The sequence below is a fragment of the Mesorhizobium opportunistum WSM2075 genome (assembly GCF_000176035.2).
Taxonomy (GTDB): domain Bacteria; phylum Pseudomonadota; class Alphaproteobacteria; order Rhizobiales; family Rhizobiaceae; genus Mesorhizobium; species Mesorhizobium opportunistum.
The window spans coordinates 3939327-4392972 of record NC_015675.1 but is presented as its reverse complement, the minus strand read 5'-3'; the positions used below and the strand labels follow the sequence as shown (position 1 = coordinate 4392972).

At 63.0% G+C, this 453646-nt stretch carries 436 protein-coding genes, 8 tRNA genes, 1 pseudogene and 1 riboswitch (2 of these 446 only partly in view); of the genes and pseudogenes, 181 read left to right on the top strand and 264 right to left on the bottom strand.

What is annotated here, in order from left to right; translation table 11 throughout:
* Positions 1–95 carry the 5' portion of a ComEC/Rec2 family competence protein gene (locus tag MESOP_RS21150; protein WP_013895378.1) on the bottom strand. The gene continues 2359 nt to the left of window position 1, outside the view, so only the first 95 of its 2454 coding nucleotides appear in the window; its start codon is at positions 93–95; the stop codon falls past the left edge of the window.
* A 101-nt stretch (positions 96–196) separates the two neighbouring features.
* On the opposite strand from MESOP_RS21150, the gene gltX (MESOP_RS21145) reads away from it, so the two are divergent.
* A complete protein-coding gene (gene gltX / locus MESOP_RS21145) occupies positions 197–1621 on the top strand; it encodes a glutamate--tRNA ligase (protein WP_013895377.1) in 1425 nt (474 codons plus the stop codon).
* Between the two features lie 185 nt (positions 1622–1806).
* Positions 1807–3135 (top strand): citrate synthase, encoded by a 1329-nt coding sequence (gltA, locus tag MESOP_RS21140; RefSeq protein WP_013895376.1) that lies wholly within the window; start codon positions 1807–1809, stop codon positions 3133–3135.
* Positions 3136–3275: 140 nt separating this feature from the next.
* Here the strand turns inward: gltA and lpxB are convergent, their stop codons facing one another.
* The 13 genes from lpxB to MESOP_RS21075 all read right to left on the bottom strand — a co-directional run bounded on the left by lpxB (position 3276) and on the right by MESOP_RS21075 (position 16394).
* Complete coding sequence (lpxB, locus tag MESOP_RS21135; protein ID WP_013895375.1) at positions 3276–4460, bottom strand: lipid-A-disaccharide synthase; 1185 nt, start codon at positions 4458–4460, stop codon at positions 3276–3278.
* Complete coding sequence (locus tag MESOP_RS21130) at positions 4450–5352, bottom strand: LpxI family protein (protein WP_167313567.1); 903 nt, start codon at positions 5350–5352, stop codon at positions 4450–4452. Before MESOP_RS21130 ends, lpxB begins: the two co-directional genes overlap by 11 nt.
* Positions 5339–6172, bottom strand: coding sequence for an acyl-ACP--UDP-N-acetylglucosamine O-acyltransferase (lpxA, locus tag MESOP_RS21125; RefSeq protein WP_013895373.1), 834 nt, complete (start codon positions 6170–6172; stop codon positions 5339–5341). The genes MESOP_RS21130 and lpxA overlap by 14 nt, the downstream gene beginning before the upstream one ends.
* A gap of 13 nt (positions 6173–6185) precedes the next feature.
* Positions 6186–6653 (bottom strand): 3-hydroxyacyl-ACP dehydratase FabZ, encoded by a 468-nt coding sequence (gene fabZ, locus MESOP_RS21120; protein WP_013895372.1) that lies wholly within the window; start codon positions 6651–6653, stop codon positions 6186–6188.
* Positions 6646–7701, bottom strand: coding sequence for a UDP-3-O-(3-hydroxymyristoyl)glucosamine N-acyltransferase (lpxD, locus tag MESOP_RS21115; protein WP_013895371.1), 1056 nt, complete (start codon positions 7699–7701; stop codon positions 6646–6648). Before lpxD ends, fabZ begins: the two co-directional genes overlap by 8 nt.
* Positions 7702–7776: 75 nt before the next feature.
* Entirely contained in the window at positions 7777–10149 is a 2373-nt protein-coding gene (gene bamA, locus MESOP_RS21110) for an outer membrane protein assembly factor BamA (protein WP_013895370.1), read from the bottom strand.
* 217 nt (positions 10150–10366) lie between these two features.
* Entirely contained in the window at positions 10367–11509 is a 1143-nt protein-coding gene (rseP, locus tag MESOP_RS21105) for an RIP metalloprotease RseP (RefSeq protein ID WP_013895369.1), read from the bottom strand.
* Between the two features lie 96 nt (positions 11510–11605).
* Entirely contained in the window at positions 11606–12421 is an 816-nt protein-coding gene (locus MESOP_RS21100) for a phosphatidate cytidylyltransferase (RefSeq protein ID WP_013895368.1), read from the bottom strand.
* Positions 12418–13152, bottom strand: coding sequence for an isoprenyl transferase (locus MESOP_RS21095; protein WP_013895367.1), 735 nt, complete (start codon positions 13150–13152; stop codon positions 12418–12420). Before MESOP_RS21095 ends, MESOP_RS21100 begins: the two co-directional genes overlap by 4 nt.
* Positions 13153–13183: 31 nt before the next feature.
* Positions 13184–13738, bottom strand: a complete 555-nt coding sequence (gene frr, locus MESOP_RS21090; RefSeq protein ID WP_013895366.1) for a ribosome recycling factor — start codon at positions 13736–13738, stop codon at positions 13184–13186.
* A gap of 96 nt (positions 13739–13834) precedes the next feature.
* Complete coding sequence (gene pyrH, locus MESOP_RS21085; RefSeq protein ID WP_013895365.1) at positions 13835–14557, bottom strand: UMP kinase; 723 nt, start codon at positions 14555–14557, stop codon at positions 13835–13837.
* Between the two features lie 153 nt (positions 14558–14710).
* Positions 14711–15820, bottom strand: coding sequence for an aldo/keto reductase (locus MESOP_RS21080; protein WP_013895364.1), 1110 nt, complete (start codon positions 15818–15820; stop codon positions 14711–14713).
* A 46-nt stretch (positions 15821–15866) separates the two neighbouring features.
* Positions 15867–16394, bottom strand: a complete 528-nt coding sequence (locus tag MESOP_RS21075) for a nuclear transport factor 2 family protein (RefSeq protein ID WP_013895363.1) — start codon at positions 16392–16394, stop codon at positions 15867–15869.
* Positions 16395–16510: 116 nt separating this feature from the next.
* On the opposite strand from MESOP_RS21075, the gene MESOP_RS21070 reads away from it, so the two are divergent.
* A complete protein-coding gene (locus tag MESOP_RS21070) occupies positions 16511–17437 on the top strand; it encodes a LysR family transcriptional regulator (RefSeq protein ID WP_013895362.1) in 927 nt (308 codons plus the stop codon).
* Between the two features lie 107 nt (positions 17438–17544).
* Here MESOP_RS21070 and tsf read toward each other — a convergent pair whose 3' ends face one another.
* The 5 genes from tsf to MESOP_RS21045 all read right to left on the bottom strand — a co-directional run bounded on the left by tsf (position 17545) and on the right by MESOP_RS21045 (position 21347).
* Positions 17545–18465, bottom strand: a complete 921-nt coding sequence (gene tsf, locus MESOP_RS21065) for a translation elongation factor Ts (protein ID WP_013895361.1) — start codon at positions 18463–18465, stop codon at positions 17545–17547.
* A 109-nt stretch (positions 18466–18574) separates the two neighbouring features.
* A complete protein-coding gene (gene rpsB / locus MESOP_RS21060; protein ID WP_013895360.1) occupies positions 18575–19357 on the bottom strand; it encodes a 30S ribosomal protein S2 in 783 nt (260 codons plus the stop codon).
* A 176-nt stretch (positions 19358–19533) separates the two neighbouring features.
* Entirely contained in the window at positions 19534–20145 is a 612-nt protein-coding gene (locus tag MESOP_RS21055; RefSeq protein ID WP_013895359.1) for a LysE family translocator, read from the bottom strand.
* Complete coding sequence (locus tag MESOP_RS21050; protein ID WP_013895358.1) at positions 20142–20420, bottom strand: DUF4031 domain-containing protein; 279 nt, start codon at positions 20418–20420, stop codon at positions 20142–20144. Before MESOP_RS21050 ends, MESOP_RS21055 begins: the two co-directional genes overlap by 4 nt.
* 96 nt (positions 20421–20516) lie before the next feature.
* On the bottom strand, positions 20517–21347 hold the full coding sequence (locus MESOP_RS21045) for a cell envelope integrity EipB family protein (protein ID WP_013895357.1): 831 nt from the start codon (positions 21345–21347) through the stop codon (positions 20517–20519).
* Between the two features lie 139 nt (positions 21348–21486).
* Here MESOP_RS21045 and MESOP_RS21040 point away from each other — a divergent pair, with 139 nt between their 5' ends.
* The 5 genes from MESOP_RS21040 to MESOP_RS21020 all read left to right on the top strand — a co-directional run bounded on the left by MESOP_RS21040 (position 21487) and on the right by MESOP_RS21020 (position 25696).
* Positions 21487–21951 carry a RidA family protein gene (locus tag MESOP_RS21040; RefSeq protein ID WP_013895356.1) on the top strand — a complete coding sequence of 155 codons (465 nt, stop codon included), beginning with the start codon at positions 21487–21489 and terminating at the stop codon, positions 21949–21951.
* A gap of 13 nt (positions 21952–21964) precedes the next feature.
* Positions 21965–22693, top strand: coding sequence for a glycerophosphodiester phosphodiesterase (locus MESOP_RS21035; RefSeq protein WP_013895355.1), 729 nt, complete (start codon positions 21965–21967; stop codon positions 22691–22693).
* Between the two features lie 55 nt (positions 22694–22748).
* Positions 22749–23960, top strand: a complete 1212-nt coding sequence (locus MESOP_RS21030; protein ID WP_013895354.1) for a GNAT family N-acetyltransferase — start codon at positions 22749–22751, stop codon at positions 23958–23960.
* A 107-nt stretch (positions 23961–24067) separates the two neighbouring features.
* Entirely contained in the window at positions 24068–24505 is a 438-nt protein-coding gene (locus tag MESOP_RS21025; protein WP_013895353.1) for an HIT family protein, read from the top strand.
* Positions 24506–24613: 108 nt separating this feature from the next.
* Positions 24614–25696 (top strand): phosphatase PAP2 family protein, encoded by a 1083-nt coding sequence (locus MESOP_RS21020; RefSeq protein ID WP_013895352.1) that lies wholly within the window; start codon positions 24614–24616, stop codon positions 25694–25696.
* Here MESOP_RS21020 and MESOP_RS21015 read toward each other — a convergent pair.
* From MESOP_RS21015 to MESOP_RS35765, 5 genes are all read right to left on the bottom strand, one after another.
* A complete protein-coding gene (locus MESOP_RS21015; protein ID WP_013895351.1) occupies positions 25693–26283 on the bottom strand; it encodes a chloramphenicol phosphotransferase CPT family protein in 591 nt (196 codons plus the stop codon). The two genes, MESOP_RS21020 and MESOP_RS21015, sit on opposite strands and share 4 nt — an antisense overlap.
* 73 nt (positions 26284–26356) lie before the next feature.
* Complete coding sequence (gene clpA, locus MESOP_RS21010) at positions 26357–28825, bottom strand: ATP-dependent Clp protease ATP-binding subunit ClpA (RefSeq protein ID WP_013895350.1); 2469 nt, start codon at positions 28823–28825, stop codon at positions 26357–26359.
* Between the two features lie 6 nt (positions 28826–28831).
* The gene (clpS, locus tag MESOP_RS21005; protein WP_010909565.1) at positions 28832–29161 is read right to left on the bottom strand and encodes an ATP-dependent Clp protease adapter ClpS; all 330 of its coding nucleotides are present in this window, start codon (positions 29159–29161) and stop codon (positions 28832–28834) included.
* Between the two features lie 299 nt (positions 29162–29460).
* Positions 29461–29790, bottom strand: a complete 330-nt coding sequence (locus MESOP_RS21000; RefSeq protein WP_013895348.1) for a phasin family protein — start codon at positions 29788–29790, stop codon at positions 29461–29463.
* A 152-nt stretch (positions 29791–29942) separates the two neighbouring features.
* Complete coding sequence (locus MESOP_RS35765; RefSeq protein ID WP_167313528.1) at positions 29943–30134, bottom strand: hypothetical protein; 192 nt, start codon at positions 30132–30134, stop codon at positions 29943–29945.
* On the opposite strand from MESOP_RS35765, the gene MESOP_RS20995 reads away from it, so the two are divergent.
* Positions 30076–31524 carry a D-alanyl-D-alanine carboxypeptidase family protein gene (locus tag MESOP_RS20995; RefSeq protein WP_013895347.1) on the top strand — a complete coding sequence of 483 codons (1449 nt, stop codon included), beginning with the start codon at positions 30076–30078 and terminating at the stop codon, positions 31522–31524. The two genes, MESOP_RS35765 and MESOP_RS20995, sit on opposite strands and share 59 nt — an antisense overlap.
* 47 nt (positions 31525–31571) lie before the next feature.
* On the opposite strand, the gene MESOP_RS20990 is transcribed toward MESOP_RS20995, so the two are convergent.
* From MESOP_RS20990 to MESOP_RS20980, 3 genes are all read right to left on the bottom strand, one after another.
* On the bottom strand, positions 31572–32267 hold the full coding sequence (locus MESOP_RS20990) for a DnaJ domain-containing protein (RefSeq protein WP_013895346.1): 696 nt from the start codon (positions 32265–32267) through the stop codon (positions 31572–31574).
* Positions 32268–32571: 304 nt separating this feature from the next.
* Positions 32572–33009 (bottom strand): DUF1489 family protein, encoded by a 438-nt coding sequence (locus tag MESOP_RS20985; protein WP_013895345.1) that lies wholly within the window; start codon positions 33007–33009, stop codon positions 32572–32574.
* A gap of 77 nt (positions 33010–33086) precedes the next feature.
* Positions 33087–34490 carry an L-serine ammonia-lyase gene (locus MESOP_RS20980; RefSeq protein ID WP_013895344.1) on the bottom strand — a complete coding sequence of 468 codons (1404 nt, stop codon included), beginning with the start codon at positions 34488–34490 and terminating at the stop codon, positions 33087–33089.
* Between the two features lie 175 nt (positions 34491–34665).
* Here MESOP_RS20980 and MESOP_RS20975 point away from each other — a divergent pair, with 175 nt between their 5' ends.
* Positions 34666–35409, top strand: a complete 744-nt coding sequence (locus tag MESOP_RS20975) for a DUF599 domain-containing protein (protein ID WP_013895343.1) — start codon at positions 34666–34668, stop codon at positions 35407–35409.
* Here MESOP_RS20975 and MESOP_RS20970 read toward each other — a convergent pair.
* The 8 genes from MESOP_RS20970 to MESOP_RS20935 form a co-directional block, all read right to left on the bottom strand.
* A complete protein-coding gene (locus tag MESOP_RS20970) occupies positions 35358–36155 on the bottom strand; it encodes a YdcF family protein (RefSeq protein WP_013895342.1) in 798 nt (265 codons plus the stop codon). The two genes, MESOP_RS20975 and MESOP_RS20970, sit on opposite strands and share 52 nt — an antisense overlap.
* Before the next feature lie 22 nt (positions 36156–36177).
* Positions 36178–36711 carry a hypothetical protein gene (locus tag MESOP_RS20965; protein ID WP_013895341.1) on the bottom strand — a complete coding sequence of 178 codons (534 nt, stop codon included), beginning with the start codon at positions 36709–36711 and terminating at the stop codon, positions 36178–36180.
* Position 36712: 1 nt separating this feature from the next.
* The gene (locus MESOP_RS20960; RefSeq protein WP_013895340.1) at positions 36713–38278 is read right to left on the bottom strand and encodes an amidase; all 1566 of its coding nucleotides are present in this window, start codon (positions 38276–38278) and stop codon (positions 36713–36715) included.
* Positions 38278–38733, bottom strand: a complete 456-nt coding sequence (locus MESOP_RS20955) for a GNAT family N-acetyltransferase (RefSeq protein ID WP_013895339.1) — start codon at positions 38731–38733, stop codon at positions 38278–38280. Before MESOP_RS20955 ends, MESOP_RS20960 begins: the two co-directional genes overlap by 1 nt.
* A gap of 6 nt (positions 38734–38739) precedes the next feature.
* Positions 38740–39027, bottom strand: coding sequence for an Asp-tRNA(Asn)/Glu-tRNA(Gln) amidotransferase subunit GatC (gatC, locus tag MESOP_RS20950; protein WP_013895338.1), 288 nt, complete (start codon positions 39025–39027; stop codon positions 38740–38742).
* Between the two features lie 81 nt (positions 39028–39108).
* On the bottom strand, positions 39109–39480 hold the full coding sequence (locus MESOP_RS20945; protein WP_174324780.1) for a hypothetical protein: 372 nt from the start codon (positions 39478–39480) through the stop codon (positions 39109–39111).
* A gap of 91 nt (positions 39481–39571) precedes the next feature.
* Complete coding sequence (locus MESOP_RS20940) at positions 39572–39988, bottom strand: hypothetical protein (protein ID WP_013895337.1); 417 nt, start codon at positions 39986–39988, stop codon at positions 39572–39574.
* Between the two features lie 24 nt (positions 39989–40012).
* Complete coding sequence (locus MESOP_RS20935; RefSeq protein WP_013895336.1) at positions 40013–40720, bottom strand: metal-dependent hydrolase; 708 nt, start codon at positions 40718–40720, stop codon at positions 40013–40015.
* Positions 40721–40855: 135 nt separating this feature from the next.
* Between MESOP_RS20935 and ruvX the strand changes: the two genes are divergently transcribed.
* Positions 40856–41362 carry a Holliday junction resolvase RuvX gene (gene ruvX, locus MESOP_RS20930; RefSeq protein WP_013895335.1) on the top strand — a complete coding sequence of 169 codons (507 nt, stop codon included), beginning with the start codon at positions 40856–40858 and terminating at the stop codon, positions 41360–41362.
* Here the strand turns inward: ruvX and MESOP_RS20925 are convergent.
* The 3 genes from MESOP_RS20925 to MESOP_RS20915 all read right to left on the bottom strand — a co-directional run bounded on the left by MESOP_RS20925 (position 41280) and on the right by MESOP_RS20915 (position 43940).
* Complete coding sequence (locus MESOP_RS20925) at positions 41280–41621, bottom strand: DUF6105 family protein (protein ID WP_013895334.1); 342 nt, start codon at positions 41619–41621, stop codon at positions 41280–41282. The two genes, ruvX and MESOP_RS20925, sit on opposite strands and share 83 nt — an antisense overlap.
* A complete protein-coding gene (locus tag MESOP_RS20920) occupies positions 41621–42175 on the bottom strand; it encodes a hypothetical protein (RefSeq protein ID WP_013895333.1) in 555 nt (184 codons plus the stop codon). Before MESOP_RS20920 ends, MESOP_RS20925 begins: the two co-directional genes overlap by 1 nt.
* A 136-nt stretch (positions 42176–42311) precedes the next feature.
* On the bottom strand, positions 42312–43940 hold the full coding sequence (locus tag MESOP_RS20915; RefSeq protein WP_013895332.1) for a DNA alkylation response protein: 1629 nt from the start codon (positions 43938–43940) through the stop codon (positions 42312–42314).
* Positions 43941–44136: 196 nt separating this feature from the next.
* Here MESOP_RS20915 and MESOP_RS20910 point away from each other — a divergent pair, with 196 nt between their 5' ends.
* From MESOP_RS20910 to dprA, 4 genes are read left to right on the top strand one after another with little or no spacing between them, the layout of a single operon-like run.
* Entirely contained in the window at positions 44137–45117 is a 981-nt protein-coding gene (locus tag MESOP_RS20910; RefSeq protein WP_013895331.1) for an aspartate carbamoyltransferase catalytic subunit, read from the top strand.
* A complete protein-coding gene (locus MESOP_RS20905; protein WP_013895330.1) occupies positions 45114–46400 on the top strand; it encodes a dihydroorotase in 1287 nt (428 codons plus the stop codon). Before MESOP_RS20910 ends, MESOP_RS20905 begins: the two co-directional genes overlap by 4 nt.
* A gap of 57 nt (positions 46401–46457) precedes the next feature.
* Entirely contained in the window at positions 46458–47045 is a 588-nt protein-coding gene (plsY, locus tag MESOP_RS20900) for a glycerol-3-phosphate 1-O-acyltransferase PlsY (protein WP_013895329.1), read from the top strand.
* A gap of 17 nt (positions 47046–47062) precedes the next feature.
* Entirely contained in the window at positions 47063–48193 is a 1131-nt protein-coding gene (gene dprA, locus MESOP_RS20895; RefSeq protein WP_041164879.1) for a DNA-processing protein DprA, read from the top strand.
* 7 nt (positions 48194–48200) lie between these two features.
* Here dprA and MESOP_RS20890 read toward each other — a convergent pair whose 3' ends face one another.
* From MESOP_RS20890 to MESOP_RS20870, 5 genes are all read right to left on the bottom strand, one after another.
* Positions 48201–48413 (bottom strand): hypothetical protein, encoded by a 213-nt coding sequence (locus MESOP_RS20890; RefSeq protein ID WP_013895327.1) that lies wholly within the window; start codon positions 48411–48413, stop codon positions 48201–48203.
* 18 nt (positions 48414–48431) lie between these two features.
* Complete coding sequence (otsB, locus tag MESOP_RS20885) at positions 48432–49214, bottom strand: trehalose-phosphatase (RefSeq protein ID WP_013895326.1); 783 nt, start codon at positions 49212–49214, stop codon at positions 48432–48434.
* On the bottom strand, positions 49214–50980 hold the full coding sequence (locus MESOP_RS20880) for an alpha,alpha-trehalose-phosphate synthase (UDP-forming) (RefSeq protein ID WP_013895325.1): 1767 nt from the start codon (positions 50978–50980) through the stop codon (positions 49214–49216). Before MESOP_RS20880 ends, otsB begins: the two co-directional genes overlap by 1 nt.
* A gap of 101 nt (positions 50981–51081) precedes the next feature.
* Entirely contained in the window at positions 51082–53244 is a 2163-nt protein-coding gene (locus MESOP_RS20875; RefSeq protein WP_041164877.1) for an amylo-alpha-1,6-glucosidase, read from the bottom strand.
* A 47-nt stretch (positions 53245–53291) separates the two neighbouring features.
* Positions 53292–54365, bottom strand: a complete 1074-nt coding sequence (locus MESOP_RS20870; RefSeq protein ID WP_013895323.1) for a glycosyltransferase family 4 protein — start codon at positions 54363–54365, stop codon at positions 53292–53294.
* 197 nt (positions 54366–54562) lie between these two features.
* Here MESOP_RS20870 and MESOP_RS35970 point away from each other — a divergent pair, with 197 nt between their 5' ends.
* The gene (locus MESOP_RS35970; RefSeq protein WP_013895322.1) at positions 54563–55039 is read left to right on the top strand and encodes a hypothetical protein; all 477 of its coding nucleotides are present in this window, start codon (positions 54563–54565) and stop codon (positions 55037–55039) included.
* A gap of 95 nt (positions 55040–55134) precedes the next feature.
* Here MESOP_RS35970 and MESOP_RS20855 read toward each other — a convergent pair.
* Positions 55135–55210 (bottom strand) — tRNA-Lys (locus tag MESOP_RS20855).
* Between the two features lie 232 nt (positions 55211–55442).
* Between MESOP_RS20855 and MESOP_RS20850 the strand changes: the two genes are divergently transcribed.
* Positions 55443–55913, top strand: a complete 471-nt coding sequence (locus MESOP_RS20850; protein WP_013895321.1) for a BA14K family protein — start codon at positions 55443–55445, stop codon at positions 55911–55913.
* Positions 55914–55986: 73 nt separating this feature from the next.
* Here MESOP_RS20850 and MESOP_RS20845 read toward each other — a convergent pair whose 3' ends face one another.
* The 16 genes from MESOP_RS20845 to MESOP_RS20770 form a co-directional block, all read right to left on the bottom strand.
* Positions 55987–56463 carry a DUF6882 domain-containing protein gene (locus MESOP_RS20845; protein WP_013895320.1) on the bottom strand — a complete coding sequence of 159 codons (477 nt, stop codon included), beginning with the start codon at positions 56461–56463 and terminating at the stop codon, positions 55987–55989.
* 27 nt (positions 56464–56490) lie between these two features.
* Positions 56491–57984, bottom strand: a complete 1494-nt coding sequence (glpK, locus tag MESOP_RS20840) for a glycerol kinase GlpK (RefSeq protein ID WP_013895319.1) — start codon at positions 57982–57984, stop codon at positions 56491–56493.
* Positions 57985–58076: 92 nt separating this feature from the next.
* The gene (locus MESOP_RS20835) at positions 58077–59801 is read right to left on the bottom strand and encodes an ABC transporter substrate-binding protein (RefSeq protein WP_013895318.1); all 1725 of its coding nucleotides are present in this window, start codon (positions 59799–59801) and stop codon (positions 58077–58079) included.
* A gap of 83 nt (positions 59802–59884) precedes the next feature.
* Positions 59885–60172, bottom strand: a complete 288-nt coding sequence (locus tag MESOP_RS20830; protein ID WP_013895317.1) for a DUF2160 domain-containing protein — start codon at positions 60170–60172, stop codon at positions 59885–59887.
* Between the two features lie 2 nt (positions 60173–60174).
* The gene (locus MESOP_RS20825; RefSeq protein WP_013895316.1) at positions 60175–61092 is read right to left on the bottom strand and encodes a carbohydrate ABC transporter permease; all 918 of its coding nucleotides are present in this window, start codon (positions 61090–61092) and stop codon (positions 60175–60177) included.
* A gap of 1 nt (position 61093) precedes the next feature.
* Positions 61094–61960, bottom strand: a complete 867-nt coding sequence (locus MESOP_RS20820; RefSeq protein WP_013895315.1) for a carbohydrate ABC transporter permease — start codon at positions 61958–61960, stop codon at positions 61094–61096.
* On the bottom strand, positions 61961–63028 hold the full coding sequence (locus MESOP_RS20815; protein ID WP_013895314.1) for an ABC transporter ATP-binding protein: 1068 nt from the start codon (positions 63026–63028) through the stop codon (positions 61961–61963). It abuts the gene before it with no gap.
* Positions 63029–63038: 10 nt separating this feature from the next.
* Positions 63039–64118, bottom strand: a complete 1080-nt coding sequence (locus MESOP_RS20810; protein ID WP_013895313.1) for an ABC transporter ATP-binding protein — start codon at positions 64116–64118, stop codon at positions 63039–63041.
* A 42-nt stretch (positions 64119–64160) separates the two neighbouring features.
* Positions 64161–65687, bottom strand: coding sequence for a glycerol-3-phosphate dehydrogenase (glpD, locus tag MESOP_RS20805; RefSeq protein WP_013895312.1), 1527 nt, complete (start codon positions 65685–65687; stop codon positions 64161–64163).
* Positions 65688–65813: 126 nt separating this feature from the next.
* Positions 65814–66581, bottom strand: coding sequence for a DeoR/GlpR family DNA-binding transcription regulator (locus MESOP_RS20800; protein WP_013895311.1), 768 nt, complete (start codon positions 66579–66581; stop codon positions 65814–65816).
* A gap of 129 nt (positions 66582–66710) precedes the next feature.
* Positions 66711–68123: a pyridoxal phosphate-dependent decarboxylase family protein gene (locus tag MESOP_RS20795; protein ID WP_013895310.1), complete on the bottom strand. Its 1413-nt coding sequence runs from the start codon at positions 68121–68123 to the stop codon at positions 66711–66713.
* A gap of 110 nt (positions 68124–68233) precedes the next feature.
* The gene (locus MESOP_RS20790) at positions 68234–68965 is read right to left on the bottom strand and encodes a proteasome-type protease (protein ID WP_013895309.1); all 732 of its coding nucleotides are present in this window, start codon (positions 68963–68965) and stop codon (positions 68234–68236) included.
* 31 nt (positions 68966–68996) lie between these two features.
* On the bottom strand, positions 68997–69791 hold the full coding sequence (locus MESOP_RS20785) for a transglutaminase family protein (protein WP_013895308.1): 795 nt from the start codon (positions 69789–69791) through the stop codon (positions 68997–68999).
* 66 nt (positions 69792–69857) lie between these two features.
* Complete coding sequence (locus MESOP_RS20780) at positions 69858–70799, bottom strand: alpha-E domain-containing protein (RefSeq protein ID WP_013895307.1); 942 nt, start codon at positions 70797–70799, stop codon at positions 69858–69860.
* Positions 70800–70982: 183 nt separating this feature from the next.
* On the bottom strand, positions 70983–72395 hold the full coding sequence (locus MESOP_RS20775) for a circularly permuted type 2 ATP-grasp protein (protein ID WP_041164205.1): 1413 nt from the start codon (positions 72393–72395) through the stop codon (positions 70983–70985).
* A 171-nt stretch (positions 72396–72566) separates the two neighbouring features.
* Positions 72567–72803, bottom strand: a complete 237-nt coding sequence (locus MESOP_RS20770) for an Lrp/AsnC family transcriptional regulator (RefSeq protein WP_010909609.1) — start codon at positions 72801–72803, stop codon at positions 72567–72569.
* Positions 72804–73048: 245 nt separating this feature from the next.
* On the opposite strand from MESOP_RS20770, the gene MESOP_RS20765 reads away from it, so the two are divergent.
* Positions 73049–73498, top strand: a complete 450-nt coding sequence (locus tag MESOP_RS20765) for a DUF4864 domain-containing protein (RefSeq protein WP_013895305.1) — start codon at positions 73049–73051, stop codon at positions 73496–73498.
* A 4-nt stretch (positions 73499–73502) separates the two neighbouring features.
* Here MESOP_RS20765 and tgt read toward each other — a convergent pair whose 3' ends face one another.
* The 7 genes from tgt to coaD all read right to left on the bottom strand — a co-directional run bounded on the left by tgt (position 73503) and on the right by coaD (position 78093).
* Entirely contained in the window at positions 73503–74633 is a 1131-nt protein-coding gene (tgt, locus tag MESOP_RS20760) for a tRNA guanosine(34) transglycosylase Tgt (protein WP_013895304.1), read from the bottom strand.
* Positions 74626–74895 (bottom strand): hypothetical protein, encoded by a 270-nt coding sequence (locus MESOP_RS20755; RefSeq protein ID WP_013895303.1) that lies wholly within the window; start codon positions 74893–74895, stop codon positions 74626–74628. Before MESOP_RS20755 ends, tgt begins: the two co-directional genes overlap by 8 nt.
* The gene (gene queA, locus MESOP_RS20750; RefSeq protein ID WP_013895302.1) at positions 74885–75973 is read right to left on the bottom strand and encodes a tRNA preQ1(34) S-adenosylmethionine ribosyltransferase-isomerase QueA; all 1089 of its coding nucleotides are present in this window, start codon (positions 75971–75973) and stop codon (positions 74885–74887) included. The genes MESOP_RS20755 and queA overlap by 11 nt, the downstream gene beginning before the upstream one ends.
* Positions 75973–76422, bottom strand: coding sequence for a DMT family transporter (locus tag MESOP_RS20745; RefSeq protein ID WP_013895301.1), 450 nt, complete (start codon positions 76420–76422; stop codon positions 75973–75975). The genes queA and MESOP_RS20745 overlap by 1 nt, the downstream gene beginning before the upstream one ends.
* 12 nt (positions 76423–76434) lie before the next feature.
* Positions 76435–76947: a peptidylprolyl isomerase gene (locus MESOP_RS20740; protein WP_013895300.1), complete on the bottom strand. Its 513-nt coding sequence runs from the start codon at positions 76945–76947 to the stop codon at positions 76435–76437.
* Between the two features lie 40 nt (positions 76948–76987).
* Entirely contained in the window at positions 76988–77482 is a 495-nt protein-coding gene (locus tag MESOP_RS20735) for a peptidylprolyl isomerase (protein WP_224729927.1), read from the bottom strand.
* 110 nt (positions 77483–77592) lie between these two features.
* Entirely contained in the window at positions 77593–78093 is a 501-nt protein-coding gene (gene coaD, locus MESOP_RS20730) for a pantetheine-phosphate adenylyltransferase (RefSeq protein ID WP_013895298.1), read from the bottom strand.
* Positions 78094–78287: 194 nt separating this feature from the next.
* Between coaD and MESOP_RS33875 the strand changes: the two genes are divergently transcribed.
* Complete coding sequence (locus MESOP_RS33875) at positions 78288–78440, top strand: hypothetical protein (RefSeq protein ID WP_013895297.1); 153 nt, start codon at positions 78288–78290, stop codon at positions 78438–78440.
* A 69-nt stretch (positions 78441–78509) separates the two neighbouring features.
* On the opposite strand, the gene gyrA is transcribed toward MESOP_RS33875, so the two are convergent.
* Positions 78510–81311 carry a DNA gyrase subunit A gene (gene gyrA, locus MESOP_RS20725; protein ID WP_013895296.1) on the bottom strand — a complete coding sequence of 934 codons (2802 nt, stop codon included), beginning with the start codon at positions 81309–81311 and terminating at the stop codon, positions 78510–78512.
* A gap of 324 nt (positions 81312–81635) precedes the next feature.
* Positions 81636–82484 carry a helix-turn-helix transcriptional regulator gene (locus MESOP_RS20720; protein WP_013895295.1) on the bottom strand — a complete coding sequence of 283 codons (849 nt, stop codon included), beginning with the start codon at positions 82482–82484 and terminating at the stop codon, positions 81636–81638.
* Positions 82485–82570: 86 nt separating this feature from the next.
* Here MESOP_RS20720 and MESOP_RS20715 point away from each other — a divergent pair, with 86 nt between their 5' ends.
* Positions 82571–83092 (top strand): hypothetical protein, encoded by a 522-nt coding sequence (locus MESOP_RS20715; protein WP_013895294.1) that lies wholly within the window; start codon positions 82571–82573, stop codon positions 83090–83092.
* A 137-nt stretch (positions 83093–83229) separates the two neighbouring features.
* The gene (locus tag MESOP_RS20710; protein WP_013895293.1) at positions 83230–83859 is read left to right on the top strand and encodes a MarC family protein; all 630 of its coding nucleotides are present in this window, start codon (positions 83230–83232) and stop codon (positions 83857–83859) included.
* A gap of 22 nt (positions 83860–83881) precedes the next feature.
* Here the strand turns inward: MESOP_RS20710 and MESOP_RS20705 are convergent, their stop codons facing one another.
* Together MESOP_RS20705 and MESOP_RS20700 are read right to left on the bottom strand one after the other, a co-directional pair.
* Positions 83882–84304, bottom strand: coding sequence for an OsmC family protein (locus MESOP_RS20705; RefSeq protein WP_013895292.1), 423 nt, complete (start codon positions 84302–84304; stop codon positions 83882–83884).
* Positions 84305–84476: 172 nt separating this feature from the next.
* On the bottom strand, positions 84477–84998 hold the full coding sequence (locus MESOP_RS20700; protein WP_013895291.1) for a single-stranded DNA-binding protein: 522 nt from the start codon (positions 84996–84998) through the stop codon (positions 84477–84479).
* 226 nt (positions 84999–85224) lie between these two features.
* Between MESOP_RS20700 and MESOP_RS20695 the strand changes: the two genes are divergently transcribed.
* The 8 genes and pseudogenes from MESOP_RS20695 (at position 85225) to MESOP_RS20660 (ending at position 93306) form a co-directional block, all read left to right on the top strand.
* A complete protein-coding gene (locus tag MESOP_RS20695) occupies positions 85225–85539 on the top strand; it encodes an ArsR/SmtB family transcription factor (RefSeq protein ID WP_013895290.1) in 315 nt (104 codons plus the stop codon).
* Positions 85540–85570: 31 nt separating this feature from the next.
* Positions 85571–86047, top strand: coding sequence for an SRPBCC family protein (locus MESOP_RS20690; RefSeq protein ID WP_013895289.1), 477 nt, complete (start codon positions 85571–85573; stop codon positions 86045–86047).
* Between the two features lie 23 nt (positions 86048–86070).
* On the top strand, positions 86071–86676 hold the full coding sequence (locus MESOP_RS20685; RefSeq protein ID WP_013895288.1) for an ATP-dependent Clp protease proteolytic subunit: 606 nt from the start codon (positions 86071–86073) through the stop codon (positions 86674–86676).
* An 89-nt stretch (positions 86677–86765) separates the two neighbouring features.
* Positions 86766–87059 (top strand): hypothetical protein, encoded by a 294-nt coding sequence (locus MESOP_RS20680; RefSeq protein ID WP_083833276.1) that lies wholly within the window; start codon positions 86766–86768, stop codon positions 87057–87059.
* 689 nt (positions 87060–87748) lie between these two features.
* Complete coding sequence (gene uvrA / locus MESOP_RS20675) at positions 87749–90670, top strand: excinuclease ABC subunit UvrA (protein WP_013895286.1); 2922 nt, start codon at positions 87749–87751, stop codon at positions 90668–90670.
* Positions 90671–90672: 2 nt separating this feature from the next.
* Positions 90673–91141 (top strand): annotated as a pseudogene (locus MESOP_RS20670) (GNAT family N-acetyltransferase).
* Positions 91142–91166: 25 nt separating this feature from the next.
* Positions 91167–91973 carry a DUF72 domain-containing protein gene (locus MESOP_RS20665; protein ID WP_013895285.1) on the top strand — a complete coding sequence of 269 codons (807 nt, stop codon included), beginning with the start codon at positions 91167–91169 and terminating at the stop codon, positions 91971–91973.
* A 181-nt stretch (positions 91974–92154) separates the two neighbouring features.
* On the top strand, positions 92155–93306 hold the full coding sequence (locus MESOP_RS20660; RefSeq protein WP_013895284.1) for a GGDEF domain-containing protein: 1152 nt from the start codon (positions 92155–92157) through the stop codon (positions 93304–93306).
* 48 nt (positions 93307–93354) lie between these two features.
* Here the strand turns inward: MESOP_RS20660 and MESOP_RS33870 are convergent, their stop codons facing one another.
* From MESOP_RS33870 to urtA, 6 genes are all read right to left on the bottom strand, one after another.
* The gene (locus MESOP_RS33870) at positions 93355–93531 is read right to left on the bottom strand and encodes a hypothetical protein (protein ID WP_013531844.1); all 177 of its coding nucleotides are present in this window, start codon (positions 93529–93531) and stop codon (positions 93355–93357) included.
* A 474-nt stretch (positions 93532–94005) separates the two neighbouring features.
* Positions 94006–94701, bottom strand: coding sequence for an urea ABC transporter ATP-binding subunit UrtE (gene urtE / locus MESOP_RS20655; RefSeq protein WP_013895283.1), 696 nt, complete (start codon positions 94699–94701; stop codon positions 94006–94008).
* A 69-nt stretch (positions 94702–94770) separates the two neighbouring features.
* Positions 94771–95517: an urea ABC transporter ATP-binding protein UrtD gene (gene urtD, locus MESOP_RS20650; protein WP_013895282.1), complete on the bottom strand. Its 747-nt coding sequence runs from the start codon at positions 95515–95517 to the stop codon at positions 94771–94773.
* A gap of 6 nt (positions 95518–95523) precedes the next feature.
* The gene (gene urtC / locus MESOP_RS20645) at positions 95524–96759 is read right to left on the bottom strand and encodes an urea ABC transporter permease subunit UrtC (RefSeq protein ID WP_013895281.1); all 1236 of its coding nucleotides are present in this window, start codon (positions 96757–96759) and stop codon (positions 95524–95526) included.
* On the bottom strand, positions 96756–98372 hold the full coding sequence (gene urtB / locus MESOP_RS20640) for an urea ABC transporter permease subunit UrtB (RefSeq protein ID WP_013895280.1): 1617 nt from the start codon (positions 98370–98372) through the stop codon (positions 96756–96758). Before urtB ends, urtC begins: the two co-directional genes overlap by 4 nt.
* Before the next feature lie 106 nt (positions 98373–98478).
* Positions 98479–99759, bottom strand: coding sequence for an urea ABC transporter substrate-binding protein (gene urtA / locus MESOP_RS20635; RefSeq protein WP_412033903.1), 1281 nt, complete (start codon positions 99757–99759; stop codon positions 98479–98481).
* 343 nt (positions 99760–100102) lie between these two features.
* Between urtA and MESOP_RS20630 the strand changes: the two genes are divergently transcribed.
* Positions 100103–100501: a hypothetical protein gene (locus MESOP_RS20630; protein WP_013895278.1), complete on the top strand. Its 399-nt coding sequence runs from the start codon at positions 100103–100105 to the stop codon at positions 100499–100501.
* Positions 100502–100556: 55 nt separating this feature from the next.
* Here MESOP_RS20630 and MESOP_RS20625 read toward each other — a convergent pair whose 3' ends face one another.
* The 3 genes from MESOP_RS20625 to MESOP_RS20615 form a co-directional block, all read right to left on the bottom strand.
* Positions 100557–102128 (bottom strand): GMC family oxidoreductase, encoded by a 1572-nt coding sequence (locus MESOP_RS20625; RefSeq protein WP_013895277.1) that lies wholly within the window; start codon positions 102126–102128, stop codon positions 100557–100559.
* 45 nt (positions 102129–102173) lie between these two features.
* The gene (locus tag MESOP_RS20620; protein ID WP_013895276.1) at positions 102174–102722 is read right to left on the bottom strand and encodes a hypothetical protein; all 549 of its coding nucleotides are present in this window, start codon (positions 102720–102722) and stop codon (positions 102174–102176) included.
* 77 nt (positions 102723–102799) lie between these two features.
* A complete protein-coding gene (locus MESOP_RS20615) occupies positions 102800–103195 on the bottom strand; it encodes a VOC family protein (RefSeq protein ID WP_013895275.1) in 396 nt (131 codons plus the stop codon).
* Between the two features lie 233 nt (positions 103196–103428).
* Here MESOP_RS20615 and MESOP_RS20610 point away from each other — a divergent pair, with 233 nt between their 5' ends.
* Positions 103429–103734, top strand: coding sequence for a ribbon-helix-helix domain-containing protein (locus tag MESOP_RS20610; protein ID WP_013895274.1), 306 nt, complete (start codon positions 103429–103431; stop codon positions 103732–103734).
* Positions 103735–103849: 115 nt separating this feature from the next.
* On the opposite strand, the gene MESOP_RS20605 is transcribed toward MESOP_RS20610, so the two are convergent.
* Together MESOP_RS20605 and cckA are read right to left on the bottom strand one after the other, a co-directional pair.
* Positions 103850–104563, bottom strand: a complete 714-nt coding sequence (locus MESOP_RS20605; protein ID WP_013895273.1) for a purine-nucleoside phosphorylase — start codon at positions 104561–104563, stop codon at positions 103850–103852.
* A gap of 83 nt (positions 104564–104646) precedes the next feature.
* Positions 104647–107223: a cell cycle histidine kinase CckA gene (cckA, locus tag MESOP_RS20600; RefSeq protein ID WP_013895272.1), complete on the bottom strand. Its 2577-nt coding sequence runs from the start codon at positions 107221–107223 to the stop codon at positions 104647–104649.
* Between the two features lie 329 nt (positions 107224–107552).
* Here cckA and MESOP_RS20595 point away from each other — a divergent pair, with 329 nt between their 5' ends.
* Positions 107553–108296, top strand: coding sequence for a flagellar biosynthetic protein FliO (locus MESOP_RS20595; protein ID WP_013895271.1), 744 nt, complete (start codon positions 107553–107555; stop codon positions 108294–108296).
* A 121-nt stretch (positions 108297–108417) separates the two neighbouring features.
* Here MESOP_RS20595 and dksA read toward each other — a convergent pair whose 3' ends face one another.
* On the bottom strand, positions 108418–108834 hold the full coding sequence (gene dksA / locus MESOP_RS20590; RefSeq protein ID WP_006202025.1) for an RNA polymerase-binding protein DksA: 417 nt from the start codon (positions 108832–108834) through the stop codon (positions 108418–108420).
* Positions 108835–109107: 273 nt separating this feature from the next.
* On the opposite strand from dksA, the gene MESOP_RS20585 reads away from it, so the two are divergent.
* The 4 genes from MESOP_RS20585 (at position 109108) to MESOP_RS20570 (ending at position 112923) form a co-directional block, all read left to right on the top strand.
* Positions 109108–109611, top strand: coding sequence for a SixA phosphatase family protein (locus MESOP_RS20585; RefSeq protein WP_013895270.1), 504 nt, complete (start codon positions 109108–109110; stop codon positions 109609–109611).
* A 76-nt stretch (positions 109612–109687) separates the two neighbouring features.
* Positions 109688–111166, top strand: coding sequence for a YcjX family GTP-binding protein (locus tag MESOP_RS20580; RefSeq protein WP_013895269.1), 1479 nt, complete (start codon positions 109688–109690; stop codon positions 111164–111166).
* Positions 111163–112272 (top strand): YcjF family protein, encoded by a 1110-nt coding sequence (locus MESOP_RS20575; RefSeq protein WP_013895268.1) that lies wholly within the window; start codon positions 111163–111165, stop codon positions 112270–112272. Before MESOP_RS20580 ends, MESOP_RS20575 begins: the two co-directional genes overlap by 4 nt.
* A 99-nt stretch (positions 112273–112371) precedes the next feature.
* Positions 112372–112923: a hypothetical protein gene (locus MESOP_RS20570; RefSeq protein ID WP_013895267.1), complete on the top strand. Its 552-nt coding sequence runs from the start codon at positions 112372–112374 to the stop codon at positions 112921–112923.
* 78 nt (positions 112924–113001) lie between these two features.
* Here the strand turns inward: MESOP_RS20570 and MESOP_RS20565 are convergent, their stop codons facing one another.
* Entirely contained in the window at positions 113002–113268 is a 267-nt protein-coding gene (locus MESOP_RS20565) for a hypothetical protein (RefSeq protein WP_013895266.1), read from the bottom strand.
* 246 nt (positions 113269–113514) lie between these two features.
* Between MESOP_RS20565 and MESOP_RS20560 the strand changes: the two genes are divergently transcribed.
* Positions 113515–115350, top strand: a complete 1836-nt coding sequence (locus tag MESOP_RS20560; protein WP_013895265.1) for a monovalent cation:proton antiporter-2 (CPA2) family protein — start codon at positions 113515–113517, stop codon at positions 115348–115350.
* A gap of 27 nt (positions 115351–115377) precedes the next feature.
* Positions 115378–115923, top strand: coding sequence for a DUF924 family protein (locus MESOP_RS20555; protein ID WP_013895264.1), 546 nt, complete (start codon positions 115378–115380; stop codon positions 115921–115923).
* 12 nt (positions 115924–115935) lie between these two features.
* On the opposite strand, the gene folK is transcribed toward MESOP_RS20555, so the two are convergent.
* The 3 genes from folK to folP all read right to left on the bottom strand — a co-directional run bounded on the left by folK (position 115936) and on the right by folP (position 117749).
* Positions 115936–116448 carry a 2-amino-4-hydroxy-6-hydroxymethyldihydropteridine diphosphokinase gene (gene folK / locus MESOP_RS20550; protein WP_013895263.1) on the bottom strand — a complete coding sequence of 171 codons (513 nt, stop codon included), beginning with the start codon at positions 116446–116448 and terminating at the stop codon, positions 115936–115938.
* On the bottom strand, positions 116432–116791 hold the full coding sequence (gene folB / locus MESOP_RS20545; RefSeq protein WP_013895262.1) for a dihydroneopterin aldolase: 360 nt from the start codon (positions 116789–116791) through the stop codon (positions 116432–116434). The genes folK and folB overlap by 17 nt, the downstream gene beginning before the upstream one ends.
* A 73-nt stretch (positions 116792–116864) precedes the next feature.
* Positions 116865–117749: a dihydropteroate synthase gene (gene folP, locus MESOP_RS20540; protein WP_013895261.1), complete on the bottom strand. Its 885-nt coding sequence runs from the start codon at positions 117747–117749 to the stop codon at positions 116865–116867.
* 213 nt (positions 117750–117962) lie between these two features.
* On the opposite strand from folP, the gene MESOP_RS20535 reads away from it, so the two are divergent.
* Complete coding sequence (locus MESOP_RS20535) at positions 117963–118586, top strand: DUF922 domain-containing Zn-dependent protease (protein WP_041164865.1); 624 nt, start codon at positions 117963–117965, stop codon at positions 118584–118586.
* 221 nt (positions 118587–118807) lie between these two features.
* Positions 118808–120286, top strand: coding sequence for an MDR family MFS transporter (locus MESOP_RS20530; protein ID WP_013895259.1), 1479 nt, complete (start codon positions 118808–118810; stop codon positions 120284–120286).
* A gap of 15 nt (positions 120287–120301) precedes the next feature.
* Here the strand turns inward: MESOP_RS20530 and MESOP_RS20525 are convergent, their stop codons facing one another.
* From MESOP_RS20525 to MESOP_RS20515, 3 genes are all read right to left on the bottom strand, one after another.
* Positions 120302–121333: an NAD(P)/FAD-dependent oxidoreductase gene (locus tag MESOP_RS20525; RefSeq protein ID WP_013895258.1), complete on the bottom strand. Its 1032-nt coding sequence runs from the start codon at positions 121331–121333 to the stop codon at positions 120302–120304.
* A gap of 82 nt (positions 121334–121415) precedes the next feature.
* Positions 121416–121736, bottom strand: coding sequence for a 2Fe-2S iron-sulfur cluster-binding protein (locus MESOP_RS20520; RefSeq protein WP_013895257.1), 321 nt, complete (start codon positions 121734–121736; stop codon positions 121416–121418).
* 97 nt (positions 121737–121833) lie between these two features.
* On the bottom strand, positions 121834–122202 hold the full coding sequence (locus MESOP_RS20515) for an Hpt domain-containing protein (protein WP_013895256.1): 369 nt from the start codon (positions 122200–122202) through the stop codon (positions 121834–121836).
* 273 nt (positions 122203–122475) lie between these two features.
* Between MESOP_RS20515 and MESOP_RS20510 the strand changes: the two genes are divergently transcribed.
* The gene (locus MESOP_RS20510; protein WP_013895255.1) at positions 122476–128769 is read left to right on the top strand and encodes a kinesin; all 6294 of its coding nucleotides are present in this window, start codon (positions 122476–122478) and stop codon (positions 128767–128769) included.
* Between the two features lie 189 nt (positions 128770–128958).
* Complete coding sequence (locus MESOP_RS20505; RefSeq protein WP_013895254.1) at positions 128959–129573, top strand: 3'-5' exonuclease; 615 nt, start codon at positions 128959–128961, stop codon at positions 129571–129573.
* A 40-nt stretch (positions 129574–129613) separates the two neighbouring features.
* Here MESOP_RS20505 and MESOP_RS20500 read toward each other — a convergent pair whose 3' ends face one another.
* From MESOP_RS20500 to MESOP_RS20485, 4 genes are all read right to left on the bottom strand, one after another.
* Positions 129614–130222: an ABC-type transport auxiliary lipoprotein family protein gene (locus MESOP_RS20500; protein ID WP_425339694.1), complete on the bottom strand. Its 609-nt coding sequence runs from the start codon at positions 130220–130222 to the stop codon at positions 129614–129616.
* A 79-nt stretch (positions 130223–130301) separates the two neighbouring features.
* The gene (locus MESOP_RS20495; protein ID WP_013895252.1) at positions 130302–131675 is read right to left on the bottom strand and encodes an MlaD family protein; all 1374 of its coding nucleotides are present in this window, start codon (positions 131673–131675) and stop codon (positions 130302–130304) included.
* A gap of 14 nt (positions 131676–131689) precedes the next feature.
* Positions 131690–132499 (bottom strand): ABC transporter ATP-binding protein, encoded by an 810-nt coding sequence (locus MESOP_RS20490; RefSeq protein ID WP_013895251.1) that lies wholly within the window; start codon positions 132497–132499, stop codon positions 131690–131692.
* 1 nt (position 132500) lies between these two features.
* The gene (locus MESOP_RS20485) at positions 132501–133688 is read right to left on the bottom strand and encodes an ABC transporter permease (protein WP_013895250.1); all 1188 of its coding nucleotides are present in this window, start codon (positions 133686–133688) and stop codon (positions 132501–132503) included.
* 77 nt (positions 133689–133765) lie between these two features.
* Between MESOP_RS20485 and dgcA the strand changes: the two genes are divergently transcribed.
* Positions 133766–134749 (top strand): N-acetyl-D-Glu racemase DgcA, encoded by a 984-nt coding sequence (gene dgcA, locus MESOP_RS20480; protein ID WP_013895249.1) that lies wholly within the window; start codon positions 133766–133768, stop codon positions 134747–134749.
* Here the strand turns inward: dgcA and MESOP_RS20475 are convergent.
* Together MESOP_RS20475 and MESOP_RS20470 are read right to left on the bottom strand one after the other, a co-directional pair.
* Positions 134720–135934 carry an MFS transporter gene (locus tag MESOP_RS20475; RefSeq protein ID WP_013895248.1) on the bottom strand — a complete coding sequence of 405 codons (1215 nt, stop codon included), beginning with the start codon at positions 135932–135934 and terminating at the stop codon, positions 134720–134722. The genes dgcA and MESOP_RS20475 overlap by 30 nt on opposite strands.
* A gap of 125 nt (positions 135935–136059) precedes the next feature.
* A complete protein-coding gene (locus MESOP_RS20470; RefSeq protein WP_013895247.1) occupies positions 136060–136875 on the bottom strand; it encodes a UDP-2,3-diacylglucosamine diphosphatase in 816 nt (271 codons plus the stop codon).
* 119 nt (positions 136876–136994) lie between these two features.
* Between MESOP_RS20470 and MESOP_RS20465 the strand changes: the two genes are divergently transcribed.
* The 3 genes from MESOP_RS20465 to MESOP_RS20455 all read left to right on the top strand — a co-directional run bounded on the left by MESOP_RS20465 (position 136995) and on the right by MESOP_RS20455 (position 141558).
* The gene (locus MESOP_RS20465) at positions 136995–137774 is read left to right on the top strand and encodes an SDR family oxidoreductase (RefSeq protein ID WP_013895246.1); all 780 of its coding nucleotides are present in this window, start codon (positions 136995–136997) and stop codon (positions 137772–137774) included.
* Between the two features lie 161 nt (positions 137775–137935).
* Positions 137936–140278 (top strand): NADP-dependent malic enzyme, encoded by a 2343-nt coding sequence (locus MESOP_RS20460; RefSeq protein ID WP_013895245.1) that lies wholly within the window; start codon positions 137936–137938, stop codon positions 140276–140278.
* A 56-nt stretch (positions 140279–140334) separates the two neighbouring features.
* The gene (locus tag MESOP_RS20455; RefSeq protein WP_013895244.1) at positions 140335–141558 is read left to right on the top strand and encodes a DUF2865 domain-containing protein; all 1224 of its coding nucleotides are present in this window, start codon (positions 140335–140337) and stop codon (positions 141556–141558) included.
* Here the strand turns inward: MESOP_RS20455 and gltX (MESOP_RS20450) are convergent.
* The 3 genes from gltX (MESOP_RS20450) to MESOP_RS20440 form a co-directional block, all read right to left on the bottom strand.
* A complete protein-coding gene (gene gltX, locus MESOP_RS20450) occupies positions 141476–142849 on the bottom strand; it encodes a glutamate--tRNA ligase (RefSeq protein WP_013895243.1) in 1374 nt (457 codons plus the stop codon). The genes MESOP_RS20455 and gltX (MESOP_RS20450) overlap by 83 nt on opposite strands.
* A gap of 190 nt (positions 142850–143039) precedes the next feature.
* A complete protein-coding gene (locus MESOP_RS35750; RefSeq protein WP_167313527.1) occupies positions 143040–143198 on the bottom strand; it encodes a hypothetical protein in 159 nt (52 codons plus the stop codon).
* 217 nt (positions 143199–143415) lie between these two features.
* Positions 143416–145221 carry an ABC transporter ATP-binding protein gene (locus MESOP_RS20440; protein WP_083833384.1) on the bottom strand — a complete coding sequence of 602 codons (1806 nt, stop codon included), beginning with the start codon at positions 145219–145221 and terminating at the stop codon, positions 143416–143418.
* A 475-nt stretch (positions 145222–145696) separates the two neighbouring features.
* Here MESOP_RS20440 and MESOP_RS20435 point away from each other — a divergent pair, with 475 nt between their 5' ends.
* Positions 145697–146227: a dihydrofolate reductase family protein gene (locus tag MESOP_RS20435; RefSeq protein ID WP_013895240.1), complete on the top strand. Its 531-nt coding sequence runs from the start codon at positions 145697–145699 to the stop codon at positions 146225–146227.
* A gap of 29 nt (positions 146228–146256) precedes the next feature.
* On the opposite strand, the gene MESOP_RS20430 is transcribed toward MESOP_RS20435, so the two are convergent.
* Positions 146257–147933, bottom strand: coding sequence for an NAD+ synthase (locus MESOP_RS20430; RefSeq protein WP_013895239.1), 1677 nt, complete (start codon positions 147931–147933; stop codon positions 146257–146259).
* A 75-nt stretch (positions 147934–148008) separates the two neighbouring features.
* Positions 148009–148725 carry a DNA-3-methyladenine glycosylase I gene (locus MESOP_RS20425; RefSeq protein WP_013895238.1) on the bottom strand — a complete coding sequence of 239 codons (717 nt, stop codon included), beginning with the start codon at positions 148723–148725 and terminating at the stop codon, positions 148009–148011.
* Between the two features lie 86 nt (positions 148726–148811).
* Between MESOP_RS20425 and MESOP_RS20420 the strand changes: the two genes are divergently transcribed.
* Together MESOP_RS20420 and MESOP_RS20415 are read left to right on the top strand one after the other, a co-directional pair.
* Positions 148812–149372 carry a DUF1003 domain-containing protein gene (locus MESOP_RS20420; RefSeq protein WP_013895237.1) on the top strand — a complete coding sequence of 187 codons (561 nt, stop codon included), beginning with the start codon at positions 148812–148814 and terminating at the stop codon, positions 149370–149372.
* A complete protein-coding gene (locus MESOP_RS20415) occupies positions 149369–149956 on the top strand; it encodes a DedA family protein (protein WP_013895236.1) in 588 nt (195 codons plus the stop codon). The genes MESOP_RS20420 and MESOP_RS20415 overlap by 4 nt, the downstream gene beginning before the upstream one ends.
* A gap of 20 nt (positions 149957–149976) precedes the next feature.
* On the opposite strand, the gene MESOP_RS20410 is transcribed toward MESOP_RS20415, so the two are convergent.
* Complete coding sequence (locus tag MESOP_RS20410; RefSeq protein WP_013895235.1) at positions 149977–150336, bottom strand: diacylglycerol kinase; 360 nt, start codon at positions 150334–150336, stop codon at positions 149977–149979.
* A gap of 78 nt (positions 150337–150414) precedes the next feature.
* Complete coding sequence (locus tag MESOP_RS20405) at positions 150415–150831, bottom strand: GFA family protein (protein ID WP_013895234.1); 417 nt, start codon at positions 150829–150831, stop codon at positions 150415–150417.
* Positions 150832–151226: 395 nt separating this feature from the next.
* Here MESOP_RS20405 and MESOP_RS20400 point away from each other — a divergent pair, with 395 nt between their 5' ends.
* A complete protein-coding gene (locus MESOP_RS20400; protein ID WP_013895233.1) occupies positions 151227–152297 on the top strand; it encodes a GGDEF domain-containing protein in 1071 nt (356 codons plus the stop codon).
* A 128-nt stretch (positions 152298–152425) separates the two neighbouring features.
* Here the strand turns inward: MESOP_RS20400 and MESOP_RS20395 are convergent, their stop codons facing one another.
* The 3 genes from MESOP_RS20395 to MESOP_RS20385 form a co-directional block, all read right to left on the bottom strand.
* Positions 152426–153799, bottom strand: a complete 1374-nt coding sequence (locus MESOP_RS20395; RefSeq protein WP_013895232.1) for a class II 3-deoxy-7-phosphoheptulonate synthase — start codon at positions 153797–153799, stop codon at positions 152426–152428.
* Between the two features lie 135 nt (positions 153800–153934).
* The gene (mfd, locus tag MESOP_RS20390; RefSeq protein ID WP_013895231.1) at positions 153935–157432 is read right to left on the bottom strand and encodes a transcription-repair coupling factor; all 3498 of its coding nucleotides are present in this window, start codon (positions 157430–157432) and stop codon (positions 153935–153937) included.
* A gap of 69 nt (positions 157433–157501) precedes the next feature.
* A complete protein-coding gene (locus tag MESOP_RS20385) occupies positions 157502–157789 on the bottom strand; it encodes a succinate dehydrogenase assembly factor 2 (protein WP_013895230.1) in 288 nt (95 codons plus the stop codon).
* 92 nt (positions 157790–157881) lie between these two features.
* Between MESOP_RS20385 and recG the strand changes: the two genes are divergently transcribed.
* The gene (gene recG / locus MESOP_RS20380) at positions 157882–159990 is read left to right on the top strand and encodes an ATP-dependent DNA helicase RecG (RefSeq protein ID WP_013895229.1); all 2109 of its coding nucleotides are present in this window, start codon (positions 157882–157884) and stop codon (positions 159988–159990) included.
* Here recG and MESOP_RS20375 read toward each other — a convergent pair.
* From MESOP_RS20375 to MESOP_RS20355, 5 genes are all read right to left on the bottom strand, one after another.
* The gene (locus MESOP_RS20375) at positions 159942–160697 is read right to left on the bottom strand and encodes a DUF502 domain-containing protein (protein WP_013895228.1); all 756 of its coding nucleotides are present in this window, start codon (positions 160695–160697) and stop codon (positions 159942–159944) included. The two genes, recG and MESOP_RS20375, sit on opposite strands and share 49 nt — an antisense overlap.
* A 90-nt stretch (positions 160698–160787) precedes the next feature.
* Positions 160788–162611 (bottom strand): glutamine--fructose-6-phosphate transaminase (isomerizing), encoded by a 1824-nt coding sequence (gene glmS / locus MESOP_RS20370; RefSeq protein ID WP_013895227.1) that lies wholly within the window; start codon positions 162609–162611, stop codon positions 160788–160790.
* 173 nt (positions 162612–162784) lie between these two features.
* Positions 162785–164143, bottom strand: a complete 1359-nt coding sequence (gene glmU, locus MESOP_RS20365; protein ID WP_013895226.1) for a bifunctional UDP-N-acetylglucosamine diphosphorylase/glucosamine-1-phosphate N-acetyltransferase GlmU — start codon at positions 164141–164143, stop codon at positions 162785–162787.
* A 147-nt stretch (positions 164144–164290) separates the two neighbouring features.
* Positions 164291–164728 (bottom strand): DUF6841 family protein, encoded by a 438-nt coding sequence (locus MESOP_RS20360; protein WP_013895225.1) that lies wholly within the window; start codon positions 164726–164728, stop codon positions 164291–164293.
* A gap of 83 nt (positions 164729–164811) precedes the next feature.
* Positions 164812–165558, bottom strand: coding sequence for a cytochrome c biogenesis CcdA family protein (locus tag MESOP_RS20355; protein WP_013895224.1), 747 nt, complete (start codon positions 165556–165558; stop codon positions 164812–164814).
* Between the two features lie 281 nt (positions 165559–165839).
* Here MESOP_RS20355 and MESOP_RS20350 point away from each other — a divergent pair, with 281 nt between their 5' ends.
* The 8 genes from MESOP_RS20350 to rpmG all read left to right on the top strand — a co-directional run bounded on the left by MESOP_RS20350 (position 165840) and on the right by rpmG (position 175036).
* Complete coding sequence (locus MESOP_RS20350; RefSeq protein WP_013895223.1) at positions 165840–166217, top strand: COG4315 family predicted lipoprotein; 378 nt, start codon at positions 165840–165842, stop codon at positions 166215–166217.
* Between the two features lie 338 nt (positions 166218–166555).
* Positions 166556–169168, top strand: a complete 2613-nt coding sequence (gene topA, locus MESOP_RS20345) for a type I DNA topoisomerase (protein ID WP_013895222.1) — start codon at positions 166556–166558, stop codon at positions 169166–169168.
* Positions 169169–169174: 6 nt separating this feature from the next.
* Positions 169175–171493 (top strand): ribonuclease R, encoded by a 2319-nt coding sequence (rnr, locus tag MESOP_RS20340; protein WP_013895221.1) that lies wholly within the window; start codon positions 169175–169177, stop codon positions 171491–171493.
* Positions 171493–171945 carry a DUF983 domain-containing protein gene (locus tag MESOP_RS20335; RefSeq protein WP_013895220.1) on the top strand — a complete coding sequence of 151 codons (453 nt, stop codon included), beginning with the start codon at positions 171493–171495 and terminating at the stop codon, positions 171943–171945. The genes rnr and MESOP_RS20335 overlap by 1 nt, the downstream gene beginning before the upstream one ends.
* A gap of 73 nt (positions 171946–172018) precedes the next feature.
* The gene (locus MESOP_RS20330; RefSeq protein ID WP_013895219.1) at positions 172019–172759 is read left to right on the top strand and encodes an NUDIX hydrolase; all 741 of its coding nucleotides are present in this window, start codon (positions 172019–172021) and stop codon (positions 172757–172759) included.
* 77 nt (positions 172760–172836) lie between these two features.
* Positions 172837–174015 (top strand): MFS transporter, encoded by a 1179-nt coding sequence (locus tag MESOP_RS20325; protein WP_013895218.1) that lies wholly within the window; start codon positions 172837–172839, stop codon positions 174013–174015.
* Positions 174016–174130: 115 nt separating this feature from the next.
* The gene (locus MESOP_RS20320; RefSeq protein ID WP_013895217.1) at positions 174131–174586 is read left to right on the top strand and encodes a YqfO family protein; all 456 of its coding nucleotides are present in this window, start codon (positions 174131–174133) and stop codon (positions 174584–174586) included.
* Positions 174587–174868: 282 nt separating this feature from the next.
* Complete coding sequence (gene rpmG, locus MESOP_RS20315; RefSeq protein WP_006201775.1) at positions 174869–175036, top strand: 50S ribosomal protein L33; 168 nt, start codon at positions 174869–174871, stop codon at positions 175034–175036.
* A 103-nt stretch (positions 175037–175139) separates the two neighbouring features.
* Here rpmG and MESOP_RS20310 read toward each other — a convergent pair whose 3' ends face one another.
* The 9 genes from MESOP_RS20310 to MESOP_RS20270 all read right to left on the bottom strand — a co-directional run bounded on the left by MESOP_RS20310 (position 175140) and on the right by MESOP_RS20270 (position 185456).
* Entirely contained in the window at positions 175140–176207 is a 1068-nt protein-coding gene (locus tag MESOP_RS20310; RefSeq protein ID WP_013895216.1) for an ABC transporter ATP-binding protein, read from the bottom strand.
* A 4-nt stretch (positions 176208–176211) separates the two neighbouring features.
* The gene (locus tag MESOP_RS20305; RefSeq protein WP_013895215.1) at positions 176212–177060 is read right to left on the bottom strand and encodes a carbohydrate ABC transporter permease; all 849 of its coding nucleotides are present in this window, start codon (positions 177058–177060) and stop codon (positions 176212–176214) included.
* On the bottom strand, positions 177060–177983 hold the full coding sequence (locus MESOP_RS20300) for a carbohydrate ABC transporter permease (RefSeq protein WP_013895214.1): 924 nt from the start codon (positions 177981–177983) through the stop codon (positions 177060–177062). The genes MESOP_RS20305 and MESOP_RS20300 overlap by 1 nt, the downstream gene beginning before the upstream one ends.
* Positions 177984–178186: 203 nt before the next feature.
* Entirely contained in the window at positions 178187–179464 is a 1278-nt protein-coding gene (locus MESOP_RS20295; RefSeq protein WP_013895213.1) for an ABC transporter substrate-binding protein, read from the bottom strand.
* Between the two features lie 29 nt (positions 179465–179493).
* Complete coding sequence (locus tag MESOP_RS20290) at positions 179494–180681, bottom strand: PLP-dependent transferase (protein WP_013895212.1); 1188 nt, start codon at positions 180679–180681, stop codon at positions 179494–179496.
* The gene (locus tag MESOP_RS20285) at positions 180678–181412 is read right to left on the bottom strand and encodes a FadR/GntR family transcriptional regulator (RefSeq protein WP_013895211.1); all 735 of its coding nucleotides are present in this window, start codon (positions 181410–181412) and stop codon (positions 180678–180680) included. Before MESOP_RS20285 ends, MESOP_RS20290 begins: the two co-directional genes overlap by 4 nt.
* Before the next feature lie 170 nt (positions 181413–181582).
* A complete protein-coding gene (locus MESOP_RS20280; protein ID WP_013895210.1) occupies positions 181583–183082 on the bottom strand; it encodes an FAD-dependent monooxygenase in 1500 nt (499 codons plus the stop codon).
* 550 nt (positions 183083–183632) lie between these two features.
* Positions 183633–185006: a PleD family two-component system response regulator gene (locus MESOP_RS20275; protein ID WP_013895209.1), complete on the bottom strand. Its 1374-nt coding sequence runs from the start codon at positions 185004–185006 to the stop codon at positions 183633–183635.
* Positions 185007–185039: 33 nt separating this feature from the next.
* The gene (locus tag MESOP_RS20270; protein ID WP_280739557.1) at positions 185040–185456 is read right to left on the bottom strand and encodes a response regulator; all 417 of its coding nucleotides are present in this window, start codon (positions 185454–185456) and stop codon (positions 185040–185042) included.
* Positions 185457–185658: 202 nt separating this feature from the next.
* Here MESOP_RS20270 and MESOP_RS20265 point away from each other — a divergent pair, with 202 nt between their 5' ends.
* Entirely contained in the window at positions 185659–185958 is a 300-nt protein-coding gene (locus tag MESOP_RS20265; protein WP_013895207.1) for a DUF3572 domain-containing protein, read from the top strand.
* Positions 185955–186608, top strand: coding sequence for a hypothetical protein (locus MESOP_RS20260; protein ID WP_013895206.1), 654 nt, complete (start codon positions 185955–185957; stop codon positions 186606–186608). Before MESOP_RS20265 ends, MESOP_RS20260 begins: the two co-directional genes overlap by 4 nt.
* Before the next feature lie 50 nt (positions 186609–186658).
* Here the strand turns inward: MESOP_RS20260 and MESOP_RS20255 are convergent, their stop codons facing one another.
* Together MESOP_RS20255 and MESOP_RS20250 are read right to left on the bottom strand one after the other, a co-directional pair.
* On the bottom strand, positions 186659–188257 hold the full coding sequence (locus MESOP_RS20255; protein ID WP_013895205.1) for a hypothetical protein: 1599 nt from the start codon (positions 188255–188257) through the stop codon (positions 186659–186661).
* A 22-nt stretch (positions 188258–188279) separates the two neighbouring features.
* Complete coding sequence (locus MESOP_RS20250) at positions 188280–188867, bottom strand: GNAT family N-acetyltransferase (protein WP_013895204.1); 588 nt, start codon at positions 188865–188867, stop codon at positions 188280–188282.
* 66 nt (positions 188868–188933) lie between these two features.
* Here MESOP_RS20250 and MESOP_RS20245 point away from each other — a divergent pair, with 66 nt between their 5' ends.
* A complete protein-coding gene (locus tag MESOP_RS20245) occupies positions 188934–190262 on the top strand; it encodes a DNA polymerase IV (protein ID WP_013895203.1) in 1329 nt (442 codons plus the stop codon).
* Between the two features lie 43 nt (positions 190263–190305).
* On the opposite strand, the gene MESOP_RS20240 is transcribed toward MESOP_RS20245, so the two are convergent.
* Positions 190306–190812 (bottom strand): hypothetical protein, encoded by a 507-nt coding sequence (locus tag MESOP_RS20240; protein WP_013895202.1) that lies wholly within the window; start codon positions 190810–190812, stop codon positions 190306–190308.
* A gap of 194 nt (positions 190813–191006) precedes the next feature.
* On the opposite strand from MESOP_RS20240, the gene MESOP_RS20235 reads away from it, so the two are divergent.
* The gene (locus tag MESOP_RS20235) at positions 191007–191888 is read left to right on the top strand and encodes a DMT family transporter (RefSeq protein WP_013895201.1); all 882 of its coding nucleotides are present in this window, start codon (positions 191007–191009) and stop codon (positions 191886–191888) included.
* Between the two features lie 15 nt (positions 191889–191903).
* On the opposite strand, the gene MESOP_RS20230 is transcribed toward MESOP_RS20235, so the two are convergent.
* From MESOP_RS20230 to MESOP_RS20220, 3 genes are all read right to left on the bottom strand, one after another.
* Positions 191904–192707: an ion channel gene (locus tag MESOP_RS20230; protein WP_041164861.1), complete on the bottom strand. Its 804-nt coding sequence runs from the start codon at positions 192705–192707 to the stop codon at positions 191904–191906.
* A 64-nt stretch (positions 192708–192771) separates the two neighbouring features.
* Positions 192772–196299, bottom strand: coding sequence for a DNA polymerase III subunit alpha (gene dnaE, locus MESOP_RS20225; RefSeq protein WP_013895199.1), 3528 nt, complete (start codon positions 196297–196299; stop codon positions 192772–192774).
* A gap of 106 nt (positions 196300–196405) precedes the next feature.
* Entirely contained in the window at positions 196406–198418 is a 2013-nt protein-coding gene (locus tag MESOP_RS20220; RefSeq protein WP_013895198.1) for an acetyl-CoA carboxylase biotin carboxylase subunit, read from the bottom strand.
* A gap of 238 nt (positions 198419–198656) precedes the next feature.
* Between MESOP_RS20220 and MESOP_RS20215 the strand changes: the two genes are divergently transcribed.
* The 7 genes from MESOP_RS20215 to MESOP_RS20185 all read left to right on the top strand — a co-directional run bounded on the left by MESOP_RS20215 (position 198657) and on the right by MESOP_RS20185 (position 203868).
* Positions 198657–199784 (top strand): S-(hydroxymethyl)glutathione dehydrogenase/class III alcohol dehydrogenase, encoded by a 1128-nt coding sequence (locus tag MESOP_RS20215; protein WP_013895197.1) that lies wholly within the window; start codon positions 198657–198659, stop codon positions 199782–199784.
* 66 nt (positions 199785–199850) lie between these two features.
* The gene (gene gfa, locus MESOP_RS20210; protein ID WP_013895196.1) at positions 199851–200420 is read left to right on the top strand and encodes an S-(hydroxymethyl)glutathione synthase; all 570 of its coding nucleotides are present in this window, start codon (positions 199851–199853) and stop codon (positions 200418–200420) included.
* 63 nt (positions 200421–200483) lie between these two features.
* The gene (locus tag MESOP_RS20205) at positions 200484–200951 is read left to right on the top strand and encodes a YaiI/YqxD family protein (protein WP_013895195.1); all 468 of its coding nucleotides are present in this window, start codon (positions 200484–200486) and stop codon (positions 200949–200951) included.
* A gap of 30 nt (positions 200952–200981) precedes the next feature.
* A complete protein-coding gene (locus tag MESOP_RS20200) occupies positions 200982–201659 on the top strand; it encodes a DUF1345 domain-containing protein (protein ID WP_013895194.1) in 678 nt (225 codons plus the stop codon).
* A gap of 97 nt (positions 201660–201756) precedes the next feature.
* Complete coding sequence (locus tag MESOP_RS20195) at positions 201757–202638, top strand: cytochrome b/b6 domain-containing protein (RefSeq protein WP_013895193.1); 882 nt, start codon at positions 201757–201759, stop codon at positions 202636–202638.
* A 1-nt stretch (position 202639) separates the two neighbouring features.
* Positions 202640–203431 carry a molybdopterin-binding protein gene (locus tag MESOP_RS20190; protein WP_013895192.1) on the top strand — a complete coding sequence of 264 codons (792 nt, stop codon included), beginning with the start codon at positions 202640–202642 and terminating at the stop codon, positions 203429–203431.
* The gene (locus tag MESOP_RS20185) at positions 203431–203868 is read left to right on the top strand and encodes a GNAT family N-acetyltransferase (RefSeq protein ID WP_013895191.1); all 438 of its coding nucleotides are present in this window, start codon (positions 203431–203433) and stop codon (positions 203866–203868) included. Before MESOP_RS20190 ends, MESOP_RS20185 begins: the two co-directional genes overlap by 1 nt.
* On the opposite strand, the gene MESOP_RS20180 is transcribed toward MESOP_RS20185, so the two are convergent.
* Positions 203865–204866, bottom strand: a complete 1002-nt coding sequence (locus MESOP_RS20180; protein WP_013895190.1) for a hypothetical protein — start codon at positions 204864–204866, stop codon at positions 203865–203867. The two genes, MESOP_RS20185 and MESOP_RS20180, sit on opposite strands and share 4 nt — an antisense overlap.
* A 233-nt stretch (positions 204867–205099) precedes the next feature.
* Positions 205100–205186, top strand: a riboswitch (glycine riboswitch).
* Positions 205187–205335: 149 nt separating this feature from the next.
* Here MESOP_RS20180 and gcvT point away from each other — a divergent pair.
* Genes gcvT through gcvP form a run of 3 tightly spaced genes read left to right on the top strand, consistent with a single transcriptional unit; the run spans position 205336 to position 209638 of the window.
* The gene (gcvT, locus tag MESOP_RS20175; RefSeq protein ID WP_013895189.1) at positions 205336–206436 is read left to right on the top strand and encodes a glycine cleavage system aminomethyltransferase GcvT; all 1101 of its coding nucleotides are present in this window, start codon (positions 205336–205338) and stop codon (positions 206434–206436) included.
* A 5-nt stretch (positions 206437–206441) separates the two neighbouring features.
* On the top strand, positions 206442–206810 hold the full coding sequence (gcvH, locus tag MESOP_RS20170) for a glycine cleavage system protein GcvH (protein WP_013895188.1): 369 nt from the start codon (positions 206442–206444) through the stop codon (positions 206808–206810).
* 17 nt (positions 206811–206827) lie between these two features.
* Positions 206828–209638, top strand: coding sequence for an aminomethyl-transferring glycine dehydrogenase (gene gcvP / locus MESOP_RS20165; RefSeq protein ID WP_013895187.1), 2811 nt, complete (start codon positions 206828–206830; stop codon positions 209636–209638).
* On the opposite strand, the gene MESOP_RS20160 is transcribed toward gcvP, so the two are convergent.
* From MESOP_RS20160 to cpaB, 10 genes are all read right to left on the bottom strand, one after another.
* Positions 209639–210814, bottom strand: a complete 1176-nt coding sequence (locus MESOP_RS20160; protein WP_013895186.1) for a GGDEF domain-containing protein — start codon at positions 210812–210814, stop codon at positions 209639–209641.
* A gap of 170 nt (positions 210815–210984) precedes the next feature.
* Positions 210985–211458, bottom strand: coding sequence for a hypothetical protein (locus MESOP_RS20155; protein ID WP_041164856.1), 474 nt, complete (start codon positions 211456–211458; stop codon positions 210985–210987).
* A gap of 162 nt (positions 211459–211620) precedes the next feature.
* Positions 211621–212454, bottom strand: a complete 834-nt coding sequence (locus tag MESOP_RS20150; RefSeq protein ID WP_013895184.1) for a PA3715 family protein — start codon at positions 212452–212454, stop codon at positions 211621–211623.
* A 143-nt stretch (positions 212455–212597) separates the two neighbouring features.
* Positions 212598–213563, bottom strand: coding sequence for a type II secretion system F family protein (locus MESOP_RS20145; RefSeq protein WP_013895183.1), 966 nt, complete (start codon positions 213561–213563; stop codon positions 212598–212600).
* A gap of 1 nt (position 213564) precedes the next feature.
* The gene (locus MESOP_RS20140; RefSeq protein ID WP_013895182.1) at positions 213565–214530 is read right to left on the bottom strand and encodes a type II secretion system F family protein; all 966 of its coding nucleotides are present in this window, start codon (positions 214528–214530) and stop codon (positions 213565–213567) included.
* Positions 214531–214535: 5 nt separating this feature from the next.
* Entirely contained in the window at positions 214536–215957 is a 1422-nt protein-coding gene (locus tag MESOP_RS20135; RefSeq protein WP_013895181.1) for a TadA family conjugal transfer-associated ATPase, read from the bottom strand.
* Positions 215954–217168 carry a CpaE/TadZ family protein gene (locus MESOP_RS20130; RefSeq protein ID WP_013895180.1) on the bottom strand — a complete coding sequence of 405 codons (1215 nt, stop codon included), beginning with the start codon at positions 217166–217168 and terminating at the stop codon, positions 215954–215956. The genes MESOP_RS20135 and MESOP_RS20130 overlap by 4 nt, the downstream gene beginning before the upstream one ends.
* 46 nt (positions 217169–217214) lie before the next feature.
* Positions 217215–217484 carry a hypothetical protein gene (locus MESOP_RS20125; protein ID WP_013895179.1) on the bottom strand — a complete coding sequence of 90 codons (270 nt, stop codon included), beginning with the start codon at positions 217482–217484 and terminating at the stop codon, positions 217215–217217.
* Positions 217485–217488: 4 nt separating this feature from the next.
* Positions 217489–218934 carry a type II and III secretion system protein family protein gene (locus MESOP_RS20120; RefSeq protein WP_013895178.1) on the bottom strand — a complete coding sequence of 482 codons (1446 nt, stop codon included), beginning with the start codon at positions 218932–218934 and terminating at the stop codon, positions 217489–217491.
* A gap of 31 nt (positions 218935–218965) precedes the next feature.
* On the bottom strand, positions 218966–219865 hold the full coding sequence (cpaB, locus tag MESOP_RS20115; RefSeq protein WP_013895177.1) for a Flp pilus assembly protein CpaB: 900 nt from the start codon (positions 219863–219865) through the stop codon (positions 218966–218968).
* A gap of 257 nt (positions 219866–220122) precedes the next feature.
* Here cpaB and parE point away from each other — a divergent pair, with 257 nt between their 5' ends.
* A complete protein-coding gene (gene parE, locus MESOP_RS20110; RefSeq protein WP_013895176.1) occupies positions 220123–222180 on the top strand; it encodes a DNA topoisomerase IV subunit B in 2058 nt (685 codons plus the stop codon).
* Positions 222181–222225: 45 nt separating this feature from the next.
* Positions 222226–224295, top strand: a complete 2070-nt coding sequence (locus MESOP_RS20105; RefSeq protein WP_013895175.1) for an FUSC family protein — start codon at positions 222226–222228, stop codon at positions 224293–224295.
* A gap of 19 nt (positions 224296–224314) precedes the next feature.
* Here the strand turns inward: MESOP_RS20105 and MESOP_RS20100 are convergent, their stop codons facing one another.
* Positions 224315–225439 carry a DUF2336 domain-containing protein gene (locus MESOP_RS20100; protein ID WP_013895174.1) on the bottom strand — a complete coding sequence of 375 codons (1125 nt, stop codon included), beginning with the start codon at positions 225437–225439 and terminating at the stop codon, positions 224315–224317.
* A 110-nt stretch (positions 225440–225549) separates the two neighbouring features.
* Here MESOP_RS20100 and MESOP_RS20095 point away from each other — a divergent pair, with 110 nt between their 5' ends.
* Both MESOP_RS20095 and MESOP_RS20090 read left to right on the top strand, forming a co-directional pair.
* Positions 225550–226044, top strand: a complete 495-nt coding sequence (locus MESOP_RS20095) for a MaoC family dehydratase (RefSeq protein WP_483414070.1) — start codon at positions 225550–225552, stop codon at positions 226042–226044.
* A complete protein-coding gene (locus MESOP_RS20090) occupies positions 226044–226925 on the top strand; it encodes an HpcH/HpaI aldolase/citrate lyase family protein (RefSeq protein WP_013895172.1) in 882 nt (293 codons plus the stop codon). Before MESOP_RS20095 ends, MESOP_RS20090 begins: the two co-directional genes overlap by 1 nt.
* A gap of 30 nt (positions 226926–226955) precedes the next feature.
* On the opposite strand, the gene MESOP_RS20085 is transcribed toward MESOP_RS20090, so the two are convergent.
* Together MESOP_RS20085 and MESOP_RS20080 are read right to left on the bottom strand one after the other, a co-directional pair.
* Positions 226956–228857, bottom strand: a complete 1902-nt coding sequence (locus MESOP_RS20085) for a CASTOR/POLLUX-related putative ion channel (RefSeq protein ID WP_041164203.1) — start codon at positions 228855–228857, stop codon at positions 226956–226958.
* Positions 228858–229030: 173 nt separating this feature from the next.
* The gene (locus MESOP_RS20080) at positions 229031–229705 is read right to left on the bottom strand and encodes a methyltransferase family protein (RefSeq protein WP_041164853.1); all 675 of its coding nucleotides are present in this window, start codon (positions 229703–229705) and stop codon (positions 229031–229033) included.
* Between the two features lie 144 nt (positions 229706–229849).
* Between MESOP_RS20080 and MESOP_RS20075 the strand changes: the two genes are divergently transcribed.
* Complete coding sequence (locus MESOP_RS20075; RefSeq protein ID WP_013895169.1) at positions 229850–230563, top strand: TetR/AcrR family transcriptional regulator; 714 nt, start codon at positions 229850–229852, stop codon at positions 230561–230563.
* A gap of 19 nt (positions 230564–230582) precedes the next feature.
* On the opposite strand, the gene MESOP_RS20070 is transcribed toward MESOP_RS20075, so the two are convergent.
* Positions 230583–231191, bottom strand: coding sequence for a flavin reductase family protein (locus MESOP_RS20070; RefSeq protein ID WP_013895168.1), 609 nt, complete (start codon positions 231189–231191; stop codon positions 230583–230585).
* The gene (locus MESOP_RS20065; RefSeq protein WP_013895167.1) at positions 231192–231776 is read right to left on the bottom strand and encodes a nitroreductase family protein; all 585 of its coding nucleotides are present in this window, start codon (positions 231774–231776) and stop codon (positions 231192–231194) included.
* A gap of 154 nt (positions 231777–231930) precedes the next feature.
* Between MESOP_RS20065 and MESOP_RS20060 the strand changes: the two genes are divergently transcribed.
* Positions 231931–232893 carry a hypothetical protein gene (locus tag MESOP_RS20060; RefSeq protein ID WP_013895166.1) on the top strand — a complete coding sequence of 321 codons (963 nt, stop codon included), beginning with the start codon at positions 231931–231933 and terminating at the stop codon, positions 232891–232893.
* 2 nt (positions 232894–232895) lie between these two features.
* On the opposite strand, the gene MESOP_RS20055 is transcribed toward MESOP_RS20060, so the two are convergent.
* Positions 232896–233834, bottom strand: a complete 939-nt coding sequence (locus MESOP_RS20055; protein WP_013895165.1) for a lysophospholipid acyltransferase family protein — start codon at positions 233832–233834, stop codon at positions 232896–232898.
* An 84-nt stretch (positions 233835–233918) separates the two neighbouring features.
* A complete protein-coding gene (gene thrS, locus MESOP_RS20050; RefSeq protein ID WP_013895164.1) occupies positions 233919–235895 on the bottom strand; it encodes a threonine--tRNA ligase in 1977 nt (658 codons plus the stop codon).
* 173 nt (positions 235896–236068) lie between these two features.
* Here thrS and MESOP_RS20045 point away from each other — a divergent pair, with 173 nt between their 5' ends.
* The gene (locus tag MESOP_RS20045) at positions 236069–236941 is read left to right on the top strand and encodes an SAM-dependent methyltransferase (protein ID WP_245264913.1); all 873 of its coding nucleotides are present in this window, start codon (positions 236069–236071) and stop codon (positions 236939–236941) included.
* A 5-nt stretch (positions 236942–236946) separates the two neighbouring features.
* On the opposite strand, the gene blaOXA is transcribed toward MESOP_RS20045, so the two are convergent.
* The 3 genes from blaOXA to MESOP_RS35745 all read right to left on the bottom strand — a co-directional run bounded on the left by blaOXA (position 236947) and on the right by MESOP_RS35745 (position 238518).
* Positions 236947–237768 (bottom strand): class D beta-lactamase, encoded by an 822-nt coding sequence (gene blaOXA / locus MESOP_RS20040; protein WP_013895162.1) that lies wholly within the window; start codon positions 237766–237768, stop codon positions 236947–236949.
* Between the two features lie 142 nt (positions 237769–237910).
* Positions 237911–238285, bottom strand: coding sequence for a membrane protein insertion efficiency factor YidD (gene yidD, locus MESOP_RS20035; protein ID WP_013895161.1), 375 nt, complete (start codon positions 238283–238285; stop codon positions 237911–237913).
* Positions 238286–238359: 74 nt separating this feature from the next.
* Entirely contained in the window at positions 238360–238518 is a 159-nt protein-coding gene (locus MESOP_RS35745) for a hypothetical protein (protein WP_013895160.1), read from the bottom strand.
* A gap of 93 nt (positions 238519–238611) precedes the next feature.
* Here MESOP_RS35745 and MESOP_RS20030 point away from each other — a divergent pair, with 93 nt between their 5' ends.
* Positions 238612–239526 (top strand): LysR substrate-binding domain-containing protein, encoded by a 915-nt coding sequence (locus MESOP_RS20030; RefSeq protein ID WP_013895159.1) that lies wholly within the window; start codon positions 238612–238614, stop codon positions 239524–239526.
* On the opposite strand, the gene MESOP_RS20025 is transcribed toward MESOP_RS20030, so the two are convergent.
* Positions 239523–239969, bottom strand: a complete 447-nt coding sequence (locus MESOP_RS20025; RefSeq protein WP_013895158.1) for an iron-sulfur cluster assembly scaffold protein — start codon at positions 239967–239969, stop codon at positions 239523–239525. The genes MESOP_RS20030 and MESOP_RS20025 overlap by 4 nt on opposite strands.
* Before the next feature lie 241 nt (positions 239970–240210).
* Between MESOP_RS20025 and folE the strand changes: the two genes are divergently transcribed.
* From folE to MESOP_RS20005, 4 genes are all read left to right on the top strand, one after another.
* A complete protein-coding gene (gene folE, locus MESOP_RS20020) occupies positions 240211–240846 on the top strand; it encodes a GTP cyclohydrolase I FolE (protein ID WP_013895157.1) in 636 nt (211 codons plus the stop codon).
* 91 nt (positions 240847–240937) lie between these two features.
* Complete coding sequence (gene hisI / locus MESOP_RS20015; protein WP_041164852.1) at positions 240938–241396, top strand: phosphoribosyl-AMP cyclohydrolase; 459 nt, start codon at positions 240938–240940, stop codon at positions 241394–241396.
* Positions 241397–241477: 81 nt separating this feature from the next.
* Positions 241478–242452: a patatin family protein gene (locus MESOP_RS20010; RefSeq protein ID WP_174324779.1), complete on the top strand. Its 975-nt coding sequence runs from the start codon at positions 241478–241480 to the stop codon at positions 242450–242452.
* Between the two features lie 158 nt (positions 242453–242610).
* Positions 242611–243168: a dihydrofolate reductase family protein gene (locus MESOP_RS20005; RefSeq protein ID WP_013895154.1), complete on the top strand. Its 558-nt coding sequence runs from the start codon at positions 242611–242613 to the stop codon at positions 243166–243168.
* 21 nt (positions 243169–243189) lie between these two features.
* Here the strand turns inward: MESOP_RS20005 and recJ are convergent, their stop codons facing one another.
* From recJ to MESOP_RS19970, 8 genes are all read right to left on the bottom strand, one after another.
* Positions 243190–244971 (bottom strand): single-stranded-DNA-specific exonuclease RecJ, encoded by a 1782-nt coding sequence (recJ, locus tag MESOP_RS20000; protein ID WP_013895153.1) that lies wholly within the window; start codon positions 244969–244971, stop codon positions 243190–243192.
* Positions 244972–245066: 95 nt separating this feature from the next.
* Positions 245067–245213 carry a DUF6434 domain-containing protein gene (locus MESOP_RS36235; protein ID WP_245264911.1) on the bottom strand — a complete coding sequence of 49 codons (147 nt, stop codon included), beginning with the start codon at positions 245211–245213 and terminating at the stop codon, positions 245067–245069.
* Positions 245214–245363: 150 nt separating this feature from the next.
* Complete coding sequence (glpX, locus tag MESOP_RS19990) at positions 245364–246347, bottom strand: class II fructose-bisphosphatase (RefSeq protein ID WP_013895152.1); 984 nt, start codon at positions 246345–246347, stop codon at positions 245364–245366.
* 205 nt (positions 246348–246552) lie between these two features.
* A complete protein-coding gene (locus MESOP_RS33855) occupies positions 246553–246720 on the bottom strand; it encodes a Thivi_2564 family membrane protein (protein ID WP_013895151.1) in 168 nt (55 codons plus the stop codon).
* A 70-nt stretch (positions 246721–246790) separates the two neighbouring features.
* A complete protein-coding gene (locus MESOP_RS19985; RefSeq protein WP_013895150.1) occupies positions 246791–247147 on the bottom strand; it encodes a hypothetical protein in 357 nt (118 codons plus the stop codon).
* A gap of 111 nt (positions 247148–247258) precedes the next feature.
* Positions 247259–248572, bottom strand: a complete 1314-nt coding sequence (locus MESOP_RS19980) for a homoserine dehydrogenase (protein WP_013895149.1) — start codon at positions 248570–248572, stop codon at positions 247259–247261.
* A 37-nt stretch (positions 248573–248609) separates the two neighbouring features.
* Entirely contained in the window at positions 248610–249827 is a 1218-nt protein-coding gene (locus MESOP_RS19975; RefSeq protein WP_013895148.1) for an LL-diaminopimelate aminotransferase, read from the bottom strand.
* 59 nt (positions 249828–249886) lie between these two features.
* Positions 249887–250279, bottom strand: a complete 393-nt coding sequence (locus MESOP_RS19970) for a hypothetical protein (protein WP_013895147.1) — start codon at positions 250277–250279, stop codon at positions 249887–249889.
* Positions 250280–250377: 98 nt separating this feature from the next.
* On the opposite strand from MESOP_RS19970, the gene phaC reads away from it, so the two are divergent.
* From phaC to MESOP_RS19950, 5 genes are all read left to right on the top strand, one after another.
* Positions 250378–252213 (top strand): class I poly(R)-hydroxyalkanoic acid synthase, encoded by a 1836-nt coding sequence (gene phaC / locus MESOP_RS19965; protein WP_013895146.1) that lies wholly within the window; start codon positions 250378–250380, stop codon positions 252211–252213.
* A gap of 215 nt (positions 252214–252428) precedes the next feature.
* The gene (locus tag MESOP_RS19960) at positions 252429–253670 is read left to right on the top strand and encodes a YcbK family protein (protein ID WP_013895145.1); all 1242 of its coding nucleotides are present in this window, start codon (positions 252429–252431) and stop codon (positions 253668–253670) included.
* Between the two features lie 46 nt (positions 253671–253716).
* Entirely contained in the window at positions 253717–253875 is a 159-nt protein-coding gene (locus MESOP_RS35740) for a hypothetical protein (protein WP_167313566.1), read from the top strand.
* Positions 253861–253935, top strand: a tRNA-Glu gene (locus MESOP_RS19955). The genes MESOP_RS35740 and MESOP_RS19955 overlap by 15 nt, the downstream gene beginning before the upstream one ends.
* Positions 253936–254084: 149 nt before the next feature.
* Entirely contained in the window at positions 254085–254291 is a 207-nt protein-coding gene (locus MESOP_RS19950; RefSeq protein ID WP_150111219.1) for a hypothetical protein, read from the top strand.
* 132 nt (positions 254292–254423) lie between these two features.
* Here MESOP_RS19950 and MESOP_RS19945 read toward each other — a convergent pair.
* The 4 genes from MESOP_RS19945 to MESOP_RS35735 form a co-directional block, all read right to left on the bottom strand.
* Positions 254424–254499: transfer RNA gene (locus tag MESOP_RS19945), tRNA-Cys, on the bottom strand.
* 168 nt (positions 254500–254667) lie between these two features.
* On the bottom strand, positions 254668–254931 hold the full coding sequence (locus MESOP_RS19940) for a DUF6074 family protein (RefSeq protein ID WP_013895144.1): 264 nt from the start codon (positions 254929–254931) through the stop codon (positions 254668–254670).
* Between the two features lie 198 nt (positions 254932–255129).
* Positions 255130–255426 carry a DUF982 domain-containing protein gene (locus MESOP_RS19935; protein WP_013895143.1) on the bottom strand — a complete coding sequence of 99 codons (297 nt, stop codon included), beginning with the start codon at positions 255424–255426 and terminating at the stop codon, positions 255130–255132.
* Between the two features lie 159 nt (positions 255427–255585).
* Positions 255586–255735, bottom strand: coding sequence for a hypothetical protein (locus MESOP_RS35735; protein WP_167313565.1), 150 nt, complete (start codon positions 255733–255735; stop codon positions 255586–255588).
* Positions 255736–255774: 39 nt separating this feature from the next.
* Between MESOP_RS35735 and map the strand changes: the two genes are divergently transcribed.
* From map to MESOP_RS19885, 10 genes are all read left to right on the top strand, one after another.
* The gene (gene map / locus MESOP_RS19930) at positions 255775–256602 is read left to right on the top strand and encodes a type I methionyl aminopeptidase (RefSeq protein ID WP_013895142.1); all 828 of its coding nucleotides are present in this window, start codon (positions 255775–255777) and stop codon (positions 256600–256602) included.
* Between the two features lie 57 nt (positions 256603–256659).
* A complete protein-coding gene (gene radC / locus MESOP_RS19925) occupies positions 256660–257421 on the top strand; it encodes a RadC family protein (RefSeq protein WP_013895141.1) in 762 nt (253 codons plus the stop codon).
* Between the two features lie 298 nt (positions 257422–257719).
* Positions 257720–258499: a hypothetical protein gene (locus MESOP_RS19920; RefSeq protein WP_013895140.1), complete on the top strand. Its 780-nt coding sequence runs from the start codon at positions 257720–257722 to the stop codon at positions 258497–258499.
* Between the two features lie 345 nt (positions 258500–258844).
* Positions 258845–260032, top strand: a complete 1188-nt coding sequence (locus tag MESOP_RS19915; RefSeq protein ID WP_013895139.1) for a carbohydrate kinase family protein — start codon at positions 258845–258847, stop codon at positions 260030–260032.
* A 58-nt stretch (positions 260033–260090) separates the two neighbouring features.
* Entirely contained in the window at positions 260091–260867 is a 777-nt protein-coding gene (locus tag MESOP_RS19910; protein WP_013895138.1) for a glutamine amidotransferase, read from the top strand.
* A 28-nt stretch (positions 260868–260895) separates the two neighbouring features.
* The gene (locus tag MESOP_RS19905; RefSeq protein WP_013895137.1) at positions 260896–261666 is read left to right on the top strand and encodes an ATP-binding cassette domain-containing protein; all 771 of its coding nucleotides are present in this window, start codon (positions 260896–260898) and stop codon (positions 261664–261666) included.
* Between the two features lie 34 nt (positions 261667–261700).
* Positions 261701–262687, top strand: a complete 987-nt coding sequence (locus MESOP_RS19900; RefSeq protein ID WP_013895136.1) for an autoinducer 2 ABC transporter substrate-binding protein — start codon at positions 261701–261703, stop codon at positions 262685–262687.
* Between the two features lie 7 nt (positions 262688–262694).
* Positions 262695–263681 carry an ABC transporter permease gene (locus tag MESOP_RS19895; RefSeq protein ID WP_013895135.1) on the top strand — a complete coding sequence of 329 codons (987 nt, stop codon included), beginning with the start codon at positions 262695–262697 and terminating at the stop codon, positions 263679–263681.
* Complete coding sequence (locus MESOP_RS19890) at positions 263678–264637, top strand: ABC transporter permease (RefSeq protein WP_013895134.1); 960 nt, start codon at positions 263678–263680, stop codon at positions 264635–264637. The genes MESOP_RS19895 and MESOP_RS19890 overlap by 4 nt, the downstream gene beginning before the upstream one ends.
* Positions 264637–265953 carry a M20 family metallopeptidase gene (locus MESOP_RS19885; RefSeq protein ID WP_013895133.1) on the top strand — a complete coding sequence of 439 codons (1317 nt, stop codon included), beginning with the start codon at positions 264637–264639 and terminating at the stop codon, positions 265951–265953. The genes MESOP_RS19890 and MESOP_RS19885 overlap by 1 nt, the downstream gene beginning before the upstream one ends.
* 24 nt (positions 265954–265977) lie before the next feature.
* Here the strand turns inward: MESOP_RS19885 and MESOP_RS19880 are convergent, their stop codons facing one another.
* The 7 genes from MESOP_RS19880 to MESOP_RS19850 form a co-directional block, all read right to left on the bottom strand.
* Positions 265978–266856, bottom strand: a complete 879-nt coding sequence (locus tag MESOP_RS19880; RefSeq protein ID WP_013895132.1) for an SMP-30/gluconolactonase/LRE family protein — start codon at positions 266854–266856, stop codon at positions 265978–265980.
* A gap of 33 nt (positions 266857–266889) precedes the next feature.
* Complete coding sequence (gene kce / locus MESOP_RS19875; RefSeq protein WP_013895131.1) at positions 266890–267852, bottom strand: 3,5-dioxohexanoate:acetyl-CoA acetone transferase; 963 nt, start codon at positions 267850–267852, stop codon at positions 266890–266892.
* Positions 267849–268796 (bottom strand): 3-hydroxyacyl-CoA dehydrogenase, encoded by a 948-nt coding sequence (locus tag MESOP_RS19870; protein ID WP_013895130.1) that lies wholly within the window; start codon positions 268794–268796, stop codon positions 267849–267851. The genes kce and MESOP_RS19870 overlap by 4 nt, the downstream gene beginning before the upstream one ends.
* 13 nt (positions 268797–268809) lie before the next feature.
* A complete protein-coding gene (locus tag MESOP_RS19865) occupies positions 268810–269616 on the bottom strand; it encodes an SDR family oxidoreductase (RefSeq protein ID WP_013895129.1) in 807 nt (268 codons plus the stop codon).
* Positions 269617–269629: 13 nt separating this feature from the next.
* Positions 269630–271705 carry an ABC transporter permease gene (locus tag MESOP_RS19860; RefSeq protein ID WP_013895128.1) on the bottom strand — a complete coding sequence of 692 codons (2076 nt, stop codon included), beginning with the start codon at positions 271703–271705 and terminating at the stop codon, positions 269630–269632.
* Positions 271702–273234: a sugar ABC transporter ATP-binding protein gene (locus MESOP_RS19855; protein WP_041164845.1), complete on the bottom strand. Its 1533-nt coding sequence runs from the start codon at positions 273232–273234 to the stop codon at positions 271702–271704. Before MESOP_RS19855 ends, MESOP_RS19860 begins: the two co-directional genes overlap by 4 nt.
* Positions 273235–273336: 102 nt before the next feature.
* The gene (locus tag MESOP_RS19850) at positions 273337–274464 is read right to left on the bottom strand and encodes a sugar ABC transporter substrate-binding protein (RefSeq protein WP_013895126.1); all 1128 of its coding nucleotides are present in this window, start codon (positions 274462–274464) and stop codon (positions 273337–273339) included.
* Between the two features lie 220 nt (positions 274465–274684).
* Between MESOP_RS19850 and MESOP_RS19845 the strand changes: the two genes are divergently transcribed.
* The gene (locus MESOP_RS19845) at positions 274685–275365 is read left to right on the top strand and encodes a GntR family transcriptional regulator (RefSeq protein ID WP_013895125.1); all 681 of its coding nucleotides are present in this window, start codon (positions 274685–274687) and stop codon (positions 275363–275365) included.
* Positions 275366–275412: 47 nt separating this feature from the next.
* Here the strand turns inward: MESOP_RS19845 and MESOP_RS19840 are convergent, their stop codons facing one another.
* Positions 275413–275934, bottom strand: a complete 522-nt coding sequence (locus tag MESOP_RS19840) for a hypothetical protein (RefSeq protein WP_013895124.1) — start codon at positions 275932–275934, stop codon at positions 275413–275415.
* Positions 275935–276090: 156 nt separating this feature from the next.
* Complete coding sequence (tig, locus tag MESOP_RS19835) at positions 276091–277584, bottom strand: trigger factor (RefSeq protein WP_013895123.1); 1494 nt, start codon at positions 277582–277584, stop codon at positions 276091–276093.
* Between the two features lie 362 nt (positions 277585–277946).
* On the opposite strand from tig, the gene MESOP_RS19830 reads away from it, so the two are divergent.
* A tRNA-Leu gene (locus MESOP_RS19830) sits at positions 277947–278031 on the top strand.
* A 50-nt stretch (positions 278032–278081) separates the two neighbouring features.
* Here MESOP_RS19830 and MESOP_RS19825 read toward each other — a convergent pair.
* Positions 278082–278666, bottom strand: a complete 585-nt coding sequence (locus MESOP_RS19825; RefSeq protein WP_041164200.1) for a GDYXXLXY domain-containing protein — start codon at positions 278664–278666, stop codon at positions 278082–278084.
* On the bottom strand, positions 278663–279781 hold the full coding sequence (locus MESOP_RS19820; RefSeq protein WP_013895121.1) for a DUF2157 domain-containing protein: 1119 nt from the start codon (positions 279779–279781) through the stop codon (positions 278663–278665). The genes MESOP_RS19825 and MESOP_RS19820 overlap by 4 nt, the downstream gene beginning before the upstream one ends.
* A 237-nt stretch (positions 279782–280018) precedes the next feature.
* Between MESOP_RS19820 and MESOP_RS33850 the strand changes: the two genes are divergently transcribed.
* From MESOP_RS33850 to MESOP_RS19805, 5 genes are all read left to right on the top strand, one after another.
* Positions 280019–280159, top strand: a complete 141-nt coding sequence (locus tag MESOP_RS33850; protein ID WP_013531315.1) for a DUF1127 domain-containing protein — start codon at positions 280019–280021, stop codon at positions 280157–280159.
* Positions 280160–280208: 49 nt separating this feature from the next.
* The gene (locus MESOP_RS33845) at positions 280209–280349 is read left to right on the top strand and encodes a DUF1127 domain-containing protein (protein ID WP_013895120.1); all 141 of its coding nucleotides are present in this window, start codon (positions 280209–280211) and stop codon (positions 280347–280349) included.
* A 575-nt stretch (positions 280350–280924) separates the two neighbouring features.
* Positions 280925–282334, top strand: coding sequence for a methylenetetrahydrofolate--tRNA-(uracil(54)-C(5))-methyltransferase (FADH(2)-oxidizing) TrmFO (gene trmFO, locus MESOP_RS19815; RefSeq protein WP_013895119.1), 1410 nt, complete (start codon positions 280925–280927; stop codon positions 282332–282334).
* Positions 282335–282405: 71 nt separating this feature from the next.
* Positions 282406–282708: a type II toxin-antitoxin system ParD family antitoxin gene (locus MESOP_RS19810; RefSeq protein WP_013895118.1), complete on the top strand. Its 303-nt coding sequence runs from the start codon at positions 282406–282408 to the stop codon at positions 282706–282708.
* The gene (locus MESOP_RS19805; RefSeq protein WP_013895117.1) at positions 282683–283012 is read left to right on the top strand and encodes a type II toxin-antitoxin system RelE/ParE family toxin; all 330 of its coding nucleotides are present in this window, start codon (positions 282683–282685) and stop codon (positions 283010–283012) included. The genes MESOP_RS19810 and MESOP_RS19805 overlap by 26 nt, the downstream gene beginning before the upstream one ends.
* A gap of 2 nt (positions 283013–283014) precedes the next feature.
* Here MESOP_RS19805 and MESOP_RS19800 read toward each other — a convergent pair whose 3' ends face one another.
* From MESOP_RS19800 to yajC, 6 genes are all read right to left on the bottom strand, one after another.
* Positions 283015–283965 carry a sterol desaturase family protein gene (locus MESOP_RS19800; RefSeq protein WP_013895116.1) on the bottom strand — a complete coding sequence of 317 codons (951 nt, stop codon included), beginning with the start codon at positions 283963–283965 and terminating at the stop codon, positions 283015–283017.
* A complete protein-coding gene (locus MESOP_RS19795) occupies positions 283965–284399 on the bottom strand; it encodes a hypothetical protein (protein ID WP_013895115.1) in 435 nt (144 codons plus the stop codon). The genes MESOP_RS19800 and MESOP_RS19795 overlap by 1 nt, the downstream gene beginning before the upstream one ends.
* An 83-nt stretch (positions 284400–284482) precedes the next feature.
* Positions 284483–285331, bottom strand: a complete 849-nt coding sequence (locus MESOP_RS19790) for a phytoene/squalene synthase family protein (protein ID WP_013895114.1) — start codon at positions 285329–285331, stop codon at positions 284483–284485.
* 1 nt (position 285332) lies between these two features.
* Positions 285333–285728 carry an Mth938-like domain-containing protein gene (locus MESOP_RS19785; RefSeq protein WP_013895113.1) on the bottom strand — a complete coding sequence of 132 codons (396 nt, stop codon included), beginning with the start codon at positions 285726–285728 and terminating at the stop codon, positions 285333–285335.
* A 25-nt stretch (positions 285729–285753) separates the two neighbouring features.
* Positions 285754–288303, bottom strand: a complete 2550-nt coding sequence (gene secDF / locus MESOP_RS19780; RefSeq protein WP_013895112.1) for a protein translocase subunit SecDF — start codon at positions 288301–288303, stop codon at positions 285754–285756.
* Between the two features lie 51 nt (positions 288304–288354).
* Positions 288355–288696: a preprotein translocase subunit YajC gene (gene yajC / locus MESOP_RS19775; RefSeq protein ID WP_010909882.1), complete on the bottom strand. Its 342-nt coding sequence runs from the start codon at positions 288694–288696 to the stop codon at positions 288355–288357.
* 271 nt (positions 288697–288967) lie between these two features.
* Between yajC and MESOP_RS19770 the strand changes: the two genes are divergently transcribed.
* The gene (locus MESOP_RS19770) at positions 288968–289888 is read left to right on the top strand and encodes an ATP-binding protein (RefSeq protein WP_041164843.1); all 921 of its coding nucleotides are present in this window, start codon (positions 288968–288970) and stop codon (positions 289886–289888) included.
* A 37-nt stretch (positions 289889–289925) separates the two neighbouring features.
* Here the strand turns inward: MESOP_RS19770 and MESOP_RS19765 are convergent, their stop codons facing one another.
* Positions 289926–290741, bottom strand: a complete 816-nt coding sequence (locus tag MESOP_RS19765) for an AraC family transcriptional regulator (RefSeq protein ID WP_013895110.1) — start codon at positions 290739–290741, stop codon at positions 289926–289928.
* Between the two features lie 113 nt (positions 290742–290854).
* On the opposite strand from MESOP_RS19765, the gene MESOP_RS19760 reads away from it, so the two are divergent.
* Positions 290855–291745: an NAD-dependent epimerase/dehydratase family protein gene (locus MESOP_RS19760; protein ID WP_013895109.1), complete on the top strand. Its 891-nt coding sequence runs from the start codon at positions 290855–290857 to the stop codon at positions 291743–291745.
* Positions 291746–291855: 110 nt separating this feature from the next.
* Here the strand turns inward: MESOP_RS19760 and MESOP_RS19755 are convergent, their stop codons facing one another.
* The 13 genes from MESOP_RS19755 to MESOP_RS19695 all read right to left on the bottom strand — a co-directional run bounded on the left by MESOP_RS19755 (position 291856) and on the right by MESOP_RS19695 (position 307891).
* The gene (locus MESOP_RS19755) at positions 291856–293388 is read right to left on the bottom strand and encodes a peptidoglycan DD-metalloendopeptidase family protein (protein WP_041164198.1); all 1533 of its coding nucleotides are present in this window, start codon (positions 293386–293388) and stop codon (positions 291856–291858) included.
* A gap of 257 nt (positions 293389–293645) precedes the next feature.
* Positions 293646–294305: a protein-L-isoaspartate(D-aspartate) O-methyltransferase gene (locus MESOP_RS19750; protein ID WP_013895107.1), complete on the bottom strand. Its 660-nt coding sequence runs from the start codon at positions 294303–294305 to the stop codon at positions 293646–293648.
* Positions 294302–295060, bottom strand: coding sequence for a 5'/3'-nucleotidase SurE (gene surE / locus MESOP_RS19745; protein ID WP_013895106.1), 759 nt, complete (start codon positions 295058–295060; stop codon positions 294302–294304). The genes MESOP_RS19750 and surE overlap by 4 nt, the downstream gene beginning before the upstream one ends.
* Complete coding sequence (gene serS / locus MESOP_RS19740) at positions 295060–296364, bottom strand: serine--tRNA ligase (protein ID WP_013895105.1); 1305 nt, start codon at positions 296362–296364, stop codon at positions 295060–295062. Before serS ends, surE begins: the two co-directional genes overlap by 1 nt.
* Positions 296365–296466: 102 nt before the next feature.
* Positions 296467–297342 (bottom strand): twin-arginine translocase subunit TatC, encoded by an 876-nt coding sequence (tatC, locus tag MESOP_RS19735; protein ID WP_013895104.1) that lies wholly within the window; start codon positions 297340–297342, stop codon positions 296467–296469.
* On the bottom strand, positions 297339–298067 hold the full coding sequence (gene tatB, locus MESOP_RS19730) for a Sec-independent protein translocase protein TatB (protein ID WP_013895103.1): 729 nt from the start codon (positions 298065–298067) through the stop codon (positions 297339–297341). The genes tatC and tatB overlap by 4 nt, the downstream gene beginning before the upstream one ends.
* A 30-nt stretch (positions 298068–298097) precedes the next feature.
* Entirely contained in the window at positions 298098–298319 is a 222-nt protein-coding gene (locus tag MESOP_RS19725) for a twin-arginine translocase TatA/TatE family subunit (RefSeq protein WP_013895102.1), read from the bottom strand.
* Between the two features lie 180 nt (positions 298320–298499).
* Complete coding sequence (gene scpB / locus MESOP_RS19720) at positions 298500–299264, bottom strand: SMC-Scp complex subunit ScpB (RefSeq protein WP_013895101.1); 765 nt, start codon at positions 299262–299264, stop codon at positions 298500–298502.
* Positions 299261–300061, bottom strand: a complete 801-nt coding sequence (locus MESOP_RS19715; protein ID WP_013895100.1) for a segregation and condensation protein A — start codon at positions 300059–300061, stop codon at positions 299261–299263. The genes scpB and MESOP_RS19715 overlap by 4 nt, the downstream gene beginning before the upstream one ends.
* 64 nt (positions 300062–300125) lie before the next feature.
* Positions 300126–301145 (bottom strand): beta-N-acetylhexosaminidase, encoded by a 1020-nt coding sequence (gene nagZ, locus MESOP_RS19710; RefSeq protein ID WP_013895099.1) that lies wholly within the window; start codon positions 301143–301145, stop codon positions 300126–300128.
* Between the two features lie 239 nt (positions 301146–301384).
* Positions 301385–304753: an SPOR domain-containing protein gene (locus tag MESOP_RS19705; protein WP_013895098.1), complete on the bottom strand. Its 3369-nt coding sequence runs from the start codon at positions 304751–304753 to the stop codon at positions 301385–301387.
* Positions 304754–304856: 103 nt separating this feature from the next.
* On the bottom strand, positions 304857–306614 hold the full coding sequence (gene argS, locus MESOP_RS19700; RefSeq protein ID WP_013895097.1) for an arginine--tRNA ligase: 1758 nt from the start codon (positions 306612–306614) through the stop codon (positions 304857–304859).
* A 62-nt stretch (positions 306615–306676) separates the two neighbouring features.
* Positions 306677–307891, bottom strand: coding sequence for a deoxyguanosinetriphosphate triphosphohydrolase (locus MESOP_RS19695; protein WP_013895096.1), 1215 nt, complete (start codon positions 307889–307891; stop codon positions 306677–306679).
* Positions 307892–307981: 90 nt separating this feature from the next.
* On the opposite strand from MESOP_RS19695, the gene erpA reads away from it, so the two are divergent.
* The 4 genes from erpA (at position 307982) to MESOP_RS19675 (ending at position 309932) form a co-directional block, all read left to right on the top strand.
* Complete coding sequence (gene erpA / locus MESOP_RS19690) at positions 307982–308329, top strand: iron-sulfur cluster insertion protein ErpA (RefSeq protein WP_013895095.1); 348 nt, start codon at positions 307982–307984, stop codon at positions 308327–308329.
* A 10-nt stretch (positions 308330–308339) separates the two neighbouring features.
* Positions 308340–308732, top strand: coding sequence for a VOC family protein (locus tag MESOP_RS19685; RefSeq protein WP_013895094.1), 393 nt, complete (start codon positions 308340–308342; stop codon positions 308730–308732).
* Positions 308733–308738: 6 nt separating this feature from the next.
* Positions 308739–309533 (top strand): exodeoxyribonuclease III, encoded by a 795-nt coding sequence (gene xth, locus MESOP_RS19680; RefSeq protein WP_013895093.1) that lies wholly within the window; start codon positions 308739–308741, stop codon positions 309531–309533.
* An 81-nt stretch (positions 309534–309614) separates the two neighbouring features.
* Positions 309615–309932 carry a hypothetical protein gene (locus tag MESOP_RS19675; RefSeq protein WP_013895092.1) on the top strand — a complete coding sequence of 106 codons (318 nt, stop codon included), beginning with the start codon at positions 309615–309617 and terminating at the stop codon, positions 309930–309932.
* Positions 309933–309970: 38 nt separating this feature from the next.
* On the opposite strand, the gene MESOP_RS19670 is transcribed toward MESOP_RS19675, so the two are convergent.
* From MESOP_RS19670 to MESOP_RS19645, 6 genes are all read right to left on the bottom strand, one after another.
* Positions 309971–310822 carry a tetratricopeptide repeat protein gene (locus MESOP_RS19670; protein WP_013895091.1) on the bottom strand — a complete coding sequence of 284 codons (852 nt, stop codon included), beginning with the start codon at positions 310820–310822 and terminating at the stop codon, positions 309971–309973.
* The gene (gene ilvD / locus MESOP_RS19665; RefSeq protein ID WP_013895090.1) at positions 310809–312533 is read right to left on the bottom strand and encodes a dihydroxy-acid dehydratase; all 1725 of its coding nucleotides are present in this window, start codon (positions 312531–312533) and stop codon (positions 310809–310811) included. The genes MESOP_RS19670 and ilvD overlap by 14 nt, the downstream gene beginning before the upstream one ends.
* 306 nt (positions 312534–312839) lie before the next feature.
* Positions 312840–314132 carry an OmpP1/FadL family transporter gene (locus MESOP_RS19660; RefSeq protein WP_013895089.1) on the bottom strand — a complete coding sequence of 431 codons (1293 nt, stop codon included), beginning with the start codon at positions 314130–314132 and terminating at the stop codon, positions 312840–312842.
* Positions 314133–314519: 387 nt separating this feature from the next.
* Positions 314520–315740: an OmpP1/FadL family transporter gene (locus MESOP_RS19655; RefSeq protein WP_013895088.1), complete on the bottom strand. Its 1221-nt coding sequence runs from the start codon at positions 315738–315740 to the stop codon at positions 314520–314522.
* A 359-nt stretch (positions 315741–316099) separates the two neighbouring features.
* Complete coding sequence (locus MESOP_RS19650) at positions 316100–318883, bottom strand: valine--tRNA ligase (protein WP_013895087.1); 2784 nt, start codon at positions 318881–318883, stop codon at positions 316100–316102.
* A gap of 264 nt (positions 318884–319147) precedes the next feature.
* A complete protein-coding gene (locus MESOP_RS19645; protein ID WP_013895086.1) occupies positions 319148–320017 on the bottom strand; it encodes a PopZ family protein in 870 nt (289 codons plus the stop codon).
* Between MESOP_RS19645 and MESOP_RS35730 the strand changes: the two genes are divergently transcribed.
* A complete protein-coding gene (locus MESOP_RS35730; RefSeq protein WP_167313526.1) occupies positions 319959–320291 on the top strand; it encodes a hypothetical protein in 333 nt (110 codons plus the stop codon). The two genes, MESOP_RS19645 and MESOP_RS35730, sit on opposite strands and share 59 nt — an antisense overlap.
* 11 nt (positions 320292–320302) lie before the next feature.
* On the opposite strand, the gene MESOP_RS19640 is transcribed toward MESOP_RS35730, so the two are convergent.
* The 3 genes from MESOP_RS19640 to MESOP_RS19630 all read right to left on the bottom strand — a co-directional run bounded on the left by MESOP_RS19640 (position 320303) and on the right by MESOP_RS19630 (position 322701).
* On the bottom strand, positions 320303–321688 hold the full coding sequence (locus MESOP_RS19640) for a TolC family outer membrane protein (RefSeq protein ID WP_013895085.1): 1386 nt from the start codon (positions 321686–321688) through the stop codon (positions 320303–320305).
* A 180-nt stretch (positions 321689–321868) separates the two neighbouring features.
* Positions 321869–322537, bottom strand: coding sequence for a protein-L-isoaspartate O-methyltransferase family protein (locus MESOP_RS19635; RefSeq protein ID WP_013895084.1), 669 nt, complete (start codon positions 322535–322537; stop codon positions 321869–321871).
* Positions 322538–322627: 90 nt separating this feature from the next.
* Positions 322628–322701 (bottom strand) — tRNA-Cys (locus MESOP_RS19630).
* A 224-nt stretch (positions 322702–322925) separates the two neighbouring features.
* On the opposite strand from MESOP_RS19630, the gene MESOP_RS35725 reads away from it, so the two are divergent.
* On the top strand, positions 322926–323198 hold the full coding sequence (locus MESOP_RS35725; protein WP_167313563.1) for a hypothetical protein: 273 nt from the start codon (positions 322926–322928) through the stop codon (positions 323196–323198).
* 11 nt (positions 323199–323209) lie between these two features.
* On the opposite strand, the gene MESOP_RS19625 is transcribed toward MESOP_RS35725, so the two are convergent.
* The gene (locus MESOP_RS19625) at positions 323210–323470 is read right to left on the bottom strand and encodes a hypothetical protein (RefSeq protein ID WP_041164196.1); all 261 of its coding nucleotides are present in this window, start codon (positions 323468–323470) and stop codon (positions 323210–323212) included.
* Positions 323471–323691: 221 nt separating this feature from the next.
* On the opposite strand from MESOP_RS19625, the gene MESOP_RS19620 reads away from it, so the two are divergent.
* Positions 323692–323766, top strand: a tRNA-Asn gene (locus MESOP_RS19620).
* A 121-nt stretch (positions 323767–323887) separates the two neighbouring features.
* Positions 323888–324346: a phospholipase D-like domain-containing protein gene (locus MESOP_RS19615; protein ID WP_049802383.1), complete on the top strand. Its 459-nt coding sequence runs from the start codon at positions 323888–323890 to the stop codon at positions 324344–324346.
* Here MESOP_RS19615 and MESOP_RS35175 read toward each other — a convergent pair.
* The gene (locus tag MESOP_RS35175) at positions 324333–324644 is read right to left on the bottom strand and encodes a hypothetical protein (RefSeq protein WP_140780136.1); all 312 of its coding nucleotides are present in this window, start codon (positions 324642–324644) and stop codon (positions 324333–324335) included. The two genes, MESOP_RS19615 and MESOP_RS35175, sit on opposite strands and share 14 nt — an antisense overlap.
* A gap of 1376 nt (positions 324645–326020) precedes the next feature.
* Here MESOP_RS35175 and MESOP_RS19605 point away from each other — a divergent pair.
* The gene (locus MESOP_RS19605) at positions 326021–326722 is read left to right on the top strand and encodes a hypothetical protein (RefSeq protein WP_013895081.1); all 702 of its coding nucleotides are present in this window, start codon (positions 326021–326023) and stop codon (positions 326720–326722) included.
* 187 nt (positions 326723–326909) lie between these two features.
* On the opposite strand, the gene MESOP_RS19600 is transcribed toward MESOP_RS19605, so the two are convergent.
* From MESOP_RS19600 to MESOP_RS19580, 5 genes are all read right to left on the bottom strand, one after another.
* A complete protein-coding gene (locus MESOP_RS19600; protein ID WP_013895079.1) occupies positions 326910–327869 on the bottom strand; it encodes an IS1595 family transposase in 960 nt (319 codons plus the stop codon).
* Positions 327870–328193: 324 nt separating this feature from the next.
* Positions 328194–328640: an ATP-dependent DNA ligase gene (locus tag MESOP_RS19595; protein ID WP_013895078.1), complete on the bottom strand. Its 447-nt coding sequence runs from the start codon at positions 328638–328640 to the stop codon at positions 328194–328196.
* Positions 328641–329066: 426 nt separating this feature from the next.
* Positions 329067–329366, bottom strand: coding sequence for a DUF982 domain-containing protein (locus tag MESOP_RS19590; RefSeq protein WP_013895077.1), 300 nt, complete (start codon positions 329364–329366; stop codon positions 329067–329069).
* Between the two features lie 46 nt (positions 329367–329412).
* Positions 329413–329859 (bottom strand): hypothetical protein, encoded by a 447-nt coding sequence (locus MESOP_RS19585; protein WP_013895076.1) that lies wholly within the window; start codon positions 329857–329859, stop codon positions 329413–329415.
* 66 nt (positions 329860–329925) lie between these two features.
* A complete protein-coding gene (locus tag MESOP_RS19580) occupies positions 329926–330414 on the bottom strand; it encodes an Hsp20 family protein (RefSeq protein ID WP_013895075.1) in 489 nt (162 codons plus the stop codon).
* Positions 330415–330749: 335 nt separating this feature from the next.
* Here MESOP_RS19580 and MESOP_RS19575 point away from each other — a divergent pair, with 335 nt between their 5' ends.
* Complete coding sequence (locus MESOP_RS19575) at positions 330750–331181, top strand: cupin domain-containing protein (RefSeq protein ID WP_013895074.1); 432 nt, start codon at positions 330750–330752, stop codon at positions 331179–331181.
* An 87-nt stretch (positions 331182–331268) separates the two neighbouring features.
* Here MESOP_RS19575 and MESOP_RS19570 read toward each other — a convergent pair whose 3' ends face one another.
* Positions 331269–331724, bottom strand: coding sequence for a carboxymuconolactone decarboxylase family protein (locus tag MESOP_RS19570; protein ID WP_013895073.1), 456 nt, complete (start codon positions 331722–331724; stop codon positions 331269–331271).
* Positions 331725–331850: 126 nt separating this feature from the next.
* Positions 331851–332279: an SRPBCC family protein gene (locus MESOP_RS19565; RefSeq protein ID WP_013895072.1), complete on the bottom strand. Its 429-nt coding sequence runs from the start codon at positions 332277–332279 to the stop codon at positions 331851–331853.
* A 202-nt stretch (positions 332280–332481) separates the two neighbouring features.
* Between MESOP_RS19565 and MESOP_RS19560 the strand changes: the two genes are divergently transcribed.
* The gene (locus tag MESOP_RS19560) at positions 332482–333240 is read left to right on the top strand and encodes a copper homeostasis protein CutC (RefSeq protein ID WP_013895071.1); all 759 of its coding nucleotides are present in this window, start codon (positions 332482–332484) and stop codon (positions 333238–333240) included.
* Positions 333237–333731, top strand: coding sequence for a GNAT family N-acetyltransferase (locus MESOP_RS19555; protein WP_013895070.1), 495 nt, complete (start codon positions 333237–333239; stop codon positions 333729–333731). Before MESOP_RS19560 ends, MESOP_RS19555 begins: the two co-directional genes overlap by 4 nt.
* Positions 333732–333750: 19 nt before the next feature.
* Here MESOP_RS19555 and MESOP_RS19550 read toward each other — a convergent pair whose 3' ends face one another.
* The 8 genes from MESOP_RS19550 to MESOP_RS19520 form a co-directional block, all read right to left on the bottom strand.
* Positions 333751–335064, bottom strand: a complete 1314-nt coding sequence (locus tag MESOP_RS19550; protein ID WP_013895069.1) for a glycoside hydrolase family 3 protein — start codon at positions 335062–335064, stop codon at positions 333751–333753.
* A gap of 97 nt (positions 335065–335161) precedes the next feature.
* Positions 335162–336724, bottom strand: a complete 1563-nt coding sequence (locus MESOP_RS33040; protein WP_167313562.1) for a caspase family protein — start codon at positions 336722–336724, stop codon at positions 335162–335164.
* A 261-nt stretch (positions 336725–336985) separates the two neighbouring features.
* On the bottom strand, positions 336986–337087 hold the full coding sequence (locus tag MESOP_RS36785) for an MFS transporter small subunit (protein WP_425339693.1): 102 nt from the start codon (positions 337085–337087) through the stop codon (positions 336986–336988).
* 14 nt (positions 337088–337101) lie between these two features.
* Complete coding sequence (locus MESOP_RS19540; RefSeq protein ID WP_041164831.1) at positions 337102–338484, bottom strand: L-lactate MFS transporter; 1383 nt, start codon at positions 338482–338484, stop codon at positions 337102–337104.
* 241 nt (positions 338485–338725) lie between these two features.
* Positions 338726–339748, bottom strand: a complete 1023-nt coding sequence (locus tag MESOP_RS19535; protein WP_013895067.1) for an acyltransferase family protein — start codon at positions 339746–339748, stop codon at positions 338726–338728.
* A gap of 275 nt (positions 339749–340023) precedes the next feature.
* Positions 340024–340821 (bottom strand): FAD binding domain-containing protein, encoded by a 798-nt coding sequence (locus MESOP_RS19530; RefSeq protein WP_013895066.1) that lies wholly within the window; start codon positions 340819–340821, stop codon positions 340024–340026.
* Between the two features lie 115 nt (positions 340822–340936).
* Positions 340937–343288 carry a xanthine dehydrogenase family protein molybdopterin-binding subunit gene (locus MESOP_RS19525; protein ID WP_013895065.1) on the bottom strand — a complete coding sequence of 784 codons (2352 nt, stop codon included), beginning with the start codon at positions 343286–343288 and terminating at the stop codon, positions 340937–340939.
* A gap of 105 nt (positions 343289–343393) precedes the next feature.
* The gene (locus MESOP_RS19520; RefSeq protein WP_013895064.1) at positions 343394–343894 is read right to left on the bottom strand and encodes a (2Fe-2S)-binding protein; all 501 of its coding nucleotides are present in this window, start codon (positions 343892–343894) and stop codon (positions 343394–343396) included.
* A gap of 343 nt (positions 343895–344237) precedes the next feature.
* Here MESOP_RS19520 and MESOP_RS19515 point away from each other — a divergent pair, with 343 nt between their 5' ends.
* On the top strand, positions 344238–345344 hold the full coding sequence (locus MESOP_RS19515; RefSeq protein ID WP_013895063.1) for an FIST signal transduction protein: 1107 nt from the start codon (positions 344238–344240) through the stop codon (positions 345342–345344).
* 14 nt (positions 345345–345358) lie between these two features.
* Positions 345359–346699 carry a hybrid sensor histidine kinase/response regulator gene (locus MESOP_RS19510; protein WP_013895062.1) on the top strand — a complete coding sequence of 447 codons (1341 nt, stop codon included), beginning with the start codon at positions 345359–345361 and terminating at the stop codon, positions 346697–346699.
* Between the two features lie 101 nt (positions 346700–346800).
* On the opposite strand, the gene MESOP_RS36780 is transcribed toward MESOP_RS19510, so the two are convergent.
* Positions 346801–347136, bottom strand: a complete 336-nt coding sequence (locus tag MESOP_RS36780) for a DnaT-like ssDNA-binding protein (protein ID WP_425339707.1) — start codon at positions 347134–347136, stop codon at positions 346801–346803.
* An 86-nt stretch (positions 347137–347222) separates the two neighbouring features.
* Between MESOP_RS36780 and MESOP_RS19500 the strand changes: the two genes are divergently transcribed.
* Positions 347223–347582: a lysozyme inhibitor LprI family protein gene (locus tag MESOP_RS19500; protein WP_013895061.1), complete on the top strand. Its 360-nt coding sequence runs from the start codon at positions 347223–347225 to the stop codon at positions 347580–347582.
* 14 nt (positions 347583–347596) lie between these two features.
* Positions 347597–347992: a hypothetical protein gene (locus MESOP_RS33835; protein WP_013895060.1), complete on the top strand. Its 396-nt coding sequence runs from the start codon at positions 347597–347599 to the stop codon at positions 347990–347992.
* Between the two features lie 177 nt (positions 347993–348169).
* Here MESOP_RS33835 and MESOP_RS19490 read toward each other — a convergent pair whose 3' ends face one another.
* On the bottom strand, positions 348170–348853 hold the full coding sequence (locus MESOP_RS19490) for a response regulator (RefSeq protein WP_013895059.1): 684 nt from the start codon (positions 348851–348853) through the stop codon (positions 348170–348172).
* 206 nt (positions 348854–349059) lie between these two features.
* Here MESOP_RS19490 and MESOP_RS19485 point away from each other — a divergent pair, with 206 nt between their 5' ends.
* The 4 genes from MESOP_RS19485 to MESOP_RS19470 all read left to right on the top strand — a co-directional run bounded on the left by MESOP_RS19485 (position 349060) and on the right by MESOP_RS19470 (position 352025).
* Positions 349060–349758, top strand: coding sequence for a fumarylacetoacetate hydrolase family protein (locus tag MESOP_RS19485; RefSeq protein WP_013895058.1), 699 nt, complete (start codon positions 349060–349062; stop codon positions 349756–349758).
* A gap of 11 nt (positions 349759–349769) precedes the next feature.
* Positions 349770–350420 carry a maleylacetoacetate isomerase gene (gene maiA / locus MESOP_RS19480; protein WP_013895057.1) on the top strand — a complete coding sequence of 217 codons (651 nt, stop codon included), beginning with the start codon at positions 349770–349772 and terminating at the stop codon, positions 350418–350420.
* Positions 350410–350895: a DUF4262 domain-containing protein gene (locus MESOP_RS19475; protein WP_013895056.1), complete on the top strand. Its 486-nt coding sequence runs from the start codon at positions 350410–350412 to the stop codon at positions 350893–350895. The genes maiA and MESOP_RS19475 overlap by 11 nt, the downstream gene beginning before the upstream one ends.
* Positions 350896–350984: 89 nt before the next feature.
* Positions 350985–352025 (top strand): zinc-dependent alcohol dehydrogenase family protein, encoded by a 1041-nt coding sequence (locus MESOP_RS19470; protein WP_013895055.1) that lies wholly within the window; start codon positions 350985–350987, stop codon positions 352023–352025.
* 14 nt (positions 352026–352039) lie between these two features.
* Here the strand turns inward: MESOP_RS19470 and MESOP_RS19465 are convergent, their stop codons facing one another.
* Positions 352040–352903, bottom strand: coding sequence for a DMT family transporter (locus MESOP_RS19465; RefSeq protein ID WP_013895054.1), 864 nt, complete (start codon positions 352901–352903; stop codon positions 352040–352042).
* Positions 352904–353009: 106 nt separating this feature from the next.
* Here MESOP_RS19465 and MESOP_RS19460 point away from each other — a divergent pair, with 106 nt between their 5' ends.
* Positions 353010–354443 (top strand): aminotransferase-like domain-containing protein, encoded by a 1434-nt coding sequence (locus MESOP_RS19460; RefSeq protein ID WP_013895053.1) that lies wholly within the window; start codon positions 353010–353012, stop codon positions 354441–354443.
* A gap of 2 nt (positions 354444–354445) precedes the next feature.
* Here the strand turns inward: MESOP_RS19460 and MESOP_RS19455 are convergent, their stop codons facing one another.
* Positions 354446–355336, bottom strand: a complete 891-nt coding sequence (locus MESOP_RS19455) for a LysR family transcriptional regulator (RefSeq protein WP_013895052.1) — start codon at positions 355334–355336, stop codon at positions 354446–354448.
* A 128-nt stretch (positions 355337–355464) separates the two neighbouring features.
* Between MESOP_RS19455 and MESOP_RS19450 the strand changes: the two genes are divergently transcribed.
* Positions 355465–356919 carry an MFS transporter gene (locus tag MESOP_RS19450; RefSeq protein ID WP_013895051.1) on the top strand — a complete coding sequence of 485 codons (1455 nt, stop codon included), beginning with the start codon at positions 355465–355467 and terminating at the stop codon, positions 356917–356919.
* Between the two features lie 125 nt (positions 356920–357044).
* Here MESOP_RS19450 and MESOP_RS19445 read toward each other — a convergent pair whose 3' ends face one another.
* The 3 genes from MESOP_RS19445 to MESOP_RS19435 form a co-directional block, all read right to left on the bottom strand.
* Entirely contained in the window at positions 357045–357542 is a 498-nt protein-coding gene (locus MESOP_RS19445; RefSeq protein WP_013895050.1) for a MaoC family dehydratase, read from the bottom strand.
* 259 nt (positions 357543–357801) lie between these two features.
* On the bottom strand, positions 357802–358230 hold the full coding sequence (locus MESOP_RS19440) for a phasin family protein (RefSeq protein ID WP_013895049.1): 429 nt from the start codon (positions 358228–358230) through the stop codon (positions 357802–357804).
* Between the two features lie 101 nt (positions 358231–358331).
* Positions 358332–359627, bottom strand: coding sequence for a DUF445 domain-containing protein (locus MESOP_RS19435; RefSeq protein WP_013895048.1), 1296 nt, complete (start codon positions 359625–359627; stop codon positions 358332–358334).
* A gap of 294 nt (positions 359628–359921) precedes the next feature.
* Between MESOP_RS19435 and rirA the strand changes: the two genes are divergently transcribed.
* Positions 359922–360383, top strand: a complete 462-nt coding sequence (gene rirA, locus MESOP_RS19430) for an iron-responsive transcriptional regulator RirA (protein ID WP_013895047.1) — start codon at positions 359922–359924, stop codon at positions 360381–360383.
* 130 nt (positions 360384–360513) lie between these two features.
* Here rirA and MESOP_RS19425 read toward each other — a convergent pair whose 3' ends face one another.
* From MESOP_RS19425 to hemP, 5 genes are read right to left on the bottom strand one after another with little or no spacing between them, the layout of a single operon-like run.
* Complete coding sequence (locus tag MESOP_RS19425) at positions 360514–361305, bottom strand: heme ABC transporter ATP-binding protein (protein WP_013895046.1); 792 nt, start codon at positions 361303–361305, stop codon at positions 360514–360516.
* A 22-nt stretch (positions 361306–361327) separates the two neighbouring features.
* Entirely contained in the window at positions 361328–362431 is a 1104-nt protein-coding gene (locus tag MESOP_RS19420; protein ID WP_013895045.1) for a FecCD family ABC transporter permease, read from the bottom strand.
* 5 nt (positions 362432–362436) lie between these two features.
* On the bottom strand, positions 362437–363375 hold the full coding sequence (locus tag MESOP_RS19415; RefSeq protein ID WP_013895044.1) for a heme/hemin ABC transporter substrate-binding protein: 939 nt from the start codon (positions 363373–363375) through the stop codon (positions 362437–362439).
* A 10-nt stretch (positions 363376–363385) separates the two neighbouring features.
* Positions 363386–364444 carry a hemin-degrading factor gene (locus MESOP_RS19410; RefSeq protein WP_013895043.1) on the bottom strand — a complete coding sequence of 353 codons (1059 nt, stop codon included), beginning with the start codon at positions 364442–364444 and terminating at the stop codon, positions 363386–363388.
* Positions 364445–364466: 22 nt separating this feature from the next.
* On the bottom strand, positions 364467–364673 hold the full coding sequence (hemP, locus tag MESOP_RS19405; RefSeq protein WP_023780370.1) for a hemin uptake protein HemP: 207 nt from the start codon (positions 364671–364673) through the stop codon (positions 364467–364469).
* A gap of 199 nt (positions 364674–364872) precedes the next feature.
* On the opposite strand from hemP, the gene MESOP_RS19400 reads away from it, so the two are divergent.
* From MESOP_RS19400 to hmuQ, 4 genes are all read left to right on the top strand, one after another.
* Positions 364873–367050 carry a TonB-dependent hemoglobin/transferrin/lactoferrin family receptor gene (locus MESOP_RS19400; RefSeq protein WP_013895041.1) on the top strand — a complete coding sequence of 726 codons (2178 nt, stop codon included), beginning with the start codon at positions 364873–364875 and terminating at the stop codon, positions 367048–367050.
* A 5-nt stretch (positions 367051–367055) separates the two neighbouring features.
* Positions 367056–367499, top strand: a complete 444-nt coding sequence (locus MESOP_RS19395; RefSeq protein WP_013895040.1) for a hypothetical protein — start codon at positions 367056–367058, stop codon at positions 367497–367499.
* Positions 367500–367638: 139 nt separating this feature from the next.
* The gene (locus MESOP_RS19390; protein ID WP_013895039.1) at positions 367639–368661 is read left to right on the top strand and encodes an energy transducer TonB family protein; all 1023 of its coding nucleotides are present in this window, start codon (positions 367639–367641) and stop codon (positions 368659–368661) included.
* Between the two features lie 59 nt (positions 368662–368720).
* Positions 368721–369035, top strand: a complete 315-nt coding sequence (hmuQ, locus tag MESOP_RS19385; RefSeq protein ID WP_013895038.1) for a heme-degrading protein HmuQ — start codon at positions 368721–368723, stop codon at positions 369033–369035.
* Between the two features lie 125 nt (positions 369036–369160).
* Here the strand turns inward: hmuQ and MESOP_RS19380 are convergent, their stop codons facing one another.
* Together MESOP_RS19380 and putA are read right to left on the bottom strand one after the other, a co-directional pair.
* On the bottom strand, positions 369161–370213 hold the full coding sequence (locus MESOP_RS19380; protein ID WP_041164191.1) for a glycosyltransferase: 1053 nt from the start codon (positions 370211–370213) through the stop codon (positions 369161–369163).
* A gap of 109 nt (positions 370214–370322) precedes the next feature.
* Entirely contained in the window at positions 370323–373931 is a 3609-nt protein-coding gene (gene putA / locus MESOP_RS19375; RefSeq protein WP_013895036.1) for a bifunctional proline dehydrogenase/L-glutamate gamma-semialdehyde dehydrogenase PutA, read from the bottom strand.
* A 163-nt stretch (positions 373932–374094) separates the two neighbouring features.
* Between putA and MESOP_RS19370 the strand changes: the two genes are divergently transcribed.
* Entirely contained in the window at positions 374095–374547 is a 453-nt protein-coding gene (locus MESOP_RS19370; RefSeq protein ID WP_013895035.1) for a winged helix-turn-helix transcriptional regulator, read from the top strand.
* Between the two features lie 68 nt (positions 374548–374615).
* Here MESOP_RS19370 and MESOP_RS19365 read toward each other — a convergent pair whose 3' ends face one another.
* Positions 374616–375815: a cytochrome-c peroxidase gene (locus MESOP_RS19365; RefSeq protein ID WP_013895034.1), complete on the bottom strand. Its 1200-nt coding sequence runs from the start codon at positions 375813–375815 to the stop codon at positions 374616–374618.
* 7 nt (positions 375816–375822) lie between these two features.
* The gene (locus MESOP_RS19360) at positions 375823–376272 is read right to left on the bottom strand and encodes a FixH family protein (RefSeq protein WP_013895033.1); all 450 of its coding nucleotides are present in this window, start codon (positions 376270–376272) and stop codon (positions 375823–375825) included.
* 149 nt (positions 376273–376421) lie between these two features.
* Here MESOP_RS19360 and MESOP_RS19355 point away from each other — a divergent pair, with 149 nt between their 5' ends.
* Together MESOP_RS19355 and MESOP_RS19350 are read left to right on the top strand one after the other, a co-directional pair.
* On the top strand, positions 376422–377348 hold the full coding sequence (locus MESOP_RS19355) for a sugar kinase (RefSeq protein WP_013895032.1): 927 nt from the start codon (positions 376422–376424) through the stop codon (positions 377346–377348).
* Positions 377349–377484: 136 nt separating this feature from the next.
* Positions 377485–378009 carry a hypothetical protein gene (locus MESOP_RS19350; protein WP_013895031.1) on the top strand — a complete coding sequence of 175 codons (525 nt, stop codon included), beginning with the start codon at positions 377485–377487 and terminating at the stop codon, positions 378007–378009.
* Positions 378010–378083: 74 nt separating this feature from the next.
* Here MESOP_RS19350 and MESOP_RS19345 read toward each other — a convergent pair whose 3' ends face one another.
* The 3 genes from MESOP_RS19345 to MESOP_RS19335 form a co-directional block, all read right to left on the bottom strand.
* Positions 378084–379106 carry an aldose epimerase family protein gene (locus MESOP_RS19345; protein ID WP_013895030.1) on the bottom strand — a complete coding sequence of 341 codons (1023 nt, stop codon included), beginning with the start codon at positions 379104–379106 and terminating at the stop codon, positions 378084–378086.
* 93 nt (positions 379107–379199) lie between these two features.
* Complete coding sequence (locus tag MESOP_RS19340; protein ID WP_013895029.1) at positions 379200–380657, bottom strand: NAD-dependent succinate-semialdehyde dehydrogenase; 1458 nt, start codon at positions 380655–380657, stop codon at positions 379200–379202.
* A 169-nt stretch (positions 380658–380826) separates the two neighbouring features.
* Positions 380827–381777 (bottom strand): AEC family transporter, encoded by a 951-nt coding sequence (locus MESOP_RS19335; protein ID WP_013895028.1) that lies wholly within the window; start codon positions 381775–381777, stop codon positions 380827–380829.
* Between the two features lie 111 nt (positions 381778–381888).
* On the opposite strand from MESOP_RS19335, the gene MESOP_RS19330 reads away from it, so the two are divergent.
* The 10 genes from MESOP_RS19330 (at position 381889) to MESOP_RS19285 (ending at position 392555) form a co-directional block, all read left to right on the top strand.
* Positions 381889–384909 carry a caspase family protein gene (locus MESOP_RS19330; protein ID WP_013895027.1) on the top strand — a complete coding sequence of 1007 codons (3021 nt, stop codon included), beginning with the start codon at positions 381889–381891 and terminating at the stop codon, positions 384907–384909.
* Between the two features lie 114 nt (positions 384910–385023).
* Entirely contained in the window at positions 385024–385572 is a 549-nt protein-coding gene (locus tag MESOP_RS19325; protein ID WP_013895026.1) for a histidine phosphatase family protein, read from the top strand.
* 206 nt (positions 385573–385778) lie between these two features.
* Positions 385779–385850 (top strand) — tRNA-OTHER (locus MESOP_RS19320).
* 5 nt (positions 385851–385855) lie between these two features.
* Positions 385856–385925, top strand: a tRNA-Met gene (locus MESOP_RS19315).
* A gap of 344 nt (positions 385926–386269) precedes the next feature.
* Positions 386270–387412, top strand: coding sequence for a slipin family protein (locus MESOP_RS19310; protein ID WP_013895025.1), 1143 nt, complete (start codon positions 386270–386272; stop codon positions 387410–387412).
* Positions 387413–387643: 231 nt separating this feature from the next.
* Positions 387644–387925, top strand: coding sequence for an acyl carrier protein (locus MESOP_RS19305; protein ID WP_010909964.1), 282 nt, complete (start codon positions 387644–387646; stop codon positions 387923–387925).
* Positions 387926–387981: 56 nt separating this feature from the next.
* Positions 387982–389172, top strand: coding sequence for a beta-ketoacyl-ACP synthase (locus tag MESOP_RS19300; RefSeq protein WP_013895024.1), 1191 nt, complete (start codon positions 387982–387984; stop codon positions 389170–389172).
* 43 nt (positions 389173–389215) lie between these two features.
* Entirely contained in the window at positions 389216–390493 is a 1278-nt protein-coding gene (locus MESOP_RS19295) for a beta-ketoacyl-ACP synthase (protein WP_013895023.1), read from the top strand.
* Positions 390494–390529: 36 nt separating this feature from the next.
* Positions 390530–391558: a zinc-binding dehydrogenase gene (locus tag MESOP_RS19290; protein WP_013895022.1), complete on the top strand. Its 1029-nt coding sequence runs from the start codon at positions 390530–390532 to the stop codon at positions 391556–391558.
* A gap of 13 nt (positions 391559–391571) precedes the next feature.
* Positions 391572–392555 carry a lipid A biosynthesis lauroyl acyltransferase gene (locus MESOP_RS19285; protein WP_013895021.1) on the top strand — a complete coding sequence of 328 codons (984 nt, stop codon included), beginning with the start codon at positions 391572–391574 and terminating at the stop codon, positions 392553–392555.
* 164 nt (positions 392556–392719) lie between these two features.
* Here MESOP_RS19285 and MESOP_RS19280 read toward each other — a convergent pair whose 3' ends face one another.
* Positions 392720–393148, bottom strand: coding sequence for a L,D-transpeptidase (locus MESOP_RS19280; protein WP_013895020.1), 429 nt, complete (start codon positions 393146–393148; stop codon positions 392720–392722).
* Between the two features lie 226 nt (positions 393149–393374).
* Here MESOP_RS19280 and MESOP_RS19275 point away from each other — a divergent pair, with 226 nt between their 5' ends.
* From MESOP_RS19275 to MESOP_RS19255, 5 genes are all read left to right on the top strand, one after another.
* Complete coding sequence (locus MESOP_RS19275; RefSeq protein ID WP_013895019.1) at positions 393375–394655, top strand: acetylornithine deacetylase/succinyl-diaminopimelate desuccinylase family protein; 1281 nt, start codon at positions 393375–393377, stop codon at positions 394653–394655.
* Between the two features lie 159 nt (positions 394656–394814).
* Complete coding sequence (locus MESOP_RS19270) at positions 394815–396293, top strand: ABC transporter substrate-binding protein (RefSeq protein WP_013895018.1); 1479 nt, start codon at positions 394815–394817, stop codon at positions 396291–396293.
* Between the two features lie 244 nt (positions 396294–396537).
* Positions 396538–397485 (top strand): ABC transporter permease, encoded by a 948-nt coding sequence (locus tag MESOP_RS19265; RefSeq protein WP_013895017.1) that lies wholly within the window; start codon positions 396538–396540, stop codon positions 397483–397485.
* Positions 397482–398351: an ABC transporter permease gene (locus tag MESOP_RS19260; RefSeq protein ID WP_013895016.1), complete on the top strand. Its 870-nt coding sequence runs from the start codon at positions 397482–397484 to the stop codon at positions 398349–398351. Before MESOP_RS19265 ends, MESOP_RS19260 begins: the two co-directional genes overlap by 4 nt.
* Complete coding sequence (locus tag MESOP_RS19255; protein WP_013895015.1) at positions 398348–399970, top strand: ABC transporter ATP-binding protein; 1623 nt, start codon at positions 398348–398350, stop codon at positions 399968–399970. The genes MESOP_RS19260 and MESOP_RS19255 overlap by 4 nt, the downstream gene beginning before the upstream one ends.
* A gap of 15 nt (positions 399971–399985) precedes the next feature.
* On the opposite strand, the gene MESOP_RS19250 is transcribed toward MESOP_RS19255, so the two are convergent.
* Complete coding sequence (locus MESOP_RS19250; RefSeq protein WP_013895014.1) at positions 399986–400417, bottom strand: TerB family tellurite resistance protein; 432 nt, start codon at positions 400415–400417, stop codon at positions 399986–399988.
* A gap of 115 nt (positions 400418–400532) precedes the next feature.
* Between MESOP_RS19250 and MESOP_RS19245 the strand changes: the two genes are divergently transcribed.
* The 4 genes from MESOP_RS19245 (at position 400533) to MESOP_RS19235 (ending at position 403023) form a co-directional block, all read left to right on the top strand.
* Positions 400533–401318 (top strand): TSUP family transporter, encoded by a 786-nt coding sequence (locus MESOP_RS19245; protein WP_013895013.1) that lies wholly within the window; start codon positions 400533–400535, stop codon positions 401316–401318.
* 52 nt (positions 401319–401370) lie between these two features.
* Positions 401371–401541 carry a hypothetical protein gene (locus MESOP_RS33820; RefSeq protein WP_013895012.1) on the top strand — a complete coding sequence of 57 codons (171 nt, stop codon included), beginning with the start codon at positions 401371–401373 and terminating at the stop codon, positions 401539–401541.
* Positions 401542–401644: 103 nt separating this feature from the next.
* Positions 401645–402475, top strand: coding sequence for a helix-turn-helix domain-containing protein (locus MESOP_RS19240; RefSeq protein ID WP_013895011.1), 831 nt, complete (start codon positions 401645–401647; stop codon positions 402473–402475).
* A 128-nt stretch (positions 402476–402603) separates the two neighbouring features.
* Positions 402604–403023, top strand: coding sequence for a VOC family protein (locus MESOP_RS19235; RefSeq protein WP_013895010.1), 420 nt, complete (start codon positions 402604–402606; stop codon positions 403021–403023).
* 7 nt (positions 403024–403030) lie between these two features.
* On the opposite strand, the gene MESOP_RS19230 is transcribed toward MESOP_RS19235, so the two are convergent.
* Together MESOP_RS19230 and MESOP_RS19225 are read right to left on the bottom strand one after the other, a co-directional pair.
* Complete coding sequence (locus MESOP_RS19230) at positions 403031–404506, bottom strand: cobyric acid synthase (protein WP_013895009.1); 1476 nt, start codon at positions 404504–404506, stop codon at positions 403031–403033.
* Positions 404507–404509: 3 nt separating this feature from the next.
* Positions 404510–405124, bottom strand: a complete 615-nt coding sequence (locus tag MESOP_RS19225; RefSeq protein WP_013895008.1) for a dimethylsulfonioproprionate lyase family protein — start codon at positions 405122–405124, stop codon at positions 404510–404512.
* 143 nt (positions 405125–405267) lie between these two features.
* On the opposite strand from MESOP_RS19225, the gene MESOP_RS19220 reads away from it, so the two are divergent.
* From MESOP_RS19220 to mmsB, 3 genes are all read left to right on the top strand, one after another.
* Positions 405268–406434 (top strand): isobutyryl-CoA dehydrogenase, encoded by a 1167-nt coding sequence (locus MESOP_RS19220; RefSeq protein ID WP_013895007.1) that lies wholly within the window; start codon positions 405268–405270, stop codon positions 406432–406434.
* Between the two features lie 21 nt (positions 406435–406455).
* Positions 406456–406824: a four helix bundle protein gene (locus tag MESOP_RS19215; protein ID WP_013895006.1), complete on the top strand. Its 369-nt coding sequence runs from the start codon at positions 406456–406458 to the stop codon at positions 406822–406824.
* A 90-nt stretch (positions 406825–406914) separates the two neighbouring features.
* Positions 406915–407799, top strand: a complete 885-nt coding sequence (gene mmsB, locus MESOP_RS19210) for a 3-hydroxyisobutyrate dehydrogenase (RefSeq protein WP_013895005.1) — start codon at positions 406915–406917, stop codon at positions 407797–407799.
* A 290-nt stretch (positions 407800–408089) separates the two neighbouring features.
* On the opposite strand, the gene MESOP_RS19205 is transcribed toward mmsB, so the two are convergent.
* The 6 genes from MESOP_RS19205 to MESOP_RS19180 form a co-directional block, all read right to left on the bottom strand.
* A complete protein-coding gene (locus tag MESOP_RS19205) occupies positions 408090–408734 on the bottom strand; it encodes a cytochrome c oxidase assembly factor Coa1 family protein (RefSeq protein WP_013895004.1) in 645 nt (214 codons plus the stop codon).
* A 145-nt stretch (positions 408735–408879) separates the two neighbouring features.
* Positions 408880–410259 (bottom strand): aspartate aminotransferase family protein, encoded by a 1380-nt coding sequence (locus MESOP_RS19200; protein WP_013895003.1) that lies wholly within the window; start codon positions 410257–410259, stop codon positions 408880–408882.
* A gap of 49 nt (positions 410260–410308) precedes the next feature.
* On the bottom strand, positions 410309–410434 hold the full coding sequence (locus MESOP_RS19195) for a hypothetical protein (protein ID WP_041164190.1): 126 nt from the start codon (positions 410432–410434) through the stop codon (positions 410309–410311).
* A gap of 125 nt (positions 410435–410559) precedes the next feature.
* The gene (locus MESOP_RS19190) at positions 410560–412623 is read right to left on the bottom strand and encodes a prolyl oligopeptidase family serine peptidase (RefSeq protein WP_013895002.1); all 2064 of its coding nucleotides are present in this window, start codon (positions 412621–412623) and stop codon (positions 410560–410562) included.
* 84 nt (positions 412624–412707) lie between these two features.
* On the bottom strand, positions 412708–413871 hold the full coding sequence (locus tag MESOP_RS19185) for an MFS transporter (RefSeq protein WP_013895001.1): 1164 nt from the start codon (positions 413869–413871) through the stop codon (positions 412708–412710).
* Positions 413868–415049, bottom strand: a complete 1182-nt coding sequence (locus tag MESOP_RS19180; RefSeq protein ID WP_013895000.1) for an MFS transporter — start codon at positions 415047–415049, stop codon at positions 413868–413870. The genes MESOP_RS19185 and MESOP_RS19180 overlap by 4 nt, the downstream gene beginning before the upstream one ends.
* A gap of 255 nt (positions 415050–415304) precedes the next feature.
* On the opposite strand from MESOP_RS19180, the gene MESOP_RS19175 reads away from it, so the two are divergent.
* The 4 genes from MESOP_RS19175 (at position 415305) to MESOP_RS19160 (ending at position 421690) form a co-directional block, all read left to right on the top strand.
* Positions 415305–416882, top strand: a complete 1578-nt coding sequence (locus tag MESOP_RS19175) for a trimethylamine methyltransferase family protein (RefSeq protein WP_013894999.1) — start codon at positions 415305–415307, stop codon at positions 416880–416882.
* Between the two features lie 378 nt (positions 416883–417260).
* A complete protein-coding gene (locus tag MESOP_RS19170; RefSeq protein WP_013894998.1) occupies positions 417261–417746 on the top strand; it encodes an endonuclease domain-containing protein in 486 nt (161 codons plus the stop codon).
* Positions 417743–420325, top strand: coding sequence for a GcvT family protein (locus MESOP_RS19165; protein WP_013894997.1), 2583 nt, complete (start codon positions 417743–417745; stop codon positions 420323–420325). The genes MESOP_RS19170 and MESOP_RS19165 overlap by 4 nt, the downstream gene beginning before the upstream one ends.
* Positions 420326–420334: 9 nt before the next feature.
* The gene (locus tag MESOP_RS19160; RefSeq protein ID WP_013894996.1) at positions 420335–421690 is read left to right on the top strand and encodes a M24 family metallopeptidase; all 1356 of its coding nucleotides are present in this window, start codon (positions 420335–420337) and stop codon (positions 421688–421690) included.
* Here MESOP_RS19160 and MESOP_RS19155 read toward each other — a convergent pair.
* Both MESOP_RS19155 and MESOP_RS19150 read right to left on the bottom strand, forming a co-directional pair.
* On the bottom strand, positions 421655–422482 hold the full coding sequence (locus tag MESOP_RS19155) for a phosphate/phosphite/phosphonate ABC transporter substrate-binding protein (RefSeq protein ID WP_013894995.1): 828 nt from the start codon (positions 422480–422482) through the stop codon (positions 421655–421657). The two genes, MESOP_RS19160 and MESOP_RS19155, sit on opposite strands and share 36 nt — an antisense overlap.
* 92 nt (positions 422483–422574) lie before the next feature.
* Positions 422575–423585: a fatty acid desaturase gene (locus MESOP_RS19150; RefSeq protein WP_013894994.1), complete on the bottom strand. Its 1011-nt coding sequence runs from the start codon at positions 423583–423585 to the stop codon at positions 422575–422577.
* 229 nt (positions 423586–423814) lie between these two features.
* Here MESOP_RS19150 and MESOP_RS19145 point away from each other — a divergent pair, with 229 nt between their 5' ends.
* Together MESOP_RS19145 and bmt are read left to right on the top strand one after the other, a co-directional pair.
* Positions 423815–424672: a helix-turn-helix domain-containing protein gene (locus MESOP_RS19145; RefSeq protein WP_013894993.1), complete on the top strand. Its 858-nt coding sequence runs from the start codon at positions 423815–423817 to the stop codon at positions 424670–424672.
* Positions 424673–424800: 128 nt separating this feature from the next.
* Positions 424801–425823 carry a betaine--homocysteine S-methyltransferase gene (gene bmt / locus MESOP_RS19140; RefSeq protein ID WP_013894992.1) on the top strand — a complete coding sequence of 341 codons (1023 nt, stop codon included), beginning with the start codon at positions 424801–424803 and terminating at the stop codon, positions 425821–425823.
* A gap of 15 nt (positions 425824–425838) precedes the next feature.
* Here the strand turns inward: bmt and MESOP_RS35720 are convergent, their stop codons facing one another.
* The 7 genes from MESOP_RS35720 to MESOP_RS19105 all read right to left on the bottom strand — a co-directional run bounded on the left by MESOP_RS35720 (position 425839) and on the right by MESOP_RS19105 (position 433082).
* A complete protein-coding gene (locus MESOP_RS35720) occupies positions 425839–426108 on the bottom strand; it encodes a hypothetical protein (RefSeq protein WP_013894991.1) in 270 nt (89 codons plus the stop codon).
* A 135-nt stretch (positions 426109–426243) separates the two neighbouring features.
* On the bottom strand, positions 426244–426939 hold the full coding sequence (locus tag MESOP_RS19130; RefSeq protein WP_013894990.1) for a glutamine amidotransferase-related protein: 696 nt from the start codon (positions 426937–426939) through the stop codon (positions 426244–426246).
* A 158-nt stretch (positions 426940–427097) separates the two neighbouring features.
* A complete protein-coding gene (locus MESOP_RS19125) occupies positions 427098–429254 on the bottom strand; it encodes a VWA domain-containing protein (protein ID WP_013894989.1) in 2157 nt (718 codons plus the stop codon).
* Positions 429255–429256: 2 nt separating this feature from the next.
* A complete protein-coding gene (locus MESOP_RS19120; RefSeq protein WP_013894988.1) occupies positions 429257–429817 on the bottom strand; it encodes an RNA polymerase sigma factor in 561 nt (186 codons plus the stop codon).
* A 69-nt stretch (positions 429818–429886) separates the two neighbouring features.
* Positions 429887–430624 (bottom strand): dienelactone hydrolase family protein, encoded by a 738-nt coding sequence (locus MESOP_RS19115; RefSeq protein WP_013894987.1) that lies wholly within the window; start codon positions 430622–430624, stop codon positions 429887–429889.
* Positions 430625–430729: 105 nt separating this feature from the next.
* Positions 430730–431410, bottom strand: a complete 681-nt coding sequence (locus MESOP_RS19110; RefSeq protein ID WP_013894986.1) for a hypothetical protein — start codon at positions 431408–431410, stop codon at positions 430730–430732.
* Between the two features lie 97 nt (positions 431411–431507).
* Positions 431508–433082, bottom strand: a complete 1575-nt coding sequence (locus MESOP_RS19105) for a trimethylamine methyltransferase family protein (RefSeq protein WP_013894985.1) — start codon at positions 433080–433082, stop codon at positions 431508–431510.
* Positions 433083–433372: 290 nt separating this feature from the next.
* On the opposite strand from MESOP_RS19105, the gene MESOP_RS19100 reads away from it, so the two are divergent.
* The gene (locus MESOP_RS19100) at positions 433373–434071 is read left to right on the top strand and encodes a corrinoid protein (protein WP_013894984.1); all 699 of its coding nucleotides are present in this window, start codon (positions 433373–433375) and stop codon (positions 434069–434071) included.
* Between the two features lie 100 nt (positions 434072–434171).
* Here the strand turns inward: MESOP_RS19100 and MESOP_RS19095 are convergent, their stop codons facing one another.
* Positions 434172–434306, bottom strand: coding sequence for an entericidin A/B family lipoprotein (locus tag MESOP_RS19095; RefSeq protein WP_013894983.1), 135 nt, complete (start codon positions 434304–434306; stop codon positions 434172–434174).
* Between the two features lie 64 nt (positions 434307–434370).
* Between MESOP_RS19095 and MESOP_RS19090 the strand changes: the two genes are divergently transcribed.
* The gene (locus tag MESOP_RS19090) at positions 434371–435015 is read left to right on the top strand and encodes a DUF1638 domain-containing protein (protein ID WP_013894982.1); all 645 of its coding nucleotides are present in this window, start codon (positions 434371–434373) and stop codon (positions 435013–435015) included.
* On the opposite strand, the gene MESOP_RS19085 is transcribed toward MESOP_RS19090, so the two are convergent.
* On the bottom strand, positions 435012–435935 hold the full coding sequence (locus MESOP_RS19085; protein ID WP_013894981.1) for an NAD-dependent epimerase/dehydratase family protein: 924 nt from the start codon (positions 435933–435935) through the stop codon (positions 435012–435014). The two genes, MESOP_RS19090 and MESOP_RS19085, sit on opposite strands and share 4 nt — an antisense overlap.
* Positions 435936–436086: 151 nt before the next feature.
* On the opposite strand from MESOP_RS19085, the gene MESOP_RS19080 reads away from it, so the two are divergent.
* The 9 genes from MESOP_RS19080 (at position 436087) to MESOP_RS19035 (ending at position 444867) form a co-directional block, all read left to right on the top strand.
* Positions 436087–436662, top strand: a complete 576-nt coding sequence (locus tag MESOP_RS19080; RefSeq protein WP_013894980.1) for a DUF4893 domain-containing protein — start codon at positions 436087–436089, stop codon at positions 436660–436662.
* Positions 436663–436776: 114 nt separating this feature from the next.
* A complete protein-coding gene (locus MESOP_RS19075) occupies positions 436777–437559 on the top strand; it encodes a formyl transferase (RefSeq protein ID WP_013894979.1) in 783 nt (260 codons plus the stop codon).
* Between the two features lie 203 nt (positions 437560–437762).
* Complete coding sequence (locus tag MESOP_RS19070; protein ID WP_013894978.1) at positions 437763–438065, top strand: virulence factor; 303 nt, start codon at positions 437763–437765, stop codon at positions 438063–438065.
* Positions 438058–438687: a methylenetetrahydrofolate reductase C-terminal domain-containing protein gene (locus tag MESOP_RS19065; protein WP_013894977.1), complete on the top strand. Its 630-nt coding sequence runs from the start codon at positions 438058–438060 to the stop codon at positions 438685–438687. The genes MESOP_RS19070 and MESOP_RS19065 overlap by 8 nt, the downstream gene beginning before the upstream one ends.
* Positions 438684–439775, top strand: coding sequence for a methylenetetrahydrofolate reductase (locus tag MESOP_RS19060; protein ID WP_013894976.1), 1092 nt, complete (start codon positions 438684–438686; stop codon positions 439773–439775). Before MESOP_RS19065 ends, MESOP_RS19060 begins: the two co-directional genes overlap by 4 nt.
* An 81-nt stretch (positions 439776–439856) precedes the next feature.
* Entirely contained in the window at positions 439857–440831 is a 975-nt protein-coding gene (locus MESOP_RS19055) for a methyltetrahydrofolate cobalamin methyltransferase (RefSeq protein WP_013894975.1), read from the top strand.
* Between the two features lie 373 nt (positions 440832–441204).
* The gene (locus MESOP_RS19045; protein ID WP_013894973.1) at positions 441205–443292 is read left to right on the top strand and encodes an ASKHA domain-containing protein; all 2088 of its coding nucleotides are present in this window, start codon (positions 441205–441207) and stop codon (positions 443290–443292) included.
* Between the two features lie 177 nt (positions 443293–443469).
* Positions 443470–443655 (top strand): hypothetical protein, encoded by a 186-nt coding sequence (locus MESOP_RS35715; protein WP_013894972.1) that lies wholly within the window; start codon positions 443470–443472, stop codon positions 443653–443655.
* 258 nt (positions 443656–443913) lie between these two features.
* Positions 443914–444867: an alpha/beta hydrolase gene (locus tag MESOP_RS19035; protein ID WP_013894971.1), complete on the top strand. Its 954-nt coding sequence runs from the start codon at positions 443914–443916 to the stop codon at positions 444865–444867.
* A gap of 26 nt (positions 444868–444893) precedes the next feature.
* Here the strand turns inward: MESOP_RS19035 and MESOP_RS19030 are convergent, their stop codons facing one another.
* On the bottom strand, positions 444894–445793 hold the full coding sequence (locus MESOP_RS19030) for a LysR substrate-binding domain-containing protein (RefSeq protein ID WP_013894970.1): 900 nt from the start codon (positions 445791–445793) through the stop codon (positions 444894–444896).
* Between the two features lie 223 nt (positions 445794–446016).
* On the opposite strand from MESOP_RS19030, the gene MESOP_RS19025 reads away from it, so the two are divergent.
* The 3 genes from MESOP_RS19025 to MESOP_RS19020 all read left to right on the top strand — a co-directional run bounded on the left by MESOP_RS19025 (position 446017) and on the right by MESOP_RS19020 (position 447930).
* Complete coding sequence (locus MESOP_RS19025; RefSeq protein WP_013894969.1) at positions 446017–446202, top strand: hypothetical protein; 186 nt, start codon at positions 446017–446019, stop codon at positions 446200–446202.
* Between the two features lie 339 nt (positions 446203–446541).
* Complete coding sequence (locus tag MESOP_RS36595; RefSeq protein WP_013894968.1) at positions 446542–446676, top strand: hypothetical protein; 135 nt, start codon at positions 446542–446544, stop codon at positions 446674–446676.
* A gap of 315 nt (positions 446677–446991) precedes the next feature.
* On the top strand, positions 446992–447930 hold the full coding sequence (locus MESOP_RS19020; protein ID WP_412033919.1) for a GlxA family transcriptional regulator: 939 nt from the start codon (positions 446992–446994) through the stop codon (positions 447928–447930).
* A gap of 31 nt (positions 447931–447961) precedes the next feature.
* Here the strand turns inward: MESOP_RS19020 and MESOP_RS19015 are convergent, their stop codons facing one another.
* The 6 genes from MESOP_RS19015 to MESOP_RS18990 all read right to left on the bottom strand — a co-directional run.
* Positions 447962–448744 carry an ABC transporter ATP-binding protein gene (locus MESOP_RS19015; RefSeq protein WP_013894966.1) on the bottom strand — a complete coding sequence of 261 codons (783 nt, stop codon included), beginning with the start codon at positions 448742–448744 and terminating at the stop codon, positions 447962–447964.
* Entirely contained in the window at positions 448741–449514 is a 774-nt protein-coding gene (locus tag MESOP_RS19010; protein WP_013894965.1) for an ABC transporter permease, read from the bottom strand. The genes MESOP_RS19015 and MESOP_RS19010 overlap by 4 nt, the downstream gene beginning before the upstream one ends.
* 100 nt (positions 449515–449614) lie before the next feature.
* Positions 449615–450565: an ABC transporter substrate-binding protein gene (locus tag MESOP_RS19005; protein ID WP_013894964.1), complete on the bottom strand. Its 951-nt coding sequence runs from the start codon at positions 450563–450565 to the stop codon at positions 449615–449617.
* A gap of 162 nt (positions 450566–450727) precedes the next feature.
* Positions 450728–451066, bottom strand: a complete 339-nt coding sequence (locus MESOP_RS19000) for a peptidase inhibitor family I36 protein (protein ID WP_013894963.1) — start codon at positions 451064–451066, stop codon at positions 450728–450730.
* Between the two features lie 93 nt (positions 451067–451159).
* The gene (locus MESOP_RS18995; protein WP_013894962.1) at positions 451160–452008 is read right to left on the bottom strand and encodes a DUF1194 domain-containing protein; all 849 of its coding nucleotides are present in this window, start codon (positions 452006–452008) and stop codon (positions 451160–451162) included.
* A 91-nt stretch (positions 452009–452099) separates the two neighbouring features.
* Positions 452100–453646: the 3' portion of a GcvT family protein gene (locus MESOP_RS18990; protein WP_013894961.1), read on the bottom strand. It continues 1015 nt past the right edge of the window; only the last 1547 of its 2562 coding nucleotides appear in the window; the start codon falls outside the window, past its right edge — the gene reads right to left on this strand; it ends in the stop codon at positions 452100–452102.

The following is a 453646-nucleotide window of genomic DNA, read 5'->3' as shown; positions in this document are numbered from 1 at the left end:
AGCGAGGCCGGCAGCGGCATCGCAAACAGGGACCGCTCGCTGACGCCGACAACTGCGTCCTCGCCCTGATCCGAGCCCCGGCTTCGTCCAGCCATCGGGTCTGCCCCTTGCACCCCTGACGCCCTATGCTACATGAACGCGCGACGCGCGAAAGTCCGCGCAGCCACACCCGCCTCAGACGCTTCCCGAGAGTTCCATGTCCGACAAGGTCGTCACCCGTTTTGCCCCCTCGCCCACCGGCTACCTGCACATCGGCGGCGCGCGCACGGCGCTGTTCAACTGGCTGTATGCAAAGCATACTGCCGGCACGATGCTGCTGCGCATCGAGGACACCGATCGCGAGCGTTCGACCGAGGCGGCGACGGCCGCGATCCTGGACGGCCTCACGTGGCTCGGTCTGGGCTGGGATGGCGAGGCGGTTTCGCAGTTCGAGCGCGCGCCGCGACACCGCGAGGTGGCCGAGGAGCTGGTGCGCCTGGGCAAGGCTTATTACAGCTACGAGACCCCCGCCGAACTCGAGGCGATGCGCGAGGCAGCGCGCGCCAAGGGCCTGCCGCCGCGCTACAATGGCCAGTGGCGCGATCGTGATCCGTCCGAAGCCCCGCCCGGCGTCAAGGGCGCCATCCGTGTCAAGGCGCCGACCGAGGGCGAGACCGTGGTGCACGACCGCGTGCAGGGCGAGGTGCGCTTCCCCAACAAGGATCTCGACGACTTCATCATCCTGCGCTCCGATGGCAACCCGACCTACATGCATGCCGTCGTCGTCGACGATCACGACATGGGCATCACCCACATCATCCGTGGCGACGATCACCTGACCAATGCCGCCCGCCAGACCGTGATCTACAACGCCATGGGTTGGGATGTGCCGTCGATGTCGCACATCCCGCTGATCCATGGCGCCGACGGTGCCAAGCTGTCGAAGCGGCATGGCGCGCTTGGCGTCGAGGCCTACCGCGCCATGGGCTACCTGCCGGAGGCGCTGCTCAACTACCTGGCGCGCCTGGGCTGGAGCCACGGCGACGACGAGATCATGTCGATCAAGGACATGGTGTCCTGGTTCGACATAGGCGACGTCAACAAGGGCGCGGCCCGTTTCGATTTCGCCAAGCTGGAGGCGATCAACGGCGCCCATATGCGGCGCATGGCCGATGCCGAACTCTTGGACATCTTTATCGCCACTTTGCCCTATCTTGAGGGCGGCCCGGCGATGGCCGCGCGCCTCGACGACCGCAACAAGGCGCAGCTGCTGGCAGCGCTGCCCGGCCTGAAGGAGCGCGCCAAGACGCTGGTCGAGCTCGTCGACGGCGCCGCCTTTCTGTTTGCCACGCGGCCGCTGCCGATCGACGACAAGGCGGCACTCCTGCTCAATGACGATGCCCGCAAGATCCTGCGCGGCGCTCACGAAGCTTTGAACGCGCTGTCGGGCGACTGGACGGCCGCGGCCGCGGAGGCCGCGATCCGCGACTACGCACTGGCCGGTGGTCACAAGCTTGGCGCCGTGGCGCAGCCTCTGCGGGCCGCCCTGACGGGCAAAAGTACCTCGCCAGGCGTGTTCGACGTGCTTGCCGTCCTGGGGCGCGAGGAGAGCCTGGCGCGCATAGCCGATCAAATCGATTAGGAGCAAACTGGCCCAAGAAGATTGGCATTGAAAGGCGGGTTTCGCAGTGCAACATTAGGCCCTGGCCCAATCTGGCACGCACCCTCCTGAAATGCGGTGGCGAATACGCGCATTGCGGTGATTTCGACGTGTCGCTTTGCAGAAATTTGCCTTTGCCGGCATGAGGAAACGAGAAGGAGTTTGCAATGACCGAAGCTGCGACAAAACTGGAATTTGGCGGCAAGACCCAAGAGGCCACGGCAAAGCTGGAATTCGGCGGCAAGACTCATGAGTTCAAGGTGCGAAGCGGCTCCGTCGGGCCCGACGTCATCGACATCGCTTCGCTCTACAGCACCACCGGTGCCTTCACTTACGATCCCGGCTTCACCTCGACGGCGAGCTGCGAGTCGGAGATCACCTTCATCGATGGCGATGCCGGCATTCTCCTGCACCGCGGCTATCCGATCGACCAGTTGGCCGAACACGGCGATTTCCTCGAAGTCTGCTATCTCCTGCTCTACGGCGAACTGCCGACCAAGGCGCAGAAGGACGATTTCGATTACCGTGTAACGCGCCACACCATGGTGCACGAGCAGATGTCTCGCTTCTTCACTGGCTTCCGCCGCGACGCGCACCCGATGGCGGTGATGTGCGGCGTGGTCGGCGCGCTGTCGGCCTTCTATCACGACTCCACCGACATCTCCGACCCGTACCAGCGCATGGTTGCCTCCATGCGGCTGATCGCCAAGATGCCGACGATCGCGGCCATGGCCTACAAGTACCACATCGGCCAGCCCTTCATTTACCCGAAGAACGATCTCGGTTTCGCGGCCAACTTCCTGCACATGTGCTTCGCCGTGCCGTGCGAGGAATACAAGATCAACCCGGTGCTGGCACGCGCCATGGAGCGCATCTTCATCCTGCATGCCGATCACGAGCAGAACGCCTCGACCTCGACGGTCCGTCTCGCCGGCTCGTCGGGCGCCAACCCGTTCGCCTGCATCGCCGCCGGCATCGCTTGCCTGTGGGGCCCGGCCCATGGCGGCGCCAACGAAGCGGCGCTCAACATGCTGGGCGAGATCGGCCATGTCGATCACATCCCGGAATTCATCGCCCGCGCCAAGGACAAGGACGACCCGTTCCGGTTGATGGGCTTTGGCCACCGCGTCTACAAGAACTACGATCCGCGCGCCAAGATCATGCAGAAGACGGCGCATGAGGTTCTGGGTGAACTCGGCATCAAGGACGATCCGCTGCTCGACATCGCCATGGAGCTGGAAAAGATCGCGCTGACCGATTCCTACTTCATCGAGAAGAAGCTCTACCCGAACGTCGACTTCTACTCCGGCATCACGCTGAAGGCGCTGGGCTTCCCCACCACCATGTTCACCGTGCTGTTCGCGGTTGCCCGCACCGTCGGCTGGATCGCGCAGTGGAAGGAAATGATCGAAGATCCGCGCCAGAAGATCGGCCGCCCGCGCCAGCTCTATACCGGTGCGCCGGAGCGTGACTACGTGCCGATCGCGAAAAGGTAGGGAATAGAGGGAATAGGCAGTAGGGAATAAGAGGCCTACTGCCTACTGCCTACTGCCTACTGCCTACTGCCTACTGCCTACTGCCTACTGCCTACTGCCTACTGCCTACTGCCTACTGCCTACTGCCTACTGCCTACTGCCTACTGCCTACTGCCTACTGCCTTCTTTATGCACCCCATCACCACCTCAGCGGCGATCTCGCCTGAAGGCCTGTCCGTGGCCATGCGCCTGACAACTTCAGCAAAGCCGTCCTTTTGCCAGCTACGGTAGGCGGTGTCCGAAAACAGGGCCTCCAGCTGCCGCGCCAGATAGCGTGGCCGCACATACTGGTTGTAGTGCTCCGGCACGATCGCCTGGTCGGTGATGAGATTGGGCAAGGCGGCACTCCACACCCTGACCAGGCCCTGGACCATGCGCATCACCGGATCGAGCCGGTAACACGAGATCGTCGGCACGCCCGACAACGCCAGTTCCAGCGACACCGTTCCAGACGCGATCAGCGCGGCATCGGCCTTGCCGAAGGCCTGCCATTTGCGCTCGGGATCGAGAATGATTTCCGGCTCCTGGTCCCAGCGCGCCACCGAGGCCCTGACCAGGTCGGCGACATGCGGCACTGTCGGCAACAGCAGACGCAGTTGATGTCCGCGCTGCCGCAGGATCGAGACCGTCTCGCCGAACGGTTCGATCAGCCGGCTCACCTCACCGCGCCGCGAACCGGGCAAGACGAGCAGCGTCTTGATGCGATCTCCCGAGAGGTCGCGCGGCTGGATCTGCGCTCTCGCAGCGCTGAGTACGCCCGGATCGTGCGCAAGGCGATGTCCGACATAGGTGCCCTGCGGGCCGCCGAGGCGGCTGAGCTCCTTCACCTCGAACGGCAGGATGCACAATATGTGGTCGACATAGGGCTTCATCGCCGGCGCCCTGCCCGGCCGCCACGCCCAGACACTTGGGCAGACATAATGGACGATCGGGATCGACGGATCGGCGGCGCGGACCTTTTTGGCGACGCGCAGCGAGAAATCAGGGCTGTCGATGGTGATCAGGCAATCGGGGGTTTCAGCAGCGACCGCGCCCGCCGTCTGGCTGATCCGCCGCATCAGGCGCGGCAGGTCACGCAGAATGGCGCTGAGCCCCATCAGCGCGATCTCCGCCCCGTCGAACAACGGCACCAGCCCAAGCGCCTGCAGATGCCGTCCGCCAATGCCGACCAGCCGTACCTCGCGTCCGGTCATGCGTTTCAACGCCTGCACGATGTCGGCGCCCAACAAGTCGCCGGACTCTTCGCCGGCGACGATGGCGATCTTCAGCGGCTTCTCAGTTGCCATGGCCAGGCTCCGCGGCCGGCAGGCCGAACACGAACAGGCCAAGCGCATTGGCGCGCGCGAGAACGTGGGGACCTTCGAGGATCAGCGAATGGCCCGCTTCCACGGCAATGCCGGCAAGCCCGGCGGCGTGTGCCGCCTCGACCGTACGGGGGCCAATAGATGGCAGGTCGGCACGCAACTCCTGGCCGGGCTTGGCGCATTTGACCAGGACACCGCGGGTCTTGCCCGCAAGCCTGCCATGGCCGCGCAGCTGCTGCGTCCGCTCGAGCAGTCCGTGGGTGCCCTCGACGCCTTCCAAGGCAATAGCGCGGCCACCGATGGCAATAGCCGCCTGACCAATGTCGAGCGCGCCTATGGCCTTTGCCGCCGCGCGTGCCGCCTCGATATCGCGCCAGTCGGACTTTCTCGGCACTGCCTTGGTCAGCGGCCCTTCGGTCGCGACAAGCCGGGGCACGACCTCATGCGCGCCGACGACTTTAACGCCGCGCGCCTCCAGGCCGCGGGTCAATATCTTCAACAGCCCGTCATCGCCGCGCGCAAGCGCCATGGCGACCGAGGGTATCAGCCCCAGCAAGCCAAGGCTCGGGCGCAGGTCGACCAGCCGCGGCCTGCGCCTGATCTCGCCGGCAAGGACCAGATGGGTGATCCGCTGGCGCCTCAGCAACGCAGCCAGCGAGCCGATGTCTTCCAGCGCGAGGCTTTCATGCTCGTAGATTATGAGGTCGGACTGACGGTCGGCCTGACCGTCGACCAGGATGATGATGGGCGGATGTCCGGCCTCTGCCAGGCCGGCCGCCACTTCGACCGGAAGGCTGCCGCCGCCGGCGATGATGCCGACCCTGGCATCAGGCGGGAGATCAAAAGCAGTTCCCGCCGTCTCAGTCTTCATCATCGGTGTCGTCGCCATCGCCGCCCTTGAGCGACGGCACAGCATAGTGCCGCTTGCCGCGACTGGTGATGAAATCGATGATCTTCATGGCTGTCGGTGAAGCGGCGAACTCGGCCTTGGCCAATTCGATGTTCTCGCCGACGGTGCGGGAGCGATCGAAGATCGTCCTGTAAGCCCTGCGCAGCAGATAGATTTCGGAACGCGGCAGGCCGGCACGCTTGAGGCCGATGATGTTCAAGCCGCGCAAGCTGGCGCGGTTGCCGACGGCAATGGCATAGGGAATGACGTCACCGACGAAAGCCGAGCACCCGCCAAGAAAGGCGTTGTCGCCGACACGCACGAATTGATGCACGGCGCTGAGGCCGCCAATATAGACGTTGTCGCCGATCTCGCAGTGTCCGCCCAGCGTAGCGCCATTGGCGAAGGTGGCGTTCTTGCCGACAACGCAATCATGGGCGATGTGGGCGTAAGCGAGGAAATTGCCGTTGTCGCCGACCGTCGTTTCGCCCCGGCTGGTGTCGGTTCCGACATGCATGGTCACGCCTTCGCGGATGGTGCAGTTGGCGCCGATGACCAGGGTGGTGCGGCCGCCCTTGTGCTTGGTGTTCTGCGGCGGCGCGCCCAGTGTCGCCATCGGATAGACCTTGGTAGACGCTCCGATAGTGGTCGCGCCCATCACCGAGACATGGCTGACCAGTTCGACACCGTCGCCGATCACGGCATCGGCGCTGACATGGCAGAACGGCCCTATGCGCACACCTTGGCCGATTTGAGCGCCTTCTTCCACGACGGAAGAAGGATGGATTGAAGTCTTGATTTTCATAGGCACTCGATCGTCAGTCGCCGGTGACCATCATGGCTGAAATCTCGGCCTCGGCCGCCTTGGTACCGTCGACCAGGGCTTCGCAGGCGAATTTGAGCAGGTTGCCGCGCTTCTTGATTTTCTTGACATGGATCTTCAACTGGTCGCCGGGGACGACCGGTTTGCGGAATTTGGCATTGTCGATGGTGAGGAAATAGACCAGCGACGGCTTCGATGCCCCAAGGCTGCGGATACAGATGGCGCCGGCCGTCTGCGCCATGGCCTCGACGATCAGCACGCCCGGCATCACCGGCTGGTCGGGGAAATGCCCCTGAAAATGTGGCTCGTTTATGGTCACGTTCTTGATGCCGATGGCGGAGTTGTCGCCATCGATCTCGACGATGCGATCGATCATCAGGAAGGGATAGCGGTGCGGCAGGAGCTTCATCAGCCCCATTATGTCGACCGCTTCCAGCGTCGTCGCCGCCACCATGTCAGCCATTGTCCTTGCCCTGCTTGCGTGCCCTGGCCATCGTGCGCAACATGGCTATCTCTCGCATGGCTTCCGCCATCGGCTGTGCCGGATAACCGCCCCAGATCTCGCCGGCAGGAACATTGCTCATAAATCCACTTCTGGCGGCAAGCTTGGCTCCCGTGCCGATGGTCAGGTGATCCGCCAGCCCGACGCCGCCGCCCATCGTGACATTGTCACCCACGACCACGGAACCGGAAATACCGGAAAGCCCGGCCACTATGCAATTGCGGCCGATGCGGACGTTATGAGCGATCTGTACGAGATTGTCGATCTTGGTACCCTGGCCGATGATCGTATCGGACATGGCGCCGCGATCGACGGTGGAATTGGAGCCGATCTCGACATCGTCCTGGATAACGACCCGCCCGATCTGGGGAACGCGTTCCGGCCCCTTGGCGCCGCCAACGAATCCAAAGCCGTCCTGGCCGATCCTGGCGCCGCCATGGATGATGACCCGATTGCCGATCAGCGCATACTGGATACTGGCGCCTGGCCCGACATAACCGTCACGGCCGATCCGGCAGGACTGTCCAATGACGGCGTTGGGCGCGATGACGGTGCCGCTGCCGATCGAGACGCCCGGCCCGATGACCACGCCGGCCTCGATGATCGCGCCAGCTTCGACATGGGCGGTCGGGTCGATATGAGCGTGTGGGGAGATACCGGTTTCACTGGTCATTGGCCCCGGCGTCGCGGCTGTCGGGAACAGCAATCGTCCAACCAGCGCGAATGCCTGTTGCGGCCGCGGATGGATCAGGACAGCGACGCCGTCCGGCGCCTTGTTGGCGAATTCGGCCGGGCACAGGACCGCCGCGGCCCGCAGCGACGGCATCAGCGCTGAATTACGCTTGCCGTCGACGAAGACAAGCGCATTGGCGCCGCCCTCGCTGGCCGGAGCCAGCGCAGAGATAGAAACGTCGGATTGGCCGGAATCGACAAGCACCGAGCCGGTCAGATTCGCGACTTCGGCCGCCGTATACCGGCGTGATGGCGCGAAGAACACCGGATCGGTCATTCCAGAAGCTATATCCAGCTAGGTCGGAACATTTCTCCCGGATCCAGAAAATCCGGGAGCATCGTTGGCCGCCGATCAGAAGCGGGTCGATATGCCGAAGTTGAATTCCTGCACGTCGTCGGTCGCTTCCTTCCTGACCGGGATCGCATAGTCGATACGGATCGGACCGAAGGGCGAGGCCCACATCAGGCCGATACCGACCGAAGCACGCAATTTCATGTCAAGCGAACTCTGGTTCACGCTAGTATCGATCTTGCTGCCGTACAACGTTGCAGCATCCGCAAATACAGCGCCGCGCAGACCGAAGCTCTCCGGAACAACAGGCAACGGGAACTGCGCTTCGGCCGAGGCGTTGAAATAGGTCACACCACCGAGATGGTCACCCGTGGTCGGATCGACCGGGCCGATACCGCCATAGGCAAAGCCACGGATCATGCGGTCAGTGCTTTGGAATTGATCGAATATCCGCAGAGATCCATCGCCGCCGTAAGCCTCCACGTGACCCGCACCGCCTGAAATCAATCCGACCAGGTCAAGCTGCTCGGAGAGGGTCTGGTAGACGCTGCCGCGTCCAGTGACCTTCACGAACTTGGCATCGCCACCGAGACCGGCCACTTCGACCGTCGTGTTGGCGTAGATACCCTCGTGCGGGTTCTTCATGTCGTCGATGGTGTTGTAGACCAGCCCCAAGCTGACCGACGACTTGATCCAAGGACTCTGAGCGATGCCATCCAGGATGGCCGGAGAAATCGTGCAGGTGCCGTCCAAATTACCAGGACCGGTGGGACCGCAACTATCGTCGACCTTATATTTCTCTTGCGAGATATTGTAGGCCAACTGGGTCGTGATGCTGTTGGTGATCGGCAGTCCGAAGCGGATCGTCGCGCCCGTCGTGTCGCTGTCGTAATTGTTGTTGTATTCCCGCGTCGACTTGTAGATGTCGAAGCCGGCGGCGATGCGACGGCCGAGGAAATACGGCTCGGTGAAGGACAGGCTGTAGTCGCGCGAATTCTTGCCGCCGCCCGCCGACACCTTGATGAACTGGCCGCGGCCGAGGAAGTTACGCTCGGTGATCGATCCTTCGACCGACGGACCCGCCGTGTCGCCACCGGTCGAATAGCCGGCGCCGACCGAGAATTCACCCGTCGACTTCTCGACCACGTCGACCACCAGGACGACCTGGTCGGGCTGCGAGCCGGGCACCGTCGAGATATCAACTTTGTCAAAATAATTCAGGTCTTCCAGCCGCTTCTTCGCGCGCTGGACAAGCACCTGGTTGAACGCGTCGCCTTCGCTGACGTCGAATTCGCGGCGAATGACGTAGTCGCGTGTGCGATCGTTGCCACGGATCTCGATGCGCTCGATATAGGCCTTGGTGCCCTGATCGATGGTGTAGACCACCGAGATCGTATGGTTCTCGAAATTGCGGTCGCCACGTGGCGTCACCTGCGCGAAGGCGTAGCCGGAACCGGCCACCTTCTCGGTCAAGGCAATGATCGAATCCTCGACGTTCTTTGCGTTGTAGACGTCGCCCTTTTGGGTCTCGACCACCGATTGCAGCGACTTGGCGTCGACTTCCGGGATCGTGCTTTCGACGCTGATATCGCCGAAATTGTACCGCTCGCCTTCCTGGACGGTGATAGTGACGGTGTATTTGTTCGTCGCATTGTCGAGCTCGCCGACAGCCGACACGACCTGGAAATCGGCGTAGCCGTGATTGTAATAGAAGCGGCGCAGCAGCTCCTGGTCGGCGCGCAGCTTGTCTTCGTCATAGACGTCATCGCGCAGGATGAACGAAACCCAGGACGAGCGCTTGGTGTTGATCACGTCCGACAGGCGGCGGCTGGAATAGGCGCTGTTGCCGACAAAATTGATCGCGGCGATCTGCGTGCGGTCGCCTTCAGTGATCTTGAAGACCACGTTCACGCGGTTGTCACCGAGATCCATGATCTGGGTGGTCACGCCGGCGTCGTCACGGCCGATACGGCGGTACGCGGCCTTGACCGCCTCGACGTCCGAATCGAGCGTGGCTTGCGAGAACGTGCTGCGCGGCTTCAACTGAACCGCGGCCTGAAGCGCGTTGTCCTTGAGCTTCTTGTTGCCCTGGAACAGCACCTGGTTGACGACCTTGTATTCGGAAACCTTGACCACCAGGGTCGAGCCGACCTGGTTGATCTGGACATCCGAGAACAGGCCGGTGCCGAACAGCGCCTTGACCGCGCTGTCGATGTCCGAACTGGAGAAGGCCTTGCCCGGCTTGATGGTGATGTAGTTGCGGATGGTTTCGGCGTCGACACGCTGGTTGCCGCTCACTTCCACCCGGCTGACGACAGCGGCTTCAGCCGCCGATGTGGCAACGAATTGCACTGCGAGCGCACCTGGTACGACCAGAGCGGCGGACAGTGCCGCCGCGGACGCGGCGTTCAGAAACTTGGATGCTGCCTTCATCGGGCTTAATAACCTTTTCTCGTAGTCCCCACGGCGAGAAAACCGGACGTGCGGTAATTTCCCCTACCGTATTAACCGGATTTTCCCTACACGCAAGGCTTCTGGTTAATTTGTATTTACTTAACCGAGTTGCGTGGCTTTCGCGTCACTCATATCCCCGTGCATGGTAAACGGCGTCTCAACATCGACCGTGCCCAGGCCAAATTCCTTCATGATTTCAGCACCCAAACAGATCGTTCCAGAAAACGAAGCCCATGAAGCACAGCACCAGAAGCAGACCGGCCCGATAGGCCATTTCCATCATCCATTCCGACACCGGACGGCGGATGACGGCCTCCACCCCGTAGAACAAGAGATGGCCCCCGTCGAGGGGGGGAATCGGCAAAAGGTTTAGAATGCCTATCCCGACGGACAGCAATGCAACGAGCTGAACCAGCCACTCGAAACCCAGCTTGGCTGCCTTGCCGGCCATGTCGGCGATCTTGACGGGGCCACCCAGCTGGCACTTGTCCTCGCGCCCGACGGCGAAGCGCTGCATGAACTGACCGGTGCGCTCGATCACATGGCCGGTTTCCTCGACCGCCGCGGCAACGGCGCCGACCGGGGTGTAGGTGACGAGACGGGGCTGGCCGAGCTCCTTGTTGTTGACGACGCCGATCACCGCGACCCTGACCTTGTTGCCGAGTGCGTCCTCCTGCTCCATCAACTGCGGCGTCGCCGTCACGGTGACTTCCTTGCCACCGCGCAGCATGACGAAGGTGATCGTGTCACCGGCACGGCCCGAAACCAGGCGCTGCACGTCACCGAAGGTCTCGACCTTGCTGCCGTCGACACTGACGAATCGGTCTCCGGGCAGGATGCCGGCCCTGGCTGCCGGACTGTCAGCGGTAACCTGCGCCACCATGGGCTCGGCGACATAACGCCCATAGGTGGTGAACAGCACGGAGAAGACGACGATCGTCAGCAGGAAATTGAACAGCGGCCCGGCCGCCACCGTCGCCGCGCGCTTCCAGATCGCCTGGGTGTGGAAGGCGATCTTGCGTTCCTCGTCGGTCAGCGTTTCGAGCTCTCCAGCCGTAGGTTTGCTGGAGGTGGCACTCATGTCGCCGACAAATTTGACGTAGCCGCCCAGCGGTATGGCGCAGAGCTTCCAGCGCGTGCCATGCCTGTCGTTGAAGCCGATGAGTTCCGGACCGAAGCCGATCGAGAACGCCCTGACCCCGATGCCGCACCAGCGGCCGACGAGGTAGTGGCCCATTTCGTGGACGAACACCACCACGGTGAGCACGAAGAGAAACGGCACCAGCGTGCCGAGAAAGAGGCCGTCCGTGCTGAAAATCGCGTGAAGAATCTCGTTCAACTCAGGCCCTCAATTCTTCCGCGGTTGCGCCGTGACTGTGACATCAATCCAGGCAAATCCAAGGCATGCCCGCATCGGATCGCGGAACGACACCATTCAAATGGGAAACAGCCCCCGTGCCGGATGATCGGCCCCCGCCGAAATCCAGCCGATGACGTACAGGGCGAGAGCCGCCGCGACAAGCCCGTCGACGCGATCCATGACGCCGCCATGGCCTGGAATGAGCACGCCCGAATCCTTGCAGCCATGCCGCCGCTTGACCCATGATTCGAAAAGGTCGCCAGCCTGGGCGACAATCGAAAGCGCGAGCGCCACAAGACCGAGCAACGCCAGGTTGCCGGCGCCGGCGATGGCGGCAAGGATGAGACCGGCGACAACGCCGCCAACCGCGCCGCCGAGCGCGCCGCTGCGCGTCTTGCCGGGCGAAATCGACGGCGCCAGTTTGGGGCCGCCGACCGCGCGTCCGACGAAATAGGCAAAAATGTCGGTCGCCCAGACCACCGCGAACAGAAACAGGATGGCGACGAGCCCCGAATGGTCGCCATCACGCAGCAGGGCAAGCGACAAGCCAGACACGCAGGCATAGGCAAGACCGCTCGCGTCCCACTGCCCGCTCTTGCCGACCCGGGCGGCAATCGCCGCCACGGCAACCAGCGCCACGACGAGCGGCAGCAGCCAGAATGCGGGAAGGCCGGCAATCAGGGCGACGATGAAAACGGTGGCCAGCGCTTCGGGCAGGAAGCCGAGCCCGCTGGCCGGCACAGGCCGCGACATGCGTGTCCACTCGTAAAAGATCATCGCCGACATCGCCGCGCACAGCAGCCGGAAAGGCAGGCCGCCAAGCCAGGTCAGGCCAAGGGCGACAATGGCCAGCACGACCGCCGAAATGACGCGGAGCTGAAGGTTGCTCATCCCGCGGCCGGTCGCGAAGCGACGTCTGGCGGGCCCAGGCCGCCGAAACGGCGCTCGCGGCCGGCGAATTCGCGCAAGGCCTCGGCGAGGTGCTCGCGGTTGAAGTCCGGCCAATAGCACGGCAGGAAGACGAGTTCGCTGTAGGCGGCCTGCCACAAGAGGAAGTTGGACAGGCGGAGCTCGCCGCTGGTGCGTATGACCAGTTCCGGGTCGGGGATGCCTTGCGTGTCGAGCAAGCCGGCAAAGTTTTCGGCGGTGATTGCCTCGCTGTCGATCTCGCCGCGCGCCACGGCCGAGGCAAGCTTGCGTGCCGTGCGGACGATCTCGTCGCGCCCGCCATAGTTGAAGGCGATGACCAGCGTCAGCGCCTCGTTGTTGGCGGTAAGCGATTCAGCTTCGTCGAGCAGCCCCCTGATGTCGGCCTGCAGCCCTGTCCTGTCGCCGATGATCCTGACCCGCACGCCGCTCTGGTGCAGATCGGCAAGGTCGCGGCGGATGAACAGCTTCAACAGTCCCATCAGGTCGCTGACCTCGGACTTCGGCCGCGACCAGTTCTCCGACGAGAAGGCATAGACGGTCAGGAAGGAGATGCCGAGATCGGGAGCCGCCCGCACCGTCTTGCGCAGCGCCTCCACCCCGGCGCGATGACCCGCAAGCCTCGGCATGCCACGCGCCTTGGCCCAGCGTCCATTTCCATCCATGATGATCGCGACGTGCGCGGGCGTTGTCATGATCTCGCTTTCGGATCAGCCCAAGGCCAACCTAAACCTGCATGATTTCAGCTTCCTTGTCGGAAAGCAGATGATCGATGGTGCTGATCGTTTCGTCGGTGAGCTTCTGCACCTGGTCCGAGCGCTTGCGATGATCGTCCTCGCTGATGTCGCCGTCCTTCTCCGCTTTTTTCAGGAAATCCATGCCGTCGCGGCGCACGTGGCGCGCGGCGACGCGGGCGTTCTCGGCGTAGCCATGCGAGATCTTGACCAGTTCCTTGCGGCGCTGCTCGTTGAGCTCCGGCAGCGGAATCCTCAGATTGGTGCCGTCGACGATCGGATTGAAGCCCAGATTGGATTCGCGGATGGCGCGGTCGACGGCACTGACCATCGACTTGTCCCAGACCGACACCGAGATCATGCGCGGCTCCGGCACCGTGACGTTGGCGACCTGGTTGATCGGCATGGTGGTGCCATAGGCCTGCACCTGGATCGCATCGAGCAGATTGCTGGAAGCACGACCGGTCCGCAGCGAAGCCAGGTCATGCTTGAACGCCGCGATTGCCCCATCCATGCGCCGCTTGAGATCGTCGTACTCACCACTCATCTTAGTCTCCTCGACCCGTCTGCCGCGGGTTCACTGCTTCGGGGCGTTCGAGCCGATTGTCGAAACCGGCTTCCCTCTTCGGGATCAGGCCCCGGATCAATCGTCCGCGACGACCGTGCAGCGGCCGCCGCCCCTCAGAATATCGCCGAAACCACCTTTTTCGTGGATCGAATAAACGATTATCGGAATGTTGTTTTCACGCGCAAGTGCAATCGCAGCCGTATCCATGATGGAAAGGCCGCGTTTTATGACTTCACCATGGCTGATGCGCTCGAAACGCGTCGCATCCGGATCCTTTTTCGGATCAGCCGAGTAGACGCCGTCGACCTGCGTGCCCTTGAACAGCGCGTCGGCGCCGATTTCAGCCGCGCGAAGTGCGGCGGCCGAATCGGTCGTGAAGAACGGATTGCCGGTGCCGCCGGCAAAGATCACCACCTTGCCCTGGTTCATGTAGGCGGTCGCCTGGCGTTGCGAAAAGCTTTCGCAGAGCTCGGGCATGGCAATCGCGGACAGCACGACGGCGTCGACGCCGATCTTGTTCAGCGATGTACGCAGCGCCAGCGAGTTGATGACCGTGGCCAGCATGCCCATATGGTCGCCGGTGACGCGGTCTCCGCCCTTGGAGGCGACGGCCACGCCGCGAAAGATGTTGCCGCCGCCGATGACGACGCCAACCTCGATGCCCAGCGCGCGGGCTTCGGCGATGTCGGCGGCAATGCGGTCCACGACCGAGACATCGATGCCGAAATGCTGTTCGCCCATCAACGCTTCGCCCGACGCTTTCAACAAAACACGTCGGTAGAGGGGCTTCACCGTCATATGGTCCTCGTCATTTGCATGTGGGGCGCCTGGGCTGGCCGCCCTCGCGCAGGCACCCGAACATTGGCACGATGCCGAGTTCCGATACACGAAGGGCGCCGCGATGTCACGCGGCGCCCAAACGGCAATTTCATGGCCACCCTGCCCGATCGATCAACTGGTGGAGACGCTGGTCGGCAGACCTTCGACGAGCACCGGCGACGCGTATCCGGAAGGCTTGTCGCCGGTCGCGGCACCGCCGGTAACGCGCGCCTGTATTTGCGGACCGAAAAAGGAATAGGGAAACGGCGCCGGAGTCCTGCTGACCTCGTCCAGCCGTTCGCGAAGCCTTGCGGGAATGTCGAAATCCAGCGCGCCAAGATTGTCCTGCATCTGGGCAAGCTTCGTCGCGCCGAGGATGACGGCGGCAATCCCCGGCTGCGTCGCCGCCCAGTTGAGCGCGACCTGGGACATGGAGCGGCCAAGCTCGGATGCGACCTTCTCGAGTTCGGCGACGATGGCCCAGTTGCGCTCGGTGAACTTCTGAAAGCCCGGATGCGTCGAGTTGCGGAATCCGTCGAGCCGACCGGCGTTTCCGGCCTGAGCCGGCCGATACTTGCCGCTCAGCAGTCCGCTCGCCAGCGGGCTCCAGACCATGATGCCGGCGCCATGGCGCATGCCGAACGGCACGAATTCGTTCTCGATCGCTCGTTCGGCCAGGGAGTATTCCAGCTGTAGCGCCGAGACCGGCTCATATCCGCGCAGTTCGGCGATCGCCTGGGCCCGGCCCGCGTACCAGGCCGGCACATCGGACAGGCCGACATGGCGAATTTTGCCCGCGCGCACGAGATCGTCGAGCGTGCGCATGACCTCTTCGGCCGGCGTCAGCCTGTCCCAGACATGCATGAGATAGAGATCGATATAGTCGGTGCCCAACCGCTTCAGCGAAGCATCGACGGCCCGCATGATGTTCTTGCGGCCATTGCCGCCGGCATTCGGATTGCCAGGCTGCATGTTCATGGTGAACTTGCTGGCGATCACCGCCATGTCGCGCAAGCCGCGCTCGGCGATGAATTCGCCAAGCCAGGCTTCGGCGGTGCCGCCGGTGTAGAGGTCCGCGGTGTCGAAGAAATTGCCGCCCGCCTCGACATAGGCATCGAACATCGCCCGCGCGGTGTCCCTGTCGGCTCCCCAACCCCATTCCGTGCCGAAGGTCATCGTGCCCAGCGCCAGCCGGCTGACCCTGAGGCCGCTGTTGCCGAGCGTGTAATAGGTCATGCTCATGATCGTTCTCCAATGCTTGGTAGCTGCTGCGTCACTGGCCCGCAGTTCACTGTCCCGGCGTCGTCTTGACCCAGGGATTGCCGCGCTCATGCGTCATGCGGAACGTGAAGCCGTCGACCTTCCAGCCGGCGGCGGAGCGCGTCAGGTGGTGCTCATAGGTGCCCCATACTTCCCAAAGCGGGTCGCCATTGCCTTCCATCCGGTTCCAGGCATAGCCGTTGGAACGAACGGTCGCCGCATCGGCCTCGAGGACGACCTGGTGATTGGTGCGCAGGTGCAGGCTTGTCTTGCTGCCCTTGAGGTTGCCCGCCCAGGCGCCGATCAGGTCGTCGGAAGCGATGTTGGCCGCCGGCTGGCCGGAAAGGCTGCTGAAATCGGCAGTGACCCGATCCGCGAAATAGCTGCGTGCAAGCGTCCAGTCCTGGGCGTCGACGGCGCGGTCGATGGCATCGGCGATGCGGATCACCGCGCGCTCGTCAGCTAACGCCTGCCAGTCGGATGGTTCCGCCCCGCCGGCATCGACCGGCGCCAAAGCCAAGCCTGCAGCGAACGTCACATGCTTCAACGCATTCATGTCTCTTCTCCTCGATGCCATCAGCCCATCGCCGACGTGTTGGCGACAATGTGGACCGGCATGCTGACATCGATAAGATTGCATTGTTCGCATAGACTATGCGATATCATGCATTAATGGATCGGGACCTGCTCACCCACCTGCCTGTGATCGTCGCCGTTGCCCGGCGCGGCGGCTTCGCGCTTGCCGCCGCCGAACTCGGCATGAGCCCTTCGGCGGTCAGTCATGCGGTGCGCCTCGTCGAAGAGCGGATCGGCCAGCCTCTGTTCGCACGCACGACGCGCAGCGTTTCGCTCACCGAGGCCGGCAAGGCGCTGGTGGAAACGGCGGCCCCTGCCCTGCAGGACATCGCCGAGCGGATGGACCGTATCCGCAGCGTCAAAGGCAGGCCATCTGGCCTGCTCAGGATCAACGCTTCCAACATCGCGATCCCCTTGGCGGTGACGCCAGTCGTCGCAGCGATGGCCGAGCGCTATCCGGAGGTTACGGTCGAGATTTTCGCCGACCAGGGTCTGGTGGATATCGTCGGCGAAGGCTTCGATGCCGGCATCCGGCTTGGCGAGATGATCGCGCAGGACATGGTGGCGGTCCGGCTGACGCCGCCATTCTCCGTCGTCATCGTCGCCTCGCCCGCCTATATCGGGCGGCACGGCCGTCCCGGCAGCGTTGCCGATCTGGCGAATCACAATTGCATTGGCTACCGGCTCGTCCGCTCCGGGGCACTCTATCGCTGGGATCTGGTCGAGGACGGCAAGGACATCGCCATGGAGACGCGGGGCAGCGTTGTCGTGACGGATTCGCTTGCGGCAATCGATCTTGCGCTTGCAGGCGTCGGGCTCGCCTATATGTTCGAGCCACTGGCGCGCGCCGATCTTGCCGCCGGCCGCCTCGTCCAGGTGCTGCCGCAATCGGCGATCGAGGAGCCTGGGCTTTTTCTCTACTTCCCACGCCGGGCCGCGATGGCGCCGAAGCTGAGGGCCTTCATCGATACCGCAAACGAAATCGGCCGGGCGCCCTTGCGGACACCCGGCCGAGTTGCCTGAGTTCGTTGGAGCAATTCCAGGAAAAGTGTGAAGCGGTTTTCCCGGAAAAGCGCGTAGCGCTTTCCCTTGGGAATTGCGTTAAAATAAAGAGTTAGCCCTGGAAGGGCTTATTTCTTGACCGCCGCCGCGACTTCCGCCGCGAAATCGGACTCTTCCCTCTCGATGCCTTCGCCGAGCGCGAAGCGCAGATAGGCCGTGATCTTGGCCGGCGCGCCGATGTCTTTCTCGGCATCCTTGAGCGCCTTCTCGACGGTGATGTCGGGATTCAGCACGAAGGCCTGCTTCAGGAGCACGACTTCCTCATAGAACTTGCGCATGCGGCCCTCGACCATCTTCTCGATGATCGCTTCCGGCTTGCCGGACTGGCGCGCCTGGTCGGAGAAGATCGCCTTCTCGCGCTCGACCGCTGCCGGATCGATCTGCTCCGCGGTCAGCGCCATCGGGTTGGTGGCGGCGACATGCATGGCGACCTGGCGGCCAAAGGCGTTGGCGGCATGCTCGTTGCCCGTGGTCTCGATCGCGACAAGCACGCCGAGCTTGCCCAGGCCGTCGGCAACCGCGTTGTGGACGTAGGTAGCGACGGCGCCGTGCGGAACGGTGAGCTTGGCCGAGCGGCGGAAGCCCAAATTCTCGCCAATGGTGCCGACAGCGTCCTTGATGGTGTCGGTGACCGACTTGTCCGAGCCCGGATACTTCGCGGCAGCCACGGCTTCCGTCATGCCGTAGGCGAGCGCGACCTTGGCGACATTGGCGACGATTTCCTGGAACGCGGCGTTGCGGGCGACGAAGTCGGTCTCGGAGTTGACCTCGACAATGGCAGCCTCGCGTACGCCACTGTCAACGCCGATCAGGCCTTCGGCCGCGGTACGGCCAGCCTTCTTGTCAGCCTTCGAGATGCCCTTCTTGCGCAGCCAGTCTACGGCCTCTTCCATGTTGCCGTTGGTCTCGGTCAACGCCGCCTTGCAGTCCATCATACCCGCGCCGGTCAAGTCGCGGAGTTCTTTGACCTGTGCAGCCGAAATGCTCATTGTCGCCTCTTTGTCTAGAATGCACCGACGCACCATCGATATTCGATGGTGCGTCTGTTTAGCGTGCCAAAATATGAGAAAGATGGAGGCCGCGGGCGGCCTTCGATTGTCAAGCCTCGGGGGTTTCCGATGCCGGTGCCGGGTCGAGCGCCGGCTCGACGGGAGCTTCGACCGAAGCGCCGATGTCGACACCGAGTGCGCCCTGCTGACGGGCGATGCCGTCGATCGCAGCCTTGGCGATCAGGTCGCAGTAGAGCTGGATGGCGCGGGCGGCGTCGTCATTGCCGGGGATCGGGAAGTCGATCTTGTCCGGATCGCAGTTCGAATCGATGATGGCGACGACCGGGATCCCGAGACGCTTGGCCTCGAGGATGGCGATCGCTTCCTTGTTGGTGTCGATCACGAACATCAGGTCGGGCGTCGAGCCCATGTCCTTGATGCCGCCGAGTGCCTTGTCGAGCTTCTCGCGCTCGCGGTCGAGGTTGAGGCGCTCCTTCTTGGTGAGGCCCTGGGCCTCGCCGGCCAGCATCTCGTCGAGCTTGCGCAGGCGCTGGATCGAGTTCGAGATCGTCTTCCAGTTGGTCAGCATGCCGCCGAGCCAACGCGAATTGACGTAATACTGTGCCGAGCGCTGTGCCGCGTCGGCGACGATGTCCGACGCCTGGCGCTTGGTGCCGACGAACAGCACGCGGCCGCCCTTGGCAACGGTGTCGGAAACCTGCTTCAGAGCCTGGTGCAGCAAAGGCACCGTCTGCGAGAGGTCGATGATGTGGATGTTGTTGCGGGCGCCATAGATGTAGGGCGCCATCTTCGGGTTCCAGCGATGGGTCTGGTGGCCGAAGTGAATGCCAGCTTCCAAAAGCTGGCGCATGCTGAAATCAGGCAGTGCCATTCTCATTTCCTTTCCGGTTAGCCTCCACGGACACAGGCATTTTTGGACGAAGTCCTCGAACGCCACCGGAGGTTTCAGCCGGATTTCTCCCGGGCAGACACCAAAGTCCGTGTGTGGAATGAGCGCGCATATAGAGGGGATGCGCGACAAACGCAAGCGATGAGGCGCTTCACCGCTCAGCGTGCGGCAATCAGCGCTCCGGTGCCAATCATGGCGCTGCCGGCAAACCTGTTCATCAGCCGCATGCGCTTCGGCGTCCTGAACCAGCCTGAGGCCCTGCCCGCCAGCGCGGCATAGAGCCCCATGGTCAGGACGTTCACGCTGATCACGACCGCAACCACCAGCAAACCATCGGTGAAGGTCATGGTGTCGAGATTGAGGATGAGCGGCATGATCGAGGCATGGAACAGGATAGCCTTCGGATTCCCCAGCGCTATGGACGCGCCAAGGAGGAAGGACCGGGACAATCTCGCCTCGGCCATCTGCGCCTTGTTTGATTGCGTCGCCGAGGCCCGCCACATCCTGACGCCGAGAAAGATCAGATAGGCGGCGCCTGCATATTTCAGCAGGAGAAAGATCCATTCGAAGGTCTGGGCGAGCGCCACCAGCCCGAGCAGCGCCAGAGTGACCAGCACGGCATCACCGGCCGCGACTCCGACGCCAGCTATGAAGGCGCGAAGAAACCCACGCGACACACCATTGGTAATGACCGCGAACATCGCTGGTCCGGGTGTTGCGGCGGCGAGGGTGACGGCGGCGCAGTACGCGAAAAAAGCCGTTGGTGTCATCGCCTGGCCTTTCCGTTGGGCACCCGCACGCGCCGGAAGATGGCGACGATCTGCTCGCGGCTGCATTCGATGGCGCCAAGCCGCACCGCGCGGTCGCGCTCGAAGCCGGTTATGTCATAATGCGGCGCCGATGTCTTGGGCGGTCCCTGGTAGGACGAGCGCTTGACGCCGAGTTCGGCGGCAAAGCGATGCAACTCGTCGGTATCGTCGGCCAGGAGATGGCACCAGAGATGGCCCGCCCACTTCCAGATCGCCGCGTCGACGTAGACCGCCATCAAGCCCGCCGTGGCTCGCTCAATTGCACATTCCCGCTATTTCGATACCGCGCCAGCTATTTCGATACCGCGCCAGTTATTTCGATACTGGGCCAATTATTTCGATACCGGGCAAGGCTTTGTCTGGTCGAACAGCGAAAGATTGACCAGCTTGCCGGTCATCGAGAAGTCGCCATAGTCCATGGTGAGATCGCGGGTGATGCCGTTCTCATGCAGCTTGAAGCTGATCCGATATTCCGGCACTTCTTCGCCGTTCTGGGCGCTGTCGTCGAAATAGGCGATGTCGACCGGCCAGTATTTGTCGGTGGCAAGCTTCGCCAGCGCCGGCGCTTCCGGATCGGCCTTCTCGCCATCGGTCTTCTTGCCGACGACGACTGTGGTCGCCATCACCTTGTTGGCGTCTTCCGAACCGTCGAACAGGTTTGTCTGGTAGAAGTTCTCGCCCTTCTCGGCCTTGCCGATCAGTTCGACCAGATGTTGGGTCGGGAACTGGGTGGCGGCGAGTTCGAGGCTGTTCTTCTCGGGCTTGTCGATATCGACCTTGAGCCCCTTCGCGTCTTTCGTGGCAATGCCCTTGACCTCCTTGTCGAGGTTCTGGTCGACGAAGGATTTGGTCACGAACGAAAACGTCTTGCCTTCGGCATCCTCGAACGTGGTCGTCTGCTGGTCGGTGACTCTTGTATTGTCATTGGTGACGATCTGGGTGACGAAACGGAACTTCACGGTATAGCCCTCGCAGGCGGAGCCGTTGAACTCGTAGACCATACGGCCCGATATGCCGGTTATGCCGGAGCGGTCGGACGCCTTGTTGAGGGTGAGGTCGTACACGGCGCGATGCGCCTGCAGCGCCGGCACGGCGAAAGCGGGCCCTATCGAGAAGACCGCAGACAACAGGACGGCATGGAATGCGAGGCGCGTTGCGCGCATGTGGTGCTCCGATCGTCGCGGCTGATGGCAGGGCCGCAGGGAAAGATGGTCCAGCTTAAAAAAAGTCGTGGCGGAAGCGAGGCAAAAATAGCAATTTCGGCCCGGCCAGCGCGGCGCCTTCCAGCAATAGGGAAAAGCAATGAGTGAAACAATCGAAAAGCGGCTAAGCGATCTGGGCGTGACGCTTCCTGTCGCTGCCGCGCCTGCCGCCAACTACGTGCCTTACTGCAGGACCGGCAACCTGCTGTTCACCGCCGGGCAATTGCCGCTCAAGGACGGCAAGCTGCAGGCCGTCGGCCTGCTCGGCCGCGACGTCGACACGGCAAGCGGCAAGGACGGCGCGAAATACTGCGCCATCAACATTCTGGCACAGGCCAAGGCAGCGCTAGGCGATCTCGAGAAAATCCGCCGCCTGGTGAAGATCACCGTCTTCGTCGCCTCCGCCACCGACTTCGTCGAGCAGCACCTGGTTGCCAATGGCGCTTCCGATTTCCTGGTCGCCGCTCTTGGGGAGCGCGGCAAGCATGCCCGCTCCGCCGTCGGCACCGCCTCCCTGCCGCTTAATGCCGCAGTGGAAATCGAAGCGATCTTCGAAGTCGAATGAGCGAAGGCCTGACATGACCGACCTATCCTGGCTGATTGCCCGGCCCGTTGCCCATCGCGGCTTTCACGACATGAACAAGACGCGCTGGGAAAACACGCTTTCCGCCTTCACTGCCGCGGCCGAACGTGGCTACGCCATCGAATGCGACGTGCATCTGTCGTCGGATGGCGTCCCCGTCATCATCCACGATGGCGACCTGAAGAGGCTGACCGGGCAGGACGGTTTCGTCTGGCAGCGCACCGCGGCTGAACTTGCGACGCTCAAGGTTGGCGGGACATCGGATCACGTGCCGACGCTGCAGGAAGCGCTCGACCTCGTCGATGGCCGCGTACCCATGGTCGTCGAGCTGAAAGGGACTCCCGGCCGCGACGAAGGGCTGGTGGCGCGCGTCGGCAAGATGCTCAAGCGCTACAAGGGCAAGGCGGCGATCATGTCGTTCGATCACTGGCTGATCCGCGATTTCGCCAAACACGCGCCGGGCATTCCGGGTGGACTGACCGCCTACGGCAAGGACCTCAACCTGATCGAGGCGCATTTCGCCATGCTGGCGCACGAGCTTTCCTTCACCTCCTACGCCGCCGGCGATCTGCCGAATCCGTTTGTCAGCTTTGTGCGTGAAAAGCTCAAAATGCCCGTCATCACCTGGACGGTGCATGATCAGCCCGCGGTCGACTTGACCTTCAGATATGCCGACCAGATGACCTTCGAAGGGTTCGAACCCGACCTCGTCCAAGTCGCCTGAGCGGAGTGTCTGAAACGTGACTTGTAGCAGCCCGGATGGAGCTTAAATAAGCCTCATGGATCAGGGCGACGATGGCGACAGGCAAACGGCAAATGCGGACTATTCGATCCGCATCGCCGCTGGCATCGGAGCCTTCACCTGCGATGAATGGAACGGATTTGCCGGCACCACGCGTAACGCGGAAAACGACTATAACCCGCTGGTTTCATACGCTTTTTTAAGTGCACTGGAGGATTCCGGCTGCGCCGTACGGCGCACCGGCTGGCAAGGACATCACCTGCGGCTGGAGACAGCGCAAGGCAGGCTGCTCGGTGCCGTCCCCTGCTATCTCAAGTCGCACAGCCAGGGCGAATATGTGTTCGATCACGGTTGGTCGGATGCCTTCGAGCGCGCCGGCGGCCGCTATTATCCAAAACTGCAAAGTGCTGTGCCGTTCACGCCGGTCACCGGCCCTCGCCTGCTGGTCGGCAAAGGCGAGGACCAGGATGCGGTGAAGGCCGGGCTGGCCGCCGGCCTCAAAATGGTGACCGACAAGCTCGGCGTGTCCTCCGCGCATGTCACCTTCGCGCAGGAGAGCGATGTCGCGACGCTGGAGGCGGCAGGCTTCCTGCATCGCACCGATCAGCAATTCCACTTCTTCAACGAAGGCTTTTCCACCTATGACGACTTCCTGGCCACGCTAGCCTCGCGCAAGCGCAAGGCGATGAAGAAGGAAAGGCGCGAGGCGCTTGCCGATGGCATCTCGATCGACTGGCTGACCGGCAAGGACCTGACGGAAAAGGCCTGGGACGACTTTTTCGCCTTCTACATGGACACTGGCAGCCGCAAATGGGGCCGTCCCTATCTGAACCGCCAGTTCTTCTCGCTGATCGGCGAACGCATGGCGGACGACATCCTTCTGGTGATGGCCAGGCGAAATGGGCGCTACATAGCCGGCGCCATCAACTTCATCGGCTCCGACGCGCTCTATGGCCGCAACTGGGGCTGCATCGAGGATCATCCCTTCCTGCATTTCGAGGTCTGCTACCACCAGGCGATCGACTTCGCCATCGAACGCAAGCTCAAGGTGGTCGAGGCAGGCGCCCAGGGAGAGCACAAGCTGGCACGCGGCTACCGGCCGGTGACCATGCATTCCGCGCATTACATTTCTCATCCCGGCCTGCGCAATGCGGTGGCCGATTATCTCCGGCGCGAGCGTCGCGAAGTGGAGCGGATGGGCGAATATCTGGAAGACCACACGCCTTTCCGCAAGGATCTCGAGGAATAGCGGGCGCCTTTTGCGCGGCAGCCACCTGATCGTCCCACGACATCGTCTTGCCGCTCCGGGGCAGCTTCGCTACACGAGATGGCGAGGCACAATCCGGAGCGCTCACCATGGCCGAAACCGCCTACGACACCGAAAACATCTTCGCCAAGATTCTGCGCGGAGAAATTCCCTCGCACCGCGTCTACGAAGACGAAGCGGTCGTGGCCTTCATGGACGTGATGCCGCAGGGGCCCGGCCATACGCTGGTCGTGCCGAAGGCGCCGTCGCGCAACCTGCTCGACGCCGACCCCTCGACCTTCGGTCCGCTTTTCACGGTCGTCCAGAAAATGGCGGCGGCGGTCAAACAAGCCTTCGACGCCGACGGCGTCACCGTCATGCAGTTCAACGAGCCCGCTTCAGGGCAGACTGTCTACCATCTGCATGTCCATGTCATTCCGCGCTTCGACGGCATCCCCCTGAAGCCCCACACGGGTGGGATGGAGAAGCCCGAAGTGCTGGCACAGAACGCCGAAATGATCCGAACCGTCCTGCGTGCGCGATTTTAAGTCTTTCTAAACCGAGCGATCATCTCGGCACCCACGCCACCGTCGGCGATTGCTTTTTTAATAGTCTTTCAAACCCTCTTGAGGCATTTGTCTTGCGAGGGGCATTCGATGCAAGATACTTCCGAAGCTATAGGCAGGCGGTTTGATGCTGGGGTCGATGACGCCTTCTCAAACCTTTTGGTCGATGCATTTTTCCGGCACCGTACTGTTCATGCGGTAGCACTATTTACGCTCGGATTGAGTTTTGTGGTCGGCAGCAGAGTTGGCAACCTGCCGGATTTTGGATTACTTTACGAATACGCTTTCTATCTGGTAGTTTACTTCTGGATTGCCGGATGCGCATACGCGACCCTCCGGCTGTTCTGGCTGGCGTTTGTCGATCGTGCCAGGTCGCCGCTCCGCATGTTGTTGCGCCCGCTCCAGCAGATGCTGACCGATCGAAATCGCATTGCCAACGGCATCAACGGCCTTGCCGCGATGCTGGTTTTTATGTCGGGCTTTGTGGTGCTGAAAGGAGCGATCGCGGTGCTGGTGCCTTTCTCCTGGGACCAGACCCTCGCGCATTTCGGCGCCGACCTGCATTTCGGCCGCACTCCCTATCAATGGCTCTGGTGGATCGTCGAAAGTCCGCTGGCCGTTCACCTTCTCAATTTCTGCTACAATTTCTGGTTCGTCGTGCTGGTCGCAATGGTTTTTTCAAGCGTCGCCGCTGCCCGCGACTCGCTGCTGCGCCATCAGTTTCTGCTCAGCTTCATGCTGGTCTGGCTGGTTGGCGGCTTCTTCATCGCAATGGCATTCTCATCCGCGGGCCCGTGCTTTTATGCAAGGCTCGACCTTGGCGATCAGTATCAGCCGTTGATGGATGCGCTCGCGTCGGCGAACCGCCAGTATCCGATCTGGGCATTGTCCACGCAGGACAGGTTGTGGAGCGGCTATACGGGTTCGCCTTCGGGAACCATGGGCATATCCGCATTCCCCTCGATTCACGTCGCGACGTCGGTGCTCTTCGCTCTCTACCTGACGCGGTTATCGACCAGGCTCGGCATCGTGATGTGGATATTCGCAGCCATCATCATGCTCGGTTCGGTGGTGCTTGGCTGGCACTATGCCGTCGACGGCTACGCGGGCGCGCTTATTGCCGTCGCGATCTGGAAAATCACGGGTGGAGCATTGTCCCGGGCGCACGCCTAGTTTGCCACTTGGACGCTCTTGAGATGCTGCCGAATTGCATCCGCGCACTGCACCGAGCTCAGCAGCGAGGTGTCGACTTCCAGATCGTAAACGCCTGGCCGGTGCACCGCCTCCTGCCACAGACGCACCGGCAAAGGCACGGGATCGTCTGAAGAGCCGGTGACATAGCCCCTGCCCGTCTCGCTGGCGGCTCGCCTTTCCATAATGATCTCAATCGGACAGCGAACGCCGACAAACAGCACCGGCAGGCCGGCGAGCCGGCGCGCGCAATCGGCCAGGATGTCGAGCGGTTTCGAATAGCCATCGTGATGACCGACATCCGCCACGACGTTCAGATCCAGCCGGCTATGGGCCGCGATCGATTCGTAGAGGGCCGCATAAAATCGCGGCACGAAAACTTCGAGGTCAGGCCGCTCGCCGCCGGGTCGCAGGCCTATTCCCGGACGATATCGCGGCGGCGTGATCTGCGCATAGCTGTCGACGCCCAGGTTCATCCACGGACCTTCAAAACGTTCCTGGATGGCCTGAGCGATGCTCGACTTGCCCGATCGCGGCGCGCCGTTGAGGATGATGATCTGGCCAGCCATATGCCACCTCCGCCACCTCACGATGCCAATGAAAAAAGCCCCGTTTCGGGGCTTTTTTCGACTTTCATCAGGATCAGCCCTTGCGGGGCAGTTGCGGTACCAGGCTGCGCTTGCCGCCATCCTTGCCCTTGGGCTCCGGCTTCTGCGCCACCACCTTCTTCGCGGCGGGCTTCTTGGCCACTGCCTTGCGCGGCTTCGGCGCGTCTTCCGGCTCTTCCTTCTTCGGCTTCACCGGCGCCTCGTCGGCCAGCGATTCGAGTTTCAGGCCGGTCTCGCCGGTTTCCTTCTTCTCGACGGTGACACGCACCGTGCCGCCCTTCTTGAGCTTGCCGAACAGAACCTCGTCGGCCAACGGCTTCTTGATGTGCTCCTGGATGACACGGCCGAGAGGCCGTGCGCCCATGCGCTCGTCATAGCCCTTGTCGGCGAGCCATGCGATGGCGTCCGACGACAGGTCGAAGGTAACGCCACGCTCGGAGAGCTGGGCCTCGAGCTGCATGACGAACTTCTGCACCACCTGATGGATGACCGGCACCGGCAGCGAGCCGAACGGGATGATCGCATCGAGACGGTTGCGGAATTCCGGCGTGAACAGCCGGTTGATCGCCTCGACATCGTCGCCTTCACGCTTGGTCGACCCGAAACCGATCGCCGCGCGCTGCGCATCGGACGCGCCCGCATTGGTGGTCATGATCAGGATGACATTGCGGAAGTCGATCTGCTTGCCGTTATGGTCGGTCAGCTTGCCGTGGTCCATGACCTGCAACAAGATGTTGAACAGGTCCGGATGCGCCTTCTCGACCTCGTCGAGCAGCAGCACGCAGTGCGGATGCTGGTCGACGCCATCGGTCAAAAGACCGCCCTGGTCGAAGCCGACATAGCCGGGAGGCGCGCCGATCAGCCGCGAAACGGTGTGGCGTTCCATATATTCCGACATGTCGAAGCGGATCAGCTCGACGCCGAGCGAGGCGGCCAACTGCTTGGCCACTTCGGTCTTGCCGACGCCGGTAGGCCCCGAGAACAGATAGGAGCCGATCGGCTTCTCCGGTTCGCGCAGGCCGGCACGGGCCAGCTTGATCGCCGAGGTCAGCGCGGTGATCGCGGTGTCCTGGCCGTAGACAACGCGCTTCAGCTCGATGTCGAGGCCCTGCAGCACCTTCTCGTCATCGGCCGAAACCGTCTTCGGCGGGATGCGGGCCATGGTGGCGATCGTTGCCTCGATCTCCTTGATGCCGATCGTCTTCTTACGCTTGGCTTCCGGCACCAGCATCTGCGAGGCGCCGGTTTCGTCGATCACGTCGATCGCTTTGTCCGGCAGCTTGCGGTCGTTGATGTAGCGCGCCGACAGCTCGACCGAGGCCTTGATGGCTTCGCTCGTGTAGCGGACCTTGTGGAACTCCTCGAAATAGGGCTTCAAGCCCTTCATGATCTCGATGGCATCCTCGATGGTCGGCTCGTTGACGTCGATCTTCTGGAAGCGCCGCACCAGGGCACGGTCCTTTTCGAAGAACTGGCGGAACTCCTTGTAGGTGGTCGAGCCGATGCAACGGATCGCACCCGACGACAACGCCGGCTTCAACAGGTTCGACGCGTCCATGGCGCCGCCCGAAGTGGCGCCGGCACCGATCACGGTGTGGATCTCGTCGATGAACAGCACGGCACCCGGATAATCCTCGAGTTCTTTGACGACCTGCTTTAGCCGTTCCTCGAAATCACCGCGGTAGCGCGTGCCGGCCAGAAGCGTGCCCATGTCGAGCGCGAAAATGGTGGCATTGTGCAGCACTTCGGGAACATCGCCTTCGACGATGCGCTTGGCGAGGCCTTCGGCGATCGCCGTCTTGCCGACGCCGGGGTCGCCGACATAGAGCGGATTGTTCTTGGAGCGGCGGCACAGCACCTGGATGGTGCGGTTGATCTCCGACTCGCGGCCGATCAGCGGATCGATCTTGCCGGCCTTGGCCTTGTTGTTGAGGTTGACGCAATAAGCGGTCAGCGCATCCTGCTGCTGCTTCTTCTTGCCGCCTTCCTCTTGCGGCTCGGCGCCGTTCTGGCCGCCCTGCTCGTCATCGGCGCCGCGCGGCGAACGCGTCTCGGAAGCGCCAGGGCGCTTGGCGATGCCGTGCGAGATATAGTTGACCGCGTCGTAGCGGGTCATCTGCTGTTCCTGCAGGAAATAAGCGGCATGGCTCTCGCGCTCGGCGAAGATGGCAACGAGCACGTTGGCGCCCGACACTTCCTCGCGGCCCGACGACTGCACGTGGATGACCGCGCGCTGGATGACGCGCTGGAAACCGGCGGTCGGCTTGGAATCCTCGTCGTAACCGGTGACCAGGTTGTCGAGCTCGGTGTCGATATAGGTGAGAACGGTGTGCTTGAGCTCGTCGAGATCGACGTTGCAGGCGCGCATGACGGCGGCCGCCTCGGTGTCGTCGATCAGCGCGAGCAGCAGGTGTTCAAGGGTTGCATATTCATGGTGCCGCTCATTGGCGAGCGTCAGCGCTTGGTGAAGCGCCTTTTCCAGGCCTTGGGAGAAAGCCGGCATGTTACCTCACTTCTTCTCCATCACGCATTGCAGCGGATGCTGATTCTGTCGGGCGAAATCCATGACCTGGGACACTTTGGTCTCGGCCACCTCGAATGTATAGACCCCGCACTCGCCCACCCCATGATTGTGAACATGAAGCATGATGCGTGTGGCAGCTTCGCGGTCCTTCTGGAAAAAACGCTCCAGCACGTGAACCACGAACTCCATCGGAGTGTAGTCGTCGTTGAGAATGAGAACCCGGTAAAGGCTAGGCTTCTTGGTCTTGGTTTTTGTGCGCGTGATGACGGCCGTCCCGCGGCCGGCCTCATTGCCGTCGCCGCCGCCGTTTTGCATCCGCGCCACCTGTGTCGTGGCAGTCAAACCGATCGTCACGTAATCCTGCCTCTTTCGAATCCTCATGCGAGCTCAACATGTAGGTGTTCGATGGACGATTTTAAGCCCTTCTGGTTAGCTGACAATATGGCTAGGTGACCAAACTTCGCGGATTTTCGCAATCGTGAAGGGGCGCGAGGCGCTGGATAGCAAATCGACATGAAAAAACCCGGCCGCGCTCGCGCGACCGGGTCTTGTGCCGGACCCAAAGGGCCGGATCTCGCTGTCGTCGTAAGGCGAATTACCTCGCCCGGGCGAAATTACTTCGCCTTGGCAACGATCGATTCGAACGGCTTGTAGGCTTCCTTGGCGAGTTCGGCATAGAGGTCGCCGATCTTGGTGGCCTCGGCGACGAACGCCTCGTAGGACTGCTTGGCATAGTCTGTGTGGATCTCGATCGCCTTGTCGAGCGACTTGGCAGAGAGCAGCTTCTCGGCAGCGGCGCTGCCGGCTTCGAAACTCTTCTTGGTGTATTCGCCGGCCTCGGTGGCGATCGCCTGAGCACCCTTGGAGAGCGAAGCGAAGCTCTTCAATCCGGTGTCGGCAAACTCTTTGCCGTATTTGCTGAAGTCCTCATAGGTCTGGGTCATTTCGCGATTCCCTTGACGGTTGAGGCGTCCTTCTTCGGGGCGCCCTTGTGCAATGCACTAGAATATATTGTGCGCCGCACAAAAGTCAATATTTCGCCTGCGTTCAGAGCCCGCCTGCACAGGCAATGCCTAAAAGTCAAATAAAGTGAGTTTCAAGCCCGAAGAAAATGGTGAACGCGCCGGTTACCATAAACGGATTGGTAACGCTGCCCCGCTAGCTTGGCTGAAAGTGCGGCAGGACCCTTTGCCGCCTCCAGCGCAACGAAGAATTCAAGGTAAATATCAGTGCGTAAGGCGTTGTTGGGCATCGTTTCCAGATCCACCTCCCCCCTCAAAGCGATCATGGTCTTCGCCTTGGCGCTGACATTCGTTTGCGCTGACGTTGCCTCGTCGCTGGCGGCGCGGCAGGCGGCCATTGTCGTGGACGCCAAGACCGGCAAGGTGCTGTACTCCGCGGATGCCAACGGCAGGCGCTATCCGGCATCGCTGACCAAGATGATGACGCTTTACCTGACCTTCGAAGCTCTGGCGAAGGGCAAGATCAGCAGGAACACGCCTGTCGTGTTTTCGGCCAAGGCATCCGCCGAGGCGCCAACGAAACTCGGCGTGAAGCCGGGCGGTTCGGTCACGGTCGACACCGCCATTCTGTCGATAGTCACCAAGTCGGCCAACGACTCGGCAACCGCGCTTGGCGAAATGATTGGCGGCAACGAAACCAATTTTGCCCGCATGATGACGGCGAAGGCGCGTCAGCTCGGCATGAACGGCACCGTGTTCCGCAATGCCAACGGCCTGCCCGACCCCGGCCAGTTCACCACCGCGCGCGACATGGCGACGCTCGGCATCGCACTGCGTGAGCATTTCCCCCAATATTACGGCTATTTCTCGCAGCGGTCCTTCCTCTATGGCCGCCAGCGCATCAACGGTCACAACCGCCTGCTCGGGCGCATCAAAGGCGTCGACGGCATCAAGACCGGTTACACACGCGCCTCCGGCTTCAATCTCGTCTCGTCCGTGTCAGACGGCAATCGCCGCCTCGTTGCCGTCGTCATGGGCGGCACATCTGGCGGCAGCCGCGACAACCAGATGGCGGCTCTGATCAACACCTATTTGCCGAGGGCTTCTACCCGCGGCGGCGGCGATCTGGTCGCCAAGGCTGATAGCAATCCGATCAGGGCGCTGGCCAAGGTCCTGCTGCCCAAGCACGACGCGCCGACACCGGACGAAAAGCCGGTGGCTGTTGCAAGTGACGATACGGCCGTCTCCGAAGACGCGACCGTCGCGCAGGGCGACAGCAATGCCGAGGACAGCAGCGCGGAGGACGACGCCACGGTCGAAGAACCCAAGCTGGTCGTTCCGGCCAAGAAGGTGAAGACGGTCATCGTCTCCGCCCCCAAGGTCGCCACCGCACAGGTCGTGGCCGCCTATGCCGAGCCGACGCCCGCGCCTGCACCCGCGGTCGATCCGGTCAACACCGCATCGGTGCCCTCGGGCTGGGCCATCCAGGTCGCTTCCTCGCCCAAGCAGTCCGAAGCCCAGGCCTTCCTCGACAAGACCAGCAAGCAGGCGCCCAAGGTGCTGGCCGATGCCGCCGGCTTCACCGTCGCCTTCGACAAGGATGGCGTCACCTACTATCGCGCGCGGTTCGGCGGCTTCGGTTCGAAGACCGCTGCCTGGAAGGCCTGCACCGCTTTGAAGAAGAAGAGCATCGAGTGCTACGCCGTCCAGCAATAGGACGGGGTAGCACACAATCTCCCGGAAAATTTTTGCGTCGAAGGAGACTAATTGTGATTGGAGAGCAAGACGTCCTTGGCTTCGTTGATTCGCGCCGCCAGGAAAGACGTGCCGCCGATGTCGGGGTGCAGGCGCTGCATCAGGCGGCGGTGCGCCTTGCGGACATCCGCCGCGGCGGCCCCCGCTTCAAGACCAAGGACCTTGTAGGCCTCCTCCTTAGTCATGGCGCCAGGACCTGGCGCAACACCCAGCCCTTCGCCACCGTTCGTCTCAATGTTTTTGCGCCAGACGGGAAATCTGCCGTCAAGATACGTCTCTAGCAACTGCCTGCTCTCCGGATCGCCGGAGAGTTCGCGGTAGAGATGCTGTAATTCCGAAAGACCCATGGCGCCAAGCATCTTGCCGTCATGGCGGCCGGCCAGGACCAGTCCTTCGAGACCGCCCGAATTGTGATCGAGTTCCATCTCGAGTGCCGCTGTCCGCACTGTCGAGCGTTTTCCAGGCTTGGCATTTGGCCGGCCTGCGCGCGTGGCGCCATACCAGCCGATCGCCGCGAACAGGATGATGCCGCCGATCCCGCTGCGCCCGACCAGCAGCACGGCGCCGCCCACCAAGGCCAGCAGGATCGGCCCCAATGTTCTCGTCGAGCTGGCGAGCCTGGCCGGATCGGCGCGAAGAAACGCCGTGGCTACCATCAGCAGCACCAGAAGCAATGCGACCAGGACGATAATAGCGCCTAACATTTCCCACCGCCCCGCGGATTCCCTGCCCGCCTGGACAGCCGCGTCACTTCCTTCAACACTTTTTCTGCGCCGGAATCATGGCCTCCCTCCGATAGCAAGAGGGCGTTGGCCCAGCCAACGCGGCGGCCCTTGTCGACTTCGACAGCTTTTCATCGCGCATGAATTTCAAGATGTGGCGTTGTATCGCCGCTTGCAAGTCCAGCACGAAGCAAGATGGAGGGCCAGCGGACGGCTAGAGCATGCCGCTCAAAAGTGAACTCAGACCCAGAGCGCGCCGCATGAATCCGTTTCAGCGCGACGCGCTTTAGAGCAAACCGAGATCGGCAAGCTCACGCCTTAGCTTCGGCGGCATCTCCACCAGCCCGGCCTTGCCTTTGCCGAGATCAGCCGGCGCATCCGACGGCTTCAGATAGCGCCAGCCCTGAAACGCCCGGCGCGGCTGCCAGTCGGTGCGAATGACCCGCGGGTCGAGCATCAAATGGCAGCGGCCGATACCTTCGTCGTCGGTGAACGGCCGGATCTCGGTGATCAGCTGGCGGCACTGCACATTGCCCTTGATCACCCAGTAGAGCGAGCCGCCATCGGTGACCTCTTGCCCACGCGTCGGCACCATGCGGGTCGTGTGCCAGTGTTCGACCGGATCACCGGCCCGGCGCCGTTCGTCGAGACGGAACTCGATCCATTCCTCGAGATCCTCGACGCTGTCGCAGCCGACGCACAATTTTAGGAGGTTGAGAGCCATCCGCTAAGGTTAGTCCGGAGCGCCGGGACGTCAACGGCCTGACGGACTTCTCCACAGTGCCGGTTTAGGCCAGAACCTCAGCACTCCACGACATTGACGGCGAGACCGCCAAGGCTGGTTTCCTTGTACTTCTCGTTCATGTCGAGGCCGGTCTGGCGCATGGTCTCGATCGCCGCGTCGAGCGGCACGAAATGCACGCCGTCGCCCTTGATCGCCAGCGACGCGGCGGTCACCGCCTTGACCGCGCCCAGCGCATTGCGCTCGATGCACGGCACCTGCACAAGCCCGCCGACCGGATCGCAGGTCATGCCGAGATGATGTTCGAGCGCGATCTCGGCGGCATTCTCGACCTGCTCGGGCGTGCCGCCCATGACGGCACACAGCCCAGCCGCGGCCATTGCCGAAGCAGAGCCAACCTCGCCCTGGCAGCCGACTTCGGCGCCCGAGATCGAGGCGTTGGTCTTGATGATGCCGCCGACCGCTGCCGCCGTCAGCAGGAAGTCGCGGATGCTAGGCTGGTCGGCCTCGGGGTGGAAATGTAGCCAGTAGCGCAGCACCGCCGGCAGCGTGCCCGCGGCCCCATTGGTCGGCGCGGTGACGACGCGGCCGCCCGCCGCATTCTCCTCGTTGACCGCCATGGCGTAGATCGACAGCCAATCGTTGGCGAGCAAGGGGTTCGGCCGGTTCTGCTGCCATTGTTCCTGCAGCTTGTCGTGCAGCATGCGCGCGCGGCGCCGCACCTTCAGCCCGCCTGGCATGATGCCGTCCTGCGAGAGGCCACGATCGATGCAACCCTTCATGGCGCTCCAGATGGCGTCGAGGCCGGCATCGAGTTCCTCGCGCGTCATTTGCGTTTCCTCGTTGACGCGCTTCAGTTCGGCGATGGAGAGCCCGCTCTTGGCCGCCATCTTCAGCATCTCGACGGCATTCTTGAAGGGATAGGGCACCTTCTTGCCCTCTGTCGTCACCGACCCCTTTGCTTTCATCCGCTGCAACTCTTCTTCCGAAACGACGAAACCTCCTCCGATCGAATAGTAGATGCGCTTGAGCAGCAGGCGGCCGCCGGCGTCATAGGCGTAGAACGCCATGCCGTTGGCATGCCCCGTGAGCGGCGTCTTGCGGTCGAGCACAAGATCGGTGGCCGGATCGAAACGGTAGGAGGGGTGACCGGGCGGTGAAATCAATCTGTCGGCGGTGATGCGGCTGACGATCTCGTCGGCCCGGTCCGGATCGACCGTTTGCGGCGTCTGGCCGGCAAGTCCCAAGATAACGGCGCGGTCGCTGCCATGGCCGATGCCGGTATAGGCGAGCGAACCATGCAGGCTGGCGCCGATGCGGTCGACCTTGGCGCCGGCGGGGCGTGGCCAGTCGTCCCCCGCGACCTCGTCGAGAAACCGCCGCGCGGCCGTCATCGGACCCATCGTGTGCGAGCTCGAGGGGCCGATGCCGATCTTGAACAGGTCGAAAACCGAAAGGAACACGCTGTCTCCTGGGTCACGTCGAGGATTACATATAGGAATTCCCAGGATGTTTCCGCTCTTTTGACAATCGCGGCGCGGCACCTGCCGACCTTGTTTGCTCCGGCAGCGACATCGGTTGCCTATCGCTCTATACCAGCGATCGAAGCGGTCACGCCGAATGTGATAAATTCAGCTCATGCGCGATTCCCTCGATCTTTCGACGGCCGACCTCGCGGCGTTGGGTCTCTTCCTCGCCGCGTGGCTGCTGCACACGCTCGCCTCCGACGGCCGGCTGGTCAGCCGCGTCTCGCTGACCACGGCGATGAACGCGCAACGCGAGGCCTGGATGCGCACCATGGCCGAGCGCGAGATCCGCATCGTCGACACCGCCATCATGAGCGGCCTGCAGCAGGGAACCGCCTTCTTCGCTTCCAGTTCGCTGATCGCGCTCGGCGGCTGCTTTGCTCTGCTCGGCGCATCCGACCGGGTGCTCGAAGTGCTGAGCGACCTGCCTTTGGGCGGCGCGCCGTCACGTTCGGCCTTTCAGATAAAGGTGCTGGGACTGGTGCTGATCCTGGCCTTTTCCTTCTTCAAATTCGGCTGGGCCTACCGGCTGTTCAATTATTGCACGATCCTGATCGGCGCGGTGCCGATCCCGCATGGCGAAGCCTCGCGCAACCCGGTCACCGAAACGGCGGTGTGGCGCGCCGCGCAGATGAACATGCTGGCCGGCAAGCATTTCAACTCCGGCCTGCGCGGCGTCTTCTTCTCGATCGGCTATCTCGGCTGGTTCGTCGATCCGGTGGTGTTCGTGCTGTCGACGCTTCTGCTGCTGGCCGTGCTGGTGCGGCGCCAGTTCTTCTCGGCGGCGCGGCGCGCCGTCATCGGTCAGCCGCCCGGCGCCGGAAAAGGCCGGTCGATGCGGCCGGACAGCCAATAGGCGAACAACCCGATCCATTCGCGGATCGCCATGGTCGTATTCTCCAGTGAATCGGCCGCATTGTCGCGAAACAGGCCGACCCCTTCCTTGCCCGAGGTGCGATAGTCGACCGGCCACGGAACGGTTGGAAAACCAGCCTTGTCGAACAGCGCCTTGGCCCGAGGCATGTGGAAGGCGGAGGTCACCAGCAGCCAGGTCTCGCCCGGCTTCGGTTCGACGAGCTTGCGGCTGAAGACCGCGTTTTCATAGGTGTTGCGGGACTTGTCCTCAAGGACGAGACGATCGGCCGATACACCCAGGGGGCCGAGCAGGCGGGGCGCGGTGTCGGCGTCGCCCTCGCCATCAAGGAAAAGCGAACCGTTTCCGCCGGATACGACCACCTTGGCCTGCGGGAAGCGCCGGGCGAGGATTGCGGTCTCGACCATGCGATCGCCGCTGCTGCTCAATTCATAGCCGCCGCGCGTGAGGTTGATGGCCCCCTCGAACCCGCCGCCGAGCACGACGATGCCGTCCACCTTTTGCGGCAGCGGCGGCCGTGCAAAGCGTTCCTCCAGCGGATTGAGCATCATGGCGCCAAGCGACGTCCAGGCCGACAGCGCAAGGATCAGGAAGGCGAGCACGCTGCCGGTGACGGCCAGCCGACGCCGACCGACCATCCCGGCGATCAGCCCCGCCAGAAGCAGGAAGATCGTCAGGTTGAGCGGCTGGATGAAGAACCACAGGATCTTGGAAAGATAGTAGAACACGCTTTCCCCCTACGATCTGCCCCTACGATCTGCCTAGAGTGCGGCGGGCGGCAAAGCGCCTGACGGCTTCCGCAACAGCCTCAGCCTCCGAACGATCGAGTTCCCGTCCGAACGAGATTGGCCCGCTTGCCGTGGCCAAGCGAACCACTTCCTTCAGTCCGGTGTCATCGGTCGGATAGGTGTGTTCCAGGACCTCGGCAGTGAGCTGCCCGTTATATGTGAGGAAGGCGCGATCACGGAACGGACTGCCCCTGATTTCGCGGACGATCGTGTCTTTCGCGATCCGCAGCGTTTCGCCTCCCGATGCCAGCCAGATGAACTCCTTGCCGAGAAAATATGCGAGAAACCCGGCAATCGCCAGAAATGACATCAGGCCGAACAGGCCGCTCGCGACCGTTGCCGGCGATTTGTCGAACAGCCCCCATTTGGTGGTGACGGCGACGATTGCGATCGAGAGAAGAAGAAAGCCGACCCTGATGGCTGAACGCCTGGGCGGATTTGTGATCAGCAGTTCATATCCCGTCTCGATGATGGAAATGCGAGACGGGGGCGACATGTTACCACCACTTCTCCGGCTGGAACGTGCCTGCCGCCTGTTCGATGACGGCGGCAGTCTGGAACAGCGTCTCTTCCTCGAACGGCCTGCCGATCAGCTGCAGGCCAAGCGGCAGCCCCTTGGGATCGAGTCCGGCGGGCACGGCAATGCCCGGCAGGCCGGCCATGTTCACGGTGACTGTGAAAATGTCATTGAGGTACATCTTGACCGGATCGGCGGCCATGTCTTCGTCGGCGATGCCGAAGGCGGCGGACGGCGTCGCCGGGGTCAGGATGACGTCGATGCCGGCGGCAAAGACGTTCTCGAAGTCGCGCTTGATCAGGTTACGCACCTTCTGCGCCTGCAGATAATAGGCATCGTAATAGCCGGCCGACAGCACATAGGTGCCGATCATGATGCGGCGCTTGACCTCGCGGCCGAAGCCGGCGGCACGGGTCTTCTCATACATCTCGACGATGTCCTTGCCCGGCACGCGCAGGCCGTAGCGGACGCCGTCATAGCGCGCTAGATTGGACGACGCCTCGGCCGGCGCCACGATGTAATAGGCCGGGAGCGCGTATTTGGTGTGCGGCAGGGAAATGTCGACGATCTCGGCGCCGGCGTCCCTGAGCCAGGCAATGCCCTTCTGCCACAGTGCCTCGATCTCCTCGGGCATGCCGTCGACGCGGTATTCCTTGGGAATGCCGACCTTCATGCCCTTGATCGGCTTGCCGATCGCCGCTTCATAATCGGGCACCGGCCGGTCGACCGAAGTGGTGTCCTTCGGATCGACGGAGGCCATGGATTTAAGCAGGATCGCGGCATCGCGCACGTCGCGCGCGATCGGCCCGGCCTGGTCGAGCGACGAAGCGAAGGCGACGATGCCCCAGCGCGAGCATCGGCCATAGGTCGGCTTGATGCCGACCGTACCGGTAAAGGCGGCCGGCTGGCGGATCGAGCCGCCGGTGTCCGTGGCCGTGGCGCCGGCGCACAGGAATGCCGAGACGGCGGTCGCCGAGCCGCCGGAAGAGCCGCCCGGCACCAGCTGCGCATTGTCCAGGGTGCGCTGCGTTTTCGTGCCGCCGGCCGATACGAAGCCGCCGTCGCCCTGATGCGTCGTCGGCATCACCACCGTGTCGAGGCGCGAACGCCGCCACGGATTGATGACCGGGCCGTAATATGAAGTCTCGTTGGACGAGCCCATGGCGAATTCGTCCATGTTGAGCTTGCCCAGCATGACCGCGCCGTCGGCCCACAGATTGGCGGTGACGGTCGATTCATAGCGCGGCTTGAAGCCGTCGAGCACATGGCTGCAGGCTTGGGTGTGGACACCGTCGGTGCCGAACAGATCCTTGATCCCCAGCGGAATGCCTTCCAGCGCGCCGCCCTCGCCCTTGACCAGCCTGGCGTCGGACGCCTTGGCCATGTCGCGCGCCTTGTCGCCGGTCACCGCCACATAGGCATTGAGCGCCGGATTGGCGCGATCGATCGCCGAGAGATAGGCGTCGGTGATCTCGGTCGCGGTGATTTCCTTGCCGCGCAGCTTGGCGCGGGCCTGCGAAATCGTCAGTCGGGTGAGGTCGCTCATCAAAGGCTCTTTTCGTAAAACACCGACCATTGGGAATCGGGATAATCCAGCACCGGGCCGCAGCGCGAGAACCCGGCACGTTCGTAGACGGTCCATGCCGCGGGATGACGATCGCCCGTCTCCAGCACCAGCCGCTTCAGTCCTTCCTGCCGCGCCAACGCCTCGACCCGCTCGACGATACCGGCGCCGATCTTGCGGCCGCGATGCGAAGGCCGCGTGTACATGCGCTTGACCTCGCCGATGGCATCGCCATGGCGCTTCAGCGCGCCACAGCCAATGGCGACACCGTTGTCGCGGGCGATGAAAACGGTCGTGTCCTGGCCGGCCATCTGCTCGACCGTCATGTGGTAGCAGTGCTCCGGCGGCGTCAGTTCGAGCAAGGTCTCGTTGAGTTCCTTGACCAGGCCGCGCACATCGTCCTGCAGCGGCGTCTCGACGGCGATCTCGATTGCCATCGGCCCCTACTCCACGACCTTCGGTACGAGAAAGAAATTCTCTTCGGTGGCCGGCGCGTTGGCGACGATGTCGGCCGCCTTGTTGCCGTCGGTGACGACATCGCCGCGCTTCTTCATCTCCATCGGCGTCACCGAGGTCATCGGCTCGACGCCGGAAACATCGACCTCGTTGAGCTGTTCGACAAAGCCAAGGATGGCGTTCAGCTCGCCGGTCATGCGTTCTGCATCCTCTTCGCTCACCGCGATGCGGGCGAGACGCGCGACGCGCTTCACTGTCTGAAGATCAACGGACATGTATTTGCCTCGGGGAAAAACCAGTCCGGGCTATAGCGGCGCCGCGCGCGGCACGCAACATGCATCGTATCGGAAGCAATGCTAGGCTGCGGAAGCGCTGGCCCGATCCTTGGGGCGGCGCAACGGATTGGGCAATTCGAAAAAGCGCTGCTTTGCCGGGCACATGCCGCAAGCAGCCTCATCCTCCAGTGCGGCGAACGCCTGCAGTTCGGCATTGGAGCAACCGGGATCGAGCGGCTGGTAGGCGAGATACGGGTCCCACTTCTCGGACAGCCGGTACTTTCCCTTCTGCATCGGCAGATAGGCCAGTGGCGCGCATTTCCAGATCTGCCCGTCATGCAACTGCTTGCAGTGGCGAGCAGGGCAGATTTCCCAGCTGGAACGAGGATCGCCATCATCGAAAGGCGTCATGGCATTGCCGAAACCTTCGTAGCGCCGGGTCCACTTTCGCACGACAGGTTGCAGCCATGCGCGACATGCAGTTCCAGTCTTCGGAACACAGGCCGCTTACCGCCAAGAAGCGATCTTACACGGCCCTGTATCGTCATGGCAGCGCAACGCCCTCGCATAGATAGTAGCTGCCGCTGTTGCCGCTCGCCTCGCTTTCGTCGTCGATGGGCCGAACCGACACGAGGTCGATCTGCGTCGGGCTGGTCTGCGTCACCGACAGGACATCAGGAAAGACATAGCCCGGTTCCTGGCAGATCGCCGTCACCGCCCAGCTTGGAGAGCGCGTCGCCTTGCTGACCTGCAGGAACTCGCAATTGTATTCAACACCTTGCAGGCCGTGCGCCGAAAGCACGATGTTGCCGGTGTCGATCAGTGTCTGCAGCGTGTCTTTCTTTGCCTGGGCGCAAAGTTCTTCCGACCGGAGATAAACCCCTTCAATGAAATCATCTGCGGCAAGCGCGGGCGATGCCGCGACAAACATCGACACGCAAAGAGATCGCCCCAACGCCATGGATTTGTTCCGCTTTGGCCGTTTCTAGATCGCAATCGTCTCGCCGATTTTCGGCAACGCAACCTTCACGCCGGACCCTTCCAGGCCGGCCTCGAATTTTTCGGGCGTCGGATCGATCATCGGAAAGGTCCCGAAGTGGCAAGGAACAACCGTGTCGAACTTGAAGAAGCGGCGGCAGGCAAGTGCCGCGACCGCACCGCCCATGGTGAAGCGGTCGCCGATCGGCACGATGCCGATCTTCGGCTCATGCAGCTCGTTGATCAGCGCCATGTCGGAAAAGATGTCGGTGTCGCCCATGTGGTAGAGCGTGCTGTCTTCCGGGAAATGCAGAACCAGCCCGCCCGGATTGCCGAGATAGACGTTCCTGCCACCGTCTTCGCCAAACGAGGAGGAGTGCAGCGCCTGGACGAATGTCGTGGTGAAGCCGCCGCAATCGACCGTGCCGCCGATATTGCCGGGATTGATCTTCTTGTCGCTGATGCCTTTGCCGACCAGATACATGCAGATCTCGAAATTCGCGACCAGCTGGGCGCCGCTTTTGCCGAGCACTTCCAGCGCACCGCTGATGTGGTCGCTGTGCCCGTGCGTCAGCAGCACATGCGTGATCCCCTCCGCCGGCCCTTCCCAGCCCCCCGTCCATGACGGATTTCCAATCAGATAGGGGTCGATGAGGATCTTGGCGTCGCCGGTTTCGATGCGGAAAGCCGAATGGCCGTACCAGGTCAGTTTCATGAATGCATTCCTCGATTTTTACCGTGCCAGAGGATAGAAGGCCGATGGCCCTGAGATCAACTCGATATCAAAGGGTATAGTGTCCGCCGGGCATCCGGAAGAACACGCGGTGCTGAAAAAGACAAAGGAAAACCGTTGGCTGTCATCACGATTGAGCAATTGCCGGCACGGCTCGCCGATGGCAGGACGCTGGCGGGGCTCGATCTCGGCGACAAGACGATCGGCGTCGCGGTTTCGGACCGGGGGTTCTCCTTCGCGCATCCGCGCCCGGTCATCATCCGGAGGAAATTCTCACTCGATGCCGCAGTCCTTCTGGCCTTGCTGAAGAAGGAGAACGCCGGTGCGGTGGTGATCGGGCTGCCGATCAACATGGACGGGTCGGAAGGTCCCCGCGCCCAGAAATCGCGCGCCTTCGTGCGCAACATGGCACAGCTCAGCGACCTGCCCTTCGTGTTCTGGGATGAGAGGCTGTCGACGGTCGCGGCCGAAAGGACATTGATCGAGATGGATTTCTCGCGCGCCAAACGCGCCGGCAAGATCGATTCGGCGGCGGCCGCCTTTATTCTGCAGGGAGTTTTGGACCGGCTTCAGTCGCTCGCTGCATCCGATCGAACGGAACCGGACCCGCCCAGCGCCGCTTGACCCAATCCAGGATTTCGCGACGGCGGCGAAACGCCCATATCGCCATCAGCAGAAACCCGTCGAAGATGCAGGCCTTTGCCACCATGCCGGGGATGATTGCCGGATCGATGCCGAGCATCTGGCCATAGAGCTGGAACACGAAATCGTGCAGCTGCCGGGTCAGCATGACATAGCCGAAATTCATGTCGTTGAGCGACAGGTAGAACCAGCCCCAGAACAGCGCCATCGGACCCGCCCACAATGCGAAGATGTAGCGCATCAGCGGCCACCCTTCCCTTTGGGCCCGGTCTGGTTGCGGCCCGATATCAGGGAGAGCAGCGAGTTGTGGGCCGCTGCCTTGGCCATGCTGTGCGCCGTGGCGCGGAAGTCGGCGTCGTCCGACACGGCCGCCGAGCGCCGCTCGGCGAGCATTGCGACATAGGAGGCCAGAAGTGCCGCCAGTTGCACGGCGACCACCATGAACAGACCGTTGATGCCTTGCGCCGCACCGCCGACAAGGATGATCGACAGGACACCGGACGCGGAGATGAAGGCGATGCGCACCACACTGTCTGCACCCGGGCTGATCCCGTCGTTGATGAGCGTATCGACGAAGGCCCAGAAAAACAGCACCGACACGACCAGCAATGCGGTTGCCAGCGGCGCGACCACGACGATGTTCTTCAGGTCGACGAAGCGCGCACTTTCGATCGTCACGCCGAGCACGCCAAGAGCCGCCGCCACGCCGCGGTCCCCATCCATGCAGATCAGCGCGAGCAGGGCGAAAACGATCGCCCAATGCACGGACAAAAACGAGGTCAATACGTGTCGCATCATGATTCCTGCTTCGACAGGAACGACAGTGGGCTTTGGCGTCCGTCGCCGCAACGGAAACCATTTGTTAAGGTTAACGGCGGTCCACAGGCGCGCGATCAGCACTCCCGGACCCGGCGATGCGCCGCCTACGGGTTCAATTCACCGGCGGATAGAGCGTGTCGATGATCATGCGCGCGTCGTGGCGCGCATCGAGCATGCCATAGGTGTTGCGCCACTGGCCGGCCAGGCGCGTCTCGACGAAGGCATCGGCAATCCGCCCTGCCCCCAGCCGGCGTAGTTCCGCCGCCGCGGCCGACAGCGCCAGTTGTTCCGTGAGCAGCCGGGCCGATCCCTCGTCGGTCGATGCGACCTGCATCGCCGCCTTCAGCACGCCGATCGTGCCGCGCCCGCCTGCGCCGAGGTCGCGGTCGATGCCGGCCAACACTTCCTCGAACAGGCCAGGCGCGCGGCCGAGCACGCGCAGAACGTCGAGCGCCATGACATTGCCCGACCCTTCCCAGATCGCGTTGACCGGCGCCTCGCGGTAATAGCGGGCGAGCGGCGCCTCCTCGACATAACCATTGCCGCCAAGGCACTCCATTGCCTCGTAAAGCAGCGGCGGCGCGATCTTGCAGACCCAGTATTTGACGACCGGCGTCATGGCGCGGGCAAACGCCGCCTCGCCGCGATCGCTCGCCGCCTCGTCGAAGGAGCGCGCCAGCCGAAACGACAGCGCGGTAGCGGCGGCGACATCGAGCGCCATGTCGGCCAGCACACGCTGCATCAGCGGCTGCTCGATCAACGGTGAGCCGAACACCTGGCGATGACGGGCATGATGGACTGCTTCGGCCAGCCCTGCCCGCATGATCGCCGACGATGCCACCGCGCAGTCGAGCCGCGTCAAGGTGACCATGTCCATGATCGTCTTCACGCCGGCGCCGGGCTCGCCGACCATCTCGCCGATGGCGTTGACGAATTCCACCTCGGAGGACGCGTTGGAGCGGTTGCCGAGCTTGTCCTTCAGCCGCTGGAAGCGGAAGCCATTGCCAGATCCGTCGCCGAGGACGCGCGGCACCAGGAAGCAGGACAGGCCTTCCGGCGCCTGCGCGAGCACCAGGAAGGCGTCCGACATCGGCGCCGACATGAACCATTTGTGGCCGGTCAGGCGATAAAAACCGCTGCCGGCCCGCTCGGCCCTGGTCACATTGGCGCGCACATCGGTGCCGCCCTGTTTCTCGGTCATGCCCATGCCGAGCGTCAGTCCGGTCTTGTCGACCGGCGGCTTCTGGCTCTGGTCGTATTTGCGCGTCGTCACGCGCGGCGCCCATTCGCGGAACAGCTTTGGACTGGCCATCAGGGCGGCAAGCGAGGCGCTGGTCATGGTGATGGGGCAAAGATGCCCGGTCTCGAGCTCGGCGGTCAGGTAGAAACGGGCGGCACGCACCTGATGGCGGCGGCCGATCTCGGCATCGCCATTTTCCCAGACCGAGGAGTGCAGCCCGTTTGCCACCGAGCGGCGCATGAGGGCATGGTAGGCCGGATGGAACTCGACAAGATCGATGCGCCGTCCCTGGCGGTCATGCGTCCTGAGCTTCGGCGTCTCGACATTGGCGAGGCGTGCCAGTTCCTGCGCCTCCTGCGTCAGGACGAAACGGCCGAGCCCGTCCAAATCCTTGCGGACCGGATCGGAAAAGCGCTCGGCGAGCTGGATCAGCAACGGATCGCCTCGCCAGGCGTTGCCGCCCGCAAGCGGCGGCGGCTGGTTCGTTACGTCGTCGGTCACGCCCAATCCTTTTTTCGGTAGCCAATCCTTCTTTCGGCAGAAAGGCCCTTATCGTCGAAAAGCCACGAATCCGAGGCCATCGGCTAGATATAGCCAAGCCGTGCAACCCGCGCGACGAAAATACCGGGGAGAAAGGCTTCAATCGAAAGCTGACGCTTGCCGGCGCAAAATCCGCACCCTATAGCAGCCCCTTGAGATGACCGACGCTTCGTCCCTGCCACTCTACCCTCACCGCCATCTTCTGGGCATCAGCGACCTTTCGCCCGCCGACATCGAGCTTTTGCTCGACCGGGCGGATCGCGCGGTCGCGATCTCCAGGCAATCCGAGAAAAAGACCTCGACGCTGCGCGGCCGCACCCAGATCAACCTCTTCTACGAGGCCTCGACCCGGACGCAGTCGTCGTTCGAGCTGGCCGGAAAACGGTTGGGTGCCGATGTCATGAACATGTCGGTGGCAAGCTCCTCGGTGAAGAAGGGCGAGACGCTCATCGACACGGCCATGACGCTGAACGCCATGCGGCCCGACATATTGATCATCCGCCACCAGTCGGCGGGTGCGGCCGCCCTACTGGCGCAGAAGGTCGGCTGCTCGGTGGTCAACGCCGGCGACGGTGCGCATGAGCATCCGACACAGGCGCTGCTCGACGCGCTGACCATCCGCCGCGCCAAGGGTCCGCTGTCGAAGCTGATCGTGGCGATCTGCGGCGACATCCTGCATTCGCGCGTGGCGCGCTCCAACATCATGCTGCTCAACGCGCTCGGCGCGCAGGTGCGGGTCGTCGCGCCTTCGACGCTGCTGCCTTCCGGCATCGATAGGATGGGCGTCATCGTCACCCGCTCCATGGCCGAAGGCTTGAAGGACGCCGATGTGGTGATGATGCTGCGCCTGCAGCGCGAACGGATGGAAGGCGCCTTCGTGCCCTCGGTGCGCGAATATTTCCGCTATTTCGGGCTCGACGCCGAAAAGCTGAAGGCGGCCAAGGACGATGCGTTGGTCATGCATCCCGGGCCGATGAATCGTGGCGTCGAGATCGCCTCGGAAATCGCCGATGGTCCGCAAAGCGTCATCCAGGAACAGGTGGAGATGGGCGTCGCCGTACGCATGGCGGTGATGGAAGCGCTGCTCGACCCCCGCCGCAATCAAGAAGGGCGTAGTCAAGAGGGCCGAGGCGCATGAGCACGACCGTCTTTGAACGCGCCCGCATCGTCGACCCCTCGCGCGGCATCGACGAGATCGGCTCCGTGATCGTCGATGGCCGCAAGATCGCGACCGCAGGCAAGGCGGCGCTGAACCAGGGCGCGCCCGAGGGTGCCATAATAATCGACTGCGCCGGCAAGACGATCATTCCAGGCCTTATCGACGGCCGCGTCTTCATCGGAGAGCCGGGCGGCGAGCATCGTGAAACCATCGCTTCGGCAAGCCTCGCCGCGGCGGCCGGCGGCGTCACCTCCGTCGTCATGATGCCCGACACCGACCCGGTGATCGACAATGTGGCGCTGGTCGAGTTCGTGCTGCGCACCGCCAAGGACACGGCCGTCGTCAACATCTTCCCCGCGGCGGCGATCACCAAAGGCCTCGATGGCCGCGAGATGACCGAATTCGGCCTGTTGCGGGAGGCCGGCGCGGTCGCTTTCACCGACGGCCGCCACACCATATCGAGCGCGCTGGTGATGCGCCGCGCGCTGACTTATGCGCGCGATTTCGGGGCCACCATCGTGCATGAGACGCAGGATGCCGACCTCGCTTCGGCCGGCGTGATGAACGAGGGCCTCTACGCGAGCTGGCTTGGCCTTTCCGGCATACCGCGGGAAGCCGAGTCCATTCCGCTCGAGCGCGATCTTGCCCTGGCGCGCCTGACGCGCGGTTCCTACCACGCGGCGAAGATCTCGACAGCGATGGCAGCGGCAGCCGTGACCCGGGCGAAGGCCGATGGCGCCGATGTGACGTCGGGCGTGTCGATCCACAATCTGTCGCTCAATGAAAACGACGTCGGCGAATACCGCACCTTTTTCCGCCTGACGCCGCCGTTGCGCGCCGAGGAAGACCGGCTGGCGATGATCGAGGCGGTCAGGGACGGCACGGTCGACATCATCGTCTCCTCGCACGATCCGCAGGATGTCGACACCAAGCGCCTGCCCTTCGCCGACGCAGCCGCCGGCGCCATCGGGCTGGAGACATTGCTCGGCGCGGCCTTGCGGCTCTACCACAATGGCGACGTGCCATTGCTGCGGCTGATCGAGACGCTCTCCACCGCGCCGGCAAGGCTGTTCGGGTTATCCGGCGGCACGCTGAAGCCGGGCGCAATGGCCGATCTCGTGCTGGTCGACCTCGACGAGCCGTGGATCGTCAGCGAGGGCGGCATTCGTTCGCGCTCGAAAAACACCTGTTTCGAAGGCGCGCGCCTGCAGGGCAAGGTCTTGCAAACGCTGGTCGCGGGCCGCACAGTGTTCTCGATCTGAGCCAGCCGCGGCGCATCGCGCCGGCCTGGCCGACCCAGAGAACTTGCGGGGGAAACAATGACTTACGGTCCAATCCTGGCGTTGGTGTTCGGCTATCTCTTGGGCTCCATCCCCTTCGGCCTGTTGCTGACACGCGCCGCCGGCCTCGGCGACGTACGCAAGATCGGGTCGGGCAATATCGGCGCCACCAATGTCCTGCGCACAGGCAACAAGGGACTTGCCGCCGCGACATTGCTGCTCGATGCGCTGAAAGGCACGGCCGCCGTGCTGATAGCAGCCCACTTTGCGCCTGAAACCGCGGTCTGGGCTGGTTTCGGCGCCTTTCTCGGCCATCTCTTCCCAGCCTGGCTGGGTTTCAAGGGCGGCAAGGGTGTCGCCACCTATCTCGGCGTGCTGATCGGGCTTGCCTGGCAAGTGGCGCTGATCTTCGCCGTCGTCTGGCTGGTAATGGCTTTCCTGCTCCGCTTCTCCTCGCTTGCCGCATTGACGGCGGCCGTCGTCGTGCCGATCGCGCTTTATGTCCTGAGCACGCCGCAGGTTGCCCTGCTGTTCGTGGTGATGAGCATCATCGTCTTCATCAAGCACCGGGAGAACATTTCGCGCCTGCTTGCCGGGACCGAGGGCAAGATCGGAGCCAAGGGGTGAGCGAGCACGCCACCGCGGTGAGCGAGCCGGCCGCCGGGCCGCGCCTCAGCGACCGGCAGCGGCTGAGCTGGCTGCGGCTGATTCGCACCCAGAACGTTGGCCCTGCCTCCTTCCGCGACCTGATCAACCGCTTCGGTTCGGCCGAGGTCGCGCTGGAAGTGCTGCCGGAACTGATGATTTCGGGCGGCGCCAATCGGATCGCCCGCATTCCTTCGATTGCCGAAGGAGAAGCCGAGATGGAGGCAGCCCGGCGGGCCGGTGCCCGCTTCGTCGGCATTGGCGAAGCAGACTATCCGCCGCTGCTGCGCGGCATGGACCACCCGCCGCCGCTGCTGGCGGTCAAGGGCAATGCCAGCGTGTTCCGGCTGCCGGGGATCGCCATCGTCGGCGCCCGCAACGCATCGCTCGCCGGCATCAAGATGGCACGCATGCTGGCTGCCGATCTTGGCCGCGACGGCTATGCGATCGTCTCCGGCCTGGCGCGCGGCATCGACACCGCGGCGCACCAAGGCAGTCTTGCGACCGGCACGATCGGTGTCCTGGCGGGAGGCCTCGACCTGCCCTACCCGCCTGAAAATGCCGGCCTGTGCGACGAAATCGCCGAGCGTGGAGCCGTCATCTCGGAAATGCCGTTCGGCTGGCAGCCGCGCGCCCAGGATTTCCCGCGCCGCAACCGCCTTGTCGCGGGTGCTGCTCTCGGGCTGGCGGTGATCGAGGCGGCGCAGCGCTCGGGTTCCTTGATCAGCGCCAGGCTTGCCGGCGAGATGGGGCGGCTGGTTTTCGCGGTGCCCGGGTCGCCACTTGACCCTCGCGCGGCCGGCACCAACGGCCTGCTCAAGGACGGCGCCACGCTGGTCACCGAGGCGTCGGACATTTCCAGGGCGATCGCGCCGCTGACCGGCATGCGGGCGCCCGAGATGCCGCCGTTCGAAGACCCGCCCGACTTTTCGGCCACACCGCCACCCGGCGAGAGCGACCGTGCCAAGGTGATCCAGGCACTGGGACCGACTCCGGTGCCGGTCGACGAGATCATCCGCCATACCGGCCTGCATCCGGCCCAGGTTTTCATGGTGCTGCTGGAACTCGATCTCGCCGGCCGGCTCGAACGCCATGCCGGCGGCAACGTTTCACTGCTCTTCGAGAACTAACCAACCGTCAGTGGCGATTGGTTTCTTTCTCCAGGGTTTCCGCATAGTCCGGCGTGTTGGCTCCAAAGAGATCCTTTTCGACGATGCCGCGCCAGACCATGTCGGCATCCTCCGGGCGCGACGGATCGAAGCCTGGCTCTCTCTCTTGCACGTTCCGGCGCGAGCGCCGGCGTAGCCAGCTGGGCATGATCTCGCGGATGAGGCTGGTGAATTGGGTCATTGCCGGCTCCTCCGATTTTCATGTCGCGACCAGACCGGCCGATTTCTCCGCATTGCTGTGGTTCGCGGCATCGAGCCAGACCAGCGCCTCCTCGACACCGGCTAGCGCATGGCGCGCGGCGGTCGGTCCGCGTGGTTTGATGCGCACCGAGACGCCGTCCATTTCATTGACGACTTCGAAGCCGTTTTCATCTGAAGTGTCGTCGCCAAGGAATACGGGGCGCCGTCCGCTGAAAGCCGGCTCTTCCATGAAGCGCCTTATAGCCGCTCCCTTCGCCGCCTCCAGCGGCATCAGTTCGACCCCGGCATTGCCGGCAAGCACCCTATATCCCGCTGGCAGCCTGCCCAGCGCCTGTTCGACCAGCTGTGTCGCGCGCTGCAGCAAATGCGGCGCCGCGCGCGTGTGAATGGCCAGGATCGGCCCCTTGCGCTCGATATAGACATTGGCGTTGGCCAGTTCGGCCTCGATTTCCTGGGCAAGTGCGGCAATGTCGGCCGGCTCGCCGGCGGCCTCGACCGGGCCGTCACGCGCCAGCCTGTGTTCGAGGCCATAGAGACCGGCGGCGCGCAGTCTGAGCGGCTGGAAGAGATTGTCGACGGCGGCGATCGATCGACCCGTGATAAACGCCAACGCTCCATCCAATCGGGCTTCGAGGCTTGCCAGCAGCGCGCGTAGCTCATCGCCGACGACCACCGCGTCGGGATGCGCGGCATGTTCGAGAAGCGTGCCGTCGATATCCAGGAACAGGGCCCATGGCCCTTGCGGAAGAGCCGGTGCCGGCAGGTTTGGCGATACCGGCATCACAGCGCCGCCACCCGTTTGCGGTCGAGCAACGATATCACGTTGCCAGGCGCCGCGGGAGCCGCGCCGACGGCACGATCGACCGCAACGCGCTTGCGCAGGCGCGCTGCATCGAGCAGCATACTGCCCGCCCATCGATAGACATTGTTGTCGCGAACGATCTCGCGCATGCGCTGCATGCGTTGGCGCTGCTCCTCCTGCGACATGGTCAGGGCCTGCAGCAAGGCGTCGCCCATCGTCGCCGCGTCATAGGGGTTGACGATCAGCGCCTCGAGCAGCTCCTTGGAAGCGCCGGCGAACATGCTGAGCAGCAGGACGCCCTGTTCGTCGTCGCGCGCCGCGACAAACTCCTTGGCGACCAGGTTCATGCCGTCATGCAGGCTTGTGACCATGCAGACATCGGCGGCGCGGTAGATCTCGTAGACCTGCTCCTGCGAGTGATGTTCCGTCACCATAAGGATAGGTTTGTAGCCTTCGCGGCCATAACGCTGGTTGAGATCCTCGGCATGGCGCAGGCACTCATCGTACAATTGCTGATAGGCGGGCAAGGTGCCGCGGCTGGGCGCAGCGATCTGCAGCAACGCCACCTTTCCAATCCATTCCGGACGAAGCTTCAGGAGCTCATCGAGTGCGTCGAAGCGATCGAGGATGCCCTTGGTGTAGTCGAGCCGTTCAACGCCCACGCACAGCCTGACATTGTCGGCCAGGCCGAATTTCTCGCGGATGCGCCGGCGGCATTGCACCACGTCAGGCAGTTTGCCCAGTTGCGCCGGCGGCCATTCGATTGAAATCGGATACGCATGAACGAGGCTGATCTCGCCGCCATAGGAGATGGCCGAATCCTCGCGCTCGATCCTGCTTTCCAGGAAACGGTCGACGCTCTCGATGAAGTTGTTGCAATGAAACTGGGTATGAAAGCCGACAATCGAGCTGCCGAGCAGGCCCTCGAGAATCTTCTCGCGCCACGGGCAGATGCTGAACACCTCCGAATTCGGCCATGGGATGTGCCAGAAGGTGATGATGGTGGCTTCCGGAAGGCGCTCCCGGATCATCCGCGGCAGCAACGCGAAATGGTAGTCCTGGACCAGCACGATCGGTTGCTCGTTGCGGGCTTCCGCCACAACGGTGTCGGCGAATTTACGGTTGACCGCCTCGTAGGTCTCCCAATCGGAGGTGCGGAATATCGGCCGGGTGAAGGCAATATGGCACAACGGCCAGAGGCCTTCATTGGCAAAGCCGAGATAATAACCCTGCTGTTCTTCTTCGCTCAGCCAGACACGCCGCAACGTGTAGGAAGGATTTTCGGGCGGCACCTCCACCCGGTCATTTTCGTCGACCACCAGCGCATCGGCCGAACCGCCTCCATAGGCGATCCACGTGCCCGCGCAGGCGCGGGTGATCGGTTCCAGGGCGGAGACGAGGCCGCTGGCGGGCACGACCAACTGGACGTCGTCGCCCTTGCGGTTGTGGATATACGGCTCACGATTTGAAACCACGATCACCTGGGCGTCCGGAAGTTCCTTTGCCAAAATGTGGCGTAGCGTTTCCGGCGACCATTGGACGAGCGAAGCGGTCGCGGACTGCCCGTTCTTCTCGAATTCCGGTAACAGGCTGCCAGCGGGCTCGGTTTCCCCGGTGTGGATGCCACTCCGGCGTGCCCGCAGAACCATCGTCGCGATGATGAGGATCGAGATACTGACAACTGCAAACCCAAGGAGCCACAATACGGACGAAGGAATGACCAGGTACGAACTGCTGTCAGGCATTGAAATCGACTTACCTTTCAATGAGATAGTGCAGCGGGCCCGTTGTCCCGGCAACCCCGCGTGATGGTCAAACGCTCACCGAGCGCGATGGTTCCGATTTTTCAGCTCCTGACCACGAGCGGCACCAGCCCCTCATGGCGATCGGCCAGAAAGGCGCCGACCCGGTCGCCGACCCGTTGAAATGTGAGGTCGACAGAGGCGCCCGCCACCGCCAGATGGCGGACCACCAGATTGTCGATGCCGATCGGCAGGCGCGGTCTCGTCACCTGAATTTCGCCGGTCCAGCCGTCGATCTGAAGACCCAGGCACGCCTGCATGAGCATGAAGGCGGAGCCGGCCGACCAGGCCTGCGGCAAGCAGGCAACCGGATAGGCGATGGGCGCCTCGCCCGGTGCGCGGGTGAAGCCGCAGAACAGTTCGGGCAGGCGCATGTTGAAATGAACAGCGGATTCGAACGTTCCGCTCATCAGCCGCACCACATTGTCCCTGATGCCGTACCGCGCCAGTCCGGCAGCGCAGATCGCGGTGTCGTGCGGCCAGATGGAACCGTTGTGGTAGGACATCGGATTGAAGAAGATGGCGTCGTCCGCCAGCGTCCGCAGCCCCCAGCCGGAGGAGAATGAGGCCGACAGCAACTGGTCGGCGACGATGCGCGCGCGATCCGGGTCGGGAAGGCCGACATAAAGCAGATGGCCGGCATTGGAGGTGCGCACCTTGCAGGGTTCACCGTCGCCGTCCAGGGCGAGCGCGTAGTAACCGAGTTCTTCGATCCAGAACTGGTTTTCGACCCGTTGGCGGATTTCCTCGGCGCGCTTCTCCCAGGCTTCCGCCTTTTCGGTTTCGTCGCGCAGCCGAGCCAGTTTCGCCAATCCCTGGAACGCTGCAAAGACATAGCCTTGCACCTCGACCAGTGCGATCGGGCCTTTCGGAATGCGGCCGTCGGCATGAAAAACCGAATCAAAACTGTCCTTCCATCCCTGGTTGGCTAGGCCCGATTCCGCGGCGCGCTGGTAGGTCAGGAATCCCGTCGGCTGGCTCGCCGCCTCGATCCATTCGGCGGCGGCACACAGCGATGGCCACAGGCCGTCGATGAACTTCGTGTCGCCGGTGCGGTCGGCATAGGCGCAGGCGAGATGGACATAGAGCGGGGTCGTGTCGACACCCCCATAGTAACGGCCGAACGGCAGTTCGCTGAGCGCCGTCATCTCGCCCTTGCGTGTCTCATGCATGATCTTACCGGGCTGGGAGTCGCTGAAGGGCGAGGTTTCGGTCGCCTGATGCTGCGCCAGAAAAGCGAGCACGCCCCGCGCCAGGCCGGGATTGAGCCAGAGCATTTGCAGGGCCGAGATCACCCCGTCCCTGCCGAAGGCCGTCGAGAACCACGGGATGCCGGCGTAGGGATAGGGACCTGTCGCCAGTTCCGTGGTCAGCAGCGCCACGTCGGCGCGTGCCCGCTCGATCCAGTCGTTGAACACCCGGCCCGAGCTGTGCAGCGTTGCACCGTGGCGGCGCTTGGCCCGCATGCCGAATCGCGCGCGAGCGGCGGCCGCACGAAATCGTTCGCGTTCCGGAGCATCCGCGATCTCGGTGCCGACCTCGACATAGAGCGTCTTGCGGCTGCGCTTGGTGACGGCGATGAAGAAATCCGCCTGCTCCGAGGTCAATTCGTCCGGAACTTGCGAAAACGAGATCGCCGACGTGCGCTCCACCTTGTCCAGGCCCTCGTAGCGAAGCATCACCGTGTTCTTGCCGATTTCGGCTGTGCGCGCGGTGCCGCGTTTGGGCCGCGTCGAGCCGCGCACTTCGAACATGTCCCGGAAATCCGCGGCAAAGCGCAGCGAAAGCCGGAGGCTCGAATGTTCCTGGCTGTAGTTGGAAAGCGTCAGGCGTTCGTAAAGCCGGTCCTGCCAAATCAGCCTGACGCGCTCGATGTGGATCGCGCCTTGCGGAATGGGGCGGCCGCCGATGCTCTCGATCGGCAGGTTGGTCAGATTGGTGGTGAACAGCACGTTGTCCTGGCTGAGCGATGCGCCGAGCAAGGACGTCGACCGCCCGCCGACGGTCAGCCGGAATTCAGAAAGCACACGCGTGTCGTCGCGGAAAAAGCCGTCGCCGACACCGCGTATGTCGCCATAGGCATCGGCGACGGCGAAGGAGTCGCCATGCTTGAGGGCGAAAAGCCGGTGCGGTTCCCTTGGCGCGGTCTCGTCCAGGGATGCCAGCGCTATTGCCGGATCAAGCTTGCGCTCGTCGAGTTGGGTGATGGTCAAGAAGATTGTCCCGTGCTGGTTTTTCGAGCGGGTGAAGCGCTCTATGAGGCCCTGATTTCCTCATGGCTGCCCTCGTGGCTGCCAGTCAGCCGGGAGTACGCCGCGACATAGTCGCCTGCCATCCTGTCGGCTGAAAACCGCTTTTCGAAGACCCCCCTTATTCGTCGCCTGTCGAGTTGCAGGAGAGCCGGCATCGTGGCGACGGCATCTTCGATGGTCTCGACGACGAAACCGGTCACGCCGTGATCGACGATCTCGGGCATGGCGCCGCAGCTCCACGCCATGACCGGTGTTCCGCAAGCCATGGCCTCGACCACGGCAAGGCCGAACGGCTCCGGCCAGTCAATGGGGAACAGCAAGGCGGCGGCGTTGCCGAGAAACCGGCTCTTCTGGTCCTCGCTGATCTCGCCGACATATTCGACCCGGTCGCCATCGATCATCGGCTGGACGACTTCCTCGAAATAGGCGCGATCGCCATCACCGATCTTGGCCGCGAGCTTGAGTTTCAGGCCGGTGCGGCGGGCAATCTCGATCGCCCGGTCCGGCCGTTTGTCGCGCGACATCCTGCCGAGGAAGGCAAGATAGACGCCATCCGAACCCGCCTCGAAGTCAGGTTCATAGAGCTTGAGCGGCAGTCCATGGTGGATCGTCGCCAGCCAGTTCGCCGATGCGAACCGCGCCCGCTGGCTGCGGGATATCGAAATCATTGGAAACCGGGGGAACCGGTCATAGGCTTGTGCGAGGTCCGCGTAATCCAGCCTGCCATGCGGCGTCGTCACCGTGCGTTGCGGCATATCGCGAAAAAACGGGAAATGCAGGAAGTGGCTGAGATGGAAATGGATGACGTCAAAATCGTCGGCCCGTTTCCTCACCTCGTCGAGCATCGACAGATGCGCCGCGATCTCCGATTTCAACGGGCGGGGGTCGAGACGAAGCGCCCTTTCGCGGCATGGCACCAGCCCGGCGGAGGTCTTCGCATCGCCGCTGGCGAACAATGTCACGTCGTGGCCAAGCTCGACGAGCGCTTCGGTAAGGTAGGAGATGATGCGCTCGGTCCCGCCATAGAGTCTCGGCGGCACGGATTCAAAAAGCGGCGCGACGTGGGCAATCTTCATGACCCTTAGTTCCCTCAAATCGGATCGACATAGCGAAAATGCTTGAGCCGCGGGATCGTTCCCCAATCGCGGGATCGTTCCCCAATCAAAGAAGGGGCGCCAAAGGCGACGATTGATCTTCGCCCTGCCCGCGCTAATTCACATTCGGTACCCTTGTTTCCTGCATGTCGCGGTCACGACAGCACAAGGAGGTTGCGTTGCAGCGATCCGACGATATTGCCGCCCGGCGCGTGGCAATGATCATTGAGCAATATGTCGAGGCGAGGAAGCGGCACTTCGGCTACGTCTCGACGGACCAGGCCTCCAGGGCGGTCCATCGTGTGCTGAAACCCGGGATTTCGGCGCACGAACTCGACGACATGGTCGCGGCCCTTGCTGTCAAGAACGGATTGGCGGTGGTTTTCGACCGCGGCGCCAGGGAATCTGTCGGCGGCACCGAAGCCGACCTGGACCGAAAGGATCAGACCATGCGCGCACCAGCAGAGACCACGGATGTCGCCGGCGCGGCGGATGCCATTCTGGGCAGTCACCGAGAGGATGCCTCGCTGTCGATGAAGGCAGCGATCGCGCTATTGCGCGAGCGCACCGGCACCAAGCGATCGGACGCCGACCTGGAGGGCCTGCTGGCAAAGAAAGCCACGGTTCTCGGCGTGCATTTCTCGCGGGATAACTGAGCGGCAACTGATAGGGTACTTGGGCCGCTTCGGCAGGAAGCATTCATTTACGCTGAGGTAGCGTGTCCGATGATTCCGGATGTACCTTGAGGCAATGGTGAGCGCGATGGGATTCGAACCCATGACCTACTGATTAAAAGTCAGTTGCTCTACCGGCTGAGCTACGCGCTCCCGCGGGCTCGAAAAGGCCGCCCTCGAAATTGCGCGGAACATAGGGAGAGTGCTTCGGCCGGTCAACCGGAAAAAGCGGGCCCGTGAACCTGTCCAGCGCTGGCAATTGCGGCACCCTAAGGTCGCTCCTGGCCTCTGCCCGTCGGCGACAGCCGATGCGGGGGAACAAATCCCCTGCGCCGACCGTTTTCGGCCTACAGGGACGTCCGCCAATCCTTCGAGGAGAAGACCGATGAACAGAATCCTATCCGGCGTGATTGCAGCTACCCTTTCGGCCACATTTGTTGCGGCGGAAGTGGTGCCGGTCAACGCTGCAACTGCCTATGTACCCCTATCCCAGACCGTAACGCCTGATGTGCAGACAGTGCAGTACCGCGAGTGGAGGAGAAACCGCTCCTTTGACCGCAATTTCTCGCGCAACCGCAGTTTCGCCCGCAATGGCGGCATGTATTGGAATGGCCATCGCGGCTATCGCGAATACCGTCGCGGCTATCGCCGTCACGGCGACTACTGGTTCCCGCTCGCGGCCTTCGCCACCGGCGCGCTGATCACCGGCGCGATCGTCAACAGCGAGAACAACCGCGTCTATGAAGGCAATGCCCATGTGCAGTGGTGCTACGACCGCTATCGCAGCTACCGCGCTTCGGACAACACGTTCCAGCCGAACTACGGTCCGCGTCGGCAGTGCCGTTCGCCCTATTGATTTGCGGGTGATTAAGTAGCTGACGAGCAGGCCCGTGCCAGAACTGGCGCGGGTCTTCTCTATCGGAGCGTTGTCAGCCTGCCCATTTGACGCTCTTCAGAATAAGAAAAAGCGCACCGCCTTCACCACGCGGCGAGCGGTACGCTCCAAGGGCATCGCAAATTCGAACCGCCGCCGCCGTCAATTCCCAGCCGAGCACTTCCAGGTCATTATCCGCATCTCTCACGTAAGACTGAGTCAGCTCGTCAATGCTGTTTTTCTCGCCGAAGGATCGAACCAGCTTTGCGTCGCTGAGAACATCGTCGGGCAAATTCGAATTTGCCCAGGCCCACAGCCAGTTATCTGCCTTGGCGCTCGTGGAGCCGGCAATCTGGATCTCGGCGATCACCTTGACCGCCCCCTCCTTGGAGAACAGAAGCCTTCCTGTCGTCATGTCATAATCGTAGCGAGACCAGTGGCCGAGCTGGAAGTCTTTCTCCAAACGGGCATTCTTGGCATTCAGTTGTTCGATAGCCTCGTCGCGCCAATCAGGATACCAATCTGGCTTCATTTCCCCTCGCCCCCATTAGACAATCGGTTATGGCACGCTCAGGGTCCTGCGCACAGCATCGCGCCAGCCTGCGAGTTTGGCCGAGCGTATGGAGCTATCCATATCCGGCTGGAAGCGCCGCTCGAGCGCCCAGCTTTTCGCAAACTTCTTGGCATCCGGCCACACGCCCGCCTTCGACCCGGCGAGCCAGGCCGCCCCCAGCGCCGTGGTCTCCAGAATGGTCGGGCGGTCGACGGGTGCGTCGAGGATGTCGGCCAGGCGCTGCATGGTCCAGTCCGATGCAACCATGCCGCCATCGACCCTGAGCACCGTCTTGGCCGCGCCGCCCTTCCAGTCCTTGCGCATGGCGTCGAGCAGGTCGCGCGTCTGATAGGCGACCGATTCAAGTGCGGCGCGCGCAAACTCCGCCGGACCGGAATTGCGGGTCAGCCCGAAGATGGCGCCGCGCGCTTCGGCGTCCCAGTGCGGCGCGCCGAGCCCGACGAAGGCCGGCACCAGATAGACGTTTTGCGAGGGATCAGCCTCATCAGCCAATTTGCCGCTCTGCTCGGCCTTGCCGATCACCTTGATGCCGTCACGCAGCCATTGCACGGCCGCACCGGCAATGAAGATTGAGCCTTCCAGCGCATAGGTCGTCCTGCCGTTCAGCCGGTAGGCTATGGTGGTCAACAGCCGGTTCTTCGAACGGACCAGGTCGCTGCCGGTGTTGAGCAGCGCGAAGCAGCCGGTGCCATAGGTCGACTTCATCATGCCCGGCTCGAAGCAGGCCTGGCCGATGGTCGCGGCATGCTGGTCGCCGGCAACGCCGAAGATCTTTATCTCGGCGCCGAACAGACCCTTCTCGGTGGCGCCGTAATCGTCGGCGCAATCCTTCACCTCAGGCAGCATCGCGGCGGGGATGCGCAGGATCGAAAGCAGTTCCTCGTCCCAGACATTCTCGGCGATGTTGTAGACCAGCGTGCGCGAGGCATTGGTGGCATCGGTGGCGTGGACCTTGCCGCCGGTCAGCCGCCAGATCAGGAAACTATCGATGGTGCCGGCCAGCAACTCGCCCTTCTCCGCGCGTCGCCTCGCCCCTTTCACCTTGTCGAGCATCCAGGCGATCTTGGTGCCCGAAAAATAAGGATCGAGCAGCAGGCCGGTCTTGCGGGTGAATTTCTTCTCCTGCCCTTGCTTCTTGAGCTTGTGGCAGAGCGGTGCGGTGCGGCGATCCTGCCAGACGATCGCATTGTGGATCGGCTTGCCCGTCGCCCTGTCCCAGATGACGACGGTCTCGCGCTGGTTGGTGATGCCGATGGCCGCGACATCCGAAGCGACGCGACCGGCCTTCTTCAGCGCGGCTTTCACCGTCGCCACGACACTGCTCCAGATTTCCTCCGGATCGTGTTCGACCCAGCCGGAGGCCGGATAGTGCTGGGTGAATTCCTTCTGCCCGGAGCCGACGACTTTCATGTCGCCATCGAACATGATCGCCCGGGTCGACGTCGTACCCTGGTCGATCGCCAGCACAAAACCACTCATCCCAACGTCCTCCGCCTCGATACAAAGAAGGGAGACGGCAACGCGCCGCCTCCCCTAATTTCACACGGGCGCGAGCGCCCGCATAGACAGTCCTATTTCTGCCAGCTCTTCACCAGTTCGTCGTAGTTGATGGTGATCGGCTTGTCTTTCTCCTGCTCGAGCTTCAGCTGAGGGGCGAGATTGCCGGCCTTGACCGCGTCGGCATTCCAGTAGGCCAGATCGTGCTCTTCGGCCATCTTCGGCCCGATGTCGCCCTGGACACCGGATTTCTCGATACGGCTCATGACCTTTTCCTGATCGGCGCAGAGCGAATCCATGGCTTCCTGCGGCGTCTTGGCACCCGAGGATGCGTCGCCGATGTTCTGCCACCAGAGCTGCGCCAGCTTCGGATAATCCGGCACGTTGGTGCCGGTCGGCGTCCACTGCACACGGGCCGGCGAGCGGTAGAACTCGATCAGACCACCGAGCTTCGGCGCACGTTCGGTGAAGCTCTTGTCGTGGATGGTGGAGTCGCGAATGAAGGTCAGGCCAACCTGGCTCTTCTTCACGTCGACGGTCTTGGAGGTCACGAACTGCGCATAAAGCCAGGCGGCCTTGGCGCGGTCGGTCGGCGTGGACTTCATCAGCGTCCAGGAGCCGACGTCCTGATAGCCGAGCTTCATGCCGTCCTTCCAGTAGGAGCCGTGCGGCGATGGCGCCATACGCCACTTCGGCGTACCGTCCTCGTTCATGACCGGCAGGCCCGGCTTGACCATGTCGGCTGTGAAGGCGGTGTACCAGAAGATCTGCTGGGCAACATTGCCTTGCGACGGCACCGGACCGGATTCGGAGAAGGTCATGCCCTGAGCTTCCGGCGGCGCATAGGCTTTCAGCCAGTCAAGATACTTCTGGATGGCGTAGACCGATGCTGGTCCATTGGTGTCGCCGCCGCGTGCCGTGCACGAGCCGACAGGCCGTGAATTCGCATCGACCTTGATGCCCCATTCGTCGACCGGCACGCCATTCGGCAGGCCCTTGTCGCCGTTGCCGGCCATCGACAGCCAGGCGTCGGTGAACCGCCAGCCGAGCGACGGATCCTTCTTGCCGTAGTCCATGTGGCCATAGACCTTCTTGCCGTCGACGTCGCGGCCGGTGAAGAACGCAGCGATGTCCTCATAGGCCGACCAGTTGACCGGGACGCCGAGATCGTAGCCGTATTTGGCCTTGAAGTCGGCCTTGTTCTTCTCATCGTTGAACCAGTCGTAGCGGAACCAATAGAGGTTCGCGAACTGCTGGTCGGGGAGCTGGTAAAGCTTCTTGTCCGGCGCGGTGGTGAACTTGGTGCCGATGAAGTCGTCGACGTCCAGCATGGGATCGGTGACGTCCTTGCCTTCGCCCGCCATCCAGTCGGTCAGGTTGCGCACCTGCTGGTAGCGCCAGTGCGTGCCGATCAGATCCGAATCGTTGACCCAGCCGTCGTAGATGTTCTGGCCGGTTTGCATCTGGGTCTGAATCTTTTCGACGACGTCGCCTTCCTGGATGACGTCATGCGTGACCTTGATGCCGGTAATGGCGGTAAAGGCCGGCGCCAGCACCTGAGACTCGTACTGGTGCGTGGTCAAGGTTTCCGACACGACCTTGATGTCCATGCCGGCGAAGGGCTTGGCCGCGTCGATAAACCACTGCATTTGCTTTTCCTGGTCGGCACGGGAAAGCGTCGAGACGTCGCCTATTTCCTTGTCCAGGAAGGCCTTGGCCTCGTCCATTCCGGCATACGCATTGCCTGCCCCGAGCAATAGGACAAGCGCGGTCGTCGATGTTAGAAATTGCCGTCGCATTGTGTTTCCTCCACATTTTGAAAAGATTTCAAGTGCGATCTGAAGCGGCCGCCGGTACGCGGCCGCTTCAACAGTTTCCCCCTCTATACGTAGCGGAACACGCCGATGGCGTAGGCTACGGAGAGAGCGAGAGCCCACCACAGGTTGGGTCCGACAAGACCCAGCCAAGCGAGATGGATAAAGGCGCTGCCAAGCAGCGACAGGAAAAGACGGTCGCCGCGCGTCGTCTCGAAGCGCAGCACGCCGACGCGCGGATTGCCGCCCGGAGAGGCGTATTCCCAAGCGCCCATCCCGACCAGAAGCAGCACGATGACGGCGAAAAAGGCGGCCGTCGGCCAGGTCCACGCCATCCAGGAGAAGTCGAGGTTCATGGTCAAACCCTCCCCAGGGCGAAGCCCTTGGCGATATAATTTCGCACGAACCAGATCACGAGCGCGCCGGGGATCAGCGTCAGCACGCCGGCTGCGGCCAGCAGCCCCCAGTCCATGCCCGATGCCGAGACGGTACGGGTCATTGTGGCGGCGATCGGCTTGGCGTCTGTCGTGGTCAGCGTGCGGGCGATCAGCAGCTCGACCCACGAGAACATGAAGCAGAAAAAGCAGGCGACGCCGATGCCGCTGGCGATCAGCGGCATGAAGATTTTTACGAAGAAGCGCGGGAACGAATAACCGTCGATATAGGCGGTCTCGTCGATTTCCTTCGGCACGCCCGACATGAAGCCCTCGAGGATCCACACCGCCAGCGGCACGTTGAACAGGCAGTGCGCCAGCGCCACTGCGATATGCGTGTCAATGAGGCCGAAGGCGGAATAGAGCTGGAAGAACGGCAGTGCAAACACCGCCGGCGGCGCCATGCGGTTGGTCAAAAGCCAGAAGAACAGATGCTTGTCGCCAAGAAAACGATAGCGCGAGAAGGCGTAGGCAGCCGGCAACGCCACGGACACCGAAATCACCATGTTCATGACGACATAGGTGATCGAGTTGATGTAGCCGGAATACCACGCCTTCTGGGTGAAGATGGTGACGTAATTGGCGATCGTAGGCTGATGCGGATAGAGCGTCAGCGAATTGACGATCTCGGCATTGGTCTTGAAGCTCATGTTGATGAGCCAGTAGATCGGCAGCAGCAACACGATGATGTAAAGCGTCGGCACGATCCACCACCAGCGCGATTCCTCGCCGCGCCGGCGCATGCGCCGATCGATTTCGCTCTGCGACAGCGCGCTTGAGAGCCCTTCTGAAACCTGGCTCACCCGGTCACGCTCCGTCGTCGTCTCGTTGGCGCGGCCCATCTCAGCGCTCCGCGTCGTAGTTGGTCATCACGGTGTAGAACACCCATGACAACAACAGGATGATGAGGAAGTAGACCAGCGACATGGCCGCCGCCGGCCCAAGGTCGAATTGGCCGAGTGCGGTCTTGACGAGGTCGATCGACAGGAATGTCGTCGAATTGCCCGGCCCGCCGCCGGTGACGACGAAGGGTTCGGTGTAGATCATGAAACTGTCCATGAAGCGCAGCAGCACGGCGATCAGAAGCACGCGCTGCATCTTCGGCAACTGGATGTAGCGGAACACCGCCCAGCGCGAGGCGCCGTCGATCTTGGCCGCCTGATAGAAGGCATCCGGGATCGAGACCAGGCCGGCATAGCAGAGCAGCACGACGAGGCTGGTCCAGTGCCAAACGTCCATGACGATGATCGTCACCCAGGCGTCGAACGGATCCTGCACGTAATTGTAGTCGATGCCGATCGCGTTGAGATAATAGCCCAGCAGGCCGATGTCGTTGCGTCCGAACACCTGCCAGATGGTGCCGACGACGTTCCACGGGATCAGCAGCGGCAGCGACATCAAAACCAGGCAGACAGGAACGCCCCAGCCCTTTTTCGGCATGTTGAGCGCGATGAAAATGCCGAGCGGCACCTCGATTGCCAGGATGATGAAGGAGAAGATCAGGTTGCGCACCATCGCTTCCCAGAAGCGGCTGGACGAAAGCAATTCCTCGAACCATTCGGTGCCGGCCCAGGTGAAGACATTGTTGCCGAACGTGTCCTGCACCGAATAGTTGACGACGGTCATCAGCGGGACGACAGCGGTGAAGGCCACCAGCACCAGCACCGGCAGCACCAGAAACCAGGCCTTGTTGTTCCAGGTCTTGTCCATCTATGCCCCCATCTCGACACGCCAGGAATCGGCATAGATGTTGATGCCGGCCGGATCGAACCGCACCTTCGGTTCAGCCGGAACCGTTTCGTCCTCGCCGATCACGGCCGCGATGTCCCGGCCTTCCAGTTTGGCGCGCACCACCTTGTGGCGACCGACGTCTTCGACCTTGCTGATCGAGACAGCCATGCCGTCGCGACCGAGCCGCACATATTCAGGACGGATGCCGAGTTCGACTGCGCCGCTGCCGGCTTTGGGCGCGCCCGGCAATTCGATCCGTTGCGAACCGAGCATTGCCGTCCTGCCTTCGATCGCCACCGGCATGACGTTCATGCCCGGCGACCCAATGAAATAGCCGACGAAGGTATGGCGCGGCCGCTCGAAAAGTTCCGCCGGCGTGCCGATCTGGACGATGCCGCCATCATACATGACCACCACCTGGTCGGCGAAGGTCAGCGCCTCGGTCTGGTCGTGCGTGACATAGACCATGGTGTAGCCGAAGCGGCGGTGAAGCTGCTTGAGCTGTGAACGCAGCACCCACTTCATGTGCGGATCGATGACGGTCAGCGGCTCGTCGAACAGGATGGCGTTGACATCGGAGCGCACCAGCCCGCGGCCGAGCGATATCTTCTGCTTCTGGTCGGCGGTCAGACCCCTCGCCTTCTTCTTCGCCCAGGACGACAGGTCGATCATCTCCAGCGTCTCGCGCACCTTGCGGTCGACGTCGGCTTCCGGCACGCCGCGATTGCGCAGCGGGAACGCCAGATTGTCGTAGACGGTCATGGTGTCGTAGATGACCGGGAACTGGAACACCTGCGCGATGTTGCGTTCCTGGGTCGACAGGGTGGTGACATCCCTGCCGTTGAACAGCAGCTGGCCGTGCGAGGGATGCAGCAGGCCCGAAATGATATTGAGCAGCGTGGTCTTGCCGCAGCCGGAAGGCCCGAGCAGCGCATAGGCGCCGCCGTCCTCGAAGGTGTGATGCACTTCGCGTAGCGCGAAATCGGCATCCGTTCGCGGGTTCGGCAGGTAGGAATGCCTGACATGGTTGACGTTGATGCGCGCCATATCGCCCTCCTCAAGCCGCCAGCTTCGGTGCCGTCACGGCGCGGCCGTGCTCGTCGAAAACCATGATGTGACGCGGGTCGATAAACACATCGATCGCATCATCGGGCTCGAAATCGAGGATGCCGTGAGACAGCATGACCCAGCGTGCATCGGCGAAGTCGAGATGGATGAAACTCTCCGACCCAGTGATTTCTGTGATGGTGACCTTGGCTCGCACCGGCACTGCCAGGGCATTGGGCCGTTCGAGCGAAAGATGGTGCGGTTGAAAACCAACCGTGTAGTTCGCATCGGCAATGCCGACGAGTTCGGGCGGCACCGGCAGCTTGACCCCGCCCTCGAGCAGGAAGTCGGCGCCTTTCTTGGCCAGCACGATGGTGTTGAGCGGCGGATCGGCGAACGTCTTGGCCGTCACCAGGTCGACCGGCTTGCGGAACACATCGATGGTCGGCCCGAACTGGGTGATCTGGCCTTCCGATAGCGTCGCGGTGTTGCCGCCGAGCAGCAACGCCTCGTGCGGCTCGGTCGTGGCGTAAACGAAGATGGTGCCGGCGGCGGCAAAAATCCTCGGCAGTTCGGCGCGCAATTCCTCGCGCAGCTTGTAGTCGAGATTGGCGAGCGGCTCATCGAGCAGCACCAGGCTGGCATTCTTGACGATGGCGCGCGCCAATGCGGTGCGCTGCTGCTGGCCGCCAGACAGGTTGAGCGGCGTGCGGTCGAGATAGGGCGTCAGTTTCAGCAATGCGGCGGCTTCCCGCACCTGGCTGTCGATCCTGGCCTGCTCGATGCCGGCCACCCGCAGCGGCGAGGCGATGTTCTCATAGACCGTCATCGCGGGATAGTTGATGAACTGCTGGTAGACCATGGCGATCTTGCGCTTCTGGACCGGCATGCCGGTGACATTCTGGCCATCGAACCAGACCGAGCCGGAAGTCGGCACATCGAGGCCGGCCATCAGCCGCATCAGGCTGGTCTTGCCTGAAAGTGTTGGTCCGAGCAGGACGTTGAGCGAGCCGTGCTGAAGCGTCAGCGACACGTCGCGGATGTGCTCGATCGCACCGACCGTCTTGGTGACGTTCCTCAGTTCCAGCATGACGCCTCCTCCCAGGCTTTCCGCATCAGCTCAAAAACCTCTTCATTCAGCGGCCGCGACGTGCCGCCGGCTTATGCCACGCATGAATTCATCGAGTGCGGAAACCTGCTCGCGGCCAAGATGCAGGCCGCGCTTGGTTCGCCGCCACAGCACGTCTTCCGCCGTGATAGCCCATTCGTTTTCAACGAGATAACGCACTTCGGCCTCGTAGAGATCGCCGCCGAAATTGCGGCCGAGATCGGCATTCGACTTGGCAAGGCCGAGCAGGACCTGTGCACGCGTCCCGTAAAGCCGGGTCAGCCGGCGGGCAAGGCGCGCGTCGAGGAACGCATAGGCCGCCTTCAGCTTTGCCACCTGCGCGTCGAAACCGGTGGCGGGGAAGTCACCCCCAGGCAGTGGCGCGTTGGCGGTCCATGGCTTGCCGCGCTTGCCGAGAAAACCTTCGATCTTTTCCAGCATCGATTCCGACAGCCGGCGGTAGGTGGTGATCTTGCCGCCGAAAGCGTTGACGATCGGGGCCGCGCCGTCGCCGCCATCGGCCTTCAGCACATAGTCGCGAGTTGCTTCCTGCGCCTTGGAGGCGCCGTCATCATAGAGCGGGCGAACCGCCGAATAGGTCCAGACAATGTCCGAGCGCTTCACCGGTTGCGCGAAATACTCGCTGGCCGCGGCGCAGAGATAGTCGATCTCGGTGTCGCTGATCTTCACGTCGTGCGGATCGCCGGGATAGTCCCGGTCGGTGGTGCCGATCAGCGTGAACTCTTCCTCATAGGGAATGGCGAAGATGATGCGCCCATCCCTGTTCTGGAAGAAATAGGCGCGCGGATCGTCGAATTTCTTGGCGATGACGATGTGACTGCCCTGCACGAGGCGGACATTGTGGACATCGTTCTGGCCGACGACGCCGGACAGGACATGATCGACCCATGGACCGGCAGCATTGACCAGCAGCCTTGCCTTGATCTCCTCGGTCGCGCCTGTCTGCAGGTTCTCGATCTTGATCGCCCAGATGCCACCTTCGCGGCGTGCCTCGACCACCTTGGTGCGGGTTCGGATCGTCGCGCCGCGGTCGGCGGCATCGCGTGCATTGAGCGCCACCAGGCGTGCATCATTGACCCAGCCATCCGAATATTCGAAAGCCTTCTTGAACAATGGCTTCAAGGGCTTGCCCGCCGGGTCGCTCGCCATGTCGAGCGTCCTGGTCGCCGGCAGCAATTTGCGCCCGCCAATATGGTCGTAGAGGAACAGGCCGAGCCGGATCAGCCAGGCCGGGCGCAGGCCCTTGGCATAGGGCAGCACGAAGCGCATCGGCCAGATGATGTGCGGGGCGTTCTTCCACAGAACCTCGCGTTCCATGAGCGCCTCGCGCACCAGGCGAAATTCGTAGAATTCGAGATAGCGCAGCCCGCCATGGATCAACTTGGTCGAACCGGAGGATGTTCCGCTGGCGAGATCGTTCATCTCGGCGAGAAAAACCGAAAAGCCACGACCGACGGCATCGCGGGCGATGCCGCAGCCGTTGATGCCGCCACCTATGACGAAAATGTCACGGATTGAAGATGCGTCCACTTAGCTCCTCCACGATTTCGCATTGCACCATTTTGGGTCTTTTGCGAAACCGTGGTGGAATTATTTCGAACTGATAACGAATGTCAAACGAAATATCGCGAGCCTGTGAGACGGCCGTGAAACCTCTTAGCCGAGCGATGTCTCGATCAGTTGAACCTCTGCCTCCTGGCAGATCTTGCGCACCGAAGGAATGTCGCAGCGATCGGTGATGAAGGTGTTGACCTGCGACAGATGGCCGATGCGCACAGGCGCGGTGCGTTCGAATTTGGTCTGGTCGGAAACCAGGATGACATGTCTTGCGTTGGCGATAATCGCTTGCGCCACCTTCACCTCGCGAAAATCGAAATCGAGCAAGGCGCCGTCATGGTCGATCGCCGAGGCGCCGATCACGGCATAGTCGACCTTGAATTGCCTGATGAAATCGACCGCCGCTTCACCCACGACACCGCCATCGGAGCCGCGCACCACCCCGCCGGCAATCACCACCTCGATCGAAGGATATATGCGCATCCTATTGGCAACATTGATGTTATTGGTGATCACCATCAGGCCGTTGTGGTCGAGCAAAGCCTTGCTGACCGACTCCGTCGTGGTGCCTATGTTGATGAACAGCGAAGCGTTGTCGGGGATCAGCTTGGCCGCCGCGCGTCCGATCGCCTCCTTCTCTTCGGCGGCAATCTTGCGCCGCGCCTCATACTCCATGTTCTCTATGCCCGAGGGAAACAACGCGCCGCCATGGATGCGCGAAAGCAGCCGCTGGTCGCAGAGGTCGTTGAGGTCCTTGCGGATGGTTTGCGGCGTCACATTGAAATGCGTTGCCAGGTCGTCGACCAGCACGCGCCCATTATCCTTGGCCATCTGGACGATTTCGGCATGGCGCGGCGATAGATACATTTGGGCAAGCTCCCGTTTTCGTTTTTCTTGAGCATAGTTGAAAACGAAACCGATGAAAAGGCACAAGCCGGCTAACGAAAATCACATGATTGCAAAGACAAACTCCTGCGCAATCCGGAACAGCCTTGATTAGGACATGGCGCGCGCGACTTCGGTGATGACCGCGAAAGCGGCATCGACGTCGCCAGCCGTCGCCTCGAACTGACCAACCTGGAAGCGGATCGCCACCCGTCCATCGACCCTCGTCTGTGTCAGGTAGATGCGGCCGTCGTCGTTGATCGCATTGACCAGCCGCAGATTGTGTTCGTCGGAATTGGCGTCCGGGGCCGCCTCGTGCCGGAACGAGAACAGCGAGAGCATCGGCTGGCTGACGATCTCGAAATCTGCCTCTTTGGCCAGCCGCGCGGCGAGGCCTTCGCTCCAGGCGACATGGTTGCGGATCATCGTGCGCAGGTTTTCCAGCCCGTGAGCGCGCAGCAGGAACCACAATTTCAGCGCGCGGAAGCGCCGCCCGAGCGGCACCGACCATTCGGAGTAGTTGATGATGCCGTCGTGACCATGGGTCTTCAGATAGTCCGGCTTAATGGCCAGCGTCCTGACATGGCTTTCGGGATCGCGCAGGAACTGGATGGAGCAGTCGAATTGCGCGCCCAGCCATTTGTGCGGATTGAAGACGATCGAATCGGCGCCTTCGACGCCGGTCCAGAAATGCCGGTACTCAGGACAGATCATCGCCGACCCCGCCCATGCCGCGTCGACATGAAGATAAAGCCCATGCCGCCGCGCCACCTCGGCGACCGCGGCAATGTCATCGGTACCGCCGGTGCTGGTGCCGCCAACGCAAGCGATGATCCCCGCCGGCAGCATGCCGGCTTGCCGGTCGGCGATGATCGCCGCTTCGAGAGCCGAAGTATCCATGGCACGAAAACGGCCGGCGACCGGAATGCGCACCAGATTGTCCTCGCCGATACCCGACACCCAGATCGCCCGGTCGATGGAGGTGTGCACCTGGTCGGAGGAATAGATGCGCAACCGCTCCTGCCCGGCCAGCCCCTTTTTGTTGCCTTGCCAGTCCAGCGCCCGCTCGCGCATGGTCAGCACCGCGTTCAGTGTCGCCGACGAGGCCGAATCCTGGATCGCGCCGGAAAAGCCCTGCGGCAGGCCGAGCGCCTGGCGCATCCAGTCGACGGTGCGCGTCTCGAGTTCGGTCGCAGCCGGCGAGGTCTGCCAGAGCATGCATTGCGCGGCCATCGCCGACACCAGGTACTCCGCCACCACCGAGACCGGCGCGGCGTTGGCCGGGAAATAGGCGAAGAAACGCGGATGCTGCCAATGCGTCATCCCCGGCACGATCTTCTCCTCGAAATCGGCGAAGATCCTGTCCATCGGTTCGGCGTCTTCGGGCGGCGAGGCTTCTATGCTCCTGAAGATGTCGCCCGGCTCGACCAGCGGCCGCACCGGCCGCTCGCGCAATGTGTCGCGATAGTCGGCGCCCCAGTCGGCGGCGCGTTGCGACCATCGCCGGAAATCATTGTTGTTCATCTTGTCCTCCCGACACGATCGTAATGCCGGCACTCTTCGCCCGGCCTTCAAAATCCATTACTAATTAACACGTGAAGCATATGCAACGGCTGACGCCTGCCGCACTCACCCTAGCCAGGAAAATCCGGCAGGCTGGCAAAGGCCGTCTTCAACGCATTCGACCAGCCATCGGAGATCGTGCGATAATACTGGTCGTCCTGGCCGATCCGCTTCCTCAGGCCAACCTTGAAGGCATCATTCTCCAGGAAAAGCAGATCGAGCGGCAGGCCGACCGACAGGTTCGACTTCAGCGTCGAATCGAAGGAAACCAGCAGCAGCTTCACCGTCTCGGCGAGGCTCATCGTCCGCTCATAGGCACGGATGATGATCGGCTTGCCGTATTTGGTCTCGCCGATCTGGAAGAACGGCGTGTCGTCGGTGGACTCGATGAAATTGCCTTCTGGATAGATCATGAACAGGCGCGGCGGGCTGCCCTTGATCTGGCCACCCAGGATGAAGGAGGCGTTGAAATAGGAATCGGCCTTCTCGCCCGCGGGCGAAGAGTGCGCGATCACTTCCTTGACGGTGTCCCCGACCAGCCGCACCGTCTGATACATGGACGGCGTTTCGAGCAGCGTTGCATGGCGGTCAGCCACGGCCTTGGTGCGCTCGTCGAGCAGGCTGACCACGGCCTGTGTCGTCGCCAGATTGCCGGCCGACATCAAGACGATGACGCGCTCGCCGGGCTCTTCCCAGACATGCATCTTCTTGAAGGTCGAGATCGAATCCATACCCGCATTGGTGCGCGTGTCCGACATGAACACGAGCCCGCGATCGATCTTCAGGCCGACGCAATATGTCATGGAATCTCTTCTGGCACCAATCCTTGCGGGATTACTGCTCTACCGTGACGGTGACCGCAAGCAGTTCTTCCGCCTGCCCCAGCCGAATTCCCGACACCGGTGAGGCGTCGCGGTAGTCGCGACCGGTGGCCACCTTCACATAGCGTTCGTCGGGAGAGATACCGTTGGCGGGGTCGAAGGCAACCCAGCCGAGGCCCGGGACATGGGCTTCGGCCCAGGCGTGGCTTGCCGCCTGCTCGACAGCGGCGTCCATCATCAGATAGCCGCTGACATAGCGGGCCGGAAATCCCATCGCACGCGCGGCGGCGGCGAAGATGTGGCCATGGTCCTGGCAGACCCCGGTCTTAAGCGCCAGGGCTTCTTCCGCCGACGTCGTCGCGTTGGTAGTGCCCGGCGTATAGGCGACGCGTTCGCAGATGATGGCCATCAGCCGATGCAGCCTTTCGATGTCGGTCCCCTTGCCGACCGTCTCGGCAAGCTCGCGGATACCGTCGCCGATCGTAGTCAAGGTCGTCTCCTGCGCGAACAGCCAAAGCGGCGCAAAGCCCTGGTGTGGTCCGCAGACGCCCGCTGTGTCGCGTGTCACCGCCTCGCCCGATGCCTCGACCGTGATGAAGTCGCGGTCACCCTCGACGCTCAGCAGCCGGTTGTCATTGCCATAGTGGTCGGTAAATCGCACTTCCTCGCGCGCACCTTCGACCTTCAGCGCCCAGGACAGCACCGTCTGTGTCGGCCCGCTCACCGGAAGCAGCCGCAGCCTCTGGAGCAGATATTGCACCGGCGCATCGTAGCGGTATTCCGTCCGGTGGGTGATCTTGAGCCGCATGGCGTCATTTTCCGTTTGTAAGCATGATCTTGTCCGCAAACCGGTTTCCACTTTGCGGGATCATGCTCAATAAAACCGGTAATCCTGCGCGATCTCGTCGCCGAGCCTGGTGTTGTCGCGAATGAACCCCGCCAGGAACTCGTGCAGGCCGGTGTCGAATATATCCTTGATCGATCCGGCCCTCAGCATCGCCTGTGTTTTGTCCGCCGTGGCGTGGCAGGCATGCCGCTCGCCATAGTCGTCGCCAAGAAATTTCAGATGCTCCGACAGGAAGCGATAGCAGAAGGTCAGCGAACGCGGCATGCGCACATTGAGGATCAGGTAATCGGCGATGTTGGTCGGCTTGTAGTCGGCGTCGTAGACCCAGCGGTAGGAGCGATGCGCCGACACCGAGCGCAGGATCGATTCCCACTGGTAGTTGTCGAGTGTCGAGCCGACCCAGGAAATCGACGGCAACAGCACGTAATATTTCACGTCGAGGATGCGCGCCGTGTTGTCGGCGCGCTCGACATAGGTGCCGAGCTGCGAAAAATCGAAAATCTCGTTGCGCAGCATGGTGCCGTAGAACGAGCCGCGGATCAGCGCCGTTTCGCGCTTGATCGCGTCGAGGACGGTCGGCAGGTCGCGCTCGTCGATCGGCCTTGCCAGCATCCGCTTCAGCGCCATCCAGGCTTCGTTGATGCTTTCCCACGTCTCGCGCGTCAGCGCGGTGCGCACCATGCGCGCATTGTTGCGGGCCGTCTCGATCGACGACATCGTGCTCGAAGGGTTCGACGTATCGCGAAGCAGGAAATCGGAGACGTTGGCGGCCGTATAGTCTTGGTATTTCTGCGTGAAGGTGACATCCGAGCCGGCGCTGAGCAGCACCGAATTCCACTCTTCCGACGCGCTTTGCGTGCGGGTCAGCGCCATGCGCAACCCGGCATCGACCAGCCGCGCCATGTTTTCAGCCCGCTCGATATAGCGGTTCATCCAGTAGAGCCCGTTGGCGGTGCGGCCGAGAAGCATGGGAGGCCCTTCGGGCTAGTGAGTAGGGAATAGTGAGTAGAGAATAGTAAGCGCTTGAATCTCAATGGAATATGGCATTTCCCGGTCCCCTCTTATACTCACTACTGACTATTCCCTACTGCCTACTGCCTACTGCCTACTGCCTACTGCCTACTGCCTACTGCCTACTGCCTATTCGCTCTCTCAATCATCCAGCACCCAGGTGTCCTTCGTGCCGCCGCCTTGCGAGGAATTGACCACCAGCGAGCCTTCCTTCAACGCGACACGGGTCAGCCCGCCGGGCACGATCTGGATGCGGTCGGACACCAGCACGTAAGGCCGGAGATCGACATGGCGCGGCGCCAGGCCCTTGTCGGTCAGGATCGGACAGGTCGACAGCGCCAGAGTGGGCTGCGCGATGTAGTTGGAAGGTTTTGCCGCCAGCTTCTTGGCGAAATCCTGGCATTCCTTCTTGGTCGCCGCCGGCCCGACCAGCATGCCGTAGCCGCCCGAGCCATGCACTTCCTTGATCACCAGTTCGTGGATGTGCTCGAGCACGTATTTCAGGCTGTCCGCTTCCGAACAGCGCCAGGTCGGGATGTTGCCGAGGATCGCCTTGCGGCCAGTGTAGAATTCGACGATCTCGGGCATGTAGGAATAGATCGCCTTGTCGTCGGCGATGCCGGTGCCCGGCGCATTGGCGATGGTGATGTTGCCGGCACGATAGACATCCATGATGCCTGGCACGCCAAGTGCCGAATCCGGCCGGAAGGTCAGCGGGTCGAGGAAGGAATCGTCGACACGGCGGTAGAGCACGTCGATCTGCTTGTAGCCCTCGGTCGTGCGCATCGCGACATGGCCGTCGACCACGCGCAGATCCTGCCCCTCGACCAGTTGCACGCCCATCTGGTCGGCGAGAAAAGCGTGTTCGAAATAGGCGGAATTGAAACTGCCGGGCGTCAGCACCGCGATGGTCGGCGCACCCTTGGTGCCTTGCGGGCGAACCGCCGCCAGGGACTGGCGCAGAAGCTGCGGATAGTTCTCCACCGGCCGCACCTTGATCTTCTGGAACAGCTCGGGAAACAGCTGCATCATCGTTTCGCGGTTCTCCAGCATGTAGGAGACGCCGGATGGCGTGCGCGCATTGTCCTCCAGCACGTAGAATTCGTCCTCGCTGATGCGGACGATGTCGACGCCGATAATGTGGGTGTAGACGCCGGCCGGTGGCCGCACGCCGATCATTTCCGGCAAAAACGCCTCGTTCTTGGCGATCAATTCCCTGGGAACGCGGCCGGCGCGCAGGATTTCCTGGCGATGGTAGATATCGTCGAGGAAGGCGTTCAGCGCCTGCACGCGCTGCTCGATGCCTTGCGTCAGGCGCCGCCACTCATTGCCTGAAATGATGCGTGGAACGATATCGAAAGGGATCAGCCGTTCGGAGGCTTCCTGCTCGCCATAGACGGCGAAGGTTATGCCGGTCTTGCGGAAGACGCGTTCGGCGTCCTGCATCTTCTCGGTAAGTCTGGCTGGATCCTGCTCCTTCAGCCAGCGATCATAAGCCGAATACGGTCTTCTCAATCCGGAGACTTCCGGAAGCATTTCATCGAACGCTGCCAATCGCATACTCCCCTGTGACACCATTTCACTGGCCTCGCCGGAGAAAATCAAGCGCAATCGGTGATTTGGAGGAAGCGGGCGATCAGTATCTTGCGCCTGCCTAAAATTGAGGCAGCCTCAATATGACCTTGATCAGCCTTTGCCTCCTGCCCGGGCAACAGCGTTTGGCGGCTAGAATGCGCGGAAGGTGACGACGGTGAATGTGTCCTTGATGCCGGGGAGAATCTGCACCTTCTCGTTGACGAAATGGCCGACGTCTTCCTCATCGTCGACATAGAACTTGGCGAGCAGATCGTAGTTGCCGGCGGTGGAGTAGATCTCCGAGGCAATCTCGGCATCGGCAAGCGCGCTCGCAACCTCATAGGATTTGCCCAGCTCGCATTTGATCTGCACGAAAAACGCCTTCATGGCTTCGTCCCGCTAAACGTCCAAGTCCAAGCGGCCCTTCTGGCAGACTGGAGGCGGGCTTTCAAGCGTTGGAATCCATCCTTAGCCGGCCCGAGCCTTGGCCGCGGCTTCCGGTGGCTCGGTTATCACCTTTGCGATTATTCGCAATCGCTGAAACCGCGATATCCCGCAAAGCGTATATTATGATGCGTCTTCGGACAGCGATTTTGAGGGAAGACCTTTTCGAGGGACAACGGAGACAGGCCATGCGCCGTGCTTTTTTCGCATTCGCAGTCATTCCATTCATCTTCGTGTCGCCCATCTTCATGTCACCCATCTTCATATCAGGGGCCTTCGCCGGCGATGCCGAGATCAAGGCTGGCCAGGCTGTTATCGACGGTCAGTTGAAAGCCCTCATAGCCAATGACGGCGCCAGGGCCTACAGCTTCGCCGCGCCAAACGTGAAGCAGGTCTTCCCGACCATCGACGCCTTCATGAACATGGTGACCAACGGCTACCCGCCGGTGCGCAGGCCACAATCCTATGCCTTCGGCAAGGTCGAGCAGACTGGCCCGGGTTCGATTATCCAGCAGGTGCTGATCGTCGGACCCGACGGCAAGAACTACGAGGCGGTCTATACGCTTCAGCAACAGCCCGACGGCACGTTCCAGATCACCGGCTGCAGCTTGCGGGCGTCGAATTCGCTGAGCACCTGAAGTTTTACAGGACGGGGATGTCGCCCCTCGCCCAGCCCTCGGTGATCTCAACTCCACGCGCATCGAAGGCGCCGGTCTCGATCGCGGCGCGGATATCCTGCATAAGCTTTTGATAATACGAAAGATTATTCCAGGTCAGCAGCATGGCGCCGAGCGCCTCCTGCGAGCGCACCAGATGGTGCAGATAGGCGCGTGAATAATCCCGCGCCGCCGGGCAGTCGCTTTCCTCGTCGAGCGGGCGCGGATCGTCGGCGTGGCGAGCATTGCGCAGATTGACCTTGCCGCGCCTGGTGTAGGCAAGGCCGTGGCGGCCGGCCCGCGTCGGCATCACGCAATCGAACATGTCGACGCCGCGCGCCACCGATTTCAGGATATCGTCGGGCGTACCGACGCCCATGAGATAGCGCGGCTTGTCGTCAGGCAGTTCCGGGCAGGTGATGTCGAGCATCTCGAGCATCACTGCTTGAGGTTCGCCGACAGCAAGGCCGCCGACCGCGTAGCCTTTCAAATTCATCGCGCTCAGCGCCTGCGCGGAGCGCACCCTCAGTGCCGCGTTATCGCCGCCTTGCACGATGCCGAACATCGCCTTGCCTGGCTGGTCGCCGAACGCCGTCTTGCAGCGCTCGGCCCAGCGCAGCGACAGTTCCATGGCGCGCTCGATTTCCTTGATCTCGGCCGGCAGCGCCGTGCATTCATCGAGCTGCATCTGGATGTCGGAATCGAGCAGACCCTGGATCTCGATCGAGCGCTCCGGCGACATTTCGTAAGCGGCGCCGTCGATATGGGAACGGAAAGTGACGCCCTTTTCGGTCAGCTTCCGCAGCTTCGACAGCGACATCACCTGAAAACCGCCGCTGTCGGTCAGGATCGGCTGCGGCCAGCGGGCAAACTCGTGCAAGCCGCCAAGCCGCGCTACCCGCTCGGCGCCGGGCCGCAGCATCAGGTGGTAGGTGTTGCCAAGGATGATGTCGGCGCCGACGCCGCGCACCTGGTCCATGTACATGGCCTTGACCGTGCCGCCGGTGCCCACGGGCATGAAGGCCGGCGTGCGGATTTCGCCGCGCGGCATGTCGATCACGCCGCGCCGTGCCTTGCCGTCGGTCGCCAGAACCTTGAAAGAGAACGGCCTAGCCATTGAATTCCTTGTCATGAACCGGCGCGTCCGGCGCTTGGCTGTCGAGCGACTGGCGATATTGGATGCAGCCGCGCATGAATTTGGGCCAAGGCGGCACCGCGATGGATGGCTCGGTCTTTTCGGGCAGCAGATCCCAGAGGTCGGGGTGATGCCAGCACAGATCATGGCCGGAAGCATCGCGGTGTGCGCGAATGCCGGCGCGCAATTTTTTCACCTCCGCGATCAGCCTTTCGCGATCGAGGGCTTGCAGATCATCGTCCATCGCTCGTCTCCGTTCGATAAAGCAGACTTGCGTCTCCATACGAATAGAACCTGTAGCGCTCGGCGATGGCATGCGCATAGGCGGCACGCATCGTCTCCAGGCCACTGAAGGCCGACACCAGCATGAACAGGGTCGAGCGCGGCAGATGGAAATTGGTCATCAGCATGTCGGCGGTGCGAAAGCGATAGCCGGGCGTGATGAAGATGTCGGTCGGCCCGGACCATGCAGCCAATGTGCCGTCGTCACGCGCGGCACTTTCCAGCAAGCGCAGCGACGTCGTGCCGACGGCGATGATGCGCCCGCCCCTCGCCTTCGCCGCGTTGAGCGCTTCGGCGGTCGCCGCGCTGACCGAACCGATCTCGGCATGCATCTTGTGGTCGGCGGTGTCGTCCGCCTTCACCGGCAGGAACGTGCCGGCGCCGACATGAAGCGTGACGAACCGGCGTTCGACGCCCTTGGCGTCGAGCGCGGCAAACAGCTCCGGCGTGAAATGCAGGCCAGCGGTGGGCGCCGCAACGGCACCTTCCTCCCGGGCATAGATGGTCTGGTAGTCGGCCCGGTCGCGCTCGTCGTCATCGCGCTTCGAGGCGATATAGGGCGGCAGCGGAATGTGGCCGACGGCATGCAGCGCCTCGTCCAGGAACGGCCCCGACAGGTCGAAGCCGAGCAGCGCCTCGCCGCCCTCGCCCTTCTCGATCACCGTCGCGTCGAGCTGGCCGAGGAAACAGGAATTGCCGTCATGGCCGAAATGGATGCGGTCGCCGGCGGCAACGCGCTTGCCTGGCCGCATGAAGGCGAGCCAACGGTCCGGCGCCATGCGCATGTGCAGCGTGGCCTCGACCTGTGCCTGCGCCTCGCCGCGCCGCCTTATGCCTTTGAGCTGCGCAGGGATGACCTTGGTGTCGTTGAACACCAGCACGTCGCCGGCCCTGAGCAAGGACGGCAGGTCGCCAACCCTGCGGTCGTCGAGCGTCTCGCCCGGTCTGACCACCAGCATCCCGGCGCTGTCGCGCGGCTCCGCCGGGCGAAGCGCGATGCGCTCCTCAGGCAGGTCGAAATCGAAGAGATCGACACGCATCAGAAGAGCCGGACGAGCAGCGCTCCGGCCAAGAGCAGCACCGCGCCGGCAACGCGGCCGAGCGAGATTTCACGCACCGCGACACCGAGGAAGCCTATGCGGTCGATGAGCATGCCGGCCAGCAGTTGCCCTGCAACCAGGAACGCCATCAGTGCGGCGGCACCGATGCGGGGCGTGAGGATCGTCGACAGCGTGACGTAGAAGCCGCCGAGCATGCCGCCGGCAATGAACAGCCAGGGCGCGGGCGCCTTCCAGTCGAGCGAGATGCCTTGCAGCTTGACCACGATGACGGCGATGATGCCGAGCACCACCGCGCCCGACAGGAACGAAAACGCCGCCGCCGCGACCGGGAGCCCCAGGCCGCGCGCCAGCTGCGAATTGATCGGCGCCTGAATGGCAATGAAGGCGCCGGACAAGATGCCGAGAAGCGACCAGACGACGCCCATCATTGTCGTATTACCTTACTTGACGTCGGCCGCGACCTTCAGCGACACGATCTTGTCGGGATCCTGCACCGGCTCGCCGCGCTTGATCTTGTCGACATTGTCCATGCCTTCGATGACCTGGCCCCACACCGTGTACTGGCGGTTGAGGAAGGCGGCATCGTCGAAGCAGATGAAGAACTGCGAATTGGCCGAGTTCGGGTTCTGCGAACGCGCCATCGAACAGGTGCCGCGGCCGTGGTTGGCATTGGAGAATTCGGCCTTCAGGTCCGGCTTGTCGGAGCCGCCCATTCCGGCACGGGAAGGAGCAAAGGTCGGCTTGCTCGAATTGCCGAACTTGACGTCGCCGGTCTGCGCCATGAAGCCTTCGATGACGCGGTGGAAGACCACGCCGTCATAGGCGCCTTCCCTGGCCAGTTCCTTGATGCGGGCGACATGGCCGGGTGCCAAATCGGGGAGAAGTTCGATGACGACCTTGCCCTTGGTCGTTTCCATGATGAGCGCATTCTCGCGGTCCTTGATCTCGGCCATGTCAGTTATCCTTTTGATAAAACAGATTGATTTGACAATTTTACTTGTCTGCGGCGATGCGCACTTTGATCATCCGATCGGGGTCGGAGACCGTACCGTTGTCCGCCTCGTCGCCCTTCTTGATCTTGTCCACCAGGTCCATGCCGCTGACCACATTGCCGACGATGGTGTACTGCCCGTCGAGCGGCGGCGCCGGCGCGAACATGATGAAGAACTGCGAGTTTGCGGAGTTCGGGTCCTGCGAGCGAGCCATGCCGACCACGCCGCGCTTGTAGTGCTCGGTCTGTGAGAACTCGGCAGGCAGGTCGGGCAGGTCGGAACCGCCGGTGCCGACGGCCTGGGGGTTGAAACCCTTCTCCATGTTGCCGAACTTGACGTCGCCAGTCTGCGCCATGAAGCCGTCGATGACACGGTGGAAGGCGACGTTGTCGTAAGCATGATCACGCACAAGCTTCTTGATCTGCGCGACGTGCTTGGGCGCCAGGTCGGGCCGCAGCGCGATGGTCACGTCGCCGCCCTTCAGTGTGATGATCATTGTGTTTTCGGGATCGGCGGCATGGGCCGAGACCGATGCGGTCACGAGACCGGCAAGCACGACGAGGAACGAGGCGAGCTTTTTCAGCTGCATGGTCTTCTCCGAGAAACTTATTTTGCGAATTTGGCGGTGAGCGCACCGGCGACGGCCGCTGGCACGAAGGGGCGGATGTCGCCTCCCATCGAGGCTATCTGGCGCACAAGTGTGGCGGTAATGGTGCGTACCGAAGGGCTGGCAGGCAGAAAAACCGTCTGCAGTTCCGGCGCCATGGTCTCGTTCATGCCGGCCATCTGCATCTCGTAATCGAGATCGGTGCCGTCGCGCAGGCCCCGGATCATGATCGAGGCGCCCTCTCTCCTGGCCGCATCGATGACCAGCCCGTCAAAGGCGACCACCTTGATGCGGCCGCCGTCTCGGCCGAATTCGGCCTTGGTGGCGGCTTCGATGAGCTGCACCCGCTCCTCGAAGGAGAACAGCGGTTTCTTGCCCGGGTGAATGCCGATCGCGGCATAGACGATGTCGGCCACGGCCAGCGATGCTTTCAGCACATCGAGATGGCCGTTGGTCAGCGGGTCGAAAGAGCCGGCATAGAGGGCAATTCGTTCAGTCATGGCTGGTGCTTCTAACGAGCCTCCGCCGCAAAGGCAAATCCGATCGGCACCGAAGCCGTGAACCTTTTCCGCCGCATGAACGACAGATGAACACGCTGATCACGAAGCCTTCACGCAGCGTTCACTAGGTTGCACCTTAATAAGATGAAACCAAAATCCCATCTATCCGTTGTAAGGCGCAGGAGAACACGCAAATGCTGATCTACATGCTCGCCACCGCAATGACCGTCGCCATGCTGATCGCCACAGTATTCGGGCTGCATCAGGAGGCGCAACGGGTCCGCGTCAGGGCCACCACCAAGCGCTTCGAAGGCTTCGGCCCCCGCAAGCCCTATCGTCACTACTAAGTCAGTCCAGACTTGCTGCCGCGCCGGCCAATGGGCCGGCGTTGCTATGTCCAGAACCTGCCGCGGCAGTTATTCCGCGGTACCGGTGCCAGCGTCTGGTGTAGGGTTGGCCTCAGAACCGCCCTGGACGGCTTCTTCGATTTCCTCGTCCGATTGCGGTTCGGATATCCGCTCGACCGAAACCACCTTTTCACCCTCAGCCGTGTTGAAGATGGTCACGCCCTTGGTGGCGCGGCTGGCGAAACGGATGCCGTTGACCGGCACCCGGATGACAGTGCCGCCGTCCGACACCAGCATGATCTGGTCGTCATTGCCGACCGGGAAGGTCGCCACCAGCTGGCCAATCTCCGCGGTTTTCGACACGTCGGTGGCGCGGATGCCCTTGCCGCCGCGGCCGGTCAGGCGGAAATCGTAGGACGACGAGCGCTTGCCGTAGCCATATTCGGTCACCGTCAGCACGTACTGCTCATGCGCCTTGAGCTCTTCGTAACGGCTGTCGGAAAGCTCCGTCTCCTCGCCGATCTCCTCATTGGTGAGCGCGATCTCTTCTTCCTCTCCCGCCGTCTCGGCGGCAAGCCGCCGCTCCGACGCCGCCCGCTTGAGGTAAGCGGCTCGCTCCGCCGGAGAAGCATCGACATGCTCGATCACCGACATGGAGATGATGCGGTCGGTCGCAGCCATGGTGATGCCGCGCACGCCGACGGAATTGCGGCTCTGGAAGACGCGCACGTCCCCGACGGAGAAGCGGATGCACTGACCCGAATTCGCCGTCAGAAGCACATCGTCATTGTCGGTGCAGGTCTCGACACCGAGTATCTCGTCGCCCTCCTCCTCCAGCTTCATCGCAATCTTGCCGTTGCGGTTGACCTGGACGAAGTCGGACAGCTTGTTGCGGCGCACGGTGCCGCGTGTCGTGGCGAACATCACGTCGAGCTCGCCCCAGCTCGTCTCGTCCTCCGGCAGCGGCATGATGGTGGTGATGCGCTCGCCCTGCTCCAGCGGCAGCATGTTGATCAGCGCCTTGCCGCGTGACTGCGGGTTGCCGATCGGCAGCCGCCAGACCTTTTCCTTGTAGACGATGCCGCGCGAGGAGAAGAACAGCACCGGCGTGTGCGTGTTGGCCACGAACAGCCGGGTCACGAAATCCTCTTCCTTGGTCGACATGCCGGAGCGGCCCTTGCCGCCACGGCGCTGCGCCCGGTAGAGCGAAAGCGGCACGCGCTTGATGTAGCCGGAATGGCTCACCGTCACGACCATGTCCTCGCGCTGGATCAGGTCCTCGTCTTCCATGTCCGCGCCGCCGTCGGTGAGTTCGGTGCGGCGTGGCGTGCCGAACTCGTCGCGCACGGCGGCAAGCTCATCCTTCACGATCTGCTGGACCCGCGCGCGGGACGACAAAATGTCCAGATAATCGATGATTTCGGCGCCGATCGTGTTCAACTCGTCGGCGATTTCGTCGCGGCCAAGTGCCGTCAGGCGCTGCAGACGCAGTTCGAGGATGGCGCGCGCCTGTTCCTCGGATAGATTGTAGGTGCCGTCCTCGTTGATGCGATGGCGCGGATCGTCGATCAGAAGGATCAGCGACTCGACATCGCCCGACGGCCAGCGCCGCTCCATCAACTGCTCACGCGCCGTCTGCGGATCCGGCGCGGTGCGGATCAGCTTGATCACTTCGTCGATGTTGGCGACGGCGATGGCCAGACCCACCAGCACATGGGCGCGGTCGCGCGCCTTGCGCAGCAGGAATTTCGTGCGCCTCGTGATCACCTCTTCGCGGAAGGAGACGAACGCCCTCAGCATATCGGTCAGGTTCATCACTTCCGGCTTGCCGCCGTTCAGCGCCACCATATTGGCGCCGAACGAGGTCTGCAGCGGCGTGAAGCGGTAAAGCTGGTTGAGGATGACGTCGGCAACGGCGTCGCGCTTCAGTTCGATGACGACGCGGTAGCCCTGGCGGTCGCTTTCGTCACGGATATCGGAAATTCCCTCGATGCGCTTGTCGCGCACCAGTTCGGCCATCTTCTCGATCATCGAGGCCTTGTTCACCTGATAGGGAACCTCGGTGATGATGATCGATTCACGGTCATTGCCGCGCTGTTCGATGTTGACCTTGCCGCGCATGACGATGGAACCGCGGCCGGTCGCATAGGCGCTGTAGATGCCGGAACGGCCAAGCACGATGCCGCCGGTCGGGAAATCCGGCCCCGGAATGATCTCCATCAGCGCCGGCAGGTCGATCGCCGGATTGTCGATGATGGCGATCGCGCCGTTGCAGACTTCGCTCAGATTGTGCGGCGGAATGTTGGTGGCCATGCCGACGGCAATGCCGCCGGAACCGTTGACCAGAAGGTTGGGGAAGCGCGCCGGCAGCACCTTCGGCTCGGTGTCGGAGGCGTCATACGTGTCCTGGAAATCGACGGTCTCCTTGTCGATGTCCTCCAGCAATTCATGCGCGACCTTGGTCAGGCGCGATTCGGTGTAGCGCATCGCCGCCGGCGGATCGCCGTCGATCGAGCCGAAATTGCCCTGCCCGTCGATCAGCGGCACGCGCAGCGACCAATCCTGCGCCATGCGCACCAACGCGTCATAGATCGAGGCGTCGCCATGCGGATGGTATTTACCCATCACGTCGGCAACCGGGCGCGCCGACTTCACATATTTGCGGTTCCAGTGGTAGCCGCTCTCATGCGCCGCATAGAGAATGCGGCGATGCACCGGCTTGAGGCCATCACGCACATCGGGCAGCGCACGGCTGACGATCACGCTCATGGCGTAAGACAGATAGGAGCTCTGCATCTCCTCGATGATGGAGATCGGCTCGATGCCGGTGGGGCCGCCGTCGGCGCCGCGCGGTGTTTTTTGGTCGGTCAAATCGGATCACAATCTAATCAGGAATCACTTGACGCTTATATAGGAAGCACGGCCGAAACTCCAATATTCCCGGCACTTTTCCAGTGTCATTTTTAGTGGTTATTTCAAAAGGATACCGCTGATTGCGACGATATGGCCACAACGCTTTTGCCGTCCCCAAGGCAAAAGCCGGCAATGGACCAACTTCGCCTAACGAAAGCCGCGGGCGCCCTGAATTTGGAGCCCGTGGCCGCCTTGCGAGCGCTGAGCGGGTGGCTGCGCCGCGATCTCGACGGGGAGTGATCGCAGGTTGGCGGTACGTGCCGACGTCGGACTGAGCCCGCTTCAGCCGAGACGCCCGCTTGCCGGGGCGCTTGATCGGCGAGCGCGATAGTTGCCCGGCGTCTCGCCCATGATGCGCCGGAAACGGCGGTTGAAAGTCGACAGATCGTTGAAGCCGGCCTCGAAGGCGATCGCCGAGATCGCATCCTTGGACAGGCGCAGCCGCACCGCCGCGCGGTGCAGCCGGGTCTTGAGCAGGAACTGATAGGGCGTCATGCCGGCGACCTGCCGGAAGGTGCGCAGGAAATGATAGGGACTGGTCGCCGTTTCATCGGCCAACACTGAAAGCGAAACCGGGCCGTCGGCATCCAGCTCGATGCGCCGAACGGCTTCGGCGACCCGCTTCTGGTCGCGGCGGCTCGGGGCGCGCCTGGCAGGCGTGGCGCTGGAAACCGTGGCGACTGCGGCAGCGGCAATGCGTAGGGAAAGTTCCTCGAAGGCGTCCTTGTTGGCCATTGCGCGCGCGGCTTCCGCCTCTGCCAGCAATGGCGCAAAAACCGGCAAAGGCGGCAGTCGCGGCGCGTCGAAGGCAGGTTTCTTGGCGCCTGGCACATCGGCCACGATCCGTTCCATGTGGTCCGGCCTGAAATGGAACGAGAGGCAACGGTCGCCGCCGCCATGTTCGTGACCGCATTCGTAGCAGGTGCCGGGATTGCCGAGCAGGAGGGCGCCGGGTGCCAGCATCGCGGTGCCTTGCTGCGCGCGGTAGCGGAACGTGCCGCTGGTCACCGCCGCGACACAAAAATCCCGATGCGCCTCCTCGAACGGCCGGTCGCCGGCGCCGGCCGTGCAGATCACATCCGCCACATGCCAGCCAGGTCCGGATGCGAGCGTATGCGTTGTGCCCGTCATGGGCCGAAATATAGCAATTTTTCCCAAGCCCAGAACCCCGTCACCGGCTAATCCTCACGGTCTCCTGACAAAAAGAGACCATGGCCATGTTCGACCCCTTTGCCGAAGCACTGCACAGCCCCGGACCGATCGGCCGGCTTGCCGAAAAACTCAATCTTTACGGCCGCTTCGTCGGTGCCTGGACATTCGACGCCTCGCGCCACCTTGAGGACGGCACGGTGCTGACCGGGCGTGGCGAGGTGCATTTCGGCTGGGTGCTGGAAGGCGGCGCCATCCAGGACGTCTGGATCCTGCCCGCGCGGAGTACTGGCTCCCAGCCTTCGCTAGGCAAATGGACGTTCTATGGCACGACGCTGCGGGTCTATGATCCCGCCGCGGACGCCTGGCACATCTTCTGGAGTGATCCGCGCAACCAGTACTTCAGCCGCCAGCTCGGCCGCGCCGAGGGCGACACGATCGTGCAGGTCGGCGCCGACGACACTGGCTCGTCGGTGCGCTGGAGTTTTTCGCGTATCACCGAAGACAGCTTCCGTTGGCTCGGCGAGCGTTCGCACGACGATGGCACGACATGGCGGCCCGAGGTCGAATTCCTGGCGCGGCGCGAATGACATTCGAAATGAAAGGTAGCGATCCTTCGCGCCCCCCTCTGTCTTGCCAGCATTTCACGCCACAGCCTGTTTTCAGTGCCCCTGCTTTGCTCTACCAATTGCAGGGCACGGGCTCGGCCCGGCGGGAGGGGTCAGAGATGCCGAGTTTCGACAGCCTGTTCAACGCCTTCGTCACCATTTTGGTGACCATCGACCCACCCGGGCTGGCGCCATTGTTTCTCGCCGTGACACGCGGCATGAATCGCGAGGAGCGCCAGCAGGTTTCGGTGCGCGCCTCGGTCATCGGCTTCCTGGTGATGGCGCTGTTCGCGGTGGCGGGCGCCTCTATCCTGTCCGTGTTCGGCATTACGCTGCCAGCCTTCCGTGTCGCCGGCGGTTTTCTGCTGTTCTTCATCGCCTTTGAAATGGTGTTCGAGCGCCGGCAGGATCGCAAGGAGAAGATCGGCGACGTTGCCATCACCAAGGACATGATTCACAACATCGCCGCTTTCCCGCTGGCGATCCCGCTGATCGCCGGCCCCGGCGCCATTTCGGCGACGGTGCTGCTCTCCGGCTCGTTTCAGGGCTTTGCGGCGCAGGCGGCACTGGTCGGCATCATCTTCGTCTGCCTCGCCATCACCTATCTGGTGTTCGTGCTGTCGGAGCGCATCGACCGCATTCTCGGCCAGACCGGGCGTTCGATCCTGACCCGCCTGCTAGGCGTCATCCTGGCGGCATTGGCCGTACAGTTCGTCGCCGACGGCATCAAGGCGCTGATGGCGAGTTGAACAGTACTGCCTACTGCCTAAGCTAATGCGTCGTATCGATCACTTCGAAATCATGCGTGATCGTCGCCGTCTTGGCCAGCATTGCCGAGGCCGAGCAGTATTTCTCGATCGACAGGTCGATCGCTCGTTTGACCTTTTCCGGCGAGAGCGCCCTGCCCTTGACGATGAAATGCATATGGATGCGCGTGAACACCTTTGGGTCAGTCTCGGCTCGGTCGGAATCGAGCTCGACGACGCAGTCCTCGACCGCCTCACGGCCCTTTTCAAGGATGTGGACGACATCATAGGCCGAACAGCCGCCGGTGCCGATCAGCACCAGTTCCATCGGGCTCGGCCCCGGCGTCTTGCCTTCCGGGCCCGGCGCGGTTCCCAGCACGACCTTATGACCGCTGCCGGACTCACCGATGAAGGTGCGTTCCTCCACCCATTTCACGCGTGCTTTCATCGAAGTCGTCCTTCACCGTGTTCCTTGACCGCCCGGTCGGCGCTCAATTCGACAACGCAAAACCCCGAAAGTCCATTGGGACTCCCGGGGCACAATGCTTGATCCAAGCTTGATCCAAAACTGGGCTTGGCCAAAAACTGGCGGCCGCCGTTTCGATCAGAGCCCGCCTTGATCAGAACGGGATTTCGTCGTCCAGCTCGCGCGACGAACCGCCGCCACCGCCGCCCCTGGGAGCGCTGCCGCCGCCGCGATTGAAGCTCTCGTTCGGGCTGGACTGGCCGAAATCGGAACCACGGCTGTTGCCGCCGGAGTAGCCGCCGACCTGGCCGCCCTCGCCCTGGCCGCGCGCGTCGAGCATCTGCAGCTCGCCACGGAATTTCTGCAGCACGACTTCCGTCGTGTATTTGTCGGCGCCGGTCTGGTCCTGCCACTTGCGCGTCTGCAGCTGGCCCTCGACATAGACCTTCATGCCCTTCTTCAGGTACTGCTCGGCGACCTTGGCTATGCCCTCATTGAAGATGACGACGTTGTGCCACTCGGTCTTTTCCTTGCGCTCGCCCGAATTCTTGTCGCGCCAGCTTTCCGACGTGGCGATGCGAATGTTGACGACCGGCTCGCCCGAGTTCAGGCGGCGGATTTCAGGGTCCGCACCGAGATTGCCGACCAGAATGACCTTGTTGACGCTACCCGCCATGATATTTCTCCGCGCTCATCCGAAACACATTTTTGTCGCAGCACCTTACAGGCTGCGAATGTCAGCCGCCTGCTAAGGCTGGCTTTTCCCACAAGGTTTTTGTTCCCTTTTCGTTCCTATATGCATCGCCGCTGATTGTCAAGGAATGGCAGCAATGCCCGAGCCCCGCATATGGGTTTCAAAACACCACTTGCCAAATCAATAAGTATCGACTTATGCTTTCGCCATGATCGAAGCAGAGATTTTCCGCGCCCTGGCCGACCCGACGCGCCGCGCCGTCTTCGAGCGTCTCGCCACGGCAGAGATGAGCGTGTCGGAACTGCGCAGCGGCCTGACGGTGTCGCAGCCGGCCGTGTCGCAGCATCTGGCGGTGCTGCGCAGCGCCGGCCTCGTGGTCGAGCGGCGGGCCGGCCGCAACGCCTATTACCGCGCCGATCCGCAGGGGCTTGCCCCCCTGCTCTCCTGGATCGAGCGCTACCGGACCTTCTGGCCGGAGCGTATCGAAAGGTTGAAGACGGTTTTGAAGGATATGGATCAGTGAAGGGTTTGGACCAGTGAAGGATTTGGGATCGATGAACGCCAAAAACCAAAACGAAGTCGCCCAGGATGCGCTGGAGTTCGAATACGATCTTTCCGAGCCGCCCGAAAAGGTGTGGCGGGCGCTGACGGTGCCGGAATTGCTCGCCGCCTGGATGATGCCGAACGACATCAGGCCGCAGGCCGGCAGCCGTTTTGCCTTCGCGGGACCGGAGGCTCCGATCGAATGCGAAATCCTCGACGCCGAGCCCGAACGCCTGTTGCGCTATTCCTGGCGGGAGCAGCCGGGCGATGCGACACGGCAGGACCCGCTCGACAGCACCGTCACCTTCACGCTTGCCCGCACCGTTTCCGGCGGCACGCATCTGCGCATCGTCCATGACGGCTTTGCCCGCAAAGCCATGCCCGCCGTCGCCATGGCTGGTGCCGGCTGCCGGCTTTCGCTGGGGTTGCACGAGGCCGGGAAGCCCATCGCCGCGAACACGCCGCGCCTTCTGCTGCGCGCGGCGTGAACATAGAAATCGGAGACGAAAAAATGAGCGGTGTTGCCAATCTGGTGCCGATGGTGATCGAGCAATCGAGCCGCGGCGAACGCGCCTTCGACATTTTCTCGCGGCTGCTGCGCGAGCGCATCATCTTCATCAATGGCGAGATCAACGACGACATCTCGGCGCTGGTCTGCGCACAGCTTTTATCGCTGGAGTCGGACAATCCCGACAAGGAGATCTCGCTCTACATCAACTCGCCGGGCGGCGTGGTGACCAGCGGCTTCGCCATCTACGACACCATGCAGTACATCAGTTGCCCAGTGTCGACCGTGTGCATGGGGTTTGCGGCGTCGATGGGATCGTTCCTGCTGATGGCAGGCACGCCGGGGCGTCGTATCTCGCTGCCGAACGCCACCATCCTGCTGCATCAGCCGCTGGGCGGCTTCCAGGGCCAAGCGTCCGATATCCAGCGCCATGCCGAGCGCATCGTGAAGACCAAACGCCACATGGCCGAACTTTACGCGCAGCATTGCGGCCGCAGCTACGAAGAGGTCGAACGTACGCTGGACCGCGACCATTTCATGACCGCCCGCGAGGCACAGGCATGGGGCATTGTCGACCACGTCTTCGACACGCGCAAAAAGGCGGCGTGAGGCGAAGGCAGATCGGATTTTCTTCGGCTTGCCGAAGAATTGACGAGACCGGTCTGGTTCCGATGGCGGCACCTCCCTATAATCGGGGGATGACCGACACGCATCCGTCCAGACCATCGCATCGTGTGATCGCCGCCGCAGTGCTCGCCATTGCCGGCCTCGTGTCCGGCACGGCCCTCGCAGAGGATGGCTCGCCGCCGCAGAAGGCCCTGCCCGGCGTGACTGGCGGCTATCACATTGCCAAGCCGGTCCCCCAGCCCGAGCCCGACGATGCGTTCCCCAGCAGCGGCAACGGCCAGTTCAAGATCGGCAATACCGATGTCAGGATTTCCGGCAGCATCACGGTCGATGTCGCCACGGGCGGAATGAAACCTCGAAGGTAGGGATAGCCGCGGCCGGCCCAGCACAAAAGAACAGCCCCGCCGTGCCCTAGGGCAAACGGACGGGGCTTTTCTGGATCTCAAATCCAATCTTGCCGGGAGTGTACTGCCGGCGTTTGATTTCGGATGCTTCGCGGCGTTCAACCGACGATCCGACTAGTAGTCTCTGATTTTTGTGGGGTACGGCCGGTCACGGTTTGTCGGGGCAGCGTTGAAGCTGACCCTCACACTTGCGCCTGCCGCGGCTCCAGCTAGATGTGGAGCCCTTGGGGACTATCAGGTGGCGTCATGCTCCGCTCCTTTGTCCGTTGCGACATTCGTCTCGAAGCGCAAATCGCACATGCCTGCGGCGTCTCGCAGACCGCCTTGGGGCGGCGAGGCCATCGAAAGACGGCCGGCTTCGTTGACGCCTTGAGACTGCTCCCGTGAGCCGGCGGCGTCAACCGCCTATAGCCGGTTACGGAAAAATGTGATCGCCGGGAGGTTACGTGCAGGTCAGTTTTTGCACAACTTTGTCAGGAGCGTGTTCGGCCTTTGTTCTTTCCGCTTGCCCCTTCGCGCGAAAGACGGTTAAACGACTTCCGTCGGGAGTTGTGGCGTCTCTCGACGTGGCGGCAAAAACACCTACATAGGGGATGGCCGGGAAAAGCCCGCCAATCCCATGAATTCCAGATCTGAGGCGGCGACCGGCGATGGCCGACCATAAATTCCTTTCCATTCGCGGGGCGCGCGAACACAATCTGAAGAACGTCGATCTCGACCTGCCGCGTGACAGCCTGATCGTCATGACCGGCCTGTCGGGGTCCGGCAAGTCGTCGCTTGCCTTCGACACCATCTATGCCGAAGGCCAGCGCCGCTATGTCGAAAGCCTGTCGGCCTATGCGCGCCAATTCCTCGAGATGATGCAGAAGCCTGACGTCGACCAGATCGACGGCCTGTCGCCGGCCATCTCCATCGAGCAAAAGACCACATCGAAGAACCCACGCTCGACGGTCGGCACCGTCACCGAGATCTACGACTACATGCGTCTGCTGTTCGCGCGTGTCGGCGTTCCCTATTCGCCGGCCACCGGCCTGCCGATCGAGAGCCAGACGGTCAGCCAGATGGTCGACCGCGTGCTGGCGCTCGAGGAAGGCACACGACTGTTCCTGCTGGCGCCCATCGTGCGCGGCCGCAAGGGCGAGTACCGCAAGGAGCTCCTCGAACTGCAGAAGAAGGGCTTCCAGCGCGTCAAGGTCGACGGCGTCTTCTATGAAATCGCCGACGTTCCGGCGCTGGACAAGAAATACAAGCATGACATCGATGTCGTCGTCGACCGCATCGTCGTGCGCGGCGATCTCGCCACGCGGCTTGCCGACTCCATCGAGACGGCGCTGAAGCTCGCCGAGGGGCTTGCGGTGGCCGAGTTCGCCGACAAGCCGCTCGACGCCAGCCAGACCGGCGAGGATTCGGTCAACAAGTCGAAGAACGAGACGCATGAGCGCATCCTGTTCTCGGAAAAATTCGCCTGTCCGGTGTCCGGCTTCACCATTCCCGAGATCGAGCCGCGCCTGTTCTCGTTCAACAACCCGTTCGGCGCCTGCCCGACCTGCGACGGTCTCGGCAGCCAGCGTGCCATCGACCCCAACCTCGTCGTGCCCGACGAGAACATATCGCTGCGCGACGGCGCCGTCAGCCCGTGGGCGAAATCGACCTCGCCCTACTACTCGCAGACGCTCGAAGCGCTTGGCAAGGCTTACAACTTCAAGCTCGGCGACAAGTTCAAGGATCTGACCACCGAGGCCCAGGACGCGATCCTGCGCGGCACCGGCGAGCGCGAGATCACCTTCCAGTACGATGATGGCTTGCGCTCCTACAAGACAACCAAGACCTTCGAAGGCGTCATCCCCAATCTCGAACGGCGCTGGAAGGAGACCGAATCCGCCTGGATGCGCGAGGAGATCGAGCGCTTCATGTCGGCGACGCCTTGCCCGGTCTGTAAGGGCTACCGGCTGAAGCCGGAAGCTCTGGCGGTGAAGATCGGCGGCAAACACATCGGCGAGGTCACCGAGCAGTCGATCCGCAATGCCGACAAATGGTTCACCGACCTGCCCGCCCAGCTCAACGACAAGCAGAACGAGATCGCGGTGCGGGTGCTGAAGGAAATCCGCGAGCGGCTGCGCTTCCTCAACGATGTCGGTCTCGACTACCTGACATTGTCGCGCAATTCCGGCACGCTGTCGGGCGGCGAGAGCCAACGCATCCGGCTGGCCTCGCAGATCGGCTCGGGCCTGACCGGCGTGCTCTACGTGCTGGACGAGCCGTCGATCGGCCTGCATCAGCGCGACAACACGCGGCTGCTCGACACGCTGAAGCACCTGCGCGACATCGGCAACACGGTGATCGTCGTCGAGCATGACGAGGACGCCATCCTGCATGCCGACTATGTCGTCGACATGGGACCGGCCGCCGGCATCCATGGCGGCGAGATCATCGCCCAGGGCACGCCCCAGCAGGTGATGGCCAACCCCAATTCGATCACCGGCCAATATCTGTCGGGCGCGCTGGAAGTCGCCACCCCTGGTGTTCGGCGTGAGGCGAAAAAGAATCGCCGCCTGAAAATCGTCGGCGCGCGCGGCAACAATCTGAAGAACGTCACCGCCGAAATCCCGCTCGGCACCTTCACCGCCGTCACCGGCGTGTCGGGTGGCGGCAAGTCGACTTTCCTTATCGAGACGCTGTTCAAGGCGGCCTCGCGCCGCATCATGGGCTCGCGCGAGCATCCGGCCGAGCATGACCGCATCGAGGGCCTCGAATTCCTCGACAAGGTCATCGACATCGACCAGTCGCCGATCGGCCGCACGCCGCGTTCGAACCCCGCGACCTATACCGGCGCCTTCACGCCGATCCGCGACTGGTTCGCCGGCCTGCCGGAAGCCAAGGCACGCGGCTACCAGCCCGGCCGCTTCTCCTTCAACGTCAAGGGTGGCCGGTGCGAGGCCTGCCAGGGCGACGGCGTCATCAAGATCGAAATGCACTTCCTGCCCGACGTCTACGTCACCTGCGATGTCTGCCACGGCAAGCGCTACAACCGCGAGACGCTCGACGTGCTGTTCAAGGGCAAGTCGATCGCCGACGTACTCGACATGACGGTCGAGGAAGGCGTCGATTTCTTCGCCGCCGTGCCCGGCGTGCGCGACAAGCTCGACACGCTGAAGCAGGTTGGCCTCGGCTATATCCATATCGGCCAGCAGGCGACGACACTGTCCGGCGGCGAGGCGCAGCGGATAAAACTCGCCAAGGAACTGTCGCGCAAGGCGACCGGCAAGACGCTCTACATCCTCGATGAGCCGACCACCGGCCTGCACTTCCACGATGTCGCCAAACTGTTGGAAGTGCTGCACGAACTGGTCGACCAGGGCAACACGGTGGTGGTCATCGAGCACAATCTCGAAGTGATCAAGACCGCCGACTGGGTGCTCGACCTCGGCCCCGAAGGCGGCGACGGCGGCGGCGAGCTTGTCGCGTCCGGCACGCCGGAAGCGATCGTGCGCGAAAAACGCAGCTACACCGGTCAGTTCCTCAAGGAGCTTCTGGAGCGGCGCCCCGGAGGCAAGCGCGAAGCGGCGGAGTGAGTATGAACCTCAGAGCGGCCCGCCCAGAGGATCTCGCCGCAATCGTTTCGCTGACGCAAGCGGCGTACGCGCCCTATACCGCGCTGTTCGGCGGACCGCCGATCCCGGTCACCGAAGACTATGCGCCGCGGATCGGGCGGCGAGGTCTGGCTGCTGGAGAGCGGCGGCGAACTGGCGGGCGTGCTCACACTGGAGCGGCATGAGGACCACGCGATGATCTTCTCCGTCGCGGTGTCGCCCGCCTTCCAGGGCAAGGGTTTTGGCATAAAGCTGCTCAATCACGCGGATCAACAGACGCGCTTGTGGGGCCTGCCGGAGATACGGCTCTACACCAATGCGAAAATGGAACGGAACATCGCGCTCTATCTCGCATACGGCTATCGCGAAACGGGTCGCCGGCCCAATCCCTATCGGCCAGGATGGATGCTTGTCGACATGGCAAAACCGATCGACGAGAACACGACGGGCTGATTTTTCTGAACTTGGGAGGATGATAATGACCAAATCCGGAACAATCCGCGCGGGCATGGGCGGCTGGACCTTCGAGCCATGGGATAAGTCCTTCTATCCGGACAAGCTGTCGAAGGCCAAGCAGCTGCAATATGCCAGCCGGCAGGTGCCGAGCATCGAAGTCAACGGCACCTATTATTCCAGCTTCAAGGAACCGACCTTCGTCAAATGGGCCAACGAGGCACCGGATGGGTTTGTCTACTCGCTGAAAGGCAACCGCTTCGTCACCAACCGGCGCGTGCTCGGCGAAGCCGGCGAATCGATGATGCGCTTCCTCGGCTCCGGCGTTGCGGCACTTGGCGACAAGCTCGGGCCAATCCTGTGGCAGTTCGCGCCGACCAAGAAATTCGATCCGGACGATTTCGAGGCCTTTCTGAAACTCTTGCCGGAAAAGCAGGATGGCGTCGCGCTGCGCCACGCGCTCGAAGTGCGCAACGACAGTTTCGTGGTGCCGGAGTTCGCGGCCCTGGCGCGCAAATACAAGGCGGCGATCGTCTATGCCGATCATGCCAAATATCCTGACATCGCCGACGTCACCAGTGATTTCGTCTATGCGCGGCTGCAAACCGGCTCGGACGACAATCCCGATTGCTACACGCCAAAGGGCCTCGACGAGTGGGCGGCGCGGGCAAAGACCTGGGCGCAGGGCAAGCAGCCGGAAGACCTGCGGCGTGCCGATCCCAAGACCGATGCGCCGGTCCAGCCGCGCGACGTGTTCGTCTACTTCATCACCGAGGGCAAGGTGCGCGCGCCGTTCGGGGCGATGGCGCTGATGAAGCGAGTGGCTGGCTGACGAGCTTCAGTCGTATCCGGCCACATGCTTAAAGCGCGTCATCTATGCTTTGTACGCGTAGCAAAGCGCCTATTCGCGGCATCTTCGCCATGATCGTAACCTTATCGACACTTCCTTGCCGCATGAATGCGACGACGCCAAGCCGCAGAGCTGGAACCGCCGTCGGCAGGGAAAGAGGGGCATGTCGCTCGACTACACTTCACTTCTGCTGGCTGTCGGTTTTTCCGCTGCTTGCCTCGGCCTGACATTGTTCGGCATGTGGCTGACCGCCCGGTCGGAGCGATTCCTGCTGACATGGGCGACCAGCCTGGTGTTCGTTGTCGGCGATATCTTTGTCTATGACGCCTATATCGACATGCCCGGCCGCCTGCTGGGCATCGCCGCGCTGGCCTTCCTGCTGATTGGTTTTTCGACCATGCTGGGCGCCGCCTATCAGTTCAGGACCGGTGGCTCGCCGATGCCGCGAGCTTTGTTGGGCTGCGTTTCACTGGCGGTGGCGCTGCCGCCCATGGCTCTGGGCTATGACGGCCTTGGCTTCATGTTCGAGAACCTGTTCGCGGCCTTGCTTCTGTTCGCGACGGCGTTCGAATATTGGAGAGGTCGCGACGAAGCCCCCGCCCTGACGATCGGCATCACCGCGCTCTATTCGGCCACGGCCACGTCTTTTGTACTGTGCGCCATGGTTCTCGCCTGGGATGGAAGACTGGTCCTGGGGCATGCGCCGAGCAACTGGGCCGAGGAACTGAGCCTGATCGTGGTCATCGCCAGCATGACCGGCATCGGCGCATTGTCGCTTGCCCTCAACCAGGGGCGTCTGGCCAGGCATCACCGCCGCAACGCATTGACCGATCCGTTGACCGGCCTGCTCAACCGGCGCGCGCTGTTCGACATGCATGGCAATGCGCCGGTCGGAGCTTTTACCGCGGTCGTCGTCTTCGACCTCGACAACTTCAAAACCATCAACGATGAATTCGGCCACGCGGCGGGCGACGAGGTGCTGAGGGTGTTCGCCAGCGAACTCGCCGGCAATCTTCGCCAGACCGATGTCGCCGCGCGCATGGGCGGCGAGGAATTCGCGCTGGTGCTGAAACGCACCCTGCCGGAGACCGTGGAGGCAGCGGCAGAGCGCATCCGGACCGCTTTCGCGGCGCGCCGGATCGAAACCGAGATGGGCTCGCTGACATGCACGGTCAGCGCCGGGTTTGCCTTCGGCGCCAAGGACGGCCCCAGCTTCGACAAGGTGCTCAGCGCCGCCGACAAGGCGCTCTACGACGCCAAACGCGGCGGCCGCAACCGCGTCGTCATCGCTTCTCCGTTCCGGCGCGCGAGCTGATCACGCCTATCAATACCAGCCTCTGATCGCGGATGGACGAACGCGGCTCTACGCCGCCATGACGATCTCATTGAAGGTATCGAGATCGACATAGAAGACCTTGGTGATCTCCTCGATCAGATCGTCGTAGTCGCAGCCCTGTGATCTCAAGATGTTGATGGCAGCGATGATGTCGACGCGTTCGGTAAGCCGCCGCTTCTGGTAATCCTCGACGTAACGTTCCATGGCTGTCCCTTAGCCTGTGTGCCCAAACGCGTTTGAACGACAGAGATCGCAGGAGGGAAGCTAGGCAGCCTTGCTTGCGTGAAACTTGCTCGGCATTGGCCGTCCTCCTCGATCCGCGATAACCAGACTGATACGGAAGCGGCCGACTCACAAAGCCAAGGAAAAGACTAGCACGCGATGTTCGGCGTGCCAGAGACGTACAGTGATCTTTGAAGAAAGATTGAGCGCCGCAGCGCACCTCGCGACTTCGTCATCCTTGGGCGTAGCGAACGCGAAGCGGAGCGAAGACCCAAGGATCCATGCCGTGACTTTAAAAGCGCCGCCACGGTGCAGTATTTGGGATCGATCAGTGCGCCGAAGAGGGTTTCTATTCTACGCCGATGCACTCTTCGGCGGATCTCACGGCATAGATCCCGGGGTCTGCACCGCGTCGCTTCGCTCCTTGCTACGCCCCAGGATGACGACGAGACGATTCTAGACGGTAAGGAACTTCCGCACGTCAGCCCGGTCTAGATCTTCAGCCGGGCCGGTATGGACGATCTGGCCGCGGTCCATGATGTTGACCTCGTCGGCGAGCTCGCGGCAGAAGTCGAGATACTGCTCGACCAGCAGCACCGCGATGCCGGCCTGGTCGCGCAGATAGCGAATGGCGCGACCGATATCCTTGATGATCGAAGGCTGGATGCCTTCCGTCGGCTCGTCGAGCACCAGGAGTTTCGGCCGCATCACCAGCGCCCGACCGATGGCGAGCTGCTGCTGCTGGCCGCCGGACAGGTCACCGCCGCGGCGGCCGAGCATCTGCTTGAGCACCGGAAACAACTCGAAGACATGGGCCGGCACGTTGCGGTCGGCCCGCTTCAACGGCGCGAAGCCGGATTCGAGATTTTCCCGCACCGTGAGCAGCGGAAAGATCTCCCTGCCCTGCGGCACGAATGCGATGCCCGACCGGGCGCGGTCATACGCCGCGCTCCGGTCGAGCGCCTTCCCCTCGAAGGCAACGCTTCCGCTCGTCAGCCGGTGGTGGCCGACGATCGATCTCATCAAACTGGTCTTGCCGACGCCATTGCGGCCGAGCACGCAGGTGATCTTGCCGGCACCCGCTTTCAGCGACACGCCGCGCAGCGCCTGGGCGGCGCCGTAGTGGAGCGTGGCATTGGAAACCTCGAGCATGTCAGCGCCTTTTCCAGAAGCGGAGGAACGACAGATCGAAGCGATGGAATTGCACCCGCCACACCACGTTCATCTCCCCAGATAGACTTCGACGACGCGCTCGTCGGCCGAGACGAAGTCGAGCGAGCCTTCGGAGAGCACCGAGCCCTCGTGCAGGCAGGTGACCTTGACGCCAAGCTCGCGCACGAAATGCATGTCGTGCTCGACGACGATGACCGAATGATCGCGTGCGATATCCCTGAGCAGCCGCGCGGTTTCCTCGGTCTCGGCATCTGTCATGCCGGCGACCGGCTCGTCGACCAGCAACAGCTTCGGATCCTGCGCCAGGAGCATGCCGATCTCGAGCCACTGCTTCTGGCCGTGGCTGAGATTGGCTGCGATTTCGCCACGTTTGTCGCCAAGCCGGATGATGCCGAGAATGTCATCGATCTGCCGCGCCTCGGCCGCGGAGCGGCGATGGAACAGCGCCGGGAAGATCGAGCGCGGTCCCTTCAGCGCCAGCATCAGATTGTCCTCGATCGTGTGGCTTTCGAAGACCGTCGGCTTCTGGAACTTGCGGCCGATGCCCATCATGGCGATCTCGGCCTCGTCATGCCGGGTCAGATCGACCTGGCCGTCGAAGAACACTTCGCCCTCGTCGGGCCGCGTCTTGCCGGTGACGATGTCCATCATCGTCGTCTTGCCGGCGCCGTTGGGGCCGATGATGGCCCGCATCTCGCCCTTGTCGAGCACCAGCGACAAATTGTTGATGGCGCGAAACCCGTCGAAGGAGACCGAGACGCCGTCGAGGTAGAGGATGGTGTTCGACTTGCTCATGGTCGCCTACTCCGCCGCCTGCGGTTCGGGGTCGGACAAGGACCATTCGCCTGGATTCCTCGCCGGCGAGCGCACGGGCTTCGATGTCGCGGGCGCCATTCCAACCCTGGCGCCGGCTTCTTCAGCGGCGGCGGCCGCGCGCAACGCCCTGGCATTGCCGCGCCAGCTGTCCCACATGCCGACGATCCCCTTCGGCAGCAGCAGCGTGACGGCGACGAACAGGCCGCCGAGCGCGAACAGCCACAGTTCCGGCAGCACGCCGGTGAACCAGGATTTCCCGGCATTGACGAGCAACGCACCGATGATCGGCCCAACGATGGTGCCGCGGCCGCCAACGGCTGCCCAGATCACCACCTCGATCGAGTTGGACGGCTCGAACTCGCCGGGATTGATGATGCCGACCTGCGGCACGTAGAGCGCGCCGGCAATGCCGGCCATCACGGCAGAGACCGTGAACGCGAACAGTTTTACGTTCTCCGCCCGCCAGCCGAGGAAGCGCGTGCGGCTCTCGGCGTCGCGCACGGCCATCAGGAGCTTGCCGTATTTCGAGCCGACGATCGCCCAGGTCAGGAACACGGCAAGCGCCAGCATCACGGCGCTGGCCGCGAACAGTGCCGAGCGGGTCGCGTCGGCCTGCACGTTGAAGCCCAGAATATCCTTGAAATCGGTCAACCCGTTATTGCCGCCGAAACCCATGTCGTTGCGGAAGAAGGCAAGCAGCAGCGCATAGGTCATCGCCTGGGTGATGATAGACAGATAGACGCCGGTGACGCGGCTGCGGAAGGCGAACCAGCCGAAGACGAAGGCAAGCAGGCCGGGCACCGCGAGCACCATGATCGCCGCGAACCAGAAATGGTCGAAACCGGTCCAGAACCAGGGCAATTCCTTGTAGTTCAGGAACACCATGAAATCCGGCAGGATCGGGTTGCCATAGACGCCGCGCGAGCCGATCTGGCGCATCAGATACATGCCCATCGCATAGCCGCCGAGCGCGAAGAAGGCGCCGTGGCCGAGCGAGAGAATGCCGCAATAGCCCCAGACCAGGTCGAGCGAAAGCGCCAGCAGCGCGTAGCAGAGATACTTGCCGGTCAGCGCCACGATGTAGGACGGAATGTAGAACGCGCTCGCCGGGGACACTGCGAGATTGAGCAGCGGCACGATGATGGCGACAGCCAGCAGGATGAAGATGGTGATGGCGATGCGGCGGTCCGCGCCGGCGGCGAAGAAGCGTCCGGTGATCATGCTTCCACCGCCCTGCCCTTGAGCGCGAACAGGCCGCGCGGACGCTTCTGGATGAACAGGATGATCAGCACCAGCACGACGATCTTGCCGAGCACGGCGCCGGCGTAAGGCTCGAGGAACTTGTTGACGATACCGAGCGAAAAGGCGCCGACCAGCGTGCCCCACAGATTGCCGACGCCGCCGAAGACGACGACCATGAAACTGTCGATGATGTAGCCGCGGCCGAGATTGGGCGAGACGTTGTCGATCTGGCTGAGCGCGACGCCGGCAATGCCGGCAATGCCGGAGCCGAGCGCGAAGGTCAGCGCGTCGACCCATGGCGTCCTGATGCCCATCGAGGCGGCCATGCGCCGGTTGGCGGTGACGGCGCGCATCTGCAACCCCCAGGACGTACGCTTCATCACGTAGAGCAGCACGCCGAAGACGGTGAGCGCGAAGACCAGGATCCAAAGCCGGTTCCAGGTGATCGCAAGCTGTCCGACACTGAACGAACCCGACATCCAGGAGGGGTTGCCGACCTCCTGGTTGGTCGGTCCGAAGATCGAGCGTACGGCCTGCTGCAGGATCAGCGACACGCCCCATGTCGCCAGCAGTGTTTCCAGCGGCCGTCCGTAGAGGAAGCGGATGACGCCGCGCTCGATGGCGAGACCGACGATCGCGGCAACCAGGAAGGCAAGCGGCAGCGCGATCACCAGCGACCAGTCGAACAGGCCGGGAAAGGATGTGCGGATCACCTGCTGGACGACGAAGGTGGTGTAGGCGCCGAGCATGACCATCTCGCCATGCGCCATGTTGATGACGCCCATGACGCCGAAGGTGATGGCAAGGCCGATGGCGGCCAGCAACAGCACCGAGCCCAGGGAAATGCCGTACCAGATGTTCTGGCCGGCATCCCAGAAGGCCAGCGTCGAATTGATGTTGGCGATTGCAGCCGTCGCGGCTTCCTTCACGGCTCCCGAAGCATTCGCCTCGACCGAAGTCAGCAGTGAAACCGCGTCGCGATCGCCCCGAGCCCCGATCAGCGCCACGGCCGCAAGCTTGTCGGCCTCCGGTTGATCCGAGACCAGGACCGATGCGGCGCGGGCCTGTTCGAGCAGAGCCTTCACGCTGGCGACGGTCTCATCGGCGATCGCCGCGTCGAGCGGCTCGATGTTGGCCGCGTCGGGTGTCTTGAACATGGTGTCGGCGGCACTGACGCGCACCGCCGGGTCCTTGGCGCCAAGCGTCAGCGTGCCCAGCGCGTCGCGGATGGTGCGGCGCAAGGTGTTGTTGACAGTGATCTTGGTTATGTCGTCCTCGGAGGCCTCGCCAGCTGCCTCACCGCTTAGCGGGTCGAAGAGATGGACGCTTTCATCGCCTTCCTTGCCGACAAACACCATCGAGTCGGCGGTGCGAATGTAAAGATTGCCGTCAGCCAATGCGGCAAGCGCCGGTTCGGCGGCGGGATCGCCTGTGGCGGTCAATTCGTGAACGACGGCTCCCGTCTCGGAAAAGTCCGTTACCGTAGCGAACTTGGCAATAATTGCACGCAGATCGGCTTCCGCGGCGCCCGAAGACGACAGCGTCGTCAGCAGGAACAAAAGCGTCAGGCCCATCGCATGGAAAATCTTCATCGGGTCTTGGTGATCCTTGAAGGTTGAATGGGCGTCCGGACAGTGGAGGAAACCGTCCGGACGCGCGCGGTCTTGGGCATGGACCGCAAGGTCCAGCCCGGGAGGATCAGTTCGTGCCCTTGCCGCCGCACTTGCCGGTAGCGACGTTGAAGTTGCCGCAGGACAGAGGCTTGCGCCAATCGGAGATCAAATCCTTGGAGTCCGGCAAATAGTCGGACCATTCGTCGCCCATCACGAGACCAGGTGTCTTCGAAACCGTTTCGAATTGGCCATTGGCCTGGATCTCACCGATCAGCACCGGCTTGGTGATGTGGTGGTTCGGCATCATCGTCGAATAGCCGCCGGTCAGGTTCGGCACCGAAACGCCGATCATGGCATCGATAACCTTGTCCGGATCGGTGGTGCCGGCCTTCTGGACCGCCTTCACCCACATGTTGAAGCCGATATAGTGCGCCTCCATCGGATCGTTGGTGGTGCGCTTGTTGTTCTTGATGAACTTGTGCCAGTCGGCGATGAACTTCTTGTTCTCGGGCGTGTTGACGCTCTCGAAATAGTTCCAGGCGGCGAGATGGCCGACCAGCGGCTTGGTGTCGAGACCGGCAAGTTCTTCCTCGCCGACCGAAAAGGCCATGACCGGGATGTCCTCGGCCTTGATGCCCTGGTTGCCGAGTTCCTTGTAGAACGGCACGTTGGCGTCGCCGTTGACGGTCGAGACGACAGCGGTCTTCTTTCCGGCCGAACCGAACTTCTTGATCGCCGAAACTTCCGTCTGCCAGTCGGAGAAACCGAACGGCGTATAGTTGGTCATGATGTCCTCGGCCGCGACGCCCTTCGCCTTCAGATAGGCTTCGAGGATCTTGTTGGTGGTGCGCGGATAGACGTAGTCGGTGCCTTCCAGCACCCAGCGCTTCACCGAGCCGCCATCTTCGCTCATCAGGTAATCGACAGCCGGGATCGCCTGCTGGTTCGGAGCGGCGCCCGTGTAGAACACGTTGCGCTCGCTTTCCTCGCCTTCATACTGGACGGGATAGAACAGGATGTTGTCGAGCTCGGAGAATACCGGCAGCACAGATTTGCGTGATACCGAGGTCCAGCAGCCGAACACCGCGGCGACCTTGTCCTTGGAGATCAGCTCGCGCGCTTTTTCGGCGAACAGCGGCCAGTTTGAAGCCGGATCGACGACAACGGCCTCGAGCTTCTTGCCGAGCAGGCCGCCCTTGGCGTTCTGCTCGTCGATGAGCATCAGCATGGCGTCCTTCAGCGTCGTCTCCGAAATCGCCATGGTCCCCGACAGCGAATGCAGGATGCCGACCTTGATCGTATCGTCGGCCGCCCTGGCGGGCGCCGACATCAGCAGGCCGGCGGCGACCGCACCTGCCGAGAACATTTTTGTTATTGTCGAGAAATTACCCCTCATAGCGAAGACTCCCAAGCTGGTTGATTGCACCGCAACAATGCAATGCAACCCCCATGCCAACCGCCTCCGGGGCATAGAAAATCGGCAAATAGACAAACATTATCACGCAGTTACTATATTAGATTGAGCAAATCAAAGAGGGCCGGTTAAAAACTGGTTGAGGGAATTTTGCGCAGTGCATACGGCATCTGCCTAAGTTTTGCCCATTTTTAGTAAATGCCTAGATTTTGGCCTAAACGCCCAGGTCGCGAACGACAAATGTTGCGGCGCAGCGCAAAAATAGGGCAAGCTCGCTGCTCAACCGGGCAACGTCATGGCATCCCTGATTTCACGCATTTTCATCGGCATGGTGTTTCTGGCGACAGCAACCGGGGCCGCGCGGGCCGACTTCAGCGACGGCAAGATGCCCGACGGCACCTATCACTGCGAAGTCTATCTGCTCGGCATGTTCCTCAGCCTCGGCGACATCACCATCAAGGGAAATGTCTATACGGGCCCTGTCACCTTCGGCACCGCCCAGCAGGGTTACAACTATCAGATGGATGCCAACGGCGTCATCACCTGGCTGGGGCCATTGGGTGGCTACACCACCGGCGGCAACGCGCTGTCGATGACCCAGGCGACGCTGGACGGCCAGAACCCGCCCTCCTTCGACATCATCATGAAGCAGCCCGACGGCGCCTTCACCGCCTCGACCTGCACCAAGAACTAAAACGAAAAAAAGCGCGGAACCCTGTCGGGCCCCGCGCCAGCAGGCAGTCGGGAGGTTAGATCGTCTTGGCCGACATCTGGGCGGCGATGTAGTCGGCCTGGCGGATCGCCAGCGACACGATGGTGAGTGTCGGGTTTTCCGCGGCACCCGTGGTGAACTGGCTGCCGTCCGACACGAACAGGTTCTTGATGTCGTGCGTCTGGCCATGCTTGTTGACGACGCCGTCCTCCGCCTTCTCGCTCATCCGATTGGTGCCGAGATTGTGGGTCGAGGGATAGGGCGGCGTCGGGAAGGTGCGTGTGGCGCCGACCGCTGCGTAGAGCGCCGAAGCCTGCTTGTAGGCATGGTTGCGCATCGCGGTGTCGTTGGGATGGTCGTCGAAATGCACGTCGGCGATGGGCATGCCGTGCTCGTCCTTCTCATCGGCATGCAGCGTGATGCGGTTTTCCGCGCTCGGCATGTCCTCGCCGACGATCCACAGGCCTGCCATATGGTCGTAATGGTCAAGCGCCGTGGTGAAGGAACGGCCCCAGCTGCCCGGATCGAGAAACGCCGCCATGAACGGCAGGCCGAGCGACAGGGTCTCGAACTCGTAGCCGCCGACGAAGCCGCGCGATGGATCGTGGCGCGCCTCGTCGCGGACGATGCCAGCCATGGTGGTGCCGCGATACATGTGCACCGGCTTGTCGAAGATGGCATAGACCGAGCCTGTGGTATGACGCATGTAGTTCTTGCCCACCTGGCCCGACGAATTGGCGAGGCCATGCGGAAACTTGGCTGATTGCGAGTTGAGCAGCAGCCGTGGGCTTTCGATGGAATTGCCGGCAACGGCGACGATGCGCGCCTTCTGTTCCTGCAGCTTGCCGTCCTTGTCGGCATAGACCACGCCGGTCACCTTGCCGCTGTCATCGTGGTTGATCTTGACCGCCATGGCGTTCGGCCGGACTTCGAGATGGCCTGTCGCCTCGCCCTTGGGGATCTCGGTGTAGAGCGTCGACCATTTGGCGCCCCACTTGCAGCCCTGGAAGCAAAAGCCGGTCTGCTGGCAGGACATGCGATCGTCGCGCTCGACCGAATTGATCGCCATGTTGCCGGTGTGGCATTCCTTGTAACCGAGCTTGTCGGCGCCGGCCTTCAGCACCTTGAAGTTGTTGTTGCCGGGCAGCCGCGGCCAGTCATTGGTGCCGGTCACGCCCATCTTGGCTTCCGCCTTGGCGTAATAGGGCTCCATCTCGGCCAATGTGACTGGCCAGTCCAGAAGGTTGGCGCCTTCCAGTCTGCCGTAGGTCGAAAGCGTCTTGAACTCATGTTCCTGGAAGCGCAGCGACGCTCCGGCCCAGTGTGTGGTCGAACCGCCGACCGACTTGACGATCCACGCCGGCAGGTTCGGAAAATCCTTGGCCACACGCCAGTCGCCCGAGGTCGTGCGCTTGTCCTTCCAGGCGAGTTGGGCAAAGGAATCCCACTCGTCGTTGATGAAATCCTCATATTCGTGGCGCGCGCCGGCCTCGAGGATGACGACGTCGATGCCTTTCTGCGCAAGTTCGTTGCCGAGCGTGCCGCCACCGGCGCCCGAGCCGATGATGACGACCACGCCATCGTTCTTCAGATCAAATGGTGCTGCCATGGTTTCCTCCCATGAAATCAATTGGATGTGGTTGAGCCACGCAGCTCAGAGCCACTCGATGTCGTTGAAGCCGCGCGCGATGTAGCCGCCCTTCGAATAGGCCTCGCCCTCGTAGCCGAAGATCGGCCAGACCTCCTTCTGGTTGTAGAGGCTGACGACGAGGCCGCCGCGAACCGCCTGGAAGAAGGGCGAGCTCTCGATGTCCTTGAGCAGTGCGACCCGCTGTTCCTCCCAGCCAAGCCCGCGGTAGCCGTCCTTGCCGGCCTTCTTGTCGAGGTCGGCGATCCCGTTTTCGATCAGCGCCTTGTGGGCAGGATCCTTGCCGGCCATCTCGTCATGGCCCTTGACGGCGACAGCGTAATATTTGTCCGGAACCTGATCGTGCGGATAGATGTCGCGCGCTACCTGGATCAGCGTCGCCATCGTCTCGGGTTTCAGCGCCGATGTCTCAAGCCCCCAGGCATGTTCGGGGCTGATGACGGCGCTGCCGGAGATAACGAGCATCGCGCCGATGCCGCCGCGTTTGAGAAGCTCTCGCCGTGACAGGCCAGATTTCCTCTCATAGCCAGGCTTCCTCTCATAAATCGTGACCATAGTTTCCTCCCTGCTTGCTGTTCGCACCCTGAGGTGCCGTTGCTGGCGCCGCGCCGGTTCGCGCGGCGGGTTATCTCCTATTGGAAGCGTCCCCCACGCTGCAGGACCTCGATCTTGTAGCCGTCGGGGTCCTCGATGAAGAAAAAGCGGGCGATGAGTGAACCGTCGCGATTGAACTCGACGATCTTCTTCGGATTAAGGCCGAGGGCGCCAAGCCGGTCGTGTTCGCTGTCGAGATCAGCGACCGAAACCGCGAGATGACCATAGCCGTCGCCGAGCGCATAAGGCTCCTGCCGACCCTTGTTGACCGTCAACTCGACTTCGAAAGGTGTATCGGCATTGCTGAGGTAAACGAGCGTGAAGGTCTCGAAATCCAGCCGTTGGGCGACATCGAGGCCGAAGGCCTTGTTGTAGAAATCGATGGATCGGGCCTCGTCGAGAACCCGGATCATGGTGTGGATCGCCTTCGCCAAATCAGACTCCGCAGCTTCCGTGCTTCGAGATGATTATGCGCGCCGGCCAGGAAAGGTGGTGGCAGCCGATTACCACGCGTGGGACAGGGAAAACGGCTAGTGTCATCCCGCTTCAAGGACGAAAGTCTGATTGCCGTTGTCGGGCGTCCGACGGAAGATGAAATCGCAGGCAGTGTTCAAAAGGCGCCGGCGGCTCCGTCGGTGCCCAAGACCAACAAAAATGGGAGGTAACAATGTGCCGAGTCTTTGCCGCGCAGGATCCGGAAGGCTATCGCCAGATCAACCGGTCGATCCGCATCGACGGACATTCGACCAGCATCCAGCTCGAGGCGACGTTCTGGGCCTTGCTCGATGAAATCGCCGAAAGCCAGAACCTGACGACGCCCAAATTCATCTCGAAGCTGTACGACGAGGCGATCGAGATCAACGGCGAAATCCCGAACTTCGCCTCCATGCTACGGACCACCTGCGCGCTCTATCTGCGCGGCCATCGGCCCGACATGGATGAGCGAATGGCGTTGAAGCGGGAAGCGGCCTAGAGAAATTTCAGGAAAAGAGCGAAACCGGTTTTCCCGGGAAAACGCGTAGCGCTTTCCCTTGGGAATGGCGTCAAAACAAAGAGTTAGAGCGGTTTACGGTGAAACCGTGAACCGCCTAGCGCCCTTCCGCAGCGATTTCGAGCGCCAGCCGGCTCATATCGGCAAAGAGCTCCTGGCGCTCGGAATAGTCGGTCAGCTCGCCGATAACCAGATTGTCGACGACGGTCAGCAGCGATAACGCCCTCGCTCCGAAATGCGCTGCGATGCGGTAGAGCGCGCTGGTTTCCATGTCCACGGCCAGCGCTCCAAGCGCTCTTGCTTCGGCATAGCGGGCGTGCGCTTCAGGATGGTAGAATATGTCGGTGCAGACCGTCAGACCGGCGTGGTGGTCGATGCCGAGTTCGGCTGCCTTGGCCAATGCGCAAGCGAGAAGTTCCGCATCCGGGCCGGCGTCGGCGTCGTAAAGGCCAAAGACCTGACCGTTCTCGGTATTTTCCGGCCGCGCCCATCGCGAGATCACGAGACTGCGCAGTTTGACCTCCGCGCTCAGGCCGCCGCAGGTGCCGGTTCGGATCAATGTTCGGACACCATAGTAGTCAAGCAATTCATGGGCATAGATCAGGAACGATGAAACACCGATACCCGTCGCCTGAATGCTGACCGGCTGGCCCCGAAAAAGGCCGGTAAACCCGAGCGAACCCCGCCGGCAGTTGACGCAGCGCGGCGCTTCCAGGAATGTCCGCGCCATCCATTCGGCGCGCTGCGGGTCGCCCGGCAGCAATACCGTATCGGCGTAGTCGCCCCTGTCTGCTTCGATGTGCGGCGTCAACAGCTGCTCCCCGAGCCCGCCTGCCCTTCATCCGCAATCATGGCGTTATCAGCGCGTTGCGCAAGTGCGGGGCAACGGACCAATTAGGACTCGAGCACGTCCTTGACGATCGTCGCCAGTTGCTTGAGCGAGAACGGCTTCGGCAGGAACCCGAATTGCGCGTCCGCCGGCAGGTTCCTGGCGAATGCGTCCTCGGCATAGCCGGACACGAAGACGAACTTGATGTCAGGCTGACGCTTGCGCAATTCGCCAAGCAGGGTCGGCCCGTCCATTTCCGGCATCACCACGTCCGAAACGACGATGTCGACCTTGCCGCCAAGCGCTTCGAACACTTCCAGTGCTTCGACCCCCGAGGAGGCCTCGTGCACCGTATACCCGCGCGAGGTCAACGCCCGCATGCCGCCCATGCGCACGGCATCCTCGTCCTCGACCAGCAGCACCGTGGCGGATCCGGACAGGTCCTTGGTGCTGTCGGCCGGTTTGGCCGGCGCCGCGCTCGGCGCTTCACCAGGCTCGGCCGCCGTCTTTGCTTCCGCGATGTGACGCGGCAGGAAGATGCGGAAGATCGATCCCTTGCCGACTTCGGAATCACAGAAAATGAAGCCGCCGGTCTGCTTGATGATGCCGTAGACCATCGATAGGCCAAGGCCCGTGCCCTTGCCGACTTCCTTGGTGGTGAAGAACGGCTCGAAGATCTTCTTCAGCACGTCCGGCGCGATGCCGCTGCCGGTGTCCTCGACTTCGACCACGACATAGTCGGCCGCGGTGAGTTCGCGGTAGGGGAAGGTCTTGCATTCCTCGGTGGTGACATTGCGGGTGCGCACCGTGAGATCGCCGCCGGCCGGCATCGCATCGCGCGCGTTGACCGCCAGGTTGACCACCACCTGCTCGAACTGGCCGATATCGACCTTAACCGGCCATAGGTCGCGGCCGTGATCGATCTTCAGCTTGATGTCGTTGCCGACAAGGCGGGCGAGCAGCATTCTGAGATCGGCGAGCACATCGGTCAGGTTCAGCACCTCCGGCCGCAGCGTCTGCTTGCGCGAGAAGGCCAGCAACTGCCTGACCAGCGAAGCCGCCCGGTTGGCATTCTGCTTGATGTTCATGATGTCGGGGAAGGACGGATCCGACGGCCGGTGATTGGTCAAAAGCAGGTCCGACGCCATGATGATGGCGGTCAGCACATTGTTGAAATCGTGGGCGATGCCGCCGGCAAGCTGGCCGACCGCCTGCATCTTCTGGCTTTGCGCCATCTGGCCTTCGAGCGCCTTCTGCTCGGTCGTGTCGACGGCGTAGACGATGGCCGATTCCTCGGCGCCCTCGCCGCCGGTGCCGTCGGCGACGGCATTGACGTAGAAACGGATATGCCGGTCTTCGTTGCCGGGCAGCACGGTGTCGATCGGATCGATGTCGGCCTGCCGTTGCCGGGCCTTCTCGAAGGCGGCGGCAAAGGCCGGCCGGTCGCGCCCGTGGATCACCGTATCGAGCCGCACCCGGCGATCCACGGCATCCCGGTCGACGACCGAGGAAAACAGCGACAGGAACGGCGCATTGGTGCGCAGGATGCGCCCGCTGGCATCGACGCCGGCGATCGCCATCGGCGTCGAATTGAAGAACCGGGTGAAGCGCACTTCCGAAGCGCGCAGATCGGCGGAAGCATCCTCGCCCTGCGTGCGGTTGAGCACGATCGTGCGCGTCGGGCCGCCAATGCCTTCGCGGCTGGCCGAAACGCGATGCATGAAGCGCACCGGCAGCGCTTCGCCGGTCATCGTCGTCAGGTCGAGATCGATGACGGCGTTGCGTGTCGTGCCGGGATCGGCCTTGACCGAGCGCACCAGCGCCATGCCGTCACCGGCGACGATATCGGGCAAGCTCACCGCGCCAGGCGTGAAGCTGGCGAGATCGATCCCCAGCCATTCGGCGAGCGTGGCGTTGATGTAGGTGACGCGGCCGTCCTGATCGGCGGAGAAGAAGCCTGCCGGCGCGTGGTCGAGATGGTCGATGGCCTTCTGCAGGTCGAGGAAGAAACGCTCCTGCTCGGCCCGCTCCTGCGAAATATCGGCGAGTTGCCAGGCCAGCATGGGCAGCCGCTGGCCCGGAACGCTGAAGGCGCGCGCACGGGCGCGGTACCAGCGGGCGCCCGGTTCGGCGCCGGGCCGGATCGATTGCGCCAGCCGGAATTCGCCGTCGCCAGGCTGGCCGTCGCGCAGGCCGGAGGCCAGCCGGTAGATGGTCACCGAGGCCTCGGGAACATCCGAAAGCAGCCCTTCGACTGTCTTCAGGTCGGCGGCCGACGACGCTCCGGTCATGTCGGCGTACGCCCGGTTGGCGTAGACGACGCGGCCCTTGGTGTCCGTGACCAGGAGCCCCTGCGACATCGAATCCACGAAAGCCTTGGAGAGTTCGTCGCCGGTCGAGCGCGGCGTGATCTGGACGAAGCCGATCGCGGTCGCGAACAGGAAGCCGACGCCGATCATCGCCAGCACGCCGAGCATGCCGAGCAGGAAGGGATCGCCGAGACGCTCGCGGAACAGGCCGAAGACGATCGCGGCCCCCGTCAGAACGACGATGAAGATGATGAGCCGGGTGACCGCGCCGGGTCGCGTGTTCTGGTCGACGATCGGTACCGGATAGAAATCGGCTCGCGCTTCCTTGGCCATATGCCCCCTGCTCGTGAAGTCCGACGTTCCGACACCCGCCCCCTAATGCATGTCGCCCAAAAGTGACTTCGGTTTTGGGAAAACGACCTGCATGAAAACAAGGGCCTAAGGCGCGTCGCATGAATCGGCTTCAGCGCGACGCGCTTTAGCCGGTTGAATCACATTCTCCTAGTCCGGAAAAGGCCCGGGCGGCAAATGTCAGATAAAAATGATGCCGACCGGCCCTCCTAGTGTTTCAAGCTGTTCACGATGCGTGAAAGGTAACTTGCGGTGGCCAGCCGCAACGGTCTAGTGTCGCCTCACTTTCCAAAACCGACCAGGGGAAATCAATGCAGTGGCTGGATAGCGTGGCGGGCCCCGGTTATGCGGCAGCACTCCTGTGGACCTTCGCCGCGCTGATCCTGCTGGTCATCGTGCTCGTCATAATCAGGCTTGTCCGCAACCTGACCTTCGGAACCTTTGTCGCCGGCGGGCGCAACCGCAAGACGCGGCTGGCCGTCATGGACGCCACCGCCGTCGACAGCCATCGCCGGCTGGTGCTGGTGCGCCGCGACGATATCGAGCACCTGCTTCTGATCGGCGGCCCGACCGATGTCGTCGTCGAACGCGACATTCGCCTTGCCGCGCCGCGCCGTCCGGCGCTGACCGGAGATGGCGGCCTGCAGCCTGTCCCTGCCACCGCGGCCCCGGCAAAGCCGCGGTCGCCCCAGCCCGCCCCCGCGCCTCCAAGACAGGCACCGGCGCCGCAGCCGGTGACCGCGGCGATGCCCGCCCGCCCGCGCCCGGCAGCGCCGCCACCCGCGCCCGCACCGAAACCGGCGACGCAACCCTATCAGTCGACCAATGTCACGCCGCTGCCCGCCTATGGCTCCGCCAACGCCAATGTCGTCAAGCACGCGCCGCCGCCGTCAAGGCAGGACAGCATCGACGACACGCTGATGAGGGAACTCGAGGTTTCGCTCGACCAGCCCCGCTCCGGCGGCCCAGTGGGCAAACCGGCGGCCAAGGCGCCGCAGTCCCTTGACGACGAAATGACCAAGCTTCTGGGCGAACTGTCCAGCCAGAAGAGATAGCGCGCTGAGCCGCTTGCCGGTGGACGGGGCTGATTCGGCGCTGAGGTCTCGACAAAAAAATGGCCGGTTTCCCGGCCATTTCAACATCGATGTCACCGCAACTCAGCGCTGGAAGTACGGCTCAGTCGTCGCGGTAGACTTTCTCGCGGCGCTCATGCCGTTCCTGCGCTTCGATCGACAATGTCGCGATCGGGCGCGCATCGAGCCGCTTCAGCGCGATCGGCTCGCCGGTTTCCTCGCAATAGCCGTAAGTGCCTTCGTCGATGCGCTGCAGCGCCGAATCGATCTTCGAGATGAGCTTTCGCTGGCGATCGCGGGCCCTGAGCTCGATGGCGCGGTCTGTTTCCGAAGAGGCGCGGTCGGCGAGGTCCGGGTGGTTGGCGTTTTCCTGCTGTAGGATTTCGAGAGTTTCGCGCGCTTCGCGCAATATGTCATTTTTCCAGGTGACGAGCTTTAGGCGGAAGTAGGATTTCTGCCGTTCGTTCATGAACGGCTCGTCTTCGGAGGGTACGTAATCGGCGGTAACGATGTCGTTCATTCGACTCACCCAAACAGCCCCAAATTTGGCGCCTATATATTCGCGACCAAACGCCTGCACAAGCGCAATCGGCCACCGACTCACGCAATTGTTAAAGTATCCCGGCGGCCCTCCTTGGGGCGAGATGCCCCTGATTCGATGGAGAAAGTGCGTCAACCCTTTGCCGCGCAGTCTCCTGTGATTCATCGCGCCGAGAACACGAACCATTGTGCGCCAAGCCGTTCTCGTGGCTAATCGCGGTGCGGTTTCGGCTTTCGGCGTCATGGAGGTTGGGTGAGCAGGCTCTATCTGTTACGGCACGCCAAGGCCGGTTGGGCGCTGCCCGGCATGCGCGATTTCGATCGCCCGCTCGACGCATCCGGCCGCGCCGATGCCGAGATCATCGGAGCGGCCATGCGGTCACGGGGCTATGTTCCGGACCTGACGCTGTGCTCCAATGCCAAGCGCGCCAAGGAGACACTCGAGGGTCTGGCCGGCCAGACCGACACCGGCAAGGTTCTGTTTTTCGACACGCTCTACAGCGAGGACGCGGCCGGCTATCTCCGCCTCATCCGGGAGCACGGCGGCCCGGGTTCGCTGCTGGTCATCGGCCACAACCCGATGACGGAGGATCTCGCCATGGCGGTTTCGGGCGACGGCGACGAGACGGCGCGGGCAATGCTCAATCATGGGTTCCCGACCTCGGGCCTGGCGGTGGTGCGTTTCCTCGACGATCTGGCGAAAGCGTCCCAGCACGCCGGCTATCTCGAAGCGTTTCTGACACCGGCCGATCTTTGATCCCGACTTCCCGCACCATTTCAAAGCCGGGTTCCAGAGCCTATATCGGACGGACCGAAGCCCGAGAGATTACATTTTGGCATCATCGCTGACCACCTTCACCGACGAGGCGAGAATTGCCCTCGATACGCTGTCGGGACGTGCCTCAGGGCTTTTTTCTCCGTCGATGCGGTTGGGGGTTACAGGGCTTTCGCGCGCCGGCAAGACGGTGTTCATCTCCGCCCTGGTCCACAATCTGATCCACGGCGGGCGCCTGCCGCTGTTCGAGGCGCAGAAGTCCGGGCGAATCGCACGCGCCTTCCTCGAAGAACAGCCGGATGACGCCGTGCCGCGCTTCCAGTACGAGGATCACATCGCCGCATTGGTCCACGAGCGCGTCTGGCCTGATTCGACGCGCGCCATTTCGGAACTGCGGCTGACCATTGAATACGAATCGGCCTCCGGCTGGAGCCGCATGTTCTCGTCAGGCAAACTGTCGGTCGACATCGTCGATTACCCCGGAGAATGGCTGCTCGACCTGCCGCTGCTCGGCAAATCCTTCGCCGATTTTTCACGCGAGGCCATTGAAATGGCCACCTTGCCGGTGCGTGAGGACCTGTCGCAGGCCTGGCGGGCGATATCCGAAGAGATCGACCCGAACGCCGACGCCGACGAGATGACCGCACGGCGCCTGGCCGAAAGCTTCGCCGCCTATCTCAAGGCCTGCAAGCTCGACGAAAGGGCGCTTTCGACCTTGCCGCCAGGCCGCTTCCTGATGCCTGGCGACCTCGAAGGCTCGCCGGCGCTGACTTTCGCGCCGCTGCCCGGCCTCGGCGACAGGCGCCCGCGTAGCGGCTCGCTCCATGCCATGATGGAAAGGCGCTATGAGGCCTATAAGACGCATGTCGTCAAACCCTTCTTCCGCGAACACATCACGCGTCTCGACCGCCAGATCGTGCTGATCGACGCCATGCAGGCGCTGAATGCCGGTCCCGGCGCCATGGCCGACCTGGAGCGGGCGGTGACCGAGATCCTGGCCTGTTTCCGTCCAGGGCGGGGCAGTTTTCTCACCGACCTGTTTTCGCGGCGCATCGACCGCATCCTGGTCGCGGCGACCAAGGCCGATCACCTGCACCATGAAAGCCATGACCGCTTGCAGGCGATCGTGCGTCGCCTGGCCGACCGTGCCGTGGCGCGGGCGAATTTCACCGGCGCCGACGTCGATGTCGTCGCCATGGCGGCAGTACGCGCGACCCGCGAAGGCACCGTCAAGCAGGGCCGCGAGACTTTGCCGGTCATCATCGGCACGCCGATCGTCGGCGAGAAGATCAACGGTGAAACGTTCGATGGAAAGACGGAAACCGCTATATTTCCCGGCGACTTACCGGAGAAAATTGATGCGGTGTTCGATGTTTCGGGCCCGGATCACAGACAGGACTCCACCGACCCGGCAATCCGTTTTGTCCGGTTCCGTCCGCCAAAACTCGAACGCACGGCCGAAGGCGTCACGCTGTCGCTGCCGCATATCAGGCTCGACCGTGCCCTGCAGTTCTTGATCGGAGACCATCTGGCATGACCGCGCCCCGCAAGCCGGCGGCCTTCCGCATCGAGCCGGAGGCCGCGCCGAGACAACAGACGTCACAGGCGCGCCCGGACGAGCCCTCGCGCAAACCCCGAGCGATGAAGCCCGGCGTCGCGCTTGTCATCCCGGCGGAAGTCGACGTCTTCGACGAACCCGACATCGTCGCCGCCGAACCGCCGCCGGCGATCGCCCCCAGGAAACGCTCGCTGTTCGGCAGCATTTTCTTTGGCGCCATTGGCGTGCTGGTTTCGCTGGCCGTCGGCCTGTGGACCGACCAGCTCATCCGCGATCTGTTCGCGCGCGCCGAATGGCTGGGCTGGCTGGCCGCCGGCATGGCTGCAATCGCCGTGCTGGCGCTGCTGGTGATCCTCATCCGCGAATTCCTGGCGATCGCCCGCCTCGCCGAAGTCGAAAAGCTGCAGAAGCGGGCGTTGGATGCCATCGCTCGCGACGATCCGAACGCGGCACGGTCGGTGGTCGACGAGTTGTCTGCCTTCGTCGCGGCCAAGCCCGAGACGGCGGCCGGCCGCCGCGCCCTGTCCGAACTGCGCGGCGAGATCATCGACGGTGGCAATCTGGTGCGCCTGGCCGAAGCGGAGATTCTCGGCCCCCTGGACGCCAGGGCCAAGGTGATGATCCTCGAGGCCGCCAAGCGCGTCTCGCTGGTGACGGCGGTCAGCCCGCGGGCGCTTGTCGATGTCGCCTATGTAGTCTTCGAGGCCGGGCGCCTCATTCGCCGCCTGTCGGAACTTTATGGCGGGCGGCCGGGAACGCTGGGGTTCTTCCGCCTGGCGCGCAGCGTGCTGGCGCATCTGGCCGTCACCGGTTCGATCGCTATTGGCGACAGCTTCGTCCAGCAGATTGTCGGCCACGGCCTGGCGGCACGCCTTTCGGCCAAGCTTGGCGAGGGCGTCGTCAACGGCATGATGACGGCGCGCATAGGCATCGCCGCGATGGAGACCGCGCGTCCCCTGCCCTTCAGCGCCGCGAAGCGCCCGGGCCTGGGCGATTTCCTCTCGGCGCTGACATCGTTTGCGACAAGGAAAGGCGCCGAAACCGCCGAGCCCGGCAAACAAGGTTCGAGCCTTCGAGATGGTTGACAGATTGCGCTTTCGAGCACCGAAAGTGACGAAGCATTAACCAATCTTCTTCATGGTCGAACCGGTTTCAAACAGCCTCTTTGTTGCCGGGTGTCGTCGATGAAAAGCGTAATTCTGTCCAGCATCCTGCCTCTCGCCGCCGCGATCACAGCGGTCGCCGGCATCGCCTCGGGGGCGTCGGCAGCGGAGCCGGACAAACAATTCTTCCATTCGGCCGAAGGCAAATGGGTTGGCCCGGGCGAGATCGTCGCCGGCAAGTACAAGGGCACGAAGTTCAACTGCAGCTTCACGGGCTCGACGCCCGACGGCAAGATGGGCATGACGCTCGACGGCGGCTGCCGGGTCGGCATGTTCACCCAGCAGATGTCGGCCAAGATCGAGCGCAAGGGCCGCGACTACAAGGGCTCTTTCATGGGCGGCGCGGCCGGTTCCGGCCTCGACATTATCGGCGGCAATGTGGTCGACGCCCGCAAGGTGGTCTTCACCATCAACCGCAACCAGCTGCGCGGCGTCATGCAGGCGCGCATTCCCGACGACAATTCGATGACGGTGACGGTTGCCGTCCGCGTCGCCGATCAGCTTGTCCCGGTGATCGGCATGAGCCTGAAACGCGTCGACACCGTCGAAGTCGGTTCCATCGCGCCGAACTGACCATCCTGGATCTTGCCCAAAACAAAAAAGCGGCGACCATCAGGCCGCCGCTCGGTTTTGATCCCATCGAATCAGGCGTTAGCCCTTGATCGCCGTAGTCAACTCGTCATAAGCCTTGCAGGCGTCAGCCAGCGTGGTGGCGCCCTGGTACTTCGTTGTCACCGCCTGGACCTTGGCGGTCAGGTCAGCCGCCTTGGACGGATCCTTGGTGATCGCTTCCTGCAGCGCGGCGGCCATGTCCTGCGCTTTCTTGGTGGCGATCTCCGCCGTGCACTCGGGCGCCTTGGAGCAAGCCGAACCGGCCAGCACCGCCAGGCCGACGGCAACAAACAAAAACTTCTTCATGTCAGTCATCTCCTCAAAAAGGGCGCGACTTGATCGTCGCGCCCTCCAATGGCCGAAGCCGAGCGTCCTTAACCTCTGATTGTGGCAAGAAGCAACGTGGTTGCGGCGTCAACTTGTGTATCGCGCCTGCAACATCGCCTTGGTCCGGATTCGGGGCTGTTCGATCCCTGCCTAAGCCCGTATCTTTGCGCCCTTGTCACACGACTTCACAATCCAAAACGATCCTCGAACGAGCGGAACGACGGCATGGCGGCAGAGGCATCGGGCAGCGATCTGGTCCAGGTGGTGGCGCTGCTTGCTGCCGGCGTCGTCGCCGTTCCCATCTTCAAGCGCATGGGGTTGGGCTCGATTCTCGGCTACCTGGCCGCCGGCGTGGTGATCGGACCGTTCGGCCTGCGCATCTTTTCCGAATCGGAAGCCATCCTCCATGTCGCCGAACTCGGCGTCGTCATGTTCCTGTTCATCATCGGGCTGGAAATGCAGCCGTCGCGGCTATGGGGCCTGCGCCGCGAGATTTTCGGGCTCGGCGCGTTTCAGGTCGGCGTCTGCGCGATCCTGCTCACCGGCGTTGGAATGGCCGGCGGGTTTCCAGTCTCGCAATCCTTCGTTGCCGGCGCCGGATTCGTGCTGACCTCGACGGCAATCGTCATGCAGCTCCTCGAGGAACGCGGCGAAATCGCCTCGCCGAAAGGCCAGCGCATCGTCTCCATCCTGCTGCTGGAAGACCTCGCCATCGTGCCGCTGCTGGCCCTGATCGCGTTCCTGGCGCCTGGCGGCGCCGATACCAGCCTGTCGGAGCGGCTGACAGAGGTCGGTATAGGCCTTGCCGCGATCGTCGGGCTGGTGGTGGCCGGGCGCTATCTGCTGAACCCCTTCTTCCGCATCCTGGCGGATGCCCGTGCCCGCGAAGTCATGACGGCCGCCGCGCTTCTGGTCGTGCTCGGGTCGGCGCTCGCCATGCAGCTCAGCGGCCTGTCGATGGCGATGGGTGCGTTCCTGGCCGGCGTGCTTCTGTCCGAATCGACCTTCCGCCATCAGCTCGAGGCCGACATCGAACCGTTCCGCGGCATCCTGCTCGGCCTGTTCTTCCTCGCGGTCGGCATGTCGCTCGACCTGCATGTGGTGGCCGCGAACTGGAAGCTGATCGCCATCTATGTCGTCGCCTACATGGCAATGAAGGCGTTCGGCATCTATGCCGTCGCCCGAATCCTCAAGACAGGCCATCGCGAAGCGCTGGAACGTGCGGTCTTCATGGCGCAAGGCGGCGAATTCGCCTTCGTTCTCTATTCGGCCGCCGCCGCCGTCGGCATCATCGACAACCAGGCCAATGCGACACTCACCGCCATTGTCATCATCTCCATGGTGCTAACCCCGCTGGCCATCGTGGCGTTGCGGTACCTGACGCCGCGCGACGAGCAGTCGCTCGATGGGGTCGATGTCGCCGACGGTCTGAGCGGCAGCGTGCTGATCATCGGCTTCGGCCGCTTCGGGCAGATCGCCAGCCAGCCGCTGCTGCTGCGCGGCATCGATGTGTCGATCATCGACAACGACGTTGAGATGATCCAGGCGGCGGCCGACTTCGGCTTCAAGGTCTATTATGGCGACGGCACGCGGCTCGATATCCTCCATGCCGCGGGTGCCGGCAGGGCGCGCGCCGTGCTCATCTGCGTCGACAAGGCCGATGCCGCCGTTCGCATCGCCGAGCTTGTCAAAGCCGAGTTCCCCTTGCTGACCGTACTGGCCCGCGCCTTCGATCGCGGCACGGCACTGCAGCTCATTCGCGCGGGCGTCGATTTCCAGCTGCGCGAGACCTTCGAATCGGCGCTGGTGTTCGGCGGCTCGGCCCTGGAATCGCTCGGCGTGGATCCGGAGGACGTGGCCGAAACGATTGAGGATGTCAGGCGCCGCGACACCGACCGTTTCGAAACCCAGCTCGCCGAAGGCATCCGCGCCGGACAGCGTTTCCTCAGGGGCAATATCGGAACGCCGATTCCGACGCCGCTGTCCACGCCGCGACGTGCCGGTCAGGCCCTCAATGAAGAGACGGCCGGCGTCCTGCATAAATCCGAAACTGCCGATTGAATCCGCCGATTGAATAGGGAACCACGCATGGAATTGGACAGCAGAGCCCTGTCGGTCAGCAAATTCTGGCGTGACGCCGGCGAGGACGCATGGTTCGAGAAGAACGAGGCCTTCGATACCGACTTCCGCAATCGCTTTCTCGACCTGCACTACGCAGCCGCGCGGCGTGAATGCGACGGCTGGTCGGATCATGCCGAAGGCTCGCTGGCGCTGATGATCCTGCTCGACCAGTTTCCACGAAATTGCTTTCGCGGCACCGGCCATATGTATGCAACCGACCCGCTTGCCAGGCATTTCGCTCAAAAAGCGGTTTTGGCCGGCCACGATCTGTTGCTCGAACCGGAACTCCGCGTATTCCTCTATCTGCCATTCGAGCACTCGGAACTGCTCGCCGATCAGGAAAGGTCCGTGGCACTCACCACCGCCAATGCGCCCGAATACCTCAAATATGCCGAGGAGCACCGCGACATCATCCAGCGCTTCGGCCGCTTTCCGCACCGCAACAGGATGCTCGGCCGCGAAACCACGCCGGAGGAAAAGGCATTTCTGGACGGTGGTGGTTTCTCTGGCTGATGCCCAGCCCGCCTAGGGTAGCCACCAGTCGCGGCCGGATGGCAGTCGCTCGATGCCTGATGCGTCGACGGCCCCCAAGCGCTCGGCCACGCTACGGCCGGCAACCGCCAGACCGGGCGCGATCTCGGCCAGCGGCGCCAGGACGAAGGCGCGTTCCAGCATGCGCGGATGCGGCACTTCCAGCCCGGTCTCGTGGATGACACGGTCACCGAACACCAGAATGTCGATATCGATCAGGCGCGGCCCCCAGCGCTCCTCGCGCACCCGCTTCAGCTTGCGCTCCGCGTCGAGGCAGAGGTCGAGCAGCGCACGAGGCGAAAGCCGCGTCGACAGTTCGGCGGCGGCGTTGAGGAAATCCGGCTGGTCGAGCTTGCCCCAGGGCGGCGTGCGGTAGAGCGAGGAGACGGCGGCCACGCTTGTATCGGCATCGGCGTCGAGAATGCGCAGCGCCGCGGCCATCGAGGCCGCCGGGTCGCCGAGATTGCCGCCGAGGCTGAGATAGACGGTGTTATTCTGGCCAGACAACGGTCACCTCGACGTAATCGAGCACGCCAGGCACCGGTGCGTTGGGCTTGCGCACGGTGATTTCGGCCTTCCTGATCTGGGGAAACCGCTCCGTCAGCGCCTTTGCCACCTCCATTGCCAGGGCCTCGATCAGGAAGCGCCGCTCGCCGGTGATGATCTTCTCGATCACCATGAAGGCGATGCCGTAATTGACGGTTTCCCCGATCGCGTCGTCGACAAGGGCGCGTCCAGGGTCAACTGACAGCACCGCGTCGACATAGAAACGCTGACCCAGCGCCTCCTCCTCGTCCAGCACGCCATGCCGGGCAAAGAAGGCGCAGTTTTTCAAGCGGATGACATACATGGCTCAGCGTCCCGGTCCTTAGAGCGACGTGCGTCCACTTGGACGCACAAAGTACGCTCTAACACTTTTGAATCTACGCATCGTGCTTTCCGAAAATCGATCCCGATTTTCGGGCCGATGCGGCGGTTTCACGTGCCAGCATAGCATCCGCCATGGCCAGTGCGTCCACGTTGATTGCGACATCGTGGACGCGAAACAGATGCGCGCCCTTGAGCCTGAGAATGACGCTGGTCGCCGCCGTTCCGGCGGCGCGGTCGGCCGCATCGCGGCCGGTGACGGTGCCGATGAAGCGCTTTCGCGAGGTGCCGGCCATCAGCGGAAAGCCGAGCCCATGAAGCTCGGAGAACCGCGCCATCAGGTCGAGGTTTTCCTCCGCCGTCTCCTTGGCGAAGCCGAAACCGGGGTCGAGCACGATATGGTCGTCGGCGACACCGTGCCCGCGGGCGATCTCCAGCGATTTTCCCAGGAAAGCCAACTGGTCGGCAATGACGTCGGGCAGCTTCTCGCGATCCCGCCCGGTATGCATGATGATGAGCCCGGCACCGGTTTCAGCCGCGATGCGCGCAATGTCAGGTTCGCGCTGCAAGCCCCAGACATCGTTGACGATGTGCGCGCCGGCAGCCACCGCAAGGCGCGCGGTTTCGGCACGATAGGTATCGACGGAAATCAGCACGTCGCCGGCGCTCGCCAGCGCCTCGATTACAGGCAGGACGCGCGCCTGTTCCTCCCCGGCCGATACCGCGCCAGCGCCGGGCCGGGTCGATTCTCCCCCGACATCGACAATCCCCGCCCCTTCGGCGATCATGCGGCGTGCCTGGGCCAGCGCCGTCTCGATCCCACTAAACAGGCCGCCGTCGGAAAAGCTGTCAGGGGTGACGTTGAGGATGCCGGCAACCACGGCTCTTTCGCCAAGGTCGAGATGGCGTCCATGGGCCAGTTGCCATCGCCTCGCCGTCATTGCTCGTCAACCTTGGAGAATGATGCCGAAAAATGTGAAGCGGTTTTCGGACGACATCATGCTCTACCCCTTTGATTTAGAGGCGGATTCAGATTTCAGGTCGAATCGACCTGAAATCATCCGACTCTAGGCTCATCAACGATGTGTGATCCGCATCGGATCAATTCCGTTGCGCCGGCAACGGCCGTAAAGCAAGGTGCTCGAAGAGGCAACATGATGAAACGATCCCTGCTCTGCGCACTGCTGCTTGCCATGACCGCCATCCCGGCGGGCGCGGCCAGTCTCGTGAAGACATACAGCTATTTTTCCATCGGCGGCAGCACCCTCGACGATATCGAGACGCAGCTTTCCAAACACGGGCCACAGGTCAAGAGCACTGGTTCCCGTCACCCCGGCGCCACCCAGATGGCCTTCACCACCCGCATCAGCTACGCCCGGCAGGCAGGTTCCTGCCGGATCGCCGACGCCGCCGTGACCGTCAAGGTCAAGGTGATCCTTCCGGAATGGCGCCGCCCCCGCAACGCGGACGCCGACGTGAAGCTGTTCTGGGACACGCTGTCGGCCGACATCAAGCGCCATGAGGAGCGCCATGTCGAGATTGCCAAGAACCATGCCCGCAAGCTGGAAGAGGCGCTGAAGGCGACCTATCCGCGGAAGGATTGCGATGCGGCAAAGGCCAAGGCGGCCCAAATCACCGCCACCGTCCTCGCCGAGCACGACCGCGCCCAGGTGCAGTTCGACCGCGTCGAGAGCGTCAATTTCGAAAGCCGCATCCTGCGGCTCCTGCGCTATCGCATCGAGCGCATCGAGAGTGGCCAATTGCGACCGCCGGCCTGAATTTTCCTCGGCGCATCCATGGCGCCAACCCGGTCGAAGCGTAGTGCCAGATTCGAAAAATTTGCGAGCGGCGGTCGAAATCGGCCTATAGGGAACGACATATCACGGGTTGGCAGCGCACGACCCATAGAGCACGAGCACCACGACCGATCGCGTGGCGGACACACCAGGCCGGCCCTGTCGGTGAACCGCACGGCGCGCAAGCACATGGACAAAAGACTATGGACCAGGCTGTCGACAAGCAGACCATGACGGCTGCAGCCACGCCGCTGACCGAAAGCGAGAAGAACGCCATCATCGCCGGCGTGCTTCTGTCGATGCTGTTGGCGGCGCTCGATCAGACCATCGTCGCGCCGGCGATGCCGACCATCGGCCACGCGCTCGGCCATGCGCAATATCTGCCATGGATCGTCACCGGCTACCTCCTGACCGCGACCGCCATGGCACCGCTCTACGGCAAGATCTCGGACGTTTATGGCCGCCGGCCAACCGTTTATGCCGCCATCCTGATCTTTCTCCTCGGATCGGTGGTCAGTGCGATGGCGCCAAACATGTTTGTGCTGGTCGTCGGCAGGGCCATCCAGGGCGCCGGCGGTGGCGGCCTGTTCACCTTGACGCAAACCGTCATCGGCGACCTCGTCCCGCCACGCGAACGAGCGCGCTACGCCGCCTGGATCTCCGGCACCTGGGCCGTCGCCAGCATCGCCGGGCCCCTGCTTGGCGGCACCTTCGCCGAACATCTTCACTGGTCGCTGATTTTCTGGATCAACATCCCGCTCGGCCTGCTGGCGATGGCGATCATCAACAACCCGCTCAAGAAGCTGCCGATCGCCGCCAAGCATCATCGCATCGACGGCCTGGGCGCGCTGCTGCTGGTCGCGGCCACGGCCTTGCTGCTGCTGGCGCTCAACTGGGGCGGCAGCGAGTACCCGTGGCTGTCCGGCGAAATCATCGGGCTGCTGGCGGCGTCCGCGGTTTTCTGGGCGGCGTTCTCGCTGCGGCTGCTGCGCGCGGCCGAACCGCTCATCTCGCTTGAGGTGCTGAGCAACCCGATCGTCCGCGCCGGCACCTTGTCGATGTTCCTTCTGCAGGCTGCCAACATAGGCCTGGCGGTCTACCTGCCTGTCTACCTGCAGTCGATCGTCGGCCTTTCGGTCAGCGAGTCGGGTCTTGCGATGCTGGGGCTGCTGCTTGGCACCGTGGCCGGCGCGACATTCAGCGGGCGAACAATACCGCGCTTCGTCCACTACAAGCGGATCGCCATGGTGGGCGTGCTCTTCTCGATCATATGCCTCGGCCTGCTCGCCCTCGTCGCCGGACACGCTTCGCTGCTGGTCGTCGAAGTCCTGACGGTCTGCATCGGCCTGGGCAGCGGGACGACCTTCCCGGTCGCCACCGTATCGGTCCAGAACGCCGTCGACCGGGCGCATCTTGGCGTCGCAACCGGCGTGCTGACCTTCCTGCGTTCGCTGGGCAGCGCGCTGGGCGTTGCAATGCTCGGCGCCGTCGCCCTCGGCTATGGCCTGCCGCTGGCCGGCGAAGGCACGCTGGCCGTCGGCCAGGTCATATCCGCCGAGCCCTTCGTGATGATCTTCCTTGTCGCCGCGGCGACGCTGTTCCTGGCGCTGATCACGCTTGCGTTGATGCCGGAAAAACCGCTTCGCGGCCAGGCCGAGTACCCGCCGGTGATGGCCGAGTAGAGCCGGTCAGCGAGGTCACTCCACCACGCCGAGCTTCTTTTGCAAGCTCGTGGACGATGTCGTGTACTGGAACACGATACGTTCGCCGGGGCTGATGATGCGCTTGGCGGCCTGCGCCATCAGCGCCACCTCGTGAAAACCCGACAGGATCAGCTTCAGCTTGCCGGGATACCAGTTGATGTCGCCCACCGCGAAAATGCCGGGCACCGATGTCTGGAACTTCTCGGTGTCGACCGGGATCAGGTTCTCGTGGAGATTGAGCCCCCATTCCGCGATCGGGCCGAGCTTCATGGTCAGGCCGAAGAACGGCAGCATGCGGGTGCAAGGCACCTCGACATCGCCCTCCGGACCACCCTTGATGGTCGCGGATGAGAGCTGGCCGTCGGCGCCGGTGAGCCCGGTCACCTGGCCAACCTTGAATTCCAGCTGCTTCATCTCCTGCATGGCATACATCTTGTTGACGCTGTCGGGCGCCGCCCGGAATTCAGGGCGCCTATGAACCAGCGTGACGCTCTTTGCCACCGGCTGCAGGTTCAGCGTCCAGTCGAGCGCCGAGTCGCCGCCACCGACGATGACCAGGTCGTGGCCGCGAAAATCCTCCATCCGGCGCACCGAATAGAAGACGCTCTTGCCTTCATAGGGTTCGATGCCGGGGATCGGCGGGCGCTTCGGCTGGAACGAGCCGCCACCGGCGGCGATCACCACCACCTTGGCCTCGAACACCTCATTTTCGTCCGTGGTGACGCGAAAGCTGCCATCCTCCAGCTTCTCGAGGCTGGAAACCATCCGGTTGTAGGTGAAATCCGGCTTGAACGGCGCGATCTGCTCAAGCAGCTTGTCGACCAGCCCCTGCGCCGAGATCGAAGGCCAGCCGGGAATGTCGTAGATCGGCTTCTCCGGATAGAGTTCCGCGCATTGGCCGCCCGGCCGGTCGAGAATATCGATCAGATGGCACTTCATGTCGAACAGGCCGAGCTCGAACACCGAAAACAGGCCGACCGGCCCTGCCCCGACAATGAGGACGTCTGTGCTGATGGTGCCGGTCATGCGCTCTGCCTCGCTGCTGTGTTGGCGTGAGACTGCATGACCACCGGCTCGCTGCCAAGCGGCAGCGGGAAAAATCGGCTTTTCAGCCCTGGCGCTCCGGCACCCGCACGACGAGGCCGTCGAGCGCGTCGCGCACCTTGATCTGGCAGGAAAGCCGCGAATTCGGCTGGACCTCGTAGGCGAAGTCCAGCATGTCCTCTTCCATCGCCTCCGGCTCTCCGACTTCGGCCGTCCACGCCTCATCGACATAGACATGGCAGGTCGCGCAGGCGCAGGCGCCGCCGCACTCCGCCTCGATCCCCGGCACGGCGTTGCGGATGGCGTTTTCCATCACCGTCGAGCCGTTCTCGGCATCCACGTCGAAATGTGTGCCGTCATGGGCGATGAAGGTCAGTTTTGTCATTTGTCACCTGAGAGTTTCCGCCGAGATAATCACTCCGGCAGACAAGTCAACTGCCGCGCGAAAGCGCCGCTCGGTGACGTTTTTCCGCAAACCGGGATCAGCGATTGATTGCGGCGATGAAATCGCGCACTTCGTCGATCAGCGTGCCAAGCCGTTTGAGTGTCTGACCGTCCTCCGGACGACGCTCGATTTCGGTGGCGCAATCGGCGATGGCGAAGGCGCCGACGCCGCGCGCCGAGCCTTTCAGCCCATGCGCCAGCAGAAGCCGGCCCTTGACGTCGGCGTCGACTATTTTGTCGCGCACAGATAGCGCCTGCTGTACAAAGAGCGCCAGCACCTCTTGCTCGAGGGCGCGATCGCCCATCGTTTGCCGGGCAAGGTGTGCCAAATCGACCGGCCGGGACTGCCTCGTTCCCGATACGTCGCCCCCGGGCATTGAGAAGGCAATGCCGCTTTCGCCACGCATGAACTCGAACTCCGTTTTCTTCGGTCGCCTGAAAAACTAGGCGCATCCAGTGGACAACGGGTTAATGAGTGGCCCGGAAAAATGTTGCGAAAGCGGCACCGGAATCACGCTTCTGTTAACCTTATATTTAAAGTTTTACGTATCCCACGGAATGCATGTTTTCTTTACCCCCCTGTGTCATTACGATACGAGGGGTCCATTTTCAGCCTCCTGCGCGGGGGTACGACAAAGACAATTATAAGCCCGCGGCAGCTAGTACAGGGTAGCGAAGGCATGGCGAAGAAACCAACGACGACGACGAGAACTCTCGACAACGATGTAGCCAGGGAACTGGAAAAAGCGCTCGATATCGACCTCAGCAGCGACACTGACGGCGATCTCGATATCGCAGCTTCGATGGAAGATCTGGAAGCCCAGATATCCCAGGCCGCCGATGAATTGGCACGAGAGGGACGCAACCAGAAGTCGGAGCCCACCGTCAGTCAGGCCCAGCCCGCCAAGCCCGCGCCAAAAGCCAAACCCGCCGAACTGCGCCCCGTTGAGACGCGCAATGGCAATGGCACACAGGCGACAGGCTTCGGCACACAGGCGACGGGCTTCGCCCCGGCCAATGACGATCGCCAGAAGGATTACAAGACACTCCTGCACAGCCTCAACCGGCGCGCCTCCAACACCGTCTATTGGGTCATTGCCTTTGTCTCGCTCGCCTGGATCGCGGGCGCCGGCGGATTGGCCAACCTGCTTTTCGGACCGAGCATCTGGCGGATCCGCACGCTCGACCAGTTCTTTGCTCGTCCCGAGCTGATCGGCCTCGCCGTCGCGGCGATCGTGCCGGTGATCCTGTTCTGGGCCTTCGCGGCGATGATCCGTCGCGCCCAGGACATGCGCATTGCCGCCCAGTCGATGACCGAAGTAGCTTTCCGCCTGACCGAGCCAGAAAACCTCGCCCAGGATCGCGTCATGATGATCGGCCAAGCCGTTCGCCGCGAGGTCGCGGCCATGGGCGAAGGCATCGAACGCACGCTCGCCCGCGCCGTGGAACTGGAAACGCTGGTCCATAGCGAGGTCAACCAGATCGAGCGCTCCTATTCGGAAAACGAAACCCGCATCCGCTCGCTCGTCGACGGGCTCGGCAGCGAGCGCGAGGCAGTCGTCACCCATGCGGAGCGCGTCCGCGCCTCGATTTCGGGCGCGCATGAAACGCTCAAGGAGGAAATCGGCGCCGCCAGCGACATCATCCGCGACTCGATCCTCAACGCGTCGACCAAGCTGTCGATGACGATCACGAATTCCGGTGACACGCTGATCGACCGCATCAATGAAAGCTCGATGTCGATCTTCGATTCGGTCGAAGGCCGCCTCGACACCATCACCGACAGGCTGTCGACCTCCGGCGAGGCCTTCGCCTCCCTGCTCGACACCCGCATCGCAAAATTGACGGACACGACGGACGGCCTGACCCGGTCGCTGACCGACCTGCTCGACGATCGCACCACCGGCATGGTGTCGCTGCTTGGCGGCGCCGCCCGCACCCTCAATTCGGAATTCGAAGCCAGCCTCAACGGCATCGAGCGCACGCTGGCCGAACGCGGCCAGGCGCTGATCAGTGAATTCCAGACCCGCGCCGAGGCGCTCGACACCGGCACGCAGAAGCTCAACGCGGCGCTCGAGGCCCGCGCCCGCCAGATCAATGAGACACTGGTCGAACGCGCCCGCGAAATCGCCCACACCTTCGCCGAAAGCAAGGATACGTTGTCCGCGATGATCGATCAGGGCAAGACCCAGATCGGCGCCGACATGGCCGACATCGTCAACTCGACATCGACCATGCTGGAGGCTCGCGCCAGCGACTTTGCCGGACGCATGGAAGCGGCGCGTCATGTCGTCTCGCGTTCGTTCGATTCCGACATCCAGCGCCTTTCCGATGCCCGCGTCGGCATCGAGGAAGCCGTCGAGAACCACAGCCGCAAGCTGTCCGAAAGCCGTGAGCGTATGGCGGCCGCCATGGAGGCGGACCTGGCGAAATTCGACGAGAGCCGTGCCGGCATCGATGCCGCGGTGACCAACCAGGTGCAGAAGCTGGCCGAAGGCCGCAGCCTGATCGCGCGTGCCCTCGAAGAGGATCTGCGCAAGGTCAACGAATCGCGCGCTGCCATCGATGCATCGCTCGGCAGCCATCTCGAAAGGCTGGAGGAAGGCCGCAACCGGCTCTCCCTGGCTCTCAACGAAGACTCCGGGAAGCTCGTGCAAGCTCGTACGATCATTGATGAAATGGTTGCCGGACATGTCGGGAAACTGGCTGAAGGCCGCAACATCCTGTCGCGTGCCCTTGAGGCCGATCTCGGCAAACTGTCCGACAGCCGCGCCGACATCGATGGCCTCGTCGCCGGCCAGGTGGAGAAGATCGCCGAGGGCCGCGCCGTTCTCGCCAGGGCGTTGGAAAGCGACATCGCCGGCATCAAGAGCCTCATCGAGTCGCACTCGGCAAAGCTGGCCGAAGACCGCAGCCTGCTCGGCCGTTCGCTCGAGGACGACCTTTCGGGCATAAGGAACCTGATCGAAGATCATTCGGGACGGCTCTCCAACGACCGCAGCCTGCTGTCGCAGACGCTCGAAGCCGACCTTGCCAAGCTGGCCGAGAGCCGCTCGAGCATCGACGGCTTGGTCGCCGGCCAGGTCGAGAAGCTGGCCGAAGGCCGCGACATCCTCAAGCGGGCGCTGGAGTCGGACCTCAACACCATCAAAGGCGTCATATCCAGCCAGTCGGAGAAACTGGCCGAGGACCGTGGACAGCTTTCGCGGGTCCTGGAAGCCGACCTGCAGAATGTGAACAGCGTCATCGCCGACCACATGAACAGGCTCGTTCAGGATCGTTCGACCCTGTCGAAGGCTCTCGAGGACGACCTTGCCAAGCTGGCCGAAAGCCGCTCCAGCATCGACGGTCTGGTCGCCGGTCAGGTCGAGAAGCTGTCGGAAGGCCGCGACATCCTGCGGCGCGCCCTGGAAGCCGACCTCAACACCATCAAGAACACCGTCGCCGACCAGTCGCAGAAGCTGGTCGATGACCGTGCGCAATTCGCCAGGGCACTCGAAGCCGATCTCGAAAGCGTCAACAGCCTTGTCAACAGCCATTCCGAACGGCTCGTCCAGGATCGTTCGACGCTGTCGAAGGCGCTGGAGGACGACCTCGAAGGCGTCAACACCCTTGTCAACAGCCACGCGGACAGGCTTGTCCAGGAGCGTTCGACCCTGTCCAGGGCACTCGAGGACGACCTTGCCAAGCTGGCCGAAAGCCGCTCCAGCATCGACGGTCTGGTCGCCGGCCAGGTGGAGAAGCTGGCCGAAGGCCGCGACGTTCTCAAGCGCGCGCTCGAAGCCGATCTTGCCAAGCTCGCCGAAAGCCGCTCCAGCATCGACGGCCTGGTTGCCGGCCAGGTGGAGAAGCTGGCCGAGGGCCGCGACATTCTCAAGCGCGCGCTCGAAGCCGACCTGCAGAAGCTGACCGAAAGCCGAGGCGACATCGACGGCATCATCGCCGGCCATGTCGGCAAGCTGGCCGAAGGCCGCGACATGCTGAGCCGCGCGCTGGAAGAGGATCTCGGCAAGCTCGCTGAGACCCGCAAGGACGTTGACCGCTCGCTGTCTGGCCACATCGATCAGATCGCGGCCAGGAGCACCGACATTTCCACCGCGATCGCGGCCGACGTGGAAAAGATCGAAGAGGCGTTCAGTCGCCAGACCGGGATCATCGAGGAACGCGCAGGCACCATGGAACGCGCGCTCTCGACCGGCGTCGACAACGTCCGCAACGTGCTCGAAAAGAGCGCCGTCTTCGTCGCCGGCGCTTTGCGCGAAAAGGTCCTTGAAGTCACCAGCGCGCTGCATGAGCAGGCGGGTGCGGCGTTCAGCGACGCCGATCGCAAGATCGCCGAGCGCGCCGAGCAGACGTCCGCCGCATTGCTGGCGCGGGCCGAAGACATCGCCCGTACCTTCGAGGATGCGGATCGTCGTCTCCATGCCCGTGCCGAAGACACTTCGAACGCCTTGCTTGCCCGGGCGGACGATACTTCCAGCACGCTGCTGGCCCGCGCCCACGAAACCGCCGACCAACTGGCTGCCCGTGCCAGCGAGATCGCCGGAACCTTCGACATGGCCGACCAGAAGCTTGCCGCTCGCGCTCAGGAGACCGCCGATCAGCTCTCCGCCCGCGCCAACGAGATCGCCGGCACTTTCGACGCGGCCGACCAGAAGCTTGTCGCCCGCGCCGTCGAGACGGCACAGTCGCTGGCCGCCCGCGCCGGCGACATCCTGCGCAACTTCGAAAGCGCCGACCAGCGGCTCGGCGTGCGCATCGGCGAATCGGCCGAGGCGCTCGCTGCCCGCGCATCGGACCTCGGCCGCATCTTCGATGCCGCCGACCAGCAATTGGTGTCGCGCATCGCGGAAGGTTCGGACGCGCTGTCCAACCGCGCTTCCGAGATCGGCCGCATCTTCGAAGAGGCAGACCAACGCCTGGTTTCGCGCATCGCCGACAGCACGTCGACGATCGGCGAGCACGCGCAGACCATCGTCGGCGCCTTCGCCAACACCGAGCAGAGGGTCGCCGATCGTGCGCGGCAGACCGGCCAGGAACTGGCCGTGCATGCCCGCGAAATCGAGCAGGCGCTTGCCGGCGCCGACGAGCGTCTCGCATCGAGCGCGGCGGCTGCAGCCGCCCGTGTCGAGGAGCAGGTCGCCAACGTCGAGAACCGGCTCGCCTACACCGCCGAGACGATGGGCCAGAGGCTCAACGAGCAGGTCTCGAGCGCCGAGGCACAACTGGTGTCACGCGCCAATGTGATCGCCGAGACCTTCACGGCGGTCGGCCAGCATATCGGCCAGAGCACCAACGACGCCGCCAAGACGATCGGCGCCAATACCCGTGAGCTCAACACCATGCTCGCGGCGCGCTCCGCCGAGATGTCGAAGATCCTCGACGAAACCGCCCGCCCATTGGTCGAGCGTTTCGCCCAGGGCGGCTCGGAGCTGCAAAAGAGCATGGAAGAGGTCACGGAACGCGCCACCGAGAAGCTGCGCAGCGAGAATGCAGCCCTTGTCAACGCGCTCGCCAGCCGCACCGCCGAGACCTTGTCGGCGGTCGAAGGCGCGCGCTCGTCGCTGTCCGACAGCGTCGCTGACCTCATCGGCCGCATGACCAAGTCCAGCTCGCAGCTTGGCCAGCTGATCGAGCAGGCCGCGGTCAATCTCGGCGAGGTCGACGAACGCCTGACCGGCAGCACGCAGAGCTTCGCGGCCACCACTGAAAAGGCGGCACAGACCTTTGCCAGCTCGGCGCGGCTGGTCGATTCGAACACGACAAGGCTGACGGACCTGTCCTCGTCGACCTTGCGTGAAGTCGCCTCGATCGCCACCAAGTTCGACGAACACAGCCGTCTGCTGGCCAGCGCCTCGGACCTGTTGAGTTCGGCCCAGAGCAACCTCGAACACACGCTCGAAAGACAGTCGTCGCTCGAGGATCTCGCGGTCGGCCTGGTCAAGAAGTCGGAAGATCTCGAAAGGGTCATGCGCTCGTTCGAAAACCTGGTCGGCCAGACGCTGCAGAACGCCGAAGGCAAGACGATGGAGTCGGCCGACAAGATCCGCAACGCCATCACCGACGTCGTCGATTCGGCCACCAAGCGCTTCGCCGATGCGACCGAGGAGATGCGGCGCACGGCGGGCTCGATCAAGAGCGAGCTCGACCTCACCCGCGCCGAGCTCAAGAAGGGCGTCATCGAGATGCCGGAAGAGGCAAAGGAATCGACCTCCGCCATTCGCCGCGCCGTTTCGGAGCAGATCAACGCCCTGAAGGAGCTCTCGGATATCGTTGCCAAGTCCGGTCGTGGCGGCGGCGATGGTTCGGAGCAACGCCCCTTGCGCCCGGCGCCGCAAGCACCGGCGGCACGGCCGGCTGAGCCGCCGCGTCGTGCCCCGGCGCCGCAACCGGAGCTGCGCACGCCTCAGGCGCCGCTGGGTGGCACCGCGCTGCGTGGCACGCTCGACCTCGATCGTCCGGCCGAGGCGGCACCGCGCCCTCGCGCTGACGCCAATACCCGCACGCCGCAGGGCGGCTGGGTACGCGATCTCTTGACCGCGGCATCGAACGAAGGAGACCTCAGGCCCACGGCGCCTTCCGCGCCCGCGGAAGCACCACGCGCGGCCCCTGCCCAGCGCTCGCCGCTACATGTCGTGGAATCGCTGAACTCGCTCTCCGTCGATATCGCACGGGCCATCGACCACGATGCCTCGATCGAATTGTGGAACCGCTATCGGCGCGGCGAGCGGGACGTGTTCACGCGTCGGCTCTACACGCTGAAGGGCCAGCAGACGTTCGACGAGATCCGCCGCAAGTACCAGGCCGAGGCCGAATTCCGTGCCGCCGTCGACCGCTACTGCGACGACTTCGAAAAACTGCTCAAGGATGTCTCGCGCAACGACCGCGATAACATCATGGCGCAGACCTACCTGACGTCGGACACCGGCAAGGTCTACACAATGCTGGCCCACGCCAGCGGCCGGCTGCACTAAAGCCAGGAATTGAACAGGCGGGACCATGGTCCCGCCTGTTGTTTCTCCAAACCTCCGGCACGCGCTTAACCTGCCAACAACGACTGTTGCGAGCCGATGGATGCGTCGGGGACCGTCCAAGGTTCGACTTCCCCCACAGCGCGGAAATCCGCCGGAAAGCCGCAGCCCTGACGCTCAAAGGGTGTGATCGTGAAGACGGCAATCATATTCGACTGCGAGTTTCTTTGCCTTGAGGGCTCGCAACGCCGATTCTGGTGCGCGGCCCACGATCCCGACCCGGTCATCGCGCAGATCGGCGCGATCAAGCTTGGGCTCGAGGACGACTTTCCGCTGCTCGGCACGCACAAGGCCTATATCAGACCGGTCGACCGGTTTGGTCAAAGATACGCCCTCGACCCGTTCTTCACCAAACTGACCGGCATCACCGAGAAGGACGTCGAGACCGAAGGGGTCGCGCTGGGAGAAGCCCTCGCCAACGTCGATCGTTTTTCCGGTGGCGCGCGGTTCTGGTCCTGGGGCAAGGACGAACTGAACATGATCGCCATCAGCTGCTATATCGCGGGCATTCAGCCTTCGATCCCGGCCACCCGGTTTGACAATGCCGTCAAGCTGCTGATCGCGGCCGGGATGCCGATCGAGGACCTGGCGAGGACGCCGAGCAACAAGCTCGCGGACTACTATGGCGTCGAGCACCCGCCATTGCATGGGCATGAGGCGCTCGACGATGCGCTGTCCTTGGCCTACACGCTGCAGCATCTGATGCTGACCGGAAAGCTGCGGCCGGATGTCTTCGAGCGCCTGTAGCTTGAAAGCGTTGGCGAGATTTAGCTAACGAGACCGGCGCTCAGATCACCGAATCCGTCCAGCGAACGATCTGCCTGGCGGCATCGCCGAACGCATTGTCGAGCGCACCGACATAAGCGGAGTTGCCTTTGCCCGAAACGGGTGCGGATGCGTTGAAGCTCTTGGAGGCTCGCACCTCGCCATTGCGGTCGTTGAGCAAGCGCACGAACAGGTCGACCTCGGCGTGTTCGCCACCGTCGACGCGCACTTCGAAGGACCGGACCTCGACGATGACCTGGTAGTCGATCGCCAGACCCTCGCCCGGCTTGCCGACACCGGCAAAGCTGCCCGAGCGCTGGAACGTCTCGGCCAGCCGCGCCTGCACGATCAGCGGCAGGCGATCGGCCCATTGCGCGCCCTTGAGATACTGGATCGAGCGGTCGGAGGGTTTGATGACGATGTTCTGGCTGTCCAGCGCCTTGAGCGCCGAAGGCTGGGCGATCAGGATCTGCTTGCTGCTATGGCCATGCGCGTCGACCGAAGGCGCAGACAGCTCAAAAGTGTCGAGCGGCGCAGGCTTGCCGCCTAACGCCGCGCAGCCCGCCAGCGTCAGGACAAGCAGTGCCGCAGCCGACGTCAACCCGCCCGTTCTCACCCACACAGACTTCACGCGCGATCCCCGTTGTCCCCGGATCGTAAGATCAACCCGCTTTTGCAGCTCATGTTTCTGGGGCGAGCCGACGCCGAAGTCAACGCCGCGCCCTGCCATCGAATTGCCGAACCTCGCCGTCGCCACCCGAAAGGATACGCTGCGGATTGCGGCTGAGATCCGTCACCGCTTCCTCTATGCGGTTGATCGATCGGCGGCTGTCCTGCACCAGCGCCTCGACATTTGTCAGGCCTTGGCCCGAGAACCGCGCCAGATTGTCGGTGATGACGCCAAGCCGCGCATTCAGCGTGTCGGCGACCTGCTTGAAGGATTTCAGCGTCGCCCTTGCGTCGGCCATCACACCATCCGCCTGGCCGGAGCCGAGCAATTTGTCGACCCTGGCGAGGATACCGTCGACACGCACCGAGGCATCGTTGAGCCGTCGTGCCAATTGCTTTGCATCCTTGATCGTCTGGTCGATGTCGTCGGCCCGGTTGGCGAACTTGTTGGTCACGACGGCGATATCGGCGGCGGCCTTGTTGGCGTTTTCGCTGGCCTTCTGGATGTTGGCCAGCGCCGTGCGCACCTGCGCCGGGTCGATGCCGTCGAGCACGCCGTCGACCTTGGCCAGCGTGCCCTGCGTCTGCTTGGCGAAGTCGTTGACGGACCCGACCGCCGTGTCGACATTCTTGATGACGCCGTCGAGCTGTTGTGAGGTTTGCTTGAGGTTCGCGGTTACCGTGTCGACGTTGGCCACGATGCTCTTGATCTTGTCCTTGTCGACGGCATTGAGCAGGCCTTCCGCCGCCTTCAGCGTGCCGTCGAGCTTGCCGGACACACCCTTCAGTTCGTCGGAGAGCGCGCTGACCGAGGACAGGAACTTGTCGATGCCGTCGGAATTCTTGGCCAGTGCGTCGGAGAATGTCTGCACATTCTTCACGGTCTGCGTCAGCGGCCCGCGGACATCCTTGGTGAAGCCTTCGAGTTCGCTCAGCACCTTGTCGGCGCGGTTGAAGATGTTCTGCGCCGTCTGCAACAGATTGGTCACGGCGGATGGGTTGGCGACGATCTCGGCGACCTTGCCTTCCTTTTCCGCCTGGTCGAGCAGCTTCACTTCCTTGGGATCGGCGCCCTTGAGCTCGATGTTTGCCTGCCCGGTGAGGCCGGCAAGGCCGATATCGGCCTGCGTCGACTTGGTGATCGGCGTCATCCGGTCGATCTCGGTGTCGGCGATGGCGACGGTCGGATTGTCGACGTCGATATAGACACGCTTGACGTCGCCGACCTTGACGCCGTTGAACAGCACGAAGCTGCCGCGGCCGAGGCCGGAAGCCGAACCCGGGATGCGCACGCGCAGCAGCGTCGTCTCGCCCCTGTCACCGATCGCGGCCGTCCAATAGACGAAGCCGAACGCCGCCAGGATCGCAACCAGCGTGAAAATCCCGACAATGACGTAGTTGGCTCTGGTTTCCATTGCTTCACTTATGGCTATGCGCGCGCCGCAAGATCAAGTTGCCGGGCGCGTTTTCCGCGGAAATAGGATTTCACCCACGGTTCCTCGCTTTTCAGCATGTCGTCGATGCTGCCTTCGACGAGCACCTTTTTCTTGCCGAGCACCGCCACGTGGTCGCAGGCGGTAAACAGCGTGTCGAGGTCGTGCGTGACCATATAGACGGTCAGGTCCATGGTGTCGCGCAGCTTGACGACGAGTTCGTCGAACTCGGCCGCGCTGATCGGATCGAGGCCGGACGTCGGCTCGTCGAGAAAGACGATATCCGGGTCGAGCGCCAGCGCGCGCGCCAGGGCGGCGCGCTTGATCATGCCGCCGGAGAGTTCGGAGGGGAATTTCTGCGCCGCATCCGGCGGCAGGCCGACCAGCTCGATCTTGAGCAATGCCAGTTCATCCATCAGCTTTCTCGGCAGGTCGAGATATTCGCGCATCGGCACCTGCACGTTCTCCAGCACGGTCAGCGCCGAAAACAGCGCGCCATGCTGGAACAGCACGCCAAGGCGCATGTCGATGCGCAGCCGCTCGATATCGCTTGCCTTGTCGACGTCGACACCGAACAGCTTGATCGTTCCCGATTGCTTGGGCATCAACCCGAGAATGGTCCGCAGGAGGACCGACTTGCCGGCGCCCGAAGCGCCGACGAAACCCAGGATCTCGCCGCGTTTGATGTCGAGCGAGAGTTTGTCGAGGATCAGCTTGTCCTCGATGGCGACAGTGACGTCGCGCACCGAAAGCACGAGGTCGCCCTCGTCCTGCTCCTTCATCGCGAGCCCATTACCCTCAGCCATGTCAGAACTCGATCGCTGCGTAGAACATGGCGAAAAGCCCGTCGAGGATGATGACGACGAAAATCGACTTCACCACCGAGGCCGTCACGTGCTGGCCGAGCGATTCGGCGCTGCCGCCGACCTTCATACCCTCGACGGACGCAATCGTGCCGATGATCATCGCCATGAACGGTGCCTTGATCAGGCCGGCGAAAATGGTGCTGAGATCGATGGCGACGCGCAGCCGGTCGAGGAAGGCGGCCGGCGGAATGTCGGAGTAGAGCCAGGCCGCGGCGATGCCGCCGCCGAGCGCCGCGAAATTGGCGATGATCGTCAGGCACGGCAAGGCGATCACGAGTGCAACCAGGCGCGGAAAGACCAGCACGCCGATCGGGTTGAGGCCGATGACCTTCAGCGCGTCGACCTCCTCGCGCATCTTCATCGAACCGATCTCGGCGGTGATCGCGCTGCCGGAACGGCCGGCGATCATGATTGCCGTCATCAGCACGCCGAGTTCGCGTAGGATCAGCACGCCGACGAGGTCGACGACGAAGATATCGGCGCCGAAATAGCTGAGCTGGTAGGCGCCTTGCTGGGCGACGATCGCGCCGACGATGGCCGACATCAGCACCACCACCGGTATGGCGCCGACGCCCATGCGATCGATCTGGTTGAAGATCGCCGCCGGATTGACGGCATGGCCGCGGCCGAGCTTCATCTGCGCGCCGCGGATGGTGGCGCCGAGGATATTCATCGAGGCAAGGAAATCGTCGCGCATCTCATAGACGCGCCGGCCAACCGCTTCGAGGGCGCGAAGGACGATGTTGGGCGGCCGCGCCGGTCCGGATTCGGGCTCGCGGCGGACAGCCTCCCCCACCGCATCGAGCAGGATGGACGCGATCTCGCTCCGGCCCTGCAGCTGGACCTCGACGTTCTTCTTCTCGAAGACGCTGACCAGCCGGTCGATTAGCCAGGCGCCAGCGGTGTCGATCTTCTCGATCTTGGAAAGATCGAGGGCCAAAGTCTTGAAACCGCTTCGTTTCTCGATCTTGCGCATGTCCGCGTCGATCAGTGCCACGGTCCGTGTCGTCCAGACACCGGAGAAGGCGCAGCCAAGAACGCCACCTTCCTCGCCGATAGCGACGCGCGGCTGGTGGTCAGCCTCCGAGGCGGTCGTGCCGCTTGCGTCGCGCTTGCCTATGGTCAACATGGCGTCCTGTTTAGCCTGATGGGTCCGACCTTGTCGATTTGCCGACAACCCTTCTCGCACAGCCGGAGCAGAAAAATATGGCGCGTGTCATTTCGGTCGAGGCCGAGCGTTTTCCGATCGCCGGCACCTTCACCATTTCGCGCGGCTCCAAGACCGAGGCCGAGGTCATCACCTGCACGATCAGCCAGGATGGTCATGTCGGGCGCGGCGAATGCGTTCCCTACAAGCGCTATGGCGAGACCATGGACGGCGTGCACGCGGCGATAGAGGCCATGCGCGGGCGGATCGCCGGCGGCATCGACCGGATCGCCCTGCTCGATGCGATGCCGGCTGGCGCGGCCCGCAACGCCATCGACTGCGCCCTGTGGGACCTCGAAGCCAAGATCAGCGGCATTCCGGCGGCGAACGCAATCTGGCCGGCCCCGCTGCGACCGCTGGAAACCGCCTACACGCTGTCGCTCGGCGAACCCTCGGCGATGGCGGCACAGGCCAGCGCCAATGCCAGCCGGCCGCTGCTGAAGGTCAAGATCGGCGGCGACAACGACATCGCCCGGATCCAGGCGGTAAGGCAGGCCGCGCCCGAGAGCCGAATCATCCTCGATGCCAATGAGGGCTGGACCGACGACAACATCGTCGCCAACCTCGCCTTTGCTGCGGAACAAGACATCGCGCTGATCGAACAGCCGCTGCCGGCCGGCCACGACGGCATCCTGCGCCACATCGCGCATCCGGTGCCGATCTGCGCCGATGAAAGCGTACACGAGGCGAAAAACCTGGATTTGCTTGTCGGCCTCTACGACGCCGTCAACATCAAGCTCGACAAGTCCGGCGGGCTGACGGCGGCGCTCGTCCTGCGCGACCGCGCCCGGGAACTCGGTTTCGGCGTCATGGTCGGCTGCATGGTCGGCACGTCGCTGGCGATGGCGCCGGCGGTGTTGCTCGCCCAGGACGCCGATTTCGTCGACCTCGATGGTCCGCTGCTGCTTGCGCGCGACCGCGAGCCGGGCCTTGCCTACCGGGGTTCGCTCGTCTCACCCCCGGACCGGGTGCTTTGGGGCTGAGCGCGCCGCAAGCCCGATCAGCACAAGGCCGACGATCGCGATCGGAATCATCGCCAGGAAACCATCGACGCCGAGACGGTCATAGAGCGGACCGGACGCAAGCGTGACGGCCGCCATGAAGAAGCCGTTGAAGAAATAGGCGATGCCTTGCGCGGCACCGGTGCGCTCTTCGGAGACGGTCTCGCCGATCATTTTCTGCAGCCCGATCAGCACCATTGCGACGGACACCGAATGCAGCGACTGCACGGCGAAGAAGCCGGCGACCCCAAGACCAAGCGGCCATACCAGCGGAAAGACGATCCAGCGCACGATCGACCCGATGCCGGCGATCACCATCACCTTGACTACGGATACGGAGGCGAAAATGCGATTGAAAAACAAAAACATGCAGACTTCGGACACCACGCCCCAGGCCCAAAGCAGGCCAACGACGGAATCGCTGATGCCGATCGATTTCCAGTAGATGGAAACAAAGCCGTAGAGGAAGGCGTGGCTGGCGGTGATGATGCCGACGCCAAAGGTGAAATAGAGGAAATAGGCATTGAACAGGCTCGGCGCCGCGTGCTGGATTTCAGTGGCCGACAACGGCGAAGCCTTGCGCGGCCGCCCCATGCGCGGCGCAAACAAGGCTGCGGCAAGCGCTGCTGCGAGCGCCCCGAAAATGATCACCGGTACGGCTTTGGCTCCGGCCGCCGCCAGGATGAAGCCGCCCACGACATTGGCGCAAAGATAGGAGATCGAGCCCCATTTGCGCATGGCGGTGTAGTTCGAGCCGAAGCGGCGCACCCCGGACAACGCAAGCGAATCGGCCATTGGCGAATGCGGTGTCCAGACGACCGTCAGAATCAGCGATACGGCCAGCACGATCGCGTAGGTCGCCGGCAGGAAATAGCCTGCCGAAATGACCATCGTTGCCGCGACCAGCACGATGTAGACGTCGGCGCGGTCCTTCGCCCGGTCGGCAAGTGCCGTCAGCATGGGCGTCGTCAGGACGCGCAGGAACATCGGCGCGGCAAGGATGACGGCGATTTGTTCGGCGCCAAAACCTTTCGCCTGCAGCCAGAGCGGAAAATAGGGCAGATGGGTGCCTTGCGACACGAACAATGTCGCGAAGATCAGGCTCATGCGCAGCTCGAAATGGCGCGGCTTGACGAGTTGTTCTGGCGAAAGCGGCGGCAGGGACATGAATCGATCCAATTACGCCGCGCTCGGCCGGCTGGCGATGTAGATCGATCCCTTAACATGGCGGAAAACCAGGCGAAACCGGCTGGACTAACCGATTAACGCTGAAAGCCTCCGTGAATTCCGTGTCAGGCCGCCTGCCCGACCCGATCTTCGATGAGCATCGGGATGAAAGGCTCGTCCGGCGCTTCAGGCAGGACATGCGCCCAGGTCAGGATTTCCATGCGGCCGTCGAAATGTTCGACCACCGCCGTGCAGCTCTCCACCCAGTCGCCGGTGTTGATGTACTGCACATCGCCATAGTTCTCGATCGCGGCGTGGTGGATGTGGCCGCAGATGACGCCGTCGACATGCGAACGCCGCGCTTCCTCGCTGAGCACGGTCTGGAACGAACCGATGAAGTTTACCGCTTTCTTGACCTTGACCTTGGCCCAGGACGAGAACGACCAGTAAGGCAGGCCGAGCAGCTGGCGCAGACGCGTGATGACACGGTTGACCTGCATGGCCGCGTCGTAGGCATGGTCGCCGAGATAGGCGAGCCAGCGCTGGTTGTGGACGACGGTGTCGAACTGGTCGCCATGGATGACCAGCAGGCGCCTGCCGTCGGCGGTCTCATGGATGGCGCGGTCGGCAACGACGATGCCGCCGAAATGCACGCCCTGGAACTGGCGGGCAAACTCATCGTGATTGCCGGCGATATAGGTAATCGAGGCGCCCTTGCGCGCCTTGCGCAGCAATTTCTGCACGACGTCGTTGTGGCTTTGCGGCCAGTGCCAGCTCCGCCGCAGCCGCCAGCCGTCGACGATGTCACCGACCAGATAGATGATGTCGGCGTCGTGATAGCGAAGGAAATCGATCAGGAATTCCGCCTTGGCAGCCTTCGAGCCGAGATGGACATCGGAAATGAACATGCTGCGGAAGGTGCGGGGCTCTTGGCCGGACATCGCGTTTTCACCGTTGCTTTCGCGCAGCCTATGCCCCGATTCATGCAACAACCGTATGACAGTTGCGATTGGGCCAGCCCAAGAGCTAGCCTGCCGGCCAAATCACAGGAGAAATCGTCATGGATCTCGGTATTCGCGGCAAGAAAGCCATCGTCTGCGCTTCGAGCAAGGGACTTGGAAAAGGCTGCGCCATGGCACTGGCCGAGGCCGGCTGCGACATCGTCGTTAACGGACGAAACGCCGAACTGGTGGCGAGGACCGCCGCGGAGCTGCGCGAGCGCTACGGCGTGACGGTCACGGAAGTCGTCGGTGATGTCTCGAAACCCGAAGTGCAGAAGGCACTGCTTGCCGCCTGCCCTGAGCCCGACATTCTCGTCAACAACAATGGCGGCCCGCCATTGCGCGATTTCCGCGAACTCGATCGCGGCAAGATCCTCGAAGGCGTCACCCAGAACATGGTCACACCGATCGAGCTGGTGCAGGCCGTCATCGACGGCATGGCCAAACGTGGCTTCGGCCGCATCGTCAACATCACCTCGCTGTCGGTCTACGTGCCGATCCCCGGCCTCGACCTGTCGTCGGGGGCGCGCGCCGGCCTGACCTCGTTCCTCGCCGGCGTGGCGCGCACGGTGATCGACCGCAACGTCACCATCAACAGCCTGCTGCCAGGCAAGCTCGACACCGACCGGCTGCGCGGCCCGCATGAGGCAGGCACCGTCGAGGAGCCCGCGGCGGCGGCGGCGCGCAAGACCCGCATCAGCGCCGACGTGCCGGCCAAGCGGCTCGGCACGCCCGAGGAATTCGGCCAGATCTGCGCCTTCCTGTGCTCCGTTCATGCCGGCTACCTGACCGGGCAGAACATTCCGGTGGATGGCGGCCTCTACGTCAGCGCGTTCTGAGCCCCGACAATCGCAACGCGGAAGAAACCCTGTCCAAGCGGCTGAAATAAATCAGCTATTCCTGTCTCGCCAATGTGATCCGCGATTGCGTCATTTGGCGTCTCGAAAAACCGCGGCCGCATGCTAAGAAGGGTCGCAGGCAGAGCGCAGGGAGGGCCGGAATGACTGGCGAGAGCAAGAAAACGGCACGTTCGGACCTCGACGAAGCCGCCCTCTACTTCCACAAGCACCCGACGCCTGGAAAGCTCGAAATCCAGGCGACCAAGCCGCTCGGCAACCAGCGCGACCTGGCGCTCGCCTATTCGCCTGGCGTGGCGGCCCCTTGCCTGGAGATCCGCGACGATCCGGCGACCGCCGCCGACTATACGGCGCGCGCCAACCTGGTCGGCGTCGTCTCCAACGGCTCGGCCGTGCTCGGCCTCGGCAATATCGGCCCGCTGGCGTCCAAGCCGGTCATGGAGGGCAAGGCGGTCCTGTTCAAGAAATTCGCCGGCATCGACGTCTTCGACATCGAGATCGACGCGCCCGAAATCGAGCGCATGGTCGAAACGGTCGCCGCCCTGGAGCCGACCTTCGGCGGCATCAACCTCGAGGATATCAAGGCGCCGGAGTGTTTCGAGGTTGAGGAACGGCTCAAGGCGCGCATGAAGATACCGGTGTTCCACGACGACCAGCACGGCACGGCCATCATCGTCGCCGCCGCCGTGCTCAACGGGCTGGAATTCGCCGGCAAGACCATTTCGGACATCAAGGTCGTCACCTCCGGCGCCGGTGCCGCGGCCCTCGCCTGCCTCAACCTCCTGGTCTCGCTCGGCGTGCGCGTCGAAAATATTTGGGTCACCGACCGTTTCGGCGTCGCCTACAAGGGCCGCACCGACGAGATGGACCGCTGGAAGGACCCCTATGTGAAGGATACCGAGGCGCGCACGCTGGCCGACGTTATTGCGGGCGCCGACGTCTTCCTCGGCCTTTCGGCCGCCGGTGTGCTGAAGCCGGAACTGCTCCAGCACATGGCGCCGAAGCCGCTGATCCTGGCGCTGGCCAATCCCAATCCGGAGATCATGCCGGAAGTGGCGCGCGCGGCGCGTCCCGATGCCATGATCTGCACGGGCCGCTCCGATTTTCCCAACCAGGTCAACAACGTTCTCTGCTTCCCCTACATCTTCCGTGGTGCGCTGGACTGCGGCGCCAGCGCCATCAACGAGGAGATGAAGATGGCGGCGGTCCGCGCCATCGCGGCCCTTGCCCGCGAAGAGCCTTCGGACGTCGCCGCGCGCGCCTATTCCGGCGAGACGCCGATCTTCGGACCCGAGTTCCTGATCCCCTCGCCCTTCGATCCCAGGCTCATCCTGCGCATCGCGCCGGCGGTCGCCAAGGCGGCCTGCGACACCGGCGTCGCGACACGGCCGATCACCGATTTCGCCGCCTATATCGACAAGCTCAACCGGTTCGTCTTCCGCTCCGGCCTGGTGATGAAGCCGGTGTTCTCGTCCGCCAAGGCCTCGAGCGCCAAGCGCGTCATCTACGCCGACGGCGAGGATGAGCGCGTGCTGCGCGCCGCCCAGGTGGTGCTCGAGGAAGGCATAGCCGAACCGATCCTGATCGGCCGTCCGCATGTCATCGAAGTCAGGCTGAAGCGCTACGGCCTGCGCATCAAACCGGGTGTCGATTTCGGACTGATCAACCCGGAAGACGATCCGCGTTATCGCCACTATGTCGACCTCCTGATCGAGCTCGCCGGCCGGCGCGGCGTGACGACGGAGGCCGCGCGCACCATGGTGCGCACCGACAATACGGTGATCGCCGCTCTGGCGCTGAAGCGCGGCGACGCCGACGCCATGGTCTGCGGCCTCGAAGGCCGCTTCGAGCGGCATCTGCGCAACGTGACGCTGATCATCGGGCCGCGCGCCGGCATCAAGGATTACGATTTATCGACGCTGTCGATGCTGATCTCGCAGCGCGGCATCATCTTCCTCACCGACACCCACGTCTCCGTCGACCCGACCGCCGAGGAGATCGCCGAGATGACCGTGCTGGCGGCCGAGGAAATCCAGCGCTTCGGCATCGAGCCGAAGGCGGCACTGCTGTCGCATTCGGATTTCGGCTCGCGCGATTCGCCGAGCGCGCTCAAGATGCGGCAGGCAGCGGCGATCCTGGCGCGCATCGCGCCGGAATTGCAGTGCGACGGCGAAATGCATGCCGATTCCGCTTTGTCGGAGCATCTGCGCCAGCGCGTCTATCCGCATTCGCGGCTGAAGGGCGAAGCCAATCTCCTGGTCTTCCCGAACCTCGATTCGGCCAACATCACGCTGACGGCGCTGCGTGCCATGATGGATGCGCTGCATGTCGGGCCGATCCTGCTCGGCACCGACAAGCCGGCGCATATCCTGACGCCTTCGGTCACGTCGCGTGGCGTGGTCAACATGACCGCGCTGGCCGTCGTCGAAGCCGCGCACAAGGCACAGGCGATCGTCGATCTGGGCGGAACGCAGCTTTCGCAGTAAATTGCGGTTAACCGCGAATACGATAGCCTTGCGGACGATCAGGCGGAGTTGGACGGATGACAGTCGGAGGGTTGAAGCAGGCGCATGCTGCCGTGCTGCTTGGCCTTTTGCTGTCCGGCGCCACAATCACCGAGCCGCAGGCTGCCTCTCGGGTTTGCCGCCAGTTGGAAGCCGATCTTGCCGCTGCCTCGCGCGGCGGTGGCGGCGGTCCGGCAATGATCCGCAAATACGACGCCGCGATCGAACGGCAGCGTGAGCAGATTTCAAAAGCTCGCGGCCAGGCGAACGGCGCCGGGTGCGGGTTTTCGCTGTTTTCCCGCAACGTCAACCAATGCGCCGGCCTCAACGCCACCATCGACCGCATGAACGCCAATCTCGACAGCCTGCAGGCCAAGCGAGCACAGCTCGCCGGCGGCGGCGGATCGCGCCGCGACCGTGGCCGCATCCTGGCCGCGCTCGACGCCAATGGCTGCCGCGACGACCCGGTTGCGCCGCGCCGGGAACCCTTGCGGGAAGCAAGCCGTGAAGACGGCAACGCAAACCTGTTCGAGCAGCTTTTCGGCGGCGACAACCGGCAGGGCGGCAGATCGGACCAGCTTGACGATACGAGGAACCAGCCTGGCGATGCAGACGAGGAGCGCGGTGTAAGCCGCGTCCTGAACCGGCCCGACATTCCGGACTTTCCGGGCACCGGCGGTGAATTCCACACCACCTGCGTGCGCACCTGCGACGGCTATTTCTTCCCCATGTCGAACGCCGCCTCGACCAGCGACTTCGAGCGCGACCAGAAGAATTGCGAATCGAGCTGCCCCGGCACCGAGATGCAGGTTTTCTATTCGCGCGGCATGGACGACGATTCGGCGTCGATGACGTCATCGGTCACCGGCAGGCCCTACAGCGAATTGCCGACCGCCTATCTCTACAAGCAGTCCAACGTGGCGCGGCCGCCGGCATGCGGTTGCAATGCCGCGCAGAATTTCCAGATCATCGGCGGCAACCCGCCCGCCCCTCAGCAATCCCAACCCGAGACCGAGGCGGCACCGTTCATCCCGGTTCCGCCTTCCAAGCCCGATCCGGGCGCGGATCCGGAGACCCTGGCGAATATGGAGGGCGGGCTCGACCGCGAAGCCATCAAGCGTCTGTCCGCCAAGCCGGTGACGTCGCCCGTGTCCGCCTTGCCGCCGGAGCAGCGCAAGATCAGGGTCGTCGGGCCAGCGTTCCTTCCCGACCCATCAGCGGCAATAGATCTGCAAGCTCCGGCCCCGAAGGCAGCCCGGTAAGGGCAAGCCTCAGCGGCATGAACAATGCCTTGCCCTTGCGCCCGGTCGCTTCCCTGATCTTGCCCGTCCAATCCTTCCAGACCGTCCCGCTCCAGGGATCTTCAGGCAGGACATCGAATGCCTGGTGAAGGAAATCGCGGTCGTCCGTGGAAAATTCGGGTTTCTCTTGCGGCCCCTCGCGCAGGATCCGCCACCAGGCCACGGCATCCGCCAGCCGGTCGAGATTGCCGCGCACCGCCAGCCAGAACGGCTCGGCCTGCTCGCCTGAAATGCCAAGCACCATCAGCCGGTCGCGCGCTTCATCGAACGGCATATGGTGCAGCAGCACGCGGTTGAGCACGAAAAGCTCGTCCGGATCGAACTTGGCCGATGATTTCGACGTCGCGGCCGGGTCGAAGTGGCCGGCGAGTTCGCCGAGGTCGTGCGCGGCAGCGACATTTTCCGAAGTGCCGACCAGCACGGCGAGCGAAGCAACCGCCATCGGCTCGATGCCATCCTCGCGCAGGCTTTCAATGGAGAGCGCGCCGGTGCGCTTCGACAGCCCCTCGCCCGAGACGGTGGTCAACAGATTGTGGTGGCCGAATACCGGAGGTTCAGCACCCAATGCTCGGAACAAGGCGATCTGGACGCCCGTGTTGGTAACGTGGTCGTCGCCGCGGATGACATGGCTGATGCCCATCTCGATGTCATCGACGACGGAAGGCAGCGTGTAGAGATAGGTGCCGTCCTCGCGCACCAGGACCGGGTCTGACAGAGAGGCCAGGTCAACCGTTTCCTCACCGCGCACCAGGTCGTTCCAATGGATCTCGGTACGCTCCGGCTGCAGCGGATCGCCGGAGAAATTGGGCAACAGGAAGCGCCAGTGCGGCCGTCGGCCGTCGGCCTGGTATTCGGCCACCTGCTCCTGCGTCAGCGTCAAGGCCTCGCGGCCATAGACCGGCGGCAGGCCGCGCGTGCGGCGCACCTTGCGCCTGAGATCGAGTTCCTCCGGCGTTTCGTAGCAGGCATAGAGAACGCCCGCCGCCTTCAGCCGCTCGACCGCCGCGTCATAGATCTCGAAGCGCCGCGACTGATATTCGGTGGCATCCGGGAAAATGCCCAGCCAATGCAGGTCGTAGAGGATGGCGTCGGAGAATTCCTGCTTCGAGCGGGCGATGTCGGTGTCGTCGAAGCGTTGGATGAAGCGGCCCTTGTTGTTGAGCGCAAACAGCCAGTTGAACAGAGCGGTGCGCGCATTGCCGATATGGATGCGGCCGGTCGGTGACGGGGCGAAACGAACGGTAACTGTCATGAGCGGGGCGTACCGGATGCCTTGGTGATTGACAAGATGCGCCCCCGCGCCGTGCGGCAGACATAGAACATGGCGCAAGCAATGAAAAGACCGGGGTGGCGTGCGCTCAAGCGGCACATAGGTCGCCTTTTCCTGCCGCGATAAGTCAACTTGTCGGGGCCGGCGCCGGCGAACGTGTCGTCGAAGCCGATCAGTGGCCGAAGTCGTCGGAACCGAGCCGGGTCCAGCGGTCGCCCATCAGCCCACCGATAAAGATGTCGCCGGAGCGGACCGCTTCCGTGACCTCCGCAATTCGAGAGCGGACCATCGCACCCGACTGGCCGGCAGGGTCGAGATAGATCTCCCTCATATACTCGGCCGTCTCTGCGATCGCGCGATCGCGGAGGTGACGCCGCCGGCGAAACTTGGCCAGGAAGAGTGCCGCGACCCGGTAGAAACGACATGTCGCGGCCTGCGTTATAAACAAAACGCCTCGAAACCGGGGCCGCAAAAAGATGCCGCGTACGTCGCTCCGGCTGACCGATGCCTGAGAGGGACCTCCAGCCGAAGCCGGAGGCCCCTTTTGGTCAAACGACCAGGCCCTTGGTCAGTTCAAGCGCCTGGCGCTCGAACAGGCGGCGGTAGATGCCGCCCTTCAGCCGGATCAGCTCGTCATGCGAGCCTTCCTCGACGATCTTGCCGCGATCGAAGACCAGCAGCCTGTCGAGCGCCCGCACCGTCGAGAGCCGGTGCGCGATGACCAGCGTGGTGCGGCCGACCATCAGCCGTTCCATCGCCTGCTGGATCAGCACCTCCGATTCCGAATCGAGGCTCGATGTCGCCTCGTCCAGGATCAGGATGCGGGCATCGGCGAGGAAGGCACGTGCGATGGCCACGCGTTGCCGCTCGCCGCCCGACAGTTTCACGCCGCGCTCGCCCACCAGCGTGCCGTACCCCTTCGGCAAGCTGGTGATGAAGTCGTGCGCGCTCGCCAGGCGTGCGGCATGCTCGATCTCATCCTGCGTCGCGCTTGGCCTGGCATATGCGATGTTTTCGGCCAGCGACCGGTGGAACAGGATCGGCTCCTGCTGGACGATCGCGATCTGCCCGCGCAGCGACGCCTGTGCCACCTGCGAGATATCCTGGCCGTCGATCAGGATCTTTCCGGCGTTCACATCGTAGAGCCGCTGGATCAGCTTGACGAAAGTCGTCTTGCCCGACCCCGAATGGCCGACCAACCCCACACGTTCACCCGGTCCGATGTCGACCGAGAAGTCACGATAGAGCGGCGACCGGTGGCTGCCATAATGGAAGGTGACGTTGTCGAAGCCGATCGCCCCTTGCGTGATCCGGATCGGCCTGGCGCCGGGCCGATCCTCGATGCCGAGCGGCTCGGACTGGAAATCGACCAGTTCCTCCATGTCGTTGATCGAGCGCTGCAAATTGCGGATATGCGTGCCGATATCGCGCAAATAACCCTGCAGCACGAAGAACGAAGTCAGCACGAAGGCGACGTCGCCGGCGCTCGCCTGCCCCCACGACCACAGCATCAGCGCCAGGCCGATCACCGCGGCGCGCATGATAAGCAGCAGCGCCCCTTGCGTGGTGCCGTTGATGGTGCCGCGCACCCAGGTGCGCCGCGTGCGCGCACGCCATTTGGCAACCACCTTGGCGAGGCGGTGCTCCTCGCGCTCCTCGGCGCCAAAACCCTTGACCACGGCGTTGCAGCTCACCGCGTCGGCCAGCGATCCGCCGAGGCGCGTGTCCCAGGTGTTGGCAAGCCTTGCCGCCGGCGCGACATAGCCGAGCGACAGCATCGCCGTCACCATGATGAACAGCACCGAGCCTGCCGCGACGACCGCACCCATCAGCGGCCAGAACCAGCCAAGCAGCAGCGTCGAGCCGACGAGCATGACGACCGACGGCAGCAGTGCGATCAGGATCGTGTCGTTGAGCAGGTCGAGCGCCCACATGCCGCGCGTCACCTTGCGCACCGTCGAGCCGGCAAAGGAGTTGGCGTGCCAGTCGGTGGAAAAGCGCTGGACGCGATGGAAGGCATCGGCGGCGATGTCGGCCATCATCTTCAGCGTCAGCTCGACGATTCCCATGAAGGCCAGGTTGCGCAGCACGACGCCGGTCAGGGCGAGCGCCATCAGGACGGAAAACGCCGTCATCGCGGCATTCCAGGCAATGGCATCCGCGCCGGCGCTGCTGGCGACGGCGTCGACCAGCCGGCCGGAGTAGAGCGGCGTCAGCACGTCGGCCAGAGTCGACAGCAGAAAACCGCCCATGATGAGCGAAAGCCGCCACGGCTGGCGCCGCCAATGGGTGAGCGTGAAGCCAAGAACGCTGCGAAAGGCGCTCGCGCGCAGATCGATCTTAAAACGAGCCATGATGTCATTCGGGCGCAAAACGAGCCCGATCCCAGTAAAGTCGAAAATTGAAGAAGCCGCGCTAGGGCAGATGGTGCCCGGGATGCGGAGTGGCATATTGGCGTCGGGCCCCCCGGAGGGCGGCGACCGGCATCGGCATAAGCCTGAGCTCGATCCGGCTTCGGCACGAGGGACAGACCCTCGCGGAGCGCCGGATGAGACCTAAGCTTCGCGGCCTCGCATTACCATTTGAAATACTGCCATTCGGACCTCCCGCAAATGAATCGCGGAATGGTCCTTATAGTGACGGCCTGACGCATCGCCAAGACCGACCCATGCCCGAAAGTGTATCTGGTCCAGCTACTGAGGTTATTTTGCAACAACGGCTGGTGGACGCTTGGCCGCGTGCTCGCCGGCACACGGTTTGCCTCCGATCTCCCTTCTGCATAACGGTGGCTCGGATTATCCTGAAGGCCCGGGTTGGAGACCTTGCAGCATGGCCAAGCTCATTTTCAGGATGAACCAGTCCCTCGATGGCTACGTCGACCACCTGGCAATGCCCCCACGCCCCACGCTCTTCCGTCACTGGACAGAGCAAGTGCGCGACCTTGCCGGCAGCGTGTACGGTCGCGGCATGTACGAGGTCATGCGTTATTGGGACGAAGACCGTCCCGAGTGGAGCGCGGAAGGACACGAGTTCGCGGCGGCGTGGCGAAACCAACCGAAATGGGTCGTGTCGCGCTCGCTGACGTCAGTCGGCCCCAATGCCACACTTGTCCAGGACGACGTCGAGGCGGTGATCCGTGGGCTGAAGGCTGATCTTGCTGGGGAGATTTCGCTGTCTGGCCCCAACCTTGCCCGAAGCGTGACCGACCTTGGTCTGATCGACGAGTACCAACTCTACTTCCACCCGGTCGTGCTTGGTCACGGCAAGCCGTTCTTCGCCGGCCCTCGGCCGCCGCTTCGCTTTGTGGCCAGCGATCTGATTGACGATGACGTGATCAGGTTGACCTACGTTCCTGCCTGATCCGCCAACACTCATCCGGCATCGATCCACTAGCCGCGATCCCGGAATCGGTTGGTGATGGGATAGCGGCGGTCGCGGCCGAAATTCTTCCTGGTGATCTTCACACCCGGTGCCGCCTGCCGGCGCTTGTACTCGGCGATGTAGAGCAGGTGCTCGATGCGCGTCACCGTCGCCCGGTCATGGCCGCGCGCGACGATGTCGTCGACCCCCATCTCGTTCTCGACCAGGCATTCGAGGATGTCGTCCAGCACCGGATAGGGTGGCAGCGAATCCTGGTCGGTCTGGTTCTCGCGCAACTCCGCCGACGGCGCCTTGTCGATGATGTTCTTCGGGATCACCTCGCCGGAAGGCCCGAGCGCGCCTGGCGGCACATGGCTGTTGCGCCAGCGCGACAGCGCGTAGACCTGCATCTTGTATAGGTCCTTGATCGGATTGAAGCCGCCATTCATGTCGCCGTAGAGCGTGGCATAGCCGACCGACATCTCGCTCTTGTTGCCTGTCGTCACCACCATCGAGCCGAACTTGTTGGAGATCGCCATCAGGATGGTGCCGCGCGCGCGGCTCTGCAGGTTTTCTTCGGTGATGCCTTCCTTGGTGCCCTCGAAAAGCTGTGTCAGCGCGTGCAGGAAGCCCTCGACCGGCTCGAAGATCGGCACGATGTCATAGCGGCAACCGAGCGCGCGGGCGCAGTCCTCGGCGTCCTTCAGCGAATCCTTCGACGTATAGCGGTAAGGCATCATCACCGCGCGTAACCGCTCCTCGCCGAGCGCATCGACGGCAAGGGCGGCGCAGATCGCCGAATCGATGCCGCCGGACAGGCCAAGCACGACATTCTTGAAGCCGTTCTTGTTGACGTAGTCGCGCAGGCCAAGCATGCAGGCGCGGTAGTCTGCCTCTTCCCGTTCGGGAATCTTCGACATCGGCCCTTCCGCGCAGGCCCAGCCGTCGTCCGTGCGCTTCCAGGTCGTGACGTCGACCGCGTCCTCGAATTGGCTCATCTGGAAGGCGAGCGTCTTGTCGGCGCCGATGGCAAACGACGCGCCGTCGAAGATCAGTTCGTCCTGGCCGCCGAGCTGGTTGGCATAGATGATCGGCAGCCCGCATTCGATGACCTGGCGGATGACGACCTGGTGGCGGACATCGATCTTGGCGCGGTAGTAGGGCGAGCCGTTCGGCACCAGCAGGATTTCCGCTCCGCTTTCAGCCAGCGTCTCGCAGATGCCGACTTCGCCCCAGATGTCCTCGCAGATCGGAATGCCCAGCCGCACGCCACGGAAGTTGACCGGCCCCTGGATCTCCGGCCCGGCCTGGAAGACGCGCTTTTCGTCGAACTCGCCGTAATTCGGCAGGTCGAGCTTGTAGCGCTCGGCGATGATCTTGCCGCCATCGGCGAAGACGATCGAATTGTGGGTGCCGCTCTTGCGCTTCAGCGGCGTGCCGATGATGACGCCGGGGCCGCCATCGGCGGTGTCGGCGGCAAAGTCCTGCGCGGCCTTCTCACAGGCTTTCAGGAAGGCCGGCTTCAGCACCAGATCCTCCGGCGGATAACCGGCGAGGAAAAGTTCGGTGTAGAGCACGAGGTCGGCGCCCTGGCGCGCGGCATCCGCCCTCGCCTCGCGCGCCTTGGCAAGGTTACCGGCGACATCGCCGACGGTCGGGTTGAGCTGGGCGATCGCGATGCGCAGTATGTCGAGCTTCTTGGTCATGCTTTCCGGTTTAGCGCGGCGGAATTGGCCTCGCAATGGCGTTCGTTTGGACCAATTCGGGCCAGGCTTTGGCGTTCAATCGTCGCCCACATACTCGCGCAACGACTGCGGCGAATGGTTCTCGCCGATCGACATCGCCAGGATGCGCGAAATGTGCCGGCGCGGCAGGCCGGTGTCCGCCACCCATTGATTGATCTGTGCCTGGATCTTGTCGAGGTCCCGCTTCGAGGTCGGACTATCGGCGATGTCGAGGCCGGCATCGCGAAGGGCTGCGGCCATATCGGCCGAAATGACGAAAGCGTCCCAGCCCAGCCAGCGCAGGAAATACTGGCCGGTGTTGCCGCCGAGCCGGCTGCCGTGCTTGCCGAGATAGGCCATCAGCCCGACTTGATCATCGGCTGGCCAATCGGCGAGGAAATTGCCGAAGCCGCCATGTTCCCTGGATACGCGTTCGACGAAGGCCGCATTTTCCCGGACGGACCTGATCTTCTGCGGGTTGCGCACGATGCGCTGGTCGGAGGTCAGCTCGTGCCAGAAATCGTCAGGCTGGAACAACAGCCGCTTCGGCTCGAAACGCAGGAACGCTTCCTCGAAGCCCGGCCACTTCTGCTCGATGACGCGCCAGACGAAACCCGCCGCGAAAACGCGCTCGGCCATGGTCGAGAGGATGCGATCGTCCGGTATGTCGGCCACGGCTGCATTGTCGGGCACAGGCCCCAGCAGTGATGCAAGCTCCGCCTCGCCGCCCTTGCGTTTTGCCGCGCGCAGGCGAATTTTCTTGAAATCGGCCATCGGTCCCTCGCTGTCCGGCTGAATGTACCACTTCCCGTCAGGGCCGGCAGCCTCTACGTCTATCTCCACCGACGATGGAGATGGCCATGAACAAGACGATCGATGAACTGGCGAACCGCTGGCTCAAGCGTCGGCCGGACGGCCTCAGCCCGTTGGAAAGCCGGGTGCTGCAATCGGCGCTCGAGCGCACCACGATCTCCAGGGACACCAACAAGGCGGTGGCTTTCCACCAGACCTTCGGCGACCGCCTTGCCGATACGATCGCCCGCATCGGCGGCTCCTGGTCCTTCATCCTGGCCTTCCTGGCTTTTCTGGCCCTGTGGACCGCCGGCAATGTCTGGCTGCTGTCTCGCGATGCTTTCGACCCTTACCCGTTCATCTTCCTCAACCTGGTGCTGTCGATGGTCGCCGCCCTGCAGGCGCCGGTGATCATGATGGCGCAGAACCGCCAGACCGAACGCGACCGCATCGATGCCGCCCATGACTATGAGGTCAACCTGAAGGCCGAGATCGAGATCATGGCGCTGCACGAAAAGCTGGATGAGCTGCGCCACAGCCAGATCCTCGGCATGCGCGAAGAGATCGCGCGGCTGGCCGATCTCGTCAAGCGGATCGACGAGAGGCTGTCGCAACAGTCGGCTTCATGACCGACGCGATCCATCATTTCATCGAACAGTATGGCCTGCTTGCCGTCTTTCTCGGCTGCGTTGCCGAAGGGGAAAGTGCTGCCATCCTCGGCGGCTTCTTCGCCCACCAGGACGTTTTCGTGCTGTGGCATGCCGTTGTCGCGGCAGCCCTCGGGGCCTTCGCCGGCGACACCTTCTTCTTCATCCTGGGCCGAAGTTTCGCCGACAATCGCCATGTCGTCAGGCTGCGCGAGCGGCCCGGTTTCCGCCGCGCTTACCGCCTGCTCAACACCCACCCCAACATCTTCGTGCTGTCGAACCGCTACGTCTACGGCATGCGCCTGGTCGGCGGCATCGCGGCCGGCCTTTCGACCATAGCCGCACCGCGCTTCGTCATCCTCAATGCCATCTCGTCGATGATCTGGGCGCTGCTGTTCAGCTCGATCGGCTATGTCTTTGGACTGGGGGCCGAGCATTTGATCGGCCAGGCGCTGATGCGCCACGAGCGGCTGTTCATCGGACTTGGCATCGGCCTCGCCGTGGCCGTACTTGCCTGGCTGGTCGCCCACCATATCGCCAAGCAGGAGCGTGGCCGCGAGCAGTGATGTCGCGGACGTCAGATGGGTCAGATGGGAAAGCCGGTGAGCCGCTCGATGAGGGCAATGCCCCAGACGCCGGCGACGATGACCACCGAAATCAGAACCGCCAGCGAACCGCAATCCTTGGCCAGTTGGATGTCGACATTGAACTCGCGGCTGAAGGCGTCGCAGGCCGCCTCGATGCCGGTGTTCAAGACCTCGACCATTATCAGCAGCAGAACCGCGCCGATCAGCAACGCGTAACCGCGCCACGAGACGGAAACGAACCACCCTGCCGGCAAGGCGAGCGCAAGGAGCGTCAACTCCTGTTGGAATGCCTTCTCGTTGGCGGCCAGCTTGCGAAACGCCCGCACCGAATTGATAAAAGCGTCGATCAGCCGCTGCATGCCCAAATCCCTCTCCGAATCACCGGCACGGGATAAAGCAATGGCCCGATCAATGGAATAAGGCGCCTCGTCCAAAATTCATTCAGCGACAGGTATCGATGGCGTCGACTTCTCAAACTGCGGCAGCCCATCGTCGATCGAATAATAGTCGCCCTTGTCGCCAACGAAGATATGACAGTCGCCCTTGAGGCCCGTCGGCCTGTCGAACGATCCCGCCATGACCGAAATGTAGTCTTGATCCCCCCGCTTCCAGAAAAGCACCGACCCGCATGCCTTGCAAAAGCCACGCCTGGCGAAGGAGGAAGCCTCATACCATGTGATGCTTTCCGAACCTTCGATCACGATGTCGGCGTCGGCAACATTGGTCGCGGCGTAGAAATGGCCGCTCTGCTTGCGGCACTGCGAGCAGTGACAATAGACAACGCCGCGCAGCGCGCCGCGCGTCCGGAAGCGGACCGCTCCGCACAGACAAGATCCCTGGTGACTGTCACTCATTCCAACCTCCTCCGAAAACGCGGCATCGTCCTCACCGCCAGGATTCCAGCTTTGCGGCGCCCGCACGCAAGAAAATGCGACATGCTCTGGTGCAGAAAATCCGAAATTTGGTTTCTCCAACAGCGTAACAGGCCTGCGAACTCAGGCTGCCGAACCGGCATTGTTGTTGGTGGCAGGATGAAGCCTTTACAGCCGCAGCCGGAGAAAACCTGCGGATTTTATGCGAATTAAGGAAACTTTAGCGCTAGCGCATTTATGGTCACGTCGTGCAAAGGTTGCGGGTGGGGACGCGCCTCTTCGCGTCTCGTTCTGGAATGTCGGTAGCATTCCCCCATGTCGGCGATAAGTGGACCCGCAAATCTTCGCCGGGATCCGAGGGGAAGAGTGGATCAGACATGCAGCCGGCAGCCACCCAGACCGAAAGAAACACCGATATCGCCAGCACCGTCGTCACGACCATGCGCCAGCTTGGCGTGCTCGGCCTGCCGCGCAACTACGAGATTTTCTACGAGGCATTGAGCGGCACCAACCGGGAGCTCAGTCTCGCCGTCGTGTCGCTGAGTAGCCGGCCGACGCAGGATGAGCTGGATCAGATCGGGCGCACCTTCTTTGCCCACAACCATGGCCCCGGCATCGTTGAGCATGCGCGGGACGTCATCGCCAGGGAGCTCGAGGAAGTCGCATCACTCCTGCGGAGCGAGCGCAGCCACATCGAGAAATACGGCAGGATCCTCGACGAGACATCGAGCGGTCTGAGCGGCCGCAGCTTGCTGTCGCAGGACCTCTTGCAGAAGATCGCCAGCGCCATGTCGGTCGCCACCAGTTCGACGATTGATCATGGCAGGCAGATTGCATCGACACTCCGTGACAAGACCGCCGAACTCGAGAGCGTCAAGTCGAAGCTCGAGGAGTACAAGCGGCTGGCCGACACCGACCCGTTGACCCATATCTGGAACCGCCGCGCCTTCGACAAGGAAATCACCAGGATCTACAACAGCAACAAGGGCATCCTGTTCAATGCCCTGATCCTTGCCGATATCGATCGGTTCAAGGACATCAACGATCGCTACGGCCATCCGGTCGGCGACAAGATCATCCAGATCATCGCCGAGATTTTCCAGACCAGCATTCGCGGCGACATGTTCGTCGCCCGCACCGGCGGCGAGGAGTTCGCGCTGATCATCGAGGGCGCCAGCGAGGACGCCACCTACGATATCTCGGAGCGCATCCGTGCGCTGATCGAGCAGACGCCGTTCACCAGCAGCCAGACCGGCGCCAATTACGGCACCGTCACCGTCTCCATGGGCATCTGCATGGCATCCGAGGCCGATGGCCCCGAAGACCTCTATACCAAGGCCGACCGGGCGCTTTACCGGTCCAAGGTCAGCGGGCGCAACCGCGTCACCAGGCATTCGACGATGGCCGGCCGCGCCGGCAAGAGCTGGCTGCTCTACAAGAAGGACTAAGCCTTCATAAGAAGGACTGAAGCCTTCCATCCCCGCCCTGTCGGCTCGGCAAGCATTCGACCATAAACAGATAAGGCGCCGGGATTTCCCAGGCGCCTTTTCTTTGCGTCAGTCCAGCCTGGCAGCAATCAGCCGTTCACAACCTGCTTGTGCCGCACCGGATGGCTCTTCTTCAGGAGATCCGACACCAGGAACGCCAGTTCGATCGCCTGATCGGCATTGAGGCGCGGGTCGCAATGCGTGTGGTAGCGGTCCTGCAGTTCCTCGGCGGTGATGGCGCGTGCGCCACCGGTGCATTCGGTGACGTTCTTGCCGGTCATCTCGACATGGATGCCGCCCGGATGCGTGCCTTCGGCGCGGTGCACCTCGAAGAAGGTCTGCACCTCCTTCAGGATGCGGTCGAAAGGCCGCGTCTTGTAGCCGGCGGCCTCGATGGTGTTGCCGTGCATCGGGTCCGACGACCAGACGACACTGCGGCCTTCCTTCTGCACCGCGCGCACCAGCTTCGGCAGATGGTCGGCGACCTTGTCGGAACCGAAGCGCGCGATCAGCGTCAGCCGGCCGGGCTCATTGTCCGGATTGAGCAGGTCGATCAGCTCCAGCAAGCCGTCCGGCGTCAGCGACGGGCCGCATTTCAGGCCTAGCGGGTTCTTGATGCCGCGGCAATACTCGACATGGGCATGGTCGGGCTGGCGGGTGCGGTCGCCGATCCAGATCATGTGGCCTGACGTGGCGTACCAGTCGCCGGAGGTCGAATCGACACGGGTCAGCGCCTCCTCATAGCCGAGCAGCAGCGCCTCATGGCTGGTGTAGAAATCGGTCTCGCGCAGCGCATAGTTGGTTTCCGAGGTGATGCCGACGGCCTTCATGAAGTCCATCGTCTCGGTGATGCGGTTGGCGAGCGACTCGTACTTCTCGCCTTGCGGGCTGTCAGAGACGAAACCGAGCATCCAGCGATGCACGTTCTCCAGGCTGGCATAGCCGCCCTGTGCGAAAGCGCGCAGGAGGTTCAGCGTCGCCGCCGACTGGCGGTACGCCATTTCCTGACGGGCGGGATCGGGGATGCGCGACTTCTGATCGAATTCGATGCCGTTGATGATGTCGCCGCGATAGCTCGGCAGCGTCACCTCGCCCTTGGTCTCATTGTCGGACGAGCGCGGCTTGGCGAACTGGCCGGCAACACGGCCAACCTTCACCACCGGCTGCGCGCCGGCAAAGGTCAGCACCACCGACATTTGCAGGAAGACCCGGAAAAAATCGCGGATATTGTCCGCACCATGCTCGGCGAAACTCTCGGCGCAGTCGCCGCCCTGGAGGAGGAAGGCCTCGCCGGCGGCGACAGCCGCGAGCTGCTTCTTCAGCTTGCGCGCCTCGCCGGCAAAGACCAGCGGTGGAAAGGTGGCGAGCTGGGTCTCCGTGTTCTTCAGCGCAGCAAGATCCGGATAAGCAGGAACCTGCTTGATCGGCTTTGCTCTCCACGAATTCGGCGACCATTTCGTCATCGCTGCACCCAACGCTCTTTCCGGCAAGCACCCTCGCCCGCCATTTCCAGCCCCTATAGGGGTGGCGGCTCCATACACGAAGCCGATTTTCTATTCTAGACCGGAATTTCAGCGCTGGCGAATGATGGCCGGCGGCTAGGCGGCCTTCTCCACCAGCCGCGCCAGCTGCGTCATGACGACCGCGGAGCCGGCAAGCCGCTTCTCGGCCGTCGGCCAGTCGCGAGTGAAGACGACACTGTGGTCAGGCCTGATCTTGGCCAATGACCCCTGTTCGCCAATGAACTTGACCAGACCGACCGGGTTGGAGAATTCGCGCTTGCGGAAATGGATGACGACGCCTTTCGGCCCGGCGTCGAGTTTTTCCACATTGGCCTTGCGGCAGAGCGCCTTGATGAAGACGATCTTCAAGAGATGCTTCACCTCGTCCGGCAGCGGGCCGAAACGGTCGATCAGCTCGGCGCCGAAAGCGTCGATCTCCTCGGTGTTTTCGAGATCGCCGAGGCGGCGGTAGAGCGCCAGCCTGAGCTGCAGGTCGGGCACATAGCTTTCCGGGATCATCACCGCGGTGCCGACGGCGATCTGCGGCGACCAGCCGCCATCCTGGACCTCGCCGGAATCCTTCACCTCGGCCACGGCCTCTTCCAGCATCTGCTGGTAAAGCTCGAAGCCGACCTCCTTGATGTGGCCGGACTGTTCTTCGCCCAGAAGATTGCCGGCGCCACGGATATCGAGATCGTGGCTGGCGAGTTGGAAGCCGGCGCCCAGCGTGTCGAGCGACTGCAGCACTTTCAGCCGGCGCTCGGCCGTGTCGGTCAGCTTGCGATTGGCCGGCAAGGTGAACAGCGCATAGGCGCGCACTTTCGAGCGGCCGACGCGGCCGCGCAGCTGGTAGAGCTGCGACAGGCCGAACATGTCGGCGCGATGGATGATCAGCGTGTTGGCGGTCGGGATGTCCAGGCCGGATTCGACGATGGTCGTCGACAAAAGCACGTCGTACTGGCCGTCGTAGAAGGCATTCATGATGTCGTCGAGTTCGCCTGGCGGCATCTGGCCGTGGGCCACGGCGACTTTCAGTTCCGGCACGGATTCACGCAGAAAATCATGGATTTCGGCGAGATCGCTGATGCGCGGAACCACATAGAACGAATGCCCGCCGCGATAGCGCTCGCGCAGCAGCGTCTCGCGGATGACCAGCGGATCGAAGGGCGAGATGAAGGTGCGCACCGCCATGCGGTCGACCGGCGGCGTGGCGATCAGCGACAGTTCGCGCACACCGGTCAGCGCCAGCTGCAGCGTGCGCGGGATCGGCGTCGCCGACAGCGTCAGCACGTGGACGTCGGTCTTCAGATCCTTCAGCCGTTCCTTGTGCTTGACGCCAAAATGCTGCTCCTCGTCGATGATCAGCAGGCCGAGATTCTTGAACGAGATGGCAGATCCGAGCAACGCATGGGTGCCGATGACGATGTCGACCTGGCCCTCGGCGATGCCCTTTTTGGTTTCCGCCAGTTCTTTGGCGCCAACCAGCCGCGAGGCCTGGGCGACACGGATCGGCAGGCCGGAAAAACGCTGCGAAAACGTCTTGAAGTGCTGGCGAGACAACAGCGTCGTCGGCACCACCACGGCGACCTGGAACCCTTCCATGGCCGCGATGAAGGCGGCGCGCAGCGCCACTTCGGTCTTGCCGAAGCCGACGTCGCCGCAGATCAGCCGGTCCATCGGCTTGCCGGCGCCGAGGTCATCCCTGACCGAGTCGATCGCCGTCTGCTGGTCGTCGGTTTCCTCATACGGGAAACGGGCCGAGAATTCGTCATAAAGGCCTTCGGCCGGCACCAGCGCCGGTGCGGCGCGCATCTGCCGCTCGGCGGCGATGCGGATCAGTTGCCCGGCCATGTCGAGCAAGCGCTTCTTCAGCTTCGCCTTGCGCGACTGCCAGGCGCCGCCGCCGAGCTTGTCCAGCGTCGCCTCGGCTGTGTCAGAGCCGTAGCGCGACAGGAGCTCGATGTTTTCCACCGGCAGGAACAGCCGGTCGTCGCCGGCATAGTGGATTTCCAGGCAATCATGCGGCGCACCGACCGCTTCGATGGTGCGCAGGCCGATGAAGCGGCCGATGCCGTGGTCGGCATGGACGACGATATCGCCGGCCGACAAGGCCGACGCTTCGGCGATGAAGTCGGAAGCACGCTTCTTGCGCTTCGAGCGCCGGATCAGCCGGTCGCCCAGAATGTCCTGTTCGGCGACGACGACCAGCCTTTCGGTCTCGAAGCCGGATTCCAGCGGCAGCACGGCCAAGGCCGCCTGCCCTGGCTCGAGCTGATCGGCTTCGGCAAGCGTCTCGACCTGCTTGAGATTGCCGAGATGATGCTCGGCCAGGATCTGGCCAAGCCGGTCGAGGGAACCTTCGGTCCAGCCGGCGATGACGACGCGGCGACGGGCCGCGCGCTCATCGGCGATATGCCTGACGACGACATCGAAGACATTGACGTTCGGATCGGCGCGCTCCTCGACGAAGCTGCGGCCATGGCGTGATCCGGCGTGGTAGACCTTTTTGGCGCCGGCATCGGGCGCGTCGAACGGCGTGAAGTCGATCGCTTCGCGCGGCCCGAGCGAGGCGATCAGGTTTTCCGGCGAGAGATAAAGCAGATCCGGCGCCACCGGCTTGTAGGGCGCGGCATCCTTCAAAGCCGCGTCCGCCTGCTTCTTGCGCGCCTCGTAGTGGTCGAGAATCAGCGTATGGCGTTCGGCCAACGCCTCGTGCGCCAGGTGGTCGAAGACAACAGGCGTGTCCGGCAGATAATCGAAAACCGTCTCCAGCCGTTCGTAGAAGAACGGCAGCCAGTGCTCCATGCCGGCGAAACGCCTGCCCTCGCTGACCGCCGCATAGAGGCCGTCATCACGCTGCGGTGCGCCGAAGGCTTCGATATAGGCGCGGCGGAAGCGGCTGATGGTTTCGGGCGTCAGCGCCACCTCGCTCATCGCCTGCAGCGCCATCGACTTGCGCTGGCCGGTGGTGCGCTGCGTAGCGGCATCGAAGACGCGGATCGATTCCAGCGTGTCGCCGAAGAAATCGAGCCTCAGCGCCTCGGTCCAGCCCGGCGCGAAGAGGTCGAGAATGCCGCCACGCACGGCGAACTCGCCGATACCGCGCACCGTCGGCACCCGTTCGAAGCCCGACGTTTCCAGCCGCGACACCAGCGCGTTCATGTCGATCTGGTTGCCGGGCCTGGCATGAAAAGTCTGTGCCTCGACAAGCTCGGCCGGCGGAATGCGCTGCAGCAGCGCATTGGCAGTGGTGAGGATGACGGCACGGTGTGGCTTCCTCGCCAGCGCGATCATGGCGGTCAGCGCATCGAGGCGTTTGGCGGCGGCATCCGAACCGGGCGAAACGCGGTCATAGGGCAGACAATCCCAGGCCGGCAATTCGAGCACCGGAAGGCCGGGGGCCGCGAAGGACAACGCCTCGATGATTGCCGGCAGGCGCTGGCCGTCACGCGCCACGAACAATACCGGCTTGTCGGGCGCGATCTCTAGCGCGGCCTGCACCAGCGCGAAGGCTTCATAGCCATCGGCGACACCGTCGACGATGAACTGGCCGGCACGGCCTTTCGGCAGACCAATGGTGGGAATGAGGCTCATCAAATCACGGTCTTGTTTGTCGCAATTCCCAGGAAAACCGCTTGGCACTTTTCCTGGAATTGCTTGTGTTCAGAAAATCATGGTCCGGCGGGACGCCAGGATCTTTTGCAGGACGGCGCAGTCGATATCCGCCGGCACCGGGCGTTCGCCAGTGATCAGCGGCAGGAATTCGGTGTCGGGAATGTCGAGGAGCCTCTCATATTGGTCGATCTCCTCGGCCGTCAAGGCGCCGATCTCGGCATCGGCGAAGGTGCCGAGGATCAGATCCATCTCGCGCAAGCCGCGATGCCAGGAGCGGAACAAGAGCTTGCGGCGGTGGACGTCCAGCCCCTCGCTTGATCGTTTCGTTCCGGTCATTGTTGCGCATCCTCACTTGCTGCGGCGCATATAGCGTGGATAGAAGGGGCTGTCAGCCTTGCGCTGCTGCCGTCGCGACATAAGCTGACATCATGCGTCCTTCCATCCTCGACCCCCTCTTTGTCCCGATCACCTCGCTCGCCGGCGTCGGGCCGAAGGTGGGCGCATTGATCGAGAAAGTCGTCGCCGCCGATCTCGGCGATCGCGCGGCGCGCGCCGGCGACCTTCTGTTCGTGCTGCCACATACCGTCATCGACCGCCGCAACCGGCCGGGCATCGCGCTCGCCGCCGAGGGCGCGATCGTAACGCTCGAGGTGCGCATCGACCGTCATCAGCCGCCGCCGCGCGGCAACCGGTCGGTGCCCTACCGGGTCTTTGCCCATGACGATACCGGCGAAATCGGGCTGACCTTCTTCCATGCCCATGCCTCCTATCTCGAAAAGGCGATGCCAGTCGGCGAGCATGTCGTCGTCTCGGGCCGCATGGAATGGTTCAACGGCCGCCCGACCATGGTCCACCCCGACCATATCGCCCTGGCCAGCGAGGCGGAAAACCTGCCGCTGGTCGAACCGGTCTACCCGCTCACCGCGGGGCTGTCCGGCAAGGTGCTGCGCCGGGCGATCGGCCAGGCGCTGGCGCGCCTGCCCGAATTGCCCGAGTGGCAGGATGGCGCCCTCATGCGCCGGCACACCTTTCCGACCTTTGGCGACGCGCTCGCCCGCATCCACAACCCGGCCGATCCGATCGACGTCTCCATCGACGGCGCTGCCTGGCGGCGCCTCGCCTATGACGAATTGCTGGCGGGCCAAGTCTCGCTGGCGCTGGTGCGGGCAAAGATCCGCCGCTTGTCTGGCCGTCCCCTGGTCGGCGACGGCAGCATCGTAGAGAAACTGCGCGCAGCGCTTCCCTATTCGCTGACCGCTTCCCAGGAATTCGCGCTGGCCGAAATCAATGCCGATCTCGCCGACCCCGAGCGCATGCTGCGGCTTCTGCAAGGCGATGTCGGGTCCGGCAAGACGGTCGTCGCGCTGCTTGCCATGGCGCGCGCCGTCGAGGCTGGCGGCCAGGCGGCGTTGATGGCGCCGACCGAAATCCTGGCCCGCCAGCATCTGGCGACGATCGCCCCGCTTGCCGACAGCATAGGCCTGCGCATCGCCATCCTGACCGGGCGCGAGAAAGGCCGCGAACGCGCCGACACGCTGGCCGGCCTGGCCAGCGGCGAGATCGACATCGTCGTCGGCACCCACGCGCTGTTCCAGGAAACGGTGACTTTCGACGACCTGGTGCTGGCCGTCATCGACGAGCAGCATCGCTTTGGCGTCCACCAGCGGCTTGCCATCACCGCCAAGGGCGATGCGCCCGACATGCTGGTGATGACGGCGACCCCCATCCCGCGCACGCTGGTGCTGACCGCCTTCGGTGACATGGACGTGTCGAAATTGACGGAAAAGCCGGCCGGCCGCCAGCCGATCCGAACCGTCACGCTGCCGCTGGAGCGCCTGGACGAACTGGTCGGCCGCATGGAGGACGCCGTCGCCGGCGGCCAGAAGATCTACTGGATCTGTCCGTTGGTCGAAGAGTCCGAAGAGATCAAGCTGATGTCGGCGGAAGATCGTTTCGCCTCGCTGAAGCCGCTGTTCGGCGATCGTATCGGCCTTGTCCATGGCCGCATGAAGGGTGCGGAGAAGGACGAGGCGATGCGCGCTTTCAAGCAAGGCGAGACACGCATCCTGATCGCCACCACGGTCATCGAGGTCGGCGTCGACGTGCCTGATGCCACCGTCATGGTCATCGAGCATGCCGAGCGCTTTGGCCTGGCGCAGTTGCATCAGCTGCGCGGCCGTGTCGGACGCGGCGACAAGCCGTCCTCCTGCGTGCTGCTCTACAAGGATCCGCTCGGCGAGACCGCTAAACGCCGGCTGTCTGTGATGCGCGAGACGGAGGACGGCTTCCTGATCGCCGAGGAAGACCTGAAATTGCGCGGTGAAGGCGAGCTTTTGGGCACCCGCCAGTCCGGCACGCCGGGTTTCCAGGTGGCGCGTATCGAGGCGCATGCCGATCTTCTGGAAGCTGCCCGCGACGATGCAAGGTTGATCCTGTCACGCGACCCCGAACTTCAGTCCGACCGCGGCGAGGCGCTGCGCCTGCTGCTTTACTTGTTCGGACGCGACGAAGCCGTCCGGCTCTTGCGCGCCGGTTGAGCCAAGGCAGCAACCGATGGGTTGGCAAGCATTCCCTCGATCGGCTCACCATTCACGACAACCATTTGCTTGACCTCGGGCGCCACCAGTCCGGCCGAAACGATCAGCTTGGCACCGTCCTCGATCGTCATGTCGAGCAGCACGATGTCCGACTTCGGCACGTACATCAGGAAGCCGGTGGTTGGGTTCGGCGTGCAGGGCATGAACACGGCAATCAGCGGATCGCCTTGCTGATCAAGCTTCTGGTTGATCTCGGTCTCTTTCTCGCTGGCGACGAAGACCAGCGACCAGACACCCTTGCGCGGATACTCGACCAGCCCGACCTGGCGGAACATGTCGCCCTTGTTCGACAGCACGGTCTCGAAAATCTGCTTCAGCGAGCCATAGATGCCGCGCACCAGCGGCATGCGGCCAAGCATGCGCTCACCGAAATTGACGATGGCGCGGCCGACGATGTTGGCCGTCAGGAAGCCGATCAGCGTGATCAGGATTAGGGCGACGATCAGCCCGAAGCCCGGCACAGGGAACGGCAGGTAGGTATCGGGGTTGTAACGCGCTGGAATATAAGGCTTTACCCAGGAATCGACCCAGCCGATGAACGACCAGGCGATATAGGCGGTGATCGCCAGCGGCGCGCAGACGACGAAGCCCGTGAGGAAATAGTTCCTCAGCCGGGTCATGCCAGAAGTCTTCGGAGCGTCGGACATGGTTCACCGGCCGTGGGTTGCAGCGCAACATTAGTGAACAGCAAGGCCGTTTGGAACTGCGAAGTTTTTAAAGGCGCCTGTTTAAAACCCCTACTCCACCGTCACCGATTTCGCCAGATTGCGCGGCTGGTCGACGTCGGTGCCCATGAAGACGGCGGCGAAATAGGCCAGCATCTGGATCGGCAGCGCATAGATGATCGGCGAGATGATTTCGGGCACATCGGGCAGCACGATCGTTTCCATCGTCTTCACGCTTACCTGTGCCGCGCCCTTGCTGTCGGTGATCAGGATGATCTTGCCACCGCGCGCCGCCACTTCCTGCATGTTGGAAACGGTTTTCTCGAAGATGCGGTCATGCGGCGCGATGACGATGACCGGCATGTTCTCGTCGATCAGCGCGATCGGCCCATGCTTCAGCTCGCCGGCGGCATAGCCTTCGGCGTGGATGTAGGAGATTTCCTTGAGCTTCAGCGCGCCTTCCATGGCCAGCGGGAAATTGGTGTCGCGGCCGAGATAGAGCACATCCTTGTAGCGCGACAGTTCGCGTGCGATGCGCTCGATCTGTTCTTCGAGCTTGAGCACCTGGTTGGCATAGCGCGGCGCTTCCGAAAGCGCCCGCACCAGGGTTTTCTCCTGCTCTTTCGAGATCGTACCGCGCGCCACGCCGGCGCGCACCGCAAGCGCGGCCAGCACGGACAACTGGCAGGTGAAGGCCTTGGTCGAGGCGACGCCGATCTCGGGGCCAGCAAGTGTCGGCAGCACGACGTCGGATTCGCGCGCCATGGTCGATTCCCGCACATTGACGACGGCGCCGATCTTCATGCCGGCCTTGCGGCAGTAGCGCAGCGAGGCCAGCGTGTCGGCGGTCTCGCCCGATTGCGAGATGAAGAAAGCGGCATCGTTGGCCGACAGCGGCATTTCGCGGTAGCGGAACTCCGAGGCGACATCGATATCGACCGGCAGCCGCGCATAGCGCTCGAACCAGTATTTGCCGATCAGGCCGGCGAGGTAAGCGGTACCGCAGGCGGAGATCGCCAGCCGGTCGATCTTGGCGAAATCGAAAGGCAGGTCGAGCGGCTTGGAGACGCCGGAGACGAAATCCACATAGTGGGCCAGCGTGTGCGAGATCACCTCGGGCTGCTCATGGATTTCCTTCTCCATGAAATGGCGGCGATTGCCCTTGTCGACCATGAAACTGGTCGACAGCGACTGCTGGCGCTTGCGGGCAACCTTTTTGCCGTCGATGTCGAAGATGGCGACGCTGTCGCGGCGCACCACCGCCCAGTCGCCGTCTTCGAGATAGGTGATCGAATTGGTGAACGGCGCGAGCGCGATGGCGTCCGAGCCCAGGAACATTTCGCCATCGCCATGGCCGACGGCCAGCGGCGGGCCGTTGCGGGCGCCAACGATCAGATCCTCGTCGCCCTTGAACATGATGGCCAGCGCAAAGGCGCCTTCCAGCCGCTTCAGCGCCTGATGGGCGGCCTCGACCGGCTTCAGCCCCTTGGCGAGTTCACGCGCCACCAGGTGGGCGACGACTTCGGTGTCTGTTTGCGACGAGAAAGAATAGCCGTCGCGGATCAGTTCGTCGCGCAATTCGGCGAAATTCTCGATGATGCCGTTGTGGACGATGGCGACGCCGGCGGAAAAATGCGGATGCGCATTGGTCTCGTTGGGCACGCCATGGGTCGCCCAGCGTGTGTGGCCGATGCCGATGGTGCCTTCAAGCGGCTCATCCTTGAGCCGGCGTTCGAGGTTGACCAGCTTGCCCTCGGCGCGCCGGCGGCCAAGCTCACCCTTCTCGACGGTGGCGACTCCGGCCGAGTCATAGCCGCGATACTCAAGTCGCTTCAACGCATCGACAATGAGCGGCGCAACCTGCGAGTGGCCAACGATTCCAACGATACCGCACATGCAGACAGCCCCCAATTCCCCGTGGAAAACCAGCGTTATTTAGGGATAGCCGGTCCGCCGCGGAAGTCACATTGCATTTCGTCCGCTGTAACGGACGCTTCTGCACGCATGCATCATGACATAGCGCACTTGCAATCCGGTTACTGCAATCGTTCAGTTTTTGAAGGCCGGTCTTACTTCTTTTTGGCAGCCGCGGCCGAGGCAAAGCGCTCGCGCAATTCCTTGCCCTTGCCGGGGATCGTCTTCTGGCGCGCCCGACCGAAGGCCAGTGCGTCGTCGGGCACGCTTTCAGTGATGACGCTGCCGGAGGCGATGTATCCACCCTTGCCGATGGTGACCGGCGCCACCAACGAAGAGTTCGAGCCGACAAAAGCGCCCTCGCCGATGTCGGTGAAGAATTTCGAGTAGCCGTCATAGTTGCAGGTGATGGTGCCGGCGCCGATATTGGCGCCCGCGCCGACCCGGGCATCGCCGATATAGGTCAGATGGTTGACCTTGGCGCCCTCCTCGACAACAGCCTGCTTGACCTCGCAGAAATTGCCGACTTTGGCTTTTTCCCGCAGATCGGCGCCCGGCCGCAGCCGTGCGAACGGACCGACATCGCAATTGGCCGCTACAGTTGCGCCTTCGATATGGCTGAAGGCATGGATCTTGGCGCCGCCGGCGATCTTTACGCCTGGACCAAACCAGACATCGGGCTCGACGATCGTGTCGGCACCGATTTCGGTGTCGTGCGAGAAGAAAACAGTCTCCGGCGCGATCAGCGTCACGCCCGAAAGCATCGCCTCGTACCGCCGGCGCTGCTGCCAGATACCCTCGGCTTGCGCCAGTTCGGCGCGGTTGTTGATGCCGAGCGCATTTTCAAAGCTGGCTTCGGTCGCAACCACATCGAGGCCTTGCCCGCTGGCGATCTCGACAATGTCGGTGAGGTAATATTCGCCCTTGGCGTTCGTGTTGCCGACCGCGTCGAGCAGCTTCAGCGCCTGGCTGCCGGCCATCGCCATCAGCCCGCCATTGCAGAATGTGATCTTCTTCTCTTCCTCGCTGCAATCTTTCTCCTCGCGGATGGCGACCAGCTTGCCGCCCTTTTCGATCAGCCGGCCATAGCCAGTTGGATTGGGTGTACGAAAGCCGATGACGACGACGGCAGCGCCTTCCGCCAGCTTCAGTCGCGCCACGGTCAGCGCCCCCGGATCGATCAGCGGCGTGTCACCGAACATCACCAGGACATCGTCGTAACCCCTTGATATCGCTTCGCGCGCGGCCAGCACGGCATGCGCGGTGCCGAGCCGTTTTTCCTGGACGAAGATCTCTGCTTTAGGCGCGAATTTCGCCGCCGCCTTGCGCATTTCCTCCGCCCCATGGCCGATCACCAGCGCCTGGTCGCCGGCTCCGGCGGCTTCGGCCGCCTTCGCCACATGCGCGACCATCGGCAGGCCCGCGATCTGGTGCAGCACCTTCGGCAGTGCACTCTTCATGCGCGTGCCTTCGCCGGCGGCGAGGATGATCGACAGGCAGGATCTCTGGCTCATGGAAGGACAACCATATGAAAGCGTTGGGAATCAAAACATGCTAGCAGTGGCGCCATGCTGGACCAATGCGGTTAAATTCCGGTGAGATGGCGGAGCAGATGACTCTTGATCAGCGGGGCTTGAGACGGAATCCGACAGTCAGCACACCTACAACAGGCCATGTTTCCTGAATTCCGCCTGCTCGTCGCCTGATATCCAGCCAAACACCTTCAGCTTGCCATCGCGCTTTTCGACGAGATAGTTGATCGCAAAGTCGATGGTCACGGGACTCCCGTCCTTGCGTTCATAATCACCGGACCAGCTTACCTCAGCCACGCAATGGTCCTGGTCGATAGGTGTCACAGAGACATCCTTACAGGTCATCCTCTTGCTGCCGAGGGCACGATAGGCCTCAAAACCCTTTTTCATGATGGCCTTCAACTGCTGGCCATTCTCGCCGACCATGACCGCGGCCGGCGTCACCGAGACAAAACCAGCCGAATACATGTCCGCGACGTCGTTGGGATCGACGGTGTCGGCGATCGCGTCATTGTAGACCTTCTCATAGGCCTTGAAGAACTTTCGCACATCCGCCTTGGCTACCATTCTCGCCTCCCGGCTCGAAAAAAGTGTCGGTCAATGGCACTGCAAATGCAGGCCGCCATGCATCGTTCCCGTGCTGAAGTGGACTACCCCAGCCGTCCGAGCACCGGAAAATTCTCCAGCAACCAGTAGGAGACGGCCTGCACGCCACCGGTGAGGAAAAACACGCCGGCGACGACCAGCAGCGCGCCGATCGCCTTTTCGACGCGGCCGAGATGGACGCGGAATTTGCCGAGGAAACGCATGAAGGCGCCGGAAAACAGCGCCGCGATCAGGAACGGTATGCCAAGCCCAAGCGAATAGGCGGCGAGCAGCAGCGCGCCCTCGCCCACGGTTTCGCGCCCACCGGCCAGCGTCAGGATCGGCCCCAGCACCGGGCCGATGCAAGGTGTCCAGCCGAAGGCAAACGCCAGTCCCATGACATAGGCGGCGACAGCGCTTGCCGGCTTGCCCTGCGACTGGAAGCGCGCCTCGCGCGACAACAGCGGAATGCGCAGGATGCCGAGGAAATTCAGGCCCATCAGGATGATCAGCACGCCAGCGCCCATCGCCAGCGGCTCCTGCCAGACGCGCAGCAGCCGGCCGATGGTCGAGGCGCCGGCGCCGAGTGCCACGAACACGGTCGAGAAACCGAGCACGAAGGCAATCGAGGAGTAGAGCAGCGCGCCGCGCGTGCCTTCACGCGCCGTCGCACCCGCATTGCCGCGAAAATCGTCGACCGAGACGCCGGCCATGTAGCAGAGATAGGGCGGCACCAGCGGCAGCACGCACGGCGACAGGAACGAGATGGCGCCCGCCCCGACCGCGCTGACATAGCCGATGTCCAATGCCATTCCAAAGCCCTGCTGTTTCGGCGACGATACCGTTTTGGCGCCGATATAGCGAAGCCCTGGCCTGTGCGCCAATCACCAATGTGTGGCAACCAGTCGCTGTTCGGGCAATCTCCCTGACCCCACCCAACTAAGTACGACCGAACCGAGGGAATTGTTACTAGGCAGCCAAGCCCCGGCTACCGATGTCCCACAAGCCCTTTCGGGAAGAACCTCCGGCCGGCAGGCGTTGACACAACGAGACCGCGATTTCCCGCGCGTCTCCACATATCAGGGAGGTTTCCATGAAAATCATAACCGCAGGGCTGGCCGCACTTCTGCTCAGCACCGCCGCATCCTTCGCCGCCGAGGCGTGGAAGGAAGCCGACGTCGGCGGCACCAAGATCTACACCGATGCCAAGGGCATGACGCTTTACACTTATGACAAGGACAGCAAGGGCAAGTCGAACTGCTACGACAAATGCGCCGCCAACTGGCCGCCGCTGAAGGCCGCGGCCAGCGCCAAGGCGGACGACGAATGGAGCGTTGTCAAACGCACCGACGGCACCAAGATGTGGGCCTATGACGGCAAGCCGGTCTACACCTTCGTCAAGGACAAGAAGGCTGGCGACATGAGCGGTGACGGTGTCGCCGGCGTCTGGCACATCGTCAAGGCCGACTGAGCCTCCTTCCCGCTTCCCGCCTGTTGGCGGGGCATCAGCTGGTCGCCGGGCATCCTTCGATACCGCCGGCGGCCGGCCTCATGATCGAGGACGGCACTCCTCGACTCATCGAAACGAGGCCCGGTCGTTTTCGCCAATTTGCGACCATCGTCTCTCCTCGGCCAATTCTGTGATTTTCTCCATACACTCTAAGAGTGTATTGCTGCCGGCATCTCCGCAATTTGGGCGCTTCCCCTTGACCGGATGCGAAAGCGCGGCCATGTGAGCGGCAACAGGAACGAGATTTCGTCGCGCGCAGCGGAATTCTTCTGGCGCATCACAGCTGAATAAGAGACCTCATGGACGTCGTCGTCGTCGAATCGCCGGCCAAGGCAAAGACAATCAACAAATACCTCGGCAAGAACTACAAGGTTCTGGCCTCGTTCGGCCATGTCCGCGATCTGCCGGCCAAGGACGGCTCGGTGCGTCCGGACGAGGATTTCGCCATGTCCTGGGCGGTCGACACCGCTTCGGGCAAGCGCCTCGCCGACATCGCCAAGGCAGTCAAGGATGCCGATGGCCTGATCCTCGCCACCGACCCGGATCGCGAGGGCGAAGCCATCTCCTGGCACGTGCTGGAAGTGCTGAAGCAGAAGCGTGCGCTGAAGGACAAGCCGGTCAGCCGTGTCGTCTTCAACGCCATCACCAAGTCGTCGGTGCTGGAAGCGATGGCCAATCCGCGCCAGATCGATGCGCCGCTGGTCGATGCCTATCTGGCCCGCCGGGCGCTCGATTATCTCGTCGGCTTCACGCTGTCGCCGGTTCTGTGGCGCAAATTGCCGGGCGCCCGCTCGGCGGGCCGCGTCCAGTCGGTGGCGTTGCGCCTTGTCTGCGACCGCGAATCCGAGATCGAGCGCTTCATCCGCGAGGAATATTGGCAGATCGCCGCCATCCTCGGCACGCCCCGTAACGAGGCTTTCGAAGCCCGGCTCACCGCGTTCGAGCGCAAGAAGCTGCAGAAGCTCGATATTTCCAACAAGGCGCAGGCCGACGACGTCAAGGCGATGCTCGAGGGGGCCGCCTTCAAGGCGCTGTCCGTCGAAGCCAAGCCGACCAAGCGCAATCCGGGCCCGCCCTTCACCACCTCGACGCTGCAACAGGCGGCTTCTTCGGGCCTCGGCTTCTCCGCTACCCGCACCATGCAGGTGGCGCAGCGGCTCTATGAAGGCATGGAGATCGGCGGCGAAACCACCGGCCTGATCACCTATATGCGAACCGACGGCGTGCAGATGGCGCCGGAAGCGATCGACGCTGCCCGCGATGCGATCGCCAAGGAATTCGGTCCGAAATACCTGCCGGAAAAGCCGCGCGTTTACACAACAAAGGCCAAGAACGCCCAGGAAGCGCACGAGGCGATCCGTCCGACGGATTTCATGCGCACCCCGGCATCGGTCAGGCAGTACCTCGATTCCGACCAGATGCGGCTCTATGAGCTGATCTGGAAGCGCGCCATCTCCAGCCAGATGCAGCCGGCCGAGATCGAGCGGACCACCGTCGAGATCGAGGCGGTAAACGGCTCGCGCACCGCCGAGCTTCGCGCCGTCGGTTCCGTCGTCCGCTTCGACGGCTTCATCGCCGCCTACACCGACCAGAAGGAAGACGACGCGGAGGACGAGGAAAACCGCCGCCTGCCCGAGATCCGTGTCGGCGAGCAGCTCGCCCGCCAGGCGATCAACGCCACCCAGCACACGACCGAGCCGCCGCCTCGCTACTCCGAGGCGACGCTGATCAAAAAGCTGGAAGAGCTCGGCATCGGCCGCCCGTCGACCTACACCGCGATCCTGAAGACGCTCGAAGACCGTGACTATGTCACGATCGACAAGCGCCGGCTGGTGCCGCAGGCCAAGGGTCGCCTGCTGTCCGCCTTCCTGGAAAGCTTCTTCGAGCGCTATGTCGAATACGACTTCACCGCCTCGCTCGAGGAAAAGCTCGACGAGATTTCCGACGGCAAGCTCGCCTGGAAGGACGTGCTGCGCGACTTCTGGAAGGATTTTTCCGGCGCCGTCGCTGATATCAAGGAACTGCGCGTCACCGACGTGCTCGATGCGCTGAACGAGGAACTGGCGCCGCTGGTGTTTCCCGCGCGGGAAGACGGCTCGAACCCGCGCATCTGCCCGAAATGCGGCACCGGCAATCTGTCGCTCAAGCTCGGCAAGTTCGGCGCTTTCGTCGGCTGTTCGAACTATCCGGAATGCTCCTTCACCCGCCAGCTCGGCGACGCCGCCAACCCGAATGGCGAGAATGGCGGCGGCGAGGACGGCACCAAGGTGCTCGGCAAGGATCCTTACACGGCCGAGGAAATCACGCTGCGCTCAGGCCGCTTCGGCCCCTACATCCAGCGCGGCGACGGCAAGGAAGCCAAGCGCTCCAGCCTGCCCAAGGGTTGGACACCCGAATCCATCGACCATGAAAAGGCGCTGGCACTGCTGTCATTGCCGCGCGATGTGGGAAAACATCCCGAATCTGGCAAGATGATCTCGGCCGGGCTCGGCCGTTATGGTCCGTTCGTGCTGCATGACGGCACCTACGCCAATGTCGACAGCATCGAGGACGTGTTCTCGATCGGCCTCAACCGCGCCGTCACCGTGATTGCCGAGAAGCAATCGAAGGCCAAGGGCGGCCGCAACGGCGGCACCGCCGCTGCCTTGAAAGAGCTCGGCGACCATCCGGACGGCGGTGGCAAGATCGTCGTTCGCGACGGCAAATACGGGCCTTACGTCAATTTCGGCAAGGTCAACGCCACGCTGCCCAAGGGCAAGGATCCGCAATCGGTGACGATCGAGGATGCGCTGGCGCTGATCGCCGAGAGAGAAGCCAAGGGCGGCGGCGGCAAGAAGCCGTTCCGCAAGGCAGCGTCCCCGGCAACCAAGAAAGCGGCGACCAAGAAGCCGGCCGCGAAGAAAAAAGGATAGGACGGCGTGGCGCGCAAGATCACCGGAAGAAGCCACGGCGATCCGCGCACCGCCGACACCAGGGCCAAGGTCAAGGACGACTACCGGCCCTCGCGTGACGAGATCCTGCGCTACATCGCCGAAAATCCCGATCGCGCCGGAAAGCGCGACATCGCCAAGGCGTTCGCCTTGCGCGGCGACGACCGCATCTGGCTGAAGGACATTTTGCGTGACCTGCAGGACGAAGGTGTCCTGACCAAGGAGCGCAAGGGGCTGGCCCGCGTCGGCGCCCTGCCCCACGTCACGGTCCTCGATATTTTCGACCGTGACGCCGACGGCGTGCTGTTGGCGCGTCCCATCGAACACACGGCCAATGGACCGCCGCCCATCGTTTCCATCCGCCTGTCGCGCAGTGGTGGTGGACCAGCGCCCGGCATCGGCGACCGCGTGCTGGCCAAGACCTTTCCCGCCGACGAGACGAATGTCGCCCTGGGCGGCCCTGCCTATACCGGCAGGGTGATGAAGATCTTCGAGAAACGCACCGATGCCGTTCTCGGCGTCTTCCGCGTGCTCAAGGACGGCACCTTTCGCATCGAACCGGTGGAACGGCGCCAGCCGGAACTGATCGTCGACAAGGAATTCCAGAACGGCGCCAAAAACGGCGATCTGGTTGAGGTCGAGCCCGCGCGCGCCTCGCGCTACGGTCTGCCCCACGCCAAGGTGCTCAATGTGCTGGGTTCGCTGACCAGCGAAAAGGCGGTCTCGATGATCGCCATTCACGCCCACGACATTCCCCACATTTTCCCGGCCGACGTCATCGCCGAATCCGAGGCCGTCAAGCCGGCGACGCTCGATCACCGCGAGGACTGGCGAGACCTGCCGCTGGTCACCATCGACCCGGCCGACGCCAAGGACCATGACGACGCCGTCTTCGCCACGCCGGACCTCGATGAGAAGAATCCGGGCGGCGTGATCGCCACCGTCGCGATCGCCGATGTCGCCGCTTATGTGCGCTATGGCACTGCGCTCGACCGCGAAGCGCTGAAGCGCGGCAATTCGGTCTATTTCCCCGATCGCGTCGTGCCGATGCTGCCCGAACGCATTTCCAACGATCTCTGTTCGTTGCGCGAGGGCCAGGACCGCCCGGCGCTGGCGGTGCGCATGACCTTCGCCGCCGACGGCCACAAGATCAGGCACTCCTTCCATCGCATCATGATGAAATCGGCGGCGAAGCTCGCCTACCCGCAGGCGCAGGCGGCGATCGACGGCGTGCCGGACGGCAAGACCGGCCCGATCCTCGACACGGTGCTGAAGCCGCTGTGGGACGCCTATGCGATCCTGAAGCGCGGACGTGACGGCCGCCAGCCGCTCGAACTCGACCTGCCGGAGCGCAAGATCCTGCTCAAGCCGGACGGCACGGTCGACCGCGTCATCGTGCCCGAACGGCTCGATGCCCACAAGCTCATCGAAGAATTCATGATCCAGGCCAATGTCGCCGCCGCCGAGTCGCTCGAGGCGAAGAAGCAGGCGCTGGTCTATCGCGTCCACGACGCGCCATCGCTCGCCAAGCAGGAATCGCTGCGCGAATTCCTGCAGACGCTGGGGCTGTCGCTGGCGCGCGGCGCGCAGATGCGGCCCAGCCAGTTCAACGGCATCCTGGAGCGCGTGCGCGGCGCCGACAATGAAGGGCTGGTCAACGAAGTGGTGCTGCGTTCGCAGAGCCAGGCCGAATATTCGCCTGGGAATATCGGCCATTTCGGCCTGAACCTCAGGCGCTACGCCCATTTCACCTCGCCGATCCGCCGCTATGCCGACCTCATCGTGCATCGCGGACTTATCGCCGCACTCAGCCTCGGCCCGGGCGGGCTGACGCGCGACGAAGAAGCCCGGCTCGAAGACGTCGCTGTGCTGATCTCCGGCACGGAACGCCGCGCAATGGCTGCCGAACGCGATACGGTCGACCGGCTGATCGCCGCCTATCTTGCCGAGCGCATCGACGACCGCTTCGACGCCCGCATCTCCGGCGTCACCAAATCGGGACTATTTGTCCAATTGCCGCAGTATGGCGCCGATGGTTTCATCCCGGTGTCAACTCTGGGCGGCGATTACTATATATACGACGAAGCGGCCCGCTCCCTGTTTGGAGAACGCTCGGGTAAAGGCTACCAGCTCGCGGATCGGGTCGAGGTCCGGCTCGTCGAGGTGGCACCGATGGCCGGCGCGATGCGCTTCGAGATGTTGACCGACCCGAAGCCCCTGCCAGGCTCCGTCAAGTCGTTTCACAAGGCCAAGGGCCGCGCCCGCGCATCGCAATCGCGACCGGGTTCGCGCGGCAGGAGACGATGATGCCAAAAGAATTAGGGATGCAAGAACAGGTTTTCGGCGGCGAACATCATTCGGGCCGCGTTGCCCGCCCATTGTGGACGGCGATGAAGCGCGGCCTGCTGGGCCGTTGCCCGAATTGCGGCGAAGGCAAGCTGTTCCGCGGCTTCACCAAGACCGTCGAGACCTGCAGCGTCTGCGGCGAGGAGATCCACCACCATCGCGCCGACGACCTGCCCGCCTATCTGGTCATCGTCATTGTCGGCCACATCATTCTCGGTGCCTTCATGGGTGTGGAAGCGACGTCGACCTTGTCGACCTGGCAGCACATCGTCATCTGGGTGCCCTTGACCATCCTTTTGTCGGTTGCGCTGCTGCAGCCTGTCAAAGGTGCCGTCATCGGACTGCAATGGGCGTTCTATATGCACGGATTCGGTGGCGAAAAGGATGCAATCGAGCCGCATCCCGGGGCCTGAGGTGCAGGCTGGCGCAATACGCCAATGGTCAAGGCCACTTTCGCATGCAAGAAGTTTCCGCTAGGTCGTGCGCATGGATGGTATGACCAAGGCGCAAGTCGATGGGATCGAGCGGAGCATGGTCGCCCATAGCGATCGGCCGATACGTCCGCGCGATGCCGCGACCCTGATCCTTCTCGACCGCAAGGGCGATGAGGTGCTGGTGCTGATGGGCCGCCGCCACGCCGGCCATGCCTTCATGCCCGGAAAATTCGTTTTTCCCGGTGGCCGCACCGACCCTGCCGACAGCCGCATCCCGGTCGCCGCCGCGTTGCACGCTGAGCAGGAAGCAAAGCTGCTTGCCGGTCCCGGTCGCACGAGCGCGGCGCGCGCCCGCGCCATCGCCCTGTCGGCGATCCGCGAGACCTATGAGGAAGCCGGGCTGCTGATCGGCCGTAAAGGCGTCTTCGCCACCGCCAGGCGCGATTGGCAAGGCTTTGCCGAACATGGCGTGCAGCCCTCCCTGGACATGCTGCGCTTTATCGCGCGGGCCATCACCCCGCCCAACCGGGTGCGCCGCTTCGATACGCGCTTCTTCAGCGCCTGGCGCGACGATGTCGCCGTCGAATTGGCTGGCGGCGGCCCGACCAACGAACTCGAGGAACTGGTCTGGCTGCCGCTTGCCAAGGCAAGGGAAGCCGACATCCCCGACATCACGCGAATGATCCTGGACGAGCTGGAAAAGCGCCTCGCCCATGATCCGCTGCTGCGTCCGGGCGGTTCCGTCCCCTTCTACCGGCTTGTCGGCAACCGCTTCACCCGCGAACTTCTCTAGAGCACTTCCAGGAAAAGCGTGACGCGGTTTTCGTCCGGAATTGCCTAAGATCAAAAAGACAGAGTATTCAGCATCTCATGACGGTCGATACCCAACAACAGGGCGACGAACGCGTACATTGGCTGCCGATGGTGGCGGCGATCTCGTCGATCAGCGTCGTCGGCATCGCCATCGGCCTCGGCATGCCGTTGCTCAGCGTCATCCTGGAAACGCGCGGCCATTCGGCTTCGATGATCGGCCTCAACACGGCCGTCGCCGGCCTGGCTTCGATCGCGGGCGCCCCGCTGGCCACGCCGCTCGCCATGCGCTTTGGTGTCGCCTGGACCATGATCGCGATGATCGCCGCCGGCGCGCTGGCCTTCGTCGGCTTTCACTTCGCGCCTGATTTCTGGATGTGGTTTCCGCTGCGCATCGTGCTGCACATCGCGCTGACGGTGCTGTTCATCCTGTCGGAGTTCTGGATCAGCACCTCGGCGCCGCCGCACCGGCGCGGTCTGGTCCTTGGCATATACGCCACCGTCCTGTCGCTCGGCTTTGCCGCCGGGCCGTGGTTGTTCGCCCATCTCGGCAGTTCCGGCTTCAGGCCGTTCGGCGTCATCATCGCGCTGGTGACGCTGGCCGCGATACCGGTGCTGGCCGCGCGCAACGAGAGCCCGAGCATTGTAGCCGATGGCGAAACCAGCAATTTCCTGCGCTATATCTGGCTGGTGCCGTCGGCGACCGCCGCGGTCCTGGTCTTCGGCGCCGTCGAGACCGGCGGCTTCGCGCTGTTTCCGGTCTACGGCAACCGCATCGGCTATTCCGAAGCAGACGCGGCACTGCTGCTGACCATGATCGGTCTCGGCAACGTTTTGCTGCAGATCCCGATCGGCATGATCAGCGACCGCGTCAGCGACCGCCGCTATCTGCTGCTCGCCTGCGCCACCGTCGGCCTCGTCGGCACCGTCTTCATGCCTTTCTTTGCGCAGAATTGGCATCTGATGGCCGCCCTTCTGTTTGTCTGGGGCGGTGTGGTCGCGGCCATGTACACGATCGGCCTTGCCCATCTCGGCTCGCAGCTTTCCGGCCATGAACTGGCATCCGCCAACGCCGCCTTCGTGCTTTGTTACGGCGTCGGCATGGTGCTCGGTCCACAGGCGATCGGCATCGGCATGGATGCATTCGGCCCGTCCGGCTTCGGTTGGTCGCTCGGCCTGTTCTTCGGCGCCTACATCGCCCTGGTCTGCTTCAGGCTGATCCGCAAGATCCTCCTGTAGCCTCGCACCGGCCGGAACCCCTTGTCCGCCCCGGAGGCACGATGCTGACAGAACCTTGTCAGGAGCACCCGGTTAAAAGAGTGTCCCCAAAACATCCGAAGTTGAGGACACTCCCATGATCGACAGCGGCTTTGAAACCACATCCCTGCGCATGACGCTTCTGCTGCTTGTGAGCTTCCAGGCTCCGGCCGCCGATGTCGACCGCATCATGGACGCGGTGGTGGCGCTCGCCCCGCTGGCCATGGGCAAGTACGACCGCAACGCCTATCAGTCCGCGCACGGCATCGAGCGCTACAGGCCGCTTGACGGGGCAGCGGCCGGCGCCGAAACAGAACTGCGCCGCCGCCCAGGCACGGTCGAGGTTTCATTCGAACTGCCCGACGACCAGGCGCTGGCTGCCCGCGTCGTCGAAGCGATTTTCCAGGCGCACTCCTATCAGGAGCCGGTGATCCGCATCCAGCCGATCCTTGCCAGCAGGTCCAAGGGGCTGGACGACCGCGCCAACCCGAATCGCTGGTGGAACACGACCGGAGACTGGAAGAAGGTTGCGGCGGTTAAGGAAGAAGCATAAAGCGGCCTTCCCTTCTCCCCTTGTGGGAGAAGGTGGCCTCGCGAAGCGAGGTCGGATGAGGGGTGTTCCAGCTTGGCGCCGACGGCACCCCGTTACCCACCCCTCAACCGTCTCGGCGCTGCGCGCCGATCCACCTTCTCCCACAGGGGGAGAAGGAAGAGAGGGTATCGCCGGGCTTGACTTTCCGGGCACGTTCTTTATGTGTCGCGCCAAGTTTCCCGCGTCCGGGTGTTTTCCCGTGCTCCAGCGGCCAAAACCCCACGAACATAACGGACTGATATCATGGCCAAAGCCGCAAACATCAAGATCAAGCTTCTGTCGACCGCCGACACCGGTTTCTTCTACGTGACCAGCAAGAACAGCCGCACCAAGACCGACAAGCTGTCGTTCCGCAAGTACGACCCGGTCGCCAAGAAGCACGTCGAATTCAAGGAAACCAAGATCAAGTAATCTGGGTTTTCCCTTTGCAAACAGGAACGCCGCCCGATGGGCGGCTTTTTTGTTTGCAAGGCAGGGGCAGCAGACCGAAGTACCCCAGCCCCGGCCGATTGCTTCAACCTACGCGGTCGCCGCTTTTCGGGTCGAACAGATGCAGCGCCGCCGGATCGGCCGCCAGCCGCACGGTGTCGCCGGGCTTGACGCCGGCACGGCCCATGGCAAAGACGCAAAGCTGCTGGTTGGCCAGCTTGACGTAGAATTGCGTCGACAGGCCGAGCGGTTCCACCACCCCCACCTCGCCTTGCAGCGCACCGTCGTCGTCCAGCCTGATGTGCTCGGGCCGCAGACCCACAGTGACGGCGACGCCGTCATCGAGCGGCAGTCCGTCCGGCAGTCGCAGTGCCTGGCCGTCGGCTAGCACGGCGTCCGACTTCCCGCCCTTGCGGACCGTCGCCGGCAAGAAATTCATGCCGGGCGAGCCGATGAAGCCCGCAACGAACATGTTGGCCGGGCGATCGTAGAGATCGAGCGGCGCGCCGACCTGCTGGATCAGCCCGTCATGCATCACGACGATGCGGTCGGCCATGGTCATGGCCTCGATCTGGTCGTGGGTGACGTAGACCGAGGTCGTCTTCAACTGCTGGTGCAGTGCCTTGATCTCGGCCCGCATATGGACGCGTAGCTTGGCGTCTAGGTTCGACAGCGGCTCGTCGAACAGGAAGACCTTGGGGTCGCGTACAATGGCGCGGCCCATGGCGACGCGCTGGCGCTGGCCGCCGGACAGTTGCCGCGGCAGGCGCTGCAAGAAGGTGTCCAGGCCCAGCCGTTTGGCCGCTCCATCCACCCGCGCATCGATCGCCGGCTTCTCGGCTTTGCGCAGCATCAGGCTGAAGCCCATGTTCTTCGACACGTCCATATGCGGATAGAGCGCATAGGACTGGAACACCATGGCGATGTCGCGGTCCTTGGGCGCCACATCGTTGACCAGCCGCTCGCCGATGCGGATCTCGCCGCCGGAAGCCTCCTCCAGCCCGGCGATCATGCGCAGCAAAGTCGACTTGCCGCAGCCGGACGGGCCAACCAGCACGACGAACTCGCCATCGGCGATTTCAAGATCGACCGCATGCAGGACGCGGACAGCGCCATAATCCTTGCGGACTTTTTCGAGTGTGACAGAGGCCATCGATCTATCCTTTGACGGCACCGGCGGTCAGACCGGTGACGAGATAGCGTTGCAGGAAGGCGAAGAAGATGCAGACCGGGATCAGCGCCAGGATCGACGCCGCCATCATCTGCCCCCAGTCGACGGCGAACTTGCCGATGAAGGTCAGCAGGCCGACAGCGAAGGTCTTCTGGTCGTCACTGGAGATCAGCATCAAGGCGAACAAAAGCTCGCTCCAGGCGGCGGTGAAGACGAAGCCCAGCGTCGCACCCATGCCGGGCAGCGTCAGCGGCACGATCACCTTGCGCATCGCCTGCGCACGGGTGCAGCCGTCGATCATCGCCGCTTCCTCCAAATCCTTGGGGATGCCGTCGAAGAACGACTGCATCAGGAAGGTGGCAAAGGCGGTGTTGAAGGCGGTGTAGATGATGATCAGCCCGGTCAGGCTGTTGATCAGGCCGATCTGCCCCATGACGCGGTAGATCGGCGGAATGACCATCACCAGCGGAAAGGTCTGGGTCAGAAGCAGCATCAGCGCCAGTGCCGCCTTGCCGCGAAAGGTGAAGCGCGACATGGCATAGCCGGCGAGCGTCGCGATGACCGTCACCAGGGCTGCCGTCGATACCGAGACGATGACGCTGTTGAGGAAATAGCGCGGGAAATCGGTGGCCTCGAGCACGGTGACGAAATTCTGCAACGTCATTTGCGAAGGCCAGAAGGTGATTCCTTCGGAATAGAGGAGCCGCTCCGGCGTGACCGATATCTTCAGCGTCCAGTAGATCGGGAACAGGGCGAAGATCACGTAGGCGGCGATGGCGGCGTAGAGGCCGATGCCACCGAAGAAGCGCTGCGAGGCTGAGCGTCCGGCGATCATCAGACGTGCCTCACCAGGGAGCGGCGGATGGCGATCAGCGCGATCGCATAGGCAATCAATAGCACGAGCAGCAGCACGGCCACCGCCGAGGCATAGCCCTTGTCCAGCGACTTGAAGGCGCTGACATAGATGTAGACCGGCACCGTGTTGGTCGAGCCGGCCGGCCCGCCCTCGGTCATGACGAAGATCAGGTCGGCGAAGGTGGCGATCCAGATGGTGCGCAACATCACGGTGATGGCAATGGTCGGCGCCAGGAACGGCAATGTCACCTTGGTGAAGCGCTGCCAGGGCGAGGCGCCGTCGATTGCCGCCGCCTCATGCAGTTCCGACGGGATCGATTTCAGCGCCGCCAGCAAGGTAATGGCGAAGAACGGGATGCCGAACCAGATATTGGCGACGATCGGCCCCCACATCGCGGTCGAGGGATCGGACAGCACGTTGGTCGGCTCGGCCTTTAGCCCCAAGGCGAACAGCCAGTGCGGCAGCGGACCGATGATCGGGTTGAACAGCCAGGCCCAGGTCAGGCCGGAGAGGAAGGACGGCACCGCCCAGGGCAGGAAGACCAGCGCCTGCACCGCCTTGCGGCCCCGAAACGGCTTGTCGAGCAGCAACGCCAGGCCAAGGCCGAGGAAGAACTGGAAGAACAGGCTGGCGACCGTCCACCACAGCGTGTTGACCAGCGCCTGCCCCAGCACCTGGTCCGAGAGCATCGCCTGGTACTGGCCGAGGCCGACATATTCCGACTTGAAGGCGGAGAATTTACGGAACGAATAGCTGATGCCGATGACCAGCGGCACCAAAAGCACCACGACCAGCAGGATGATCGCCGGACTGAGATAGAGCCAGGGCTCGATAGCGGCATGCGACAGCCGCTTCTTTCGAGGCTTGCCGACGGATCGTATTTCGGACACGGCATAGGTCATTGGGTGAGGATCGGCTCCCTGGAGCAGCGGATGGACAATGAGCGGGGAGAAGTGCCGGTTCACCCTCCGAAGCTGCAGCGCAGCGGCTGCGAAGGATGGGCAGGCAGATGAGGGGCAGCGCAAAGTAGGCAAAACTACCGCCGCCCCTCATCCGTCACTTCGTGACACCTTCTCTCCGTGAACGGGAGAAGGAAAGAACGCGCTTATTTCTTGTTCTTCGCCATCCAGTCCTGCTGTTCCTTGGTCAGGAAGGCAGCCCACTGGTCGGCGACGTCCTTGGCGGTCTTCTGGCCGAGCAGCACTTCCTGGAAGTTCTTGATCGCCACCTGGTCGACGAAGTTGCCGAGGTTCTCCAGATGCGTCGGCGGCGTCACCATCTCATATTTGGAGCTGTCGCTGAGCTCGGTAAACCAGCCCTTGAACTGCTCGGTCTTGAAATGGGGATCCTGGTCGGCGCCGTTGTGGATCGGGACGACACCGACTTCCTTGGCCCATTCCAGATTGTCCTTCGGCGACAGCAGCGTCGACATCAGCTTCCAGGCATCGTCCTTGTGCTGGGAATTGGCGAACATCGCCCAGCCGGCATAGCCAAGCGTCGGATACGATTTGCCACTCGGCCCGACGGGAAGCGGCGCCACCGCGAAATCGTCGGCGCTCATCTTGTCGGCGATGCCGAGCAGCGCGTCGGGGTCCTGGTTGAGCATGGCGCAGGTGCCGGAATAGAAGCCGGTGACGGTTTCGTTGAAGCCCCAGCTCACCGCGTCTTTCGGCGCCAGGCCGTCCTTGTACATGTCAGCCAGCATCTGCAGGCCCTTGACCGATCCCTCTTCGTTGATGGTCGAGGTGCCGTCCTCGTTGAAGTAGCCGCCCTTGCCCTGAGCGATGTTCATGAACATGTGCATGCCGTTGAAAGCGCCCGGCCCGCCGCGCAGGCAGTAGCCGTATTTGCCCGGAATGGCCGAAATCTTCTTGGAGTCGGCGACGAATTCGTCGAGCGTCGCCGGCGGGCCGTCCAGACCTGCCTCCTTGAACAGCTTCTTGTTCCAGAACAGCGCGTTCACATAGTAGCCGTAGGGGATCATGAACTGGGTGTTGTTGACGGTCGAGCCGAACTGCTTGGCGCGGTCGCCCAGCGTCTTGGCGTCGTCCCATTTGGCCATGTAGGGGCCGAGATCCTCGAGCTGGGCATTGTTTGCATAGAGGCCCATCCAGCGTTCCGGCATCTCGACCACGTCGGGCGTGTCGCCGGCCTGCACCATGGTCAGGAATTTTTCGAAGGCCTGGCCCCAGGGCAGCGAGATCAGCTCGACCTTGACGCCGGGATTGGCTGCTTCGAACTCGGCGATCTGCTTCTTCAGGAATTCGGTGCGCGGCGGGCTGGTGATGACTTCGACCATCTTCAGGGTCGAATCGGCCAGCGCGCCGCCGGCGGAAATCGCCAGCCCCGCAACGGTGGCAAGCATGACGGTCAGTTTTTTCATGTTCAAGACTCCCATTTTGAACCCGCTTGTTACTTTCTGGCTTTTTCGAAGGCCTGGGCCACGTCGGCCCACAGGTCTTCGACACTTTCCAATCCGACATTGAAGCGGATGGTTCGGGGGCTGACGCCGAAGCGCGCCATCGAATTCAGTCCCGGCGTCTGTTCCAGCGACGCCTTGGCTGGCACGACCAGGCTCTCATGGCCGCCCCAGCTGACGCCGATGCGGAAAAGCTTCAGCGCATCGACGAAGATCGGGATGTCGATATCCTCCGTCACCTCGAAGGAGAACAGGCCGGCATAGCCGGCCAGCGTCGCCTTGCCCGGATGGTTGGAATAGGCCGGATGGTTGACGCGTTCGACATTGGCATGCGCCTTCAGCCGGTCGGCGATGGTCAGGCCGCTCTTCATATGATGCGGCAGGCGCAGCGGCAGCGTGCGCAAGCCGCGCAGCAGCAGCCAGGCCTCGAACGGCGACAGCTTGCCGCCGAGATAGGAATAGGTCTGCTCGTTGATGTGCTTGACGTGGGCGGCCGAACCCGCCACCACGCCGGCGACGGTGTCGCTATGGCCGCCAAGATATTTCGAAGCCGAATGCAGCACCAGATCGACGCCGTGCGAGATCGGCTTCTGAAACACCGGCGTTGCCCAGGAATTGTCGATGGTTGTGATGATGCCCTGCTCCCTGGCCAGCCGGGTCAGGTGTGGCAAATCCTGCAGCTCGAACAGCATCGAGGTCGGGCTCTCCAGATAAAGCAGCTTGGCCCCGGGAAGAGCTGCGGCGACCGCGTCCGGATCGGAGCCGTCGACATAGTCGACCTTGATGTTGAGCCGCGGCAGAAGACGCTCGAACAGCCGGTAGGCATCGCCGTAGCAGTTGCGCACCGCGACGATACGCTCACCCGCCCCGACGAAGGCAAGCACCGTGGCGCTGATCGCGGCCATGCCGCTGGAAAAGCCGCGCGCGGCCTCGGCGCCCTCGAGTGCGGCGACGCGGGCCTCGAACTCCATCACCGTCGGATTGTCGCCGCGCGAATAGATCGGCTGCTTTCGTTTGCCGGCAAAGGTGTCGGCCATTTCGGCATAGTTGGCGAAGGTGAACAATGAGGTCTGGTAGATCGGCGGCACCACCGCGCCACCGGGGAACGGTTCGTCGTGCGCCAGGAGCGTCGCCGCCTCGGCGAGATAGTCGTACTCGAAAGCGGTCAGGTGCTCGTTCATGTCTGGCTCGAAAGTTTGAGTTTGGCGGCACCGCGCTTGAGATCGTCCTCGACGGTGGCGATCAGCTTGAGCGCCTCGGCGCGAGCGCCTTGGGGGTCGCGCGCGGCGATGCATTCGTAGATGGTGCGATGATAGGGGAAGCTGGCATGGCCGAAGTCGCGCACGCCAAGCGGGTGCTCCCAGAAGCGATGGAACAGCTCGTGCATGGCGGCGATGATCTGTTCGAACAGCGGGTTGCCGGAGACCCGGTAGACCGCCTGGTGGAACTCCCAGTCTTCTTCCGAGGACATGCCGTCGCGGGTGCGAAACGCCTGCTCCATAATGTCGAGCTTGCGCTCGATCTCGGCGATGTCGGCCGGACTTGCGCGCTCGGCGCACAATGCGGCAGCCTCGGCCTCCAGCGCGCGACGGATCTCCAGCGTCTGCATCAGGCTGGTGAAGTCGTTGCCGCCCGCGAGCGTCAGCGGCATGTGCAGCATGTCGGGTGACACCGCCGCCTTGAGATAAGTGCCGCTGCCTTGCCGGCGCTCGACGAGGCCGAGCCCCTCCCACCGCGTCAGCGCCTCGCGCACCGTGTTGCGGCTGACCTTGAGCCGTTCGGCCAAGATACGCTCGGTCGGAAGCCGCTCGCCCGGCTGCAGGGCCTCGGCACGAACAAAGCCCACCAACGCCTTCAGCACGGCGTCATCGCGCGCCGTCGTCTGAATGGGTGGCAGGCTGTTCTGGTCCACAAATCCTCCCGAAGCGCACACAAGTGGTCCAATGGTCCAACCAATTTCTGCATGGATGGAAACTCCTGTCAATCACTTGTCAGGAGACCACCCACCATCAAGCTGTTGAAGGTAGCGAAGCAGCTGCGTTTTCAGAAGGTTACGCCCGGCCGATCTTCCGACCGTGTCACCTAACCCTTGGCGGCGGGGGGTCCGAACCAGGTGGTCAGCGCGTCGGCCAAACCGTGTCGGGTTCCAACGCCGACCCAGGCCACATAGCCATCGGGCCGGATCAAAACAGCATCTGGCGCGGCGACCGCCCCAAGGGCCGGAAGCTCCCAAGCACCGGCATATTCGGCGTCGATCTGCCGAACCCGGTCCTCCCAGGGCGCAATGTCCAGCCTGCCCGCTTCCCTAAGGTTGAGGAGCATCGGCCGTGCATCATGCAGCAGCGTGAAGAGCCGCAACGGCCCATTGGCTGTAGCCAGATCGAGGTCGGGCATGCGCCGGCCAAGCAGCGGATGCCCCTCGCCGAGATCGTAATGGACACCCAGACCGGACATTTCCGCGGCGATCCGCCTGCGGGGCTCGTCCATGGCGAGAAGCTCGGTGACGATGTCGCCCAAAGCTTCGGTGCGGTCATCCCTGCGACGAAGCGCAACCTGCGCCATGGTGTTGCGCAGGACGCGGGCGGCAATCGGGTGGCGCTCCGCGTGGTAGCTGTCGAGCAGGCTTTCCGGTGAGGTTCCCTTGACCACCTGGGCCAGCTTCCATCCCAGATTGACCGCGTCCTGCACGCCGATATTGAGCCCCTGCCCGCCCATCGGGGGATGGATATGCGCGGCGTCGCCGGCCAGCAGCACGCGCCTGTCGCGGTAAGCCGCGGCCTGACGCGTCATGTCGGTGAACCTGGATATCCAGGTCGGGCTGTGGGCGCCGTAGTCGGTGCCGTAGATGGCTGTGAGCGCCTCGCTGAGATCGCGCAGTGTCGGCTCGCCGCCGGCGTTCAATTGCCGCTCGGTTAGAACGACACCTACGCGACCGCCTTCCTCGATCTTGCCTATCGCATGAATTCCGCAGGCGTCGCTGCGAAAGCCCAATGGCGGTTCCCTGGACATCTCGACCTCGGCGATCATCCAGCTCATCGTCGGATCCCATCCGGCGAACTCGATGCCCGCCGCCTTGCGGATCGTGCTGCGTCCTCCGTCGCATCCGACGAGGTATTGCGCCCTCACCCGTCGGCCACCGGACAGATCCAGGTCGACACCGTCATCATCCTGCGCAAAACCCGTGACTTCCTGTCCGCGATAGATCGGCACCTCTAACTCGCCGACCCAGTCGGCCAATATCCGCTCGATATGGTTTTGCCGCAGCGCCAGCAGATGGTTGTGCAGGCTGGGAAAGTCGCTGATATCCAAGCGGATCATGTGGAAGCCGACGGTCGGGAAGCACTGCCCCTGCGAGAGGAACCGATCGGCAATTCCGCGCTGATCGAGAACCTCGATCGTGCGTGCGTGCAGACCACCCGCGCGCAAACCGATCAGATGCTGGGTCGGGCGCCGCTCGACAATGGCGGCATCGACGCCGGCCAAGGCAAGTTCGCCCGCCAGCATCAGCCCGGTCGGACCGCCGCCGGCGATCACCACCGCATGATCCCGTGGCGATCCGTCTGCCCGCGGTACAATACGCATTCTCGTCACTCCCATTTCCGTTGGCTCGGGCCAGGGTTTTACGGGAGGAACCGGGCCTTGAAGCAAGCCCCTTGTGCGCCATATTTATGAAATGGAGGGGCATGGACTCTCCCTCCCCTGATGAACGGCGTAAGACCCTCGCATTGCGGCGTGGCAGTGCGTCACACGCGATTGAGCCGTCACGGTCCAGGGAGAGTCGAGATTTTTCATGTGCAAAAAAAGCCCCGAAATTACCGGGGCTTGGCGCAGAGTCCTGATGTCATTTTCAGGAAAGGGGGCCGGTCGGCGTTTGGCAGCGGTACGAGGAGGCCACTATTTGCCAGCGCCGGCCGGCCGACCCCACGGACCCAGGAGATGCGGCGGACCTGAGCATCATGGGGTATTCTGGGGATCGAGCCGGCTATCTATCCTCGTGCCGGCTTCGTCTTGACCAGCACATTTGCGCAAGAGCTTATGAAAATCAACACTTTCTTAACCAATGCTCGGAAATCGCTTGGATTAAGGTAAACGGGTAACCCTGTCGGGTTGACTGGATAATCGGGCCTGGGCGCTACGCCGCCTTGGCGACGACGCGGTTGCGGCCGCCGCTCTTGGCTTCATAGAGCGCGAGATCGGCGCGCTTCATCAGCGCCGCCACCGTATCCACCCCCTTCAGAACCGACGACACGCCAACGCTGACGGTGACCTCGATCGTCTTGCCGTCGGCGCCGATGGAAAACGGCTGTTGGGCGATTTCAGCGCGGATGCGTTCGGCCACCTTCTCAGCCACGGCGCCATCGGTATCCGGCATCACCACCACGAACTCCTCGCCGCCGAACCGGCAGGCAAGGTCGATGCCGCGAACGTTCTTGCGCAGCCGCCGCGCGAACTCCCGCAGCACCTCGTCGCCGCCGTCATGGCCATGCGTGTCATTGATCGCCTTGAAGCGGTCGAGATCGGTGATCATCACCGAAAGCGGCCTGCGCCGCGCCACGGCGCGGTCGAACAGCGTCTGCAGGTGGCTGTCGAGATAGCGGCGGTTGTGCAGCCCGGTAAGGCCGTCGGTCACCGCCATTTCGATGGTCTGGGTGACGCTGGCGCGCAATTGGTCGTTGTAGCGCTTGCGGCGCACCTGGGTGCGCAGCCGCGCCGTCAGCTCCTGCTGGTCGATCGGGCGCATCAGATAGTCGTTGATGCCGAGCTCGAGGCCACGGATGATGCGCTCCTCCTCGCCCTCATCCGCCAAAAGGATGATCGGCACGAAACGGGTGCGGTCGAGCGAACGCAGCTGCGAGCAGAGCCTGAGCGGGTCGAAATCGGCGAACGCCGTCGAGATCATCACGCATTCATAGGGTGTCTCGGCAGCCTGGAAGAAACCGGCATGCGGATCGCTGGTGACGTCGAGGTCGGCGCGGTCGCGCAGCATCTTCTGGATGCGCTCGACCGACGATTTACGTTCGTCGATCAAAAGCACTTTCGGCACCGTGTCCTCGGACGCGAAATTGCGGCTGAGCAGTTCCTCGATGCCGATGTTGCGCGTCGTCGAGGCGCGCAGCCTGAGTTCGTCGGTCAGCGATTTCAGCCGGACCAGGCTTTTGACGCGCGTCATCAGCTGCAGGTCGTTGACCGGCTTGGTCAGGAAATCGTCGGCGCCGGCCTCGAGCCCGCGCACGCGGTCGGAAACCTGGTCGAGCGCGGTGATCATCACCACCGGGATGTGCGATGTCGCCGGATCGCTCTTCAGCCGGCGGCAGACCTCGAACCCGTCCATGTCGGGCATCATCACGTCGAGCAGCACGACGTCGACCTTGCCGTTCTCGCAGGTCTCGATCGCATCGGGCCCATTGGTGGCGGTCAGCACCTCGAAATATTCGGCCAGCAGCCGGACCTCCAGCAGCCTCACATTGGCAGGGATGTCGTCGACGACGAGGATCCGCGCGGTCATTTCATAAGGCTCCGGCTCGGCTGGAAGGGCGCATCAGGCATCGCCCAGGTAGGATTTGATGGTTTCGATGAAACGCGGCACCGAGATCGGCTTCGAAATATAGGCCTCGCAGCCGCCCTGGCGGATGCGCTCCTCATCGCCCTTCATGGCGAAGGCGGTCACGGCGATGACCGGGATGACATGCAAATCGTCGTCTTCCTTCAGCCATTTGGTCACTTCCAGTCCCGACACTTCGGGCAGTTGGATGTCCATCAGGATGAGATCCGGCCGATGCTGGCGCGCCAGGTCGAGCGCCTCAAGACCGTTGCGGGTGCGCACTGTCTCGTAGCCGCTGGCTTCTATGAGGTCTCGAAAGAGCTTCATGTTGAGCTCATTGTCCTCGACGATCATGACCTTCTTAGGCATCGACATCCCGTCCCGGCCGTCACTCCGCTCGAAGGCGGCCGTCATGCGCACTTCCGTTGAACGCACCAAACCCTGCTTCACTATACGGCAATATGATTGACGAAACGGAAACCCTCGGGCTGCAAAGCGTCGCGAATTCCACCTCGCCTCCCGCGCGTCCAAAAGGCGCGCCGCGCTGTAAAGGCTTGCCGCAAGCAGATCTTGCCATTACTGCGGGAGAGACTCATTCCACACACCGAAGGTAGTGATGGCAAACGCGGCGTCAATGCGCGAAGAGGCTGAAACCATTGCCGTCAAGGCACTGGGCTTCGTCGCTTCCGATCCGGAGCTGTTGCCGCGTTTCCTGGCGATCACCGGGATAGAGGCGCATTCCATCCGCCGGGCCGCCGGCGAGCCGGGTTTCCTGGCCGGTGTCCTGCAGTTCATTCTCGCCCACGAGCCGACCCTGATGCGCTTTGCCGAGGAAACCGGTACGCCGCCGGCAGCCGTCGGCAAGGCATTGCGGGCGCTGCCGCTCGGCGACGACAATCACGAGCATTCCATATGAGCGACGATCCGGAGACCGCGCGCCAGATCGAGGAACTGGCGGCCGACGACAGGCCATTGCTGGTGCTCGATGTCGACGATGTTGTGCTCGAATTCATCCGGCCCTTCCCGGACTTCCTCAAGTCGCGCGGTTACGGCCTGACGCTGGCCTCCTTCCGCCTGACCGGCAACATTGCCGAAACGGCCAGCGGCCGGCTGATCGAACAGCCCGAGGTGACGGCGCTCCTGGGCGATTTCTTCGACGCGCAGGCCGATTGGCAGAGCATCACCGATGGCGCCGCGGAAGCGCTGGCGGGGCTTGGCGGCCGCGCGGAAATCATCCTCTTGACCGCCATGCCGCACAGGCATCGCGCCGTGCGCCGTGCCCATCTCGATGCCCTGGGGCTAGGCTATCCGCTGTTGACCACCGAGATGGCCAAAGGGCCGGCAGTGGCCAGGCTGCGCGGCAAGAGCGGCCGGCCGGTGGTCTTCGTCGACGATCAGCCGCACAATCTGGCGTCGGTGCGGGAAGCGGTGGCCGACGCAGATCTTTTCCACTTGATGGCCGACAATTCGCTGCGCGCGTTCCTACCGCCGGTCGCGAACGACGTCATCGTCGTGCAGGACTGGCGCGAAGCCGCGCCCAAGATCGCGGGCGCGCTGAGGCTCTGAGGCAATTCCAGACGGAAAACTTTTCCCGGAATTACTCGAGGGCCGAACCTTCAAGGATTCAGCTTCGCCCCTGATCCGCCATTGTCGCCGCCGCTGTCGTCGTCCTCGCCATCACCATCGTCGACGCTGTCGTCCACCGCCGGATCGGCGGGCTTCAGCATGACGCCATTGACGGTGACCGAGCCGTCGGCCTTTGTGCTGACAACCCATTCCAACTTGCCGTCCGGCAGCGTCTTGGCAAACCCTTTCACGACGAGAGCCATAGGCACGTACTGCGCCACTTCGGGTTCGGACTTTGCCGCCTCCTGCAGACCCGCAACGATCTTGTCGAAGCCGGCGACATCGACTGTGAGATTTGCATCGGGCTTCTGGCCGAAGCTTGTCATCTCGCCTTCCAGCGCGATTTCCATGTCCTTGTTCTTCATGACGCTGTGGCCGATGACGACCTTCGGCGTCTTGGCCAGGAAGTCGGCTTTAAGCTGGTCGCCGAACTCGGCCGGCAGCGGTGGATTCTGATTGAGATCGAAGGCTTCGATCGCCTTCTTCGCCATACTGTCGAGGTCGATGTTGGCGCCGCCGAAATTCAGGTCGATATCGGTGGGCAGCAGTGCCACGCTCCAGCTCGGCAAAAGCTGCTGAGGCACCGTGAGCCCCGACGCCTTGATGCCGTAGCTGACCGTGCCGTTTTGCGAAACGCCGTCACTGCCGAACGCGGTGCTGAGCTGGGTCGCCCCGAACGTGCCGATCGGGCTGTCGACCGCGAAATCCTTGAAGCCATAGGTGCCGTCGATGCGCTCCCACACCGGAAGCGCGGCGAGCAGAAGCGACTTGAGTTGCGCCTGGTTTGCCTTCAGCGTCTTCTCGTCCTCATTGGCCACGGCAAACGCCAGGAGGTCGAGCAGCGGCTTGCTCTGCACGCCCTTGCCGCTGGCCTCCACGGAAAATTCCGGCGATTTCACGGTGACCGGAAAATTCAGCCCGCTCTCGGGATCATTGAATTTTATCGCCTCGACGAAGTTCGACATTTTCTGCGAGGTCGTGAAATCGACGCCGCCATTGGCAGCCTTGGTGGCGGCCAGGGTCGCGGTGCCGGCACCGGCGCTGACGTCCATCTGCTGCTTGGCATCCTTCGATGTCATCGTCATGCCTGCTATCGAACTGACGCCGCTGATGAACGCCGCCAGGCCGGGGTCGTAGACGCCGGAGCCCTTGCCGTCCTTGATCGACAACTGCGTGCTTTGCAGCCCTTCGGGCCCCTTGAATTCGAAGGACGCGCTTTGCGAAAAATCCATCGACACATCCCAGGTCCCGTCGCTGCGCGGCTTGACCAGCAGCGCGTAGGGCGCGAAGTCGAACTTCACCAGCCTCTGGTCGGGAAAACTCCCGGCAAGCGCCTTGAAATCGAACACGATCTTGTAGGCATCGCCTTCGGCCGAAACCTTCAGGATTCCCTTGTCGAGTGCCTGCTTGCCTACATAGCGGGACAGGTCATCGGACAATTGCTTCGCGCCCTGGCTGTCGACGGTCTGGCCGAAAGCGGGCGCGCTGAGCAGGAGCGCGGTAAAGGCAACTGGCAACATACGGTTCACGGGAATTCCCCTCTGGTCAAAAGGCAAAATCGCTTCGTACTTCTGGTAGGGAAATACCATCGCAACTGCAAGACGACGATGGTCAGGCGCGAGGCTCCAGCACCAGCCGCATCAATGGCCGGCCGGCCTTGCGTTCGACGAGCCTCTCGAAGCCGGCCTTCTCGAAGACCCGCGACGAGCCGACGAACAGCCCGAGCGAACGCGAATCGCGGGACAGGTCTATTGGACACGCCTCGACAAGCCGTGCGCCATTCCCGCGGGCAAACTCGACGCCACCTTCGACGAGCCGGTGCGTGATGCCCCTGCCGCGCGCCTTGGAGCGGATGAAAAAACACGAGATCGCCCAGACGGCCGGATCGGCAGCGTCGGCGGGATCGATCGGCGCCGAGCCCCTGCCCTTGTTGTTCCATTCGGGCACGTCGGCGCGCGGCCCGATCTGCATCCAGCCAACCGCCTTGCCGTCCTCGAAGGCCAGCAGACCCGGCGGCGGACCGGCTTCGATGCGTGCCTTGATGTGGTCCTTGTTGCGTTCACGGCTGCTCTCGCGCCGCGCTGCCGGCGCCAGCCGGAAATGCGTGCACCAGCAACCGTAGCAGGCGCCTTGCTTGCCGAAAAGGTCCTCGAAATCAGGCCAGAGCTCAGGCGCCAGCGGCACTATGGTCGTGCTCATACGGTTCTCCCCAGGCTAAGCTTGTCGCTGGCCTTGCACTGTCGTACCATTGCTTTTGTTCTCTTTATGTTCGCAGTGATGGCGGCTCCTGTCAACAATCCCGATCACGGTTTTTGCCGTGACTGCCTGACGTATCAGCGCAGTGAAACGCGCCGCTGCGAACGCTGCGGCAGCCCTCGCCTTGCCCGCCATCCAGAACTTTACCGGCTGCACCTCGCCCATATCGATTGCGATGCCTTCTATGCGGCGATCGAGAAGCGCGACAACCCGACGCTCAAGGACAAGCCGCTGATCATCGGCGGCGGCAAGCGCGGTGTGGTCTCCACCGCCTGCTACATCGCCCGCATCCGGGGCGTGCGCTCGGCGATGCCGATGTTCAAGGCGCTCGAGGCCTGCCCGGAAGCGGTCGTGATCCCGCCCAACATGGAGAAATACGTTCGTGTCGGCCGCGAGGTGCGCGCCATGATGCAGGCCCTGACGCCGCTGGTCGAGCCGCTGTCGATCGACGAGGCATTCCTCGATCTCTCTGGCACCGAACGGCTGCACGGCCTGCCGCCGGCGGTGGTGCTGGCGCGCTTTGCGCTGGCCGTCGAGAAGGAGATCGGCATCACCGTCTCCGCCGGCCTCTCCTACTGCAAGTTCCTCGCCAAGATCGCGTCGGACTTCCGCAAGCCGCGCGGCTTTTCGATCATCGGCGAGGCCGAGGCGGTCGGCTTCCTGGCGGTGCAGCCGGTGACCATGATCTGGGGCGTCGGCAAGGCGTTCAACGCCACGCTGGAGCGCGACGGCATCCGCACCATCGGCCAGCTTCAGAAGATGGAACGCGCCGACCTGATGCGCCGCTATGGCACGATGGGTGACCGGCTCTACCGGCTTTCGCGCGGCGAGGACGTGCGCCGCGTCGAGCCCGACCAGGACGCCAAGAGCGTCTCGGCCGAAACCACCTTCGACACCGACATCGCGTCGCTGGAGGAGCTCGTCTCGGTGCTGAGAGGCCTTTCGGAGAAGGTCTCGGCGAGGCTGAAAAAATCAGGCATCGCCGGACGCACCGTGGTGCTGAAGCTGAAGACCCAGGATTTCAGGCTGCGCACGCGCAATCGCCAGCTTGGCGATCCGACCAGGCTGGCGGATCGCATCTTTTCGACTGGCGTAGAGCTTCTGCGCAAGGAAACCGACGGAACGAAATTCCGATTGCTCGGCATCGGCGTCAGCGACCTCTCCGACGACGACAAGGCCGACCCGCCGGATCTGGTCGACCTCCAGTCGCGCAAACGCGCCATGGCCGAGGGCGCCATCGATGCCTTGCGCGACAAGTTCGGTCGCAAGGCGGTGGAAACCGGTTATACATTCGGCAAAGGGCGAGATGCCCATCCACCGGAGCCGCTCGAGGAATGACGCTGCCCCAGGGATGCGTCCACTACCCTCTGTGCATCGAGAATCAGGTACGCCTCAGATCGATCCGGCTCGTCACGATGCTCTTGCCGGTCTTTGGGTCGGTGTCGACAACCGTCAGCCGGATGCCGTTCTCGCCCGTCTTTTCGACCTTCATCTGCGCCTTCCGATCACCGTTGACATCCTTTGCCCAGCGAATGCCGAGATTGATCGCATTGCCCGAACGGCTGCCGTTGAGCTGTGCCGGCCCCGTCCGCGACCCGACATAGGTCCCGCTGTATTTCGCGCCGGCGGCCTTCAGGTCGGCGCTGATGGCACGCGTCACCACAATGAGCCCGCGGCAATTGCCGTCGAGCGCCAGTGACGTCGATGTCGCGTTCGATTTGAATGTGCAGGACACGTTCACCGTCGGCGCGTCGGTGGTGACCTTGACGATACCTTTGCCGGCGAAATTGCCCTTGAATGACTGCAGGAACTTGGCCTCGTCTGCATGTGCCGTACCGGTCGCGGCCAGAAGACATCCGGCAAGCGCGAATTGCGCGAATGGTCTCATCGAAACTCTCCTTGTCGAAATTGGAGGGCAAAACGTCTTGCGAAGCACGGCTGGATATCGGAACTCAACGCCCCTTGCCGTATCAGGTTCCACCCGCGGCATGACCGTTTTGCAACGCTGCCCATTGCAACTGGCCCAGAAGAATGGCGCAACTAGCGATTGCTCCAAAAGCCACGGCCTGCGACATAGCGGGCATGTCACCTGCCCCCTCCATTTCCAAGGCCGCTTTCTGGATGGCGCTGTCGATCGCCTCGTTCCTGGCGATGTCGGTGGCCGGCCGCGCCACGACGGCCGAACTCAATGTCTTCCAGGTGCTGGAACTGCGCTCGGTGATCGGCTTCTTCATCCTCCTGCCGCTGGTACTGACCAGCGGCGGCTTTACGGCGATGCGCACGCAGCGCCCCCTCGCCCATATCGCGCGCAACGTCATCCACTATACCGGGCAGGCTGCATGGCTCTACGCCTTGACCTTGATTCCGCTGGCGGTGCTGATTTCGATCGAATTCACGACACCGATCTGGACGGCGATCCTGGCGGTGACATTTCTCGGCGAAAGACTGAGCCGTCCGAAACTCGCGGCTGTCGTTCTCGGGCTGATCGGCGTGGTGGTCATCGTGCGTCCAGGGGTAGGCTCGGTTGATCCGGGACATCTGGTCGTGCTGGGCGCCGCGGTCTGCTTCGGCATTTCGGTGGTCCTGGTCAAATCGCTGACGCGCACGGACAGCGTCGTGCGTATCATCTTCTGGATGCTGATCATCCAATCGGTGGTTGGCCTCGTTCCAGCCCTTTACGAATGGCGCAACCCTCCATTGGAGCTTTGGCCATGGATCGTGCTGATCGCCTTCACCGGCATGTCATCGCATTTCTGCATGGCCCGCGCGCTCACCTATGCCGACGCGACCGTCATTTCGCCGATGGATTTTTTGCGCGTACCGTTGTCGGCGCTGGTCGGCTGGCTGCTTTACCAGGAGCAGATCGACGCCTTCACCGCGGGCGGCGCGCTGCTGATCCTGATGGGCAACCTGCTCAATCTGCAGCGCAGGCCGGTAAAGCCGGCTGAAGTGGCGGCATCGTAACGCCGGCCAATACACCTAGTCGCCTTCGTTCGGGATGTTGAGGACGTGCCCGCAGGCCTTGCAGTGCACGGCATCCGGTTCATGCCGCTGCAATCCGCATTGCGGACAGGGAAAGAACACCTTTGCGGGTCGAAAAATCGCCTGTGCCAGCCTGACGAACAGCGATATGCCGATGATCATGGTGACGATCGCCGTCAGCTTGCCGGCTATGCCAGGCAGCACGATGTCGCCGAAACCGGTCGTCGTCACCGTAGCGACGGTGAAATAAAGCGCGTCGATGTAGTTCTCCAGCCCGGCTCCGTTGCGGAAAAAGAACGTGTAGACGAAGCCGGTGATGACGAAAAGAAACGTCAAGAGGTTGATGACCGCGTGGCTCGCCTCGCGCCACGGGCGCAAACCACGCATCTCGAAATGCCGCCAGATCGAACCGCTGCGCGACAGTGACCACAGCCGCAGGATGCGCAGAAAGCCGAGGCTGGCGAGCGCCGTCGGCATCAGCAGCGTCAGAAGGATGAAGACATCCACCCAGAAGGTCGGCTGCTTCATCAGGCGCAGCATGTCATTGGAAGCCAGCAGCCTGGCGGTCAGATCGGCGGCAACGAGGGCCGCCACGGCATAGTCCAGCCACAGAAACGAGGCCGTCTGCTGGATGACCGGCGTGGCGATGAAGAAGGCGATGATGGCCAGGTCGATGATGACAGCCACCAGTTGGAACCGGAAAGCGGCCGGCGTGCGCCCATGATAGAGCTTGCGCAGCGTGTTGCGCAGCCGCGCGAGCGCGGGAAGGTCTCGCGATGTGCCCCTGTCGGCGGTCTTCATGCCGATCGCGGTGGTGTGGGCCGCCAATGCTGCCCGGCGCGCGGCCGCCTTGCAAAGGCGGCGATCACACCAGCTCCACTTCGACCACGCCGGGGACGGCGCGCATCGCCGAAGCGATCTGCGGCGAGACGCGGTAGCCGCCCTGCAAGGCAATCTCGACCTCGCCCTGCGCCTCGTCCTTGATGACGATGATGCTCACCTGGCTTTCGCCGCGCTGGGTGAGCTGGGACTGGATCATCGAGGCCGGCCCATCGTTCCTGACGAAAATGCGCAGCGCCTTCTGGATGCGGCTTGCCTCGTCCTCCAGGGATTGCACGGAATTGATGCGCAAATTGACGCCTTCGGGCCTGTCCTCCGCCGCGACCGTGATGACGACGGAGCGGCCGGCTTCCAGGAGGTCGCGATATTGCGCCAGCCCTTCCGAAAACAGCACGGCCTCGTATTGGCCTGACGTATCAGAGAAGGCCACCACGCCCATCTTGTTGCCGGTGCGCGTCTTGCGCTCCTGCTTGCTGGTCACCGTGCCGGCAAGCCGGCCGGCGGTGGCGCCACGCTTGACGGCGGCCGAAAACTCGGCCCAGTTCTGCACCCGCATCTTCTGCAGGGCAGCCTTGTATTCGTCGAGCGGGTGGGCTGAGAGATAGAAGCCGACAACCTGGAATTCGCGGTGCAGCCGGTCGGCGGCGAGCCATGGATCCGTCGCCGGCAGATTGAGCGCCTGCGATTGCGCGCCGAGCGAGGCGCCGAAAATATCGGCCTGGCCTGAAACGGCGTTCTGCTGGGCAAGCGAGGCCAGCCCCATCATCCGTTCGACGCCGGCCAACATCGCTGCACGGTCGTGGCCGAAACAATCGAGCGCGCCGGCCATGATCAGGCTTTCGAAGACCCGCTTGCCGACGATCTTGGGGTCGACCCGTTCGCAGAAGTCGGCAAGGTTCTTGAACGGTTTTTCGCCGCGCACGGCAACGATGTGTTCGACCGCCGCGTCGCCGACGCCCTTGAGCGCGGCCATCGAATAATAGATGCGGTTCTCGCCGACCTCGAAAGCGCGGAAGCTGGTCATCACCGACGGCGCCAGAACCTCGATGCCCAGGCGCAGCGCATCCTGGCGGAAGTCGGCGAGCTTGTCGGTGTTGCCCATGTCAAGCGTCATCGATGCCGCCAGGAACTCGACCGGATAATGCGCCTTCAGATAGGCGGTCTGGTACGACACGACGGCGTAGGCGGCGGCGTGCGACTTGTTGAAACCATAGTCGGCGAACTTGGCCAGCAGGTCGAAAATGAAGTCGGCTTGCGGTTTTGCCACGCCGCGCTCGACCGCGCCGGAGACGAAGCGCTCGCGCTGCTTGTCCATCTCGGCGCGGATCTTCTTGCCCATGGCGCGGCGCAGAAGGTCGGCTTCGCCGAGCGAATAGCCGGACAGCTCCTGCGCGATCTGCATGACCTGTTCCTGGTAGACGATGACGCCTTGCGTCTCCTTCACCAGATGGTCGATCTTGGGATGGATCGAGGCCATCTCCTCCTCGCCATGCTTTCTGGCGTTGTAGGTCGGGATGTTCTCCATCGGGCCCGGACGGTAGAGCGCGACCAGGGCGATGATGTCCTCGATGCAATCGGGCCGCATGCCGATCAACGCCTTGCGCATGCCGGCACTTTCCACCTGGAACACGCCGACCACCTCGCCGCGCGACAGCATGGAGTAGGTGTCGGGATCGTCGAGCGGGATTGTCGCCAGGTCGATGTCGATACCGCGGCGGCGGATCAGTTTCACCGCCGTCTCCAGCACCGTCAGCGTTTTCAGGCCGAGGAAGTCGAACTTCACCAGTCCGGCCTGCTCGACATATTTCATGTTGAACTGGGTGACCGGCATGTCCGAGCGCGGATCGCGATACATCGGCACCAGCTCCGACAAAGGCCGGTCGCCGATGACGATGCCGGCGGCGTGGGTCGAGGCGTGGCGATAGAGACCCTCCAGCTTCTGCGCCATGTCGAGCAGCGTCTGGACGATCGGCTCCTTCTCGGCTTCTTCGGCGAAGCGAGGTTCGTTGGCTATGGCATCGGCGAGTTTCACCGGATTGGCCGGGTTCTGCGGCACCATCTTGGACAGCTTGTCGACCTGGCCATAAGGCATCTGCAGCACGCGGCCGACGTCGCGCAATACCGCGCGGGCCTGCAGCGTACCGAAGGTGATGATCTGGCCAACCTGGTCGCGGCCGTATTTCTGCTGGACGTAACGGATCACCTCCTCGCGGCGATCCTGGCAGAAGTCGATGTCGAAATCGGGCATCGACACACGGTCCGGATTGAGGAAGCGCTCGAACAGCAGCGAGAAGCGCAACGGATCGATGTCGGTGATGGTCGTCGAATAGGCGACAAGCGAGCCGGCGCCCGACCCACGGCCCGGCCCGACCGGAATGCCTTGCGCCTTGGCCCATTTGATGAAGTCGGCAACGATCAGGAAATAGCCCGGGAATTTCATCTTCTCGATGATGCCGAGCTCGAATTCGAGCCGCTCGCGGTACTGTTCGACCGTGTAGCCCGGCGTCGGACCGTGCAGGGCGAGCCGCGCGTCCAACCCCTCGCGCGCCTGGCGGGCCAATTCCTCGGCCTCGGCCTTTTCGGCGGCGTCCTTGTCGGTGGTATCGCCGCCGGTGAAGCGCGGCAGGATCGGACTGCGGGTTTTTGGATAATAGGAACAGCGCAGCGCGATCTCGATCGTGTTGTCGATAGCTTCCGGCAGGTCGGCGAACAGCTTTGCCATGTCGGCCTGGCTGCGCAGGAAATTGTCCGGCGACAGCCGGCGGCGGGTGTCGACGGCGACCACCGAGCCCTCGGCGATCGCAATCAGCGCATCGTGCGCCTCATAATCGTCGCGCGAGGAGAAAAAGGCCTCGTTGGTGGCGACAAGCGGAAGTTCGTGCGCGTAGGCGAGCTCGATCGTCGAGTGCTCGATGACCCTGTCATAGCCAGCAACCCGGTCCAGCTCGACATAAAGACGGTCGCCAAAGAGTGTTTTCAAGGTCAATAGCCGCGTCTCGGCCAGGTCGCGGCGATCCTCTTTCAACGCATTGCCGATCGGGCCGCGCGGCCCGCCGCTGAGGCAGATCAGCCCGTCGGTCTGCCCGGCCAGGGTCTCGGTGGTCAGGTGTACCGCCTCGCCGGGCGGTGTTTCCAGGTAGACGCCGCTGACAAGCCGGACCAGATTGGAATAGCCGGCTTCGGTCGCCGCGAGCAGCACGACCGGCCGCATCTCCGGACCCTGCCGCCGGCGGTCGCGCTGGCCGTCGCTGTTCTCTCCGGAAAAGGCGAGCGCGACCTGACAGCCGATGATCGGCTGGATACCGTCCTTGACCGCTTTCTGCGCAAATTCGAGCGCGCCGAACAGATTGTTGGTGTCGGTGACGGCGATAGCCGGCGCTTCGTCCTTCACGGCGTGACCGACGATCTTGCCGATCTGAAGCGCGCCTTCAAGCAGGGAATAGGCCGAATGCACGCGCAGATGGACGAACGGCCGCGCCGGCACCTCCGGCCGCGCGGCCGCAATCGCGGCTTCGCGCTTCAGGGGGTCGCGTGGAAGTCTCTCATCCGCCATGGTTTCTCGTGCTGCCTAAGATTTTGAGTCGATGGAGATGTATTGTCCGGGACAGCGCGATACCAGTCCAGCACAAACGACCGCCGGCCACAGGCTTCCAACTCGCTCAGGCGAACTCCATGATCACGGCGTCCACCGCCAGGCTATCGCCCGGCTTGGCGTTGAGCTTCGACACGACGAGATCGCGCTCGGCGCGCAGCACGTTTTCCATCTTCATCGCCTCGACCACCGCCAAAGTCTCGCCGGTCTTGACCTCCTGGCCTTCGGCAACGGCGATCGACACGACAAGGCCGGGCATTGGGCAGAGCAGCAGTTTCGATGTGTCCGGCGCCACTTTCTCCGGCATCAGTCTTTCGAGTTCGGCCGTGCGTGGCAGCATGGCGCGCGCCGTCACCGACATGCCCTTCCAGGCGACGCGATGGCCGTTGGCGACGGCTCGGATCTGGGCTGCGACTTTCTGTTTGCCAACCGTGCCGCGCCAGATCAGGTCGCCCGGCCGCCAGTCGGAAGACACCGTCAGCGCTTTGCCGCCGTCGATCGACAGGTCGATTTCCATCGGGATCGAAATCATGCCTTCGAGGATGGATGCTTGGAGATACCCCTCGCCGATCTTCACCACCCAGTCGCGCTTGAGCGCCCCCGAATGCGGCGCCAGCCGCCCGCCCAGCCGGTCGAGCCGGTCGCGGCGCAACAACTCCACCGCGGTGACGATCGAGGCCAGCACCGCCTTTTCTTCGCCGTTCGGCACCACGGGTGCAAAGCCGTCGGGATATTCTTCGGCGATGAAGCCAGTCGATATTGCCCCTTCCCGCCAGCGCGGATGCTGCATCAGCGCGGCAAGGAACGGAATGTTATGCTCGATGCCGTCGACCACGAAGCTGTCGAGTGCTTCCGACATGGCATCGATCGCCGCGAGCCGCGTCGGCGCCCAGGTGCACAGCTTGGCGAGCATCGGATCGTAGAACATCGAAATCTCCGAGCCTTCGGTGACGCCGGTGTCGTTGCGGATGACGATGTCGCCGAATTGCCCCTCCTCCGGCGGCCGATAGCGCGTCAGCCGGCCGATCGAGGGCAGGAAGTTGCGATAGGGATCCTCGGCGTAGAGCCGGCTTTCGATCGCCCAGCCATTCAGCTTGATGTCGCCTTGCCTCAAGGCGAGCTTCTCGCCGGCGGCGACGCGGATCATCTGCTCGACCAGGTCGATGCCGGTGACCAGTTCCGTCACCGGATGCTCGACCTGCAATCGTGTATTCATTTCAAGGAAATAGAAGTTCTTGTCCTTGTCGACGATGAACTCGACTGTGCCGGCGCTCTGGTAGTCGACCGCCTTGGCCAATGCCACCGACTGCTCGCCCATGGCCTTGCGCGTTGTGGCGTCGAGAAACGGCGACGGCGCCTCCTCGGCGACCTTCTGGTTGCGGCGCTGGATCGAACATTCGCGCTCGCCGAGATAAAGCGCGTTGCCATGCGCGTCCGCCAGCACCTGGATCTCGATGTGGCGCGGGTCGACGACAAATTTTTCGATGAACACCCGGTCGTCGCCGAACGAACTCTTGGCCTCCGAACGTGCCCGGTCAAAACCATCGCGCACTTCCGACCGGTCCCAGGCGATGCGCATACCCTTGCCGCCGCCGCCGGCCGAGGCCTTGATCATCACGGGATAGCCGATCTCGCCGGCGATCTTTTCCGCATGGTCGGCATTCTCGATGACGCCGAGCCAGCCGGGTACGATCGAAACCTTGGCGGCGTTGGCGAACTTCTTCGATTCGATCTTGTCGCCCATCGCTTTGATGGCTTTGGGTTTCGGGCCGATGAAGACGATGCCTTCCGCTTCCAGCGCTTCGCAGAAGGCAGCGCGTTCCGAGAGGAATCCGTAGCCGGGATGCACGGCCTGGGCGCCCGTTTCCTTGCAGGCGGCGATGATCTTTTCAGGCACGAGATAGCTTTGCGCGGCGGGTGACGGCCCGATATGCACCGCCTCGTCTGCCATCTCGACATGCACGGCGTCGCGATCGGCATCGGAATAAACCGCGACCGTTGCAATGCCCATCTTGCTCGCCGTCTTGATGACGCGGCAGGCAATCTCGCCGCGGTTGGCGATCAGGATCTTCGTGAACATGCGCGCGACATTCCCCTCCGGACGAAGGCTCAGTTCTATGGACTATGTGGCCATCTCTCAAGTGCCGGGGTGGGCGACACGCAGGTCGCGCTCTCGAAGCCCTCCAGCGTTGCCTCGTGGCGCTCAGGGATGTGCTGTCTGCGTCATGAAAGCCGACATTTCGTCTCATCTGACGGTTGATGAGCAGGCCAAAACCTGAAAGCTTGGGTGCAAAAATCGCCTTAGGAGGAAATACCTGATGAAAACCCGCGCCGCAGTCGCTGTTGCCGCCGGAAAGCCGCTGGAGATCATGGAGGTCGACCTCGACGGTCCGCGCGAGGGCGAGGTGCTGGTCGAGATCAAGGCGACCGGCATTTGCCACACCGACGAGTTCACGTTGTCGGGCGCCGATCCCGAAGGCCTCTTTCCCGCGATCCTCGGCCATGAAGGCGCAGGTGTCGTCGTCGATGTCGGCAAGGGCGTCACCTCGGTCAAGAAGGGCGATCACGTCATTCCGCTTTACACGCCCGAATGCCGGCAGTGCCCGTCCTGCCTGTCGAGGAAAACCAATTTGTGCACGGCGATCCGCGCCACGCAGGGGCAAGGATTGATGCCGGACGGCTCGTCGCGCTTCTCGATCGGCAAGGACAAGCTCTTTCACTATATGGGCTGCTCGACCTTCTCCAATTTCACGGTCTTGCCCGAGATCGCCGTCGCAAAGGTCAATCCGGACGCGCCCTTCGACAAGATCTGCTACATCGGCTGCGGGGTGACCACCGGCATCGGCGCCGTCATCAACACGGCCAAGGTCGAGATCGGCGCCACCGCGGTGGTCTTCGGCCTCGGCGGCATCGGCTTGAACGTCATCCAGGGCCTGAAACTGGCTGGCGCCGACATGATCATCGGCGTCGACCTGAACAACGACAAGAAGGAATGGGGCGAGCGCTTCGGCATGACGCATTTCGTCAATCCGAAGGAGATCGACGGCGACATCGTGCCTTACCTCGTCAACCTGACCAAGCGCGGCGCCGACCAGATCGGCGGCGCCGACTACACCTTCGACTGCACCGGCAACACCAAGGTGATGCGCCAGGCGCTGGAGGCCTCGCACCGCGGCTGGGGCAAGTCGGTGGTCATCGGCGTCGCCGGCGCCGGCCAGGAGATCTCGACCCGGCCGTTCCAACTGGTCACCGGCCGCACCTGGATGGGTACCGCCTTCGGCGGCGCCCGCGGCCGCACCGATGTGCCAAAAATCGTCGACTGGTACATGGACGGCAAGATCCAGATCGACCCGATGATCACCCACACGCTGAAGCTGGAAGACATCAACAAGGGGTTCGACCTCATGCATGAGGGCAAGTCGATCCGCAGCGTCGTCGTTTACTGAAGCAACGCCACATGTCGCCTGCCAGCCGGCAAGCGACCTCGGTGGTGAAACATGGGAGGAGAAAAAATGCCTGAAAAACTGCATCCGAAAATCGACAATGGCCTGCCGAAGGAAAGCGCTGGCTTTGCCGGCGGCACGCTGGTCTGCGCCTGCACCAGCAATCCGGTAAAGGTGAAGGTCAAGGGCCAGATCGCCCACAACCATGCCTGTGGCTGCACCAAATGCTGGAAGCCGGACGGCGCGGTGTTCTCGGTGGTGGCCGTTGCCGGCACCGGCGATGTCACCGTCACCGAGAACGGCGACAAGCTGAAAGTGGTCGATCCCTCGGCGCTCATCCAGCGCCATGCCTGCACCGGCTGCGGCGTCCACATGCATGGCCCGGTCGAGCGCGATCATCCGTTCAAGGGCCTGTCCTTCATCCATCCCGAGCGTTTCCAGGAGGATGGCTGGTCGCCTCCGGGCTTCACCGCCTTTGTGTCCTCGATCATCGAATCCGGCGTCGATCCGAGCCGCATGGACGGCATTCGCGGCCAGCTGAAGTCGATCGGCCTTGAGCCCTATGATTGCCTCAACCCCGGCCTGATGGACTATATGGCCACCTGGACCGCTAAGAAATCCGGCGCTCTGCCGGCCTGATTGCCATAAGATTCGAGGCAGGGGCCGGACATGTTTCCGGCCCCTGTTCATTTCGGAGAGACAATGCCAGCGCCCGCTATCTACGTCGACGCAGACGCCTGCCCGGTCAAGGCCGAGGTGGAGAAGGTCGCCGAACGCCTTGGGGTCGTGGTCACTTACGTCTCCAATGGCGGTTTGCGGCCCTCTCGGGATCCGATGATCCGCAACGTCGTGGTCTCCAAGGGGGCGGATGCCGCCGATGACTGGATCGTCGAAAACGCGAAATCAAACGACATCGTGGTGACAGCCGACATTCCGCTCGCCGCCCGCGCCGTGGCACTCGGTGCCCATGTGCTGGGGCCAACCGGGCGTCCGTTCACGCCCGAAACCATCGGCATGGCGGTGGCCATGCGCGATCTCAAGCAGCATCTGCGCGAGACCGGCGAAAGCAAGGGCTACAATGCCTCCTTCGCGCCGCAGGACCGTTCGCGCTTCCTCAGCGAACTCGACCGCATCTTGCGGCGCGCGTTGAAATCCGCCACACCGGGCTAGCAACAAAGCGCCATCCAGGTGGAGACCGCCATGGCCGCCGAAACCCCGGTCGAGAAACCCATCCACCGCCACATGCTGTTCGCGGCGTCGGCGTGTTTCGGTGTCTTCGCCCTCCTCGTTGCGCTGCTGCTCCATGCCCAGCTCGCCTATTCGATCGGCGCCAACGCATTCTTTGCCGCTTACGTCATTCTCGTCGTTTCCCAGATGCCAAAGTTCACCGGCAGGTATCTGAGCAAGAATGCGCGCGACACCGACCAGCCTGTACTGGTCATCTTCGCTGTAACGCTCGTCGTCGTCATTGTAGCCATTATCTCATTGTTCCTGTTGATCAATCAGAAGGACAGAGGCCACTCGATCGAGCTCGCTTTCGCGCTGCTGTCGATCCCATTGGGCTGGTTCACCATCCACGCCATGGCAGCGCTCCACTATGCCCATGTCTACTGGATGGACGGCGACGAGGTCGATGCCGGCACCAAGAAGAAGATTCCGGTCGGAGGTCTGCTGTTTCCAGGCGACAAGCGACCCGAAGGCTGGGACTTCCTCTACTTCTCAACGGTTATCGGCATGACGGCACAGACCGCCGACACCAACATTTCGACGACGCATATGCGCCGTGTCGTGCTTGTCCATTCGATCCTGTCGTTCTTCTTCAACACGGTGATCGTCGCAGCCGCCGTCAACCTTGCCGTCAGCCTGGGCGGCCCGTAATAAATCCGTGATCGGATGAAACATCGGTTTGGATCGCGACGTATCAGGAGGACAATGACACGCGCGCCAAGCCGCGAGGCCGGGAGACGAGACGAAGATGGAATCGGTTGCCAGAAGCCAATCCGCCACCGGGCCGGACGCCCCCGTGTCCAGCGAAAAGACACTGATCTATCGTCAGTCGCGCTGGACGCGGCTGACGCACTGGCTGTGGGCCATCTCCCTGTTTTTCATGCTGCTTTCCGGCCTGCAGATCTTCAATGCCCGCCCGCAGCTTTATATCGGCAAGCAGTCAGGCTTCGGCTATAACAACACCATCTTTGAAATCGGCGCAGAGAACACGAACGCCGGCCCGCGCGGCTACACCGAAATCTTCGGCCACCGCTTCGACACGACCGGCGTGCTCGGCTGGTCGGGTCCAGCAGGCAACGAGACGGCACGCGGCTTTCCGTCCTGGGCGACCATTCCGTCCTACTATGATCTTGGCACCGCCCGCGTCATCCATTTCTTCTTTGCCTGGATATTGACCACGACCTTGATCGTGTGGCTGGTCGCCAGCATCGTCAACGGCCACATCCGCCGCGATCTCGCGCCGCGCCTCGATGATTTGAAGCGCCTGCCGCAGGACATCATCGACCACGCGAAGCTCAAATTCCATCACACCCGCGAATACAACACCTTGCAGAAGATGGCCTATGGCGGTGTGCTGTTCGTGCTCTTGCCGCTGATGATCATCACCGGCCTGGCGATGTCACCCAGCATGAATTCGGTGCTGCCGTTCCTCAACGATCTGCTCGGTGGCCGGCAGACGGCGCGCACCATCCACTTCACCGTCATGGTGCTGCTGGTTGGCTTCTTCGTCGTCCATATCCTGATGATCCTGGCCGCTGGCCCGATCAACGAATTGCGCTCGATCATCACCGGCTGGTACCGCACCGACCCTCCGGCGCATGACGACAAAACCACCGAGAGGAGCGCGTGACATGCCGAAATTCGAAATCAGCCGCCGTAAGTTCCTGACCGCGGGCAGTCTTGCCGCCTCCGGCATCCTGCTGTCCGGTTGCGATGCCTTCGACAGCCAGCTGAGCATCGGCAGCGGCCTGCGCAGCTTCCTCGAAAACGCCAATGGCCTAACATACCGCGCACAGCGCCTGCTCGCCGGCCGCGACGCGCTGGCGCCGGAATTCGCCGAAGCCGACATCCGCCAGCCGCAGCGGCCGAACGGTGTCACGGCGCCGGACGACGACACCTACAAGGGCCTGCTCGCCAACAATTTCGCCGACTGGCGCCTGGAAGTGACGGGTCTCGTCGAGAAACCGCTGTCGCTCAGCCGCGAGCAACTTCAAAACATGCCGAGCCGCACCCAGATCACCCGCCATGACTGCGTCGAGGGCTGGAGCTGCATCGCCAAATGGACCGGCACGCCGCTTTCGCTGGTGCTGGACCAGGCCGTGGTCAAGCCGCAGGCGCGCTACGTCATGTTCCATTGCCTCGACACGATCGACCGCAGCCTGTCCGGCGACATCAAATATTACGGCACGATCGATCTCATCGATGCCCGCCACCCGCAGACGATCCTCGCCTATGGCCTCAACGGCAAGCCGCTGCCGGTCGAGAACGGCGCACCGCTGCGCGTCCGCGTCGAGCGCCAGCTCGGCTACAAGATGCCGAAATATCTCTACAAGATCGAACTGGTCGACGGCTTCGCCAATATCGGCGGCGGGCGCGGCGGCTATTGGGAAGACAATGGCTATGACTGGTATGGCGGGATTTGATGGCCATTCGGATGGAGGCGGAGCACGACCTGTCGTCCTCCGAATGGAGTACACTGGAACACCATCTGCACAACGAGAACCGGCGCCTCACAGGCCGTGACGATGATCGCGGACTGGCCTTTGTCATTCGCGAGGATGCCGGACGAACAATCGGTGTCGTGGCCGGCTATTCCTGGGCAGGCACGTCGGAACTCGAGTTGATGTGGATCGATGAGGCCCATCGAGGCCGCGGCTACGCCAGGCAGTTGATCAATGCTTTTGTCGCGGAGGCTGCCAGTCGCGGCGCCCGACGGATATGGGTATCGAGCCACGACTTCCAGGCGCCGGGCCTATACGAAAAGGCCGGCTTCGAGCGCATGGCCGAGTTTGCAGGATGGCCTGAAGGCCATTCCAACATCATCCTCTGCAAAACGATCGCAGCGAACGACTCAGCCTAAGCCACCTTGTCGAGCAGCGGCTTCAACGCCGGATGGATCTCCGGCGAGGCGTGCTTGATCAGCGTCAGCAGCGCGCGTTCATTCTCGTATAGAGGCCTGTTGGTGCCGATATGCTCGACCAGCCATTTGGCTTCGCCGGCATCGATCGTTTCGGCACGGCGGGCGAGTGCTTCGGCTGCCCTGTTCCTGGCTTCCCACTCGGTCTCGACGTCATCCGGCGAGCGATAGGCCTCGATGATGCCGGCAAGGCCGCCGGAGACCATGCGGCTGAAGAACCCGCCGATTTGCAGGTCGGCATGATCGAGGAAGGTTTCCTGGCGTAGCGCCACGTCACGGGTCGGGGCTTCGTAGCCGGCCGAGCACATGACGAAATTGGCGATCGCCTTGACGAACAAATCGTTCCAGGAGGGATCGTTGTTGGCCTGGGCAGTCCGCTCATTGATCCGGAACAGCACCTCGGCCTCGGCACGGGTGATGGCGATGTTGCCGTCGCCGCCATGGGCATGAAGGATACGGCGCAACAGCTCGACTTCCGCTTTGGCGATCAGTCCGGGCACCAGCGCGCCGCCCAGCATCAGCGGCCCCTTGCCGTCGATGACGGCATGCGCGACCTGCTCCAGCGCATAGACGCAAAGCCGGCTCGGCGACGATTTCGCCTCTTCCAGCACATGGACCAGCAATTCGAGCTCGGTCCGGCTGTCGACCATGCCGTCACGCGAGATCGTGCGGACCAGCCAGTCGGCATTGTCCTGCGAGATGTAACCGGACGGCTTTTCCTGGTGAACGATGTAGTCGGTGACCGCCTCGACGAAGAATTCAGGCCATTCCCGGCATTTGTCCTTCGCCGTCGCATCGAGCGCAAAGAGTGCCTCGGCCTCGCCCCGCGTCACCACACCATCGCCGAACACTTCGTGGCGCAGCATGGCTACATCCTCCGCGGTGATGCGACTTTTCGAAGTCAGCCCCGCCACCGGCGCGCTCATGATCAATTCGCCCATCTGTCGTTCCCATCCGCCCCAAAGCGTCACATCCGCCTGCTATATCAGGAGTGTCTTGAAAAACCGGCAAACGGCGTGGTTAGCGAAGACTTGTCAGCGCGGCGCACTTTCGGTGTGTTGGGATTCAGGTCAGGCATCATCTGAATATCAACGCACCTTTGATGTCGCTGGGAGGTGACAAGGTGTCGCCGACGGGCTATGGATGGCGCGTCGAGGGCTCAGGTTTCGAGTCCTACCTGTTTGCGGGAGAGAGCAGCGAGAGCTGCCGCCGAAGGGGAAATCGCCCGAAATCTCTCAGGCAAAAGAACCGTAGACGGGAAAGACACTCTGGAAAGTCGGGGCTTGCCCCCGCGCCGAAGGTGTAAGCGCCGCTGACAGAGTTCCGGCTGCGCGAGTCTCTCAGGCTTAAGACAGAGGGGCACGGACTGGTCGCCATTCGCGGCCGATTGCGTGCGACTCTGGAGATGACATGACGGGCGACGACAGCAGACACCTTCCCCTCGAAGACATCCATGCAGCGGCCGGTGCGCGCTTTGGCGCCTTTGCCGGCTGGTCCATGCCGCTGACCTATCCGGCCGGCGTCATGAAGGAGCATCTTCACACCCGCGAGCATGCCGGCCTCTTCGACATCTCGCACATGAAGCTGTTCGAGGTCAGCGGACCGCAAGCGGTGGCGCTGCTCGACCGCGCCTGCCCGCTGGATGCGGGCGCCCTAGAGATCTCGCAGTCCAAACTGTCCTTTTTCCTCAACGAGGCCGGCGGCATTCTCGACGATCTGATCATCACCAGGCTCGGCGATGCCAGGTTCATGGTGGTCGCCAATGCCGGCAATGCCGTCGCCGATGAAAAGCACCTGCGTGACCTTGCCAAGGATTTCGATGCGACGGTCGAGCCGCTCGACCGTGTCTTCCTGGCTATTCAGGGACCCGAGGCCTGGGCCGTGCTGTCCCGCGCCGGCATCGAGACCGGCTCGCTGCTGTTCATGCACGGCGTCGAACCGCGCAAAAGCTGGTTCATGAGCCGGTCGGGCTATACCGGCGAGGACGGTTTCGAGATCGGCCTGCCGGTGACAGACGCGCGGGATTTGGTCACGAAGCTTCTCGAAGATGAGCGCGTGCTGTGGATCGGCCTTGCCGCCCGCGACAGCCTGCGGCTGGAAGCCGGTCTTTGCTTGCATGGCCAGGATATCACGCCGGAGACCGATCCGGCCGCCGCCGCGCTGATGTGGGCAATTCCCAAGGAGATCCGCGCGACCGGCGCCTTCATCGGCGCCGACGCCTTGCGCGCCGCCGTGGAGCGAGGCCCCACGCAAAAGCGCGTCGGCCTGAAGCCGGAAGGCCGCCAGCCGGTGCGCGCCGGCGCCGCACTCTTTGACGCCGACGGCAATCCGGCCGGGCATGTCACATCGGGTGGTTTCGGCCCCTCGGCCGGTCATCCCGTCGCCATGGGCTATGTCGCGACACCGCTGGCAAAGCCCGGGACACGGCTTTTCGCCGACGTGCGCGGCACGAAAATCCCTGTCGATATCAGTTCCCTGCCCTTCACCCCTCATCGCTACCGCAAAGGATGACCCCGATGGCAATGACCTATTTCACCACCGATCACGAATGGCTCCGCCTCGAAGGCGGCGTCGCCACCGTCGGCATCACCGACTATGCGCAGGAGCAACTCGGCGATCTCGTTTTCGTCGAACTTCCCGAGGCCGGCCGCAAGCTCGCCAAGGGCGACACCGCCGTCGTGGTCGAATCCGTCAAGGCGGCCTCCGACGTCTACGCGCCGGTCGATGGCGAGATCATCGAGGCCAACGGCACGCTGTCGTCGGACCCGTCGCTGGTCAACTCGGCGGCGACCGGTGCCGGCTGGCTGTGGAAGATGAAACTCGCCGACGAAGGCCAACTCGCGAGCCTCATGGATGAGGCCGCCTACAAAGCTCATATCGGTTGATATCAGGACGTATTGCCATGACCACAGCACTCACCCCGTTCTCGGCCCGCCATATCGGTCCTGATGTCAACGATGTCAGAGCCATGCTTGCCGTGATCGGCGTTCCCTCCGTCGAGACGCTGATCAGCCAGGCCGTGCCGCAGTCGATCCGCCTCGACCTGCCGCTCACCCTGCCCGCACCGGCCAGCGAGGCCGAAGCGCTGGACGAATTGTCGGCGATCATGGCCAAGAATACGGTGCTGAAGAGCTTCATCGGCACCGGTTATCACGGCGTGCACGTGCCGCCGGTCATCCAGCGCAATTTGTTCGAGAATCCGGCCTGGTACACCGCGTATACGCCCTACCAGGCCGAGATCAGCCAGGGCCGGCTGGAAATGCTGTTCAATTTCCAGACCCTGGTCACCGAATTGACCGGCCTGCCGGTGGCATCGGCCTCGCTGCTCGATGAGGCGACGGCGGTAGCCGAAGCGGTCGGCATCGCACTGCGCCACCACCGCGACAAGCGCACCAAGGTGGCGCTTGCCGGCATCCCGCACCCACAGACGCTGGATGTCGTGCGCACCCGCGCCGAACCGCTCGGCATCGAGATCGACGGCGAGACGATCGACGACAACACAGCCGCCTTGCTCGTCTCCTGGCCGGACACATTCGGCGTCTATGGCGACCACAAGGCTGCGATCGAAAATGCCCGCGCCATGGGCACCATCGTCGTCTTCATCGCCGACCCGCTCGGCCTGACGCTGACCGACGCGCCGGCCAAGCTTGGCGCCGACATTGCCGTTGGTCCGATGCAGCGCTTTGGCGTGCCGATGGGCTTTGGCGGGCCGCACGCCGCCTATTGCGCAGTCTCCGACAAGCTGACCCGCTTGATGCCCGGCCGCCTGGTCGGCCAGTCGACCGACAGCAAGGGGCGTCCCGGCTACCGCCTTGCCCTGCAAACCCGCGAACAGCATATCCGCCGCGACAAGGCGACCTCCAACATCTGCACCGCGCAGGCGCTGCTCGCCAATATGGCGACGGCCTATGCGATCTGGCATGGCCCCGCCGGGCTGCAGGCGATCGCGGAACGCATCCATGGGTTCGCCAACCGCCTCGCAGCGGGGCTCAAGGCAGCAAACATCTCCGTGCTCGGCTCCAGCCGCTTCGACACGGTGACGGCAGAAGTGAAGGGCAAGGCAGGCTCGATCGCGGCCGCCGCTGAAAAGGGTGGCCGGTTGCTGCGTGTCGTCGATGCCGACCACATCGGCATCGCCTTCGACGAAACCTCGACCGAGGCGGATCTCGAGGCGATCGCCGCCCTGTTCGGCGCCAAGCCAGGCGCTGCCCAAGCCGGCTCGATGCCCGGCAAGCCGCGCGGCAAGGAGTTCCTCACCCAGCCGGTTTTCCAGGAGAACCGCTCCGAGACCGACATGATGCGCTTGCTGCGTCGGTTGGCCGACAAGGATCTGGCGCTCGACCGCAGCATGATCCCGCTCGGATCCTGCACCATGAAGCTCAACGCGGCGGCCGAAATGATGCCGGTGAGCTGGCCTGAAATCGCCAATCTGCATCCCTTCGCGCCGGCCAGCCATTCGGCCGGCTATCGCGCCATGATCGGCGAACTGGAGGGGTGGCTGTCCGAGATCACCGGCTTCGACGCCGTCAGCCTGCAGCCCAATGCCGGCAGCCAGGGCGAATATGCCGGCCTGCTCGCCATCCGCGCCTATCACCGCTCGCGCGGCGAAGGCCATCGCACCGTCTGCCTGATCCCTTCCTCCGCGCATGGCACCAATCCGGCCAGCGCGGCGATGGCCGGCATGAGCGTTGTCGTCGTGCGCTGCCTGGAGGACGGCAACATCGACATGGACGATATGCGGGCCAAGGCCAACGAGCATTCCAAAAATCTCGCCGCGCTGATGTTCACCTATCCCTCGACGCATGGCGTCTATGAAGAAGGCGCGCGCCACCTCTGCGCCCTCATCCACGAACATGGCGGCCAGGTCTATTTCGACGGCGCCAACCTCAACGCGCTGGTCGCGCTGGCCCGCCCCGCCGACATCGGCGCCGACGTCTGCCACATGAACCTGCACAAGACCTTCTGCATCCCGCATGGCGGCGGCGGTCCCGGCATCGGCCCGATCGGCGTCAAGGCGCATTTGCAGCCCTATCTGCCGGGCCATGTCACCGAAGGCTCGGCACATGCCGTGTCGGCCGCGCCGTTCGGCAGCGCTTCCATCCTGCCGATCACCTGGATGTATATCCGCATGATGGGCGCCGCTGGCCTCAAGCAGGCGACAGAGACCGCCATCATCTCGGCCAACTATGTGGCGACACGGCTCGCGCCGTATTACCCGCTGCTCTACAAGGGCCGGCACGATCGCATCGCGCATGAATGCATCCTCGACACGCGCGTGCTCAAGGACAGCGCCGGCATCAGTGTCGACGATGTCGCCAAACGGCTGATCGACTATGGTTTCCATGCGCCGACCATGTCGTTCCCGGTCGCGGGCACGCTGATGGTCGAGCCGACGGAGTCCGAGCCCAAGCGCGAACTCGACCGCTTCTGCGAGGCGATGATCGCCATCGCCGGCGAGGCAGCGAAAGTGGCGAAGGGCGAATGGCCGCTCAACGACAATCCGCTGGTCAACGCACCGCACACCGCGGCCGAGGCGCTGGCGGGTCAGTGGACCCATCCCTATTCGCGGCTCGAAGCGGCCTATCCCGCGGGCGACGCCGACACCGCGGCAAAGTACTGGCCACCGGTGTCGCGCATCGACAATGTCGCCGGCGACCGCAACCTGGTCTGTTCCTGCCCGCCGCTGTCGGACTATTTGGGAGCGGCTGAATAATTACGCGGAGCGCAAGGCCGGCTTGACCGGCTCGGCCTTGCCCATCCCTTTGCGGCTGACGACACAATTGCGGCCGGCGCGCTTGGCGGCGTAAAGCGCGGCGTCCGCCTCGGCCAGCACGTCATCGAGCGACCTGCCGTCAGCCCCGCCAAAGCCGATGCCCCCGCTGACCGTGCTGCGCAACGGACCGAGCGGAGTGGGAACGACCTCGGCGCCGAAGGCGACGCCGATCCTGCTGGCGAGGTCATAGGCCCGCTCTTCCGTCATCCGCGACATGACGATTACGAACTCCTCGCCACCCAGGCGAAAGGCATCGACGCCAGTCCTGGCGTAGTTGTTTATGACGGCAGCGAACCGGCACAGTACCTGGTCGCCGACCGGGTGCCCATAGACATCGTTCGTCCTCTTGAAGTGATCGAGGTCGAACATGACGATCGCCATGAACGGACCGAAAGTCCGCTCGCCATAGAGTGACGTCAACCCGCGGCGGTTCATCAGCCCGGTCAGCGGATCGGTCATCGTCTCGGCCTTCAGCTCGATCTGCGCCTGCAGATGGTGAAGGGAAAGCGTCAAGGCGCCGAGGCCGGTCATGCAGGCCACCGCGACGACGGAATTGAGACGTTCGGCCCAGTTGTCGGGCGCCGCCCCCAGCGTCCACTGCCCCTTGCCCAACAAGACCATGCCGCAAAGAGCAAACGACACCGCACAGGTGCCGCTCAGGAACGAGACCACCAGCAGGATCCGCCGGTCGTGGCTGCCGTTGATCCAGAACATGGCCCCGATCGCCGAGAGCAGCACGGTTACCGTCGCGTAGGTGATGACGAAGCCGATGCCGTCAAGACCGAGGAAGGTCACCGCCGCACAGACGGCCATGGCGCAGAGCGTCGGCACGACGGCACGTCCGTAGTCGGACACGCCGAGATATTGCATGGCCGACAGGCAGATGATCAGGAACCCCAGGCTGAGCAGCGCCAGTGCGGTCTGGCACAGCACCGGATCGGGATCCCTGGTGTACTGCCAGAACAGGATCACATGCGCGACGAGCACGAGAATGCCGCACGCCACCGTCAGGACGAAGCTGGCCCGCGGCGCGGTAAACCAGATCGCGAACATGGTGACGCTGAGGCAAGTGCCCGACAGCGCCGCTGCGAGCAGGAGCGAACTGAAGTCCAACATGTCGGGTGGAGGCCTCTCGAGCGTCGGCGGTTGTGCTGCATTCTAGGTCAGCGGCAGCCCTCGGACATGGTTTTCAGCCGATCTCTCGATCCAACCTGCGGATAGGGTTTACAAACCGTCGATGCGATCTGTCCCGAAACCGCACCACGCCGGGCGCGGAGCAGGAAACATCAGCCCTTGTTCAGCAAAGCGAGATTGGCGTCGACGACCGTGGGGTCGGCCATGCCGGCTTTGGCTTCGAGCAGCAGTGCCCTGGCCTTCTTCTTGTTGCCGCGCAACAGTTGCGAATAGCCCATATTGTTGACGATCTGCGGCTTGCGGCCGGCGACCTTCAGCAACTGGCCATAGGCACGGTCGGCGAAATCGAAGCGGCCGAGTTCGTCATAGGAAGCGGCGAGCCCCATCCAGGCCTCGGCATTGTCGGCCTTCAGCTCGACGGCCTTACGGAAATGCTGTTCGGCGAGACCATAATTGGCGTCGCGAAACTGCGCCTTGCCTTCCGCCAGGTCGGAGGTGTCGACGGCCTTTGCCGCCGGCTGGATAGCCGTGGTCTTGGTCGTATCGACGTTGTTGTTCGTCGTGCACCCGGTGATCATCAGGACGGCCGCCATCGTGGCGACCACCGCAAATTTTGTCTGACGCATGCCCTGCCCCGTCGCCCGATTTGCCGGGTCGTTCTTCAGCAAGGACACTACAGCACGGCGGTTAAGCTTCGGTGCCGAAATGCATACAAGATTTGGTTTCGGGGATACCAGCTGTTAACCACTGGGCGGCAACACCTCCATCCGGCAGACGCAAGTGCATTCTCACGGCGCCAGGGCCTTGAGCTCGTCCGGAACCGGATAGCGGCCGCCGTCATAGCGCAGCCGGTAAGTGCGGCTCACAGGCTTGCCGGGATGGGACTGGCACTCGCCATTCTTGTCGACAGATGGGTCGTCCGTATCCGACCGCTCGACCACGACAATATCGTGATAGCCATGGTGGCTCGCCGGGCTCATCGTCAGGCTGACCTGGCTCGAATGAAAGGATCCAGCGCAATTGGTGTCGCCTTCACCGCCATAGTTGGCCACCACAAGGCCGTCGAGCACCGCATGAAGGGCGCCACCGGCAATGGCGTAGAGCCGCAGATCGGTCTCGCTGAACGGATTGGGCTGCGAGTGATTTGCCATGTCGATACGCAGCCCAAAGGCGGTGACGCCGGGCGCCAGGACATAGCGGCCAGTATCGAGTTCGATCTTGCGGATCGCAATAGCATCATCGTTCATCAGCCTGGGCTGAAGCAGGCGCTGGCGCACCTGCAGGGTCTTCCTGTCGACGACCAGAAGCTCGATATCGCCATAATGCTCGTCGTCGCTGGATTTGGCGCTATCGATCAGCGGCACGGAGGCCAGCAGCAGATCGTCATGAGCGGGCCAGACCTTGCAGACCACGCCCGGTGTATCATCCTGCGGGAGCAGGACAATGCTGGTATGGGGGTCGAGCGTGAACGAGGCGCCGTCGGCGCTCTTTCGAGCCTTGGGATAGGCCTGCTGCACCAGGGCTGCGGCATCGCCGCAATCGTCGGCCGCGGCCTGGGCGGTCGAAAAGCTGGCGGCGGCGAGAGCGAGAGAGACAGAGAGAGTACACAGAAGAATTCGCATGAGTCCTCGCATCGCAGGGCCGCGTTCGGGCAGGATGATGGGTTGTCAGCCCCGGCTCTGCATTTGTCGACTCTCATTTGCTGACTTTGCAGATCCCGATGCAGTACTGTTCGAAATCCTGCTCCTTCGGAATAGGACAGGTCCTAATGCGTGCCCGTCATTTTGACGATGATCGGAATGATCGCGATCATCAGCACCACCGGCAGGATGCACACGGTCACCGGGATCGACATCTTGGCCGGCAAGGCATGCGCCTTTTCCTCGGCCAGCGACATGCGCTTGTGACGCATCTCGTCGGAGAAGACGCGCAGCGCTCCCGACAGGCTGGTGCCGAGTTCCTTCGACTGCTGCAGCAGCGTGGCGAAGGAACGGACCTCGTCCAGGCTGAGGCGGTCGGCGAGTGCCTTCAGCGCATCGTCGAGGCTGCGCCCCGCCCTCAGTTCCAGCGACACCAGCTGCAGGTTCTGGCTGAGCGCCGGATAGGTCCTGGCGAGTTCCTTCGAGACGCGCTCGATGCCGGCCTCCATGCTCATGCCGGCATCCGAACAGACGATCATCAGGTCCATGAAGTCGGGAAAACCATTGCGGTATTCGCGCATCTTCTCCCGCGTCTTCTGGGAGAGCACCAGACCGGGCAGGAAGTAGCCGGCCACGCCCGACAGGATGATGAACGCCCAGCGGCTGGTCATCGTCGCGTCGGCACTGGCCAGCCACCGGTTGAGGACGAAAGCGCCAATCGCGCCGCCGATCAGCGCCGAGAAGCGGATGATGAAGAACATGCCGACAGCGCGCGGCTCCATATAGCCTGCCTGGATCAGCTTCATGCGCAGCCGGGCGACGTTTTCCGGATCGCTCTTGGCATAGAATTCCTGCGCCCGCTTCACCGCCTTCTCGCGCACGACGTTGGCGTTCTTCTTCTGCACCGGCTCGGGTCTTGCGGCCACGGGACCATGGTCGACCTTGAGCCGGCGCTTCACATCGTTGCGGTCGCCCTTCGCCGCAACCATCGGCCAGCCGACCGCCACGGTGCCCAGCGCCAGGAGCAGGATGGCCACCGGCGTCAATGAGGTCGGTGCAAGCGAGGCGAGGAACTCGATGAAGCCCTGCATGTCAGAACCTGAAATTCGACATCTTGAACATCATCAGATTGCCCAGCATCAGCCAGGTGACCGACCCGCCGATCAAGTACCAGGTTTTCGGCTCGTCCCAGACATCGCGGTAGAAGCCCGGCATCATGGCCATGATGCCGGCGAACAGCAGCGCCGGGATAGCCGTCAGGATGTAGGCCGACAGGCGGCCCTCGGTCGAGATGGCACGCACCTTGCGGCGCAGCTTGCCCCGCTCGCGGATCGTCAACGCCAGGCCATCGAGAATCTCGCGCAGATTGCCGCCAGAACTGGACTGGATCGAGACGGCGGTCATGAACAGCGGCAGGTCTTCGTGGCCGACCCTGTCGAACAGCGAATTCAACGCCGAGACCAAATCGGAACCATAGGTCACCTCATCGGCGATGACGCCGAATTCGGTGCCGATCGGGTCGGGCATTTCGCGCGACACCATGGCAATGGCCACCGGCACCGGATGACCGGCCTTGAGGCCGCGGGTGATCAGCTCCAGGGCCTCCGGCAGTTGCATGCCGAAACGCTTGAGCCGGCGCTTGCGCATGAAGCGCATCACCATAACCGGCACCAGCGGCACCAGAACGACGAACAGGACAAGCCCCATCAAGAGCGGCAATCCATGCCAGATGGCGACCAGCGCCATGGCCATGGCCACGGCGGAGGTAATCATCAGGAATTTCGACAGCGGCATGATCATGCCTGACTGCGTGCGTAGCGCCCGGAACCGATCCGGCGACAACAGCGAGGTGCCGGCATCGAGGCCACGCTCCTTGCGCAGCTGGATCAGCACCTGCTCCTGGCTGATCTTGTTTTCCTGCAGCTTCATGCGCCGGTTGATGGCGGTGCGCTTGTCGCTGCGGCCGGCATAGAGAAGATAACAGGCCTCGGCGATCATGATGCCGGTCAGCGCGGCCCCGGCATAGACGACATAGATAGCGCTCAGTCCGTCGAACACCCTGTCTACTCCTGCGGCCGGCCGGGTTCGAAATATCGTCCGGGAAACTCGATGCCCATCGCGCGCAGATCCTCGAGGAAGCGCGGCCGAATGCCGGTCGCCTCGAAATAGCCGAGAATGCTGCCGTCGGCGTCCATGCCGGTGCGCACGAAGCGGAATATCTCCTGCATCTGGATGACGTCGCCTTCCATGCCCGTCACCTCGGCAACGCTCGTCACCTTGCGCTTGCCGTCGGAAAGCCGGGTCAGCTGGACGATGAGGTCGATGGCGCTGGCGATCTGGCTGCGGATCGACTGCACCGTCATCGGCATGCCGGTCATGCCCAGCATCTGTTCGAGACGCGAAATGGCATCGCGCGGCGTGTTGGCATGGATGGTCGCCATCGACCCTTCATGGCCGGTGTTCATCGCCTGCAGCATATCGAAGGCCTCCTCGCCGCGGCACTCGCCGAGGATGACGCGATCGGGACGCATGCGCAGCGCGTTCTTGACGAGATCGCGTTGCTTTAACTCGCCATGGCCCTCGATGTTGGCGGGGCGCGTCTCCATGCGCGCGACATGCGGCTGCTGCAGCTGGAGTTCGGCCGCGTCCTCGATGGTGATCAGCCGCTCGTCTTCCGGAATGAAGGCCGACAGCGCGTTGAGCATCGTCGTCTTGCCGGTGCCGGTGCCGCCCGAAATGATCGTCGTCTTGCGGGCGTGAACCGCCGCCGCCAGCACCTCGGCCATGTTCTGGGTGATGGCCCCGAATTCAACCAGCTTGTGCAGGCCGAGCTTGTTCTTGGAGAATTTGCGGATCGACACCAGCGGCCCGTCGACACCAACCGGGCGGATGGCCGCGTTGAAGCGCGAGCCGTCCAGCATGCGCGCATCGACCATCGGCTGCGATTCATCGACGCGACGGCCGACGGCCGCGACGATCTTGTTGATGATCCGCAGGAGATGCGCCTCATCCTTGAACGGGATGTGGACCTGCTGCAGCTTGCCCTTCTTTTCGACAAAGCAGTTCTGGTGGCCGTTGATCAGGATGTCGTTGATGTCGGGATCCTTGAGCAGCGGCTCCAGCGGACCGAGGCCGACCATCTCGTCGACGATGTCGTCGACCAGTGCGTCGAGTTCGGCGGTGTTGATCGCCATCCGCTCCTGGCGGGTTTTTTCCGAAACGAAATCATGCACCTGCCGGCGCATCTCCTCGCGGGGCAAACGCTCCAGCGCGACAAGGTTGATCTCCTCCAGCAGCATCCTGTGGATGCGCACACGGGCATCCAGCACCTTGTTGGCATTCTTTGCAGGTGCCGTCTCCGGCTTTGCCGGCAAAGCTTTTCGACTGGTCGGGATGACGACCGCATGGTGCGCGACCGGGGCTGATTCCGCCGGACGCTGTGGGCGCGCATCGCGGTTCTGCAGGGTGGAAAAACGGCTGGTCATCCGGCCTTCCTCTTCAACAGGTTCCTGCCGAGGCCGAACAGCGATTTCGACTTGGCTCCGATCGCGACCGCCTCTTCCGGAAGGATGATCCGCTTGAGGTCGTTGACGACATTGGCGTTCGGATCGATCTCGTGCAGCGGTACGCCGCGGTCGACCGCCTCGCGCACCAGCCGGTAGTTGTTGGCGATGCCGCCGACGAAATGCTCGCCCAGGATTTCCTGGACGTCCGCCTGCTTGATGCCATTGTCGAACATCTTCTGCTCGAAACGGTTCACGATGACGTTCGGCTTCACTTCCTTGCCCACCGTCTCGTAGACCGCCTGGATCAGCCTTTGCGTGTGGCGCAGGCACGGCACCGTCATCTCGGCGACGATGTAGAGCTTGTTGGAGCCAAGCAGCACCGTTTCCGTCCAGGGGAACCAGGTCCGCGGCATGTCGATGACGACATTGTCGAAGTAGGCCGACACGAGATCGAGCATACGCACCACGACATCGGTCTTGAATGAGCGCATTTCCGAGGGATGCGTCGGCGCCGCCAGCACGCAAAGCCCGCTCGCATGCTTGGACAGCATCACGTCGAGCAGCTGCCGGTCGAGGCGTTCGGGCTGGTTCTCGATCTCGGTGATGTCGAAACGCGGCTCGAGATCGAGATATTCGGCGCAGGCACCCTGCTGGAAATTGAGGTCGACCACGCAGGTCGAGGCACCGCGCGTCACCGAGTGATGCAGCTGGAAGGCCGTCTGCAGCGCCAGCGTCGTGGTGCCGACGCCGCCGGCGGCCGGCATGAAAGTGTAAATCTGCGATTCGGTGTTTTCCTCGCGCCCCGGCCCTTGCAGGGCACGCACGACCGAGCGCACCAGGTCGGCGGTGGTGATCGGCTTGACCAGAAAGTCCGCGACCTTGAGCTGTACCAGGATGCGCACGGCTGCGGCGTTGAACTCTTGGGTGACTACGACCACCGGCGCCTTGCCTTCCAGCCGGCGCATGATGCGCTGCAGCGACTCGACTTCCTCCAGCCTTGCCGCGTCCATGTCGACGATGATGACGCCGAAGTCGGTCTCCTGGACCTCGCCGCGCAGTTCGGTGACACTCTTGTCCACAGTCGAGAGCTGGATGATCTCGGAAGCGGCGAACGCGGTCCGCGTGTCCTGCACGAAGGTCCTGTCCGTCGATACGAGCAGGATCTTCTTGGTCTTGATGCCGTTTGCCATTCTTGCCGCCTGTAGGTCGATCGCCTTGATCGATTGCCTTTTCGATTCAGTCGCTTGTGCTTGTTTGCGCTGCCTTCGCGCCCGCCGCCTGATCGGGCGTGACGGGTCCGGCATCGCCACGCTTCGCAGGCACCAGAAGCCTGGTGTTCTGGACACCGTACTTCCACGGGTCGACCATCTGCATGACGGTGTTGGCGGCCTGGGCGTCGCCGGCGCCCGACGTCACGCCTTCGCTGCGTACATAGTCGTCGCTGGTGCAGCCGCCGGCGAAACCGGCAAGCAGCAAGGCGACGCTCGATCTCAGGATCAGACGCATGGCTTCAGTCCTTCGGCAGGTCGAGGAAATGTCCGACCGTGGTGGCGGGAGCGGCCCGTGCGGCGCCGCCGTCGGCCATAGCCAGGGCGCGGTTGGTATCCGACCCTTTCACTTCCTCCGTGTTGTTGAGGAAGTAGTCGGCGTTGCTGGCCGGTTGCGTGCCGTTGGTCGGCTCGGCCATTTTCTTCGACGGATCGACCGGCTTGACCAGATAGGGCGTGACAATGATGACCAGATCGGTCTCGCGCCGCTGGTAGGATTTCGACGAGAACAGCGCTCCAAGCACCGGCATCTTGCCGAGACCGGGAATGCGCGAGGTGGTGATGTCGTTCTGCGACTGCAGCAGCCCCGCGATCATGAAGCTCTGGCCGTTCTTCAGGTCGACCGACGTCCTGGCACGGCGCACGATGAAACCCGGCACCGAAATGTTGCCGATGTTGTAGGACGCCGACGCGTCGATCGAAGAGACTTCCGGCGCGATGTCCAGGCTGACCAATCCGTCCTTGAGCACGGTCGGCTTGAAATCCAGGCTGACGCCGTATTTCTTGTAGCTGACCGAGATCTTGCCGTTCTCTTCCGAAACCGGGATCGGGAATTCGCCACCGGCCAGGAAGCTCGCCGTCTCGCCGGAACGGGCGATAAGGTTCGGTTCCGCCAGCCGCCGGGCAAGGCCGCGCTCTTCCAGCGCCTTGATGGCGATATCGATGGAGACGCCATTGGATAGCAGCCGGCCGATGATTTCACCGGTTCCCGCCGCCGGCACCGTGCCGGGCTCCAGCGAAACATCGCGTCCGCCGAAGCCGTAGGCGAAATTGGCGCTGTATTTTGCACCCAGATCCTGACCCGCCTGGCGGTTGATCTCGACGAAGCGGACATTGAGCTGGACCTGCTGCGACGACGAGATGTTGACCGAGTTGATCACCTCCTCATTGCCTGAAAAGCGGGTGGCGATCTTGTTTGCCTTCTCGGCGGCGACGGCGTCGTCCGCCTCGCCCGACAGCACTACGCGGCCATTGGCCGAGCCGACCTTGATCTTGGCGTCCGGCACGCTGGCGCGGATGGTGTTCGCCAGTTCGTCGGTGTCGAGCGTCACCTCGATGTCGACGGTCCCGACAAGCTGCTTTTTGTCGTCGAACAGCGCGATGCCGGTGGTGCCGAGATTGTTGCCCAGCACATAGAAGGATTTATCGGTCAGCGGATTGACGTTGGCGATCTCGGGATCGCCGATGACGATCTGGTAGAAAGCCGCGCTCGTGATGATCGTCTTGGGCTTGCCCTTGGCGACTTTTATCGACGCATTCTTGGTCGCCGAGACATAGACGATGTCATTGTCCGCCCTGGCCGCGCCGGCGAAGGCGAGCATCGCGCCCGCGGCCAGCGAAACCGCCATCGCCAGGGCGCGCACGAAGCACGACCGGCCCGTCATTCCATATAGGGTACGCATCAGCATTGTCCCGTCCCACCCGGTCCCCACCGGCCTTTTACTTCTGGTCCCGCGCCGGAACCTGGTATTCCTCGGCCTTCGTGCCACGCGTCACGATGACCGTCTTGAATTTCGGCTTCTCCGGCTCCTTGGTCATGGCATCGAATAACGAGCCGGCCGTGGCCTGCGCCTTGGACGCCACCGATCCGCCAAAGGAGGAGATGGTGGTGACGCCGTTCTTGCCGTCGCCGCCTTCGCTGGCTGAGCGAAGCGACAGCGACAGCGTTCCGACGGTGCGGGCAAGCGCCACTTTCTGGGCGCCCTCGGTCGTCACCTCGAGGGTCACGGAATTGGCGATCTGCGGCGCCGTCTGGCGCTCGTCGGCGCCCTGGCCGACGCTCAGCACCTTGGCGTCGGCGACGACGATTTCGGAAGTGATGGTCGAACCGGCCGCCCCCTGCGCATTCTTGGCGACCTCCTGGATTTCACCGGCATCGCGCGTCAGCACGACATCGACGCGGTCGCCCGGCGTGACGAAGCCGCCGACACCGGCGATCTCATCGGTGCGGATGGTAACCGCCCGCATTCCGGGCGTCAGCATGTTGGAAAGCGTCGCACGGCCGTTCGGCCCCGACAGCTTGGTCAGCAGCACCGGCTCGTTGACCTCGATCGGCGACAGCACGACGCGGCCGCCTTCGCCGAGCAATCCATCGATCGTGGCAAAGGCACCTTGCGGCAGCGAATCCTGCGGCCAGGGAATTTCGATGAGCTTCGTGCGGTCGAGTTCCATGCCGTAGCGCAACGGAGCGTTCGCCACCACGATGGTCTTGAATTCGATCTTGGGCGGGGCCGGAGCGGCGATCGATGCCGTCTTCTCCTGGGCATCGGCCTGGCTTTTGACCCAGAAATCCGCGGCAAAGATCGAGATCGCGCCGAAAACGGCGGCGATACCGATCATACTTATGGCCTTGCCCCTCACGCCTAAACCCCTGATGCCCGTAGTTTCTTGTTATGTTGGGCTCACGCTAGGCGGCATTGTTAAAGAATCAGGAATGGAGAACGACGGCATTCGACCTATTTCCGCCCGCTTGGTTATCGAATGGTTTTAGGATAAGACGGGCCGGATCCCCGAACGTAACAGGAACCTCCGTCGCTTGGCGCTGAAAAGCGTGGCAGTATCGGCGGGTGATTCGCAGCACCGGACCTATGGCAGGCATGGACGACAACAACGACCTTTTCGGCGACTTGGACAAGCAACCGCAGCCGGTCCGCACACCGGCGCGCCCGGCGGATCCGCTGGTGCAGGCGGCGGCCAAGCGGCCGGCGGCAAGCCGCGACGGTTCGGAAGGCTACAGCGCCGCCGACATCGAGGTGCTCGAAGGCTTGGAGCCGGTGCGGCGCCGGCCGGGCATGTATATCGGCGGCACCGATGACAAGGCGATGCACCATCTGTTCGCCGAGGTCATCGACAATTCGATGGACGAGGCGGTTGCCGGCCACGCCACCTTCATCGATGTCGAGCTTTCGGCCGACGGCTATCTCTCCGTCACCGACAATGGCCGCGGCATTCCGGTCGATCCACACCCGAAGTTCAAGAAGCCGGCGCTGGAAGTGATCATGACGACGCTGCATTCGGGCGGCAAGTTCGATTCCAAGGTCTACGAGACCTCAGGCGGCCTGCACGGTGTCGGCGTATCCGTGGTCAACGCGCTGTCGGATCATCTCGAGGTCGAGGTCGCGCGTGGCCGCCAGCTTTATCGGCAGAGATTCTCGCGCGGCGTCCCGGTCAGCGGCCTCGAGCATCTTGGCGAAGTCCACAACCGGCGCGGCACCAAGATCCGCTTCCACCCCGACGAGCAGATATTCGGCAAGGGCGCTGCGTTCGAGCCGGCGCGGCTTTACCGCATGACGCGCTCGAAGGCCTATCTGTTCGGTGGTGTCGAGATCCGCTGGACCTGCGATCCGTCGCTGATCAAGGAAAAGGACCAGACGCCGGCCAAGGCGGAATTCCATTTCCCCGGCGGACTAAAGGACTATCTCAAGGCATCGCTGGGCGACGATTTCCAGGTGACGCGCGAAATCTTCGCTGGCAAGAGCGACAAGCAAGGCGGCCATGGCTCGCTCGAATGGGCGGTGACCTGGTTCGGCGGCGACGGCTTCGTCAATTCCTACTGCAATACCATCCCGACCGGTGAAGGCGGCACGCACGAGGCCGGTTTCCGCAATGTGCTGACGCGGGGCCTGCGCGCCTATGCCGAGCTCGTCGGCAACAAGCGCGCCTCGATCGTCACCTCCGAAGACGTCATGATCTCGGCGGCGGGCATGCTGTCGGTGTTCATCCGCGAGCCGGAATTCGTCGGCCAGACCAAGGACAGGCTGGCGACGATCGAGGCCATTCGTATTGTCGAGACCGCGATCCGCGATCCGTTCGACCATTGGCTGGCCGACAACCCGCAGGAAGCCTCCAAGCTGCTCGAATGGGTGATCGCACGCGCCGACGAACGGGTGCGCCGGCGCCAGGAAAAGGAAGTGTCGCGCAAGAGCGCGGTGCGCAAGCTGCGCCTGCCGGGCAAGCTGGCCGACTGCACCCAGAATGCCGCCGCCGGTGCCGAACTCTTCATCGTCGAAGGTGACTCGGCCGGCGGCTCGGCCAAGCAGGCACGCGACCGCGCCAGCCAGGCGGTACTGCCGCTGCGCGGCAAAATCCTCAACGTCGCCAGCGCCGGCAACGACAAGCTGGCCGCCAATCAGCAGATATCGGACCTGATCCAGGCTCTCGGCTGCGGCACGCGATCGAAATACCGCGATGAGGATTTGCGCTACGACCGCGTCATCATCATGACCGACGCCGACGTCGACGGCGCCCACATTGCCTCGCTGCTGATCACCTTCTTCTACCAGGAGATGCCTGCGCTGGTGCGCGGTGGACACCTCTATCTGGCGGTGCCGCCGCTGTACTCGATCAGGCAGGGCGGCAAGGTCGCCTATGCCCGCGACGACGCGCACAAGGACGAGCTGCTGCGCACCGAATTCACCGGGCGCGGCAAGGTCGAGCTTGGCCGCTTCAAGGGCCTGGGCGAGATGATGGCCGCACAGCTCAAGGAGACGACGATGGACCCGAGGAAGCGCACACTTCTCAGGGTCGATGTGAACGAAATCGATTCGGCCACCAAGGACAGGGTCGATGAGCTGATGGGCACCAAGCCGGAAGCCCGCTTCCGCTTCATCCAGGAACGTGCCGAATTCGCCGAGGCGGAAGTGCTGGATATCTAGCCGCCCACTGCTCTACCTTGTCCGTGCAGGTACGGAGACCAGCATGTGATCTGGGTGCGGCTGAAGGACTATTTCGACACCAATCTGGCCGGGCTGACGCAGCCGACGCGTTCGGACTGGATTTTCGCCCTGCGCACCGTTTCGGCCGGCCTGATCGCGCTTCTGGCCGCCTATGCGCTGAAGCTCGACCACCCGCAATGGGCGATGATGACGGTGTTCATCGTTGCCCAGCCGGTCGCGGGCATGGTGCTGGCAAAGGGCTTTTACAGGCTGCTCGGCACGCTTGTGGGCGGCGTCGCGGCGATCGGCATCACCACCGCGTTCGGCACCGGCCCCTGGGTGCTGGTGACGGTGCTCGCGGTCTGGATCGGCATCTGCACCTTCGTCTCGTCGCTGCTGCGCAATCCCGAAGCCTATGGTGCGGCACTTGCCGGCTATACGGCGATGATCATCGGCCTGCCCGCCTTCGGGCAGCCGCATCTGGTCGTGGACCTCGCGGTCGCGCGTTGTGCCGAGATCGTGCTCGGCATTGTCTGCGCCGGCCTGACAAGCCGGCTGATCCTGCCCAAGCTGGCCAGTGACGCCATCATCTCGCGGCTGAAGCGCTGCATCATCGATCTTGCGACCTATGCCGGCGGTGCGTTCTCCGGCGGCGATCCGGCAACGCTTTCCGGCCTGCACAGGAAGCTGGTCGCCGACACCCAGACACTTGGCGAGATGCGCGCCTATGCAAGGCTCGAGGCGCCGAGCTTCGCGCCGCGCGCCCATCCCGTTCGGCGCACCATCGGACAATTGCTGTCGGCACTCTCGGCCGCGCGTGCGCTGCATTCGCACGCCGCGCCGAAGAACGCAGCGCTCATTCCGGTGCGCTCGGAGTTGCAGCTGCTTGTCGGCGAACTGGCGACCAAACCCGGCGCGCTGGACGACACCGCGCCTTGGGTGGCCCGGCTCGATGCGATCTCGGCCAAGGCCCGGCAGATGCCCGATGCCCCGGTCGATCAGGAGGACGACAAGGTCGGCACCATCACCCGCCTCACCATCGCCGCCGATTTCGCCGAGGCGCTGAAGCAGGTGCTGCGCGGGCTCGATGCCTTGCGCGCCCCGGTCACGCGGCGCCCAGGTCCCGCCAGCCAGCAGCCGGCCCTCGTGGTACACCGCGACTATCCCGGCGCGGCGCGCAACGCCGTGCGCGCAGCCCTTGCGACGCTGCTGGTCGCGGCTTTCTGGCTGACGACGAAATGGTCGGAAGCGGCCGGCACCGTCATTCTCGTTGCCGTCGTGTCGAGCCTGTTTGCTGCCCGCCCCGATCCCGTGCAGGTATCCTGGGGTTTCTTCAAGGGAACGCTGCTGGCTTTGCCTTTTGCCTTTCTCGTCGGCCAGATCGCATTGCCTGCCCTGCCCGGCTTCGGCTGGTTCGTGCTGTTTGTCGTGCCAATCCTGGTGCCGACGGCGCTGGGCATGGCCAATCCGCGCTATGTCGGCGTATCCACGGCCTTCGCCATCAACTTCCTCGCCTTCCTCAGTCCGCATCAGGCGATGACCTACGATCCTGGCCCGTTCTTCGCCGGCTCGGCGTCGGTGCTGGTCGGCATCCTGCTGGCGATCGGCGTCTTCCTCATCGTGCTGCCCGCCGATCCGTGGCTCGCGGCCAACCGTATCGTGCGCGCCATGCGCGAGGATCTGGCACGGCTTTGCCTGCACGAGCGTGTGCCGAGGCGTTCGGCCTTCGAAAGCCTCGCCTATGACCGGATCAACCAGTTGATGCCGCTGGTGCAGAATTCGGGCAGGAAGGGCGAGGCGGTTCTGGGTGGCGGCGTCGTCGCCGTCACGGTCGGCCTCGAGGTCCTGCGGCTGCGCGCTACGAGCCAAAACCATGCCATTGCGCCCGAAACCGCGCTCTCGATCGCCAACTTCCTGAGAGGCTTGGCACGCGAACTGCTCTTCCGCGCCCCAGGCGATCCGCAGACGGCGACCATCGCCGTCGCCCGCCAATATGCTGCGGCCATCGCCCAGAAAAACGCCACCGGCGACATGCTGCAGATCGCGGCGTCACTGCGCATCATCGCCGCGGCAATGGAGGATTTCCCGGATTCTTTCGCCAGGGATCGAAGCTAAGTGGCCGAATGCGCCGACTTCAGGCCGCGGCGATCGCCAGCGCATGACCGCGCGCGTTCTCGCGCAGCGCCTCGAGATGGATCGACTTGACCAGGATGGCGAGGTCGCCGTCCGCGGATTGCCCGCCCAATTCCTTGAGCATTAGCCAGCTGACCTCCTGCACGCCAGCGACGCGCTTGCCATTGGCGACCTCTCGCCAGATTTTCAGCGCCCGCAGGATGATCGCGTGCGTGGCGGCGGCGAGGCCAGCGCTGCGGAACAGCGCCTGCAGGGCGACATCATGCCCGCCGGCGAGCAGCGCCCTCACCCTTTGTTCGGATTGCTGGCTGAGCGCGACCAGCGTGGAGCCGAAGAAATCCACCTTGCCGTGCGCGATGGTGCGGATGAGGAAGCTCGCCGTGAGATCGCCGCGCAAGCGCAAATGCTCGATCAGTGCCGCGTGCTCTTCCGGGCGCGTGCCTTCTATCAGCGTCACCGAGGCCTTGATGCAAGCGTCGCGCATGACGCGTTCGGCACGTGCGGCGCCCATCAGAGCCATGACCAGCGGTGATGTTTTCAATGTCTCGCCGAGCTTGATGAGCAACATGTGCCGGCAGTCGGCAGGCAGGCGGATATCCGATATCAGCGCCTCGCGCACCAGGGGCAGATGCCCATGGCGCTCAGCCATGCGGCGGAAACTGAGCGACGCTATATCGGCGCCGCTGTTGGCCAGCAGCACCGCGCAGGCTTCCGCCTCGCCGATCTCGGCGATGGCCGCCGACAGCGCCATCGAGACCAGCGGCCGATCGGCGATCAGCGTCTGTGTTGCCTTCTGGCTTGCCGCCACGCGGTTGATCAGGTCGGCGTCGGTGAGCAGCGGTGAGCGTGCCAGCACCACGCCGGCAACCTCCGGCTGGTCGGAGGCCAGTGCGCTGATAATCTGCAGCGGCGCGTGATGGCTCATCGACAGCGGCTCCGCCATCGCCAGCCGCACCTTCGATGAGGCATCGTCGAGCAGCAGCGTCAGCGCCGCCTCGGCGGCGCAGCGGTCCTCGAACGGCAATTCGGAATTGATGTAGGCACGGGCCAGCGCGCTTGCCGCGGCGGCGCGCTCGGACACCCTGGCCGTGTAGATCCACTTCAGGAAATGCGAAACAACAACCATGCCGTCTGCTTACGCCCCTAGCCAGAAGGTTTCTGGCCCCGGTCATTACGGTAGGTAGAAATGGTTTACGAACGGTTCACCATGTTCATTAACTGGCTTGCGGGGCCGATTTGCAGCGCTTATCAACCGTCAGGCAGCGAAGGAGACAGAAAATGGCCGGGCTTTATCTCCAGGAGTTCGTCGTCGGCCACGTCTTCCAGCACACGCTGCGCAAGACCGTCACCGAAAGCGACAACATGCTGTTTTCGGTGATGACGCTGAACCCTCAGCCGCTGCATATCGACTTCGATTTCGCCGCCAAGAGCGAATGGGGCAAGCCGCTGGTCAACTCGCTGTTCACGCTCGGGCTCATGATCGGCATCTCGGTCAACGACATCACGGTCGGCACGACGGTCGCCAATCTCGGCATGAAGGAAACCGTGTTTCCGCACCCGGTGTTCCATGGCGACACCATCCGCGTCGAGACCACGGTCGTGTCGGTGCGGGAATCGAAATCGAAGCCCGATCGCGGCATCGTCGAGTTCGAGCACCGCGCCTATAACCAGCATGGTGACCTCGTCGCCAAATGCACGAGGCAAGCGATGATGCTGAAGAAGGCTGCCTGATGCGTTCGTTGCTGTTCGTCCCCGGCGATTCCGAACGGAAGCTGGAAAAGGGTTTTGGCGTCGGCGCCGATGTGGTCATCGTCGACCTCGAGGACTCCGTGGCGCCGCAGAACAAGGCAACGGCGCGCGCGATCGCGGCACGCTTCATCGCCGGGCACCGGAGCCAATCCAGTTCGGCGATCTACGTCAGGGTCAACGACCTCTCGAGCGGGCTGACGGATGACGATCTTGCCGCGCTCGTGCCGGCGAAGCCGGATGGCATCATGCTGCCCAAATCCAACAGTGGCCAGGACGTCCAGCAGCTATCGACGAAGCTCAGGGTTCGCGAGGCCGAAAACGGCCTGGCGGACGGGGCGATCAAAATCCTGCCGATCATCACCGAAACCCCGGCCGGTGTGCTCGCCGCCGCGACCTATGCCGGTGCTAGCGCGCGCCTAGTCGGCCTCACCTGGGGCGCGGAAGACCTGTCGGCGGCGATCGGCGCGCGATCGGCGCGCGACGAGAGTGGCCGCTACACCGATCTGTTCCGCCTTGCTCGCACCATGACCATTCTCGCCGCCAGTGCGGCCGAGGTCGCCGCGGTCGACACCGTGTTTCCGGATTTCCGCGACATGGCTGCTTTCGAAGCCGAATGCCGCGAGGCGGAGCGCGATGGTTTTACCGGCAAGATGGCGATCCACCCGGCACAGGTACCGGTCATCAACGCCGCCTTCACGCCTTCGGCAGAGGCGGTCGAACACTCCCTGGCGATAATCGACGCCTTCGCCGCCGCCGGAAATCCCGGCGTCGTCGGCATCGACGGCAAGATGTTCGACCGGCCGCACCTGCGGCTGGCCGAACGGCTTCTGGCACGCGCGCGGGCGGCGGGGATTTCCGCTTAAATCCGTTTCACAGTCTTCCTGGAGTTGCTCTCAGTCCCGCGCCAGCACGATGATCCGGTCCTCCGGCAGATACGTCAGCGCTTCCGACTTCAGCGGGTTGACGATGACGCCCCCCAGCGCCCGCTGGTCGGCATCTCCAGTGCGGATGCGCCGGTAGCCGATGGCGATCTCGCCGCGTAGCCGCGCCGATTCCGCGATCGTCCAGAAGGTCAGCGGCTGGTCGATTGCGACATAATCTGCGACCGGGCGCATGTAGATTTCGGAGCCCTTCTCATCGAGCAAATCATCGAAGATCGCGGCGAGGTGTTGGTTTTCGGATGCCTGCGCCAACATCAGGCTGACCAGCCGGTTGCTGACGACGAAGTCATCGGCCTTGGTCACCGCAGCGAGCTCCCGGTTGCGCACGTCGATCATCTCGCTGACGATGGAGATGTGCAGGCCGGCATCATCGGCGATCTTGCGCAGATGCAGCAGCGTCACCAGCGTGCGCGTGTCGGCCGGCTGCGCCGCCATGGTTTCGCTGTAACCGAGGACGAGCACGTGATCGTAGGAAGGCACGTCCAGGCTCGCCAGTGCTGCGCTGCTCGAGGTGTCGGTGATGCGGCACTCAACCGACAGATTGTCGCTGGCGACTGTCAGTCCGGCAATTTCCTGCTCGAGCCCGGGCGTATCGGCGGCGATGGTCAGGATCGAACCAGGCGCGACATAGCGCGACAGTTCATAGGTGATGATCGGACCCCGCCGGTTCCAGCCGAGGATCAGCATCCGCTCCGGCTTCGTCTTGATGGGCCGAGGACCGTGGATCGCCGCCGCGTCGATCTTGATCCCGGTGCCTCCCAGCTTTATCGCGGCATCGTCCTCGGCGATGATGATGGCGCGCATGTCCTGGCCGATCACCAGATCCGACGGCGGATTGAGATCGACGCGCCCCTGCGGGTCGCAAAGGCCGATCAGCGCACAGTGCTCATACGCCATCACCGCTTCGCCGAAGGTCTTGCCGGTAAGCTCCGGCTGCCCGGTCGTGTAGATTTCGCAGCCGTCGAAATCGAGCAACTCCGAATAGACGCCGCTGAGACCCGATTGCCGGCTTGAATGCACGACGATGCGCGAGATCAGCTGATCGGCCAGCACGAGTTGCACCTCGGTTCCGCCGACGACGCGGGCGACCTCGGCATTCTTGCCATCACGGATCTCGGCGGCGATGTTGTAGGGGTCGGCGCGGCGGTTCGGGTCGTTGACCAGCGCCAGCACTGTCTTGATGACCTGCGAATCCGGATCGTCGCCTTCCGGCGACAGCACGATGACCGACCGCGAGGTCTGCGGGTTGACGATGGCCAGGTCGTAGAGATCGGTCGGATCGCCGCTGCGGCAGATGATGCGCGTATTGCCCAGTTTGCCGACCTTGGCCGCGATTTCGTCCTCCATCGCGACCTTGTCCATATTGGCCATGACGACGATGCGTGGACGGCGCCGGCTGGCATTGGCAATGACCAGTTCGGAGATGACGTCGAAGATCGACGGCGACCAGTTGAGGATGATGGTGTGATCGGCCTCCAGCACGCGCGAACGGCCCTTGCGCAATTCATCGAGCTTGCCGTCGACGCCGGCGCTGAGCACGCCGATGAGGGCCGACACGACAAAGATGCCGGCCAGCGTGACGACCAGCATGACGAGACGGAAAGCCCAGCCGGTATCACCGCCCATCGTGCCGGAATCGAGCGTGCGCATCAGCGATTCCCAGAACGCTTCGAAAAAGTTCAGCGGCTCGCCGCCCTCCGGTGCGATGCGGGTCACCGCAAGCAAAGCCGCGGCGGCGATGATGATCAGCAGGGAAACGACCGCGAGCCAACCGATCAGCGCGATCGGGCCTGCGGCCATGCTCTTGTCGAACCCGTAGCGCAGCCGGGTTCCCAGCGTGTCTCGCTTCTTCATGTTGCCGGTGCCCCGCACTATCCCCAAGGTCGATGCGCCAACCCAACGCATCGCCGAAGCCGCTGTCTTAGCCTGTGTTCAAATGAAGGGGAATCGCTTTTCGCGCGCTCGCGACCAAGAAAGCCGCCGCGATGGCGGACCGGGCGAAGGGGGTAGGCATTTCCGCCTGAACGCTACCAGACCATAGGGATCAGGCGGTAGCGGACTTGCGTTGCATAGTCGTCATAGCCGCGCAGGCCGGTGCGAAGCGTTTTCTCTTCGATGAAGGTGCGGATGGCCAGGAGAACGATGAACACGAGCACCAACGCCAGCCCCCACCACGAGCCAAGCAGCAGAGCCGTGCCGGCGAAGAACAGGATGGCGCCGGCATACATCGGGTGGCGGACGTAACTGTAAGGCCCCGTGGTGATCACGCGCTGCCCGCGCTCGTCCTGGATTTTTACCACCGGCGCCGCGAAACTGTTCTCGAGCATCGTCAAATAGGAGATCCAGATTCCGATTATCAGGACCAGCGCGCCGACCACCTGTCCCCAGACCGGAACCGCCGACCAGCCGAAGCGGAAATCGAACCCCATGAAGATTTGCCAGCCGAAGATGCCGAGCAGAAGGATGGACAGCAGGATCTTGTCGGCCGCGGTCTGATTCTTCTGGATGGGAGCGCTTAGCCGCTCGTTCATCAGGCCGGGGTCGCGCCGGGCCAGCGCCAGGCCCAAGGTGAGACTGAGCCCCACCATCATCACCAGGTAGACCCAGGCGCCCGGCCAGGCCAGCGTCCCGGCCGACAGGAAGAGCAAGGCGCCCATGATGCCGAACCAGATGAATGTCTGAAGAATCAATTTCGTGATCATCATCAACCTTCCACGATATGCCCCCGCCGGCATTGGCTGGAATAGACCAGTGGTTTATCATACCGACCAGTGGTCTATAATTCAAGCGAGCGTCGGCCATTCCGTACTGGACGGGAAAGGCCATCGCATGCAGAAGGTTTCGCCATGCCCCGCGTCATCAAGCATCCAGAACTCAGGCGAGAAGAACTCCTGGACCATGCCCAGGCCCTGTTCCTGACGCGGGGTTACGACAGAGCGAGCCTCAACGACGTGATTGCGGCTGCCGGCGTCTCAAAAGGCGCCTTCTACCACTACTTCGCGTCCAAGGACGCTCTTCTGGTGGCGCTGGCCGAGCGTTTCGCAAGGCAGGCGATGGCCGGGGTCCAGGAGATACTCGACGATCCCAACCTCGACCCGCTTGGCCGCCTGAACAGCCTGCTCGCCCAGTCGCGGCGGGCCAAGATCGAAACCGCGCCGGAAGCCTGGGCTCTGTTCGAGACGCTGTTTCGGCCTGAAAACCTTGTGCTCTTCCACCGCATCAACCTGGCCGCCAGCGCGTCGTTTTCGCCCCTGCTGGTCAGGATCATCCGGCAAGGCGTCGAAGACGGCACTTTCAGGACCTTCGATCCGGAGGGGGTCGCCGACATCGTCATGCAGTTCGGCACGGCCACACATGACGTGGTGGCCAAGGCATTCGCCGGCGGCAGCGACGCCGACATGGATGTGGCGATCGAAACCCTGGAGAAACGCGTCAGGCTCTACGAGATAGCCCTGGACCGCATACTCGGCCTTCCCGACGGAAGCATTCGCATCGGGGAGCCCGGTTATGTGCGGGCCGTTATGACGGCGCGGCGAACGAATGCCGGCAAGGCGCGGTAACGAACAAGTTGGAAGGCCCTTATTCCTGGCCCCAGCGCGGCCGGCGCATCGAAAAGACTTCGTCGACGCTGGCATAGTCCATATAGCCGAGACGAGCGACATTGCCGGCCTTGGTGATGTCGAACAGGCCGTCCTTCAGAAAGGCATCGTCGATGTGCACGCCGACCACTTCGCCGGCGACGACGACAGCGCTCGTCGGCGATCCATCCAGCGCCCGCGGCCGAAAGACTTCCGTCACCCGGCATTCCAGCGCGGCGGGTGCTACTGCCACGCGCGGCGGCGCGACTAGACGGCAAGGCGCCATTGCAAGGTCGGCATAGACGAACTCGTTGACGCCGCGCGGCGCGTTGACGGAGGTGTAGTTCATCTTGTCCGCGAGATCGCGGCCGACGAGATTGGCAACGAACTCGCCGGTTTCCTGGGCAAAGGAGGCGCTGTCCTTCTCGCCCTCCGAGGAAAACCAGACGATGAACGGCCGCGTCGAAACCGCATTGAAGAAAGAGTATGGCGCGAGATTGATCTCGCCCGCTTTGTTCAGCGTCGATATCCAGCCGATCGGGCGCGGCGCCACGATCGCCTTGGAGGGATCGTGCGGCAGTCCGTGCCCCTTCGATGGCTCGTAGAACATTCAGCCCGCCCAAGGCCCTGAGTAATCGGCATAGAGCTTTGCGGGATCGGGCCGGGGCCGCTCCGGCGCCGGGCCGGCATAAGAGCCGATGTGGACGAAGCCGACGACACGCTCCTGCGGCGCCAGTCCGAGGATCGCCCTGCCCTCCGCGACATCGGAATACCAGTTGCTGATCATGTTGGTGCCATACCCCAGCGCATTGGCCGCAATCATCAGGTTCATCGCCGCCATGCCGCCCGACAGGAACATCTCCCATTGCGGGATTTTCGGATTCTCCTTCGGCGCCGATACCACGCCGATCACCAGCGGCGCCCGCGAGAATCGCGCCAGTTCCTGGTTGCGGCGGCCTTCGGGCAACGGTCCTTCCCGCTGCTCGGCAAGGTCGGCCAACTTCTTGCCGATCTCGATGCGGACATCGCCGCGATAGAGGATGAAGCGCCAGGGTTCGAGCCGGCCATGGTCGGGCACGCGCGTGGCGGCAGCGATCATCGTTGCGATATCGGCGTCACCAGGCGCTGGCTCCTTGAGCTCCGGAATCGGCGCTGAATTTCGGGTCAGCAGGAAGTCGATGATCGGCGACGCCATGGGCGCAAGTCTCCTGAACACTCTGTTTTGAGCTGAAGCGCACCATCGGGAAGTCGGGCGGCTCGGGCAAAGGCGCGCAAGCGCCGGACTGAAGAGTCGTGGATCGGACTCTTAAGCCTTGAAATTGCCACCGCCATGGGCTTCAACGCAAGGCATGTTTGAGGGGCGACTGCGTCTTTTCCTGGTCCGGCTCTGCGCCGCGCTGTTCCTGCTGCCGGTCACCATGGCTGCCGCACAGGAAAAGGACGGCGTCGGCGACCTGAAACTTCCCGGAATTTCGAGCTATGCGACGCCCAAGAGCGAAACCTCGCTGGCGCTTGGCGGCGGTGGCGCCATCACTCTGTCGGCCCAGTTGACCGACAAAGGCGCCGATATCACCCGTGGCCTGGTCTGGCGTGTCTTCAAGCCTGAGGCCGTCAACGGCAAATTGCCGATGGTCGCCTCCGCGCATGGCGGCAACGCCGTCTTCCAGCTCGAACCGGGCAGCTATCTGGTCCATGCGTCCTACGGCCGGGCCGGCGCCACCAAGCGCATCACGGTCGGCAAGGAAGCCAAGCGCGAAAGCCTGGTGCTCGACGCCGGCGGCTTGAAGCTCGACGCGGTGCTGTCCGGCGGCGTGCGCATTCCGCCGAAAAAGCTGCGCTTCTCGATCTACGAGGGCACGGCGGAGGCCAATGGCGACCGCGCGCTGATCATCCCCGACGTCGAGCCCAACAGCGTCGTGCGGCTCAACGCCGGCATCTACCATGTCGTATCGACCTACGGCGCGGTCAACGCGGTCATCCGCTCCGACATCCGCGTCGAGGCCGGCAAGCTGACCGAGGCCACCGTCGAGCACCATGCCGCCGAAATCACGATGAAGCTGGTGCGCGAATCGGGCGGCGAGGCAATCGCCGATACCTCGTGGTCGCTGCTCAACGAATCCGGCGATCCGATCAAGGAGACCGTCGGCGCCTTCGCCTCGATGGTGCTTGCCGAGGGCGACTACACCATCATCGCCAAGAACCGCGACCGCATCTACCAGAAGGACTTCACGGTCGTCGGCGGACAGAACCAGGAAATCGAGGTTCTTGCCACCGAGGCTGCAGCAATGGATCCTGAAGAAGGCGCGGACTAGCCTTAAGCAGCCAGCTTCGTTCGCGCCGGCAGGAACGGAATCCGGCGGCGCGGCTGTGTCGGCGCCAGATCGAACACACCGCGATAGAGACGCTCGAGCAGCAGCTTGCGATCGCGCAAAGGCTCCAACTCGCTCCAGCGCAGCACATCGCCAACGCGCACGTCGATCGCCTTGCCCGACAGCCGTGCGAACTCGCGGATCAGCAGCGACGTGCGCAGGGTCAGCGACGCCTTGCCGACGAATTTGGCCACACGGCCATCGCGCTCGGCCATGTTCATCGGGCCGCTGACCAGATGGAACAGCCTGCCGTTCTGCCCGGAAAAATGCATTGGAATGACCGATGCTTTCGCCTCCTGGACGAGACGGGCCGGAAACATCTTCCACGGCAGGTCGCGCGCCCGGCCAAACCCTTTTGGCGCTGTGGCGACGCCGCCGGCCGGAAACACCACGATGGTGACGCCTTCCCTGAGCAGCCGCACTGCCTCATGGCGCACGGCCATGTTGTTCTTCAGCGCGTCCTTGGTCTCGGAAAAGTCGATCGGCAGCGAATAAGGCTCCATCTCGCGGATCTTGAGCAAATCCTTGTGGATCATCACCCGGAAAGGCCGCCCCAACTGCTCGGCCAGCGAAAGCACCGCAATGCCGTCGCCGATGCCGAACGGATGGTTGGCGACGATCACGAGTGGTGTGTCGGGCAATTGCGCCGGCGGCCATTGATCGGCGGTCCGCACACCGACGTCGATCAGTTCCATCATGCGGCTGAACACCCGCTCGCCGCTTGGCACCACCTGGCGGCGCCAGAAATCATAGAGTGCCGCGAAACGATCACGGCCCGACAGGCCTTCGACCGAATGAATGAACCAGCGCGCCAGCGCCGGCTGGCGCGGGTTGGCGTAGGAAAGTTCGGGAAAGGGCCGTTCGCGCAATTTCAGCTTGAGCATGGGGCTCGTTACAGGGTCGCCGTGACAGGGATATGAAAATGGCGGTGGAGCACTCCACCGCCATGACCGGAAGGGCTGTTCAAATCAGGCAGCGCGCTTGCGGCGGCGATCGGGTGTGATCGCTTCCTCGGTCAGCTGTGCGATCGCCTCGGCAAGGCCAAGCGATTGCTGGTCGCGTGAGCCGAGCCGGCGGATATTGACCGTCTGTTCCTCCGCCTCGCGCTTGCCGCAGACGAGAATGACCGGGACCTTGGCCAGCGAATGTTCGCGGACCTTGTAGTTGATCTTCTCGTTGCGCAGGTCGGCTTCCGCCAGAAGTCCGGCCGCCTTCAGCTTTGCCACCACTTCGGTCGCATAGCCGTCCGCCTCCGACGTGATCGTCGCCACCACCACCTGCAGCGGTGCGAACCACAGCGGGAAATGGCCGGAGTAGTTCTCGATCAGGATGCCGAGAAAACGCTCCATCGAACCGCAGATGGCGCGGTGCACCATGACGGGCTGCTTCTTCTCCGAATCCGAGCCGATGTAGAAGGCGCCGAAACGCTCCGGCAGGTTGAAGTCGACCTGCGTGGTGCCGCACTGCCATTCGCGGCCGATGGCATCCTTGAGCACATATTCGAACTTCGGCCCGTAGAAGGCGCCCTCGCCCGGATTGATCGAGGTCTTGATGCGGTTGCCCGAGCGCGTCCTGATCGTCTCCAGAACGTTGCCCATGATCGCCTCGGCATGATCCCAAGCCTCATCCGTGCCGACGCGCTTGTCTGGCCGCGTCGACAGCTTCACGCTGACCTCTTCAAAACCGAAATCGGCGTAGGTCGACAGGATCAGGTCGTTGATGCGCAGGCATTCCGCCGCGAGTTGTTCCTCGGTGCAGAAGATGTGCGCATCGTCCTGCGTGAAGCCGCGCACGCGCATCAGCCCGTGCAGCGCACCTGACGGTTCGTAGCGATGCACATTGCCGAATTCCGCAAGTTTTACGGGCAGATCGCGGTATGACTTCAACCCATGCTTGAAAATCTGCACGTGGCCCGGGCAGTTCATCGGCTTCAGCGCGAAGACGCGGTCGTCGTCGGTGTCGTCGCCGGCGACCGTCACCTTGAACATCGCGTCGCGATACCAGCCCCAGTGGCCCGACGTCTCCCACAGGCTCTTGTCGAGCACCTGTGGTGCGTTGACCTCCTGGTAGCCCTGCTCGTCGAGGCGGCGGCGCATGTAGTTGACCAGGTTCTGGAACATCTTCCAGCCCTTGGCGTGCCAGAAGACGACGCCTGGCCCCTCTTCCTGGAAATGGAACAGGTCCATCTCACGGCCGAGCTTGCGGTGGTCGCGCTTCTCGGCTTCCTCCAGCATCGTCTGGTAGGCATCGAGCTGCGCCTGGTCGGCCCAGGCCGTGCCGTAGATGCGGGTCAGCATCGGGTTGTTCGAGTCGCCGCGCCAATAGGCACCGGCCACCTTCATCAGTTTGAAGGCGTTGCCGATCTGGCCGGTCGAGGCCATGTGCGGACCGCGGCATAGATCGAACCAGTCGCCCTGCGCGTAGATCTTGAGATCCTGGTCTTCGGGAATGGCGTCGATCAGCTCGAGCTTGTAGCGTTCGCCCTTGTCGGCAAACACTTTTTTCGCCTGCTCGCGCGACCAGACTTCCTTGGTGAACGGCTTGTTGCGCGCAATGATCTCGCGCATCTTCTTCTCGATCACCGGGAAATCGTCGGGGGTGAACGGCTCGTTGCGGGCGAAGTCGTAATAGAATCCGTTCTCGATCACCGGCCCGATCGTCACCTGCGTCCCCGGCCACAATTCCTGCACGGCTTCCGCCAGCACATGCGCGGTGTCGTGGCGGATGAGCTCAAGGGCGCGCGCATCGTCGCGGGTGATGATCTCGACCTTGCCGGACTTGCCGAGCGGGTCGGAGAGATCGCGCACGGTGCCGTCGATGGCGTAGGCGACGGCCTTCTTGGCCAGCGACTTCGAGATCGATTCGGCAAGGCCCGCACCGGTCATCGCCGCGTCGTAGTCGCGGACGGAGCCATCGGGAAATGTCAGGGAAACGGAATTCAGCATGTGTATCTCCTATCCAGTCCCGCAAACGAGCGCGGGTGGTCGTGGGTAAAGCCGGATGCGCCAAATCACATGGACAACCGGCAGCGGGCGGGTTTTAGAGGCAGTGCCGCGTCAGGTAAAGAGCGGCAATTGGCGCAACCGTCAGGAAACGTCGCTACAGATGTCGCAGAGCCTTGCGAAAAGGCACGACACCAACTGGAATCATCAGCATGGAAGACGCTACACCCAGCCGAACCGCCCTTGGCGTCGCACGCATAAGGGCCCTGCATCAGTTTTCACCGCAGGCGGGGCTGTTTCGCGATCCTTACGCGATCGCGATACTGGGTGAAGCGGCTCCCACGGCACAGGAGCTTGAGCAGGAAGACGAGCGCCGCCGGCGCATGCGCCTGTTCGTGAGCGCGCGCGCCCGGTTCGCCGAGGACTGGCTGGCGGCGGCGGTTCGTCGCGGCGTTCGGCAACTCGTCGTACTTGGCGCCGGCCTCGACACGTTTTCGCTGCGCAATCCGTATCCGGATCTCAGCGTGTTCGAAGTCGACCACCCGGCGACGCAGGCCTGGAAACGCAAATGCATTGCCAATGCTGGTCTTGCCGAACCATCCGCCACGACGTTCGTGCCGGTCGAGTTCGAGCGGCAGAGCCTGTCAGCGGAATTGGCCGCGGCCGGTTTGCAGTCGACCGAACCGAGCTTCTTCATCTGGCTGGGGGTCGTCCCCTACCTGACGAAGGAAGCGATCTTCAAGACGCTGTCCTGGATAGCCGGTATTCCCCGCTCGGAGGTGGTGTTCGACTACAGCGAACCGGTTGAGAACCGCGATGCGGCGGGCCAGGCTGCCCTGGCTTTCCACGCGGCACGCGTTGCCGCTGTCGGGGAGCCATGGATCAGCTTCTTCGTTCCCGGTGAGCTGGCACAATCTCTCCGCGGCCTCGGCTTCGACGAGACCGAGGATCTCGAGAGCAGCGATATCGCCGCTCGCCTTTCCAGAACTCCGATGGAAAGGACAGCCAACTCCGGCGGCCACATCATCCGTGCGCGCCGGAGCACCTGACCGATCTATTTCACCAGCAGCGGCAGATCCTTCAGGAACGCGGCCCGGGTCTTCAGTCCCTTGGGCATGTCGGTGCGGGTGGCATCGACGACCAGCCGCGCGAAGACAATCTGGCGGCCGTCCTTTTTCGCCCAGCCAACGAACCAGCCCAGCGAGCGCTTGTCCTTGTCCGCGTCACCGCCAAGCCTGGTGCTGCCGGTCTTGCCCTGCACGGTCCAGCCCCCGGCCTGGAACGTCGGGATGATGGCCGATGTCATGTCATATGCCTTGGCCGACACCGGCAGTTGGCGGGCAAGCAGCTTGCGCAGGAAATCGACCTGCTCGACCGGCGTGATCTTGAGCGAGGAGTTCACCCAGGAATGGGTCAAGCTATCGTCCTTGCCGGGATTGCCGGACACGTCGCTGTTGCCGTAACCGAGTTTCGAGACATAGCCGGCAAATTTCTCGTTGCCGAGCCGGCGGGTGATCTCCCGCGAGTACCAGATGATCGAGTCCCGCTCCCAGATCACCGGATCGACGGTCTTTTGATCCCGTTTCACCGCTTTGAATTCGGGCTTGTAGTCCCAGGCCGGCGTGTGCTCGCCGCTCAGGATCCCGGCATCGTAGCCGATCAGCGAGAGCGGCACCTTGAATGTCGAGGCCGGGCTGAACCGCTGATCGCAGATGCCATCCTGGTAAAGCGTCTTGCCGCTCGCCGCATCGGCGATCAGCGTGCACTGCACATCGCCAAGTGGCGCCGATTGCGCGCGCATCGGAAATCCCAGCAGCCAGGCAAGCAGGAAAAGGATGCCGGCGAAGATGAAGGGAAGACGGTCGAAATTGCGCATGTGCTGCTCGCTCCAGAAGGATGTTCGCGAGCGGCTTAGCGAGGTCTCTTGTCTCGATTTTGTCTCAAATGCGCAGTCTTTGTGCAGGCTTGCGTTAACCCTACCGGATCGTAAAAACGGCCGTATTAGCGCATCGGCACAATCACCCCTGCACTTCCCGGCGTTTCTTGCCGATCCGCCAATACCGCCAGGGCATGAACCAGACATAACGATCCGCCAGCACTTCCGGCACGAGGTCGACGCCATGCGTGCCGAATGGCCCACAGCGCAGCACCCGGAAAAATCCCATCCAGCCGCCGGCCCACAGGCCATGCCTGGCGATCGCCTCATGCGCGTATTCCGAACAGGTCGGCAGATGGCGGCAGGAGTTGCCGACAAAGCCGGACAGCGTCAGCTGGTAGAGGCGTACGATCGACGTGCCGAGGAGACGGCCAGGCGTCTTGCGCCACGGGCCGGACCAGTTGCGGCCGCGCCTCGGCGGTTCCGCTGGATGCACATGCCCGTGCCGGTCGCCCACTGCTGTCTCCGTATCGCGTTTCCACGCGATAGATGTGGGCATGTGCGGGAGAACGCAATCCCACCGCCTTGCTGTCACGAACGGAAACGGCGAAATGGCTGCCGGTCGGCCGCATGTGTCCACCGGTCAAGGCTGGCCGGCTCTTCACATCGCTTTGCGTGCTGCCTCTCCTCGCGCCACTGAAACGTTGCGATCCGCATGACATCGCCGAAGATGCTCAGGAACTGGATCATGACCCGTGTCTCCTTCGACACGGATTAGACCGCCGCTGGCCTTCGCCTTCAAACGAGTATAATTTCCACTTCGGATAACTTGAGATTATACGAATGAAGCGTGGACGACTTCCCCTGACGGCACTGAGGAGTTTCGAGGCTGCCGGCCGTCTTCTGAGCTTCAGCCGCGCGGCCGAAGAACTTTTCGTTTCGCAGGCGGCGATCAGCCGACAGATCCGCGAGCTCGAAACCTTCCTGCACCAGCCCCTGTTCGAACGCCATCACCGCCGCGTCGAACTGACGGATGCAGGCCGGCGGCTGCTTTCCCAATTGGTCAGGAGTTTCGACGACATCGACAAATTGCTTTCGGAATTGGTCGCGATTCCGGCGCAGTCCGTGGTTCGTGTCAGCGTCGAGCCGTCGCTGGCATCGGTTTGGCTGGTCCCCCGGCTCAACCGGTTTCGCCAGATGCGGCCCGATATCGACGTGTCCCTCGAAGTCGATCCCAGACTGATCGAATTCCGCAGCGGTCAGCCTGAACTCGCCCTTCGCTTCAGCGCCTACGCTTCCTCGTGGCCCCGCAGCCAGGCCGAGCGGCTTGCCTCGACGGTTGACTCCCCGGTCCTGTCGCCGGCTCTGCTTGCCTCAGGCCCTCCTCTTGAGAAGCCGATCGACCTTGCCAACTACACACTTTTGCATGAGGAAAATCGCCAGGGATGGACACGCTGGTTCGAGGCAGCCGGCGTGCCGCCCGATGCCATACCCGCGCGAGGCCCCATGCTGGCGGACGCATCGCTTTCAAAGCAGGCCGCCTTGCTTGGACATGGCGTAGCGCTCGGCGATCTCTTGCAGATCGGTGGAGAAGTCGCATCCGGCGCACTGATCAAGCCATTCGACATCGACGTCGCGTCAGGCGCCTATTGGCTGGTGGCCAGAAGTCTGCGTGATCTCTCGGAGCCGGCCTTGGCCTTCGCCGACTGGGTTAGAAGCGAATTCGCCGAAAGCAGGCGCGCTTCCAGCGAAACCTAAGCCGCTTCTTCGGCGCGCTTCTTCTCGATCTGGCCGATGGCGTCGACCACGGCGTCGAAGGTCAGCATGGTCGAGGCATGGCGTGCCTTGTAGTCGCGCACCGGTTCCAGATACTTCAGGTCGGCGAAGCGCCCGTCGGGCGGCTCGCCATTTTCCTTCAACATCTTCAGCATGGTCTCGCGCACCGCGCGCAATTCCCCGGCATTCGCGCCGACGACATGCTGCGCCATGATCGAGGACGAGGCCTGGCCGAGCGCGCACGCCTTCACGTCATGGGCGAAGTCGGTGACCACGCCGTCCTGCATCTTGAGGTCGACGGTGACGGTCGACCCACACAGCTTGGAATGGGCTTTTGCGGTCGCGTCGGGGTGATCGAGCCGGCCGATGCGCGCGATATTTCCGGCAAAACCGAGAATTTTCGCATTGTAGACATCGTTGATCATTATTTTCCAATCCATCGCCGCCAAGCGAACAGCGATTGCCGCTGCCGTGTCTTCCTTTCGCTCGCCATGACCTTATATAATGCTGGCAGATCGGTATCGACAAGGCTGCGCAAGCCAATGTCCTTGCCGGGAAGTTCACGCCGCTTACGGGGCTGGAAACGGGGCGAGTTTCCGACACCGAAAGGTCGTGGTCCGTTCAACTCGTTCCTCCTGTGAGAGGAACTACGGGAGACGCCTTTTTATGGATGCCGTCATCAAGAAACTCATGCCCCAGTCCGCCTACATGGAAAAGCCGGTCACCGACCGGCCGAGCGAAGCCGAAGTCGAGGCCGCCGTGCGCACATTGCTGCGCTGGACCGGCGACAATCCGGATCGCGAGGGACTGGTCGACACGCCCAAGCGCGTGGCCAAGGCCTATCGCGAAATGTTCGGCGGCTACGACATGTGCCCCGCGGAGGAACTCGGCCGCACCTTCGAGGAAGTCGCTGGCTATGATGATCTCGTCATCGTCAAGGATATCCAGTTCCATTCGCATTGCGAGCACCACATGGTGCCGATCATCGGCAAGGCGCATGTCGGCTATCTGCCGGACGGCAAGGTCGTCGGCCTGTCCAAGATCGCGCGCGTCGTCGATATCTTTGCCCATCGCCTGCAGACGCAGGAAGCCCTGACCGCGCAGATCGCCGGCGTCATCCAGGACGTGCTCAATCCTCGCGGCGTCGCCGTCATGATCGAGGCCGAGCACATGTGCATGGCCATGCGCGGCATCCGCAAGCAAGGCTCCACCACGCTGACCTCCACCTTCACCGGCGTCTTCAAGGACACGCCCGAGGAGCAGGTTCGTTTTGTCACCATGGTGCGCGGCGGCGGGATATAAGCCCCGTCACCGGCATCGCCCGACCATGATCCCGAAAAGTGGAAACCGGTTTTCGGGATAAGTCATGGTCGAACAGGAAAATACATCGGCGATGTCGGCACTGGAATTTCCAAAAGCTCCGTCAGACAAGAAGGCCTTGGAAGAAGGCGCGGTGTTTTCACCGCGCTTCGATGCCTCGGGCCTTGTGACCGTCGTCGTCACTGATGCCGCCGACGGTATGCTTTTGATGGTCGCGCACATGAACGCGCAAGCGCTGGCGCTGACGCTGGAAACAGGCATCGCGCACTACTGGTCGCGGTCGCGCAACGCACTTTGGAAAAAGGGCGAAACCTCGGGCAATCTCCAGCATGTCGTCGAGATGCTCACGGATTGTGACCAGGACGCCATATGGTTGCGCGTCAAAGTGTTGGGCCACGACGCAACCTGTCACACGGGCCGGCGTTCTTGCTTTTATCGGACGGTGGGGCTGGTCGATGGCAAGGGGACCCTTGCCGACGATGGCAGCAAGCCGCTGTTCGATGCGGAAGAGACGTATCGGAAGCCTCTGTGAACCATTCAATATTCACAAACCACCCATGTTCACTATTCTCAAACGTCCTTCCGCTACAAAGGACATGGGACAAGGGAGATCATGATGCTCGAGTGGGCGTCATTGCGTAACAGACCAGATGTCAGGGAGGCCAACGGCCTGTCCTCGCCCGGTGGCGCATCCGAAACCAAATCTCCCAGGAAAACAGGCATTTCGCTCGCCCTTGGCGGTGGTTGCGCCAGAGGCTGGGCCCATATCGGCGTGCTGCGCGCGCTCGATGAGGCCGGCATTGAAGTGTCGATGATCGCCGGCACCTCGATAGGCGCACTGGTCGGCGGCTGTTATCTCGCCGGCAAACTGGACGAGCTGGAAGAGTTCGCCCGCAGCCTTACGAGGCGGCGCATCTTCGGCCTGCTCGATCTCAATTTGCGCGGCAGCGGCCTGTTCGGCGGCATGAAACTCGATGCGCGCCTGCGCGAACATGTGGCGGGCGTTCGCTTCGAGGACCTGCCCAAGCCGTTCGTCGCCGTCACTTCCGAAATCCGCACTGGCCACGAAATCTGGCTGTCGAGCGGCTCACTGATCACAGCCATGCGCGCTTCCTATGCACTGCCTGGCGTGTTCGAGCCGGTGAATTGCAATGGCCGCGTGCTGGTCGATGGCGCGCTGGTCAATCCGGTCCCGGTGTCGGTCTGCCGAGCCTACGAGCAGCCGCTGGTCGTGGCGGTCAATCTTCACTACGACCTGTTCGGCCGTGCCGCAGTGATAAAACACAGCGCCGGCGAACTGGTTGTCGAAAAGGACGCGCCGCGGGTCGGTCAACCGGATCCGGAGCGCCAGTCGCATCAGACGCGGCTTGGCATCACCGGCGTCATGGTCGAGGCCTTCAACATCATCCAGGACCGCATTTCGCGCGCCAGGCTTGCCGGCGATCCGCCCGACATGTCGCTGCAGCCCAAGCTTAGCCATATCGGCCTGACCGAGTTCCACCGTGCCGACGAGGCGATCCAGCTCGGCTACCAGGCGACCATGGCGCAGATCGGCGAACTGGCCCGGCTTCAGACGGTTCTGGCTTAGAATACGTCAATCGCTTGAAGGCGCCGCTGCATCTCATGTCCAGGGAGATGCTTCGTCCGACCGGCTTTACGTCGATTCCATTTTGCCTCTACGAGACAAACCGATTGCAAAACGCAATGGTTATGCTCGTTTACAAGAGATGGAACGGAGGCACGCGGATGGCCAAGATCGTCTATTCCATGCTGACGTCCTTGGATGGCTACATAGCCGGACCGGACGGGGACATCGCTCTGCCCGTTCCCGAGGCAGAGCTGCACCAGCATTTCAACGACATGATGCGACGGGCCTCGGTCGTCCTAGCCGGACGACGCATGTACGAGATGATGCGCTTCTGGGACAGCCCTGACCGCGAGACCGGCGACACCGAGGTCGAGCGGGATTTTGCCTGCGCGTGGCGAGAGACGCCAAAAATCGTATTCTCGACCACGCTCCGAGAGGTCGGACCGAACGCCCGGCTGGTGAATGGCGATGCCGGGACCACCGTAAGGTCGCTCAAGGCCGAGACGGACGGCCTCGTCATCCTCGGCGGCGCCGATCTCGCCGCCTCCTTGTCACGTGCCGGTCTCGTCGACGAATTCAGGCTTTACATGCATCCCGTCGTGCTTGGCGCCGGCAAGCCATACTTCCAGCCCGGCCAATCGCTGACGCTGAGACCGCTTGGCACGGAAAGCCTGACCCAGGGCGTGACGCTGCTGCGTTATGCGCCGGCCAGCTGAATTCCGCGGCCTCCGGTGCTGTTACGCCCGCGCAGCGTCGATGATGCGGAACTGCACCGTGCGGTTGCCGTTCCAGTGATTGCCCGACAGCGAGCCGGCGACGTGCACCGTCTTGCCGCGGTTCTTGAACAGGAATTCGCCCAGCACCGTGTCGACCGCGCGAAAGGCGATCGCCTGGATGCGGCCGCCGCTGTCGGATTGTAATTCGCAGCGGATGTGGTTGGTGCCGACCGACCGGGCGTCGGCCAGCCGATGCCGCGGCAGCACGAAAACCGGCGCCACGTGGCCGGCGCCGAATGGCCCCGCCTTTTCCAGCGCATCGAGCAGGCCGAGCGTCGCGCCTTCGGCGGCAAGCGCGCCGTCGATCGCGAGGCTTTCCTCGTCCTGCAGCCGAAACACGTCGGCGGCCGCCCGTTCCTCGAAGAACGCCCTGAGCTCGCCGAGCCTGGCGCGCTCCACGGTGATGCCGGCCGCCATGCCATGGCCGCCGCCCTTGACGATCAGCCCGGCAGTGGCGGCTTCGCGCACAAGCCGGCCGAGGTCGAAGCCCGACACCGAACGGCCCGAACCGGTACCTATGCCCACGGCATTGAAGGCGATGGCGAAAGCCGGTCGGCGCGCGTGATCCTTCAGCCGCGAGGCGAGCAGGCCGACAATGCCGGGATGCCAGTTGTTGCTGGCGGTAACGACGATCGCCGGACCGCTGCCGCCGGCAAGCTCGGCATCGGCCTCGGCGCGGGCCGCCGCCAGCATCTCCTGCTCCATCAGCTGCCGCTCCTGGTTGAGCCGGTCGAGCGTCTCGGCGATGGTGCGGGCCTCGACCGGATCGTCGGTCGCAAGCAGCCGGCTGCCGAGTGCCGCATCGCCGATGCGTCCGCCGGCATTGATGCGGGGACCGATCAGATAGGCGAGATGAAAGGTGCTGATTGGTTCGCCGATGCGCGAAACCCGCGCCAGTGCCGCCAGCCCCTCATTCTTCTGCTGGCGCGCAACCTGCAGCCCCTTGACCACGAAGGCGCGGTTGACGCCGGTAAGCGGCACCACGTCGCACACGGTGGCAAGTGCCGCGAGATCGAGCAGCGAAAGCAGGTCCGGCGGCGGCGCGTCGGTCAGGCCGCGCAGGACCCTTGCAGTCTGCACCAGGGCAAGGAAGACGACACCGGCGGCGCAGAGATGGCCCTGCCCGGAAAGGTCATCGTCGCGGTTGGGATTGACGACGGCAATCGCCGCCGGCAAGGCGCCGCCAACCTGATGGTGATCCAGCACCACCACATCGGCGCCAGCCGCGTTGGCCGCATCGACGGAAACGGCACTGTTGGTGCCGCAATCGACGGTGACGATCAGCGTCGCGCCACGCGAGACGAGTTCGCGCATGGCATCGGGATTAGGGCCATAGCCCTCGAAGATGCGATCCGGAATGTAGATTTCCGACGGCACCGAGAAATGCGTCAGGAACCGCTTCAGCAAGGCGGACGAGGCGGCGCCGTCGACATCGTAGTCGCCGAAGATCGCCACCTTTTCCTTGGCCATCACCGCCGCCGCGATGCGGGCCGCTGCCCTGTCCATGTCGGTCAGCGATGCCGGATCCGGCAACAGGTCGCGGATCGTCGGGTCGAGAAACCGCTCGGTCTCATCGGCGGTAACGCCGCGTCCGGCCAGCACGCGCGCGACGATGTCGGGCACCCCATGGCCTTGCGCAATCGCGAGCGCGATCATGTCCTGCCGTTCGGTCAGCCGATGCTCCCAGGCGAGACCGGTGGCCGACTGCCTGACATCGAGGAAGAGGCGCCTTTCGCCCATCATGCGCTTTGCCGACTCATAGTTCGGTGCAGGATAGGCCGAAGGCGGGCAAAACCAAGCTTCACGGCGGCAGACGTCGCGGGACAATTCAAGAAAAACTACGCTTTCCGCTTTTCAGCCTGGCGCCGGATCCATTCGTCGGCTGCGTCCCCCATCGTCTTTTCCCGACCGTCCTTGAGCCAGGCCATGAAAGGCCGATCGAACCTGAACGCATCGCCGCATTCGCGGGTGAGAAAGCGGCGCACATTCTGGGTGTTGATAGGATTTCGTAATGAGAGTGGCACGCGAAATCGGATCCGCGTGCCAGTCGAACGCCTTCATCGTCAAATCCTTGCGGCCAGCTTCAGACTCGCCCCTGAATGGCTAGCAACTGTGACGTGGCTTCGCAAGCTGGTCTAGAACTTATCCAGATCCTGGTGCCGGGCCTTGATCTCGCGCACGGTTCGCGACGACGAGCGCAGCACGATCGTATGGGTGGTGATGGTGGTGCGGCCGAACTTGACCCCCGCCAGCATGTTGCCGTCGGTGACGCCGGTGGCCGCGAACAGCACATCGCCGCGCGCCATGTCTTGAGCCCGATAGACGCGCTTCGGATCGGAAATGCCCATCTTCGCCGCGCGTGCGATCTTTTCGGGCGTGTCGAGGATCAGCCGGCCCTGCATCTGGCCGCCGGTGCAACGCAGCGCCGCCGCAGCCAGAACACCTTCCGGCGCACCCCCGATGCCGAGATAGATATCGATGCCGGTTTCTTCCGCGTCGGTGGTGTGGATGACGCCGGCGACGTCGCCGTCGCCAATCAGCCGGATCGCGGCTCCGGTGGCGCGCACGGCGTCGATCAGCCTGGCATGGCGCGGCCGGTCGAGGATGCAGGCCGTGATGTCGGAGACAGCGACGCCCTTGGCTCTGGCGAGGCTGGCGATGTTGTCGGCCGGCGAGGCATCGATGTCGATGACGCCTTCGGCATAACCCGGACCGATGGCGATCTTGTCCATATAGACGTCGGGCGCGAACAAAAGGCTGCCCTTCTCGGCGATCGCGATGACGGCGAGCGCGTTCGGCAGGTTCTTGGCGCAGATCGTCGTGCCCTCGAGCGGATCGAGCGCGATGTCGACCGCCGGACCTTTGCCGGTGCCGACCTCCTCGCCGATGTAAAGCATCGGCGCCTCGTCCCGCTCGCCCTCGCCGATCACCACCGTGCCCTTGATCGCAAGCCGGTTCAGTTCCTGGCGCATGGCGTCCACGGCAACCTGGTCGGCCGCCTTCTCGTCGCCACGGCCGCGCAGCCTGGCGGCCGCGACGGCGGCCCGTTCGGTGACGCGCACCAGTTCCATGGTGAGTATCCGGTCAAGGCCGGCGACGATGTTCTGGGCCACGTTCATTTCGGCAAATCCTCGTTGATAGGCCGCCTCCCGCCGGAGGCACGCCTGTTTTGTCAAACGAGCATGACAACGGCAAGACCAGCCGGGCGATTTTATCGAAAATACAGCAATATCAATCGATTAAACAGAATTTTTGAAACAGATGCCGGCCCTGCCGACGGGGACCAAGCCGGCATGAAACGGGAAAATCCCTGCCCTTCGCAGCCTAGAAAACCGCGAGATATTTGAGCAGCGAAACGATGCCTATGATGATGACGATGATCTGGACGATCTGTCTCATCCTGGCGTCGAGCGGCAGGCGTTGCACCAAATAGAGGACGAGAATGATGACGAGGAACGTGATCAGGATGCCGATCAGCGCGGACGAAGCCATGGTACCCTCCTTGAAATGATTTCCTGAAGCAGGGAAACGAGCCGGCAACGCCGGCTGAGTACCGGCACCGTCAATACCAGCGGCGCGACGTATCGTTCATCGATTGGCCGACGGCCAGGCCGGCGAGAAAGCCGAGCAGGCCGATGACGCCAACCACGGCGGTCGTCGTGCCGGGATTTTCGCGCGCAACTTCCGAAACCGCCTGGGCCTGGCTTCGCAACTGCTGTGCCGTCCGCGATGCGCGGGATGCCGCCGTCTCGTAGAAATCGGAAGCCTGCTCGCTGGCATCGTCGAGCATTTCGGCACCGCGCGCCGAGATGCTCTTGTTGATCTTGGTGATCTCCTTGCGCAGTTCGGCGATCTGCTTTTCCAGCGTCTTCTGGACATCGTCGATTTGAGGGCTATCGGATTTCGATGCTTCGGCCATTGCGGTTCCTTCGGTTTGGGGACCTCAGGAGAACGACGCCGGCAAGGATTGGTTCCGGCAATCCCGCCCCCGGCACCGACCCGAACCAAACCAAGGCGCGATGGCGCGGCGCTATCCAGCCCGCTCGATGCGGATGACCTGCGGCTTGTCGGTCAGGTGGCCGTCCTTGGTGATGCCGTCGACGGCTTTGCGCACGGCCGCCTCTGTCGTCTCGTGGGTGACGAGGATCACCGTCTTCTGTGCCACCGCCTCGCCGCCGATCGCCTGCTGGACGATCGATTCCAGCGAAATGTCGTTGTCGGCCATGCGCTTGGCGATCGCGGCGAACACGCCGATGCGATCGTGCACGGTCAGCCGGATGAAGTAGCCGCCGGCATGGCTGCGCATCTGCGCCTTCTTGTAGGGCCTCAACTCCTTCGCCGGCCGGCCGAAGACGGGCCCATGCTGGAAGCCCGGCCGGCTCTTGGCGATGTCGGCGATGTCGCCGATGACGGCCGAGGCGGTGGCGTTGCCGCCGGCGCCGGGGCCTGAAAGCAGCAGCTCGCCGAGGATGTCGGTCTCGATCGCCACCGCATTGGTGACGCCATGCACCTGCGCGATGACCGAAGCGGTCGGCACCATGGTCGGATGCACGCGCTGCTCGATGCCGCTTTCGGTGCGCTGGGCGACGCCGAGCAGCTTGATCCGGTAGCCGAGATCGCCGGCCGCGCGGATGTCGGCCTGGGTGATGTTGGAAATGCCTTCCATGTAGATGTCGTTGGCAGCGATCTTCGTGCCGAAGGCAAGGCTGGTCAGGATCGACAGCTTGTGTGCGGTGTCGTGGCCCTCGATGTCGAAGGTCGGGTCGGCCTCGGCATAGCCCAGCCGCTGCGCATCCTTCAGGCAGGCGTCGAACGAGATGCCCTCGGCCTCCATGCGGGTCAGGATATAGTTGCAGGTGCCGTTGAGGATGCCGAACACGCGGGTGACCGAATTGCCGGCCATCGCTTCGCGCATCGTCTTGATGACGGGAATGCCGCCGGCCACCGCTGCCTCGTAGTTGAGCAGCACGCCCTTCTTCTCGGCGATCTCGGCAAGTGCCACACCATGCTTGGCGAGCAGCGCCTTGTTGGCGGTGACGACATGGCGACCCGCTTCGAGCGCCGCCTTCACCGACGACCGCGCCGGACCTTCGTCGCCGCCGATCAGTTCGACGAACACGTCGATGTCGGCCGTCTGCGCCATCATGACCGGATCGTCGAACCATTTTGCCGAACCGAGATCGACGCCGCGGTCGCGTTTCTGGTCGCGCGCCGAAACCGCCGACACAATGATGTCGCGCCCGCATTGCCGGGTCAGTTCCGCCGCCTTGTCGCGCAGCACGCGCGCCACGGACGCGCCGACCGTGCCAAGTCCGGCAATTCCAACACGCAATGCTTCAGCCATGGAAGGCGACGTCCCTCAAATCAGATCGGAATTGTATTTACCGGTGGGCGGAAAGCGGCACCACATTGTTGGGCTGCTTGGCGCTGGTCGATAGGAAGCGCTTGATGTTGCGCGCCGCCTGCCGGATCCGGTGCTCGTTCTCGACCAGCGCGACACGCACGAAATCGTCGCCATGTTCGCCAAAGCCGACACCGGGCGCCACCGCCACGTCGGCGTGCTCGATCAGCAGCTTGGAGAATTCGAGCGAGCCGAGATGGCGGAACGGCTCCGGGATCGGCGCCCAGGCGAACATCGAGGCGGCCGGGGCCGGAATGGTCCAGCCGGCGCGCCCGAAGGCATCGACCATCACGTCGCGGCGCTTGTGGTAGATGTCGCGGACTTCGGCGATATCGGCGCCGTCGCCGTTGAGCGCGTGCGCCGCCGCCACCTGGATCGGCGTGAAGGCGCCGTAGTCGAGATAGGATTTCACCCGCGTCAGCGCCGAGATCAGCCGCTCGTTGCCGACGGCAAAGCCCATGCGCCAGCCGGGCATGGAGAAGGTCTTCGACATCGAGGTGAACTCGACGCAGATATCGATGGCACCGGGGACCTGCAGCACCGAAGGCGGCGGGTTGCCGTCGAAATAAATCTCCGAATAGGCAAGGTCGGACAGGATGATGATGTCGTTCTTCTTGGCGAAGGCTACCACGTCCTTGTAGAAATCGAGCGAAGCGACCAGCGCCGTTGGGTTCGACGGATAATTGAGGATCAGCGCCAGCGGCTTCGGGATCGAGTGCCGGACACCGCGTTCCAGCGCCGGGATGAAGCCGTCATCGGGCTCGACCTGCAGCGAGCGGATGACGCCGCCCGACATGATGAAGCCGAAGGCGTGGATCGGATAGGTCGGATTGGGACACAGGATCACGTCGCCGGGCGCGGTGATCGCCTGCGCCATGTTGGCGAAGCCTTCCTTCGAGCCGAGCGTGGCCACCACTTGCGTGTCGGGGTTGAGCTTCACGCCGAAGCGGCGTTGATAGTAGGCGGCCTGGGCGCGGCGCAGCCCCGGAATGCCGCGCGAGGAGGAATAACGATGCGTGCGCGGATCGCGCACCACCTCGCACAATTTGTCGACGATGGCCTTTGGCGTCGGCAGGTCCGGATTGCCCATGCCGAGGTCGATGATGTCGGCGCCGCGCGAACGGGCGCTGGCCTTGAGCCGGTTGACCTGCTCGAAGACATAGGGCGGAAGCCGGCGGACCTTGTGAAATTCTTCCATGGCAGTTCCAGACATCGAAGGGCCCCGGACATCCGAGGCGTTGGGCGCGCGCTATATACTCATTTGCAGGTAGGGTCGAGGGCGGGATCGCATTTGCCCTCGATCTGCTTCAATGTCTGGGGACCGTGTTTCTTCGCCAGGTCCGACAGCGCCGCCTGATTGGAGACGTTGGCAGCGCCGCCTTTGGCGCCCTGCGCATTCTCATCGGCCTTCAGTTCGGCAAGCTTGGCGTTCCTCTCCGCTTCCGTGAACTGTTGGGCCGCCACTTGCGGTTTGATGTTCAGGTTCGGAAAGGAGCCTGTGTCCTTTGGGCCCGCATCCGTCGCCAGCGGCACCGGTCCGCTGGTATTGGTGCTCGAACACCCGGCAATGCCCAGCAGCACGATCGCCGCGCCGATGCGGCAAAAGCGTCCGGCGTCAAAAAAAACAGTCTCGCCAATCTTAATCGTCATATTGTTTCCTTGGCAGCCGGGGTAGAGCGAGATTGGACCCTGCCGGATGTCCCATGTTAATATGTCAAGAAAACGCTTCGGGAGGAACCCCGCGAACCATGTCCAAAACACCCGATTCGGGCAAAGCGGAAGATGACGAGCCTTCGACCGTCGAGCAATATCTGGTGAAGGATCCGGAACGCTTCGCGTTGAATATGGCGCGCATGGTCGAGCAGGCCGGCAAGGCGGCCTCCGCCTGGGCCGAACCGCGCGAAAGGGGCGAAGTGCGTGACCACGTCGCCGAACCCGTCGTCGACATGGTCAAGACCTTCTCCAAGCTCAGCGAATACTGGCTTGCCGACCCGCAGCGCGCGCTCGAAGCGCAGACGCGGCTGTTCGCCGGCTACATGACCGTTTGGGCGAACGCCATCCAGCGCGTCAGCCCCAGCGCCGAGGGCGCCGACGATGCCGTCAAGCCGGAGCGCGGCGACAAGCGTTTCCAGGATCCGGAATGGGGCCGCAACGCCTTCTTCGATTTTCTCAAGCAGGCCTATCTCGTCACCTCGCGCTGGGCGTCCGAACTGGTCGAGCACGCCGAAGGTCTGGACGAGCACACCCGCCACAAGGCCAGCTTCTACGTCAAGCAGGTATCCAACGCCATCTCGCCGTCGAATTTCATCCTGACCAACCCGGAACTGTTTCGCGAAACCGTTGCCTCGAACGGCGAGAACCTGGTGCGCGGCATGAAGATGCTGGCCGAGGACATCGCCGCCGGCAAGGGCGACCTGAAGCTGCGTCAGGCGGACTATTCGCCCTTCGAGATCGGCAGGAACATCGCCACCACGCCCGGCAAGGTGGTCGGCCGCAGCGATGTGGCCGAGATCATCCAGTATGATCCGGCGACCGAGACGGTGCTGAAACGACCGCTGCTGATCTGCCCGCCCTGGATCAACAAGTTCTACATACTCGACCTCAACCCGCAGAAATCCTTCATCCGCTGGGCGATCGAGCAAGGCCACACCGTCTTCGTCATCTCCTGGATCAATCCGGACGAACGCCATGGCGCCAAGAGCTGGGAAGCCTATATCCGGGAAGGCCTGCAATACGGCCTCGACACGATCGAGAAGGCGACCGGCGAGCGCGACGTCAACGCGATCGGCTATTGCGTCGGCGGCACGCTGCTGGCGGCCGCCCTGGCACTGATGGCCAAGGAAGGGGACGACCGCATCAAGTCGGCGACCTTCTTCACCACGCAGGTCGATTTCACCTATGCCGGCGACCTGAAAGTGTTCGTCGACGAGGAACAGGTCGCGGCGGTGGAAAAGTCGATGAACGAAAAGGGCTATCTCGACGGCACCAAGATGGCGACCGCCTTCAACATGCTGCGCTCCGGAGACCTGATCTGGCCCTATGTCGTCAACAACTACATGCGCGGCAAGGATCCCCTGCCCTTCGACCTGCTCTACTGGAATGCCGACTCCACCCGCATGGCGGCCGCCAACCACTCTTTCTACCTGCGCAACTGCTATCTCGAGAACAACCTCTCGCGCGGCACGATGGAACTGGCGGGCCACACAGTCTCGCTCGGCGATGTCACCATTCCGATCTACAACCTCGCCTCGAGGGAAGATCACATCGCGCCGGCCCTGTCAGTCTTCCTCGGCTCGAAATATTTCGGTGGCAAGGTCGAGTATGTGATGGCGGGCTCCGGCCATATCGCCGGCGTCGTCAATCCACCTGCGTCCAACAAGTATCAGTACTGGACCGGCGGCCCGCCGGCGGGCGATTTCAACCAATGGATTGCCGCCGCCACCGACCATCCAGGCTCCTGGTGGCCGCATTGGCAAAGCTGGATAGAGGCCAAGGACAACACCCGCGTGCCTGCCCGCAAACCCGGCAAGCATATGAAAACCTTGGGCGATGCTCCCGGCACCTATGTGAAGGTGCGTGTGTAACGGACTGTAATGTCTGGTGAGTTGACGGCCCGGTAAAAGCGGGCGAAATGGTGTCGTCAACCTTCAAGCGGCCGTAATTCGGCGATCCCTGCAAAAATACCTCCAGGCTTGCGGATTTGACACAGGTCTCGTTTCCGGATCGGAGACAAAGTCACCTCGACGCGGATATCTTGGTTCCGCGCCAAGGACACACCGACCGGGCATCGAGGGGGAATTTGACTTTGAAATCAGCAGGATGGAGCCTCGCAAAGGGAGAACGCCGCGCCATTGTGGCAGCGCTCTGCTCCGTGCTCCTGGCCTCCTGCACATCGGCCGGCGACCAGACGATGTCGGTCGGAATGCCCGGCTACAATGCCTCCGCATCGGACATCAATACCTCCTCCGGCAAACCGGCCGCCGGCGTCGATTCGTCGTCTCAGATGGCGACCACGCAGACGACCGTGATGAGCGAAAGCGATACGGCGCTGCCGGAAAAGGTCGCCTACGTGCCGGTGGCCAAGCCCCAGGCCGCGTTTCCGCTGACGATGCCGGCCGGCGTTGAAACCATCGCGGGACAAACACCGCAGGCCCTGCAGCAGCCCGCCCAGACGGCGCAACGGACCGATGCTGTCGCCCAGAAGATCGCCGCCGCCGATGCCGGCGTGACGAAGCCGGCCGCGGCACCGGCGATGAACAATCCCGTCTATGTGACCGCCGGGGAAATGCCGCAAGCCGAGGCGCCCAAGAAAAAAGGCTTCCTGGCCTCGATGTTCGGCGCCACGCCCGCTTCGGCGGCGCCCGCTCCGCTGATCAACGCGCGATCGGGCGAGCAGCCGGCCGTACAAGCCAAGCCGGCGCCGGCGGCGGCAAAGCCGATCATCACGTTGGCCTCGGCCGATTCCACGGCAAAACCGATACAATTGGCTTCTACGGGGGATGAAGCCGGCCACATCACCGGCAGCGATGCCTTGCCCGGCGTGCGCCAGACCGCCCTGTTCGAGATCAAGCGAAAATCCGGCATCGACGACGAAAGTGACGTCGATCTCAACGAGGACGAAGGCTCGGGCGGCTCCTACCAGGTCGCGTCCGCCGCTGGCATGGCCCGTCTCGCGCCCAATGGCTTGCTGAAGCAGAACGAAAGCGTCGACGTCGCTTGCCTGAAGCCGTCGCTGGTTCGCGTGCTGAAGACGATCGAGGGCCACTACGGCCGCAAGATGATGGTGACCTCGGGCTATCGCGACCCGGCCCGCAACCGTCGCGCCAACGGCGCCAAGAATTCACTGCACATGTACTGCGCCGCCGCCGACATCCAGGTGCCCGGCGTCTCCAAATGGGAGCTGGCGAGCTACATCAGGACGATGCCCGGCCGCGGCGGCGTTGGCACCTATTGCCACACCGAATCGGTCCACGTGGACGTCGGCCCCGAGCGCGACTGGAACTGGCGCTGCCGCCGACGCAGCGGCGGTGGCGACGGCTAGCGGCAAAGTCGTCACTCAGGCGAAGCTCCTTCGCGGAGACCCTGGCATGGCGGGCGGCCGGACAGATAGCAACACCTTGCCGATGCTGATGAAATCGCTGATTTGGCGGGCCGGAAAAAAGTTGTCCAAGGCGGCACCTGACGGGTTGCCGGTTGCGCGCAACGCCAGTATAAGCCGCTTTCATCTGAGCGCGCCCATCGTCTAGCGGTCAGGACACCGCCCTTTCACGGCGGTAACAGGGGTTCGATTCCCCTTGGGCGTACCAGACTTTTCAAGCACTTGGCTGACAACTCCTCTCATCTGTCCAATTGGCCAAAGGCAAATCGAACTCCAGCCATTGAAAAACCCGCCACCGTGAGGCAGCGGGCGAATGCGAGAGCCGGGAACCTGGGACAGGCTGCCGCGTTCTCTGGCATGCTCAAAAAGATCGCTTTGACTGCTGTGCTGGTCCAGGTCGCCGTCTTTTCGGCCCTTCTAACCCAGACGGTCTTCTTCGCCTCGACGGCCTCTCAGGCCGCCAACGCGCAGCAACTCGATCAATCCGCGGCGGCAAAAGAGCGGGTATATGCAAGGCAGTTCACCATCGCCATGACGACCCCGCTACCTCAACAGCGGCCGTGAATATCGACCTTCGGAGTAGGGACAGGATTCGGCGCTTGGACGTCGCTAACGATCCTAGGCCGCCTCGATCAAGCCGCGCGCGTTTCAAGCTTGCAGCCGAATCCCGCCGTCCAGTTACTTGCTTGGGGAGATTGGAGGCCTCGCCTCGGAATCGAACCGAGGCTTCCGAGATTTGCCGTCTCTAGCGTAGCCGCTCCGCCACGAGGCCATGCAACTGGTAGTAGCGGTAAGAAGTTTAAAGGTTGTTGACGTCTTTGGTAAAAATTTCACTGATCCATACGACGGAAAAGGCACGGCGCGGGATACGTCAATCAGATAGCAATGGCGTGCAGACATCCGCCCGCTGGTTCATCCCCCGCCAGGAAAAAACCTTGCTTCAGGCGGAAAGAACTGGCGCCGGCTGAGCCGTCACTCCGGCCAACAGTTCTCTTTGCACGGCCAGGAAGAACCTGCGTACTTCATCGGTGGCTGCGGCTTTATCCCTTCCCGATCCGACCACGAGATCGAGCAACTCCGCCGCTTTTGCCCTCCAGAACGAGGCGGCAGTTTCGCCTTGCAGGCTATCGAGCCTGGCGGCAACTTCCCGGACCAGGAATACCTGACGGTCGATCGGGAACGCACGAACTTTTTCTGAGGACATCTTCCGAACCCTGAACTGACGCAACGAATCAACCATCGCTGAACAGCAATGGCGTAGCCGTTAAGGTGGAAACGGAAGCTTAACGACGCCGTCGACGCGTCTTCGTGGGTTGGCTGCAGGATGATAAGTGTGCAGCGCCCCGGCCATCGCATGGCCGCGTGTTTAGGCGGTTATTGCCTGTGACAACCGCTATGGCCCTCAGGCCTGCAGTGCCCTCGCCTCGCCGCCGCGCTTGCGCGGAGCCAGCATGTCGCCGGCCATCAATCCGGTGACACGGCAGAACGCCATGAATGCCCGGCAGGCATCCTCGGTCTTGACCACGTCCACCGTGGCGCCAAAACAGGCATTGAAGGCTTTCTGGTACACCGGTCCCTGCCGGCGTGCCGGCCAGTCCTGGAGAAAGTCGAGTGCCTGCTCGACGCTATAGATCTCCTCGACGGGCAAGCCAGGGCCTTGCGCAATGCGCACCGGCACCTCGAACTGCAATCTGTCCATCCGTCATCTCCCGAACTGGCGTCGCCCAAGCAACGCCGTTCGTCGTCAAAAGTTGCCTTGGCGGTTTTGTGCCATGCAAATGTGTCGTCACTGCGGAGGTGGCCCATGAGCAGGCTGCCATCAGCGACGCTTCGCGCGATCTGACCCGCTCGGGCGGCCCTAGCGCATGACGGCCAGAAGGGAAAGCAGCCGTGCAAAACCGGCAAGAGATCGCACCAACCAGACGAATATCCCGGCGGCGCGGGCCGTATCAGGCAGTTCTTCCTTGAACCTTGCGCCCCCAAGTGCCAAATCTGGTGGCATCTTCACGCCAGCACTCTTGCAGCGCCCCAGCTCTATACGGACAAAATGGTCACCTATCTCGACGCCGCCACGGCACCACTCAGAAACACCGGCCAGATCCGCCTCTATGGCGAGGAAGGTTTTGCCGGCATGCGCAGGGCATGCGACCTCACCGCGCGCTGTCTGGACGAATTGGTGCCGATGGTCGCTCCCGGCGTCACCACGGACACGATCGACCGCTTCGTCTTCGAATTCGGCATGGATCACGGCGCACTGCCGGCGACACTCAACTATCGCGGCTACACCAAGTCATCGTGCACCTCGATCAACCACGTCGTCTGCCATGGCATTCCCGACAGCAAGCCGTTGAAGGATGGCGACATCGTCAACATCGACGTCACCTACATCCTCGAGGGCTGGCACGGCGATTCCTCGCGCATGTATCCGGTCGGCACCATCAAGCGAGCGGCGGAACGTCTGCTCGAGGTCACCCATGAATGCCTGATGCGCGGCATCGCGGCAGTCAGGCCGGGCGCACGCACCGGCGCCATCGGCGCCGCCATCCAGACCTATGCCGAGGCGGAGCGCTGCTCGGTGGTGCGTGATTTCTGCGGCCATGGCGTCGGCCAGCTCTTCCACGACGCCCCGAACATCCTGCACTATGGCAACGCCAATGAAGGCGTGGAAATGCGGCCCGGCATGATCTTCACCATCGAGCCGATGATCAATCTCGGCCGCCCGCATGTGAAGGTCCTGTCGGATGGCTGGACGGCCGTGACGCGCGACCGCTCGCTTTCGGCGCAGTACGAGCACACGATCGGGGTGACCGACACGGGCTGCGAGATTTTCACGCTCTCGCCGAACAAACTCGACCGCCCCGGTCTGCCGGCCTGATATTCTTGACATTTCGGGCGACGGCTTTGCCCGATTGATTGCCGGATGCGGGGGCGGATGGGCAAGGCAAGCGACGACGACGAGCGGAGTTTCTTCTCCGAGGTGCCGGCCCGGCCGGCCGCGAAGGCCAGGCCGGCGATCGAGGAGAAGCCGCACTATCTCGGCCATCGCGACCGTTTGCGCGAGCGCTTTGCCTCGGCCGGTCCCGACGCCCTGCCCGACTACGAGCTTTTGGAACTTTTGCTCTTCCGGCTGATCCCGCGCGCCGACACCAAGCCGGCCGCCAAGGCGCTGCTGGCGCGCTTCGGCACGCTGGCCGAAGTGCTTGGCGCGCCCGTCGGGCTGCTGCAGGAGGTCAAGGGCATTGGCCCCACGGTGGCGCTCGACCTGAAGATCGTCGCGGCGACCGCGCAGCGCATGGCGCGCAGCGAGATCCACGGCCGCGAGATCCTCTCCTCATGGCAGCAGCTTCTCGATTATTGCCGTTCGGCCATGGCTTTCGAGGCGCGCGAGCAGTTCCGCATCCTGTTCCTCGACAAGAAGAACACGCTGATCGTCGACGAGGTGCAGCAGACGGGCACGGTCGATCACACGCCCGTCTATCCCAGGGAAGTGGTCAAGCGGGCACTCGAATTGTCAGCGACCGCGATTATCCTGGTCCACAATCACCCGTCAGGCGACCCGACGCCATCGCGCGCGGACATCGAGATGACCAAACAGATCATCGATACGGCCAAGCCCCTCGGCATCGCCGTCCATGACCACATCATCATCGGGCGCAAAGGCCACGCCTCGATGAAAGGTTTGCTGCTGATCTAGGGCAACAAAACACACGTCGTGAAGTCGTCTACGCCAAGACGAAACCAGGCGTTCGCGCTGGGCGTAGTAGTGCCGCGGTTGGCAACTAGGACCAAGGTCCCGCCGACATGGGACTTCAGTACTGCATCGGCTTTATGGCGCTGATTTCTTTGTATTATCAAACCGTTACCGCGTCTGCTGGCTGCGGGCTCGCGTATTGATACGGCATTTGTCTAAAGTTTACTCTGTAGAATTAGCGATTTCTCATACGACGCTTTCTTAGCTGTCGGGCGGATGGCGATTCCTCGAGGAGGTTACCATGACAACCCGAAAAACTCTGTTTGCTGCCCTTGCCTCACTGGCGCTCCTGGCATCTCCGGCGCTCGCTGGTGGCAACGGGCACGGCGGTGGCAATGGCGGCGGTAACGGCGGTGGCAATGGCGGTGGTAACGGCGGTGGCAACGGCAACGGCGGTGGCAATGCAGGCGCCACGCACGGCAACAGCGGCGCTTCGCATGGCAAGTCCTCGTCGGCCCCGGGGCAGGTAGCCAAGGCGCAAAAGAACACGACGGTCGACACGAGCACGCAGGTCTCGTCGGTGACCAAGGAAAAGAACATCCACGCCAAGCTTGGCCGGCTGAACTCTCTGCAGCGCAACATAAACGCCTATATGAACTCCAAGAGCAAGAAGTTCGCCGGTGTTCAGGCATTCGTGACGCAATCCGCGAAAGCCAAGGTCGCGCAAGCCGCGGCTGAGACGGCGGCAGCCACAGCGGCAGCGGCCCAGGCCAAACTGGATGACCTGAATACGCAGCTGGCCGGCCTGGACCCTGTCGCCAACGCCACACAGATCCAGGCCTTGAATAAGCAGATCACGGCTCAGACGGCCGTTGTCGCCGACGCCAACGCGGCCGCCGCCGAAGCTGAGGCAGCAGCTGCCACGGCCACCGTCGGCACCGATCAGGCATCACTCGACGCGGCGCTGGCAAACATGGCCAACAAGCCCATAGACGCCGAGGTCACGACTTGGGCCCAAGGCGTCCTTGCCGACAAGATCGACCAGACGGCTACCAAGATCGAAGCGGAAACGACGCCTTAAGGCGTTCACCAAAACGATATTACCCTTATTGGTCAAAGATGATGCCGTCGGGTTCGCCCGGCGGCATTGTTGTTTCTGGTCGTAGCGGAACGCCCAAGGCCATTCGGCGCGGCAGATGTCGGCCGAGTTGCTGGAGGTGCTGCGACAAGCGCCGGTCAAGCGTCACGCTCGAACGAAATGCAGGAAATTTGAAAATCGTTCAATCCTCGAAAGAGCAATCCAACCATCCCCATCTTCCGGGATCAGCCTTCCAGTTAACATGAGAAAACTTCAATTCTTTAGAAAATCATTTCGTTGAGGCGTCGCGCATCCACTGCTACCGTTTGAAACGCTTCAATTGGAACCATGCACTTGCAACGCAAGCGCCCTACCATAGCGGATGTCGCACGAGCCGCCGGTGTCTCCATCGGCACGGTTTCGAACTTCATCAATGGAACCGCCGGCCTCAGGGACGACACACGCGCACGCATCGAGAAGGCGGTTGCCGCATTGATGTACCGGCCTAGTTCCTTCGCGCGTTCGCTGCCCGGCCGCGGGCCCCGCAGGCCGAAAAATCTCGATCACCTGCCAAGGCTTCTGGTCGCCGGCCGCGTGAGTGTCGACTTCCTGTGTCGAGTCGACGTGCTGCCTCATCGTGACGACCGGATCACCGCAAGCCATATCGAAAAGGCGCTGGGCGGACCAGCTGCCAATCTCGCGGTTGCCGCCGCCGGCGTTGGGTCGCCCTACGCCCTTGACGTGGAACTGGCAACGGCAGTCGGCAGGGACGCCGAGAGCGACTGGGCGCTGGGCGAGCTCTCCAAACTGGGTGTCCACGCCCTCCCCATCCGCAGCACGCCCAACAACCGGCTCTCACAGGCGATCGTCATCATCGAGCGCAACGGCAGCCGCACCATCATCAGCGAACCGTTCGAACTGGGTGAGGTCGACCTGACCGCCAATCTGGACATCCAGCCCGAGCAGCGTCCGGCCTGCCTTCATATCGAAGGTTTTCATTATGAGACGATGACGGCATCAATCGAACGCTTCCATCAGGCCGGCTGGAAGGTGAGCCTGCATTCGGCCGGCTTACCCAAAAGCGCGCGCGCACCCGAAACCTTCGCGAACATGGTCAAACAGATCGACCTGACCTTCATCAACGACGTGATGATGCGGGAGATTTTCGGCTTTCGTACCGGGATGGCGACCATGATCGAAGAGGCGCGGCTGATTCTCTCGCGTATCAAGCAGCGCGGAACGGTCGTGATCACCCTCGGCGAATTCGGCGCGGTCGTCTTCCCGTCGGGCGGCGGCCGGCAGATCGAGGTGCCGGCACTGCCGGTCAACCGCGTCGATGCCACCGGCGCCGGTGACAGCTTCGCCGGCATCTTCCTCAGCCTGTGGCTGCATGGCGCATCGCTGGACGCCGCCGCCCGCTACGCCGCGATCGGCGCGAGCCTGACGACGACGGTCGAGGGCGCGCAGGGCTATATAGCGGATTTCGCGACCCTCAAGGTCACCGCCTTGGCGCACGACGCTGTGATGGCAAGCTAAATCAAAGACTTATCGGTTCTGGACATCCGCCATCTGGCGACATCAGGAGAGCATGATCATGGCGAAAGCAAAAGTCCTTCTGGTTGGCGAAAGTTGGATGAGTTCGGCGACCCACTACAAGGGGTTCGACCAGTTCGGCAGCGTCACCTTTCATCTCGGCGCAGCGCCCCTCGTTGCCGCCCTGAAGGACAGCGAATTCGATCTTGAGTACATGCCGGCCCATGAAGCCGTCGAAAAGCTGCCCTTCACCATGGAGGGTCTTTCGCAATACACGGCGATCATCCTCTCAGACATTGGCGCGAATTCGCTTCTGCTCCACCCCGATGTCTGGCTGCACGGCAAGACGGTCCCCAACCGGCTCAAGCTGCTGCGCGACTGGACGCTGGCCGGCGGCGGTCTGATCATGATTGGCGGCTACTTCTCCTTCCAGGGCATCGATGGCAAAGCCCGCTGGCATCGCACGGCTGTCGAGGAAGCGCTGCCGGTGACCTGCCTTCCCAATGACGACCGGCTTGAAATCCCAGAAGGCTTCCGGCCCGAGATCACCGGCCCCAGTGATCATCCGCTCTTTGCCGGTATCACCGGTGAATGGCCCGTTCTTCTTGGTGCCAACGAGGTCGTTGCCCGCGACCGGGACGATGTCGAAGTGCTGGCACGGCTGCCGCAGGACCAGGGCGGTCACCCCCTGCTGGTTACCGGGCGCCATGGTAAAGGCCGCACCCTGGTCTGGACATCGGATATCGGCCCGCACTGGCTGCCCAACAGTTTCGTCGAATGGCCGGGCTACGCGCGCCTTTGGAAGAATGTGCTGCGCTGGGTGAGCAACGCCGCCTAGCCAATCGGCAGTCGCCGGAGGAACCGTCATGACAGCACCTTTTCTTGTCGCCAGAAACATCGCCAAGCGCTTTGGCGCACTGACCGCGCTGGCAAATGTCGACCTGGAGATTCGCTCCGGCGAGGTGCTGGCGCTGCTTGGCGACAATGGCGCGGGCAAATCGACCTTCATCAAGATCCTGGCAGGCGCCCATGCGCCCAGCGATGGCGAACTCGTCATCGAGGGCAATCCAGTTGCCTTTTCCTCCCCCAAGGATGCGGCCTCATCGGGAATCGCGACAATCTTCCAGGAACTGGCGCTTTCCGAGAACCTATCGATCGCAGAAAACGTCTTCCTCGGCCGAGAGTTGAAACGCTCCATTTTTGGCATTCCGTTTCTGAAGCGACAGGAAATGCGCCAGCGCGTCGACGGTCTGCTGAGGGAGCTCGACGCTCATATTTCCGACCCGGAAGCGCCCGTCGGAAGCCTGTCGGGCGGCCAACGTCAGGCCGTCGCGATCTGCAGGGCACTCAATTTGAACGCCAAACTGGTCATCATGGACGAGCCAACCGCAGCCCTGGCCGTCGCCGAGACCCGCAAGGTGCTGGCATTGACGCGGCGGCTTGCCGCGCGCGGCTGTGCCGTCGTCCTCATCAGCCACAACATTTCCGAAGTCTTCGAAGTTGCCGACCGGATCGTGGTGTTCCGGCGTGGCCGCAAGGTGGCCGAGCGGCTGGCAACCGAAACCAATCACGAGGAAGTCGTTTCGCTCATAACAGGCGCTCATCCCGACGTGCGGGCGCTCGAAAAAATAAACTGAAACGCACGTCATTTCCAGAGAGGATCAAACCACAATGCTTTCACATTTCAAGAAAGTGCTCGCCGCCTCAGCTCTGTCACTCGCTGTCGCAACCGCAGCGCACGCCGCCGACAAGCACAAAGTCGCTTTCGTACCCCAGTTGATCGGCATTCCCTATTTCAACGCCATGGAAGCCGGCGGCAATCGCGCCGCCAAGGATCTCGGCGTCGATTTCATCTACTCCGGCCCGGTCGACACCAATCCGGTCGACCAGTTGCAGATCGTGCAGAACCTGATCGACCAGGGCGTCGAGGCGATCTCGGTCAGCGTTCTTGATGCCTCCAGCATCGCGCCCGTGGTCGAGAGCGCCAAGGCGAAGGGCATCAAACTGTTCACCAGCGACAGCGATGCACCCGATAGCGGCCGTGCGGTCTACGTGGCCCAGGCAACCGACGAAGGCCTCGGCACCACGATCGTCGACGAGTTGGTCAAGCGCGTCGGCGAGGACGCAACGATCGGCATCGTCTCCGGCGAAGCGACGGCGTCCAATCTCAATGCCTGGATCGGCTTCATGCAAAAGGAAGCCGCCGCCAAATATCCGAAGCTCAAGCTGCTCGCGCCGCAATTTGCCGGCGGCACAGCCGAGCGCGCCGCGCAGATCTCCGGCGATCTCATGGCCGCCAATCCCGATATCAAGGCCATCATTGCCGTCGCATCCTCGACATGCCCAGGCGTTGCCCAGGCCATAGAGACCGCCGGCAAGATCGGCTCCGTCATCGGCGCCGGCTACTGCAGCCCGAACACGGCGCGGGCCTACCTGAAGAGCGGGGCCTTCGGCTTCACCGTGCTGTGGGATCCCGAGCAGCTCGGCTATCTCACGGTCTGGGCCGGCAAGCAGCTCATCGACGGCAAGGCCTTCGAGGCGGAAAACAAGATCGCCGGCCTGGAAAAGCCTGTCACCTACGATGCCGCCAAGGGCATCCTGCTGCTCGGGCCGCCGGCTGTCTTCACCAAGGACAATGTCGACAAGTTCAACTTCTGAGCCTGACATGAGCGCGATGCGACAGGCTGCAAATGGTGTCTTCTCCATGAACGGACGAGAGTGGTCTCTGCTTGTCGCCTGTTTGCTGGCGATCGTCATCTTTTCTGTCGCATCACCCCACTACGCCACATCAGGCAATGCGGCGACAGTCCTGCGCAACAGCGTCGAACTTCTGTTGATCGGCCTTGGCATGACCCTGCTTCTGGCCATGGGCGGCATCGATGTGTCGATCGGCATCGTCATGGGTCTCGCGGCGATTGCCATCGGCCGCGTGCTCGGCGCGAACGGCAATCCGGTGCTGGCGATCGTTGTCGGCCCGTTGGTCGGGGCATTGCTGGGATGCGTGACGGCCACCGTCGTCGTCCTCGGCCGCGTTCCGGCGATTGTCGGAACGCTCGGCCTGCTCGGCGTCTACCGCACCGCCGTCTTCGCCCTTCTCGGCGGGCAATGGCTTTCCGGCCTGCCCTCGAGCCTCACCAATCTTCTTGCAGCCACTATACTTGGTGTCCCCGTTCCTGCCTTGGTGATCGCGGTGGCCTATCTGATCGTCTGGATGGCGTTGCGTCGAACGCCCTATGGACTCTATCTGCTGGCAATCGGCAATTCGGAGGAAAAGGCGCGGCTGTCGGGAATACCGGTCATAAAGACCCGCTTCATGACCTTCGTCATCAGCGGGGTCCTGACTGGCATTGCCGCGACTTTCTACGTCGCCACCTACCGTAATGTGGAAATGACCATCGGCAGCACGCTGGCGCTGGATGCCATTGCCGCGGTCATTCTCGGCGGCACAAGCATATTGGGTGGCAAATGCAGCCTGATCGGCACCGTGCTCGGCGTGCTCCTCCTGCGAATCCTCCAGAACGGACTGCTGCTGATTGGCGTCCCCTCGCTCTGGCAGCCTGTGGTCACCGGTGTTCTCATCATCGGCGTGCTCGGTTTCGAGGCCATCTCCGGCCGATTGCCACTTAGCCTGATACAGCGAGCCCGCGCATGAAAACACTCCGCAACTTGCAAGGCCCCGCCCTCACCCTGGCCTTGCTCTGTGGGCTTTGGCTGGTCGTGGTTGTCGGCCTGCTGGCGCTGAGGCCTTCGGTTTTCAATCTCGGCACCGTCACCACCGTTCTTCAGTTTTCGACGATCCTGGCGCTGGTTGGCCTGGGTCAAGGGCTGGTCATCATGGCCGGCGGCGCCGGCATCGACCTTTCGGTCGGCGGCGCGGTCTCGCTTTCGGCCATCGTCGCAATGCTCTGCCTCAAGCTGGGCCTGCCACCAACCCTGCTGCCGGCGATCTGCATCCTCGCCGGCGCAATGCTCGGCGCATTGAACGGATGGCTGGTAAACGGGCTCGCCCTTCTCCCCTTCATTGCGACGCTTGGCACATTTTTCGTCTATTCCGGCGCGGCACTTGCCGTTACCGGGGGTGCCGCCCAGGCAGGCGTGCCCTCGTGGCTGCTTGTGTGGGGGCGCGGCGTCGTCATGGGCATTCCAATGCCCTTCCTCACGCTTGCCATTCCGTGCTTTGCCCTTGCCGGCCTGGTGCTGATCTCGACGGCCTGGGGGCGTTGGATCTACGCCATGGGCTTCAACGAACGCTCGGCCAAACTGGTCGGCATTCCGGTCGACCGCGTGCGCTTCATTCTTTATGTGCTGAGCGGCGCGCTCGCCGGCGCTGCCGGTCTGGTTTCGCTCGCCTGGCTCGGCAGCGGCAGGCCCAATATCGGCCAGAACCTCGAACTCGAATCGCTGACCGCCGCCATGTTGGGAGGCATCGTCATCACCGGTGGACGCGGCGGCGTCGGCGGCGTGTTCGCGGCCGTCCTGCTGCTGGTCACGCTGAAGACCGGCCTTCTGCAATTGAACATCAACACGGTTTGGCAGGTGGGGATTGTCGGCGCCCTTCTGGTTTTCGTCCTTCTCGCCGACCGACTGTCCCAACGTTGGAGATCATGATGCCGTCCAAAGAAGAGATCATCGCCGCGCGCGTCGAGGCGAGTGCCGACCGTATTGTCGCGACGCTGAGCGATCTCGTCGCCTTCCCCTCGATCGTGAAATCCAACCCTAAGGAAGCCGGCCCCGGCGAGCGTGATTGCCAGCTCTATCTGCAAAAACGCATCGAAGCGCTTGGCTTCTCGACCGACATTTGGGATCCGGACGGCCCGGCGCTCTACGAAAAATACAAGGGGCGTGCCGGCGCCAACAAGGGCCGGACATTCGAGGGTCGGCCCAACCTTGGCGGCGTCCTGAAGGGCACTGGCGGTGGACGCTCCATCATGCTCACTGGCCATATCGACGTCGTTCCCCCCGGCGCCGCCGGACATTGGACGACCGATCCGTTCAAGCCCGTCCTCAAGGACGGATTTCTGCACGGCCGCGGCACGGTCGACATGAAAGGCGGCGTCGCCTGCATGCTGATGGCTGTCGAGATCCTGAGGGACCTCGAGATTCCCCTGTCCGGCGACGTCGTCTTCACGACCGTGGTCGATGAGGAGATCGGCGGCATGGGCTCGCTTGCCATGGTCGATCGCGGCTTTCACGCCGACGCCGGCATCATGACCGAACCGACGGCGAACAAGATCGCACCACTCTGCCACGGCATCCTGTGGGGCAGGATCATCATCGACGGCATAGGCGGCCACGCCGAGCTCACGCCGAATGCCTGGTACTCGAGCGGCCCTGTCGACGCCGTCCAGCTTTGCCGGCAAATCCTCGACGGCATCGACATTCTCAACCGGCGCTGGATGTTCGATCCCAGGAAGAACCATCCACTGATGGAACTGCCCAACCAGGTCATCGTCACCCAGATCAATGCCGGCGAGCACCCTTCTTCAATGGCGGGTCGCGGCGAAATCATCATCGACGCGCAGTATCTGCCGAGCGAACATGACGAGTTCAGGCTGGGTGGCAACGTCAAACGCGAAATCGAAGAGCATATCGCCAACGTCTGCCAGGCAGACCCCTATCTGCGAAAGCACCCGGCCCGCGTCGAATGGATTCTCGACGCGGACTGCGCCGAGATCCCGTCGGACAACCCGTTCGTCGGCGCCTTCCAGCAGGCGGTCGAGGAAGCCAATCTGTCACCGGTCCTCAGTGGCTTTGGCGCGCATAGCGACATCGGCCTGCCGACCGGCCTTGGCAACACACCAACCGTCAACTTCGGCCCGGGCGACCCGGCGCAAGCGCATCAGCCCAACGAGCGCGTTTCGGTCCGCGATCTCGTCGATTGCACAAAGGCGATTGCGATTGCCGTCGAGAAATGGTGCCGCTAACAGGCCACAGAACCGGGTGGCCGGTCACCCGCCAAATCGTGGCTCCGGCACGCCGGTAACGCCGAGGCCGGTGATAGCGAACAGGCTGCCGCGCAGGACACCGTCGCCGGGAAAGCGCGGCAGTGGCGGCTTGGCCATGGAGGTGACGTAGAGCGTGTCGAGCTTCGGCCCGCCGAACATGACGCTGGTGATCTTCTTCACCGGCATGTCGATAATGCGATCTATGCTGCCGTCCGGCGCATAACGCACCAGCCTGCCGTCATAGACCAGCGCATTCCACAGATAGCCCTCGGCGTCGACGGTCGAGCCATCGGCCGCACCGCCCCGGCTTGTGTCGACGCGGGTAAAGGTGCGGCGGTTGGTGGCCGTACCGGTGGCGATGTCGTAGTCGTAGGCCCAGATCTCGCCGGTCCAGGTGTCGGCGAAGTAGAAGGTGCGGTCGTCGGGGCTCCAGCACGGGCCATTGGAGCAGATGATGCCGGAATCGATCCGGGTGACGGAGAAATCCGGATCGAGCCGGTAGAGCCCGCCTGAAGGCCCCTCCTCCATCGTATCCATCGAGCCGGCGAAGAAACGGCCGTGCCGGTCGACCTTGCCGTCATTCAGCCGGTTCATCGGCTTGTCCGGCTCCGGATCATGGATCAGCGTCACCTCACCGGTGGCAAAATCGAGCAGGTGGAAGCCGCGCTGCAGCGAAACCACCGCGCCGCCGCCGTCCTTGCGCAGCGCCATCGAGCCTATCTTCATCGGCACGTCCCAGGAGCGGATTTCGCGCCCGTCGGCGGTCGCCCGGAACACCCGCCCGTCGAAACTGTCGATCCAGTAAAGGCGCTCCTGTTCAACGTCCCAAAGCGGACCCTCTCCAAGGGTTGTCTTCACGTCCACCACGACTTCGATCTTCATGCTGTCCTCCTCTCCGCGGTGATTGGTCTGGCCTCAGAAGGCGACCTTGTCGCCACCCTTCAGGGACAAGATTTCGCGCGCCTCGTCCGGCGTCGCCACCTCCATGCCGAGCCCCTCGATGATCTTGCGCGCCAGCACGACCTGTTCGGCGTTCGACTTGGCGAGCTTGCCCTTGCCGGCCCACAGGCTGTCCTCCAGCCCGACCCGGATGTTGCCGCCGAGTGCGGCCGATTGCGCGGCGATGCGCAGTTGGCTGGCGCCCGCGCCGAGCACCGACCAGCGGAACTGGTCGCCGAACAGCCGGTCGGCGGTGCGCTTCATATGGGCGACGTCTTCCGGATGGGTGCCGATGCCACCGAGCAGGCCGAACACCGACTGCACGAAGAACGGCGGCTTCACCAACCCGCGATCGGCGAAATGCGCGAGGTTGTAGAGGTGGGCAATGTCGTAGCACTCGAACTCGAAGCGCGTGCCGTTGTCGTAGCAGGTCGCCAGAATGTACTCGATGTCCTTGAACGAGTTGCGGAAGACCAGGTCGCGCGTCGCCTCCAGATGCGGCTTTTCCCAGTCGAACTTGAAGGTCTCGTATTTATCGGCGAGGTGATAGAGCCCGAAATTGATCGAGCCCATGTTGAGCGAAGCGACTTCCGGTTTGAACTGGGCGGCTGGGCGCACGCGCTCTTCTACCTTCATGTACGGACTGCCGCCGGTGGTGATGTTGATGGCGGCGTTGGTGCCTTGCTTGACGCGTGGCAGGAAGCGGGCAAAGGCCTCCGGCGTCTGGTCAGGCTTGCCCGTCTCCGGGTCGCGGGCGTGCAGATGCAGGATCGCGGCACCGGCCTCCGCCGCGGCGATCGCTTCCGACGCGATCTGGTCCGGCGTGATCGGCAGGTAGGGCGACATGGTCGGCGTGTGGATCGCCCCGGTCACCGCACAGGTGATGATGACCTTGCCCCTGGTCGCCGTCGCGCCGGGCTTGCGGCTGGTTTCTTTCATTGTCCGAACTCCTGATCCGATTTCTTCTTGTGTGCCGCCAGCGCCATCAGCCGGCGATCTCGCCAGACCTGCCGCCCGCCCAGATTTTCCCTCGGCAGGCGCTTGCTGCGCTCGGCCTCGACGGTTGCCATGACCTCGCCCGCCCAGTCGACCCGGCGCAGCATCTGCGGAAAAATGTTGGAATAGATGCCCTGGTAGCGATCGACATAATCGCGCACGCCGCCGGGAGCGTTGAGGTCGATGGTCTCGAACGGCCCCATGAACGACCAGCGCAGCGCCAACCCGTCTCGGATGCCTATGTCGACATCCTCGACGCTGGCATAGCCGTCGGCGACGAGCCGGAAGGCTTCCTCAAGCAAGGCACCCTGCAGGCGGTTCATGATGAAGCCGTCCAGCTCGCGCTTCATCACCAACGGCGCATGACCGGCATCGATGAGGAAGGCGCGGGTTCTTTCCAGCGTCTCGACCGACGTCCATGGCGCCGGCACCACCTCGGCCGCCGGAATGAGGTAGGGCGGATTGATCGGATGCACCACCAGGCAGCGGTGCCGTCCCTTTAGATGGTCGGTGAACTTCGACGGCAACAACGCCGAGGTGGAGCTGGCTATCACCGTTTGCGGGCCGGCCAGATTGTCGATCAGGGAGAACACTTCCCGCTTCACATCGAGGTTTTCAGGCGTGTTCTCCTGGACATGGATTGCCCCGGCCAGCGCCTCCTCCAGTTCGGCCGCGATGGCGATGCGGTCAAGCACGGTGTCGACGGACTGCCTGCGCAGCAGGTCGTTCGAAGAAAGATCGCCAAGCACGCCTTCTATGTAGTCGCGCGCGCCGTCCGTCGCGGCGGGCGACTGGTCCCACATCCGCACGTCATGGCCGGCGCGGGCGAAGCTGATCGCCCAGGCCCGCCCGATGAAACCGCTGCCGACAATCGCAACCTTTGCCATGGATCGGCCCTCCCTAGAGCGTTTCGACGTTGCCGTCGACGCCGAGCGACTGCCCGGAAATGTTGATGCCGGCGTCCGACAGCAGGAACGCGGCCATCGAGGCGACGTCATAAGGGCTGGTCATGCGGCGCAGCGAAATGTTCTGCAGGTAGCGCGCGGTCATCTCCTCGTGGCTGATGCCGACCTGCCTGGCGCGCGCCGAGATGACGCCCTCGATGCGCGGCCCTTCGATGATGCCCGGCAGGATCGCGTTGACCCTGATGCCGTGCGGCCCAAGCTCCTTGGCGAGACTTTGGGTGAAACCGATGACGCCGAACTTGGCCGCCGAATAGGGCGTGCGGAAGGCATAGCCGTGGCGGCCGGCCGCCGATGACATCGACACGATCGAGCCGCCGCCCGCCGCCTTGATCAGCGGCACGGCGCGCCGCGCACACAGGAACTGGCCGGTCAGGCAGATATCGATGCAGCGACGCCAGTCATCCGGCTCGATCTCGTCGACACCACCGGTCGGCCCGGCGATGCCGGCATTGTTGATCAGTGCGTCCAGCCCGCCGAGTTTTTTCTCAACCGCCACGAACAGCCGATCGACGTCATCGTCGCGCGAGACATCGGCCTTGACCGCCGCGACGAGGTCGATCTTGCCAGGCGCGGCAGCAAGTGCCTCGTCGGAAACGTCGCAGACGACGACACGCGCGCCAAGCCGCGAGAGCGTGTCGGCGATGGCAAAGCCAATGCCGCCGGCGCCCGCCGTCACCAGCACGCGCTGTCCTTTCAGACCGGCCAGGAATTCGTCCGCCGTTTGAGGTGCCTTTGCGCTCATCGTTCCGTCCTTTTCATTGCAACTGCCGCTCGCGCAACGCCATGACGGCGCCCAGAACGACCAGTCCGTAGAGAATTGCCCTCGTGGCGTAGGGCAGCGTGGTACCGGCCAGCAGCATCTGCAGCGCCGTCAAAAGCAGCACGCCTCCGAGCATGCCGAGATAATGGCCGCGCCCGCCGGTGATCAGCGCACCGCCCACCACCACGACGGCGATCGACGGCAAGAGATAGTCGTCGCCCATGCCGAGGCTCGCCTGGCCGGAGAAGCCGGTCAGCATGATGCCAACGACAGCGGCGCAGACTGCCGACAGCATATAGACCAGGATCAACGTGCGCTCGACGCCGATGCCGGACAGGCGCGCCGCGCGCAGCCCATTGCCGATGCCGTAGACCCGGCGCCCGAACGGCGTGCGTCCAAGCAGCAGCACCGCCACCACCACGAAGACGACCATCAGCAGGACCACCGGAGTCACGAAACCGAGCTTGGCGGTCATGAACCAGCGCAGCATCGGCGAGGAAAAACCGGCCGGTGTGCCCTGCGAATAGAGCAGTGCGAAGCCTTGCAGGATGCCGTTGGTGGCGAGCGTCATGACGATCGGCGAGATGCCTAGATAGACGATGCCGAAGCCATTGGCGAAGCCGATGGCACAGGCCATCACCAGCACGACAGGCAAGGCGTAGAGGAGTGCCGCGTCGGAGCCGTTGACCATGCCGGCCAGGATGATGCCGGAAATACCGATCGTCCACGGCACGGAGAGATCGAGGCCGCCGGTCAGGATGACCGTTCCCTGTCCCAGCGCCAGCACGGCGAGAAAGGACGACAGCACCAGCAGCGAATTCCAGTAACCGGGGTTGAGGATGGCGCGGCCGAGCCAGATCTGGGTGACGACCACGATGATGAGCAGGCAGACATAGGCAGGCAGCGCGTAGCGCAGCGTCTCCGCGTTGCGAACATGGAAGGCGGGACGCGGAGATGCTGTGTCGGGATTGCCATGCGAGGGTCCGGCAATCTTGAGCCGCCGGTCGATCGGTTCAAGCTGCGAGGGCAGAATACCCGCGCGCCAGGCGGCGAGCCGGGCTCGCGCCGCGCGCAGTTGCACGGCAAGCACCGATGCGTGAGACAAGGATCCGGCAAGGGCCGCCAGCACCAGGATGGTGCCTTCGGCGATGGTCGAATAATAGGCCGATACATTGAGCACCAGCAGGATGTTCACCACCATCATCAGGATGTAGGCGCCGAACACAGAACCCACCGGACCACCCTGCCCGCCGCCCAGGCGCGTGCCGCCGACAACCACCGCCGCGAACATAGACAGAAGCAGCGGATTGCCGACCAGCGGGTCGCCGCTGCCGGTCTGGGCGCTGATGAAGACGCCGGCAAGGCCGTAGCAGCCGCCGGCGATCACATAGACGGCAAAGCGCACCAGCACGACGTTGATGCCGACGGCGGCGGCCGAATCCGCGTCGCTGCCGACCGCATAGAGCGCCGTGCCGAAACGGGTTCCCTTCAGCCAGAACCAGGCGAGCAGGACGACGCCGATCACCACCAGCGGCATTGGCAGCCAGCCGGTGATCGCGTCGCCCAAATAGAAGGTGCCGAGATCGGGCGACACGAAGCCGCCGGGCTTGTCCATCACCAGCAGCGTCACGCCTTGCAGGATGAACATGGTGGACAGCGTCACCACGATGGGCTGCATGCGCAGCACCGCGATGAAGAAGCCGTTGAAGGCGCCCACCGCCATGCCGACGCCGATGCCGACGGCCGTCCACAAGAGGATGCTTGCGCCTGGCGCCATCGGATCCATGCTCGATGCCAGCACGGCATTGACCAGCGATATCACCGCGCCGGCGGACAGATCGAAGCCGCCCGACAGGATCACGATCGTCTGGCCGATCGCCGCAAGCGCCGAGGTCGCGCCGCCGCTCGACAGGAACGACACGTCGAAATAGGTCAGCGGCCCGGCGCTGATCCAGTCGACGATGAAAAGCAGGATCGCAAGGACGCCCGCGGCGATCAGTGCACCGCGATTGCGTATCAGCGCACGGCGCAGGCCGAATCCGGCGGAAGCAGAGGGGGAAACGCTGCTCATGCGGCTATATCCCCGCCATGTCCAAGCGCCGGCCGCATGATGGCAGGCTCGGCGATGGCGTCGCCTTCGAGCTCGGCCGCGATGCGCCCGTCATAGAGAACCAGGACCCGGTCGCACTGGTGGACCAGTTCGGGAATCTCGGTCGAGTGCAGCAGGATCGAGCCGCCGGCAGCGACGTAGTTTCGCATCATCACATAGAGCTCGTGCTTGGTGCCGACGTCGATGCCGCGCGTCGGATCGAACAACAGCAGGATGCGGCTCTGCGCCACCAGCCATTTGGCAATGGCGATCTTCTGCTGGTTGCCACCCGAAAAAGCTCCGGCCCGCGTCCACAGCGCGCGGCGGTCGACTTCGACGGTGGCGAACGCCGCCTCGACGGAGCGGGCCTCGGCCACGGCATCGACAAGGCCGAAGCGTGTGAAGCGCGACACCACGGGCAGCGTGGCGTTCTGGCTGCCCGGCAGTTTCAGGAACAGGCCCTCGGATTTGCGGTCCTCCGGCACCAGGCCGATGGCCATGTTGGGCAGCAAGGCATCCGCCGGAGAGCCGAGCCAGACCTTGCGGCCGTCGACAAGGACGTCGCCGCGGGTGATTTCGGCCATGCCGAAGCAGGCTAGAAAGAGGTCCTGCTGGCCCATGCCCTGCAGCCCGGCAATGCCCAGGATCTCGCCGCGGCGCAGATCGAAGCTCGCGCCGTCGAGCTTGCGCCCGACCTTCAAGTCACGCACGCCCAGGACCGGCGGACCGAAAGCCTGGGCGCCATCGGGCTTGGGCGGAAAGGTCTGTTCGATGCTGCGGCCGATGATCTTTTCGATGACGTCGGCGTCCGAGACATCGGCAACCGGCGCGGTGACGATGTGGCGGCCATTCCTCAGGATCGTCAGCGTGTCGCAAAAAGCGCGGACCTCGCGCATGCGATGGGTGATGAAGACGATGGTGGTGCCTGCCGCCTTCAGTCTGGCGATGATGTCGCCCAGCCACTCGACATCGCGACCGGCGAGCGTCGAGGTCGGCTCATCGAGCAGCAGGATGCGTGGCTTGCGGTAGACGGCGCGCGCGATCTCGATCTTCTGGCGCACGGAAAGCTCGAGCTCGCCCACCTCGGCATCGAGATCGACGGAAAAGCCGAGCTCGTCGATATGGCGACGGACCGCCTTGCGCGCCGCCGCGCGCCGGATCAGGCCGGAGATGCCGATCGGAGCATAAGGCATCAGCATGTTGTCGAGGACCGAGAGGTCGCGCACCAGCGTCATTTCCTGGAACGCCGTCTGCACGCCCAGCGCGTGTGCCGCGCGTGGTGCGCCGTAGCCGATCTCCTTGCCGAAGACACGGACATGGCCGGCACTCGGCCGCACCAGCCCGGACAGCAGTTTCACCAGCGTCGACTTGCCGGCTCCGTTCTCGCCCAGCAGTGCGTGGACGCTGCCGGGCGCGATGCGGAACGACACGCCGTCCAGCGCCACCGTTGGCCCGAAGGCCTTGCCGATGCCGTCGATCTCGATGGCGGGAAGCGCTGGGTGTTCTGTCATGTCCTCGATCGCCGGGCTGCGCACTTCTGGGCGACACGCATTAGCGCGGATCGACGATGCACGGACAAGATGTCCGCGCATCGTCAGGGTTTTCCTGGGAGGCTAGTTCTCGGGCTGTCCGACGAGGGCGGCGTTGAGGCCGATCTCGGGCGTCTGGTCCGAAAAGATCGAAGCGAACCAGCCGGGATTGGAAACCAGTGACGGCTTGAAGACGTTGCAGCCGGCCTTCATCTCCGCCCAGGTGCCCTCGTTGCACAGCTTGATCGTCTCGTTGGTGACGACCGGCAACGGCAGGATCGTGGTCTTCGGCACGTCCTTGCCCTCGATCGCCTCGACGGCAAGCTTCAACGCCAACGCGCCGGAATAGGGCGGCGAGGCATAGGAAATGCGTTGCGCGCCCGCCGGTGCATAGGGAGGAGCGGCACCTTCGACCTCGGTCCCCTCCGGCAGCATCTGGATGCGGCCGCCATTCGAGCCCTCGCCGGCGCAAGGCAGCAGTTCGCTGTCCTTCTTGCCGGCCTCGAGCTGCATGGAGTTGGCGGTGAAGCAGCCGACCTGCATCCACAGGCCGTTGATGTCGCCCCAACTGCGCGTGGCGAGGATCTTGGACAGTTCGGTTCGAGCGACCGCCTGGCTCCACATGCCGACAGCCTCGCCGACGATCTTGATGTCGGGATATTTGGCGAAGACTTCCTTGGCGGCCTTGGTGCGCTGGTCGTCCACGGATGTTCCGGGAACACCGGTGATGGCGATGATGTTGCCCTTGCCGTTGAGCTTCTTGACGAGCCATTCGGCGGTCACCCTGCCCGCTTCCAGCTGGTCGATATGGACATTGTAGGCACAAGGCTCGGTGATCTCGGCGTCATAGGCAAAGACCTTCACGCCCTTGTCGCAGGCATTCTTGACGACCTGGTTGAGCGCCGTCGGCGAGATCGGATACACGACGATCGCCTCGGCGCCGCTCTGTACCATGGCATTGATCTGCTGGATCTGGCGCTGCGCATTGGGTCCTGCGACCTGGACCTGCAGGTCGACCTTGTCGGCCAGGCTTTTGTGGGCCGCGATGGCCTTGACCATATTGGCTGCCTCCGCCTGCCAGTCATTGCCGATGTAACTCATGCTGAGAAAGATCTTGTGCTTCTGGGCCGCGTCAGCCGCGGACATGCCAAAAGCACATACAGCCATGCCTGCCAGCAGCGTGAGCCGCCGGACCTTCAATCCGATACCCATGTGAAATTCCTCCCGATCCGAATGACCGAATGCCTCCCGAGGGCACGAAAGCTAGCCCTCGCCATCCGATATTGGAAACCGTACCACGATTTGATCAAAGATCAATGATGAAATGCCTTGACGGCTAGGCGACAGTCGCGGACGCTTGACGCCGCTGCCGGAACCCTGCATTCCGGGAACGGGTTGTGGCGCGGCCTTGCGCGGAAAGGTTGATGGGGAGATGGCCGGAGCGGCGTTCAGGAAGCCTGGTGTCGAGATCGTGCCCCTGTCCAGGGAAACACTGCAGGACAGGGTCTATCGCCATGTCACCGAATTGATCCTCGACGGCAGCATCGTGCCTGGCGAGATGGTGACCGTGCAAAGCCTGGCCGACGCCTTCGGGGTCAGTCCGATGCCGGTCAGGGAGGCCTTGCGGCGGCTGACGGCGGCCAACGCCTTGATGGTTGTTTCAGGCCGCTCGATCGGAATTCCCGCACTCAGCCGCGCACGCCTCATCGATCTCAGGAATGTCCGCTTCGAGATCGAAGCGATCGCCGCCGCGTGGGCGGCCGAGCGCATGGACGACCGGGGCATCGCCCAGCTCGGCCTGCACCTCAATGCGCTCGAACAGGCCAACGCGGCGGGAGACGTCAAATCCTATCTGCGCGCCAACTATGCCTTTCATTTCTCCATCTACCGGGCGGCGGGGTCCGAGAACATCCTCAACATCATCGAGAACCTGTGGCTGCAGATCAGCCCATATTTCAACATGCTGCATGATTCCGGAAACTACTCGACCGCCAACGAGCACCACCAGGAGATGTTCGCGGCCTTGCGCAACCGCGATGTCGAAGCCGTCCGCCAGGCGATCCGCGCCGACATCGACGCGGCCTTCGACGTCCTGGTCGGCCTGCTGAAATAGGACTGCGAAGCCTGCTCGGGGATTCGCCCCAGGGTCGAGGACGATAGTTACGGCGGATCGGTATGGCAGTTCCCGGCGATCTGCTCGACCGCCTCTTCAAACCCCGCAAGGTCGAAATCCGCCTGGCCGCGCCCTGACAACAGTCCGAACCGCCAGGAAAGCGACAGCCGGCTTGCGGAAACGAGCCGCTTGATCGCATCGGCGCCGTCAAGCACCAGCATCCTGCCGCGCGATCCGACCGACCAACTCTCGTCGAACTTGTCGCCGTCGACGGCAACCGACATCGTGATCTTGCGGCTGGCCGAAACCGCGTCGTTCAATTGCAGCCATTCGGTCCAGCGCGGTTCGCCGCCTGCCCGGCAGGCAATGGTCAGGACCGGACTGTAGCTCAAGGCGCCACCGCCGGTGATCAGCTTGTTGGTGGCATGGAGCGAAGCCGTGACAAGCCCATCGTCAGCCGTGCCGAAGCGCCAGTCGCCGGCAATCGCGTCGGCGGGGGCAAGATTGCAGGCGAAGGCCAGGACGAGCGTCAGGGCGACAGCACGCCCCGTTTCGAAGAATAGGCTCAACGCCCCCTCCAGGAATTTGCAGCAGAAGCGCAGATAGTGATCAACGCTTGGTATCGCCAAGTGCCACGGCCTGAGAAGCCGGCCGCCTGTTGCAGTTTCGCAACGAAAAAGGCCGCCTCGGGGGCGGCCTTCGTCAATTCCATCGAGTGCCGAGACTTATTCGGCGTCCTTGGCGGCCGCCTTCTTCTTAGGCGCAGCCTTCTTCTTCGGCTCTTCGGCCTCATCGCCAGACTTGGCATCGGCCTTCTTGTCGTCGGCCTTCTTGGCTGCGGCTTTCTTGGCCGGCTTGGCCTTGGTCGTGGTTTCCGCTTCCTCGTCGTCGGCCATCAGCTCTTCCTTGCTGACCTTGACGTCGGTGACCGAGATCTGGCCGAGCAGGTGGTCGACGACCTTCTCCTCGAACATCGGCGCCCGCAGCGCATTCAGCGCCTCGGGATTGTTGCGGTAGAACTCGAAGGCTTCCTGCTGCTGGTTGGCCGGGAAGCGGCGAACCTGCTCGAACAGGCCGCGCTGCAGCTCTTCGTCCGACACGGTGACGCCAGCCTTCTCGCCGATCTCGGCCAGCACCAGGCCAAGGCGCACGCGGCGCTCGGCAAGGCGCATATATTCGGCGCGAGCCTCTTCCTCGGTCGTCTCTTCGTCGGCGAAGGTGCGGCCGGCCGCTTCCAGATCGCGGTTGACCTGCGCCCAGATGTTGTTGAACTCGGCCTCGACGAGCTTCGACGGTGCCTCGAACGAATAGGCCGCGTCGAGTTGGTCGAGCAACTGGCGCTTGACCTTCTGGCGCGTCATCGAACCGAACTGGTTCTCGATCTGGCCGCGCACGATCTCACGCAGGCGCTCCAGCGAATCCAGGCCAAGGTTCTTGGCGGTCTCGTCGTTGATTTCGAGTTCGCCGGGCTTCGACACTTCCTTGACGGTGACGTCGAAGGTGGCTTCCTTGCCTGCCAGATGCGCCGCCTGGTAGTTTTCGGGGAAGGTCACGGTGACCTGCTTTTCGTCGCCGGCCTTGCTGCCGATGAGCTGATCCTCGAAGCCGGGAATGAATTCCTTGGAGCCCAGCACCAGCGGCTGATCGTTGCCTGCGCCGCCGGCAAAGGCCTCGCCGTCGATCTTGCCGACATAGTCGATGCTCACACGGTCGCCCTCGGCGGCCTTGCCGGTCTTCGGCTCGTAGCTGCGTGCCGATTCGGCGACCCGCTTGACCTGCTCGTCGATCTCGGTTTCAGGCACGTCGTACACCTGACGCGTTACCTTGATGTCGGAGAAATCCTTGATCTCGATCGCCGGAATGACCTCGTAGTTGAGGCGGAATTCGAAGTCGGCGCCACCGGCCAGGATCTTCTCGGCCTCCTTCTCGTCCTCGGTCATGATGACCTCGGGCTGCATGGCTGCCTTCTCGCCGCGGCCCGTGATGATCGACCGTGTCGAATCGTTGAGGATCTCGTTGACCACTTCGGCCATGAACGACTTGCCATAGACCTTGCGCAGGTGCTGCACCGGCACCTTGCCCGGCCGGAAGCCGTTGATGCGGACCTTGTTGCGGGCGTCCGACAGCCGCGCCATCAGCTTGGCTTCCATGTCACCGGCCGGCACGGTGATCTTGATCTCGCGCTTGAGACCGGAGTTGAGTGTTTCGGTGACCTGCATCGTAAAACCTTTGTTTTCACCAATGAGGCTGCCAAACGGCTCCCTGCCGTTCACAGCCTGCCGGTATAGTCTTGCCGGGAATGGCTTTTGGTACGGAACCTGGCGGTTTGACCGGAAATACGGCTCAAACTCTCCCAAACTGCGTTCCAAAATGTGAATAAGTTCTTGTTTTTCCTACTTCTTATCACATTCTGTAGAAGCGGATCGTCGCGTCCCGTCACATTTGACACGCCTTTTGTCACACGCGAGGCTAATTTTCAACAGTCTTCGCATTTCGGCCGATAACCAACATTTTTGGTCCTGACCCAACATTTCGGCCCTGACATTGACAGAATGATGGCTACATGGGATTGCCGGATCATGCGGATGTGGCGGAACTGGTAGACGCCCTGGATTTAGGTTCCAGTGCCGAAAGGCGTGGGGGTTCGAGTCCCTTCATCCGCACCACCCTTCGCTCCAGCGAGCTTCGGGTGGCAGGCCACCCAGAGGCTCTATCACTAATACAGCGGCTCCTCGAACAGCGTCTTGTCGCCATCGACCAGCGCCTTGATCTGCGCCTTGCCGTCGCTGGCAAGGGCAAGCCTGATCCCGAACGGGCGCACCCGCATGTCGTTCTGGATCGCCATCCCCTCGCCTTCGGGCAGGTAGAAGCGCTCGATGCCGTAGTCCGGTGCGATCGTCGCGCTCTCCCCGCGAAGATCCCAGCCCTCGGCGACATGCCCTGATATATCCGCCTCATCGGCAGCAGCCGGCGTCGGCGCCTTGCCGAACCAGGCGGTGGTTGGCGTCCAATAGCCGTCGGCCCCCTTCCTCAGGCGGACCACGATCGGCGTTTCGTCGCTGGAGAATTTGCCAGCCGGGATGTTGGCGATCATTTTCACCGGGATGCGCGAAATCTCGTAGCCGAGGATGATATAGTCGCCGCGCAGCAGGTCGCGCGGATCGACGGGTTCGATCTTCAACAGCACGTCCTTGCCGTTGCGCAGGATCGCCGCCCGGCCGGCGATGATCCAACCCAGGAACCCTATCTGGACGAGCGCCAGCACCAGCGCCGAAATGATCAGCCGCTTTCCGGTCATCATGCCATCGCTCCCTTGGTGACTGGACCCTTCATGCGTTTTTCGACGCGGATGATGACGGTCGCGAGGATGCCGAGCAGCACGGCGGCGGCAAGGAAGAAGCCTGCGGTGTCGAGCATCGACTGCAAGGTCACGACATAGATGATGGCGAGTTCGAAGGCGAAGCCGAGATAGGCAAGCCAGCGCAGGCCGCGGCTCTCCCGTCCTGCCAGCACGATCGCCGCGACGATGCCGGCCAGCGCGACGACGGAAGCGATGGCAAAGCCGCTGTTGTAGGTGCTCTCGTCGGCCAGTTCGAACTGGATGATTGCGAGGCCGGTGAGGAAGCCGAGCAGTGCATGCAAAGGCAAGCGGCCGCCAAGCTGGACGATCCTGTCGACCGGCTCCGGTGCGAACACCGCAGCCGCGAAAAGCACGGCAGAGACAATGACCAGGGGGATCGCCACCGGCAGCGTCGCGTGGTTCATCGCTAACAGCACGAGATAGAAGAGCAGAGACAGGACGATCAAATGGCGTGCCGGCTGGCTGCGGGTCCAGAACGAGACGGCAAACAGCACGGCCGCCATGATGACGAAGGCGTGCGGAAATTCATTGCGATAGAAATAGTCGAACCCTCTCAGGAACAGCCAGGCATCGGCGATGCCGACCGCGGCAACCGTTAGCGGGTTCGACCGCAGTACCACCGCCGCGAGCGCCGTGCCGGCGCCCCACGTGATCAGGGCGGAAGCCTCGTCGCCCGAGAGATGATACATTTGGCCGATCAGCGCGATCGAACCGCCGAAAGCGGCGGCGGCCACGATCCACAGGGCCTCGCCGATTGCCGCATGGTCGCGCGTCTTCAGCACGGCGCCGCCGACATAACCGCCAAGGATGATGGCGAAAAGGGCTACAACCCGCGCCAGCCGCGGGATCGCGTCCCAGTTGGCGGCGACAAAGATCAGGATGGCGGCGCCGAACAGCAAGGCGGCCATCATTGCTAGGATCGAACCGAAACTGAGCGAATTGCGCTCGTTGGCCTCGACATCACGCGTTAGCGTATCGGCTGTCGCCGCGTCGATCAGGCCCGCCTGCCGCCACCGCGCGATATCCGACCTTACTCGTGACGAATAGCCCGCCATCCCGCCTCTCCCCCAAGTTTGGTCTTTTTTTCAGCCGGCCCGGTCAAACCTTTGACCCAGCGGCACTTTCTGATTCTGGCTTCTTTGTGTCAGGTCCGTGAAGGCGCGTTAATGTTGCATTGCACAATTTGCATTGCTGCCATGCAGCCATAGCGCTTTTAAATCGATATGGGTCCCCCTATTTATGGTTCGTACACAAACGGAATGATCCGCAAGAAAGACGAAACGAGAACTACCATGAACTTGATCCGCAATTACCGCAACTGGCGCCGCTACAGGGACACCGTGTCCGAGCTGAGCCGCCTGAGCAACCGTGAACTGACCGACCTCGGCATCAGCCGCAGCGACATTCCTTACGTCGCCCGCAAGGCGGTCTAATTCTTCGGACCGCGAATGGTCCGAACCAGTTTTGAAAAAGAGAACGACAATGAACCTGATCCGCAACTATCGTAACTGGCGCGTTTATCGCGAGACGGTTACCGAGCTGGGTCGCCTTTCGAACCGCCAGCTGCATGATCTCGGTATCGTCCGCGACGAAATCAAGATCGTCGCCCGCCGGGCGATCTAACAGGAATTTCGCTGGGGTCGACCTCCTCCCCGACCTCCAGCGAACGGTCAGCCCTTATCCTCCTCCCGAGGGTTGACCACCAAAACGGCGCCCGCCGCACCTCCTCCCGCGGCGGGCGTTGTTTCCCCGGAGCAAAATGAATTTTGCTCCAAAGGGTTTTGCCCCTTTCAAAAGATAGCAAAAGAGATTTCGTCAAAGCCGACCTCCTCCCCGGCAATGACGAATAGGCCCGACCTTCACCTCCTCCCGAGGGTTGGCCACACAAACGGCGCCCGCCGCACCTCCTCCCGCGGCGGGCGTTGTTTCCCCGGAGCAAATGAATTTGCTCCAAAGGGTTTTGCCCCTTTCAAAAGATAGCAAAAGAGATTTCGTCAAAGCCGACCTCCTCCCCGGCAACGACGAATACGGTCGATCTTCACCTCCTCCCGAGGGTCGACCCCCAAAAACGACACCCGCCGGACCTCCTCCCCCGGCGGGTGTTGTTGTATTCAGCGCCTGGTTTCGCCCTTCTGCGGTTTGCCCAACACCAAGCACGGCAATTGCAATCGCAGCACCAAGCGATTATTCCGGCGCTCATGAGCAAAAATCCCATCCATATCATCGGCGGCGGTCTCGCCGGTTCCGAAGCCGCATGGCAGGCGGCGCAAGCCGGCGTACCGGTCATCCTGCATGAAATGCGGCCCGTTCGCGGCACTGACGCGCACAAGACCGATGGGCTGGCCGAACTCGTCTGTTCCAATTCCTTCCGCTCCGACGATGCCGAGAACAACGCCGTCGGCCTGCTGCATGCCGAGATGCGGCTGGCCGGTTCGCTGATCATGGGCGCCGGCGACGCCAATCAGGTGCCTGCGGGCGGCGCGCTGGCCGTCGACCGTGACGGTTTTTCCGACGCGGTGACGAAAAAGCTCGAAGCGCACCCGCTGATCACCATCCAGCGCGAGGAAATGCCGGGCCTGCCGCCGGCGGATTGGGACCAGGCAATCATCGCCACGGGCCCGCTGACCGCGCCGTCGCTTGCCCAGTCGATCGCGGAAGTGACCGGCGCCGATGCGCTCGCCTTCTTCGACGCCATCGCGCCGATCATCCATTTCGACACGATCGACATGGACATTTGCTGGTTCCAGTCGCGCTACGACAAGGTCGGCCCGGGCGGCACCGGCAAGGACTACATCAACTGTCCGATGGACAAGGACCAGTACCTCGCCTTCGTGCAAGCGCTGGTCGACGGCCAGAAGACCGAGTTCAAGCAATGGGAAGGCACGCCCTATTTCGATGGCTGCCTGCCGATCGAGATCATGGCCGAGCGTGGCGTCGAAACGCTGCGCTACGGCCCGATGAAGCCGATGGGCCTCACCAATGCCCACAATCCGACGGTGAAGGCCTATGCCGTGGTGCAGCTTCGCCAGGATAATGCGCTGGGCACGCTCTACAACATGGTCGGCTTCCAGACCAAGCTCAAGCATGCCGAGCAGGTGCGCGTCTTCCGCACCATTCCGGGCCTGGAAAACGCCGATTTTGCCCGCCTCGGCGGCCTGCACCGCAACACCTACATCAATTCGCCGACCCTGCTCGACGCCTCGCTGCAGCTGAAGTCGCGGCCTGGCCTGCGCTTCGCCGGCCAGATCACCGGCTGCGAAGGTTATGTCGAGAGCGCTGCGATCGGCCTGCTCGCTGGCCGCTTCGCCGCCGCGGAGCGGCTCGGCCATGCGACCTCGCTGCCGCCGCTAACCACGGCCTTCGGCGCGCTGCTCAACCACATCACCGGCGGCCACATCGTCTCCGAGGACGAGCCGGGCAAGCGGTCATTCCAGCCGATGAACGTCAATTTCGGCCTGTTCCCGCCGGTCGAAGCGGCGAAGATCGAAGGCCAACGCCTGCGCGGCAAGGACAAGACCGTTGCCAAGCGCCACGCTATTACCTCGCGCGCGCTGGGTGATTGCAGGCAATGGCTGGGCCTGCCCTCGCAAGCGCAAGCAGCCGAATAGCGGGCCTTTCGGATTGGACCTGCGGGCAGAAGTAGGATAATATCCTACTTCTGCCCGCAGGGAGCCGTTCTATGGAATCCGCCGAGAAACTGTCTGTCACCGTCACGCCCGCAATGGCGCGCATGATCCGCGAGAAAGTCGAGGATGGTTCCTTCGGCTCCGCGAGCGAAGTGATCCGCGCGGCGCTGCGCGCCTTCCAGCGCGAAGAGGAAGAGCATGCCGAACGGATGGCGTCGATCCGGGCGCGGGTGAAGGCGTCGATCGAGGATACGAGGCCCGCCGTTCCACTCGAAAATGCAATTGAAAGAGTAAAGAGCCGCATTTCGCAACTCGCGCGAGACACCGATAATACAGCGTCTCGCCGTCGTTCTTAGCGAAGAGGCGATTGCCGATCTCGAAGCGATTGCTGTCTACATCTTCGATAGCAGCGGAAGCGAGACCATCGCCAACCGTTTTGTCGATCGGATCAAAAATCGCTGCCAAGGCATCGGTAACGCCCCTCGCGGGGGTCGCCCCCGCGACGACATCATGCCGGGGCTACGTGCTGCCCCCTTCGAACATTCCGCCGCCATCGTCTATGTCGTGAATGACGATTTCGTCCGCATCGTCAACATCTTCTACGGCGGCCGTGACTATGAAACACTAATGCGCGATGGTGGTTCACGCGAGCCTTCGTAGCGCTACTCGGCCGGCCCGCCTGCCGCCATCGGCAACCCCGGCTTCCCCGCCTCGCTTGGATTTCGCCTGACATAGGCCGCCTTCAGGCTCTCCGACGTATCGCGCGAACCGTCATGGCTCCAGCCCGGCGGCTTGATGAGATAATTCAGACGATCGCCAATCGAAAGACCTGGCCCAAAAGCGTCCCTGAACATGCCGATCCACTCGTGAAAAGCCACTTTCAGCGGGTTGAAGGTGCCGAGATTCTTGACGATGCCGTAGCGCGGCCGGTCCTCCTCCAGCTCTTCGACGAAAGTGCCGAACATGCGGTCCCAGATGATCAGCGTGCCGGCATAGTTGGCGTCGAGATAGCGCGGATTGGTGGCGTGGTGGACGCGGTGGTGCGAAGGCGTGTTGAAGACGAATTCGAACCAGCCCCACATCTTGCCAATGGTCTCTGTGTGGATCCAGAACTGCCAGACCAGATTGAAGCCGAAGGTGAAGGCAATCACCGCCGGATGGAAGCCGAGCAGCACCAGCGGCGCCTGCAGCACGAACATGAAGGTGAACAGGCCAGTCCAGCTTTGCCTGAGCGCCGTCGACAGGTTGTAATGCTGGCTGGAGTGATGGTTGACGTGCTCGGCCCACACCCAGCGCACACAGTGCGCGATGCGGTGATAGACGTAGTAGCGCAGATCATCGAGCAGGAAAGCGGCCAGGAACACCCAGACCGACAGGCCGAGGTTGAAGACGTGGAACTGCCACAGCCACAGCAGCGCCCAGTAGGAGACGACGCCAAGCAGCAGTCCGGCAACAACATTGCCGGTGCCCATCATCAGACTGGTCAGCGTGTCGCGAGTCTCGAACGAGCCCTTGGCGCGGCCTGTGCGCACCAGCCAAAGCTCGATCAGGATGGCGGCGACGAAGAACGGAATCGTCAGCTGCGTGACCTGCGGAAAATTGTAGTCGTCCATCAAGCAGCCTCCGCGGTGGAATTTGATTGGTGCGCGCTGAGAGCATTCAGCAAAGCTTGAGCATCGCCGGCACGGGCAAAGCGGAAGCTGCCGCCCTTCCAGGTAAAGTCCGTCAGGCGCACCAGGATTGTGTTCGTTTCGTCGGAATTGGACACGGATACGTCCGCAGCCGTGACGATGCGGGTCAAAAAGCAGTCGCCGACGCTGTGCACGATGCCGATGCGCCCGTGCCCGATATCCAGGAATGCCGTCCTGGCATCCGCCGTCAGGTGGACTTTCGCGGCCACTTCGTCGGGAAAATCCTCGCCGAAACGGCTCAATGCCTGATCTGCGCCGGCAAGCATTGCCGTCCTGCTGCCGCCGGTGAAATGCACGGCAGCGACCGACAGCGCAATGCCGAACACGACAAGGACGACCAGCACGGGCAAGCTCATGGATGGATTTCCTCCGGGCCGGCCCGTCGTCTTCGGCGACAGTTCTCAGCTCGGTCGAATCCTTAACACGGTTGACGTTTACGTCAAAGTGCCGGCCAGCCCTTGCTTGCACGACGCAGCAGCAGCCAATGCCGGCGCAAGGCGGACAGCCGTACGACGCCATCGAGCGGTGATTGGCGCGACCGTTCCATCTTGCCGAGATAGGCACGCGACAGCGCCAGCGGCAGGAATACCGGGCGCAAGGACGCCGGCAGCGCTGCGGCGTCCTGCTCGAAGGCGGAAAGATGCTCGCGCGCCAGCGCCATCATCGCCGCCACGGCGCGCTGCGCACCAGGTCCGCCATCGCCGGCAACGAATTCCTCCGCCGATGAGCCCGCCGCCGCCAGGATGTCGGCGGGGACAAAACACTGCCCTCGCTTGCGGTGCAGCGGCAGCAGAAGCAACAGGCCGGTCATTGCCTGGGCACAGCCTGCCCTGCCCGCCAGTTCGGCGAACCTTGGCGCCTCGACGGGATCGAGCACCATCGCGGCAAGCTGGATGAGTGCTGCTGCCGTCTCGCCGCAATAACCTTCCAGATCGGTGCGCGACGGCATCGGATCGTCGTAGAGATCGAAGATGCGGGCTTCGAGCATGTTTTCGAAGGCAAGTTTCGGCAATTTGAACGCGGCGATGGTGGCATTCAAGGCTTCGGCAACCGGATGACCCGCGCCCGCCTCGCCGCCGGCGGCTACCACATCGCGCCACCATTGCAGCCGCACCTCGCCGGGCAACGGCTCGTGGATGCGATCGCGGATGCCGGCAATTTCGGCATTGAAGGCATAGAGCGAAAACAGCGCATCGCGTGTGTCGGCCGGCGCATAGAGCGCGGTGAGATAGCGATCGTGGTCGGCGGCGCGCACCGTGTCCATGACGATCTCGGTGTTCCGGGACATGTCAGTCGACGGCGATAAGCGCGGCGGCCACGGCGCGGTCCTCGGCCAGGAGCACGTTGTAGGTCCGCACGGCAGCCCCCGTCGACATCGGCTCGGAGGCTATGCCGGCATCCTTCAGCGCCGCCCGCAGCGCCGCCGGCAATGGCCTCAAATCCCTGCCCATGCCGACCAGCAGGATCTCGACCTTGTCCGCCTCGGCCAGCAGCCTGTCGAAATCCGCCACGGTCAACGCCGAGGGGTCTGCCGGCTCCCAGCCATGGATTCCTGACGGCAGGCACAGGAGCGAGCCGCGATGCGACATGTCGGCAAAGCGGAAGCCGCCATTGCCGTAGGCCTCGATCGGCGCGCGACCAGGGAAATGCGCCTCGCGGATGACGATGCCTTTGCCGGTCACCACTTTGTCACCCCTTCAGCGCCGCGCGTCAGGTCGCGACCGCCTTGCCGCCGCCGACCGGCTTCTCCTCGTCGGCCGAAGCCTGCGGCCGCAGCTTGAACAGGATCAGCAGCGGCGCCGCGATGAAGATCGACGAATAGGTGCCGAAGACAACGCCGAACAACATCGCCAGCGTGAAGGAGCGGATGACTTCGCCGCCGAACAGCACCAGCGCCAGCAGCGCCAAGCTGGTCGTGACGGAGGTCAGCGTCGTTCTCGACAGCGTTTCGTTGATGGCGTTGTTCAGCAGCTGCGGCAACGGCATTCGCTTGTATTTTCGCAGGTCCTCTCGAACACGGTCATAGACCACGATCGTGTCGTTCAGCGAGTAGCCGATGATGGTCAGGATCGCGGCCAGCGATGACTGGTTGAACTCCAGCCCGGTGATGACGAAGAAGCCGAGCGTCATGACCACGTCGTGCACCGTCGCGACGATGGCGCCAACCGCGAACTGCCATTCGAAACGGAACCAGACATAGACAAGGATGCCGACCAGCGCGACGATCATGGCGATGGTGCCTTGCTTGGCCAATTCGCCGGAAACCGTCGGCCCCACCACCTCGACGCGGCGGAAATCATACTGGTCCTGCAACTCGCCGCGGACCTTGTCGATCACCGTCTGCTCGGCATTCTCACCGGCATCTTGCGTGCCGACGCGGATCAGCACGTCGTTCGGAGCACCGAACTGCTGCACCTGCACTTCGCCGATGTTGAGTTCCGTTAGTCTGCCGCGGATGTCGGCGAGATCGGCATTGCCGGACTTGGATTGCACCTCGATCAGCGAGCCGCCCTTGAAATCGATGCCGTAATTGATGCCGACGCTCATGAACAGCACCACCGACAGTATCGACAAGGTGCTCGACAGCGCGAACGTCCAACGGCGGATGCCCATGAACGGGATTTTCGTGCCGGGCGGAACGAAAGTCACCGGTGCCTTCGGCAACTCCTTCGGGCGAGCCCGACGCAGCCAGATCGACACCAGCAGACGCGTGAAGGTGAAGGCGGTGAAGACCGTGGTCAGAATGCCGATGGCATAGGTGATGGCAAAGCCCTTCACCGGGCCGGTGCCGAGATAGAACAGCACCACGGTGGCGATCAGCGAGGTGACGTTGGAATCGACGATCGTCGCCAGCGCCTTGGTGAAACCGGTGTCGATCGCCTGAATCACGGAGCGGCCGGCACGTCGTTCCTCGCGGATGCGTTCGTAGATCAGCACGTTGGAATCGACCGCCATGCCGATGGTCAGCACGATACCGGCAATGCCGGGCAAGGTCAGTGTCGCGCCGAGCAAGGAGAGCACGCCGACGATCATCGCCACGTGCACGGCAAGCGCGATGTTGGCGAGGAAGCCCAGGAAGCCGTAGGCGACGAACATGAAGGCGACGACGAGGATCGAGCCGATAATGCCGGCGACCTTGCCGGCATGGATCGAATCCTGGCCGAGGCCGGGACCCACGGTACGTTCCTCGATCACCGTCAGCGTCGCGGGCAGCGCGCCGGCGCGCAGCAGCACGGCGAGATCGTTGGCGCTCTGCGCGGTGAAATTGCCGGAGATCTGGCCGGTGCCGCCGAGGATCGGCTCGCGGATCTGCGGCGCCGAAATCACCTGGTTGTCGAGGATGATGGCGAACAGCTTGCCGACATTCTGTGCGGTCGCCTGGCCGAAGCGAGCCGCACCCTTCGAATCGAAGCGGAATGAAACCACCGGTTCGTTGTTCTGCGAATTATAGGTCGCCTGCGCGTCGACGAGGTTTTCGCCCGATACGATGACGCGGTTCTCGATCAGATACGGAACCGGCGGATCGTCCTGGGAGTAGAGCACCGACGAGCCCGCGGGCGGGCGCCCCTTGAGGGCGTCCTGCACCGGCATCGACTGGTCGACCATCTGGAAGGTCAGCTTCGCGGTCTGGCCGAGGATTTCCTTCAGCCGCTGCGGATCCTGCAGGCCAGGCACCTGGACAAGGATGCGGTCGTCGCCCTGCCGCTGTACGATAGGTTCGGTGGTGCCGAGCTCGTTGACGCGGCGCTCGACCACCTCGATCGACTGTGCCAATGCGGTCGACGTGCGGTATTTGATGCCGGCGTCGGTCACCGTGAATTTAAGCAGGCCGGGCTCGGATTCATCCAGCGACATTTCCTGGATGGAGCCGCCGGTGAACAGGCCGGCGGCAACCGGGTCGGTCAAGGTTTTCAAGGCCTTCTTGGCGGCATCGAGCTGGGCGGGGTCGGTGATGCGCACCTGCAAGGTCCGCCCGTTGCCGGCAAGACCGGTATAGCCGATCTTGGCGTCACGCAGCAGTGTGCGGATTTCGTCGCGCGTCGTCTCCAGCCGATCCTTGATCAGGTCGTTCTGGTTCATCTCCAGCAGGATGTGCGAGCCGCCCTGCAAATCGAGGCCGAGCGTCATCTGCCGCTTCGGAACCCAACTCGGAAGTTGGGCCAGCGTGCTGGCAGGGAACAGATTGGGCGCGGCGAGGATCACTGTGATGGCCACGGCCACCCAGATCAGGATCATCTTGAAGCGCGAAAAATACAGCATATGGCGTCGTCCGTCAGAGCGTGTCCGCGGATCGCTCCGCCTGGAATTGGGTTATTTCTTGGCGTTCTGGTTGGCCACCGGTTCGCCCTTGACGCGCACATCGGCGATCGTCGAACGCAGCGCCGTCACCTTGGTGCCGCCGCCGAGGTCGATCTCGAGCTCATTGTCGTCGATCACCTTCGTCACCTTGCCGACAAAACCGCCGCCGGTAACGACCGTGTCGCCGCGACGGACCGCCGCCAGCATCTCGCCGCGCTTCTTCAGCTGCGTGCGCTGCGGGCGGATGATCAGAAAATACATGATCACGAAAATCAGGACAAACGGCAAAATGCTGATGAACATATCGGGAGAGGCGCCGCCGATGCCTTGGGCGTATGCCGGTGTCACGAACATCGAGGTACTCCTGAATTTTGAAAACGGCCGCGAACGGCCCCCTTGAAATTTGGCCGGAATATAGTCGGTAAAGTTGTCAATGCAACTGCGCGGCCCGGCAAATCGGCTGCTTTTCCGGCCTGTTGAGCCGTGTTAGAGCATGATCGCGAAAAGCGCGAGCCGGTTTTCCGAAAAGATCACGCTCGAACAAAAGGTTGGAACCGGTTTCGAACCCGACGGATTCGAAAAGATCCCTCCCACCTGCCCCAGGAAACGAAGCAAAAGACCTGAAATGACCGACAGCACCATCGACGCCCTCAACAAGAAACTCGACAGGCTGATCGAGGCCGTCAGCCGCCTCGCCCCGCCGCCGGTGCCCCAAACCGACCTCGGCGAAGCCGACTGCTTCGTCTGGCAGGCCGATCCCGGCTATCTGGAGCCGGTGCGCAAGGTCAACCGCGTCGACATCGGCCTGATCCGCGGCGTCGACCGCGTCCGCGACATCCTGGTCGACAACACCGAGCGCTTCGCCGCCGGCCACCCTGCCAACAACGTGCTCTTGTGGGGCGCGCGCGGCATGGGCAAATCGTCGCTGGTCAAGGCCGTGCATGCGGAAATCAATGCCAAAGCCAAATCCAACCAATCCAAGTCCGACCAATCCAAGTCCGACCAGTCCAGGTCCGACCTGCCACTGAAGCTGATCGAGATCCACCGCGAGGACATCGACACGCTGCCGAAGCTGATGGGCTTGCTGAAGGCGGCTCCCTTCCGCTTCATCCTGTTTTGCGATGATCTGTCCTTCGACCATGACGACACGTCCTACAAGTCGCTGAAGGCAGCGCTCGAAGGCGGCGTCGAAGGCCGCCCGGCCAACGTCATCTTCTACGCCACCTCGAACCGTCGCCATCTGTTGCCGCGCGACATGATCGACAATGAGCGCTCGACCGCCATCAACCCGTCCGAGGCGGTCGAGGAAAAGGTTTCGCTGTCCGATCGGTTCGGCCTGTGGCTCGGCTTCCACAAATGCTCGCAGGACGAATATCTCGACATGATCAACGGCTATGCCAGCCATCACGGCCTCGACGTCGACCCCGAGCAGTTGCGCGCCGAGGCGCTGGAATGGGCAACGACCCGCGGCAGCCGCTCGGGCCGCGTCGCCTGGCAGTTCACGCAGGACCTGGCCGGCCGGCTTGGCAAACCGCTGAAGGATTGACGCTAGATCGCGTCGCCAACGCCATCCAACGTCACGATCATTTGGGCGGCAGCGCCCGTCGCAAGTCGCGCGGCGTTTGACCAATCTCGCGGCGCATCCAATGCGCCAGGTGTGACTGGTGTGCGAAGCCCGTCAATTCCGCCACCTCGCTTGTGCTGAGATCGCCTCGCTGCAGCAGGACGCGCGCACGTTCGACGCGACGTCGCAACACGTAGCGATGCAGGGTGACACCGGTCGCCACCTTGAACCATGTCCGCAAGTGCGAGCTGCTCGCGCCGGCAACCCGGCTTAGTCGATGGATCGAAAGGGGCTCGTGGAGAGCAGCCTCGATATGGTCCAGCACGCGCTTGAGCTGGGTATCCGACAACCGGTTCGTTCGACCGACATCAGGTTCATCGAGGCCAAGCAGCCTCACCGCGAGCGCTGCGCCGATGCTGTCGGCAAACAACGACCCGCTCGGCGACTTTGCATTGAGATCGCTCTCGAGCGCCCGGGCGAGGTGTTCGATGCGCTGGTCACGAAGCAGATGGCGCGTATCGAGCCGCAAAGCCTGCACCTTACCCCCAAGTTCCGCCGCCACCCTTTCCAGCAAGGCTGGCTGCAAGGCGATCTCGATCGTGTCGAATGGGGTCTCAGCCTCGAAACCGCCCTCCTGTCCGGCAGGCACCAGGTCGATATCGCCGGCGCGCCTGACGAAATATCGTCGAACCTCATTGCAGTAGGAGCGCGTCGCGGCACTTGCATGCACCATGATGCGATGGTGTGGCGCCCGGGGCAGACGATGGACCCCGGCTTCCACATGCCGGGAGCCCATTGTTACATCGGACGGGGCCGGAATGACCTGCGGACGCATGCCCTCTCCATTCATGGCAAAACCTGTCCAAGACTTGGCAATTCCAGCGCGATTTTCAATGCCGTGGCTATGTACCTACGCCTCTCCATCAAACTTGGATGAGAGGTCATGCCATGAGTTTCTATGTTGTTGTCGGAGCAGGCCCGGTTGGTCGCGAGACCGCGCGCCTTCTGGGCGAAGAGGGACATGATGTTGTCTTGACGAGCCGAAGTGTCGGTTCGAACGCGCTGCAAAACGTCCGCACCGTGCAGGCCGACGCCACCGATGCCGCGGAACTATCGCGTATCGGCCGAAACGCCGATGCCATCTTCATGTGTGCCATGGCCACCTATCATCGGTGGCCGACCGACTTTTTCCCGATCATCGACGGTACCGTGCGCGCCGCGGAAACGGTCGGTGCGAAGCTGGTCGTGCTCGGCAACCTTTACGGCTATGGGCAAAATGCCGACAGCCCGCTTCGCTCCGACCTGTCCCTGGATCCGACTTCCAGGAAAGGAACCGTCAGGACGATCATGTGGCAGCGGGCGGTTCGTGCCGATGTACCGGCAATCGAAGTGCGGTCCAGCGACTATCTGGGACATGGCGCGATCAGCTATTTCTCACTCCTCGCCCTGCCCTCCATAATCGAGGAAAAACCTACCCCTTTCATCGGTGACCTCGACGCAACCCATGCCTGGACGTTCACCAAGGACGTCGCCAAGACGCTCGTCGCGGCTTCCCGCTACACGGGTGAATGGGACCGGGCATTTCATGTTCCCTCCCAACACGCCTCACCTCGGGAGCTCATCCATAAAACCGCGGCGATGCTCCGCCGGAATATTGTGGACACACGTTCCTATTCGATCCCCGAGATGGAAGCGTTGGGCATGCATGAACTCATCGAGATGAGCTACCTCTTCGAAAGCCCGTTGCTGGTCGATTTCTCCGACGCCGAGACGCTTCTCGGCGTGAAGGCGAGCAGCCTTGAGACGATGATCGCCGACACGCTGCGTGATCATCTCTGAGCCTTGAGAAGTAGGTTCTTTCAAACTGAAAAAGCCCGCTCCTTGCGGGGCGGGCTGAGCCGGCGGGCTGGACTGGAGGTCAGACGGCCCGCAAAATCGCTTTTTTTCTTCTATTCGAGATAGGTCGAGGGGTCGACCGGGGCCGAGTTCTTGCGCACCTCGAAGTGCAGCTTCGGCGAGTCCGTCGTGCCACTCATGCCAGACAGCGCGATTTCCTGTCCGCGCTTGACCTTCTGGCCGCGCTGCACCTCGATCGAACTGGCGTGGCCGTAGACGGTGACGAGGCCGTTCTCGTGGCGCACCAGCACCGTGTTGCCGAATTCCTTGAGGCCGTCGCCGGCGTAGATGACGACGCCGTTCTCGGCCGCCTTGATCGGCGTGCCCGAGGGCACGGCGATGTCGACGCCGTCCTTGCCGGATCCGAAACCAGAGATCACCCGGCCGCGCACCGGCCAACGCATCTTGCCGATACCCGTGGCATCCGGCGCCACCGCGTCGTCGTCCTCGGCCTGCTGGATGACCTTCGCATCCTTCTTCGGCGGCGTGTAGGATGCCAGCGTTTCCGACGGCGTCGTCTTTGCCGCAGGCTGCGTCGTTGCCGTCGTCACCGGATCGACCTTCGCCGGCTTGACGCTGGCGACAGTCGCGGTTCCGCCGGCCGGCACCTTCAAGGTCTGGCCGATCTTGAGCAAGCCATCCTTCATGCCGTTGGCCTGCTTCAGCGCAACGACGCCGACACCGGTCTTCCTGGCAATCGACGACATCGTGTCACCCGACTGGACCGTATAGGTGCCAGCCGCACTGGTTGCCTTGGCCACCTGCGTTGGTTTGGGCTCCTTGGGCTGGCTTGCGGCGGCCGACGTGTCGACCTGAGCGGCAGTCTTGCCTTCTTTGAGCTTCGGCTGCTGCGGCAGCACTGCGACCTTGTCCGGCGCGGTGGCCGGCAGGTTATGCTTCCCGTCCTTCGCCGGCTTTGCGTCGGCGACCTTCGGCTCGGCCTTGCTCGAATAGGCATAGGCCGGGATGACGATCTTCTGGCCGCTCTTCAGCCCCTTGGTCGGGCTGAGGCCATTCACCTTCATGATGACATCGGCCGGCACCTTGTAATGCGCTGCCAGGCCGGAAATGGTCTCACCGTCCCTGACGACGATTTCGGTCGCGTGCGGCCTGCCCGCCTCCGCCACCTTCGGCGCATCGGGCTGCGCTTCCTTGAACGGCTTCGCGGCCGGCGCGACGGTGCCGGTTGTCGTCCTGTCGACATGAGGAGCCGGCCGGACCATGGCCGGCGCCGATGCGACACGCACCGGATTGGCGGCAGGCGCGAGCGCCGGCTCGGGTTGCGCCTGGGCTGTGGCAGGCGGCGGCAACGGCCGGCTGGAGACCGGATCGAGGCTGGAGCGGCTCACCGACTGCGTATGGCTGCCATCGAGCGGAGCGGCCGAGACGTCGCCCGGATAGGGCTGTACGGCATCCTGCTTGTTGATGATGGCGCGCTGATTGTTGGTCGAAGAGGTGAAGACGTCATCGACACTGTTGAACCGCGAAGCCTGGGAACTGCACCCTGCCGCCGCGCCTGCAATCATGAGAACAGCGCAGCCCCGCGCCAGATTGCGACTATTTGCCTTCAAAACACTGAATTGCATCGCACTAACCCGCACAAACGCTGAACCAACTGGACAGGATTAAAGCGCGTTAATGTTACTGGTCGGTTAACCCATTAGAATCCGACGAAAATTTTCTTAAAACATTTTCGAGTGGACTGGAGGCGGGTTGAGATTCAGGTCAAGCCGAGTCGAAAATGGTATACCGAGAACCGGAGCGGAGCGTACTTCAGTGCGCCAGCGCTGGAAGCGCAGATATCAGCCATTTGCAGGACGGCCTCACCTGAACCTCAACGCGCCTAGATCACCGCGGCGACGCTACGCAGGATCGGCTGCAGCCGCACAAGGCCGATATCCTCGCGCTCGAAACGGCTGCCGACCTTGGTCAGCTTGGCCAGCACCTGCTCGCCCTCCTCCGGGCCGATCGGTGCGATGACGATGCCGCCGCTCGATAGCTGATCGAGCAGGAAGCGCGGCAGGCTGTCGAAGGCGGCCCAGGCGACGATGCGGTCGAATGGCCCTTCATTGGGCAAACCGCCGGAGCCATCCGCCTGGCGCACGATGACATTGCCGATGCCGAGCGCCTCGAAACGTTGCCTGGCCTGCTCGACGAGCGTCTTGTAGCGGTCGACGGTGACGACCCGCGCCGCCAGCCGCGACATCACCGCCGCGGTATAGGCAGAGCCGGTTCCGATCTCGAGCACGCGGTTTCCCGCTTCGATGGCGAGTGCGGCGATCACCGCCGCTTGCATGTCCGCCCCTTCGATCGCCTCGCCGCATTCGATCGGCAGCATGCGGTCCGACCAGGCGATCTGATGAAACTGTGCCGCCAGGAAGCCACGCCGCGGCGTCGCCTCGAAAGCCGCAATCAGCGCCTTTGGCACCGTTCCCCTGCCGCGCAGGCGCAAAAGGAAAGCCGCAAATCCTTCGCGATCGTCGATTGGAAAGCCCTGGTTCATGCAAGCGCCTTGCTCAATTGGTCACGGATCTCATGCGCGGTGAGGTCGAGCTGCAACGGCGTCACCGACACCAGGCGGTTGCGCAGTGCGTAGAGATCGGTGCCTTGCTTGCCCTCGACCGGCTCGCGGCCGAAGCGCAGCCAATAGTAAGGCAGGCCGCGCCCGTCACGCCGCTCGTCGACCCAAAGGCTGTGCACGAGCTTGCCCTGCGAGGTGACCACGGTGCCTGCGACTTCCTCGGGAAGGCAGTTCGGAAAATTGACGTTGAGCAGCACGCCATCGGGCAGCGGCGTCGCGACAAGCTTCTTCAGCAGCGCCGGCGCCAGCGCCTCGGTGGTCTCATAGGGAACCACGCGATCCTCGCCGACTGTGCTGTAGCCCTGGCTGAGCGCGATCGAGCGGATGCCGAGCAGCGCGCCTTCCATGGCGCCTGCGACGGTTCCCGAATAAGTCACGTCGTCTGCGATGTTGGCGCCCGAATTGATGCCCGACAGGATCAGGTCGGGTGCGCCGGGCAGGATCTTCTTCACGCCCATGATGACGCAGTCTGTCGGCGTACCGCGAACGGCAAAATGCTTCTCGCCGATCTTGCGCAGCCGCAGTGGCTCCGAGATCGAGAGCGAATGCGCATAGCCGGACTGGTCCTGCTCGGGCGCCACCACCCAGACATCGTCGGAGAGCGTGCGGGCAACGCGTTCGAGCGACGCCAGGCCCTCGGCATGAATGCCGTCGTCATTGGTCAGAAGAATGCGCATTATTTCGATTCGATCTTTTCCAGACCGCCCATGTAAGGCCGCAGCACTTCAGGAATGGTTACGCTGCCATCCTCATTCTGATAGTTTTCGATGACAGCTATGAGAGCGCGGCCGACAGCGGTGCCCGAACCGTTCAGCGTATGGACGAAGCGGTTGCCCTTGCCGTCCTTGTCCTTGTAGCGAGCGTCCATGCGGCGCGCCTGGAAATCGCCGCAGACAGAGCAGGACGAGATTTCGCGATAGGCGTTCTGGCCGGGCAGCCAGACCTCGATGTCATAGGTCTTGCGCGCGCCAAAACCCATGTCGCCGGTGCACAGCACCATGGTCCGGAACGGCAGGCCGAGCCGCTTCAGCACTTCCTCGGCGCATTGCGTCATCCGCTCATGCTCGGCGAGCGACGATTCCTGATCGGTGATCGAGACCAGCTCGACCTTGTAGAACTGGTGCTGGCGCAGCATGCCGCGCGTGTCGCGCCCGGCCGACCCTGCTTCCGAGCGGAAGCACGGCGTCAGCGCCGTATAGCGCAGCGGCAGCTTTTCATGCGCGGTGATTTCCTCGCGCACCAGATTGGTGAGCGGCACTTCGGCGGTGGGGATCAGGCCAAGCCGGCCATCCCCGTGCTGCGTGAAGAACAGATCCTCCTCGAACTTCGGCAACTGGTTGGTGCCGAACAGCACCTCGTCGCGCACCATCAGCGGCGGAATGATTTCCTCATAGCCGTGCTCGTTGGTGTGCAAGTCGAGCATGAACTGGCCGATCGCGCGCTCCATCCGTGCCAGACCGCTCTTCAGGACGGTGAAGCGTGAGCCCGACAGTTTTGCCGCGCGCTCGAAATCCATCATGCCGAGCGCTTCGCCGATCTCGAAATGCTCCTTCACCCAGTTCCGGCGCGTCGGCACTTCGCCGACGATATGCTTGACCACATTGTCGTGCTCGTCCTTGCCGACCGGCACGTCGTCGAACGGCACATTGGGCAGCACGGCAAGCGCGTCGTTCAGCGCCTTGTCGAGTTCGCGCTCGCGCGCCTCGCCATTCTGGATGAAGGTCTTGATCTCGCCGACTTCGGCTTTCAGCCTTTCCGCAAGGGCCGCATCGCCCGAACGCATGGCGTTGCCGATCTCCTTCGAGGCGGCGTTGCGGCGCTCCTGACTGGTCTGCAGCTCGGTGACATGCTCGCGCCGCGCCTCGTCCATGGCGATCAATTCATCAACCGTGGACTGCGCCTCAGCCGCCGACCACGAGCGCTTGACCAGCGCCTCGACAAGGGCCTTCGGGTTGTCGCGAATCCATTTGATGTCAAGCATGGTTTATCCGTCCTCAGCTATGCGAGAGGGCGTAAACCGCATCCTTGATTGATGCAAGATAGAGCGGACAGCGACTGTCTATTTCCAGCGCTGCCTGTTGTCTTACGAAGCAGCCGGCGCTGGGGGCTCGTCCGGCGCTTTATCTGCCACGGTCTCGCCGGCTTCCTGCTTCTCGCGCGCCACCCGCTGCTTTTCCTGATCCCGCTCGATCCACCGCGCGGCCCAGATCGAGACCTCGTAGAGAAGGATGGTCGGAATGGCCAAGCCGATCTGGCTCATCGGATCCGGCGGTGTCAGCACGGCGGCAACGATGAAGGCAATGACTATCGCCCATTTGCGCTTTTCCGCCAGCGCCTTGGACGACAGCATGCCGACGCGTGTCATCAGGCTGGTCACCACCGGCAGCTGGAACACCAGGCCGAAGGAGAAAATCAGCGTCATGATGAGGCTGAGATACTCCGACACTTTCGGCAGGAGTGAGATTTGCACCTGATCGTCGGTGCCAGCCTGCTGCATGGCGAGGAAGAACCACATCACCATCGGCGTGAAGAAGAAATAGACCAGCGAGGCACCCATCAGGAACAGAATGGGCGACGCGATCAGGAACGGCAGGAACGCGTTGCGCTCGTTCTTGTAGAGGCCGGGCGCGATGAATTTGTAGATCTGCGTGGCGATCAGCGGAAAGGCGATCACCATACCGCCGAACATGGCGAGCTTGACCTGCGTGAAGAAGAATTCCTGCGGCGCGGTGTAGATCAGTTCGACCTTGTGCGGATCGAGCCCCGCCCATTTCGTCGCCCACTTGAACGGGACGACCAGAAGGTTGAACAGCCTCTTGGCAAAGAAGAAGCAGACCAGGAAGGCGACAAAGAAGCCACCGAGCGACCAGATCAGCCGCCGGCGCAGTTCGATGAGATGCTCCATCAGTGGAGCGGACGATTTTTCGATCTCGTCCTTTTCCTTGTCCGAAACGCTCACTTGGCGGCTCCCGCCGTCTTTTTGGCTGCCGGCTTCTTCACTGGCGCAAGTTTCGGTTCGGCCTTCGCCGCGGTCTTAGCAGCAATCGTCTTGGCAGCAATCGTCTTGGCCTCAGCAGGCTTCGCCGCTTCAGGCTTTGGCGCAGGCGCGGTCTTCGCTTTCGCAGGCGCAGAAGCTTTTGCCGCCGACGCTTTTGCAACCGGCCCAGCCTTTACCGGCGCAGCTTTGGTCGCCCTCTTCGCCGCGGGCGCCTTGGGCGCCGCACTCGATGACGGCGCTGCCACCGATTCATCGGTCATTGCCGGGAAAGTCGCCGGCGCGACCTCCGCGCCGCCGGGCATGGTCGTCGCGCCGTTCTTCAATGGCTCGGCCGCCACGGGTGTAGAGGGTGCGGGCGTTGCCGGATCAGGGGCCGGCTTCGGCTTCATCGCCGCGTCGACACCGGCGCGCACATCGGCTGCCGCCTGCTCGAAGGGATTGAGCTGCTTCTTGATCTCGGCAACGGGGCTGAGGCCCCTGAGCTCGTCGACCGACTTCTTGACGTCGTCGAGCTCTGCTTCCTTCAGCGCTTCGTTGAACTGCTTCTGAAAATCGGCGGCCATGGCGCGCAGCTTCGCCGTCGTGCGGCCAAAGGTACGCAGCATGTTGGGCAAATCCTTCGGTCCGACGACCACGATCATGACGATCGCGATCACCAGCATTTCGGTCCAGCCGACTTCAAACATGGCAATCTGTTCCGACTAGAACTTTCTGGCTCAGCTCTTGCTGGCTTTTTCCTTCACGGCCGAAACGGTCTCGTCGGCACGGTGTTCGACGGTACGCTTGTCTTCGGCGACATCGTCATCCGCCATGCCCTTCTTGAAGCTCTTGATGCCCTTGGCCATGTCACCCATCAGCTCGGGGATCTTGCCGCGGCCGAACACCAGAAGCACGATGACCAGCACGATCATCCAGTGCCAAATCGAAAATGAACCCATAGCAAATCTCTCTCGAATGGTTTCCCTGGCGATGATCTATGCGTTTTCGCGTTGGGATTCAAACACAACTGCGACAGAGTTTATGAAAGGGTGGCGGTTGTCACGCATTTTCAGTGTGATGGCCCGCTACGAATCCGCGCATGTACAGTCTGCCGACTGCTTTTGAAACAGATTTCGCGGTCAATCTTCCGTGACGCGCGGCGTCAGCAGGCCGAGTTCCTCGAGATCGATGTCGGTCAACGGATCTTCGTCCTCGGCCAGCGCGTCCGGGTCGGCCGGCGGCTGCGGGATGGAGAAATTGGACGGCATGCGGCCCGAAAGCAGGCCGGCGCCCTTCAATTCTTCCATGCCGGGAAGATCACGGATTTCCTCGAGCGCAAAATGGTCGAGGAAGGTCTCGGTGGTGCCGTAGGTGACCGGACGGCCGGGCGTTTTGCGGCGGCCGCGCATGCGCACCCATTCCGTCTCGAGCAGCGTGTCGAGCGTGCCTTTCGAGGTCTCGACACCGCGGATGTCCTCGATCTCGGCGCGCGTCACCGGCTGGTGATAAGCGATGATCGCCAGCACTTCGAGCGCCGCCCGCGACAGTTTGCGCTGCTGCACCGTATCGCGGCTCATCAGGAAGGCCAGGTCGCCGGCGGTGCGGAACGCCCAGCCATCGCCGACGCGCACCAGATTGACGCCGCGCCGGGCGTAGATCTGCTGCAGCTCGGCCATCGCGAGGGCGACGTTGATGCCGTCGGGAAGGCGCGCGGCAAGCTGCTTTTCGCTGACGGGTTCGGCGCTGGCGAACACGATCGCCTCGGCCATGCGTACGGCCTCCGCCATATGCAGCCGCTCGGCCGGATTCTGGACCTGCTCGGCGCCCTCCTCGGCAACAAGCTCCTGCTCCGGCTCATCTTCGACCTTGAACGGGATCACGGAAGCATTGGCGCGTTCGCTCATGTTGCCACCTCGATTGCCTTGATCGGCTGCACCCGACCGCGCAGATAGATCGGTGCGAACGTCTGATCCTGACGAACGTCCATCGTGCCGTCACGCACCAGTTCCAATGTTGCCGCAAAGGAACTGGCGATCGCCGTGCGCCTTTCCTCGGGGCTGGTCATGTACACGATCAGGAAACTTTCCAGCGTCGTCCAGTCGCTAACAGCCCCGACCAGGCGGGTCAGGACGTCGCGCGCGTCCTTGAGCGACCAGACGCCACGCCTGGCGATCGTCACATTGTTGATTGCCTGCTTCTGCCGCTGCTGGGCATAGGCGGTCAAGAGATCGTAGAGCGACGCCGAATAGGCGTTGCGCTTCTCGATGATGACCATTTCGGGCATGCCGCGCGCGAACACGTCGCGGCCGAGCCGGTTGCGGTTGACCAGGCGCGCCGCAGCGTCGCGCATGGCTTCCAGGCGCTTCAGCCGGAACTGCAGCACCGCTGCCAGCTCTTCGCCGCTTTCGCCCTCTTCGCCCGGTTGCTTGGGGATCAACAGCTTCGACTTGAGGAAGGCGAGCCATGCCGCCATCACCAGATAGTCGGCGGCAAGCTCCAGCCGCAGCGTCCTCGCCGTCTCGACGAAGGCCAGATACTGCTCGACCAGCGCCAGGATCGAGATGCGCGCCAGATCGACCTTCTGGGTGCGGGCAAGGTGCAGGAGAAGGTCGAGCGGACCCTCGAAGCCGGCCACGTCGACGACCAGCGACGGATCGCCCGTCAGCCGTGAATCGTCGTTCTCGGCCCACAGGCGGTCCATCGGTGCGGCCTTCGCGGCCTTGCCTTCCAATGTTTCCGCCACTGCCTCGTCACTTCCCTTTCAGCTAGGCCACCGCATCGAAATAGGTGGCGAATTCGGCGCGTATTTCGGTTTCTTCGGCCGCGTCGCGTTTCTCTATATAGGTCATCGCGCGCTTTGCACGCTCAAGCGACTTGCCCTCAAGCCCTTTGGTCCGCGACGCGATGCCCGCCATCTCCTCGAAAACGCCGTTGCAGTGAAGGACCAGATCGCAGCCCGCCGCAAGGATCGAGGCCGCCTTTGTCGGGAAATCCCCAGAAAGTGCCTTCATCGAGGTGTCGTCGCTCATCAGGAGCCCATCAAAGCCGATCTCGCGGCGGATGATCTCGTCGATGACCTTGCCGGACGTCGTCGCCGGGTTGTTGGGATCGATGGCGCTGTAGACGACATGCGCCGTCATCGCCATCGGCAGATGGTTGAGCTCCCGGAACGGAGCAAAGTCGTGCCGCTGCAGATCACCGAGCGAGGCGTTGACGACGGGCAGCTCGAAATGGGTGTCGGCGAAGGCCCTGCCATGGCCCGGAATATGTTTCATGACCGGCAGCACGCCGCCCGACATCAAGCCTTCGGCAGCGGCGCGGCCGAGTTCGATGACCGGACGCGGCTCCTTGCCGTAGGCGCGCGCGCCGATGACGTCGCTGGCGCCCTCGATCGGCACGTCCAGCACCGGCAGGCAATCCGCCGTGATGCCGTAGCGCAGCAAGTCGAAGGCGTGCAGGCGCGCCAACAGCCAGGCCGCGCGGGCACCGGCGTCATGATCGTCGCGCCACAACGCGCCAAGCGCGCCGCCCGCTGGATAGTTCGGCGCCAGCGGCGGCCGCAGGCGCTGCACCCGGCCACCTTCCTGGTCGATGAACACCAGCGCATCGGGACGCCCGATGCAGTCGCGCATCTCGGCGACCAGATCGCGGATCTGCTCGGTCTCGCCGATGTTGCGGGCAAACAGGATGAAGGCCCACGGGCATTCATTGCGATAGAAATTGATTTCTTCGCGGGTGAGCGATTTCCCGGCACAGCCGAGGATCATGGATTTTGATTCGGTCATGTCTGGAGTCTAGGGCTTCGCGCGACGAAAGGGAATCGTCCCGGGATCACAGCCGCCCGGCGCCAACGGCTTCCACATGAAAAAATGAAAAGCCGGCGCGGTCTAAGGCCGCGCCGGCTTGATTGGTTGACCGGTGACTAGAGCGGTTCACCGTTTCACGGAAACGGCAAACCGCTCTAACTCTTGGTTTTGACGCAATTCCGAACGGAAAATCGCTTCACGCTTTTCCTGGAATTGCTCTAGCGCGACACGAAGCAGTTGCCGCCGGCAGCCTTGTAGTTGGTGCACAGGTTGATGGCATCGTTGCGCGACTGAGCCACGACGCGAACGCGGTAGAACGTGCCCTTGCCGGCGATCTCGGCCTTGACGATGTTGGCTTTGCGGCCGGAAAGCACGCTGGCGTAACGACGCTGCAGATCCTGGTAACTCGACTGGGCGCTTTCCACCGTCGGCTGCGAAGCAACCTGCATCGACCACGAACCGCCACCGGTTGCCGTCGTTGCCGGATCGATGGAGGCGACCTGATCGGGCTTGACCTCGCCGACGACGTCGACCGGCTGGTCTGACGGACGCTGTGGCGCGATCGCAACCTTGGCCGGAGTATTGGCTGACTGCGTATTGGCTGACTGGGCCTTTTCCGGTTTGGCTGCCGGCTTGAGGGCCGGCGCGTCGTCCGACTGTGCGGCGACGGGCGCCACGGTGCCGGTCTGGTCGGCATCGGACTGGGCCGCAGGGGCGACATGCTGCGGCGCCGGATCGGCCGGTTCGGTGACGGCCACCTGCGGTGCGGCCGGTGCCGGGTCCTCGCGCGGCACCAGCGAGCCGTCCGACTTGACGACCATGGTCCTCACCTTGCGCGGCGCAACGGCGACGACATCGGCGTTGGTGCCCTTCTCGGCATCCTGCAGCACCTGCGCGATGCGATCCTCGGACTTGGGTGCCGGCGCTACGTTGTCGGCTGGCGCCGCATCGCCGGTCGGCGCTGCATTGGCAGTCGCCGGCGCGGCATTGGCGGTCGTCTGCGCGGCGTTGTTGTCGCCCGTTTCGCCGGCGGCAGCGTTCTGGTCAGCCGCAGCGTTCTGGTCGGGGGAAAGATCGACGGCGCGTGCCGGGTCCTTCGCCTGCACATCCACCGGTTCCTCGACGTCGGTGACAAGCTTCTGCTGAACCGGCTCGGCCGGTTTCGCGCCCTTGACCACCGCGTCATAAACCTTGTTGTCCTGGTTCGGCACCACGGTGCCGCCCGGATTCTCAGGCTTGACCTTGATCGGCGAATTGTCGGCCTTGACGATCACCGGAGCTTCGCTCCCGCCCTTGCCACCCAAAGACAGCGCAAAGGCTCCAAGGCCGCCTGCAACCGCCACCGCACCGACAATCGCCGCGATGAACAGGCCGCGACGCCCCGACGACTTGGCCGCCTCGCGTTCGCCCAGACCCGGAACGGACATCGCCTCGTCGAGTTCCGGATCGTAGTCGAGTTCGTCGACGGTGAAATCGTCCGCCTGCGAAACCGGCTGGCTGCCTGGCAGGCTGTCGAGGTCGAAGCCGTCAGCGGCATCGGCATAACTTGCGGTCGTCGCCGCACGGGCCGGCATTTCCGCCGGTCGCGCCGCATAGGTCCGCGCTTCCGGCTGATAGGCCGGCTTGGGCTCTTCATAGGCCGGATTGAGCCCACCAGGGTTGAAACCGGCATTGTAGGATTCATCGGCATACGAAGCGCTGCCGGCGGAAGCCGGCGCGACCTCGACCGAATTCATCTCGGTCAAAAGGCTGGCGAACTCAGCATCGAGATCGTCATAGCCGGCCGTCGTCGGCGCATCTTCCTCGAAGTGCAGCTCCGGAATGTCGAGATCGTCAGCCAGCGCCACGACGCGCTCGGGCACATCGACCGTTTCGACATCGGGCATCTCGTCGTAGCGCGGGGACTGCGGCGCCGGCGGTGCCGAGACTGGGGTTGCGTAGGCAGCAGCCGCAGCCGGCTCGGCCGCACGGTAGGACGGCACAGATGCCACCGCTGGGGCTGCTTCCGGTGTGGCGGTCCTGGCCGCCATCGAAGCGGACGGCTGCGCGGCAAACGCCGGCGGCTGGGGAACCGGCGTCACGCGGCTCCACGAGCGGGCTGGCTCCGTCGGCGTGGAACGTTCCGCCAGCCAATCGAGAGAATCATCCCGATCCTGCGGGGAAGCGGTCCCATCACGTGGATCGAGGCTGTTGGCCAAGGCGGCGTCGAATGCATCATTGTCGAAATCGACGTCGACCTCGGCGGCATCCGAGCCGTGATCCCCGAGTTCATCGAACAGCATATCGTCGAGATCGACATCGGCGGCCTGGGCGGCATGCGCCTCTTCGGACGCCGACTCATCGAGATCCCAGTCGAGGTCGCCAGCAAGGTCGGCGGGCTCGTCGGCAACCGTCTCTGGTGCGGCAGCAGGCTGGGCGGGAGCAGCGGAAGGCTGGGCCTGGGCCACAAAGGGCTGAGCCATGACGGGCTCTTCCTTGACCGCCGGAGCCGTGCGCTGGGTCATGGCACCCAGCAGCGCGTTCAACTCGTCTTCCAGGCTTCGTTCATTGGCGGCAGGGGCCGTCACGGTTGCGGCGGGCGCCACCAGCCAGGCGGGAGTGGCCGCGGCCTCGGCAACGACGGGCTCTTCGGCAGGCTCGGCAACGCCATCGTCCAAGCTCAGATCGAATGCATCATCCGGCCCGGCTTCAGGGCTTGAAAATTCGCCAGTATCCACGGCATCGGCGCGCACTTCGTCTGCTTCCGCCTGATTGAAGGCCACCCGCTCATCCGCTGGAACGTCAAAATCCACATCGGCCATGGCGTCGTCGAAACGGTCCTCGAAATCCTCGTCGGAAATCGCCTGGTCCTGGTCCTGGGCGGCCGCCACCGGCTCTGGGTATTCCACCGTGGTCGCAGCCGCATCACGCTGATCCATTGGATGGTCGTCGAGCATCAATTCGTCTTCGAGTGAAATCGCGGCTTCGTCGTCGAATTCAGGATCGGAGGCGGCCTCGACAGCGACCGGCACTTCGGCAACCGCGTGCTGGGGCTCGGCGACTTCGTCCTCGATGCGGAAATCCCGATCGAGCGACGCGGCAAGCTCGTCCTCCATCGGCACGTCGTCTTCGAAGGGGGAAACGTCTTCGAGCGAACTGGCGACGGCATTATCGAAATCGGCGTCGAAAGCAGGTTCGACGGCTGGTGCGGATTCGGCAGCGCTCGGGTTCCCATGGCTGGCGACGGACGCCTGCTCATCGGCAGCCGTGAAGTCCAGGTGGAAATCGTCGTCGAGCGAAAGCGCAAGATCATCGTCCGCGCGAAGATCGTCATCCGTCCCTTCATGAGCGGAAGCCGTTTCGAATGCCGGCTCATGAGCTTCGACACCCGGAGCGGCGTCGCTGTCGCCAGCGTCGAACTCGCCCATCAGTTCCTTTTCGAGGTCGATATCGAAGTCGCCCTCATCCGCCGGCTGACTGACGACGTCGGCTTTCGGCTTGACCGGCTGGCGCGGGTCGAATCCCATGATCCTGGTCAGTTCCGCGAACGGATCATCGTCGGCGATGTCGTTGTTGTCGGCTACTCTCAGCTGGGTTCTGTCTGCCATTATTGTTCCCGAACTCGCACTCAGTCGGACGCCATGGACGTCGCGCAGGGTTGGCCCTTACCAGCGCAATGTGGGCAAAAGGTGACAGGTTTTTTAGTCAAACCTAACGCATTTCGGTGGGCGCAGCGGCTCCGATCAGCGTCAGGCCGGACGTCAGAACGTCCGAAACAGCCTGCACCAGCCCTAGTCTGGCATGCGTCAATTCTCGGTCGTTAACCTTAACAAAACGTAAGTCCGGATTATCCGTGCCACGGTTCCAGTGTCCGTGGAAACTGGAAGCGAGATCGTAGAGGTAGAATGCCAGCCTATGCGGCTCCAGCGCAAGCGCGGCGGACTCGATGAGACGCGGATATTCGGCGAGCTTGCGGATCAGGCCGATCTCGCCCTCATCGGTCAGCGACGTCACCGCCGCCACAAGGCTGTTGCGGTCGAAATTCGCCTCCCCCAACTGCTCGCTCGCCTGCCGGAACACCGAATGGCAGCGCGCCGAGGCGTACTGCACATAAAACACCGGATTGTCCTTGGACTGCTCGGTCACCTTGGCGAAGTCGAAATCGAGCGGCGCATCGTTCTTGCGGTAGAGCATCATGAAGCGGATCGGGTCGCGCCCGACTTCCTCCACCACTTCGCGCAACGTCACGAAATCGCCGGAGCGCTTCGACATGCGAACCGGCTCGCCATCGCGAAACAGCTTGACCAGGTTGCACAGCAGCACGGTGAGCTTGACGTCGTCACCGGCAATTGCGCGCGCCAGTGCCTCCAGCCGCTTGACGTAGCCGCCATGGTCGGCGCCGAGCACATAGATCAGGTCGACGAACCCGCGATCGACCTTGTCCTTCAGGTAAGCGACATCGGCGGCGAAATAGGTGAATGAGCCGTCGGACTTGACCAGAGCCCGATCCATGTCGTCGCCGACCGCGGTCGAGCGGAACAGCGTCTGCTCACGGTCTTCCCAGTCGTCCGGCTTCTCGCCCTTGGGCGGCGGCAGCTTGCCCTTGTAGATATGGCCCTTCAGCGTCAGGTCGTTGATCGCCGACCGGATCTTCCTGGCATTGTCGGCATGCAGCGTGCGCTCGGAGAAGAACACGTCGTGATGCACGTTGAGCAACGCCAGATCCTCGCGGATCATCGCCATCATCGCATCGATGGTCCGGTCCTTGACGATGGCCAGCGCCTCGTCATCCGGCATCTGCAGCAAGGAGCGTCCAAATTCCTTGACCAGGCCCTCGCCGACGGGGACGAGGTAGTCTCCGGGGTAGAGCCCTGGCGGAATCTCGCCGATGTCCTCGCCGAGCGCCTCGCTATAGCGCAGGAAGGCCGAGCGTCCGAGCACGTCGATCTGCGAGCCCGCATCGTTGATGACATATTCCTTGGTCACGTCGTAACCGGCAAAGGCCATGATATTGGCGAGCGCGTCACCGACAACCGCGCCCCGGCAATGGCCGACATGCATCGGCCCGGTCGGGTTGGCCGAGACATATTCGACATTGGTTTTCCGGCCGGCGCCGATCGTCGAGCGGCCATAGTTGCGCCCCTCGCCCAGAAGTGCCGACAGATGGGCCTGCCAGAAGCCGTCCTTGAGTCGGAGGTTGACGAAGCCCGGACCGGCGACCTCGGCGGCGGCGACATCCACGTCATCCCGCAGCACCAGCGCCAGCCTGTCGGCCAGCACGCGCGGGTTCTGCCCCGTAGGTTTGGCCAGCACCATTGCAGCATTGGTCGCAAGGTCGCCATGGCTGGCGTCGCGCGGCGGCTCGACGGCGATGCGCGACAGATCGGGCGAAACGCCGTCTTTGTCTTTCAGATCAAGCGCTTCGACAGCCTTTATGACTCGCGCGGTGAAATCGGCGAAGATGTTCATGGGTATTGCTCTGGCGGCTTTATGGCGAATCCGGCTCGTTGGCCGGCAAAATCGAGCCCGCCCTAGCTCAAATCCGGGGTGCGGTCAAACAAACGCCGGTGTTCCTTCAGCGCGTAAGTGTCGGTCATCCCGGCCAGAAAGTCGGCCACGCTGCGGGCCTTGATGCGATCTTCAGCCCGGTCCAACCCCTCGCGCCAGCCATCCGGCATGGCGCGCGGGTCGGCGAAATAGACGTCGAACAGGTCCCTGACGATCTGCTCGGCATCGGCGCGCACCCGCATGACTTCCTTGTGGCGGTAGAGGTGCTTGTAGAGGAAAGCCTTCAGTTCCTTCTCGACCGCTGCCATCTCGGCGGAAAAGGTCACCATCGTCTCGCCCGCCGCCCTCACCGCATCGGCGCTCTGCGGCCTGACGCGCTCCAGATTGGCTGTCGTCGACATGATCACGTCCTCGACCATGGCGGTGATCTGCCGCCGCATCAGCTCATGGCCGGTGCGAACGTCATCGAGCCTTGGATAGCGCTCGCGTACACTCTTCAGGATCGTTCCCGGCAGCGAGACAGTCTTCAGCATGTCCAGCGTCAGCAGCCCTGACCTCAACCCGTCGTCGATATCGTGGTTGTTGTAGGCGATGTCGTCGGCGATCGCGGCACACTGCGCCTCGATGCCGGCGAACCGGTCAAGTTCGAGGTCCTGCAACTGCGAGTAATCGCGGATTGCCTGCGGCACGGCTCCTTTCAGGCCCTTGCCGCTGCCGTCGGTCAGCGGGCCATTGTGCTTGACCAGCCCTTCCAGCGTTTCCCAGGTCAGGTTCAGCCCGTCGAATTCAGCGTATCGCGCCTCAAGCCTGGTCACGATGCGCAGCGATTGCGCGTTGTGGTCGAAGCCGCCCCATTGGGCCATCTTCTCGTTCAGCGCGTCCTCGCCGGTGTGGCCGAAGGGCGTGTGGCCGAAATCATGCACCAGCGCCACCGCCTCGGCCAGATCCTCGTCGCCGCGCAGAGCCCGCGCCAGGGCACGCGCGATCTGCGCCACCTCGATCGAATGGGTCAGCCTCGTGCGGTAGTGGTCGCCTTCATGGGCGATGAAGACCTGCGTCTTGTGCTTCAGCCGCCGGAACGCCGTCGAATGGATGATGCGGTCGCGGTCGCGCTGGAACGGCGTGCGGGTCGGGCTCTCGACCTCGTCGAACAGCCGGCCGCGCGAGCGCGCCGGATCCGTGGCATAGGCCGCGCGCGGCCGATAGCCGAATCCGATGTCGCCCAACTCGTTGGTCATGGCTGATGCTGCCGCGGTTGACTTGATCTAGTTGACTTGGCCCCTCTCGCTTCATACCTATCATGTGAAACCGAAAGCAAGGTGACGCCCATGGGCGCAGATGCCAAGACTGCCATGAAAGTCGACATGACCGAGGCCGCCGCCAGGCGGATCGCCAAGATCGTCTCTGGCGAAGACGGCAAGACGGCGCTGCGCGTTTCCGTCGAAGGCGGCGGCTGCTCGGGTTTTTCCTACAAGTTCGACCTGGTCGACACGCGCAATGACGACGATGTCGCCATCGAGCGGGACGGCGCCACTGTGCTGATCGACGATTTGTCGTTGGTCTATATGGGCGGTTCGGTGATCGACTTCGTCGACGATCTGATGGGCCAATCCTTCCAGATCAAGAACCCGAACGCGGTCGCCTCCTGCGGCTGCGGCACCAGTTTCTCCATCTAGCGGCATTGCGATGCCTGCCATCGGCGCGGTCCGTCAGGTCGCGCTGTCGGCCGGACGCGACCTTGATTCGACGCTGGCCTTCTGGCGCGATGTGCTTGGTATGGGCGTTCACGCCCGCTACGATCCCCCGGGTATCGCCTTCATCATGGCGGGCGATGTGCGCCTGCTGTTCACCGACGGCGTTCCGGCCGGCACTGTCTATCTCGACATTGCCGGCCTCGAACCTTTCCATGCCCAGGCGAAGGCCGCGGGCGTTCCCTTCACCGCGCCGCCGACACTCGTGCATCACGATACCGAAGGCCAGTTCGGTCCAGCGGGAGAAAGCGAGTGGATGGCCTTTATAAAAGATCCTGCTGGCAATACGATCGGCCTCGTCGAACGCCATCCGCCGCAGGAAGAATAGACCGTCATGAAAATCGTCACCTGGAATATCAACGGCGTTCGCGCCCGCATCGGCAACCTCACCCATTGGCTGACCGAGAGCGCGCCCGATATCGTTTGCCTGCAGGAAATCAAGACGGTCGACGACCAATTCCCGCGTGCCGAGATCGAGGCGCTGGGCTACAATGTCGAAACCCATGGCCAGAAAGGCTTCAATGGCGTGGCGCTGCTGTCGAAGCTGCGCTTCGACGAGGTCACCAAGGGCCTGCCCGGCGACGATGCCGACGAACAGGCGCGCTTCATCGAGGGCGTGTTCTCGACCGACAAGGGCGCCCTTCGGGTCGCCTCGCTCTATCTGCCGAACGGCAATCCGATCGATGACGAGAAGAAATTTCCCTACAAGCTGTCCTGGATGGCGCGGCTGGAGCGCTGGGCCGAAGAGCGCCTGAGGCTGGAAGAGGCGCTGGTGCTGGCTGGCGATTACAACGTCATTCCCGAGCCGATCGACGCGCGGTTTCCGGAGAACTGGCTGGGCGACGCGCTGTTCCAGCCGCAGACGCGGCAAGCGTTCCGGCGGCTGCTCAACCTCGGCTTCACCGAGGCGGTGCGTGCGGTCACCGATGCGCCGGACACCTACACCTTCTGGGATTATCAGGCCGGCGCCTGGCAGAAGAACAACGGCATCCGCATCGACCATCTGCTGCTGTCGCCGGAAGCCGCCAACCGATTCTCGTCCGCCTCGATCGAAAAACATGTGCGCGCCTGGGAAAAGCCGTCCGACCATGTGCCGGTGGCGATCGACCTCGCCTTGTTGCCGGCCTGACGGAGAAGCGCCCCCGGGCCAGATGACACAGCCGAGCTGGACCTCATGTCGCCACATTCAGGCGCATGATGGGAGATCATCATGGCGGCTGGGGTTCCCATGAGCATTCGATTTGTTGTTTGTCCGATCGGCTTGGCATTTGCCACCGCCGCTATGGTGCCGGCTTTCGCCGCCCCGGAATGTCTTGCCAATGGCAAATCCTATCCGGTTGGTCAGGTCGCCTGCCTGACCGTTGCCGACCAGAGCCATCTGGCTCGCTGTGAGATGGTGCTCAACAACACATCCTGGACGAAGGTCGGCGACAACTGCCCCGAAAACACCATGGCGCCACACCTGCACGTCACCCCGATCTCGACGCCCGCGCCAAGCATGGTGCCGACGGAACCCACCGAGAACTGATTTTCCCGTTGTCTGATCCCCCTTTGGGGAGATCACCCTTACTGTTCCGCGTTGGTGGTGCCCTTGGTCAGGATGTCGTCGGCGAGCGAGATCGCGGTGCGCCGGTCGGCTTCGCCGGCGGCGGCGAAGGCCTCTTCCTGCATGCCGCGGATCCAGGGCTGATCGGCCGGCGAGGCGCGTTCGAGCGCCGCCGTCATCATCGCCAGGCCGCGAACGATCTTGCCGCTCTGGAACAGCAGGTGGCCAAGCGTCGCCTGCGCACCGGCATGGCCCTTCTCGGCGGCAAGCTGGAACCAGCGCCCGGCCTGCTTGACGCTGGCCTTCACCCCGCCCTCGCCCTTCAGGAACATCTGCCCCATCTCGAACTGGGCGTTGGGGTTGCGGTAGTTGGCGGCGGCGCGCATGTAATATTCCTGTGCCGCCACCTCGTTCTCGGTGACCGGGCTGCCAGGAATGCCTTTGCGCAGGTAATCGCCGAGCGCGACCAGCGCGTCGGAGACGTAGCTTTCCTCGGGCGAACCGGGCTCGACGTCCTGGTCGACGATCTCCGAGAAGAACTTGAACGCTTCATAGTCGTCGCGCGCCACGCCGTCGCCCTCGGCATACATGCGGGCAAGCTTCCAGGTGGCGCCGATCTGGCCGTTTTCGGCGGCGTATTTATAGGCCTCGGCGGCCTGTTCCTTGTGGCCGTTCTTGTAGGCGGAGAAGCCGAACTGGAACACCGCCCAGGGACTGGATTGCGGCTTCACGCCGGTCTTGTCGTCGAACACCTTGTCGTCGAAGGCCAAAGCCTGGCCCACGGCGCCAAAGATCGCAAACGCGACCAGTGCCGGAAGGACAGATGACCTCAACAACTCTGGTGTTGACTTCAACAACTCAGATATCCGCATAGCAGTGTGTTTCTTTCGCACCGCCCGGATGGGTGACCGCGCCGTCGCGGGCGGAACCTACCGTCTGTGCGTATTTCCAAATCGCGCCCGATTGATAGTCGGTCGTGCGCGCCTTCCATCTCTTTGCCCGCGCCGCCAGTTCGGCCTCGGTCAGCGCCACTTCGATCGTGCCATTCACCGCGTCGATCGAGATCACGTCGCCATCCCGGATGAGACCGATCGGGCCGCCAACCGCCGCTTCGGGGCCGACATGGCCGATGCAGAAGCCGCGTGTCGCGCCCGAGAAGCGGCCGTCGGTGATCAGCGCCACCTTGCCGCCCATGCCCTGGCCATAGAGTGCTGCCGTCGTCGACAGCATCTCGCGCATGCCCGGCCCACCGCGCGGCCCTTCGTAGCGGATGACGAGAACCTCGCCTTCCTGGTAATTGCGATGCGTCACCGCCTCGAAACATTCCTCTTCCGAATCGAAGCAGCGCGCCGGGCCGGAGAATTTCAACTCCGTCATGCCCGCGACCTTCACGATCGCGCCTTCGGGGGCAAGGTTTCCCTTCAACCCCACGACACCGCCGGTTTGGGTAATGGGTCTGTTGGCCGGGCGGACCACATCCTGGTGTTCATTCCAGGAAACATGCTCCATATTTTCGGCCAAAGTGCGGCCAGTGACCGTCAGGCAATCGCCGTGCAGATAGCCATGGTCGAGCAGCGTCTTCATCAACAGCGGAATGCCGCCGGCCTCGAACATGTCCTTGGCGACATATTTGCCGCCAGGCTTCAGATCGGCGATGTAAGGCGTCTTCTCGAAAATCCTGGCCACGTCGAACAGGTCGAACTTTATCCCCGCTTCATGCGCGATCGCCGGCAGATGCAGGGCCGCATTGGTCGAGCCGCCGGTGGCCGAGACCACGGTCGCGGCATTCTCCAGCGCCTTCAACGTGACGATGTCGCGCGGCCGGATGTTTTTCGCGATCAGTTCCATGATTTTTTCGCCGGACGCGAAGTTGAAGCGGTCGCGCATTTCATAAGGCGCAGGCGCTCCGCAGGAATAGGGCAGCGCCAGGCCGATCGCCTCGGCGACGGTCGCCATGGTGTTGGCGGTGAACTGGGCGCCGCAGGAGCCGGCCGAGGGACACGCGACCTGTTCGATCTCGAGCAGTTCGGCATCATCGATCTTACCGACCGAGTGCTGGCCGACAGCCTCGAACACGTCCTGCACGGTGATCTGCCGGCCGCGATAGCTGCCGGGCAGGATCGAGCCGCCATAGATGAAGATCGACGGCACGTTGAGGCGCACCATGGCCATCATCATGCCGGGCAACGACTTGTCGCAGCCGGCCAAGCCGACCAGCGCATCGTAGCAATGGCCGCGCATGGTGAGTTCGACCGAATCTGCGATGACCTCGCGCGACACCAGCGACGATTTCATGCCCTGGTGGCCCATGGCGATGCCGTCGGTGACGGTGATGGTGCAGAATTCGCGCGGCGTGCCGTTGGCGGCGGCGACGCCCTTCTTGACCACTTGCGCCTGGCGCATCAGCGAGATGTTGCAGGGAGCCGCCTCGTTCCAGCAGGACGCGACGCCGACCAGCGGCTGCGCGATCTCGGCCGCCGACAGGCCCATGGCATAGAGATAGGAGCGATGCGGCGCACGCGCCGGACCGACGGTCACATAGCGGCTAGGGAGCTTGGCCTTGGAAATGACTTTGGCGTCCATTCTCTTCCTTGCCCCATCTTCCCTGCAAATGGGGCGGTGCGGCCTCTCCCATCGCCGAGCCTTTTGGCGCGTGTCCCGAGACAAGATCGAGGTGCGCCGGGTTTATGGCGGGAAATGGGCAATTTCCTCGGCCCGGCTTCTAGCCCAGGGGTTGTTCAGAAAGTGTTGCCAAAACGTCACAATCGCACGAGGCGGCAACGGTGCCGTCTATATGCAACGCGGCTTGGATACCAAGCGCAGGGGCCACGCCGGCTCAAACGAAAAAGGCCGGGCATTGCCCGACCTTTATGTCGTATTTCCAACGACTTAAAATTTGATCTTGACGCCGCCGGTAAGCGCTGCAACCAAATCGTTGCCGAAGTCGTAGCGGACGTCCGTACCGGCGACGTAGCCATTGCTATCGGAGACTTCTCCAGAGTGACCGCTGGTCAGCACACCGAGAGCCCCGCCGAGCTTGAATTCGATATTCGGCTTCGGCGTGTAGGCAACACCGCCACCGAAAGTCCAGGTGTCCGTCTGGTCACCATAGCCACGCGAGGTGCCCCGATCCCATGCGATCTGGACCGCACCGCTCCACTGCTCGTTGAACTGGTGGCCGATACCGCCACTAATTGTCCAGCCGTCGCGATACATCAGATCGAGCGAGGTTAGCCTGACAGGGCTTGGGGAAACCGATGTACAGGGTGCGACACCCTTGCTTGCCGTCGAGCAGATCGGAACACTTTGCAGCACGCTCCAGTTGACCCACTTGATCGAACCAAAAGCGAGCCAACCAGGAGCGATGCCGGACTGAAGCTTCAATTCCACCGAATCTGGCATCTTCGCCGAACCGTAAATGTCGGTCACCGCAGAAGAGCCGGGGGGCAGAAAAGCCGCGATCGGAGCCAGGGACGTCGTATCGAGCGTACCCGAAATATTGTCGAGCTTGACCTGGGAATTGTAAACCAGACTGGCACGCAAAGCGATATCGGGAATTTCGTAGGCAATACCGGCTCGCCATCCCCAACCGTCTGCCTTCAGATCGACGCGCCCGACGAAATTGGCGGGAACGGGGAAGGCGCCCGACAGGTCAGGAACACCGCCGATATAGCTTGTCTTAAAGCCATAGACTTCTTGATAAAAAGCGCCGCCGATAAAGCGCAGTTGGCCCTTGCCGACGTCCATCTTGTAGGAGCAGGTGCCGGAGTAATTATTGCTCTTGATGCTGGTTTCGATATTGGAATATGAGCCGTTCCAAATGCCCGGATTCGAACTCGCGCCCCATGGCTGCGAGTAATCAAGTAGGCAATCCACCCCATGACCGAGTGATGCCTTGACGCCGAAGTAGGGGACCCAATAGTCCTCGGTGTTGCGGGTCGAGCTGTTGCCGCTGAGCGGAGCCGGGTTTCCTGACGTGTCGACCGTGTTCTTTAGTTTGCGGTGCGGTGAGACATAGGTCGCGTCGGTGTCCACGGCAAACGGCGCCGGATCGAACAGCAGATCGATGTCGTAGCCGCCGCGCTCGATGCCACCGGCATGCGCTGAGTTGAGCGCCGTCCCGAGCAAAGCCAGTGAAAAGCACCCTGCCCCCAGCAGCGCTTTCAGACGCAAATTGTTCATGAATCTCTCCCCGAAATCGAGCACAACTCAAGCAAGAACCAATTTGCATGGGTTGCGCAACAACGATTTCAAGAGGCGTACATGTACGTATTTTTTTAGAGTTGTGTTCCGACGTGCTGAACGTCCAAGCGGTTAGGCTTGAGATGCCCGTCTGCGCTCAAGGCACCCGCGAAACCCCCGAAAAACGGCCAAAATAGCTCGGGAACGCAGTCTCTGATGGCCAAATGCGCCCACTGTTACATTACGGCAACAATGCGGCAAAAACTTCCGTTTACGTCAACAGTAATGTTAGGGCATGCATTCTTGGAGTGGTTTTTGAAAAGTCGGCTGGCAGACAAGCAAAGAGGCCGGGCATTGCCCGGCCTCTCACTTTGAATTTTCGAAACCTTAGAATTTGACCTTGACTGAAGCAGAGCCTGCCAAGAGCAGATCGTTGCCGTAAGTGTATGTTATGGCATTTGCCGTGTCACCTACACCGGTGAACGTGGACGATCCGCTGGTCAGCACGCCGATCGAGCCGCCAAGCCTGACTTCAACTTTGTCGTTCGGCGAATAAGAAATACCCGTTGCCACGGCGTATGTGTCTGATTGATAACCGGATGTCGTCGAAGTTCCGCGATCCCATGTCAGCGAAATCAAGCCCGATAGCTGGTCAGTAAACTTGTGACCGATACCACCTGAAATCGTCCACCCGTCCCGATAGAGGAGATCGAACGAAACCGGTGAAGGAGCACCTGTCACAGGGCTACGTACGCCACTGATTGGGATAATGCCGAGCTTGCTCCACTCCTGCCAACGCACCGAGCCAAAGGCAAGCCAACCTGGAGCTATGCCGCTCTGCAACTTGAACTCGAGAGCTTGGGGTATCTCAGCGGAGGCGGACACCGGATATATTCCAGTAGAGCCTGGTACGATATTTGCAGGAAACGTTCCGCTGAAGCCTGTCGTATCGACAGTTCCGGATAGTCCGTCATATTTATAGCTCGAATAATACATCAGACTCGCACGCAGGGCGATGTCCGGGATTTCATACGCGGTGCCCGCACGCCATCCCCATGTCGAGTCCGTAAGGTGGAATTTCCCGAGGCCTGTGTTGCCAAAAGCCAACAGCGTCTGTCGAGACAAAAATGCATCGACATCTTGGTAGGAAACGCCGCCAATAAATCTAAAGGCGCCTTTGCCGACATTGAACTTGTAAGAGCAGGTGAGACCGTAATCGTTGGTTTTAACCGAGTATTTGACGGCGGTCGGCGAATAGGCGTTGTTCGTACCGTAATCCGCATCAGCGCCGTAGGGCTGAGAATAGCTTACCAGACAGTCTACCGGCTCGAATATGTTGGCTTTGATCCCGATACGAGGCACCGCATAGTCACCACCGACGTCTACTTCCGACGTTGATAGACCCGAACCGTCCAGACGCTTCACATTCTTAAGCTTGCGCTGTGGCGACACATAGGTAACGCCAGCGTCGAACGAATACGGCGAAGCGTCAAATAATTGATCGATATTGACGCCGCCCCGGTCGAAGCCGCCGGCATGCGCCGTCCCGATCAAAGCCAGCGAAAAGCACCCCGCCCCCAGCAGTGCTTTCAAACGCAAAGTGTTCATGGATGTCCTCCCCCGAATAACCAGTGCATCAAGCTAGAACCAATTCGGGTTAACGGTGCAACAACGAATTCAGAGGCGTACATGTACATGTTCGCCAAACGCATTTTTGACAAAATGCGACGCAGCGCCAGAACGCTTAAAATCGCCTAGCGAAGCTTGTGGCGGCCCGAAAAGCGAGAGAAAACGACTAAAATGGCTCAAAAATAGCCGTTTTTAAGGGGTTACCGCCCCATTGTTACATTATGGCAACAATGGGGCTAAAAGTTTCCGTTTACGTCAATATTAACGCAAGGGAATGCCCGTCTTCGAGGCAGGTGACGCATGGGAATCCCCTCCGGCGTCACGGCGAATCTTGCCTTTCAACCGGCGTCGCGGACCCTGGTCAGCGCCACCGAAAGCTTGTCCTGCGCATCGCGGTATTCGGCGAGCTTCTCGCGTTCGGCCTCGACGATCTCGGCCGGCGCGCTGGCGACGAATCTTTCGTTGGACAGCTTCTTGTGCAGGCGTGCGATCTCTTCGGTGACCTTGGCCAGTTCCTTCTGCAGTCGTGAGGCCTCGGCGGCGAGATCGATCAGGCTGCCGAGCGGCAGGCAGATCGTCGCCTCGTTGAGCACGATCTGCGCCGAGCCCTTGGGTGCGGCATCGGCGAGCGAGATGTCGCCGACACGCGCCAGGCGCTTGATCGCAGACTCTTCGCGCGCCAGCCGTTCACGCGTCACGGCGTTGGCGCCGACGACGACCAGCGGCGCTATTGCGCCCGGCGGCACGTTCATCTCCGAGCGTACCGAGCGGATGCCGGAGACGAGATCGACCAGCCAGTTGATGTCGGCGGCCGCGGCCGCGTCCTCGAAGTCCGGCGAAGGCCACGCCGCATGGCATAGCAGCGACTCACGCTCCTTGCCCTCGCCCGCCGTCTGCGCCCACAGCTCTTCCGTCATGAACGGCATCATCGGGTGCAAGAGCTTGTAGATCTCGTCGAGCACGAAGGCGACGCAGGCGCGGCTTTCGGCCTTGGCCGCCTCGTCCGTGCCCATGAACACCGGCTTCAGCAGTTCCAGGTACCAATCGCAGAACAGGTTCCAGACGAAGCGATAGGCAGCGCCCGCCGCCTCGTTGAAGCGGTATGAGGTGATGCCGTCGGTGACCTCGCGCGCCGCGCGCGTCAGCTCGGTCAGGATCCATCGGTTGACCGCCAGCTTGGCGTCGTTCAGCCAGAAATCGTCGTTGCGGGCGACTTCGTTCATCTCGGCGAAGCGAGTCGCGTTCCACAGCTTGGTGCCGAAATTGCGGTAGCCGGCGATGCGCGCCGGATCGAGCTTCACGTCGCGCCCCTGCGCCGCCATCACGGCCAGCGTGAAGCGCAGCGCATCGGCGCCATATTCGTCGATGAGGTCGAGCGGATCGACGACGTTGCCTTTCGACTTCGACATCTTCTGCCCGTTCTTGTCGCGCACCAGCGCGTGCATATAGACCGTGTGGAACGGCTCCTCATCCATGAAGTGCAGGCCCATCATCATCATGCGGGCGACCCAGAAGAAGATCAGGTCGAAGCCGGTCACCAGTACGTCGGTCTGGTAGTAGGTCTTCAGCTCCGGCGTCTGGTCCGGCCAGCCCAGCGTCGAGAATGGCCACAGCGCCGACGAGAACCAGGTGTCGAGCACGTCCTCGTCCCGGGTCAGGATCTCACCCGGCTTGTAGTTCTCGAGCTTGTCCTCGACCCAGGCCTTCCACGGCCCTTCCAGGGCCAGATAATATTCTATCGCCGCGCTCAAAGCCTCCTCTTCGGTCTTCTCGACGAAGACGCGCCCGTCCGGCCCGTACCATGCGGGTATCTGGTGACCCCACCAAAGCTGGCGCGAGATGCACCAAGGTTCGATATTTTCCATCCACTGAAAGTACGTCTTCTCCCAGTTGCCCGGTATGATCTTGGTGCGCCCTTCGCGCACCGAGGCGATCGCCGGCTTGGCGAGTTCGGCAGCGTTTGCATACCATTGCTCGGTCAGGAACGGCTCGATCGGCACACCGCCGCGATCGCCATGCGGCACGGCGTGGCGATGCGGCTCGACCTTGTCGAGGAAGCCGCCGGCCTCCATCAGTTCGACGATCTTCTTGCGCGCGGCGAAACGGTCGAGCCCGTCGAGTTCGTCCCAGACCGCCAGGCGTTCGGGCGTCATATCGAGGCCGGCGAGAAAATCCTCATTATCCTTGAGCTTGATGGCGGCTTCGACGGTCAGGATGTTGATCGCCGGCAGCTTGTGGCGCCTGCCGACCTCGAAGTCGTTGAAATCATGCGCCGGCGTGATCTTGACCGCGCCCGAACCCTTTTCAGGGTCGGAATACTCGTCCGCCACGACAGGGATCTTTCTGCCGACGATCGGCAGCACCACGTTCTTGCCGACCAGATGCTGGAAGCGTTCATCATCCGGATGCACGGCGACCGCGGTGTCGCCCAGCATCGTCTCGGGCCGCGTCGTCGCCACGATGATGAAGGTTTTCGGGTTCTCCGGGTCGAACGCCACGCCCTCGATCGGATAACGGAAGTGCCAGAGATTGCCGTTGACCTCCTGCTGCTCCACCTCGAGATCGGAAATCGCGGTCAGCAGTTTCGGGTCCCAGTTCACAAGGCGCTTGTCCTTGTAGATCAGGCCCTCCTTGTAGAGCGTGACGAACACTTCGAGCACGGCCTTGGACAGGCCCTCGTCCATGGTGAAGCGTTCGCGCGACCAGTCGGCCGAGGCTCCGAGCCGCTTCAGCTGGTTGAAGATGGCGCCGCCGGATTCGGCCTTCCACTCCCACACTTTCTCGATGAACTGTTCGCGCGTCAGGTCGCGGCGGTGGATCTGCTTTTCCATTAGCTGGCGCTCGACCACCATCTGCGTGGCGATGCCGGCATGGTCCATGCCCGGCTGCCACAGCACGTTCTTGCCGCGCATGCGCTCGAAGCGCACCAAAATGTCCTGCAACGTGTTGTTGAGCGCGTGGCCCATATGCAGCGAGCCGGTGACGTTGGGCGGCGGGATGACGATGGTGAAGGCCTCGGCGCCCTCCTCGGCGCCGGCGCCGGCGCGAAACGCGTCGGCCTCTTCCCACGCCTTGGCGATCTTCGGCTCGACGGTCTTTGCGTCGTAGGTCTTTTCAAGCATGGGGAAACGGTCCGCGCTGTCGGGATTTTGCTGGTTCGGTGTAAATCGGAAGGCCTCTGCCAAGTCAACCGCAAGGGCGGACTCGGTTCACCACAAGCAGATAGGCGTGGCCTTGTCCATTTCAACGGAAGGTCGTGCGAGTGCCAGTCGCGTCTTGACCACCGGCATCACGGCAATACCCTGCCGGCGCTGCTGTAGAGCGCATCGGCTTCAGGAAAGCGCCGACCGATGACGGCGCTTTGATTCCGGAATGGGCTGTGATCCTTACTGCGCGCCGCGCGCGACGCGCTCGATCTCCTCGCGCACCAGTCTTTCGACCAGCGTCGGCAGATTGTTGTCCAGCCAGTCCTGCAGCATCGGCCGCAGCATCTCTTCGGCCATCTCGTCGAATGTTTTCTTGCTGCGGCTGGCAAAGGCGTCGGACAGCTCACCGAAGGCAGCGGCCACCTGCCGGCCCGTGTGCTCGGAAAGGATTGCGGCGCGGACCGCGGGCGCTTCATTTGCCGCACGCACCTCGGAAGTGCCTGCCGGAGCACCGCTTGAAGAAGGCCGCTCGAAAGCAGGCTCCGCCGCCGGTTCATCCGCTGGCGCCTCGGGTTGGGCAACCGGCTTGCGGACGCTCCTGTCCGGCATCGCCTTCGCCTGCTCCCCAACCGCGGCGATCTCGCGCCGCCAATCGGCGACGATGGCATCGCTCGTCGCACTGGCCTCGGGGGCGCCAACCTGCGGGACCATTGGCGCATCCGTCCTGACGGCAGGCACCGGCTCCGCAGCGATCCTGGCGCTGACCTCGGCAAGCGTCATCGCCGGCTTGACCGGGGCGGCATCGGCACGCGACACCGATTCCATGCGTGCGATCACCGGCTCGGGCGATGGCGCCCGCACTTCGCCAAGCGTGACCGGTACTTCCGCCAGCGCGGCCGGCTTCCTGACTTCGGGGGCAGCCTGCAACTCGGCGCGAAACGCGTCGACGTCGTTGGTTGCAGCCGCGCCCGATGCCGGCTCCAGGTCCTGGCGCAGCTCATCGGCCTCGCCCGGCTTGCGGCCGTTGTCGCTATCCTCGATGATCCTCCTGATGGAAGCCAGTATCTCTTCCATGGAAGGTTCGCGCTGTGCGCTGCTTGCCGTCGCCATCGTCACATCCGCCGCCCTTGTGACCTCAGTAGTCTTCCGCTCCGGCAAAAAGCCGGATTCGAATCATGGCCACAGCGTAACCGACGGATCGCCGCACGAGAATCCCCAATCTGGGGACATGTGGGATTTCAACAGATTAGAGCAATTCCGCGAAAATCGTGAAACGGCTTTCCCGGGAAAAGCGCATAGCGCTTTCCCTGGGGAATTGCGCCGAAACAGGGAGATAGAGCGTGAAGCCGAAAAAGCGGGACAGGCCAAGAGGGTCGGAATGTGACCCGGCGGAGCCTAGCGGCCGTCCGGAGTGCGCAGGCCGATCCACTTGTCCTTGACGGCGTTGTAGTGCTCCTCGGGCTTGTACTTCGCCACCTGCAAGGCGAGCCGGTCGATCGACAGGCGCCCCATGGCCGACAGGATGGCATAGCTCGCCACCACCACATCGTGCTCGGAATTGGCCTGGTTGATCTTGGCGGTGATGACCGCAGCCTGCGCGTTCAGCACGTCGAGTGTCGTGCGCTGGCCGACATTGCGCTCTTCAATGACGCCATTCAGCGCCAGTTGCGCCGCGTCGATCACCTGCTTGTTGGCGGAGACGCTCTGCTGGGCGGCGGTGTATTGCGACCATGCCGTGGCGACGGCCTGACGCACCTGGTCGCGGCTGACGTCGACCTGGATACGGGCTTGGCCGAGCGATTCCTTGCTCTGCCGCACGAGCGCGGAGGTCCGGCCTCCCGAATAGATCGGAATGGTCAGCGTCGCGCCGATATTGGCCGAGGTCGAATTGCCGTTGGAGCCGGTGACGTCGGGAATGGATTTGCGATAATCTTGCGAAATGCCGGCCGAAGCCGACAGCTGCGGCAACAGCGCGCCCTCGGACGATTTCACCGAGAACGCGGCAGCGTCGACAAGATGCTGGGTGGCGAGAATGGCCGGATGTTCATTCGACCCGATGGCAATCGCCGCGTCGAGGCTCGACGGCAGCAGCCTGCCCAATGGCGAAGCCGGCTTCAACTTGCCCGGCTCGTCGCCGACCACCTGGTGATAGGTCGCGGCACTGGCCAACGCCTGCGCACGGGCGGCGCTGAGCGAGGCCACCGCCGAGGCACGCGACGCGTCGGCCTGGGCAACGTCGGTGCGCGTGCCCTCGCCAACCTCGAAACGCGAGCGCGCCGCACGCGCCTGCTCGGTCAGGAACTGCAGGTTCTGTTCGGTCAGCACCGCGATCTGCCGATCGCGAATCACGTCCATATAGGCCGTGGCCGCGCTGAACAGGGTGTTCTCCTCGGTGTTGCGCAGGCTTTCGACCGACGCCTTGACCTGGGATTCGGCCGCGGCCACGTTGTTCCTGGTCTGGAAGCCGTCGAACAGCGACTGGTTGATCTGAATGCCGTAGCTGCCGGACGTCAGCTTCGAGTTGCTGCCGCCATTTGCCCGGCGCGTGTTCGTATAATCGATGTTGGCCGAGCCCGTAACCGTCGGGCGCCAGCCCGACTTGGCGATGGCCACGCCTTCGTCGGTGACGCGCACGCCGGCGCGGGATGCATTCAGCGTGGAGTTGTACTGATAGGCCTTGGCGAGCGCGCCGGAGATGGTTTCCGCCGAGGCGGTCAGCGAAGAAAGCGCTGTCGCGGAGGCAAGGACAGCGGCAAAAAGGGTCTTGGATACAGACGGCACGGTATATCCCTCATTCGTTTTCCACGGGAACCGCGCCGCGCCGGTTTCTCCCTGGAGCAACCGGCGTGGCGTGTTTCATGTTCCCCGTCGCTCAGCCCAAAGTGCCCCCAGTTTGGGATTTGCAACGATTGTTCAAATGCAAGCGACCATGACAAAGCCTCTGCTGCAAGGCCAAATCATTCAGAATTCAAAAGCATGCTCACGTTCGAACCCGGGTAGTGGCTTAATTGCCGCATTAAATGCCCTTCTCCCGGTTACAACCCCCCCGGCCTTGAAAAAAAGTCGCGCCACGCCGGAATTGCCCTGTCCTTCGACGGCGACCAGGCGTCCACCTTCGGCGAGCTGGTCGAGCAGCGATTCCGGCACTTTCTCGATGCTGCCGCCGATGAAGATGACGTTGTAGGGTGCCTTGGCCGGATGGCCCTGCGCCAGCGCCCCTTGGACCACGGTCACATTGCCGCAGCCCAGCGAGGAAAGCGTCGACCTGGCGGTTTCGGCCAGCGCCGGGTCGCTTTCGAGCGCCACCACGGACTTCGCCAGCCGGGACAGGAGGGCCGAGGCATAGCCGGTGCCGCAGCCGACATCGAGCGCCGAATCGGCCGCGCTGATTTCGGCCAGCTGCATCAGCTTGGCCAGCGGCGAGGCTTCCATCAGGTAGCGTGCGCCACCGGCCCCGGTGGCGATACGGATGTCTTCGTCGATATAGGCAAGCTCACGCTGGGCGGCGCCGACAAAATCCTCGCGTGGGACCGAAAGCATCGCGTCGAGCAGTGGCGCGCTGGTCACGTCGGTGGTGCGAACCTGACCATCGACCATCTTGACGCGGAGTTCGGAAAAATCAGCGTTCATGTCCCAACCAATCCGCTTGCCGCGCCAAACCGCGGTTCATTACGATCGGAACTTCAGGCCCCGGCGCTGGCGCGCGGGAGCCTGGGGCATTGGAGGCCTCGCCCGGAATCGAACCGGGGTGCAAGGATTTGCAGTCCTCTGCGTAACCACTCCGCCACGAGGCCTCATTGCTCCCGGCGTTCCACCCGGTTCCAATAGGTTGCGGCGAAAATGGCGTCAAGCGGCCACCACGCATTCCGCGCGGTTTCCTCTGCATGAATTTGCCTCTCCATATCGAGCATCGCGGCCACAATGGTCGCGACGCACATTAGCAACGCGTTAGGTATATCAGCAGATTGGGAGAAACTCCACGCCCTTGCCGCCGTTGAGGAACGAGGAGGACTGCGCCATGCGGCCGGCAATCCGGAACAATGGAACGAGCGCCTGGGACGGCTTGTCGCGATCAGCATGCGAGGAGCTGCTGCGTTACGCCATCGAGTGCATTGCAATAGAAGGCACCAGCCGGCTTTCGCCGCGTGATCGCGCGCGCCTCGCCTCGGCCGCCGCTGTTCTCAAGGAAATCCGCGAGGACCTGGAAAGAAGCGCGGAGAGCAAACCGGATCCACGAAAATCCGGAACCCGAACAAGGGCATTGCTGACAGGCGATCGAGGGCGCGGCTGACGCCCGGCCGCTCAATCCGGCCGTCGCCGCCGCTCCCACCAGATGACGAAGCGGCGACGGTGGCGGCGCACCATGGCAAATTCATAGGAGAGCACCAGCAATCCGAGCGGCACCATCCAGAACCCGAGAATCGGCAGGAAGCCGAGAATGCCGCCAATCGTCAAAAGCACGCCGATCGTGATTCTGAGCCCGCGCGATTGCGGCATGGTGAACTCGCGCCCGAACACCGAGATCTTTCGTGCCGGTATCCGGTTTTCGTCTGCTGCCGTCATCGCGAATGGCTGTCCCGTCTGTGCCTCGACAATACCTGTTTACGAAAGCCGCGACCACCATTTCGGTTCCACGCCGATCGCCAAGACGGCTAATATGAGGGCGGCCGCCGCCGATTGCGAGAAACGCCCGAGCGAAAAAGTCTCGGAAAAATACGAAATGCTTCTTTGCAAAGCGGAAAAGGGTTTGCTATAGGCTGCGCCACTTGCTGAAGAGCCTCTGTTCCCCGGTAGCTCAGTGGTAGAGCAACCGGCTGTTAACCGGTTGGTCGCTGGTTCGAATCCGGCCCGGGGAGCCAACAATTCCAAGCACTTAGCTTATAGACTGCCCTTCGGTTCCTTCAGCCAAAACTCCATCTGGGCTACAAACTCGCGGCGCCGGCCGCGACCTCTGGGGCGTTTCTGCCGGTAGGGAATGCCATGGACGCCATGTCCGCCATCGGCAAGATTCTCAAGGAAGCTCGATCCAGGCTGCTCATCGTCGACCCTTATCTGGATGAGACGATTCTGACCGACTTCGCTCCAATGGGCGCCGAAGGCGTGAAGATCGATCTTTTATGCGACGGCGCCTCTGTGAAGGCCACACTGGCGCCGGCTGTTAGACGATGGTCAGCCCAATATGACGCCAAGCGCCCGATCAAGGCGCGAACCACGGGCGCCCGACTGCTGCATGATCGACTTATTATCGTCGATGACGCCAAGGTCTGGAATGTGAGTCAGTCATTCAAGGATCTGGCAGCGAGATCCCCAGCGTCGATAACAGTGGTGCCGGCCGAAGTCGCAGTGCTTAAGATTCCGGCCTACATCGACATGTGGAAGCCGCCGCTCCACTCTGAGCCCGCCACCGTGAGCCAGCGGGCCATCTCTAGATGCGCGTAGTGCCATTCTCCCCACCACCAAAATGTCGTATCGGCGGCGGCCGATCGTCGCTTCGCCCTTGATCTGATCGACAGCCCACCTCAACGATTCCGACCAGTGCGCGAACAAACCCAACCATATCGTTTGCCGTGATGGCTGCCTCGTCGGGACTTTGCCCAATGTGCTCGGCGGCTTTGCAACATGACAGCCGGATGAGATCGTAGTGTAAATCCCTTTCATCCTCTGGCAACGCCGCTAATTTCATGGCTCGGCGATGAATCAACCGCAGCAATTGTTCGAGAGCTGTTCCGACACTCATGCGCTTGCTCCGCATTGGTCGAGCGTCCCCGGCGCTACAGGCGCGCGTTGGTACGTCGTATACCAGTCCTCCGTGCGGAAGGCTGCATCAGAAGCCGTTAATATATCGTGTATTGCTAATATAAGACACTTCGCAAGAAGCCGCCCCCTGCCCTAGGCCCGAGCGGGCGCCCGGCGTCTCCTCGAAATGGTTCGTGTGCAGCGCCATGTCAGCAGCATGAAAAAGCCCGCCACCATTGGCAGCGGGCCTAAAGCCTGTACGCAAAGTCATCAACGGTAATAGTTACAACTGTATGCAAAATGCTCCACTAACACCTGAAGCAAACAGAGCCGCCCGCGCTGTCCTGAGGTGGTCAGTTCGCGACCTTGCCGAGAAAGCTGGTATCGCATTCACGACGGTTCATCGCTACGAACAGACCGGAAATGCGAGCGAGACCACGAAGGCAAAGATCGTCGCGGCGTACGCTACGCACAATGTTGACATCACGAATGGCGAAGGCACCGGAGCTAGGCTGCGGACGACATGACCATTTTCTATCACTTCACGTCGGCCGATGCTCTCTTCGGCATAGGGCTTCACGGGCTTATGGCACGTCCAGCCTTTCGCCATGACGCCTAGCGCTCTCAGCCAAGGATCATTTGAGCTAGTACAATCGTGAGAAGCATTGATGCCGGAACGGCGATGAGACAATACGCCTCAACGATCCTGTTTTGCCGCTTGTCCATTTGGGGTGCCTCCTCGACCCGCACCTTGTCGCCGATCTCCGTTAGCGAGCGCCTATGTCCGAAGGCAGGCTCGTCGAGAAAGGCCCCCGCCTTTAACAGCTCTCGACGAGCCGTGCGCCGCTTTACCCCCGGACAGCACAACGCTCTCGCAGTCTGCTTCGAGCGTCAAGCGACTGTTCCGTTCGCATGTTCGTTCGCGCGATCAGGTTGCCCCAATGTCACATTCGGTGGACGCGTACGATCTTGCCAGATCTTGCCAGCCCGCCCTGCCGGTGGCCATCTTATCGTTTGAACGTCGGCTTCCAGTCGCTGTTGAGCTTCGCGTGTGGCTTTCGTAGTCAGGAACAGATGTGAAGAACACCGGCCGGCGATCACGGCCATCAGCTTCGCATGCCGAGCAGATGAACAATCCGGCAAGATCCTGATGCATTGACCCGTGATCCGGTCCGAGCCGGTCAATCGGCACTTGGATGTCGAAGCGGGTCGACCTGCAGCACATAGGGTGCTCACAGGTGACATAGACTGTTTCGCGGGCGGCCAGGGTGTCGGCGAGGGTCTTCTGAGGCAAGGCGATCTCCGTTGAAGGGTTCGCCGCAACGGGAGGATTATATTCAGCATATTGTACTTCGCGTACCCAGTGAGGTATGATCAATGTGCGATCATGCCCAGAAGCACCGCGTCCTATTGGAAGACCCGGACTTCGCCGACCCACTTGGGGATATCATGGAATTTAGGCTGACCTACGCTGGTCCGCTCTACGCTACCCAGCGCGACGCACGTCCGGGGCAGCCGCCGAAGGCTACTCAAAACCGGCACGACATTCGGCGCGCAATGCATTTGCAGTTGAAGCGGCTTTGGGATCATTGGCCCGGACTTAGTGAAACCCATGTCTCGAAGGGTGCGGCTTTTCTCGCCACCCGGCAGCCTGATCCGCCCATAGCTATCAGCAGCAAGGAATTAAGTGCTAGACACAGCCACTACGGCTTTGGCTTCGTGCCGCTTGTAACCGCAGAGTTAGATCTAACCTGCTCCCTCGACATACTGTTTTTGCGACCTGACAGACCCGGTGACGTTGTCTGGGGTGGCGATATCGATAACAGGCTAAAGACCTTTTTGGATGCATTGCGAATCCCGGAGGCGGGAGAGAATTACGCTGGCCGCATTCCTCAGGACGATGAAAAACCATTCTTCTGCCTGTTGGAGGATGACAAGCTGATCACTCGCGTTGCCGTGGATACCGATCGCCTGCTTGAGCCGATCAACGGGCAATTCAACGCGAACGATGCTCGGCTGATAGTGACAGTGAGAATACGGCCTTACGAGTTTATGCCGGAGAATATGCACTTCGGCTAAGTCGGCTTGCGCTCCGGGAGAACGCGGTCCAACGCGCGTCGAAAAGCATCTCCGCTTTCGTCCACTTCTAGCTCCCGAGCGGCCTCCTTGAACCGCTCGGATTGTTCTTTCTGACTAAGCTTCCCGGTCTTTTTTGCGGGCGGCTTTCGGGCGGTATTTGGATGGTCGCCAGACGCCATAGGGTGCCTCACCTTGCACTAGTCGTTTCATAGGTCAGGCGTTTGCCGACGACACCATCAAGGATGCGGACGGCGCGCGCTTCATCGTTCACGCCAAGGGCTACGCGCGAATTATGGCGGAAGTCAAATTCGGCGAGGTAGCGGTGCAGATGCTTCTCGGCGCAATGCTGATAGGTGCCGCGCATGCCACGCTTGAACACGCTGAAATAGCTTTCGATGGTGTTCGAGTGGATGACGGCATCGCCAACGTAGCGAACGTATTCGCCGCCAGTGTGCTTGGTGGTCTCATGGCCGGCGAAATGATCGTCCATGCCGTGATAGAGCTTGCTCTCGTCGGTGTAGAGGGTGCTTTCGCGATGGACGTTCTCAGTCACCAGCGCAGCGACATTGACCTTGGTCGCCTGCACAACATGGAAGGTGCGAACGTTGCCGCCGCGCTCGACTAGGCCAAGGATGGCGCGCTTGTTCGACGGGCCAGTCTTGCCACTCTTGGTGAAGGGGCGACCGCTTGTAGTCATGGTGCGCTTCTCTTTGGTCGGGCCGTAATAGGTCTCGTCGGCCTCTACGATCATGCCGTTGCCGCCGAGCGGGCCAAGCTTGCCGTCGCGCATGGCTTCACGAATGCGATGCGAGATGAACCATGCGGTTTTCAGGGTCACGCCAAGGGTGCGGTGAAGCTGGTTGCTCGAAATGCCCTTCTTTGACGAAGCGATAAGGAAGATCGCCTGTAGCCAATGGTTGAGCTTGACGTGGCTGGCTTCAAAGATGGTGCCGATCTTCACGGTGAAGGGCTTGCGGCACTGGTAGCACTTGTAGGCGCCAATGCGGGTGCTCTTGCCTTCCATCTTCGAGATACGCTCAAAGCCGCCGCAATGCGGGCAAACAGGACCGTTCGGCCAAATCCTGGCTTCTACAAACTTGTAGGCGGCGGCTTCGTCGTGGAAGTGGCGGTCTGAAAGAACGGACATCGGTCTAACTCCTTATGGAGTCAACCTATTCCGATTGCGTGGGTACGTCAAGTATAATATGCGGATTATATTCCTGCTTCAGCCTCGCCTAGCACTACCTTGAGGTTGCGCGATAGAGTCCAAGGGTGTGAATTTGGACCCATCCGCGCAAAAGAATGACCAAAGCGGAGCGCTCCTTGCATTTTAGCTAAATTGGCTATGGAAGTGGTTCATGAATTTCCGAGCGGGGGCTCATGATCACAGACCTTTTCCTCACTGGCGTCGCAGCATTTTCAATGCTTGTCCCGCTCTACTTCATCCTCAAGTGAGGTGGAGCGGTCTGGTCTATTGCCTATCCCTGAAATCCAGCAGCTTGGCATGGCGCAGCTTCTCCTCGCCCTTCAGGAACCGCACCCGGCCGACTAGACCAGGTTTCAGCCATTCGGCCTTGTCGCTCTTGAGCCTTGCAGACGCCGGTCCGCCTATCTTGCCTTGGACGTGGTCCCAAAGGCGCTGCCGCTTGTCTGCCTTGGCCAGGCCCGCCTCATTGATGGTGATCGCCTCGCCATCGATGATGAAGTCTTCCGCCTCGATCGCCGCCGCTTCGCCTGCGAGCTGGATGTAGCGGCCCGTCCAGTCGTAGCCGTTCTTGGTGATCAGCCGGATGCCGTCTTTGTCCTTGATGACCTGGGTGCGGTAGCCGTCAAACTTGATCTCGTGGAGCCAGTCATCGCCCTGCGGTGGCGTATCGACCAGTTCGGGCTCCATCGGATGGATAAACTTCAAACGCATGAAACTGACTCGCGAATCGCGACCCAATTAGGATGCGCTTAATTAGTTCCGGAAAATTTTAACGAATCGTTGACCGCGCTGTCCCATTCTAGGACGGCGCGGTCAAACCCCAACCGGGCTGCGCAGGCGGCTCCGGCACTCAAGCGCCCGCCCCCATGTCGGAGCCGCCACTGCACACCAAATTACCATCGATGGTTGAATCAACCGTTACCGCACGTGCTTTCCAGTGTGCGTTCCTGATCATTAGATTTTGACGGAACGGAGGGTTCCGGAACATTTTAGACGAACTGAAAGTTCGATGGGGATGACGAAGCTATCGGACCTCGGCCCGCCGACCCCCGGAAAGTTGCACGGCGGCGCAGACATCCGGAAGAGCAGCATAGCGGCAGCGACGCCACCTTCGTGGCGCCGCCATCATTGTCGAAATCAAGCCGCGATCCCGCCGCGGCCGGAATTCATGCCGCCCATCCAGGGGAGCGGAGCAAGCGGCTCTTGCAGGATTTTGACGGATCTTGCGAACCCAGCAACAGCATCGCGCGCGACCGACAGTGAAACCTGGCCGTCGTAAGCACGCTGGCAGGCCCGGAAGGCGGTTTCGAAAATCGGGCCCCGCCGCTCCCGTGGCCAATCATGCAAGAAATCGAAAGCGTCTTCGAGACATCCCAGCTCTTGAATGAACTGGCCATTGATTACCAACACCGGTTGATCGAACATCCTATCGCCCATCTAGACCTCCTTTCGGTTGAGCGAACCAGTTTGCTGAATCGGCTTGTCACGCGGCTGCATGCTCAGGCTGCGCGAACACGCCACCATCTCCGCGTCTGGGCGGGACCGCGACATACGCGGGAACCGGCGGCGGATCATCATCGTCATCTCGCCAGGGATACCGCAGCCAGCTGCGCCTGGCTTTGTCGCGACGCCGATCTGAGGATCGGCCGCCGTTACTCCACTCCCTGGAAACCGGCGGCTTGCCTTCAATTTCGTCCAACTGGTTGAGAGCACGAAGGATATCGCCGACCTTCACGATGACACCGTTTTCCAATTGACGTAAGGCAGGCCTGCCCGGAACCGCATGGACATCGGAAGCCCAGTAAGCGAGCAAAGCCCGTTTTGCGCCGATCGTCATCTCCTCTTTCAGCACGTCATCAGGTGTCTGCAGCGCAGCGTATTCAGCGGCGAGGTTTTTCGGTTCATGATAATCGTAAGCTTCGGATTTCATCTCCATTCTCCGCAATCTGTGCCTCCCGGCAGAGCCGGGAGGCAGACAACAAACTGGATTGCAGGGTCAAGCTACTTCGCGCTCCGGTTCTGCGTTCAGCTTGATGGCTTCCTTCTTGTCGGATTTCTTGAGGGGAAGCCCTTTGGCTTCGGAGCTGATCTCGATGCGCCGGGGCTTGAGTTCCTCGGGCACTTCGCGGACCAGGTCCACCGACAGCAGGCCATTCTGGAGATTGGCTGCCTTGACCTTGACGTGGTCTGCAAGTTTGAACACCTGTTTGAAGTTGCCTATCGCCAGACCGCGATGGAGGATCTCCCGATTTTCCTGGTCAGGTTTCCTCTGTCCGATCACGGACAATTCGGGTCCGTTCTGCACAAGCTCCACTTCGTCGAGACCGAAGCCGGCGACGGCCATCGTAATGCGATAGTCATTGTCGCCATTCTTCTCGATGTTGTAAGGAGGCCAGTCCGAACGCACGCTGTTTTCGAGCATGTCGAAGAGTCGGTCGAAGCCGACGGTTGTGCGGTAAAGGGGGGCATAATCAAAGCTTCTCATAGCCATATCCTCCGGGGAGGCCGCCGCAGCGTCGCCGCGACGCCATTTTGTCGAGCCGTAGCCTCGACGGAAAACGATCTGGGAATCGCGTTTTTTCTCTTCAAGAGATCGTTGCGAAATTTTTTCGGAACAGTACCAACGATCCTTCCCTGGCGGTACGAGACCGCTGTTGTGAGAGCCGTGTCGTGATCCCTAGCGACTACATGCGTGACGTTAGCGAGTGCGTGGATCATGGGCCGGCCCGCCGTTACTCGATCGCATCGCCCTCAACTCAAGTACAATGCTTGTACGCGCCCCGCTGCCGCGCGATAGATGTGCCGGTTCAGGGAGGAATCATGCGGAGAATCTCGGCATCGGTGCTGCTGATCGCGGCTGCGCTTTACGCGAATTGTGCCCTGGCACTCGACAGCAGCGGCACGCCTGTCGTGGTCACGCCGCTGGCTTCGCGCACCACCACCGCGTCCGGGCAGCCGATCACGCTGCCGCAGAAGAACGTGCAGGTGCTGGTATCGACTTACGACATCGCGGCGGGCGCGACCTTGCCGGTCCACCGGCACCCCTTCCCCCGCTATGCCTATGTCGAGGCCGGGACGCTGAAGGTCACCAATGCCGAGACCGGCAACAGCAACACCTACAAGACAGGCGATTTCATCATCGAAATGATCGGCCAATGGCATCAGGCCACCAACATCGGCGATGGCCCGGTCAAGCTGCTGGTGATCGATCAGGTCGAGGAAGGCGCCAAGAATACGGAATTGCGCCAGTAGCCAAGGCGATGCCTGTGCCCTGAAGGCGGGAACGCGATGCGCTGCCCGCCTTCCCCCGGTCGCCGACAATCGGCCCGCCCCCAGCGCTCAGCCCCAGGAGCCGACCATCTGTCGTGTCGTCGCGTTCAGCCGGTTGAAAGCGTTGATCAGGGCGATCTGGACAACGAGCGCGGCAAGCGCCTTTTCGTCATAGTGGCGGGCGGCTTCGTCCCAGACATCGTCCGGCACGGCGTCTGCCCGGTCGGCGAGCCTTGTGCCGGCCTCGGCCAATGCCAGGGCCGCGCGTTCAGCATCGGTGAAGTATGGCGTCTCCCGCCATGCCGCCAGCGCAAAAATGCGCTCGTCCTTCTCGCCGGCCTTCTTCAGTTCGCGCGCATGCATGTCGACGCATAGGCTGCAGGCATTGATCTGGCTGGCGCGCAGATGGATGAGCTTGCGCGTCACATAGGGCACGTCGGCCGCCTCGGTCGACTTGTCCAGCGCCAGCAATGCCTGCAGGGCGCCTGGAATAAGCATCACCGGGTTCTTGATTCTCGCTTGCATGGTCTTTCTCCATTGAAAACATGGTTCGGCGGGGCGTGTTTTGCCGAGCCCGGGAGCGGAGCCTCCGGCGCGAACTGTTGCGATCGGCAGCAGTGCCGACCGGTCTGGTCGATGAAAGCTCGGCCGTCAGCCTTGCTTCGCGGCCACCTGCTCCAGCCGCTCCAGAATACGCGGCCAGCCGCTTCCCATACCGACATATCCGCGCTCGTCGGCGGGCCGGAACCCCGAATGCTCCATCCGCACCCGGGTCGCCGCACCCTCGGGCGTGAGCGACCAGGTCACCACGGTCTTCAGCCCGCTGTCGGATTCGCTTCCGTCGCCCCAGCTATAGGCAAGCAGGCGCGGTGCCTCGACTTTCAGCACCACGCAGTTCGTCACCCCGGACCAGCCCGGCACCGGTGCCGCCCGGAAGGTGAAGCGATGCCCCTCCTGCGCCGCGAAATCGTTCTGCATGAGCCACTCGGCGACGAGTTCAGGCACGGTCAGTGCGCGCCATATCTTCTCCGCCGAATGCGGAATCAGCCGCTCGACGACGATCGATTTGGTTTGTGTCATGCCTCGTTCCTCCTTGCCGTGTTCGCGCTGCTCAGGCGAAATCAATAACTCACCAGCTATGAATTAACCCATAACCCCGCAGTTATACAACTGTCAAGCCGGGAAATGCCCGCCTGGTCCAAATGGCGGCCTGCCGTTCACGCTTTCGCGCCGGCCGCCCGGGTGCTAGGGCTTTCCGCGACATCATGGACTGGATCATCCCTTGACCGCTGAAACTCGCCCACCGCTGATCGAAATCTGTGTCGAAGGCATCGATGGCCTGCTCGCCGCGCAGGCGGCCGGGGCTGACCGGGTCGAACTGTGCGCCAGCCTTGTCGAAGGCGGCATCACGCCGAGCCTCGGCACGGTGCGCGCCGCGCTGGACCAGGCCACCGTGCCGTTTCACGTCATGGTGCGGCCGCGCGGCGGCGATTTTCTCTACAGCGAGACCGAATACCGCTCGATGCTCGCCGATGTTGCAGCACTCCGCGACCTCGGCGTGCCCGGCGTCGTGTACGGCTGCCTGAACGCCGATGGCACCATCGATGAACGGCGCATGGGCGAATTGACCGAGGCGGCAGGTCCGCTGAACGTCACCTGTCACCGCGCCTTCGACATGACGCGCGATCCCAGCGAGGCGCTGGATGCCCTGATACGCTGCAAGGTCGGCCGCGTGCTGACCAGCGGCCAGCGCGACACCGCCATCGAAGGCCTGCCGCTGTTGGCGGAGCTGGTGCGACAGGCCGGTGACCGGATCATCATCCTCGGCTGCGGCGGGCTCGATCTCGGCAACATCGCCGAGGTGCGCGCAAAGACCGGGCTGGCGGAAATGCATTTCGCCGCCCTCAAGGACGTGCCGAGCGCCATGCGCTACCGCAATCCAAGGGTTGGCATGGGCGGCTCCGATCTCGACCGTGAGTACCGCAACATTTTGACCGACACACCGCTGGTGGCGGCAACGATCGCGGCGGCCAAGGCATGACCTCCGCGATCAGCCGCATATCACAAGGCGACGAAGCCTCTATCCTCGCCCTCAACAACGAGCATGCCGCCGAACTGTCGTGGCTCGAAGCCGAGCGGCTGTCCTTCCTGCTCGGCGAAGCGTTTTACACCAGGCGCATCGGCGATCTCGAAGCCCTCATCATGACCTTCGACCAGGACGCCAGCTACGACAGCCCGAATTTTGTCTGGTTCCGCGAACGCTACGAACGCTTCGTCTATGTCGACCGTGTCGTGGTGGCCGCGCATGCGAGGGGCCGCGGCCATGCGCGCCTGCTTTATCAGGATCTGTTCGACCACGCCCGGCGGGCCGGCCACACGCTGGTCACCTGCGAGGTCAACAGCGACCCGCCCAATCCCGCCTCGGACGCCTTCCACGCCGCGCTCGGCTTCGCCGAAGTCGGCGACGCGGTCATCCATGGCGGCAAGAAGGCAGTGCGCTATTACGCGCGGAAATTGGCCGCGGCGGCCTAGCGGGTCAGGCGCGGACGGGTCAGCCCGGCAGCCCAACGACCTTCAAGGCCATGTCGCGCCGAACCATCTCCACGTCGGCCGGCGTGACCTCGTTACCCGGATCGGGCGTGATGGATTTGGTCGAAAGCAGATCGATCATTGGACCACCCCGCTGTGCGAGACTTGCCTTGAGAGCCGATATCTTGGCAAACGACTTCACGATGTTGGCCGCGACCACCGGGTTCCTGCGGGCTTCAGCCATGAGGATGTCGATGACCTTTTCGGGTAGGTCGGCATCCGGGTTCTTATGGTTCGAGAAGATCAGAATATCGTCTCCCGCCTCGACGGCGCGCACAACCGCGCCACCGAACGAATAGCTGTTTTCCACGGCGTCCATTTGCAGGTCGTCCGAAAAGACGACGCCTTCGAAGCCAAGGTCTTTGCGCAGCAGGCCAGTAACGATCGCCGATGAGAGCGAGGCTGGCCCCACGGCTTCCCCCTTTTGCAGGGCGCGGTCGTAGAGATGGCCCACCATGACCGAGTCCGCGTAGCCCGCATTGATCAGTTTGCGAAACGGAATCAGTTCCTGGCTCGACCAGGTGCCGGATACGTCCGCCAGCCCCTTGTGGCTATCGGTCGAGCTCGAGCCGTGCCCGGGAAAATGCTTGAGCGTGGTTACGACACCCGCGTCGCGATGTGCCCTTACGAAGGCCGCGCCATATTGGGCGACGATTTCCGGGTTCGCGGAAAAGCTCCTGCCCAACTTCCCGATAATGGGATTGGCGGGATTCACATTCAGGTCCGCCACCGGACCGAAATTGAGGTTGAAGCCCCATTCACGCAAATCCGTCGCGAGCCTGGAGTAGAGTTCGTACGCGCCGCGAGGCGAGAACTTGCTGGCGACATCGACGGCGGCCGGAACCTCGTGAAATCCGTTGTCAGCCGTCAATCTTGCAATTGCCCCTCCCTCCTCATCGACGGAAATGAAGGGCGGCAACTTCCGATTGGCGGCCAGAAACGCCGCGTTCATCGCCGCCACGTGCGTTCTGTCGCTGACGTTGTCGGAAAGATACATGATCCCCCCGATGCTGCCGTCGGCGATCTCTTGCCTGACCGCGACCACCGACGCCGCGTCGGCCGAGACTCCATTGAAGCCGACCAGGATCATCTGGCCAATCATCACGCGGAGACTCGAATCGTCGAGCCTTCGCGAAGCGGCCGTCTTGGCATCGGCCGTCTTGGAGTCGGACGTCTTGGCATCGGCTTTCACCTGAGCCGCCTGCGGACCCGCGACGGCCACCGAAGTCATCAGCAGCGCCGAAAAAAACCCGGTTACCAGGTTGATGGAGAACACCCGTGAATCTCCCGTTTGACGGTTTCCCCGCAATCAATACGTCGAGGTCGCTAACCGACGGTTAACCATGACAGCTGCCGCGACCGAAACCGCAAGGTCAGTACCGCGCGGCGGTGTCGTAGACGCCGTCGGCCCTGACGACCATATCGGCCCGCCTGCCCGACACGATGCCCCGCTCCGTCTTTTGACTGTATGTGGGCAACGTCGCAGCGAACGTCTTGATCCAACAGCTTTTGCTTTTGCCGAACGGCACATAGGAGAAGGCGCGACAGGATTGATCCGATTTGCACATCAGCAGGCAGTCATCATACGAGGATGCCCTGGCGGAGTAATTGTCGCCGCCCAAAAGGTCGGCCTTCACGAAGATTTCCCATTCGGCCCTGAATGTCGGAGCCTGGTCCCGTCTTTCGCTTTCAAAGAAATAGCCTGCCTGAGCACCCGACATTATCTGGGCGTAGGAAAATCCCGACTTGGGAAAACAACGGTTCTTTGCACTGTTGTAGGTGAAGAGTTTGCAGGAAAGGTTGGCGGCACAAGTCTGCGCGCACTGATCCAGCGACGCCGATTCAAGACCTTTCGAGTACAGGTCTCCACCATAAAAATCCACGTTCGAATATGTCGCCAGATACCAGTGCCGGGGCGGTGCCGGCGTTGTCGAAGGAATGTTGTATTGCGGCGACTGAAGCGAAGCCTGGCTCGCCGGTGGCGGCTGGCTGGATTGCTGTTCCCCAGTCTGCTGGCGTTGCCTTTCGCGCTCTTGCAGTTCGGCGAGCCTTGCCTCGGCGTATTTCCCATACACGGTATCGCCGTGCGCCTGGATAAAGGTCCGCAGAATTGCCGGACTTTCAAGGTTTTCGATCGCCGCCCATTCCGTCGCTGCCGGGTCGACCGGAATTGCAGCCGGGACCGTCACCGGCGGATCGTCCCCCTTTGGCTTTTCGACGAGGGAAACGGCCGACCGCGACTGAACCAGGAAAATATCTTCGCTGGGCAGCAACCCATAGGTGGTGGGCTCCTGGACGTTGTTGGTGGCCTTCAGCACATCATCCCTGATCTTCCTCAGCATCTTGTCGACATCGAGATCGGCCTGCGGGAGATATTTGAGCAACGCCTGACTGTAAGGGCTGTTGCGGCCCGATCCGTCGCTGGCGACGGTTCCGTCGCGCGCTGAATAGAAAACGATCGTGCTGCCCTTGGGTTCGATGGGCGACAACCCCCGTCCGATCGAACGCGTCGCGTCCGACAGGCGCATGCGGTTGGCGAAAGGGTTGTTTCGGCAAGCGTCGAGAAAGACCAGCCTCAGGGAGTGCGCCCGGCTTACCGCGTCCACCACCATATCGAGCGGCACGGTCTGAAAATTGACGTCCAGGTCGCTTTCCAGCTTGGCATCGGTCGGAAGCAGGAAATTGTGCTTGTCGACTTCGATGCCGTGCCCTGCGAAGAACACCACGGCCATATCGGCCTGAGCGGCGTCGTGCGAAAACGCACCAAGCGCCTGCCTCATCTGATCGAAGGTGACATCGGTCGCTTTTCGCACCGAAAACCCGACGCCCTCAAGGGCCGCGGCGACGTCGTCGGCATCGTTCTTCGGATTGGGGAGCAGGCCAACATGGTCATAATTCGAATTGCCGATGACCAAGGCCACCTTGTCGGCGGCCAATGACGGCAAGGCAAACAGGATGCACCACAGCATCAGCCCGAGAGCCGTTACAACCCTATGCATCCAACCGCCCCACCCAAAGCGCCAAACCCGCATGACGCCGAACCCCGGCCGCAACCGCTCAAGCATTTCAAGCGCGGTCTCGTAGCCAGCAGTTATGATAAGTATATTGCCAAAAGAAAGGCAACCTTGAGGTGGCTACCTGCTGGCGTGCCGGATACGCGGTCATCCAGCCAAGCAGAGTTGCAATGGCAGGCGCGGCTATTGGAACAACGCCGCCGCGCTCATCAAGGTCATCCAGAAACCCCACACCAGCGGTATGCCGACCAGCAGCCAGGCGAGCGTCAGTTTGATCGAGTGCATCGTCATCACTCTCTTTACGCAGCAGCCCGTTCGGCCTTCATGTGGAAGCGCTGATTGACCGGCCGCATCATTAGGTTGAGCAGGAAGCCGACAACGAGCAGGCCGGCCATGATGTACATGGTGACCGTATAGGCATCGGCCTTCGCCACCCCGCTGTCGATCTGGTATTGCCTGATGTAATTGACCAGCACCGGCCCCAGCACGCCCGCCACCGACCATGCCGTCAAAAGACGACCGTGGATGGCGCCGACATAGCGCACGCCGAAGACATCGCGCAGATAGGCGGGGATGGCGGCAAAGCCGCCGCCATACATGCTGAGGATGATGCCGTAGAACAGCACGAACAGGAACACGCTGCCCGACTGGCCGGTCCACGGCACCGCCGCGTAGAGGACGACGCCCAGCGCGAAGAACACCGCATAGGTCATCTTGCGGCCGACATAGTCGCTGGTCGTGGCCCAGAAGAAGCGGCCGAGCATGTTGAAGATCGATAGCAGCCCGACAAAACCGGCTGCGGCGGCAGCCGAGATGCGTCCTGGGAACATCTCCTGGCTCATGGCCGAGGCTTGGCCGAGGACACCGATGCCTGCCGTCACGTTGAGGCAGAGAACGCCCCACAGCAGCCAGAATTGCGGCGTCTTCAGCGCATCGTCGAGATGGACATTGGCACTCGTCACCATCGAATTTTGCGTTGCCGGCGGCACCCAGCCGGCGGGCCGCCAGCCTTCCGGCGGCACCCTGACGATGACGGCGCCGATCAGCATGAAGATGAAATAGACGACGCCCAGCACGACGAAGGTTTCGGCGACGCCGATGTGTTCGGGCGTCGAAAACAGCTTCATCAGATAGACCGACAGCGGCGAGGCGATGAAGGCGCCGCCGCCGAAACCCATGATCGCCATGCCGGTCGCCATGCCCGGCCGGTCGGGAAACCAGGTGATCAGCGTCTTGACCGGCGAGATGTAGCCAAGGCCGAGGCCAATGCCGCCGAGCACGCCGTAGCCGAGATAGATGATCCACAATTGGTGCAGGTAGACACCGAGCGCCGAGACGATGAAGCCGCCACCGAAGCAGCAGGCTGCCGCGACCATGGCCTTGCGTGGCCCGACGCGGTCCAGCCAGCCGCCGCCGAACGCGGCCGCGATGCCCAGGAACAGGATCGCGATCGAGAAAATCCAGCCGAGCCCGGTCAGCTTCCAGTCGTCGGGCGCCGAATCGGTGATGCCGATCAGCTTCGACATCGGCAGATTGAAGACGCTGAACGCATAGGCCTGGCCGATGCAAAGGTGGATGCAGAGTGCGGCCGGCGGCACCATCCATCGGCTGAAACCCGGCTCGGCGATCGTGTGTGAGCGATCAAGCCAGCCTGCGGCGCCTTCTGCGGTCGTCGTCGCCATTCCATCCTCCCACATGCGCCCCCGAACCATCCTCCCAGATGGTATTCCCGTGAACAAACTAGGCGAGCAAGAAGGCGGGGCAATAAGGAGTGCATGCCCATAAGACCAATGTCTAAGAAGACATGGATGCGTCGGCAATCAGACCATCGCGCAAAATTGGGTACATTAGAGACTATCAATTGATCATCTGCTCAGGTGAGCAGCGTGGCCTGAACGGCATTGGCAGCGATGACGATAGCATTCACCAGTTGCGGTTGAGCCATTCGCGCGCCGGCCGCTCGATGACGTAGTAGCTGCAGAGCGCGCAGGCAAAAACCCCGGCCAGCATCAGCCACGGGTCGCTGCCTTGTTCGTAGACGAATTTGTAGAATGGCTGCTGCCACAGATAGAGCGAATACGACCACAGGCCCAACGTCGCCATCGGCCAGGACGACAGCAATCCGGAAAAGAATTGGGTGCTGAAATCGAGCGCGTTGACGGCAATCGCCAACAGCGGCACGGCGACCAGGTAATGGATCGGCGTCGGCACGGGATCCATGAACAGCAAAACCGCGCCGGCCGCAGCCGCCAGGGCGACATAGGGCCCCTTCAACATGGCCGGCAGCCTGCCGTCGGCCTTGAGCAGGCAGATCGACGCCGACAGCAGGATCGAGGCGATGTGCACATCGGTGCGCCAATAGGTGGTCTCGTAGTCCAGTCTGAACACCCAGTAAGACACCGCCCCGTTCGCCATGGCGAGCAAGGCCAGCGCCAGCAGCAACGGTATGACGCGATCGCGCCTGGCAACGGTGGCGCTGATCAGGGCCAGGATCACATAGGCATGCTCCTCGACGCAGAGCGACCAGATATGGTCCAGCGCACCGGCGCGGGTGACGAGAATTCCGGCGTAATTGTAGGTGAATGTCAGCGCCGTCAGCGCCGCCTTCCATTTGAAGGCGATGAACGTTCCCGACAGCGCGACCATGGCAACGGCAACGAACACCAGAAGCGCTGGATAGATGCGCGAGAAGCGGCGCTTGAAGAACTTCTTCAGCGGGTAGCGTTCGATGAACAGGATCTCGCCCATCAGCCGGCCGCTGAGCACGAAGAAGAATTCGACGCCCAGCACCCCGAGATTGATTCCGGGAACCGGAAAGAAATGCCCGATCAGCACCAGGGCGATCGACAGTCCGCGCCAACCGTCGAGATAGGCCAGCCTGGTTCTGGTCGATCTGTCGGCTACCGATAGCGGCGGCGCCAGATGGGTGACGGAAACTTCGGACATGCCGATCCCTTCGCGTTGGACATGCGAAAGGCACGGCGGCGCATGCTCCGAACCCGGCTCGCATTCCCGCCCCATGTCATATTGCAGTGCAAGATAAATTTGTGCAAGTGCGAGATTGCAGCCCGGGCAGTACCAGGAGAAGTAGCTGGCCGTAATTGCTTCAAGCAAAGGCACTGCGCAAGGGGTCGATTCCCTAGAGGAATCGGAGCGCTACGGGTCGCCGGATACGAAAAAGGGGCCGTGGCGGCCCCTTTCCTCGTCCATGGCCGACGGTATCAGGCGTTGGCTGCCGCCACCGCTCGCTTGGCCATCACCGAGATCAGATTGGCGCGATAGTCGGCGGAAGCGTGGATGTCGGTCATCAGGTTCTTGGCAGGCACCTTCACACCATTGAGCGACGCGGCATCGAAGCTCTTCGCCAGCGCCGCCTCGATCTCCTTCGAGCGGAAGACGCCGTCGTCGCCGGCGCCGGTGACGGCGACGCCGACACCATCCTTGCCCTTGGCCACGAACACGCCGACGATCGCGTAGCGCGAGGCCGGGTTGCGGAATTTTTCATAGGCGGCCTTCGCCGGTGCGGTGAAGGTGACCGCGGTGATGATCTCGCCATCCTTCAATGCGGTCTCGAACAGCCCCTTGAAGAACTTGTCGGCGGCTATCTCGCGCTTGTTGGTGACGATGGTGGCCCCCAGCGCCAGCAGCGCCGCAGGGTAGTCGGCCGCCGGATCGTTGTTGGCGATCGAGCCGCCGATCGTGCCCCTGTGGCGTACCGCCGGATCGCCGATCAGCGACGCCAGATGGGCAAGCGCCGGGCACGCCTTCTTCAGCTTCTCGTCATTGGCGACGTCGAAATGCGTCGTGGCGGCGCCGATGGTGACCGTCTTGCCCGACACCTTGACGCCTTGCAGCTCCGTGATGCGCGACAGGTCGACGAGATCGGAAGGCGCCGCCAGCCGCGTCTTCATGGCCGGGATCAAGGTCATGCCTCCCGAGAGCAGCTTGGCGTCGTCCGTCTTGATCAGCTTGGCGGCTTCAGTGACCGAGGCGGCACGGTGGTAGTTGACTGCGTACATGGGGTCCTCCTTGAGAGTGCTTAGTCAGTAGTGGCTAGTCAGTAGTGAATGCTCAGCTGCCGTTGTTGATGAAGCGCTTCCCTATTCGCTACTCACTACTCCACACTCACTCTTTTCAATGCTTCGTCGCGGCACGGATCGCTGCCCACACGGTGGACGGCGAAGCCGGCATGGCAATGTCGGGGATACCGATGGCATCGGTGATGGCGTTGATCACCGCCGGCGGCGAGCCTATGGCGCCGGCCTCGCCGCAGCCCTTGATGCCGAGCGGATTGCCCGGACACGGGGTGTTCGACGTCGAGACCTTGAATGACGGCAGGTCGTCCGCGCGCGGCATGGTGTAGTCCATGTAGCTTGCCGTCAGCAGCTGCCCGCTGGCGTCATAATGAGCGCCTTCCAGCAGCGCCTGGCCGACGCCCTGGGCGATGCCGCCATGCACCTGGCCCTCGACGATCATCGGGTTGATGATGTTGCCGAAATCGTCGGCGGCGACGAACTGGACGATCTCGGTCGTACCGGTTTCCGGATCGATCTCGACCTCGCAGATATAGCAGCCCGCCGGGAAGGTGAAATTCGACGGATCGTAGAAGGCCGTTTCCTTCAGCCCGGGCTCCATCCCGGCCGGCAGATTGTGCGCGGTGTAGGCGGCAAGCGCCACCTGGAACCACGGCACGTTCTTGTCGGTGCCAGCGACCTTCAGCGCGCCGTTCTCGATGACGATGTCGCCTTCGTCGGCCTCGAGCAGATGGGCGGCGATCTTCTTGGCCTTGGCCTCGACCTTGTCGAGCGCCTTGGCGATCGCCGACATGCCGACCGCACCCGAGCGCGACCCGTAGGTGCCCATGCCCATCTGCACCTTGTCGGTATCGCCATGGACGATCGAAACCGAATCGATCGGCACGCCGAAACGCTCGTTGACCAATTGCGCGAACGTCGTCTCATGGCCCTGGCCATGGCTATGCGAGCCGGTCAGCACCTCGATCGTGCCGACCGCGTTGACCCGCACTTCCGCCGACTCCCAAAGGCCGACCCCGGCGCCGAGCGAGCCGACCGCCGCCGACGGCGCGATGCCGCACGCCTCGATGTAGCAGCTCATGCCGATGCCGCGCAGCTTACCCTGCTTTGCCGCCGCGGCCTTGCGCTTGGCAAAGCCGGCATAGTCGGAGGTCTTCATCGCCGCGTCGAGCGAGGCGCCATAGTCGCCGGCGTCATAGTTCATGATCACCGGGGTCTGGTGCGGAAAGACGGTGATGAAGTTCTTGCGCCGCAGTTCGGCCGGAGAGACGCCGAGTTCGCGCGCCGCTGCTTCCATGGTGCGTTCCAGGAGATAGGTGGCCTCCGGCCGCCCTGCCCCGCGATAAGCATCGACGGGTGCCGTGTTGGTGTAGACGGTGCGTACATTGGCATGGATGGCCGGAATATCGTACTGCCCCGACAAAAGCGTCGCGTAGAGATAGGTCGGCACGCAGGACGAGAACAGCGACATATAGGCGCCGAGATTGGCGATCGTGTCGACCTTGAAGCCGGTGATCCGGTTGTTCTTGTCGAACGCCATCTCGACGGTCGAGACATGGTCGCGGCCATGCGCGTCGGTGAGAAAGCTTTCGGTGCGGTCTGCGACCCATTTGACCGGCACGCCGGTCTTCTTCGACGCCCACAGGCAGACGATCTCTTCGGGATAGATGTAGATCTTGGAACCGAAGCCGCCGCCGACATCGGGCGCGATCACCCGCAGCTTGTTTTCCGGCGCGACATTGTAGAAGGCGCTCATCACCAGCCGCGCGACATGCGGGTTCTGCGATGTCGTCCAGCAGGTGTAGTGATCTTCCGCCTTGTCGTAGTGGCCAAGAGCCGCGCGCGGCTCCATGGCATTCGGCACCAGCCGGTTGTTGACGATCTTCATGCGGGTGACATGCGCCGCCGCCTTGATGGCGGCGTCGGTCGCCTTGGCATCGCCGATCTCCCAGTCGAAGATCAGATTGTTCTCGGCTTCGGCGTGGACCTGCGGCGCGCCCTTTTCGAGCGCCTTGGTGGCGTCGACGACGGCCTTCAGTTCCTTGTAGGTGATCTCGACTGCCTCGGCCGCGTCACGCGCCTGGCCCTTGGTCTCGGCCACGACGATGACGACGGCGTCGCCGACATAGCGGACCTTGTCGACGGCCAGCGGCGACCATGCGCCCATCTTCATCGGAGAACCGTCCTTGGAATGGATCATCCAGCCGCAGATGAGGTTGCCGATGCCGTCGGCCTTGAGTTCCTTGCCGGTTAGCACCCCGATGACGCCCGGCATGCCCTGCGCCTTCTTGACGTCGATCTTCTTGATCTGCGCATGCGCGTGCGGGCTGCGCACGAACGCCGCATGCTTCATACCGGGAACCACCATGTCATCGACATAGCGGCCCGCGCCGGTGATGAAGCGCTTGTCTTCCTTGCGCGCCACGCGAGCGCCAACACCTTCAATGCCCATCAGAAATTCCCTCCCGGAAAAGTGAGTAGGAAGTAGTGAGTAGGTGAATAGCGAAGACCGCCGCCGGTCAGACCGACTACGGACTACTCACTACTCACTCTTCTCTCACGCAGCTTGCTTCGCCTTGCCCTTGGCACCCTTCGACATCGTCTTCGATGCGGCAAGGATGGCCTTGACGATGTTGTGGTAGCCGGTGCAGCGGCAGATATTGCCTTCCAGTTCAGCCCGCACCGTCACCTCGTCGAGGCCTTCGGGATGGCGCTTGATCATGTCGGTTGCCGTCATGATCATGCCGGGCGTGCAGAAGCCGCATTGCAGGCCGTGATGTTCCTTGAACGCCGCCTGGACGGGATGCAGGTCGGCGCCATTGGCAAGACCTTCGATCGTCACCACGCTGGAGCCGGACGCCTGGACCGCGAGCATGGTGCAGGACTTGACCGCCTTGCCGTCGACATGCACGACGCAGGCGCCGCATTGCGACGTGTCGCAGCCGACATGCGTACCGGTCAGGCCGAGATTCTCGCGCAGGAAGTGAACCAGCAGCGTTCGATCCTCGGCAGCGCCGCTGACCCGCTTGCCGTTCACCATCAACGAAACGTCCGACATGGTCCCTCCCTGGGTATCAACCTTGGTCATCACGCTGCCGACGCGCTGTGGCACTTCGGCCATGCGTCATTCGTACACCGCACAATGCACAAAAAACAGCGCGACGGAAAAGCCGGATCATTGTACTTTCGGTCATGGCCAGGGCCAACGATGCATTCCCCTCACCCCATTGCCAAAACGCCGGTTGGAAGCAACAATGTCCTTCGACGCCCGCGCGCCGGAAGCTTGTAAAAACAGCAGCGCATAAAAACAGCGTCGGAGGAAATGCGGGAGAACGCCGCTGACGAGTTCACGGACGCGCTACGCATGCGGCTTGTCGGCGCTGACGACGGACGAGCCCGACATGGACGCATTTGCATGCGCGGTGGCGGCCGAGGCTGCCGCCATCGACGCTGGTTTTGCCCTGCTGTTCTTCTCCCAGAGCCTCGTCGAGGCCGACGCCCTGTCACGGGCACTTCTGACCCACGCACCGGGGCTCCACCATGCCGGCTGCTCGACCGCCGGCGAGATCACGCCGCAGGGCCTCGAGGACGGCCATGTGCTCGCCATGCTGCTGCCCTCGGCGGCGTTCACCGCCGTCAGCACCATGGTCGACGATCTGTCCTCGTCGGGCATGGACAGGATCACCAGCGAGGTTGAAGCCTTGAGGCGCAACCTGCGCGGCCGGGTCGGCGGCGAGCACACCAGGAACACGTTCGCGCTCTGCTTCATCGACGGGCTATCCTATGCCGAGGAAGCGGTCAGCTCCGCCATCCACTGGGGCCTTGACGACATCCCCCTGCTCGGCGGCTCGGCCGGCGACGATCTGAAGTTCGAGACGACACGCCTGATCTCGAACGGCAGGGTCAGCTCGGACAGCGCCATCATCGTGCTGATCGCCACGGAAATCCCTTTCCACGTCTTCAAGACCGACAATTTCGTGCCGACCGACGAAAAGCTGGTGGTGACGGCATCCGATGCCGATCATCGCATCGTGCGCGAGTTCAACGCCACCAATGCGGCCGAGGAATATGCCGCCTCCGTGGGCATTCTCCCGCAGGCCCTGACGCCGTTGAGCTTCGCCTCGCATCCGGTGGTGGTGAAGGTGGGCGGCGAATATTATTGCCGCTCGATCCAGAGAATGCACGCGGACGGTTCGCTGTCGTTCTTCTGCGCCATCGACGACGGCGTCGTGCTGTCGATCGCCCAGCCCAAGGACATGGTGGAATCGACACGCGCCGCCCTGCGCGAGGTCGAGGAGCGGCTGGGTGGCATCGACCTGATCCTCGGCTTCGACTGCGTGCTGCGCCGGCTGGATGCGCGCAACCGGCAGGTCTTTCGTGACATTTCGGAGCTCTACCGGATCAACAATGTCGTCGGCTTCGGCACCTATGGCGAGCAGTACCGGTCGATGCATCTGAACCAGACCTTCACCGGCATCGCTTTCGGCGACCGCCAGGCGGCAGAATAAGGCGGCCGGACAACATGCCGCTCAGGAGCATAAACGATCTTGAAAAGCTGAAGAAGATCAACGCCGCCCTGGTCAGTCGCGTCGAGCGGTCGATGGACCAGCAAGGCAACGCCTTCTCGCTGTTCCAGACCGCGATTTCGCTGGAAAATCGCGTGCGAACGCGCACCGAAGAGCTGCATTCGACGCTGCGCCGACTGGAGCAATCCAACATCGACCTCAGCGCCGCCAAGGAAAATGCCGAGCTCGCGAACCTGTCCAAGACGAGGTTCCTCGCCGCGGCCAGCCACGATGTGCTGCAACCGCTGAACGCGGCCCACCTCTCCGTCTCGGCACTGGCCGAGGTGCAGACCAGCGACGAAGGCAGGAAGCTGGTGCGCCAGGTCGAGCGCTCGCTGGAAACGATGGAAGATCTGCTGCGCACCCTGCTCGACATCTCCAAGCTCGATGCCGGCGTGGTGCAACCCGACATCGGCGACGTCAGCCTGGAGGCGTTGTTCTCGTCGCTGCGCTCGGATTTCCAGCCGGTGGCGGCACTCAAGCAGCTGTCGCTGAAATTCCGGCCGGTCAATGCCGTGGTCCGCTCCGACCGCACATTGCTGCGTCGCATCCTGCAGAACATCCTTTCCAATGCGCTCGGCTACACCCGTTCGGGTGGCGTCCTTGTCGGCACCAGGCATCGCGGCGACACCATCCGCATCGATGTCGCCGATACCGGCTGCGGCATTCCCGAGGACCAGCGCGAGGCGGTGTTCGAGGAGTTCCATCGCGGCACCTTGCCTGCCAATGCCGAGCTCAACGGCGGCGGTCTCGGGCTCGGGCTTGCCATCGTGCGTCGCATGGCCGGCGCGCTCGGGCACCCCGTGACGTTCTCGTCGAAGGTAGGCCGCGGCACAATCTTCCACATCGATGTTCCTGTCGGCATCGGCGCCCCTGCCGACGCCATCGCCAGCGCCGCCAGTCTGGAGCGGCCGCGCGGCTACGGCCTGTTCGGCACCAAGGTGCTGCTGGTCGAAAACGACATCGAGGTGCTGGAGGCAATGACCTTCCTGCTCGAACGCTGGCAATGCCTGGTGCGGGCCGCGACGTCGACCGACGATGCGCTGGACATGCTTGGCGACACCGACTGGGTGCCAGACATCGTCATCGCCGACCAGCATCTCGACGGCGGCGATCTCGGCACCGCCACCATATCTGAGGTCCGCAACTATCTCGGCCGCGCCGTGCCCGCGCTGATCGTCACCGCCGACAGTTCCGAGGAAATCGCCAAGGCCGCTCGCGCGGGCGGCATCGAACTGATGCGCAAACCGCTGAAACCGGCACAACTAAGGGCGCTGCTGGCACATTTGCTGGCTTAAGCTCCATAACGTGCGGTGAGGCTGATCCAAGCGACCCCGACGGCCGGAACAGCGGCATACTCGACCTCGATGCCCTCGACCTTGCCCTACCCCCATCACTGTCAGCGCCAGACTGCCCGGATCGGCCAGTTCGATGATGGCGAGTTCCCAGCGTGCATCGATGATCTCATGCGGAATTTCATCGCTGGCGATCTCGTTAACCTTGGGTCGTAAGCGTCGGATCTGGGCCACTTCAAACCTTGAGAACGCCCTTTCACCCGCTGGCCTGGAAACCGGCTGCGATACCGGGCCTCCAGGCGGCGGATGGCGCGCCGCAACGCAGCCTCAGCCGCGGCTGCTAGCGAGGAAGCGAAGGACTTCCCCTCCTTGTGGGCATAGGCTGCGCAGTTCGCGGCGCTGGAATAGCTTTCCGCGTTCGCAATGCCCGATCCAACCATTTGGTTACTATACGAATTCGCCAATGCTTGCCGGTCATCCCCCATGCGTGCTTCCCTATGGTTGATGCAATTTGAAGGATACAACCATGCGTTTTCTACTTGCTGTCATTGCCACGCTGTCGTTTGCCACCACTGCGGCTCTGGCTGATCCTGCTTCGGACTTCAAAAGAGCAGACCAAGGATTGAACCAGACCTTCAAGCAAATTCAGAAACGGCTTGCAGACGATTCCGGCGGCAAAGCGCGGCTTGTGAAAGCGCAGAGAACTTGGATCGCGTTCCGCAATGCCGAATGCACTTTCCAATCCGGTGGGGATGACGGCGGATCCGCCGCACCGATGGTTGCCGCTGCATGTCAGGCTGAACTTACCAAGGATCGCAACAAGCAGTTGAAGGCCTACTTGAACTGCCAAGAGGGCGACCTCGCTTGCCCGGTGCCAGCAGAATAGCCGGGAGAAACAAGATGCCGACCTTCAAGATGAGATATCTGCTGATCGCGCTTGTGCCGCTGGCGGTTGCCGGCTGCGTCAGCACTGAAGACCAGCGAGCAGCAGACCAGGAAAAATGCGCTTCATACGGCTATCGACCGGGATCTAACAGTTTTGCCGATTGCATGAGGGATCAGGACGAGCAACGCGCCGACGACCAGCGCCGTACAATGAACGATCTGGAACGGCAGGACCGAAGAGATCGCAAGCGCAGGAATGATCTCCAATCCACCGCGAGTCCTAGTGTCATCGATGACAGGCCTCAGTACGACAAAGACGGCAATCCGAACTTCGACACCCAAGGCAATTATATCGGATGTCATGGCATTGGCTGTCAGGTCGACAATCCGGATGCTGACGATAATAACTAGGCTGCTACCTTCCACGCGACGGGCTGGTGGTAATTGCCCTCACGCCCGCCGCTCCTGATCTCTTGACGGCCAAAGTGCGCTGAATGCCGTCGGCGCGGAGCCCCAGGGTGTGGTGCCAAGCTCCCCATCCCACTCCGCTTAGCGGATCGACCCTCCCCACAAGCGGGAGGGAAAAGATCAAAACCCCGCCTGGTCGCGAAACAGCTCCGCATTGTCCAGCTTCGAAACCTCGATCACCGCTTGCGTGCGGCTGTAGACATTGAGCTTGCGCAGGATCTCGGAGACATGCGCCTTGACCGTGGTCTCGCCGACCTGCAGCTCGTAGGCGATCTGCTTGTTGAGCAGACCCTGGCGCAGCATCTGCAGCACCCGCAACTGCTGCGGCGTCAGCTTGGACAGGCGCTGGACCATGTCGGCGCGGTCGCTGCTGTCGGCGTCCGCCGGCTGGCCCTCATAGGTTTGCGGCACATAGATGGCGCCATCCATCACCGAGCGGATGGCGGCCGCCAGATCGCTCTTGCGCGCCGATTTCGGAATGAAGCCTGCCGCACCATAGGACAAGGCCTCGGAGATGATCCTCGGCTCCTCATATCCAGACACGATCACCACCGGCAGGCGCGGATAGCGGGTCCTGAGCTGCAGCAGGCCGTCGAAGCCGTGCACGTCGGGCATTGAGAGATCGAGGAGCGCGAGGTCGAAAGGCTTGGCGTCGGCCAGGAGATCGAGCGCCTCGGTGATCGAGCGGGCCTCGACCGTATCGACTTCCGGATAAGCCATCTGAACGGCGCTGTGCAGCGCCTCGCGAAACAGCGGGTGGTCGTCGATGATGAGGAACCGGGCGCGATCATTGACTGCGGTCATGACATTCGTTCCGAAGCCCCCTATTCAGTTTCCAGCACAAGCTAATCCCACGAGCATGACCGGATTATTGCCAAATAGTCTACCGTTGATAGGCGGATTCTCATACAGGCACCGCGGCGCGCGTGCCCTGTGAAATGCGACGCCTTGCCCGGCCGCTGAATTCGGCCGAGGGTACCCGGCATCCGACGTCCAAGACAGAGACCGCCATGACCGCTTTCGTTCTCCCCGTCCCGCCAACGCCTTCTGTCGCCGTCAGCGGGTCAACCGAGCGGTTCGCCGTGCGCCGCATCTTCTGCGTCGGCCGCAACTACGCGGCGCACGCGCGCGAATTCGGCAATGATGAGCGCGATCCGCCCTTCTTCTTCACCAAGCCGGCCGACGCGGTGGTCGATTCCGGTGTGACCATTCCCTACCCGCCGCTCACCGCCAACCTGCACCATGAGATCGAGCTGGTCGCCGCGATCGGCAGACCAGGCTTCCGCATCCCGCGTGAGCGGGCGCTGGATCATGTCTGGGGTTATGGCGTCGGCATCGACCTAACCCGCCGCGATTTGCAGGACGAGGCCAAGAAGGCGGCGCGGCCTTGGGACTGGTCGAAGGCATTCGACCGCTCGGCGCCCTGCGGCCCGCTGGTCCCGGCGCAAAAAAGCGGCCACCCACGGGAGGGCCGCATCTGGCTCGCGGTCGACGGCAAGGTCAGGCAGGACGCCGACCTCGCCGAACTGATCTGGCCGATCGCTGACATCGTCTCGATCTGCAGCGAGGCGATGGAACTCGAAGCCGGCGACCTGATCTTTACCGGCACGCCCGCCGGCGTCGGTGCGGTCAAGCCGGGCGAGACGATGACCGGCGGCGTCGACGGCATCGGCACGATCGAAGTCACCATTGGCCAGCCCCAATTGTGAGCGATATAGCCATGAGCGAGTTCGTCCTGCACAATTACTATCGGTCCTCCACCTCCTATCGGGCGCGGATCGCGCTGGAGATGAAGGGGCTGAGCTATGACTATGTCCCGCACCATTTGCGCCATGGCGACCATCTGGAGCCCGCCTATCTCGCGGTCAATCCGCAGGGGCTGGTGCCGGCGCTGGTGCTGGGCGACGGGACGCTTTTGACGCAGTCGCTGGCGATCATCGAATATCTCGACGAGATCCAGCCCGAACCGCCGCTGCTGCCTGGGGACGCACTTGGCCGGGCGCGCGTGAGAATGCTGGCGCAGATGATCGCCTGCGACATCCACCCGGTGAACAATCTGCGTGTGCTGACCTCGCTGCGCACCCTGTTCGGTGCCGGCGACCAGGACATCACCAACTGGTTCCGCCACTGGGTGAACGAAGGTTTCCGGCCGCTTGAGAAGCTCCTGGCATCGTCGCCGCAGACCAGAACATTCTGCCATGGCGAAACGCCGGGGCTCGCCGATATCTGCCTGGTTGCACAAATCGCCAGCAACGCCCGTTTCGGCGTGGACTTGGCGCCCTACCCGACGATCGCACGCATCAACGCCGCCTGCATGGCACTGCCGAGCTTCCAGAAGGCCGCGCCCGAGAAACAAATCGATGCCGAATAGGGAAGCCAAAGATCCCGCGGAATCCAAGGCGCTGGCCGATGTCGAGGCATATGGCTGCCACATTCTCTACGTGTTGGAGGAGGACGACAACCCACCGTTCAGCTACTCGGTTGGCATAGAGCACAACTTCAAGGCTCCAGAGTTGATCGTCATCGGCCTGAAGCCTGAAATCTCCCAATCCATCATCAACGAATATTGCAGGCGAGTCCGATCAGGCGAGATCTTCGAACCAGGACAGCGAGCGTCCGGCTTCGTCAACGGCTTCGATTGCCAGTTCGGCACCGTTCATGTGGGGCATTATCGCGAGCATTTCGGCTGGGATATCTGGTTCTACGATGGGCTCGATTTTCGTGTCATGCAGCTGATCTTTCCCACGACCGAAGGGGTCTGGCCATGGGAAGTCGACGCCAGCGACTGGTTCCGAGCGCGCCAGCCATTGCTCGATACCGAGCCTTCGCCAAAGGACATGGACTGACCTGTCCGGCGGAATCGATTTCCGCTTGACCGGACAAGGAATCGGCTATCGTTTCCCGCAATGCATGCCGTCTTAGGGTGGAGTGACCAATGAAAGCCGTCGTCTTCGAGAAATTCGGCGAAGCGCCAACGATCCAGACCGTTCCCGATCCGAAACCGGCCGCCGATGGCGTCGTCATCAAGGTCGAGGCGACCGGGCTCTGCCGCAGCGACTGGCATGGTTGGATGGGCCATGACGCCGACATCCGCCTGCCGCATGTGCCCGGCCACGAACTGGCCGGCATCGTCGTCGCGGCGGGCAAGCATGTGACGCGCTGGAAGGCCGGGGAACGCGTCACGGTGCCGTTCGCCGTCGGCTGCGGCCATTGTTTCGAATGCAATTCGGGCAATCACCAGGTCTGCGAACATCAATCGCAGCCCGGCTTCAACGCCTGGGGCTCCTTCGCCGAATATGTCGCCATAGAGCACGCCGACACCAACCTCGTGCGCCTGCCCGACGAGATGGAATTCGCCACCGCCGCCAGCCTCGGCTGCCGCTTCGTCACCTCGTTCCGCGCCATCGTCGACCAGGGCCGGGTGACGCCGGGCGAATGGGTGGCGGTGCATGGCTGCGGCGGCGTCGGCCTGTCGGCGATCATGATCGCCAGCTCGATGGGCGCCAATGTAATCGCCATCGACCTCACCGACGAGAAGCTGGATTTCGCCAGGAAGATCGGTGCCGTCGCCACCATCAATGCGTCCACGACGCCGAACGTGGTCAAGACGGTCAAGCAGATCACCAATGGCGGCGCGCATATGTCGATGGACGCACTCGGCCACCCGACCACCTCGTTCAACTCGATCGCCAATCTGCGCCGGCGCGGTCGCCACGTGCAGGTCGGGCTGATGCTTGGCGATCATGCCCGCCCGCAGGTACCGATGGACAAGGTGATCGCCTTCGAGCTCGAAATCCTCGGCAGCCATGGCATGCAGGCCTATCGCTACCCGGCGATGATGGAGATGATCCGCCACGGCAAGCTCAAGCCTGAACTGCTGGTCGGCAAGAAGATCAACCTCGACGAGGCGCCCGCCGCGTTGATGGCGATGGGTGGCTTCGAGGGAATCGGAATCGGGGTTGTGACGAAGTTTTAAGTTCGCTTCTCGAATTACCGCGCAAACTTCTTCGCCCCGAACACGCAGGCCACCACGCCGAGCGTGACAACCACCATTAGCGGGCTGACCTGTTCGTGCAGCAGCGTCGCCGCCAGCGCAAGGCCGAAGAAGGGCTGCAGCAACTGCAACTGCCCGACCGCGGCGATGCCGCCTTGCGCCAGACCGCGATACCAGAAGACGAAGCCGATCAGCATGCTGAACAGCGAGACATAGGCGAGCCCGATCCAGGCGTGGGAGCCGATGGCGGCAAACGACGGCGGCAGGGTCGCCAAAGTCAGCACCAGCATGATCGGCAGCGACAGCGTCAGCGCCCAGCAGATCACCTGCCAGCCACCGAGCCTGCGCGACAGCGCGGCGCCCTCGGCATAGCCCAGGCCGCAGACGACGATGGCGGCGAGCATCAAACCGTCGCCCACCGGCGAGGCCGTCACGCCCTGCATCAGCGCAAAGCCCGCGACCAGCGCGCTGCCCACGCAGGAAAACAGCCAGAACGCCGGTTGTGGACGCTCACCTCCGCGCAGCACGCCGAAGATCGCGGTCGCCAGCGGCAGCAGGCCGACGAAGATGATCGAGTGGGCGGAGGTGACGTGCTTCAGCGCCAGCGCGGTCAGCAGCGGAAAACCGACCACCACGCCGAGTGCGACGATCACCAGCGACAGCAAATCCCCGCGCTCCGGGCGCTTTTGCCGAAACAGGAGCAGCATGGCCAGGCCAAGCAGACCGGCAATCGCCGCTCGGGCCGATGTCAGGAATGTCGGATCGAGATCCACCACTGCCACGCGCGTCGCCGGCAGCGAGCCTGAGAAGATCAGCACGCCGATAAATCCGTTCAGCCAGCCGCTCGCGATCTTGTCCATTCCAGGCTCCATGTCTTTCGCCCTCTATCGGGCAGACACCCATGGTGCAGCCAGAGACAATGGGGTACAATTTCACGAAACTGTAATGAACGATCGAGCAGTACAGATGGCTGAACCCGCTTTGGAACCGGACGGTGCACACGCCCTTGTCGCGACCATCCCTGTCGCGACCACCCTCGTCGAGACTGTCATGGCGACCATTCGCCAGCGTATCGCCGCGCGCAGCCTGACACCGGGAGCGCGACTGCCCTCGATCCGCGCCTTCGCCAAATCCATGCAGGTGTCGAAATCCACCGTGGTCGAGGCCTATGAGCGGCTCGCAGCCGAAGGCGCGATCCGCTCCCGGCCGGGCTCGGGCTTTTATGCCGCCGGCTCGCTGGCGCCGCTATCGCTGGCCGAGATCGGCCCCCGGCTCGATCGCGTCGTCGATCCGCTCTGGGTCTCGCGCCAGTCGCTGGAAGCCGGCGACGAGATCCTGAAACCCGGCTGCGGCTGGCTGCCGGCCTCATGGATGCCCCAGTCCGCCTTGCGTCGCGCACTGCGCACGGTGGCGCGTGCCGATGATGTCGCGCTGGCCGATTACGGCACGCCGCTTGGCCTGCCGCCCTTGCGGCAATTGCTGGCGCGGCGCATGGCCGGGCATGGCATCGAAGTCTCGCCCGAACAGATCATGCTGACGGAATCGGGTACGCAGGCCATCGACCTGTTGTGCCGGTTCCTGATCGAGCCCGGCGATACGGTGCTGGTCGACGATCCCTGCTATTTCAATTTCCACGCTTTGCTGCGCGCCCACCGCGCCAAGGTGGTCAGCGTCCCCTACACGCCGTCGGGGCCGGATATCGAGCTGTTCGCGCAGGCGCTCGCCGAGCACCGGCCGCGGCTCTACATCACCAATTCCGCCATCCACAACCCGACGGGCGCGATCCTGTCGCCGGTCACGGCGCACCGGCTGCTGAAACTCGCCGACCAATCGGACCTGACCATTGTCGAGGACGATATCTTCGCCGATTTCGAACATGCCCCCGCCCCTAGGCTGGCGGCCTTCGATGGTCTCAGCCGCGTTGTCCAGATCGGCAGCTTCTCCAAGACGCTGTCGGCCTCGGTCCGCTGCGGCTTCATCGCCGCGCCCCGCGACTGGATCGAGGGCCTGACCGACCTCAAGATCGCCACGACCTTCGGCGGCGGACGGCTGGCGGCCGAACTGGTGCTGACGCTGCTGAAGGACGGCAGCTACCGCAAGCACATGGACTTGCTGCGCGCCAGGCTTGCGCGCGCCATGAGCGAGACCACCACCCGCCTGAAGGCGGTCGGCATCACGCCCTGGATCGACCAGCCGGCCGGGCTGTTCCTGTGGTGCAGCCTGCCCGATGGCGTGGACGCGGCCGAAGTCGCACGCCGTGCCCTTTCGGATAATGTCGTGCTGGCGCCAGGCAATGCGTTCAGCCTGTCCCAGACCGCCAGCCGTTTCCTCCGCTTCAATGTCGCCCAGTGCGAAGACAAGCGGATTTTCAAGGTGATCGAGGCGGCGATGGCGCGCTGATCTCAGCGGCTCACGCAAACCTCCCGCACGCAGTCGCGCAACCAGCGTTGCGCCGGGTCGGCATCGAGGCGCGGATGCCAGAGCATCGAGATGGTGACCTCCACGGTGGCGACCGGCAGCGGAAAACTATGCATGCCGGCGCGCGCGCCAACCGTATGCCGCTCGGGCACGCTGGCGATCAGGTCCGAGCCACGCGCCATGGCGAGCGCGGCCGAGAAACCCGACACCATGCATAGGACCGTCCGCTGCAAACCAAGCGCGCTCAGGGCCTCGTCGATCGGCCCTCTCTCGCGGCCACGCCGCGAGACGCTGATGTGCCGGCCGGCCGCATAGCGCTCGGGCGTCACCGGGCCTTCGCCAAAGGGATGGCCGGCTCGAACAACACCGATGAAGCGGTCGCGAAACAGCGCCTGGATACGCACTTCGGGACCGGTTTCACCGGCGACGCCGATTTCCAAGTCGACCGCCGCTTCACGCAGCGACATCGCATCCTTGTCGGACTTCGGCGCGAAACGCAGCCGCACCCCTGGCGCATCGGCCTCGATGCGGGCGACGAGACGAGGCCCGAATTCCTCGACGAAGCCTTCGTTGGTGCGCAATGTGTAGACGTTGTCCAGGCTTGAGAGATCAAGCAACTCGGCAGGCCGCAGCAGCGCCTCGGCGTCCTGGACGACAGGGCCGACCTGCCGCCGCAATTCTTCCGCGCGCGGTGTCGCCACCAGGCCGCGCCCGGCGCGAACCAGCAGGGGATCGCCTGTTGCCTCGCGCAGCCGTGCCAGTGTCCGGCTCATGGCCGAAGGGCTGAGACGCAAACGGCGCGCGGCGCGTGCCACGCTGCCTTCCGCGAGCAGAACGTCTAGCGCAAAGAGCAGATTGAGATCGGGTGACGTCATCGGCCGATCATAGCATGATATGGCGTTTGGTGCACGAATATCATGCAAATGCTGCGCCTTCCGCCATATCAGCCACAGGGCTACATCTCCGACAGCTCCGGTGCCGGAGCCGACAAAAGGAGATCGTCATGGCAGTCGCCGAGCAAAATGGGCTGATATCAGCGCCGCAACAGAAAGAATCCGCCGGCTGGGCGCTGGCCAGCCTGTCGCTCGCCACGCTTTTGTCGTCACTCGGAACCAGCATTGCCAGCGTCGGGCTGCCCTCGCTGATGCAGACGTTCGGGGCCTCGTTCCAGGCCGTGCAATGGGTGGTCCTGGCCTATCTCCTTGCCATCACCACGCTGATCGTCAGCGCCGGGCGGCTGGCCGACATGGTCGGGCGCCGGCCGTTGCTGCTTGGCGGCATCGCGCTGTTCACAGCGGCGTCCGTACTCTGCGGCCTGGCGCCGACACTGTGGCTGCTGATTGCCGCGCGGGCCGTGCAAGGACTGGGGGCTGCGCTGATGATGGCGCTGACGCTGGCCTTTGTCGCCGAAACGGTGAGCAAGGACCGGACTGGCAGCGCCATGGGCCTGCTCGGCGCTATGTCCGCGATCGGCACGACACTCGGCCCTTCGCTCGGCGGCTTGCTGATCGCCGGCCTCGGCTGGCGGGCGATCTTCCTGGTCAATGTCCCGCTGGGCCTCCTGACCTTTGCGCTCGCCTGGCGTGCCCTGCCCGCTCGCAGCAATGGAACGCATGCCGCCCGAGGCAAGTTCGACGCGACAGGCACGGCGCTGCTCGCCCTGACCCTGGGCGCCTATGCGATGGCGATGACGCTTGGCCGGGGTAGTTTCGGCGCGCTCAACATCGGCCTGCTGGCTGCCGCCGGCATCGGCGTCATCCTGTTTGCCATTGCGCAGGCGAGAGTGAAAACACCGCTGGTCCAACTCGCCAGCTTCCGCGACCTCCAGCTCAGCGCCAGCCTGGTCATGAGCCTGATCGTCGCCACGGTGATGATGGCGACCCTGGTGGTAGCGCCATTCTACCTGTCGCGCGGACTGGAGCTGGATGCCGCGATGGTTGGTCTGGTGCTTTCCACCGGGCCGCTGGTCTCGGCCCTGTCGGCGCTGCTGGCCGGACGACTTGCCGATCGTTTCGGAGCCCACAGGATGATGGTCGCCGGCCTGCTCGGCCTCGCCATGGGCACCTTACTGCTGTCGCTCGCGATGACAAAGCTCGGCATTGCCAGCTATGTCGTTCCCATCACCGTCACCTGCTTCGGCTACGCCCTGTTCCAGACCTCCAACAATGCAGCCGTCATGAGCGGTGTCGACGCCGGCGAACGCGGGGTCATATCAGGCCTGCTCAACCTGTCGCGCAACCTCGGCCTGATCACAGGCGCATCCTTGATGGGAGCGATATTCGCGGTCGCGTCGGGGCAAGGCGCTGCGGACACGGCGATCCTATCGCCGGCCGCGGCCGCGCAGGGAATGCAGACCACTTTCGGAGCGGCAACCGGCATGGTGCTAGCTGCGCTGGTCCTGGCAGTTCTTTCGGCCCGTTTTGCCAGCCGGATACCTAGCACGTTGGCCTCACAATAGTGGTGGTTTCCGGGAGCCGGAGCGGAGCGTACTGAAGTACGTGACCACAGTTCTACTGTGACGCAGTAGAACGGAGAAGCGCAGGAGGCCAGCGTTTGCAGGCCGGCCTCACCTGAATATGGATATCAGGCCCCTGCCCGTTTGCGGCGCTCGTAGAGCAAGACCAATGTTTCAGCCGTCAGCGCCGGCTTCTCCTCGCCTTCGATCTCGACCGTGTTGGCGGCCTTCATCAGATACTGGCCGGGCCCCCTGTCTTCCATGGACAGCAGCACCGTACGCAGCCTGATGCGCGCGCCGACCTTGACCGGCGCCAGGAAGCGCACCTTGTCGAAGCCGTAGTTGAACGCAGCCTGCGTATTCTCCGGCACGATGCCCATGCCGAGCGCCAGCGCGCCGATGATCGACAGCGTCAGGTAGCCATGCGCGATCGTGGTGCGAAATGGGCTTTGCCGCCGCGCCCGTTCCGGATCGACGTGGATCCATTGATGGTCGCCGGTGCATTCGGCGAACTGGTCGATACGGTCCTGGTCGACAGTGGTCCATTCCGAGACGCCGAGTTCCTGCCCGGACATCATCCTCAACTGCTCGTAGGTCGGCGGCGTTTTAGGCCGTATTTCTGTCATTCCTGCTTTCCCGATCGCTTTCAGCGCCTCCGGACCACGAACTGACGGCCTCTGTCAATTCGCCCTGCATGAATCCGTTCCGCCGAATTCCAGCGGAATCGTGCCATGCCTTGCGATTCAATGGCAGGGTCGAATCCGGATTTTCGGGCCTCCCGGCCCTGCTGGTGCTTATTCCATGGCGTGGATGCAACTACGCGCAAGGTTGCGGAACTGCGAGCCGGTGTGCCCGGATGAAGGCGGAGCGACAGGCCTCGGGAGCCTATTTCTGCCCATAACCGGCGCGGATTTCCTCCATCGCCTCCTTGATGCGCGCGCGCAGGATATCGATCGATTCGGTGCCGCATTTCCGGGCCAATTCAGCCACTTCCCCAGCATTTTTCAGCGCGGCCTCGAAGGATTTCTTGGCGAACTCCGTCTGCTTGGCCATGATTTCCTGCGGATTGCCCGGCGCCCGGTAGCCCTGCGCCATGTCGGCAACGTCACGCAGCGTGTCCTGCAGCATCTCGCGTTGCCTCGACAACAGCGAGGTCGCGCCCGCGGCGCCGGCTCGCGCCGATTTCTCCAAGGCTTCGAGGTTCTTGCGATGATGGGCAAGGATCGCCTCGACATCGACATTGGGCACCTTCAGGTCGCGGCCGAACCTGCCGAACATGTCCATGAAGGAATCGGATTCCGGTTGTTTGGCCATGATGTCTTCTCCCCTGCGCCGCGGATGCGGGTGCCTCGTTGGGAGCATAGCACTCGGCTGCCGCGTGTCCATTTCGAACACGGGCATGGGGCCGATGCGCATCAATTGACCGGGAGCAGCAGCTCGATCGTGTAGAGCGCGATACCCGCCAGCCCGCCGATGATCATGCCGTTGAAGCGGATGTATTGCAGGTCCCTGCCGATGTTCATCTCGATCAGCCGCGTCAGTTGGGCAAGGTCCCAGCGCTTGACCTGATCGGCGATGAATTTCGACACGCCGCTCTTCTGGCTCTCGACGAAGGAGGCGAGCGCCACGACGAACCCCTGGTTCATGTCGGCCCGGATCTGCGCGTCGCCGGCGAGATGGCGCCCGACCTCGACGAACATGTTGGCGAGATGCGCGCGGATCATCGAATTCGGCGCCTTGGCGTCCTGCTCGATGAACAGGCTGAGGCTTGCCCACATGTCGCCGGCCAATCCCTTGACCTCCGGCCGGGCCAGGAAATCCCGCTTCATCTGCTCGGCGCGTTTGGCGTATTGCTTCGATGTTCTGAGTTTTTCGATGAAGCCTTGGGCGAAACGGTCGAATTCTGCGCGCATCGGATGGTCGGGATCGGCCCGCACCTCGTCGAGCAGCGAGCCGGCCGAGGCGACGATCTTCTTCAGGAGATAGGCGTCGGCCCGGAACAGGTTGAACAGCGACGGCAGTTCCTCGCGGATTTTTTCGCGCATCGTCGCCAATGCCTGTTCGTCATTGAGGAACCGCCCGACCACCTTGGTGAATTCGTCGAACAGTTTCTGGTGGCGGCGGTCGTCGGTGAGCGCGGACAAGAGTTCGGCCGCGAGCGGCGCCAGCGGCACCTTTTCGATCTGCTCCAGCATGCGGCTGGTGAGGAAGCCACGCAGGCCGGATTGTTCTACGGCAGCCAGCGTCTGCGGCACCAGCCGCACGACGAAGCGCGACAGCCCGGCTGCGCGTTCGCCGTCGGCCAGCCAGTCGGCGACCAGCGCCGAAAAATCGACCTCGGCAAGCTTTTCACGCACCGGTTCCGGGGCGAGGAAGTTCACCTCGATGAAGCGGCCGAGATTGTCGGCGATACGGTGCTGGTTCTCGGGAATGATGGCGGTATGCGGGATCGGCAACCCGAGCGGCCGCTTGAACAGCGCCACAACCGCGTACCAGTCGGCCAGACCGCCGATGGTCGCCGCCTCGGCGAAGGCCGCGACGAATCCCAGCCACGGATAGGTGTGTTCGAACGACTTGGCCAACGCAAACACCAGCACACAAAGCGCCAGCGCGGCCGTGGCGACGAACTTCGTCCGCCGCAAAGCGGAGAGCTTGGCGGCAGCGTCGGCATCGAAACGGACCGGCGCCAGGGACGAAGCCGATTGTGCCATGGATGAACTGCTCCTCGCCGATCTCTGGGCCGAACTCGTGGGTCGATCTGGAGCTATCTAGTGTTGCGCCCGCCGAAATTCCCGTGACAACCACATCGCACCCGTTTTGCGCTGCTGCACATAAAGTTGACGCGAATGTTCATCTATAATGCGCCGCTAGTCTGGAATTATTCCAAGGTATAGGCCATATTCGGCCGAGGCCAGCGCGGCGAATCCCAAATTCCGGATGAGAGCCGCGCCGGCAGTTCTGGAATCTGGCGTGGTTGCACCGCACCAGCGCTGAGTGAGGACGAAATGCGGCTTACACGCCAGACCAACTATGCCATGCGCATCCTGATGTATTGTGCCGCCAACAACGACCGGCTGAGCCGCATTCCGGAGATCGCGGCCGCCTATTCGGTGTCGGAACTTTTTCTGTTCAAGATCCTGCAGCCGCTGGTCGAGCACGGCCTTGTGGAGACCGTGCGTGGCCGCAATGGCGGCGTCAGGCTTGGCCGCGCGGCCGAAGCGATCAGCCTGTTCGACGTCGTTCGGGTGACGGAAGAAAGCTTCGCCATGGCCGAATGCTTCGAGAATGATGCCGCCGAATGCCCCTTGGTCGATAGCTGCGCGCTGAATTCGGCGCTGCGTGAAGCGCTGAACGCATTCTTCGCGGTGCTGGAGCGCTACACGATCGCCGATATGGTGGCGGCGCGCCCGAACGTCCGCAGCCTGCTCGGCATCGACATGCTGGAGCGCCGCGCCCCGGCCGCCTGACCTTCTTTCTCCCCGTTCTACGGGGAGAAATGCCCGACAGGGCAATGAGGGGCGGCGCCAACTTCCACAACTAGCGTCAATGTTGGAAGCGCAGGAAACCTGCCGTTCGTAGGCTGGCCTGACCTGAATCTTAGCCGACCGAGGATTGCGGCAGCACGAATGGCATATTGCCGGTCGGCAGCACACCGACTCGGAGCCGGCAGTCGAAAACCTTCTCGATCAGATCATCGCTCAACACATCCTGTGGCGAACCGGTCGCGGCCAGCCGGCCGCGATGCATGACGAAGATGCGGTCGGCGTACATGGCCGTCAGATTGAGGTCGTGCAGGATGGCGACCACGCCGCCGCCCCTTCTGGCGAAATCGCGGGCGATGTTCATGATGATCAGCTGGTGCTTGATGTCGAGGCTGGAAACCGGTTCATCGAGGAACAGGTAGCGAGGTCTGCCGTCGAGCACCGGCGCCCAGACCTGGCACAGCACGCGTGCAAGCTGGACGCGCTGCTGCTCGCCGCCCGAAAGCTCCTGGTAGAAACGCCCGGCAAAGCCGTCGAGATCGACACGCGCCAGCGCCCGCTCCGGCAGCCGCAAATCCTCGCCGGGCAAGGCGCCCGAGCGGCCACCGACAAGGCCAAGCTTGACCACCTCGCGCACGGTGAACGGAAACGACAGTGTCGTCGCCTGCGGCAGCACCGCCCGCTGGACGGCGATTTCGACCGGCTTCATGGCCGACAGATCGCGGCCGTTGAGAACGACGCGCCCGCTATAGGCAAGTTCGCCCGACAGGGCCTTGAGGAAGGTCGTCTTGCCCGAACCATTGGGACCGACGATCGCCGCCACTTCGCCTGGCCGTGCATCGAAATCGACACCGCCGACGATGCGCTTGCCGGCAATATCAACCGAAACATCCCTCGCCTCGATCATCCCAGCCTCACAAATCCCAAATCTACAAATCAATCACGCCGCGCTTGCGCAGCAGGACCCACAGGAAGAACGGCGCGCCTGCCACAGCGGTGACGATGCCGATCGGCAATTCGGCCGGCGCCACGATGGTGCGAGCGACAGCGTCGGCGAGCAGCAGCAGCGAGGCGCCGAGCAGCGCCGAAGCCGGCAGCAGGTAGCGATTGTCCGGGCCGATCAGCAGGCGCAGCAGGTGCGGCACGACGATGCCGACAAAGCCGATGCCGCCGCTGACGGCGACCGACGCGCCGACCGCCGCCGAAACGCCAACGATGGCCGTGTACTTCAACCGCTGCACCGGTATGCCGAGATGGCCGGCGGTCGCCTCGCCCAGCGCCAGCGCGTTGAGGCCGCGCGCCAGGAACGGCATCGCCGCCAATGCCAGCACGATGATCGGCCCGACGGAAGCGATCTTGCCCCAGGTCGCGCCACCGAGCGATCCGAGCGACCAAAAGGTCAGGTCGCGCAGCTGGCGGTCGTCAGCCATGAAGATCAGGATGCCGGTCAGCGCCATGGCAAGGGCTGCCAGCGCGATGCCGGCGAGCAGCATGGTGGCGACCGAGGTTTGCCCGCGCCGGGTGGCAACCTGATAAAGCACCAGCGTCGTGGCCAGGCCGCCGAAGAACGCCGCCAACGGCAGCGCAAGCGTGCCGAGCAAGGCCGTCACAGGTGCCAGTGCCGTGGCGCCGAGCACGATGATGGCCACCGCGCCGAGGCTGGAGCCGGCCGAAACGCCGATCAGGCCGGGGTCGGCCAGCGGATTGCGGAACAGGCCCTGCATGACGGCACCGGAGGCCGCGAGCGCGGCACCGACCAGCATGCCGAGAATGACGCGCGGCAGGCGGATATCATAGACGATCAGGCTGTCGCGCGCGCTCAGCGCCGCATCGCCTGGAATGGCTCCAGACAACCAGTCCCCGATGACGTTGACGGCGGATGCGTCCGACGCACCCGACGTCAGCGACAGGAACACGGCGGCCGCGAGCCCCACGCACAGCAGCAGGATGACGATGCGGGCGCGACCCGAGCGGTCGCCTTCGGATGCATTCGCCATCACCTTCACCGGGCCGGCGATCGATTGATCGACCACGATGCTCAGTCCGTGACCTGCGCGCCGTAGAGCGAGACGGCGAGATCGTGGATGGCATCCGCCGTGCGCGGCCCGAAGCCGAGCAGATAGCCGCCGTCGATGCGGACCAGCTTGCGCGCGACACCCGCCGGCGTCGAGGCGATGGACGGATTGCCGAACAATTCGTCGTCCGACACCGGTGGCCCGGCATTGCTCATCATCAGGATCACGTCCGGCCTGGCGGTAATGATCGCTTCATCGGACAGTTGCTTGTAGCCGGAAAAGCCCTCCACGGCATTGACCCCGCCCGCCAGCCTGACCATGCCGTCGGCCGCGGTGTCGCTGCCGGCCGCCAGGATCTTGCCGCCCTGTATGGACAGCACGAACAGGACGCGCTTGCGCTCCTTGATCGAGGCCGTCTGCCTTTCGGCGGCCGTGAGCTTGGCATCGAGCTCCTCGGCCAGCACCTCCGCCTTGGCGTCGACGCCGAGTGCCTTGCCGACGATGCGGACCTTCTCGAGAATGCCTTCGTGACTGTAATGCTCGGGCACTTCGATGAACGGAATGCTGGTCTTCTTCAGCACATCGACGGCTTCCCTGGGGCCACTGCCATGCAGCGCCAGGATGCCTGTCGGATCGACCGACAGCACGCCCTCGGGCGAGAGTGCGCGCATATAACCGACATCGGGCAGGTCGAGCGCCGCTTTCGGATAATTGCTGGTGGAATCGCGGGCCACCAGACGTGTCTCCTCACCGAGCGCATAGACGATTTCGGTGATCGAACCGCCTATCGCCGCGATCTTCGACGGATCGGAGAAGACCGAGACGCCTTCGGCGGCTCCGGCCGGCTGCAGCGCGGCAAAAGCAAGGGAGAGGCCGATTATCGACGCAAGGATTGATCCGCGCACTGCCGGCAGGTTCAGGGCCGGCCGATTCAGGGCCGGCATGTTCAGGAAAGAACGCATCACACTGTCCTCAGGCAGCCGTCGGGTTTGGAATACGCGGCAGGTTCTCGGCCAGGAACCGCCAGTCGTCGCGCTCGCTTTCGCCTTCGTGTCGCTTGCCGAAGAACTGGATGATCATGCTGCCGTCGGCAGCGTAGACCTCGAGCGATGTGACATGGCCGTCCTTGGTCGGCTTGCGCACGGCCCAGACCTCGTGGATGTGGTCTGTCCGCAGGTGCAGGTGGAAGGTCTCGTCCAGCACGTTGAGCCACGGCCCCATCGGCTTGATCGACTTGACTGGCCCCGAATGGATCTGGATGCAGCCACGGTTTCCGACGAAGCACATGATCGGCATCTCGCCTTGGGCGGCGTGATGGAACATGGCCTGGACCGCGTCATTGTCGAGCAGCCACGCATAATCCTGGCCGACCATACGCACCGCCTGGCGACGGCTGAGCTTCAGCGTCTTCAGCATGCCGAAGAACTGGTGGACGTCCGTCAGCCGGCTCCAGCGGTCGCGCAGATCGTCGAGATTGGCGGTGGCCGCCGAGGCCTCGTTCTCTTCGGAGATTGGTCCTGAAATGTCGATCGTCGGATCCTGGTTCGATGATTCCAGGGAGGCAACCAGCTTCTGGTAGGCATAGAGGCTGGAGGATGGCCGCAAATGCACCTTGTGCACCGCCTCGCCCGCCGCGTCGAAGAACTGCAGGCTGCGGCGGATCTCGTCGCCATCGCGTTTCTCCACGGCAAAGCCGTGCGCCCAGACTTTCGGAAAGATGCGCAGATCGATATTCTCGCCGAGCACCATCGCATTGTGGTTGCCGGTGACGACCTTGTCGTAGACGCCGATCTTTTCATGCACGGCGCTTCCGTTGCGGGTCAACGCCATCACCTCCCCGACGGCCTCGAGGCCGGTCAGAAGGTCGTTGACGCGCGGCTCGATGCGGACGACGCCGTCGCCACAATGGGCAGCGACCAACTCGGCCTCCGAAATGCCGAGTTGGGCGGCCAGGTCACGCTCGCGCGTTTTCGGATTCTCCATCCGTGCCCGCCGGATTTCATGTGGGGCGGGTTTTACGCGCTGGTCCATGTCTTACCCCTATTGCCTTGCCTTACTTGTTGAGAATGAGCTTGCCCTGGCGGGTGATCTTCAGCCTGTAGAGAGCACCATGGTGCTCGATGCCGATCTCGTGCTCGCCCTGGAAAAGGGTGTTGCTGGACAGGGTCCGCACCGCCAGCGGAACCCGGTCGAAACGGACTGCGGTGTCATCGGAACGGCGGACGCGATGGCGAAAATCGTTGGGATTGTGCGTGTTCATCTGTGTCGATCCCTTTCCTGTGCCGGGCGTCTGGTTAGGCGTTGCGAATATCCGATTCATTTCTTGACTCGAATAATCATGTTTATTAGTCAGTGCAATACCGGATCAAACGAGTCAAGATTTAAGACGCCGGACACGATCAAAAATGCCAGCCAGCCCCGGGCGAGCCAGCATCGAACCTGGAATTTGGAGTTGGGGCATGGGGTTGATGAATTGGGAACGGCGCGGCCGGTCTGCGGCGAACGGTGCGGCGGCTTTGCTGACAAGCGTGGCGGCGATCGCCTTGTCGGCGCAGCTTGCCAACGCCCAGCAGGCAATGCAGCAGACGGATGAGACGAAGAAGGCCGACCAGGAAAAAGCGGGACAAGCGGGCGCGACGCTGCTCGACAAGGTGCTGGTCATCAGCCGCACCGGTGAAACGGCAATCGAATCGCTGGCCTCGGCCAGCCATGTCGACCAGGAGCAACTCGACCGTCGCATGGCGACGACGCCGAACGAGATGCTGCTCGGTGTTCCCGGTGTTGCGACACAGGCCGACGCCAGGCGCGTCAGCACCAGCATCAACATACGCGGCCTGCAGGATTTCGGCCGCGTCGCGGTCATCGTCGACGGCGCGCGGCAGGATTTCCAGCGTTCGGACCACGGCACCCAGTCGACCTTCTACATCGACCCGGAGCTCGTCAAATCCGTCGACGTGATCCGTGGTCCTGTCGCCAACACCTACGGCTCGGGCGCCATCGGCGGCGTCGTCTTCTTCGACACCAAGGATGCGGTGGACTTCCTCAAGCCGGAGGAAACATGGGGCGCTTCGGTAACCGGGCGCTATGAGAGCAATGGCAAGGGCTGGACCACCAGTGCCTCCGGCGCCTACCGTTTCAACGAGAACTGGGATGCGCTCGGCAATATCGTCTACCGTAACTACGACAACTACAAGGATGGCGGCGGCGATACCGTCAACGGCACCGGCTTCGACGTGCTGAGCGGCCTGCTCAAGACCACCATCCGTCCGACCGAGAACAGCGAATTGAAGCTCGGCTGGGTCGGCTCCAGCGACAGTTGGGACGAAACCAGCGGCGGCGTTCCGGTCAACGATGTCGACCTGAAGTCGAACACCTTCACGGCCCGCTACAACATCACGGATGAGGACAAGAGCTGGCTCGATCTCCACATCAACACCTCCTACAACAAGACCAATCTCGATCTGACCAGCCTCGTTCCGCAAAACCGCTTCGATCCGGTCACCGGCCTGCCCGTGGTTCTCCCGGCAGGATCGCAGTCGACATTTGACGTCGGCACGACCGGCATCGACATCTGGAATACGTCCCGGTTCGAAACGGGCGGCGTCGCCCATGAACTGACCCATGGAGGCGACTGGGTCGGCGACAATGTCAAGACCGGCGGCGCTGCCGGCGGCGACAGCTTCTATACGCCTTCGGGCAAGCGAAACGTGTCCGGCGCCTATGTCCAGGACAAGCTCAGCTGGGAATGGCTCGAGGTGATTGGCGGCCTGCGCTACGACAGCTACAGCCTGAAGGACGATACCCATGACATTTCCGGCGACAGGGTATCGCCGCGCATTACCGTCGGTGTCTCGCCGTTTGAGTCCGCCGGGCTTGCAGGCCTTCAGTTCTATGGCACCTATGCGGAAGGCTATCGCTCGCCATCGATCACGGAGACGCTGATCAGCGGCAATCATCCGGCCGGCGTCAGCTTTCCTTTCCTGCCCAACCCCAATCTGCGGCCCGAGACAGGCAAGACCACCGAATTCGGCGTCAACTACAAGCAGAATGACATCCTTCAAGCAGGCGACGCATTCCGTCTCAAGGCGGCCTATTTCAACAACGACGTCGACGACTATATCGATGGCGTGACGCTGTCGCCGTTCGACCCGACCAGCGGCTGCCCGTTTGGGCCGGGCATCCCGATCTGCTTCCAGTACCAGAACTTCGCCAAGGCAAAGATCAACGGCTTCGAATTGGAAGGCGTGTACGACGCGGCATGGGGTTATGCAGGTCTCTCTGCCTCGATCACCAACGGCCATACCATATCGTATGAAGGCGACCGGGCGGACCTCGCCACCATACCCTCTTCGCAGGTTACGGCGCAGCTCGGGCTGCGCTTCCTCGAAGACAAGCTGACCGTCGGCGGCGAAGTGCAGTACAATGGCAAGCCGAAGGGCAATGCGGTGGCCGAGGACTATACGCTGGTCAATGCCTTCGCCAGCTACCAGGCCACCGACAATCTCAAAATCGATTTCCGCGCCGACAATCTGTTCGATGTCAAATACGTCAACCCGTTGAACGGCAGCACGACAGTTGCCGTCTACGAGCCCGGCGTAACGTTGAAGCTGGCGGCAACCATGCGCTTTGGAGGCTGATGACCATGACGGGCTTGACGACATCCCTTCGTCTGCTGACCTCGATGCTGGCGATGTCGCTTGCGACGGCTCCGGCGTGGGCTGAAGAGCCCGCGCCGGTTCCCGCGCTCACCCTCGAACTCAACGCCGCGCAGCCTTCCGACAAGGGCTGCCGGCTGACCTTCCTGGTCAACAACAATCTCGGCGCCGACCTCTCCAAGGCGGCGTTCGAGATCGCGCTGTTCAACGAGGCCGGTATCGTCGACCGGCTGACCGTGCTCGACTTCAAGGACCTGCCGGCCGGCAAGACCAAGGTGACGCGTTTCGATCTCGCCGGCACCGACTGCGCCAAGATCAGCCGCGTGCTGATCAACAGCGCCACGGAATGCGCCGGCAACGGTGTCGAACCGAATGCCTGCACGCGCAAGCTGAAGACAGGCACCAAGACCGGCATCGCTTTCGGCGTCTGAGAACGGCGTTGGGGCTGCATCCCGCATTCGCGCGAAACACCGTGGCCTGGCCGCTGGCTGCCTATGACCAGATGCCGCCGTCAGCGAACGAACTTGATTTGACAATTTTGCTCGGGTCGCTGCAGGTCTCGTCGCGGACATGCAGGACATCAGCCCGCTCCCCGACGCCAGCGCCGAGCTGGCTATAAAACCAATCGAACCGCTTGCGTTGGTGGGGCCGACCGCTGGCACCGGCAAGTGGGCGACGGCAATCGTCATCTCCGGCCTGCTCCATGCCGCCGTGGCGGCGGCTTTTCTGATTTCATCCTCGGGATCATTCGACTCCAGGGATTCGGTGCAGCCGGAAGGCAGCGATCGGGTCGGAGACAAGATAGCCGGCAGCGCACTGGACAAGGATCCGGCGGCAGTGAACGTCAAGCTGGTGCCAAGCCCGCCGCCAGCCAAACCGGAACCCGCAAGGGCAGTTAGGCCGGTACCCCCGACAAAACCTTCGCAGCCTGAGCAAGAAACCGTGACGCATGCTCCCGAGCCTGTCCGGGACGCGGCGAAGCAGGCATCGGAGCCCTCGCCGGAACCGGCCAAACAGTCTGTGGCCACGCCGGACATACTGATGGCGGCAACGCCGCGCCCTGATAACCAGAGCGTCGCCGCTGAGAATATGACCGCTAAGACCGAAACGCCGGTACAGCCGGGCGTCCAGGCCGAAACCGTCGAAATGCCTGTCGCCGTTCCAGACCAACCGCCAATCCCCAGCGCCAGGCCAACCCCGGCTGCCGCCCCTTCAACAACAGCGGACGAGAAGCGCGGCACGGCGGATGGCCGGGATGAGCTGGCACAGGCGGCCAGCAAGGGTAAAAAGCAGAAGGAAGCAGGCCGCGATGCGGAATTCAGCTATCGCAGTGACGTCATCAGAAAGCTTAGCCGTGTCAACCGCAGCGTCCCGCCTTCGGTGCAACTGACCGCACGCAACAACGCGGTGGTGACGTTCGTCATCGGCAGCCGAGGCGGCATCGATGAACTGCGCATCCTGCAAAGTTCAGGATCGCCCAACTTCGATCAGACCGCCCTCGGCATCGTGCGCAAGGCCGCGCCCTTTCCTCCAATTCCGCCGCAGGCCGCGAGCTCGAGTTTGGAGTTCGAGGCTGAAATCGGCCCATTTTGAATACGCCCGGAACGAACTGCCGCGGCGCCAACCATCAACGTCCGCATGAAAGGAACCCCATGTACATCGCCATGAACCGCTTCAAGGTGCAGGCCGGCTCGGAGGCCGATTTCGAAGCCGTCTGGAAGAACCGCGATTCCAGCCTTGCCGGGATGAAAGGCTTCCGCGAATTCCATCTGCTGCGCGGCCCGGTCAACGAGACCGAAGGCTACACGCTGTTCGCCTCGCACACGGTGTGGGCGAGCCACGACGATTTCGTCGCCTGGACCAAGTCCGAGAATTTCCGTGCCGCACACAGGAACGTCGGCACCACGAAGGTCCACTATCTCGGCCACCCGCAATTCGAGGGCTTTTCCGTCGTCGAGGGTGCCTGACGACGGAAGCGTCGTGCAAGCCGCCTGAAGTCTCGTCCTGCTTACATCAGGGCGGCGAAGTGCCGTCGCTGCATTTTCGGCTGCGCGCCGGAAGAGGCGTAGGTCTGGCGACCACGGCAGCAACTTCAGGCTTGGCCAAACAAGCGCCGCAGATGCCGGACGGCATTCTTGCGCCACCATCGCCAACGGTTTTTTGGGCTGAGAAAGGGCACGATGCGTGGATCGTCAAATAGCCTGCCAAATCGCCTTAAATGATGTGCAAGCACTTCTGATACGAAACCCTTGCCGTTTATCGAGTCGAGGCGTTCGGCATCGGCCAGGACATAGTCCAGGACTTCGGCGCCCAGCTTGATGTGGCTGGCGTTGTGCGCCGGCGTCTGCTGGACATGTCCACCCGCGTAGGCACCGTTGGTGGAGGCATTGGCCCCGTGCAGCCGGTAGAGGCCCAGACATTCCGACAGGAGCAAGCTGCCGGCCGCCAAATGCGCGCAGGTCGCCGTAAGATAGTCGGTGCTCATCCGGGACTGGAACGGGAAGGCCAGAACCGGTTCCAGCGCTCCGCGTCGGAAAACCATCGAGGATGTCGGCGCCCATAGCCAGCCATAGGTTCGGGGTCCGAAGTAGGTGATCGCGTGTTCCGTGGAATAGTCGATGCCTGCGGCTATTTCGCCGAGCCTACTGGTCGGCGGCACGGCGACACCGCGTGGGTCCATCTCCGAACGTGGCTTGCGCATCATAACGTAGGTGCCGCCAAGGACGACGCGGTCGCGATCGACCAGAAGGACGTCGGAACTGGACAGCGACACCGGGTGCATCGTGTTCAGGTGGGCCGACAGATGCGCGGCGAGAAAATTCGGCAGCCAGACATCGTCGGCATCGAGGAACGCCACGAATGGCTGATCGCCGGCGGCAAAACCGTCGCGGAACGTTGCAATCTGGCCGCCATTTTGCGGCCGCACCAGTAGACGCAGGCGTGGGTCGCCAATCGTTTCGAGAAGCTGGCGCACATGTTCGGTCGAACCATCCGTCGAGGCATCGTCAACGATGATGCAATCCCATTTCTGATAGGTCTGCGCCAAGACCGAGCGGATCGCGTCCCCGACATAGGCGCGATAATTGTGACAAGTGATGATAACGCCTACTCGAGGAAGCTCGAATAGCACGGTCGTGCTTGGCATGCGTGGCTTGCCCCGATAGACGCCCAGGTTTTCGGGCTCTTGCCCTTTGCACCGGCCCGAAGCCGATGACAAGGGACCCGAAGCCGATGGCAAGGGAAAAGCCTTCCTCCTAAGCCGCGGCGAGCAGGCTCGCATTGCCCCCCGCGGCCGTCGTGTCGACGCAGACGGCCCGCTCATGCGCATAGGCCGCCGGATTGAGCACCTCGCTGACCAGCGGCACGATCGGACCAGCCCTGTCGGCAATGACCTTGCGCACGATGCGCGCGGCTTCAGCCGTGCCCGAAAAAGCGACGACATCGACGCGCAGCGAGCGCGCCTCGACTGGATCGGGCCGGCCGTCGATCGCGGCCAGCGGCAATCCCTTGCCGGTCAAAGCCGAGAGTGCGGCCGGTGCGCCCGGCGCCACGGCCAGGACCGCATTGCCGGCGGCAAGCGCCTGGATCGTCTGGGCAAGCAGCGTATCGGCGTCGGGACCGAGGCACAGCACGCGTCCGCGCGGCGACAACGATAGCGTGTTGGCCTCGCCGGTCGGCCCGGGAAGGTCGACCTGGCCGAAGTCGATACCGGCAGCGGCTCCAATGGCGGCCGCGCCCTTGCCGCGCAGATGCTTCCTCAGGATGGCGATGCGATCAGGCCGCGTCGACCAGCCGCCGAGTGTCGGATCGGGAAGGTTGTCGGCCAGTTCGGTCGCCGTCACCTTGTGGCCCTCGCCAACTTCGGTGCCGGCTTCCGGCCCCTTGCGGAAGCGCCGGAGATAGTGCGGTCCGCCGGCCTTTGGCCCGGTGCCCGACAGCCCCTCGCCGCCAAACGGCTGCGAGCCGACGACGGCGCCGATCTGGTTGCGGTTGACGTAGATGTTGCCGGCATGGATGCCGTCGACGAAATGTTGGACACGGCCTTCTATGCGGGTGTGCAGGCCGAAGGTCAGGCCATAGCCCTTGCGGTTGATGGCGGCGATCACCGCGTCGATCTCGTCGGCGTCGAAGCTGGCGACATGCAGCACCGGGCCGAACACCTCGCGCTCCATCTCCTCGATGCCCTTGACCCGGAAAACATGCGGCGCGACGAAGCGCCCGTCTTTCGGCGCCTCGAGCTTGGCGATCAGGCGGCCCTGCAGGCCCATCGTGGTGCAATAGTCGTGGATCGAAGCCTGCGCCTCGTCGTCGATGACCGGGCCGACATCGGTCGAGATCCGCCAGGGGTCGCCGATGCTGAGCGCTTCCATGGCGCCCTTCAGCATCTCCAGCATCTTCTTCTCGACGTCCTTCTGCACATAGAGCACGCGCAGCGCCGAGCAGCGCTGGCCGGCACTCTGGAAGGCCGAGGCCAGGATGTCGCGCACCGCCTGCTCGGGCAGCGCGGTGGAATCGACGATCATGGCGTTGAGGCCGCCGGTCTCTGCGATCAGCATGGCGTCGGGCGCGGCGGTCTCGGCCAACTGTTTCTCGATCAGCTTGGCGACCTCGGTCGAACCGGTGAAGCAGACACCGGCGATGCGTGGATCAGCAGTCAGCGGCCCGCCGACCGATGGGCCGTCGCCGGGCAGCAACTGGATCACATCTTCCGGCACGCCGGCTTCGCGCAGCAGTTCGACGGCGCGGAAGGCGATCAGCGGCGTCTGCTCGGCCGGCTTGGCGATCACCGAATTGCCGGTGACCAGCGCTGCCGCGATCTGGCCGGTGAAGATGGCGAGCGGGAAATTCCACGGCGAAATGCAGACAATGGCGCCACGCGCCTGCGTGCCCGGCTCGGCAATGGCTGCCTCGGCAGCGTAGTAGCGCAGGAAGTCCACGGCCTCGCGCACTTCCGCCACACCGTCGGCCAGCGACTTGCCGGCCTCGCGGGTGGCGAGCGCGAAAAACTCGACGGCATTCGCCTCATAGAGATCGGCGGCGCGGTTGAGGATGGCGGCACGCTCGGCCACGGGCCGCTTGGCCCAGGCCGGCTGCGCCTCGACCGCGATGCGCACGGCGGTCGCGACTTGCTTGGCGGCGGCCTCGTGAACCGTACCGACCACCTCGTCAGGCTTCGCCGGATTGACGATCGGGCGCTGCTTGCCGTAGCCGGCGGCGCGCGTGATCGGCTTGGCATGCCAACGGTCGGAACCGGCAAAGGCCGCCCTGGCCTTGTAGATCGCCGCCAGCGTCACGGTGTCGGTGATGTCGAATCCCCTGGAGTTGCGGCGGCCGGTCCCAAAAATCTGGGACGGCCGGACAATCGCCGGATTGGCGGCAGGGCCCTGGCTCTCGACGGTTTCCAGCGGATCGCGCGCGATGTCCTCCGGCTCGACGTCCTCGTCGGTCAGTTGGTGCACGAAGGAGGAATTGGCGCCGTTCTCCAGCAGTCGGCGAACCAGATAGGCAAGCAAATCCGAATGCGCGCCGACCGGCGCATAGATGCGGCAGCGCGTGCGTTCGGACCGGCGCACCGTCTCGTGCAGCGCCTCGCCCATGCCGTGCAGGCGCTGGAACTCGAAGGCGTCGCGGTTGTCGGCCATCGACAGGATGGCGGCGACGGTGTGGGCATTGTGGGTGGCGAATTGCGGGTAGATCCGGTCCGTCATGCCCAGCAGCTTTTTTGCGCAGGCGATGTAGGAGACGTCGGTGTTGGCCTTGCGGGTGAAGACGGGATAGCCCGATAGTCCGAGCGTCTGCGCCCGCTTGATCTCGGTGTCCCAATAAGCGCCCTTGACCAGCCGCACCATGATGTTGCGGTCGTATTTCTTGGCCAGCGCGTAGAGCCAGTCGATGGCAAAGGCCGCACGCGGCCCATAGGCCTGGACGACGACGCCAAAGCCGTTCCAGCCGGCGAGCTCCGGCTCGGCCAGCACCCGCTCGATGACGTCGAGCGACAGGTCGAGCCGGTCGGCTTCCTCGGCATCGATGTTGAGGCCCATGCGAGAATGCCGTGCGGCCAGCGCCAGCGACAGCAGCCGCTCGGCCATCACCGGCAGCATCTCTTCCTTCTGCGCCACCTCGTAGCGCGGATGCAGCGCCGACAGCTTGACCGAGATGCCATGGTTCTGGCGGATGTCGGGGCCGTTCGAACCGCTGTCGAGCGAGGAAATGGCGTCGGCATAGGCCTTGTGATAGCGCAGCGCGTCGGCCTCGGTGCGAGCCGCCTCGCCCAGCATGTCGAAGGAATAGAGATAGCCCTTCTGCGTCATCGGCCGGCCGCGCTTGACCGCCTCGGTGATAGTGCGGCCGAGCACGAACTGTTCGCCCATTTCGCGCATTGCGGCCGCCACCGCCTTGCGGATGACCGGCTCGCCCAGCCGCCGCACCATCGATCGCAGCGTGCCTTCGATGCCGCCCTCGCCCTCGTCGAGGACGCGGCCGGTCAGCATCAGCGCCCAGGTCGAGGCGTTGACGAAGATCGAGCTCGAACCGCCCGAATGCGACGACCAGTCGTGCGGCGCGATCTTGTCGGCGATGAGATCATCCATCGTCTCGGTGTCCGGCACGCGCAGCAGCGCCTCGGCTAGGCACATCAGCGCCACGCCTTCCTTGGTGGAGAGGCCATAGGCGGACAGGAAAACTTCCATCAACCGGGGATCGGACGAACCGCGCACCGCCCTGACCAGATCCGCGGCACGTGCCGAAATCGCCTTGCGGTCTTTCGCGGAAAGCCCTGTCGTCTCCGCCAGCCGCTTCACGGACTCGTCTTCGTCGGGCAGGTAGTTGGCGCGGATCTGCTGGCGGATGGTGTCGAGCGGCATGGCGGTCCTGCGGAGCGAGCATCGGGGAGCGGGCCGGCGGTCACCGGACCGAATGGCGCAAGCTAGCACAGGCGCGAAATTTCAGCCGGTCCAAAGAAATCGACATGGCAGATCATTTGATCTATCATTGCGGTCAAGATCTAACAAACAGACTGCCCTTTCGATGACAGAAGACCAATTGGACCGGATCGACAGGAACATCCTGTCGGCACTGGCGAGCAATGGCCGGCTCTCCATGTCCGAACTGGCGGCAAAGGTCGGTCTGTCCAAAACGCCGGTGCAGGCACGGGTGAAGCGGCTAGAGAAGGACGGCTATATCAGGGGCTATCAGGCAATCATCGACCGCGAGCGCATGGGTGAGGGCCATGTCGCCTTCGTCCAGGTGAAACTGTCCGACACCCGCTCCGCCGCGCTCGACGCCTTCAACCGGTCGGTGCAGGGCGTAGCCGAGATCGAGCAGTGCCACATGATGGCATCGAGCTTCGACTATCTGCTGAAGCTCCGCACGAAGGATATCGCCGCCTATCGCCGCGTTCTCGGAGAGCGCATCTCCGCTCTGCCCCATGTCGCCCAGACCTCGACCTTCGTGGCGATGGAAACGGTGAAGGATAGGTAGAGTTTCGAGATTGGCCGAAGCGCCTCCACCTTTCATCCACGGGCGCAATCATCTTTCGTCGGCCAGCTTTATTCCGACAGCGTCTTCAAAAACGCCACCAGCGCCGCGCGTTCACGGTCGGACAGCTCCAGCGGGTGAATCTCGGATGTCCCCTCGACGCTGGGCGCGGCCTTGGCATAGTGCGCCACCACTTCGTCGAGCGACGAGAATTGCCCGGCATGCATGTAGGGCGGCCGCGTTGCAGCGCCGCGCAGCGAGGGCGTCTTGTAGGCGCGAACCAGTTGCGGCGCATCCTTGACCATGAAGCGCAGCTCGCCGCAGGCGCCGGCACCGCCGTCGCGATAGGCGCCGAAGCAATTGAACGGATCCGCCTCGACCTGTGTCACCGCGTCGACGCGGCCGCGATCCGGCGGCAGGCCCGTCACGGGCGGCACGCCGGTGTTGTGAAAACCGTTGTCGGTGAAGCGCGGGCCGTCGTGGCAGGTCACGCAATTGGCCTTGCCGATGAACAGTTTTAGCCCGAGGATTTCCTCCCGGGAAAAGACGGCATCGCCCTTCGGCTCTGCGCCTGTGGCAAGGTCCAGTGCAAAGCGATCGAAGCGCGTCTGTGCCGGCTCGATCGACCGCTCGAATGCGGCGATCGCTTTGCCGATATTGGAAAAGACGCGGTTGATCGCGTCGCGCTGCGTGTCGCTCATCGCGCTCCAGGCGGCCTTTTCGGCATCGGTGCCAAGCGGACTGGCATTCGCCGGAATGCCGGAAAAATCGGGCAAAGGCCCGAAGATGCGCTCATAGCGCTCGCCGAAGCGCGCCTTGATGTAATGGGCGTAGGCGGCGCGGTTTCCCGCTTGCTCCAGCGGGTTTTCGAGCGGCGTCAGCGCTTGCGCCCAAAGGCTGTCGCGGCGGCCGTCCCAGAAGAACCAGGGATCGCGCGCCACGCCGGCCAGTGGCATGGTGCGCCGGTTGGTGCGGCCGACACCGACGGCTTGTGGCAGGTCGTCCTGGAACTGGCCGTCGATCTTGTGGCAGGTCGAGCATGAGACCGTGCCGTCGCGGCTCATGCCGAGATCGAAGAACAGCGTCGAGCCGAGCGCGGCTGCCGCCGGCACATCGGCAAACCGGTTCGTCGTGTCGGGCTTCAGTGGCGGCAATGTGTTCAGCGCCAGCGAAGCGATCTTCTTCTTCTCAGCGTCGGAAAAATCTGGCTTGCCGCAGCCCGCGAGGACAACGGCCACCATCAGCGCCAGAAAATAAGAAAGGCGCCTCATCGATCGCTCACAGCACCACGTTGAACAGCACCGTGTCGGAACCGGCGGTGGCCGATATGGCGAAATGCAACTGCCACCAGCCGCTCATGGTGAACTTGACCCCTTCGATCCGGTAGCGCCCGTCGCCGAGATAGTCGGTCGCTTGCGGGCTGGTCGGCAGGCCGTGATTGTGCAGCGGCATGCCTCCGGAGATCGCGATCGCGGCCCCTTCCACCGGCGCGCCGGCCTTGGTCTTCAGGGTCAGCAGCCAAGATTCCAGCTCGCCCTGCCGCACGACGCCCCGCTCCGGCGAAAAACTCGCCGTGAACAGCCCGTTGTCGCTGTTCCTTGTGCGCGACACATCCGGGCCGGCGGACCGCGCCGAGTGCGGCGCGGTCAGGTAGACGACCGCCAGGATGCTGACCAGCAAGGCAGCCAGACCAAGACCCGCTAAGAGATAACGCCATAACGATGCCAAACCGGTTCCTCTTCTGCAGACAACGTTTGCCGGGCGGATCGCATCCCGTCGGCTGTGGGAAAACGCTGTGGCGCAAAAAAGCCTGCTTGCCAAGCATGGCGCTGCCGGTGGCAAAAAGCTACAGCACCGAAATCACTGGAGGATTCTGGATGGCTGGAAACGGTGTCGCCTCGATCGGCGAATGCATGCTCGAACTGTCGGGTCAGACGGGTCCGAACTGGCGCATGGGTTTTGCCGGCGACACGTTCAACACGCTTTGGGCGCTGCATGCGCTGAGCGGCGACCGGCGGGCAACCTATGTCTCGGCCTTCGGCGACGATCCCTTCTCGCAAGGCCAGATCGGCTTCTTCGCCGAAAATGGCATCGGCATCGGCTCCAGCCCGGTCATACCCGGTGCACGGCCCGGCCTCTACGCGATCACGCTGACCGGCGCCGAGCGCTCCTTCACCTATTGGCGCAGCGACGCCGCGGCCCGGCAGCTTGCTTCGGACCCCAAAGCGCTTTCAAAAAACCTTGAAAATCAGTCTCTTGTGTACTTTTCCGGAATCACTTTGGCAATTCTGGACGATGCCGCGCGCGCCACACTGCTGGCGGCCATCGCCAAGGCGCGGGCGGCAGGCTCGCTGATCGCCTTCGACCCCAACTATCGGCCACGGCTCTGGCGCCGCCGCGAGGACGCCCAGGCAGCGATCGTCGAAGCCCTTGCCGCCACCGACATCGCACTGCCGACCTTCCCCGACGAGCAGATGCTGTTCGGCGACGAAACCCCGCGAGTGACAGCCGAGCGGCTTGGACAATGGGTCGGCGAAGTAGTCGTCAAGAACGGCGAAGCGCCGGCGCTGGTTGCCACTAAAGGGACAATCCACGACGTGCCGGCGATTCATGTCGCGGCCCCTGTCGACACGACCGGAGCCGGCGATTCCTTCAACGGTGGCTATCTTGCGGCGCGCCTTGCCGGCCATGAGCCGGTGGAAGCCGCGCGCCGCGGCCACCGCGTCGCCGCCGCCGTGGTGCAGGTGCGCGGCGCGTTGGCGCCGTTCGAAACGTTGAGGGCGGCATTCGAAATGCCAGGTTGAGACCTGCTGTCGTCGTAGGAATGCTATCGTATCGCCGCACACCGCGAGCGACTTGGCCCGCATCTTCTCCCGGGCTCGCGTCCAATGCTATGGATGATCATTGGGCCATGGATGATCCGATTGGCGCAGGACGGCAATGATGGTCGAGCAGCGTTCACCAGCGGAAGAGCGCAATTCCCAGCCCGCCGAGACACGTAGCAGCGATCCTCGCCTGGCATTTATCTATGCGGAGGCTGTTCGTGGCCTCGAACACCAGCAGGGTGTGGTGGAAAGTCTCAACGCTCGAGCGGGAAATCTGATCTTCGCGACCGCGTTCGTGAATTCGCTTCTTGGCGGCAGGGCACTGGCGAACGGACTGGGGCTCTGGGACTGGCTGGCGCTGGCATTGCTTTTTCTTATCGGTCTGCTGACGGTGATCATGGTGTGGCCATACTACAATTACACGTTCCGCTTCGACCCGGAGCAATTGCTGCAGGAGTTCGTCGACCGGGATCCGCCCGAGACCATTGACGGCATGTACCGGGCGCTCGCACTTCGAATCAAAGCCGACATGGCCAGCAATTGGCGGATCATCCAACGCCTGCGCGTCACGCTGCAGCTTGCCCTGTTTCTGTTGTTGCTGGACATCTTGGCGTGGCTGTTCGCGATCATGCAGGTCTAGCAGGGTGACCAATTCGACTTCAATTCATCCTGCTTTAGGCCTGTGTGGCTGCGAATTCCGGAAGATTGGCCCGATTAAGGCAGTCTGAACCGGTATTCCGTCACATGATGGTAGATCGCGCCCGGCCACAGCGTCGCTTGCGGGAAATACGGCCGGTTCGGCGCATCCGGCCATATCTGCGGCTCAAGGCAGAATCCGGAAAAGGCCTTGTAGCCGCGCCCTTCCAGGCCCGTGCGCGGCGTCACATACTGGCCGGTATAAAGCTGGACGCCTGGTTCCGTGGTCCAGACTTCCATTTCGACGCCGGAACTCGCCCCTTGCGTCCATGATGCTTGCCGCAGCGGCCCGCGCGTCGCGCCGAGGCAGAAATTCTGGTCATAAGGCAGCTGTTCGCCCTCGGTCTCCATGCGCAGCGGTCGTGCCTGGTGGAAGTCGAAGGGCGTGCCGTCGACCGGCTTGACCACGCCGGTTGGGATCATGTCGCTGTCGACAGGCAGATAGGCGCCGGCATTCAGCATCATCCTGTGGTCGAGAACGTCGCCGGCACCGCCATCATCTAGGTTGAAGTAGGAATGCTGGGTGAGATTGCACAATGTCGGCTCCTCGCAGGTCGCCGTCAGTTCGACGCTGAGCGTGCCGGGGATCTTCAGCCGGTAGGTGCAGGTAACATCGAGCGCGCCGGGAAAGCCCATCGCGCCGTCGGGATCATGCAGCGTCAGCGTGACGAAATCCCTGCCATGCAGCGAAACCGCCCACGAGCGGCGCGCATAACCTTGCGAGCCGCCATGCAGCGTGTGCTTGTCGAGGAAATTCTGCTCGGTCTGGTAGCGGTTGCCGCCGATGGTGAAGCGGCCATCGCGGATGCGGTTGGCGTAGCGGCCGACAACCGCGCCGAAAAAGGCGTTGTCGGCCTCATAGGCTTCCAGGGTGTTGTAGCCAAGCACCAGCGGTGCATCATGCCCGGTCAGCCGCAAATCCTGGATGACGGCACCGAGTCCGATGATGTTGGCGGTGAGACCGCCGCCCCTGATCGTGAAGCGGCGCACCGGCTCGCCCGCCTGCGTCGTACCGAAAACCTCGCCGTCTTTCATCGCCATGCCCGCAAATGCCAAATTGATCCAGAGGGCTTCGGCTGGTTTTCTTAAGCCCAGGTGGGCAGGTCACCGACCTGCCCGTCTCAGAGCAGTCTATCAGAGGCCGAGGCCGCCGATGCAGACATATTTGGTATCGAGGTAATCCTCGATGCCCTGATGCCCGCCTTCCTTGCCGAGACCCGATTCCTTGACGCCGCCGAACGGCGCTTCCGGCGTGGTGATCAGGCCCTCATTGACGCCGACCATGCCGTATTTCAGTCCTTCCATGACCCGGAAGGCACGGCCGAGATCGCCGGTGTAGAAGTAGCAGGCAAGGCCGAATTCGGTGTCATTGGCGAGCGCGACAGCCTCTTCCTCGGTCTCGAACTTGAACACGGGTGCTACCGGCCCGAAGATCTCTTCCTTCATGAAGCGCATCTTGGGCGTGGCGTTGGCGATGACGGTCGGCTGGAAGAACGAGCCGCCCAGCGCATGGCGCTTGCCGCCGGCAACGACCTTGCCGCCCTTCGATGTGGCGTCGGCGATCAGTTCCTCGACCTTCTCGACCGCCTTCTCGTCGATCAGCGGGCCCTGCTGCACACCCTCTTCGAGGCCGGAACCGACCTTCAGCCCGTTGCTGGCGGCGGCGAGCTTCTCGACGAACTTGTCGTAGACGCCGGCCTGAACCAGGAAGCGGTTGGTGCAGACGCAGGTCTGGCCGGAGTTGCGGTACTTGGCGGTGATCGCGCCGGCGACCGCACGCTCGATGTCGGCATCATCGAAGACGATGAACGGCGCGTTGCCGCCCAGTTCCATCGACACCTTCTTGACGGTCACCGACGACTTCTGGATGAGAAGCTTGCCGACCTCGGTCGAGCCGGTGAAGGTGATCTTCGATACCAGCGGGTTGGCGCAGATCTCGTCGCCGATCTCGCTGGCCGAACCGGTCAGGATGTTGACGACGCCCTTGGGGAAGCCGACTTCCTCGGCCAGCGCACCCCAGGCCAGACCCGAATACGGCGTCTGCGAGGCCGGCTTGACGACCGCGGTGCAGCCGGCGGCAAGGGCCGGGCCAAGCTTGCGGGCCAGCATCGAGGACGGGAAATTCCACGGCGTGATGGCGGCAATGACGCCGACCGGTTCCTTGGTCACCAGGATGCGGCGGTCCGCCCACGGCGACGGCACGACGTCGCCATAGGTGCGGCGGCCTTCCTCGGCGAACCACAGTATGTAGGCCGCAGCCGAACCGATCTCGCCCTTCGATTCGAACAGCGACTTGCCCTGCTCGATGGTGAGCAATTCGGCCAGCACATCCTGGTTGTCCATCATCGCGTCATGCAGCTTGCGCAGCAGCTTCGAGCGCTCGAGCGCGGTGGTCTTGCGCCAGCTCCTGAAAGCTTCGCTGGCGGCTTCGATGGCGCGGCGGGTCTCGGCCTTGCCCGACTTCGGCACGGTGCCGATCTTCAGGCCGGTGGCCGGGTTGTTGACGTCGACCGTCTGGCCGCTGTCGGCCTGCACCCAGTCGCCGTTGATGAGATTGGCCTGCCGCATGAAATGGCTGGTTTTCTGAAGCATGGTCTATCCTCCGTTCGGCGCACTGACGGGCCGCCTGTTAATTCTTCGGTGAGCGGGCGCCACGCCTCTGGAAAAGCCGGCACGCCGGAGCCACTGCTCTTTACCTAGGGCAAGGCCCGCAAGCAATCGCAAGATGGCATATAGGGCTTGGGCCAGCGCGAGACGAGAGCTACCCGAAAACGTACAAGACAACCGTCAGCCAGAAAGCCGTGGTGACAGCGGCGCAGGCCGTGGCGATGGTCATCTGGTTCGACGCCAGCGCCTGACCGGTGTTGAACTGAACGGCGATGAGATAGGAATTGATGCCGGACGGCAAGGCGGCAACCACGACGGCGACCTTGGCCGTCAACGGCGGCAGCCCGAGCAACCAGACGAAAGCAAGCACCAGAGCCGGCATCAGGAACAGCTTCAGCACCGAAAGCGCCAGCGCCGGGCGGACATTGCCGGATATGCCGAAGCGGCGCAGGCTGAGCCCCATGGCAAACAGCGCCACCGGCCCTGCCGTGTCGGCCAGCGCATCGACCAGCCGCATGACGAGGTCGGGCAGCGGCACGCCGCTCAGCCGCCATGCCAGCCCCAGGAGAATGCCGATGATCAGCGGGTTGATGAACAACCGCCGCAGGAAACTGCGCAGCACCCGCAGCGGATGCACGTGCTCGCCACCGCCGCGGCCGAACATCTCGAACAGCACGATCGACGCCATCATCATAACAGGCAAATGAACGGAAACCAGCAGCGACAGCACTTCGAAGCCGCTCGGGCCGAATATGCCGAGAATGAAGGGCGCGCCAAGCAGCACCACATTGGAATAGGCCGACGATACGCCCCCGACGACGCCCGCGCGCGCATCGCGCCCGAAAACCCGGGTGGTAACGATATGGCCCGCCGCCCAGGTGATCGCCACGGCGGTGAAGTAGGCGCCCCACAGCGGCCATGGCGCCACGCCGTGGAAATCGGCGTTCACCATCGTCTGGAACAAAAGCAGCGGCATCGCCACCGAGACCGCGAAATCGGCTATCCCCTCGCCGCTCGCCGGTCTGAGATAGCCCGTGAGCCCGGCGAGATAGCCGAGCGCCACGAGGCTGAAGACAAAAAGCACGGTTTCGGTAAGCGGAGACATTTTTCAGGGATAGGCGAGCCACGCGCGCGGCGCAATCACGCCCAAATTTGATCATGGTGGACTGACAGCGTTATACAGGGTTTGGAGTATCAGGGCGGACGCGGGCGACAAATGGGCTTTGTCGAAATCTCGAGGCGTAATCTTTTCCGGCAGACATGGCGGACGGCTTTCGCCGCCGCGCTGTTCTGCCTTGCCGCGACCACGCTTGCACTTGCCGAGACCAAAAACCTCAAAGGCGTGGCGCTGATCATCGGCCAGTCGCAATACGAGCACATCGCCGCCCTTCCCAATCCAGCCAACGACGCCCGCGACATGGCCAAGATGCTGACCGATCTCGGCTTCGACGCCCGCAACGTCAGCGATCGCGATGCCGCCAAGCTCAAACGCGACCTCGAGCGTTTCACGGAAGATGCCGAGGGAGCCGACGTCGCCCTCATCTATTATTCCGGTCACGGCATCGAGGCCGGTGGCGAGAATTACCTGGTTCCGGTCAATGCGGACGTGTCGTCGCTCGCAGATGCCGACCAGGCGCTGGTGCCGATATCGGCGGTCATGGACGAGTTGAAAAAGACCGTGCCGGTCACGATCGTGCTGCTCGATGCCTGCCGCACCAACCCGTTCCCGGCCAACGCCATGGTCCGGCGGGCGCCGACCGCCTCCGCCGAGCCGATTGGCGCTGGCGGACTGGAGCCGGTGCGTGGCGCCAAGGCGCTCGGCAACGCGCCGGCGGCTGACGCCAGCCTCGGCACGGTGGTCGGCTTCGCCGCCGAGCCCGGCCGCCCGGCGCTGGATGGTGCTGCTGGCGAAAACAGCCCCTACGCGGCAGCGCTGCTGCGCCATCTTGCAGCGATGAAGGGCACCGAGTTCGGCTCGGTCATGCGCATGGTGACCGAGGAAGTCTATCTCGACACCAAGGCGAGGCAGCGCCCTTGGATCAATGAAAGCTTGCGCCGGCTGCTCTATTTCGGCGTGGCGCCGCCGGAACCGACCGGCGACGACGGACTGATCACCGGCGAACGGCGGCAGTTGCTTTTGACCATATCCGACCTGCCCGACCCGAAGCGCGCCCAAGTAGAACTGGCCTCGCTGCAGGAAAATGTGCCGCTCGATGCACTCTATGGTGTGCTGAGGGCGCTTGGCACGGAGAAGATCCCCGAGGATCCGACCGACCTGCAGAAAGTGCTCGACGCGCAGGCAGAGCGCCTGAAGAAGATGATGTCCGAGCGCGCCGCGCTGCGCACCGACGATCCGGAGATCAAGCGCCTGGTCGCCTCCGCCGACAAGGCCATCGGCCAGGGCGCGATCGTGACGGCGCGCAAGTTCCTCGACGACGCGGTCGGCCGGATCGAGCGGACCAGCGATGCGGTCGACGAGGCCGAGGATCTCGTCAGGCAGAAGCGCCTTGCCGACGCTGCGATCTATGCCAGGCGCGCCGACGCCTCGGCGCTGGTGTTCGATTACAAATCCGCCGCCGGCGATTACGCCAAGGCGTTCTCACTGGCGCAGAAATGGGACGACAAGCTGCGCTGGAACTACAAGAACCAGGAAGCGGAAGCGCTCAACGCCTATGGGTACGCCACCGGCGACCTCGATGCGCTGCAGCATTCCATCGAGGCCTATCGCGTCATCCTGAACTTCATCCCCAATGGCGAACAGAATCGCGACTGGGCGATCACCCGCAACAACATGGCGGTGGTGCTGCAGACCATCGGCGAGCGCGAGACCGAGACCGCGCGCCTCGAAGAGGCAGCGCGGATCTTCCGCGATTCGCTTGTGGTGTTCGATCGCGTGAAGGACGATCTCAACTGGGCCGCCGCGCAGAACAATTTGGCCAATGTGCTACTGAAGATCGGCGAGCGCGAAAGCGACCCGAAGCGGCTGAACGAAGCGGTTGCGGCGATGCGTGCCACACTGGAGAAGCGCCCGCGCGACAAGGTACCGCTCGACTGGGCCTCGTCACAGAACAATCTCGGCCTCGCGCTCTATGCGCTCTCCGAGCGCGAACCCGCCGGCGAGCATCTCAGCCAAGCGGAAGCAGCCTATCGGTTGGCGCTTGAGGAATACACGCGTCAAAAGGCACCCGTGGAATGGGCGATGGTCGAGAACAATCTCGGCAACACGCTTGTGACGCTTGGTATCCAGCTCAACGACAAGGCCAAGATCAACGAGGCAGCGGATGCTTTCCGCGCCGCGCTCGAAGTGCGAACCCGTGAAACCTTCCCGGTCTCGTGGGCCACCAGCCGCCTCAACCTCGGTAATGCGCTGAGCGGCGTCGCCCGCTTCGACATGGGAACCGGCACGCTCGAAGAGGCGGCGGAAGCTTATGACGACGCACTGACGGTATTTACCCGGCAAAGGTTCCCGATGGACTGGGCGTCGGCCCAGAACAATCTCGGCTCGATCTATCAGACGCTTGGCCAGCGCACCCGCGACGCAGCCAAGCTCGAGCAGTCGGCAGCAGCGTTCCAGGCAGCCCGGCAAGTCTATGTCAGGCGGAAATTCCCTCTCGACTGGGCCATGAGCTACTACAATCTCGGCAACACGCTGCAGCTTCTTGGCGGCGTGACGGAAAAGCCCGAGCACTACAGCCAGGCGGTCGACGCCTACCGCGATGCGTTGCGCGAGTACAAGCGCGAGACGAACCCTCGGCAGTGGGCGCTGACCCAGGCCGGCATCGGATCGACGCTGCACTGGCTGAGCATGAGCAATGCCGATCCCAAGACCTTGCAGGATTCGATCGCCGCGCGGCGGGCCGCGCTTGAAATTCTCACCATGGAAACGGCACCCGTCGACTGGGCCAATGCCCAGAACGGCATCGGCATGAGCCTGCTCAACCTCGGGAACATCCAGCGCACCGGCAAATATCTCGACGATGCGGAAGCGGCCTTCACGGCGACGCTGAAAGTGTTCACCAGGGAAAGCCAGCCCATGCAATGGGCCTTCGAACAGAACAATCTAGGCGACATCCACTGGAACCGCGCCGGCTATGGCGGCGGCAAACCGGAATATCTCAAGGCGATCGAATTCTTCGAGAACGCCAAGCAGGGCTTTACCGAAGCCGGCTACACCATGCCTATCCCGCTTACCGACCAGAAGATCGACCTGGTGAAGAAGCAGATCGCCAAAAAGTGAGACTGGAGACGCGGCAGGAGACTCGGGGGCAGCGCCCGGCTTGTCTTTGTGCCCGCTTTCCAATCCCTATATGCGAATGACCGGCGCGTGATGCCACGCCCCTGGAAGGTTGCGATGATTCGATTTGCCTTGGCGTTGTTTCTGCTCGTCATTCCTTTCACTGCCCACGCCACGGATGCCGGCTGGGCGCTGCTGCGTGACGGCGGCCATGTCGTGCTGCTTCGCCATGCCATGGTCACCGGCACCATCGATCCAGCCAATTTCGACATCGACAGCTGCGCCACCCAGGTCAATCTCTCGGCGCGCGGCAAGCAACAGGCGAGCAAGATCGGCGCCTTGTTCGCCGCGCGCGCCGCTCCCATCGAGCGCGTGCTGTCCAGCCGCTATTGCCGCTGCCTCGACACCGCGCGCATCGCCTTCGAGGCCGAACCGGAACCCTTTGCGCCGCTCGACCTGCTGAAGGGCGGCGATGCGCAGAAGGCAGAGCAGGTCGCCGCGATCATGAAGGAAATCCGCGCCTATTCCGGCTCCGACAATCTGGTCATGGTCACCCATCTGGAAGACATCGTGGCGTTGACCGGCATCTCGCCGCGCGAAGGCGAGGCCGTGGTCGTCGAGCCGCAAGGCGACGGCCTGCGGGTGCTCGGCCGCGTCACGTTTTGAGATGGCGGCCGTGTTGCCGAAATACCACTATCCGAAGAAGCCGCGAATTCGCCGCGACAATGCCGCTTGCGACAACCCGTCGCAGGCTCTATAGCCGCGCTCCCGGTCACGAAAACCGAAGCGAGCACAACGGTTGGAGCTTTTGCCTCCGCCCGTGCAGGCGGCTTTGCCGCCCTGTATACGGCGCCGCTTCGGGTGTTGGGATTGCGGGTGTAGCTCAGAGGCTAGAGCGCCGGATTTGGGTCCGGAGGTCGAGGGTTCGAGTCCCTTCATCCACATCATGGATAGCTCAGATTGGTTAGAGCGTCAGACTCATAATCTGATTGTCGAAGGTTCGATTCCTTCTCCACTGGCCTGATAAGCCATCTGAAAAACGGTCCGGGGACTGGAATGCTGAGGACCTGACGGACGGCCGAAGCCTTCGGGCCAAGGCCGCATCGAAAGGTCCGACGCCATCGGCTCGCGGCCAGGCCCGCGGTGACGATCAAGGCACAGCGTCGCCGGCAAGGGAGGCCAAGGCCTCCGGCGCCCGCTTCGTTGCCCCCGCGATCCGCTCCCGAAGGCCCGCCGCGGATTGATGCCACCAGTCCCCGGATCATTCATGCCCGGACCATGACGACGTGAAACGAGAAACGAAGGGAAGATCGACGCATGACGTGACGCCTCGCATGGGGCCATGCCCGACAGGAGTAAGACAATGACTGTTCTCGATAAGGTTCTTGGACGCCAGCGCGTCCTCGTAAAGGAAAACGAACGTGCCCTCACCCTCTACAAGGGTGAGATCAAGGCTGTCCTGCTGCCGGGCGAGCATCGGCTCGCCAACCGGGGTGGAAGCCTTGAAGTGTCGCGGCACGATCTGAAGAACCCGGAATTCGTTTCGGCGTACGAGAAGGCGTTGTTCGACAAGCTCCCGGACGTGGCCGCGCGTCATTTCACCGTCGTTCGCACCGGGCGCACGGACGTCGCAATCATCGAGCGCGACGGCAACCTGCACGCCGTTCTGGCGCCGGATCGCAAGCTGGTGCTGTGGACGGATGCCGGTCCGTGGAAGGTGACGCTGGTCGACACCTCGGCCGATCTCGCCATCGATCCGGCGGTGATGCGCCGGCTCGGCCAGGCCCGGAAGGCGGAATTGATGTCCGTCCACCCGGTCCTCGACGGCCAGGCCGGGCTGCTGTTCATCGACGGTGTGCTGGTGCGCACGCTCGCCGCTGGCGTGCATGGCTTCTGGAATGTCGGACGCATGGTGCAGATCAAGGTCGTCGACCTCAAGCGCCAGTCGCTCGATGTCGCTGGGCAGGAAGTGCTGACCAAGGATCGCGTCACGATCCGCGTCAACATCGCCGCCGAATACCGGGTCGTCGATCCGGTCAAGGCGGTGAGCGCCGTGAAGGACTTCTCCGAGGCCCTCTACCGCGCCCTGCAGTACGCCTTCCGCAAGACGCTTGGCGCGCTCACCCTCGACCAGATCCTGGAGAAGAAGGTGACGATCGACGAGGAAGCGGCGGCCAAGGTCCGCGCCGACATGGCCGAGATCGGGGTCGAGGTCAGCGATATCGCGCTCAAGGATGTCATCCTGCCGGGCGAGATGCGCGAGATCCTGAACCAGGTGGTGTCGGCCGAAAAGCAGGCCGAGGCCAACGTCATCCGCCGTCGCGAGGAGACGAACGCCACGCGTTCCCTGCTCAACACGGCCAAGGTGATGGCGGAGAACCCGGTGATGCTGCGGCTGAAGGAGCTCGAGGCTCTGGAAACCATCGCCGGAAAGGTCGAGCGACTGACCGTCCACAACGGGACGAGCGGGTTGCTCAACGACCTTGTGAAGCTCCGCGAAGGTTGATGCATGTCGCCCAAAAGTGGGACCGGTTTTGGGAAAACGACATGCATCGAAACAAGGCTGACGCAACGTCAATGGGAAGGGCCGCAGGTTTGACCGGCGGCCCTTCTTGCCTTTCTTGGGCACGCTTCCCATCTGCGCCCGGCTTATCAGGCCTTTTCCTGCCGGGAAAAACCGATTAGACAGCGCCCAAACGAATGCGGACAGATTCCGCCCGCAAAGAAGGAAAAGCCCTTGTCCACCACGTTCGACAAAGTCGCCAAGATCATTGCCGACACCAGCGAGATCGATATCGACACCATTACGCCCGAGAGCCACACGATCGACGATCTCGGCATCGACAGCCTCGATTTCCTCGACATCGTCTTTGCCATCGACAAGGAATTCGGCATCAAGGTGCCGCTGGAAAAGTGGACCCAGGAAGTCAACGACGGCAAGGCATCGACCGACGACTACTTCGTCATGAAGAACCTGTGCGCCAAGATCGACGCGCTGGTTGCCGCCAAGACCGCCTGAGATCGGGCAAGCGCGCGGCCTTGACGGGCTGCGCCTCCTGACCCACAAAGCCGCTCATGAGCAGCCCCCACGACGTCGTCATCACTGGTATCGGCCTTGTCTCCTCGCTGGGAGAAGGCCCTGACGCACACTGGCAGAAACTCTCGCAGCCAGGCCTGCAGCCGGTGCTCGAAGCCGCGCGCTTTGCGCCCTACACCGTCCATCCACTGCCCGAGATCGACTGGAACCTGCAGATCGCCAAGCGCGGCGACCAGCGGCAGATGGAAACCTGGCAGCGGCTCGGCACCTATGCTGCGGGACTTGCGCTGGATGACGCCGGCATCAAGGGCAATGACGAACTGTGCACGACCATGGACATGGTGGTGGCCGCCGGCGGCGGCGAGCGCGACGAGGCAGTCGATGCCGCCATTCTCGCGGCCTCGGAAAGCCGCAACGACCGCGATGTGCTGCTCAACGAGAAGCTGACGACGGAATTGCGGCCGACCTTGTTTTTGGCCCAGCTCTCCAATCTGCTCGCCGGCAATATCTCGATCGTCCACAAGGTGACGGGCTCGTCGCGCACCTTCATGGGCGAGGAAGGTGCCGGTGTTTCAGCCGTCGAGACGGCCGCCGCGCGCATCCGCTCGGGCCAGTCGACGCATGTCCTGGTCGGCGGCGCCTTCCAGACCGAGCATTCCGACATGCTGCTTGGCTATGAACTTGCCGGCTACCTGCATCGTGGCCCCTGGAAACCCGTCTGGCAAAGACAGGGCGCCGAGGGCGGTGGCGTGGTATCGGGCTCCGGCGGCGCCTTCCTGGTGCTGGAGCAGCGCGAGCACGCGGCAAGCCGTGGGCGCAAGATCTACGCCGAGCTCGGGCCGGTCGTCTCCGGCCGCGCGAGACGTTCGCGCGGGGAACTCGACGCCGAGATCGCGGCACTGCTCAGCCGGGCAGCCGTGCCGAACGGCAAGTTGCTCGCAATGTCCGGCGCCTCTGGCGCGCATGCGGCGACCATCGCCGAGAAAGCGGCGCTCGATGCTGTCGAGGCAATCGCCGCGCGCGGTTTCTCGACGCTGACCGGGCATATGAAGGAAGCGCAGTTTCCGTTTGCCGTGGCGCTGGCGGCACTGGCCGTCGACCGCAAGGCTGGCTACCCTGTCTTCGATGCCACAGCCGAGAAGCCGTTCGAAGGCATTCCCGCAAGCGTCCTTGCAACGGCGATCGGCTATCACCAATTCGAGGGCATGGCGCTGGTCAACGCCGCGTAACGCGGCTCCACGATCCATGCTGCAACGACAAGAGGGCTCCCGAATGGCCAATCTCAGAGATCACATGGGCAGGCCAATCGTCGCCGTCACCGGCATCGGCGTGGTGACCTCGCTTGGCGTCGGCAAATCGGACAATTGGGCAGCACTGACCTCGGGCAAGTCGGGCATCCATCCGATCACCCGCTTTCCCATCGATCAATTGAACACCCGCATCTCCGGCATGGTCGATTTCCTGCCGTCGAGTTCGAAAGGCGCGAGCCCCCTCACCTACGAGTTGGCCGAGCTTGCGGGTATCGAAGCGGTGGCCGAAGCGGGTCTTGATTCCAACGATTTCGGCGGACCGCTCTTCCTTGCCTCCCCGCCGGTCGAACTTGACTGGGCCGAGCGCTTTTCGCTCTACAATTCCGACAAGGACAAGGATGACACCGCCGCCGAAAGACTGCTCCGGGTGGCGCGCAGCTTGAAAGAGCTGGATATTTTCGAGACTACCCAGTTCGGTTCGATCGCCGACCGCCTTGCCGACCGCCTTGGCACACGCGGTCTTCCGATCACACTGTCGACGGCTTGCGCCTCGGGCGCCACAGCCATCCAGCTCGGCGTCGAGGCGATCCGCCGCGGTGAATGCGACCGGGCGCTTTCGATCGGCGCCGACGGCTCGGCGACCGCCGAGGCACTGATCCGTTTCTCGTTGCTTTCGGCCCTCTCGACGCACAACGACATTCCCGAAAAAGCATCGAAGCCTTTCTCCAGGGATCGCGACGGCTTCGTGCTGGCCGAGGGATCCGGAGCACTGGTGTTGGAATCGCTTGAGGCGGCTTTGGCTCGCGGCGCCACCATCCTCGGCATCCTGGGCGGTTGCGGCGAAAAGGCCGACGACTTCCACCGCACCCGCTCGAAACCGGACGCTTCGCCGGCCATTGCCGCGGTTCGCGCCGCGCTGGCCGATGCCGGCCTGGGTGAAGACGAAATCGACTATGTCAACGCCCACGGCACGTCGACACCGGAGAACGACAAGATGGAACATCTGGCGCTCTCGACGGTGTTCGGCGAGCGCATAAGCTCCATGCCGGTGTCGTCGAACAAGTCGATGATCGGCCATACATTGTCGGCGGCAGGCGCTGTCGAGGCCGCGTTCTCGCTGATGACGATGCGCGAAAGCGTCATTCCGCCGACCATCAACTACGACAATCCGGACCCCGCGATCGTGCTCGACGTGGTGCCGAACAAGAAGCGCAATGCCGAGGTTCGCAGCGTTTTGTCGAACTCCTTCGGCTTCGGCGGCCAGAACACTTGCCTTGTCATGGCGCGGGAACCGGTCTAAGCGACCTTTTTCAGCCATACAGAACCGACAGGCCTCATGCGCGCACTGCAACTTATCGAGGATCGCCGTCTTGAAACGGTGGACCTGCCGCCCCCGCCGCCACCCGCGCTCGGCGAAGTCACGCTGCGCATCAAGGCGGTGGCGCTGAACCATATCGACGTCTGGGGCTGGCGCGGCATGGCCTTCGCCAAGCGCAAGCTGCCGCTGGTCGTCGGCGCCGAGGCCTCGGGCGAGGTCGAGGCGGTCGGCCCAGGTGTTTCCAGCCTGCTGCCCGGACAGCTGGTGTCGATCTACGGTGCGCGCACCTGCGGCCTCTGCCGCGCCTGCCGCGAAGGCCGCGACAATCTCTGCGAGCATGTTTCGGGTGTTCACGGCTTCCACCTCGACGGCTTCGCACAGGAAAAGATCAACCTGCCGGCGCGTCTGCTCGTCCCCGCACCTCCCGGCGTGACCGATATCGGGGCCGCGGTGGCGCCCGTGACCTTCGGCACCGTCGAGCACATGCTGTTCGACAACGCCAGGCTTCAGCCCGGCGAGACGATCCTGGTCCATGCCGGCGGATCCGGCATCGGCTCGGCGGCGATCCAGCTGGCCAAGCGCATGGGCTGCACGATCATCACCACGGTCGGCTCCAACGACAAGATCGACAAGGCCAAGGCGCTCGGCGCCGACCATGTCATCAATTACCGTGACGACCGTTTCGAAGGCGTCGTGCGCAAGCTGACCAAGAAGAAAGGCGTCGACGTCGTCTTCGAACATGTCGGCGCGGATACTTTCGCCGGCTCGATGCTGTGCCTGAAGCGCGGTGGCCGCCTGGTGACCTGCGGCTCGACGTCGGGCGTGTCGACACAGATCAATTTGATGCAGCTGTTCCAGCAGCAGCTGAAACTGCTGGGATCCTTCGGCTGCCGCATGGAAAACATGGCCAACGCCATGCAGAAGATGGCGGCGGGCCAGGTCTCGCCGGTCATCGACACCGAGGTCGGCTTCGACGACATCGATGCGGCGCTGAAGCGCATGGAAGGCCGCGACGTCTTCGGCAAGATCATCCTGCGCGTCGTCTAGAGCCTTGACTTCGGTGCTCAAGAAGTTTCGCCGCGATCTCAGGTTTCGCTACGGCAGGCAGCTGCGCCAGGTGAACTACTGGCTGGTTGCGCGCGCCGCGATGATCATCATCTCGATACTGCGCCTGCTGCCGGTCGACGCCGCGCTGAATTTCGCCGACCGCGTCGCGCGCCGCATCGGCCCCTGGGTCGGGCGTCATCAGGTCGCCATCGACAATCTGCGCAAGGCCTACCCGCAAAAGAGCGAAAGCGAGATCCAGGCCATTGCGTCGGACATGTGGGGCAACATGGCCCGGCTGGCCGCCGAATACATCTTTCTCGACGCCCTGTTCGACTACGACCCCGCCTCGAGCAAGCCGGGCCGCGTCGAGGTCAAGGGAACGGAGCACTTCGTCGAGATAGCCGCCGAAAAGCAGCCGCATATCGTCTTCACCGGCCATCTCGGCAATTTCGAACTGCTGCCGGTGGCTGCCGCGACCTTCGGCATGAACATCACGGCGCTGTTTCGCCCGCCCAACAACCCCTACCTTGCCGATTACATCCTCTCGACGCGCCGCTCGACCATGGGTTCCCTGCTGCCGTCGATGGCCGGCGCCTCGTTCGCATTGGCGGGCGTCCTGGAAAACGGCGGCAATATCGGCGTCCTTGTCGACCAGAAATTCTCCAACGGCCTGGAGACGACCTTCTTCGGCCGTCCCTGCCAGAGCAACCGCGTGCTGGGCACGCTCGCCCGCCACTACGACTGCGACGTCTATCCGGCGCGCTGCGTCCGGCTGCCTGGCAACCGCTTCCGGCTCGAGATCGAGGACAAGCTGGTTCTGCCGCGCACCGCCGACGGCAGCGTCGACGTCCACGCCACCACCCAGATGCTGAATGACGTGGTCGAGCGCTGGGTGCGCGAGGATCCCGGCCAGTGGATGTGGTTCCACAAAAGGTGGGAGATCAGCAACTGGCGTCGCAAACAGCGCCCGAAGCCGGCTTCAGTCGCAAACACCTAATACATGTCGCCCAAAACTGATCTGGTTTTGGGCGAACGAGATGCATAAGCAAAGATTTAAAGCGCGTCGCATGAACCTGTTTCGTCGCGACGCGCTTTAAGCAAGGTCGCAGGCGAGAACATCCGTTCTACGCCAGCCGACCATGTACCGGCGAAATCAGGCGCTCAGTTGGTGACGACGATCCGCGTGTTGCCGAATCCCACTTCCCGCACCATCGAATAGAAGGCCGCGGCATTGGCCGTGTGCAACCGCACGCAGCCATGCGAAGCCGGGCGGCCGAGCTGCCTGACGGCACCGGTTCCGTGGATGGCATAGCCGCCATGGAAGAACACGGAATACGGCATCGGCGACATATGGTATTTGCGCGAATACCACATCCGGGCCGTGCGTTGCGGCCGATAGCTGCCGCGCGGCGTGAAATAGCCAGTGCGCGCGGTCGACACGCTCCACGTGTAAACCGATAGCCCATACCGGACCGTCATCGTCTGCGAAGATACGTCTATGTTCGCCACGAGGCTGGCTGCCCAGCCCTGCCCCGAAGCGCCGAACAGCATCGCGACAAATACGGCCGCCATGAGAACTGTCTTTTTCATGCGATCAAACCCCTTTGATTGCCCCTTGCTTGCCTGCCTGCCATCACGATGCTTTTCATCTTTTTAATGGCAGGTGAATGAAGTAACACACACTCGTTGACCAATTGGCCAATCCAAAGCAGAGAATTTGAACGATTTCCCGCGATAGTTGCCGCAACGACACGCCGCACCGGCCTGATCGCCAGCGGGCTTGCAAAACCGCCGATATCGCTGCTCAACTCGTCGTATGAACGAGCGACTCTTCAAGGCAATCGACAACAAGCGCGACGATGTCGTTGCGCTGACCGCCGACCTCATCCGTTTTCCGACCATCAATCCGCCCGGCGAAGCCTATGGGCCATGCGCGGAATATCTCGGTGCGCGGCTGAAGAAGCGCGGCTTCGAGACGGAATTCATCCGCGCCGACGGCACGCCCGGCGATACGGATCGCTATCCGCGAATCAATGTCGTCGCGCGATTTGACGGACGCTCTCCAGGCGCCTGCGTCCACTTCAACTCGCATATCGACGTCGTCGAAGCCGGCGATGGTTGGACCGTCGATCCCTTCGCCGGCGTCGTCAAGGACGGCAAGGTCTACGGCCGCGGCGCCTGCGACATGAAGGGTGGGCTCGCCGCCTCCATCATTGCCGTCGAGGCCTTCATGGAAGTATTCCCCGACTTTCCCGGCGCCATCGAGATATCGGGCACGGTGGACGAAGAATCCGGCGGCTTCGGCGGTGTCGCCCATCTGGCCGGGCTCGGCTACTTCTCGAAGCCCAGGGTCGATCACGTCATCATCCCCGAGCCGCTCAACAAGGACCGCATCTGCCTTGGCCATCGCGGCGTCTGGTGGGCGGAAATCGAGACCAAGGGCGAGATCGCGCATGGCTCCATGCCGTTTCTCGGCGACAACGCGGTGCGCCATATGGGCGCTGTACTGCAAGCTTTCGAGGACGAGTTGTTCCCCGCGCTTGACCGCAAGATGACGCGCATGCCGGTGGTGCCCGAAGGGGCGAGGCGCTCGACCATGAACATCAATTCCATTCATGGCGGCCAGACCGAGGATTTCCGGCCCGGCCTGCCCTCGCCCAATGTACCCGATTCCTGCCGGCTGACCATCGATCGCCGCTTCCTGCTCGAGGAGGATCTGGCCACGGTGAAAGGCGAGGTGACCGGCATTCTCGACCGGCTGAAGCGCGAGCGCAAAAAGTTCGACTACGAGATACGCGACCTGATGGAAGTGCTGCCGCTGATGACCGAGCGCGACGCGCCCGTGGTCAAGGCCGTGGCGCAAGGCATTCACGCGATCTTCGACCGCGAGCCGGACTACGTCATTTCACCCGGCACCTACGACCAGAAGCATATTGCCCGCATCGGCCACATCTATGATTGCATCGCCTATGGACCCGGCATTCTCGATCTTGCCCATCGGCCGGATGAGTGGGTCGGGATATCGGACATGGTGGAATCGGCCAAGGTGATGGCGATCGGGCTGAACGTGCTGCTGCGCGGCACGGCCGCAGGCTGAGGCCTCCCGCCGGGCAAGCTTCGACCGATCGAAACGGCCGCCGGGAGAAAAACTTTCCCAACCACGACGCCCGGCAGCACGAAACGCAATTTACTCCCGCGCGAAATCACGCTTCTATCGCCCGGTTTGAGCACGCGTCTGAACGCATGGGAGTGCACGATGAGATTGTGGAAAACCATTCTGGCCGCGGCCGTCCTGGCACTGGCCGCCGGAAGCCCGGCCTTTGCCGCGCGCACCGACCTTGTCATCGGCATTCCGCTCGAGCCGCCGCATCTCGACCCGACCGCCGGCGCCGCCGCCGCCATCGATGAGGTGCTCTACGCCAATGTGTTCGAGGGCCTGACACGCATCGGCCCGAATGGCGAAGTGCTGCCGGACCTGGCCGAAAGCTGGACCATTTCCGACGACGGCAAGGCCTACACTTTCAAGCTGCGTACCGGCGTGAAATTCCACGACGGCGCCGACTTCAGCGCCGACGACGTGAAATTCTCGCTGGACCGCGCCCGCGCCGACAATTCGGTCAATGCTCAGAAGAACCTGTTCGCGGCCATCGACAAGGTCGATGTCATTGATCCGGCGACGGTCAAGGTCACGCTGAAGAACCCGCAAGGATCGTTCCTCTACAATATGGGCTGGGGCGACGCGGTGATGGTGTCGCCAAAATCGGCTGACACCAACAAGGAGAACCCGATCGGCACCGGTCCGTTCAAGTTCCAGGGCTGGGCCAAGGGATCGTCGATCACGCTGGTGAAAGCCGACCACTATTGGGGCACGCCGGCATTCCTCGACAAGGTCGAGTTCCGCATCGTGCCGGATGCCGCCGCAAACGTTCCGGCATTGCTTTCCGGCGACATCCAGGCCTTCCCGTTCTTCGATCCCGACAGCCTGGCGCAGGTCAAGGACGATCCGCGCTTCAAGGTGGTGATCGGCTCGACCGAGGGCGAAACCATCCTCTCGATCAACAACAAGAAGCCGCCTTTCGATAAGCTGCAGGTCAGGCAGGCGATCTCCTACGCGCTTGACCGCAAGGCGATCATCGACGGCGCCTCGGCCGGCCTCGGCCAGCCGATCGGCTCGCACATGTCGCCGGCCAACAAGGATTATGTCGATCTCACCGGCCGCTATCCGCATGATGTCGCCAAGGCCAAGGAATTGCTGAAGGAAGCAGGCCTGGAGAACGGCTTCAAGGCGACGCTGAAGCTGCCGCCGCCCGCCTATGCGCGGCTCGGCGGCGAGATCATCGCCTCGCAGCTTCGCGACGTCGGCATCAACCTCGAGATCTTGCCGGTCGAATGGGCGCAGTGGCTGGACCAGGTGTTCACCAAAAAGGACTACGACCTGACCATCGTCTCCCACACCGAGCCCAACGACATCGATATCTATTCGCGCAAGGACTACTACTTCAACTACGACAATTCGGCCTTCGACAAGGTGATCGCCGACCTCAACCTCACCTCCGACGCGGCCAAGCGCAAGGAGTTGCTCGGACAGGCGCAGAAGATCCTGGCCGACGACGCCGTGGTCGGCTTCCTCTACGAATTGCCGAAGGTCGGCGTCTGGGACGCCAAGCTGCAAGGGTTGTGGGAGAACGCACCGATCCAGGCCAACGACCTGACCAAGGTGAAGTGGAGCGAGTGAACACTCAGGCTGTCTGGCGGAACTTGCGCTCTGTCACACCCCCCTCTGCCCTGCCGGGCATCTCCCCCTCAAGGGGGGAGATTGCGTCCTCCTTTATGCTTTCGCCAATCGCCGACGTTGAACACTGGTCGACGATACAGAAACTGCTGATCTCCCCCCTTGCGGGGGAGATGTCCGGCAGGACAGAGGGGGGTGCGCGGGAACTCGACCTTCGCCCGTTTGCAACAGGGCTCCGCCGCCGCCCATGACTGCCTACCTCCTCAAGCGCCTCGCCATCGCGCTCGCCATGCTGGTGCTGGCTTCCATGGTGGTGTTCGCCGTGCTGGAAATCCTCCCCGGCGACCCCGCCCGGCTGATGCTGGGCATGAACGCCAGCGCCGACCAGGTCGAGTTGCTGCGCAACCAGATGGGCCTCAACGCACCGCTGCCTTGGCGCTACCTGCATTGGGCCGGCGGCCTGCTCAGCCTCGATTTCGGCCGCTCCTATACCTATTCGGTGCCGGTCATCGATCTCGTGCGCGAACGGCTTGCCGTGTCGTTGCCGCTGGCGCTGATCGCGCTTGTGCTGTCCACGGTCATCGCCATTCCGGTTGGCCTGTTTTCCGCCAGCCGGCGCGGACGGGCCGGCGACACCGTGGCGATGGGCGCGGCGCAGCTTGGCGTCGCCGTGCCCAATTTCTGGTTCGCGCTGATGCTGATCTATGTCTTCGCGGTCTGGCTGCGCCTGGTTCCGGCCGGTGGCTTTCCCGGCTGGGGAGCCGGTGTCTGGCCGGCGCTGAAATCGCTGCTGTTGCCGGCGGTCGCGCTTGCCTTGCCGCAAGCGGCGATCCTGGCACGTGTCACCCGCTCGGCGCTGATCGAGGTGCTGAACGAGGATTACATCCGCACCGCCCGCGCCAAGGGCCTGCCCTATCGCGCCGTACTTTGGCGGCACGCGCTGCGCAATGCCATGATCCCGGTGCTGACCATACTCGGACTGCAATTCGCCTTCCTGCTTGCTGGCACCATCATCATCGAGAATGTTTTTTATCTCCCCGGCCTCGGCCGCCTGGTGTTCCAGGCGATCACCCAGCGCGACCTGATCGTCGTCGAAAGCGTCGTCATGCTGCTGGTCGCCACCGTGATCGCCGTCAACCTCATCGTCGATCTTTCCTATGCGGTCGTCGACCCGCGCCTGAGAAGCCGGCAATGACCCTGCACATCGAAATTCCCGAGGAAACGTTCGGCACCATCCTGGCCAAGGCATTCCGGAACACCGCTTTCGTCACCGGCTTCGTCATCACCTTGCTCATCCTGGCCATGGCCATCGTCTCCTATGTCTGGACGCCCTACGACGTGACGAAGCTGGTCATAGCCGACAAGACGCAGGGGCCCTCGCTGGCGCATTGGTTCGGTACCGACCATTTCGGCCGCGACATCCTGTCGATGACCATGGTCGGCGCCCGCAATTCGATTGCGGTGGCTTTTGTAGCGGTCGGCATCGGCATGAGCGTCGGCGTGCCGCTCGGCGCCTTTGCCGCGGCGCGCGGCGGTCTCGTCGACGAGGCGCTGATGCGCATCAACGATCTCGTCTTCGCCTTCCCCGCACTGCTGTCAGCCATTATGATCACCGCCATCTTCGGGCCGGGCGCCGTCAACGCCATCATCGCCATCGGCATTTTCAACATCCCGGTGTTCGCACGGGTCGCCCGGGCCGGCGCGCTGGCGATCTGGCCGCGCGAATTCATCCTGGCCGCGCGCGCCGCGGGAAAAAGCAGCACGCAGATATCGATCGAGCATGTCTTGCCCAACATCGCCACGCTGCTCCTGGTGCAAGGCACCATCCAGTTCGCGCTGGGCATCCTGGCCGAAGCCGGGCTTTCCTATCTCGGCCTCGGCGCGCAGCCGCCAATGCCAAGCTGGGGCCGCATGCTGTTCGACGCCCAGACCCGCATTGTGGTGGCGCCGTGGATGGCGATCTTTCCCGGCATGGCGATCGTCGTTGCCGTGCTCGGCCTGAACCTCCTGGGCGACGGCATCGCCGACATTCTCGACCCGAAATCGCGGCGGCAGCGATGAGCCTGCTGGAGATCGAGAACCTGTCGCTCGCCATCGGCGACACGCCGATCCTGAAAGGCGTGGAACTCTCCCTTGCATCAGGCGAAGTCATGGGGCTGGTCGGCGAATCCGGCTCCGGCAAATCGATGACCGCGCTGACGGTGATGCGGCTTCTGCCCCACGCCGCGCGCGCCACAGGGCGCGTCACCTTCGATGGGATAAATATCCTCGCCGCAACGGAGGACCAGATGTGCGCGCTGCGCGGCGACGACATCGGCATGGTGTTCCAGGAGCCGATGACCGCTCTCAACCCGGTCAAGACCATCGGAGAACAGGTAGCCGAAGGCATACGCTGGCACACCAGGACCACACGCGCGGAAGCTGAGGAGCGGGCGCGAAAAATGCTAGACCGCGTCGGCCTTCCCTCGGCAAAATTCCCACTGTCGCGCTATCCGCACGAGCTGTCCGGCGGCCAGCGCCAGCGCGTCGTCATTGCCATCGCCTGTGCGCTGAGGCCGAAGCTGCTGATCGCCGACGAACCGACAACGGCCCTCGACGTGGTGCTGCAGGCGCAAATCCTCGACCTCCTGCGCGATCTGGTGGCGGAGAGCCGCATGGGCCTGCTGCTGATCTCGCACGACCTCGCCGTGGTGACCGAGATGGCCGACCGCATCACCATCCTGCGCCATGGTGAGGTGATGGAGGCCGGCGACACGGTGCGCACGCTGTCCGAACAGCTCCACCCCTATACGCGCCAGCTGGCGCAAGCCTCCATGCATGTGCCGGCGCGCGCCAAGCCGCATGGCGCTGGAACAGGCAAGCCCTTGCTTCAGGTCGAGAACGTGACCCGTGACTATGCCGGCCGGCGCGCCGCGCTGTTCAGGCGCGCGCCCGACATCCGCGCCGTCGACGATGTCTCCCTGTCGATGGCGCCGGGTCAATCGATGGCGCTGGTCGGCCGCTCCGGCTGCGGCAAGTCAACGCTCGCCCGGATGATCTTGGCACTGGACCGGCCAAGCGCCGGCACGATCCGGTTTCGCGGCGACACCATCACCGGCAAGCGCGAAGCAGAGCTGAAGCCGGCGCGACGCGACATGCAGGTTGTCTTCCAGGATCCCTATGGCTCCTTCGATCCGCGCCAGAAGGTGGAAAGGCTGGTCGCCGAGCCGCTGCATGTGCTGGAGAAGAAACCGACCCGCGCCGAGCGCCGCGAAATGGTGGCGCATGCGCTGCACGAGGTTGGCCTCGATCAACGCGACATGGACAAGTACCCACACGAATTTTCGGGCGGCCAGCGCCAGCGCCTGTCGATCGCGCGCGCCATCATCACCCGCCCCAAGCTGGTCGTCGCCGACGAGCCGGTCTCGGCGCTCGACGTCTCGATCCGCGCCCAGATCCTCGATCTGTTCGCCGAACTCAACCAGAAGCTCGGCATCGCCTACCTCTTCATCACCCACGATCTGACCGTCGCCCGAGCCATCACCGACGAGGTGCTGGTCATGCATGACGGCAAGATCGTCGAGCGCGGCAGGACGAACGAGGTGCTCGATCATCCGCAATCCGAGGCCGCCAGGGCGCTGGTTGCCGCCGCCCCGGACCTGCACAGGGCAATCGCGCGCCGGATGCAGGAGCAAGGTTAAGAAGGCGGTTCGCCCCTACTCTTCCGGCTTCACCACATCGACTGGACTGATGTCGAGCAGATCGAGCGTACGGCGCAGCAGGCGCACCTCGGTCTCGGCCAGTTGCGAATCCGCCTTGGCAATCTCGGCCATATGCTGGGCCAGTTGCTTGCGCCGTTCGACGTCGAGATCGCGGAACAGTGCAATCGCCTGCGAGCCGTTGGTCTCGTAGCCGAACTCGTTGAGATATTCGATAACGCTGTCGATGCTGCTCTCCTGGATGCCGAAGGCGTCCTTGCAGATGCGCCGGAAGGCCACCATCTCGCTCTCGCTGACTGTGCCGTCAGCCAGGATCATGCGGAACAGCATCAGAAGTTCAGCCGACAGGACGGGATCGTCCGCCACCTTGCGCACACCGGGGTCGCCGTCGAAGATCGAACGTATCTGATCCAGCAATGCGAATGCCATCGGTGCCCCTTTCCGATTCCTCTCCACTAGAGTTAGCGCGGAATCGGCCTTGCGCAAATGGGGCGGTCGTGATCGAACGCCGCTATCTCGGCCGACCGACGCTCCCACGGATCAGATGATCGATCTCAGCATCCAGACAGTTGCCATGCTCGCCTTCGCCGCCTTTGCGGCGGGCTTTGTCGATTCGATTGCCGGCGGCGGCGGACTGATCACCATTCCCGCTCTGCTGCTGGCCGGTTTCTCGCCGGTCGAGGCGCTTGGAACCAACAAGCTGCAAGGCATGTTCGGCTCCGGGTCGGCGACCATTCACTATGCCTCCAAGGGCCATGTCGACCTGCGCCGGCAATTGCCGTCGGCGCTGCTGGCGCTGGCCGGAGGCGCCGTAGGCGCCTTGCTGGCCACCATCGTCCCGGGCGATCTCCTGCGCGCCCTGCTGCCCCTGATACTGATCGCCATCGCGCTCTATTTCGCGCTCAAGCCCAACATGAATGACGTCGACCGCGCCGAACGCCTGTCGCCATTCCTGTTTGGACTGACCCTGGTGCCGGCAGTCGGCTTCTATGACGGCCTGTTCGGGCCCGGCGCCGGCTCATTCTATATGCTGGCGTTCGTCGCGCTCGCCGGCTACGGCGTGCTCAAGGCTACGGCGCATACCAAACTGCTCAACTTCGCGTCCAACATCGGCGGCTTCATCATCTTTGCCGCCGTCGGCGTCATCTCCTGGAAGATCGGCCTGATGATGGGCGTTGCCCAGTTCCTCGGCGCCCGCGTCGGCGCCAGCCTGGCCATGCGCATCGGCGCCAGACTGATCAAGCCGCTGCTGGTGATCGTCTGCCTGGCACTGGCGGTGAAGCTGCTGGCCGACCCGGCCAACCCACTGCGTGTCATGATTGGTGTGTGACTACACGCCCTGATAGAATGAGGCTGTTCGAATCATGTTGGAGGAGCCAGACATGAATCTCAGCGCGCCTACCCAGATTGTTTTCATCATTTCCCTAGTCATTGCCATCATCGGCATTCTCGCCGCGCTTGGCATTCTTGTGTTCATTCCAATCGCATCGGTGTGGATTGTTCTCATCGCCTACATCGTACTCGCCGCCGGTTGCCTGATGCGCGGCGCCTGACAAGTTTCCCGCAAAGTGGGGACCGAGAGCGCCCGGCCGAAAGCCGGGCGCTTTTGATTCCGGTCAAGGCTCTGCTAGATTTGCCTTGGCGGAAGGATGACCGATGCCGATCGAGATGCAGCGCCGGAAGGAACAGGACCGCTCGGTCGCCGGGCGGTTCGAGATGCGTCGGCGCCTTCCCGACACTGCACTCGAGGGCATCGTGTCCGACATCTGCGGCTATCGCGAAACGGCGCCCGGCCATTTCCACAACGTCGAATACGCGTCGCTCACCGTGCCGCTGGTGATCAGCTTCGCCGAGCCCTTCGCCATCGGCCTCGGCAAGACACCCGGCGACAACGACCGCTTCGCCAGTTTCGCTGCCGGCCTTTTCGCCGGGCCGGTGCTGATCGAATCCTTCGGCGCCGCCTGCTGCGTCCAGGTCAACTTCACGCCGCTTGGCGCGCGCCGGTTCTTCCGGCTGCCGATGAGCGAACTGACCGACAGCATGGTCGTGCTCGACGACGTGCTGGGCACCGAAGGCGTGGCGCTGCGCGAAAGGCTTGGCAATGCACAGGATTGGACGACGCGTTTTGACATCGCCGAAGCCTTCGTCGCCGCCCGTCTGACGAGTGCGGCGCAAACACCGCTCGAAATCGCCTGGGCCTATGACCGCATCATCGCCTCCGGCGGCCGGACCCGCATCGCGTCGCTCGCCGAAAGGCTGGGCTGGAGCCGCAAGCACCTGGCGGGAAAATTCTCCGACGCGATCGGCATCGGCCCCAAGACGCTGTCGCGCATCGTCCGCTTCAACCGGGCGCTCGGCCTGTCGAGGCAGCCCGCGGCCCACTGGGCGGATATCGCTGCCGATTGCGGCTATGCCGACCAGGCGCATCTGGTGCGCGAATTCCGCGACCTTGCCGGCGAGACGCCGACGGCGGTTTCGGCCAGGTAACATTTCTTCAAGACGCTGGAACCGTCCTCGCCGAGAGTGATGCATGTCGCCCAAAAGTGCGTAGTGGTTTTGGAACAACGACATGCACAAACTGAATGCATCGACTAGTTCAGATGAAGGAGGTTCCCATGCCCACTACCACCGAAGCCCCTCGCCTCTACCCTGCCTTGCGCTATAAAAACGCGGCGAAAATGATCGACTGGCTCTGCGAAGCCTTCGGTTTCACCGTCCGCGCCCGCTATGGCGAAGGCGATGTCGTGCACCATGCCGAACTGGTCTTCGGCTCCTCGATGATCATGCTGGGCACGGTGCGAGACGACGATTACGGCAAGATGGTCGGCGAGCCCGGCACAGGCGGCGGCAAATCGATCTACATCGCCGTCGACGACGCCGATGCAGCCTATGCCAAGGCCAGGCAGGCCGGCGCCACGATCATCCAGGAATTGACCAACCGCGACTATGGCAGCCGCGAGTTCATCTGCCGCGACCCGGAAGGCAATGTCTGGTCATTCGGGACGTATTGGCCGAAGGCGGGAGAAGAAGCGTAGCGCCGCTCTACCGAGCCAGCCCAAAAATCGCGTCACAGTCGAGATGGGCTTCCAGCTCGGCCGCCACCTCGTCCAGCGCCCCTTCGACGTCGGCGCGATAATCGATGCCGCCGCCTTTGACGCTAAGGCTTTCGAGGAATTTTCCGCGAAAGCCGTCGGCGCCGAACAGGCCATGCATATAGGTGCCCAGCACCTTGCCGTCGGTGGAAACAGCACCGTCCTCGACACCATTGATGATCGCCGACGGTCGCATCGTGTCCGGGCCGGTGGTCCGGCCGAGATGGATCTCATAGCCCTCGAGCGGCAGGTCGAACGGAACGGATCGCGCGCTGACATTGCGCACGGTCTTCTCCGGCTCCATCACCGTTTCGATGTCGAGCAGGCCGAGCCCTTCGGCCTCGGTGACGCTGCCCTCGATGCCCTCGGGATCACGCACCACCCGGCCCAGCATCTGGAAGCCGCCGCAAATGCCGACGACGTGACCGCCGCGCTTGCGATGCATTGCTAGATCCCGATCCCAACCATTCTCGCGGAATTTCAGGAGATCGCCGATCGTCGACTTGGAGCCGGGAATGACCACCAGCCCGGCATCGGCCGGCAACGGCTTTCCCTGCGGCACGAACACCACTTCGACCTGCGGTTCGGCTTTCAGCGGGTCGAGATCGTCGAAATTGGCGATGCGCCCAAGCATCGGCACCGCCACCTTCAGCGCGCGTTTCCCGCCGGACACCAGCCGTTCCAGCACCACCGAATCCTCCGAGGGCAGCCGCGCCGCCGCCTTCAGCCACGGCACGACGCCAAAGCAGCGCCAGCCGGTGAATTTTTCGATCGCCTTCAGGCCGTCATCGAACAGCGAGACATCGCCGCGAAACTTGTTGATGAGGTAGCCGACGATCATGCGTCGGTCCTCTTCCGGCAGGATCAGATGCGTGCCGGCAACCGAGGCGATGACGCCGCCGCGATCGATGTCGCCGACGAGCACCACCGGCACGTTGGCACGCGTCGCAAAGCCCATATTGGCGATGTCGCGGCTTCTGAGGTTGATTTCGGCTGGCGATCCGGCGCCCTCGACGATGACGAGATCGGCGTCCTCGCCGACCTTGCCCCAGGAATTCAGGACGGCATCCATCAGCCGGCCCTTCAGCGCCTGGTAGTCGCGCGCCCGCGCCTCGCCGAACACCTTGCCCTGCACGATGACCTGCGCGCCGACATCGGTCTGCGGCTTGAGCAGCACCGGGTTCATGTGGACTGACGGCGCGACCCCACACGCGATCGCCTGCAGCCACTGCGCGCGGCCGATCTCGCCACCGCCATGGTTGTTGTTGCCGGGAATGTCGGCGACGGCAGCATTGTTCGACATATTCTGCGGCTTGAACGGCCGCACCTTCAGCCCGCGCTTTTTCGCGGCCCGGCACAGCCCAGCGACCAGAACGGTCTTGCCGACATCAGAACCAGTGCCCTGCAGCATAATGGCTTTGGCCATGGTTCAGCCCCTGCCCTGCGCCACGGTTCCGGTGATCTCGGATTTCTGCGCCAGAGGCCCACCGCGCCAGATGTAGAGCGCCAGCAGGGGCTCCTGGCCGGTGCGCATGGCGTGGTTCACATTGGAAGCGTGGTGAACGATCTCGCCGGCCTCCCGCTTGCGAAAGCCCCTCTCGCCCATGCGCCACTCGGTGCCGCCGGTCAACGGAATGTAGATTTCCTCGGCGACGTGATGATGGTCGGGATAGACGATATCAGGCCCAAGGATCAGCAGGCCGGCCGCAGCCTCGTCATTGGCGAAATGGCCACGTGTGCCGAATACCTCCAGCCAGCCGTAATTGTCGACGAACGCGCTGCCGAAGTCCGACTCGCTGTAGGTCTGCCCCCAATGCAGATTGCCGCGTTGCCCGGCAACCCATCGCACCAGAGGCTTCGCATCCGGGGGCGCCAGTTCGGCGGCACGTTCGAGATGGCGAAGGCAAGCGAGCGGATGTGCCGCCAGTGGACGAGCCGGCATGTCCCAGCCGATGCCCGCCACGGCCTCGCGCACCAGCGCGTTGTCCACGCAAGCGAGATAGGCGTGGAACCGCCCCAGCAGTTCTTCGAATTTTGTCGTCACATCTCACTCCGGACATGCATTCGTGCACAGCCGCTCCGCGGCGGGTCGGGTTGCGCGACGGCATCATTGGTCTAGATTGGTGCGCGCGCAAAGCCAAAAACGACAGGCCAGCGGGCTAGCTGGCCAGCACAAGGGAGCACGCCATGGACGCTGCGGTCGATGCGAGCACCAGCCAGTTCGAACTCAATGAGGAACAGCGCGCCATCCAGGAGATGGCACGGGCCTTCGCCGCCGACCGCGTCGCGCCGAATGCGCTCGACTGGGACCGCAAAAAACATTTCCCCGCCGATGTGATCCGCGAGACCGGCCCGCTCGGCCTCGGCGGCATCTATATCAGGGACGATGTCGGCGGCTCCGCGCTCGGCCGGCTCGACGCCGTGCTGATCTTCGAGGCGCTGTCGCACGCCGATCCGGCCTTTTCGTCCTTCATCTCGATCCACAACATGGTGGCATCGATGATCGACCGTTTCGGCAATGACGAGCAGCGCCAGCGCTTTTTGCCCAAGCTCACCTCGATGGAATGGCTGGCAAGCTACTGCCTGACCGAGCCGGGTTCCGGATCCGATGCGGCGGCCCTGAAGACGCGTGCGGTGAAAAGCGGCGGCGACTACATCCTCAACGGCACAAAGCAGTTCATCTCGGGCGCCGGCGACAGCGATGTCTATGCTGTCATGGTCCGCACTGGCGCCGATGGTCCGAAAGGCATTTCCACCATCATCGTGCCCAGGGATGCTCCCGGCCTCTCCTTCGGCGCCAACGAGCACAAGATGGGCTGGCACATGCAGTCGACGCGCCAGGTCATCTTCGAGGATTGCAAGGTGCCGGCGGAGAACCTGTTGTCGGGCGAAGGCGCCGGTTTCGGTATCGCCATGGCCGGGCTCGACGGCGGCCGGTTGAACATCGCCGCCTGTTCGCTGGGCGGTGCGCAGTCGGCACTCGACAAGGCGCTGTCCTACACCGCCGAGCGCAAGGCCTTCGGCTCGAAGATCAACCAGTTCCAGGCGCTGCAGTTCCGGCTGGCCGACATGGAGACCGAGTTGCAGGCAGCGCGCATCTTCCTCTATGCGGCTGCCTCCAAGCTCGACCGCAAGGCGCCTGATGCCGGCAAATGGTCGGCGATGGCCAAGCGCTTCGTCACCGACACCGGCTTCAACGTCGCCAACGATGCGCTGCAACTGCTCGGCGGCTACGGCTATCTGCACGATTACGGCATCGAGAAGCTGGTGCGCGACCTGCGCGTCCACCAGATCCTCGAAGGCACCAACGAGATCATGCGCGTCATCATCGCGCGGGCGCTAATCGGACGGTAAGGCAGTAGGCAGTAGGCAAAGATGACCGGCAAGATCAATTCATACAAGGATCTTATCGTATGGCAGCAGTCGATGGACCTGGCCATCGCCGCCTATTTCTTGACCAAGACGTGGCCCAAAGAGGAATTGTACGGACTGACCAGCCAGATCCGTCGTTCAGCGACATCTATCCCTGCAAACATCGCCGAAGGTTATGGTCGGGACAACAGAGGCTCTTATCAACAGTTTCTCAGGATAGCCCAAGGTTCGACGAAGGAGCTCGAGACACACCTCCAGATCGCAGAGCGGATTGGCCTTGCCACACATGATCAAGCCAATCAGCTACTGTTAGCGACCGAGGCCATCGGAAAAATGCTTCGCCAGCTTATAATAAAACTTGCACCCGAATAGATCGCCCTACTGCCTACTGCCTACTGCCTACTGCCTACTGCCTACTGCCTACTGCCTACCGCCTACTTACCCAAATCACGGAGCGCCACTATGACCACCATCGCCTTCATCGGCCTCGGCAACATGGGCAATCCGATGGCTGCCAATCTGGTCAAGGCCGGGCATGCCGTCCATGGCTTCGATCTGGTGCCGGAGAATTTGACGGTCGCGCGCGAGCACGGCGTCGTCGTCATGGCGAACGCCTTGGCCGCGGTGAAGGATGCCGATGTGGTCATCACCATGCTGCCGGCCGGCAAGCACGTGCTGTCGGTCTATGAGGACATCGCGCCTAAGGCAAAAAAGGGCGCGCTGTTCATCGATTCGTCGACAATCGACGTCGAATCGGCACGCAAGGCGCATGCGACAGCCGCAAGGAATGGCTTGTTGTCGATCGATGCGCCCGTTTCGGGCGGCACCGGCGGTGCGGCGGCCGGCACGCTGACCTTCATGGCCGGCGGTTCAGACGATGCCTTCGCCGCCGCCGAGCCGATCCTGAAGCCGATGGCCGGCCGCATCGTCCATTGCGGCGGCGACGGCGCCGGCCAGGCGGCCAAGATCTGCAACAACATGATCCTCGGCATTTCGATGATCGGCGTCGCCGAAGCCTTCGTGCTGGCGGAAAAACTCGGTCTGTCGCACCAGGCGCTGTTCGACGTCGCCTCGACATCGTCCGGCCAGTGCTGGTCGCTGACCACCTATTGCCCCGTGCCGGGCCCGGTGCCCACTTCGCCGGCCAACAGGGACTACAAGCCAGGGTTTGCAGCCGCATTGATGCTCAAAGACCTGAAATTGTCGCAGGAAGCCGCACAGGCTTCCGGCGCCGTGACGCCGCTGGGCGCCGAGGCCGCCCAACTCTACGCCCTGTTCAACGCTCAAGGGAACGGCGGCGCCGATTTCTCCGGCATAATTAATTTTTTGCGCGGGAACCCCGCATAACCAACTGATGTAATTGGCTCTTCTGGATTCTCCAGCCAGAAAAACCGTAAATTTAGATTTGCTTAAGCTCTCGATAACTCCGCGGTAACGATGTCCCTATAAAACGGATGGCGAGGCGGACATATCACTTCCGCCCGGCGCTCCGGATCAGGTCTCGCGTACCGGAGCCCGTAAGTTCGACAAGTGCCCATAAAGTTTCGCAAATTGTTTGCGTAGCGAAGCGCCTGCGTATCTGGCAAAGCCGCGTTCCCGATGGAGCGCGGTTTTTGCGTTTCTGCCGCTCCCGAAATTTATATTCCGATTGCCGCGTTCGGGATCGGAACGTGATCTTCGTTGGTCAGTACGATCGGCGCGTCCTCCCCGTCCACCCTGACGACGAGCAGGCGCGTGCTCCATGAGCCGGCTTTGCGAACCAGGTGCGAATACACCGTGCCCTTGCCCTTGGCGCCATGGACCGGAATGCTGAACTGGGCATCCCCCGCGCCATTCGCATTGACGTCGAGATTGCCTCCGACCCAGAAATTGTCGGTCACCTCCTCGCCGATGGCGGCTTTCACGCGCGTGTCGGCGCGAATGGCATCCATGGTCATGTGATAGGCGTCGCTGCTTTTCAGAACGAAAGGAATGCTGCCGACCATCGTCGCGCAGCCGCCGATGCCAACCACCCACACCGCCAGTCCCGCGATCGCCCAGTTCCGCTGCGTCTTGCGGAACTGTTCGGCGTCGCGCCAGGCACGATTCTGCCAGGCCCAGCGGCTGCCGCGCGCGCCGAGTATGATGATCATGACGATGTTGACCAACGGGATCAGCGCCAGCAGCGCGATGAAGGTGCTGTTGCCGATACCCCAGATCCAGTTGAGGAAAAAGGCGCCCCAGTTCCAGCGGTCGAGCTCGGCCGGAATTTCAGCCGGCTGGTTGAGCGGTTGTCCTGCCATCAAGTCTCCCTTCGGCGAACGGCCTCGACGGCTTGTAGCCGATAGCGCCGATGACCGGAACCCTTGGCCCATCGGCGAAAGACGAACAAGAGACCGGCTCAGGGCGGATGGCAGGCGTCCCGAACCACGGGACGCCTGCAATATCTTATCGCTTGCGCAGATCCGCTTGCGCCAGGTCCAGTGCCTTGCCGATACGCTCGCAAGCCATGTCGATGGTGTCGCGGCTCCAGATCAGCGGCGGCGACAGGATCATCGTGTCGCCGGTGGCGCGCAGCATCATGCCGTTGGCGATCGCATGGTCGCGCACGGTCACCGCGGCACTTCCCGACGGCAGGAACCGTTCCTTGGTCGCCTTGTCCTTGACGATCTCGATCGCGCCCATCAGGCCGATCGAGCGCACCTCGCCGACCAGATCATGCCCGGCGATGCGTTCCTGCAGGGCCTTGGCAAAATACGGCCCGGTGTCGTTCCTGACCCGCTCGACCAGGCCTTCCCTTTCGATGATCTCCAGGTTCTTCAGCGCCACGGCGCAGGCCACCGGGTGCCCGGAATAGGTGTAGCCGTGATTGAACTCGCCGCCCTTCTCGACCAGCGTCGAGGTGATGCGGTCGCCGACCAGCAGCGCCGACAGCGGCTGATAGCCCGACGTCAGCGCCTTGGCCGTGGTGATGGTGTCCGGCTCGATGTCGAAGGTCTGGGCGGCGAACCATTCGCCGGTGCGGCCGTAACCGGTGATGACCTCGTCCAGCATCAGCAGCACATCGTATTTGCGGCAGATGCGCTGCACTTCCGGCCAGTAGCTCATCGGCGGTATCTTCACGCCGCCCGCCCCCATCACCGGCTCGCCGATGAAGGCAGCGACCTTATCGGCGCCGGCCTCCAGGACGGCATCCTCCACGGCCTTGGCCGCGCGCAGGCCGAAATCGTGATCGCTTTCGCCCGGCAGCGCCAGCTCATAGGCATAGGGCATCATCACATGGACGATGTTGGGCACAGCGCCGCCGAGCTGCTTGTGCATGGCATCCATGCCGCCGAGCGAGGTGCCGGCTATGGTCGAGCCGTGATAGGCCATCTTGCGCGAGATGACGCGGTTCTTCTCCGGCTTGCCTTCCAGCACCCAGTAGTGACGGGCAAGTCGTAGCGCCGTATCGTTCGCCTCCGAGCCGGAGGAACCATAGAAGACCTGGTTGACGTTCTTCGGTGCGATTTCAGCCAGTTTCTTGGACAACAGCACCGGCGTCGGCGTCGAGCATTTGAAGAAGGAATTGTAGTAGGGTAGCTCCTTCATCTGCGCATAGGCGGCCTCCGCCAGTTCGTCGCGGCCATAGCCGATGTTGACGCACCACAGGCCGGCCATGCCGTCCAGCAGTTCCGTTCCTTCGGAATCGTAGATGAACGGGCCGTTGGCATGGGTGATGATGCGCGCGCCCGCCTCACGCAATTCCTTGTGGTCGGTGAAGGGATGCAGATGGTGCGCGGCGTCGATCTGCTGAAGCTGCTTCAGCGAATAATTCTGATAGGTCATGTCTGATCTTTCCTCTGGATTCAATCCGGCTGGCGCCGGGGCGAAGTCGTCAGAGGATGGCAGGCGGCGAATAGCCGATGCGGGCGCACAGCCGCAAAAGCTCGGCGCGCAGCGTGCGCGATGACGGTGTCACCGCAACCCGGAATGCGCGAGCTGATAGCCTAGCGAGAGCCATGGCAGGCACCTTAGAGCAAATCCATGAAAAGTGTGAAACGGTTTTCGGTCCGGAATCGCCAAGAAAAGGGATTCAGGGCAAAGGGTGGTTCGACCACCCTTTGCCTGGCGGATGACGGGATATGGCTAGGCCTTGCCGCTTAGCGCCCTCTGCAGGAATACATATTTCATCGCCGTCTGCATCGCTTGAGGCCGACGGTCGCCGCGCCCGCCATGCCCGCCCTCGGTTTCCTCGAAGAACAGCGTCCTGGCGTGACCGGCCTCCTGCAGCCGGGCCGCCATCTTGCGCGCATGGCCGGGATGGACCCGGTCGTCCGCCGTCGATGTGGTCAGCAGCACCGGCGGATAGGCGACGTCCGCATCGACATGCTGGTAGGGCGAATAGGCGGAAAGCCATTTGGCGTCTTCGGGCTTCGACGGATCGCCATATTCGGCCATCCACGAGGCGCCCGGCGGCAATTGCGTGTAACGCAGCATGTCGAGCAGCGGCACCTCGACGATGACGGCGCCGAAGAGTTCGGGGCGCTGCGTCAGGGAAACGCCGGTCAGCAAGCCGCCATTCGAGCCGCCCTGGATGCCGAGCGAGGCAGCCGTGGCGATGCCGCGGCGGACGACGTCCTCGGCGACCGCGGCGAAATCGTCGAAGCCGTTCTGGCGTTTGCCCTTCAGCGCCGCCTGATGCCAGGCCGGGCCGAATTCGCCGCCGCCGCGGATGCAGGCCTGCACATAGGCGTTGCCCTTCTCCAGCCACAGCCTGCCGCGCACGCCGGCATAGCCGGGCAGCAACGGCACTTCGAAGCCGCCATAGCCATAGAGCAACGTCGGCACGGGCCCCTTCTGGTCGCGCCGCCGGACGACAAAATAAGGGATCATCGTGCCGTCCTTCGAGCGCGCCTCGAACTGCTCCGAAATCAGCGGCGAGGCATCGAAGCGTGCTGGCTGCGACTTCACGGTTTCAAGCGTCGCGCCATCGTCGTCGGACCAGATGATCGAGCTCGGTGTCAGGAAATCGGTGAAGGAGAAGGACACGCTGGAACCGAAATGCTCGGCATGACTGATGCCGACCGTGCCGTTTTCAGGCAGAGCGACCGCCTTCAGCGACCAGGCGCCGTCCTTGCGTTCGCAGACGAGAACCTTGCCGCGCACATTGTCCATCAGGCTGACGAACAACCGGTCCTGGGTGCGGGCAAGGCCCGCGATCGACACGCGATGCGCCGGCGCGAGCAAGGTCTCGATGGCGCCAAGGCTGCCGGTTTCGATCCAGTGCGCGAAATCGAGCGAATAGAGCCCGTCCGGCTGGCAGGCCGTGCCATCCGGCGCCGTCCAAGGGGTGCGCACCCCGAACACCATCTGGTCCTTGAAAAGCGCGGTGTCGGTGACGTCGTCCGGCAGCGGGATGCGCCTGTTTTCGCCAGACGGGAGATGCAGGAAACTGTGCGATGCGAAGAAATTGAGTGTCCGCGCCAGAAACAGATGACGCTTCTCGCCGTCGAACTCGACGCCGGCGCCGACGGCGAGATCTTCCTTCTGCGCCTCGAAGATCGGCGCCGCGTCTTCGAGCCTGGTGCCGCGCTTCCAGAGCTTGACCACGCGCGGATAGCCGGACTCGGTCTTGTCTCCTTCCTCGAAGGCTGCTGAGACGATGACCGTGTCCTTATCCAGCCAGCCAAATCCCGATTTCGAGGCCGGCGCGCGGAATCCGCCCTCGATGAACGATTTGGTCTCGATGTCGAACTCCCGCATCTCGCTGGCATCGCCACCATCCGGCGACATTGAGAGCAGGCAGCGGCTGAACTCCGGATAGAGCCGGCTGGCGCCGCTGAACACCCATTTGATCCCCTCCTTCGCCGCGAGCTGGTCGAAGTCGATGATCGTTTCCCACTCCGGCTTCTCGGTCTTGTAGGAAGCGACGGTTGTGCGGCGCCACAGGCCGAGCGCATTGGTCTTGTCCTGCCAGAAATTATAGACATGGCCGGCGATTGCCGCACCCACGGCGATGTTGTCCTCGGCCGTCATCAGGTCGAGCGCGGTCTGGAACGATGCCTGGTAGGACGGATCGCCCTGCAATTGCCCAACCGTGACTTCGTTCTGACGATGCACCCAGTCCAGCGACTGTTTGCTGGTCCTGTCCTCCAGCCAGAGGAAGGGATCGTCCGTGCTGGAGTCTGGCTTGGCGATAGGTTTGGTCATGGAATCTCCGATAGTCATGCTTCGGCATGCAACATCGACATGCCTTGTCCGATATTCAATAGCTGCGGCATCGACGCCGAGGATTCAGGCTTTCCCGCGACCAGCGAGGCTCGCAACCGCCAGCGCCAGGCACAGCAGGCCAAGCGTGAGCGGCAGGCCGCCCGCGCCCAGCACATCCATGACGCTTCCCGCCACCGGCGGCACGGCGATGCCGCCGACACCCCACATCAGCGAAAAGGCGGCATTGCCGGCGACCAGTGTCGAACCGGTGAAGCGTTCGCCGAGTTCGATGATCGACATCGTGTAGATGCCGTACGAAACCGCGCCCCAGATGAAGATCATCGGCCAGATCAGCGGTGTCTCGATGAGAAAAGGCAACAGCGCGCATCCGAGCGCCGTAGCGCTTATGCAGACCAGCCGCACGAACCGCGCCGTCAGCCTTTCCGCCAGCAGGCCGAGCGGCATCTGCATGGCGATGTTGCCGGCAATCATCACCGTGAGCAACGCCGACATCCGGGCTTCGGCGATGCCGTAATGCGTGCCGTAAACCGGCAGCAAGGCCAGCGCGCCCTGTTCGAAACCGGCGGCCACGATGACCGCAAACAAAAGCAGCCAGGCCAGTGGCACGAAGCCAAGAACGGAAACCTGGTGCCCGGCCTCGTCCACCTTTGGCAGGCGCGGCAGCACGGATGCCAGGCAGATGCCGCACAGCACGAAGGCGCAGATGCCGACGAGAAACGGTGGCCAGCCCAGCGTGCCCACGGCAAGCAGGCAGAGTGGACCGGCCGCGAAGCCTGCCGAAATGATCGTCGAATAGATGCCCATGATGCGGCCGCGCCGGGCCGGCGGCGCCAGCGCGATCACCCAGATTTCGCTTAAAACATAGAGCGGATTGGTCACGACGCCGATCAGGAAACGCAGCGGGAACCACAGGTAGACATTCTGCGTCCAGCCGATCAGCGCCAGCACCACGGCCGAAAGTGCCGCACAGGTGAGCGCCGTGCGCCCTGCTCCGAACCGGCGTGCCAGCGCCGGAATGAGCGGCGACGAGACGATGAAGCCGATCGGCGTCATGGCAGCCGACAGTCCGATCATCGCCGGCGAGACGCCCTGCCGCTGCAGGATGAAGCTCAACAGCGGATAGGACAGCCCCTGCGCGATGGCGAACACCGAGACGGTCGCGATCACGCCGGTGATCGCGGCCCATTGCATCCCTGTCTCGCCGTTGCCGGGGCTGGCCGCGATCATGTCTGCCCGCTCCGGCGGACCGACGAGCGATAGAGTGCAAAGATCACCAGCAAGGCGTCGAGGCCGATGATCACGATCGGCAGGCCGAGCGGGCCGATGCCCTGCATGAGCAGGCCGGCGCTCGGCGGGCCGACAATACCGCCAACGCCCCACAGCAAGGCGAAGGCCGCATTGCCGGTGACCAGCAGCGTGCCCCTGAACCGGCTGCCGAGTTCGACCAGCGCCATCGTGTAGACGCCGTAGCCGACCGCGCCCATGACCAGCAGCACGCCCCAGACAAGCGGCGTCATGATCAGCAGCGGCAGCAGAACCGCGCAGACGGTGGTCGCCATCGCGCAGGCCAGGATCATGGGGCGGCCGCCGAAACGCTCCGCCAGCAGGCCAAGCGGGATCTGCAGCAGGATATTGCCGAGGGAAAGCGCCATGACCAGCGCGGCGAGCACCGCTTCCGGCAGGCCATAACCAGCGCCGAAGACCGGGACCAGCGCATAGGTGCTTTGCTGGACGGCGGCCGAGACCAGCACGGCCAGCAGCAGAGCCGGCGCCAGGCGGGCGAAGCTGAGAAAACTGCCGGCGGGCTGGCCGTCATCTTCGAAACCGGTGAGCCTCGACGAGACAAGACGCAGAATGACCGCGCAAAGCACGAAGCCGCCGATGCCGACGCTGAAGGGAGCCCAGCCCGACGTACCGACCAGGGTCAAGGTGAAGGGCCCGGCCGCATAGCCGGCGCCCATCAGCGTGTTGAACACGCCCATGACCCGGCCTCGCCGCGATGGCGCCGCCAGCGACAGCGCCCAGACCTCGCCAAGGATGTAGAGCGGATTGATGACCACGCCGATGATGAACCGGATGACATACCAGGCCACCCAATTCTGCAGATAGCCGACGCCCAGGAAGCACAGCGCGCCGATCAGCGAACAGCCGACCGCAAGGTTGCGCGCCCCGACCAGCCGCACCGCCGCCGGCACGAAGGAAGCCGACAGGATCAGACCGAGCGGCATCATCGCCGCCGACAGGCCGATCAACCCGGGCGACATGCCCTGCTTCTGCATCAGGAGCGTGAACAGCGGCGAGCTCAGCCCCTGCGCGGCGCCGAACATGGCAAGCGCTGCGGTGACGCCGGCGAGCGCTGCCCACTGCGTCCCCGCTTCGACCTCGCTCGTGCTGGTTGCGACCATGTCATTATCCATGTGGATGCCGGCTGGCGTCCCGGGCCGGCAAGCGTCACCAGCTACTGGTTCGGCCGGGGGAAAGAAAGGGCCGGCAAGGGAATTCCGCTTGCGCCAATGGTCGAATAATCGAGGCGATGTCGCGGCCACGCCGCTGCCGTCCGGTCATGTCGCTTCCCTCGCCCTAGTGGTCGCCGCCTCCGCAATGGTCGGCGGGCCGCCGGTCCATTATGCCGCCCGCTATCGCATCCTACGAGGACCATCATGACCGCCGCCCTACAATCTGCAGAACCGGCTTTGGCACCCGACCGTGCCCGCCGTGGCGGCCGCGCCGGAAAGCGCGCCGGAGGCTCGGCCGCGTTCGAGCAGCCGCCTTTCCGCCAACTGAAAAACCCTCTGGCGCCGACCAGGCTGGTTTCGGACGACGAGCTGGAATCGATCCACCTCGCCTCCTTGCGCGTGCTCAGGGAAATCGGCGTCGACGTGCTGCATGACGAGGCCCGCCGCATCATGAAGGCGCATGGCGCGGATGTGCGCGAAGGCACCGAGCGGGTGCGCTTCGACAGCGACATGATCCTCGAATTGGTGTCGCACTGCCCGTCTGAATTCACCATGCATGCGCGCAATCCCGCGCACAATCTCCGCTTCGGCGGCAACAATGTGATCCTGTCGATGATGGCGTCGGCGCCGAACTGCTCCGACATCGATCGCGGCCGTCGCCCTGGCAATCAGGCTGACTACCGCAATTTCCTGCGCTTGGCGCAGATGCACAACATTCTGAACTGCACCGGCGGCTATCCGGTCGAGCCGACCGACATCCACCCGTCGGTCCGCCACCTCGAATGCATACGCGACCTCGCCACGCTGACCGACAAGGTGTTTCACATCTATTCGCTCGGCAAGGAGCGCAACGTCGACGGCATCGAGATCGCCCGCATCGCCCGCGGCATCAGCCATGAGCAGATGCTGGAGGAGCCATCGGTCTTTACCATCATCAACACCAACTCGCCGCTCAAGCTCGACGTGCCGATGATGGAAGGGATCATCCAGATGTCGAGCAAGGGCCAGGTCGTCGTCGTCACGCCCTTCACCCTGTCGGGCGCAATGGCGCCCGTCACCATCGCCGGCGCGCTGGTGCAACAGAATGCCGAGGCGCTGTCCGGCATCGCCTTTGCCCAGATGGTGCGCAAAGGCGCGCCTGTCGGCTATGGCGGTTTCACCTCGAATGTCGACATGAAGTCCGGCTCGCCAGCCTTCGGCACGCCCGAATACATGAAGGCGCAATTGGTCGGCGGCCAGCTTGCCCGCCGCTACAACATCCCCTACCGCACCTCCAATACATGCGCGGCCAACACGGTCGACGCGCAGGCGGCCTATGAAAGCGTGTTCTCGCTGTGGGGCGCCATCCAGGGCGGCGGCAATCTGATGATGCACGGCGCCGGCTGGCTCGAAGGCGGCCTGCGCTGCTCCTACGAGAAGACCATTCTCGACATCGACCTGTTGCAGATGGTGGCGGAGTTCCTGACCCCGCTCGACCTGTCCGATGAAGCGCTCGGCTTCGACGCCATCCAGTCTGTTGGACCCGGCGGCCATTTCTTCGGCACCCAGCACACGCAGGACCGCTACAAGACTGCCTTCTATTCGCCAATTCTCTCCGACTGGCGCAACTTCGAGACCTGGGCGGAAGCCGGATCGCCGACGGCATTGGAAAAGGCCAACAAGGTCTGGAAGGAACGGCTGGCATCCTACGAAGATCCCTACATGGACCCGGCGATCCGTGAAGAACTCAACGCCTTCGTCGAAAAGCGCCGCTCCGAGGGCGGTGCGCCGACCGATTTCTGATCAATGTCGTTGATGAACGGTCGACCCTCACTCCGTCGAGCTCCGCTCGACACCTCTCCCCCGATCGACGGGGGAGAGGAAGGGCGCGAGCTTATGCAGCCTGGCACCTTTCCTCTCCCTCCGGAGGGGGGAGAGGTGGCTCGGCGAAGCCGAGACGGAGTGGGGGAAGCCGTTGACGAAGCGCCCAGCCGCCGCAAGACGGGCACCGCTCAACGCGCGCGAGAGCTTAGGCAGTCAGGCAATCAAGCGGATCTGATGAACGGTCGACCCCCACTCCGTCGAGCTTCGCTCGACACCTCTCCCCCGATCGACGGGGTAGAGGAAAGGCGCGAGCTTATGCCGGCTGGCTCCCTTCCTCTCCCTCCGGAGGGGGGAGAGGTGGCGCCGCGAAGCCGAGACGGAGCGGGGGAAGCCGCCCGTGAAACCCGCAGCCGCCGCAAGATGGGCACCACTCAACGCGCGCGAAAGCTGAGGCAAGGCGGCAATCAGGCTGAAGCATTGCTCTGGCTCGAACTGAAAGCCCGCAAGCTTGGGGGCTATCGTTTCACCCGCCAATTCTCCATCGGCCCTTTCTTCGCCGATTTCGCTTGCCGCGAAAAATGGCTCGTCGTCGAGATCGACGGCTCACAACACGCAGACAGTTCCTCTGACCGCCGCCGCGACGATTTCATGCGCGCCGAAGGCTATTCGATCTTGCGTGTCTGGAGCCACGACGTCCTGAAACATCGTACTCCCGTCTGTGAAACCATTCTTGCCGCGCTTGATGGCAGGCTGGCGGAAAACGTCGCTGTATCGGACCTCCGCTTTGTCCTCACGCCGCGCTTACTCGATTCAATCTCTCTAAAAACGGACCTATCTTCATGAAATCCCATGTAAAAGCGGTTGTCATCGGCGGCGGCGTCGTCGGCTGCTCGGTTCTCTACCATCTGGCCAAGGCCGGCTGGACCGACATCATGCTGATCGAGCGCTCGGAGCTAACTTCCGGCTCGTCCTGGCACGCGGCGGGCGGCTTCCACACGCTGAACGGCGACCCCAACGTGGCCAAGCTGCAGGCCTACACCGTGCAGCTCTACAAGGAGATCGAGGAAATATCCGGCCAATCCTGCTCGCTGCACCTGACCGGCGGCGTGATGATGGCCGACACGCCCGAGCGCATGGATTTCCTGCGCCTGGCCCACGCCAAGGGCCGTTATCTCGGCATGGACACCGAGCTGATCACCCCGTCCGAAGCCAAGGCGATGTTCCCGCTGATGGACGAGACCAACTTCGTCGGCGCCATGTGGGATCCGGTCGAAGGCCATCTCGATCCGTCGGGCACGACGATCGCCTATTCCAAGGCGGCCAAGAAGCTCGGCGCGGAGATCGTGCTGCGCAACCGCGTCGTCGACCTGACGCAGCAGCCCGACGGCACCTGGAACGTCGTCACCGAACAGGGCACGGTCCACGCCGAGCATGTCGTCAACTGCGGCGGCCTGTGGGCACGCGAGATCGGCCGCATGGTCGGTGTCGAACTGCCGGTTCTGGCCATGGAACACATGTACCTGCTCACCGAGCCGATGCCCGAGGTCGAGGAATTCAACAAGTCGACCGGCCGCGAAATGATCGGCGTGCTCGACTTCAAGGGCGAGATCTACACGCGCCAGGAACGCAACGGGATCCTGCTCGGCACCTACGAGAAGGCCTGCAAGCCGTGGTCGCCGGTCAACACGCCCTGGGATTTCGGCCATGAACTGCTGCCGCCCGATCTCGACCGCATCGCACCGTCGCTGGAGATCGGCTTCAAGCATTTCCCCGGCATCGAAAAGGCCGGCATCAAACAGATCATCAACGGCCCCTTCACCTTCGCGCTCGACGGCAACCCGCTGGTCGGTCCGGTGCAGGGCCTGACCAATTTCTGGTGCGCCTGCGCCGTCATGGCCGGCTTCAGCCAGGGTGGCGGCGTCGGTCTCGCTCTGTCGAACTGGATGGTCCATGGCGATCCCGGCTTCGATGTCTGGGGCATGGATGTCGCCCGCTTCGGCGAGTGGGCCGGCCTGCGCTACACCAACGCCAAGGTGCGCGAAAACTATTCTCGCCGCTTCTCCATCCGCTTCCCCAATGAGGAATTGCCGGCGGCGCGCCCGGCGCAGACGACGCCGCTCTACGACACGATGCTGGCCAACAACGCCGTCATGGGCGATAGCTGGGGTCTGGAAACGCCGCTCTGGTTCGCACCGAAAGGCAAGGAGCCCAAGGATATCGTTTCCTTCCACCGCTCCAACGATTTCGGTCCGATCGGCGAGGAAGTGCGCGCCACGCGTGAGCGCGTCGGCGTCACCGAGATCGCCAATTTCGCTAAATACGAAGTTTCGGGCCCGGGCGCGGAAGAATTCCTCAACCGGCTGATGACCAACCGCATGCCGAAAACCGGCCGCATCGTGCTCACCCCGATGATCAACGAATTCGGCAAGCTGATCGGCGACTTCACCATCGCCAAGGCGGGTGAAGACCGCTTCATGATCTGGGGCTCGTCGGCCGCGCAGAAATACCACATGCGCTGGTTCGAGAAGCACCTGCCGAAAGATGGCCCAAGGGGGTCAGAGGTGCGGATACACCGCTTCGACCAGACGCTGGTCGGCCTGTCGATCGCCGGGCCAAAATCCCGCGACTTGCTGCAGAAGCTGGTCGATGTCGACATCTCGACCAAAGCCTTCCGCTTCATGGATTTCCGCGAGATGGCGGTCGGCGGCGCGCCCTGCATGGTCAACCGCATCACCTACACCGGCGATCTCGGCTACGAGATATGGATGGCGCCGGCCTATGAGCGGCTGGTCTATAAGGCGATCAAGGACGCCGGCGAGGAATTTGGCCTGGTCGATTTCGGCATGCGCGCCCTGCTTTCCATGCGCCTCGAAAAGAACTTCCCGACCTGGTTCCGCGAACTGCGCCCGATCTACGGGCCGTTCGAAGGTTCGATGGACCGCTTCATCAAGCTGGAGAAGAACGACTTCATCGGCCGCGAGGCCGCCGCCAAGGAACAGGCGGAAGGACCGAAGCTGCGCCGTGTCTCCTTCATCGTCGATGCCGCCGATGCCGACGTGATGGGCGACGAGCCGATCTGGGCCAAGGTCAGCAAGGATTTTGGCACGGTGGAAAAGCCGCACGGCTACGGCGCGCCGCGCTTCGACGACAAGGGCAAGGAAGTGCGTGGCTCCAAGGCCGCGGAAGGCGCTTCCGCCGTGCGCGGCATTGTCGATGGCGACTGGCGCGTGGTCGGCTGGGTGACGTCGGGCGGCTATGCCCACTATGTCCAGAAGTCGATGGCGCAAGGCTATGTGCCGGCAGCCCTTGCCGAGGACGAAAGCGCCGGGCTGTTCGAGATCGAGATCCTCGGACACCGCCGGCCGGCGCGCATCAATGTCGAGGCGCCGTTCGACCCGAGCGGCGAGAAGATGCGGAGCTGAGGTTCGACCATGGACAGCGCGGGGCCAAGAGGCGGCTTCGGCCGCCACCGTAAGATCATGCCCTTCGAGCCGGGCTTGATCGAGGCCCTGCGCGACGCCTCCCGCCAGAAGGCGGCTTCACTCAACCAGCATCTGCTGGGCTATGGCGCCCAGGCAGAGGCTGAATGGGCAGCGGCAGGCATTGCCGCGCCAGACCTGCCGGCGATGCGCCAATACCGGCTGGAACGCACCCGCGCCGAGTTGAAGCGCCGTGGCTATGCCGGCGCCCTGCTCTACGATCCGGTCAACATCCGCTATGCGACCGACTCGACCAACATGCAGCTATGGGTCGCGCACAACCCGACGCGGCATTGTTTCGTTGCCACCGAAGGTCCTGTGGTGCTGTTCGACTATTTTTCCTGCGAGCATCTGTCCGACCATTCCGGTGTCGTCGACGAGGTGCGGCCGGCGGTGTCGTGGATTTATCTCTATGGCGGCGAACTCACGGAGCAAAAGGTTCGCCGCTGGGCCGCCGGCATCGCCGACCTGGTCAGGCAACATGGCGGCGGCAACAACCGCATCGCCGTCGACCACCTCGATCCGGAGGGTGTCGAGGAACTCGCTCGCCTCGGTATTTCGATCGGCAATGGCGAAGCGGTGATGGAAAACGCGCGGCTGATCAAATCGCCTGACGAAATCCTCGCCATGCGCCGCGCCATCGTTGCCTGCGAGGCCGCGATGGGCGAGATGGAACAGGCATTGACGCCCGGTATCTCCGAGAACGAACTGTGGGCGGAACTGCATCGCGGCAACATTGCGCGCGGTGGCGAATGGATCGAGACGCGGCTGCTGGCCTCGGGGCCGCGCACCAATCCATGGTTCCAGGAATGCTCCTCGCGCAAGATCGAGGCGGGCGACCTCGTCGCCTTCGATACCGACCTGATCGGGCCCTACGGCTTCTGCGCCGACCTGTCGCGCACCTGGCTGTGCGGCGATGCAGAACCTTCGAACGAACAGCGCGACCTCTTCCGTATCGCCGCCGATCAGATCCAGCACAACACCGGATTGATACGTCCCGGCATCTCGTTCCGAAACCTTGTCGACCGCTCGGCGGTACCGCCGGGAGACTGCTTCCCGACCCGCTATGGCGTGCTCTATCACGGCGTCGGCCTTGCCGACGAATACCCGACCTTGCCGCATGCCAGCGACTGGACTCCGGACACGCCGGATGGCGTTCTGGAGCCAGGCATGGTGCTCTGTGTCGAAAGCTATATCGGCAGGCTCGGCGGCCGCGAGGGCGTCAAGATCGAAGAGCAGATCCTGATCACCGAGACCGGCAACGAGCAGCTCTCAACCTACCCGTTGGATGCGAGGCTGCTCGGCTAACCCTACAAGGGCCTCACGCATTGCTTTGATCGTTTTTTCCGGTGTTGTCCTGGCGGTGATGAAGGGCAGGCCCTTGCGCCGTGCCGTCCAGCCGACGATCACGACCTTGCGCGCCGCCGGCTCGAAACGCTGCGCCAGCGCCCAGCTTTCGCAGTCGATCGCAGCTATATCCGCCCTGCCCTCGGCCACAGTGACGATCGAGCCGCGATGGCCGCCGCTTTCACTGCGCGAGGAAAAGATATCGAGGCTTTCGCCAGCTGCTTCCAGATCACGCGTCAGCGCGATGATGCCCGACATGGAATCGAGACTGTTGAAGGTGAAGCGCTTGCCGCGGATCAGGTCGAGCGGCAGCAAGGCCCTGCCATCCGCCGGCGATCGCACTTCTGGCCCTTCGCCTGTCCGCATCACCAGCGCGCTGGAATAAAGCTCGCCCTGCCCGCCCTCATAGGCGTCGTAGCTCGGCTGGCCGACCACCTGCACATGACGGGACAGGCCAAGCTCCATCGGACCCCAGCAGGTTTGCGCGAAGAGCAGCGCCGGATGCAGCCATAATTTATGGAAATCAAGCTCGTCCGCAGGCAATGTCGCCGGATCCGGCGCGATCAGTTTTCCCTCGGCGTCGCGGATGCCTCCTGGTACCGCCGACAACTCGCCATTGCGACGAACGATCGTCGACGGCGCGTCGATGCCCCTCTGCCGGAAGACATCGCGCAACCCTGCCCACTGCGCGTCGACTTCGCCACGCACTTCCGGCCAGTCATACATCGGCAAGGCCGCAACCAATTCACTCATGCCGACACTCAATCATGATGTATCGAGAAAGGATCGCAAAAACACGGCGCCCAATCAGAATTGGCCGACACGGGTTTCCAGGATGCCCGGAATTATTCCTTGGGCGGCTCGGCGGGCACCGGCGCGGTGCCGAGCCCATTGATGTTGCGCGCCCGGATACGCGGCTTGAATGCCCTGCCCGGCTCCGGCGCGCGCCGCAGCACCGGGTGCACGATCGGCTCCTTGGCCTTGAAGGCATAGGCTTTGATCAGCGCGAAATAGTTGGGGTAGGCATAGCCATTGTTCATCCGCAGCCATTCGTCACGACGCTCGCGGAACAGCTGAGGCAGTCTGTACCAGGCCACCGTCGGGGTCTTGTGGTGGACGAAGTGCAGATTGTTGTTGAGGAACAGGAACGACAATGGCGAGCGCTCGATGATGACCGTGCGGCCCTCCGGATGCTCGGACCATTGATGCTCGGCGAAAGTGCGGATCGCGATCAGCGACTGGCCGAGCCAGACCGGCGCCAGAATGTAGAGCCACAGCGGAATACCGAAGCCGAACTGCACGATCGGCGCCACGATGGCGAGGCCGACCGCATGCAGCAGCCAGGCTTTACGGATCGCCTTGTCGCCGGCAATCATACGCTTGGCGTCGTCGATGAAGAAGCCGATGCAGGACAGCCAGGGACCGAGGAAGAAACGGCCGACCATCGTGTTGTTGATCTTGAGCAGGAACTTCATCGTCGGCGGCAAGTCGTCATGATGCCACAGCGCCTGATAGTAGCTTTCCGGATCGTCGAGCGGATCGGTCAGCCGCTCATCGGCGTGGTGGCGCAAGTGAAGCGTCTTGAAGCGGCGGAACGGCCAGACCAGACCGATCGGCAGGAAGACGAAGGCCTCGTTGATCGATGCGCTGCGCGTCGGATGGCCATGCAGGACTTCGTGCATGATCGACGACTGCAGTGCCAGGATAAAGCCAAGGATGGCGAGCGCCAGGATGGGATAAGACGGCCAGAGCAGGACACCGATGGCGAGCCATGTTCCGTAACAGAAGAAAGCGAGGACCACGGTTGGCCATTCGATGGCCGGTGCGTTGCGTCGCTTGATGCTCTTGCCTGTCATGCTATCGACCACTGCCCCTCAGTCGCCGGAACCCCCAATGGTTCCTGACAGCATAGTGTCAGGAGAAGCGATTCCACTCAACGAGACAAAGTGTACAAAATGTTGCGATTGCGCATTTTTGACCGCATATGTTATACATTGTAAACAGCATTACGGATTCATTTACGCCTGAGGCGCCGGTTCGGCCGCTTTGGCGCAAATTTTTCCTCCTGATTCGCGGAGTGCAGCGATGGACAAACGGGACCTGTCAGCAATCTTTCGGGAGCGTCTGAAGCTGCTCCTGACACGCTCCGACCTCAACCAGTCGGCTTTCGCGACCGCTGTCGGCATCGATCGCTCGGCATTGTCGCAGCTGATGTCGGGCGCCTCGACGCGCCTGCCGCGGGCCGAGACGCTGCTCAACATCGCCGCCGAATTCAAGGTGTCGCTCGACTGGCTGCTGGGCTTAAGCCAGGACGAAGGCGTCACCGGTGAAATCCGCGAAAGCCTGGAGATCGAGGAGGCACCCGACGGTTTCGACCGAACGCTGCTCGCCAAATGGTTCGCCGAGGCCGCGGGCACCAAGATCCGCTATGTGCCGGCCGGCATTCCCGACCTCCTGCGCACGCATGCGCTGGTCGACTATGAGGCCAACATCACCAACAGGAGCCGTCTGGCGCAGGCCAGCGAGACGCAATACCGCATCGAATACAACCGGCGCCCGGAAACCGACATGGAAGTGTGCATGCCGCGCCACACGCTGGAGATTTTCGCGCGCGGCCTCGGCGTCTGGGACCGCTTTCCGGAGGCCGACCGCCGGCAGCAGCTCGCCCATATGGCGACGCTACTTGACGATCTCTACCCGACCTTTCGCCTATTTCTCTATGACGGCCGCATGCGCTATTCGATCCCGCTCACCATCTTCGGTCCTTATCGCGCCGCCATCTATGTCGGCGACATGTATGTGGTGCTGAACGCCACACAGCCGGTCCAGGCGCTGACCCGGCACTTCGACAATCTGATCCGAGCCGCCGACATCAACCCGCATGAGGCAGCAAGCTTCGCGCGCAATCTGGCCGGCATGGCGTTCCCGTCAGGCGTTGTCTGATCACAGCGGCGCGGTGAGCAGGCTATCGCCACCGGCTCCTGCCACCGGCAATCTCACTGCTATTTCATTGACTAGACATAAAGACTTCTTTATATCCTTATTCGAATTCAAACACGAAAGCCAATCCGATGACGACCACCAACCCGATCGATGCGCTGCTGGCTGAAAAAGGCGTGCTGCTGGCCGATGGCGCCACCGGCACCAATTTGTTCGCCATGGGTCTGGAAGCCGGCGAGGCGCCGGAGCTGCTGAACGAGACGGCGCCCGACACCATCACCAGCCTGCACCAGAACTTCGTCGATGCCGGCGCCGACATCATCCTCACCAACTCCTTCGGGGGCACCCGTCACCGGCTGAAGCTGCATCATGCGCAGGACCGCGTGCATGCGCTGAACAAGCGCGCCGCCGAGATCGCCCGTGCTGTCGCCGACAAGGCCGGCCGCAAGGTGATCGTCGCCGGCTCCGTCGGCCCGACCGGCGAATTGCTGATGCCGCTTGGCGCCATGACCTATGACGAAGCGGTCGACGCCTTCGCCGAGCAGATCGAGGGTCTCAAGGAAGGCGGCGCCGAAGTCGCCTGGATCGAAACCATGTCGGCGCCCGACGAGATCCGCGCCGCCGCCGAAGCGGCGATCCGTGTCGGCCTGCCCTACACCTACACCGGCTCGTTCGACACCGCCGGCCGCACCATGATGGGCCTGCTGCCGAAAGACATCCACGGCGTCACCGACGGCTTGTCGCAATCGCCGCTCGGCGTTGGCGCCAATTGCGGCGTCGGCGCCTCCGATATCCTCGCCTCGCTGCTCGACATGACCGACGCGAAGCCGGAGGCGACGGTGATCGTCAAGGGCAATTGCGGCATTCCCGAATTCCGTGGCGCCGAGATCCACTATTCCGGCACGCCGGAACTGATGGCCGATTATGTCCGTCTCGCCGTCGATGCCGGCGCCAAGATTGTCGGCGGCTGCTGCGGCACCTCGTTCCAGCACCTTGCCGCGATGCGCAAGGCGCTCGATGCGCATACCAAGGCGGATCGTCCGACAGTTGAGAAAATTGTCGAGCGCATCGGCCCGATGCGCAACAAGGTGGCGACGCAAAACACCGCCGAGACCAGCGAAGCCCGCCGCGAGCGTCGCCGCAGCCGGGCCTGACTTTAGCGGGCTCGATTATTCGCTGTTGTCGGCGTAGCTCGACTGCGCCGACTTGAAATCGACCACATTGTCGCCGCGCATCGTCATCAGCGCGCCGGATGAAACCGGGTCGGTGATCTGCTCCAGCATGACGCGGAAGCGGTCGTTGGTCAGCGCCGACATGGCGGTGTTGCGCGCCTGCGCGACATCGTCGCTGATACGCTTGGATTCAGATGATGGGGCTGATGAAACCGCCGAAGCGTCTCGTGCCGGCGGTGTCGAGTTGGCGATAGTCCTGATCTGCAATTCCGGCTCCCTCAAGCCCCGTAGACATGGCCGGTGTAACGTGAGGGGAGTTGCGATCCGGTACCGGAAATCGAGCGCAATTTAACGATCCGGCAGATAGTGCCAACCCCACGGCATCACCCTTCTCGAAGGCAGCTAAATCAATGGCGGAAAAAGCGTCCGCAGGAAGCCATTGAACCAGGCGGCTTGCTCTGCATCGTGCAGGCTCATGAGATGGTCCTGCTCCTCGCGCGTCTGTGCGCCCGGCTTGTCATAGTTCGCGCCAGGACGGTTCTGCACGCGCCCAAAACCGGTCGGTGTGACTTCCGCATGGAATTGCAGACCGTAGACCTTGTCGCCGATACGGAAAGCCTGATTGGGAAACAGGTCGCTCGAGGCAAGGTGCTGTGCGCCCTTCGGCAATTCGAAGCCATGCCAGTGTGACTGTGTCACATGGATCGGCGCGGGCAGGAAATCTTCGGCTCCCGCGGTCGGATAAAGTGGATAGCAGCCAAATTCATGCACCCCGTTTGTCGGAGGACCGACTTGGGCACCGCGATGCCAGGCTATCTCCTGCGCGCCCTGGCAGATGCCGAGCAAGGGGATATCGGCATTCATGCAGAAGTCGATAAATCGGTACTCATCCAGCAAGAACGGATGCAGCGACGTGTCGTAGACATTGTACATGCCGCCGTAGACGACGCCGCCTGCGACACCTTCATCGGCATCCAACGTCTCTCCTGCATAGGCTCTACGCAACACAGGCTCGTAACCGTTTTGTGAGAGATAGGCGAACACACGATCGTCAGCGGGTTCATCGCTGTGCCGCACCAGAACAACGCGTTTCTTCATGGTTCTGCCTCCCCCGCCAGAATGGTTGGCGCAAGACCGTGGCGCAACCGAAAAAGGCCGGCAAGGGAATGAACCCCTCGCCGGCCTGCCTCACCCGCCCGTAGCCGGTTCCCCGTATCAGAACGACCCCCGTCTGAAAGGAACCGGCTGTATTGCCACTACCGGTTACCGCCCAGCGCCGAGGCAAGGCGCACAAGCGAAAGGAACTCGGACCTGTACCCAAACGGGTCGGCTCCTCGGGCGGCGGTGGCAATCTCCATGATCTTGTCGTAGCCGAACTTCGCGGTCGCATCCTCGTCGCGCAGTTTTTGGCCGAAGGCCGCGACGGCGACGGAGAAGCGCTGGTCGGTGCTGGCCTGGTCGAAGGACGCGACCTCGTTGGCCGAGGTCACCGGCGTGGTGATCAGCTTCGAGACGTCTTCGTTCGGCAACTTGTAGCGGATCTTGACGAAGGCATACTCGTCCGCATTGGCGACGCCGCCATTGTTCACCCCCGCCTGCCCGTAGCGCAGCGGATCGATCTGCTCGCCGCCGCCGCCCTTGGGCGTGATCTCGTAGATCGCGGTGACCGAATGGCCAGAGCCGATATCGCCGGCATCGACGCGGTCATTGTTGAAATCCTCGCGATTCAGCGCCCGGGTCTCATAGCCGATCAGCCGGTATTCCGAAACCTTGTCGGGATTGAACTCGACCTGGATCTTCACGTCCTTGGCGATGGTGAACAGCGTCGAGGAGGCATCCTCGACCAGCACTTTTTCCGCCTCGGCCAGCGTATCGATATAGGCGGCCGTACCGTTGCCGTTCTGAGCGATGGTCTGCATCATCTCATCGTTCAGATTGCCGCGGCCAAAGCCGAACACCGACAGGAAAACCCCGGTCTTGCGCTCCTGCTCGATCAGCCGCTTCAGGTCGTCATCGTCGGTCTGACCGACATTGAAGTCGCCGTCGGTGGCAAGCATCACGCGGTTGACGCCATCCTTGATGAAGGACTGCTGGGCAAGCTTGTAGGCTTCCTTGATGCCGGCCTCGCCGGCGGTCGAGCCGCCCGGCTGCAAATTGTCGATGGCATTGAGGATCTTGTCCTTCTCGGCAATTTTCGTCGGCATCAGCACTGTGCCGGCATCACCCGCATAGGTGACGATCGAGATGGTGTCGTCGGCCTTCAGCTTGCTGACCAGCAGCCGGAACGCAGACTTGAGCAGCGGCAGCTTGTCCGGTTCGTCCATCGAGCCCGAGACGTCGATCAGGAACACCAGATTGGCCTTCGGCTGCTCGGTCGGCTTGACGTCAAAGCCCTTGATGGCGACGTGCATCAGCTTGGTGTGCGTGTTCCACGGCGTCGGCATGACGCTGACGGTCGAGTTGAACGGCGTCGACGCGGAGTCCGGCCCCTTCCAGTCATAGGGGAAGTAGTTGATCATCTCCTCGACGCGCACCGTGTCGGCCTGCGGCACGAAGCCTTCCTTCAGCGAACGGCGCACGAAGGAATAGGAGGCGGTGTCGACATCGATCGAAAAGGTCGAGACCGGGTCTTCAAGGGCCGCATGCACCGGATTGGTCTTGAAATCCTGGACGCGGTCGCGGTTTTCCTCCTGCGGCGCGATCTGATCGGCCGGTGCGGTGGCAGGTTGTTGCGGCGTCATCAGCTTGGACTCGGCGGCAGGCATGCGGGCGATCCGTGACGTGGTGCCATCTGCCTGTGGAGGTGGCGTCAAGGACATGATTACTCTTTGGCCGCCGCTCCGCGCCGGTGCCGGTTCAGCCGGCGCAACCTGTCCCTGGGCATTCTGCTGCGCCAAACCTCCAGCAACAGTGGGTTCGGATTTCGGCGGCGATGCCGGTGCCACAAGGGCATCCGTCGCATCGCGGCTTTCCACATCCGCGTCCGCCTTCTTGTCTTTCTCCGGCAAGCTCGTTGCGAGCGGCCCGTTGACCGCCTGATCTCCCGGCGCCTGCTTGGCCAACGGCTTCACGGTCGCCGGCTTGTCGGCCAGCGTCTCGGTGATCTTCTCGTCGCCGCCGAATTTAGGCGGCTGTTCCCTCAGGAGATGGAAGGTGGCGTATCCGGCGATCGGCAGGGCGACGAGCCCGGCAAGGGCCGGCGTGGCAATGAGTTTCTTTTGCATGATCTCGCTCCAGAGCTTTTGTGCTCGCTCTGTGAGACGAAGACCGCCAGCCGATCCTTGGGTGACGGCGGAAATATTTTCCTGATCATAGGCACGCATGGCGGCTTCGAAGGCGCGAGCCTTCGCGCTTTCGCCAGGTGCCGGTACTGCCGCATCGCGCAGTCTCTTGAGTTCTTTGTCGTCGACCATGGTCACACTTCCCCGGCCGAACGCATCAGCGTCTTCAGCCGTTTCTTCGCTTCATGGATGTGCCAGGAAACCGTCGTCTCCGAGATCGCCATCGCCTCCGCGGCGGCCGCGTGGTTCAATCCCTCGCCATAGACCAGCAGCACCGCGTCGCGCTGCTTGTCCGGCAACTGCCGCACCGCTGCCCACAGGGCCTCGGCGGGATCCTCGCTCTCGGCCAAGGCCTCGCCGGAGATCAGCGCATGAACGCCGTAGGCCTCGGTCTTGACCGTCTCGCGCGCGCTCTTGCGCATCATGTCGCGCGCGGCGTTCATCGTCACGGAATAGAGCCATGTCGTGAAGGCGCCGCCGCCGCGATAGTCGCGGATCGCCTTGCCGAGCCGCACGCAGACTTCCTGGGCGATGTCTTCGGCATCCGCCTTCTTGCCGCACCAGCGATAGGCGGCACGATAGACGAAGTCGTAGTGACGCTCCAGCAATGTGCCGAAAGCCCCCCTGTCTCCGCCCTTCGCCCGCCCGATCAGTTCGGCGTCGGAGGCTTCGCTCTCATCCAGCATCATCGCCATCATTTGCCTGTTGGACGAAGGCTAATGGCTGATCCTTGGGGTGATGCAAAGATTTTTTTGGCCGCGGTCCTAGCCCAGCGTTTCCGCAAACAGGGTGGTCAGCCGTTTCCAATGCCGCTCCGCGCCGGCAGCATCAAAGACGCTGTGGTCCGGCACGCACCAGCCATGCGCCATGCCGACATAGTTCTCGATCGTATGATCGACTTCCGCTGCTCTGAGCGCCTCCTCCAGCCGCCCCGACTGTTCCGGCGGGAAACTCCTGTCGATACCGGCCGTGCCGACATAGACACGCGCCTTGATCGAGGCCGCCTTGCGATGCGGGCTGTCGGCGGCGTCGCTGGCCAGATTGCCGCCATGGAAGCTCGCTGTCACGGCGATGCGATCGGGGTAGCTCGCGGCCGCGTTCAGCGCCCGCGCGCCGCCCATGCAGTAGCCGATTGTCCCGACCGGCCCGGTGACGCCTTCCGCGGCGAGCGCATCGAGGAAGGCGCCGCTGTCGCGGATCGTCATCTCCTGCGTCGTGCCGCTGATCAGCGCCGTCAGCGCCGTCTTGGTATGCTCCACGGAAAAAGCGGTCTTTGCATCGAAGGGTCCGTAGGGTGCATTGCGATAGAACAGGTCGGGTACCAGCACCGCATAATCTTCGTTCGCCAGCCGCTCGGCCATGCCGTAGAGCGCTAGCCGTGGCCCGAACGCATCCATATAGAGCACCACGCCGGCCTTGGCTCGAGAAGCGTCCGCCGGGCGGAACAGCCCTGCCTTGGCAATGCCATCCCCGGTTTTGATCTCAAGGTCCTGCTTTGTCATCGCTGCTCCGCTGAGTGTCGAGCGATACATATCGGCGCCGGGCGGATGGGCAAGGCGCAACGAAGACCGGCGCGTTCAAGATTTCGTGCGACACGCCGCCTGGATCTACAGGCGTGCAAAGCTCGCCATGTGGAAGGCCTGGACTTCGGGAGGATAGCGATAGGCCGTACCATAGGGGCAGGCATTGCGGTCCAGGCAGCCGCCGCCGCGGCACGGCCCGCCATTCGCTCCCCGCACATGCGCCAGGCAGGCCTGGTGGGCGAACCCGTCAGCGGAATAAGCGTCGACCGGACAGGATTTCAGGCACGGTTTCTCGACACAGCTGTCGCAAAGATGGATCGCCTCGTCATGCTCCGGAAGCGCGATCTCGTCCTCGAACAGCAGCGCGCCGCGATAGGCATGCCAAAGCCCGTATTGCGGGTGCATGAGGATGCCGAGCGGCGACGGCTTCAGCCCCTCCGCCCGCATTGCCCATCCCTGGAATGGCAAATAAGGCTTGTCCGAGGGCGAAACAGCCCGAGCACCGAATGTCTCCGCCACCGCGCCGATAACCTGCCGCGACCAGGTGTCGAGCGGATTGGCGATTTGCTGTGGCTGCTGCTCGCGCCAGCGCAGGAAATGCGGCCAGGGGGCCGAACCCGCCTGCCCCACCAGCAAGACGGATTTTGCCGGCGCGCCCGAGACGCCATCAGGTGCCTCATTGCTGTTTGCAAAAGCAAAGCCACCACGCAGAATGAGGCCATTGGCGCCAAGCGCGGCCGTGATCTCCTCGATCATGCCGCGCACAACATCATTCCTTCTTGACCGGATCGGAGAACGCGCTCCGCCAGACTTCCTTGTGGATGATGTTGGCGACTTTAGCCCCGCCTGACTCGGGCTCCTTTCACGTGAAGGCGTCGGGCATCGACCCCTTCTTCTTGGCGATGAAGTCCTTCAGGGCCTCGTCGATGCTCGGATCGAGATGCGGCGCCTCGTAGCTTTCCAGCCAGCGGCGCGCGAGTTCGTTGGCGCGCTGCGGCGCGGTCTTCTCGCCCTCGGCCAGCCACTGCTCATAGGAATTGTTGTCGGCGATGTTGGAGCGGTAGAAGGCGGTCTGGAAATTCGCCTGCGTGTGGTCGCAGCCGAGATAGTGGCTGCCCGGTCCGACCTGGCGGATGGCGTCCATCGCCTGGCCGTTCTCCGACAGATCGACGCCCTCGGAGAATTTCTGCGTCATGCCGAGCTGGTCGATATCCATCATGAATTTTTCGTAGCAGGAGGCCAGCCCACCCTCGAGCCAGCCGGCCGAATGCAGCACGAAATTGGTGCCGGCCAGGATGGTTGAGTTCAGCGTGTTGGCGCTCTCGTAGGCCGCCTGCGCGTCGGGGATTTTCGAGGCGCAGAGCGAACCGCCGGTGCGGAACGGCAGGCCGAGGCGGCGTGCGAGCTGTGCCGCGCCATAGGAGACCAGCGACGGCTCCGGCGTGCCGAAGGTCGGTGCGCCCGACTGCATCGAGATCGACGAGGCGAAGGTGCCGAACAGCACCGGCGCGCCCGGCCGGATCAGCTGCGTGAACGATGCGCCGGCGAGCACCTCTGCCAGGACCTGCGTCAGCGTGCCGGCAACCGTCACCGGGCTCATCGCGCCGGCCAGAATGAACGGCGTGACGATGCAGGCCTGGTTGTGGCGCGAATAGACCTTGAGCGCGCCCAGCATGGTCTCGTCGAACACCATCGGCGAGTTGGCGTTGATCAGGCTGGTCAGCACCGTGTTGTTCTCGACGAAATCGTCGCCGAACACGAGCTTGGCCATGGCCACCGTATCCTCGGCGCGCTCCGGCGCGGTCACCGAGCCCATGAACGGCTTGTCGGAATATTTGATGTGGCTGTAGATCATGTCGAGGTGGCGCTTGTTGACCGGCACGTCGACAGGCTCGCACACCGTGCCGCCCGAATGGTGGATCGACGGCGCCATATAGGCGAGCTTCACGAAATTCCGGAAATCCTCGATCGTCGCATAACGCCTGACGCCGTCGAGGTCGCGCACGAAGGGCGGGCCGTAGACCGGCGCGAACACGGTGGCATTGCCGCCGATCTGCACCGAGCGTTCGGAATTGCGGGCATGCTGGGTGTAGACGGACGGCGCTGTCTTCAGCAGCGAGCGGCAGAGACCTTTCGGGAAATGCACGCGCTCGCCTTTGACGTCGGCGCCCGCCTCTTTCCAAAGCTGCAGCGCTTCGGCGTCATCGCGAAAAATGATGCCGATTTCTTCCAGCACCGTGTCGGTGTTCTTCTCGATCAGCGCCAGGCCCTCTTCGTTGAGCACCTCATAGACGTTGATCTTGCGCTTGATGTAGGTGAGCTGCGTGCCGGGGCCGCCGCCGGAGCGCGCCGCGCGCCTGGCCGCCGCTCCACCGCTGGCGCCTCGCCCACGCCGCGCGTTTGACGCTTCCTGGTCGACTGCCGCGTGTTCGCTCATGATCGCTCTTCCCTGAATATGGCCGGGCCTCGATATGGACCGGTCCGTAGCCGTTGCGGCCGCATGGCGCGGCTTTCGCCGGATCGTAGCCATGCACCCTATTCGAAACGGCCCGTCCGCGCCAACGCCTGTCGCAAAATCGACAAGAAAACCAATAGATTTTCCAGTCGCTTTCCTTTTGCGGGAAGTCGCAAATCAGCTATGGATACCCGCCCCTAGCGGGTTAGGTATGGACGCAAATCTGTTGTGCCTTGCGACGCAGTCGCGATGCCGTGAGGAGTTGGATCAAAATGGCCGACGACGAGATCATCCTTTCCGAGCTTTCCGACGAGGAGTTGGTGCAGCAGATGCACGACGATCTCTATGACGGGCTGAAGGAAGAGATCGAGGAAGGCACGCGGATCCTGCTCGAGCGCGGCTGGGTGCCCTACAAGGTGCTGACCGAGGCGCTGGTCGAAGGCATGCGCATCGTCGGCGAGGATTTCCGCGACGGCATCCTGTTCGTTCCCGAGGTGCTGTTGTCGGCCAACGCCATGAAGGCCGGCATGTTCATCCTGCGGCCGCTGCTGGCCGCCACCGGCGCGCCCAAGCAGGGCAAGATGGTGATCGGCACCGTCAAGGGCGACATCCACGACATCGGCAAGAACCTGGTCGGTATGATGATGGAAGGAGCCGGCTTCGACGTCATCGACCTCGGCATCAACAACGCGGTCGAGAAATATCTCGATGCCATCGAGCAGCACCAGCCCGACATCATCGGCATGTCGGCGCTGCTGACCACGACCATGCCCTATATGAAGGTCGTCATCGACACGATGAAGGAAAAGGGCATTCGCGATGATTATGTCGTGCTGGTTGGCGGCGCGCCGCTCAACGAGGAATTCGGCAAGGCCGTCGGCGCCGACGCCTATTGCCGCGATGCCGCCGTGGCGGTCGAGACCGCCAAGGACTACATGAAGCGCAAGCACAATGTGCGCGCTGCGTCCTGATTGGCCAATCCGGCATGGACAGTGGCCGGCATGGCCAATGGAAAGAGCCGCGCCTTGCAGCGCGGCTTTTTTGTTCCCAAATGACGGGCGGGGCTGCCGATCAGTTGACGGTGTCCTTGACCGCCCTGGCCGTCGACTTGACGTCCTTGCCGACGCCGCGGACGGTGTTCGCGCAAGCCGTAAGGGCCAGCGCACAGGCAAGAATGGCGATTGGTGCGATGCGTAGCAGTTTCATGGATGGTGTCTCCCTCAAAAGATAAATTAACCCCACAGCAACGAAGGCCGGCTCGGCTGGTTCCATGGTCAAAACACTGAAAACAAACCCGAATCAAGACGACAGGCTGCTCGTCATCGCCTGCGGGATGATTGCGCGCGAGGTGTTGGCCGTCAAGGAACAGCTCGGGCTCGATCACCTCGAATTGACCTGTCTGCCGGCGGAGTTTCATTTCTATCCCGACCGCATCGCGCCCGCCATGGACAAGGCGATAGAGAAGGCCAAGGCCGAGGGCTACAAGCACATCTTCGTCGGCTATGCCGATTGCGGCACTGGCGGCCTGCTCGACCGGGTCTGCGAGAAGCACGGCGTCGAGCGCATGGCCGGCCCGCATTGCTTCGCCTTTTACCAGGGCATGGACGCCTATGCGAAAGTCGCCGACGACGACATGATGTCCTTCTACATGACGGATTTCCTGTGTCGTCAGTTCGACGCCTTCTTCATGAAGCCGCTCGGCCTCGACAAGCACCCGGAGCTGATCAAGGACTATTTCGGCAATTACGAGAAGCTGATCTATCTCGCCCAGACCGACGATCCGGAGCTCGACAAGGTTGCGGAAAAGGCCGCCGCCCTGCTCGGCCTCGCTTATGAGCGGCGCGCGACCGGCTATGGCGACCTGACGGCCGGAATGGCGAAAGCCGCGGCTGCCGCCATGCCGCCACTACGCTAGACCGGCCCCTTTTCCACCCGCAGTGCAGCCAGCACGTCGGCGAAGCTCGTCTTGCAGACGAAACCCAGCCTGTCTCGCGCCCGCGATGCGTCATAGACCCGGTCGATGGAGGAAAACATCGTCCAGCCCTTTCGCGCGTAAAGCGCCGGAAAGTCAGGGAAATAGCGCTCGACGACCGAGGGCGCGTCCCTGATCAGCGCGTCGCAGTCGTCGGGCTGAAACGGAGTCGGCGCCGAGACTATGAAAGTATCGAAGCCAAGCTGCGGCGCCTTCTCCAAGGCAGCGACATGGGCCTCGGCCGCATCTTCCACCGTCAGCCGCCGGAACAGCAATTCATTCGCCTTGGTGTTGGCATCAGACTGTTCGATCGCATGCGCCATGTCGTCGGCTTCGGGAAAGAAGCGGGCCGTGCGCAGCACGACCACCGGCAGGCCGTGCTGAAGATGATAGAGACGGCAAAGATGTTCGGCCGAAAGCTTGGTGACGCCATAGATGTTGCGTGGCTCGGGCGACATCGCCTCCGTCAGCCAGGCGGCCTTGCGCGCACCGCCCCTGAACCCGTCGCGTATCCCCTGCGAGATCATTAGCGAGGTCGTCGACGTGAAGACGAAACGCTCCACACCGGCCGTCACCGCCGCGTCGAGCAGGTTCAGCGTGCCCTGTACGTTGGTGGCCACGAAATCGCTGTTGGCGCGGCTCTCGATGTTGGGCTTGTGCAGCGCTCCGCTGTGGATGATGGCTTCGATACGGTTGTCGCCGACCGTGCGCAGGAGAAGGTCACGGTCGGCGATCGAGCCGACAATGCGGGTCTGCGAAGACGGCACGGGATCGAGCCCGATGACGTCATGGCCAAGGGCACGCAAGCGCGGCGCGAGCGCGCCGCCCAGCCAACCCGACGATCCCGTGAGCAAGATTCGCATGCGTCACACCATGATTTTTGATGGTGACGCTGTTAAGCACGGATGACAGGCGCGAGCGACCCGGTAAAGTCAGTCATCGGCTGGCAGCGGCACCGCTCCAGACATTAACTGCCATTTTTTATCGATTGCCATTTTATCCAGGGAGTTCCAGATGATCCTTCGTCCCCTTTTCGCCGCCATCGGCCTGCTCTGCTGCACCCTGCCCGCCCTTGCCGACGGCCAGGTGCAAAAGCTGATCACGCCTGCCGACAAGGCCCGACTCGACAAATATGGCGACACGCGCAAGGCGGCACTTGCCGAGGCGAAGGCCGGCAACCCGGCCGAGGTCAAGCAGCTCGACGCCTTGGTTGCGAAGCCCCTGGTGTCCTTTTCCAACAAGGACCTGACCGGCAACTGGCAGTGCCGCACCATCAAGGCGGGCGGAACGTCGGCGCTCGTCATCTATGGCTGGTTCAAGTGCAAGGTGACCGATGACAGCTCCGGCTGGCGGCTGGAAAAGGTGAGCGGTTCGCAGCGCACCAAGGGCCGCTTCTTCGACGACGGCGAAAAGCGTGCCATCTATCTCGGCTCCTTCACCGTCAACGAGGATCCGGCAAAGCCTTACGGCAGCGGTCCGCAGAGCGACCAGGTCGGCTATGCCTTCCGCACCGGCGCCAGCGAATGGCGCATCGAATTTCCCGCCCCCTACTATGAATCGAAGCTCGACATCCTCGAATTCAAGCGCTGACCCGGGTCCTTTCATGTCTTGCCTGGCGAGCTTTGGACACACCAACAATTAACCCGCCCCGCCTAGCATCCGGCCCATTGTCGAGAACGGGTCGCTTGGAGGGTGGCAAGATCCATGGCAGCATCGCAGTCCAGTCCGCGTCCGATCGTGGTCGTCACGGGAGGAGGCCAGCATGTCTGGGCCATGATCAACGCGATCGCGGACCGCGTCGGCCCTGTAAGCGTCGTCCTCGAAACCCCTGAATCCAAAAAGCAATTGCTCATTGGCCGGGCTCGTCGCCAAGGCTGGATCTCCGCCATCGGCCAGCTTGGCACGATGGTGCTGAGCAGGCTGGGGAAACGGTTCCTCGTCAGCCATGCCGCACGGTTGATCGCCGAGGAGAAACTCGAGACCGAGCCCAGGCGGGACCAGGAGATCATCCATGTTGCCTCGGCAAACGGGCCGGAGTGCCTCGAGGCGATCCAGAAGCTCCAGCCTGGCGTCGTCCTGCTCAACGGCTGCCGGCTGTTGTCGAAGGACATGTTGGCCAGGATGCCTTGCCCGGTACTCAACTATCACGCCGGCATCACGCCGAAATACCGCGGCATGAATGGCGGCTACTGGGCCCTGACATCGGGCGATCGCCAGAATTTCGGCACCACCGTGCATCTGGTCGATCCCGGCGTCGACACCGGTGCGGTGCTGAAACAGGTGCGCGGCCAGCCCAAACGGGGCGACACCATTTCCAGCTATGCGCTCCGGCAGACAGCATTCTCGCGCGACATCTGCGTCGAGGCCATCAGCGACGTGCTGGCCGGAAAGCTCACCACCTTCGACCCCGGCCTGCCGTCGCGGCAATGGTACCACCCGACGATCTGGTTCTACGTCTGGACAGGCATCAGAACCGGCATCTGGTAGCGGATTCCTCACCCCGAGCCACTTGCCGCACGCCGGCTTTTCCGTCGCGCTGGGCCTGCCGTCGCCCGTGCCGGAAACGAATAAACGCACCTTTCATTTTACGACATTGAAATGCGTCGCTTTTGAATGCGCGCGCGTCGTCCCATAACAAGCGGCCCCATTGCGCATGCGGCAATGCTCGATAGTTCGAGGAGTGAGAATTCATGGCCGATCTGATCGTCGTCTACTGGCGCGACATCCCTGCCCAGGTCATTGTCAAGAAAGGCCGGCAGAATGCCAAGCGTGAGCTGCCTTTGCGCTTCACCGAGGCGATCGACATGTGCGCCATGCGCACCGGCGCCGGCGGCACGGACGACTATCTGGCCGAATGGCGCAAGGCCGATCCGATCCCGGTCGGCGACGACCTCGACGCCGAGGTCGAAAAGGCATTCAACGATATCGACGCGAAGTATGACCGTGAGCGGCTGGTCGCTCTGGTGAAAGCGGGCGGCAAAGAAAATGTCTGAGACCACTCCCGTCAACAAGGAAGGGGCGGCGGTTACCCAAGCCACGCTCAACAAGAAGGCAGCGCCGAAATCCGACTACAAGCCGGCCGACGTGTCGCCGCAGCGGCGCGTGCAGCGCTCGTTCGCCGTTAGATTGTGGTCTGTGCGGCACTCGCGATTGCTCGAATGGTTCTACTCCAGGTTCGCCGACATGTTCCTGCTGCTGCATCCCTTGTGGAAAGGCATCGGCTACGGCCGCGTCGAGGCCCCGATCAAGTTCGTCGAGAAGCGCGTAAAAGGCTTCATGTTCGACTGCCGCATGTGCGGCCAATGCATATTGTCCTCGACCGGCATGTCGTGCCCGATGAACTGCCCCAAGCAGTTGCGCAACGGCCCCTGCGGCGGCGTGCGCGCCAACGGCAATTGCGAGGTCGAGCCTGATATGCCCTGCGTCTGGGTCAAGGCCTGGGAAGGCTCGCAGAACATGGTCAATTCCGACAAGATCCTGACCGTCCAGAAGCCGGTCGACCAGTCGCTGCGCGAAACCTCGGCCTGGCTGCGCGTCACCGCCCAGGCGGCGGCAGCCCGTCAGGCCGCGGCCGATGCCAAAACCGCAGATGCCAAGACCGGAGCCGCCGCATGATCGGCCGCCAGCGTGACGAGAACCCGGCCGGCATTCACCTGCCGCTCGACCCCCTGCCCGGCCACACCTCGCGTGGCCGGCTCGAGCGCGTGCTGCGGCGCGGCGAATTCGCGGTGACCACCGAGCTCAATCCGCCCGACAGCGCAGACCCGGAAGACGTCTATAACAGGGCGAAGATCTTCGACGGCTGGGTCGACGCCATCAACGCGGTCGATGCGTCCGGCGCCAACTGCCACATGTCCTCGGTCGGCATCTGCGCGCTGCTGACGCGCATGGGCTATGCACCGATCATGCAGATCGCCTGCCGCGACAAGAACCGCATCGCCATCCAGGGCGACGTGCTCGGCGGTGCTGCGATGGGCGTGGCCAATATGCTGTGCCTGACCGGCGATGGCGTCCAGGCCGGCGACCAGCCCGGCGCCAAGCCGGTGTTCGACCTCGATTCCATGTCGCTGCTCGAGACCTGCCGCATCATGCGCGACAACGGCAAGTTCCTGTCCGGCCGCAAGCTCACCACGCCGCCGCAGCTGTTCCTGGGTGCGGCCGTCAATCCGTTCGCGCCGCCCTTCGATTTCCGCCCGATCCATCTCGGCAAGAAGATCGCCGCCGGCGCGCAGTTCGTGCAGACGCAGTATTGCTTCGACGTGCCGATGTTCAGGACCTTCATGCAGAAGGCGCGGGACTTGGGGCATACAGAAAAAGTCTTCATCCTGTGCGGCGTCGGCCCGCTCGCCTCGGCCAAGACCGCCAAGTGGATCCGCTCCAACGTGCCGGGCATCCATATCCCGGATGCCATCATCAAGCGGCTGGAGGGCGCCCAGGACCAGAAGAAGGAAGGCAAGCAGCTCTGCACCGACATCATCAACGAGGTGAAGGAAATCCCCGGCGTCTCGGGCATCCATGTGATGGCCTACCGCCAGGAGGAGTACGTCGCCGAGATCGTCGATGAATCGGGCGTGCTCAAGGGCCGCCAGCCCTGGAAGCGTGAGATTCGCCGCGACGACCAGATGGTCGCCGACCGGCTCGACCATATCCTGCACGACGAGATTACCGAAACCCAGGTGGACATGGTGAAGACCGCGCATTGATCCGTGCGGAGAGCGACCATTCGCTTGATCAAGAAGAGATAACGATATAAAGAACTCTTTATATCACGACGGAGAGATTTCATGACCCGGACCATCGTCGCCTCGGCGACACGAGAAATCATCATCGGCTTCGACCAGCCCTTCTGCGTGATCGGCGAGCGCATCAACCCGACCGGCCGCAAGAAGCTCGCCGCCGAAATGATCGCCGGTAATTTCGAGACCGTCATCAAGGACGCGCTGGAACAGGCCGCTTGCGGCGCCACAATGCTCGACGTCAATGCCGGCGTGACCGCTGTCGACCCCAACGCGACCGAGCCGGCGCTGCTGGTGCAGACGCTGGAGATCGTCCAGGGCCTCGTCGACCTGCCGCTGTCGATCGACTCCTCCGTCACCGCCGCGATCGAAGCGGCGCTCAAGGTCGCCAAGGGCCGCCCGCTGGTCAACTCCGTCACCGGCGAGGAGGAAAAGCTCGAAGCCATCCTGCCGCTGATCAAGAAGTACAATGTGCCGGTCGTTGCCATCTCCAATGACGAGACTGGCATCTCGATGGACCCGGACGTGCGTTTCGCCGTCGCCAAGAAGATCGTGCAGCGCTGTGCCGATTTCGGCATTCCGGCGCATGACGTGGTCGTCGACCCGCTGGTCATGCCGATCGGCGCGCTGGGCGATGCCGGCCGCCAGGTGTTCGCGCTGCTGCGCCGCCTGCGTGAGGAACTCAAGGTCAACACCACCTGCGGTCTGTCCAACATCTCGTTTGGCCTGCCGCATCGCCACGGCATCAACGCCGCCTTCATCCCGATGGTGATCGGCGCCGGCATGACCTCGGCGATCATGAACCCGGTGCGTCCGCAGGAAATGGAAGCCGTGCGCGGCGCCAATGTGCTCAACGGCACCGATGAGAACTGCACCAACTGGATCCGCACCTACAAGGACTACAAGCCGGCCGAAGGCGGCCATGCGGTCGCGGCGCCGACAGCGGTCAATGCGCCGGGCGAAGGCAACGGCAACGGTGGCCGCCGCCGCGGCGGTCGTGAGGCCCGGATGGGCCGGGGATAAACGAGGCACATTGAAATGGGAGACCAACGGATCTCCATAGGCAAAGTCCAACTCCTTTTACTTGGAACCCTCTCGGTTCCGGGCATCGTCATTTTTTGCGTAACCCGATTCTTGGTTTTCCCTGAGAAGCAGGATTTTGTTTTGTTTTCTGCCGGCATTCTAAAATGGGGACCTTATATCCTCTACATGGACGTCCTGCTTTTTTCACTCTTCGTCGTATGGGCACTTAGAGTACCCGAATTCCTTCCGCTACACGTGAGATATACTAGGAATTTCGTCAGATTTTTCTTTGCTTTCAATCTTGTAGCGTTTGCTGCTCTTACCGCCTATTTCAAGCTAACAATCGACAGTACGGGCGGCTAAACGACAAGCGATGAATTCACCTGCAAACATCACCGATCCGCTCGTGCTGTTCATGCCGTCGGGCAAGCGCGGGCGGTTTCCTGTCGGCACGCCGGTTCTGGATGCCGCGCGCCAGCTTGGCGTCTATGTCGAAAGCGTGTGCGGTGGGCGCGCAACGTGCGGACGCTGCCAAGTCGAGGTGCAGGAAGGCAATTTCGCCAAGCACAAGATCGTCTCGTCCAACGACCACATTTCGCCCAAGGGTCCGAAGGAAGAGCGCTACGAGCGCGTGCGCGGCCTGCCCGAACGGCGCCGCCTCTCCTGCTCGGCGCAGATTCTCGGCGACCTCGTCATCGACGTACCGCAGGATACGGTCATCAATGCGCAGACCATCCGCAAGGACGCCGACACCAGGGTGATCGCCCGCGATACGGCGATCCGCATGTGCTATGTCGAGATCGAAGAGCCCGACATGCACAATCCATCAGGCGACCTCGATCGGCTCAAGATCGCGCTGATGAAAGACTGGGGCTTCAAAAACCTCGAATTCGATTTCTACCTGCTGCCGCAGGTGCAGGGCATATTGCGCAAGGGCAACTGGACCGCCACGGCCGCCATCCACAAGGATGCCGACAGCGACATCGCGCGGGTCATCGCGCTGTGGCCGGGCCTCAAGAACGAGGCCTATGGTCTCGCCTGCGATATCGGCTCGACCACCATCGCCATGCACCTGGTGTCGTTGCTGTCCGGCCGCGTCGCCGCCTCGTCGGGCACGTCGAACCCGCAGATCCGCTTCGGCGAGGATCTGATGAGCCGTGTCTCCTACGTGATGATGAACCCGGACGGCCGCGAAGGCATGACGGTCGCCGTGCGTGAGGCGATCTCCAGCCTCGTCGACAAGGTCTGCGCGGAAGGCAACGTCCAGCGTAACGACATCCTGGATTCCGTCTTCGTCGGCAATCCGATCATGCACCATCTGTTCCTCGGCATCGACCCGACCGAACTCGGTGGCGCCCCCTTCGCGCTCGCCGTCTCCGGAGCGGTGCGCATCAAAGCCTCCGACATCGGCCTGAAGCTCAACCAGGGCGCCCGGCTCTACATGCTGCCTTGCATCGCCGGCCATGTCGGCGCCGACGCGGCGGCGGTGACACTGTCGGAAGGCCCGCACCGCCAGGACGAGATGATGCTGATCGTCGATGTCGGCACCAATGCAGAGATCGTGCTCGGCAACCGCGCGCGGGTCGTGGCCGCCTCTTCTCCGACCGGTCCCGCCTTCGAAGGTGCTGAAATCTCCGGCGGCCAGCGAGCCGCCCCCGGCGCCATCGAGCGCGTGCGTATCGATCCGGAGACGCTGGAGCCAAAATACCGCGTCATCGGCTCCGAACTGTGGTCCGACGAACCGGGCTTCCTCGACAGTGTGCAGGCGACCGGCGTCACCGGCATCTGCGGCTCCGGCATCATCGAGATCGTGGCCGAGATGTATCTCGCCGGCATCATTTCCGAGGATGGCGTCGTCGACGGATCGTTGGCCGCGCGCTCACCGCGGGTCGTCGCCAATGGCCGCACCTTCTCCTATGTGCTGAAGGAAGGCTCTGCGTCAAAGGAAGATGGGCCCAAGATAACCATCACCCAGACCGACGTGCGCGCGATCCAACTCGCCAAGGCGGCGCTCTATGCCGGCACCAAGCTGTTGATGGAAAAGCAGAACACCGAGCATGTCGACCGCATCCACTTCGCTGGCGCCTTCGGTTCCTTCATCGACCCGAAATACGCCATGGTGCTGGGCCTGATCCCCGATTGCGATCTCGACAAGGTCTCGGCCGTCGGCAACGCCGCCGGCGCCGGTGCGCGCATGGCGCTGCTCAATCGCGGCTATCGCCGCGAGATCGAGGAGACGGTGAGCCAGATCGAGAAGATCGAGACCGCGCTGGAGCCGAAATTCCAGGAGCATTTCGTCTACGCCATGGCGCTGCCCAACAAGGTCGATCCGTTCCCGAAATTGTCGGCGGCGGTGAAACTGCCGCCACGCAAGACGGTCAGCGAGGATGGCGTCGCCGGCGACACCACACCGCGCCGGCGCTCACGCGAAGGCCACGCGGCAAGGCGCGGCCGCGAATAGGCCGCGCCCTTACGCATTCAATTCATTTGTATGCAAATGTTTCCGGATCGCCAAATCCGGAAACCAAACCGCTGTTTTCGCGAAATCAATCCGATACATGGCAGGCGCATTTACCCGGCATCGCACGGCGGCCAAGGACAAACCCTCGGCCGCCGCTGCTCTTCAAGGGAGATGAAAATGTCGATGTTCGAAAATCTCGGCCGCTTCGGTGCGACCATCAGGCAGGCCCACGCCAGGAACAAGGCGACCCGCGCGCTGAACAGCCTGCCGGCGCATGTCCAGAAGGACATTGGTTGGCCGGCATCGCCGCAGAATGACCCGCAGGCCGCGCTCACCTCGCTGCTTCTGGGTACGCCACGCTGATGACCTTCGCCGACAAATGCAAATTGCTCGGCATCCGCCGGAGACCTCGCATGTCCCCGGCGGCCACCAGCAACCGATTGCGCGCAGCACTCTTGCCGCGCCGCTGACCGCGCTGCTTATCGCGGTTCAGCGTCCATGCGGGCGGATCACACCACCGTGTGGCACACGGCGTAAATCTTGACATTTTCGGCCAGCACCCGATCTTCAAAAAAGAGAGGAATTCTCTTAGTCGGCTGCCGCCGAAGTTCGTGTATCCGCATGCCAAGTTTGAAAAGCCACGTTGTTTCCTTCGTGCTCAGGCACAGCCGCAAGAAGGCGTTTTCCAGCCCGGAAAACCTGCAGCGCTGGATCGCGGCCGCGCGCAAAACCGAAGATCATCATCCGCCGGCCTCGCTGCAGCAGCGCCTCAACATCCAGACAAGTACCGTCGACGGCTTTCCGGTCTACGAGATCGCCCCCAAGGCCGGTGAGCGAAAGCGGATTCTCTACCTGCACGGCGGCGCCTATGTCTTTGAAATCACGCCGTATCATTGGCACCTGATTGCCGACATGGCCGACCGTCTGGGCTATGCCGTCACCGTGCCGATCTATCCCATCGCTCCCGAGCATGACTTCCACGCCATGTTCGGCATGGTTGGCGACGTCTATCGCCGGATGCTCGACGAGACCGACCCTGAGGACATCGTCTTCATGGGCGATTCCGCCGGTGGCAACATGGCTGTGGTGCTGACCATGATGGCGGCCGAACAGGGTCTGCCGCCGCCATCGCGCCATGTTCTGATTTCACCAGGGCTCGACGTTTCGCTTGCAAACCCCGAAGTTTTCGAAGCGGAGAGGAACGATCCCTGGTTGGGCATTGCCGGCGGACGGGAGGCGATCCGGCTCTACAGTGCCGGAATGCTTCCCACCGACTGGCATATCAGTCCGGTTTATGGCGATCTCTCGGTGTTGCCCAAGACATTGCTTCTGACGGGCTCGCGCGATCTCCTCACACCCGACAATCTGATCTTCGCGCAAAAAGCGCGCGCAGCCGGCGTTGATGTCGAGCTCGTGTACGAGGAAGGCATGTTTCATGTCTGGCCGCTGATCGACATGCCGGAATCGCGCCGCGCGCGCCAGCACATCGTCACGTTCCTCAACGACGTCGGTGCACCGATCAGCCAAGGCACCAGAACAAGCTTCGAAGCTCCCTCCGCCGAGGCGGCGGAGTAGCGCTTTCAGTCCCACACGCTGGCGGATCAGAACTTGCCGGTTTCCCGGAACACTTCGAAGGTGGCACGGATGTGGTCGGCGACAGCCTTGACCGGAGCGCTGGCGTCCGGCGCCACCACCATGGCCAGATTGTAAGTGCCGATGTCGGGCATGCCGTCCTTCGGGCAGAGTTCGACCATGTCGTTGCCGAGGAAGGACTTCGGCAGCGGCGCCACGGCGAGGTCGGACATGATGGCGGCCCGCTGGCCGGCCGTATGGGCGCTCATATAGGCAATGCGGTAATTGCGCCCTTCGCGGCTCAGCGCTTCGAGCGCGCCGGCGCGCCAGGCGCAGCCCTCTTCCCATAGCGACACCGGCAAGGGCTCGCGCAGATGCGCGCAGCCGCCCTTGGCGCCGGCCCATACGATCGGCTCGGTCAAGAGCACCTCGGCGCCGAGCGCGCTGGTCTTGTAGGAATTGGTCAGGAGCGTGATGTCGAGCGCGCGGTCGTCCATGCGCCGGCGCAGGTTGCTGCTCTGGTCGATGGTGACGTCGACCGCGATCGAGGGATGCGACTGCGCGAAGCGCTTCAGCACATGCGGCAGCACGCGCTCGCCATAGTCATCCGGCGAACCGAGCCGCACCACGCCGACGATATCGGGGATGATGAACTTCGACACCACCTCGCGGTTGATCGACAACAGCCGGCGGGCATAGCCCAGCAGCATCTCGCCGTCCGTGGTGAGCGTCACCGAACGCGCGTCGCGCGCGAACACCGAGCGGCCGAGAATGTCTTCCAGCTTCTTGATCTGCATCGACACCGCGGACGGCGTGCGGAAGACGGCGTTGGCGGCGGTGGTGAAGCTGCCGGTCTCGGCAATCGCCACGAAAGTGCGCAAAACGTCGAGATCGAGCAGCGGCAGCGGATGATTGAGTGGGGCGTTCATGGCGATCGACCTTCAATTTTTCTGATACAAAGCATCATTCCATTTCGTTTGATTGAACATCAGTTTGGGAGGATAGTCAATCTTGTCGAAGCAGGATGCTGCCAGATGCAATCATGAAACCAACACGACACAGATCCGCATTCGACATGAAATGAAGCTGAAACAGACATGACGTAACCAGCCACTGCCTGGCACCCCTGTCCGGCACATAAGGGAGAATGAAATGTCTATCCTGTCGTCCCTCGGCCGCATCGCGACCGAATTCAGCGAGGCCCGTGCCCGCTACCAGACCGAACGTGCCATCCGTTCCCTGCCGATCGAACTGCAAAAGGATATTGGCTGGCCTGAAGCCTCCGACGCCAAGGCCGGTATTCGCAACGGCATCGGATCCTGGGCTGGAGCAAAGTAAATCGTGTGTATCAAATGCTGAAGGCCTGCCGCGCCACCCGCCCGGCAGGCCTTCTCTATTTTATTTGCATTCAAATGAATTCACGAGCCATGCTGCCGCTGCATGGCGCATATGAACAAGCCGCATAGCATCCCGAATTTTGAACTAACCGGCTGTAAACAATAATAGATTCTGAGCATCATGCCCAAATTTGTCGCATCTGATGTCGCTTTTCATATCAAGCGCTTCGCTTTTGCGATTTAGTTTCTGCTTACACAAGCCTATATCACCGCCAGCAAACGAGCTGCCCCACTCCATCAAGCGAAGGCGACCCGTCTGAGCAACCGAATGGAGATGATCATGAAGCTTTTTGCCCGCCTCTTCGCCCGCCGCGAAATGAACCTGACGACCGCTCTCGAGCGTCAGCGCCTCGCCAACACCATGCCCGGCCAGACCGGCGCCATGGCTGCTGCACGCCTCGGCTTCGTCGCCTGAAGATTTCTTCGGGGCAGCGCGTCCCTGCCGCTGCTCCCATGACTGCAACGCCGCCCGGCCTTGGCCGAGGCGGCGTTTTTGTTTCCACCTCACCCGCTCCCGCGGGGTTCATCGATCGCATTGCCCATTTGCGACCCATGTCGCAAATTTAATCGCGTCCAGGCGGCATAGCCGATTGACAAGCATGGCTTTTCCTGATGACGCTATGCTATTCGCGACATCCTGTTCGCGTCATGGCTGTGTGAGGTTCCCTTGAACGCCGTAAAGCATCCGATCAAGCGATCGTTTGTGTTCTTTCTTGTCCCCGACTTCACCATGATCGCTTTTGCGACCGCGCTCGACCCGCTGCGTTCGGCCAACCGCATGCTCGGTTACGAGGCCTATCGCTGGCGCCTGGCCAGCATCGACGGCAAGCCGGTGCGCGCCTCCAACGGTGTCGAATGCGCCGTCAACACCTCGCTCGAGGAGGAGCGCAAGAAGATGGCGGGTCCTGAACGGCCCAACATGGCCATCGTCTGCAGCGGCATCGATGTCGAGCGCTACCATAACAAGTCGGCCTTCGCCTGGCTGCGCGAAGAGTACAATCGCGGTGTCGCCGTCGGCGGCCTGTGCACCGGCGCGCATATCCTCGCCGCCGCCGGTCTGCTGTCCAACAAGCGCTGCGCCATTCATTGGGAAAACCTGCCGGGCTTTTCCGAGGCGTTTCCCAAGGCCAATGTCTTTGCCGACCTCTTCGAGATCGACCAGAACATCTACACCTGCGCCGGCGGCACCGCAGCACTCGACATGATGCTGAAGCTGATCGGCGACGATTTCGACGAGAGCCTCGTCAACCGCGTCTGCGAGCAGGTGCTGACCGACCGCGTGCGCAGCCCGACCGACCGCCAGCGCCTGCCGCTGCGTGCCCGCCTCGGCGTGCAGAACTCGAAAGTGCTGACCATCATCGAGCTAATGGAAGGCAACCTCTCCGAGCCGCTGTCGCTGATCGAGATCGCCGACCATGTCGACCTGTCGCGGCGCCAGATCGAGCGCCTGTTCCGCACCGAGATGGGCCGCTCCCCTGCCCGCTACTACCTGGAAATCCGGCTCGACCGCGCCCGGCACCTGCTGATCCAGTCGTCGATGCCGGTGGTCGAGGTGGCTGTCGCCTGCGGCTTCGTCTCGGCCTCGCATTTCTCCAAATGCTACCGCGAGCTTTACGCCCGCTCGCCGCAGCAGGAGCGCGTCGACCGCAAGCAGCTGCTGGCCGCCTGACCCGCAATTCCGCCGGTCAGGCCTCGGTCGGCTACGCCTGCGCCGTCCGCATCGCCTCGACGCGGATATCCTCGGTCAGCCGCGCCTTCAGCGCGGAGAATTCCGGACTGGTTTTGAGCGTGTAATAGCGCGGATGCGGGAGGTCGATGGCGACATCCGACTTGATGCTGCCGGGCCGCGCCGTCATCACGATCACCCGCGAGGCCATGAAGATCGCCTCCTCGATGTCGTGGGTGACGAACAGCACCGTCTTCTTGCGCCGTTCCCAGATGCCGAGCAGCAATTCCTGCATCAGCCCGCGCGTCTGGTTGTCGAGCGCGCCGAACGGCTCGTCCAGCAACAGGATCTCGGGATCGTTGGCCAGCGCCCGGGCAATCGCCGTGCGCTGCTGCATGCCGCCGGAAAGCTGCTTCGGCCAATGGTTCTCGAACCCTTTCAGCCCGACGAGATCGACATAGGAAGCGACGACCCCGTCGCGCTCCTTTTGCGCCGTGCCGCGTTTGCGCAGGCCGAAGGCGATATTCTCGGCCACCGTCAGCCACGGAAACAGCGTGTAGGACTGGAAGACCATGCCGCGATCCGGTCCCGGTCGCGTCACCGCCTTGCCGTCGAGCAGCACACGGCCTTCGCTCGGCGCTTCGAGGCCAGCGACGATCCTAAGCAATGTCGATTTTCCGCAGCCGGACGGCCCCAGAATGGTGATGAAGTCGTTGGCGGCAACCGCCATGTCGACCGGCATCAGCGCCCTGACCGGCTGTCCGCCGCGCACGCCTGCAAAGGTGCGCGAAACGCCCTCGATAAGAAGCTTGCTCACGCCAGGCTCCACGGAAAGAGCCAGCGGTTGAACGCCTTGAAGGCAAAATCGGACAACAGCCCGATCAGCCCGATGACGATGATGCCGAAGATGATCTGCCCGGTCGCCAGCCGCGACTGGCTGTTGATGATCATATAGCCGATGCCCGACGACGAGCCGATCAGCTCGGCGACGATGACATAGGTCCAGGCCCAGCCGAGCACCAGCCGCAGCGTCTCGGCGATTTCTGGCGCATTGGCCGGCATGATCACCCGTTTGACGATGCCGTTGTTGGTCGAGCCCAGCGTATAGGCGGCTTCGACCAGGTCGCGCCGCGTCGACCCCACCTTGACGGCAATGATCAGGATGATCTGGAACACCGAGCCGACGAAGATGACGAGCAGTTTTTCCAGTTCACCGATGCCGGCCCACAGGATGAGCAGCGGAATGAAGGCGGATGCCGGCAGATAGCGGGCGAAGGAGACGAAAGGTTCGAGAAACGCCTCCACCGGCTTCCAGGCGCCCATCGCGATGCCGATCGGCACGGCAACGACCGACGCCAGCACAAAACCGCCGAAGACCCGCCAGATGGTGATCAATATGTCGAGCCAGAAACGGTCCTCGACCAGCAGCCGCCAGCCGTCTCGCAGCATTGACAGCGGGTCGGCGAGGAAGATGCGGTTGACGTGCCCGCCAAGTGTGATCCACGCCCAGAACGCCACAAACAGCACGAAGAAGGAAATGCCGAGCACGGTTCGGAGGCCCGGCGCGACCGGATGCAGGGGGCGCATCGTCAGATCGTCCGCATCGTCATTTCGTCCCCATGCTCAAATTTGTCCGTGGGAAAGCGGCGGCGCCAGGCGCCGTCGCTTCATGGGCAAAGGCTGTTCGTCAGTTCGCCACCGCGCTGGTGTCGGCCAACGTCCCGACGTCGGGCGCTTCCTTGATCAGCCCCATCTGCAGCAGCAGATCGCCGGCGGTCTTGGAAAAATCCTGGAATTCCTTGGTGAAGAACTGCTTGTTTTCGGCCTTGTCGGCCCATTTCAGGTACTTCGCCGAATCCTCGAATTCCTTGGCAGACTGTTTCACATCGGCGCCCATGATCTCGTAGGATCTCTGCGGATCCTTCTTGATCAGGTCGAGCGCCTCGAAATAGCTGTCGGCGAGCGCCTTGGCGGCATCCGGGTTGGCCTTGAGGAATTCCGGCGTGCAGCCGACCGTGTCGAGGACCATCGGATAGTCGAGCGTGGTCGCCAGGATATGGCCTTGGTCGGCCTTGTCGCGCACCGCCGAGATGAACGGCTCATAGGTGACCGCGGCATCGTTCTGGCCGGCAAGGAAGGCTTGCGCCGCCGCGTCCGGCTCAAGGTTGACGACGGTGACATCCTTGGTCGACATGCCGTTCTTGTTCAGGACCCAGGCGAGCATGAAATAGGGTGACGTGCCCGGCGCCGAGGACGCGACATTCTTGCCCTTGAGATCGGCGACGGTCTTGATGTCGTTGCGCACGACGATGCCGTCGGCGCCGTAGGATTTGTCGAGCTGGAAGATCTGCTTGGTGGTCACCCCGCTGGCGTTCCACACCAGCCAGGTCTCGACCGTGGTGGCGGCGCATTGCAGGTCGCCGCTGGCGATGGCGAGCGGACGGCTGGCCTGCGGCACCTTCTTCAAGGTCACGTCGAGGCCGTGTTTCTCGAAGAGGCCTGCCTGCTTGGCAAGCGTCAGCGGCGCGAAGCCGGTCCAGCCGCTGATGCCGATGGTGACCGACGTGGCGGCCATCACCGGCGCGGACAGGCCGGCGGCAAGTGTCAATGTTGCGGCGAAAATGGCGATTCTGTTCATGTCGGTTCCCCTTTTGTTTCTCTTGGGGGAAATAGTTCACAGACACCGGCGACCTTGTCAATCAACAGCATGGTGAAGCGCGTGTCGGGTTGGCCTGAGACACGCAGCCGGCCCGGCAGCCAAATGACCCAATGGCTACCTGCTGCCTGAATCCAGGATATTTTAACCGTCGCAGACGCACTCGGCGGACGAGATGCGATCGTTCCAGTTGCCTCCGAGATAGCGGGCTCTGCGGCCGATCTCTATCGAACGGCCGCCCATCCGCGTATCCTCATAGGCCACGAGCGTGCAGCCGCGGCTGACGAACACCGAAGAAACACGATCGTTCCAGAACTGACCACCGCGAAAGCTCACCGAATCGTCGGGCGCCATTTCGATCGACCGCCCGCGAAAATTCGCGTGCTCGAACATGACGCAGGCCGGCTGGTCGTTGTATTGGGCGCTGGCGCCATCTGCAAAAAGCACGGACGCGACAGCTGTCAGGACGGCAAGGCGCTTCATCTGATGTTTCCTCGGTTCGACCGTGGCCCCCACCGGCTGGATAGCGCGGGCCGATCAGTTTGCCAATGCCTCCTCCCACCTGCGCCTGGGTCTCTAGCGGCTGTCCGGCATCCAGCTCCGGTTGCGCCACATTTTCTCGCCGATCTGGCAATCGCTGGCGGGCTTTTCCTGCGCCAGCACGACTGGCGGACGATCCGCCTTCTCGGCCGCCCATTGCGGTGACGCCGGGCCGGCAAGCTCCAGCACCAGTTTGCGGCGGATGGCTTCGGGAAATTGCGTCCAGTCGTTGACCGGGATCATGAAGGCTCCCGGGCCGCCGATGACGCAGTCGCTGTAGTAGCGGTCGAGATCGTTGACGTCGTAGGCGCCGGAAAAGCCGCCGCGGGTCATCAGCGGCAGGCCGTTGATGACGATGCCTTGCCTGACCACCCTGTCACGGGTGAGGTTGACCGGCGCGCCCTGGTTGTTGGGCCCGTCGCCGGAAATGTCGATGACCCGCTTGGTCCCCTGGTAGCCGCTTTCGGCGAAAAGGTCGCTGCCGAACTCCAGCGCGCCGGATATCGAGGTGCGCCGCGCGCTGTCGGGCGGATGCGCCGACATTTGTGCGACCACCCGCTCGGCATCGTCACGGTTGGCGATGACCGTCCAAGGCACGATGACACGCTGCCAGCTGGTGCCGGCCCATTCGACATAGGTGACGGCGATCTTGCCATAGGAGCCATTGGCGATCGCCTGCAATACATTGTCATGTGTCAGCGCCGCTGCGTAGCCATGGCGCTGGATTTCGAGCTCGTCCGCCGACATCGACAGCGAGACATCGACCGCCAGCACCAGCTCGACATCGACCGGCTCGTCCGCGCGCGATCCCGGCGTCAGCCAGAGCGTCAGTGCCAGCGCGGCGCAGCCGGAAAGCAGATGTCTTGCACACGGGAAAGCAGACATGCCGCAAGGGTAAGCGAAAACCGCTCGGTTAAAAAGACAAAAGCCCGGCTCGAAGGCCAGGCTTTTGCAATCGCTCCGTTCTGCCCGGCAATCAGCTGCGCGGCTTCAGATTCTCCGGATCATAGAGCGGCTTGTAACCGACAGCCGCGACTTCGACTGGGTATGTCTCGCCGAAATATTCGACAGCCAGCTTGCGGCCTTCCTGGGCATATGCCCAGGGCAGATAGGCGAGCGCGATGTTCTTGCCGATGGTCGGGCCGTAGGCGACCGAGGAAGTGAAGGACCGGCGGCCGAGATCGTCGACCAGCGTTTCGCCCGTCTCGGGGTCCATCACCGGCATGATGCCGAGGGGATAGCGGGCGACGCCCTTGGAATCGGTGTTCTCGGTCATCACCAGCGTGCACAGCATGGCCGGCTGGTGCTCGCGGGCGCGGTATTCCAGATGCTTGGCCCTGCCGCAGAAATCATTCTCCTTGACCTTCGGACGCGCGAGATCGGCTTCGAGCAGATTGTACTCGGTCAAGAGGTCGGCGTTCTGCAGTCGCAGGCTCTTTTCCATGCGGCGCGTGTTGGCATAGGTCTCGACGCCGAACGGCATCACGCCGGTCGAGCGCAGCGCATCCCAGACGGCGAGACCGTCCTCGTAGCGCATGTGCAGTTCCCAGCCCTGCTCGCCGACATAGGAGATGCGGAAGGCGGTGACGTCCTTGCCGCCGATCCTGACCGGCTTGATCGCCGCGAACGGAAAATTCTCGAGCGAAAGACCCTCGGGGTTCTCGACCACTTTCTGCAGGGTGGCACGGGCATTCGGACCCCAGATGCCGATGGTGACGAATTTCTCCGTCACGTCGGTGATGGTGACATCAAAACCTTTGTCCTGCGCTGTGCGGCGCATGTACTGGAAGTCGCGCGGGCCGGCGTCCGCGCCGTCGATCAAACGACAGCGGTCCGCCATGCGGATGACGGTGAAGTCGGCGCGCACCATGCCTTCCTCATCGAGGAAGTGGGTGTAGATGCCCTTGCCGATATTGTTGTCACCGCCGATCTTGGCCGCGCAAAGCCACTCCAGCAACGCGACGTGGTCGGGTCCCTCGATGTCATACATCGAGAAATGCGACAGGTTGACGATGCCGCAATCCTCGCTCATCGCCAGATGTTCGGCGTTGGAGACACGCCAGAAATGGCGATTGTCCCATTCGTTCTCGCGCACCGGCACGCGGTTGCCGTATTTCTCCAGCAGATGCTCGTTGGCGGCATAGCCGTGAGCACGCTCCCATCCGCCCAGTTCCATGAAGTAGCCGCCGAGCTCCTTCTCGCGCTCCCAGAACGGCGAACGCCTGATGTTGCGGGCCTTGGAAAACGGCTCGCGCGGATGCACCGCGGGATTGTAAACCTTCATCGCCGTTTCGGTGCAGCGGTCCCAGATGAACTGTTCCTTCGTCTGGTGCGGATAGAAGCGCGCATAGTCGATGGCGTGGTGGTCGATTTCCGTGCGGCCGTCCGTCATCCAATCGGCGATCAGCTTGCCCATGCCGGGGCCGTCCTTGACCCAGATGGCGACCGCATACCAGAGCCCCCTCACCTTCTGGCTTTCGCCCATCGACGGTCCGCCATCGGCCGTCACCTGCAAGAGGCCGT

Excerpts from the sequence above, each read along its gene's own strand:
- recJ (WP_013895153.1), bottom strand. The coding sequence starts at position 244,971 with ATGATGGGCGAAAGGCGCCTCTTCCTCGATGTCAGGCAGTCGGCCACC.
- MESOP_RS19160 (WP_013894996.1), top strand. The coding sequence starts at position 420,335 with ATGGACAGCGCGGGGCCAAGAGGCGGCTTCGGCCGCCACCGTAAGATC.
- MESOP_RS20715 (WP_013895294.1), top strand. The coding sequence starts at position 82,571 with ATGTTCGACCCCTTTGCCGAAGCACTGCACAGCCCCGGACCGATCGGC.
- bamA (WP_013895370.1), bottom strand. The coding sequence starts at position 10,149 with ATGAAGGCAGCATCCAAGTTTCTGAACGCCGCGTCCGCGGCGGCACTG.
- plsY (WP_013895329.1), top strand. The coding sequence starts at position 46,458 with ATGACTTACGGTCCAATCCTGGCGTTGGTGTTCGGCTATCTCTTGGGC.
- MESOP_RS19625 (WP_041164196.1), bottom strand. The coding sequence starts at position 323,470 with ATGACGGCAGCAGACGAAAACCGGATACCGGCACGAAAGATCTCGGTG.
- MESOP_RS19030 (WP_013894970.1), bottom strand. The coding sequence starts at position 445,793 with ATGAACGCCCCACTCAATCATCCGCTGCCGCTGCTCGATCTCGACGTT.
- MESOP_RS19245 (WP_013895013.1), top strand. The coding sequence starts at position 400,533 with ATGATCGATCTCAGCATCCAGACAGTTGCCATGCTCGCCTTCGCCGCC.
- MESOP_RS19915 (WP_013895139.1), top strand. The coding sequence starts at position 258,845 with ATGCACTTGCAACGCAAGCGCCCTACCATAGCGGATGTCGCACGAGCC.
- MESOP_RS19200 (WP_013895003.1), bottom strand. The coding sequence starts at position 410,259 with ATGACCTATCAGAATTATTCGCTGAAGCAGCTTCAGCAGATCGACGCC.
- MESOP_RS20570 (WP_013895267.1), top strand. The coding sequence starts at position 112,372 with ATGAAAAGCGTAATTCTGTCCAGCATCCTGCCTCTCGCCGCCGCGATC.
- MESOP_RS35745 (WP_013895160.1), bottom strand. The coding sequence starts at position 238,518 with ATGATCCAGTTCCTGAGCATCTTCGGCGATGTCATGCGGATCGCAACG.
- MESOP_RS20260 (WP_013895206.1), top strand. The coding sequence starts at position 185,955 with ATGAGCGACGATCCGGAGACCGCGCGCCAGATCGAGGAACTGGCGGCC.
- MESOP_RS19045 (WP_013894973.1), top strand. The coding sequence starts at position 441,205 with ATGAATTCACCTGCAAACATCACCGATCCGCTCGTGCTGTTCATGCCG.
- glmU (WP_013895226.1), bottom strand. The coding sequence starts at position 164,143 with ATGAGCCAGAGATCCTGCCTGTCGATCATCCTCGCCGCCGGCGAAGGC.
- urtD (WP_013895282.1), bottom strand. The coding sequence starts at position 95,517 with ATGAGCAAGTCGAACACCATCCTCTACCTCGACGGCGTCTCGGTCTCC.
- MESOP_RS20230 (WP_041164861.1), bottom strand. The coding sequence starts at position 192,707 with ATGAAGACCGCCGACAGGGGCACATCGCGAGACCTTCCCGCGCTCGCG.
- MESOP_RS19255 (WP_013895015.1), top strand. The coding sequence starts at position 398,348 with ATGAGCCTGCTGGAGATCGAGAACCTGTCGCTCGCCATCGGCGACACG.
- MESOP_RS21030 (WP_013895354.1), top strand. The coding sequence starts at position 22,749 with ATGGATCAGGGCGACGATGGCGACAGGCAAACGGCAAATGCGGACTAT.
- MESOP_RS20265 (WP_013895207.1), top strand. The coding sequence starts at position 185,659 with ATGGCAAACGCGGCGTCAATGCGCGAAGAGGCTGAAACCATTGCCGTC.
- MESOP_RS21100 (WP_013895368.1), bottom strand. The coding sequence starts at position 12,421 with ATGAGCAACCTTCAGCTCCGCGTCATTTCGGCGGTCGTGCTGGCCATT.
- MESOP_RS20245 (WP_013895203.1), top strand. The coding sequence starts at position 188,934 with ATGTTCGCAGTGATGGCGGCTCCTGTCAACAATCCCGATCACGGTTTT.
- cpaB (WP_013895177.1), bottom strand. The coding sequence starts at position 219,865 with ATGATCGGTATCGCCGCCGTTTTCGGCGCGATCTCGATCTTTGCCGCG.
- MESOP_RS19825 (WP_041164200.1), bottom strand. The coding sequence starts at position 278,666 with ATGATGACCGGAAAGCGGCTGATCATTTCGGCGCTGGTGCTGGCGCTC.
- glpX (WP_013895152.1), bottom strand. The coding sequence starts at position 246,347 with ATGAACGTGGCCCAGAACATCGTCGCCGGCCTTGACCGGATACTCACC.
- MESOP_RS19070 (WP_013894978.1), top strand. The coding sequence starts at position 437,763 with ATGGCCGATCTGATCGTCGTCTACTGGCGCGACATCCCTGCCCAGGTC.
- MESOP_RS20130 (WP_013895180.1), bottom strand. The coding sequence starts at position 217,168 with ATGGCAAACGGCATCAAGACCAAGAAGATCCTGCTCGTATCGACGGAC.
- putA (WP_013895036.1), bottom strand. The coding sequence starts at position 373,931 with ATGCCGCTCGACACCATCCGCCAGCAGATCCGCGCCAACTACCTGCCC.
- MESOP_RS19335 (WP_013895028.1), bottom strand. The coding sequence starts at position 381,777 with ATGTCTCCGCTTACCGAAACCGTGCTTTTTGTCTTCAGCCTCGTGGCG.
- MESOP_RS20305 (WP_013895215.1), bottom strand. The coding sequence starts at position 177,060 with ATGATCGCCGGACGCTCAGCCTCGCAGCGCTTCTTCGGTGGCATCGGC.
- MESOP_RS20395 (WP_013895232.1), bottom strand. The coding sequence starts at position 153,799 with ATGACGAAATGGTCGCCGAATTCGTGGAGAGCAAAGCCGATCAAGCAG.
- MESOP_RS20430 (WP_013895239.1), bottom strand. The coding sequence starts at position 147,933 with ATGACCAAGAAGCTCGACATACTGCGCATCGCGATCGCCCAGCTCAAC.
- MESOP_RS19215 (WP_013895006.1), top strand. The coding sequence starts at position 406,456 with ATGACCGGCAAGATCAATTCATACAAGGATCTTATCGTATGGCAGCAG.
- MESOP_RS20470 (WP_013895247.1), bottom strand. The coding sequence starts at position 136,875 with ATGTCCGGCCAAGAGCCCCGCACCTTCCGCAGCATGTTCATTTCCGAT.
- MESOP_RS20440 (WP_083833384.1), bottom strand. The coding sequence starts at position 145,221 with ATGGCTCGTTTTAAGATCGATCTGCGCGCGAGCGCCTTTCGCAGCGTT.
- MESOP_RS36785 (WP_425339693.1), bottom strand. The coding sequence starts at position 337,087 with ATGCACTCGATCAAACTGACGCTCGCCTGGCTGCTGGTCGGCATACCG.
- MESOP_RS20465 (WP_013895246.1), top strand. The coding sequence starts at position 136,995 with ATGGATCTCGGTATTCGCGGCAAGAAAGCCATCGTCTGCGCTTCGAGC.
- MESOP_RS33855 (WP_013895151.1), bottom strand. The coding sequence starts at position 246,720 with ATGGCTTCGTCCGCGCTGATCGGCATCCTGATCACGTTCCTCGTCATC.
- MESOP_RS20335 (WP_013895220.1), top strand. The coding sequence starts at position 171,493 with ATGCCAAAAGAATTAGGGATGCAAGAACAGGTTTTCGGCGGCGAACAT.
- MESOP_RS19800 (WP_013895116.1), bottom strand. The coding sequence starts at position 283,965 with ATGGACGACTACAATTTTCCGCAGGTCACGCAGCTGACGATTCCGTTC.
- MESOP_RS20830 (WP_013895317.1), bottom strand. The coding sequence starts at position 60,172 with ATGAACCTCGACTTCTCCTGGATGGCGTGGACCTGGCCGACGGCCGCC.
- MESOP_RS19605 (WP_013895081.1), top strand. The coding sequence starts at position 326,021 with ATGTGCGATCATGCCCAGAAGCACCGCGTCCTATTGGAAGACCCGGAC.
- folB (WP_013895262.1), bottom strand. The coding sequence starts at position 116,791 with ATGTATGTCATCCGCTTGAAAAACTGCGCCTTCTTTGCCCGGCATGGC.
- MESOP_RS19530 (WP_013895066.1), bottom strand. The coding sequence starts at position 340,821 with ATGTACGCAGTCAACTACCACCGTGCCGCCTCGGTCACTGAAGCCGCC.
- gcvT (WP_013895189.1), top strand. The coding sequence starts at position 205,336 with ATGACGGGCGACGACAGCAGACACCTTCCCCTCGAAGACATCCATGCA.
- MESOP_RS19185 (WP_013895001.1), bottom strand. The coding sequence starts at position 413,871 with ATGATCGCGGCCAGCCCCGGCAACGGCGAGACAGGGATGCAATGGGCC.
- MESOP_RS35730 (WP_167313526.1), top strand. The coding sequence starts at position 319,959 with ATGGAAGCCAGTATCTCTTCCATGGAAGGTTCGCGCTGTGCGCTGCTT.
- MESOP_RS19705 (WP_013895098.1), bottom strand. The coding sequence starts at position 304,753 with ATGGCAGACAGAACCCAGCTGAGAGTAGCCGACAACAACGACATCGCC.
- MESOP_RS19855 (WP_041164845.1), bottom strand. The coding sequence starts at position 273,234 with ATGACAGAACACCCAGCGCTTCCCGCCATCGAGATCGACGGCATCGGC.
- MESOP_RS20425 (WP_013895238.1), bottom strand. The coding sequence starts at position 148,725 with ATGGCCGATTTCAAGAAAATTCGCCTGCGCGCGGCAAAACGCAAGGGC.
- MESOP_RS19005 (WP_013894964.1), bottom strand. The coding sequence starts at position 450,565 with ATGAACAGAATCGCCATTTTCGCCGCAACATTGACACTTGCCGCCGGC.
- MESOP_RS19345 (WP_013895030.1), bottom strand. The coding sequence starts at position 379,106 with ATGGCGATGAAAGACGGCGAGGTTTTCGGTACGACGCAGGCGGGCGAG.
- MESOP_RS19130 (WP_013894990.1), bottom strand. The coding sequence starts at position 426,939 with ATGAAGAAACGCGTTGTTCTGGTGCGGCACAGCGATGAACCCGCTGAC.
- MESOP_RS20190 (WP_013895192.1), top strand. The coding sequence starts at position 202,640 with ATGCCGAAATTCGAAATCAGCCGCCGTAAGTTCCTGACCGCGGGCAGT.
- maiA (WP_013895057.1), top strand. The coding sequence starts at position 349,770 with ATGAGCGAGTTCGTCCTGCACAATTACTATCGGTCCTCCACCTCCTAT.
- MESOP_RS19905 (WP_013895137.1), top strand. The coding sequence starts at position 260,896 with ATGACAGCACCTTTTCTTGTCGCCAGAAACATCGCCAAGCGCTTTGGC.
- MESOP_RS21015 (WP_013895351.1), bottom strand. The coding sequence starts at position 26,283 with ATGGCTGGCCAGATCATCATCCTCAACGGCGCGCCGCGATCGGGCAAG.
- MESOP_RS20880 (WP_013895325.1), bottom strand. The coding sequence starts at position 50,980 with ATGCCTGACAGCAGTTCGTACCTGGTCATTCCTTCGTCCGTATTGTGG.
- MESOP_RS20385 (WP_013895230.1), bottom strand. The coding sequence starts at position 157,789 with ATGACCGGAACGAAACGATCAAGCGAGGGGCTGGACGTCCACCGCCGC.
- MESOP_RS20960 (WP_013895340.1), bottom strand. The coding sequence starts at position 38,278 with ATGAGCGACCTCACCCGACTGACGATTTCGCAGGCCCGCGCCAAGCTG.
- MESOP_RS20055 (WP_013895165.1), bottom strand. The coding sequence starts at position 233,834 with ATGCTCAAGCTGAAATTGCGCGAACGGCCCTTTCCCGAACTTTCCTAC.
- MESOP_RS19525 (WP_013895065.1), bottom strand. The coding sequence starts at position 343,288 with ATGGGCATTGAAGGTGTTGGCGCTCGCGTGGCGCGCAAGGAAGACAAG.
- MESOP_RS20790 (WP_013895309.1), bottom strand. The coding sequence starts at position 68,965 with ATGACATATTGCGTCGGCCTGAAGATCGATCGCGGGCTCGTGTTCATG.
- MESOP_RS19060 (WP_013894976.1), top strand. The coding sequence starts at position 438,684 with ATGATCGGCCGCCAGCGTGACGAGAACCCGGCCGGCATTCACCTGCCG.
- MESOP_RS33835 (WP_013895060.1), top strand. The coding sequence starts at position 347,597 with ATGCCGACCTTCAAGATGAGATATCTGCTGATCGCGCTTGTGCCGCTG.
- MESOP_RS21055 (WP_013895359.1), bottom strand. The coding sequence starts at position 20,145 with ATGACACCAACGGCTTTTTTCGCGTACTGCGCCGCCGTCACCCTCGCC.
- MESOP_RS20005 (WP_013895154.1), top strand. The coding sequence starts at position 242,611 with ATGGCCAAGATCGTCTATTCCATGCTGACGTCCTTGGATGGCTACATA.
- frr (WP_013895366.1), bottom strand. The coding sequence starts at position 13,738 with ATGAGTGGTGAGTACGACGATCTCAAGCGGCGCATGGATGGGGCAATC.
- MESOP_RS20280 (WP_013895210.1), bottom strand. The coding sequence starts at position 183,082 with ATGCGTATTGTACCGCGGGCAGACGGATCGCCACGGGATCATGCGGTG.
- MESOP_RS33875 (WP_013895297.1), top strand. The coding sequence starts at position 78,288 with ATGCTGATCTACATGCTCGCCACCGCAATGACCGTCGCCATGCTGATC.
- MESOP_RS19900 (WP_013895136.1), top strand. The coding sequence starts at position 261,701 with ATGCTTTCACATTTCAAGAAAGTGCTCGCCGCCTCAGCTCTGTCACTC.
- MESOP_RS20700 (WP_013895291.1), bottom strand. The coding sequence starts at position 84,998 with ATGGCGGGTAGCGTCAACAAGGTCATTCTGGTCGGCAATCTCGGTGCG.
- MESOP_RS19760 (WP_013895109.1), top strand. The coding sequence starts at position 290,855 with ATGAGTTTCTATGTTGTTGTCGGAGCAGGCCCGGTTGGTCGCGAGACC.
- MESOP_RS19580 (WP_013895075.1), bottom strand. The coding sequence starts at position 330,414 with ATGAGAAGCTTTGATTATGCCCCCCTTTACCGCACAACCGTCGGCTTC.
- MESOP_RS19415 (WP_013895044.1), bottom strand. The coding sequence starts at position 363,375 with ATGCGTTCTTTCCTGAACATGCCGGCCCTGAATCGGCCGGCCCTGAAC.
- MESOP_RS20525 (WP_013895258.1), bottom strand. The coding sequence starts at position 121,333 with ATGACCGGCACCATCAGCACAGACGTCCTCATTGTCGGGGCAGGGCCG.
- MESOP_RS20785 (WP_013895308.1), bottom strand. The coding sequence starts at position 69,791 with ATGCGGCTCAAGATCACCCACCGGACGGAATACCGCTACGATGCGCCG.
- MESOP_RS19290 (WP_013895022.1), top strand. The coding sequence starts at position 390,530 with ATGCGCGCACTGCAACTTATCGAGGATCGCCGTCTTGAAACGGTGGAC.
- MESOP_RS19460 (WP_013895053.1), top strand. The coding sequence starts at position 353,010 with ATGGCTGAACCCGCTTTGGAACCGGACGGTGCACACGCCCTTGTCGCG.
- MESOP_RS19035 (WP_013894971.1), top strand. The coding sequence starts at position 443,914 with ATGCCAAGTTTGAAAAGCCACGTTGTTTCCTTCGTGCTCAGGCACAGC.
- rpsB (WP_013895360.1), bottom strand. The coding sequence starts at position 19,357 with ATGGCACTGCCTGATTTCAGCATGCGCCAGCTTTTGGAAGCTGGCATT.
- MESOP_RS19500 (WP_013895061.1), top strand. The coding sequence starts at position 347,223 with ATGCGTTTTCTACTTGCTGTCATTGCCACGCTGTCGTTTGCCACCACT.
- MESOP_RS19465 (WP_013895054.1), bottom strand. The coding sequence starts at position 352,903 with ATGGACAAGATCGCGAGCGGCTGGCTGAACGGATTTATCGGCGTGCTG.
- MESOP_RS19100 (WP_013894984.1), top strand. The coding sequence starts at position 433,373 with ATGGCCGACGACGAGATCATCCTTTCCGAGCTTTCCGACGAGGAGTTG.
- MESOP_RS19090 (WP_013894982.1), top strand. The coding sequence starts at position 434,371 with ATGGTCAAAACACTGAAAACAAACCCGAATCAAGACGACAGGCTGCTC.
- MESOP_RS19275 (WP_013895019.1), top strand. The coding sequence starts at position 393,375 with ATGAACGAGCGACTCTTCAAGGCAATCGACAACAAGCGCGACGATGTC.
- MESOP_RS19590 (WP_013895077.1), bottom strand. The coding sequence starts at position 329,366 with ATGGGCGATAGGATGTTCGATCAACCGGTGTTGGTAATCAATGGCCAG.
- MESOP_RS20490 (WP_013895251.1), bottom strand. The coding sequence starts at position 132,499 with ATGGCTGAGGGTAATGGGCTCGCGATGAAGGAGCAGGACGAGGGCGAC.
- MESOP_RS35740 (WP_167313566.1), top strand. The coding sequence starts at position 253,717 with ATGGCGGGCGGCCGGACAGATAGCAACACCTTGCCGATGCTGATGAAA.
- MESOP_RS19190 (WP_013895002.1), bottom strand. The coding sequence starts at position 412,623 with ATGACCAAACCTATCGCCAAGCCAGACTCCAGCACGGACGATCCCTTC.
- MESOP_RS20625 (WP_013895277.1), bottom strand. The coding sequence starts at position 102,128 with ATGGCAGCACCATTTGATCTGAAGAACGATGGCGTGGTCGTCATCATC.
- MESOP_RS19860 (WP_013895128.1), bottom strand. The coding sequence starts at position 271,705 with ATGAGCAGCGTTTCCCCCTCTGCTTCCGCCGGATTCGGCCTGCGCCGT.
- MESOP_RS20135 (WP_013895181.1), bottom strand. The coding sequence starts at position 215,957 with ATGACCAGCCGTTTTTCCACCCTGCAGAACCGCGATGCGCGCCCACAG.
- MESOP_RS19980 (WP_013895149.1), bottom strand. The coding sequence starts at position 248,572 with ATGGCTGAAGCATTGCGTGTTGGAATTGCCGGACTTGGCACGGTCGGC.
- MESOP_RS19300 (WP_013895024.1), top strand. The coding sequence starts at position 387,982 with ATGAGCAGCCCCCACGACGTCGTCATCACTGGTATCGGCCTTGTCTCC.
- MESOP_RS20940 (WP_013895337.1), bottom strand. The coding sequence starts at position 39,988 with ATGGCGTTGGGGCGATCTCTTTGCGTGTCGATGTTTGTCGCGGCATCG.
- dgcA (WP_013895249.1), top strand. The coding sequence starts at position 133,766 with ATGGCGCGTGTCATTTCGGTCGAGGCCGAGCGTTTTCCGATCGCCGGC.
- dnaE (WP_013895199.1), bottom strand. The coding sequence starts at position 196,299 with ATGGCGGATGAGAGACTTCCACGCGACCCCCTGAAGCGCGAAGCCGCG.
- MESOP_RS20575 (WP_013895268.1), top strand. The coding sequence starts at position 111,163 with ATGACCGCGCCCCGCAAGCCGGCGGCCTTCCGCATCGAGCCGGAGGCC.
- MESOP_RS20155 (WP_041164856.1), bottom strand. The coding sequence starts at position 211,458 with ATGCGTCAGACAAAATTTGCGGTGGTCGCCACGATGGCGGCCGTCCTG.
- queA (WP_013895302.1), bottom strand. The coding sequence starts at position 75,973 with ATGCGTGTCGATCTCTTCGATTTCGACCTGCCTGAGGAGCGCATCGCG.
- MESOP_RS20825 (WP_013895316.1), bottom strand. The coding sequence starts at position 61,092 with ATGGGCCGCGCCAACGAGACGACGACGGAGCGTGACCGGGTGAGCCAG.
- gcvP (WP_013895187.1), top strand. The coding sequence starts at position 206,828 with ATGACCACAGCACTCACCCCGTTCTCGGCCCGCCATATCGGTCCTGAT.
- MESOP_RS20330 (WP_013895219.1), top strand. The coding sequence starts at position 172,019 with ATGGATGGTATGACCAAGGCGCAAGTCGATGGGATCGAGCGGAGCATG.
- MESOP_RS19600 (WP_013895079.1), bottom strand. The coding sequence starts at position 327,869 with ATGTCCGTTCTTTCAGACCGCCACTTCCACGACGAAGCCGCCGCCTAC.
- MESOP_RS19055 (WP_013894975.1), top strand. The coding sequence starts at position 439,857 with ATGACCCGGACCATCGTCGCCTCGGCGACACGAGAAATCATCATCGGC.
- MESOP_RS20120 (WP_013895178.1), bottom strand. The coding sequence starts at position 218,934 with ATGCTGATGCGTACCCTATATGGAATGACGGGCCGGTCGTGCTTCGTG.
- MESOP_RS19540 (WP_041164831.1), bottom strand. The coding sequence starts at position 338,484 with ATGGCGACGACGACCGCAGAAGGCGCCGCAGGCTGGCTTGATCGCTCA.
- rirA (WP_013895047.1), top strand. The coding sequence starts at position 359,922 with ATGCGGCTTACACGCCAGACCAACTATGCCATGCGCATCCTGATGTAT.
- MESOP_RS20320 (WP_013895217.1), top strand. The coding sequence starts at position 174,131 with ATGATCGACAGCGGCTTTGAAACCACATCCCTGCGCATGACGCTTCTG.
- MESOP_RS20990 (WP_013895346.1), bottom strand. The coding sequence starts at position 32,267 with ATGTTAGGCGCTATTATCGTCCTGGTCGCATTGCTTCTGGTGCTGCTG.
- MESOP_RS20555 (WP_013895264.1), top strand. The coding sequence starts at position 115,378 with ATGGAATTGGACAGCAGAGCCCTGTCGGTCAGCAAATTCTGGCGTGAC.
- MESOP_RS21075 (WP_013895363.1), bottom strand. The coding sequence starts at position 16,394 with ATGAATGCGTTGAAGCATGTGACGTTCGCTGCAGGCTTGGCTTTGGCG.
- MESOP_RS19485 (WP_013895058.1), top strand. The coding sequence starts at position 349,060 with ATGACCGCTTTCGTTCTCCCCGTCCCGCCAACGCCTTCTGTCGCCGTC.
- MESOP_RS19715 (WP_013895100.1), bottom strand. The coding sequence starts at position 300,061 with ATGGACCGCCTGTGGGCCGAGAACGACGATTCACGGCTGACGGGCGAT.
- parE (WP_013895176.1), top strand. The coding sequence starts at position 220,123 with ATGGACGACAACAACGACCTTTTCGGCGACTTGGACAAGCAACCGCAG.
- MESOP_RS19975 (WP_013895148.1), bottom strand. The coding sequence starts at position 249,827 with ATGGAAGAATTTCACAAGGTCCGCCGGCTTCCGCCCTATGTCTTCGAG.
- MESOP_RS20975 (WP_013895343.1), top strand. The coding sequence starts at position 34,666 with ATGCGCGATTCCCTCGATCTTTCGACGGCCGACCTCGCGGCGTTGGGT.
- erpA (WP_013895095.1), top strand. The coding sequence starts at position 307,982 with ATGGGCGCAGATGCCAAGACTGCCATGAAAGTCGACATGACCGAGGCC.
- MESOP_RS19950 (WP_150111219.1), top strand. The coding sequence starts at position 254,085 with ATGCTCAAAAAGATCGCTTTGACTGCTGTGCTGGTCCAGGTCGCCGTC.
- MESOP_RS19080 (WP_013894980.1), top strand. The coding sequence starts at position 436,087 with ATGATCCTTCGTCCCCTTTTCGCCGCCATCGGCCTGCTCTGCTGCACC.
- MESOP_RS20735 (WP_224729927.1), bottom strand. The coding sequence starts at position 77,482 with ATGATCATCACACTGAAGGGCGGCGACGTGACCATCGCGCTGCGGCCC.
- topA (WP_013895222.1), top strand. The coding sequence starts at position 166,556 with ATGGACGTCGTCGTCGTCGAATCGCCGGCCAAGGCAAAGACAATCAAC.
- map (WP_013895142.1), top strand. The coding sequence starts at position 255,775 with ATGGTCACCTATCTCGACGCCGCCACGGCACCACTCAGAAACACCGGC.
- MESOP_RS19115 (WP_013894987.1), bottom strand. The coding sequence starts at position 430,624 with ATGACAAAGCAGGACCTTGAGATCAAAACCGGGGATGGCATTGCCAAG.
- urtC (WP_013895281.1), bottom strand. The coding sequence starts at position 96,759 with ATGATCACCGGACGCTTCTTCGCCGCCGGCGCGGACCGCCGCATCGCC.
- MESOP_RS19810 (WP_013895118.1), top strand. The coding sequence starts at position 282,406 with ATGGAATCCGCCGAGAAACTGTCTGTCACCGTCACGCCCGCAATGGCG.
- MESOP_RS20740 (WP_013895300.1), bottom strand. The coding sequence starts at position 76,947 with ATGGCCGAGATCAAGGACCGCGAGAATGCGCTCATCATGGAAACGACC.
- MESOP_RS20910 (WP_013895331.1), top strand. The coding sequence starts at position 44,137 with ATGACCGACGCTTCGTCCCTGCCACTCTACCCTCACCGCCATCTTCTG.
- MESOP_RS19765 (WP_013895110.1), bottom strand. The coding sequence starts at position 290,741 with ATGCGTCCGCAGGTCATTCCGGCCCCGTCCGATGTAACAATGGGCTCC.
- MESOP_RS20565 (WP_013895266.1), bottom strand. The coding sequence starts at position 113,268 with ATGAAGAAGTTTTTGTTTGTTGCCGTCGGCCTGGCGGTGCTGGCCGGT.
- MESOP_RS19470 (WP_013895055.1), top strand. The coding sequence starts at position 350,985 with ATGAAAGCCGTCGTCTTCGAGAAATTCGGCGAAGCGCCAACGATCCAG.
- MESOP_RS19660 (WP_013895089.1), bottom strand. The coding sequence starts at position 314,132 with ATGAACAATTTGCGTCTGAAAGCGCTGCTGGGGGCAGGGTGCTTTTCA.
- MESOP_RS19845 (WP_013895125.1), top strand. The coding sequence starts at position 274,685 with ATGGCCGGAGCGGCGTTCAGGAAGCCTGGTGTCGAGATCGTGCCCCTG.
- MESOP_RS21080 (WP_013895364.1), bottom strand. The coding sequence starts at position 15,820 with ATGAGCATGACCTATTACACGCTCGGCAACAGCGGCCTCAGGGTCAGC.
- MESOP_RS20755 (WP_013895303.1), bottom strand. The coding sequence starts at position 74,895 with ATGGACGATGATCTGCAAGCCCTCGATCGCGAAAGGCTGATCGCGGAG.
- MESOP_RS19635 (WP_013895084.1), bottom strand. The coding sequence starts at position 322,537 with ATGAACGCTGATTTTTCCGAACTCCGCGTCAAGATGGTCGATGGTCAG.
- MESOP_RS19475 (WP_013895056.1), top strand. The coding sequence starts at position 350,410 with ATGCCGAATAGGGAAGCCAAAGATCCCGCGGAATCCAAGGCGCTGGCC.
- MESOP_RS18995 (WP_013894962.1), bottom strand. The coding sequence starts at position 452,008 with ATGTCTGCTTTCCCGTGTGCAAGACATCTGCTTTCCGGCTGCGCCGCG.
- MESOP_RS20180 (WP_013895190.1), bottom strand. The coding sequence starts at position 204,866 with ATGGGCGAATTGATCATGAGCGCGCCGGTGGCGGGGCTGACTTCGAAA.
- pyrH (WP_013895365.1), bottom strand. The coding sequence starts at position 14,557 with ATGACGGTGAAGCCCCTCTACCGACGTGTTTTGTTGAAAGCGTCGGGC.
- MESOP_RS20510 (WP_013895255.1), top strand. The coding sequence starts at position 122,476 with ATGGCGAAGAAACCAACGACGACGACGAGAACTCTCGACAACGATGTA.
- MESOP_RS19365 (WP_013895034.1), bottom strand. The coding sequence starts at position 375,815 with ATGAGGCGCCTTTCTTATTTTCTGGCGCTGATGGTGGCCGTTGTCCTC.
- MESOP_RS19670 (WP_013895091.1), bottom strand. The coding sequence starts at position 310,822 with ATGCGGATATCTGAGTTGTTGAAGTCAACACCAGAGTTGTTGAGGTCA.
- hemP (WP_023780370.1), bottom strand. The coding sequence starts at position 364,673 with ATGAACACGCACAATCCCAACGATTTTCGCCATCGCGTCCGCCGTTCC.
- hisI (WP_041164852.1), top strand. The coding sequence starts at position 240,938 with ATGTCGGCACTGGAATTTCCAAAAGCTCCGTCAGACAAGAAGGCCTTG.
- radC (WP_013895141.1), top strand. The coding sequence starts at position 256,660 with ATGGGCAAGGCAAGCGACGACGACGAGCGGAGTTTCTTCTCCGAGGTG.
- MESOP_RS19410 (WP_013895043.1), bottom strand. The coding sequence starts at position 364,444 with ATGGACCAGCGCGTAAAACCCGCCCCACATGAAATCCGGCGGGCACGG.
- MESOP_RS20410 (WP_013895235.1), bottom strand. The coding sequence starts at position 150,336 with ATGCAGCGGCTGATCGACGCTTTTATCAATTCGGTGCGGGCGTTTCGC.
- yajC (WP_010909882.1), bottom strand. The coding sequence starts at position 288,696 with ATGTTCGTGACACCGGCATACGCCCAAGGCATCGGCGGCGCCTCTCCC.
- MESOP_RS21035 (WP_013895355.1), top strand. The coding sequence starts at position 21,965 with ATGACCGACCTATCCTGGCTGATTGCCCGGCCCGTTGCCCATCGCGGC.
- MESOP_RS19685 (WP_013895094.1), top strand. The coding sequence starts at position 308,340 with ATGCCTGCCATCGGCGCGGTCCGTCAGGTCGCGCTGTCGGCCGGACGC.
- MESOP_RS19310 (WP_013895025.1), top strand. The coding sequence starts at position 386,270 with ATGACTGTTCTCGATAAGGTTCTTGGACGCCAGCGCGTCCTCGTAAAG.
- MESOP_RS20355 (WP_013895224.1), bottom strand. The coding sequence starts at position 165,558 with ATGGCATTGGACATCGGCTATGTCAGCGCGGTCGGGGCGGGCGCCATC.
- MESOP_RS20085 (WP_041164203.1), bottom strand. The coding sequence starts at position 228,857 with ATGAAGAAGCGAGACACGCTGGGAACCCGGCTGCGCTACGGGTTCGAC.
- MESOP_RS33820 (WP_013895012.1), top strand. The coding sequence starts at position 401,371 with ATGAATCTCAGCGCGCCTACCCAGATTGTTTTCATCATTTCCCTAGTC.
- MESOP_RS20685 (WP_013895288.1), top strand. The coding sequence starts at position 86,071 with ATGAGCGGTGTTGCCAATCTGGTGCCGATGGTGATCGAGCAATCGAGC.
- cckA (WP_013895272.1), bottom strand. The coding sequence starts at position 107,223 with ATGGCCAAGGAAGCGCGAGCCGATTTCTATCCGGTACCGATCGTCGAC.
- MESOP_RS21070 (WP_013895362.1), top strand. The coding sequence starts at position 16,511 with ATGGATCGGGACCTGCTCACCCACCTGCCTGTGATCGTCGCCGTTGCC.
- MESOP_RS19125 (WP_013894989.1), bottom strand. The coding sequence starts at position 429,254 with ATGGTCGACGACAAAGAACTCAAGAGACTGCGCGATGCGGCAGTACCG.
- secDF (WP_013895112.1), bottom strand. The coding sequence starts at position 288,303 with ATGCTGTATTTTTCGCGCTTCAAGATGATCCTGATCTGGGTGGCCGTG.
- MESOP_RS20705 (WP_013895292.1), bottom strand. The coding sequence starts at position 84,304 with ATGAAAGCACGCGTGAAATGGGTGGAGGAACGCACCTTCATCGGTGAG.
- MESOP_RS20955 (WP_013895339.1), bottom strand. The coding sequence starts at position 38,733 with ATGGCAATCGAGATCGCCGTCGAGACGCCGCTGCAGGACGATGTGCGC.
- MESOP_RS19195 (WP_041164190.1), bottom strand. The coding sequence starts at position 410,434 with ATGGCTCTCGCTAGGCTATCAGCTCGCGCATTCCGGGTTGCGGTGACA.
- MESOP_RS20255 (WP_013895205.1), bottom strand. The coding sequence starts at position 188,257 with ATGGTATTTCCCTACCAGAAGTACGAAGCGATTTTGCCTTTTGACCAG.
- MESOP_RS19585 (WP_013895076.1), bottom strand. The coding sequence starts at position 329,859 with ATGAAATCCGAAGCTTACGATTATCATGAACCGAAAAACCTCGCCGCT.
- MESOP_RS19985 (WP_013895150.1), bottom strand. The coding sequence starts at position 247,147 with ATGGCCGAAGCATCGAAATCCGATAGCCCTCAAATCGACGATGTCCAG.
- MESOP_RS19400 (WP_013895041.1), top strand. The coding sequence starts at position 364,873 with ATGGGGTTGATGAATTGGGAACGGCGCGGCCGGTCTGCGGCGAACGGT.
- MESOP_RS21025 (WP_013895353.1), top strand. The coding sequence starts at position 24,068 with ATGGCCGAAACCGCCTACGACACCGAAAACATCTTCGCCAAGATTCTG.
- MESOP_RS20455 (WP_013895244.1), top strand. The coding sequence starts at position 140,335 with ATGACAGTCGGAGGGTTGAAGCAGGCGCATGCTGCCGTGCTGCTTGGC.
- MESOP_RS19330 (WP_013895027.1), top strand. The coding sequence starts at position 381,889 with ATGGGCTTTGTCGAAATCTCGAGGCGTAATCTTTTCCGGCAGACATGG.
- MESOP_RS19455 (WP_013895052.1), bottom strand. The coding sequence starts at position 355,336 with ATGACGTCACCCGATCTCAATCTGCTCTTTGCGCTAGACGTTCTGCTC.
- MESOP_RS20870 (WP_013895323.1), bottom strand. The coding sequence starts at position 54,365 with ATGAAGATTGCCCACGTCGCGCCGCTTTTTGAATCCGTGCCGCCGAGA.
- MESOP_RS19910 (WP_013895138.1), top strand. The coding sequence starts at position 260,091 with ATGGCGAAAGCAAAAGTCCTTCTGGTTGGCGAAAGTTGGATGAGTTCG.
- MESOP_RS19340 (WP_013895029.1), bottom strand. The coding sequence starts at position 380,657 with ATGCTTCAGAAAACCAGCCATTTCATGCGGCAGGCCAATCTCATCAAC.
- MESOP_RS19000 (WP_013894963.1), bottom strand. The coding sequence starts at position 451,066 with ATGAAGCGCCTTGCCGTCCTGACAGCTGTCGCGTCCGTGCTTTTTGCA.
- bmt (WP_013894992.1), top strand. The coding sequence starts at position 424,801 with ATGACGACCACCAACCCGATCGATGCGCTGCTGGCTGAAAAAGGCGTG.
- MESOP_RS33870 (WP_013531844.1), bottom strand. The coding sequence starts at position 93,531 with ATGGAACGTTACGTCGAGGATTACCAGAAGCGGCGGCTTACCGAACGC.
- xth (WP_013895093.1), top strand. The coding sequence starts at position 308,739 with ATGAAAATCGTCACCTGGAATATCAACGGCGTTCGCGCCCGCATCGGC.
- MESOP_RS20560 (WP_013895265.1), top strand. The coding sequence starts at position 113,515 with ATGGCGGCAGAGGCATCGGGCAGCGATCTGGTCCAGGTGGTGGCGCTG.
- tgt (WP_013895304.1), bottom strand. The coding sequence starts at position 74,633 with ATGGCTAGGCCGTTCTCTTTCAAGGTTCTGGCGACCGACGGCAAGGCA.
- MESOP_RS20065 (WP_013895167.1), bottom strand. The coding sequence starts at position 231,776 with ATGGCGTCGCCGATCATCGACTTCCTGCTGACCCGAAATTCAGCGCCG.
- MESOP_RS20925 (WP_013895334.1), bottom strand. The coding sequence starts at position 41,621 with ATGCGCTACATCTTCGCATTGTGGGCGGGTCCGATGGCGCTGTTCTGG.
- MESOP_RS19025 (WP_013894969.1), top strand. The coding sequence starts at position 446,017 with ATGTCTATCCTGTCGTCCCTCGGCCGCATCGCGACCGAATTCAGCGAG.
- MESOP_RS19120 (WP_013894988.1), bottom strand. The coding sequence starts at position 429,817 with ATGGCGATGATGCTGGATGAGAGCGAAGCCTCCGACGCCGAACTGATC.
- MESOP_RS20200 (WP_013895194.1), top strand. The coding sequence starts at position 200,982 with ATGGCCGCCGAAACCCCGGTCGAGAAACCCATCCACCGCCACATGCTG.
- mmsB (WP_013895005.1), top strand. The coding sequence starts at position 406,915 with ATGACCACCATCGCCTTCATCGGCCTCGGCAACATGGGCAATCCGATG.
- MESOP_RS20845 (WP_013895320.1), bottom strand. The coding sequence starts at position 56,463 with ATGAAGCCAGATTGGTATCCTGATTGGCGCGACGAGGCTATCGAACAA.
- MESOP_RS20090 (WP_013895172.1), top strand. The coding sequence starts at position 226,044 with ATGCGTTCGTTGCTGTTCGTCCCCGGCGATTCCGAACGGAAGCTGGAA.
- glmS (WP_013895227.1), bottom strand. The coding sequence starts at position 162,611 with ATGTGCGGTATCGTTGGAATCGTTGGCCACTCGCAGGTTGCGCCGCTC.
- MESOP_RS20745 (WP_013895301.1), bottom strand. The coding sequence starts at position 76,422 with ATGATGGGCGTCGTCTGGTCGCTTCTCGGCATCTTGTCCGGCGCCTTC.
- MESOP_RS19295 (WP_013895023.1), top strand. The coding sequence starts at position 389,216 with ATGGCCAATCTCAGAGATCACATGGGCAGGCCAATCGTCGCCGTCACC.
- MESOP_RS20485 (WP_013895250.1), bottom strand. The coding sequence starts at position 133,688 with ATGTTGACCATAGGCAAGCGCGACGCAAGCGGCACGACCGCCTCGGAG.
- MESOP_RS20660 (WP_013895284.1), top strand. The coding sequence starts at position 92,155 with ATGTCGCTCGACTACACTTCACTTCTGCTGGCTGTCGGTTTTTCCGCT.
- MESOP_RS19165 (WP_013894997.1), top strand. The coding sequence starts at position 417,743 with ATGAAATCCCATGTAAAAGCGGTTGTCATCGGCGGCGGCGTCGTCGGC.
- urtE (WP_013895283.1), bottom strand. The coding sequence starts at position 94,701 with ATGCTCGAGGTTTCCAATGCCACGCTCCACTACGGCGCCGCCCAGGCG.
- MESOP_RS20795 (WP_013895310.1), bottom strand. The coding sequence starts at position 68,123 with ATGAACAACAATGATTTCCGGCGATGGTCGCAACGCGCCGCCGACTGG.
- MESOP_RS20325 (WP_013895218.1), top strand. The coding sequence starts at position 172,837 with ATGACGGTCGATACCCAACAACAGGGCGACGAACGCGTACATTGGCTG.
- clpA (WP_013895350.1), bottom strand. The coding sequence starts at position 28,825 with ATGCCGGCTTTCTCCCAAGGCCTGGAAAAGGCGCTTCACCAAGCGCTG.
- MESOP_RS20965 (WP_013895341.1), bottom strand. The coding sequence starts at position 36,711 with ATGTCGCCCCCGTCTCGCATTTCCATCATCGAGACGGGATATGAACTG.
- MESOP_RS20530 (WP_013895259.1), top strand. The coding sequence starts at position 118,808 with ATGGACCAGGCTGTCGACAAGCAGACCATGACGGCTGCAGCCACGCCG.
- MESOP_RS20820 (WP_013895315.1), bottom strand. The coding sequence starts at position 61,960 with ATGGACAAGACCTGGAACAACAAGGCCTGGTTTCTGGTGCTGCCGGTG.
- gltX (WP_013895377.1), top strand. The coding sequence starts at position 197 with ATGTCCGACAAGGTCGTCACCCGTTTTGCCCCCTCGCCCACCGGCTAC.
- dksA (WP_006202025.1), bottom strand. The coding sequence starts at position 108,834 with ATGAACGACATCGTTACCGCCGATTACGTACCCTCCGAAGACGAGCCG.
- MESOP_RS19260 (WP_013895016.1), top strand. The coding sequence starts at position 397,482 with ATGACCCTGCACATCGAAATTCCCGAGGAAACGTTCGGCACCATCCTG.
- MESOP_RS19555 (WP_013895070.1), top strand. The coding sequence starts at position 333,237 with ATGACCTCCGCGATCAGCCGCATATCACAAGGCGACGAAGCCTCTATC.
- MESOP_RS20030 (WP_013895159.1), top strand. The coding sequence starts at position 238,612 with ATGAAGCGTGGACGACTTCCCCTGACGGCACTGAGGAGTTTCGAGGCT.
- MESOP_RS19325 (WP_013895026.1), top strand. The coding sequence starts at position 385,024 with ATGATTCGATTTGCCTTGGCGTTGTTTCTGCTCGTCATTCCTTTCACT.
- MESOP_RS20630 (WP_013895278.1), top strand. The coding sequence starts at position 100,103 with ATGGCATCCCTGATTTCACGCATTTTCATCGGCATGGTGTTTCTGGCG.
- gatC (WP_013895338.1), bottom strand. The coding sequence starts at position 39,027 with ATGTCCGTTGATCTTCAGACAGTGAAGCGCGTCGCGCGTCTCGCCCGC.
- scpB (WP_013895101.1), bottom strand. The coding sequence starts at position 299,264 with ATGAGCGAACGCGCCAATGCTTCCGTGATCCCGTTCAAGGTCGAAGAT.
- MESOP_RS35750 (WP_167313527.1), bottom strand. The coding sequence starts at position 143,198 with ATGAGGGAGATCTATCTCGACCCTGCCGGCCAGTCGGGTGCGATGGTC.
- MESOP_RS19820 (WP_013895121.1), bottom strand. The coding sequence starts at position 279,781 with ATGGCGGGCTATTCGTCACGAGTAAGGTCGGATATCGCGCGGTGGCGG.
- MESOP_RS20770 (WP_010909609.1), bottom strand. The coding sequence starts at position 72,803 with ATGAAGGCGTTTTTCGTGCAGATCAAATGCGAGCTGGGCAAATCCTAT.
- MESOP_RS20010 (WP_174324779.1), top strand. The coding sequence starts at position 241,478 with ATGATGCTCGAGTGGGCGTCATTGCGTAACAGACCAGATGTCAGGGAG.
- MESOP_RS19515 (WP_013895063.1), top strand. The coding sequence starts at position 344,238 with ATGGACGCATTTGCATGCGCGGTGGCGGCCGAGGCTGCCGCCATCGAC.
- blaOXA (WP_013895162.1), bottom strand. The coding sequence starts at position 237,768 with ATGCGCAATTTCGACCGTCTTCCCTTCATCTTCGCCGGCATCCTTTTC.
- MESOP_RS33845 (WP_013895120.1), top strand. The coding sequence starts at position 280,209 with ATGAACCTGATCCGCAACTATCGTAACTGGCGCGTTTATCGCGAGACG.
- MESOP_RS20890 (WP_013895327.1), bottom strand. The coding sequence starts at position 48,413 with ATGACCCAATTCACCAGCCTCATCCGCGAGATCATGCCCAGCTGGCTA.
- MESOP_RS20405 (WP_013895234.1), bottom strand. The coding sequence starts at position 150,831 with ATGAGTGACAGTCACCAGGGATCTTGTCTGTGCGGAGCGGTCCGCTTC.
- MESOP_RS19750 (WP_013895107.1), bottom strand. The coding sequence starts at position 294,305 with ATGAACCAGGGCTTTCCAATCGACGATCGCGAAGGATTTGCGGCTTTC.
- MESOP_RS19535 (WP_013895067.1), bottom strand. The coding sequence starts at position 339,748 with ATGTCCGAAGTTTCCGTCACCCATCTGGCGCCGCCGCTATCGGTAGCC.
- MESOP_RS19940 (WP_013895144.1), bottom strand. The coding sequence starts at position 254,931 with ATGTCCTCAGAAAAAGTTCGTGCGTTCCCGATCGACCGTCAGGTATTC.
- MESOP_RS20235 (WP_013895201.1), top strand. The coding sequence starts at position 191,007 with ATGTCACCTGCCCCCTCCATTTCCAAGGCCGCTTTCTGGATGGCGCTG.
- MESOP_RS19795 (WP_013895115.1), bottom strand. The coding sequence starts at position 284,399 with ATGAGCTTGCCCGTGCTGGTCGTCCTTGTCGTGTTCGGCATTGCGCTG.
- MESOP_RS19180 (WP_013895000.1), bottom strand. The coding sequence starts at position 415,049 with ATGGTCGCAACCAGCACGAGCGAGGTCGAAGCGGGGACGCAGTGGGCA.
- MESOP_RS19595 (WP_013895078.1), bottom strand. The coding sequence starts at position 328,640 with ATGCGTTTGAAGTTTATCCATCCGATGGAGCCCGAACTGGTCGATACG.
- recG (WP_013895229.1), top strand. The coding sequence starts at position 157,882 with ATGCGTCCTTCCATCCTCGACCCCCTCTTTGTCCCGATCACCTCGCTC.
- tsf (WP_013895361.1), bottom strand. The coding sequence starts at position 18,465 with ATGAGCATTTCGGCTGCACAGGTCAAAGAACTCCGCGACTTGACCGGC.
- MESOP_RS35715 (WP_013894972.1), top strand. The coding sequence starts at position 443,470 with ATGTCGATGTTCGAAAATCTCGGCCGCTTCGGTGCGACCATCAGGCAG.
- MESOP_RS19435 (WP_013895048.1), bottom strand. The coding sequence starts at position 359,627 with ATGGCACAATCGGCTTCGTCCCTGGCGCCGGTCCGTTTCGATGCCGAC.
- MESOP_RS19655 (WP_013895088.1), bottom strand. The coding sequence starts at position 315,740 with ATGAACACTTTGCGTTTGAAAGCACTGCTGGGGGCGGGGTGCTTTTCG.
- MESOP_RS21130 (WP_167313567.1), bottom strand. The coding sequence starts at position 5,352 with ATGATGAAGACTGAGACGGCGGGAACTGCTTTTGATCTCCCGCCTGAT.
- MESOP_RS21000 (WP_013895348.1), bottom strand. The coding sequence starts at position 29,790 with ATGACCCAGACCTATGAGGACTTCAGCAAATACGGCAAAGAGTTTGCC.
- MESOP_RS19865 (WP_013895129.1), bottom strand. The coding sequence starts at position 269,616 with ATGAGCGCAAAGGCACCTCAAACGGCGGACGAATTCCTGGCCGGTCTG.
- folE (WP_013895157.1), top strand. The coding sequence starts at position 240,211 with ATGGATGCCGTCATCAAGAAACTCATGCCCCAGTCCGCCTACATGGAA.
- MESOP_RS19150 (WP_013894994.1), bottom strand. The coding sequence starts at position 423,585 with ATGACAGGCAAGAGCATCAAGCGACGCAACGCACCGGCCATCGAATGG.
- MESOP_RS20310 (WP_013895216.1), bottom strand. The coding sequence starts at position 176,207 with ATGGCCTCTGTCACACTCGAAAAAGTCCGCAAGGATTATGGCGCTGTC.
- MESOP_RS20595 (WP_013895271.1), top strand. The coding sequence starts at position 107,553 with ATGCAGTGGCTGGATAGCGTGGCGGGCCCCGGTTATGCGGCAGCACTC.
- surE (WP_013895106.1), bottom strand. The coding sequence starts at position 295,060 with ATGCGCATTCTTCTGACCAATGACGACGGCATTCATGCCGAGGGCCTG.
- MESOP_RS20610 (WP_013895274.1), top strand. The coding sequence starts at position 103,429 with ATGTGCCGAGTCTTTGCCGCGCAGGATCCGGAAGGCTATCGCCAGATC.
- phaC (WP_013895146.1), top strand. The coding sequence starts at position 250,378 with ATGTCCAAAACACCCGATTCGGGCAAAGCGGAAGATGACGAGCCTTCG.
- MESOP_RS20420 (WP_013895237.1), top strand. The coding sequence starts at position 148,812 with ATGAACAAGACGATCGATGAACTGGCGAACCGCTGGCTCAAGCGTCGG.
- MESOP_RS19205 (WP_013895004.1), bottom strand. The coding sequence starts at position 408,734 with ATGGCAGGACAACCGCTCAACCAGCCGGCTGAAATTCCGGCCGAGCTC.
- MESOP_RS19095 (WP_013894983.1), bottom strand. The coding sequence starts at position 434,306 with ATGAAACTGCTACGCATCGCACCAATCGCCATTCTTGCCTGTGCGCTG.
- MESOP_RS20100 (WP_013895174.1), bottom strand. The coding sequence starts at position 225,439 with ATGGTTGTTGTTTCGCATTTCCTGAAGTGGATCTACACGGCCAGGGTG.
- argS (WP_013895097.1), bottom strand. The coding sequence starts at position 306,614 with ATGAACATCTTCGCCGATTTCACCGCGCGAGTCATAAAGGCTGTCGAA.
- MESOP_RS20150 (WP_013895184.1), bottom strand. The coding sequence starts at position 212,454 with ATGCGAATTCTTCTGTGTACTCTCTCTGTCTCTCTCGCTCTCGCCGCC.
- tatB (WP_013895103.1), bottom strand. The coding sequence starts at position 298,067 with ATGTTTGAAGTCGGCTGGACCGAAATGCTGGTGATCGCGATCGTCATG.
- MESOP_RS19575 (WP_013895074.1), top strand. The coding sequence starts at position 330,750 with ATGCGGAGAATCTCGGCATCGGTGCTGCTGATCGCGGCTGCGCTTTAC.
- MESOP_RS20185 (WP_013895191.1), top strand. The coding sequence starts at position 203,431 with ATGGCCATTCGGATGGAGGCGGAGCACGACCTGTCGTCCTCCGAATGG.
- MESOP_RS19895 (WP_013895135.1), top strand. The coding sequence starts at position 262,695 with ATGAGCGCGATGCGACAGGCTGCAAATGGTGTCTTCTCCATGAACGGA.
- MESOP_RS20850 (WP_013895321.1), top strand. The coding sequence starts at position 55,443 with ATGAACAGAATCCTATCCGGCGTGATTGCAGCTACCCTTTCGGCCACA.
- MESOP_RS20695 (WP_013895290.1), top strand. The coding sequence starts at position 85,225 with ATGATCGAAGCAGAGATTTTCCGCGCCCTGGCCGACCCGACGCGCCGC.
- MESOP_RS20080 (WP_041164853.1), bottom strand. The coding sequence starts at position 229,705 with ATGATCACGAAATTGATTCTTCAGACATTCATCTGGTTCGGCATCATG.
- MESOP_RS19220 (WP_013895007.1), top strand. The coding sequence starts at position 405,268 with ATGGACGCTGCGGTCGATGCGAGCACCAGCCAGTTCGAACTCAATGAG.
- MESOP_RS19615 (WP_049802383.1), top strand. The coding sequence starts at position 323,888 with ATGGACGCCATGTCCGCCATCGGCAAGATTCTCAAGGAAGCTCGATCC.
- MESOP_RS20710 (WP_013895293.1), top strand. The coding sequence starts at position 83,230 with ATGCCGAGTTTCGACAGCCTGTTCAACGCCTTCGTCACCATTTTGGTG.
- MESOP_RS20475 (WP_013895248.1), bottom strand. The coding sequence starts at position 135,934 with ATGTCCCTGCCGCCGCTTTCGCCAGAACAACTCGTCAAGCCGCGCCAT.
- MESOP_RS19270 (WP_013895018.1), top strand. The coding sequence starts at position 394,815 with ATGAGATTGTGGAAAACCATTCTGGCCGCGGCCGTCCTGGCACTGGCC.
- MESOP_RS36780 (WP_425339707.1), bottom strand. The coding sequence starts at position 347,136 with ATGGTTGGATCGGGCATTGCGAACGCGGAAAGCTATTCCAGCGCCGCG.
- urtB (WP_013895280.1), bottom strand. The coding sequence starts at position 98,372 with ATGAAGATTTTCCATGCGATGGGCCTGACGCTTTTGTTCCTGCTGACG.
- MESOP_RS20275 (WP_013895209.1), bottom strand. The coding sequence starts at position 185,006 with ATGACCGCGCGGATCCTCGTCGTCGACGACATCCCTGCCAATGTGAGG.
- MESOP_RS19350 (WP_013895031.1), top strand. The coding sequence starts at position 377,485 with ATGATGGTCGAGCAGCGTTCACCAGCGGAAGAGCGCAATTCCCAGCCC.
- MESOP_RS20815 (WP_013895314.1), bottom strand. The coding sequence starts at position 63,028 with ATGGCGCGCATCAACGTCAACCATGTCAGGCATTCCTACCTGCCGAAC.
- MESOP_RS20460 (WP_013895245.1), top strand. The coding sequence starts at position 137,936 with ATGACTGGCGAGAGCAAGAAAACGGCACGTTCGGACCTCGACGAAGCC.
- glpK (WP_013895319.1), bottom strand. The coding sequence starts at position 57,984 with ATGAGTGGTTTTGTGCTGGCGATCGACCAGGGTACGACGTCGACCCGG.
- MESOP_RS20935 (WP_013895336.1), bottom strand. The coding sequence starts at position 40,720 with ATGAAACTGACCTGGTACGGCCATTCGGCTTTCCGCATCGAAACCGGC.
- MESOP_RS19425 (WP_013895046.1), bottom strand. The coding sequence starts at position 361,305 with ATGATCGAGGCGAGGGATGTTTCGGTTGATATTGCCGGCAAGCGCATC.
- MESOP_RS20215 (WP_013895197.1), top strand. The coding sequence starts at position 198,657 with ATGAAAACCCGCGCCGCAGTCGCTGTTGCCGCCGGAAAGCCGCTGGAG.
- MESOP_RS20690 (WP_013895289.1), top strand. The coding sequence starts at position 85,571 with ATGAACGCCAAAAACCAAAACGAAGTCGCCCAGGATGCGCTGGAGTTC.
- MESOP_RS20270 (WP_280739557.1), bottom strand. The coding sequence starts at position 185,456 with ATGACGGCCGCCTTCGAGCGGAGTGACGGCCGGGACGGGATGTCGATG.
- MESOP_RS20075 (WP_013895169.1), top strand. The coding sequence starts at position 229,850 with ATGCCCCGCGTCATCAAGCATCCAGAACTCAGGCGAGAAGAACTCCTG.
- MESOP_RS20800 (WP_013895311.1), bottom strand. The coding sequence starts at position 66,581 with ATGTATCTATCGCCGCGCCATGCCGAAATCGTCCAGATGGCCAAGGAT.
- folP (WP_013895261.1), bottom strand. The coding sequence starts at position 117,749 with ATGACGGCGAGGCGATGGCAACTGGCCCATGGACGCCATCTCGACCTT.
- MESOP_RS19770 (WP_041164843.1), top strand. The coding sequence starts at position 288,968 with ATGACCGACAGCACCATCGACGCCCTCAACAAGAAACTCGACAGGCTG.
- MESOP_RS19065 (WP_013894977.1), top strand. The coding sequence starts at position 438,058 with ATGTCTGAGACCACTCCCGTCAACAAGGAAGGGGCGGCGGTTACCCAA.
- MESOP_RS20765 (WP_013895305.1), top strand. The coding sequence starts at position 73,049 with ATGCGCCGTGCTTTTTTCGCATTCGCAGTCATTCCATTCATCTTCGTG.
- MESOP_RS19650 (WP_013895087.1), bottom strand. The coding sequence starts at position 318,883 with ATGCTTGAAAAGACCTACGACGCAAAGACCGTCGAGCCGAAGATCGCC.
- MESOP_RS35765 (WP_167313528.1), bottom strand. The coding sequence starts at position 30,134 with ATGATCGCTTTGAGGGGGGAGGTGGATCTGGAAACGATGCCCAACAAC.
- MESOP_RS20060 (WP_013895166.1), top strand. The coding sequence starts at position 231,931 with ATGTTTGAGGGGCGACTGCGTCTTTTCCTGGTCCGGCTCTGCGCCGCG.
- MESOP_RS20300 (WP_013895214.1), bottom strand. The coding sequence starts at position 177,983 with ATGACCTATGCCGTGTCCGAAATACGATCCGTCGGCAAGCCTCGAAAG.
- MESOP_RS20025 (WP_013895158.1), bottom strand. The coding sequence starts at position 239,969 with ATGATCAACGATGTCTACAATGCGAAAATTCTCGGTTTTGCCGGAAAT.
- MESOP_RS19145 (WP_013894993.1), top strand. The coding sequence starts at position 423,815 with ATGGACAAACGGGACCTGTCAGCAATCTTTCGGGAGCGTCTGAAGCTG.
- MESOP_RS19970 (WP_013895147.1), bottom strand. The coding sequence starts at position 250,279 with ATGACGATTAAGATTGGCGAGACTGTTTTTTTTGACGCCGGACGCTTT.
- trmFO (WP_013895119.1), top strand. The coding sequence starts at position 280,925 with ATGAGCAAAAATCCCATCCATATCATCGGCGGCGGTCTCGCCGGTTCC.
- MESOP_RS19880 (WP_013895132.1), bottom strand. The coding sequence starts at position 266,856 with ATGAAGATCGAAGTCGTGGTGGACGTGAAGACAACCCTTGGAGAGGGT.
- MESOP_RS19490 (WP_013895059.1), bottom strand. The coding sequence starts at position 348,853 with ATGACCGCAGTCAATGATCGCGCCCGGTTCCTCATCATCGACGACCAC.
- nagZ (WP_013895099.1), bottom strand. The coding sequence starts at position 301,145 with ATGACCGAATCAAAATCCATGATCCTCGGCTGTGCCGGGAAATCGCTC.
- coaD (WP_013895298.1), bottom strand. The coding sequence starts at position 78,093 with ATGACTGAACGAATTGCCCTCTATGCCGGCTCTTTCGACCCGCTGACC.
- MESOP_RS19075 (WP_013894979.1), top strand. The coding sequence starts at position 436,777 with ATGGCAGCATCGCAGTCCAGTCCGCGTCCGATCGTGGTCGTCACGGGA.
- lpxB (WP_013895375.1), bottom strand. The coding sequence starts at position 4,460 with ATGGCAACTGAGAAGCCGCTGAAGATCGCCATCGTCGCCGGCGAAGAG.
- MESOP_RS20495 (WP_013895252.1), bottom strand. The coding sequence starts at position 131,675 with ATGGAAACCAGAGCCAACTACGTCATTGTCGGGATTTTCACGCTGGTT.
- MESOP_RS20350 (WP_013895223.1), top strand. The coding sequence starts at position 165,840 with ATGAAAATCATAACCGCAGGGCTGGCCGCACTTCTGCTCAGCACCGCC.
- MESOP_RS19235 (WP_013895010.1), top strand. The coding sequence starts at position 402,604 with ATGCCCACTACCACCGAAGCCCCTCGCCTCTACCCTGCCTTGCGCTAT.
- MESOP_RS20665 (WP_013895285.1), top strand. The coding sequence starts at position 91,167 with ATGACCAAATCCGGAACAATCCGCGCGGGCATGGGCGGCTGGACCTTC.
- MESOP_RS35725 (WP_167313563.1), top strand. The coding sequence starts at position 322,926 with ATGCGGCCGGCAATCCGGAACAATGGAACGAGCGCCTGGGACGGCTTG.
- MESOP_RS21040 (WP_013895356.1), top strand. The coding sequence starts at position 21,487 with ATGAGTGAAACAATCGAAAAGCGGCTAAGCGATCTGGGCGTGACGCTT.
- MESOP_RS20435 (WP_013895240.1), top strand. The coding sequence starts at position 145,697 with ATGGCCAAGCTCATTTTCAGGATGAACCAGTCCCTCGATGGCTACGTC.
- MESOP_RS20290 (WP_013895212.1), bottom strand. The coding sequence starts at position 180,681 with ATGAACGAGCACCTGACCGCTTTCGAGTACGACTATCTCGCCGAGGCG.
- MESOP_RS19645 (WP_013895086.1), bottom strand. The coding sequence starts at position 320,017 with ATGGCGACGGCAAGCAGCGCACAGCGCGAACCTTCCATGGAAGAGATA.
- MESOP_RS19280 (WP_013895020.1), bottom strand. The coding sequence starts at position 393,148 with ATGAAAAAGACAGTTCTCATGGCGGCCGTATTTGTCGCGATGCTGTTC.
- MESOP_RS19380 (WP_041164191.1), bottom strand. The coding sequence starts at position 370,213 with ATGCCAAGCACGACCGTGCTATTCGAGCTTCCTCGAGTAGGCGTTATC.
- MESOP_RS19870 (WP_013895130.1), bottom strand. The coding sequence starts at position 268,796 with ATGGCAAAGGTTGCGATTGTCGGCAGCGGTTTCATCGGGCGGGCCTGG.
- thrS (WP_013895164.1), bottom strand. The coding sequence starts at position 235,895 with ATGCTGAATTCCGTTTCCCTGACATTTCCCGATGGCTCCGTCCGCGAC.
- MESOP_RS19155 (WP_013894995.1), bottom strand. The coding sequence starts at position 422,482 with ATGAGTGAATTGGTTGCGGCCTTGCCGATGTATGACTGGCCGGAAGTG.
- MESOP_RS19935 (WP_013895143.1), bottom strand. The coding sequence starts at position 255,426 with ATGGACAGATTGCAGTTCGAGGTGCCGGTGCGCATTGCGCAAGGCCCT.
- MESOP_RS20195 (WP_013895193.1), top strand. The coding sequence starts at position 201,757 with ATGGAATCGGTTGCCAGAAGCCAATCCGCCACCGGGCCGGACGCCCCC.
- MESOP_RS19445 (WP_013895050.1), bottom strand. The coding sequence starts at position 357,542 with ATGACAGAAATACGGCCTAAAACGCCGCCGACCTACGAGCAGTTGAGG.
- rpmG (WP_006201775.1), top strand. The coding sequence starts at position 174,869 with ATGGCCAAAGCCGCAAACATCAAGATCAAGCTTCTGTCGACCGCCGAC.
- gcvH (WP_013895188.1), top strand. The coding sequence starts at position 206,442 with ATGGCAATGACCTATTTCACCACCGATCACGAATGGCTCCGCCTCGAA.
- serS (WP_013895105.1), bottom strand. The coding sequence starts at position 296,364 with ATGCTTGACATCAAATGGATTCGCGACAACCCGAAGGCCCTTGTCGAG.
- clpS (WP_010909565.1), bottom strand. The coding sequence starts at position 29,161 with ATGCAAAACGGCGGCGGCGACGGCAATGAGGCCGGCCGCGGGACGGCC.
- tig (WP_013895123.1), bottom strand. The coding sequence starts at position 277,584 with ATGCAGGTCACCGAAACACTCAACTCCGGTCTCAAGCGCGAGATCAAG.
- MESOP_RS20985 (WP_013895345.1), bottom strand. The coding sequence starts at position 33,009 with ATGGCTCTCAACCTCCTAAAATTGTGCGTCGGCTGCGACAGCGTCGAG.
- MESOP_RS19510 (WP_013895062.1), top strand. The coding sequence starts at position 345,359 with ATGCCGCTCAGGAGCATAAACGATCTTGAAAAGCTGAAGAAGATCAAC.
- MESOP_RS20375 (WP_013895228.1), bottom strand. The coding sequence starts at position 160,697 with ATGTCCGACGCTCCGAAGACTTCTGGCATGACCCGGCTGAGGAACTAT.
- urtA (WP_412033903.1), bottom strand. The coding sequence starts at position 99,759 with ATGTTCTCGGCAGGTGCGGTCGCCGCCGGCCTGCTGATGTCGGCGCCC.
- MESOP_RS20220 (WP_013895198.1), bottom strand. The coding sequence starts at position 198,418 with ATGTTCACGAAGATCCTGATCGCCAACCGCGGCGAGATTGCCTGCCGC.
- fabZ (WP_013895372.1), bottom strand. The coding sequence starts at position 6,653 with ATGGCTGACATGGTGGCGGCGACGACGCTGGAAGCGGTCGACATAATG.
- MESOP_RS19450 (WP_013895051.1), top strand. The coding sequence starts at position 355,465 with ATGGCAGTCGCCGAGCAAAATGGGCTGATATCAGCGCCGCAACAGAAA.
- MESOP_RS19570 (WP_013895073.1), bottom strand. The coding sequence starts at position 331,724 with ATGCAAGCGAGAATCAAGAACCCGGTGATGCTTATTCCAGGCGCCCTG.
- MESOP_RS20250 (WP_013895204.1), bottom strand. The coding sequence starts at position 188,867 with ATGAGCACGACCATAGTGCCGCTGGCGCCTGAGCTCTGGCCTGATTTC.
- MESOP_RS20145 (WP_013895183.1), bottom strand. The coding sequence starts at position 213,563 with ATGCAGGGCTTCATCGAGTTCCTCGCCTCGCTTGCACCGACCTCATTG.
- MESOP_RS19085 (WP_013894981.1), bottom strand. The coding sequence starts at position 435,935 with ATGCGAATCTTGCTCACGGGATCGTCGGGTTGGCTGGGCGGCGCGCTC.
- MESOP_RS20535 (WP_041164865.1), top strand. The coding sequence starts at position 117,963 with ATGATGAAACGATCCCTGCTCTGCGCACTGCTGCTTGCCATGACCGCC.
- MESOP_RS19175 (WP_013894999.1), top strand. The coding sequence starts at position 415,305 with ATGACCGCCGCCCTACAATCTGCAGAACCGGCTTTGGCACCCGACCGT.
- MESOP_RS20205 (WP_013895195.1), top strand. The coding sequence starts at position 200,484 with ATGCCAGCGCCCGCTATCTACGTCGACGCAGACGCCTGCCCGGTCAAG.
- MESOP_RS19920 (WP_013895140.1), top strand. The coding sequence starts at position 257,720 with ATGACAACCCGAAAAACTCTGTTTGCTGCCCTTGCCTCACTGGCGCTC.
- MESOP_RS21050 (WP_013895358.1), bottom strand. The coding sequence starts at position 20,420 with ATGGCGGTCTACGTCGACGCGGCGATCTGGAAGTGGGCGGGCCATCTC.
- uvrA (WP_013895286.1), top strand. The coding sequence starts at position 87,749 with ATGGCCGACCATAAATTCCTTTCCATTCGCGGGGCGCGCGAACACAAT.
- kce (WP_013895131.1), bottom strand. The coding sequence starts at position 267,852 with ATGAAAGAAACCAGCCGCAAGCCCGGCGCGACGGCGACCAGGGGCAAG.
- MESOP_RS20620 (WP_013895276.1), bottom strand. The coding sequence starts at position 102,722 with ATGGTCACGATTTATGAGAGGAAGCCTGGCTATGAGAGGAAATCTGGC.
- MESOP_RS21045 (WP_013895357.1), bottom strand. The coding sequence starts at position 21,347 with ATGCGCGCAACGCGCCTCGCATTCCATGCCGTCCTGTTGTCTGCGGTC.
- MESOP_RS19390 (WP_013895039.1), top strand. The coding sequence starts at position 367,639 with ATGCAGGACATCAGCCCGCTCCCCGACGCCAGCGCCGAGCTGGCTATA.
- MESOP_RS20240 (WP_013895202.1), bottom strand. The coding sequence starts at position 190,812 with ATGAGACCATTCGCGCAATTCGCGCTTGCCGGATGTCTTCTGGCCGCG.
- MESOP_RS36595 (WP_013894968.1), top strand. The coding sequence starts at position 446,542 with ATGAAGCTTTTTGCCCGCCTCTTCGCCCGCCGCGAAATGAACCTGACG.
- MESOP_RS19695 (WP_013895096.1), bottom strand. The coding sequence starts at position 307,891 with ATGACCAACGAGTTGGGCGACATCGGATTCGGCTATCGGCCGCGCGCG.
- MESOP_RS20680 (WP_083833276.1), top strand. The coding sequence starts at position 86,766 with ATGACCGACACGCATCCGTCCAGACCATCGCATCGTGTGATCGCCGCC.
- MESOP_RS20360 (WP_013895225.1), bottom strand. The coding sequence starts at position 164,728 with ATGGTAGCCAAGGCGGATGTGCGAAAGTTCTTCAAGGCCTATGAGAAG.
- MESOP_RS20160 (WP_013895186.1), bottom strand. The coding sequence starts at position 210,814 with ATGTTGGACTTCAGTTCGCTCCTGCTCGCAGCGGCGCTGTCGGGCACT.
- gltA (WP_013895376.1), top strand. The coding sequence starts at position 1,807 with ATGACCGAAGCTGCGACAAAACTGGAATTTGGCGGCAAGACCCAAGAG.
- MESOP_RS20070 (WP_013895168.1), bottom strand. The coding sequence starts at position 231,191 with ATGTTCTACGAGCCATCGAAGGGGCACGGACTGCCGCACGATCCCTCC.
- MESOP_RS19395 (WP_013895040.1), top strand. The coding sequence starts at position 367,056 with ATGACGGGCTTGACGACATCCCTTCGTCTGCTGACCTCGATGCTGGCG.
- gltX (WP_013895243.1), bottom strand. The coding sequence starts at position 142,849 with ATGACAGTTACCGTTCGTTTCGCCCCGTCACCGACCGGCCGCATCCAT.
- MESOP_RS20125 (WP_013895179.1), bottom strand. The coding sequence starts at position 217,484 with ATGCGTCTGATCCTGAGATCGAGCGTCGCCTTGCTGCTTGCCGGTTTC.
- MESOP_RS19230 (WP_013895009.1), bottom strand. The coding sequence starts at position 404,506 with ATGGCCAAAGCCATTATGCTGCAGGGCACTGGTTCTGATGTCGGCAAG.
- MESOP_RS19355 (WP_013895032.1), top strand. The coding sequence starts at position 376,422 with ATGGCTGGAAACGGTGTCGCCTCGATCGGCGAATGCATGCTCGAACTG.
- MESOP_RS20780 (WP_013895307.1), bottom strand. The coding sequence starts at position 70,799 with ATGCTTCTCGGCCGCACCGCCAACGGGCTCTACTGGATGAACCGCTAT.
- MESOP_RS20515 (WP_013895256.1), bottom strand. The coding sequence starts at position 122,202 with ATGCGTGGCGAAAGCGGCATTGCCTTCTCAATGCCCGGGGGCGACGTA.
- MESOP_RS21020 (WP_013895352.1), top strand. The coding sequence starts at position 24,614 with ATGCAAGATACTTCCGAAGCTATAGGCAGGCGGTTTGATGCTGGGGTC.
- MESOP_RS19890 (WP_013895134.1), top strand. The coding sequence starts at position 263,678 with ATGAAAACACTCCGCAACTTGCAAGGCCCCGCCCTCACCCTGGCCTTG.
- MESOP_RS19520 (WP_013895064.1), bottom strand. The coding sequence starts at position 343,894 with ATGTCGGACGTTTCGTTGATGGTGAACGGCAAGCGGGTCAGCGGCGCT.
- hmuQ (WP_013895038.1), top strand. The coding sequence starts at position 368,721 with ATGTACATCGCCATGAACCGCTTCAAGGTGCAGGCCGGCTCGGAGGCC.
- MESOP_RS19010 (WP_013894965.1), bottom strand. The coding sequence starts at position 449,514 with ATGCGCCCCCTGCATCCGGTCGCGCCGGGCCTCCGAACCGTGCTCGGC.
- MESOP_RS20920 (WP_013895333.1), bottom strand. The coding sequence starts at position 42,175 with ATGCGACACGTATTGACCTCGTTTTTGTCCGTGCATTGGGCGATCGTT.
- ilvD (WP_013895090.1), bottom strand. The coding sequence starts at position 312,533 with ATGGACGCCAAAGTCATTTCCAAGGCCAAGCTCCCTAGCCGCTATGTG.
- gfa (WP_013895196.1), top strand. The coding sequence starts at position 199,851 with ATGCCTGAAAAACTGCATCCGAAAATCGACAATGGCCTGCCGAAGGAA.
- MESOP_RS20835 (WP_013895318.1), bottom strand. The coding sequence starts at position 59,801 with ATGCGACGGCAATTTCTAACATCGACGACCGCGCTTGTCCTATTGCTC.
- MESOP_RS20720 (WP_013895295.1), bottom strand. The coding sequence starts at position 82,484 with ATGACGGGCACAACGCATACGCTCGCATCCGGACCTGGCTGGCATGTG.
- MESOP_RS20295 (WP_013895213.1), bottom strand. The coding sequence starts at position 179,464 with ATGAAAAAACTGACCGTCATGCTTGCCACCGTTGCGGGGCTGGCGATT.
- MESOP_RS19850 (WP_013895126.1), bottom strand. The coding sequence starts at position 274,464 with ATGGGTATCGGATTGAAGGTCCGGCGGCTCACGCTGCTGGCAGGCATG.
- otsB (WP_013895326.1), bottom strand. The coding sequence starts at position 49,214 with ATGCCGGTATCGCCAAACCTGCCGGCACCGGCTCTTCCGCAAGGGCCA.
- mfd (WP_013895231.1), bottom strand. The coding sequence starts at position 157,432 with ATGAGCCTCATTCCCACCATTGGTCTGCCGAAAGGCCGTGCCGGCCAG.
- MESOP_RS19265 (WP_013895017.1), top strand. The coding sequence starts at position 396,538 with ATGACTGCCTACCTCCTCAAGCGCCTCGCCATCGCGCTCGCCATGCTG.
- MESOP_RS19105 (WP_013894985.1), bottom strand. The coding sequence starts at position 433,082 with ATGAGCGAACACGCGGCAGTCGACCAGGAAGCGTCAAACGCGCGGCGT.
- MESOP_RS19675 (WP_013895092.1), top strand. The coding sequence starts at position 309,615 with ATGGCGGCTGGGGTTCCCATGAGCATTCGATTTGTTGTTTGTCCGATC.
- MESOP_RS19370 (WP_013895035.1), top strand. The coding sequence starts at position 374,095 with ATGACAGAAGACCAATTGGACCGGATCGACAGGAACATCCTGTCGGCA.
- MESOP_RS20905 (WP_013895330.1), top strand. The coding sequence starts at position 45,114 with ATGAGCACGACCGTCTTTGAACGCGCCCGCATCGTCGACCCCTCGCGC.
- lpxA (WP_013895373.1), bottom strand. The coding sequence starts at position 6,172 with ATGAAAATCAAGACTTCAATCCATCCTTCTTCCGTCGTGGAAGAAGGC.
- MESOP_RS19885 (WP_013895133.1), top strand. The coding sequence starts at position 264,637 with ATGCCGTCCAAAGAAGAGATCATCGCCGCGCGCGTCGAGGCGAGTGCC.
- MESOP_RS21095 (WP_013895367.1), bottom strand. The coding sequence starts at position 13,152 with ATGACAACGCCCGCGCACGTCGCGATCATCATGGATGGAAATGGACGC.
- MESOP_RS19565 (WP_013895072.1), bottom strand. The coding sequence starts at position 332,279 with ATGACACAAACCAAATCGATCGTCGTCGAGCGGCTGATTCCGCATTCG.
- MESOP_RS19440 (WP_013895049.1), bottom strand. The coding sequence starts at position 358,230 with ATGGCCAAACAACCGGAATCCGATTCCTTCATGGACATGTTCGGCAGG.
- MESOP_RS35175 (WP_140780136.1), bottom strand. The coding sequence starts at position 324,644 with ATGAGTGTCGGAACAGCTCTCGAACAATTGCTGCGGTTGATTCATCGC.
- MESOP_RS20400 (WP_013895233.1), top strand. The coding sequence starts at position 151,227 with ATGCAGCCGGCAGCCACCCAGACCGAAAGAAACACCGATATCGCCAGC.
- MESOP_RS20810 (WP_013895313.1), bottom strand. The coding sequence starts at position 64,118 with ATGCTGGAACTGAGGAACGTCACCAAGACGGTCGGTGCGATCGAGCAC.
- MESOP_RS33850 (WP_013531315.1), top strand. The coding sequence starts at position 280,019 with ATGAACTTGATCCGCAATTACCGCAACTGGCGCCGCTACAGGGACACC.
- MESOP_RS19725 (WP_013895102.1), bottom strand. The coding sequence starts at position 298,319 with ATGGGTTCATTTTCGATTTGGCACTGGATGATCGTGCTGGTCATCGTG.
- MESOP_RS19790 (WP_013895114.1), bottom strand. The coding sequence starts at position 285,331 with ATGTCCCGGAACACCGAGATCGTCATGGACACGGTGCGCGCCGCCGAC.
- MESOP_RS20520 (WP_013895257.1), bottom strand. The coding sequence starts at position 121,736 with ATGACAAAACTGACCTTCATCGCCCATGACGGCACACATTTCGACGTG.
- MESOP_RS20415 (WP_013895236.1), top strand. The coding sequence starts at position 149,369 with ATGACCGACGCGATCCATCATTTCATCGAACAGTATGGCCTGCTTGCC.
- MESOP_RS19250 (WP_013895014.1), bottom strand. The coding sequence starts at position 400,417 with ATGGCATTCGCATTGCTGGATCAGATACGTTCGATCTTCGACGGCGAC.
- lpxD (WP_013895371.1), bottom strand. The coding sequence starts at position 7,701 with ATGACCGATCCGGTGTTCTTCGCGCCATCACGCCGGTATACGGCGGCC.
- MESOP_RS19755 (WP_041164198.1), bottom strand. The coding sequence starts at position 293,388 with ATGCAATTCAGTGTTTTGAAGGCAAATAGTCGCAATCTGGCGCGGGGC.
- MESOP_RS19240 (WP_013895011.1), top strand. The coding sequence starts at position 401,645 with ATGCCGATCGAGATGCAGCGCCGGAAGGAACAGGACCGCTCGGTCGCC.
- MESOP_RS19020 (WP_412033919.1), top strand. The coding sequence starts at position 446,992 with ATGATCGCTTTTGCGACCGCGCTCGACCCGCTGCGTTCGGCCAACCGC.